Here is a 334514-nt window from a genome sequence, read left to right as displayed (position 1 = left end):
GGAAGAAGACAGGGATTGATTAATCGAACTATGATTTTTCATGGACTCGCCCTCGCTGTCGTTGGCTGTTTAGACTGCCACCGTGGCGCATTGACGCCTCGGCTTGGGCGAGTCCATCCAATTACAGGGGACCGCGTCCGAGTCCAAATCAGGGAAAGAACCGATCAAAGCGTCGGCAATTGCCCGATGCGGCCCATCATCTCGGTCACGATCTGCAAGTCCAACAGGAACTGCTCGGTCGTCTTGAACTCGTTGTCGTTGTGACCGGTGTACTTGACGTCCGGCATGGCCAGGCCGAATTGCACGCCGTTAGGCAGTTCATGCACGGACGTGGCGCCGGCGGAGGTGCCGAACTTGTGTTCCATGCCGAGGTTTTCGCTGGCCACCGCGAGCAGCGCTTTGACCCATTCACCCTCGGGGTTGCGGTACATCGGTTCGGCAATCGACAGGTCGAAGGTCGGGGCGATCCCGGTCTTCTTGCTCCAGGCGTCCAGCTTGGTGGCGATTTCGGACTTGAGCGCTTCTGGCGTCTTGCCCTTCGGCACGCGCAGGTTGACGGCGAGTTTGAAGGCTTTGTCATCCATCCCGACATACGTCAGGGACGTGGTCAGCGGGCCCATGAATTCATCGGCAAAACCGACCCCCAGCTTGCCGCCCAGGTAGTCCAGCCCCCAGTTGTCGGCGGCGTAGCGGGCAGCGTCGGTGAACTGGTTGTGCTTGAGCGCGACCTTGCCGTCGAGGCTATTGATGAAGTCGAGCATCCTGGCCACCGGGTTGACGCCGGACTCGGGCTCGGAGGAGTGGGCGGAAACGCCGGTGACCGTCAGTTTGACGTCCTTGCCGTCGACCTTGGCAGCCACTTCGAAGTTGCCGCCATTTTGCTTGGCGTACTCAGTGCCGGCCTTTTGCAGGCTGGCAGCCAGTTCGGCGGGCTTGTCGGTCACCAGGGTCGCGACCGATGTCGACGGAATCTGGTTGGTGGCCAGGCCGCCGGTCATCGAAATGATTTCTGCGCCTTTGCCCTCGCCAGCACGCTTGGCGAAGCTCGCCATGACGGTGCCGTAGCCTTTCTCGGCGATCACCACCGGGTAGCCGCCATCCAGCGCCAGGTTGTAGTTGGGCGTCGGGTTGCGCTCGAAGTAGTAGGGGATGGCGTCACCGGTGGTTTCTTCGGTGGTGTCGACCAGCAGCTTGAAGTTGCGCGCCAGCGGCAGTTGCTCCTCCTTGATGATCTTCATGGCGTAGAGCGCCACCACGATGCCGTTCTTGTCATCTTCGGTGCCGCGGCCATACATGCGATCGCCGACCAGGGTGACCTTGAACGGGTCGAGGCGGGTGCCGTCCTGCAGAACCCAGTTCTCCGGCGTCACCGGCACCACATCGGCATGGGCGTGAATGCCCACGACCTCATCGCCCTTGCCCTCGAGGGAGATCTCGTACACGCGGTTGTCGATGTTGCGAAAGTTCAGGTTGAACGCCTGGGCGAGGCCCTTGATCTTCTCGGCAATCTTGAGGAATTCGGGATTGTCGTGCTGGTCAACGCCGTCCACGCGCACGGTCGGAATGGCCACCAGCTCCTTCAGGGTTTCGGTGGCCGCGCTGCCGTATTTCACCCGGGCGTAAAGACCGAGCAAACGATGGATTTCGTTCTGCTGCTCAGTGGACAGCGTCTTGTTGCCGAGGAAGGCACTGATGGCCGGGCCGAGATCATCGGTTTTGGCGACATCGCTCTTGGCCAGGGTTTGCAGGAACTGGCGGAAATCCTTGACCGAAGCATCATTGAACGTCTTGAGGATGATCGCGCTCTGTTGCGGTGTGATGTTGGCGTGGGCAGCGCTGGTGAACGACGAAAGGCTGGCGAGCATCAGGGTGGTCGCAGCCAGGTGCTTGAATGAAAAATCCATTGCTGGGGGCATTCCTTTGCAGGCGGGTTGTAAGAAATATCTGATCGCTTGATCAGAAACATTTCAAAACTAACACCATGCGCGTGTGAAACGGGAGCCCTAGAAGTGGGATCTGTCGCACAGAAATGCAAAAGCGACGCAGAAACGAAAAACCGCTCTATCAGTGTTTACATTCCGCCAACACCACCTGGCAGGTATTCGGCGTGCCGCCCGATCGGCCGGCATAGCGGATGCAGTTATTCAGGGATTTCTGGCGAGCCATGTTCAGCGTGTCGCCCCAGGCGAGGCCACCTTCGCCGACAGTGGGGAGGGCTTTCGCATAGCAGGCTGAGCCGGTGTTCGAGGCTGAATAGCGAGCCGTGTTGGTTTTGCCTGAGCATCCGGCTGTCAGCGCCAGATTGGCGGCGAGCAGGGAAAGCAGGATCCATGACGAGCATTGGCGTGCAGTCTGTCCCGTCATTCCGGTTCCCCTGTATCAAGAGGCGTGATCAAGGTCGTGTCTATTCAGATTAGGCCTCTTTCAGGACATCCTCCACCTTCGGCTGGACCTGTCTCAATCAATACAATTATGTGTTTTTGGTATTACTGCTATCCGATTGGGTCTATTCATTAATTAATGCCTGGGCGGTAGTTTGCATCTCTGCGATTACACGTCGAGAGCCACTCATGACCCGGGATTCCATCCGCAAGTACGCACATGCCGCCGTCAGGGCGGGCACGCTCTGTCTCACCCTGACTGGCGGGGCGCTGGTGGAGGCTGCCGAGCGCAGCCCGCTGATCATCAAGGATCAAGGAAGCCTGATTGCCGGCGGGGGACTGATCACCCAGCCGGGTCGCTTTGATCCTTACAAACCGCTGATACCGGACGGCCAGACCTACCATGGCGACCATGTGTATGCGTTCTATCAGGTACCGGTCGATGCGCATCCGTTGCCCATTGTCATGTGGCATGGCGCAGGGCAATCGGCGAAGTCCTGGGAAACCACGGCCGATGGCCGCGAAGGCTTCCAGAATATCTTCCTGCGGCGCGGGTTCTCCACCTACCTGATCGACCAACCGCGCCGTGGCGATGCGGGGCGCAGCCTGATGGAAACGACGATCAAGCCAGTGCCGGACGAGCAACTGTGGTTCAACCAGTTCCGCATCGGACTGTGGCCCGAAACCTTCGAGGGCAGTCAGTTCCCCCGTGGGCCGCAGGCGCTGGAGCAATTCTTCCGTTCGATGACACCCAACACCGGCCCTTATGACATTGAAGTCGCCTCCGATGGCGTATCCGCGCTGTTGGACAAGACCGGGCCCGCCATCCTGTTCACCCACTCTCAGGGCGGTGGACCCGGTTGGATGACCGCGATCAAGAGCCAGCATGTGCGGGGCATCGTCGCGTTCGAGCCGGGAAGCAGCTTCGTGTTTCCCGAGGGCGAGGTGCCGGCGCCGATTCCCAGCGCGTTCGACACGCTCTCGGCGCAGGTCGTATCGAAGGCGCAGTTCGAAGCGCTGACGCATATCCCCATCCTGATCATCTACGGCGACAACATCCCGGACAAGCCGGTTCGTTTACCGGCACAGGACAGCTGGCGTGCCCGGCTCGAGATGGCGCGACTGTGGCGAGACACCGTAAACCGCCATGGCGGCGACGTGCGGCTCATTCACTTGCCGGAGATCGGCATCAGGGGCAACAGCCACTTCCCGTTTTCGGACCTGAACAACGTCGAGATCGCGGACCTTGTTTCGCAGTTTCTCGCCGAGAAAAACCTCGATTGATGCCGAGCAGGGCAATCGCTGCCGCACACCCTTGGAAACTGGAATTGTCAGGAGTATTCACAAGATGCGAACCACGCTGAAGGCCACACTCATGGCCGCCATGATCGGCATGTCCGGCGTTGACGCCGAGGCCGCGGACTACAAACACAATCCCTACACCCTGACCTACGCAGGCGCGCTGGTGAAGAACGAGCCGGGCAAGGTCAACATCCATCCGGTCACCTACAGACTCAACGGCCTGGACATCGCCGCCAACGTTTACACCCCGGCCAATTATGACGCGTCGAAGCAATACCCGGCCGTCGTCGTGGCGCATCCCAATGGCGGGGTGAAGGAGCAGGTCGCCGGCCTGTATGCCCAGCGCCTGGCCGATCAGGGCTACATCACGATCACGGCGGATGCGGCGTATCAGGGGGCCAGCGGTGGCGAGCCGCGCAACATCGACAAGCCCGCGTACCGCATCGAGGACATCCATGGCATGGCGGACTTCATCGCCCGCTATCCCGGCGTCGATAGCGCGCGACTGGGCTTGCTCGGTATCTGCGGCGGCGGGGGGTATTCGTTGAAGGCGGCGCAAACCGACAAACGCTTCCAGTCAATCGCGACCTTGAGCATGTTCAACTCCGGGCTGGTACGTCGCAATGGTTACCGGGACTCGCAACTGTCGACGATCCAGGAGCGCTTGCAACAGGCTTCGGCCGCCCGCGCGCAGGAAGCGGCGGGCGGGGAGGTGCTCTACGTTGGCGACTTCAGGCTGACCGATGAGCAGATCGCCAAGCTGCCGTTCGATCTGTATCGGCAGGGTTACGAGTATTACGGCAAGACCCACGCCCATCCGAACTCGACCTTCCGCTACACCCAGAGCAGCCTGCTGGACCTGATGAGCTTCGATGCCACGGACCAGATCGAACTGATCGATCAACCCTTGCTGATGATCGCCGGCAGCAAGGCCGACAGCCTGTACATGTCGGAGCAGGCGTTCGCCAAGGCCACTGGAACCCGGGACAAGAAACTGTTCACGATCGATGGCGCGACCCATATCGAAACCTATTGGGTGCCTGAGTATGTGGACGTCGCCATTGGCCAGTTGAACGCGTTCTACGCCAGAACACTCTGACTCGAAGGATCCTTCATCATGAAAAACACGCTTTTTGGCATCGCGGTGTGCGCCGCGGCGCCTTTTGCCGGCGCAGCAGGGGCCGACAGTGTCAGTGAGCCCAGGGCCGCCCAGCAGATCAGTCGGGCAGGCAGCCAGGCTTCGGTCGCGGGCCCGGCGGATTATTTCACCGGACAGGTGCGCGTCGATCCGTTGTTTCCTGCCACGGGCGAGAATAATGCGTCCGGTGCCTACGTCACCTTCGAGCCGGGCGCGCGTTCGGCCTGGCACACCCATCCTGCCGGCCAGCGATTGGTAGTGACCTCCGGTGTCGGCCTGACGCAAGAGTGGGGCAAGCCCGTGCAGGAAATCCATCCAGGCGATGTGATTGTCTGCCCGCCGGGCGTCAAGCACTGGCATGGTGCCGCTGCGACGAGCCGCATGACACACCTGGCCGTGACCGGATCGGTAGAGGGCAAAAGCGTGCTATGGCTGGAGAAGGTCACCGATGCCCAGTACAGCGTACAGCGTCCTGTTGCGCCACAATCCTTGCCTGCGACGCCACCCGTTTCCGAGACATTGTCGTCCAGGCAACAGGCCATCCCGTTGATTGCCGCCGCCATGGCCGCGAGCAATATTCCCCGACTCAATGCGGCCCTGAACCAGGGGCTTGATGCGGGGCTGACGGTCAGCGAGGCCAAGGAAATACTGGTGCAGCTCTATGCCTACAGCGGTTTTCCCCGCAGCCTCAATGCCCTTGGCGAGTTGATGAAAGTGGTCGAAGCACGCAAACAGCGGGGCATCGAGGATGTTGCGGGGCGCGAGCCCGGTCGCATCATTCCCGTCGGCGATGAGTTGCTGGCGGTTGGCAAGGCCAACCAGACGCGCATTGCCGGGGCGCCTGTCCAGGGGCCGCTGTTCGACTTCGTCCCAGTCATCAATCAGTACCTGCAAACGCATTTGTTCGGTGACATTTTCGAGCGCGACAACCTTGACTGGCAAAGTCGGGAGCTGGCGACCGTCGCGGCGCTGGCCGCCACGCCGGGCGTAGAGTCACAACTGCGCTCGCACATGGCCGCCAGCCTGCGGGTCGGCCTGACCGTCGGGCAATTGCGTCAGTTGACCCGGCTACTGGCCGATCAGGGGGATGCCGATGCAGCCAAGCGCGCCGCCGAGGCGCTGGACGCCACCCAGGCCAATCAGCCCGGATAGCGCAAGGCTTCGCGCAGCAAGGTAAAAGCCGGCGAGCTCTGCCGCCGGCTCGGGTAATAGAGGTGGTAGCCGGAGAACGGCTCGCACCAGTCCGTGAGCACGCGGATCAACCGGCCCTGCGCTACATGCTCCTGCACCTGGTCTTCCGGCATGTAGGCCAGGCCCAACCCCTGCAGGGCGGCCTGCAGGCGCATGGCAATGTTGTTGAACACCAGTTGGCCCTCGACGCGGACGTTCACTGGCTGGCCATTCTTCTCGAACTCCCACGAATACAGCCCACCGTGAGTCGGCATGCGCAAGGTGATGCAATTGTGCTGCATCAGATCGATCGGGACGACGGGCTTTGAATATCGGGCGAAATACGCGGGGGAGCCGACCACCGCCATGCGCATGTCGGGGCCGATGCGCATGGCGATCATGTCCTTGGCGACCTGTTCACCCAACCGTACGCCAGCGTCGAAGCCTTCGGCCACTATGTCGGTAAAGCCGTAGTCGACGATGATTTCGATGTTGAGGTCAGGATAGTCCGGCAGCAATTTGGCCAGTACGGGGTGCAGAACCGTGATTGCTGCATGCTCGCCGGCCGTGATCCGCAATTTGCCCGCCGGCTTGTCGCGGAATGCACTGAGCAAGGCCAGTTCGTTGTCGATCTCTTCGAACCTGGGGGCGATCACCCGCAGCAGATGCTCGCCGGCTTCAGTCGGCGAAACGCTGCGCGTGGTGCGAGACAACAACCGGACACCCAGTCGATCCTCCAGCTGGCGCATCGCGCGGCTCAAGGCCGGCTGCGACATACCCAGCCTGGCGGCGGCACGGGTGAAACTGCGCTCCTGTGCCACGGCCGAGAAGATCGCCAGTTGGTCGTAGCTTTCGACGGTCATTGATACGCACCTGTTATGAACCGGTTGCGATTATGCCATCTGAAGTGAGTAATGGTCCCAAGTAACCAAGGGCTCATACCCCTGACGTTCGACCTCTCGAGGGGGGGCCAGCACCGCGAGGCGAGCTAACGCTCGCCCTCGTTGTTTGGTGGTGCACACGTTCCCCTGTAGGAGCTGCCGAAGGCTGCGATCTTTTGATCCTGCTTTTGCGATCTGGAGATTTCTGAAGATCAAGATCAAAAGATCGCAGCCTTCGGCAGCTCCTACAGATATTTCGTAATCTGTGTTCCCCCGGGATTTCCAGAAAATCGACAAGTCCCGTCCTCAAGCCGAAGCCGCCTGCGCCGAGCCTTGTTGAACGAAGCGTTCAATCAACCATCGCGCGGCCGGTCCCGGTGGCAGATCCGTGCGGTAGATGACGTCGAAGGAATATCGGCCGCTTTTGTATTCCGGAATGTTCAGTTGCACGAGTCGGCCGCTCTGCAGATCTTCCTGGACCATCGGGGCTGGCATGTTGCCCCAGCCGATGCCTTCACGCAGCAGCATGTGCTTGGCGCCCAGGTCCGCCAGGCGCCAGGTGCGGTTGCTGAGCACGGCGAAATCCTTGTCCTTGGTCAGCACCGAACGGTCGGACAGCACCAGTTGCGTGAACTCTCGCCCGGCGCCCGGAACATTCGAGTCGCTCGATGCCAGTGGATGATTGGGGGCGGCCACCGGAATCAGCTCGACACTGCCGACGCCCATTCTTTCGATACCGTCGATGCCTTCATTCATGGGCCCACTGACGCCGATGATCGCGCCACGGTTGATCACCAGCTCAGTGACGGCGCCGAGGGCTTCCATATGCAAGTGCAGGGCAACGGTCGGGAATTCTTCGCGAAAGGATTTGAGTGCGTCCACCACGCGATCGGGGGGAAGCATCACATCGAGTACCACGTGAACCTCGGCTTCGAGCCCCTGGAGCAGGCCCTTCACTTTGGCGCGCAATCCATGAATACCGTTGGCGATGGTCCTGGCTTCGGCCAGCACGGTACGGCCGGCATCGGTGAGCTGGGGTTTGCGGGTGGTCTGACGGTCAAACAGCGACACGCCGAGCTGCATTTCCAGATTGGCGATCGAGTAACTGATGACCGAGGTGGCCCGGTGCAGTTTTCTGGCCGCTGCGGCAAAACTGCCGACTTCGACGACCGTCAGGAACACGCGCAGTTGGTCCAGTGTCGGTGTTCCGGGGTCAGAGATCATGCCAATTTCCTCGAACGTAATGGCCAATATTATCCCGGTACATCGTATAGCGTCATGCATCCGCCCGGTGTGCTGGAAAAATGAAACACCAGGCAGATAAGCGCAAAACCGCGACAGGTTGAACAAGGCTCCTAAAGAGTGGCGAACCGTGATCGGCGACAGTTGAGTCGTCGAAAGCGACACCCCGCATACGTTCAGGCGTATGCGCAGCGGCTGGAATGGTTCAGCTGCTCTCTTGCCAGGAGAAACGAAATGACTGATTTTATGCCTACCCCCAACGAAATCGCCGGCAAAGTCGTGATTGTCACGGGCGCCGCCAGCGGTATCGGCCGTGCCATCGCCGAGCTGTTCCATGCCCGTGGCGCCAAGGTCATTGCCGAAGACATCAACCCTGAAGTGAACGCCCTAGAGCGTCCGGGCCTGGTGCCATTCGTGGCCGACATCACGGTCGATGGCTCGGCGGAAAAAGCGGTTGCCCTGGCCGTTCAACACTTCGGCAAGCTCGATGTGCTGGTCAACAACGCGGGGCGGATCATCTACAAGCCTCTGGTCGAGATGACGCGCGAGGACTGGAGCTGGCAGATGGAGACCAACGTGACGGGTGCGTTCCTTCATTCCCGTGAAGCGGCGAAAGAAATGATGAAGCAAAAGTCAGGCGCCATCGTCAACATTGCGTCCTATGCCTCTTACTTCGCGTTCCCGGGCATCGCGGCCTACACCGCATCGAAAGGGGCCCTGGCGCAACTGACCCGAACCCAGGCCCTGGAAGCGATAGAGCACGGTATTCGGGTCAATGCGATTGGCGTGGGCGACGTGGTCACCAATCTGCTCAATCACTTCATGGAAGACGGCCCGGGCTTCCTGCAAGAGCACGGCAAGTCGGCACCGATCGGCCGTGCGGCTTCGCCCGATGAAATCGCCGAGATCGTGGCGTTCCTGGCCTCCGAGCGCGCCAGTTTCATTGTCGGCTCGGTGGTCATGGCCGATGGCGGCATGAGCATTCCCGTGGGCAGTTGATTGGCCGGTTGTACTGGCGGCACGGCGAGCGCCGTGCCGCGTTTTCATTTGCGGTAATGACTGGGCGGGACGCCGACCTCCCGTTTGAATGCCTGGGAAAAATGGCTGGCGCTGCTGTACCCGACCTCAAGTCCCGCATCGATGATGCTCATGTCGGTTTCGATCAGCAGTTGCCTGGCCTTGGTCATTCTCAGCCTGATGAAGTAGCGCGAGGGTGAAAGTCCCGTGGCGCGTTTGAACAGGCGGCTGAAGTGGTACTCGCTCATCCCGGCTGCGTCGGCCAGATCCCCCAGGCAAAACGTCTCACCCAGCGACGCCTCCATCGCAGTCACCGCACGCTTGAGCTTGAAGGCCGGCAGGGCGTTGCGCTGAACGATGTTATCGGCTTGCGCATCCAGATAGTGGCGCGCCAGGTGCACGGCGATGCACTGGGCGATGCCTTGCATCAGCAGCGGGCTGGTTTCTCCCCGGGATTGCAGTTCGACCCTGAACTGTTCGAACAACAACGATAAAGTCTCGTCACGCCCCCCGGATATTTCACGCAGACAAATCGAACCGGTGACGTGTTTGCCGGTTTCCTGGATCGCTCGTTCCAGCAGGGGCAGGCCGATGTAAATGTGCATCACCACAAAGGGCTCCGCACTGGTCACTTGCCAGCGCATCTCGTAGGGCATGGCGCTGGTGGTGAGGAAAAAATCCCCCTGTGTCACTTCACTCGCCCGCCACGCTTCGCCTGCCTCCCGTTCCTCAATGGTGGCGCTCCCGGAAAGTACCCAGACGATCAGCGGCTCAGCCACGGCGGGAACGATAACGCTTTGCTCGATCCGCTCGCGGGTAAAGATCTGCACCAGCACATCGTTGGAAAAAACCTCGTCGGAGGCGGCCAGGCGCTGACCGCGAATGTGGGCCTCCAGGCCTGTTGCAGACGTTCGCTCAGCGGTTTGCACGATTGAGCTCCCTTTCGATGGGGTGATTGGCTTGTCTATTTTATCGAATCTAATGATCTAAATTAGTCGGCTATTCAGATGAGCTGTCCAGGCGCAACATTTCCTCAACAGGGCGGTTCATGTCGAATCGCAACCCATTGAAGGAAATGCCTCATGACGACTTCCGCAAACATCGCTCATTCCGCCACCGCTGAACAGAGCCGTTCCGACTTCACCCAGGCCTCGGCCTCGTTGATCGGCCGCGTACTGCTCAGTGCAATCTTCATCCTCTCCGGTTTTTCGAAACTGGCCGCTCCGGCCATGATGGTCGGCTACATCGGCTCAGTGGGTCTTCCGCTTCCGCAATTGGCGCTGGCGCTGGCGATCGTCGTTGAAATCGGTGGTGGCCTGGCACTGATCGCCGGTTACCGCACCCGCACCGTTGCCGCTGTGCTGGCTGTGTTCAGCGTGTTTACCGCACTGGCTTTCCATAACGCCCTGGGCGATCAAAACCAGTTCATCCACTTCTTCAAGAACATCGCGATGGCGGGTGGCCTGTTGCAGGTCGTGGCCTTTGGTGCCGGTCGTTTCAGCCTCGACGCCCGCCGTCGTTGATACCCCCGCGCTGCGAAGGCCAGCCCCTCGCAGCGCAATGTTCTTCTCCCTTATTTTTTTTGATAGTCGAGACCTCCATGAAAGCCATACGCGTGTACGAATACGGCAGCCCTGAAGTTTTACGTCTGGAAGACATTGCCGACCCGGTGGCCGGTGCCGGTGAAGTGCTGATCGATGTCGCTGGAGCCGGGGTGAACCCGATTGACTGGAAGATCCTCTCCGGTGCCATGAAAGCGTTCATCCCTTTGCCACTGCCCTTTACCCCGGGGGTTGAAGTGGCCGGTACCGTGATCGCGCTGGGGCAGGGCGTCACTGAATTCAACCTCGGCGATGAAGTGTTCGGCTTCATCAACATCGTCGGGGGGTATGCGACCAAAGCCGTCGCCCAGGTTGCAAAACTGGCGCTGAAACCCAAATCACTCAGTGCCTTGCAGGCCAGCGCTGTCCCCGCCACGGCCCTGACGGCCTGGCAGGCCCTGACCGAACACGCGGGTGTGCAACGTCGACAGAAAGTGTTGATCCACGCCGCGGCCGGGGGCGTGGGCAGCATGGCCGTGCAGATGGCCAAGTACCTGGGGGCTGAAGTCTACGCAACGGCCTCCGCGCATAATCATGCTTATCTGAAAGACCTCGGCGCTGATTACACCATCGACTACAGCACCCAGGCATTCGAAGAGCTGGTGTCCGGTGTCGATGTGGTACTGGACCTGGTAGGTGGCGACACACAGACCCGTTCGTTTGCGGTGCTGAAAAAACACGGCGTGCTGGTATCGCCCGTGAGCCTGCCGAACATGTCGCTGGCCAACGACTACGGTGTGACCCCGGCCAACTTTGCGACTCGCTCCGATGGCCGGCAGCTTTCGCTGATTGCCGAACTGTTCGACAAGGGACACCTCTGCGTCGACGTCGAGGCATTCCCGTTGAGCGAAGCCAAAGTGGCGATCGAGAAAAGCATGGGCCGGCATTTACAGGGCAGGCTTGTCCTCGACGCAACGAAGTAAGGTGTTCCCCGACAGGATCAGGCAAGTTGTCAGAAGGATCTGACTAACTGGCCGACCGTCGTTATTCCTAATCTGGACTGGCAGCGAGACACCGCTCTCGCGTCACCAGACACTCAAGTGAGGGAATAGGGTCATGTCGAACATCTCGAAAAAAATCGTTCTGATCACCGGCGCGAGCAGTGGTATAGGCGAGGCGACAGCGCGCCTGTTGGCCAGCAAGGGGGCGCATGTCGTGCTCGGGGCACGTCGTACCGAGCGCCTCGAAATACTCTGTGGCGAGATCAACGCGAGCGGTGGAGTCGCTCACTTCCAGGCATTGGATGTCACCCGCCGAGACGACATGCAAGGGTTTGTGGACTTTGCGTTGAAGCTGCATGGCCGGGTCGATGTGATCGTCAACAATGCCGGGGTGATGCCGCTGTCGAAACTCGAGGCGCTGAAAGTCTCCGAGTGGGACCGGATGATCGACGTCAATATTCGCGGGGTCTTGCACGGTATCGCGGCCGGTTTGCCGCTGATGCAAAAACAGCAATCAGGCCAGTTCATCAATATCGCCTCGATCGGTGCCTACACCGTCAGCCCGACGGCGGCGGTCTACTGCGCGACCAAGTTTGCCGTGCGTGCCATCTCGGAAGGGTTGCGCCAGGAGGTCGGCGGGGACATTCGTGTCACGGTGATTTCCCCTGGGGTTACCGAGTCCGAATTGGCCGAGAGCATTTCCGATGAAGGCGGGCGGGCGGAGATGCGCGAGTTCCGCAAGATCGCCATCCCTGCAATGGCGGTTGCTCGTGCGATCGCTTACGCCATTGAACAGCCTGCCGATGTGGACGTCAGTGAACTGATTGTCCGCCCGACCGCCAGTGCGTTCTGAACGGAGGACTTGAACATGACGAGGAAAAAAACCGCTGATCAGGATAAGTACGTTGGTCTGTGGGTCACGGCAGACGGGCTCATCCGCCATGAACTGTTACCAGGTGGCCGGTACGATGAAGCCCGGGGCCGCAAGACCAGTGCCTACCAGGGCCGGTATTGGCTGGAGGGTGACCATATCGAGTACGTAGATGACACCGGCTTCACGGCTGACGGGGAGTTCCGCGACGGGATTCTGTATCACGCGGGCATGATTCTTTACCGCCAGATGTAGACGCCTGACGCCGCAGTGGCGGGTGCTCATTCGACTAAGAGTGAGCACCGCCGCCATCGGTCATTGCGCATTGCGCCCGTTATGCGTGTACCGACCTCACCACTCGCCTCACATGGCTCAACAGGTGATCGACATCCTCGGCGGTGGTGGCGAACGAGGTGACAAAACGCACGATGTTAGGGCCCCAGCGATCATGGTAGAAGACGAACCCGGCCTTCAGCAGTGCATCAATCACGGCAGGGTCCAGCCGACAAAACAGGATATTCGCCTCGGTGCCACCCAACACTTCAACGCCGCTCAGCCCGGCAAGCCCCTGCGCCAGGCGCTGGGCGGCATCGTTGGCCTTGCGGGCATTGCGCAGCCAGAGATCATCGGTCAGGTACGCATCGATCTGCGCCGAAAGAAAACGCATTTTGGAGAAGAGGTGACCTGCACGCTTGCGGCGGTACCTCATCTCGGTGGCGAGCGAGGCGTTGAACAGGACGATGGCTTCCGCCGCCAGCACGCCATTCTTGGTGGCGCCAAACGACAGGGCATCCACGCCGGCCTTCCAGGTCATCTCTGCCGCCGAGCATCCCAGGGACACCAGGGCGTTGGCGAATCGGGACCCATCCATATGAAACCCGAGGGACGCCGACTTGCAGATCTCACCGATGGCCGCGATGTCGTCCAGGGTGTAGACGCTGCCAACTTCGGTGGCCTGGGTGATGCTGACGCAGGCGGGCTGGGTCGTGTGCACGTCACCCAGTTTTTCGCGGGTGCGCTCACGCAGTCGGTTGATGTCCAGCTTGGCCGACGGGCCGTCGATGGTCATCAGCTTCGCGCCGTTGGAGAAGAACTCAGGCGCGCCGCATTCGTCGTTGTTGATGTGACTGGCGGGATGGCAATAGATATTGCCCCAGGGTGGCGTCATCGCGCTCAGGCACAGGCCGTTGGCGGCGGTGCCGGTGGGCACCAGTAAAACATCCACGTCGCGCTCGAAGATCTCGCTGAATTTGCGCTGGACCTGCGCCGTCAACTCGTCGCTGCCATAGGGGCCCGCCTGGCCCGTGCTGTGTTTGGCGAGGGCGTGTGCCACCTCCGGCGATGCGCCTGCGATGTTGTCACTTGAAAAACCCAGGGCGGGCGCTCTGTTTGTTTCACCGTTCATCATCCGGTTCTCGGTTGCGCAGGCGAAGGTGTTTCGCCTGGATTGGCGCATCCTAGGGAGAGGGACGGTTGTCGCGCTTGTAAAAAATTGACGCTCGCCTGATGCGACGCCCTAAGTCCTGTAGCGCGAGGGGGCGACGCCGAATGCCTGGCGAAAGGCGCGGTTGAAATGGCTCTGATCGTAAAAGCCGACGGCGTGGGCGACATCGATGATCGATTGACCGCTGCGCGATAGCAGGCCACACGCCCGTTCCAGACGCAGCCGAAGCAGCCACGCGTGCGGCGTCATGCCGATGGTCCGCTTGAATTGCTTGAGGAACGGGAATCGGCCCAGACCGCACAGTCCGGCAAGATCATCGAGCGTGATGCGCTGATCGATGTGACTGAAACAATAGTCCCTGACGCGCGACCATTGCAGGGCTGAGAGCGATCCGGGAATGCTTTCGGGCGTGAGTGCCCGTGACTGGCGCAACAGGCGTTCAAGCAGGGTGATCCATTGCGTCTGCACCGCGAGGCTGCCGGGGCCAACGGCCTGCTGCATCGCTTCGTGCAGCCCGCGCAGGTTGCCGACAAGCCGCGCGTCCTCCAGCAACACACTGGTCAACTCAAGTTCTCTCGGTTGACCGCTGATCTCCTCGGTCATGTCCGCGATCAGTGCCTGCGACAGGCGGAACGTCTTGAGCGTATAGGCGCCGCCGCCTTCAGACGCGCCATCGTGAATTTCACCCGGCGGCATCAGGGCAATGCGTCCCGGCCCCAAAAGAAACGACTCGCCTTTCGAACGATGACGCTGGATGCCTTCGGTGACAAAGCCAATGTGGAAATCGAGGTGGTAATGGCGATCGAAGCCGACATCGGCAAAACGTGCGGAACCCAACACCAGACCTGGTACTTCGGACACGTGATGGTACTTGGCATGCTCAGTCATGGGACCCGTTCAACAATCGGCGAGGAGGGCAGGGGCGCACAAAGTCTAGGTGCTCACGCGGTTCAGATCCATGGGGTGCCAGTAACGGGGCTGGTTACCGAGGCTCCTGCGGTGCGTCTGCCGTATTCATCTTCCGGATCACCAGCCCGATGAATGCCGATACCGCCAGCGGTAACTGCCGACGGCTCGGATACAGCACGTTCAGGCCATAGCCTTTGGGCTGGTATTGCGGCAGCACCGGGATAAGCGCTCCGGTCTCTACCTCGAGCCTGGCCATCACCGGCGGCAGCAGCGCGATGCCGAGCCCGGCCACGGCGGCCTTGCGCAATGCCTGGGCGGTATTGCCGCTGAAGCGCCCGGCAACCTGCACTTCTTCCTCGCCCTCGGGACCGACCAGGCGCCAGGTGGCGTGGCCGCCCGGCTGCGCGGAGATCACACAGTCGTGGTCCGCCAAGTCCTGCAGGGTGCGGGGGGCGCCACGCGCCGCGATGTAGGCCGGACTGGCCACCATGCCGACGCTGCGCGGATCAAGGATCTGGCGCCCGACAAAGCCGGAATCGCGCAAGGGGCCGCCGCGAAAGGCGACGTCGATCTGTTCTGCGATCAGGTCGGCCTTCGCATCGCTGAGCACGAAATCGAGCCGCACGCGCGGGTGCTCGGCCAGAAACCCGCTCACCCATTCCATCTGGAAAAAGTCGAAAAAGTCGGCGGGAGCCGCCACCCGTACCAGCCCGCTGGGTTCGTTGCTGCCGGTCATCAACGCTTGTCCCGCTTCGAGCAGACCCTCGACGGCTCCCACGCAACGCTCGTGAAAGCCTTGGCCGGCACTGGTGAGCGTGAGCTTGCGGGTGGAGCGTTGCAGCAGCCGTGTGCCGAGGTGCGCTTCGAGCTGCTGGATGCGGCGACTCAGGGTATTGGGCGGCATGCCGAGCCAGCGCGCCGCCTCGGCAAAGCTGCCGCAGCGGACCACCTGGACAAACATCGCGATGTCGTTGAGGTCGAGCATGGTCGGTCATTCCTGACATGGGTGGACGAGTTAATTCCAATTGTACCGGCTAATCAAGTAATCGGCCTCGCTCTATTGTCTGGGGTATCGGGCCGCGAGGCCTCCTGTTTAGAGTGATCCTGATGAACGTTCAGCCACAGCCTTACAACGCGGTTGCTCCGAGCACTGCGCGTGAAACCGACTCCTATCGGGCAATCAGCTACCGCACCACAGGCAGCGGACATGGCGCTATTGTCCGGTTGATGAGCCCCGGTGATCTCGGCCAGCTGATCAAGCCGTTTGTGTTCCTGGATCTGTTCGAAGGTGAGAGCTCATTCATCAACGGCATGCCCATGCACCCGCACTCGGGCATCGCCACTGTCACCGTCATTACCGAAGGCAACCTGCGCTTCGAGGATGCAGATTCGGGCAAGGGCATGATCGACTACGGCGGGGTCGAGTGGATGCGGGCCGGAGGCGGAGTCTGGCACGGCAAGGAAATGTCGGTGGGGACATCGAAACGGATCCAGGGTTTTCAATTGTGGGTGGCGCTGCCGCCAGCGTTGGAAAACGCCAGTGTCGACAGCCAATACCTGGAGTCCAGCGCGATGCCTGAAGTAGGGCCGGCGCGGGTGATTCTCGGCACCTATCAAGGCGTTCAGAGTCCGGTCCGCGCTCCCGCCGGCATGAATTATCTGCTGGTCACGCTGCGTGCCGGGGAATCCTGGCGCTATGTGCCGCCCGATGGTCATGAGTCGTTGTGGTTGAGCGTCAGCCGCGGATCCCTTGGCGCGCCCGGGGTGGTCATGGCGGGAGAAATGGTAATCTTCGAACCCGGTAGCGGTGCCGTCACGCTCAAGGCCATGCACAAGGATACGGTCTTCGTGATCGGCTCGGCGTTACCCCATCCCCATGAACTGGCACTGGGCAACTACTCGGTGCATACCAACCCGCAAGCCTTGCGGGCAGGGGAGGCGAAAATCGCCGAGATTGGCGCCCGGTTGCGTGAGTATCTGAAAAAGCCCGACGGCTCAGGCAGCGTGCCGGTTTTCAAATAACCCGGATGTGTGCCTGGCCGTTCGAGAGCCGAAGGGGTGATCGCTAAAGACCACTGAACAGGCTGATGATCACGGCGTTGACCAGGTCAATGAAAAAACCACACACCAGTGGCACGATCAGGAAGGCCTGGTGCGCTGCGCCGTACTTCTGTGTCACGGTCGACATGTTGACGATGGCTGTCGCCGTGGAGCCGAGGGCGATCCCGCCGAATCCGGAAGCGATCACGCTGGCTTCGTAATCGCGGCCCATGAAGCGGAAGACCACAAAATACGTATAGGCGACCGTCAGCAGAATTTGCAGGGTCAATGCACACAGAATGAACAACAGCGCGCCGCTGAGCTGCCATAGCTGAAGCCCCATCAGGGCCATGGTCAAAAACATGCCCAGGCAGATATCGGAGATCAGCGACAGACCCAGGCTGGCACCGCTCCAGCTTTTCAGGCGTTGATCACCCACAAAGGCCAGCACAAGGTGGTGAATGACGATGCCCGCGAACAGGCAGCTGACAAATTTCGGCAGGGTGACGCCGGCATCGACCAGCAGCAGGTTGAGTCCATAGCCGAGCATCAGGGTCAGGTTGAGCCACATCCACGCCCAGAGCACGTCGTAGTAGTCCAGCGCCTTGCTCGGTTGTTGTTCGAGAATGCCGACTTCCAGCTCCGCATCCCTGGACGGCGTCAGTTGATAACGGCGTATCAGTCGGTTGGCGATAGGACCGCCGATGACGCAAGCGGCAATCAGGCCGACGGTGTTGCTGGCGATGCCCAGTTCATGGGCGTTACTGATGCCCAGTTTCTCGACGAAAAGCGGTGCCCAGGCCAGGGTGGTGCCCACTCCGCCCGTGAGGGAAATGGAGCCCACCATCAGGCCCGCCTTGGGATCCAGCCCGAACGCCTGGGCCACACCCATGCCCAGCGAGTTCTGCAGGAGAATGAACACAGCGGCGAGTAACAGCAGGATCAGCAACGGGCGCCCACCCTTGAGCAGTTGGCGCATGTCCGATTTCAAGCCAATACCGGCGAAGAAATAGAGCAGCAGGGTGTCGCGAACCTGCAGATCGAATTCGACCTGGATATTCAGGCCGAAGTAGAGCAGGGAGGTTACCGCCGCACAGACGAAGCCGCCGACGACCGATTCGGGGATGCAGTACTGACGGAGAAAGTTGTTGTGCTGGACGAGGGTTTTGCCGAGGAAAAGCAGGAGGATGGCAAGGGTAAAACTCACGAGGCCGTGAACCTGGAAGAGCTGTGAAGTCATTTAAGGCCTACCTAAAAACTGATCAATCATTATCAGGATTCGATCATTCAATGTTTAGACCTGGATCAATGAACGGTCGATACAGCGAATGCCAGCCTTGCTCGTCCAGATAGCTCCGATCATCAGCTACGTCTGTGCGCCAGGAGTGATGACAGCCTAGCCTGAATGGGAAAACCCACCAGTATTGGCATAGGCCGCCATCACACTCTTGATGGCCAATCAAACAGCGGAGTCTAGCGCTTGATCAGGGAAATCTTCGTCCCCTCGATACTGACCCCCGCCATCAACCCTTGCTGGTCGAAGATGAACGCGTAGGCATCGTCTTTCAGCGTCGAGCTGGACAGGTTCTTCGCAATCCCCTCATCGACCACGACAACCGTTGGTCCCACACCGATTTCCCAGCCCTTGGTTTCGGCTATGTATTTCACGGCTTTGTCGGTCATCAGGAAAACCGCATAGCCGTACGACTGTGCGCCGGCCTGCAACCCCCATGAACCGCTGACGGAGTTGTAGTAATTGTCGACTGTGGCGCCTTTCATCAGGACGCCTTCGCCGTAGCTGCCACCGAACACAAGGCCCGCCTTGATGATTTTCGGGAAAACCAGCACCGCTTTGGCTTCGTGCGAGATTTTTTCGGCAAAAGGATGGGCCTTGTAAAGCAATTGCAAGGCTTGTTTGGCATCGGCATTCAGATCCTCGGCGGTGGCCGCTCCTGCAGTGTTCAGGAAACCGGTCGATGCCAATGTTGCAGTGGCGAGGAAGAACGAGAGGAAGAACCGCATTGATTGAGTCATTTGCATACTCCGCTGAGGGAGCATTGGATGAGAGCAGCGGCAGGCGCCTGCATTTGGCAGGAACTGAATCCGCTGAGGTTATCCGGCGCGCCCTGAAATGTGTGAATTCAAGCTTCGCTTTTGTATGAAGCAGGCTCGTAATCACCTGTCATTTGCGATGCCATCAGATGTTGTGACCACTGCGCAATGGCGGTGTTCGTTCGCAAGGCTTTTCTTTGGGGGCCTGTCGAGTAAAAAAGGTGTGCGGTAGAACAATTGTCAAAGTTCACGCCGGGGAAACCATTAGTATTTCAAAATGTTTCCTCCGCTCGCCGGAGATAACAGATTTTCAAACCCTCCTGCCCCGCAACCCCCGAGCCAGCCGTGTAGCGGCATTGGACGGTTGGCGAAGACTGCGGAACACCCGTCTGCATTGGCGATAAACGGCGAGGCCCAATGGCGCACTTGTGACCCCTTGGGTTTGTCTAATTTTCTCAACCCGCTGTAACGCAGTTAACGCTTACCATTTCCTTTAATGGAGGGTAATACCATGGCTGTTATCAATGGGACTGAACAAAGCGACTTCATATTTGGCAACCCCGAGGATGATCAGATCTTCGGCCTGGGTGGCGACGACTTTATCCTGGGTGAAGGAGGTAACGACACGATAGAAGGGGGGGAGGGCAACGATGAACTCGTCGGTGGTGACGGCGATGATCTCCTTCGCGGTGGCGCCGGACTCGACAGTCTTACGGGCAGTGTCGGTGCCGATACCCTGACCGGGGGCGCGGATAATGACGCTTTCAACTGGTTTGTCGGCAGTGGCGTGGAATCCTCTTCCCTGGCCCGCGACACAGTGACCGACTTCCAGGGGGCCGGCGTTGCCGGTGGTGACAACCTGCTTCTCTCCGCGAGCAACCGCCTGGTTTTCGAGGGGGCTCGCCCCACGGTACCGACGCTGGGCGCTTCGCTCGGTTTCGGTGGCAACGGTTTTACCGAGGTGTTCTATGCCGTAGGTGCCGCCAGCACGCTGCTGTTCGCGGACTCCAACGACAATGGCGTGCTCGACGCCAGTGACTTCTACGTAGAGTTGACGGGACAGCACAACCTCACAAGAGCCGATTTCGGCACCACGGCCTTCGTCGTACGTGGCACCGAGGGCAATGACGTGATCAACGGCACCCCGGACGCCGATACAATCTTCGCGCTCGGTGGCAATGACGTGGTCAACGCCGGCAACGGCAATGACATCGTCGACGGCGGCGCCGGCAACGACGTCCTCAACGGTGGCGCGGGAATCGACCGGCTTACCGGGGGGCTGGGCAATGACACCCTCAACGGCGGCGATGACCGCGACCTCATCACGGGTGGCGACGGCAATGACATCATTGATGGTGGCGCCGGCAATGACACGACGCTTTCCGGCGGTAACGGCACTGATATCGTCAATGGCGGTGCCGGCAACGATACCCTCGACGGCGATGCCGGTAACGACCAGTTGTTCGGTGGTGTCGGTAACGACGACTTCTTTGGCGGCGAAGGTAACGACCAGATCTTCGGCGAGGACGGCAACGACGAACTGTTCGGCGATGCCGGCAACGACCAGCTGTTCGGCGGCAATGGTGACGACGCACTCGAAGGCGACGCCGGGGCAGACCAGTTGAACGGCGGTGCCGGCAATGACGAGTTCGAGTTCTTCCTTGGTTCGTTCAACCCCAGCTCGACCTTCGCGACCTTCGATACGGTCCAGGACTTCCAGGGCGCCGGTGTGGCCGGCGGCGATACGCTCGAGCTGAACGATGAGTTCGTATTTCGTGGCCAGGTCACGCTCAATCCACAGCCTGGCGCGGTACTGGTCGGCGGCGGCAACGGCATCACCGACCTGTTCTACACGGTCCGCCAGGGCAACACCTGGCTGATAGCGGACGACGATGACAACGGCCGGCTCGACAGCACCGACTTCACTGTGAACTTCCTGGGCGTCAACAACTTCACGGTGGGCGACTTTGGTAACAATACCGAGTTCGTCACGGCGGGCACCGATGGCAACGACATCATTGTCGGCACCGATGGCGACGACAAGATCTTCGGCCTCGGCGGCAACGACCAGTTGTTCGGCCAGGCAGGAGAGGATTTGCTTGATGGCGGTACGGGGGACGACGTGCTGCTCAGCGGCACTGGCCTGGATAATCTGTTCGGCGGCGAGGGTAACGACACGCTCACCATCGAGGATTTCGGCAGTGCCTTCGGCGGAGCCGGCAACGACCTGGTGATCGGCAGCAGCGCCGAGTTCGCCTTCCAGACGACCCTTGAGGGCAATGAAGGCAACGACACACTGCAATCGGGCAGCGCAGGTGCCTTCATGATTGGCGGCACCGGGGAAGATCGGCTGGTGGGCAGCGCGGCGGATGACTTCATGGTCGGCAGCGTCCAGTTCGAACCTGGCCTCGATGCAGACAGGTTCCAGTTCGGTGCCCTCTGGGGGACGGACACCATCGCCGACTTCGAGGACGGCACTGACCTGATCGACCTGAGCGCCAGCGGTCTGACCTTTGCTAACCTTACCGTTGGAGAACAGTTCGGCGAGGCCGTCATCAGCGTCACGGGTCAGCCGGGGGTGGGAACCATCACCTTGAGCGGCGTGCCACAGGCCGCCATCACCGAGTCGGACTTCGCCTTCACCTGAGTGAGCGACGCATGCTCACGCCGGTTGAGGGCGTGAGCATGCCTCAGGCCGGGCGACGGGCCCCTTCAAGCGCCAGGGAGACAGCATGACCGTCAAGCGCATGGACAACATCGGCATCGTTGTAGAAGACATCGACGCTGCCATTGAGTTCTTCACCGAACTGGGCCTTGAGCTCGAGGGGCGCGCGCCCATCGAGGGCGACTGGGCAGATGGCGTCACAGGATTGCGCGACATGCGCGTTGAGATTGCCATGATGCGCACGCCGGACGGTCACAGCCGGCTCGAAATTTCCCGATTCCTCGCACCCCCCGTGGTCGCCGATCACCGCCGCGCCCCGGTGAACGCGCTTGGTTACCTGCGAGTCATGTTCACCGTGGAAGACATCGACGACACACTCGCCAGGCTCCACACACACGGCGCAGAGCTCGTCGGCAACGTGGTCAGGTACCAAGAGACGTATCGTCTGTGCTACATCCGCGGCCCCGAAGGCATTCTCATCGGACTTGCCCAGGAGCTCGGGCAGCACGCTTCTCGATGAGCACCTGCGACAGTTGCTGAGCGTCACCACCGGAGCGGTTGCAAACGCGAGATAACTTGGGTGCCTTGCATATCGCTGATCTTAACGATTGAAACTCAGTATTAACCTGGTTGGCTTGTCGGTTTTATTATTGATTTTCCAATAGTTAAACAGTCGGTTTTTGCATTTGAAAGAGTCCGATGCTGCATAAAGATCTAGCAGATATCGCATATTGACAGGTAGTTAAGTCAAAACTACCATCCGGCGTCATGAGCTTCAAGGCAGCTAATAACGGGTATCTTGCATTTGCTCCGATACCCGGGTGGAAATATATATTCATGTGCTGTTATGTCTGCAGTATTTCTGAATATCGAGCCTGTAAGATTCAAACTCAATGTGCGTCAAGGCGAACCAAAGTGAAAAAGTCACTCATCCTGTTGACCCTGCTTGCACCTCTTATCGCCATTGCTGGTGAACCTGATCACCTGGCCATTTGCGACGAGCTCAAGCCAGATATCACTCGTAGTTACGGTGTGCACAGTTTGAAGTTGGTGGATAACGGTAGTTCATACGTGTCGGGTGAAGGGGTTGTGCTTTGTGTATATGACGGTATTGTCCAGAAGTTCTACGCTGATAGTTCTGTCAGGGTTATGGCAACACTGAATGTTGCCAGCAATAAATACCGCGTCCTGTTCTAGTAGTGGGTTGTTACTCATGAGCTGGAAGTTCTAATACATTCTCTGCTGATTATTGAAACCATGCTCTTTCATCAGGCGTTCCAACCCGACTTGTTGAATATTACGCTCTGCCCCTTAACCTGGTGAGTCCAACGGCTTTCGCATAAAATCTGGCGCGCGCGGCCAGTGAGTTTTTTTATCAGGTAAAGGAGCGCAGAATGAGCAGCCCGGCGTTCGAATGAAGTGCCGCTGGCGGGGCTGGCGTGTGGTCATCTCGAGCACCAGGGGTAGGGACTCTCTCGGCGATGATGAGCGCTTGCTGACGACGGCAAGGGCTGGAGACGCGCTTTGAAACCATTCTCGCTCAGACCTGGCGCCTCAACTCTGGACATGTTTCTTCAAGCGTGTCTGCCACGTCGTGACGCTGTTCCGCCAACCTTGACGGACAAAGCGGTCATCCCGGGCATTCCCAATGCTCGCTACAGGCTGGACCACGACCTGACACCTTTCATTGAGGATGCGGTTCAGTCCAACAAGCGTGAGAGCGAGGTGCTCGCCAAGGCCGGGAAGCCGAACCATATCCTTCCGCTGGCCAATATGCTGGCGGTATCCGGTGGCGGCGATGCGGGCGCCTTCGCAGCGGGACTGATTGCGGGATGGACGACGCACGGGACTCGCCCCCGGTTCAAGGTCGTCACCGGCATCAGCGCGGGTGCCCTGGTCGCTCCGTTCGCTTACCTGGGGTCCGATTACGACAGCGTGATTCGATATGTCTCCAACGCAATCGGGCCCAAAGACATTTTTCATTCGCGAAACGTATTAACCCGTTTTGCCAGCGACGGTATAGCGGACAGCAAGCCACTGTCGCGGCTCATCGCAAAGTACGTCACGGCACAGATTCTTGCGGCGATCGCGACGGAGTATGCCAAAGGACGAATCCTGCTGATCGGCACAACCGACCTTGATTCGGGCCGGCCCGTCACCTGGAACATGGGCGCGATTGCCGCAAGCCAGGCACCGGGAGCGCTCGACCTCTTTCGCAACATCATGCTCGCGTCAATGAGCATTCCCGGTGCAGTCTCACCCGTCATGATTGATGTGGACGTTGACGGCAAACAGTTCCAGGAAATGCACGTGGACGGAGGGGTTATCACCCAAGTGTTTCTTTACCCGCCCAGCACCGTGATGGCGTTGAGTAAAGCCACCGGAGCACCGCTGCGATTCGACCGTCATTTCTATGTCATTCGTAACGGGACACTGGAGCCGCAGTGGGCCGGGACCAAGCGCCGCACATTGAGCATCGGCGGCCGGGCCATCAGCGCCTTGATTCAAACCCAGGGGATCAGCGACCTGGAGCGTATCTACCGTATGGCGCAACAGGATGGGGCGGATTTCAATCTTGCGTACATTGGCTCCGACTTTAACTTTGCGCACGATCGGAAATTCGATGGTGAGTACATGAAGCGTTTGTTCGATTACGCCTTTCAACTCAGCGCGAAGGGCTATCCGTGGCATAAATTGCCGTACCTGGAAAACGCTAAACGATGAAACAACTGTGTCATCAAGCGTTCAGATTTTTTCCGGGGAAACCACCCACACGCTGCAGGGCAACTTGTACAGCAGGTGTTCCACCGTGCTGCCAACCAGCCGCTCCATGCCGCGATGACCAATGCGCCCCATGACAATCACATCGATGTCGCAGGTCTGCGCGTAGCTGGACAGCACCTTGACCGGACTGCCCATGATCATGTGCTGGTGCTCCGCAGGGATACCGTTGCGCTCAGAAAGTTCGCGAAACGCATCAGACTGCGCCTCGAACAGCGACTTGGCTTTTCCCGATGAGAAAAACGCCGATCCATTGCTGAAACCGAATTCGTCCGCACTGATGCTGGAAAGGTCATGGGCGTAGATCACGTCCAGTTCTGCATTACAGGTGCTCGCCAGTTTGGAGGCCTCGCGCAGAATGCTGTCGTTGAAGCCTTCGTATTGCTCATCAGAATGAAAAGGGTCAACGGCGGCGACGATCTTGCGCGGTAAAGTGTTGTGCGAATGACTGACAAAATGCAGGGGCACCGGGCATTCACGTAGCAGGTGGATATCCAATGGCGTAAACATCAGGCGTGACAACAGCGATTCGTGTTCCAGTGCCTTGATCAATACGGCCATTGGCTGTTCTTTGAGATGAATGAGGATTTCCTGCAAGGGCCTTTCGACCCAGACGACTTCCGTGGTGACGTGCACACCGATCTTGCGCAAGGGGCGGGCCTGGTCTTCGAGCCACTGACGATGGCGCTCGACATAGCCCAGCCGCATCTGTTCCAGCGCCTGTCCATTGACCATTCCGGCAGTCGCCAGCCCTTCAAGATAATCAAACGCCACGATGTGCAGGGCAGCACCTGAGGCCTTGGCCAAGGCAGCAGCCCGGTCGAAGGCGGGGCTGTTTTCCATCAACGGCGAAACGACCAGCATGAAGCGTAATTGATCGGACATGACAGATCTCCGGTAGGTAATCGCTTGCCCCGATGGCTGCGGTGTTATTGGGCAGTGAAGCCTTGAACCTAGCCTGCCACTGTTCAGAGCGCCGGGTTTGATCTTTGTCAAATCGAAGGGAAAGGATCGTATTGCCCGACGTGCGGTAATCCAGGCTTCAACCCATGACCAAATTGTTGACCATTATCAATCTTTCATCCGTCTCCCCGGCGCAGTCTTTGGGCTCTTACAGACCTTGGCTTACATAAGAAAAGGAGGATCACCATGGCAACCATGAGAGCGGCTGTTTTCGTCGAAAAGAACCGAATCGTACTGGAAGACAAGCCCGTCCCTGAAGTCGGACCGCTGGACGCATTGATCCGTATCACCACCACAACTATTTGTGGCACCGACGTACACATCCTGCGTGGTGAATACCCTGTGGCCAAAGGGTTGACCGTGGGCCACGAGCCGGTGGGCGTCATTGAGCGGCTGGGGTCGCAGGTACGCGGTTTTATCGAAGGGCAACGGGTGATTGCCGGTGCCATCACGCCCAGCGGGCAAAGTTATGCCTGCCTGTGTGGCTGCGGCTCCCAAGACGGACCAGACACCCGCCATGGCTTTCGCGCAACCGGCGGCTGGAAGTTCGGCAACATCATCGATGGCTGCCAGGCCGAGTACGTGCTGGTGCCGGACGCCCTTGCCAATTTATGCCCGATTCCTGACGAGCTCAGTGACGAGCAAGTTCTGATGTGCCCGGACATCATGTCTACCGGGTTTTCGGGGGCCGAACGAGGCGAGGTGAATATCGGCGATACCGTTGCCGTGTTTGCCCTTGGCCCCATCGGCCTGTGTGCGGTCGCGGGTGCGCGCCTCAAAGGCGCGACGACGATCATTGGCGTGGATGCCGTGGCCGAGCGGATGACTGTCGCACGACAATTGGGTGCGACCCATGTGGTCAACTTCAAGGACGGTAACGTAGTCGAGCAGATCATGGCGCTTACCGATGGTCGCGGTGTCGATGTGTCCATCGAGGCACTGGGTACCCAGGGCACTTTCGAATCTGCCCTGCGCGTACTTCGTCCGGGTGGTCGACTGTCCAGCCTCGGTGTTTACTCCAGCGATCTGCGCATTCCCCTGGACGCCTTTGCCGCAGGGCTGGGGGACTACAGCATTGTCACCTCTCTGTGTCCGGGCGGGAAAGAGCGCATGCGTCGCTTGATGGCAGTGGTGCAAAGCGGTGGAGTGGACCTGTCGCCGCTGGTGACCCACCGTTTCAAACTCGATGATATTGAAGCGGCTTATGAATTGTTTGCGCACCAACGGGACGGAGTGATGAAGGTCGCGATCACCCCGTGAGGGTGTCCTCGTTTACTCGACGCTGTACGGAGGTCTCTATGATCATTGATATCACGGAGAGACCGGCAAGCCATTGCTGGGTCGTGTGCATGGATGCCTTGCAAGTGAACTTCTACACGCTGGGAGAAGCACAAGCTTTCGTTGGCCAACTCAAGGCGCGTATCGAGGCGCCACATGTCTGGCCAAGTGGTACCGGCCGGGCAGACGGCACAAGACCGATGCCTGACTGTCAAACGGCTTACTCCAATGGCAAACGGGTCTGCGTCGAGCGTGTGGAGTAACAACGTGGACCAGTGCGGGACGCAGTTCAAGCAGATGACGATCCAATGAACGGAGCCATTGGGCTGACAGGAGCAGCCGCAGCGCTGGGGATTGGCATGCTCATCGGTCTTGAACGCGAACGGCGCAAGGATCAGGGCGAGACCCGCGCTTGTGCCGGTTTACGGACGTTCGCCATTACGGCGTTGTTGGGTCAGCGGCGGGCGCTGTTTCGCCGCTAACGTGATCCCGGGCCACGTGTTGCTGACCCTGGCGTTGTGAGCGGGGATGGGGTTGCCCTGAAGGATATCGCGCGCTCAACTGATAAAAATCAAGTGGTCGGAACAAGGAGCAATCAATCTGTGGTTCTACTCCCGGATTGAAATGGCCGCGTGCCGAGGTGCCCCATGACGCAATCTCAGCGTTTACTCTTGATCGCTCCTTCAGCCATGACTCGGACACCGGCATTCGACCGGGCTGCTGCGCTGGCGCTCGCGATGCAATTGCCGTTGCACATCGTGGCGTTCGGCTATTCCCAGGCACTGGCGGTGGCCGGGTTGTTCGCCCCGGAACAATTCAGTAGGGCTCGGGAGGGCTATCTGCAAACCCATCGCCAATGGCTCGTGGATCAGGCCGGATTGATGAGCAAGCAGGGTGTCGAGGTCGCCAGCGAAGTGGTGTGGGTACAGCATCCTTATGAGGAGATTCTGAACTTCATCAATGAGATGCCGCTAACGCTGATCATCAAGGACGCCGAGGAAGAGTCGGCGTTCAAGCGAGTATTTTTTACACCGCTGGATTGGCAGCTGCTGCGCGATTGTCCTGTGCCGGTGCATCTGGTGACGACTGCGCTGAATGCCCGACCACGCAACGTGCTGGCCATCATTGATGTGTTGCGCGATGAAGATCAGGACCCTGTGTTCAACGACCAGATTATCAACGCCGCGGCGAAACTGGCGGCGGTCTGTGATGCCAGTCTTGAGTTGCTGCATGTGTATGACTGGACGGCTATATATGTCCAGGACATGGGCATTGGCGCATTGCCGCTGGCCAGCGGGATCCATGAAATGTTGGGAGCGGCTCAGCATGAGGCATTTGCGGCCATCGCTGAACGCCACGGCGTGTCACCGCAGCGTCGTCACTTCATAGTGGGGGCACCCGTGCCGAGTATCTGTGAATTCGTCTCGGACCACCGTACCGATGTGATTGTCATGGGCACGGTACAGCACAAGGGCCTGAGCAAATTAATCGGAACCACCGCCGAGCACCTGCTGCATCGGGCGCCGTGCAGTGTGCTGGCGATCAAGCCGGGAAGAATGCTGCAATCCTGAGGGCTGGATCGCCCCGCGACGAACCGGTGGCCGGAACATCGCGTAGCGTTTGTTCTACAGGTAAAGACGATGGATCACCTGACGGCTGTCGTCGGGATCATTGTGCGTCTCGAATCCGAGCGCCTTGGCCAGGTCGCGCATGGGGGTATTGCTGGAGGCGTCCACCGAATACATCTGGCGAAAGCCGTTTTTGCGCGCCGCCTTGATCAGATGCTCCATCAACAACGTGCCCAGCCCCAGATGCATCCATTCATCAGCGACCGTGACGGCACATTCACACTCATGCTCGCGGGTGGCCGCGTAACGGCTGATGCCGATCTCGACCAGATCCCCTTTTTCATGGACCAGGGCGACATAGGCCACACGCTGTTCATTGTCCGTGTCCATCAACTGATCGAGCATCGCAGCGCCGGGTTCGCTGATCTGCGCGAGAAAGCGCATATGACTGGATTCGGGAGACAGCCGTTTGATGAAAGCGTATTCACGGTCGCGATCCTTCTGCGCCAGTGGTCGGATCAAAACGTGGCGACCGTCCTTGAGCGCTTCTATCCAGTATTGGCCGTCGACCGCGGCATAGGTGGCCGCGGCCCGATCGTTGTGGTCTTTGACGGTAAGCATGGGGTGTTCCTCCAGTGCGGTTTGCAAGATTGGCATGGGGCAAAAAATTCGCGTTTGAGTTCTTTTCTACTCCGCTGGCGACGTTTGAATCTGATCTGGATCAGACAGCTGTGCCGGCGGCACCGGTTTGCGTGGGCTTGATGTAAATCAAACCGCGCCAGGTGATAGAGCGCAGTCTTGAAAACATCCCGGCACTGTACGACCGGAGTCGAACGGAGGTGTGTGATGGGGCAATATCAACGTTTTCTGCTGATCGCTGACCAAAACCTGCATCAGTCTCCCGCCCAGCTGCGTGCCGTCGCCTTGGCCAAGGCAGCCGGGGCCGTACTGGATGTGCGGGCCTTTGTCGAACCGGCACCGGTGGTGCATTTATGGCAAGAAAAAGTCGATGACGCAGAGCAACAGCGGTATTTGCGTCGCTACCGCCGCTGGGAGGCCGAAGAGCTCGATCGACTCAGCGACCTGGGGCTGCAGGTGACGGTCAAGGCCGTCTTCACCACCCATGCACTGCTGGATATCTTGAAGACGGTCGAGGATCTCAAACCCGACCTGTTGATCAAGGATGTAACCCTTGAGCCTGTGCTCAAGCGAGTGTTCATCACCCCGCTTGATTGTCACTTGTTGCGTGAATGCCCGATCCCCGTGCATCTGGTCAACCACGTTCGTTACAGCTTGCCGCACCGAATCGTGGCGGCAGTGGATCCGTTCGATCCGTCGACACAATTGAGCGGTTTGAACGACACCATCATTCAGACGGCCAACGTCCTGGCCCTGCAATGCGATGCGCCGTTGCACCTGCTTTATGCCTATGACCTATCGCCTGCTTTCAACAGCGACGCGCCATTGGCCGGGGGCGGTTGGGGCGTGGATCTGAGCGAAGAGCTGCGTCAATCCTTGCACCAGGCGTTTGTTGCACTGGCGGATCGCTACGGGGTGCCACCGGAGCGACGGCATTTCGTCATGGGACTGCCGGTGCCGGTGATCAGTGAGTTTGTCGAGCAATACCTGGCCGATGTCGTGGTGATGGGGACTGCGAATCGGGTGGGGCTCGATCGGTTGATCGGCAGTAACACCGAGCGGGCGCTGTACTCTGTGCCGGGCAGTCTGTTGGTGGTCAGGTCGCGTGCCAGGGAATGAACGCTATCGCACCGTTGAACTGACCTGTGCGCAACAGCGCCAGCCAGCACCATGGCACGCATGAAGATTCTCCAGGCTTCAGGTGTCAGTGGAGGTTGCGATGGCAGCCCACGTTCAGTTGCTTGAGCCCGTCCATGTTCAGGATCTTGACGTCGCGGCCGTTTATTTCCACCAGTCCCTGGTCACGCAGGTGCGCGATGCCCCGACAGATGGTTTCAAGGCGCAGGCCCAGGTAGGAGCCAATTTCCTCTCGACGCATTTTCAACACAAAGCTGGTGGACGAATAACCGCGGGTATTCAAGCGCTGCGACCAATTGAGGAGAAAAGCGGCCAGGCGTTCATCCGAGTTCATATTGCCCAGCATCATCAGCATGTCGTGATCGCGAACGATTTCCCGGCTGAGGATTTTGTTCAAGTTGTGCTGCAACGAAGGCAGTTCCCGGGCAAGTTTTTCCAGGTGAGCAAAATGGATGGGGCAGACTTCGCTATCTTCCAAAGCAACGGCATTACACGCATGCAGATCGGTGCTGATGGCGTCCAGACCGAGCATTTCGCCGGGGATCTGGAACCCTGTGACTTGCTCGCGACCATCGACCGACAGCACGCTGGTCTTGAACGAACCGATTCGCACCGCATACAGCGAACGCAACGGGTCGCCCGCGCGGTAAAGCGTTGCGCCCTTTTTGACTTTGAATCGTTGCACGATCAGTGTGTCGAGACGTTCGATTTCCGGACCGGTCAGGCCAAGCGGCAGGCACAGCTCCAGGACGCTGCAGTTGGAACATGCAGACTTGAGGTTTTGACTTTGAATCTGCACGGCTTCAGACATGACATGTCTCCCCACGGATAGGATCAGCATACGCGCTAGCAGCCCAGGCCTCCCTTTGTTCCAACATATAGTGGATGTAATAGACGAACGGGTGAAAGCCTCGTTGCCTCTGCTGGACCAATGCCCAATGCCTGTGCGTCATTCAGTCAATGCGCACTTTCTGAGCGTTGATGTAAATCAAGTCATGCGCGCTGCAGGCGCTCAGAATCAAGAAAAACCTGTTGGTGGCCTGATCCGCTAGCGGAGAAGTTCAAGAGCGATTTTTCGTGTGCCGGGCAACTGCAGGCACATGACGTCCAGGCTGAGCCGAATATCCACCCCACGGGAGAATTTTCATGAGCCAGTATCAACGCCTGTTACTGATCATCAACCCGGCGTTGCGCCATTCCTCAGCCATTAATCATGCAGCGGCGCTGGCCAAGGCCAGCGGTGCAAGTTTGCATATCGCGGCGCTGACCCCTTCGTCCAAATGGTTATCGCTGCTTGAAGAGGGCGATCGAGAATCGGGTCGGGAGCGCTACCTGCAGGACCATCGCGGCTGGCTTGAGGCTCAGGCGGAAAATTTGCGTGGCAGGGGGATAGAGGTGACCACCGAGGTGGCCTGGGCCGAGGACATCAAGCAAGACATCATTGAACACGTCACGGACATGCAACCCGACGTGTTGATCAAGGAGGTTCAGCATGAGTCCGCGCTCAAGCGGGCCTTCTTCACTCCGTTGGATTGGCATTTGTTGCGTCACTGTCCGGTGCCGGTGTTTCTGGTGGGCGGGAGCAGCTTCGTTTTGCCTCGCAAGGTAGTAGCAGCGGTCGAGGTATCGGATGTCGAGTCTACCGACAATGAACTGAACGACCGAATCATCAAGCAGGCTTGCAGCCTTGCGATGCAATGCAACGCCGAGCTGCATTTGCTGTATGCCTGCGATATCTCGGCCGCTTTTCTGGCGGACATGGGCGGCCTGACCCTCGCTGACCTGACCCACGCACTTCGCAGAGACCTGGAAACGTCGTTCATTGAGTTGGCAGATCGGTTCGGAGTGCCCTCCGATCGTCGACATTTCATTGAGGGAAACCCGGTGAAGGCGTTGAGTGAGTTTGCCGATGAACACAATGTGGATGTGATCGTGATGGGCAGAGTCCAGTCCCATGGTGTGGGCAAGCTTCTAGGCAGCACGACCGAGCATGTTCTGTATCAGGTGCCATGCTGCGTTCTGGCGGTCTAGATCCTGTCTGTACAAGGCTTGATCCAGAACGTCAGTTCGACAGTTGAATCTGATATGAGTCAGAAAGAGATTATTTGCGCTTCCAGTACTTTTGCATTTCCAGAAACAGGAAGGATGCGGTCCATGTGATGAGCACCAGCCCGGTAAGGGCTTGCAGACCGGTCAAGTATTTGAGGTTGCCCACGGGCGAAATATCGCCGAAGCCGATGGTCGTGTACGTCGTAAAGGAAAAGTAAACGCAGTCCATCAGCGAACCGTCGAAGTTGCCCGTCAGGCTGCCCCATCCCCCTGAGTGCACCATCAGGTAATAGACCAGCGCAAAGCACCAGACCTCTATGGCGTGGGCCAGGAGGGCGCCGAATACGCCAACCACGATTCTGAAGCGGTTCCACACCTTGAGCCGGGGCAGCCAGTCATTCAGGCGTAACAGGCATTCGTAGTGGATCACTACGGCGATGACCACCACCAGCGTATTGATCAGCGTGACTGCCAGCATGGCAAATCTCCAGCGATAGGGGAGGCGGTGCATCAGCGTAGTTCTACGTCAGGAAGCCGGAAAATCGTTGAGCTGAATCAACAAGGGTTTAAGTCATCGAAAGCCAGTCGCTCCGTTAACGATAGCTGTTGATTAGTTGATAAAAGTCAGATCCCCCACGGTACAACGCCAAATAATCGAACTGCCGCTTTCCGGTCGCAACAAGTCGACAGGACTTTTTGCTGGCTGCAGTCATGAGTTCGCTCGAAGTAACAAACGTTTGACTCAAGGCTCGACAGCCAGGCGGGTTTGCACTCAGGCAGGTTTCAGGGCGAGGTATGTGATGCTCAAACTCAAACGCATTCTATTGATAGCCCCCAGCGAAATGACCCTGACCCCGGCGTTTGAGCGTGCACATGCCTTGGCGGGTGCAACCGGTGCCTTGTTGCACATTGTCGCGTTCGATTATGTCCAGGCCCTGGCGGTAGCCGGTCTGCTTGACCATGACGCGATGGCACAGGCACGAGAAGGCTATCTGCAGGTTCACCGTCATTGGCTGGAGCAGCAGGCCCGGTTTCAACGATGCAGCGGCATACAGGTGACCACCGAAGTGGTCTGGGCCAGGTCGAGCCTGACAAATCTGCTGGAGTATGTGAACGACTTTCTTCCGGACCTGGTGATCAAGGACACCCATTATGTGCCGGATCTTGACCGCGCCTTTCACCGGCCTGTGGACTGGCGACTGCTACGCGAGTGTCCGACCCACCTGCACCTGGTGACCAGCGCCAAAAATCCCAAACCCTTGAAAATTCTCGCGGCGATCGATCTGTCCCATCTGGAGGAACTCACTCAGGGATTGAATGACCGAATACTCGACCTGGCCTCTACTCTGGCGGCCAGTTGCGGTGCGCAGTTGCACTTGCTTAACGTCAGTCGTTGGTCAGAGATAAGCGATGCGCCGATGAGTGTACCGACTGGCAGTCTTGATGAGAGTTTGAGAGACGCTATCGAGGATGCCCAACAAGAGGCGTTCGATGTGCTTGCCGAGCGCTACTGCATCAAGGATGCCCACCGACATTTATTGACGGGCTCCCCCCACAAGGTAATCGCGCGGTTCGCTCAACAGCATGCTTTCGACATGGTGGTGCTGGGCACGGCTTATCACCATGGGCCTGAGGGCTTTATCGGCGATACCGCCGAGAGCGTGTTGAACCGGGCACCGTGCAGTTTGATGATCGTCAAGCCAATATCGGGGGGCGGGATGTAGGAAGGCGGGAATCGGGAGGGGTTTTTCACGCTTTGAGTGTGGTCGTGTATTCGCCAAACCCCGGAAACGACAAAGCCCTGAATAATCAGGGCTTTGTCGTATAAAGATGGCGGAGGCGATGGGATTCGAACTCATGGACCTGTTACAGTCGACGGTTTTCAAGACCGTTGCCTTAAACCACTCGGCCACACCTCCGTTTGCGTTGCGGGCGCCATAATACCTGAATGAAACACACTGTCAAACTCTCTGCATAGCTAGTTACAGAGTGTCTGTTATGATCTTTGCGACTGAACGTTTCAAACCAACAGGAGTGTCGCCATGCGCGAACAGGATTACGCAGTTAATAACAGCGTGCAGGCTGAGCAGCTAGAGGTTAGCCGCGTCCTGCGCAACACATACGGCTTGCTCGCCCTGACCCTCGCATTCAGCGGTGTGACAGCCTACGTTGCCCAGCAGATGCGTGTTGGCTACCCGAACATTTTCGTGGTGCTGATCGGCTTCTACGGTCTTTTCTTCCTCACCAACAAACTCCGTGATTCGGCCTGGGGCCTGGTGTCGGCATTTGCCCTGACCGGTTTCATGGGTTTCCTGCTCGGTCCGATCCTCAACCGTTACCTGGGTATGCAGGGCGGCGCTGAAGTGGTCAGCTCGGCCTTCGCGATGACCGCGCTGGTGTTCGGCGGCCTGTCGGCCTATGTGCTGATCACCCGCAAGGACATGAGCTTCCTCGGCGGTTTCATCACGGCAGGCTTCTTTGTGCTGCTGGGTGCGACGCTGGCGAGCTTCTTCTTCCAGATCAGTGGTCTGCAACTGGCGATCAGCGCAGGTTTCGTGCTGTTCTCCTCGGTCTGCATTCTGTTCCAGACCAGCGCCATCATTCACGGCGGTGAGCGCAACTACATCATGGCCACCATCAGCCTGTATGTATCGATCTACAACCTGTTCGTCAGCCTGTTGCAGCTGTTCGGCATCATGAGCCGTGATGACTGATCGTCGGCCTTGAAGTAAAAAACCCGCTCAGGCGGGTTTTTTATTGCCTGGAATCCAGGGCTACTCGGTAATGACAATGCTGCCGTCAGCTTGCTGGCGGTAGATAGTGTAGGGCAGCAGCAAGGTGTCCATCGCCCCGGACACGACCACATCGAGTAGCACGACGGCGGGGGCGGGGCCATGTACCTGCGCATCCCGACCCTCTTCGAGGGGCGCGTTCAGCATGCAAAAGTCGTAGGTCACGCCGCTGTAGATTCGTGGTACCGCACCGCAGTAACTCTTTTGTTCCTTGAGACTTTTCGAGGCCACTTCGTCACTGCGCACAACCGTCTGAATCGTGCCACAACCCGCAAGCATCATTGCCACCAGTAGCATTACCTGAGTTTTCATACCGTCAATCCTTCGCCGGAAACCATCAATCTACTGCAGCCTGAAACAAATATCACTCACGCCATGGGCGGCAACCGGCGCTTGACCGGGGTTTTCTTGACGATGGCCGTATTGGTTTCAGCGTGGGTGTTGAGGCGGTCGAGCAGGGTGTCCAGTTGTTCCATCGAGCGCACGTGCAGGCGTGCGATGAAACAGTCGTCGCCGGTCACCTTGTCGCACTCGGTGAATTCGGGAATGGCCATGATTTGCCGCTCCACCTCTTGCAACTGGCCCGGCAACGGGCGAATACGCACGATGGCCTGGAGTTGATAACCGAAGCTTTTCGGGTCGATTTCAACGGTGTAGCCCTTGAGCACACCGCGCTCTTCCAGGCGGCGCAGGCGCTCGGCGACGCTGGGGGAGGACAGGCCACTGATTTGCGCCAGAGCCTTGAGCGAGCGTCGCGAATCTTGCATCAGGGCCGTGATCAGCACTTGGTCGATGTCATCGGTCATGGCGAAACCCTCTGTTAGGCATTTTTTCAAAACGGCCTTCATAAAAAAGGCCGATTCAGAGTTTAGCCTGCTTTTTGCTATGGAGTGGCGCTGTGGTGCATTGGCATACTTTGGCCACAAACACAGGAGTCTGATGATGGACAAAACCCTACGCCGCGGTTCGTTTGAAATGACGGCCGCCATGCTGATCTCCGGCACCATCGGTTGGTTCGTGCTGGTGTCCGGGCAACCGGTGCTGGATGTGGTGTTCTGGCGCTGCCTGTTCGGTGCCGGCACCTTGCTGCTGATTTGCGCCGCCTTCGGCTTTCTGCGCCCCGGTATTCTGACCCGCACCACGTTTTTGCTCGCCGTGCTCAGCGGGGTGGCGATTGTCGGCAACTGGGTGTTGTTGTTCGCGTCCTATTCCCGGGCGTCGATTGCCATCGGCACCGCCGTCTATAACGTTCAGCCGTTCATGCTGGTCGGGCTGGCGGCGCTGTTTCTCAACGAAAAGATCACCACGCAGAAAATGCTCTGGCTGGGCGTGTCGTTTCTCGGGATGCTGGCCATCGTCAGTGCCCATGGCAGCCAGGGCGAGAGCGGCAGCGATTACCTGACGGGCATTGCCCTGGCATTGGGCGCGGCGTTTCTCTATGCGATTGCCGCGCTGATCATTAAGCGTTTGACGGGGACGCCACCGCACCTGATTGCGCTGATCCAGGTCAGCACCGGCGTGTTGTTGCTCGCGCCATTCGCCAATTTGTCGACACTGCCGCAGGCGCCGAGCGCATGGGCCAGCCTGGTGACACTGGGCATGGTGCACACCGGTGTGATGTATGTGTTGCTGTACGGCGCCATTCAAAAACTGCCCACTGCGCTGACAGGGGCGCTGTCCTTCATCTATCCGATTGCGGCGATTTTCGTCGACTGGTTTGCCTTCGGCCATCGTCTGGAGCCGCTGCAGTGGATCGGTGTCGCGGCAATCCTGCTGGCCGCCGCCGGTATGCAACAAGGCTGGTCGCTGAAGTCTCGGCGCACGGTGACGCCGTAACCCGCTTCGCCGGCGTCAGATGTTCCAGTGCGGCGCGCTCCTGGCCAGGCGCTGGCGCATCTCGCCGATGTTGGCGGCCAGTTGTTGAGTCAGCAGGCGATAGCCATCCAGCCTGTTGTAGACCGGTGCATCGAGGCTGACCAGCGGCACCGCCATGGGCCGATCGAGACGCTGGGCGGCGCCTGATTTCAACGCCCGGGCCATGCCGATCAATTGCACGCGGATCTGTCGATGTTCGGCTTTCAATGCCGTTTGCAGGAGCGTCATGGCCTCGGGGTCATTGGCGTCCGGTCGGGTATTGCCAAGGATTTCCAGGGTGCTGACGCACATGCGCAGGTTGCGCTGGATGGCATCGAGCTCGGTCATGGAAATCTTCACTTCCTTGGACACCGATGGCATCAGTGAGCGCAGTTGCACCATCGCCGCATTCAGGCGCGTCATGAGCTTGAGGTGTTCGTCGGCAGTGATGGCCTGGCCGTCAATGATGCGCCCGTAGACTTTCGCGCAATCACGCAGGGCATCGGCCAGGTTGTAGCGCCAGGAATACACCGCGTACAGCGGCAGGGCGAAGGAAAACGCCAGGGCCAGGGCAATGCCGATCAGGATATCCACCCCGCGCCACAAGCCATCGGTGACCGGGTTGTCGCCATGCCCCGCGACGATGAACACGGTGATCGCCGACAGCAGCGCGGTGTAGCCGCCCTTGCCGATGGCGTGATACGAGAAGAACCCGCAGACCACCGACATCGCGAAATAGGTCAGCCAGGGCATTCCGAGCCAGGCCTGTTGTGCCACCAACGCCAGGCCGACACCGGCGCCGATCAAGGTGCCGATGGCACGCTCGGCGGCTTTCTTGCCGATGTTGCCGTGGTGCTGCAAACCGCCGATCACCACCAGCATGGTCACCGACGCCCATTCACCGTGGGGCAGTTTGATCCCGGTGGTCAGCAGGATCGTCGCCAGCAAGCCGAGCGACACCCGCACCGCGTGGATCACCCGGGCATGGCGGTAGCGCCGGTACGGGTCCAGCAACGGACGCAGCAATCGGCGCAGCAGCGGTGGCAGTCGATCGGCTCTGGATGTACTCAGGCTGGCTCTCCTCAGAAGATGTAGTCGGTGGTCAGGAAGCTCGAACTGCGGCCACTGATGATCTCGCTGATCAGGTCCTTGTTGGTCTCCTGGAACTTGGTGGCCACCAGCGTGCGGATCGAAAACACCCGCAGCGCATCATGTACCGACAAGGTGCCTTCGGCCGAGTTCTTGCGACCATTGAAGGGGTAGGTGTCCGGGCCACGCTGGCATTGGGCATTGAGGTTGATGCGCCCGACCTGGTTGGCAAAGGTGTCCACCAGCCGGCCGACCGCCACCGGATTGGTGCCGAAGATGCTCAATTGCTGGCCGAAGTCCGACTCCAATACGTAGTCGATCACGGTATCCAGATGACGGTACGGCACGATGGGGATGACCGGGCCGAACTGCTCTTCCTGATAAACCCGCATCTGCGGCGTAACCGGGTACAGCACCGCCGGGTAGAAGAACGACGCACGGGCCTCGCCACCGTTGGGGTTGACCACCCTGGCGCCTTTGCTCTCGGCATCCGCCACCAGTGCATGCAGGTAGTCGACCTTGCCCGATTCCGGCAGGGGCGTCAGGGCGACGCCACTTTCCCAGGGCATGCCGGGCTTGAGGTTGGCGAGCCTGGCATTGAATTTGTCGATGAAAGACTCGACCACGTCTTCGTGGACAAACAGGATCTTCAGGGCCGTACAGCGCTGGCCATTGAACGACAGCGAACCGGTCACCGCTTCACTGACCGCATTGTCCAGATCCACTTCCGGCAGGACGATGCCCGGGTTCTTCGCATCCAGGCCCAGCGCCGCGCGCAAGCGGTGGGGTTTGGGATGGAGTTTTTTCAGGTCGCTGGCGGCCTTGTTGGTGCCGATGAAGGCAAAAATGTCGATCTTGCCGCTGGCCATCAGCGCACTGACCGTCTCGCGGCCGCTGCCATAGATGACGTTGATCACCCCGGCGGGGAAACTGTCGCGGAAGGCTTCCAGCAGCGGGCGAATCAGCAGCACGCCGAGTTTCGCCGGTTTGAACACCACGGTGTTGCCCATGATCAGCGCCGGGATCAGCGTGGTGAAGGTTTCGTTCAGCGGATAGTTGTAAGGCCCCATGCACAGGGCGACGCCCAGCGGCACGCGACGGATCTGGCCGAGGGTGTCCTGTTCCAGTTCGAAACGGCTGGAGCGGCGATCGAGCTCTTTCAGCGCGTTGATGGTGTCGACGATGTAGTCGCAGGTGCGGTCGAATTCCTTTTCCGAGTCCTTGAGGTTCTTGCCGATTTCCCACATCAGCAGCTTGACCACGGCGTCGCGCTGCTCGCGCATGCGCCCGAGGAAGGTTTCGACGTGCTGGATGCGCTCGGCGACGCGCATGGTCGGCCACAATCCCTGGCCACGGTCGTAGGCGCGCACGGCAGCGTCGAGGGCGGTCAATGCGGTGTCGGCATCGAGCAGCGGTGTGCTGCCGAGTATCACTTGTTCGTCGCCATCGACACCCGTCAGGTACACCGGGCTGCGGACTTGGGCCAGTGGCCCGTTCCAGGTTCTCAGTACGCCATCGACCAGGTACTCACGCTGTTCGGTCTGGCCGTCGAGGCGGTACTTTTCCGGGATGTCGGCGGGGCTCGGGAACAGGTTCTGGAGAATATTGGCTGTGGTCATGTCGCTACCCCTCTGGATTGGGTGATGCACTGATGAATCGTTTTAGCAGACCTCAGCAACCCTTGTCATGACTCATCTCAGCGTTTTGCCGTTCGCGGATCTATCGGCGCCCTGCGTCATGGCCTCAGAAGCGCCCCTTGTTGGCCCCCAATGCCCTCAACCCGCCCGGGTGGAGTGCCTTAGTGTTGAGCTCTCCTTGAGCACAACAAAAAAGCTGCACCCGGCCAACCGGGCAGCCCATGAGAGGACAGCCATGCGGGCAAGCCGATTAACTGAAAAGCCTAGCCTTTGTTTGGCCTTGGCGGGGTGTGCCTTTGCGTTGCTTGCAGGGTGCGAAGAACCGAAAAACCCGCCGAGCCGTAGCGAAGCCGGTGCCGCGAGGCCCGCCGACGCCGAGCTGGCCCAGGTCTACGACAACAGCTGCAAGCTTTGCCACGCCAACCCGGCGGCCGGGGCACCACTGACCGGCGACATCAAGGCCTGGGCGCCACGGGTGCTGCAGGGCGCCGACACGCTGCTCGATCACGCGATCAACGGCTACAACGGCATGCCGCCAATGGGCATGTGCATGCAGTGTTCGCAGGAACAGTTCCTGGCGCTGATTGCCTTCATGTCCGGCCAGCAAATCCAATAACAAGAACGGCAGGGTGCGATTCATGACGATGGACCTGACACGGCGTCAGTTGTTGCAACGGGCGAGCGTCATCGGCGCCTTTACCGCGCTGGGCTCAGCCCCGGCGCTGGCCGAGCTGCTGCGCGCGCCGCGGTTGATTCCCTGGCGCAACTGGTCGGGCGGCCAGAGCTGCCTGCCGGCGGCGCGGCTGGCGCCCAAGAACCTGGATGAATTGACGCAAGTGGTGCGTCAGGCCCCCGGCAAGATCCGCCCGGTGGGTTCGGCGCATTCCTTCAGCGCGCTGGTGCCCACCGACGGCACCTTGCTGTCGCTGAGCTATTTCTCGGGGTTGCTCGATCACGATCCGAACACCCTGCAAGCCGAGTTTGCCGCCGGCACGCCGATGTCGCGCATGGGCACACCGCTCAAGGACATCGGCCAGGCCCTGCAAAACATGGCCGACATCGATTACCAGACCCTCGCCGGCGCGATCTCGACCTCGACCCACGGAACCGGCAAGCACTTTCAATCCTATTCGGCGCATGTCTGCGGCTTGCAGTTGGTGACCGCCGGCGGCGAGGTGCTGGATTGCGATGCCAATCGCCATCCTGAGGTGTTCAGCGCCGCCCGGGTGTCGCTGGGAGCGTTGGGCGTGGCAACCCGGGTGCGCCTGCAAAACCGCCCAGCGTATCGCTTGAGGGAGCGGCAGTGGATCGCCAAAACCGAAGAGCTGCTCGAAGACCTGGACAAGAACACCCGGGAAAACCAGCACTGGGAAATGCTCGTGGTGACCCATTCCGACTACGCCTTGTCGATCGCCCTGAACGAAACCACCGACCCGGCCACACCGCCGGTCCCGGCGGATGAGGAGGGCGGCAACGAGTTCGTCACCTTGATCGAGAAGATCGACAAGTACGCCAGCGACTTCCCGGACCTGCGCCGCACGATGCTCAATAACCTGCGCCACCTGGCCAGCTTCGATGACCGGGTGGGCGACTCGTTCGACATCTACGCCAACGTGCGCACGGTACGCTTCAACGAGATGGAGTATTCCGTGCCGGCCGAATACGGCCCGGCCTGTTTGCGCGAGATCCTCAAGCTGATCCAGGACAAAGACCTGCGCACCTGGTTCCCCATCGAATACCGTTACGTCAAGGCCGATGGCATTCCCTTGAGCATGTTCGAAGGCCGCGACAGCTGTTCGATTTCGGTCCACCAGCATTACCAGATGGATCATCACAACTTCTTCGCCGCCATCGAGCCGATTTTCTGGAAGTACAGCGGCCGGCCGCATTGGGGCAAGTTGCACACGCTGAACGCGAAGAACCTGCAGCCGCTGTACCCGCGCTGGCAGGAGTTCATCCAAGTGCGGCAGGCACTCGACCCCAGCGGCAAATTCCTCAATGCGCATTTGTCATCGATCCTGGGGGTGAGCTGATGGCCGTCAATCGCCGTGGTTTTCTACTGGGCACCGCAGGCGTCGGCGCCTTGTTGGCGGGTGTCGGGGCGTGGCTGCGGCCGGGTGACCGTGGTGCGCCTTACAGCGACTATTTCCGCCTGCTCAACCGCGAGCTCAAGGACCACGGGCCGATGCGGCCGGTGATGCTGATCGACCTTGATCGGCTGGATCACAACGTCGACGTGGTGATGCAATCGGTCAAGCGTGGCGGCAAACACCTGCGGCTGGTGGAGAAGTCACTGCCGGCACCGGGGCTTCTGGCCTACATCATCCAGCGCGCCGGCACGCAACGCCTGATGTCGTTTCACCAACCCTTTCTCAATCATGACGCCGTGCAGTTTCCCGAGGCCGATATTCTGCTGGGCAAGCCGCTGCCGGTGCGTTCGGCGCAGTTGTTCTATCAGTCGCACAAGGGGCCTTTCGACCCTTCGAAGCAATTGCAATGGCTGCTCGATACGCCGGAGCGTTTGCAGCAATACCTCGCCCTGGTTCAGGGGCTGGGCACGCGAGTGCGGGTGAACATCGAACTGGATGTCGGGCTGCATCGCGGCGGTATCAGCGACCTGGGCGTACTGGGGCAGATGCTGACGCTGATCAGCCAGCACCCGCAGCACCTGGAGTTCGCCGGGTTCATGGGCTACGACCCGTTCGTGGGCATGGGCGTGCCGGGGATTCTGGGTTCGCCCGAAGAGCTGTTCGCCAAGGTGATGGTGATCTATCAGCGCTGCGTCGATCTCACCCGTCAGCAGTACCCCGGTTTATGGCGAGAAGGATTGACCCTCAATACGGCCGGCAGCCCGAGCTATCGCATGCATGAGCAAGAGCGACTCAGCAGCGAAGTGTCGGTGGGGACGGCGATGCTCAAGCCCACTCACTATGACTTGCCGTCACTGGTGGAGCATGTGCCGGCCGCTTACATCGCCACGCCGGTGTTGAAAAGCACCGGGGCAGTGAACATTCCGGCGCTGGATGACAAATCCAGCCTGTTTTCCTGGTGGGACACCAATCAGCGCGAGACGTTTTTTATCTACGGCGGCAACTGGATGGCGGAGTTCGAATCGCCGGCGGGGTTGCAGAGCAATGGTGTGTATGGCCGCAGTTCGAACCAGGAGATGGTCAATGGTTCGGCGGCGGTGGGGCTTGGGGTTGAGGACCAGGTGTTCTTGCGGCCTGCCCAGACGGAGGCGGTGTTGTTGCAGTTTGGGGATTTGCTGGCGGTTCGGGGGGGGAAGATTGTGGATAGCTGGCCGGTGTATTCCTGAAGTATGTTGGTTGACTGTTCCGGCGCCTTCGCGGGCAAGCCCGCTCCCACAGGGGGGAATGCATTTCAACAGGGGAATGCGTTCCAAATGTGGGAGCGGGCTTGCCCGCGAAGGCGTCAGCTCAGTCAAAACGCATAGGGAATACTGACCTTGGCCCAAAGCATTTCCCCTTCAGGCCGGTTTTCCACGTCGAACTCCTTGGCCCAGCGAATCTCCGCGCTGGCGTACTTGAGAAAGGTCCAGTGCAGCGCCGGACCAATCGCAAACACCTGGCCACGCACCCCGTCGTTCACGTCCTGGCCGTTGAACTGCACGGTGTGGCCGAACTGTTTGTCATCGGTGGTTTGCTTGAGGTAGTAGCCGTTCAGCCCGAACATCAGGTCGTCGGTGATCTTGAAACTGGCCGAGTAGTCGATGTGGAAAATCTGCCCCGACTTGTAATCGGTGTCTTTGTTTTTCTCGTTGAAACTGTAGGTGGTCTTCATCGACACCTCGGTTCTGTCCGACGGTAGCCAGGTGAAGGAGAACAGCGGTTTGTAGGTGTAGAAGTTGTTGCTGGTGTTGGCCAGGCGATCGACGCTGTATTCGCCGGTCGGCACCGTGACTTCAATGGCGGCGCCGAGGGTCAGGTTCGGACCCATGTCCCAGAGAATGATCGGCGCGATGGTGGTGTCGCCCATGCCTTCGCGGGTGTCCTGCGGCAGGCCGAACACCGAGACTTCCTGCTTGAGCCAAGGCTGCGCGATGTAGCCGGCCAGCCGGCCGCCAAACACCCGCACCGGGCTGAGGTAATCCAGGCGCGGGATGACGGCCGTGGATTCGATCTCGACGTTCGGCACCTTGCCGCCGAGGGAGCTGATGTTCAGCTTCGTGGCCTTGTAGTGGTTGTAGTAGAGGTTGAACGCAACCATGTTGTCCGGAAGGCTGTCGGGCGAAAGCGGCAACATGAAAAAGCCGTCGGTGCCGGGGCCGATGTTGTCCACGCCAGCCTCGGTGGCCAGGGCCGGTTGCAGGGCGCAGACGCCGGCCAGGCTGATGACCATCAGGGGAAGTGTCGTGCGAGTCGCGATCATGGGTGTACTCATTATTATTGTTGGCGGGCTGTCCGGCATCCCTACGAGGGCCGCCCCATAGAAATAAGCTGTCCGCGCCCTGCAAGGCAGGGTATTGGCGGCCATTTAGGGGGACTTCTGCGGACAGCCTTTGAACGCTGTGCTAACTTCCTTCGACATAACCGGTTACAAAAATAAGAATGATGCTCGTCCCGGAATGTATGGCCCCATGCAAATGAAAGTGATCGATCCCACCTTTGAACTGGCGCTGGTGTCGCCGTTTCTCCTGCAAACCCTGGCCGAAGTCGCCGAGCACAAAGGCATCAACCCGCAGAGCCTGTGCCGAGGGTTGGGGTTTGACCTTGAAGACCTTCAGGATCCGGCGCAGCGCATTTCCTATCGCCAGGCCGTGGCCATGATTCAGCGTGCGCTCAAGGCCTTGCCCAATCAGGGGCTGGGCTTGTGGGTCGGCGCGCAGAATGTGCTCGGCACGCTGGGGCTGTTGGGGCATGTGTTGTCGCTGTGCAAGACCCTGCGCGATGCCTTTGAACTGGGCATTCGCCATCAACACACCTCGGGCGGCATTGTCGTGTCCAGTGTGGAGGAGGCGGGTGACCGGGTTTTTGTCGACGTGGAATGCCGCTTGCCGTTCGCCGACGTGCAGTTGTTCGCGGTCGAGGAGTTTTTCGCCAGCCTGCTGGTGTACGGCCGGGCGCTGGTCGGGGCGGATTTCAAGCCGATGGCCGTGGAGTTCATCCATGCGGCGCCGGACTATCTTGGCGAATATTCGCGCCTGCTGGGGCCGGATGTGCGTTTCGGTTGCCTGCAAAACCGCATGGTGATCGATGGGCATTGGCTGGACGTCCAATTGCCCAATCACCACTCCCTGGCCCTGCGTCAGGCCGTGAAACTGCTCGAACTGGAAGCCGCGCAGGTGCACCAGAAAATGGACCTGATCCAGGCGGTGGAACGGGCGATTGCCCGGGACCTGACCGAGGGCAGCCACATCGAGAAAATCGCCAGCGACCTGAACATGAGCAGCCGCACCTTGCGTCGCCGCCTCACCGAACACGCGCTGACGTTCGAAGCGCTGCTGGAACAAGTGCGCCAGGCCCGCACCATGAGCCTGCTGGCCAACCCGGACATGTCCATCGAACGCATCACCGAGGAAGTCGGCTACAGCGACGTACGCAGCTTTCGCCGGGCGTTCAAGCGCTGGACCGGCATGAGCCCGAGTGCGTTCCGCAGCGAAAGCCCCAGCGTTGTTTAATCCTTCTGTGGTGAGTAGGAATCTGTGGTGAACGGGCTTCTGTGGCGAGGGGGCTTGCCCCCGTTGGGTTGCGAAGCAGCCCCAAAACCTGCCGCCTCGGTATGACTGGAAATGTAGGGGACCGCTTCGCGCTCCAACGGGGGCAAGCCCCCTCGCCACAGAAGCCCGCTCACCCAGAGTCCTACTCACCACAGAAGCCCCCTTTGCCACAGGTTCCTGACCTCCGACGGCACACAAAACCTCACACACCGGTTAAACTCCATGCTCTTTTTCAAGGAGTTCATATGAGTCATTACCAGCCGGGCATTCTCGCCACCCCCGTTCCACCTCAAGCCCGCCATATGTTCTTCGCGCTCGAATCCGCCGCTGCACTGCCGGCCGCGCTCGATAACCTGCAAGGGCTGGTGGACGGCAAGTCGGTGGTGGCCGGCTTCGGCGAGTCCCTGGTCAAGGCGCTGGACGGGCAGATCGAAGGTCTGCGGCCGTTCCCGGCGCTGACGGGCGTCGGCGTCGACAATCCGTCGACCCAACACGCGCTCTGGTGCTGGCTGCACGGTGAAGATCGTGGCGAGTTGCTCAACCGCAGCAACGCCATCGCCGCGGCACTGGCCCCGGCGTTGCGCCTGGTGCAGATGAACGAAACCTTCCGCCACATGACCGGCCATGACCTGACCGGCTACGAAGATGGCACCGAAAACCCGCACGACGAAGCCGCAGTGGCCGCCGCACTGGTGGCTGAAGGCGCGGACGGCCTGGTGGGTGGCAGCTTCGCCGCGATCCAGCAGTGGCAGCATGACTTGAAAGGTTTCCATGGGCTGTCGGCGGATGAGAAAGACAACATCATGGGCCGCCGCCTGAGCGATAACGAAGAGATCGACGATGCGCCGGTTTCCGCCCACGTCAAACGCACCGCCCAGGAAAGTTTTGCGCCTGAGGCCTTCGTGGTGCGCCGCTCGATGCCGTGGATCGAAGGTGACCGCGCCGGCCTGATGTTCCTGGCCTTCGGTTTCTCCCTCGACGCCTTCGAAGCCCAGCTGCGCCGCATGAGTGGCCTGGAAGACGGCATCACCGACGGCCTGTACCGCATCAGCCGTCCGGTCACCGGTGGCTACTACTGGTGCCCGCCGCTCAAGGACGGTCGACTGGACCTGCGCGCATTGCGTATCGACTGAACGGCAAGGAGAGCCTATGAACCTGGTGCGCTGGGGCATGATCGGTTGTGGCAGTGTCGCTGAACGCAAAAGCGCGCCGGCCTTCTACAAGGCGCCCGGATCGGCGCTGGTGGCGGTGATGGGGCGGCGCCTGGAAGTCGTCACCGACTACGCCGCGCGCCACGGCATCGCGCGGGTTTATACCGATGCGCAAGCGCTGATCAACGATCCCGAGGTCGACGCCGTATACATCGCCACACCGCCCGACAGCCATCACGCCTATGCCTTGCAGGTGGCCGCCGCCGGCAAGCATTGCTGCGTCGAGAAACCGATGGCGCTCAACGCCGGGCAAAGTCGCGAGATGCAACAGGTGTTTGCCGATGCCGGGTTGCATCTGTTCGTGTCCTATTACCGGCGTTCGCTGCCACGCTTCCGGCAAGTGCGGCAATGGCTGGAGGAGGGGCGGATCGGCGAGGTCCGGCACTTGAGCTGGACCCTCACCAAAGCCCCGTCGGCAGCGGATCTTGCGGGCGCGAACAACTGGCGTACCGATCCGGCGATTGCCGGTGGTGGCTACTTCGCCGATCTGGCCAGCCATGGCCTGGACCTGTTTCAGTTCCTGTTCGGCGATATCGTCGAAGTCGCCGGGCTCACTGCACGGCAGGCCGGTTTGTACGCGGCCGAAGATGCCGTCAGCGCCACTTGGCGGTTTGCCGGCGGGGCACTGGGGATGGGCTGCTGGAACTTCGTCGCCGATCGCCGCGAAGACCGGGTTGAAGTGATTGGCAGCAAAGGCCGGATCAGCTTTTCAGTGTTCGATGAGCACCCGGTCGAGCTGCACGCCGACGAGCACCTCAGCCTGACCATCGAGCATCACGCGCACATTCAGTGGCACCACGTGTTGGGCATGAATGCGCATATTCGTGGTGAGGCGCAGCATCCTGCGGTGGCCGCAGAGGCGCTGAAGACTGATTGGGTGATGGACCGGATCCTCAAGCGGCACTGATCCCTCAGACCAAACATGATCCCCTGTGGGAGCGAGCCTGCTCGCGAAGACATTGTGTCAGGCAATATTTTGTCGGCTGACACACCGCTTTCGCGAGCAGGCTCGCTCCCACAGGGACGGTGGTGAATCTAACCTTATGCGCATTCGGTATTTCTCAAGCGTGTCATAACCTCTCTAAGATCACGTCATAACTCGTTATAACAAGTGATCTGCCATGCCCGATAACGTTCTATCCCTGAGCAGCGTCCCGCTGCACACCCAGCTGCGAGACGTGCTGCGCGCCCGCATCCTCGACGGCGAATACCCGCAAGACAGCCAGATGCCTTCCGAAAGCGAACTTGGCGCCTTGTTCAAGGTCAGCCGCATCACCGTGCGCCAGGCCTTGGGTGACCTGCAAAAGGAAGGGCTGATCTTCAAGATCCACGGCAAGGGCACTTTCGTCGCCAAGCCGAAAACCTTCCAGAACGTCAGCACCCTGCAAGGCCTGGCCGAGTCCATGACCGGTCGCGGCTACGAGGTCATCAACCGCCTGCGCAGCTTCAAGTTCATTGCTGCCGACAAGCTGGTCGCCGAGCGTTTGCAGGTCGACGAAGGCGAGGTCGTGGCGCAGATCAAACGGGTGCGCCTGATCAATCGCGAGCCGATTTCCCTGGAAATCACCTACCTGCCCAAAGCTGTTGGTGAGCGCCTGGAAAAAGCCGACCTGGTCACCCGCGACATTTTCCTGATCCTGGAAAACGACTGCGGCCTGGCGCTCGGTCACGCTGACCTGGCCATCGATGCGGTACTGGCCGACAGCGACCTGACCCAGGCGCTGAACGTCGAGCCCGGCTCGCCGATCATGCGCATCGAGCGTCTGACCCACGACGCCGAAGGTCGGCCAGTGGACTTCGAACACCTTTACTACCGTGGCGATGCCTTCCAGTACCGCCTGCGGATCGACCGGCAAAAAGGGGATCAGGCATGACGCGCAGCACGTTGGAGCAGGAATACGACATCGTCGTGATCGGCGGCGGCACCGCCGGGCCGATGGCGGCGATCAAGGCCAAGGAACGCAACCGCGACCTGCGGGTGTTGTTGATCGACAAAGCCAACGTCAAGCGCAGCGGCGCGATCAGCATGGGCATGGACGGCCTGAACAACGCGATCATTCCCGGCCACTCGACCCCAGAGCAGTACACCAAGGAAATCACCATCGCCAACGACGGCATCGTCAACCAGGCGGCGGTGTACGCCTATGCCACCCACAGCTTCGAAACCATTGAGCAACTGGACCGCTGGGGCGTGAAATTCGAGAAGGACGAAACCGGCGACTACGCGGTGAAAAAGGTCCACCACATGGGCGCTTACGTGTTGCCGATGCCGGAAGGGCACGACATCAAGAAAGTCCTGTACCGGCAGTTGAAGCGCGCGCGGGTGAGTATCACCAATCGCCTGGTGTGCACGCGTTTGTTGACGGATGCAGAGGGCGCGGTCAACGGCGTGATGGGTTTCGATTGCCGCACGGCGGACTTCCATGTGATCAAGGCCAAGGCGGTCATCCTCGCCTGCGGTGCCGCCGGACGCCTGGGCCTGCCGTCCTCGGGCTACCTGATGGGCACCTACGAAAACCCGACCAATGCCGGCGACGGCTATTCGATGGCCTTCCACGCCGGGGCCGAGCTGGCGAACCTGGAATGCTTCCAGATCAACCCGCTGATCAAGGATTACAACGGCCCGGCCTGCGCCTACGTCACCGGCCCCCTGGGTGGCTACACCGCCAACAACAAGGGCGAACGCTTCATCGAGTGCGACTACTGGAGCGGGCAGATGATGTGGGAGTTCCATCAGGAGCTGGAGAGCGGCAACGGTCCGGTGTTCCTCAAGCTCGATCACCTGGCCGAGGAAACCATCCAGAACATCGAAGAGATCCTGCACAGCAACGAGCGTCCGAGCCGTGGCCAGTTCCATGCCAATCGCGGCACCGACTACCGCACGCAGATGGTCGAGATGCACATCTCGGAAATCGGCTTTTGCAGCGGGCATTCGGCGTCGGGGGTGTGGGTCAACGAGAAGGCCGAGACCTCGGTCAAGGGCTTGTACTCGGCGGGGGACATGGCGGCAGTGCCGCACAACTACATGCTCGGTGCGTTCACCTATGGCTGGTTTGCCGGCAACAACGCGGCGGATTTTGTCGCCGGGCGTGAGTTTTCCGCGCTGGATGCCGCGCAGATCGAAAGTGAAAAACAGCGGGTCTATGCACCGCTGGACCGCGAACACGGCCTGCCACCGGCCCAGGTCGAGTACAAGCTGCGGCGTTTCGTCAACGACTACCTGCAACCGCCGAAAGTGACAAAGAAGATGCAGATCGGCCTGCAACGTTTCAGCGACATCCAGCGCGACCTCGACCAGATCAAGGCCCACAACGCCCACGAACTGATGCGTGCCATGGAAGTCAGCATGATCCGCGACTGCGCCGAAATGGCCGCCCGCGCTTCATTGTTCCGCGCCGAAAGCCGCTGGGGGCTTTACCACCATCGCGTCGATCACCCGCAACGCAACGACCGCGACTGGTTCTGCCATTGCCACCTGAAGAAGGACGAAAACGGTTTGATGAGCAGTTTCAGGAAAGCCGTCGAGCCTTACATCATCCCGCTGGAGGCCGACGAGATGCAGGCTTACGACCGGCTGCGGGTCGGTGCCGATGCGGCTTGATGCCGACCACAAAAGAGAGACCGAACATGGCTTACCAACCCCAGGAAATCTTCTTCCGCTCCAACGCACCGGTCACGGTCGATGAAGACAAATGCATCGCCCACAAAGGCTGCATCGTGTGCGTCGACGTTTGCCCGATGGACCTGCTGGCGATCAACCCCGCCACGCAAAAGGCCTACATGGCATTCGACGAATGCTGGTACTGCATGCCCTGTGAAAAGGATTGCCCGACCGGGGCGGTGAAAGTGGAGATCCCTTATTTATTGCGCTGACTGACAGGACGCCATCGCTGGCAAGCCAGCTCCCACAGTGTCTCTGTCGGCCACCGGTCTTGCTTACACCCACGAAACCTGTGGGAGCTGGCTTGCCAGCGATGAGGCCAGCCCTGACAACCCAAAACGCCATCCGGCAACCACCGGACGCCTGATCCAGAACACCCCTCGTTTCCCACCACGCCCTGATCGTGGCGGAGACGAACATCCTATAAATGATTCGAGGGGAAACACTCATGATGTTGCGTGCAGCTTTGGCCGGTCTGGTACTGGCTTCGTTCACCCTGTCGGCCTCGGCCGAAACCATCCGCATTGCCATCGGCACCCAGGACACCACCATCAACTGCGCCGCCGGTGGCCTGTTGATTCGTGAACTCGGCCTGCTGGACAAATACCTGCCCCACGACGGCCCCTACAAAGACGCCCAATACGAGGTGCAGTGGAAAAACTTCACCAGCGGCGCACCGCTGACCAACGAGATGGTCGCCGGCAAACTCGACTTCGGCGCCATGGCCGATTTCCCCGGTGCGTTCAACGGCGTGGCCTTCGAAACGGCGGGTAAGCACAGCCTGTTCATCAGCGTGTTGTCGGGCAGCACCAAGGGCAGTGGCAACGGCATCGTGGTGCCGAGTGCGTCGGGCGTGCAGTCGCTGGCCGAACTCAAGGGCAAGACGATTTCCGTGCCGTTCGCTTCCACCGCCCATGGCATGCTGCTGCGCGCCGTCGCGGCCCAGGGCTGGGACCCGCTCAAGGACGTGAACATCATCGCCCAGCCGCCGGAAGTCGCCGGCTCCGCGTTGCAGGCCGGCAAGATCGATGCTCACGCCGACTTCGTACCCTTCGCCGAGCTGTTCCCCAGCCGTGGTTTCGCCCGCAAGATCTATGACGGTTCCCAGGCCGATGCGCCGACCTTCCACGGTGCGCTGGTCGATCAGGCCTATGCGAAAAAGTACCCGGAAATCGTCGTCGCCTACCTGCGGGCGAGCATCGAAGCCAACCAGCTGCTGGCGGCTGAACCGGAGAAATACAGCGAGTTGATCGCCAAGGTCACCGGGGTCGATGCCGAGGTCAACTACCTGTTCCATGGCCCCCTCGGCGTGCAGACCCGCGACCTGAGCTGGAAGCCGGAATACCGCCAGGCCGTGGGCACCGCCATCGATACCCTCAAGCTGTTGAAGAAGGCCGATCGCGGTCTCGATCTCAATACCTTCATCGACGACCAGTACATCCGCGCTGCCTTCAAGGCCTCGAACCTGGACTACAGCGCGCAGCTTGGAAATTACCAGCAGACGCCGCTCAAGTCCGTCGATGCGGCAAGCGGCAAAGCCATCACCGACTTCAGCCATGTAGCGGAAATCTGGGTGCGTGGCGAGCCGAAAGTCCGTCAGTACGCCTCAGCGGAGTCGGCCTTTGCCGCGCTGACAGCGTTGAAGCAGGAAGGCAAGAGCATCCGTGCGGTGTACACCCAGGCCAGCGACAGCGGGATCAAGTTGCTGGCGGATCAGGCGTGGTTTGCCACCGACGGGAAAGGGCGGCTGAGCGCGTTCCTGCTCAAAGGCCAGGCCCAACAGTTCGCCACCGCCCAGGGCGGCAAAGTATTCGACTTCTCCGATGCCACGACCCAGGTCGTAGCCGCTCGCTAATCCCTAGAACGACTCGATCAAATGTGGGAGCGGGCTTGCTCGCGAAAGCGGTGGGTCAGTCGACATCAATGTTGAATGTCCGACCGCTTTCGCGAGCAAGCCCGCTCCCACAAGGGTCCAGGGTTGTGAGGAAGAATTGTGTACCGATCATTTTTACGCTGGATTCCCAGAGCCGCTTCACTGCTGCTCTGCCTGCTGTTCTGGCAACTCGCCGCCAGCCACCACTGGAACCTTGGCCTGGTGACCTTCGCCAACGTCCCGACCCCCTTGGCGGTCATCGAAGCCGCCCTCGGCCTGGGCGACTCGGGCAAACTCGCCCAGCACCTGGGCAGCAGCCTCGGCCGGGTATTCGCCGGCTACGTCGCGGCGCTGATCATAGGCGTCGCCCTGGGCCTGGCCATCGGCCGCTCGAAATGGGCCGAAGATCTGTTGCTGCCGCCCCTGGAAGTCCTGCGGCCAATCCCGGCCGTGGCCTGGATTCCCCTGGCGATCCTGATGTTTCCCTCGTCGGAACTGTCGATGGTGTTCATCACCTTCACCGGCGCCCTGTTCCCGATCCTGCTCAACACCGTGCACGGCGTCGAAGGCGTCGACCCACGGCTGATCGCCTCGGCGAAAAGCCTCGGGGCAGGGCGCCGGGCCATCCTGCTGGAGGTCGTTCTGCCGGGCGCGGCGCCGAGCATCATCACCGGCCTGGCCATCGGCATGGGCACCTCGTGGTTCTGCCTGGTGACGGCGGAAATGATCTCCGGCCAATTCGGCATCGGCTATTACACCTGGGAGTCCTACACCATCCAGAACTACGCCGACATCGTCGTCGGCATGTTGCTGATCGGCGTGCTCGGCATGGGCAGCAGCCTGCTGATCAAGCGTCTGGGCGGGCTGTTCACGCCTTGGCATCGACCACGAGGAAAAGCCTGATGAGCGTTTTTCAACACCTGGAAGGGCGTATCGATATCCGCGGGCTGTCCATCAGCCTGGGCGAGGGCCACGGGGCTTTCGAAGCGGTGCAGGGCCTCGACTGCCAGATCGAACCGGGGCAGTTCGTGTGCATCCTCGGGCCGTCCGGTTGCGGTAAATCCACCTTGCTCGGGGCGCTGGCCGGTCACCTGCAACCGCGCACCGGCAGCTTGAGCGTGGATGGCGCGCCGGTGTCGGGGCCATCGCCACAGCGGGGCATGGTGTTCCAGCAGCACACGCTGTTTCCGTGGCGCACGGTGCGTGACAACGTGGCGTTCGGCCTGAAAATGCGCGGCGTCGGCAAGGTCGAACGACTCAAGGCGGCGGATGAAATCCTTGCCCTGGTGGGCCTCGAAGAGTTTGCCGGGCGCTGGCCCGATCAATTGTCCGGCGGCATGCAGCAGCGGGTGGAAATCGCCCGGGTGCTGGTCAACCGTCCGCGCCTGTTGCTGATGGACGAGCCCTTCGGCGCCCTCGATGCCCTGACCCGGTTGAACATGCAGGAGCTGCTACTGGACATCTGGACGCGCATCCGCACCACCGTGGTGTTTGTCACCCATGACATCGACGAAGCGCTGTTCCTCGCCGACCGTTTGCTGGTCATGAGCTCGCGCCCCGGGCGAATCATCGAAGACCTGCGCCTGGACTTCCCCCGGCCGCGCAGCACGGAGCTGATGACCCGTCCTGAATTCTCGCATCTGAAGCGCCATTGCCTCGAACTCCTGCGGCACGAAGACGGCCGGCAACTGCCGCGCCTGAACCCGCTCGGACTTCCCCCTGAAAACAAACTGCCGCGATTTGCCCTATGACCTCACTATTCGATGTAACCGATAACGACGACATTCTGGCCCTGCAACCACGCCTGACCGATGACGACCCCGGCGTACGCCGGATCGCGCTGATCGAGCTGGCCGATCTTGAGGAACCGGACGGCCTGCAGTGGTTGATCGATCGACTGGCCGAAGACCCGATGGCAGAGGTGCGCGCCGAAGCCGCCCGGTTGCTGGAAGCCTGGGAGGACGCGCCCGTGGTCGAAGCCTTGTGCCAGGCCCTGACGGATCCATCCCCGGCGGTGCAGGCGGCTGCTGCGCAAAGCCTCAGCCTGCTCAAGAGCGAAGCGGCGGGCCGGGTCATTCTGCCGTGGACCGGGCACGCCGACAGCGGCGTACGCATTGCCGCGTTCAGGGCGTTGCGCGAGTTGCGTTGCCCCGATGCCGCCGCAGCGGCTGCCGCTGCATTGGACGATGAAAGCGCCAGCGTGCGCCGCGAGGCGGTGGGCGTACTCGGCTGGCTCAAGCAGCTTGATGCCTTGCCGGCACTGGCACGGTTGGCCAGTGCTGACCCGGACACCGACGTGCGGCGGGCCGCCACCGGGGCGCTGGGCCTGGCGTCTGACGCCCAGGTGCTGCCGGCCCTGCGCCAGGCCTTGCGGGACGCTGCCTGGCAAGTCCGCGAAGAAGCCGCCACCACCCTGGGCAAAGTCGGCCACCCCGACGCCGGCCCGGCCCTGATCGACGCCTTGGGTGACGATTACTGGCAGGTGCGTCTGCGCGCCACCCGCAGCCTCGGTCGCTTGCGTTATGGACCGGCGCTCGAAGCGCTGATCGACACCCTCGGCCACCGCATCAGCAACCTGCGCAAGGAAGCCGCGCTGGCCCTCGGCGAACTGAACGACCCACGGGCCATTGCGCCATTGCAGGCCGCGCAACACGACGGCGACCCGGAAGTGCGCAAGGCCGTGCGCATTGCCTTGAGTCAACTGCAATGAATCCGCTGGCGGTGGGTAATTCGCAGAGTAGGCAGCAGCTGCGATTGAACTGGCCTGATGGCCGCGAACAGTGGTTGGACCACGCCGAACTGCGTCGTCAGTGTCCATGTTCGCAGTGCCGGGCGTTTCGGCTGCGGGGGATGGCACCGTTGGTGGATGCCCGGGTTCGGGTAATCGAACTGAACCCGCAGGGCTATGGCCTGCAACTGGTCTTCAGCGATGGGCATGAGCGGGGGATTTATCCGTGGGCGTATCTGGCTGGACTTACCGACTGAATCGAATTCCATTCCTCGGGAGTTGTCGCGATCTGCGGCAGCTCCCCCGTGCGCTTCCAGTGGTTTATGTTGCGAATACAGGTTCAGTAACGGCCCGGATAAACGCATCGTCCACAGTCTTTACTCCATACTTTTGCATGAACTCACGGCCGTTGTTAAAGCGATTGAAGCGTTGCTGGCTGATCATATAAAAATAATCACAATGGTTAATGACTTCATCAACATTGTGCGAGGAAACCAGAATGGCGGTGCCCTCCCTGGCAGCGCCGTGAAGACATTGCCAGATATAGTGACGAAATTCGGGATCTACACCGGCAGTAGGTTCGTCGAGAATCACAAAGTCTGCAGAAATTGAAAGAAGGGAAAGCGTAAAGAACCAGCGTGTCTCTCCGTAGCTGCATAGCGATGACTTTTTGTTCCATATGTCCTGGTATCGGTCAACTATCGCTGGGCTCCAGGCACTTAGTTTTTTCAGGATTTTATCTTGTGTCATGGGCTCGTTTGATGACAGCGCAGATACCATTTTAAAAATGTCGCGCATGCGCAGCGGTGGGGGAGTGGAGATGATCTGGGAAAGGTATAAAAAGCGACTGAAGTCGTTTTTTATGAAGCCGGACTTTGCTTTTTTAAGCTCGCAGACGATATCGAAAAAAGTTGTTTTTCCAGATCCGTTGGGCCCCAGAATGCCGACAATGTCGCCTTGAGCGACCTCAAGAGATGCCTGGGTCAAGAGGGGCGTGTCTGTATAGGAGAAGTCAATGTTCTGTGCCGTGAATGTTTTCATCAGTACCGGCTCCATACGGGATTTATTCTTAGGTGTTTGAACGTTTTGTACAATGCAAAAACAAACAAAAGAACTATTGCAGTTGTGATGAGTTTGTTGGATTCAATGCCTTGTTCCATTATTTGGCTTGCAAGTGTCAGTGGGTTTGCGAGGTTCAAAGCGTCGGTGATGGGGTTTGGTCTGCTGGCACTCATTACTCCGAGGATCAATATGCAGAACGAAAAAATGGAAAGCAAAGTGTTCGAGTTCTGAAAATTGATCGGTAGCAATGAGAAGGCAGCCCCGATCGCGCAAAACATGATAAAGCAGATGTAGAAGCGTAGTGCGAGATTCAGTAGTTCATCGAAGGCGTAGGTTCCAAATGGAAGTTTGGTTGTCAAGTAAAAGGTTGCGCAATAAGATATTGAAATTAGCGAGTAGGCAATGAAGTGCGACAAAAGAAAAATCAGTTTTGATTCCCTGGAATAAATAAATGATCGGGTGAATCCGCTTTCCCTTCTTCCGATTATGTAAAAGGCGAATCCGAATAGTGCGACACTTGAAGAGATGTAGGCATAAAACCATGCCGAAATCGTAATGTAATTGCTGGAGAAATAGTTGGGGTCTTGCCTGGTTGTTGCAAAAAAATAGAACATTGCACAAGGGGATATCATGATCCATAAAAAGGCGATGGGTTCTTTTAGTTGTTCTTTGATGAATATGGAGGTTAGGGAGAGCACTCTGGGTAAAATGTTTTTAGTCATTGAATGGTATCGCCCTGAGGTTGTTTTTTTAGTTCGCTTTCGTTTGTGGTTTGCTGTCGGGTATTGATTAGTTGATTTTGATGTTGGGTGCAAGTGATGTTGTAGGGGGTTTCTTATGGCTTTTTAAGATGTCTCCTACATGTGATTGGGACGCTTAATGGTTCGGTTTGGTTCTAGTGGGTGTGGGTTCAAATGTGGATCCGTGGAATTCCTTTTTGAAACGGTGTTTTAGTTTTCGGCGCACAGAAATGATCTTGCTATGTTGAGTAAGATACTTCTGTCGGAGTCAGTGCGCGTTTTGTACTTTTTTATGGATTTTTATTTTCTTCAAATGCTGATTTTTTCAGAAAAGCGACGAGCGGCAGGTTTTATCCGTGGTCTCCCTGGCTGAACCTGGCTCCTGTAGGAGCTGCCGCAGGCTGCGATCTTTTTGCTCTGGTCCCAAGAGATCGCAGCCGACAGCGCCTACAAGTCCTTGCCAGATAAATGCCAAAAGAGTACAAGTGTACTCCATGACGACTCTGACTCCCCGCCGTACCGCCATCCTGACCTTTATCCGCGATCGCATCGCCGAGCACGGTCAGCCTCCGAGCCTCGCTGAAATCAGCGAGGCGTTCGGTTTCGCCTCCCGCAGTGTGGCGCGCAAGCATGTGCTGGCGCTGACCGAAGCCGGGTTTATCGAGGTCAACCCGCATCAGGCCCGGGGCATTCGCCTGCTCGGGCAGCCGCCGCGTCCCGAGTTGCTGGACATCCCGGTGCTTGGTCGGGTGGCGGCTGGTGCGCCGATCGGGGTCGATGCGCAAATCCATAGCCGCTTGCTGCTCGATCCGTCGATCTTCTCGCGGGTGCCGGACTACATGTTGCGGGTGCGCGGTGATTCGATGATCGAGGACGGCATTCTCGACGGCGATCTGGTAGGCGTGCACCGCAACCCCGAGGCGCTCAACGGGCAGATCGTCGTGGCGCGGCTCGACGGTGAAGTCACCATCAAGCGCTTCGAGCGGGTCGGCGATGTGGTTCGCCTGCTGCCGCGCAACCCGGCCTACCAGCCGATCATTGTGCACGCCGATCAGGACCTGGCCATCGAAGGCGTGTTCTGTGGCCTGGTGAGGCAAGGCTGATGGGTGCCGTCGTTGCGCTGGATACGCTGTTCAATGGCGGCCAGGTCTGGAGGGGCCGGCCTGCGCCGCCGGCCGCCAGCCCGCAGCCTACCGGGCATGCGGCACTGGACGCGGCATTGCCCAGCGGCGGCTGGCCGGAGGCGGCGCTGACGGAAATCCTGCTGGCCGGGCAGGGCGTGGGCGAGTTGCAACTGGTGTGGCCGACGCTGGCACGGCTGTCGGCGGCGGGCGAACGCATCGTGCTGGTGGCGCCGCCTTATGTGCCGTATCCCCAGGCGTGGCAGGGTGCCGGGGTCGATCTGCGTCAGCTGTCGATCATCCGGGCCAGCGAGCGCGATGCGCTGTGGGCCGCGGAACAATGCCTGCGTTCGGGCAGTTGCGGCGCGGTGCTGTGCTGGCCGCACAAGGCCGATGATCGTGCCTTGCGCCGTTTGCAGGTGGCGGCGGAAACCGGCCAGACCCTGGCCTTCGCCTATCGCCCCCTCAGTGAAGCGATCAACCCTTCGCCGGCGGCCCTGCGCATCGCCATCGATGCCCGGCCGGCACAGCTGCGCGTGCTCAAGTGCCGTGGCGGCCTGGCCCGTTCGGCGCCGATTGCCTTCGCCGTGGGGCATTGAGGTTGCCATGCGCTGGGTCTGCATTGTTTTCCCGCAACTGGCGCTGGACGCGGCATTGCGTCAGCGCACCGATCCTGATGAACCCCTGGCGTTGCTGACCGGCCCGGCCCAGCGCCGGGTGTTGCAGGCCGTCAACGCTGCGGCGCGGGCGCTGGGTTTGCGTCCCGGCCAGTCCATGAGCGCGGCACAGGCCTTGAGCAAGGGGTTTGCCACGGCTGAATACGACGCCAGTGAAATCGAACGCTGGCAGCAGTTTCTCGCCGCCTGGGCCTATCGCTTCAGTTCCCAGGTCAGCGTGCATTACCCCCGTGCCCTGGTGTTCGAGATCGAGTCCAGCCTCGGCCTGTTCGGCGCCTGGCCGCAATTCGAAGCGCTTTTGCGCCGTGAGCTCGGCGAACTGGGGTTTCGGCACCGCATCGTGGCCGCGCCCAACCCGGTGGCGGCGCGGGTGCTGGCCAACGCCTATGACGGCCTGGTGGTCCCGGATGATCAAGCCTTGCAGCATCACCTGGGGCAGATGCCCGTCGACCGGATCGGCCTCGAAGCACAGGTCGCCACGGCCTTGTCGCGCATGGGCCTGCGCACCTTGAGCCAGGTGCAGGCGTTGCCCCGGCAGAGCCTGGCCCGGCGTTTCGAGGCCCAGGTGCTCAAGCATCTGGATGCGTTGCTTGGCACGCGGCGGCTGGCGCTGGCGTTTTACCTGCCGCCGGACCGCTTCGATGTACGTATCGAGCTCAATTTCGATGTGCAGTCCCATCAAGCCCTGCTGTTTCCGTTGCGCCGGTTGACGGGCGACCTGTCGGCGTTCCTCTGCGGTCGCGACAGCGGCGTACAGCGTTTCGACCTGCATCTGGAGCACGCCGGGTTGCCGGATACGCTGATCAAGGTCGGCCTGCTCAGCGCCGAGCGTGATCCGGCGATGCTCTTCGAACTGGCCCGGGGGCGGTTGGAGCAAGTCCAGGTCGAGGCGCCGGTGCGCGGCTTTCGCTTGTGTGCCGAGGATTTGCCGACCTTCGTGCCCCAGCATCAGGAGCTGTTCGACGATCGCCCGCAGCAGTCCTTGCCCTGGGAGCAACTGCGCGAACGCCTGCGGGCACGGCTGGGGGATGACGCGGTGCATGGCTTGCGCTTCCAGGCCGATCATCGCCCCGAGTGCGCGTGGCAGGCCAGTGCCGACAGCCAGCCTTGCGCAGCGTTGGGCGCCGTGAAGCGGCCGGGCTGGCTGCTGACCGAGCCGCTGGCCGTGCATCAGGGCTCGGCGCGCATCCTCATGGGGCCTGAGCGTATCGAGTCCGGCTGGTGGGACGGTGACGACGTACGCCGTGACTATTACCTGATCGAAACCCGTGCCGGCCAACAGGGCTGGGCCTACCGGGCGGTCGGCGAGGACGGCCCGTTGTGGTTGCAGGGCTGGTTCGCATGAGCCGCGACTATGCCGAATTGCACTGCCTGTCGAACTTCAGCTTCCAGCGCGGTGCCTCCAGTGCCCTCGAACTGTTCCAGCGCGCGAAAAAACAGGGTTACCAAGCCCTGGCGATCACCGACGAATGCACCCTGGCGGGCATCGTTCGTGCCTGGCAAGCGGCGAAGTCCGTGGAGTTGCCGCTGATCATCGGCAGTGAAATACGCATCGAGAACGGTCCGAAACTGGTGCTGCTGGTGGAGAGCCTCGAGGGCTATCAGGCGCTGTGCCGATTGATCACCCGCGCCCGGCGCCGCACGCAGAAAGGCCAGTATCAGGTGCTGCGCGAAGACTTCGGCGAACCGTTGCCGGGGCTGTTGGCGTTGTGGGTGCCGGACGCTGTCGATGCCTTTGCACAGGGCCACTGGCTCAAGCAGGTCTTCGGCGAACGCCTGTGGCTGGCGGTGCAGTTGCATCGCGGTCAGGACGATGGGCAACGCCTGAACGATTTGCTCACACTGGCTCGGGAACTGCGAATTCCCGCCGTGGCCAGTGGCGATGTGCACATGCACGCACGCGGGCGCCGGGCCTTGCAGGACACCATGACGGCTATCCGTCACCACCTGCCGGTGGCCGATGCCGGGTTGCGCCTGCACCCCAACGGCGAGCGCCATCTGCGCAGTCTCGATGTGCTGCAGGCGCTTTACCCGCCAGACTTGCTGGCGCAAACGCTGGTCATTGCCCGGCGCTGCACCTTCGACCTCGGCCAGCTGCGTTATCAATACCCCCGCGAACTGGTGCCGCAAGGGCACTCGGCCACCTCGTGGCTGCGTCATTTGACCGAGGAAGGCATCGAGTGGCGCTGGCCAAAAGGGCCGAAAAACGAAGTGTTGGTGCAGATCGATAAAGAGCTGCAACTGATCGCGGAGCTGGGCTATGAAAGTTATTTCCTGACGGTCCACGACATCGTCCGCTTTGCCCGCCAGCAACAGATTCTTTGCCAGGGTCGTGGTTCTGCCGCCAACTCGGCAGTGTGCTTCGCCCTGGGGATCACCGAAATCGATCCGGATCGCACCACGTTGCTGTTCGAGCGCTTTCTGTCCAGGGAACGTAACGAACCGCCGGACATCGATGTCGATTTCGAACATGAACGCCGCGAAGAAGTCTTGCAGTACGTGTTCCAGCGTTATGGCCGGGCCCGCGCCGCGCTGACGGCGGTGGTCAGCACTTACCACGCCGCCGGTGCGGTACGGGATGTGGCCAAGGCCTTGGGTTTGCCGCCGGACCAGATCAACGCCCTGGCCGATTGCTGCGGTCACTGGAGCGATGAAACGCCCCCTGTCGAACGCCTGCGTGAAGGTGGTTTTGACCCGCAGAGCCCGGTGCTGCACCGGGTGCTGAGCCTGACGGGACAGTTGATCGGCTTCCCCCGGCATTTGTCCCAGCACCCCGGCGGTTTCGTGATTTCCGAGCAGCCGCTGGACAGTCTGGTGCCGGTGGAAAACGCCGCCATGGCCGAGCGCACCATCATCCAGTGGGACAAGGATGACCTCGACGCAGTGGGCCTGCTCAAGGTCGATATCCTGGCCCTGGGCATGCTCAGCGCGATTCGTCGATGTTTCGATCTGCTGCGCCGGCACCGGGGCCTGGACCTGAGCCTGGCGACCATCCCGGCCGAGGATGCGGCCACCTACCAAATGATCGGACGGGCCGACACCATCGGCGTGTTCCAGATCGAGTCCCGGGCGCAGATGTCGATGTTGCCGAGGCTCAGGCCCAAGACGTTTTACGATCTGGTGATCGAGGTCGCCATCGTTCGGCCGGGGCCGATCCAGGGCGGCATGGTGCACCCGTACCTGCGGCGACGGAACAAGGAAGAGCCGGAGGTGTATCCGTCGCCGGAACTGGAAGTGGTGCTCAAGCGCACCCTTGGCGTGCCGCTGTTTCAGGAACAGGTGATGCAGATCGCCATCGTCGCCGCCGACTACAGCCCCGGCGAGGCCGATCAGCTACGCCGCTCCATGGCCGCGTGGAAACGCCACGGCGGGCTCGAACCGCACAAGGAGCGGCTGGCCGCCGGCATGAAGAAAAACGGCTACACCGCCGAGTTCGCCGCGCAGATCTTCGAGCAGATCAAGGGCTTTGGCAGCTACGGTTTTCCCGAGTCCCACGCCGCTAGTTTTGCCTTGCTGACTTACGCCAGTTGCTGGTTGAAATGCCACGAGCCGGCGGCCTTCGCCTGTGCGCTGATCAACAGCTGGCCGATGGGGTTCTACAGCCCGGACCAGATTCTGCAGGACGTTCGGCGTCATCATTTGCAGGTTCGCCCGGTGGACGTGCGCGCCAGTGACTGGGACTGCAGCCTGGAGCCGATCAGCGGTGCGCAACCGGCGCTTCGCTTGGGGCTACGCATGATCAAGGGCTTTCGCGAGGACGATGCCCGACGCATCGAAGCGGCCCGCTCGCAAGGCGCGTTCGCCGACATCGCCGACCTCGGTGGGCGGGCGCGGCTCGATGCCCGCGCCCAGGAGCAACTGGCCGATGCCGGCGCGTTGCGTGGCCTGGCCGGCGACCGCCACCGGGCGCGCTGGGAAGTGGCGGGGGTGCAAAAGCAGCTGGGGTTGTTTGCCGGCCTGCCGAGCCAGGAAGAGGACGCGGTGGCGCTGCCAAAACCCACCGTGGGCGAGGACCTGCAGGCCGATTACGCCAGTGTCGGCACCACCCTCGGGCCGCATCCGCTGGCCCTGTTGCGGGGTGAGTTGAAGGCGCGGCGCTGCCGCAGTTCGAAAGAATTGCTGGACGTCGAGCACGGTCGGCCGGTCAGCGTCGCCGGGCTGGTCACCGGCCGGCAACGCCCGGCCACTGCCAGCGGCGTGACCTTCGTCACCCTCGAGGACGAGTTCGGCAACGTCAACGTAGTGGTGTGGCGCGACCTGGCCGAGCGCCAGCGCCAGGTGCTGGTCGGCTCGCAGTTGCTCAAGGTCGACGGGCGCTGGGAGAAGGAAGGCGAGGTCCGGCATCTGATAGCCGGGCGCTTGAGTGACCTGAGTGCGTTGCTCGATGGCATCACTGTGCGTAGCCGGGATTTTCACTGACGCCGCAAGCCTGTGGGAGCGAGCTTGCTCGCGATGACGGTTTTACAGTCAACATCTGCGCTGCCTGACAGACCGCTATCGCGAGCAAGCTCGCTCCCACAGGGTTTGTGTTAATGCCTGCTATTTGGCCAGTGGCCAAAACCGCTCGCCACCGCCCGGGGCATCCGTCCACGCCTGCAGCGAGCGCGTCGGCAAATCGAAGTAATCCCGCGTGCGCGCATAGCCATGCCCACCCATGCGTCCGATGGCATCGAGCCCCAACTGATCGATGTACAGGGTTTTCGGGTCGATCAGTTCGTCACGCACATGCGCCATCAGCACTTCACCAAAGATGATCTCCCGGGATTGGCCGATGGACAGCGCCATCATCCGCCGGCACTCCAGCGCCACCGGGGCTTCGCCGATGCGCGGGCATTTGACCGTGGTGCCAGGGATGGCGGTGAGGCCGGCGGCAGTCAGTTCGTCGAAGCCGGGGGCAAAGGGCACGGCGCAGACGTTCATGGCCTCCACCAGGGCGTCGCTGACGATGTTCACGGTGAATTCCTGATTGAGCTGGATATTGCGGGTGGTGTCCTTGGGGCTTTGGTCGCCGTAGTTTTCCACGCCAAGGGCAAGGATGGGCGGATCGGCCGACAGCGCATTGAAAAAGCTGAACGGCGCCGCGTTGATCCGGCCTTCGCCGTCGACGGTGGTGACCAGGGCAATCGGTCGTGGCACGACGCTGCCGATCAGAATCTTGTATTTGTCCCGTGGGCTCAGTGTGCTGAAGTCAAAGCTTTGCATAGGCAGAATTCCCTAAAGGAGAGGTTCGATCGCGCTCAGTGGCGTCTGTGCGCTGTAGTCGTCGGCGAACGGGATGGCCGGCTGGAACAGGCTTTTCCAGTCCGGTTGGCCGAAGGCCCGGTCGCTGTGGCTGCGCATCAGTTTTTCGAATTGGCGTTGGGCCTGGCGTTGCAGGGCGGGGTAGTCGACGCCCTCGACCTGGCCGTCCTGCATCACGCAGCGGCCATCGATGTAGCTGGCGATGCAGTCGTCGCCGCGACCGGCCAGTACAAGATTTTTCAGCGGGTCGAACAAAGGCCCCAGGTGCATCCCGCGCAGGTTGAACACGCTGATGTCGGCCTTGCAGCCCGGTGCCAGTCGGCCGAGATCGTCGCGGTCCAGGGCCCTGGCGCCGCCGAGGGTCGCGGCGTTGTACATATCCAGTGTGCTGGTCAGTGAGTTGCCGCCCTCCATCAGTCGGGCGATGTTCAGGCCCTGGCGCATGTTGTCGAGCAAGTCCGCCGGCCAGGTGTCGGTACCGAGGGCGAAGTTGACGCCCCTGGCCCGATAGCGGCCAAACGAATTCAAGGCCTCGCCGTCCCGGGCAAATACCACCGGGCAATGCACCAGGCTCGCGCCGCCATCCACCACACGTTGCAGGTCGTCATCGCCGTGGGTGTAGATGCCGTGGGGCAGCAGGCTGCGCGGGTTCAGCAGCCCAAGCTGCTGCAACCAACCCAATGGCGAGGTGCCGCGCAGTTGCTCGACCATCGCCACTTCACCGAGGCCCTGACAACAGTGCAAACGCATCGGTGCGTTCAGTTCCCGGCTCAGCGCGGCGGTGCGTTGCAGCAGCGCCGGGGTGCAGGTCTGGATGCGATCGGGCAACAGCGCACCACGAATCAGGCCGTTGTTCGCGCCGTCGAAATCCCGGAAAAACCGTTCGGCGGCATCGAGGCCGGCCATGCCCCGGGCTTCGTCCCAGTGGTGTGCCAGGCTGCCATCGGCGCGCCAGTAACTCATGCCGCTCATGTAGCAAGGGCCCAGGTAAGTGCGCAGCCCCAACTCGGCCGCCACGCCGGCGACCGCCGCAAACTCGTCGTAAGTCTCGGCCCACTCGCGGTAATACATCGAGGTGATCGGCATGGCCGTGGTGATGCCGTTGCGGATCAGTTGCGTGAAGGCGTAGCGGTATTTGAAGACTTCTTCTTCGGGGCTGTAACTTTCCCGCGATCCACGCGCCAGATACTGCGCCGACCACATCCGGCCCATGTCGCGCTCGTCGCCGTTGTCCAGGGTCAGTACCGTGGAATCAAGATCGCCAAGGGCATCCAGATCGATGAAGCCGGGGCCGATCAACGCGTTGCCGTAATCGATCCACTGATCCACCGGGCCCGGATAACCGCGCCCGACAAACTCGATGCGCGAGCCTTCGAACACCACTTCGCCGTCGCGCCACAGCACATGCTGCGTGCCGTCGAAGCCGACCACGCAACTGGCTCGCAAGCCGATGCGCTTCACAGACGGCTTTCCAGCAAACGACCGCCCGCAGCGATCAAACGACCGGCGCGATAGACTTGACGCGGCGGTCGCGAAACCACCGCTTCACCCAACGTTTGCGAGGGCATCAGCAGGAAATCCGCCGGCTGGCCGATCTGCAGGCGATTGGCTGCGCAACCCAGCGCCTGGGCACCGTTGACGGTCGCCGCCTCGAACGCCGCCGCCAGTTCTTCGTCCTTGTTCAAATCGAAGCGGAACGCCAGCAGCATCGCGCGCTCCAGCATGTCGCCGTTGCCCATCGGCGACCAGGCGTCACGAATGCCGTCAGAGCCCAGGCATACATTCACACCGGCTTCGCGCAGGGCCAGGAACGGCGGCACCGCGCAATCGGCCGGGGCCGAGCTCATCAGCGAAACTCCCAGTGTCGCCAGGCGCTCGGCCACCGGTTTGACCTGGCTCCATGGCAGCATGCCAAGGCAGTAGGCATGGCTGATCATCACCCGGCCTTGGCGGCCGAAGCGTTCGGTGTAGTCGGCGATGAGCGCGATCTGCCACAGGCCCAACTCGCCCTTGTCGTGCAGGTGAATGTCGACGCCACGGTCGAATTCGCTGGCCAGCTTGAAGACGAAATCCAGTTGGGCAATCGGGTCGTTGTCGATGCCGCACGGGTCCAGGCCACCGACGTTCTCCACGCCCAGGGCCATGGCTTCGCGCATCAGTTCGGCGGTGCCGGGGCGGCTGATCAGGCCGGTTTGCGGGAACACCACCAGTTGCAGGTCGATCAGGTCGCGGTATTGTTCGCGCAGTTGCTGCATGGCCTCGACATGCCGCAGGCCGAATTCCGGGTCGATGTCGACGTGGCAACGCATGGTCAGCGAGCCGCGGGCGATGCAGTTTTCCAGCAGGGCGCCGGCCCGTTGCGCAATCGGTGTGGTGACTTCGCGCAGGATGCGCCGTTCGTTGGCGATGTAGTCCTTGAGGGTCGGACCTGCACTGTTGGGGCGCCATGGCTGGCCCCAGAGGGTTTTGTCCAGGTGGACGTGGCTTTCCACCAGGGCGGGGGTGAGCAACTGGTTCTGGCCGTCGATGTCGGTGGCGGCCAGGGCCGCGTTCGAAGCCGGACGGCGTTGGGTGAACCGGCCGTTTTCGATCAGCAGGTCTTCGGCGGGGGTGCCGTAGGGGCGCACGTTGCGTAGCCAGCGGGGTTGGGTCATTTAAAACCTCAAATTCTGTGGTGTTTGGGAGGGCCTCATCGCTGGCAAGCCAGCTCCCACAGTGATTTGTGTTGGGCACAAAATTTGTGAACACCACCAAACCCTGTGGGAGCTGGCTTGCCAGCGATGGCCGCGACTCGGTTTCAAGTCAAACAATCAGCCCTTGAGCTTCGCCCAGATCCTGTCCTGCAGCTCCCGCGCCTTGTTGCTGCATTCCTTTTCCGGACGCAGGCGCGAGGCGAATTCGTCGGGCATGTTGATGGCATCCATCACCCGCCATTTGGCGTCGATCAGCTTGTCGCTCTGGATGCCGTTGGCGTAGGCGATGGCGTTGGACACGGCGGCGGCGTTTTCCGGTTTCATCATCCAGTCGATGAAAATCTTCGCGTTGCCGGGGTGAGGCGCGCTCTTGGGTACGGCGAAGTTGTCCTGGAACATGGCCAGGCCTTCCTTCGGATACACGTACTTGATGGTGCTCTTCTGCAGGGTGGCGCGGGCAGTGGAGCCGTTCCAGTTCTGCATCATGATCACTTCACCGGAGGCCATGCGGTCGACGGTGTTGTCCGAGCTGTACATCTTCAGGAAGGGTTTCTGTTTTTGCAGCAGTTCGAGGATGCGCTTGGCGTCCTGCGGGTTTTCGCTGCACTCGTCGACATTCAGGTAGTGGCTGGCGGCGTTGATCACGCTGCTGGAGGTGTCGAGGGCGGCGAGCTGGCCTTGCAGTTCCTTGCGCGGCTCGAAGAACTCTTTCCACGAGTCGTCGAGCTTGCCGCCGGGCACCCGGGCGCTGTCATAGGAGAAGCCGGTGGTGCCCCACAGGTACGGTGCCGAGAACTTGCGGCCCGGGTCGAAGCTCGGGTCGCGGAACGCCGGTTTGACGTACTGGAAGTTGGGCAGGGCCGAGGCGTCGATTTCCAGCAGCAGGTCCTGGTTGATCAGGGTGCGCATGATCGATTGCGACGGCACGATCACGTCGTACGCCGCGCCGCCGGCCTGCAATTTGGCCAGCAGGGTTTCGTTGCTGTCGTAGCCGTCCATGGTGACCTTGATGCCAGTCTCCTTTTCGAATTTGGCCAGCAGGTCGACCGGGTAGTAATCGGTCCAGTTGTAGAAAAACAGCTCCTTGGGCTCGGCGGCCTGGGCGCCGAACGCAGTGAGTGCGGTGAAGCAACTCAAGGCCAGACTGGCAACGGCGAAACGCATGCTTTTCACTTTATTGCTCATAAAAGTAACCTCCAGGCTCATTGTTGTTTGCCGCGCTGTCCCAGCCAGAAGGCCAGCACCACCAGCACGATGGATATCACCAGCATCAGGGTCGAAATCGCATTGATCTCCGGCGTCACGCCGGCCTTGATCGCCGAGAAGATGTACACCGGCAAGGTGGTCGAACCGGGACCTGCGACGAAGAAGGTCATGATGAAATCGTCGAGGCTGACCACGAACGCCAGTACCGAACCGGACAGCACCGCCGGCCACAGCAGCGGCAAGGTCACCTGGCGAAACACCTGCCAGGGGTTGGCGTACAGGTCGTTCGCCGCTTCCAGCAGGCTCTTGTCCAGGTCATTGAGCCGCGCACGGATCGGCAGGTACGCAAAGGGGATGCAAAAACCGATGTGGGCGATGATCACCGTCAGCAGGCCGAGCTTGATGCCCAGCGCCATGAACAGCAGCAGGGTGGCTACGGCTGTGACGATCTCCGGCAGGATCAGCGGCAGGTTGATCCCGCCTTCGACCATTTTCTGTCCGTAGAACGGCCGGTACGTCGCCAGCGCCGCAAGCAGGGCAATCGCCGTGGCGCAGACCGTCGCGATGCTGGCGACGATGATCGAGTTCAGTGCCGCGGTCTGGATCGACGGGTTGGCCAGGATGCGTCCGTACCAGGCGAACGAGAACTCGGTCCACACCGTCGCCGAACGGTTGGCGTTAAAGCTGTAGGCGATCAGCACGAAAATCGGCAGGTACAGATAGGCCAGCATCAACAGGCTGACTTCACGGGTCAGCGGCAGCTTCTTCAGGTGCAGGGCAATCATGCTTGGGCTCCTGGGCGTTGGGTCTTGGCGGCATTGCGGCTATAGAGGGCGTAGAGCACCAGGGACAGCAACATGATTCCCAGCAGCAGGAACGACAGCGAACTGCCCAGCGGCCAGTTGCGCGCGGTGCCGAACTGCTGCTGGATCAGGTTGCCGATCATCAGCGTCTTGCCACCGCCGAGGATCGCCGGGGTAATGAAGGCACCCAGGCTCGGCACGAACACCAGCAAGGCACCGGCAATCACCCCCGGCATCGACAGCGGCAAAATGATCCGCCGCAACGCATGCCAGCGATTGGCGCCCAGGTCGTAGGCGGCTTCCACCAGGCGCCAGTCGAGTTTCTCCAGGGTCGAGTAGATCGGCAGGATCATGAACGGCAGGAAGCTGTAGACCAGGCCGACGCTGACCGCGAAGTCGTTATAGAGCAGGGTGATGCCACCGGCCTGGGGGAACAGCGCGTTGAGGCTCTGGGCGACCCAGCCGTGTTCGCGCAGGATGATCAGCCAGGCATAGTTGCGGATCAGCAGGTTGGTCCAGAACGGGATGGTGATCAGCAACACCATCAGGTTGCGCCGGCGTGGCGTCAGGCTCGACATCCACAACGCCACCGGGAAGCCGAACAGGAAACACAGGACCGTGGTGCCGCCGGCCTGGAACACCGAGCGCAACAACGCCTGGGCGTAGACCCAGTTCAGTTCCAGTTCGCCGTCGAAACCTTCCTGGAAGAACAGCTGCACATAACTTTGCAATTGCCAGTTGGCCTGCCAGTCGACGCCGCCATAGACGTTGCGCGGCAACAGGCTGATGTAGCCCATGATGCCCAGCGGAATGGCGATCAGGGCCAGCAGGGTCAGGACGACCGGGCTGAGCAACAGCGCGCGGTTGAGGGCCGGGGAAGTGCTGCTGACGCTCATCTCAGGCCTCCATCAACAGGCAGGCGTGGGGCGGCAGGTTGACCGCGACGCGATCGCCCACCACCCGCCCGTGGCTCAGGCCTTCGTTGTTCTCGCGCAGCATGACCTTGATGTCGTTGTTCAAGCGGCACTGATAGAGCGTGGCCGTGCCGACGTACAGCACGGCCTCGATCACGCCGCGCAGGTGATGGGGCTGCGACGGTTCGACCAGTTGCGAACGCTCGGGGCGGAACGCCAGTTGCACCTTGCTGCCGTCAAAGCCCTGGGCCGGGCAGGGGATTTCCACGGGCATGCCGTTGGGCACGAAGAGCTTTTCGTTCTGCTGGCCGCGCTTGAGGTGCCCGGGGAGGAAGTTGATGTCGCCGATGAATTGCGCGACGAACTGGTGCTGCGGACGCTCGTAGATTTCGTTGGGCGTGCCGATTTGCAGGATCTTGCCGGCGGACATCACGGCAATGCGATCGGACAGGGTCAGCGCTTCTTCCTGATCGTGGGTGACGAAAATGAAGGTGATCCCGGCTTCTTTTTGCACGCGCTTGAGTTCGACCTGCATTTCCTTGCGCAACTTGAGGTCCAGCGCCGACAGCGGCTCATCGAGCAACAGCACTTTCGGTTTTGGCGCCAGGGCCCGGGCCAGAGCCACCCGTTGCTGTTGGCCGCCGGACAGTTCGGCCGGTTTGCGTTTGGCCAGGTGCTGCATTTGCACCAGCGCGAGCATTTCCTCGACCCGCTGCGGGATCAGTTTGCGATCAAGGCCCTGCATCTCGAGGCCGAAGGCGATATTCTGCGCAACACTCATGTGCGGAAACAGCGCGTAACTCTGGAACACCGTGTTGACCCGACGCTTGAACGGCGGCAAGTCATTGACCGGCTCGCCTGCGAGGCGGATCTCACCGTCGCTGACGTGCTCGAAGCCGGCAATGGTGCGCAGCAGGGTGGTCTTGCCACAGCCCGAGGGGCCGAGCAGGGTGAAGAATTCGTTGTCGGCGATGTCGACAGAAACATTGTCCAGGGCTGGCGCCAGCCCGGGGTCGTCGGAATATCGCTTTGAGACGTTTCGCACTTCAATTGCAACTGGATGACCCATAATGGTGCATTCCTCTAATTATTGTATGCAAAATCTGGATGCAATTTAGAAATACCCGGATTAATCTGCTCGTGCAAGCCCCTTTTTCAAAGGCTGATCATTCGCCAGGGTTGTTTGCACAGGGCGCAAGGAGTTGATGAATGACGGAAAAGAAACTGGAAACCACGGTCGACCGCGTCTACCAAGGGGTTTACGAGGCGATCAGCAAGCGTTCGTTGCGTCCGGGGATGAAGCTGGGCGAAGCCTCGCTGGCCGAGCTGTTCAACGTAAGCCGTACGTCTGTGCGGGCCGCGCTCAAGCAGTTGGAGGCCGATGGCTTGGTCACCACCGAGCCCAATAAGGGGGCATCGGTGTCATTGCCCAGTGACGAGGAGATCCGCTCGCTGTTCGAAACCCGGCGTCTGGTCGAGATCGGCATCGTCAGTGAACTGTGCCGTCGCCGTGATACAGCGGTGACCCAGGACCTGCGCGATCACCTGCTGCTGGAAGATGAAGCGCATCAAAGCGGTGATCACGAACGGCTGATTCACCTGCTCGGCGAGTTCCACATCAAACTGGCCCGCAGCCTGAACAACCCGGTATTGCTCGACTGGTTCCAGAAGCTGATTTCCCGGGCCTCGCTGTATGCCGCCGCGCTCGATGACGACAGCCACGAAGCCTGCCGCGACGATGAACACCTGCGGTTGATCGAGTACATCGAAGCGGGCAACCAGAGCGCGGCCATCGAGCTGACCTGCATGCATTTGAATGGCATCGAGAAGGCCATTCTCGATGTCGCGGCGACCCTGAAAAGCAGTTACAACCCGCTCAAGCATCTGATTGAGGTGTAGGAGCTGCCGAAGGCTGCGATCTTTTGATCTTGTTGTTAAAAATCAAAGTCAGAAGATCGCAGCCTGCGGCAGCTCCTACAGGGGGTACCTATTTCATCGCATCAGCTATACCTCTATGAAACGAATCGCGCCCGGAATGCTCGAAACAAACGGGTGCCATTTACCGGGATAGAGCCAGCCGATGCAGTTTCTAGCGGATAGCCACGGGTGTGCCGGGTGGAACGGCGAAATGGCCGGGCGCATTCGTGCGTTCGACTGGAGCCGGACCGAACTTGGCCCGCTCGACTCATGGTCCAGGAGTCTGACCAGCGCGGTGCAGTTGATGCTCGCTTCGCCGCTGCCAATGGTGATGCTCTGGGGCCAGTCCGGGTACATGATCTATAACGACGCTTATTCCAAGTTTGCCGGTGGGCGTCATCCGTACCTGCTCGGCTCCACTGTGGAACTGGGTTGGCCAGAAGTCGCCGAATTCAATCGCCACGTGGTCGACACCTGCCTGGCGGGCGGCACCTTGTCCTTTCGCAACAAAGAACTGGTGCTGCTGCGTGACGGGGTTCCGGAAGATGTCTGGATGGACCTCTACTACAGCCCGGTAGCCGACGATGACGGACGCCCGGCCGGGGTCATGGCCATGGTGGTGGAAACCACGGAACGGGTGATCTCCGAACGACGGCGACAGGCGGCTGAAGACGCCTACCGCGCCGACAACGAACGGGTGCGCCTGGCGCTAAACGCCGGTGCATTGCTCGGCTCCTTTGTCTGGGACATCAAGGCCAACGTGCTGTCGGGCGATGAGCGTTTTGCCCGCGCGTTTTCCTATCCCCTCGGGCAAGACCTGGAAAACCTGTCCCAGGAAATCGCACAAAGCCGCATCCATCCGGATGACCGCAGCTGGGTCCGGGAACGGGTCAGATTGTCGGTGGAGACGGGCGAGCCCTATAACGTCGAATACCGGATCCGGCGCCCCGACGGCAGTTACCTCTGGGTACTCGCCAGTGGCTGTTGCGAGTTCAATGAACAGGGCGAGGCGTTTCGTTTCCCCGGCGTGCTGATCGACATCCACGAACGCAAGACCGCCGAAGAGTCCTTGCTCAAGTTCACCCGCAACCTGGAGCAGCGGGTGGCCGATGAGGTCGAGGCGCGGCTGGCGGCGGAAGATCAATTGCGCCAGTCACAGAAGCTGGAAGCCATCGGCGGCCTCACGGGCGGTGTGGCCCATGACTTCAACAACCTGTTGCAAGTGATCGCCGGTAACCTGCACTTGCTGGCGCGCCATGAGCGGGGTAACGCCAATGTGCAGCGTCGGGTCTCGGCGTCGATTGCCGCCGTCGAACGCGGTGCCAAGCTGTCCTCGCAATTGCTGGCGTTCGCCCGCCGCCAACCCTTGTCGCCTGCGGTCTTCACATTGCGGCAGATTTTCGATGGCCTGGCGGAGTTGTTGCTGCGTGCCCTGGGTGAAACCCTTCAGGTGCACATGACGGCACCCGAGGATTCGTGGAGTGTGTTTGTTGATCGCAACCAACTGGAAAACGCCATTCTCAATCTGGCGATCAATGCCCGTGACGCCCTTCAAGGCGAGGGCAGGATTGACCTGTGCGCGGAAAACATCGTCCTCGATAGCAAGTTTTGCGTCGGTAGGGGCATTGCCCCGGGGGACTATGTGCGGGTGTCCGTGACCGATACCGGCGTCGGCATGCCGCCGCAGGTGCTGGCCCAGGCGTTCGAGCCGTTCTTCACCACCAAGGCCGACGGGCAGGGCACCGGATTGGGCTTGAGCATGGTGTTTGGCTTCGTCAAGCAGAGTGGCGGTCATATCGAAATCGCCAGTGACGTGGGGCGGGGGACCCGGGTGCAGTTGTACTTTCCGCGTACCATGCGCGCGGTACCCAGCGAAACGCCGGGCCCCGATATGCCGCAACGGGGCGGGCACGAACGCATCCTGGTGGTCGAGGACAATGAGGCCGTGAGAGTGTCGGCGGTGGAGTTGTTGGGCGAGGAGGGTTATCAAGTCCTCACGGCCGCCAACGCAGACGTCGCCATGCAAATGTTGCTGGATGGGGTGACGGTGGACCTGATATTCACCGACGTGGTAATGCCTGGCCTGATCAAGAGTTCGGACCTGGCGGCCTGGGCGAAGGTGCAGGAACCGCCGGTGGCGGTGCTGTTCACTTCGGGGCATACCCGCGACATCATCTCGCGCAATCACCAGCTTAGCCCGGATACCTATTTGCTCAGCAAACCCTACAGTCCGGAAGCGTTGACGCAGATGGTGCGGACGGTTCTTGGTGGCTGAGTGGCTGACAAAATTCCCTGTGGGGCGAGCCTGTGTTGGCTGGGTACATATCCGTTTCTTCGGTAACGGCGGCTTATGGTTTCGCCCTTACGGCGAGTCACTTTTTTTACAAGCGCCTAAAAAAAGTAACCAAAAAAACGCTCGCCCCGAACGTACGGCCCCTCGCTGAGGCTCGGGGTTCCTTCGCTCCGGTATTCATCCGGGGGCATTGCCCTCCGGTCGGCTTCGCTTCGACCTACATGCAATGAGTTCGACTGCGTCGAACGGCGCTGCGCGCCCATCCCCGGATGAACACCTCCACTCAGCCTGCCGAGGGGGCGGGTAGATCAAGAGCTGCAGGCGAGCTAACGCTCGGCCTGATGAGTGATGAGAAGCGGCGCGGTGTGGACTGCTCTGCCTTTGCTCTTCTGTGGGAGCGAGCTTGCTCGCGATGGCGGCCTGCCAGCCGACCAATTTCCTGGGGCTGTACTCGGCACCTGTGGGAGCGAGCCTGCTCGCGAAGACGGCCTGACAGCCGACCAGTTTCTTGGGGCTGTACTCGGCACCTGTGGGAGCGGGCTCGCGAAGAGGCCGGTACATCCAATAGAGATGCTTGCTGACCTGAGCGTTCGTCGGATCGACTCCCGGAGCAAGCGCCGTCCCACAAGGATGCATGGATCACGCAGCTACTTGCTCGGATGGGCGGCCTGGAGTTTTTTCGCCATTTTCAGGTGTTTTTCCAGCGCCGGCAGCATTTTTTGCGCAAAGCCCTTGAGCTCGGTGGCGCCCTTGACCCGGTCGTCCGTCACCGTATTGGCTTCCTTCTTGAACAGGTCGATGGTTTCTTCATGGGCCTTGACCTGGTTGTCGGCATAGGCCGCGTCGAAGGATTCGTCGCGCATGTCGAGGATTTTTTCCTTGGCTTGTTTGGTCAGCGTCGTGCTGTCCGGCACTTCGATGTCGAATTTTTTCGCCAGGGCCGCCAGTTCATCGTTGGCCTTGGAATGATCGGTAATCATCATGTTGGCGAATTTCTTGACGTCGGCTGATGCACTTTTTTCCAGGGCCAGCCGGCTGGTCTCGACTTCGGCGATGCCGCCGGCGGCCGCTTTGTCGACAAAGTCATTGGAAGTGGCAGCCAGGGCACTGCCCATGCAGCTGCTGATTGCGATAACCAGGGCCAGGTGACGCACGTTGAGTCGGTCCATTGGTGATTCTCCGCACAGGTTTTCAAAGGTGATCGAGTGATCGTTAACCGGTGGAGGCGGCGGCGCAGGCAAAGGTTTTATCGCATTTGCGACAGGACGACGAACGGGCACCGCTGGTCTGACAGATGGTCGACAGAACGGGCCAACCGAGGCCATTCTGATAGTCGGTGAACGCAATCAGTCGGCGTTTGCTACCGATTAACAAACGGAGGTGTTCCATGCCGGTGCCCCATGACCTTTTTCAGGATCTGAGTTGCACAAAGGAAGAAATCCAGCAGAAACGCACCAAGGATCCGTTACTGGATTCACTGATCAACAAGTATTCCCTGGCTGATGCCGAAGTGGTGAAAGCGGAGGAGGCCAAATCCAGCGATGATGCGGTGACGAAGCTCAAGGCGAAGCGCTTGGAGGTCAAGGACAAGATCGTCAAACAACTCCAGTTGCGGTCCTGATCCAGCGTGCCTGCCACCGACGATCGGTGACTGGAAAGTTGGAACGGCCACCAGAACCGGCACCTCGAATGCTCAGAGACCGATATCACGGCTCTCAACGAGGTGCCTCATGACCCAGCCCAAATATCCCAGTGAACAACAGGGTGGCTACGACCCGATACCCACTCATCCCGAACCGCTGAGCCCCGAACACACCACGGTCAATCCCGAGGAAGAACCGGGCATTGATGAATGGCAGGAGGATGAAGGTGTCGACATCGATCCAGAGTGAACACTGTCCCCTGTGGGAGCGAGCTTGCTCGCGATAGCGGTGGGTCAGTCGATATAAATGCGGACTGGTCGGGCGCCATCGCGAGCAAGCTCGCTCCCACATTGGTGCTTGGTTGAACTCAACAGATCATTGCAACGCCTTGCTCAAAGGCAACCGCGCCATGTTCTGCGCCTTCAGTGAACCGAAATACAACCAGTCCCCATACTCGCGCACCGTGGTGATCGGTGAGTAGTTGTCGCTGCTGCCGTCCTGCAGGTTGGCGATCACTTTGCCTTCAAGGTCCAGGCCCAGGGCGAACCCGCGCTTTTCCACGGGTTTGGGCAGGACGGTCATGGCTCGCACGATCATCTTGCGCACGAACGGATGCGCCGCTGTGCCATCGAGCAGGGCGTTTCGGGGGGCATACAGCGCCACCCAGAACCGGTCGTGACCATTGAAGGACAGGTTGTCCGGCAGGCCCGGCAGGTTGTCGATGAACAGGTCTTGGGTGCCGGCCTTGGGGCCGCTGAGCCAATAGCGGCTGATGCGGTAGGCGCCGGTTTCATTGACCAGCACGTAGGCATCGTCCGGTCCCAGGGCCACGCCGTTGGCAAATTCCAGCTTGTCCAGCACAACCGACGTTTTGCCGGTCTGGAAGTCGTAGCGCAGCAATCGACCGTCACCACCGTGTTCGAGCACGGCCTCACCGTCGTGGCCATAACCGAAGCGGCTCGAAGCGTCGCTGAAATAAGCGTAGTGACCGGGTTTGTCGATGACCACATCGTCGGTAAATCCGAAGGGAACGCCGCCGGCCTCTGTGGTCAAGGCCACCAGGCGACCCTGGGCGTCGAGAGACAACAAACCCTTGACGGCATCGGCGATCACCAGCAGACCATTGGGATGCCGGGCCAGGCCCAGTGGCCGGCCACCGGTGTCGGCCAGGACTTTGGTGGTCTTGCCATCCAGGCTGGTGCGGATCAGGCGCCCGTCGTGCAGGCCGGTGATCAGGGTGTCGTTTTCCAGCAGCAGGGCTTCCGGCCCGTCGATGTCGGCGGCACCGACGCGCTCCATGCCTTTGAGACGCTGATTGTCGGCGTAGATTCCGCTGGAGAGGGACGGCGCGGGTTGTGGCGTCCAGGCCACCGGTCGCACCTTGGTCGGCATCAGCAGCAGGAAGGCACCGATGACGACAATGACCAGCAGCAGGCATTTGAGGATTCTGCTCACGCGTTGACTCCGGTTGCCACCAGGTATTTCTGCGCCATCTCGCGCAACGCTAGCATCGACGCCGCCGATTCCCGGTCGATGCGCCGCTTGAGCAACAACCGGTTGGCAATCCGCATCGCCAGACCGCTGAACCGGTATTCCAGGGTGCGGACGAAACGTGTGTCTTGGCCCTCGGCTTCGCATTCGTAGGTGACCACCAGCGACAGGCCATGGTCACCCTGGGCGCGCGCGCTCCAGCGCTGGCCGGGCAGGTACTGCGCCACTTCCCAGCTCAAGTGTCCTTCACGGCCGCCGGCGCGGATGTCCTCCTCGAAACGTGAGCCGGCATGCAATGGACCTTTGGGTCCATCGATGTGCAGCGACGACGGGTGCCATTGCGGCCAAAGGGTCACGGTGCTGGCGTAGGCCAGTACATCGGTCGGGTGTCCGGCAATGACAATCTGATGCTGCATGCGGGTCATGGGCGTTCTCGTCGGGTTGAGCGGCACAGGTTCCGGCTCCCAATAGAGGGTGCCGAACAGGTAGTCCATCAGCGGGAAAACGATGTTGAAATTACGCTCCTGCATCCGTTCGCGGCGGTGGTGCAGTTCGTGCAACCGGCGCATCTGGCGGATCCACGGCAGCCGTGTGAGCGGGTTGCGCGACGGCAGATGTTCGCAGGCATGGAACACCTCATAAGCCAGGTAGCCGAGGACAAGAACGCCGCCGACCAGTCCGGCGACGTTGGTATCGATGTGCTTGAGCAACCACCAGAGGGGCAGGGCCACGGCGAGGGTGTGCAGTACGATCAGCCAGGCCGGAAACAGGATCACCCGCCAGTCGCGGGCGCTGTCGTAGGTCATGTGGCCAGGGGTGAAAAAACTGTGGTGGTCGCCGGCGTGACGGGCATAAAACAGCCGGGCGAAGCGCTTTTTATGATGCCCCAGGTGGCGATGCACCATGTACACGCCGAGGTTGAACACTAGCAGCGTGACGGGCACCGCAAGCCATTGCGCCGGCTGTACCTGATGCACGTTGCTCCAGAAAGCGCTGATCGCCAGCGCCCCGAACAACAGGACAAAAGCGCCGTGCAGCCAAGGGTTGTAGAGCGGATGAATGGCGGCGCGGTAACGGCTGCGGAATCCTTCGGTGGTCTGCCTCACTGCAATCACCTGTCGTTATTGTTATTTCCTGCAGATTAGTCGATTCCGCTGTTTTGGCGGGGCGAACCTTGAGGACACAACGGCCATGATCCGGTGCAAACCGGTCTCACGTCAGCGGGTCCCAGCGTTGCGACCAGTCTTCGTCGGAATCGATCACCTCGCGCAGCAGGTCGAAGGCGCGTTGCAGCGTCGGCGAGTCACGATCGCGGGAGTAGACCAGATAGGTCGGGTAGCTGAACTCCGGAGCCTTGGGCACCCGTTCCAGGGCGCCGCTATCGAGATAGCTCTGCACGACACGGGTGCGGAAGTAACCACTGCCGCCGTTTTCGAGAAGGTACTGCAAGCCCAATGGACCAAGATTGAAACTCAGCGCAGCCTTGGCTTTTTCCGGCAGGGCGGCATCGTGCTGGCGCCGGAATTCGGCGCCCCAATCGATGTACACATAAGGATCGGGCCTGTCGGCCAGGCGCACGAGAATCAGTTTTTCTTCGAGCACCTGCTCGACCTGCAAACGCGGCCAATACTCGGGCTGATACACCAGTGCAGCATCCAGAACGCCCAACTCCAGTTGACGCAGGAGGTTTTCGCCGTCATGGATTTCCATGCGCAGGGCGTGGCTGGGGATGTGCTTGCGGATTGCGCCGGCCCAGCCGAGCATCAGCGGGTTGCACAAGCTCACCTCGCCACCGATGTGCAGCACATCGCGATAACCCTCGGGCAAGGGCAGATCACGCCGTGCGGCTTCCCAGGTTTGCACCAGTTGATTGGCGTACACCACGAACGCTTCACCGTTGGGCGTCAGGCGAGCACCGGCACGGTTGCGCACAAACAGGGTACTGCCCAGTTGGCTCTCGAGCTTCTGCACCCTTGCGGTGATCGCGGTCTGGGTGACATGGAGCTTTTGCGCGGCGGCAGCCAGGCTGCCATGGCGGACGATTTCGAGGAAGGTGCGGGCGAGGTCGATGTCCATGGGGCGGCCTGTGTGGGAGGTTGAGGCATTGTAAGAGCACAAACCTCCCAGGCACCACTCATACCCTGTGGCGAGGGGGCTTGCCCCCGTTGGGGCGCGAAGCGGCCCTTGGCGTCCTTCCGATGAGTCGAAATCAATGGTGGGACGACTGCTTCGCAGCCGAACGGGGCGATGCGGCGATCCGACAAGCCCCCTCGCCACAGGTCAGCGGCGTGTAGGCAAAAACGACGAATCCCGCCACTAGGGGCGGGATTCGTTTGCAGCAGGCACGCTCCCGAAGGCCGGGAGCCAGGTGCTTAGGACGGGAACAGCTCGGACAGTTTCATGGCCAGCATCATGTCGCCTTCAGCGCGCAGTTTGCCGCCCATGAACGCTTGCATGCCGTCGGTCGAACCGTCAACGATGCCTTCCAGGGTTTCGCCGTCCATCACCAGAGTCACCTGAGCGTCCGGGTTCTCGCCTTCCTGCAGCTCGCAAGTGCTGTTCTTGACGATCAGCGAGAAGTTCTTGGTGTCGTCGATGCGGAAACCGAAGACCAGGTCCAGACCGGCAGCAGCGGCTGGGTTGAACTTGGCTTTCATTGCTTGTACGGCGTCTGCTACGGAGGTCATGGTTCGATCCTTTCTTGGGTAATAAGAGCTGGGTGGTTACTGCCAGGGTCACAATAGTCCGGACTCAGCGAAACGTGATGAGTTCCGGGGCCTTCAACAGTTGCAGGTGCGCATGACTGTTGAAGGAAGCCAGCGACACCTCGCGACCACGAAACTTAAGCTGGTTGAGCGAGGTGTTGACGATTTGCCAGTTCAATTCAAAGGCCTGCCGGGCAGGCATTTGCGTAATCAGGTGGAGCAGGGCAGTGATGGTGCCGCCGGAGGTGAACACGGCGATTTTCTGGGTGTTGTCGGCCTGGTCGAGGATCCGATGCAAGCCGGCCCGCACCCGCTCGACAAACCCCAGCCAGCTTTCCAGGCCCGGTGTGTCGTAGGTACCGGCGAGCCAGCGTTCGATGATCAGGGCGAAGATGCGCTGGAACTCGCCACGGTTTTGCGCGGCGTTGCGCAAGATGTTCAGCGCTTCGGGTTCGTCCGGCAACATGGCCGGCAACAGCGCGCGGATCACCGCGTCGGCGTCGAATTCGTTGAAGGCGGAGTCGGTCTCCAGCAGCGGCACCGGCAGGCCCACCGCGGCGAATTGCTCCAGCGCGCTGTTGGCCGTGTGCTGCTGGCGGCGCAGATCCCCTGCCAGGCAGCGGTCGAAGCTGATCCCGAGTTCGGCCAGGTGCCGACCAAGGATTTCCGCCTGACGGATGCCGGTCGGCGACAGGACGTCGTAGTCGTCTGCACCGAAGGAGGCCTGGCCATGTCGAATCAAATAGATACTGCCCACGTCCGCGTCATCCCGGTACGTTGAAGGTTTGGCGAGGTTATGAGGATGGCGGTGAGCTGTCAATGAAAAAACATACGCTTGTTTGAAATGCTCGTTACAGGCCCGTTGCCAGAGGTTTCACGGCTGGTCGCAAGGTCGGCGCATGGGTATGCTGGAGGTATCCCGCGCGCGTTCAAGCCGCGCATCGTTTGAGGAGTCCCCGTGGAGTTTTTTTCCGAGTACGCCATTTTTCTGGCCAAGACCGTGACCCTGGTGATCGCCATTCTGGTGGTCCTGGCCAGTTTTGCGGCCCTGCGCAGCAAGGGGCGGCGCAAGTCGTCCGGCCAGTTGCAGGTCAGCAAGCTCAATGATTTCTACAAAGGGCTGCGCGAACGCCTGGAGCAAACCTTGCTCGACAAGGACCAGCTCAAGGCCCTGCGCAAGACCCAGGCCAAGACCGACAAGAAGCAGAAGAAAAAAACCGAGGCCAAACCCCGGGTGTTCGTGCTCGATTTCAACGGCGATATCAAGGCTTCGGCCACCGAAAGCCTGCGCCACGAAATCACGGCCTTGCTGACCCTCGCCACACCCAAGGACGAAGTGGTCCTGCGCCTGGAAAGCGGCGGCGGCATGGTTCACAGCTACGGCCTGGCCTCTTCGCAACTGGCGCGTATCCGCGAAGCCGGCGTGCCCCTGACCGTGTGCATCGACAAGGTCGCAGCCAGTGGTGGCTACATGATGGCGTGCATCGGCCAGAAGATCATCAGCGCACCGTTCGCGATCCTCGGCTCGATTGGCGTGGTGGCGCAGTTGCCCAACGTCAATCGCCTGCTGAAAAAGCACGACATCGACTTCGAAGTGCTGACCGCCGGCGAATACAAACGTACCTTGACCGTGTTTGGCGAAAACACCGAGAAGGGCCGGGAGAAGTTCCAGCAAGACCTGGACATCACCCATCAACTGTTCAAGAACTTTGTGTCGCGCTACCGCCCGCAACTGGCGATCGATGAAGTGGCCACGGGCGAAATCTGGCTTGGCGTCGCGGCGCTGGACAAGCACCTGGTCGACGAACTCAAGACCAGCGATGAATACCTCGCCGAGCGCGCCAGCAAGTCCGAGCTCTATCACTTGCATTACGCCGAACGCAAAAGCCTGCCGGAGCGCATCGGCATGGCCGCCAGCGGCTCGGTCGATCGTGTGCTGTTGAGCTGGTGGAGCCGTTTGACCCAGCAACGTTTCTGGTAACGGGCCAGGAAATTTTGCCAAACATCCAGCCGGGGCATTTGCCCCGGTTTTTTTTGGGGTGTTTTCAGTGGTTTGGAGGCCGCGCGGGCGTGGTCCCTTGTGGGAGCTGGCTTGTCGGGTCGCCGCATCGCAGCGATGGTCGTTAACGATTACGCGTGTGAATTGGATTAGCGCGGCGCACTGGAGTCCATCGCCAGCAGGCTGGCTCCTACAGGTTCCCGGGAATCTTTTTTTGCCTGCGAACGCTTGCCCGATGTCCTCCACGGCACGGCGAAATCTCTGTAGTCGGCAGGCGACCGTTCCTGCTTTCGGCAACGCGGCGGCTGGTTATGTTGGTGTTCCAAAAATAGTTGCCATGGAATGCACATGAACGACCTTCAGACACCGCTAAATCCCCAGCCTGCGCCATTGCGCGAAACACTGCAGTCTGTGGTGAACGCGGCTTTACCGCAGTCTCCCGAGCAGTTCGGTGCGCAGTTGATCAAGGAGAAATGGGGGCAAGACATCGACCCGCAAACCGCGCTGTTGGTCACCCTGGATTACCGCTACCGCGGGCATCCGCCGCAGGACGGCATCGAGCAAGGTCGGGTGGCAAGCACCCAAACCCTGGTGCAGGCGTTGCTGCAGAACTACCAGACCGTCGGCGACGGGCGCTTCGCCGAAAGCGCGTTTGGCTTGTACACACCACCCGATGTCGGCCCGTCCATTCGCATCGTGGAGCATGTCGATGAGTTCGCCGACCACGGCAATGGCAACCACCATACCTACGAAGGCATCTATCGCCAGACCACGCCCCAGGTGTATGGACCGGCAACGCAAATTGCCCTCAGGCCGGCAGCGTTCAAACAGTGGGTGTGGGAGCTGGATTTGCAAACCCGCTATCAGGCATACCTTGATCGTGCCTGGCCCTCCGATAAGCGAATCGTCCAGGCGCAGCCTTACGACCTGAGAACCTCGGCCAAGGCCGCCTTTATCATGAGCGCCTGCCTGCAACACCAGGAGGGCAGTTTGAGTCAGGAAGGCCTGGCCCTGGCCATGCAGGCCGCCGACTTGCCAGCGGGGCAGGCATGGAGTGCGCTGACCCTCGATCAGCTACAGGCGCCGACGCGTGTCAGCGCGCCGATCGAGGCCGGTCGGCTGACGATCTATCGCTACACGTCGGACGATATCTGGTGTTATCGCCACCGTCACAGCGGCCGGGTCCTGCTGAACATCCCGGGCAACTCCTCACCCTTGCATGAATTCACCGACTGGCGGCACCTGCGCCAATGGATCGTGGCCCAAGGCAAGGTGCCGGCCACACGCCAGGCGCTGCTCGCGCATTTTGCCGAGAACGATCGGGAAGACGGCACCTTCCATGCGGGCGTGTCGACCGCGTTGGAGGGCATGGCGGTATACCCGAAGGAACACTGGCTGAAAAGGAGCGCCGGGCTCTTCAACGACGACGGTTTCTGGGACCCGCAGGATTACATCGATCTTGAGCGCGCTCCCTCCGGCACCGATCCGTTCGCGCAACTGGTGCTGACCATGAAGCAGGCCTCGATGGCCAGCGTCAAAACCATCCGTGACGATGCCCAGGTCAATCGCGACAACCTGAGCGCGGTGGTAGAACCGCTGGTGCGCTGGATCAACCGGCTGGGGCCATTGGCCTTGTTCATTCCGGGAGGCGAGGGCGTTCTGGTGCTGGCCGGCCTGATCGACGCCGGTTATGGCCTTGATCAGGCCATCAACGGCAAGACACCGGAGCAGCGCTCCGAGGGCGTGACGCGCAGCGTGTTCGGCTTGCTCAATGCGCTCCCGCTGGTCGGGGCCGTGGTGGCACTCAAGGGCGAAGAAAAAATCGCCGCAACCCTGCACGAGCCGGGGGAGCCCGCGAGCGAGCCGCGTCCCGGTACGCTGGCCAAGCCCGTAGCCGGATCGGTTCCGGCGCCGGTGTCGACTCGCATAGAGCTGTTGCGTGAGGTGTGCGCACCCCATGCTGCCTTCAGTGATGAGGTACTGGGGCAGATCGCCCGGGTCAGCACGGTCGACGACGATATGCTGCGTCTGATGCAAGCAGGTCGCCCGCCAACGCCGTTGCTGGCCGATACCATCACACGCTTCAAGCTCGATCAGGAACTCGAAGGCGTCACCGATGCGCAAGCGCGGGCCGGATTGTTCAACGCCCGCTATCAGGCGCTCCAGCACTCGGAGCGGGAATGGGTTCGCCTGTTTCAGCGCGAATACCCAGGATTGCCGAAAGGCGCCGTGGAGCAAATCCTCGACCGTTCGGGAGTCGACATCCATCGGCCCTTCGACGCTGACGAGGCGCTGCAATTGCTCAAGCGACTGGACAACAAATCGCGAGACTACCAACAGCATGTACGACTCAACCGGGCCTATGAAGGCTTGTATTTGCGTTCGGTCCGGAACCCCGAAACCGATGTCCTGGCACTGCATTCCTTGCAGCGCCTGCCCGACTGGCCGCAAGGCCTGCGTATAGAGGTACTCGACGGGGCAATCAGTGGCCGAGTCCTCGACCGCTGCGGTCCGCTCGATTCCACGGATTGCCGGCGTTTGATCAAGGTCGGTGACCGCTATCGATACACCGCGGTGGCGGCTACCGACGGTGAGGGTTCGGATCTGTTTACCGCGCTGGTCGACCTCTTGTCCGTGGAGGAACGTACGGCGCTGTCGCTTGACTCGCCGGATGCTGCCAGCGCGTTGCGGTTGCGCATTGGCAATCATGCCTTGGCCCGTTCCGAGTTGATACTCGGCTTGAATCGAATGAATTCGCGGTTGCCTTTCGAAGCCGGGGGGTTGCGCGGTGGCGGCTTCCCGAACACGCCACAGGCCGCAGCGCTGACCCACGGAGTCATGCGCCTGCAGGTCAAGGATCTGTATCCGGATTTCACCGATGCCCAGGCGGATGAGTTGCTGACTGAAGCGGGTGCCGGCGCTCAGGCACTGGTGGATCGCCTGATTGCGCAGATGCAGCAGTTGCATGCCGATCTGCGCCAGTGGATCGACCAGTCCGTGCTGGATGCCAATGACATGGACATCGATTTTCTGGCCGTGGGCGATGATGATGCAGAGGGCATGAGCCCCGGGCAGGTGGAGGCGCACAACGTCGAACTGCTGCAAACCGTGATCGATTTCGAGCGTGAAACTCGGACCGAGCTGGGCGATGAACTGATGAGCATCTGGCAAAAATGCCCGCCCCGGATCAATAGAGTGATGTCGGGTGAGGCGTTCTCCGGGTACAGGCTGGATCTGGCTTTCGAGGACTACCATCGGTTGCCGACGATGAACGTACGCTTCAATGAGGTCGTCGAGTTATCGATGCTGGGCTTGCACCTGATCGAGCGCGAGAGCCTGAGCGCCTTTCTCGAAAGTTTTCCGAACCTGCGTTCCCTGAACCTGGAGCGTGTCGACCTGCGTCGACTCAACGCCGACGGCGTACTGGAAGGTGTGCTGCCTCAACCGATTCGGCAAATGACCCGTCTCACTACGCTGAACCTGAGCAGCACTTTGCTGCAGTTTCAGGAGAACACGGCTGCACAGTTTGGTGACCTGGTGAGCTTGCAAACGCTGGACCTGAGTGACAACCCTCTGACCGTCCCGCCCGTTGTCCTGGGGCTCAAGGAGTTGCGTGTATTGAACCTGAGAAACACCGGGATCAGCCGTTGCCCGGTGGGCATCGCCAATCAGCCGTACCTCACCTCGCTCGACTTGCGAGGCAACCGGATCAGCCGGGTTCCCCAATCGATAGTGAATCAGGCGGTCTCCCGGGATCGGGTGAAACTGTGGGGTAATCCGCTGACGGATGAAGATACCTTGCTGCGCCTGGTCGATCATCGCGAGCGTACCGGCATCAATCTGTGGCTGAGTGAACCGGGTGCCGATTACGGCAGTGCGACGCCCTGGCTGGAGGAGGGCGATGAAGGAATGCGCGAGGCGCGGCAACAGATCTGGCAACGACTGGCCGTCAAGCCATCGGGCAGTACGTTGCTGCGGGTCATGGATGGATTGCGCCTGACGGCGGATTTCCAGGTCGGCTATCGGTCGCTGCAGGCGCGTGTGTGGCGCTTGCTGCACGAAGCGGATACGTCAGAAGAGTTGTGGGGCTGGTTGCGTCAGAGTGTCGAAACCCGGGTAGGCGATGCGCAAAACCCGTTCAGGATGTTCGTGGTGCTGGAAGATCGAGTCCGGTTATACCGTGACTGGGTCGCCATGGGGCGGCCGATTCCGCTGGTGGAACATCCGGTGTTCTAGCGCCAGGAATAACCCCCCTTGAACCCCGGGGCCGGGGTTCAAGGGGTGACGGTCAGCGGCGACGGAACAGCGGCAGCGGTTCGTCGGTCGCGGCCTGATAGGTCACCGAGAAGTCCTTGAGACCTTCCAGGGCTTCGTGCGGATCCTTGTCGGGGCGAATGGCGAACGCGTCGAAACCACAGCGATGCATGTAGAACAACTGGTCACGCAGCACGTCGCCAATGGCCCGCAATTCACCCTTGAAGCCGTAGCGGTCACGCAGCAGGCGGGCGTTGGAGTAGTTGCGGCCATCGGTGAATGCCGGGAAGTTCAGGGCAATGACCTGGAACTGCGCGACGTCTTCACCGATCTCCTCGGCTTCTTCATCGGCGTCAAGCCAGATGCCCAGGCCGCCATCGCGGGCCAGGAGCATACGGCTGTGTTCGCGCCACAACTGCAAGGGGACGATGTAGTCGTCGCAGTTGGTGATCTCGTCGATGCTGAAGTCCTTGGGCAGCAGGTGCCAGGTCTCGTCGACGACCTCGTTGTTCTTAATGATTCGCTGCATAGACACGCTCCTTGAAGAGGTCGATACCAATACGCTGATAGGTGTCGATGAAGCGTTCGTCTTCGGTACGTTGTTCGATGTACACGTCGATCAGCTTTTCGATCACGTCAGGCATGGCTTCCTGGGCAAAGGACGGGCCGAGGATCTTGCCCAGGCTGGCGTCACGGCTGGCGCTGCCGCCGAGGGAAACCTGATAGAACTCTTCGCCTTTCTTGTCCACCCCGAGGATGCCGATGTGGCCCACGTGGTGGTGGCCGCAAGCGTTCATGCAACCGGAGATGTTCAGGTCCAGCTCGCCGATGTCGAACAGGTAGTCCAGGTCGTCGAAACGGCGCTGGATCGATTCGGCGATCGGGATCGACTTGGCGTTGGCCAGGGAGCAGAAGTCGCCACCCGGGCAGCAGATGATGTCGGTCAGCAAGCCGATGTTCGGCGTGGCGAAGCCTTGCTCGCGCAGCTCGCCCCACAGGACGAACAGCTTGTCCTGCTCGACGTCGGCCAGAATGATGTTCTGCTCGTGGGAGGTACGCAGTTGACCGAAGCTGTAACGCTCGGCCAGGTCGGCCACGGCGTCGAGCTGTTTGTCGGTGATGTCGCCCGGTGCAACGCCGGTAGGCTTGAGGGACAAGGTCACGGCCACGTAGCCCGGTTTCTTGTGGGCCAGGGTGTTGCGTGCGCGCCAGCGGGCGAAGCCCGGGTGCTGCAGGTCGAGATCGGCCAGGGCGGCGCACTGGTTGTCCAGCGCCTTGTAGTCCGGGTCGACGAAATGTTTGGCGACGCGCTGCACTTCGGCTTCGGTCAGCGTGGTCTGGCCACCGCGCAGGTGCTCCATTTCCGCGTCGACTTTCTGCGCGAAGACTTCAGGCGTCAGCGCTTTCACCAGGATCTTGATCCGCGCCTTGTACTTGTTGTCACGACGGCCATAGCGGTTGTAGACCCGCAGGATGGCGTCGAGGTAGCTCAACAGGTCTTGCCATGGCAGGAACTCGTTGATGAATGCCCCCACCACCGGCGTACGGCCCAGGCCACCACCGACCAGCACACGGAAGCCCAGTTCGCCAGCGGCGTTGTGCACCGGCTCAAGGCCGATGTCATGGACTTCGATGGCGGCACGGTCGGAAGTCGAACCGTTGACGGCGATCTTGAACTTGCGCGGAAGGTAGGCGAATTCCGGGTGGAAAGTCGTCCACTGGCGCACGATCTCGCACCATGGGCGCGGGTCGATCAGTTCGTCGGCGGCGACACCGGCAAACTGGTCGGTGGTGACGTTGCGCAGGCAGTTGCCACTGGTCTGGATCGCGTGCATCTGCACGGTGGCCAGTTCAGCGAGAATGTCCGGAATGTCTTCCACGGCCGGCCAGTTGAACTGCACGTTCTGCCGGGTACTGATGTGGGCGTAGCCCTTGTCGTAGTCCCGGGCGATCTTGGCCATCATTCGCATTTGCCGCGAAGTCAGTTGGCCGTAAGGCACGGCGACTCGCAACATCGGTGCGAAACGCTGGATATAAAGGCCATTTTGCAGGCGCAGGGGGCGGAATTCTTCTTCGCTCAGCTCGCCTGCCAGATAGCGTCGGGTCTGATCACGGAACTGCTTGACGCGGTCCTCGATGATCCGCTGATCGTATTCGTCGTATACGTACATATAAGTCCTGTTCTCAGGCTTGGGCCGGTCGGAAACAGCGGCGTTTTTTGGCTGGCTGGCGTCCGATAAAACCTCGGCAATTCTGCGCGCACGGCCGCGCACTCCCTACGGAGCCGGGGCAAGATACCAGTTTGCAGTTATGCGTAAAAGTGATGTTTGAGCATATGTAAAGAACCAAATCGCCTAATGAGAATCGTTGTTGCAAAGACCCTGTTTGTGATGCGGGCAATCGTCGTCTTTACTCTGCTCGAGTCTTTATGCAATCACCGATAAAACCGACAAGAGGCGATGCAATGAGCAACCCAACCAAAGCACGGAAAAGCGATAGCACCGTAGATGCCTGGGCAATCTTGTTCCTGATCATTCTGGTCGTGGGGACGGCGGTTTTCTGGGTCAGCCACCAATAAACGACCCGTCCGGGCCCGGTTCCGACGATTGTCCGACAAAAACCGGAAAAATCGCCGTTCTACGGATGTTCGCTGGCTATAATGCGCGGCGAATTTCCGGGGGCTCGGACGACCAATGTTGAAGTTTCTGTATGGCGTATTGCTGACGCTGGGCATGGTCGTGGGACCTTGTGCCCAAGCGGCATCAGTGCTGTTCCTGAATCCGGGAACCCCAGCGGAAGCGTTCTGGGCGAGTTACTCGCAATTCATGCAGGCTGCGGCGACGGACCTGGGGATGGACTTGCGTATCCAGTATTCCGACCGTGTCTCCGAAAATACCATCCGCCAGGCTCGTGAAGCCCTTCAGGGCGACCATCGTCCCGACTACCTGGTCTTCGTCAACGAGCAATACATCGCCCCCGAGATCCTGCGGCTGGCCAAAGGCAGCGGGGTGAAGCTGTTCATGGTCAACAACGCCCTGACGACGGATCAGATGAAACTGATTGGCGCGCGGCCTGACAAGTATCCCGATCTGCTCGGCAGCCTGGTGCCCAATGACGAAGAGGGCGGCTACCTGATGCTCAAGGAACTGATCCGGCAGCACGGTCCGGTGGCGCCCGGCCAGACGATTGAACTGCTGGCCTTTTCCGGTTTGAAGATCACCCCGTCCGCGCAGTATCGCGAAAAAGGCCTGCGGCGCGCCTTGGCCGAGCACCCCGAAGTGCGTTTGCGCCAGTTGGTGTACGGCGGCTGGACCCGGCAACGCGCCTACGAGCAGGCCAGGCTGTTGTTCAAGCGCTACCCGCAGACGTCGTTGGTCTGGGCCGCGAACGACGAGATGGCGCTGGGTGTGATGCAGGCGTATGTCGAGGCCGGCGGCGTGCCGGGCAAAGGCGTGCTGTTCGGCGCAATCAACAATTCACCCGCGGCGTTGCAGGCACTGCTGGACCGTCGCCTGAGTGTGTTGCTGGGCGGGCACTTCACTCTGGGGGGCTGGGCGCTGGTGCAATTGCATGACTACGATGAAGGCGTGGACATCAGCCAGTACGGCGGCCGCGACCGCCAGATACCGTTGCTGCAACTGATCGACCGGGCACAGGCCAGGCGACTGCTGGCGATGGGCGCCACGCAGGACTTCGGTGTGGATTTTCACAAACTCTCGGCCAAGGGCCGTCCAGCGTCCTGGCGTTACCCGTTCACCCTGCAAACCCTGATGCACTGATCGCGTCAAACCCCGGCCAGGAGTAGCACCAGCTTGACGATGCCGAACAGCGTCAAGGCGAACACCACCGTGAACAGGATCCCCAGAATCACGAAATGACTGGGCTTGCCGTGGGTGAAATCACGGGCCCGGTTCTTCCCGCTCTGCACCCCGAATGCCGCCGCCATGACGCTGTGCAGCATTTGCCAGAAGCTCGGCGGCTTGTTGTCGGCCGGATCGTCCATAAAACCCTCGCCTGAAAATGGTCCTCGAAAAGCATAGTCAATCCGGCGATTCGTGTGCGGGTCGGCGGCCATTTATTGACGCCGTTGGTAACAAACCAGTGCCAGAGCCATAACTATCTACCGCAAACCCGTGTTTGCGAAATGGTGTCCTGTCCCTCCAATTGCCAGGAGAGACAACATGCTCACCATTGCCCCGGAAAAAACCCGCATTCATCGCGACCTGCTCAAGCAGATGGCTCCCGACTGGTTGATCAAGGCCGCGCCAGAAAGGCAGGCAGCCATAAGAGCGTCCGCTACGCGCCTGCCAGACTGGTACCGGCACGCGTCGGTCCAGCAACAGCAGGCGTTGAAAAGCAGTTTCAACGCCAGTTTCACGGCCCAGACACAACTCGACAACGCGATGTCGGCCTTGCAGGACATCGACGCGTTCGCCGCGCCATTGCTGACCAGTGCGCTCAAGGATCAGTTCAGTGTGGACGTGGACGTCAACACAACCTTGTTGTGTCTGAGGCGACCATTGGAAGTCAGTGACTTCGAGATCGAAATCTCCCACTTCGAGGTGATGAAGCTCACGTTGCTGCAGGCCGCGTTGCATAACTTCGAAGCCTCGGAATGCGAGGAAGGTGCCTTTCATCGTGCGTCCGGATTTGTCGTGGAAACAACCACGCCCGGATCTTTCGAACCCATTACCCTGAACATGACGGTCAGGGCGTTCCTGTCGCTTTGTCGTGCCCTGGATATCGGCGCGCAGTATCAAACCTGCGTTCAGGGATTCTTCGAGTCTGCGACGGCGCAGGAGGCGACCCTTCGCCAGTCATTCATCGCCAGTCAGAAAACTGCGCTGAAAGCAGCTGCCGAACTGGCACTGTTGAAAAAAGACATCGAACCCGACGACTACACAATGATTGTCTCGATCGTCAACGGCGAGGTTCATCCGAGCGTCGGCAACAGGCCGGTGTGGTTTCGCGACCTGAGCCTGATGAAGCGCCGGATGACTGGCTGCGTGGTGTTCAGCATCTGCGAACAATATCGCTACACCGATGATTTCATTGTCTACATCCCTCATGATCCAGAACACCCGCTCAAGCGCTACACCAAAGCGCAGTGGCGTGATGAGTTCAAACGTCAATTCACCGCTCGCGATGCGTCAGCCTCCGGCGCTCAGGGGCCGACGGCTCACCAGCGCTTTTTCAGCCAGTTCGTCGCCTATGCCGACCGACCGTATTACTTCAGTCAGTTCACTCGCAGAGCGGCGGATGCGCCGTCTGATCCGTTGCACTCCATCTGGGTCAAAGTCGCCCAATTCATCCCGCCGTTTTCTTCCATTGCCCGCATCAAAGAGCTGCCACCGGAGCGTCAGGCCCCACGCGAGCCTGTCGAAGACCCGTACCTCAATGCATTCGGCGTCAATCGTAAAGGGGTCGACGGGCTCTGGTCCGCCAACTCCGATCTGTTCGTCTATCTGTACGAGCAGAATCGCAACAAGGTGATTGCCGATGCGCGTAGCCATGCGGTTCCAACGGCTGAAGTCGACGCGAAAGCGCGAGCGGAAAAACTCAACCATCTGCTGGAAATCGGTTTGTTAGGGTTGAACATGGTGTCGATGTTCGTCCCGGTACTGGGCGAGATCATGCTCACGGTGATGGCCGGGCAACTGCTGTACGAGTCCTTCGAGGGCGCGATCGAGTGGAGCGAGGGTGATCGCGAAGCCGCCAAGAGGCACCTGATCGACGTGGCAGAAAACCTGGCGCTGATCGGCGTCATGGCCGGCGTGGGCAAGGGGCTCGGCAAACTGACCGCGGTGAAACCCGAACCGCTGGTTGAACGCCTGGAGCCCATCACGCTGCCCAGTGGCCAAAGCCGTTTATGGAAACCCGATCTGAGCGCTTATGAGTGTGACGATGTGCTCGATCGCCATTCCGCTCCCGATGCAATGGGGCACTATCGGCTCAACGGCAAGACCTACATCCGCCAGTCAGGCAAGGTCTATGAAACCCGTTTTGATGAATCGCTGAAAAAGTGGCGCATCCAGCATCCGCACAACGCGCAGGCCTACCAACCGATACTCGAACACAACGGCCACGGCGCCTGGCGTCATACGCTGGAGCGCCCGCTTCAGTGGGACCGCCTGACGTTGCTGCGGCGCATGGGGCCTGTCACCGAGGCGTTTACCGATGAGCAACTGCTGCAGATCGCCGACGTCAGCGGTATCAGTGACAACGCCTTGCGCAAAATGCACAGGGATCGATTGCCGCCGCCACCTGAACTGACCGATGCCTTGCGTCTGTTTAAGGCTGACCCGGGATCGGCTCAAAATCTCCCAGAGGCAAATCGCGGGTCCTTGGTCGGCATGTTGCAACGCGCATGCCCCGGCCTGGACCAATCCGCTGCGCAAAGGGTGCTGTTCGATGCCAATGCCGAAGAACTGACACGCCTGCAAACAACCCGTCGGGTGCCGTTGAAAATGCTCGAGGAGGCGCATTGGTATGCGCGACAAGGGCGGGTGAACCAGGCGTTTGCCAGCCTGCATCAGCAGCGCATGGCTTCCGCCGATAGCCGATGGCTCGCCCTGCATGCGCTGGAACGGTTGCCCGGTTGGTCCGACGGAGTGCGCCTGGAAATACGCGAGGGCAGCGTCAGTGGTCCGCTGCTCGATGGCATCGGCAGCGAGACTGCAACCAGTCGCAAATACCTGGTGAAAAACGGCCCCACCTATCAAGCATTCGATGAGACAGGCGAAGCACTCAACAGCGTGCCGTCGCAGGGTGACAGCTTTTTCGCATCGATCATGCATGCCTTGCCTGATCAGTCCCGCCAGGCATTGGGCGTTCCGCATGTGGCGCAGAGCAGTGCCCTGCGCGAAGCGGTGATTGAGTGGGCCGGTAAACATCGCACTGAACTGGCGCAACGGCTGCTGCAGCGCACGGGCAGGCGCAAAGCGTTCAAGCCGCCCGTTCGTGTCGCGGAACGTACGCTGGGCTATTACGCCAGCGGGCGCGGACAAGGGATAAATCCGTCGCTGGTGACTCGCGTGCGGGATGTTTATCCGCAACTCACCGATCAGCAGGCCAACGGCTTCATCCTCAAGCAGTTGCGAGAAGGTAAAACCGACGCACAGATTTTCAATCATTTGCAGACGCGCCTGCGCGAGTGGCAACAGCTTGAAACCACACTCGACCAATGGGTCGGCGAACCAGGTTCCGAGTCGGTTTTACGCTCGATGCCGGGAGGCAAGAGCGCTGCTGCGCGAAACATCAGGCAAGCCTGGCGCAATGCGTCGTTGGCCGATGAACAACCGCACTTGCGATTACTGGAGGTGGCCTGTGACGACCCGCTTCCGTCGCTGGCGGCGGATTTTTCGCATGTGGAAGGGCTGCTTCTCTGGGGACGGTGCGTGACGGACGCCAATGTCGATACGCTGCTGGGCGCATTTCCCAAGCTGAAACGCCTGCGGATCAATTCAACCAGCGACGAGCTGACTAACGTACCGAACGCGTTGAGCGCGATGCCGGACCTTACCAGCCTGAGTCTGTCTTCAGCGGTGCCCTACGCGGCTGACATGTCGGCCCGGCTGAGTGCACTGACGACGCTTGAGGAACTCAGTGTGTATTCCTCTGGCTATGCGCCGCTGACACTGGATGTCAGCCGCATGCGCAATCTGCGCGAATTGAAAGTCCTTGCACCATCGCTGTATCAATGGCCCGCCGGGGTGCTTGAACTACCCAATCTTGTACGTCTGGATCTCAGAAGCACGGGCATCAGCTCGCTGCCGGATGGCGTGTTCCAAGGGCACGAACAACTCTGGTCAGGGTTGTCGCTGGACTGGTCGCACTTCACCCGGGAAAACTTCAAGCCTGCCTATGAGTACGTCAAGAATCATCCGGAACATCTCATTGACCGGGAAGAGATGGTCAGGGACTACTGCAAAAGTGAACTCAATCGCCTGGCAGACGGCCTGTACGAACCGTCGGTGGGCCTGTTCAACAATTTTGTCGAGCAGTGGAAGGGGGCCGATGAGCGATTCGAAGCCGTCGATGCCTTGAGCGCCCAGTTCCGGGAGTTGGAGGGGCGACTGAACGACTGGTCCGGTCATACCATGGCGCAGAACATCGATATGAAGGAAGTGATAGGGCGGTCCTGGGCCGCGGCATTCTTCAAGACTAACTGGCGGCACGGTGTATTCAGGCGCTACGGCTCGACCGCCGATGCTTCGGTGCTTGCACTGCCGAAAGTGCCGTTCAGTGAGTTCCCCTCGCTGCCCGCCGGGGCTTTCGATCATGTGCAAGAGTTGTATCTCAAGGGCGTGCAGGCGCCTGCCGATCAGTTCCGTGGTTTTATCCAAGGGTTTACCGAGCTGCAAACTCTCGACCTGAGCGCGAATGGTTTGACCCACGTGCCGATTGCACCGGGCTCCCTTGCGAAGCTGAACCGTCTGGATCTTTCCGGTAATCGGATTGCCATCAATCCTGAGGTGCAGCAAGTGCTTGATGGCCTGCACGCAGTCGAGAACCTGGACTTGAGCGATAACCCGCTGACTTCGCTGGATGTCAGTGGCATGAATCGCCTGAAGGCCTTGAACCTGCGCGATACGGATCTGCAGCAATGGCCCACGGGAATGCAGGATCTGCCGCAGTTGGCCTGGGTGGATCTGCGAGGCAGCAAGATCTCTTCGCTGCCGGAGGACCTTGTGGATGATCTGCTGCTCAAGACCCAGCTGACCGGCCTATCGTTGACGTCGCAAGCGACTACGGCGCTCAAAGCGGCTCGTCAGCGCGTTGAAATTGCCCATGGCCTGCCGGTCGGCACGCTGGAGAACTTCGATCTGCAAGAGGTGCCCGCCAGCTTCCCGCCGACTGAAAGCGGCTTTTCCATCGCTCGGCATTTGCTGCCCCTGCAGGCAGTCCCGGCGGGCGAAGGCAGTGCGCATTTTGCCCAACGGCTGCAGCGATTCCATCCGGCACTTGCCGATGACCAAGCGCTGCGAGCGATTGAACAGATGCGTGATCGTGGTGCGACTGACGTTCAGCTCCGCGAGCGGTTTGGCCAGTGGGACCAGGTGTTCGACGACCTGACAAGTCGCTTGAACGGTTGGCTGTTCACACGGGAAACGCGTGGCGCGGGCTGGATTGTATCGGCGCAAAGTCGTCGGCAAGGTGCTTTACGCATACTCGAATGTTGGTCTGAAGGGCTGACCGGCACCGCGGGTGCGATGGGGGAAATCTTGAATCTCAACGGTCTGCAATTGGGCGATCTGCCCGAATTGCCTGCAGTGTTTTCTCACGTCGACACGCTGGACCTGACGGGCGTAAGACTGTCCAGACAAGGTTCGGACGGCTTTCTCAAGGCCTTTACCCAGGTGAAATCCTTGAAACTCAATGGCAATGGCCTGCAGGCGGTGCCTGAACCTGTCCAGAACATGACCAGCCTTGAGCGGCTGGAGCTTTCGGCAAACCGCTTCGGCGATACCGGGCATTTGTATGCCGCGTTGAACCGCCTGGAACACCTGAAATGGCTGGATCTGGGGCACAACGCCCTGGACGACTTTGATGTCGCCGTGTTTGTGCGACTGGAAACGCTCGATCTGCGCCACAACAATCTGACCGAATGGCCGCAAGGCGTGCTGGATGCCAACCATCTGGTCAAGCTGAACCTGAGCAGCAACGACATCACTGAGATTCCTGTCGAAGCGCTGGATGGTGCGCATGATGCGCTGATGTCCGGCACCGATCTGAGCGAAAACTTCAATGTGGCGCTGGAGAGTCTCGAACGACTCAGGGATTACCGCGAGGCAGATGCGCGGCAAACAGTGTTGGGATTTTCACGTACCGAACTCGACGAAATGATTGCCGAGGCCAGCGGCGAGGCTGACGGTGAAAGTGAAAGCTTCGAATCCGATGAGTCCTTGCCCGACGTAGCACCCGATTTCCAGCAAAGTGCGCCGTGGCTGGCCAATGCCACTTCCGAGGAGCTGGCTGGAAAAACCCGGGTCTGGAATCAACTCGCCGCCGAGCCGGACAACGCCGCGTTCTTTCATCTGCTGTCACGATTGCAGGATACGCAGGAGTTCAGGGTGGCAAATGCCGACCTTACGCGCCGGGTATGGACGGTCATGGACGCCGCGGCCAGCAATAGCGAACTGCGGGAGATTCTGTTTGCCAGCGCCAATACCCATGGCACCTGTGTCGATGGCCGAATCCTCACCTTCAGCGGATTGGAGAGCAAAGTCTTCACCCACAATGCCTTGCTCGACATTCCTGCCGGGCAGCTGGCGGCGAAGGGTGAAGCGTTGCTGAGATTGTCCCGGCAACTTTTCCGCCTGGACAAGGTGGACGAACTGGCGACCAAAGCCGCTGCGCACAGAGGTCGGGATGAAGCTGAAGTTCGTCTGGGTTATCGAATCGGCCTGACGGATGGCTGGAGCGACGGTCTGGAACTGCCAGGGCAGCCCAAACACATGACCTATGCCTCGGGCGTAACACCGCGACAATTGGCCGAGGCCCGGATCGAGGTGAACAGCGCGGAACAATCGGACAAATTCTATGAAGACTTGATCCAGCGTGATTACTGGGTGCAATACCTCAAGGAAAAATACCCTGGAGAATTCCGCACGCTGGATGAGGCAGAAATGCCGGAGGAGGGTGACGGCGCTGACGATGCGGCGTTGATGGTCAAGTTGTTCGACCTGGCTGCTGCGCGCAATAGCAAGATGATCGAGCTGTCTCGCAAGGAGGTCGAGGGCGTCTGAGCCAGACGCTTGAGCCTGGTCTGCGAAGAGGATGCTGAATCTGCGGGCCTCATCGCGGGCAAGCCCGCTCCCACATTTAATCTCCAGTGAACACAAAACTGTGTACGACGAAGATCCCCTGTGGGAGCGAGCCTGCTCGCGATGGCGGAATGTCAGTCGCCGATGATGCTGAATGTGCGGGCCTCATCGCGAGCAGGCTCGCTCCCACATTTAATCTCCAGTGAACACAAAACTGTGTACGACGAAGATCTCCTGTGGGAGCGAGCCTGCTCGCGATGGCGGAATGTCAGTCGCCGATGATGCTGAATGTGCAGGCCTCATCGCGAGCAGGCTCGCTCCCACATTTAATCTCCAGTGAACACAAAACTGTGTACGACGAAGATCCCCTGTGGGAGCGAGCCTGCTCGCGATGGCGGAATGTCAGTCGCCGATGATGCTGAATGTGCGAGTCTCATCGCGGGCTTGCCCGCGAAGGCGTCGTGGGGAGCGCCATCGCAGCAAGCCTTTTCCTGGTTTAGTTGTCGTAACCCAGGTTCGGCGCCAGCCAGCGTTCGGTCACGCTCAACTCCTGGCCTTTGCGCGAGGTGTAGCTCTGCACCTGGTCCTTGTCGACCTTGCCCACGGCGAAGTACTGCGCCTGCGGGTGAGCGAAATACCAGCCGCTGACCGCTGCTGCCGGGAACATGGCGTAGTGTTCGGTGAGGAACACGCCGCTGCGGCCGGCGCGCATTTCCTGAGCTTCGGGATCGAGCAGGGCGAACAACTGGGCTTTTTCGGTGTGATCCGGGCAGGCCGGATAACCCGGTGCCGGACGGATGCCGGTGTATTGCTCCTTGATCAGCGCTTCGTTATCCAGCACTTCATCCTTGGCGTAGCCCCAATAGTCTTTACGCACCTGCTGGTGCAGCCATTCGGCGCACGCCTCGGCCAGACGGTCGGCCAGGGCCTTGACCATGATCGAGTTGTAGTCGTCGCCAGCGTCCTGGTAGGCCTTGGCCACTTCTTCGGCGCCGATGCCGGCGGTGGTGATGAAACCACCCACGTAGTCAGTCACTTCACTGTCCTTGGGCGCGACGAAGTCGGCCAGGGAGAAGTTCGGCTTGCCGTCGGTCTTGATGATCTGCTGGCGCAGGTGATGCAGCTTGGCCATTGGCTTGCCGTCATCGCCATAGAGTTCGATGTCGTCGTCATGCACCTGGTTGGCCGGCCAGAAACCGAACACCGCGCGGGCGCTGATCAGCTTCTCGTCGATCAGTTTGGTGAGCATTTCCCGGGCATCCTTGTACAGCGAGGTGGCCGCTTCGCCGACCACTTCGTCCTGGAGGATGCGCGGGAATTTGCCGGCCAGGTCCCAGGATATGAAGAACGGCGTCCAGTCGATGTACTCGGCCAGAACGTTGAGGTCGATGTTGTCCAGTACCCGGGTGCCGGTGAAGGTCGGTTTGACCGGCGTGTAGCTCGCCCAGTCGAACTGTGGTTTCTTGGCGATGGCCGCGCCATAGCTCAGGCGTTCGGTGCGGGCGCTGCGGTTGGCGGTGCGCTCGCGAACCTCGATGTAGTCCTGACGGGTTTTCTCGACGAAACCGGCCTTGAGCTCCTTGGACAGCAACTGGGTCGCCACGCCCACGGCACGGGAGGCGTCGGTGACGTAGATCACTGCGTCGTTGCTGTACTTCGGCTCGATCTTCACCGCGGTGTGCGCCTTGGAGGTGGTGGCGCCACCGATCATCAATGGCAGGTGGAAGTCCTGGCGCTGCATTTCGCGGGCGACGTGGACCATCTCATCCAGCGACGGGGTGATCAGGCCGGACAGGCCGATGATGTCGCACTTCTGCTCCCTGGCCACCTGGAGGATTTTCTCCGCCGGGACCATCACGCCGAGGTCGACGATGTCATAGCCGTTGCAACCGAGTACGACGCCGACGATGTTCTTGCCGATATCGTGCACGTCGCCTTTCACGGTCGCCATGAGGATCTTGCCCTTGGCTTCAGGCTTGTCGCCTTTTTCCAGTTCGATGAACGGGATCAGGTGCGCCACGGCCTGCTTCATCACGCGAGCGGATTTCACCACCTGGGGCAGGAACATTTTGCCGGCGCCGAACAGGTCGCCGACGATGTTCATGCCGGCCATCAGCGGGCCTTCGATCACTTCGATCGGGCGGCTGAAGGACAGGCGCGATTCTTCGGTATCTTCGACGATGTGGGTGGTAATGCCTTTGACCAGCGCATGTTCCAGACGCTTGTTGACGTCCCAGTTGCGCCACTCTTCGGTCTCGGCTTCCTTGACGCTGCCGTCGCCCTTGTACTTGTCGGCGATGGCGAGGAGGGCGTCGGTGCCTTCCGGGGTGCGGTTGAGGATCACGTCTTCGACGGCGTCGCGCAGTTCCACCGGGATCTGGTCGTAGATCTCCAGTTGCCCGGCGTTGACGATACCCATGGTCAGCCCGGAGCGAATGGCGTACAGCAGGAACACCGAGTGGATCGCCTCACGCACCGGGTTGTTGCCGCGGAACGAGAACGACACGTTGGACACGCCACCGGACGTCAGCGCGTACGGCAGTTCGTCACGGATGTAGGCGCAGGCGTTGATGAAATCGACGGCGTAGTTGTTGTGTTCTTCGATACCGGTGGCGACGGCGAAGATGTTCGGGTCAAAGATGATGTCTTCCGGCGGGAAGTCCACTTCGTTGACCAGGATGTCGTAGGAGCGTTTGCAGATTTCCTTCTTGCGCGCTTCGGTGTCGGCCTGGCCGGCCTCGTCGAAGGCCATCACCACCACCGCGGCGCCGTAGCGCTTGCACAGTTTGGCGTGGTGAATGAACTGTTCCACGCCTTCTTTCATGCTGATCGAGTTGACGATGCCTTTGCCCTGGATGCATTTCAGGCCGGCTTCGATCACTTCCCACTTCGAGGAGTCGATCATGATCGGTACGCGGGAGATGTCCGGTTCGCCGGCAATCAGATTGAGGAAGGTCACCATGGCCTTCTTCGAATCGAGCATCCCTTCGTCCATGTTGATGTCGATCACCTGTGCGCCGGCCTCGACCTGCTGCAGGGCGACTTCCAGGGCTTCGGTGTAGTTGTCCTCGCGGATCAGCCGGGCGAACTTGGCGGAACCGGTGATGTTGGTGCGCTCGCCGACGTTGACGAACAGCGAACTGCGATCGATGGTGAAGGGTTCCAGGCCCGAGAGGCGGCAAGCCTTGGGGATGTCCGGGATCTGGCGCGGCGCATAACCGGCCACGGCCTTGGCGATGGCTTCGATGTGGCCCGGCGTGGTGCCGCAGCAGCCGCCGACAATGTTGAGGAAGCCGCTTTGGGCGAACTCTTCGATGACCTTGGCGGTTTGCGACGGCAGTTCGTCGTACTCGCCGAATTCGTTCGGCAGGCCGGCGTTCGGGTGCGCCGACACGTGGGTGCCTGCCTTGTTCGACAGCTCTTCGAGGTACGGGCGCAACTCGCTGGCGCCGAGGGCGCAGTTCAGGCCAACGGAAATCGGCTTGGCGTGGGCCACGGAGTTCCAGAAGGCTTCGGTGGTCTGGCCCGACAGGGTGCGGCCCGAAGCGTCGGTGATGGTGCCGGAAATCATGATCGGCAGTTCGACGCCCAGCTCTTCGAACACGCCTTGCACGGCGAAGATCGCGGCCTTGGCGTTGAGGGTGTCGAAGATGGTTTCGATCAGGATCAGGTCGGCGCCGCCCTCGATCAGGCCTTTGGTGGATTCGGTGTAGTTTTCCACCAGTTCATCGAAGGTCACGTTGCGGTAGCCGGGGTTGTTCACGTCCGGGGACAACGAGCAGGTGCGACTGGTAGGACCGAGCACGCCGGCGACGAAGCGCGGCTTCTCCGGGGTTTCCAGGGTCTTGGCGTCGGCGACCTTGCGTGCAAGCCGAGCGCCTTCTACGTTTAATTCATACGCCAGGCCTTGCATGCCGTAGTCGGCCAGGGAGATCTGGGTGGCGTTGAAGGTGTTGGTTTCCAGAATGTCGGCGCCAGCGTCGAGGTAGGCTTTCTCGATGCCGCCAATCACGTCCGGGCGAGTCAGGACCAACAGGTCGTTGTTGCCTTTGACATCGCTCGGCCAGTCAGCGAAGCGTTTGCCACGGTAATCCTGCTCTTCGAGCTTGTAGCTCTGGATCATCGTGCCCATACCGCCATCGAGAATCAGGATGCGCTCTTTGAGGGCGTGCTTGAGAGCTTGAAGGCGAACGCTGCGATCGGACATTTGGACTACTCGGTAAGACCATGACGAAGGGGCGGGATGATAGCAAACCTGTGCGCTTTTAGAGCATGACTCGGTTTTGCATGAATATCGTTCATGTTGTCAGGGGTGGCAGACCGGTAGAATCGCGGCGTTTTTTCAGGATCCAGGACCAGGGACATGTCTTATCGCTTCGTCATCAGCAGTGTGTTGATGCTTTTAAGCTGGGGCGCTGCGGCGCAAAGTCCGGCGAACTCCTCTGCCATTTCCTACAGTCGAGACATTCAACCGATCTTCACTGAAAAGTGCGTGGCCTGCCACGCCTGCAACGACGCCGCCTGTCAGCTCAACCTGGGTAGCGGCGAGGGCGCGGCACGCGGCGCGACGAAAGTCCCGGTTTACGACGGTGACCGCACCAAGGCGGTGGCGCCGACGCGGCTGTTTCTGGACGCCTCCGGAAAAGCCGCCTGGCAACAAAAGGGCTTCTTTTCGGTGCTCGATGCCCAGGGTAGCCAGGCCGCATTGATGGCGCGGATGCTGGAACTGGGCCACAACACCCCCTTGCAACCCAACGCCAGGCTGCCCCAAGACATCGTCCTGGGACTGAACCGGGAGAACATGTGCTCCATGCCCGCGCAGTTCGATGGCTACGCCGCTTCGCACCCGAAGGAAGGCATGCCGCTGGCGGTGACCGGCCTGACCGACCCGCAGTACCAGACGCTGCAACGCTGGCTGGCCGCAGGCGCCCCTATCGATCAACAGGCCCTGGCCCCGAGTGCGCAAGAAGCGCAGCAAGTGATCCAGTGGGAAAACCTGCTCAATTCGCCGGGCGCCCGGCAGAGCCTGGTGGGGCGCTGGCTGTATGAGCACTGGTTCCTCGCCCATCTTTACTTCAAGGAGGGTGAGCCCGGGCATTTCTTCCAGTGGGTGCGTTCGCGCACGCCGACCGGCCAGCCGATTGACCTGATCAATACCCGGCGCCCCAACGATGATCCGGGCTCGGAGTTTTACTACCGCTTGTGGCCGGTGCAGGGCGTGATCGTGCACAAGACCCACATCTCCTATCCCCTGAGTGCGGCGAAGCTGGCGCGGGTCAAATCCCTGTTCTACAGCGGCAACTGGGAGGTCAATGCATTGCCGGGCTACGGGCCGAAGAGCCGGGCCAACCCCTTTACCACCTTCGAAGCGATTCCGGCCCAGGCGCGCTATCAATTCATGCTCGATAACGCCGAGTACTTCGTGCGCACCTTTATCCGTGGGCCAGTGTGTCGTGGGCAGATCGCCACGGATGTGATTCGCGATAACTTCTGGGCGTTGTTCCAGGCACCTGAACACGACCTCTACATCACCGACCCGAACTATCGCGGGCAAGCCACGCCCTTGCTGGCGATGCCGGGGCAGAATGATGATGTCGGCAGCGTCCTGACCCTGTGGCACGACTACCGCGACAAACGCAACGAATACGAGGCCCTGCGCCGCGACAGCTACGCCGACTTGCCCGCACCGAGCTGGTCGACCCTGTGGGCCGGCAACGACAACGCGCTGCTGAGCATCTTTCGCCATTTCGACAGCGCCTCGGTGACCAAGGGCCTGATCGGCGAAGTACCGCAGACGATGTGGCTGTTCGACTATCCGCTGCTGGAGCGCACCTACTATCAACTGGCAGTCAATTTCGATGTGTTCGGCAACGTGTCCCATCAGGCCCAGACGCGCCTGTATTTCGACCTGATCCGTAACGGCGCCGAGCAGAATTTCCTGCGCCTGATGCCCGCCGATTCGCGGGAGGGCTACCTCGACGACTGGTATCAGAACAGTGGCAAATTCAAGATGTGGCTGGACTACGAGTCCATCGACGATGACAAGCCGACGGCACTGAAGCTTGATCCGCAGGATCCCAAACGCGACTTTGCCATGCAATTGCTGACCCGTTATGGCGACCTCAATGCCAGGCCCGACCCGATCAACCGCTGCGACGGCGCCTACTGCTCGCGGCCGAACATTGATCCTGGCCTGCAAAATGCCGAACAGGTGTTGAGCCGCCTGACTTCGCGTCCGGCGGCGGGGTTGAAAGTGATTGATCAACTGCCGGAAGCGACCATGCTGCGCATCGAAACCGGCAGCGGCAAGCGTGAGATCTACAGCCTGCTGCGCAACCGGGCCCACAGCAACGTGGCGTTCCTGCTCGGCGAATCGCTGCGCTATCAGCCGGGGCTCGATACCCTGACGATTTTCCCGGGCGTGCTCAGCAGCTACCCGAACTTCATGTTCAACATTCCGGCCGGGCAAGTGCCGGCGTTTGTGGATGCGATGGAGAACGCCAAGGATAGCGACAGCTTTGAGAAAATCGTCGAACGTTGGGGAATACGCCGCAGTCATCCGCAATTCTGGCTGTATTTCCATGATCTGAGCCGCTACATCCAGGAGACCGATCCGGTGGAAGAGGGCGTGCTGGACATGAATCGCTTCGAGAACCTCTGACCAGGCGCAGATCCCCTGTGAGCGGGCTTGTGTGGCGAGGGGGCTTGCCCCCGTTGGGTCGCGAAGCGGCCCCAGAAAATGGGACTGCTGCGCAGTCCAACGGGGGCAAGCCCCTCGCCACACAAGCACGCCCCCACAAGGGGGATCGTCGGAATCTTTCCTGACAAAAATACTGGGACTTTGTCCGGCGCGCCGATTGGCGTAAACTGCGCCCAAGCCTGCGAGGAGTTTCCATGACCGCTATTACCATTACCGACGCCGCCCACGATTATCTGGCTGATCTGCTCTCCAAGCAGAACACCCCGGGCATCGGCATCCGCGTCTTCATCACCCAGCCTGGCACCCAGTACGCCGAAACCTGCATTGCCTACTGCAAGCCGGGCGAAGAAAAACCGGAAGACACCGCGCTGGGGCTGAAAAGCTTCACCGCCTACATCGACCATTTCAGCGAAGCCTTCCTGGACGATGCGGTTGTCGACTACGCCACCGACCGCATGGGCGGCCAGCTGACCATCAAGGCGCCAAACGCCAAAGTACCGATGGTCAACGCCGACAGCCCGGTCAACGAGCGCATCAACTACTACCTGCAAACCGAGATCAACCCGGGGCTGGCCAGCCACGGCGGCCAGGTCAGCCTGATCGACGTGGTCGAAGACGGCATCGCCGTCCTGCAGTTCGGCGGTGGTTGCCAGGGCTGCGGCCAGGCCGACGTGACGCTGAAGGAAGGCATCGAGCGCACCCTGCTTGAGCGTATTCCCGAGCTCAAGGGCGTTCGCGACGTGACCGACCACACGCAGAAAGAAAACGCCTACTACTAAGTAAGGTGTTCGCTGCGAAATAAAAAACCTGTGGCGAGGGGGCTTGCCCCCGTTGGGCTGCGAAGCAGCCCCAGCTTTTTTTGGTATTGCGACGGCTACGCCGCCGAACGGGGGCAAGCCCCCTCGCCACAGGGTTAGTGGTGAATCAGGGTCTGTAGAGATGCGCATGCCCCGCGCGATACAGTGACGATTCGCTGAAGTGGTCACTGCCCAGCACCCGTCCCACCAGAATCAACGCCGTGCGCCGAAACCCTTTGGCGGCAACCTTTTCGGCAATGTCCTCAAGCGTTCCCGTCACCCAGTCCTGATCCGGCCAGCTCGCGCGATGAACCACCGCAATCGGGCAATCGGCGCCGTAATGCGGCAGCAGTTCCTCAACGATCTTCGGCAGGTGATTGACCCCCAAATGAATCGCCATGGTCGCGCCGTGCTGCGCCAGGCTGGCGAATTCCTCTCCGGGTGGCATGGTGGTTTTTTCGGCGTAGCGCGTCAGGATCACGCTCTGTGAAACGTCCGGCAGCGTCAGTTCTGCACCCAGCAGCGCTGCACAAGCGGCGGTAGCCGTCACGCCCGGGACGATTTCGAACGCAATGCCCAACTCACGCAGATAGCGAATCTGTTCGCCAATGGCACCATACAGGCTCGGATCGCCAGAGTGTACCCGGGCCACGTCCTGGCCTTTTGCGTGGGCGGCCTTGAACAGGTCGATGATCTGTTCCAGATGCAGTTCGGCGCTGTTGACGACCTGCTCGGCACAATGACCTTCCAGTACCGCGGCTGGCACCAGCGAGCCGGCATAAATGATCACCGGGCAACTGCGAATCAGCCGCTGACCCTTGACGGTAATCAGTTCGGGGTCGCCGGGACCTGCGCCAATGAAGTAGACGGTCATCGTCGGTTCCTGTGGGAATAAAAGGGGCTGAACAGGGCTTCAGATGAAGAATGTTCATGATCGAGGCGGGGATTATCGGGGATTTTATGCCGCGCCGGCCAATGCCAGGGTTGCCTGGGCATATTTTTGTCGGGGGATCAGCAGTTTAGCCGGGGCCTGGGCCAGTTGTTCGGCCAGGGCCAGTGCGGCGCTTTCCGCCACGCCGTAGCAACCGGTGCGTTCAAACGCTATTTGCGATTGATGGCTGAGTTGCGGCTCATAGGGGGCCAGTTGTTCACTGCTGAAGTACATCAATTCCAGGCCAAGCTGCTGAGCCAGTTCGATCAGTGCGGGTTCGTCGCGCTTCGAATCGATGCTGGCCAGGGCCTTGATTTCATGGCGCGCAATCTGGTGCGCCTCCAGTGCCTGGTCGAGCAGCGCCAGCAAGGTGCTGACGGGGCAGCCCTTTTGGCAGCCCAGGCCGACCACCAGGGTCGGCGCAGTGCTGACGTCCGTCATGCGTGGTATTGGCCATCGCTTTTGCGACGGAACAACCAGGCGCTGATCAGGCCCAGGGCCAGCCAGAACGCCACGTTGGTCAGTTGCGAAGCGATTTTGAATTGGGTTTCCAGTGCCTCCGGAGCGAGCATCGAATGCACTTGCGGTTGCGGTGCGCCAATCACATGGGGAACGGCAAGGATCGCCACGCCGAGGACTTTCATCAGCCAGTGACGGCTGAACACGATCAGCGCGATACCGACGGCGGTGGAGGCGGCGGTACCGATCCACCACAGTTGCCGTTGTGCCAGATCGGCGGCGGCAGTGCCTGGCAGTTCAGGTGGCAGGCCGAGGGTCGGTGCGAGCACGAAAGTCGCATAGCCGGCCAGACCCCAGAGCAGGCCCTGGGAGGTTTTGGTCGGTGCACGCAAGGTGTACAGGCCAGCCAGCATCAGGGCGAAACCGACGGCCACCACCAGGTTGCCGCCAGTGGTCGACAGCACGCGCTGCCAGCCGTCTTGCGGTTCCCAGGCTTCGGCGTCGTGGGTGTGGGCCGCCATCGCGCCATCGGTGTGTTCATGCATTTCAACGGCAGCCGGTTCGGCTTTTTCGTAGGTTTCGGCCTGCAGAATCAGGGGCGCGACCCAGAAGCTTTGCAGCAGGGTCAGCAACAGGGCGGCCAGCAGCCCTGTGAAACCTGCGGTTTGCGCAATACGCTTGATCATCTCAGCAGGTCTCAATGGCACGGGAACGCGGAGCTGTGACGGGTATCGTGGGCGGCATTGTGCATCGCTTCGATGTGCGAGAAACCGGCGAAATACACCAGGCACGCGCCCAGGATCGACGCGCAGACGGCGGCGGTCAGACGTTGAGTCAGGGTAGAAGTGGTGCTGGCTGTAGTGTGGCCGGTGCTGCTGATGATCGACATGGCGTTTCCCTCTGGTCTGTCAGCGGGGAATCAAGAGCGCATGCAAAAACCTGCACGACCAGGCGCGCAGGGTTTCAAACAGCGCCCGCCCTCCGCGGGTTTGTTGTTTCAGTGATCGTTCTGGTCACTTTATGTTGCGGGCCGGTCTCCGGGCTCACGAGGGGCAAAGGCTTGGGCCTGATCCTGCAAGCATCACCTTCCCATGCCGTAGTGGCACAGTGGATCTGATGCTTCACTCGCTTACCGTTGCGGGGGCAGCACCGGACTGACATGGCTTTAGAGTAAAGCACATGATTCACCGGTTTCCCGTTTCACCCTGTGAAGGGCACCCGTAACAAAGTGCGTAGGAGAGCATGGGCGAGGGTTGGGCGTCAATTGGCAAGGGTTCTCGTTTGAGGACTACACAAAACACTTGTGGCGAGGGGGCTTGCCCCCGCTGGGTTGCGAAGCGACCCCTGGCATTCTCCAGGGACACCCGACAGGCAGGTCTTGCGCCGGCTTCGCCGCCGAACGGGGGCGAGCCCCCTCGCCACAGGGATCGCAAGCATTGACCCGCCCCAATACCATGCGTAGCCTTGCGCTTTCGAGGTTCTTCGGCGTTTGTCGAAGCTAAGAAGGGAACGCGGTCAATGCCGCGGCTGCCCCCGCAACTGTGAACGGTGATGTTCGTTGCCACGCCACTGCAGGCTCAATCCATGAGGCCGGCGGGAAGGCGCAGCGAATGCCAGGCCCAAGGCCGGCACGCCGTCAGCCAGGAGACCTGCCTCGACACAGATTCTCACTTTCAACCGGGCGGGGTGATCCGGTGGCGAACTCTTCAGGCACGCGCATCTGCGTTGCCGGTCGTCGTCCTGTATGCCCGCCACATTAGCCATAGGGCATCCGATGAAAACACTGGCCAAACTTCCCGTCACCATCGTCACCGGTTTCCTCGGCTCGGGTAAAACCACGCTGCTGCGGCACATGCTCGACAACGCCCAGGGTCGCCGCATCGCAGTGATCGTCAACGAGTTTGGCGAGCTGGGCATCGACGGCGAAATCCTCAAGCAGTGCTCCATCGGTTGCACCGAAGAAGAAGCCAACGGCCGTGTGTATGAACTGGCCAACGGCTGCCTGTGCTGTACCGTCCAGGAAGAATTTTTCCCGGTGATGCGCGAACTGGTGGCTCGTCGTGGCGATCTTGACCACATCCTCATCGAAACGTCGGGCCTGGCCTTGCCAAAACCGCTGGTCCAGGCTTTCCAGTGGCCGGAAATCCGCAGTGCCTGCACCGTTGACGCGGTGATCACCGTGGTCGACAGCCCGGCCGTGGCCGCCGGCACCTTTGCCGCCTTCCCGGACCAGGTCGATGCCCAGCGCAAACTCGACCCGAACCTGGACCACGAATCGCCATTGCACGAGCTGTTTGCCGACCAGTTGGCCAGCGCCGACCTGGTGATTCTCAACAAATCCGACCTGATCGACCCGGCCGATCTGGCCCGCGTGCGCCTGGAAGTCGCCGAAGAGTTGCCGCCAGCGGTGAAAATCATCGAAGCCAGCAGCGGTCGCCTGCCGCTGGACGTGCTGATCGGCCTGGGTGCCGGCTCCGAAGAACACATCGACAGCCGTCACAGCCACCACGACCATCATCACGATGGCGACGACGATCATGATGATCACGATCACGACGCCTTCGATTCGATCTCCATCGAACTGCCACAAGCCGACGAAAGCCTGCTGATGGACGCGCTGACCCAACTGGTGGTCCAGCACGGCATCCTGCGGGTCAAAGGTTTCGCCGCCGTCCCGAACAAACCGATGCGCCTGCTGATCCAGGGCGTGGGCACGCGTTTCGACAAGCACTTCGACCGCCAGTGGGGTGCCGAAGAGGCGCGCATCACCCGTCTGGTGCTGATCGGCCAGGAACTGGACGCCGCCGTACTTGAAGCGCAACTGCGCGCTGCGCTCAGCGTGTAACCCATGCACCTGCTCAGGACCCAGCCCGGCGGTTTCGTGTCGGATGACAACATCGCCGACCTTGGACAAACCCCCGCCGAACTGGTGGTCCTGTGCAGCGGCGACTCCAGCCTGGCGCTGCTCGCCGAGGCGGCGCAGCAGTTGCCCGAGGATTACCCGAGCGTGCGCCTGGCCAACCCGATGCAGGTGCAGAATCATGCCTCGGTCGATTTGTACGTCGATGAGGTGCTGCGTCACGCCAGGGTGATCCTGATTTCGCTGCACGGCGGCATCGCCTATTGGCGTTACGGCATCGAGCGTCTGGTCGAGCTGTCCCAGCGCGGCGTGCAGGTGATTCTGGTGCCGGGCGACGACCGCCCGGACCCGGAGCTCAGTGACCTGAGCACCGTCGGTGCCGAGGACCGCGACCGGCTCTGGCAGTTTCTGCGTCAGGGCGGCATGGCCAACGCCCTGGATTTCTTCCGCTGCCTGGCCAACCGCTGGCTGGCCCGCGATTACACCTGGGGCGAGCCGCAAACCCTGCCGCGCACCGCCATCTACCATCCGCACAAACACTCCGCCGCACTGAGCGACTGGCAGGCCGACTGGCACGCCGATCAACCGGTGGCGGCGGTGCTGTTTTACCGCTCGCATTTGCAGGCGGCGAACACTGCATTCATCGATGTTTTTTGCCAACGCTTGCAGGCAGCGGGGTTGAATCCGTTTCCGATTGCGCTGGCCAGTCTGAAAGAGCCCGGCTGCCTGGGTGCAGTCGAGGACTGGCTGGATGAAGCCGGCGTCTCGGTGATCCTGAACACCACGGGTTTCGCCCAGTCCAGCCCGGAAGCGCCGCACCTGCGGCCGTTCCGGCGCAATATTGCGGTGATCCAGGCGATTTGCGCCCAGGACAACGAACCGGGTTGGCGCGCCAGTGAACAGGGGCTTGGCCCGCGCGATCTGGCGATGCACATTGCCTTGCCGGAGCTGGACGGGCGCATCATCAGCCGCCCGATCAGCTTCAAGGACCTGGCGTGGCGCAGTGAGCGCAGTCAGTCGGATGTGGTCTGCTACCGGCCGCAACCGGAGCGCATGGACTTCGTTGCCGAACTGGCGCGGCGCTGGGTCGAACTGGCGCGGGTGCCCAACGCCGAAAAACGCATCGCCTTGATTCTCGCCAATTACCCGACCCGCGACGGGCGCATCGGCAATGGCGTCGGTCTCGACACCCCGGCTGCCGCGCTGAATATCCTGCGGGCGCTGCATGCCGAAGGTTATCCGCTGCCGGCCGAATTGCCGGACAGCGGCACTGCGCTGATCCAGCAATTGCTGGGCGGCGTCAGCAACGATCTCGATACCCTCGACCAGCGTCCGTGCCGGCAAAGCCTGGGAATGGACGACTATCTGGCGATGTTCAATGCCCTGCCCGAAGCCAATCGCGCGGCGGTACTCGAACGTTGGGGCGCGCCGGAAAACGACCCGATGTGTCGCAACGGGCGAATGATGATCGCCGGCCTGCGCTTTGGCCTGACCTTTGTCGGCATTCAACCGGCGCGGGGTTATCAGGTCGACCCGAGCGCGGTGTATCACGACCCGGACCTGGTCCCGCCCCACGGTTACCTGGCGTTTTACTTCTGGTTGCGCCACACCTATGGCGCCCACGGCGTGATCCACGTCGGCAAGCACGGCAACCTTGAGTGGCTGCCAGGCAAGGGCGTGGGGCTGTCGGAAAACTGCTGGCCGGATGCGCTGCTCGGGCCGCTGCCGAACATCTATCCGTTCATCGTCAACGACCCGGGCGAGGGCGCCCAGGCCAAGCGGCGCACCCAGGCGGTGATCATCGATCACTTGATGCCACCGCTGACCCGCGCCGAAACCTATGGCCCGCTGCGCAACCTCGAACTGTTGGCCGACGAGTATTACGAAGCGCAGTTGCTCGACCCGCGCCGTGCACGCGAGTTGCAGCGTGACATTCTGCAACTGGTGCGCGACACCCACATCGACCGCGAGCTGCAGCTGGACGAACAACTCGACAGCGACGCCGATGCGGCGATCTGGTTGCCGCGTCTGGACACCTATCTGTGCGACTTGAAAGAGTCGCAGATCCGCGACGGCCTGCACGTCTTCGGCGAATCACCGACCGGACGCTTGCGCATCGACACCTTGCTGGCACTGCTGCGCATTCCACGGGGCGATGGCCGTGGCGCGCAGTCGAGTTTGTTGCGGGCACTGGCCAAGGCGTTCGAGCTGGGTTTCGATCCGCTGGATTGTGCGTTGGCCGAGACGTGGTCCGGAGCGCGGCCGGATGAATTGTCAGCGATCAGCGATGATCCCTGGCGCACCGCAGGCGACACCCGCGAACGCCTGGAGCTGTTCGCCGCTCAACTGATCTCGCAAAGTTTGCACACCGAACCGCTCCCACAGAAAGCGGGTTGGGCTGAAGTGAGTGCCATAATCGATGGCCTTCGCGATGTAGTTGCCCCGCGCCTGGACGCCTGCGGCCCAGCGGAAATGCGCGGTCTGCTCGATGCCCTCGGCGGTCGTTTCGTCCCGGCCGGTCCCAGCGGTGCGCCAAGTCGCGGTCGCCTGGACGTGCTGCCGACCGGGCGCAATTTCTACTCGGTGGACGTGCGCAACCTGCCGACCACCACCGCGTGGCGCATCGGCTTCCAGTCGGCCAACCTGATTCTTGAACGGCACCTGCAAGACCACGGCGATCACCTGCGCCAGATCGGTCTGTCGGTGTGGGGCACGGCGACCATGCGCACCGGTGGCGACGATATCGCCCAGGCCATGGCGTTGATGGGAGTGCGTCCGGTGTGGGCGACGGGCAGTCAGCGGGTCGACGACTTTGAAATCCTGCCGCTGAGTCTGCTCGACCGCCCGCGGGTGGACGTGACGTTGCGCGTGTCGGGTTTCTTCCGTGATGCCTTTGCCAACCTGATCCGCCTGTTCGATGCCGCGGTGCAAGCGGTGGCGGCGCTGGACGAACCGGACGATCTCAACCCGCTGGCCGCGAAGGTGCGTACCGAGCACGAAGCGCTGCTGCAGTCGGGCCTGGACGAAGACGCGGCGCGGCGTCAGGCCGGTTGGCGCATCTTTGGTGCCAAACCCGGCGCCTATGGCGCGGGCGTGCAGGGCGCCATCGACGGTCGTCTGTGGCAGAGCCGCGAAGATCTGGCCGAGGTGTATCTGAATTGGGGCGGCTACGCGTACGGCGGTTCCGATGAAGGCACCGCCGCCCGCGAGCAGTTCGCCCAGCGCCTGAGCCAGGTGCAAGCGGTGCTGCAAAACCAGGACAACCGCGAGCACGACCTGCTCGATTCCAATGACTATTACCAGTTCCAGGGCGGCATGCTCGCGGCTGTGGAAAGCCTCAGCGGCGAAGCGGCGGCCAGTTATCATGGCGATCACAGCCAGCCGGACCTGCCAAAAATCCGCACGCTCAAGGAAGAACTGAACCGGGTCATCCGCTCAAGGGCGGCCAATCCGAAGTGGATCGACGGGGTCAAACGCCACGGCTACAAAGGTGCGTTCGAAATGGCGGCGACGGTCGACAATTTGTTCGCCTTCGACGCCACGACGCAGTTGATCGACGATCACCAATACGCGCTGCTGGCCGACGCCTATTTGCTTGACCCGGCCACCCGGGATTTCGTTCGTAAGCACAATCCCCATGCGCTGCGGGACATGACCGAGCGCATGCTCGAAGCGCAGCAGCGGGGAATGTGGAAGGAACCGGGTGAATACCGCGAGGCGCTGGAAAACCTGTTGCTGGACATAGAAGAAGAGGGTTGACCCTATCCCCCTGTGGGAGCGAACCTGCTCGCGATAGCTATTTCTCATTCAACGACGATGTTGAATGTGACGGCCTCATCGCGAGCACGCTCGCTCCCACAGGGATATAAGGTGCAGAAATATTTGCAGATTGATCACCGACCATGACCGAGTACTGAAGATGACCGACATCCCCCATTTCCCGCTCTCCGCCGTGGTCGGCGCCGACGATTTGAAACTCGCGTTGTACCTGACCGCCATCGACCCGAAGATCGGCGGTGTGCTGATCGAAGGTCCGCGCGGCATGGCCAAGTCGACCCTGGCCCGTGGCCTGGCGGACCTGCTCGCCAGCGGCCAGTTCGTCACGTTGCCCTTGGGCGCGACCGAAGAACGGCTGGTCGGTACCCTCGACCTCGACGCTGCCTTGAGCGAAGGTCGCGCGCAATTTTCGCCCGGTGTGCTGGCCAAGGCTGACGGCGGCGTGCTCTACGTCGATGAAGTCAACCTGCTGCCGGATCACTTGGTTGATCTGCTATTGGACGTGGCGGCCAGCGGCACCAACCTGATCGAGCGCGACGGCATTTCCCATCGGCATTCGGCGAAGTTCGTACTGATCGGCACCATGAACCCGGAAGAGGGTGAATTGCGCCCGCAGCTGCTCGATCGTTTTGGCTTGAACGTTGCTCTGGGTGGCCATACCGCGCCAGCCGAGCGCGGGCAGATCATACGTCGGCGACTGGATTTCGACAGTGATCCGCAACGCTTTTGCGCCGAATGGGAGGGCCAGCAGCAGTCGCTGCGTGAGCGTTGCCAGAAAGCGCGCAGCACCTTGCCCAGCATTCCTCTGGACGACGAGGCACTGGCGCAGATCACCGAGCGTTGTTTTGCCGCCGGTGTCGATGGCATGCGCGCCGATCTGGTCTGGTTGCGTGCGGCGCGCGCGCATGCGGCGTGGCGTGGCGCTGCATCCATCGCCGTTGAGGATATCGATGCAGTTGCCGAATTCGCCTTGCGCCATCGTCGTCGCGAGCACACGCCACCTGCACCGCAGCAAAACCAGGCGCCCTCCGGCCACAATGCCAACCCGAACGAAGGCCAGGGCCAGTGGGGTGAAATGCCCGCGCAGGCGCTGCCGGTCGGGGCGAAACGAGAAGTGCCGAGCTGGCCAAAAAAGCCCTAGGCATTCGCCCTCGTTCCGACGCGGGGGCGAATGCCAGGCCCCGCGCCGGACGGCTGGACCACGGTAAGCAAGGCAAACGTCAGGCCGCACGAAGCGGCTCGATCAACTGGCCCGGTACGTTGCTCAATGGCCGTCCGCGTCAACGCCAGGACCTGCTGTTTCACCTGCGTACCCGGTCGCCCCATGAACTGTGGCTGGTAATCGTCGACGCTTCGGCTTCGACCCGACGCCATCAGGCATTGAGCGATGCCAAGGGCTTGCTGGCGCAGCTGTTCGACAACGCCTACCGCCAGCGTGCGCGCTTGGCGTTGCTGACGGCCAGCGGTGCACAACCGAAGTGGCAGATGCAAGGCTTGAAAGCGTCCAGCGGCTTGCGCCACTGGCTCGATGGCTTGGGCGCCGGTGGCGGCACGCCGTTGCTGGCGGCGCTGGGTGAAGCGGGGCGTTGGCTGGTTGCACGACAGAAGCGTTTTCCGGCGGAGCAGCAGCGGTTGCTGGTGGTGACTGATGGGCGCTTGAAGGATTGGTCGATGTTGCCGTCACTCGACTGCCCAAGCCTGTTGATCGACATTGAGCGTGGGCCGATTCGGCTTGGGCGCAGCAAGCAGTTGGCGGCTCAGCTGCAGTCTGAGTACCGGCATATAGATGAGCTGGTTCCGGAGTGAGTTGTGTGCTGGCTGTGCTGGCCTCTTCGCGGGCTTACCCGCGATGGGGCCAGTGCATCAAACGGCAATCGCAGGTTTGTTCACCTGAGTCGCCGGAATCGGACTGCGCATCAACATGCCGACCACCAGCGCTCCCAACAGCGCGGCCAAGCCCGCCACCCACAACAACAGGCTGAAACCACCCACGAACGCCATTCGAGCCAGCGGCTCGACCACCGACCTCGCGGCCTCCGGCACCAGGCTTAGCGCCGCCGCCATGTCACCGGCCACCACCCGGGAGGCCACGCCTTGGGTGTGTTCCAGCCATTGCCCGCCCTGTGCCGACAGGCTGTCGTGCAGCAACAGTTCGCTGTGCCCCGAGAGCAACGCCCCATACACACCGATCGCCAGCATCACCGCACTGAATCGCATGGTGGTGCTCATGCCCGATGCCATGCCGGTGCGCTCGCGCGGCACGCAAGCCATGATGTTTTTCTGCGTGTCGCCATTGAGCAACCCGGCGCCGGCCCCGGTCACGGCAATCGCCAGGGCGAAGGGCAGGTAAGCGCCACTGTTGACCGCCCAGGCACTGAGCAGGTTGCCGCAACCCACCAGCGTCAGCCCGATGGACATCATGCCGGCCGGTGTAACTCGACCGGCCAGGCGTGCCCCGATACGCGGGAAGATCAGCATGGTCACGGCAAACGGCAACATGCCCAACCCGGCAGAAATAGCGCTGAAACCCAAGCCGTTCTGCAAGTAGAACGGCAGCATGGTCATCATCACCTGAGCGCACGCGGCGTAGGCGAACATGCCAAGCAAGGCGCCGATGAAGCGTGGGTGCCTGAACAGTTGCAGGTCGATCATCGGCCGCTTTTGCAAGCGCTCGATCACCACGAACAGACCCAGCAACAACGCACCGCCAAGCTGACGTGCGTAGGTGGCAGGGTTGTTCCAGCCGATCCGGTTGGCTTCGATCAGTCCCCAGATCAGACACAGCAAACTGGCACTGAAGGCCAGGCTGCCCCAAGGGTCGAGACGCGCGGCCTGGGCATCGCGGGATTCCGGCACCGCGCGCCAGACCATGAGCATCAGGAACAAGCCCACCGGCAGGTTGAGGTAAAAAATCCAGCGCCAACCCACGAATTCGGTGATCAACCCACCGAGGGTCGGCGCGGCCGTCATGGCCACGCCCATGCAGCCACCCCAGAAGGCCCAGGCCTTGGCCCGTTCCACTTCATCGTGGAAGGTGTGACCGATCGAAGCGAGCGCCGAGGTCAACAGCAGCGCCGCACCAACGCCCTTGACCGCGCGGGCGATATCCAGAAACAGCGCGTTCGGCGCCGCGCCGCAACCCAGCGAAGCGAGAATGAAAATACCCAGCCCCCAGATCAGGGTCTTCTGCCGGCCAAAGCGGTCGGCCAGGCTGCCGGCGGGCAGCAGCAACGCGGCGAAGGCCAGCATGTAGGCGCTGACCACCCATTCGATATCGGCGAAATTGGCCCCCAGGTCACGGGCGATGCTGGGCAAGGTAACGGCGACGATATTGGTGTCGAGCACGATCAGCGAACACACGGCGCTGGCGGTGAGCAAGGTCAGGCGCGGGCTCACCTTGGGTTTGACGGACATGGCAGGGGGTCTCTACTGTGAGGTTGGGTGCAGCTTATCGCTGGCTGACCGCTCCTTTGTTAGGCCTGCATCGTCACTTCATTACCTTTGAGCTAACGCATCGATGGACATCCGTCACTTCCGCTATTTCATCGCCGTCGCCCGGCAGCGCAATTTCACCCGTGCCGCCGAGCAATTGGGGATCGCGCCACCGACCTTGACCCGGCAGATCCAGGACATGGAAGGCGAACTGGGCGCGCGGCTGTTTCTGCGCCAAGCGCGGGATGTCAGCCTGACCGAGGCGGGCGCGGCGCTGTTGATCGAGGCCGAGGCCACGGTGCGGCAATTCGAGTCGGCGCAGCGCAATGCCCAACGCGCCGGTCGCGGCGACATTGGCCACATCGAACTGGGTTACGTCGCGTCGGCGGTGTACTCCGGGCTGTTGCAAAAGCAGGTACAGGGCTTTGCCGGTGAATACCCGGATGTCAGCCTCAATGTGCGGGAAAGTCCCATGGCCAGCCTGTCGAACATGATTCTCGAGGGGCGCTTCGACCTGGGTTACATCCGCTGCCCGCTGGCCCTGCCCGAAGGCGTGGACGCGGTGCGCCTGAACGATGAGGGGTTTGTGTTGGCGCTGCCGGTCGACTCCTGGCTAAACCGGTTGCCGGTCATCAACTCGGCGCATTTACAAAACGAGAATTTCATCTTGCCCGAGCAAGTGGTCGGCACGTTGCAAGTCGCCGCTCAGGGGCATTTCGTGCCGAAATTGGGGGCGCAACCGGGTGGATTAGTGGCGGTAATTGCCTTGGTGTCCCTCGGCCAAGGGGTGGCTGTGGTGCCGGAATCGGTCGTCGGCCATGTCAGCTTGCCGAACGTGGCGTACCGGCAAATCAAGGACTGCAATGCATCGTCGTGGCTGGCGTTGATTCATCGGCGGTTTGAGAAATCGCCGGCGGTGGTTCGTTACATCGACCGGGTAAAAAAGGGCTGACAGAAAAAAGCTTCACGAGCAGGCTTGCCCCTTCAAAGAAATGCGTTTCAATGTAGAAGTCCGCTCACGAAGATGGATTTGGAATTTGCAAATGTGGCGAGGGTTTTACCCCTCGCCACATCCAACGCTTACGGGCGAATAATAAACGTCACATTTTCCGACCACTCAGAGGTTACGTTGTTTAAACTCTGATTAGCCGTCATGTGGAATACACTCGGCGCCAGTGGATGGGTTATTTGGATTCGCCATTCACCGTTCGCGCCTACCACGCCAGAACCGTAAACTACACTGCCGTATCCAGCGCGACACAGCTTGACTGTTGCGCCAGGATAACCACGGCCAAATACAACCGGTTTATCGGTCGTTTCCTGGGTTGGGGGAGTAATGATCGGTTTTGGGGGGCACATTACTTTATCGCCCGACCAGGCCCAGGAACTCCAGAAATCTCCATCATGGTAATCAACCCTGAAGTAGAATTTTGCACCAATAGAAATAAGGCGTTCGTTAACCCGATGACTGAACTTGACCCGGTAATCTGTAGTGATTTCCGAGAGCATCGTTGGGCCGATAAAAATCTGTGCTCTCCATTTCCTTCTATTGGGTTCGCGCTCTGCTTCGATCAAAAAACCCGGAGTAATAACATCTCCTGCTCGAGGGCTGGTTATCGTTGGGGGGAACCATAAAATCTCTTCGGGTGTTTTGTTATCGGCGATGTTGAATTCATTACCCATTTGTTTATTTCTCCATGACGGGGATGATCACCTTCCCCTGATGAAATCATTATTTTTGTGTTGAAAAAAAGCATCTCGCAATACTTGGCTGCTAAGGCTTTTTTGTGGGAGCGAGTTTGCTCGCGAAGACGGACTTGAAACTTGCAAATATGGCGAGGGGTTTACGCCCTCGCAATAAACAGCGTTTTACGGACGCACAACGAAGGTCACGGTGTCAGCCCAGTCAGAGACCATATCGTCAAGCGACTGGTTAGCCGTCATTGGAAAATCACCCACCCGCAGCGGTTCAGTCACTTGGACTCGCCATTCACCATTTGCGTCTACCACGCCAGAACCATGAACGACACCACCATACCCAGCCTCATACAGCTTGACTGTGGCGCCAGGATAACCGCGACCAAAGACCAATGGCTTGGTCGTGGAGGCTTGGGAAGGAGGATTGATACTCGGTTTTGCCAGACCCATTTTAATGAAGCCCGAATTTGCCGTTGAACTCCATTCTTTCGTCCGATAGTACTTAACTGTGAAAAAGAAAGATCGACCGGGTGCAACTAGATTGACGGGTGTTTGGTAGTACACATAAGGGGTAGTCCTCTCGGTGTACTCGTGTACCTTTTGCAACATGAAGTTAAAAATTTCAACTTTCCAATGCGTCGGTTTTGAGACGTGACCAGCCTGGATGATAAAGCCGGGCGCAACAGTGTGATCGCGAGGGGCGAGAATGGTTGGGGCACCCCAGTGAATTTCTTCCGATGCTGCATTCTCAGTTGTATTGATTTCGTTATCCATTTGTTTACTTCTCCATGATGGGGATCAGTTTTCGTCCCCTGGAGATATTTTTAACATCGCTGCGGAAAACCTACTCGCGGTTGTCTTTGTAGTCACCAAAGTTACAACTGTTGATGAAAGGTATATCGATCCTTCCCCGTATGTTTCGCCTCATATAACGCGTGATCGGCCTTGACCAGTGCCTGATTCAGCGTATCGCCATCCAGTACCCGGGCCACACCGATACTGATGGTCACCGGGTGTCGGGTCGGTTGTTCGCGAACCACTCGACACAACTCGTCAGCCAACGCCTCGACGTCTTCGCGGCGCACTCCTGCCAGGTAAATCGCAAACTCCTCGCCGCCCAGGCGTGCGTATTCGAAGTCGCTCATCACCACCTTGATGTCCGCCGCAATACGCTTGAGCACCTCGTCGCCAATGTCATGGCCATGGACGTCGTTGACCTTCTTGAAGTTGTCGATATCGACCATCGCCAGGTAGTGGTCGTTTTCCCGCGGCACTTTGTTCAAGTGCTGGTTGGCGCGGGTCATGAACGAGCGGCGATTGGGGATTTCGGTGAGGGTGTCGATGTAGGCCTGGTCCAGCAGCAGCTTGGACATGATGAAGTTGTAGAGCTTGGCCTTGCGCAGTGTCAGGAAGCTGTAGATGGTCAGGCCGCAGATAAATGCGGAGTAACTGATGGCCATCACCCCCCTCAGCTCCATGTGTCCGAGATCCGTGTTGTAGAACGGGTTGAGAAACGACCAGGTGACGATTTGCGCGGCAAAGAACGACCAGCGGCTCAGCGGCAATACCGAGGCCGTGAACAGGGTGGTCGAAGCCGCCAGCAACAGCCATCCGGGTTGGTGATCGTCGGGCAGGCCTTCGGTGAGCCGTCGCATGCCGAATGCCATGGCAAACACAAACAGCAGGTTCAGCGTCTGGAAATGCCGGGCATCGCGGATCAGCCGAAGGACGATGACGAAAGTCGCAAAGACGCCGATAAACACCAGCGAAAGCCAGGTGAATGGCTGTCCGCCGATGAAACTGAGGATCAGGTCGTAAGTAATCCAGATCGCAATGCTGGCGATGTAGATCAATACGCAAAAGGAGCGTAGCCGATCAAATTCATGCTGGAGGAACTCGGCTTTGAGCTTGGCCGGCGCTGACTTTTTCAGCACTTCGTCTTCAATGGTTTTGTACATCGCCGACCTTGCTGTTGTGCTGGTTGTCGAGAATCACCTTACCCCACGGCCGGTAGCGCAAGGAGAAAACCGACGTCGGGTGACAGCCCGGGGAGGTGGATTGGGGAGGCATGGGTTCGGCACGAAAAGGTTGCCCGGCAACGCTGACCTGGCGGAAGGCTTCCCTGACGATGCCGATGGAGCAGGGCAGTGCACTGGCATAGCCGTTGCGAACCACGACTGGCAAGCGTCCGGTGCCGGCTCCGTCCTGCCACCACACTTGAATCCCTGCGCTGGCCAATTCCCCAAGCCACTGGCCATTCACTTGTGGCGACAGTTTGCCGACGCTGAACACGCTGATGTGCAGCGGCGCGTCGAGCCTGCCGGCGAAATCCTTGAGCTGGCGTTGCAGGATTTGCCGGCGATCAAGCGGCAGAAAGTGCAGGTCATCCAGTTCCATGGGCAGATACCAGCCGCTGACCGGCAGTTTCCAGTCCTCGCGCAGCGTTTGCTGCCGGGCCAGCGACTGCCCCAATTGCGCCTGCCAGTAGGTTGCCAGTCCGGCGCTGTCCAGCTCATCGATGCGTTGGTAATAGGCCGGGTCCATGTGCAGGCCCATCACCAGTTTCAAACCTTGCGCCCGGGCCAGTTTCAGGCTGGAGGCGAGCCAGCCGTTGGCGCCGCCGAAGTCCGAATCGCCATAGGCCGTCCATTGCACGATCACCGTATGCACGCCTTGGTGGGCGGTGTCCTGCCAGATTCGCTGCCATTGCGCCTGGCTCAGGCTGGCATCGACGTTGAGCGGCTGGTAGAAAATCCGCTCGTCGGCATGGGTCGCCGTGGCGCCCAACAACAGGCACAAAGCCAAAAGAAGTCGCGTCATCAGAAATTCAACTCCACGCCAACCAGCACGCCGTTGCCGCCGTCATACAGATTGCCACCCAACGCTTGTTGATACTCGGTGCGCACCGTCAGGTGCGCGCGATAGGCGTTGTAAATGTCATCGTTGAACCACCACTGCCAACGCAGGCCCAGACCGGTGCGCAGATCCTGGCGCCAGTCGTTGCTCGGGTCCTGGCTGGCAAATTCAAGGAAACCGTATGGCATGATGGTTTGCGCGCCGTTGAACGGCAGCTTCCAGGTGTGACCTTGCTGGAAGCGCGACAGCCATTGATGGTCGCCGGCCTTGGTCCACCACGCCGCGTCGAGGTAGAGGAAGCGCTCCTCCCAATCGCTTTCATCGACCCGCCAATCGTTGCGGAACCGACCCTGATCAAGGAACGACGCCGTTGACCGCAGCAGATAGTCGGTGGTGGTGTGGCCATCATCGCGGTGATCCTCGGCCTGATCGGATACCTTGTCGGGGACCAGCATTTGGCCGAGGCTCAGGCCATGGTTGTCCTGGTCATCGAACTGGCTTTGTTTGTAGATCTCGCCATAGAAGTTGATGTTGGCGGTGCCCCAGGGTTTGTAGCGCAGGCCGACGCCGGTACCCAGGGATTCGGCGTAGCTCGACCGGCCCACGCCGCCAAGCAACACACGGCCATAGACCGACAGCGTGCTGCCGGCGCGGCTGGGTTCATCGCCCAATGCGTGGTCCCACATGGCCAGTTGCACATTCTGCGAGCTGGAGCGTCGCTGCGTGCCGGTGCTCTGGTCAGGGCGCACGAAGTCGTTGGTCGATATCCCGGCCGGTGACCAGGTACTGGCGATGGTGAATGAGTCGCGACGGGACAGGCTTTCGTGAGCGCGACGCTGGCGATAGCGCCGTGCCTCCATGCTACCTTCCTCGTCATCGGCGGCCACCGGGTTCTGCTCCAGGTCGATCACGCGTTCCAGTTCCTTGCGCGCCGAGGCGCTGTCCTCGACCTCGTCGTAACGCCAGGCCAGTGTTTCGCCGAGGCGATAGTCTTCCGGGAAGTCCTGGGTGGCGCGTTGCAGATACGGGATGGAGCTGGCGCGTTCTGCCTTGGTCTCGGCACCGGCCAGGCGCACGCCGTAGTCGGCACGATAACGGGGATTGCTCGGGTCGCGGCGCACCGCTTCGGCAAGCCATTCCTTACTTTGCTGCAGGTCGCCAGCCTTTTGCGCCGTGACCGACGCCGCATAGTAATGCTCGGCATCCGGTACCAATTGCAAGGCGGAACGCTGGCGTTGCAGCGCGAGCGCGTGATCGCCCCGGGCATCGGCAATCGCCGCGCCCAACGTCCACTCATTGGCGCCACGGGTGCGGCTTAATTGCCAGTAGCGTTCGGCCGTTTGCGTGTCGCCGATATTCAGGGCGCCACGGCTGGCAGTGAGGCGGGCATTGTCGCTGAGTTCGGCGTCCGCAATGCTGCGCCAGATGGCCAGGGCACCCGCCGAGTCTCCGGAGGCTTCCAGGGCGTAGGCGAGTGGCAGGCGGGTGTTCTGGTCACCCATTTTTTCGGCGGTCTGGTAGTACACCACCGCTTCGCCAGGACGCTCGGGCATTGCACAGCGACCGAGGGCGCGGTAGTCGCCTGCGGCTTGCGGGTTATCGCCAATCGCCTGTTGAACCGCGCCGCACTGGCCGTTTTCCGCCAGTTGCGCCAGCAGCTGCCCGCGAGTGGCGGGGTCGACGCGGTTGAGCAACGTAACGATGCGTTGCTGTTGTGCCGCGGTCGGTGTCGATGCGGCATACAACCCCGCCAACCGTTGCAGCAGGGGCGTCGGCAGCTTGCCGCCGTGGCGGTCGAAGGCGCTCTCGAGCAACCGTTGCGCATGTTCCCGCTGGCCGGCTTTGAGCGCCAGGTAGGTCGCCTGATTGAGTGAATTGAGGTTGCCTGTCTGCTGGTAATGCCGCTCCCAGAATGCCGCCGCTTCGGTATCGTGATCCGATGCCTGGAACAGTTCAGCGCGACGTTTGACCACGTCGGCGGTCTGCGGCTGGCTGGCGAGGTAGGCCATGACTTTGTCGCTGCGGCCTTCATCCTGCCAGACGTCGAGCAGCTGTTCGCGGCGTTGCGTGTCCCAGGGCTCCGGCAGACGGGTCGCTTGTAGCAGGTCGGTGGCTTGCAGGCGCTGGGCGAGGACCAGCCAGGCTTGCGGATTTTCTTCGGGCTGGCAAGCTTTCAACTGGGTCAGCGCCGCTTGCGGATCACGACGCGACAGCCAGTCGGCGGTCTCCAGGCACGGCCGCTGCAACTCACCACTCAAGCGTTGCACCGTGGCGCTGTCACCGGTTTGCCGCGCCAGCTCCCACAGGCGCTGGCGTTGCGCCGGATCGGCCAGATCGGCGGGCGGCAGCGTTTGCATCCAGCGTTGCGCCTGCTGGACGTGACCCATGGCAATCGCCCGGTCGACCATGGCCAGTCGAGTCTTGCGCGCAGCTTCCGGGCTGGGTGCTGTTTGCAGTAGTTGCTGCAAGGGTTGCTCGTCGAGGCGTTGCACGTAGGCGTTGGCCAGGCGTTGCCAGCTTTGGGCATCGAGTTGCTGGTTCGCGGCCAGGGGCGCGAGTTCCTTGATGGTGCCATCCCAATCGCGCAATTGCTCGGACCAGTTGGCCCGGGCCTGTTGCAGCGCTCGTTCATCCCCCTTGGGTGGCAGTTGGGCCAGCCAGTCATGGGCCGAGGCAGCGCCACCGCGCTTGGCCAGGCTTGCGCTGTAGGCCTGCCACAGGCGCACACGATGCTCCGGATTGCTGGAGGCTATCCATTGCTCCACCTGTTTTCTATCCGGCGGATCCTGTTCGATCCAGGCCAGTCGCAGGTTGAGCAGGGTGTCGCTGTTGGCCGGGGTATCCTGCAGCGCTTGCACGGCGTCTTCGTAGCGTTGCTGTTTGACCAGCGACTGCACCAGCAGCGCCCGTGCCTCATCGTTTCCTGGCACTTTGCTCAGCAGATGGCGCATCAGCCGTTCGACTTCCTTCCAGTTGCCGGCTTTCGCTTCGCGGTAACTGCGGTCCATATAGGGGTAACTGCGGAACTGATCGAAATCGGTCAAGGGTTCGGCTTGGACCCACGCCGTCGTATTCAGGCAGAGCAACAGGCTACCGGCGATCAAGGTCTGACGATGGACAGGCTTCATGCAGCCTCCCGGGCAATGCAGTAGGCAGCGTGCTGCTCGCTCGCCTGATCGACCAAGGCCTGTTCGAGAATTTCCTGTGTGATCATGCCGCGTTCAATCAAGTGTTCACCTAAAGACATTTTTTCCGCATCGAAATCGATCAGCGCCTGATTGAACAGGGTGGGCGGCACCATGCCGCGTACTTGCAACAGGTTGCCCAGCAACACCTGGTGATGGCTGACGCGCTCGATCAGGTCTTCGTCGTCCTGATTTTTTTCGAGCACCTCAAGCATCTGATGCACTTCTTCGCTTTGACGAGGGCTGGCGTACCAGTAGCGGATCCCCAGCGTCACCCGACCTTGTGGTGCAAGGCGGCAACGCACCGGGCGCTTCAGTTGACGGCTGATGGCTCCCAGGGACACCTGGCTCACCGGACCTTCGGAGGCCAGCACCAGGGTTTCGTTCTCCTCGGCGACCGGCAGCACGCCGTAGTGTGTGGCGATTTTTCGCGGCACGGCCTCGATCAGGTGCTTGTCGAGCTTGAACGGGTTGAGCGGCGCCCATTCCAGGTCCAGTTGTTCGGCCAGGGCCTGCACCAGTTGCGTGGTGTCGATGTGCCCGCGCAGCAGCAATTCCTGACCCAGGCGTCGACGCACAGGGTTGGTGATCGCGGCTTCCAGTTGATCCTCGGTCAGCAATCCTTTTTCCACCAGACGATGGCCCAGCGGGGTGCGCTGGGCTTCGGCCAGGGCCGGAAACTCATGAGTGGTCTTGTCCCAGGCGACGCGACGGGAATCGCCCATTTCCATTACCTGGCGCAACGCCCGAAGGTTGGCGAAGAAGTTGACGAAATTGCTCCACACCATCCGGGGGGCCGACAGCAGCCCTTCGCCCAGCCCGTAGAAACGGGTTACAAACCAACCACGCTGGAATAGCCGATTGAGCAGCATGAGGCCATTGAGCCACAGCAGGCTCGCCAACAAGGCGCTGTCAGAGAGGATCGACGGGAACCGCCAGGCATCCGGCGCAATCACGGTGACCAGCCACATCGCCAGCAACACCACCAGCAGTATGTTCACCAGGAAGCTCAACAGGTACGCAATCAGGCCACGGCGGTCGCGCCACAGAAAATAATTGAGCAGGCCTTTGCGGCTCCAGCCCAGATTCTTGGTGCCCTGGAACACAATGCCGACGATCCAGCGCGACTTCTGCCGGATCGCGTATTGCAAGTCCCGGGGAAAGTGCTCGCGCACGCAGATCACCTGGGAAAACGCGCGGTCCATGCCGAACACCCAGGGTTGTTCCAGTGCCAGTTTCGGGTCGGTCACCGAATAGCGGGCAAAGATGCACTTCATGCCTTTTTGCTTGAGGCGAAAACCGATGTCGTAGTCTTCGGTCAGGCTCTGTACATCGAAGGCGATACCGTCACCATCCTCGAGCAGGGCGCTGATGGCCTTACGGCTGAAACAGGTGCCGACCCCGGCGCTGGGCACTTGCCCGGTCAGTGCTTCACGCACGATGACGTCCTTGCCATGGTTCTCGGCGAACTCGTCGACGTAGTGCCCGGCAGTGAAGCCATTCCACTCCGGCGCGTAGGGATAGACTGGAATCTGGATCAGGTCCTTGGCCGGCAGCAGGTAGTTGAACAGGCGCAACTCCATGGGCGAAATCACGTCCTCGGCATCGTGCAGGATGAAACCGGCGAACTGGATTTTTGCATCGTTCTCAAAACGCAGGATGGCGTCGATCACGTTGTTCAGGCAGTCGGCCTTGCTGGTCGGGCCGGGGCGGGCGCACACCACTTTATGCACGTTGGGATAATGCCGGCACACTGCATCGACGTCGGCCTGGGTCTCGGCGTCGTTAGGGTAGGTACCGACGAAAATCTGATAGTTCTCGTAATCGATAGTCGAGGCGGCCAGGCGTGCCATTTCGCCGACCACACCGACTTCGTTCCACGCCGGTACCATGATCGCCAGAGGTTTTTCGCCGATGCTGTACAGCCGTTCTTCATCGGCGCGCCTGAATTTTTCATAGATCCGCCAGCGTCGGATCAGCTTGCGGGTCCAGTACACCAGATCGATGAACAGGTCATCGAGCCCGAGTATGAACATCAGCAAGGCCAGGGTAATGGCGAGGTATTTGAGTCCGAACAACACATAGGCAAAGAAGTCGACAAACGCCAGGCTCATACGGCTTTACCCGCCACCGCACGGTGTTTCAGCCAGATGCCAAGGCGATTGGCGATGCGCTCGCTGGCGTGTCCGTCGCCATACGGGCTATGGACTCGGCTCATGCGCTGGAAGGTGGCGTCATCATCGAACAACAGGCTTGACTCCTTGACGATACGGTCGGTATCGGTGCCCACCAGCACCACTGTTCCGCCTTCAAGCGCCAGTGGCCGCTCCGTGACATCACGCAGTACCAGCAGCGGTTTGCCAATGGCGGGGGCTTCCTCCTGGATGCCACCGGAATCGGTGAGAATGAAATACGCGCGGTCCATCAACCAGACGAAATGCTGGTAATCCTGCGGCGCCACCAGATAGATATTGGGTTTGTCCGAGAGAACGCTGTAGACCGCTTTTTGCACCTGTGGATTGAGGTGCACCGGATAGACGAATTGCACATCGGGATAACGTTCGGCGAGGGTGGCCAGGGCCAGGCAGATGTTGCGAAAGCCGCCGCCGAAGTTTTCCCGGCGGTGCCCGGTGATCAGCACCATGCGCCTGGTGTCGTCGAGTACGGCCAGTGGCGAGTCGGCGGTCGGGTGCCAGTGGACTTGCTGTTGGTGATTGCGCATCCATACCAGCGCGTCAATCACCGTATTACCGGTGACCTCGATGTTGGCCTTGGGCACACCTTCGCGCATCAGGTTGTCTGCGTTATTGGTGGTCGGCGCGAAATGCAGGTCGGCGATGACACCGGTCAGATGGCGGTTCGCTTCCTCCGGCCAAGGGGCGCGCAAGTTGCCGGTGCGCAAGCCTGCCTCGACGTGACCGATGGGTATCTGGCGATTGAAGGCGGCGAGGGCGGCAATGAAACTGGTGGTGGTATCGCCGTGCACCAGTACGATATCCGGCTGCACTCGCTCGTAGGCTCGGTCGAGATGCCCCAGCAGTTGTTCGGAGAGTCCGTTGAGGGTCTGGCCCTGGGTCATTACCTGCAAGTCTTCGTCGACCGCCAATTCGAACGAGTCGAGCACTTGCTTGAGCATTTCCCGGTGTTGGCCGGTGGAGCAGATGTTCAGTTCGATTCCGGGCCAGTTACGCAGGACCCGCGCCAGTGGAGCCATCTTGATGGCCTCCGGACGCGTACCGAATACCATCATGACCTTAAAAGACATTAACCCTCCTGGAGCATCGAAGGCTGGCGCGCAGGGTCGCCAGCAGCAGTTCATTCCATCTTGAACTTGAATAAAAGCAGTCGGATCCGGGGTTGTCCAATCCGGTTCCTGGCTGTCTGGATGCCGATCGCCCGCGCGGTGGTGATCGTCGGTAAAGGCAATAGGATGGCCATTTGCCAAAAAAATTCCCTGTCAAATAGCACAGGGGGGGACTGGAAGTGAATCCTTTAATCAAAAGCAGTCAGGAAATGGGGTAACTGCCGCGACTGTGCACAGGATTGGGGCCCGGGTACCCGTTCCTTGTAGCCAACGGTAGCGCTCGCTATCGAGGCGATGGGTAACGTCTTGAGCTCGACGAATTGCCATCTTGTTGATTGCGCTGATTTTTCAAATGCACTGGGAAACGCTCCACTTCCTGTGGCACACTTTCTGCTGTCTATTCCGTTGTTACATACCTTGTTCCGGTATAGCGGAATATACATCACCCTGGAGTGCTTGCCATGCATCGCCGACCATCCTTGTTCAAAACGTGTGTTTTTCTCTTCGCAGCTTCAGCCGCTGCCATGGGCGTGGCCCAGGCGGCGGACAGCAAGCTCGATAGCGTTCTGGCCCGCGGCAAACTGATTGTGGGCACCGGCAGCACGAATGCGCCGTGGCACTTCCAGGGCGCGGATGGCAAGTTGCAGGGGTTCGATATCGATATCGGGCACATGATCGCCAAGGGGTTGTTCAACGACCCGACCAAGGTTGAATACGTGGTGCAGTCGTCCGATGCGCGGATTCCGAACCTGCTGACCGACAAGGTCGACATCAGTTGCCAGTTCATCACCGTGACCGCCAGCCGCGCCCAGCAAGTGGCGTTTACCCTGCCGTATTACCGCGAAGGTGTCGGCCTGCTGCTGCCGGCGAACAGCAAGTACAAGGAAATCGACGACATGCAGGCCGCCGGTGATGGCATCACCGTGGCGGTGCTGCAAAACGTCTACGCCGAGGAGCTGGTGCACCAGGCGCTGCCCAAGGCCAAGGTCGACCAGTACGACAGCGTGGACCTGATGTACCAGGCCGTGAACTCCGGTCGGGCCGACGCCGCGGCCACCGACCAGTCTTCGGTGAAGTACCTGATGGTGCAGAACCCTGGCCGTTATCGCAGCCCGGCCTACGCCTGGAGCCCGCAGACCTATGCGTGCGCGGTCAAGCGCGGCGACCAGGACTGGCTGAATTTCGTCAACACCACCCTGCATGAAGCCATGACCGGTGTTGAATTCCCGGCTTACGCGGCGTCGTTCAAGCAGTGGTTCGGTGTCGATCTGCCTTCGCCAAAGATCGGTTTCCCCGTCGAATTTCAATGATCCCGTGAGAGCGGGGCGGTGATGAATCGCCCCGTTCAGGTACTGCTGACCATGAACTATCAGTTGAACTTTGCCGCCGTCTGGCGCGACTTCGACACCTTGCTGGCGGGGCTCGGCCTGGGCCTTGAACTGGCGCTGGTGTCGATCGCCATCGGCTGCGTGATCGGCCTGATGATGGCGTTTGCCTTGCTGTCCAGGCACCGCGCATTGCGGGTGATGGCGTCGGTGTATGTCACGGTGATTCGTAACACGCCGATCCTGGTGTTGATTCTGTTGATCTACTTTGCGCTGCCAGGCCTGGGCATCCGCCTGGACAAGATCCCTTCGTTCATCATCACCCTGTCGCTGTATGCCGGGGCCTACCTGACCGAAGTGTTCCGCGGCGGTTTGCTGAGCATTCCCAAGGGGCAGCGCGAAGCCGGGTTGGCCATCGGGCTGGGCGAGTGGCAGGTCAAGGCCTACGTCACCGTGCCGGTGATGCTGCGCAACGTGTTGCCGGCCCTGTCGAACAACTTCATTTCGCTGTTCAAGGACACCTCGCTGGCGGCCGCGATTGCCGTGCCGGAGCTGACCTATTACGCGCGCAAGATCAATGTCGAGAGTTACCGGGTGATCGAAACCTGGCTGGTGACCACGGCGCTCTATGTGGCGGCCTGTTACCTCATTGCCATGATGCTGCGTTACCTCGAACAGCGTCTGGCGATTCGCCGATAGGAGCTACCCATGTACGAATCCCCGAGTTGGTTGCATGAGTTGTGGGTGGCGCGGGAAGTGCTGTGGCAAGGCTTTCTGACCAGTGTCCAGGTGTCGGTGCTGGCGATTCTGCTCGGCACGCTGGTGGGTGTGGTCACCGGGCTGGTGCTGACCTACGGCAAATTCTGGATGCGTGCGCCGTTTCGTTTTTACGTCGATGTGATTCGCGGCACACCCGTCTTCGTGCTGGTGCTGGCGTGCTTTTACATGGCGCCGGCGCTGGGCTGGCAGATCGGCGCGTTCCAGGCCGGTGCGCTGGGGTTGACCCTGTTCTGCGGCTCCCACGTCGCCGAGATCGTGCGCGGCGCCTTGCAGGCATTGCCACGTGGGCAGATGGAGGCGAGCAAGGCCATCGGCCTGACGTTCTACCAGGCGCTTGGCTATGTACTGTTGCCCCAGGCATTGCGGCAGATCCTGCCAACCTGGGTCAACTCGTCGACCGAGATCGTCAAGGCTTCGACCCTGTTGTCGGTGATCGGCGTGGCGGAATTGCTGCTCAGTACCCAGCAGATCATCGCCCGGACCTTCATGACCCTCGAGTTTTACCTGTTCGCCGGTTTCCTGTTCTTCGTCATCAACTACGGCATCGAGTTACTCGGCCGGCACATTGAAAAGCGGGTGGCTTTGCCATGACTCAGACTCAAAACCCTGCACAAAATCCTGCTCAAAACGGCCAACCCCTGCTGGACATTCGCGGCCTGCACAAGCGTTACGACCAGCTCGAAGTGCTCAAGGGCGTCGACCTGAGCATGCAGCGCGGCAACGTGGTGACCCTGATCGGCTCCAGCGGCTCGGGCAAGACCACATTGCTGCGTTGCGTGAACATGCTCGAAGAGTTCCAGGGCGGGCAGATCCTGCTCGATGGCGAGTCCATCGGCTATGACGAGATTAACGGCAAGCGCGTGCGTCATCCGGAAAAAGTCATCGCCCGGCATCGCGCCATGACCGGCATGGCGTTTCAGCAGTTCAACCTGTTCCCGCACCTGACCGCGTTGCAGAACGTCACCCTGGGCCTGCTCAAGGTGAAGAAACTGCACAAGGACGAGGCCGTGGCCCTGGCCGAGAAATGGCTGGAGCGCGTTGGCCTGCTGGAACGGCGCGACCACTTCCCCGGTCAGTTGTCCGGTGGCCAGCAGCAGCGCGTGGCGATTGCCCGGGCGATTGCGATGAACCCGAGCCTGATGCTGTTCGACGAAGTGACCTCGGCACTGGACCCGGAGCTGGTCGGCGAAGTGCTGAGCGTGATCAAGGGCCTGGCCGAAGACGGCATGACCATGCTGTTGGTGACCCACGAAATGCGCTTTGCCTTCGAGGTCTCGGACAAGATCGTCTTCATGAATCAGGGGCGCATCGAAGAGCAGGGGCCGCCCAAGGACCTGTTCGAGCGCCCGCAATCGCCGCGACTGGCGGAATTTCTCAAAAGCACCCGTTTTTGATCCTTCAATGTTCAATCAGGAGAAACACTCATGAGCATTACTCGTTACGGCACCGGCAGCGCCGCTGCAGGCGGCACGCCTCGCCCTTTCGCCCGCGCCGTTGAAGCCGATGGCTGGCTGCACGTTTCCGGGCAGGTGCCGGCGGTGGACGGCGAGATCATTACTGGCGGCATTGTCGAACAGACTCACCAGACCATGAAGAACCTGATCGCGATTCTCGAAGAGGCAGGCTTCGGCCTGGAAGATGTGGTGCGTGCTGGCGTGTGGCTGGAGGATCCGCGGGATTTCACCAGTTTCAACAAGGTCTTCGCCGAGTACTTCAAACCCGAGCACGCCCCGGCACGGGCCTGTGTGCAGGCGAACATGATGGTCGACTGCAAGGTCGAGATCGACTGCATTGCGTACAAGAAAAAGGCTTGAACCGAGTCGCGCCCATCGCGGGCAAGCCCGCTCCCACAGGTTCTGTGTGCTGCCACAGATTGCAGACACACCATCAATCCCTGTGGGAGCGGGCTTGCTCGCGAAGGCGGCCTAACGATCGCCGCCGCACTCTCGGTAAACTCCCGGCGACTATGAATGGAAACCACTGAAATGACCGAAGACACCATCAAGCGCCGGGCACGCGGTCTGGACCGGGCGTTCGATATCCTCGATTTCCTCAAGGAGATCGGCCAGCCCTTGCGCCCGAACGACATCGCCAACGGTATCGGCAGCCCCAAATCCACGGTCTACGAACTGGTGGCCTCGCTGTTGGAACGGCGGATCCTGGAGCCGGTGGGCAAGGACGGTCATGTCTACCTCGGTCGTCAGCTGTACTTCCTCGGGCAGGCCCACCTGCGGCATTTCGACCTGACCCGCGAGGCCGATCACGCCTTGCAGGACATCGTCAGCCAGACCCATGAAACCGCGCAGATGTGCCTGCTCAACGGGCGTAAATACACCGTGGCGCTGATGAAGGAAGGCGAGCGGCATTTTCGCATTTCCTCGGACATCGGCGAAAACGCGCCCATCCCCTGGACCGCTTCCGGGCGCCTGTTGCTGGCGCACCTGAGCGACCAGGAGATCGTCGACCTGATCGACCACGACGACTTCATCCTGCCCGATGGCGAACGCTTGGAGCTTGCGCAGTTTCTCAAGGAAATCCGTCAGGCCGGTATCGATGGGTTCTTTTCCTTCGATAGTGTCGCCGACACCTTTACCCATTGCTTCGCCGCGCCGGTCAAAAACCCCGACGGCGTGGCCATCGCGACCCTGTGCATCGTCGCCCCACGGGCCGATGCGAAGAAAAACTACAACGACTACCGCCGGGTGCTGATCGCAAGCGCCAACAGCCTGGCCCGTCGCATCAACGAATAACAGCGGCTGCCTGCAGCCGCGTGAACGAGGAGTTCGACCATGTCTTCTGCCCCCCATACCGCCAACGTGGATAAAGGCGCGGCTCCGATCGGTGCCAGCCTGGTGCGTGATGTAAGCCTGCCCGCGCTGGTACTGCACCGCGAGGCGCTGGAACACAACATCCGCTGGATGCAGGCGTTCGTCAGCGACAGCGGCGCGGAACTGGCGCCCCATGGCAAGACCAGCATGACCCCGGCGTTGTTCCGTCGCCAACTGGACGCCGGTGCCTGGGGCATCACCCTGGCCAGCGCCACGCAAACCCGCGCCGCCTATGCCCATGGCGTGCGCCGTGTCCTGATGGCCAACCAGTTGGTCGGCACGCCGAACATGGCATTGATCGCCGACCTGCTGGCCGACCCGACGTTCGACTTCTATTGCATGGTCGATCACCCGGACAACGTCGCCGACCTCGGTGCCTATTTCGCCTCCCGTGGCGTGCGCCTGAACGTGATGATCGAATACGGCGTGGTCGGTGGGCGTTGCGGTTGCCGCAGCGAACAGGAAGTGCTCGACCTGGCCAAGGCCATCGCCGCGCAACCGGCCCTGGCCCTGACCGGGATCGAAGGCTACGAAGGGGTGATCCATGGCGATCACGCCGTGACCGGCATCCGCGATTTCGCCGCGTCACTGGTGCGTCTGGCGGTGCAGTTGCAGGACAGCGGCGCCTTCGCCATTGCCAAGCCGATCATCACCGCGTCGGGTTCGGCCTGGTATGACCTGATCGCCGAGTCCTTCGAAGCACAGAACGCCGCCGGACGCTTCCTCAGCGTGCTGCGTCCCGGCAGTTACGTGGCGCACGACCATGGCATCTACAAGGAAGCGCAGTGCTGCGTGCTCGACCGTCGCAGTGACCTGCACGAAGGCCTGCGCCCGGCGCTGGAAGTGTGGGCGCACGTGCAGTCGTTGCCGGAGCCAGGGTTTGCGGTGATTGCCCTGGGCAAGCGCGACGTTGCCTACGACGCCGGTTTGCCGGTGCCGTTGCGGCGCTACAAGGCGGGCGTGGTACCGGCCAGCGGCGATGATGTGAGTGCCTGCAAAGTCACCGCGGTCATGGACCAGCATGCGTTCATGACCGTGGCGCCGGGGGTTGATCTGCGGGTCGGTGACATCATTTCGTTCGGCACGTCGCACCCGTGCCTGACGTTCGACAAGTGGCGTGTCGGCTGTCTGGTCGATGAGCGACTGAACGTTATCGAGACCATGGAAACCTGTTTCTAAGGCTTGAGACCGAGGCGCTGCCATCGCGGGCAAGCCCGCTCCCACAGGTTTCATGAACACTGAAGAACCTTGTGGGAGCGGGCTTGCCCGCGAAGAGGCCGGCCCAGACTACAAAGAAACACCAGGGACCCCACAACAATGAACACCATCAACACCCTCGGCCCCAACACCCCGCGCATCGCCCTGATCGGCGAGTGCATGATCGAGTTGCAGCATCGCGCCGACGGCAGCCTGCAACAAAGCTTCGGCGGCGACACCTTGAACACGGCGGTGTATTTGTCCCGGGAACTGGGGGCAAGCGGCACCGTGGACTACGTCACCGCCCTGGGCGATGACAGTTTCAGCGACGCGATGTGCCAGAGTTGGGCGGCGGAGAACATCGGCCTTGAGAGGGTCCAGCGCCTGCCCGGACGCCTGCCGGGTTTGTATTGCATCCAGACTGACGCCGCCGGTGAGCGACGCTTCCTGTACTGGCGCAATGAAGCGGCGGTACGCGACTGCTTCACCACCCCGGCCGCCGCACCGATCCTCGCGGCGCTGCCGGATTACGATGTGCTGTATTTCAGTGGCATTACCCTGGCGGTACTCGGCGCGCAAGGTCGGGAAAAACTCCTGGAAACCCTGATCGAAGCCCGCCAGCGCGATGCGCGGATCGTGTTCGACAACAACTACCGGCCACGGCTCTGGGCATCGGTCGAGGACGCCCGGGCGGCGTATCGCAGCGTGCTGCCGCAAGTCGACCTGGCGTTGCTGACGGTGGATGACGAACAGGCGCTGTTTGGTTATGCCGATGATGTCGCGGTGTTTGCCGCGTATGAGCAGATGGGGACGCCGGAAGTGGTGCTCAAGCGCGGCGCGCAAGCGTGCCTGATTCGTTGTGATGGCGAGTCATTCGAGGTGCCGGCACAGAAGGTCGAGCGGGTGGTGGACACCACGGCGGCGGGGGATTCGTTCAGTGCCGCGTATCTGGCCTCGCGGCTCAAGGGCGGCAGCCCGGTGGATGCCGCCGAGGCCGGGCATCGGTTGGCGAGCCGGGTGATTCAGCTGCCGGGGGCACTGATCCCGAAGTAAGCGCGGAATGGCCGCTTGCTGCGCAATCGGTTCGCGGGCAAGCCCGCTCCCACAGTGTTTGGTGGTGTGGCTGCAATCTGTGGCAACTCACAAATCCCTGTGGGAGCGGGCTTGCCCGCGAAGAGGCCCTCAAGCCAACAGCATCAATCCCGGTAGAACACCTGCACCAGGTGATACCCGAACTTGCTCTTGATCGGGCCATGCACCACCCGCAGCGGTTTTTTGAAGATCACCGCATCGATCACGCCGACCATCTGCCCCGGCCGCACTTCGCCGAGGTCGCCGCCGCGCTTGCCCGATGGGCAGGTCGAATACTTCTTGGCCAGCACATCGAACGCTTCACCCTTGGCGATGCGTTGTTTGAGCTGCTCGGCTTCTTCCGAGGTTTTCACCAGGATATGGCGGGCTTGAGCTTTCATGGGGCGGTTACCTTGCAACGATACTGGCTATGTGGGTGGCAGCGGGGGGCGCGATTATGCCTCAACTCAGTCCGGTTGGCCGATCATCGTGCGAATCTTGTTGGCCAGCAGGTCGATGGAAAAAGGTTTGGTTACCATGTCCATGCCTTCTTCAAGGAAGCCCTGGCGCTCGGCAGCGATCTGCGCGTAACCGGTCATGAACAACACTTTCAGTCCGGGACGATGCTGGCGGGCGATTTCTGCCAGTTGCCGGCCGTTCATGCCCGGCAACCCCACGTCGGTCACCAACAGATCCACCCGCAGGTCCGACTCCAGCACCGGCAGCGCGTCCTTGGCGTCTTCGGCTTCATGGGCGCGGTAACCGAGTTCCTTGAGCAGGTCCAGTACCAGCATGCGCACCGCCACATCGTCCTCGACCAGCATCACCGTTTCACCGGCAATCGCCGCTGGCGCCTCGCCGACCACGGGTGACAGGATTTTTTCCGGCTCGGTCGAATGCAGGCGCGGCAAGTACAAGCGCACGCTGGTGCCTCGTCCGGGCCGGCTGAACAGGCTGACGTGGCCCCCCGATTGCTGGGCAAAACCGTAGATCATCGACAAGCCCAGGCCGGTGCCCTGGCCGATGGGCTTGGTGGTGAAGAAGGGGTCGAAGGCCTTGGCCAGCACCGAGGGCGTCATGCCGGTGCCGTTGTCGCTGACGGCAATCATCACGTAGTCGCCGGCCTTGACCGGTTCCAGGGTCGTGATGTCGCTGCCGTCGAGGTACACGTTGGCCGTTTCGATCTGCAACTCGCCGCCCCCGGGCATGGCGTCCCGGGCGTTGATCACCAGGTTGAGCAGGGCGTTTTCCAGCTGACTGACATCGGTGTTGACCCGCCAGATGTTCTGCGCCAGTTGCAGCTTGAGTTCAATGTGGTCGCCCTTGGTACGACTCAACAGGTCTTCGAGCGAGCGAATCAGGTCATTGGGGTTCAGCGGCGTGCGATTGAGCGACTGACGCCGGGAGAACGCCAGCAAGCGATGGGTGAGGGCGGCGGCACGGTTGGCCGAGGACACTGCCGCCTCGGTGAACCGGCCGATCTCGTTGGCACGGCCTTCGGCGATGTAGCGCTGCATAAGGTCGAGGCTGCCAATGATGCCAGTGAGCATGTTGTTGAAGTCATGGGCGATGCCGCCGGTAAGCTGGCCGACGGCTTCCATTTTCTGGGCATGGCGCAAGGCGTCTTCGGCACGTTCACGCTCGAACATCTCGTTTTGCAGGCGCTCGTTGGCCTCGGCCAGTTGTCGGGTGCGGGCGGCCACCCGTTCCTCAAGGGTTTCGTTCAGGTTGCGCAGGGCTTCTTCGGTGTTTTTGCGTTCGGTTTCGTCGATCACGAAGATGTAGAAACCGTTGACCGCGCCGTCTGCACCGTGGCGTGGCAGGTAATTCATCAAGGCCTGGCGCAGGCTGCCGTCGCGGTGCGGCGTGCTGATGCTGAAACAGCAGGGCCGGCCGGACAGCGCCTCGGTGATGTACGGGGCGCGTAGCGCGTAGGCTTCTTCGCCGAGCACTTCAAGTATGGTTCGCCCATAAAGCTCTTGCGGCGTCAGCCCGTACCAGTCGAGGTACGCCGCGTTGTTGAGGCGAAAGCGTTCTTCGCGGTCGACGTAGCTGATCAGGACCGGCATGGCGTTGATGATCAGTTGCAGTTCGGTCTGGCTCTGGCGCAGGGCCTGTTCGGTGTGTTTGCGCTCGGTCAGGTCCAGGGCGGCGCCGAGGAATCGGATCGGCCGGCCGTGATGGTCCTTGTAGCAGCGACCGCGGGCAAACACCCAGCGCATCTGGCCGTCGGTTTGCAACAGGCGATATTCCTCGGCGTATTCGCTGCCGTGGGTGATGCAGTGCTTGATGCTGCGGGCGATCAGGGCGCGGTCCTGCGGGTGTACGCCGTGCAGGTATTCGCTGATCGGCAACTGGTTGGCCATGGCCGGGTCGACGCCGTGGAGCTGGGCAAAATGCACATCGGCGATGAAACGGTCCTCGCTGATGTCCCAGTCCCAGGTGCCGACTGCATCGGTGGCGGCGAGGGCCAGTTGCAGGCGCTCCTCGGTTTCACGCTGGGCCTTGAGGCTGGCCGCCGAGCGTTGTTCGAGTTCGAGGGCGATGCGCCGGCGTTCGTTGGTTTCGATGGCGGTGACCAGGATCCCGGCCACCTCGGCACCTTCGTCGCGGATCGGGCTGTAGGTCAGGTCGAGCCAGAAGTCGGACTCCCGGCCCTCACGTTGCAGGGTAAAGCGCTGCTCGCTGTAGGTTCGTACCTGACCTTGCAGGACGGCGCTGTAGATCGGGTCGGTAAAGTCTTTCAACTCAGGCCAGATCAGGTGTGTCGGTTGTCCGAAAGCCTGCGGATGCTTGCTTCCGGCGAGCAGGGCGAAGCCGTCGTTGTAGATCTGTGTCAATTGCGGGCCCCATAGCAGCAGCATCGGCATCGGTGAGTGAATGACGATGTCCACGGCGGTTCGCAGGCTCTGTGGCCAGGTACTGGCAGCGCCCAGCGGGCTGCTTGCCCAGTCGATCCGGGCGATCAGGGCCTGGGCATCGCTGGCGGTGGGTATTGCGTTCATCCGGGAGTCCTGCGCCTGAGTCGCTTTAGCTGGCGTCTATTCTTGCACAGGTGGCAGGCGCAGGTTGATTCAGGCGCTTGAGCGGTTAAGCGACGCAGGACCTGTGGGAGCGAGCTTGCTCGCGATGGCGTCGGGTCAATTTGCATTGATGTCAACTGACACTCCGCTATCGCGAGCAAGCTCGCTCCCACAGGTTCTTGTGGCGGTTCAAAACTGGAGCTCGGGCCTGTTTCGGTACTGCTCCAGCGCTTCGGGATTGGCCAGGGCATCGGTGTTTTTCACCTTCTGCCCATGCACCACATTGCGCACCGCCAATTCAACCACCTTGCCGCTGATGGTCCGTGGAATGTCGGTGACCGCGACAATCTTCGCCGGTACATGGCGCGGTGTGGTGTTGGCGCGAATCGTCTGGCGGATCTGCTGCTGCAGCGCCTCGTCCAGCTCAAGCCCGTCGCGCAAGCGTACGAACAGCACCACCCGCACGTCGTCCTGCCATTGCTGACCGATGGCCACACTGTCGAGCACCTGCGGGATTTTTTCCACCTGGCGATAGATTTCCGCCGTGCCGATGCGCACGCCGCCGGGGTTGAGCACGGCATCGGAGCGGCCGTGGATCATCATACCGCCATGGGGCAATTGTTCGGCGTAGTCGCCCTGGGCCCAGACACCGGGGAACAGGCTGAAATAGGACTGGCGCAGCTTCTCGCCATCGGCATCATTCCACAGGCCAACGGGCATCGCCGGGAAGTGCCGGGTGCAGACCAGTTCGCCTTTTTCGCCGATCACCGGCTGGCCGGCGTCGTTCCATACCTCGACGGCCATGCCCAGGCTCTTGCCCATGATTTCGCCGCGCCGCACTGGCGACACAGGGTTGCCGTTGACGAAGCACGAGACGACGTCGGTGCCGCCGGACATCGAGGCCAGGCACAGGTCAGCCTTGAAGTCGCGATAGACGAAGTCGTAACTCTGCGGCGACAGCGCCGAGCCGGTGCACAGCAACGTCTTGAGGCTGCCCAGGTCATGACTGTCGCGGGGCTTGATGCCGCTGCTTTCCAGGGTGGCGAGGTATTTCGGGCTGGTGCCGAAGACGCTGATCCCTTCGTCGTCGATCAGGTCGACCAAGCGTTGCGGGTCAGGGTGGAACGGCGAGCCGTCGTACAGCACCACCGCGCTGCCTACCGCGAGGGCCGAGACCAGCCAGTTCCACATCATCCAGCCGCAAGTGGTGTAGTAGAACAGGCGTTCACCGGGGCCGAGATCGCAGTGCAGGCCGTGTTCCTTGACGTGTTGCAGGAGTACGCCGCCGGTGCTGTGGATGATGCATTTGGGCACGCCGGTGGTGCCGCTGGAGTAGAGGATGTACAGCGGATGGGCGAAGGGCACCGGGACGAAATCCGGCTCGCCGCCGGGTGCGTAGAAGTCGTCCCACAGCGTCACGTTGGCCGGAGTACGGAAGTGTTCGATGTGCGCCTGTGGGCGTGCGTAAGGCACGACGATCAGCTGTTGCAGTGAAGGCAGGCGCTGGAGGATCTCGTTGATCTTGGCGGTCTGGTCGATCTCTTTGCCGGCATAGCGGTAACCGGCGCAGGTCACCAGCACTTTCGGTTCGATCTGGCCGAAACGGTCAACCACCCCTTGGGTGCCGAAGTCCGGTGAAGAACAGGACCAGACAGCGCCAAGGCTGGTGGTGGCGAGCATGGCCACCAGGGTTTGCCAGGTGTTGGGCATGCACGCGGCGACCCGGTCACCCACACCGACGCCGGCGGCGATCAAGCCGTTTTGAAAGCCGGCGACATGCTCTGCCAGCTCGGCCCAGGTCAAGTGTTCACGCTGACCGTTTTCGCCAACGGCTACCACGGCGATAGCATCATCGCGGCGCTGTAACAGATGTTCGGCAAAGTTCAGTGTGGCGCCCGGAAACCACTGGGCGCTGGGCATCTGCGGGCCTTCGAGCAGCACGGCGTCGGGCTGTTCGTGGAAGCGGATGTCGAAGAAATCGACGATGGCCTGCCAGAAATCCGGGCGTTGCTCGATGGACCATTGGTGCAGGGCAGGGTAGTCGTCGATCTTGAGGTGATACCGCTGATTGATGAAGCGCCGGAAGGCCTCCATGCGGGTCTTGCCGATGCGTTTGACGTCGGGTTGCCAGAGGATGTCGGACATGGTTTGCCTCTTCTTGTTCATGCCTTTGCACAAGCTGATGTAGCGCAGGCTTTTGTGACCGGGGCGCTTGTGTGGCGAGGGGGTTTGCCCCCGTTCGGCTGCGTAGCAGTCGCAAAACCAGGCAACCGGATTTGCCAATGATACTTATAGGGCGGCTTCGCCACCCAACGGGGGCAAGCCCCCTCGCCACAGGGTTAGAGGCTGATCACTGCGCCAACCACCCACCATCCACATTCCACGCCGCGCCCCGCACCTGGCTTCCGGCTTCGCTGCACAAAAACAACACCAGCTCGCCCAGTTGCGGTGGTGTCACGAACTCCAGCGATGGCTGCTTTTCAGCGAGCAAATCATGCTGTGCCTGCTGTGGGTCAACCCCGCTGGCGGCACGATCGTCGATCTGTTTCTGCACCAGCGGCGTCAGTACCCAGCCTGGGCAGATGGCGTTGCAGGTGACCTGGGTGGTAGCGGTTTCCAGCGCGACCACTTTGGTCAAGCCGATCACCCCGTGCTTGGCGGCGACATAGGCTGACTTGCCCACCGAACCGACCAGGCCATGCACCGAGGCAATGTTGATCACCCGGCCCCAGCCCTTGGCGCGCATGCCCGGCAGGCTCAAACGGGTGCTGTGGAACACCGACGACAGGTTGATCGCGATGATCGAATCCCAGCGCTCCACCGGAAATTCGTCCACCGCTGCCACGTGTTGAATGCCGGCATTGTTGACCAGGATGTCGACGCCGCCGAACTCACGCTCGGCGTAGGCGATCATGTCGGCAATCTGTGCCGGGTCGCTGACATCGGCCGGGTGATGGCCGACCTTGCCGCCAAACTGTTCCACTTCGGCGATCACTTGGGAGGCATCGCCGAAGCCGTTGAGGATCAGGTTGGCCCCGGCCTTGGCCAGACTGAGGGCGATCCCCAGGCCGATGCCGCTGGTGGAGCCGGTGACCAGTGCGGTCTTGCCCGAAAGAGTCGTCATGAATACCTCACACAATGCCAGTGGCGTAGAAAGTGCCGATCACCACGAAAACCGCCAGGGTCTTGATCAGCGTAATACAGAAAATGTCTTTGTAAGCTTCACGGTGGGTCAGCCCGGTGACTGCCAGCAGAGTAATTACTGCGCCGTTATGCGGCAGGGTGTCCATGCCGCCGCTGGCCATCGCGGCGACCCGGTGCAGCACTTCCAGCGGAATGTTCGCCGCATGGGCGGCGCTGATGAACTGCTCGGACATGGCCGCCAGCGCAATGCTCATGCCACCCGAGGCGGAACCGGTGATGCCGGCCAGCAGGGTCACGGTAATCGCTTCGTTGACCAGTGGATTGGGAATGCTCTTGAGCCAGTCGGCCAACACCAGAAAGCCTGGCAGGGATGCGATCACCGCGCCGAAACCGTACTCCGAAGCGGTGTTCATGGCCGCCAGCAGCGCCCCGCTGACCGCGCTTTTACTGCCTTCAGCGAGTTTGCTGCGGATCGCCTGGAAGCCAAACACCAGCACCATGAGGATGCCGACCAGCAAGGCGGCCTGGACCGCCCAGATCGCTGTGAGCTTGGCGATTTCCGTGGTCACCGGCGCGGCCATTCCTGGCAGCGCGAGGCTGTGGGTCTTGCCGTACACCTGCGGAATCCAATGGGTGAACAGCAGGTTCATGATGCCTACCGCCAACAGTGGCGACAGTGCGAGCCACGGATTGGGCAGCTTGAGGTCGGGGGCGGTTTCCGGTTCGTTGCGCAGGTCGGAGCCATAACCTTCACCGGCGCGCTGTGCCTTGTTGCGCTGGCGCTGGAGAAACAGCATGCCGGCACAGAACACGAAGATCGTACCGATCACGCCCAGCCACGGCGCCGCCCAGGCTGTGGTGTTGAAGAAGGTGCTGGGGATGATGTTCTGGATTTGAGGCGTGCCGGGCAGGGCGTCCATGGTGAACGAGAACGCGCCCAGGGCAATGGTCGCCGGGATCAGGCGCTTGGGGATGTTGCTCTGGCGGAACATTTCAGCGGCAAACGGGTAGACCGCGAACACCACCACAAACAGCGACACGCCGCCATAGGTGAGCAGGGCGCAGACCAGCACGATCACCAGCATCGCCTGGCGGGTGCCGAGCAGGCGAATCGCCGCGGCGACGATGGAGCGCGAGAAGCCGGACAGTTCGATCAGCTTGCCGAACACCGCGCCGAGCAGGAACACCGGGAAATACAGCTTGATGAAACCGACCATTTTTTCCATGAACACCCCGGTGAAAGCGGGGGCGACGGCAGAGGGGTCGGTGAGCAGGACAGCGCCGAGGGCGGCAATAGGGGCAAAAAGGATAACGCTATAGCCACGGTAGGCAGCCAGCATCAGCAGCGCGAGGGCTGCCAAGGCAATGATCACACTCATGGTGTGTCTCCTGGGTTGTTATTTTTGTAGGGTGGAACTGGGTAGGGAGGCGTATAGCGGGTTTTGTGCCAAGTACTTAACTTATTGAAATATAAAGATATATTCTGATGCGGGTGAGCTGGTTCGGGATTGTTGTCTCTTGTTTGAGACTTGTATTTGGAGTGCCGGCCTCTTCGCGGGCAAGCCCGCTCCCACAGTTGACCGAATTGATCAGGGGAATGCCTTCTCCTGTGGGAGCGGGCTTGCTCGCGAAGGTCTGTCCAGCAATGGAGATATATGTCTCATTATGGAGATTCTGCAATTCCCAGCGCCACCATCTTCTTGTACAACGTCGACCGCCCCAGCCCCAATCGTGCCGCTGCCTCAATGACTTTGCCCCCGCATTGCGCAAGGGTCGTCTCGATCAGTTGCCGGTCGAATCGCTCCCGCGCCGCACTGAAGGTTTCATGGGTAAAGGTCTCCTGGGCCAAGGGCGTCACGCGTTCCACCGGGGTGAACGTACCAATCGCCGCGCGGATGTCCGCCGCCGTCAGGCGCAAGTCATCGCTGAGCAGCGCCGCGCGCTCCAGTACATTGCGCAATTCGCGGATGTTCCCCGGCCAGGCGTGTTGCCCCAGCAGTTCCAGGGCTTCGTGGTGCAGTTCATGCTGGCTGCGCAGTTCCTCGAGAATCGCTTCACTGAGCGCCGGCACGTCATCGAGGCGGTCGCGCAGGGGCGGAACCTGGATCGGCAGCACGTTGAGACGGTAGTACAAGTCGGCGCGGAACTCGCCGCGTTTGATCGCCGCCTCAAGGTCGGTCGAGGTCGCGGCGATCACCCGCACATCGCTCTGGATCACTTCATTGGACCCCACTGGCTCGAATTCCTTTTCCTGCAACACCCGCAGCAGTTTGCTTTGCAGGGGCAGCGGCATGTCGCCGATTTCGTCGAGGAACAAGGTGCCGCCCTGAGCGATCTGCAGTTTGCCGGCGCGCCCCTTGCGGTCGGCACCGGTAAACGCGCCGGGGGCGGTGCCGAAGAATTCGGCTTCCAGCAGAGATTCGGGAATCGCCGCGCTGTTGATACTGACAAACGCCTTGTGCGCGCGGGGCGAGGCATTGTGGATGGCCTGGGCCAACAACTCTTTGCCGGTACCGGTTTCGCCGAGCAGCAGAACCGGCGATTCGGTACTCGCACTGCGCCGGGCGCGGCGTTTGACTTCCAGGCTGGCGGCGCTGGTGCCGATGAAATGGGCGAAGTTGTATTTGGTCTGCCGCGCGCGCAGCAGCGAGCGGGTGGAGGCCAGTTCTTCCTGCATGCTCATGTAGCGCTTGAGCATCGGCGACAGGCTGCGCAGTTCGTCGAACAGGGCAAAACCGATGGCGCCGATGACCACGCCGGCGTCATCGTGAATCGGCAGGCGCATGACCACCAGCGGCTCTTTTGGGGTGTCTTGCATATCCAGCAGAATCGGCCGGCCGGTGCGCACCACTTCACGCAACAGGCTGCCGGGGATCACGCTTTCGCAGGGCTTGCCAATCGCCACTTGCGCCGATTGCAGGCCGAAGCGCCGGGCATAGCGCTCATTCATCCAGACGATGTTGGCATCGCGGTCGACAATCACCGTGCCCTCGCTCGATTGCTCGATGATTTCGAACAATGAACGGATCGCCAGCAGGCGAACGCGCTGGTAGTCCTTGAGGCTTTCGGTGGTGTTCATCGGTATTGATCCTGATTTCTTGTTGACTGTTCCGGCCCCATCGCGGGCAAGCCCGCTCCCACAGGATATGGGGTTGCCACCGATTTTGGGCACGACAAATACCCTGTGGGAGCGGGCTTGCCCGCGAAGGCTGCGACACGGTTCAACTGCGTGGCGCGATTATGCCTGCCCCAACAACGCCGCCGCCAACAGCTCCTTGGTGTACGGATGCTGCGGTGAGTCAAACACTTCATGGCTGGCGCCGCGTTCCACCACCTTGCCGTCCTTGATCACGATCATGTCGTGGGCCAGGGCGCGCACCACCGCCAGGTCGTGGCTGATGAACAGGTAGGTCAGACCGTGCTTTTCCTGGAGCTGGCGGAGCAGGGCGACCACCTGTTTCTGCACCGTGCGGTCCAACGCCGAAGTCGGTTCGTCGAGCAGGATCAGCGCAGGCTTGAGCACCAGCGCCCGGGCAATGGCGATGCGCTGGCGCTGGCCACCGGAGAATTCGTGGGGATAGCGATGGCGGCTTTGCGGGTCGAGGCCGACTTCGCTGAGTGCGCGGATCACTTCGGCGTTGCACTCTTCAGTGCTCAACTGGCTGTGTACTTCCAGGCCTTCGCTGATGATCTGCGCCACCGACATTCGCGGGCTGAGGCTGCCAAAGGGGTCCTGGAACACCACCTGCATTTTCTTGCGCCACGGCCTCAGCTGTTTTTGCGTCAGGCCATCCAGCGCCTGGCCCTGAAAGCGGATGCTGCCGTCGGAATCGAGCAAACGCAGGATCGCCTGACCGAGTGTGGACTTGCCGGAACCGGATTCACCGACGATGCCCAGGGTCTTGCCGCGCTGAATGTTGAGGCTGATGCCATCGACGGCACGCAGCCAGGTCTTGCGCTGGAACAGGCCGCCACTGACGGGAAACCGCACCTGCAGATCGTTCACCTCCAGTACGTTTTCGCGCTCGTCCCGGGGCAAGGCTTCACCCTCGGGTTCGGCGTGCAGCAATACGCAGCTGTAAGGGTGCTTCGGTTCGGTGAACAGGGTTTCGCAGGGCGCTTGCTCGACGATTTCCCCGGCCTTCATCACGCACACGCGCTGGGCGATGCTGCGCACCAGGTTCAGGTCGTGGCTGATCAGCAGCAGCGACATGCCCAGCCGCTGTTGCAGGGACTTGAGCAGCAGCAGGATCTTGCGCTGCACCGTCACATCCAGTGCGGTGGTCGGTTCGTCGGCAATCAGCAGTTCCGGTTCGCACGCCAGGGCCATGGCAATCATCACCCGCTGGCGCTGGCCGCCGGACAGTTGATGGGGATAGGCCTTGACGCGCTCCTCGGGTTTCTGGATGCCCACCAGGTGCAGCAGTTCAAGGATCCGCGCCTGCGCCGCTTTGCCCGCCAGGCCTTTGTGCACCAGCAAGGTTTCGCCGATCTGTTTTTCGATGCTGTGCAGCGGGTTCAGGGACGTCATCGGTTCCTGAAAGATCATCGCAATGCGATTGCCGCGCAGTTGTCGCAACTTGCCGGCATCGGCACCCACCAGTTCCTGGCCGCGATAGCGGATGCTGCCCGTTGTCCGGGTATCGGTTTGCGGCAGCAGTTGCAGGATCGAATGCGCCGTTACCGACTTGCCCGATCCCGATTCGCCCACCAGCGCCAGGCATTCGCCGGGGCGGATGTCCAGGCACAGATTGCGCACCACGGTCTGGCCACTGAAGGCCACGCTGAGGTCACGGATTTCGATCAGGTTGGTCATTGCAGCCGTCCGCTCAAGATCTCGGATCGAAGGCGTCTCGCAACGCCTCTCCGATAAACACCAGTAAAGAAAGAATCAGCGCCAGGGTGAAGAACGCCGTCAGGCCCAGCCACGGCGCTTGCAGGTTCTGCTTGCCCTGGCCGATCAGTTCGCCCAGGGAAGCGCTGCCCGCCGGCATGCCGAAGCCGAGGAAGTCCAGTGCCGTCAGGGTGGAAATCGCCCCGGTGAGAATGAACGGCAGGTAGCTCAAGGTCGCGTTCATCGCGTTGGGCAGAATGTGCCGGACGATGACTTTGCGGTCGGTCAGGCCCAGTGCGCGCGCAGCCTTGACGTATTCCAGGTTGCGCCCGCGCAGGAACTCGGCGCGCACCACGTCCACCAGGGCCAGCCATGAAAACAGTGCCATGATTCCCAGCAACCACCAGAAATTCGGCTCGACGAAACCCGACAGGATGATCAGCAGGTACAGCACCGGCAACCCGGACCAGACTTCCAGCAACCGCTGGCCGAGCAAATCCACCCAGCCCCCGTAATAGCCTTGCAGGGCACCGGCCGCGATGCCGATCAGCGCGCTGACAAACGTCAACATCAAGGCAAACAGGATCGACACCCGGGCACCGAAGATCACCCGGGCCAGAACGTCCCGCGCCTGGTCGTCGGTGCCCAGCCAATTGACGCTGGTGGGCGGACTGGGAGCGGGTTTGTTCAGGTCATAGTTGGGCGTGTCGTCACTGAATGGAATCGGCGGAAACAGCAACCAGCCACCATCCTTCTTGATCAGCTTCTGCACATAGTCGCTGCGGTAGTCGGCCTGGAAGGGCAGTTGCCCGCCGAACTCCTGTTCGGTGTGGCGCTTGAACACCGGGAAGTACCACTGGCCTTGATAGCTGACCATCAGCGGTTTGTCGTTGGCGATCAGTTCGCCGCCCAGGGTCATCAGGAACAGGCCGACAAACAGCCAGAGCGACCACCAGCCCCGACGGTTTTTCTTGAAGCGCTCGAAGCGCCGGCGCGCCAGCGGTGAAAGCTTGAGCATCAGGCGTTCCTCGCGGCAAAGTCGATACGCGGGTCGACCAGGGTGTAGCAGAGGTCGCCCAACAGTTTTATCAATAGGCCGAACAGGGTGAAGATGAACAACGAGCCGAACACCACCGGATAGTCCCGGGATACCGCGGCTTCGTAACTCATGCGGCCCAGGCCGTCGAGGGAGAAGATCACTTCGATCAGCAGGGAACCGGCAAAAAACACACTGATGAACGCCTGGGGAATGCCCGACACCACCAGCAGCATGGCGTTGCGGAACACGTGTCCATAGAGCACCCGTCGCTCACTTAAACCCTTGGCCCGGGCAGTGACCACGTACTGGCGGGTGATTTCATTGAGGAACGAGTTCTTGGTCAGGATGGTCAGCGTGGCGAAACCGCCGATCACCAGCGCGGTGACCGGCAACACCAGATGCCAGAAGTAATCGGCCACTTTGCCAATAGTCGACAGCGATTCGAAGTTGTCCGAGACCAGCCCCCGGACCGGGAACCAGTTCAGTGAAGTGCCGCCGGCAAACACCACGATCAGGAACATCGCAAACAGGAACGCCGGCATGGCATAGCCGATGATGATCGCGGTACTGCTCCAGATATCGAAATGGCTGCCATGGTGCACGGCCTTGCGGATGCCCAGGGGAATCGACACCAGGTAAGTGATCAGCGTCGCCCAGAGTCCGAGAGAAATGGTCACGGGCATTTTCTCGAGGATCAGGTCGGTGACGGTGGCGCCGCGGAAGAAACTCTTGCCGAAGTCCAGGCGCGCGTAGCTGGTGAGCATCAGCCAGAGGCGTTCGTGTGCCGGTTTATCGAAGCCGTACTGTTTTTCTATGTCCTTGATCAGCTGCGGATCAAGCCCGCGACTGGCCCGGGACTTGCCGCTCATGGACTCGCCGGAACCGCCGCCAACCGCGGCGCCACCAATGCCCTGCAAGTGTGCGATGGCCTGTTCGACCGGCCCGCCCGGTGCGGCCTGGACGATGACAAAGTTGACCAGAAGAATGATCACCAGCGTCGGAATGATCAGCAGCAGGCGCCGCAGTATGTAAGCCCACATCAGTGCGGCCCTCCGGGTTTGCCACGGCTGATACGCTCGGCCGTCATCTGTTGGTTGGTCAATGGCGTGGTGCTCATCTCCCACCAGCTCTCGATGGCTTCGTCATTGCTCGCTTGCACGTTCGGGATGCCGAAGCGGTTCCACCATACCGTCGAGGTGCCCGGCGGGTAATAGTTGGGAATCCAGTAGTAGTTCCATTGCAGCACCCGATCCAGGGCATGGGCGTAATGCAGCATGTCAGCCTGGGTGTTGGCCCGGATCAGCCCGGTGATCAGGGTGTCCACTGCCGGGTTCTTCAACACCATGTAGTTGTTGGAGCCTGGGTCGGTGGCCGCCTCGGAACCGAAGTAATTGAGCAGTTCACCTCCCGGAGAGGTGGTGACCGGGTAGCCGGTGACGATCATGTCGTAGTCGCGGCTCATCAGACGATTGACGTACTGGGACGAGTCGATGCGGCGGATATTGAGGTCGATGCCGATCTGTTTCAGCGTGCGTTTATAGGGCAGCAGTAGACGGTCCATGCCGTTCTGGCTGACCAGGAAGGTGAAGCTCAGCGGCTCGCCTTCGGCATTGACCAGTTGGTCGCCATCGGGTTTCCATCCGGCCTGTTCGAGCAAGTCCAGGGCCTGCAACTGCTTGTCGCGAATCACGCCGCTGCCATCGGTCTTCGGCGCCTCGAACACCTGGGTGAAGACTTCGTCGGGAATCTGCCCGCGTAGCGGTTCGAGAATCGCCAGCTCCCCGGCATCCGGCAGTTGTCGGGCGGCGAGATCGGTGTTGGAGAAAAAGCTCTGCTGGCGAATGTACATGTCGCGCATCATCTGCCGGTTGCTCCACTCGAAGTCCCACAGCATCACCAGCGCCTGGCGCACGCGACGGTCCTGGAACATCGGCTTTTGCAGATTGAACACAAAACCCTGGGCCGGCTGCGGCGCCTCGGTAGCGAGGTGGGCTTTTTGCAGGCGGCCGTCGCTCAGGGCCGGGCTGTCATAGCCGATGGAATAACCGGTGGCGGAAAATTCCCGGTTGTAGTCATAGGCGCCACCGCGCAGGACCTGGCGCGCCACGTCGGTATCGCCGAAGTACTCGATGCTGAAATGATCGAAGTTGTACAGGCCACGGCTGACCGGCAGGTCCTTGCCCCACCAGTCGGGATTGCGTTCGAAGGTGATGCTGCGCCCGGAATCGATCTTGCCGACTTTATAGGGGCCGCTGCCCAACGGCGCTTCATAGCCGCCGCCACCGGCGAAATCGCGAGTCTTCCACCAGTGTTCGGGAAACACCGGCAGGGTCGCGATATCCAGCGGCAGGGTGCGATTTTCGTTGTTCTTGAAATCGAAGCGGATAGTCAGCGGCGATTCCACTTCGACGCCTTTGACATCGGCGAACTGGGTGCGGTAACGCAGGCTGCCCTGGGTCATCAGCAGGTCGAAGGTATAACGCACGTCTTCGGCGGTAATGGCTTTGCCATCGGCAAAACGCGCCTTGGGATTGAGGTAAAAACGCAGTGACAGGCCGTCGTCGGAACGCTCCATCTTTTCTGCCACCAGGCCGTACACGGTGTACGGCTCGTCCAGTGAGCGCTGGGCCAGCGGCGAATAGAGCAAGCCGTCGATCTGGGTGACGCCGATGCCTTTGTCGATGTAAGGCAATACGTGGTCGAACTGCCCGATTTCGATCGCAGATCGCCGCATCGTGCCGCCTTTGGGGGCCAGCGGATTGGTGTAGGCGAAATGACTGAAGCCGGCAGGGTATTTTGCCGGTTCGCCGTACACGGTCATTGCCGGTTGCGGTGCCGCATTCACACCCGCGGCACCCGACAGCAGGGCCACGGCCGTGAACAACAAGGTAGGGAAAGCCAGTCGCATTGTCAGCCTTAGAGCCGGGTGGTCGTTAACGACAATTTGTACGCTAGCGGCGCGTCCCTCGCCAGCCGAATTACGCGTGCGAAACACAACGGCCCACCAAAAGGCGGGCCGTTGTGTGAAGAGCTCAAGCGTCGATCAGTCCTGACGGCTGGTCACTTCCAGCAGGTGGTAACCGAACTGGGTCTTGACCGGGCCCTGGACCACGTTGAGCGGTGCGCTGAAGACCACGGTGTCGAATTCCTTGACCATCTGGCCTGGACCGAACGAACCCAGATCACCGCCCTGGCGGCTGGAAGGGCAGGTGGAGTTTGCCTTGGCAACGTCGGCGAAATCGGCGCCAGCCTCGATTTGGGCCTTGAGTTCGTTGCACTTGGCTTCCGAGGCAACAAGGATGTGACGGGCAGTGGCTTTGGCCATGGGAAAATACTCCTTTCAATATTCGGTAAAATGCGGAGCCTACCGGATTCAGTGAGCTATTTCTCCTCAAAGTTCCGTTCCATGCGGGATTCACGGCGGGCAGCCCCTCAAAGGCCGGCGGCGCTCAGGCGCTCGGCATGCTGGACATAGAGGTCGACCGGGTCGACACCTGTGCGCAACTGGCCGGCCGGCTGGCCAAGGGTATCCAGATGATCCAGCGCATAGTCGGAGCGGATAACCGTGCCCAGGTGAGAACTGAAGCGACCGACCAGACCGTCGTTCTGCTCGGCTTCCGTGACGAAATAACCAGAAAGGACCCGGCAGAAAGCGTTGAGCGGATCGAGCGCATTGAGCCCCTCCTTGAGCACATTCGACTGCACTATGCCGCTCCACGAGTAGTAACGAACACCGTTGACTCGTTCGCGCCCCTTGCCACCCCAGGTGGCAGGCAGTCCTTGCGGGTATTTGTCGTTGAATGCGCCAACGCCTTCGGTGGTCAGGGCATTGAGGGCGGCAATGGCGTTTTGCGGCTGGTACTGGTTGTCGCTCAGGGTCGCAAGGAAGTCGGCGAAGAGGGTCACCACCGTTTCGGCCACATGGTCCGGCAGTTGGCCCGGTGTCAATGCCTTGCGCAGGAAATCGGCGAGCTCCGAGCCATGGTTCGGCCCGCTGACGGAAGTCACCGATGCCACTCTGTGTGGCGCAACCGCTGCGGCATAACGTGCGGTCAGTGCACCCTGACTATGGCCTATGAGGTTGACTTTGTGCGCACCGGTTCCTTCCAGTACCCGCTCGATCTGCATGAGCAATTGGTTGCCGCGTACTTCGTTGTCGTGGATGGCCGACAAGTGGGGAACGAATACCCTTGCTCCGGCGTTCCTCAGCGCCTGTCTGATGTCGTGAAACAGCTCGAACTTGCCGATTCTTTCGAAGCCGAAAAGGCCGTGGATCAGCAGTATGGGATAACGAGTGCTTGCATTCCTTTGCATATTCACACCTTTGCACAGAAGTTCGTCGGGACTGCATGGCGCTTCACTCTAAAACACTCGAGGTTGGCGCGATGTATGAAAAGTCCGCCGAAATCTCCAGAAAACGGAATAGAGCAAGTGCGAATGCTCAGGATTTGCTGAGGCTTTAGTCGGAATCGTTTGACGACTTTTCACGGCAATCAGGTGGCTCTTGATCAAAGACCTACTTCACATGTATCGACTTTCCGAGTGAGGCTGAGTGAGAGGCCGACATCACGGCGAATTGTCGTGAGGTTAAATAGACGTCTTCCAAAGCCGGCCACCCGTTCGGTATTTATTCCAAGGACTGGAGCGAATGAATGACTGTTTATGAACCCGATACCTTGAGTCTCGTACTGCAACCCTTGCCACCGCCCGTACTGGAGCAGGCGGAAAACGGCGTTCTGAACCCCTCTGACCGAAAAGCCGTCATCAGGGTCCGCCCTTACCCAGGCATGACTTGCGGCGACAAATTGCTATTGAATTGGGCAGGTCTGGATGCCGATGGCCTCGCCTGCAATCATCAGGTGACGCGTTTTGTCAGTGACGACCGGGTCGGCGAGGACATGATCTTTGCCGTGGGTAGCGCTTATATCGAGGCGCTCGACGGTGGTTCACTGGAAATCAGCTACTCGCTCCTGAGCAGTCGTTTTACCGGGCTCGTGCATTCCCATCGTCTACAGCTGTGTGTGGGTGATGTGCAGTCAGACCTGTTACCCGCGACGGTGAGCGACGCGGTGGGTAGAACGCTTGATCCGGATCGGGTCAGGGAAGGGGCGATCGTTACAATCAAGCCCTATGCGCGCATGACGGCGGGCGACTGGGTGTTGCTGACCTGGGCTGGCGTTTCGGTTGAAGCAAGTTTCAGTGATGCACTCAAGGTCGAGTCCTTTGCGGTGGGGGGCGAACTGTCGTTTTGGGTCAGCCCGGAGTGCGTTGCGCTCAATCTGGGTTCCTCGGTTTCCGTCGATTATTGCGTCAAGCAAGCAGGCCAGGGGCCTCGTTACTCTGAAGCAACGACACTGATGATTGGCAAGATGGAGCGGGGACCACTGCCAGCCCCCATGGTGCTGGAAGCCGACGAAGGTTGGGTGGATCTGCTTGATGCGCAGGATGGCGTGACCGTCGTCATCGAAAACCCCAGGGCTGAAAAAGGGGAGTTGGTCTGCCTGAGATGCGACGGGGAGAAATTCAATCACTGTGACGAGCGCGAAATCACCATAGACACCGCGGGCGAGCCGTTGATATTCATCGTTCCCTACCGGTTCTGGAGGGAGCATCGAGATTCTGCGATCCGTGTTTCCTGTTCGGTCGAGCGTCTTGATAACACCTCTCAGCAATCCGGGGTGACACAGGTTCAGGTGCAATCCCTGATGGGACATTGATCGCTATTTGCCCTCCAGTCTTCACACGAAGACCGGAGGGCGGACAGGTGATGCCGGTTATTGGGCGTTGTCTTGCACTCGCAGCCGATCTGCCGCTTCAAGCAACAGTTGTTCTGTCCCGGCCCAACCAAGGCAGCCATCGGTCACTGACACGCCGTATTGCATTGACGAACTCAACGGCTGACAGCCCTCGAACAAATGGCTCTCGATCATCATGCCGATCAGTGAGCGATCACCCTGCAGGCGCTGTTCAAGCACATCGTTGAACACGGCCGGCTGGCGCAATGGGTCTTTGCCACTGTTGGCGTGACTGCAATCGACCATGATCCGGGCAGGAATCCTGAGCCGGGCCAAGTCAGTGTTCACCCGGGCGATACTGGCGCTGTCGTAGTTCGGCCCGCGATGGCCGCCACGCAATACCAGGTGAGTGTCCGCATTGCCCGGGGTTTGAATGATCGCCGGATGGCCCTGGCTGTCGACACCGAAATGGCGATGCGGATGGGCGGCGGAACGCATGGCGTCGCTGGCGACAGCGACACCGCCGTCAGTCCCGTTCTTGAACCCGACAGGCATGCCCAGGCCACTGGCCATTTCCCGATGGATCTGTGACTCCGTGGTCCGGGCACCAATTGCCACCCAGCTCAACAGGTCGTCGAAGTAGCCGGCGGCCATCGGTTGCAGCAGTTCAGTGGCAACGGGCAAGCCCAGGCGGAGCATTTCGCGCATCAGCTCACGGGACAGCGCCAGGCCTGCGGCCATGTCATCGCTGCCATCCAGGTGTGGATCGTAGGCCAGGCCTTTCCAGCCAACCGTGGTACGGGGTTTTTCGACGTAGGCGCGCATCACCAGGAGCATTTCGTTGCTGACTTCGGTGGCGAGGCGGGCAAGGTTGCCGGCGTATTCGAGGGCTGATTCCGGATCGTGGATCGAGCATGGGCCTACGATCACCAGCAGACGGGAGTCTTCACCGTTGAGGATCGCGCGAACCGCCTGGCGGTGGGTGGCGACTTGCTGGGTCAGGAGGTTGCCGAGGGGCAATTGCTGTTTGAGTTGCAATGAGCTGGGCAGACGCAGGGTCAGCGTTTCATTGGCAGGGCTCAAGGTGGACAGCGGCAGTGCGGAGACGGACGAGTTCATATTCAAGGCTTCCTGGGCTGGTGGCGGGTTCGTGCCCGCGCGCTCGGCCCTACTGGGGTGTTCGACAATTGGCCAGGCTGGCTGTGTGTGTGTGCTTGCCACCTGTGGGTGACCGATCGGAGGCGGCAGGCTGTCCCGAGCGGAGGGTGGTAAATCGCCAGGCGGTAAAACTGTCGTAACGGTAATAAGTGGCGTAGTTCATGTTGTGAATCCTCTGAATGTCTGGTGTGTCGCTAAAAGTGTGGGGGCTGAAAAAACAAAACCCCCGGTCGGGAGGCCGACCGGGGGTTGAGAATTCTCTGGTGGCGACCCGTTTAAAGTGGGCGCCGTGTGGGTATCAGGCGCGCCAGTGGCTAAACCAATACCCAAAATAAAAGCTGACCGGAGCACAACCGTCATTCACCCGGGCAGCCGCAACCGAGCGCAGGGCGCTGGCGGTACGAAGCTGTGAGAGGGTGTTGAGCATGGTCTGTCTCCGATGGATGGGTCGAGCTTACTAGAGGCCGGTGCGCAGATTCAATCAGAAAATGCTATTGGCCGGCGACAGGGTTTTCTATCGCTTGAGTGGCCTGAGGGTTGTGACAAACTCTGCGTCTGTTCAAAAACACATCGACACAAGGACGCTTCATGTTTCCGCTGACCATCGCCGCAGCCCAATCGATCTCCATCGCCGGAGACCTTGCCGGCAATATCGCCAGGCATCAGCGCTTCATCGCGGCAGCCGCGGAGCAGGACGTGCAGTTGCTGGTGTTCCCTGAGCTGTCGTTGACCGGTTACGAACGCGGGCTCGCGGCCGAGCTGGCCATTGTGCCGGATGACGCCCTCCTGCAGCCGCTGCGAGACGTCGCCCGGGCAGCCGGTGTGACGGCTATTGTCGGTATGCCGATACGGCTGCCGGATAACCCGTCGGTCCTGATCGGTGCACTGGTGCTGGGGGCCGATGGTTCGCTTGGGGTCTACAGCAAGCGGCATCTGCACCCCGGGGAAGAAGTGGCGTTTGCACCGGGCACCGGGGGTGAACCCCTGACCATCGGGACAGACACGATTGCACTGGCGGTCTGCGCCGACTTTTCACACGCCAGCCATGCCGCTGCTGCGGCGTGCCAGGGTGCAGATGTCTACGCCGCAGGCGTGCTGATCACGGAAAACGGCTACGTCGCGGATACCGCGTTGCTGCAAGGCTATGCCGCGCAGCACGCCATGGTGGTGTTGATGGCCAATCATGGTGGCGCGACAGGTGGCTGGGTGTCGGCAGGACGCAGCGCGATCTGGGCGTCGGACGGTTTGTTGATTGCCGCCGCCAACGGTACCGGCAGCCAGATGGTTGTGGCCCGGCGCAACAGCGAGGGCTGGAGCGGGGAAGTCGTCGCCGTGGAGCTGGCGTGATGGACTGCGCATGGCGTGCGGCCACGCCAGAGGACCTGGCCTTCGCCCGCCATCTGACCTGTAAAAACATGCTGCGCTACTTCATTCGGCACGACCTGATGTGGCAGGACGAAGCTTTTGACGTGGCCTGGGCAGGGCGGGACAACCGCTTGCTGACAGCCGGCGATCAGTGGCTGGGTTATGTGAGCTTGAGCCGTGATGCCAGAGCGTTGTACATCCGCGAACTGCACGTCGTCGAAGCGTTTCGCGGGCTGGGCATTGGTGCCTGGGCAATCGATCAGGTACTGTCAATCGCGCACCAGGAGCGGCGACCGGCGTTACGCTTGACGGTTTTTGAAGATAACCCGGCGCGGGCGTTGTACGAGCGCAAAGGATTCATCGTGGTGGGTCAGGATGAATGTTTCCTGAGAATGCAGCTTGATATCAGTCCATGACATTGCCGCAACACGTTTGCGACTGGCCTTTCAAGATGAATTGAAACTTTTAATCTGATGCTTTCCGCTAGGTCTGCCAGATGCTTTTTGCTAAGGTGTCTGGCAACCCAATAAGACCATATCGCGAGGTGTCTGCTTGATTAGGGTGCTAGTAGTCGATGACCATGATCTCGTTCGTACAGGCATTACACGAATGCTGGCTGACATCGATGGCCTGCAAGTAGTCGGCCAGGCCGAGTCGGGTGAAGAATCCCTGCTCAAGGCGCGTGAGCTGAAACCCGATGTGGTGTTGATGGACGTCAAGATGCCGGGTATCGGCGGTCTTGAGGCCACTCGCAAATTATTGCGCAGTCATCCGGATATCAAGGTCGTCGCGGTGACCGTGTGTGAAGAAGACCCGTTTCCTACGAGGCTGTTGCAAGCCGGTGCGGCAGGGTACCTGACCAAGGGGGCAGGTTTGCCGGAAATGGTCCAGGCCATCCGCCTGGTGTTTGCCGGGCAACGCTACATCAGCCCGCAAATTGCCCAGCAACTGGCGATCAAGTCCTTCCAGCCCACCAACGACTCGCCTTTCGATGCCCTGTCCGAACGGGAAATCCAGATCGCGCTGATGATCGTCGGCTGCCAGAAAGTACAGATCATTTCCGACAAATTGTGCCTGTCCCCGAAAACCGTGAACACCTACCGTTACCGCATCTTCGAAAAGCTTTCGATCAGCAGTGATGTCGAGTTGACGCTGTTGGCGGTGCGTCATGGCATGGTCGACGCCAGCCTCTGAAAATGACCGAAACCTTTGATCCGAGCGCCTTTCTGTCGACCGTCAGCGGTCGCCCCGGCGTGTACCGCATGTTCGACAGCGAAGCGCGGTTGCTTTACGTCGGCAAGGCGAAAAACCTCAAGAATCGCCTGTCGAGTTACTTTCGCAAGACCGGGCTTGCCCCCAAGACCGCCGCACTGGTCGCACGTATCGCCCAGGTTGAAACGACGATCACCGCCAACGAAACCGAAGCCTTGCTGCTCGAGCAGACGCTGATCAAGGAATGGCGGCCGCCCTATAACATCCTGCTGCGCGACGACAAATCCTACCCCTATGTCTATCTCTCCGACGGAGAGTTTCCGCGCCTGAGCATTCATCGCGGTGCGAAAAAGGCCAAGGGCAAGTATTTCGGTCCTTACCCCAGCGCCGGCGCGATCCGCGAAAGCCTGAGCCTGCTGCAAAAGACGTTTTTCGTTCGGCAATGCGAAGACAGCTATTACAAGAACCGCACCCGTCCTTGTCTGCAATATCAGATCAAACGCTGCAAGGCGCCCTGCGTTGGGCTGGTGGAACCTCAGGTGTACGCCGAAGATGTGCGCCACTCGGTGATGTTTCTTGAGGGGCGCAGCAATGCGCTGACTGACGAGTTGTCTGCCGGGATGGAAGAGGCGGCGATTAATCTGGAGTTCGAGCGAGCGGCCGAGCTGCGGGACCAGATTGCGTTGCTGCGCCGGGTCCAGGACCAACAGAGCATGGAAGGCGGGACCGGGGACGTCGATGTGATCGCCGCATTCGTCAACCCAGGCGGCGCCTGTGTGCACTTGATCAGCGTGCGGGGCGGGCGAGTATTGGGCAGCAAGAACTTCTTCCCTCAAGTCGGTATTGAAGAAGACGTTTCCGAAGTCATGGCCGCGTTTCTCGGCCAATACTTCATCAGCAGCCCTGAACGCGACTTGCCCAGCGAGTTGATCGTCAATGTGGTCCACGATGACTTTCCAACACTGATCGCGGCCATCGACGAGCTGCGCGGTCGTGAACTGACCATCAGCCATCGCGTGCGTGGTACGCGAGCGCGCTGGCAGCAATTGGCGGTGACCAATGCCGAGCAGGCGCTGAGTGCGCGCCTGGCGAATCGTCAGCATATTACGGCGCGCTTCGATGCACTGGCGGAGGTGCTGAAGCTGGATTGGCCTCCACAACGCCTGGAGTGCTACGATATCAGTCACTCCAGTGGCGAGGCGACAGTGGCGTCCTGCGTGGTCTTCGGCCCCGAAGGCCCGATCAAGTCCGACTACCGCCGATACAACATCGAGGGCGTTACGGCCGGCGATGATTACGCGGCGATGCACCAGGCGTTGACCCGACGCTTCAGCAAACTGAAGGACGGGGAGGGCAAGCTGCCGGATATCCTGCTGGTGGATGGCGGTAAAGGCCAGTTGTCCATGGCCCGCGACGTGCTCGATGAACTGGCCGTACCTGATCTGATCCTGCTCGGCGTGGCAAAAGGCGCGACGCGCAAGGCCGGTTTCGAAACCCTGTACCTGAACGACGCCGCGCATGAATTCACCTTGCGCGGCGATTCTCCCGCGCTGCATCTGATCCAGCAGATTCGCGACGAAGCCCACCGATTTGCCATTACCGGGCACCGCGCCCGGCGTGGAAAAACCCGTCGGACGTCTACACTGGAAGGCGTCGCCGGCGTCGGTCCGACACGTCGGCGGGATTTGTTGAAACATTTTGGTGGATTGCAGGAGCTGTCTCGTGCAAGCATCGAAGAAATTGCCAAAGCCCCCGGGATCAGTAAAAAGCTCGCAGAGTTGATTTATGCAAATCTGCACAGCGAGTAGAATGCCCCCTCACCTCGTAGCCAGTTGTGCCGATGAATATCCCTAATCTGATTACCGTTCTACGCGTTCTGCTCATTCCGATCTTCATTTTGCTGTTCTACCTGCCTTACCAGTGGAGCTACCTGGCTTCCGCCTCGGTCTTCGCCTTTGCCGCGGCTACCGACTGGCTGGACGGGTACCTGGCCCGCCGCCTGGAACAAAGCACACCGTTCGGGGCTTTTCTCGATCCGGTTGCCGACAAGCTGATGGTGGCGGTTGCACTGGTACTGTTGGTGCAGGAACACGGAAACCTGTGGCTCACGCTGCCGGCTGCCGTGATCATCGGTCGTGAGATTGTCGTCTCGGCCCTGCGCGAATGGATGGCCGAACTGGGCGCGCGTGCCCACGTCGCCGTATCGAACCTTGGCAAATGGAAAACCGCCGCGCAAATGCTCGCGTTGGTGATCCTGCTGGCCAATCCCAAGGATTTCAGTTTCTGGGTCTTGCTTGGCTACACCTTGCTGATGGTGTCGGCCGGCCTGACTTTGTGGTCGATGGTCCAGTACCTGCGGGCTGCCTGGCCACATCTGAAGACCGACGTTGAAAAGAAATAAAACTTTTTTGAATCAAAGGGTTGACGGGGCTTCTGGATTCTATAGAATGCGCCACACCAAGACGCGGGAATAGCTCAGTTGGTAGAGCACGACCTTGCCAAGGTCGGGGTCGCGAGTTCGAGTCTCGTTTCCCGCTCCAAGTTTGTACGCATTTGATGTCGCGCTACTAGATATCAAATGTTTTGAGGCCGAGTAGCAAAATGGTTATGCAGCGGATTGCAAATCCGCCTACGCCGGTTCGATTCCGACCTCGGCCTCCACTTATAAACAAGCTCCGTAGATCTATGATTTACGGAGCTTTTTTATTTGCAGCTACCTGCAAGATTTAGTCTTGAAAAGGGTATTTGCGAACTTGCTTCACCGGGGCGGGATGTATATATTTCCACCTCTGCTGCACAGGCGTCAGAATTGCCAGATCGTTATTTGGCACAACCTGGACGCTTCACCGCGCTACCGCCCGAATGGCGAAACTGGTAGACGCATGGGACTTAAAATCCCCCGCTCGTAAGGGCGTGCCGGTTCGATTCCGGCTTCGGGCACCATATATATCAAGGGTTTGCGAGCGAAAGCTGAGCAAACCCTTGTTCGTTTCTGGTCCGCAATTATTGATCTGGTCCGCAATTCACTTTGTTGGAGAGACCTTTTTCCCCTTTCGATTGCGGATGTACTGCTCGGTCATTACGACGGTCGTATGCCCAAGTTGATCTCTGGCCTGCAAAATATCGCCGCTTGACTCCGCCTTGTCCGTGCCGGCTTTAGCGCGCAAATCGCGCATCTGGAACTCGGATTTTGCAACCCCGGCTGCTTCTCTGGCCAAGTCAAACCTTCCCCGCAACATCGCCACCGACATTGGTGTGCCATCCTCGGTAACGATCAGCCGCGTTGAGCGGACCTTGTGTTCTGACTTTCGGGACATGATTCGATCAATCAAAACCTTCAGCTCCCCAGTGATTTCGATTCGGCGCTTGGCGTTTGTCTTGCCCTGCAGCACCCATATCTGACCCTCTCGGACGTCGCGTTCATCCATCAATCGAGTGTCGGTCACCCGTTGGCCAGTCAAATAGGCAAGGTCCATCGCATCCCGTAGGCCGGCGTCTGCTTTCTCGTACACGCGCTTGAACAGTGCGTCCTCGATGTAGATGTCCCGCCCCGTCTCCTTGTTTCCCTTGATTCCTGCGCAAGGGTTGGCGAGCGCGGTATAGCCGATATCCCGGGCGAAGTTCCATATTGCACTGAGCAGGGCCTTCTCCCTGTTGGCGCGCACCGGTGCGGCCTTGCGCCAGGTCAGGTATTGGCGGACGTGCAGGGGCTGGATTGTTTCGAGCGGAGCCGGCGGGTCGTCGAAGAATGACATCAGGTTTTTCAACTCCCTGACGTTGTCCTTTTGCGTTGCTGGTTTCTTTGATGGCACCACGTCGACCAAATACTTCTCGGCCACATAACGAAAGGTGATCACCTTGGCCACCAGGTCGGTAGCGGTGCGATCACGCTCGAGTTTCGCGTACTCCATGATCGCCAGACCGTAATCGCTGCCCAGCGGAATTTCTTTGCGGTCCTTGCCGCCGGTGTCGTAGTAGTAGAAAACCCGTCCGCTGGCTTTCTTGCGCTCTCTCAGTCGGGCGATTGATCCGGGTTTGCTTGGTCGTCGTCCCATGTCAGCTAGCCTTGCGTGGTGTCCATGCGGGTTTCTCTGGCTCAAACATACCGACCGCGGTCACGGCCATCGCCGTGACGCTTGGCCAGCCATTCACCTTGATGGTGTGCCTGATGCCATTCTTCTTCAGGTTGAGGATCTGGCCTGCCTTGGTCCGCGCGCCGGTGAGCTCGCAAACCTCCTCGTGGGATAGAAACTGGATGCTCATGAGCGTCTCCATGCCGCGCTAGGCGGTGGGGGTAGGGATGGATCAAATGATGGCGGTTAACGTCTGGCTGCCATTGGCGTGAGTGGTGGGCATGTGCATCACGGGGCGGCCTGGTGGGCAGATGACGCTCAGTGCCTGGACAAACTTCTCGCACGACACCTCATCCGTACCGGGTAGGATGGTGGTGCAGAACAGTTCTCGCTCATCCTCGTCCTCAGGCAGAGCGGAAAGCAGCAGGGCAATCTCCTGCGCTCTGCAGATGTCGATGATATGGCGGACCAGCGGACTGATTTGTTCGTCGTAAACGTTTTCTTTGGTCATGAGGATTCCTCGCCCGTTGTTTATCGGTGGGCTGGTTGAGTTGTAGGTTTTTGAAGGGGCGCAGCTCATTAGCAAATGAGCTAACGCCTTTTCGTTCATCCCGCCGGCGTGTTGCTCACTCGCCGCCCTTTTGGGCAGCTTGTGGGGTGAACTCTTACTTTCACCATGACAGGTAGATTTTGGAAATCAGATGAGAGGTGTGAGGCATACTTTGAAGGTGGGCTACGGTTTATCAGTTCACCTCGCCAGTTGCGTACACGCTCTCTCCCCTGAGGTGATTGGCGGGGTGGACCCTTTACGCCGCGGCCCCTTGTAGATGAGCCAGATCATGTAGAGCGGCGCTGCGATCATGGCGCCACCTTGTTGGATTTGTTTTCTTTGGGCGTAGGGATTCCTTTCGCATGACTTATCAAGTGTGCTGATTTGATGGTTAACTTGCCAAACACAATGAAGTGCCTGCGCCAGATAGGAAGTTCGAGATGCAATGGAAAAAACTGACTGAGCCAACAATCTGGGCAATATGGTGGTTGGTTGTTGGAGGTGCAGGGCTTTGGGTTATCGTCGGGTCAATCGGTTACTTCAGTAGAAACGGTTGGCTTCCAAACGAGGCGGCTGGATGGGCTCAAGCTATAGGTGCTGGTGTTGCAATTATCGTAGCTTCATTTATTCCGATGTGGCATGCAAAGGTTGCTACCAGAGAAAAGCAACGTAATTTGCTCGGAGTCATGCGTGTTTTGTCAGATGAAGCTATGGAGAATCTTTGGCTATTGACTAATAACTTCATTTATCCTCACAAAGAGCAGAGGATGATGAGGGAGTATCTATATAACAAGAGGGAGCAGGATTGGCCCGGGCTTCTTGATGCAATAAACAAAATACCTATTTCTGAGCTTCCTCCGGGAAGCGCTAAAATTCTCGGTAGCTTGCGTGACGCAGTCGCGTATGGCCAAGCGGTATCAACTGATTTGCCCAGGTGGGTTGATCGCAGTTATTCCCAGCCAGATGTACTTATTGCTCTTCGGGCGAAACGGGATCTGCTATCGCTGTTTCGTGCCAGTTTGCCACATGTCGATGGAGTTTCAGTTCTCGGAAAGGTGAACGCTCAATCCCGTGGAGAACCTGAGGAATTGAGTCGTCCCGTTCCAGAGCCTTACGCAATCGATGGGGTTAAGGTGTTCCGAAGGTATGTTTGGGATAATGGTGCCGCAGTCGTTCCAATAGCGGTCTATATCCAATGTTTGTTTCCTTACGATAAGTTTGAATGCGCGTGTGAAGCTTTTGAAGCCGAGGGTAATTGGAAAACATTTGAAGATGCGGAGAACTTCGTCGTTCAGAAGGCAAGCACAATTATTTGGAATAATTACGATTGGGGTGTTTATTTTAAAACTTTATTAAAGTAAGCGAGTTTTATGCTGCTACAGCCTGCCGTTGGGCTGCTGACCATGGGTCATTTGCCCGGGCAAGAGCAGCCATCGGCGGCGGGCTGAGGCTGTTACCGCACATGAGCATCTGTTGCGTTTTAGTGAACGGCCTGACGTCAGCGCCATGGTTGATGACTAGTCGGCCGGGAAGCCCTTAGCCTTGTACAGCAAGCCGGTTGCAGCATCCGCAGGCAGATATCGACGATCACGTAAGGCGTGCCCTTGATTGTCACGGTGACCAGGCCCAGACGATCCTTCGTGGTGATCGTTGGTGCAGGCTCGCTCGCTGGCTGGCGTGATTCGTTGAAGTGGCGTATTACAGATGCCCGGCATGGAGCCGAGAGGGAGCAGTGAATGAGAAAAAAAGTTGATCTAAGTGGTCTTGATCCAGATTTGGAGGCTGACAGCGAAAAGCTTCACCGTTTGGCTCGTATTGGGGTAGGTGCAATTCCAGTTGTTGGCGGGCCTCTGGTGGAGATTTTTAATTCAGTTCTTGAGTCACCACTGAGCAAGCGGCGAACTGAAACAATGATTCAGCTTGGCGAGGTCATCAATGAACTGATCGAGCAGGGGGTTGTGACTGAGGCAGGGTTGCAAGACAACGATGCCTTTATCAGCACAGTAGCCGAAGTGTGTGCCATATCGCTTCGGAATCATGAGGCCGAAAAACTTGAGGCATTGCGCAACGCGGTAAGAAATTCTGCTCTCCCGAGTTGCCCATCAGATGACTATCGCCAAATATTTTTGAATTTTGTCGATGTCTGCACTGTGACTCACATTCGTTTGCTTCATCTGTTTCTTGATCCCGAATTGTGGATAGCCCGGGATGGGAGGCAGTTTCCATCCTCTTGGAGTATGGGGGGTATTGATCAAGTCATTGAGTTCGCATTGCCTGAACTTAAAGGGCAGGATGCGATTTACAAAATTATCTGGAAAGATCTTTATCAGCGTGGGCTGATAAACACGGATAGCCTAGGAACCACTATGAGTGCACATGGAATGAAGTCGAGTAGGACTACGCCAGTGGGTTCCGCTCTTATAAAATTTCTGAGTTAGCTTTGCAGGGCTCGATGAGGCATTCTTGGCTGCTTCTTTCTCTCGCTTCCTGCGTTGCTTGATGGCTTCCGCCGTTGGCTCCTGCTGTTCCTCGGCCATTGCATGCATCTTCAATTCCGTTGGCCGGTAGATCCAGCCATGCCTGTCGTCGGCGCTGGCGCACCTGGTTGCTTATTCGTCTCATGCTGGCCTCTGCTGATTCCAGACTCCTACGGCGTCGAATAACAGGGCGGCATGCTCTTCAGTCAGCGAGACCTCGGCGGGAATGGCGATCCAGCCCGAAGCTACCCGATGATTCGGATTGCTCTCGGCGACCAGGGCTTTGTAGGTGTCCTCGATCACGTCTTCGAGGTGCGCGGCCAGATAGTTGCCTTGGGGAGCAACCTCTACCGATTTGGTGTAGCGGTGCCCTCGTTGATCGCGACACTGGACGCTGACATAGATTGTCCAGCGATGGGCAACGTCGCAGACTGCTTCGGCCATGCGTTGTCCTGGCGGGATGCTCGTGCAGCTCTTCCTGTTGATCATCCCTTGGCGTCCGCTGGGGTCGATGTGGACCACCGCGACGTGATTGGCGTTCAGCAGTGCCCGGCTCGCTCGCTCTATCCGGGTACGCATGTTGTTGGGCTTTCGTTTTTTCATAGCGCCACCGTAATCTGGCGATCGGCCCTGGCTTCAAACTGCATGGCAAGGTCGTGAGCGGCCTTGTAGTCGTTACGGAAGGCGCTAGTCTTGCCGGTGGTGAGGTCTTTAATCTGATACATGCCGAAGCTTCCGCCGGCGACTTGGTAGCGCACCGGTTTGGCCGGGGCTCGTCGATCAATACGACTGTAGAACCTGGAGCGGGCGGCCTTTGTTCGTTGCAGCAGCTCACCGACTTCATCGATGCGCTCTTGAAATGATGGATGCATGGTTGATCCCTCGGAGTAGGTTAGGTGTATTCATCAGCACTCCGACCACCTGCGGTGGCCATTGGGCAGGAAAGGGGCTGATTGATAAAAGGCAGGCGTAAAAAAGCCCGATCGGAACCGGGCCATTGTTTGTGTCAAAAAGACCTGCTTAAGTGATCGCAGGTGTTGCCATCGCGGGCTTCGACGAACCCGCCTGAATGCGCTGCGTGATTTCTTCTCGATGCACCGGGACATCCTTGGGTGCGCTAGTTCCGATACGTACCTGTTTGCCGCTCACACCCAGCACGGTGATCGTGATGTTGTTGCCTATGTTGATGCTTTCGCCTTCTTTGCGAGTCAAAATCAGCATTGTCCATTTCCTTGCGTGAGTGGGTTTCCCAATGCCGCCTTGCAAGAAGCGGCATCAGTGAAACATCACTGCATTACGCGGATTTCATTACGAGGGAACCACGCACCGTCGAGCTTAACCATGCAGCCAACGAAGGCGGCGTAGCGAGTCTCTCGATCGGTCTGAAAGCCGTAGTAAGAGCAAGCGGCCCGTGAGGCAAGACCACTCAGCAACATGCAGCCCACGATCAGTGTCAGCAGGATCAGCAGAACCTTTGTCGCGTACTTCACGCCTCGATACCGTAGTCAGCCAGGCGCAGACCGAAGTGCATGCCTATTTCCTTCAGTACCACCAACTCAGCTGGCTTGATCTGACCATCAGCCTGGGCAACGGCAAGAATGTTGACGAAGGCTTCCTCCGCGTCGGCAGGAACGTTTTTGATGTCGGCCAGTTCCCGCTTGATCGTCAATCGACCTACTTGAAAGTTGGCGTTCAACTGGCATGTAAAACGATTGATGGTTTCGGTGATCTCGCTGCCGAAGTGCGTCAAGTTCGGGTTGGAGCGAATCAACTCATCCAGTTTGGAAACCTCGCTGGCTTCAATCTCACCATCAGCCGCAGCGACCAATAGGCCGCCACCGACAATGGCCTGCATCAAGTCGCGGTTGACGACCTTCTTCATTTCGGCCTGGGCGTTGCCGACTTGTTTTCCGAAAAGCTTTTTCATTCCGAACATGGTGTTTCCTCTGGTGGGATTACATCCCGATGCACCCTGTCGCCAAGGTGCAGCAGTGATGCTGTTCGTCCTATTGCCACCGGAGGAGCGGGGCACATTGCTTGCCAGGTCATTCCACGGTTCTGGCGTTTTACCATTGGGCAGCCGAACAGGTTGTTCCTGTCGTTGGCAGACTTTCGGGCCTGTCTGCTCGCCGGTCCCCGGTAGAGGCAATGCGGACTGTTGTTTGTTGCGCTGACTGTTAAAGAGCGGCGCGGCTTTCGCTGCTGAGTCGATTATGTGTCGACATGGATAAAATATAGGCTCACACATAATTTGTGTCAATGGGAATGCCCATAAAATTTATAGTCGGCGATAAAAAGCCCGCAAATCGCGGGCTTCGCTTATAGGTCGACGTATGCCTGCCAGCCAATTCTCACGCTGTCGTCTTCTAACCGCTCGACAGTTATCCCACCTGTCTCCTCAAACTCTTGGATGACGCGTTCCCATGCATCGGGTGACTCGTCATCACGCCTGGCGATCGTAATTGTCTGAACCTTTTGCACGTTTGGATCGGACACCATGCGTTGAATGCGTCGGCCGACTTGTTCATAGGTGTTCAACGTGAGGGAGTTGTTGCCATTGCTCATCTGTCTTCCTTTGTTTTTTTTCTGTGTGGATAGACAGTATTTTGTTAAAGGGAAAGCAACAATCCGGAAAGAGCACGCTTGTACTCTTTTGAGACGAAGCAAAAAAAGCCCGCTTAGTGCGGGCTTGTTTATCACATGAATGGCGGTGTATGAGTGTCGCTCTAAAGCTTTCCGGTCATACGTACTGCTACGCCAATGATGCGGCAATTTTCATCACACTCGACCATTTTATAAGCTGGGTTCAGCGGCTTCAGATAACGTACACCGCCATCCTCCACCAGCTTCTTAAAAGTCGCCTCGTTGCTCGCGGGCAGTTTGGCAATAACCAATTTGCCGGGTTTCACATCTGCCTCGGTGTCTACCAGGATCATCATCCCTTCAGGGACGCTTACGCCTGCAGGTGCGGTCATCGAATCACCTTTAACCTCAAGCCAAAACGCAGGTCCTTTGGAGTCGTAGTCAGATATTTCATACCTGTCAGAAAAACCATCCGGGTAAGGCTGAACAGCTTCCTCCCAGGAACCCGCTGATACCCAACTGATCACTGGATATCGATAAAGCATCTGAGGCTGGACAACATCCTTTACGTTGGACTGCTCGGTGGTTTCTGAAACCATCGGGCCAGACCCACTCTCAATCCATATGGCCGAAACTCCGCACGCTTTCGCAATGGAGGCGTTATAGGAGGAGCGCTGTGATCTGCCTCTCTCAAGGTCAGAAATAGACGCTTGATCGATGCCAACAAGCTTCGCTAGTTGGGCCTGAGTAAATCCGGCGTGTCGTCGAGCGGCCTTGATTCGTTCTTTATATTCCATCTTCCGATTATTACTGGCGAACCCATATCGTTGCAAAGTGGTATGCCTATGATCTACGATATGGGTATTCACATAATCAGGGGCGATATGAACACCATCTTTAAAGACCTTGTTGCTTTCTTCGGGACGCAAGAGGCCACCGCACAGAAGCTCAAGGTGGATCAAAGCACCGTTTCCGGTTGGGTTCGTGAAAAACATGGGATGTCTCCGGTGGTTGCCAAACGGGCTGAAGCCTTGACCAACGGTGTATTCAAGAAAGAAACCCTTTGTCCTTCATTTCCTTGGGCCGAGCTGAGTACCTAACGGACATCACAGCGACTAACTGAAGCCATTTTTAGCGCAACGGCGCCGAGAGAAAACTAGACGATGAAATCGCCAGTGCTAGACACCCGTCGCAAAGCCGTCATCACCGCTGCCAATGCATTCCCTGGCGGGCTTGCATACGCCTCTGACTTTCTTGGCGAAGAGAATCTCAAGCGCTTCAAAAACCGGATTTACGAGTCGGCGGGGGTCAAGCCTCTAACCGACGATGAGGTCTGCACACTTGAGACTGAAGCCAAAACCACCTTCTTGCCGGACTACATCTGCGCGATGTACAGCGGCGTTTTTGTTCGCCTGCCTGAGGTTGGCGATCTGGACAATGTAGACATGCACCAGCGCTCGTTACGTACTTCTGTGAAGCGCGGTCGGGTTGACCAGTTTCTTGCCCTGGCGCTGGAGGACGGCGAAATCACGGCAGCGGAAGCCGCAGAGATTCTGGCCTTGCACGCGAAGCACTTGGCTGCCCGGCACGAGGAGGTGACTGCACTGATTGAGTTGCACAAATCGAAACGCCCAGCCCGACTGCCAAGCGGGAAGGGTTGATATGCAGTTCACGATCACGATCAACCAGGTGAAAGCACTGGAGTGGGGGTTGAACTCCCAGCAGGCGCTGCTGTTTTCGTTTGTCTACGAGTGTCCTAGCTGGGCAAGGCCAATCAAGACCGATAACGGGATTTTCTTTGCCTTGAGCAAGGCAAAGATCGTGGAGGAATTGCCCTTGCTCACTGACAAACCAGATACCGCGTACCGACTTCTCAAAGGGCTCGAGACCGCCGGGCTGATCGAGCTATCCCACACTTCCAACATCAGTTTGTTTCGTTTGACCGAAAAGGCCAAAGAGTGGAATCGCAAGTTGGACGGGTCGGAAAAATATCCGACCTCTGAGGTGTTTGAGGGTCGGAAAAATATCCGATCTACCTCGGAAAAATCTCCGAGCAAGGTCGGAAAAATCTCCGAACAGGGTCGGAAAAAAATCCGAGGAGGGTCGGAAAAATTTCCGACAAATCAGGGTACCAGTAATCAGGGTACCAATCAGGTAACCAGTAATCAGGAAAAGCAGGGCGCTAACGCGCCAGGCAAATCGTCAAAATTCGACCCGCTAACCGCCAAGCCGGAAAACGTCAGCGTCGAGGTTTGGGCCGACTGGTGCCAGCACCGCAAGGAAATCCACAAACCCCTCACCGCTAAGAGCTGCGAACAACAGGCCAAGGCCTTGGCGAGCCATTCAGCCCCCGATTCGGTGCTGGCCCTTTCGATCAGCAACGGATGGACGGGGATCTTCCCCGACAAAACGGTCAGCCCCGCACGTCCACTTCCGGCCAGTCGCCATTCCGGCTTTGACACTCGCGATTACAAGGCCGGCACCAAGGAGAACGCCAATGGCACCTTCCGTCTCTAACTTCGGCGCTCACATGGACCGCAAATTCGGCGTCATCGGCCGTCAGCCAGCGAGCTGCTTCGATCATGGCGAATATTCGGCGGTCGTCCTCAAGGGTGGCAACCTGTCTGGGTGTCCCATCTGCGCGAGCAACAAGCGCGACATGCAAGAGCTCGAGCGCAAGCGCTGTCAGTTTCGGATCGTTCAGCAATCAAGCGCCCGGATTCCGAAGCGTTTCGCGGAAAAGACATTCGCCGATTTCGTCGTGTCGAATCCGGCTCAGCAGATTGCCCTGGATGCGTGCACCGACTACGTCGACAACTTTTCGAAGCATCGCCGGGAAGGTCGCTGCATGTTGCTGTTGGGGAAGGTCGGCACCGGCAAGACCCACCTAGCCATTGCCTCGGCCAATCACCTGATCAACGAATGCATGGTCAAGGCGATTTACCGCACGGTGGGCACGCTCATCGGCGAGATCCGGGCGACATTCAATGAGCGCTCGGGCGAGTCCGAGGCGCACATCTTGCGTGAAGTGATCGGCGCGGACCTGCTGGTGCTCGATGAGGTCGGCGCGACCAAGCAGAGCGAGTTCGAGCTGGCCACCTTGTTCAGCATCATCAACGGTCGTTACGAGCAATGCCGTCCGACGATCATCGTCAGCAACCTGTCGCCCGCCGAACTGAACGACGCCATTGGTGCGCGCTGTGTCGACCGCATCCGCGAAAACGGCTGCATTGGTGTGGCATTCGAGTGGGAATCTCAACGCGGTAAGGAGGGCTTCTGATGAACGCCGCCAAGCAACAAAACATGCTCGCCGGGCAATCGTCGCTCGCCCGCAAAGTATTTCAAGTCGTGCCGATCCAGGAGCGCTGGAGTGCTCACGATATTTTCAATTCGTTGATGGTTGCCGAAACCACGGGTGCCCAGTTTCCGGCCGTACGTCGCGGCCTGGGCGAGTTGAAGGACGCAGGTCTCATTCGTGAACCCGTTAACGGACACTTCCAGCGCACCACCATCACCATCACGCCCCAGAGAGAACTGAGCATGTCGAAAGATATCAAGCCGGCCATGGCTACCACCAAGAAACCCGAGGGTAGCGCTCTGGATACATTGGCGGTGCTGTCTGGCGAGGTAATCAGCTTTGCCGAGGAGGTTGGTCAGCGCATGAAAAAGCTCGCCGCGCGTATCGAGGAAGTGGCGTTGTCCGTTGAGGCAGAGCGTGAGGCCAACGCTGAAGCACTCGACAAATTCAAGCTCCTGCAATCTCTGCTGAAGGGGGGCTGATGGGTAATTGGACAGCCGTAGTGAAAACCCTGACGGTGAAGCTGTCGGACGCCGAGATCGAGCGAAACGCCAAAAAACTGCACGTCCGCGATCTGCGTGATGCGAGTCATCCGGCGTTGCATTTTCGCTTCGCAAAGAATCGTTCTCGTGGCTCTTGGTACTTGCTCAGCAAGCGCTCCTGGCACCGTATTGGTGGATTCCCGGATCTGAGCACCAAGCAGGTGGTTGCGGCGCTGCCGACTGTCCGTCTTCGAGTTGCTGCCGAAGAAGGTTCGACCGTTTCGAAGTGGGTCACGACCGGTGAGTTGCTGACCTGGTACGCCGAGCGCATGGCGCGTGATCGCAGCTTGTCCGAGAAGCGCAAGAAGACCGGCGCTTCGATGATCAAGTGCCACCTCATGCCGCGCCTCGGTGATCTGCCACTGGCCGACATCGACAAGGCTTCCCTCGATAGCGACCTGATGTGGCCGCTGCAAGAAAGCATTTCCATCGACTACGTACGTTCGGTATTCCAGTTGCTGGCCCTGTCCTTTCGGCAGGCGTTCAAGCTGGGCCTGATTTCGTCAAACCCGATGACGGGCATCAAGTTCAATGACTTCTCCAAGGCCAAGGTCGGTATCAAGCCGTCTCGGTTGCGCGGCACCCAGCTGCAAGACCTGATGACGCGCTTGCTCGGTGCGATGGCGAACAACCCGGGGGATGGTCTGTTGGCGCTGCTGATGCTCTGCCACGGCACGCGGATCGGCGAAACCCGGCAGGCACGCTGGTCACACATCAGCCTGGCCGAGCGTGAGTGGTTCATTCCTGCCGAGCACACCAAGACCGGCGTCGAGCATCGACTGCCGCTGACCGAGCAAGTACGCAACGTGCTCATCAGCTATCGCGAGATCCAGCGGGCCAAAGGGTATGACGGCCAGTTCTTGTTCCCGTCTCGGAACGGCAAGGCACTCAGTGAGGGGCAGGCGAGTGCCGTGTTCGTGCGGCTGGGGCAGGGCGAGTGGACCAGTCACGACCTGCGCAAGTTGGCCCGCACCGGCTGGGCAGACCTCGGCATTGACCACCTGATCGGCGAGCTATTGATCAACCATGCCATGGGCCACAACGTGAAGGTGTACATCCAATCGGATGTGATGGGTCGCAAGCGTGATGCCCTGGAGCGGTGGCACGCGCATCTAGATCAGAAGGGATTTGAGCGGATTCATATGTTGACTGGTGTTAGATCCGGAGATTCCGGTAGTGCGCTAGAAGCCACAGAGAATAAGGGCTGTAAGGCCATTCAAGAATCAACCATAGGCGAGGATTCAAAACATGAAAAAACCCCAGGGCCATGGCTTTTGTAAGGCGCAGATCGAACTGGAACATTGCTCGACCTGCAAGGGCAAAGCCGTTGTGCAGGGTGTTTTTTATGAGCTGGTTTGCAGCGATTGCAACGGCTCAGGTTGGGTAATGGCGGAGAGTCAGTTGGTGCTTTCAACAGACGAATTAGTGACACAGCTCAGCCTCAGATTGCAGCAGGCTCAGCGCGAAATTGAATTATTGCAGCGAGGCCCGTCGGTATCCGGCCCGGCTGGGTATTACCAACAGAACAACCGCCGCGGTGCCGGCGGATCGAATTTCACCGGGGACTAAGGGGTACAACACATGATGATTCGAAAACCAGCGCTGCACCCGTTAGGCGATACGGAATACCTACTAGAGCAATGGGGGTGGTGGCGTATGGATGGAAGGGGAATCCCCAGCTATGCGTCGCCCATGTTGGCACTGATGCGCGATGCAATGCCATCGCCTGCCAAGTCCTATTGCATCACCGATGAGCTTGCCTGTGTCGTGGACGCCGCGTTGGCTCGCCTGTGTAAACGTGATCAGCAGATGGGGGATATTGTCTGGCTGTACTTCGGCGCAAAATGGCCGGCAGTTCGGGTCGGAAAGTATCACCAAGTGAGCGAGGGGAAAGCTCGAGAGCTAATGAAAGCTGGGGTGGCCTGGATTGATTGCGCTCTCGAAAGCATAAAGGAAGGGTGGGGGACAGAATATTCGGAAAACCACTCCGATACCCCGCGCTTAGGTATCGTCAAAATCACAGCGGGTAATCGCACCGATTTGACTAACCAATTGCATACCACCTAACTAGGCATGGGCTTCTGCATTGACGAGTTTTGCGGGGGCTGGCCGGAGCGACGATCGGCCATGGGCCGGCCCAGAGCGATCATTGAAAGTGCATGTTATCAAGCGGTTGGTGCGCTCTAAATTCTCGCTGATAGCGCCAGAATGAAGGCGCGTTGAAAAAATGAACGGAAGAGCCCAGAATGCAGCTAACCGAAGCACAGTTTGGAGTTCATAGAGGCTTGGGGAATTTATTCAGGATGTCCACGGATGATTAATAATAAACATACTGACCCGAAAGCATTTGAACGATATTTTAAAGATATTATAAAGTTACATTATTCACCTGCCAACTACCGAGACGTACCTGACGGGCAGGGCGGTGACTATGGTATTGAGTGCTATACCCTTCGTGGTCACGCCTTCCAGTGCTATCTTCCAGAGCAAACATCGGATGTCGCAAAATTAGTCACCGCCCAAAAAGCCAAGATAAGCCGAGATATAAAAAAGCTTTCCACAAATGAAAAAAAGTTGGAGGCGCTATTTGGATCGACAAAAGTATGTCGCTGGATACTCGCAACTTCTGCGCATAAATCCGCAGAGGTTACAAGTTTTTGTGCTCAAAAATCGCTAGAGGTACGAGGGCAAGGACTGAACTTTGTAGCTGACGATTTTGAAATACTTATTCATACTGAAGATGATTACAAAATTGAGGCTGCGCATTTAAATAGGCAGGTCTATCAGTTAAATATCGACTTTGAGAGAACTACTTCTCAAGGGGTTGAAGGGTGGATCGATAATAATCTTACTTTTCTTGATAATTTAGACCGAAAGCTTCCAAAAATAATAGGCGACGAAGAAAGAAGGCGTCAAACAAAGAGCTCTTTGGTTCATAAGTATTTAGACTATCAAAATCTCTTGTCAAGATTGCTCCAGGACTGGGCGGATATTTATGAGATAGTTGTAAGATCTGTTCAAAATCGACAAAGTTACTTGGAGTCCAGGTTTCTCACGTCGCCCGATCTTCTTCCAAATGAAGTCATAAAAGATGAGCTCCAGAAACTTGAGGACGATCTCGCGAGAGAAGTTGGTACATTAAAGCGAACAGATATTGAGCTAATTAAGTGGGGGGTTGTTTCTGACTGGCTTATTCGTTGCCCACTGGATTTCTAATGAACCTAGAAGAGCTTCTCAATAGCCCGTTTTCTTTTAATCAAAGAAAAACCTTCACTCCGTGCGAAACAAGACCTTTATGGAAGTGTTCGCTTGTTATATTAATTATGGGCATAACAGGTCGAGAAAATCGCTGTTCGCTAAAGAAAATCCATACGGCCAACTGGTTGACAAAATCATCAGAGCATTTTGATGAACTGCTAGGCTGGGCTAAATCAGAAACACTTTTTGCGCCACATATCCGACTGGACCCCACAGTAGATAGAGCAATAGATTTAATCGCAGCTGCTGGCTACGTTTGTAAAGTGGGGGGGAAGGTATCGTTAACGGCCGCGGGCGAAGATCTATTTTCACAAATCTTCACCGAGACAGAGATCATGGAACGAGAGAAAAAGATTCTAACAGCAGCTAAAAAGTACCTGTCAGAAGCGGCTGTTGAGCGTATTTTCAAGGCGAACTAAGTATATGCTAGAGATAAGAAGACTTAAGATCATAGCGAAGACTTCTGTAGGTGATTACGGAGTTGATATACCCTTTGAGAGTGGTTTGTTTATTCTGAGAGTCGAAAACACTCACGGAAAGTCAACATGCATGAACGCTATTGCATATGCACTTGGAATGGAAAAAGCATTAGGCCTGGCAGATGTAAAACTACCATTCCCTCCATCTTTGACAAAGGAGATCGAGGACGAAAATGGCATAGAAATGCCCGTCATATCGTCATTGGTCCTGTTGGAAATTGGTAATGGTACGGGTGAAGTTGTAACCATAAAGCGACAAATTTTAGGTGTTTCGGAAGAGAATTCCACCCATATTTATCCAGCAAGTATAAATGATTTGGCGGCAGCAACTCCTCAGAAATTATTCTTACACAGAGAAGGCGATACAACTAGGGGGCTTGGCTTTTATTATTGGCTCAGCAAGTTCATAGGCTGGGATTTACCAACAGTCCCAACAATTGACGGACGAGAGGCCCCACTTTATCCGGCGGTTTTTTTTCCTACGTGGTTTGTTGAGCAGAAAAAGGGTTGGAGCTCGATACAGGCAACCACGCCTCTGTTTTTAAAAATAAAAGAGGCAAAGCGGCGCTCTATCGAATTCCTACTAGCGCTCGAGACTAACGCGATCGTTAAAAAGAAGCACTTTCTAAAAACGTCAATTGATGATCTTTCCTACTCTTGGAAGTCCTGTAAAAAAAGTCTGTCTCTTGCCGCCGCAAGGATTTCTGGAGAGGTAACAGGAATACCAGATGCTCCAGAAGTTAGCTTTGATCCATACAAAATCGATATTGCTGTTAAAAGCAAAGATAAATGGAGGTCGATTCAGTTTCTGAAAAGCGAAACAGAAGCAGAGCTTGATATATTTTTAAAGGGAATGCAGCAGAAAAATAATGAACAAGCCAACGATTTTAAAATTCTGGAAGAAATAGAGTCACGCAAAGTCAAAGCACGAGCACTAACGTACAGCGCTAACTCCATTGAAGAGGATGTGAGCTATTCCGCACAACAGATTCAGTCTGCGACGGTCCGAGTTGATAGACTCAGAGAAGACCGGCGGAAATACGAGGATTTAAAAAAGATTGGGCAATTAGATATCCTGAAAGACTCACCTTTAGGTGCTAAAAGTTGTCCCACCTGCTCTCAGGGGATATCAGATAACCTGGTCAATCTTGGGGACTCTTCCTCTATAATGTCTCTTGATGAGAGTCTTAATTATATAAAAGAACAAGGCAAGTTGGTTGAAAGTATAAGGGAGGGGCTTGGAGTAGAAAAAAGACTTAAGGAGGCGGAGCTGGGGAAATTAAACAGCGAAATTTCTTCGATATATGACGAAATAATTCGACTTCAAAAAACTGTGATATCGCCAGATGGCGTGATAATGGAAGAAAATCTACGAAAAAAAATAACTTTAGAAAATTTAATACGCTCTTATTCGGATGGCATAACAGCCATTTTACAAGCAAGGTTGGAGTTGGATAAGCACGTAAAGGAATACAAGAGGCTTATAGAGGCTCGAAGGAAACTACCACAAAATATTCTCTCAACGCTTGACTCCGAGAAGCTCTTAAGACTTCAGGGGCATGTGGTCAACCTATTGAAAAGCTTCGGATTTTCCAGCTTTAAGCCAGAGCTTATACAAATATCTGAAGAGACATATCTGCCGACGCGCGAAGGGTTCGATCTTGGATTTGACACGTCTGCCAGTGATGGAATTCGAATAATTTGGAGCTATTTAATAGGTCTTTTTAAATTATCAAAAAACTATGAAACCAATCATCCACAAGTGTTGATATTTGACGAACCTAGGCAGCAAGAAGCAAAAAAAGTCAGTTTTACGGAGCTTTTGAAAGAGTCTGCCGCAGCATGTGCTGGGCGGGGGCAAATCATACTTGCAACTTCAGAAGATGAAGACGTGCTTGTTAAAGCATTAGGTGGTAGCCCCTACACTATGCGTTCTTTTCCTGCGGATGATGGGAAAATATTGCGCAAGTTATAGTCTCGCAGGGAATATTTCGACCCTAGACAGAGTACCGGCTTCTGGCCGTTATCGGCCGGTACGAACGTCTCATCCGCGGCAGTGAAAGTAACCGGTCAAGCAGTGTCGCTTTCGCCAAGAAATAGGTTTTTTCGAATATTTATTAAAAACAGTTGTCCATATGGAATAGCTCTGTTTTTATAGCAACGTGTTCAGCTGTACAGCGCGACACCATAGAAAAAGCCCGGCCACAAGGTCCGGGCTTTTTGGTTACTTGGCTTTGAGGCCCCATTCTTTATCGAGCCAAGCGTTTAGTTCGTCCCGCTTGTGCGGAGCTTTTCCCGGTGCGCCTTCTAGCTTATGGGCAACTTTGCTCTGGTTTTCGTTGGTTAGTCCGCAACCACGGGTACTCAGATATCGGTCGATGAAGTGCTCCACTTCCCAGGTCTCAGTCATCGATACGTAAATTCGATCGATCTTCCCGCGGTACTTCTTGTTGTCGTCGTTTTTCCAAACCATGTGTTTCACCTGCTTTCTTCAGTGGCGGATTGCCACTCGTTTTGATAGCAGCTTTTCTTGATTGGATCCATTCTTCTAAAGTCGTCTAGACCGCTCGCCCGATGAAGGGCGCACAACAAATATTTAAAGGCTCACCATACCGGTGGGCCTTTTTCATTTCTGCTCCCTGATCAGGGGAGGATATTGGATGAAACCAATGCCAGACAAACCAGACACTTGGGCCATTGGTTTCATGTGGCTCAGTCAGCATTCGCAAACCATTTGGGCGGCATTTCTGTCGTTGTGTATGACCGTGCTGCGTGTGTTCTATACAGGCGGAACCTGGAAGGATGCACTGATCGAAGGCCCGATGTGTGTCTTGCTCTCCCTGAGCATTATCTGGGGCTTCGAGCTGATGGGCTTGTCGCCGTCGCTGGCCCAACCGGTTGGTATTTGGGTGGGCTTCCTCGGAGTGAAGAAGGTTGCCCACTGGGCTGATCGAATAGCCGAAAGCAAGTTTCCCAAATCGGGCCCGACACCATGAAGCGCTGTCCTTGGTTGCTGCCGCTTGTACTTCTGATGGCCTATGCCGTCACGGGCCACATCCATTGTGGTGAATCGCCTGCATGTCAGCCACTCACCGCTCAATCATTCAATCTTGAGGTTTAGATAATGGCCTACACCCAATATGGTGCAGTTGTTGCCGACAATCCCGAGGACCTGGTGGCCAAACTGGCTGAGTCCTTGACTGATGGTTGGCAGCCTTACGGTAGCCCTGTCTCCATCACCGAAGGCTTTCAAGTGCTTCAGGCTGTGGTTAAGGGATCGAGCAATGTCGGGGGGGCGCCAAGCGATATCACCTCGGACAGCATCACGGACGCCTCGGATGTCGGTAAGGCTGTGCTGGTGAGTGTTGATGCCGTCGCTGCTCGTGCTGCTATAGGTAGTGGGACGTCGGATTTCTCGGGTAGTTACAACGACCTGAGTGATAAGCCAGCCATTCCAGCCGAGGGTGATGCCGCGCTGCTGGAAGCTGGCACTGACCTCATTGCGCATACCTGGTCAGCCAAACTGATCCATGACGAGATTGCCCGCCAGATTGCAGCGCTACCAGTCTGAGATTCAAACAAGTGATTTCGACTGCCTCCGTTTCAAACGCGATCTTCAACCAACGTGGGATCTTCGTCCGTGTGGTAAGCCGATTGATTGAGTTCGGCCTGACAATGTGTGGATCTTCGAGGTTTCCAAAAAGCACCGGGGACCCTGGCAACTTCCAAGGAACACGGGGCATAAGACTCGCGCAAACGCGTTAGCGGCACCCCTCCAGAGTTAGTTAACTGGTTAACTCCCTCGGTTAACTTAGCTGAAAGCCTTATGGGCTGTGGCTTACAGGGCGGTTAACTAACGAATTAAGCTGGTTAACTCAGCCAACTGTCGAGTCGGCTGAAAGTCAGGCGGGCCGTGGCTTTCAGCCCGGTTAACTAAGGCAGTTAACCAAGAGTTAACTAAGCGATTAAAAAACGGTCATGAATTTGGCTGAAAGCCAGGCAGGCCCTGGCCTTGAGGTGGTTAACCTAGGAGTTAACCGACTAATTTACTCGGTTAACTCTCGGCCCCGCCGGGTTAACCGTAAGGCATCGACATGACAGCACTCACCAAAGCGGAGTTCGCCGCTCGCCAAGGCTGGTCGAAACCCTATGTGTCGAAGTTGGCCAAGAGCGGTCGTTTGGTTCTGCTGGCGGACGGCATGGTGGATGTCGAGGCCACGGACCGACTCCTGTTCAGCACTGCGGATCCGAGCAAAGCCAATGTGGCGGCGCGACATGAGCGCGAGCGGATACAGCGCAGGCCGGAAGGCAATACCCCGGGCCCCCAGATCGAATACGAGCCTTCAGCCGTTCTTTCGCACCAGGCGCCATTGGCCGGCGAGGGCATCCCGGACTTTCAGGAGTCGCGCGCCTATCGCGAGTTTTATGAGTCACGCCTGACCGAGAGCGAGTTTCACAAGAATCGTGGCGCCCACGTCGAGTTGGAGGCCGTTAAAACGGCGGCGTACACGACCGGGCGGATGTTACGGGATCTGTTGCTGGGTATGCCGCCACAGTTGGCCCCCGAATTGGCCGCCATGAGTGATCACTGGCAAATCGAGAAGCATCTCACTGCCGCCTTGCGCCGGGTGTTGGACGATGCCGAACGGATGTCCTCGACAGACCTCATCCATTCTTTGACTGCAGCGAGCTAATCCATGTCAGCGGAAATGCCCGACGGTGCAGCGGTGTACCGGGAGGCGTATTTCCGCGGGCTGCGGCCAGAGCCGGATGTCTGGATCGATCAGTGGGCTGACGAGTTCATGCGCATCCCGCGGGATGCCGGGGCCGCCGAACCCGGGCAGTACCGCACGGCGCGTACGCCGTATGCCCGCGAACCGATGCGCTGCCTGTCACCGGCGCACCCCTGCAAGCGCGTGGTGACCATGGTCGCCTCGCAGTTGATGAAAACCCAGATCGCTTTGAACTGGATTGGCGGCCTGATCCATATGGCGCCGTCCAACATTCTCACGCTGCTGCCCAGCCTGGGGTTGGCCAAACGAGTCTCGTCGCGCATCGGCAAGACCATCAAGGCCACCCCAGTGCTGCGCGAACGAGTGGCGGCGAACCGTTCGCGGGATGCGCGCAACACCATGGACACCAAAGAGTTCGAAGGTGGTTCGTTGTATGTCACCACCGCGGGCTCAGCGGCGAACCTGTCGGAGTTGTCGGCCCGGTACATCTACGGTGATGAGGTGGATCGCTGGGTGGTGGACGTGGGCGAGGAGGGCGACCCGATTGAGCTGGCTGAAACCCGGGGCAGTACGTTTGGCCGTAACGCCAAGTTTTACTTTTCCAGCTCGCCGACGATCCGGGGCGCCTCGCGCATTGCCGATTTGTTCGAGACCAGCGACCAGCGTTTTTACTACGTGCCGTGCCCGAATTGCGGGCACATGCAAGTCCTGGAATGGGAACGCCTGCATTACTCGACAGATTGCCAACGGGCGCACTATGAGTGCGCCGGGCCTGACTGTGACGTGCTGATCGAAGAACATCACAAGGGTGAGATGTTGGCCAAGGGCGAGTGGCGCGCCCATGCCCAGGGCGATGGTGAAACCGTCGGCTTCAACCTCAATGCGTTGTACTCGCCGCCCGGCTGGACTGGTTGGGCCGCGCTGGCCAAGCAGTTCGAGAAGGCCAAGACCGCCATGTCCCGCGGCGATCTGGAACCCATGCAGGTGTTCTACAACACCCGTCTGGCCAAGGTCTGGGACAGCGCCCAAGAGCAGACCAAAGCGGATGTGCTGATGGCTCGGGCCCGCCTGGAAACCTATGGTTTGGGTTCGATGCCGTTCGCCGTGCTGATGCTCACGGCCTCGGTCGATGTTCAAGCTAACCGGCTGGAGTTCATGGTGGTGGGCTGGGGCGCCGGCATGGAGCGCTGGATCATCGACTATCAGGTCATCTGGGGCGACCCTTCCGATGAACGCACCTGGTCAGTGCTCGATGACAAACTCAAGGCGCGTTATCCGCACCCGTGTGGTGCGGAATTAACGATTCGCGCGGCCGGCATCGACTCCGGTGGCAACCACACCGACGAGGTGTACCAGTTCTGCCGGCTGCGGCGCTGGCGCAACATCTTCGCCGTCAAGGGCGCGAGCAAGTCCGGTCGGCCGGTGATTGCGCAGCGGCCATCGATGATGGATGTCACCTGGAAAGGCTTGACCGAGCGCAAAGGTGTCGAGCTGTGGTTCATCGGTACCGACACGGCCAAGGACTGGATTTACAACCGCTATCCGGTGGAGGACGGTCCCGGCGCGCTGCACTTTGCCAACGACCTGCCGGATGATTTCTTCGCCCAGTGCGTCGCTGAGCGCAAGGTGACTCGGTACATCAAAGGCTACAAAAAAATCGAATGGGTCAAGGGCAAGGCGGAGCGCAACGAAGCCCTCGACTTGATGGTGTACAGCCTGGCGATGGCGCATTACCTGGGCCTGAATCGCTACAAGGAACACGACTGGGAACGGGTGAGAAGCGCCCTGATGCAGGCGGTGCCTCCGGGTGAAAAAGCTATTGCAGTCGAACGCGTCCGCGCTCCGGTGTCATCTCCGCAGCAACCGGCGGACCCCGTGCCACCACCTGCTAAGCCGGTAATAGCACCGCTGCCGATTGCACGGCCGCCACAGCGTCGAAGCTCCAGCAGCGGCTACCTCAAAAAAAGACGCTGAATGAAATCGCGGCATTGTCCTCCACGTTGTCTTTTTTCTTTAGAGCGATCCCCATGGCCTTTACCCAGCAGCAACTCGATGCGGTCGAGAAGGCAATTGCGCGCGGCGAGAAAATCGTGCGCTACGCCGATCGCAACGTCGAGTACCGCGACATCGACGAATTGCTCAGAGCACGCGACGAAATTCGTAGCTCGTTGATCGCGGCGGCCGGACCTCGTTCGCGCATCGTGCGGCTTTACCATGGAGGCAAGGGACTGTAATGGCTCGTCACTTTCCCACCTTGGGCCGCAGCGGATTCTTGATTCCGTCGAACATCAAGGCCAGCTATGAAGGTGCGGCCGAAGGGCGCCGTTCCGCTAGCTGGGATGCGCCCGACGCCGGCTTCAACAGTATTGCCATTCCGGCGTTACGAAATCTCCGCTCGCGTTCCCGCGCAGCAGTGCGCAACGACCCGTACGCCTTCAACATTATCGACAAGCGGGTCAGCAACCTGATCGGCACCGGCATCACGCCGCGGCCGAAAACCCAGGATGACGAGCTTCGGCATCTGCTGCAGGAACTCTGGGCCGACTGGACCGAAGAGTCCGACGCCGATGGCCTGACCGACTTCTACGGACAGCAGGCGTTGATTGCCCGGACGGTGGAAACGGCTGGCGAATGTTTTGTCCGCCTGCGCCCGCGCAGCCTCGAAGAGGGGCTGGTGGTGCCGCTGCAACTCCAGGTGCTGGCGCCGGAGTTTGTGCCACACGACAAGTCCGAAATGGCCCGTAACGGCAACGTCATTCGTGCCGGCATTGAGTTCAGCCCGGACAGTCGCCGGGTGGCGTACTGGATGTATCGCTCGCATCCCGGCGATGCTGCGTCGTTGAACAGTGGCTACAACCAGCTGGTGCGCGTACCGGCCAGCCAGGTGCTGCACATTTTTGAGCCGGTCGAACCGGGTCAGCTGCGTGGTCTGCCGCGTTTATCGCCGGTGCTCAAGCGCCTGCGCAGCCTGGACAACTACGACGATGCGGTGTTGTTCCGCCAAGAGGTGGCCAACCTGTTCGCCGGCTTCATCAAGAAGCCATCACCGGATGACATCCAGACCCCGGTCGACCCAGTGACCGGAGCGCCACTGAACCTCGCTTCGGATGGCTTCACACCGATGGTGGCATTGGAGCCCGGGACCATGCAGGAGTTGTTGCCGGGCGAGGAGGTCGAGTTTTCCTCGCCGCCAGATGCCGGCAACAACTACCCGGATTTCATGCGTCAGCAATTGATGGCAGCGGCGGCCGGCGCCGGAATGCCGTACGAGATCCTCACTGGCGACATGCGCGAAGTGAACGACCGTGCGTTACGGGTGGTGCTCACCGAGTTCCGGCGTCGACTTGAGCAGCTGCAATTTGGTGTGTATGTGCACCAGTTATGTCGCCCAGTGCGGGCCGCGTGGATGGATATGGCCGTGCTCAGTGGCGCCGTGCTGTTGCCGGACTACGCCCAACGCCGCCGTGAGTACCTGCGTACACGCTGGGTGCCACAAGGCTGGGCGTATATCCATCCGGTTCAGGATGTTCAGTCACGCACGATGGAAGTGAACGCCGGCTTTGCCTCGCGTAGCGAAATGGTTCTGCGCACCGGTTATGACGCCGAAACGGTGGACGAAGAAAACGCCGCCGATGCCGAGCGCGCTCGGGGTAAAGGTCTTAATTACAGCACGCTCGTCGAACTGCTCCAGGCGTTCGACGACAAGGAGCAGACATGAGCAAGAAAACGCCGCCGCGCATTTACAACAAGGCCGGCCAGCAAGTGCCGGTGCAGGATAAAAGCTGGTACGCCGTACACGCCAGCGGCGAAGCGACCGAGCGTGTAATCGAAGTTTTTGTATATGGCGAAATCGGCACCTGGGGCATTACTGCCAGTCAGTTCATGCAGGATCTGCGCGCGGTCGACGACGGCGTGTCGCCGGTGATCGCGGCGTTCAACAGCATCGGCGGCGACCTGTTCGACGGGTTGGCCATGCACAACACCTTGTCGCGGCTGGGCGAACGTTGCACGGCGCGTGTCGATGCATTGGCGGCGAGTGCGGCCAGTGTCGCGGTGTGCGGTGCCCACAAGGTGGTGATTGCGTCCAATGCGATGTTGATGATCCACAACCCGTGGACCTATGCGGCTGGCGACGCCGAGAGCTTTCGCAAGGTGGCGGATGTCCTCGACCAAACCATGGAGGCGATCATCGCGGCCTACAAGGCCAAGGCACCGGACATCGATGAGGTGGAGTTACGGGGTTTGGTGGCCGCCGAAACTTGGCTGACAGCCAGTGAGGCAGTGGCTCTGGGGCTGGCCGATGAGGTGGGCGACGGGGTGCAGGTCAAGGCGTGTCTGGGGCAGGGCGGGGTGATGCAGCGTTATCAGCACACCCCAGCTGAATTGCTGGCCCAGCTCGATGAGTTGCCTGAGCCAGATCCGGAGCCGGCGCCGGCGCCAAACGATCCACCCAAGCCAGTGATGGATTCGGCCAAGCTGGCGTTGTTGATCACTCAACGTTGCGCGGAGGCGGGGATCAGCAACCTGGTCGCGCCATTGCTCAGTTCGACCCAGCTTGAAAGCGAAGAAATCGTCCAGGCGGGGCTGACCCGGGCCAAGGCGGTGCATGACCTGTGTGTCGCGGCACGACTGCCAGAACTTAGCCTCGAGTATGTGGCCGCGGGGCTGGATGAGCCCGCGGTACGCGCGCGGCTGTTCGACAAGATCGTCAGCAGCGGCAACGGTTTCGAAATCGACAATAGCGTACCCCTCGACGATGACCCTGCACCAAAGGTGTTGGCGAAACAACCGAATCCCTCTTCGATCTGGGCGGCCCGTCAGGCCGCCCATGCAGGGCAACTCAAAAGTGCAAAAGGAGCACGAGCATGACCGTAAAGTACGAAACGCTACACGCCGGCGAGTTTCTGCTCTCGGAAGGGGCCGGGAAGATCTCTCGTGAATCCATTCTGGTGGCTGCCGGTGCCGCACTGAATGCTGGCCAGGTACTGGGGCTGGTCACGGCGACCAATGAGTTTGCCCCCTACGATCCCGCCGCTACTGACGGCACCGAAGTGGCGGCCTGCATCCTCTACGGGCCACTGGGCGAATCGACCGAAGAGCGTCGCGCCAGTGCCGTGGTGCGGCTGGCCGAGGTCAGCGAGGTGCATTTGACCGGTTTTGATGCTGAGGCCGAGGGTGCCTTGGCGGCACAGTTTGTGATTGCCCGCTAAGGCATTTCCCTTTCATCCAAACCCCGCCTTGAGCGGGGTTTTGCTTTTCTGGAGAGTTCCTTCATGGCCGATATTGGCATTTTTACCGACGATGTTTTTTCCGTGTCCTCGCTGACCGCGGCGATCAATGAGCAGGAGTACTTGCCGGGCCGCATCAGTAGCCTGGGCCTGTTTCGCGAGGAAGGCATCAGCACCCTGACCGTGCAGATTGAAAAGGACGGCAACACCCTGGCCCTGGTGCCGGCGGGTGAACGTGGTACCTCGGGTCTGGTCGTGGGTGCAAGCAAGCGTCAGATGATCCCGTTCAACACCGTGCACCTGCCGCAGCGCTTCACCATCAAGGCCGACGAAATTCAGGGCATTCGCGCCTTTGGTACGACCACCGAACTGCAGGCCGTGCAGGGCGTGGTCAACACGCGCCTGAGCAAGGCCAAGCGTCAACTCGATGCCACCCATGAATTCCAGCGCATGGGCGCGCTGAACGGCCTGGTGCTGGACGCGGATGGCTCGACGGTCCTGCTGAACATCTATCAGGCGTTTGGTGTGGAGCAACAAAGTTTGTCCATGGGCCTGAACGACTCGGCGACGAAGATCCGGGTCAAGTGCGCCGAAGCGCTGGACATGCAGGACGATGAACTGGGTAGCGTCACCAGCTCGGGCGCGCGAGCCTTCTGTGGCAAGAATTTCTGGAACAAGCTGATCACGCACAAATCGGTTGAGGAAACCTACCTTAATACGATCCAGGCCGCGGAATTGCGTGGTGATGCGCGGGACAGCTTCGAGCTGGGCGGCATCGTCTGGGAGCGCTATCGCGGGCGGATCGCCGGGGTGTCGTTTATTCATGACGATACAGCCCTGTTGATTCCCGAAGGCGTGCCGGAACTGTACATCTCCTGTTTCGCCCCGGCGGACTACATGGAAACGGCCAACACCCAGGGCCTGCCGTATTACAGCAAGCTGGAACCACTGCCGTTCAACAAGGGCATGGCCGGTGAAGCCCAATCCAACCCATTGCACCTGTGCACGCGTCCACGGGCACAGATCCTGCTGACGCTCTGATCATGGCCTTTCGAGACCTGGTCGCGGAGATCGACAGCGTGGTGTTCGACACCCTGGCCGATGTCGGCTTCATCGAAGGCCGGCGCGTGCTGGGCATGTTCTCGGCGCCCTGGTTGCAGCCCAAAATCGGCCGCTTGAACACCGGTCTGCGCGATCCGTGCTTTCACATTCGGGTGGCCGATGCCGTGGGCGTTGAAAAAACCCAGACGGTGCACATCGATTTACCAGCCTTGGACGGTGGCGGCGAGTACACCCTGACACACCTGGAGCCAGCGGGTGATGGTCTGGTGGCCTTGTCGTTGAGGTTAAAAGCATGAGTGCCGTGTCGGTCTCGCTGCAGTTTTCCGCAGACGACATGCAGGCTTTTAAACAGCTGGCCAAGGTGGTGCCCAAGGCCGCTGCCGCGGCGCAACGGCGGGCGATCAACAAGACGTTGGGCTGGCTGGCCACATACATGGCGCGCGATGTCAGCAAGCAGGAGCGGATTGCCGTCCGCGCGGTGCGCCAGCGCTTGCGCAGCTATCCCATCAAAGGCCAGGGCCAGTTGGGCAAACTCTGGTTCGGCACCAACCCGATGGAGGCCAGCCGGATTGGTAATCCCCGGCAGGGCAAGGCCGGTGTCTCGGTGGCGGGGCGGCGCTACCAGGGCGCCTTTTACAAGCGCGTGTATGGCAACAAGGCGGATATCTGGATTCGCACCTCCAGCAAACATTTCAACCCGGATGACTATCCCGGCAGTGCGTCCGCGGGGGGAGGTACAAGTTCGGGCTGGATCGCGGAAAACGACAACCGTTTTCCATTGGCCAAGGCCAAAGTCTCACTCGAAGACGTTGAAGGTCCGTTTTACACCTGGGCCAACAAGGCCGATGAACGTCTGCTGGTCGTGTTCAAACAGGAGATGAACTTTGAGCTGCACAAATACCTGAAGGGGAGCGCCCGTGTCTGATCCTGCCTTTTCGCTGGATGCGTTGTACACCGCGATCGAGGACCACATCCGCCAAGCTTTGCCCTCGGTGCGGTTTGTGGCGACCTGTCCGGACATTCAGGACCGGATAGCGTTGCCGGCGGTATTTCTCGAGCCGGTTGAGTTTGAGCCCGGGCCCGACATCGGCACCGGTGAAACCGTGTTGATCCAGCGCTTTGAAGCGCGGGTCATTGTCGCGCCCGAGTTGGCCCGTCATCAGCAACTGGGTGCGCAGTTGGCGGCACAGCTTGCCATTCTGTTGCGAGCGCAGACCTGGGGGCTGGACAACGTCGAACAGGCGCAGTTTGTGGCCTCGCGTCAGGACTGGACCAAACCCGAACTGGATGGCTACACCGTGTGGACGGTGGAGTGGACCCAGCAGATCTACCTCGGTGAGGTTGAGTGGCTGTGGCCTGTCGAGCCCCCGGGCACCCTGTACCTGAATGTCGATGGCTGCACCGGTACCGGCAATGAAGATCACTACTTTCCACCGGAGGATCTGGCATGGGATACGCCAGCGCCGAACATGACCGGATGATCGCGGCGATGCTGATGCCCTGCGTGGTGGTCGGCGTCGATCTAAGTGCCGGTCGGGTGCGGGTCAAGGCCGGTACCTGGGTCAGCGCCTGGGTGCGCTGGCACAGCCTGGCGGCGGGCAAAGCCCGTCACTGGCGGGCGCCCAGTCCGGGGGAGCAGGGCGCACTGTTCAGCCCCAGCGGTGATCCGGCCATGGGCACCTTTATCCCGGGACTGTATGGCAACGCCGGGGCGCCACCGGACAATCGCGATCACGTCGAAGCCTGGTACTTCGACGATGGCGGCTCGCTGGTCTACGACTGGCAAGCCGGCAGCTACAGCATCGCGTTGCCCGCCGGCAGCCGCGCGACGATCACGGTCGGGGGTTCGCAGTTTGAAGTGACGCCGGAGCAAGTCCGGGTGACGGCCAGCCAGATCACGCTGTCGGGTGAGGTAAGCATCGACGGCGCGCTGAGTGTATCCGGCGACATCACCGGCGCCGGCACGATCATGGACGCCGAAGGCAACAGCAGCAACCACTCGCATTGAGTGAACATTCACCTTCAGCCCACCGCGCGTGGGCTTTTTCATGCCTGGAGAAAAACCATGACGAGTAAAACCAAGGAAGTCTCGGCCGCCACCGAAGCGCCCGCGCCGGCCACGCTGAGCTTCTTTCGCGACACGCTGTACACCTCGCGGGTGCTGATTCTGCTGGACGCCGAGCGCACCTTGAAAGTCGAAAAAGGCCAGGTCGCGGTGGCCTCAGATGACACGGTCGCGCTTGAGTATTTGCGCGGCCGTAAGGACTTTGTCGCGGTCGAGGACTGATCCCATGATCGGGATGATCGGACTGGACCGCCGCACCGGCCAGCTCATTTCCGGCCTCGATCACCTGCGCCAGTCCATCGAGGACATTTTGTCCACGCCGCTGGGCAGCCGACGCATGCGCCCGGAGTACGGCAGCAAGCTGCGGCGCTTTGTCGACCTGCCGGTCAATGACGGCTGGAAAAGTGCCGTGCAGGCGGAGGTGGCCAGCACGCTGGGGCGTTGGGAGCCGCGTCTGAAGCTGGGCCGGGTGCGCGCGGTGGCCATCCTCGACGGACGTATCACATTTGAGCTGACTGGGCAGTACCTGGGCAGCGACGTGACCTTGGAGGTGTCCGCATGACCATGGAATTGGCGGCACTGCCGCCGCCGCAAGTGCTGGAGGACCTCGACTTTGAAGCGGTCTACCAGGAGAAGCTGGAAGCCTTCCGTCTGAGCATGGGCGACAACTGGAGCGCGGAGCTGGAAAGCGACCCGGTGCTCAAGCTGATCGAACAGGCCGCTTATGGCGCCTTGCAGAACCGGGCGCGGGTCAACGACGCGGGCAAGGCCTTGCTGTTGGCCCATGCCGAGCGGGCCGACCTCGATCACCTGGCCGCCAACGTCAACCTGCAGCGCCTGGTGATTCAGGCCGGAGATCCAAGCACGGTGCCGCCGACGCCGCAGGTGCTCGAAGAGGACGATGCCCTGCGCGAGCGGGTTCAGCTGTCGTATGAGGGACTGACCACGGCGGGGCCGCGCAACAGCTACATCCTGCATGCACGCAACGCCTCGGGCCTGGTGGCCGATGCCACGGCGGAAAGCCCGTCGCCCGCCGTGGTGGTGGTCACCGTGCTCAGCCTCGACGGCAGCGGCGCCGCCTCGCCTGAACTGCTGGAGGAGGTCCGACTGCAACTCAATGACGAGGACGTGCGACCGGTGACCGACCGGCTCACGGTGCAGAGCGCCATGGTCATCGACTACCGTATTGAAGCGGTGCTGTATCCGCAGGCACCCGGCCCGGAGAACGAAGCCTATCTGGCCGAAAGCCAGAAACGTCTGAGCGAGTGGATCAACCCGCGCCGTCGCCTGGGTTTGGAGGTGGCGCGCTCGGGCGTCGATGCGCAGTTGCACGTTCCCGGCATCGCCCGGGTTGAGCTGCTGGGCTGGACCGACCTCAAACCGAGCAAGGCCGAGGCGGCGTATTGCACGGGTTATAGCGTGACGCTGGGGGCCTGACATGAGCAGCCAGTTACCGCTCAACAGCACGCCGCTGGAACTGGCCGTGGAGGCGGCCAACTACGAAAAAACGCTGATTCCGCTGCGCAGTTTGTACAACGCCGACACCTGCCCTGAACACCTGTTGCCGTATCTGGCGTCGGCCTGGTCGGTGGACCGCTGGAACAACAACTGGACGCAGGAGGCCAAGCGCACGGCAATCCGTTCGGCGTACGACGTGCATGCACGCAAAGGCACCATCGGTGCATTGCGTCGGGTGGTCGAGCCCTTGGGCTACCTGATCGACGTCGTGGAATGGTTCGACACCGTGCCGGAAGGCGAGCCCGGCACCTTCGCCCTGGAGGTCGGCCTGAATGACGCCGGCATCACCGAGGAACTGTACGAGGAACTGGCGTGGTTGATCGACGACGCGCGTCCGGTCAGCCGGCACATGACCAATCTGGCGCTTAGCCTGCAGACCGAGGGGGTGTTGGGCATTGCCGTGTGCGTGCAAGAGGGCGAAGAGATCGACGTGTACCCCCCAGCTCCGAAAGACATCGACGTGACCGGCACCTTTGGCCCGGCGCTGTGCGTCGATGAAACCGATACTTTGGACGTTTATCCCTATGATTGATAAAACCAGTCAGTTTTTTGCCATTCTCACGGCGGTCGGTGAAGCCAAACACGCCAATGCCATCGCCATGGGCCTGGACTGGATGTTTAGCGAGATGGGCCTGGGTGATGCCAACGGCACCGACCCGATTCCCGACCGCCTGCAAACCCAGTTGATCAACGAATGGCGCCGGGCGCCGATCAACCAGATCCGCGTCGATCCGGCCAACCCCAACACCGTCATCACCGAGCAGATCATTCCTCCCGAAGTCGGCGGTGAATGGATTCGCGAGATCGGCCTGTACGATGTCGACGGCGACCTGGTGGCGGTGGCCAACTGCGCGCCGAGCTATAAACCGTTGTTGGACCAGGGCAGTGGCAAGACCCAAGTGGTGCGGATGAATTTCATCGTCAGCAGCTCGGCGAACATCGTGCTGAAGATCGATCCGGCCGTGGTGCTGGCCACGCGTGAATACGTGGACCTCAAGATCCAGGAGGAGCTGGCCAAACTGGACCACAAACAGTCAGCGCGGGTGGCGGCCACCGTCGCCATTGCCCTGAGCAATGTGCAGACCATCGATGACGTGGCCGTGGTCGTCGGTGAACGGGTGCTGGTGACCGCTCAGACAGAAGCCCAGGACAACGGCCTGTATGTCGTCAGCGCCGAAAGCTGGACACGGGCCGCCGATGCCGACAACAGCCTGGAAGTGACACCGGGGTTGTTTATCCACGTCGAGCAGGGCACGACCAACGGCGACAGCCTCTGGCAGTTGGTCACGGATGCGCCGATTGAGCTGGGCACCACCAGTTTGCAGTTTGAAATGATCGCCGGCGGCAGTGGGGTAGGCGTAGGCACCTTTCGTAGTGTCACCGTCGATGCCCTTGGGCGTGTAGTCGCCGGTACCAACCCGACCACCCTGGCCGGCTACGGCATCACCGATGCCCTTGCGGTGAGTGAAAACTTGGGCGATGTTGCGGATGTGGTCGAGGCTCGGAATAACCTCGGGCTGGGCACCGCCGCGACTGCTGTTGTGCAGGTCCATCTTCACGATGAAACGCCTGATGCGCTGATGAAGGTCGGAGCGTTCGGCTGGGGTGGGGCTGCCTATGCGGTCAGTGATGTTGATATCGGTAGCCTGAATGCGGTGACGGCCCTCTATTTCGTCAGCAATGGCGCGGGAGGGCCAGGTGGCGCGCCCTTTGAGGGTTGGGTTCGCGTTTCGGCGATTACACCAGGTCAATACGCCTTTCAGGAGATTTATGGGAATGCCGACCACACCCTACACCGCCGGGCCTTGACTGCCGGTGTTTGGAGCGAATGGGAAAGCACCTGGGACTCAACCGATCTGGTTAAACAAACCTCTCCCCAAGATGACACACCAGGCCGTGTATTGCTCACGGGTGCTTATGGCTGGGGCCAGGGGGGGATTGTCCTTCCCGAAGGCACCGATTTAGACACAGTCACCACCGCGGGCATTTACCGGGTGAACCCCGGCCCGAACGTTCCAGAGGGCGGTCAATTCTCCCCCATGCTGGTTGCGGTCAGTCAAGACACCCTCTGGCAACAAATCATCGGCTATAACACCGGTACAACGCTTACTCGTGGCGGTGTTCGGAGCCCAGAGGGATTCGTATTCAGTGCGTGGGTAACGGGTTGGGACACTAGTAACTTTGACCCTGCTGCGTACCAGGCGGCACTGGGTTTCACTCCCGTGCAGCAAGGCGGTGGTGCGGGTCAGGCGTCGAACAAGGTCTACATTGGTTATCGACCCGCCTCGAGCGATGTGGGTTTACAGGTTGATGCATCCGACTTCGGGAAGATCTGGACCGAAAGCAATTTTGATCCTGCTTCCATATTTGCCGTCCCTGTCGGCGTGCCGTTTCCATGGCCAACCGCTATGCCGCCAGAAAACTGCGTCGTAATGACGGGGCAGCCGTTCAATGTCGAGTGGTACCCAGCATTGCTGGCCGTGTATCCCAGCGGCATCCTGCCAGATCTGCGCGGTGAGTCGATTCGTGGTCTGGATGGCGGACGTGGCGTTGACCCCGATTCGGGACGCCCCGTGTTGAGCGCTCAGCTCGACACGCTGCAAAACATGACGGGCGAGCTCGTCCTGCAAGACGACGACTCGGCGTTACTGGTGAACACCGCGACTGGCGTATTTACGGGTGGTAACCACAGCACGGCCATTACGCCGGCTGCACCGCAAGTCACTACAACGGGTTACCGCTCAGTCGTTTTCAATCCTTCAGCCGTCGTCCGTGTGAGTACGGAAACCCGTATGCGTAACGTGGCGTACAACTACATTTGCAGGATGTACTGATGCCGAATTTAGTGAATGGTTTTTTTGAAGAGGGCGGTTGGATCGAGGTGTACACGTTCAGTGAAACCACCACGGAATACCTCGGCCAACACGAAACCTATGTCAGCTGTGGCTGCGGTCTGCCAGCGGGCGCCACGTTGGAAGAACCGCCCGAAGCCGGGGACGGGGAGGTGGTGGTCTGGAGGGATGGCAGGTGGTTGGTGGTGCCCGACTACCGAGGCGTGGCTTACCGCACCACCGATGGTGCCGAGGTGACGCATTCGATGCCTGGCGAACTGCCGGCCGAGCTGACGAATTTGCCGCGACCAAGTGCGGCCTATCTCTGGGATGGTTTCGTTTGGGTGCTCGATGCCGCGCGCGATCTGGCGATTCAAAGCCAGCGAGAACGGTCATGGATCGAAAATGAACTGCATTGGGCGGGCAGAGAGATCGACAAGCATCTGGATGCTGACCCAGCCGCGCTCAACACGGAGCAGGCTTGGCGCACCTATCGCAACGAGCTGCGGGCCTGGCCAGGATCGTCGGACTTTCCGGTCAGTGATAAACGGCCGCTAAAGCCGGACGGATCGAGCAACACCGCGTCCTGACGCCCCGCATTGCCGGGGCGTTTTCTTTTCCGTTACGCGTCACGTCACTCACAGCCTCGCTCGCGCGGGGCTCTTTCGTTTCTGGAGCATCACTCTATGAGTTTTTTTCACGGCGTCACCGTGACCCTGGTGGACACCGGCGCCCGGCATATCGCCACCCCGTCCGCGTCGATCATCGGCCTGTGCAACACCTTCACCGTGGCGCCGCCGGCGACCGCGGCGGCCAACGAATTGCTGCTGATCACCCGCGAAAGCGAAGCGGTGGCGGCCTGGGGCCCGGACGCCGCGATCACCCAGGACTGCAAGGCCATTTTCAAGCGGTCCAAGGCGGTGATTGTCGCCGTCGGGGTGCCGCTGCTGGACGACCCGGCCGAGCAGCTGTCCGCGATCATCGGCGGGGTTTGGGCTGACGGCAGCCGTACCGGCATGCAGGCGTTGCTCAACGGTAAAAGCAAGTTCAACGCCCAGCCACGGTTGTTGGTGACTCCGGGGTACTCGGCGACGCTGGCGGTCGCCACCGAGCTGGTGGCGCTGGGCGACAAGATGCGGGCGATGGCCATCCTCGACGGGCCGAACACCACCGACGAAGCCGCGATCACCTATGCCGAAAATTTCGGCAGCAAACACGCCTACATGGTCGACCCTGGCGTGCAATTCTGGGACACCGGGACCAGTGCCACGGTCAATGCACCGGCTTCGGCTTGGACCGCTGGCCTGTTTGCCTGGACCGATGCCACCTACGGTTTCTGGGCCTCGCCGTCGAACAAGGAGTTTGTCGGCGTCACCGGCACCACGCGGCCGATCGAGTTTCTCGACGGCGATGCGTCCTGCCGGGCCAACCTGCTGAACAACGCGAACATCACCACGATCATTCGGGACGATGGGTATCGCTTGTGGGGTAACCGCACGCTGTCCAGCGACTCGAAATGGAAGTTCGTCACCCGGGTGCGCACGCTGGACATCGTCATGGACGCGATCCTCTACGCGCACAAGTGGGCCGTGGACCGCTCGATCACCGCGACCTACGTCAAGGACGTGACCGAAGGCCTGCAGGCGTTCATGCGCGACCTGAAGAATCAGGGCGCGATCATCAACTTCGAGGTCTATGCCGACGAAGAGCTGAACACCTCCAGCGAACTCAGCGACGGCAAGGTGTACTGGAACATTCGTTTCACCGATGTGCCGCCGGCCGAAAACCCGAACTTTCGCGTGGAGGTGACCGATCAGTGGATCACTGAAGTGCTGGACACCGCTGCCTAAGGAGGCCGCTTTATGATTCCGGAAGTGCTCTACAACACCAACCTGTTCGTGGACGGCATCAGCCTGCAAGGCGACGTGCCGAGCTTGACCCTGCCCAAGTTGACCCTCAAGACCGACGAGTACCGCGCCGGCGGCATGGACGCGCCGGTCGAGATCGACATGGGCACCGAAAAGCTCGAAGCCAGCTTCATCACCAACGGCGTGCGCCGCGAGGTGCTGAAGTTCTTCGGCCAGGCCGACCTGACCGGGTTCAACGCCTCGTTCCGGGGCGCCTTCAAGGGCCAGAAAGGTTCGGTCAAGTCGGTGGTCGCCACCCTGCGTGGCAGCCTCAAGGAAGTCGATCCGGGGGACTGGAAACCGGGTGAAAAAGGCGAGTTCAAGTACGCCGTCGCGGTGACCTATTACAAGCTGGAAATCGACGGCAGCGTGATGTTTGAAATCGACCCGCTCAACTCAATTCGCGTCATTGACGGCGTCGACCAATTGGCCGCTGTGCGGTCTGCCCTGGGCATGTAAGGAGCCACACCATGAGCAACGTGAAAGACAAAGTCCTGCCCAAGTGGCTGCAACTGGGCGATGGCATTGCCACCGTGGCCCTGTCCCAGCCGAGCCAGGCCAACGGCATTCAGGTCGACAAACTGACCTTGCGCGAACCGACGGTGCGCGAAATGCGCGCTGCCACCTTGCAGGGCGGTACCAACGAAGAAGAGCAGGAGATGGTCTTGTTCTGCAGCCTGGCGAGCATTGGCCGCGGCGATCTGGAGGGGCTGCTGATGCGTGATTACCGTCGTTTGCAGACCGCCTATTTTCGTCTGGGAGCAGACGACGGGGTTTAACCCCCGGCTGCAAAAGGCCCTGGCCAAACGCTTGGCCGTCGAGCTGAATTTTTCGGCGGCCGAGATTCAGAGCCTGTCGTTTTCCGAGATGGTCTGGTGGCTCACGGACTGAGCCCACCCCCGTTGCATATAGGTACCCTGCATGGCGAACAAACTCTCGCTCGGGCTGGTGATTGGCGGCGCCGTCGATTCCTCCCTGGGCGCTGCCTTCAAGAATGTCAGCGGCGAAATGAAAAAGCTTGAGGCGCAAACCACCCGCGCCAAAGGTTTGCAGAAAGTCATCGGCGAAACCATGCGTCTGCGCGATGAATGGAAAAAAGCCCACGACAGTGGCGCGGCCAATGCTGACGCCTTGCTCAGAAAGCTGGAAACCAACACCAACAGCTTGCGCAAGCAGGGTGTCGAAGTCGGACGCCTGCGTCAGGAGTACCTGGCGCTGGGCAAGGTGGTGCGCAGTGCCGAGTTCAAAGCCAAAGGCATGGGGCAAATCGAAGAGGGGCGGGAGAGCCTGCGCAGCGGATTTGGTACGGCGGTGGCCGGTACCACGCTGGCCGCGGTACCGACCAAGGTCAGCGCGGATTTTCAGGCGATCATTCGCGACATCGCAATCAAGTCCGGCACCGCCAACACCCAGCAGGAAATGGACACCGCCCGCGACATCGTGCAGACCTCAAAAGATACTGGCATGGCCAACACCCAGGTGGCCGACCTGGTGAATCAATTGGTCGGTGGCGGCATGGTGTTGACCGAAGCGCTGAAGTACGCCCCGGTGGCCGCAAAGTTTGCGGTCGGGCAGGGCGCGTCGGGCACCGACACGGCGAAAATGATTCTGGCGATGCAGAACAACGCCAAGATCACCGACCCCAAAAAAATGGAACAGGCCCTGGCGTCAGTTGCCCTGCTGGGCCAGCAAGGCAGCTTCGAGGCGGCCGACATGGCCAAGTGGTTTCCGGAGTTGTTGGCGCAGATGACCAGCAGCGGCATCACCGGTCAGGAGGCGGTGACCCAGCTGGGCGCCATGTTGCAGGTGCAGATCAAGAGCGCCGGCAGCGCTGATGAGGCGGCGAACAACCTGAAAAACTGGATTGCGAAAATCGGTTCAGGGGAAACCGTCAAAGGTTACGCCGATGCCGGGATTGACTATCAGGGCTCGATGAACGCCGCCATTGCCAAGGGCTTGTCGACCTTCGAGGCCAGCTTCGAACTGGCGCGCCGGTATGTGGAAAAGACCGATCCGAAAAAGGCCAAACAGCTGGATCAGGGCCTGACCCAGATCAGCCAGGAGACGGACCCGGCCAAGGCGCAAGCGATGGCCGATGCCCTGGCCGCCACTTTGCGTACCGGCGATCTGTTTGCCGACATGCAGGTCAAGACGGCCCTGATGGCGTACACCCAGAACAAAAAATTCTACGCGGAGCTGAAAAAAGGCGCTTCGGACCCCGACGGCCCGCGCAAGGACATTCTCGACAAAAACCTGAACGAACGTCGCGAGAGCTCGTCGCAACGTTGGGCCGAAACCGGTCAGGCGTTCAACGATTCGCTGCGCGCGATCGGGGATGCCCTGCGGCCGGCGACGGATGCGTTGGCCACCGGCATTGGCGCGGCAGCGCGTGGCTTGACCGCCTTGTCCGAGGAAACGCCCAAGGTGGTGCTGGGCCTGGCGGCGCTGAGTGCCGGAGCCTTGTTGGCGGGCAAGGCCTGGGCCGCGCTGAAGATCGGGCGGGGGCTGGTGAACATTGCCCGTGGTTCGGCCGGTGACCGGTCCAACATCGTCCAGCGGGTATTCGTGACCAACGCGGATGACGGCGATCACGACGGGCTGGATCACGGCAAAGAAGGGAGGGGCGGAAAGGGCAAAGGCCCTGCAAGTCGGCCGTCCCGTGGCATGAAAGTGGGTGGGGCGCTGGCGGCGCTCGGTGCCGGCGTTCAGGTGTTGGAGACTTACCAGAACGCGACCACTCGCGATGAAAAGGCCGAAGGCTACGGCGAGGCGGTGGGTGGGCTTGCCGGTGGTTTGGCCGGTGCAGCGGCCGGAGCGGCCATCGGTTCGGTCATCCCGCTGCTGGGCACCGCAGTGGGCGGGATGATCGGTGCCTGGCTCGGGGCGTGGGGCGGCGGCGACGTGGGCGCGACCATGGGCAAGGCGTTGTTTGGTGGGCCGGACACGCCAATCGTACCCAAAGCACCGCTCGGCCTCTTTCCCATGGCCGCCGGCCAAGGGGTGGGCGCGGTCGTGCGCTCGATGGACAACGCCCCCGTCGCGCCGGTCACGGCGGCGGCATTGATGTCGAGCACCGCGGTTAAGGCACCCGAATGGCCGAAGGTCGATCAGCAATTCACCTTCGCCCCGGCCCCGGTGTTTCAGGTGCACGGCGATGTGAAAGACCCGGCACAGTTGGTCCAGGAATTGATGCCGTACCTGCGCCGTCAATTTGATGACTTCGCCCGGGAAGCGCGCGACCGCCAGTTGTTTGATGCACCCCACGTGGGCTGAGGAATAGTGTTATGGCGGATGAAAAGACCTACCTGCAGCACCTGCAGGGCGGGCTGAAATACATGGTCGACGCAGGGGAGGCCGGGCGTACTGACCTGGAGTCCATGACCGGGCCCATGAATGGCGCGCTCAATGAAATCAGCGGGGCAGCCGATGCGCTGGAGGGTTTGCCCTTTATCAGCGAGGACCTGAGCGATAAGACCCGGCGTTTGCAAAGTGCAATAAACTCGGCCCAGGCCAAGATCGGTAAGGTCGCCAGTATCTACAATCAGACCCAGCGTGCGCTGGCCCAGTTTGATGAGCATTTTTCCGCGTTGACTGAGCAGATCGGCCGCTTTGGCGCGGCGTTCAACAAGGTGGCCGGCAAGGCCAACGCCGCGTTGGGCAATATTTTCCCGACGGAGTGGTTTGCCGGCGACATGACGCCGATTCCCGACGCGGTGAAGCCATTCCCGCACCTGCTGATTCTCTACCCGCTGAAGGCCAATGAGCGGCCGTATTACTTCAACCTGGACACCGCCGCCTTCGACGAACTGCGCCGGCAGACGGCGTTTCGCTGGGCCGCGCAGGAGCGCCTGACCCGGCGCCCGGCGCAACAGGCCGTAGGTCTAGGCGAGGAGAAAATCACCATCAAAGGCGCAATCTACCCGAGCTTCAAAGGTGGGCTGAAGCAGCTGGATACGCTGCGCAGCATCGGTGCCAAGTTGCTACCGCTGAACCTGACCACGGGTTATGGCGAGGTGCTGGGCAACTGGTGCCTGACCAACATCGACGAGGAACAAAGCGCCTTGCTGCCCGGGGCGATCCCGCGCAAGCAGGGCTTTTCATTGGAGTTTGTCCGTTATGGCGATGACCTGCAGAACGGCTGACGGGGATTTGCTCGATACCCTGTGCCACCACTACTACGGCCACCTGAACCGCAGCGTCGAGGCGGTGCTGGCGGCCAATCAGGGCCTGGCCGATGAGCCGCAGCCGTTCCGGGCCGGTGTGCTGATCACGCTGCCGGACCTGGTGGTGGAGACTGACAGCGTAATTTCACTGTGGGATTAATCCCATTACCCAGCCCGCCGAGTGCGGGTTTTTTTTTGTTCGGAGCGCCGACATGCAACCGCTTTTCCGTATCGTTGCCGATGGCGCGGACATCACCACCTTGATCAATGATCGGCTGGTCTCGCTGCAGCTCTCCGATCGGCCTGGCATGGCCTCGGATTCGTTCGAGCTGCGCATTGATGACCGTGATGGTGCAGTGTTGCTGCCTGTCCGTGGTGCGAGCATCGAGGTCTACCTGGGTTATGCCGGCGCCGACCTGACGCGCATGGGCCGCTACACCGTGGACGATGTCGCTGTCTCTGGCCCACCGGACACGCTGGTGATCAGCGGCAAGGCGAGCGACATGCGTGGCAGCGGCAAAACCACGCGCAGCGGCAGTTGGGAAGATGTCAGCCTGGCGCAGATCGTCGGTGACGTGGCGGCCCGCAATGGCTGGCAGCCATCGTGCCCGGTCGACACCCGGGTGCCGCGCATGGACCAGCTCAATGAATCCGACTTCAACTTCATTACCCGGGTGGCCAAGAAGCACGACTGCACGGCCAAGGTGGCTGACGGCAAGCTGCTGGTCTTGCCGCGACAGGGCGGGCAGAGCGCCAGTGGCAAGGCCTTGGCGGTGATCACCCTGCAGCGCAGCGATATCACCCGCTGGCGGTTTCGCTTGAGCGACCGCAGCACGCATCAGGGCGTCAACACCCAGTACCAGGACCCGGCCAGCGGCGAGCTGCTGATTTCGCACCTGGACAACCCCAACGTGCCCGAAGGGCTGCCGCCGGTGCATACCGATCGCCATCTCTACCCGGATCGCACAGCGGCCGACGAAGCGGCCAAGGCCCGTCTGGCGGCGTTCAATCGTTCCACCGCCTCGGTACGTCTCGACCTGCCGGGTCGGACCGACCTGTTTGCCGAAGTCATGATCCAGGCCCAAGGCTTCAAGCGTGGCCTCGATGGTGAGTATTTGGTGGAGTCGGTGGATCACACTTTTACCCCGTCCGGCTGGACAGTGTCGGCGGAGTGCAATGGCGGCAAAGAAGGCAAAGCCAAGACGTCAGGCAAGCCGCAGAAAATCGTACTCGAGGTGCCGGTTTAATTGCGCGGGCGCATAAATCGGCCCGAGTCAGAAGTTTCAAAAATCAAAGAAAAAGGAGCGGCCAGTCTGGATGCGTCAACATCCAGCCTGGCCACCGTCCCCGCAGATTGTCCCTGCAAGTCCCGCCAAGGCTCCTGCTCTGTGCACAAAGCAGAGCGAGCCTAGCACCTGTTTATTTATACAGTAAAGGTCTTGCTATCTATGTCTTCACCTATCATCCCTTGGATGGGCGGCAAACGCCGTCTGGCCGATCGCCTTATTCCGCTGTTTCCTCCCCACGAATGCTACGTCGAAGTCTTTGCCGGCGGCGCCGCGCTGTACTTTATGCGACCCCAGGCCGCGCCGGTTGAAGTCCTCAACGACATCAACGGTGACCTGGTGACGTTGTATCGTGTGGTGCAAAATCACCTCGAAGAGTTCGTGCGTCAGTTCAAATGGGCGCTCAGTTCGCGTCAGGTATTCGAGTGGCAGAAGATGACCCGCCCGGAAACCCTTACCGACATCCAGCGCGCCGCGCGATTCTTCTACCTGCAGCACCATGCCTTCGCCGGCAAGGTCTCTGGGCAGACGTTCGGCACCGCGACCACCGGCCCGGCCATCAATCTGCTCCGTATCGAGGAAAACCTCTCAGCCGCGTGGCAACGCCTGTCCGGTACCTACGTGGAGAACCTGCCTTGGCTGGAATGCGCCGAACGCTACGATCGGGCACACACCTTCCACTACATGGACCCGCCGTACTGGCAGACCGCAGGGTATGGGGTGGATTTTCCGTTTGAAAATTACGAACGCATGGCCGATTTTATGCGCCGCTGTAAGGGCAGGGTGATGGTCAGCATTAACGACCACCCGGACATCCGCCGGGTGTTCGAGGGCTTTCATTTTGAGACGCTGGACATCCGCTACACCACGACTAACCAGCGGCAGGGCAAGGCCGAGGTCAGTGGAGAACTGGTGATCATGAACTGGGAGCCAGCAGCATTGGGAGGACTGTTTTGACGTGACAGCTATCGACCGACTCTGTTGAAAAAGTCGGTCCGCCCAAACTGCCTGCTCATTGGCTGGTGAAAACGCCTTGTCGCCGATAATGGCCGCGTCGAAGAAATGACAGTTTCAGGCAGGTTGGTCGGCCAACAGGCTTGTCGGTCGCCCTTGAATCTCTCCTTCTATTTTTTCAGGCGGCGGGGCTCGGGGGGCGCCTTGCTCTCTCGATAGGAAGCAACCCAATTCGAAGGTGTCTTGCCAAACTGGCTGCGGAACCAGCGTGAAAAATCACCGGCCGTGGAAAAGCCGAGCAGTTCGGCCACCTCATAAAATCGGCGTCTGCTGTTGGCCAAATACTCTTCGGCGAGTTCAGCCCGTACAGCGTTGATGATCGTTGTGACACTCTCACCCTCAGTTGCCAGGTGGCGGTTAAGGGTGCGTCGATGCATGCCAAGATGCTGGGCAACCGCATCGACAGAACACAGTCCGCTTGGCAGCAGCATCTTGACGATCTGACGTACCCGCTGCGTCGGCTCGTCGCGCAGGTTAGCCAACTGCATGTCCAGCGATCGCTTCACTTCGCGATGCAGCGCGGGGTCCGCCTCAGGTATGGCCATATCCAAATCGCCCCCGCGGCAAACGATGGCGTTGAATTCCTGAGAGAACTCGATCGCGGTTCCCAACACACGATGGTGTACTTCAAGGCTGGAGGGGGGGGCGTGAGTAAAACTGACCCTTACCGGCCGGAAGGTATAACCGCTCAGAATGCACAACGTGCGGAGGATAATTCCGGTTGCTTGTTCAATCGCTTGGCGCCAGACGCCATGATGGCCCTGCATGTTCACCCCCACATGCAGCAGGGTCAGATCGCCCACATCCTCAAGCCACAATTGCACACCGGCGTTATGCAGTCGCGTATAGCGAAAGCAAGATTGCAAGGCGGCGCGCAGTGTTGGCTCTTCGCGGATAAGCAGTGCCAGCATGCCAAAGTTGGAAAGGTGTCTCTTTTCGGCGAGCAGCAGACCGAAAGCCTCCTGACCGGACAATCGGGCTGACTCCTCCAGCAGCCACCCGACCGAATCGCTACTGATCATGATATTTGGATCGTCGAGGGCACTGGCCGGCAGCTTGGCCATCCGCAGCATACGAAAAGGATCGAGCCCCTCTGAACGGGCAACCTGTTCATAGTTGGTAAGGCTGGCACTCCGCGTCAGGGTATACATGATTTCCCTCGTGTCCCAATTTCGCAAGATTGAGTCCTGCGAAGCTTAGTGCAGGATGCCCCGTCAAAGCTACCTTCAGGCTTCCGAAAATAGAGAGCGGAAGGTAATGGATACGCGCTAGAACCTACTGCGGTTCAACAGCACGGCCCTTGGTCATGGGGATGCTCACGCGTGTGGGCATTGAAATCACTTTCGTAAGCCGTAGCGGCTACACGCTTGATAACAACAATAAAACAACCACATTGAGGAGGCTGCATGGCCTTTCACCCAATCGCCGCCGACGATGACGACTCCGGTGGAGTCGGCGTTGCGCGTAAATATGCCTGGATTGTCTTCGCGCTGACGTTCGGCCTGTTGATTTCCGATTACATGTCACGCCAAGTGCTCAACGCGGTGTTCCCGCTGCTCAAGAGCGAGTGGGCGTTGAGCGACGGCCAGCTCGGTCTGCTCAGCGGCGTCGTTGCCCTGATGGTTGGCCTGCTGACGTTCCCTCTGTCGTTGATGGCCGACCGCTTCGGCCGGGTCAAGAGCCTGGCGTTGATGGCGCTGCTCTGGAGCCTGGCGACCCTGGGCTGCGCGGTGGCGCAGGACTACCAGCAGATGTTCATCGCGCGATTTATGGTCGGTGTCGGTGAGGCGGCTTACGGCAGCGTCGGCATCGCCGTGGTGATCTCGGTGTTCCCCAAACATATGCGCGCCACCCTGGCCAGTGCTTTCATGGCCGGTGGCTTGTTTGGTGCCGTGCTGGGCATGGCGTTGGGCGGTGCTATCGCGGCCAAGCTGGGCTGGCGCTGGTCGTTCGCCGGCATGGCTCTGTTTGGCCTGGTGCTGGCGGTGCTCTATCCGCTGATCGTCAAGGAAGCACGCATTGCGCCACAACGTGCCGCGCAGATTGCGAACAAGACGGCTGCCGCGGTCAAGCGTCCGCTGCGCACTTTGTGGTCCAGCCATTCGGTGATCGCCACGTACGTGGGTAGCGGTTTGCAGCTATTCGTCGGCGGAACGGTGATGGTGTGGATTCCCAGCTACCTCAACCGCTACTACGACATGCCCACCGACAAGGCCGGCGGCATGGCGGCGCTCATCGTGTTGTGCAGCGGTGTGGGGATGATTCTGTGCGGCATGCTCAGCGATCGCCTGTGTCGCCACTCACCGGAGCGCAAGGTCAGCCTGGCCATCGCCTTTTGTCTGGGCAGTTGTCTGTTGCTGTCGGCAGCCTTTGCCTTGCAGGCGGGGCCGGTGCAACTGCTGCTGATCTGCCTGGGCATGCTGATTGCCACCGGTACCACCGGCCCTAGCGGCGCGATGGTTGCCAACCTGACCCATTACTCGGTGCACGGCACGGCCTTCGCCACGCTGACCCTGGCCAACAACCTGCTGGGGTTGGCACCGGGGCCGTTCATCACCGGTCGGGTGTCCGACCTCATCGGTTTGCATGCCGCGTTTCAACTGGTGCCGCTGGTCAGCCTCGCGGCAGCGGCGGTGTTCTTTTATGCCAAGTGTCATTACCACAGAGATATCGCCCGGCTTCAGGGGCAGAGCGTGCCTGACCCTGTCAGTGAAGCCGGGTTAGAGGTGAGGTTGTGACTCGTCGTTTGCGTATTGATGTGTTTTTCGATTTCTTTTGCCCCTGGTGCCTGATCGGCGAGCGCCAACTGGAACACTCGCAGGTACAGTTTCGACGTGCCTAGTGTGCAGTTCAGCCGGCAGAGGACGGGGGTGGGTTCACGACCCCCCGATGCGCTGCTGGCCTCCATGAGTGAAGCGCTGCGCGAAAGTGATCGCGAGCGGTAACTGGCATGCCCGGCTCATGTCTGTACCTACTGACAAAAGCCCGCCGGCCGGGGGCCATACAAAGAGCGGCTATCTGTTCATTTCCACCCAACTCAAAGTCAATAACCACCCGGCCAGGATCATCGACGGCCAGGCGTTCATTACCACCTTTTTCGAGGAGTCCGCGCCATGAGCGCTATTGCTCTAACCCGCATCCAAACCCGCACACGCGAATTGGTACCGGGCTTTATAGTCAGCCTGATCGTGGCCGCCGCCGCCTCGTTTTTGTCCGAGCACTACGGCGCACCGGTCATGTTGTTCGCCTTGTTGCTGGGCATGGCCTTGAATTTTCTTGCCGACGACGGTCCCTGCAAAGTCGGCGTCGAGTTCACCGCCCGCACGGTACTGCGCATCGGCGTCGCTCTGCTGGGCATGCGCATCACCCTGGAACAAATGGCGGCACTGGGCTGGAAGCCGATGGTACTGGTGGTGATCCTGGTGGTGTTGACCATCGCTGCCTCGGTGATCGCCGCGAAGTTTCTGGGTTTCTCGCGGCTGTTTGGCATGCTCACCGGTGGCGCCACGGCCATCTGCGGCGCATCGGCAGCCTTGGCACTGGCGGCGGCGTTGCCGAACCATCCGCAGAAAGAGCGCGCGACCCTGTTCACGGTGATCGGCGTGTCGGCGTTGTCCACCCTGGCGATGATCGTCTATCCAATGATTGCCAACTGGTTCTCGTTGTCGCCACAGATCGCCGGGGTGTTCCTCGGCGCCACCATCCACGACGTCGCCCAAGTGGTCGGTGCTGGGTACGGCATGTCAACCGAGACCGGTGACACGGCCACGGTGGTCAAGCTGATGCGCGTTGCCATGCTCCTGCCGGTGATCGTCACCGCGGCCATGATCACCCGCATGCAAGGCGCTGACCCGACCGGCAAGCGCCCACCGCTGCTGCCATGGTTCGCCGTGGGCTTTCTGATTCTGGCCTGCATCAACAGCACCGGCTGGATCGCTCCGGCGGTGCAAGGCGGGGTCAATGAGTTGTCGCGCTGGTGCCTGGTGATTTCCATCAGTGCCCTGGGCATGAAGACTCGGCTCAAGGAGCTGGCGGCGGTCGGCATCAAACCGATCCTGCTGATGGTCGGTGAGACGGTGTTCTTGGTCGTGCTGGTACTGCTGTTGCTGCACTGGGGCCTCTGAAAACAGGCTTCACTCAGGTTTATGGCAGGGCTTCACTGGGCTGGCTCCTCGTTACAGTGAAGCTCACCACCGGTGCCACAAACATCGGTTTTTTGCGGCGACTGTACCAGCAGTCGCCGTTTTTTTTGGTTCATCACGAATGGTCGGGAAAGACGCGATCTACTTGAAAAAGAATTCGCAATACTCATATCACGCACAAGAACGCCGATTTGTCAGATGTGTTTGCTCGCACGAACATCATCAGTCAAATCGGCGCTGTTGTTTCTGAGTTTCCGGCAATTGCGTGAAAAACCTTTTTTGCCTTGTACTCAGAAAGATTTAGGGACTGCGGCACTCTCTGCGCAGAGACCGGACTGTTTCTGCGCGCTGCGCCACGCCGCCGGTGGCATGCCGAACTGGTTGATGAACCAGCGGGTAAAGGAGCTGGCCATGGAGAAGCCGAACATGTCGGCGATGCGGCTCATCGAGTTGTTCGGGTTCTCCAGATAACGCAGCGCTAGGTCACGGCGCACGTCATTGATCAGGTCGTTGAAGGCACAGCCGTCGTCCTGCAGACGGCGTTGAAAGGTACGCACGTTCATGCCCTGTGACAGGGCGATCTGCTCTAGGGTGGCGCGCCCCATGGGCAACAACAGGTAGATGGCCTTGCGCACCTCGAACAGCATCGAGGTGCTTTCATCACCCTGCAACGAATCGATGTAGTCTTGGGCATAACGGGCCATGGACGGGTCGGCATTGGGATTGATCATATCGAGACTGGCTTCGGAGCAAACGATGCCGTTGAACTCGCTGCCGAATTCCAGATTGCAGCCGAACAGGCGCTGATGCAGGTGCAGGCTGTCTGGCGGCTGGTGCATGAAGTTGACGCTGTAGGGGCGCCACTTCGAGCCGAGCAGTGTCGAGCACAAGCGGAACAGCACGCCAATGACCAGCTCCGTGGCTTGGCGATTGGGCAGCAGTGTCTCGGTGACCATCACTGCACGAATGATCACCATCCTGCCGGCCTCTTCAACGAAGATTCCCAGGGAATCGTTCATCAGATGACGGTAGCGCTCCATCACCTGCAAGGCGTCGCGCAGGGTGCGCTGTTGGCTGAGCAGCAAGCTGACTACACCGAGGTCCGAAAGCTGGCGTGACTCGGCCATACGCAGGCCGAAGGTCTGGCAATCGCTGGCGGCGGCCGAATCTTCCAGCAGACGTACGGCGGCATCGATGGGAATGCGGTATTCAGGGGCTTGCAGCTGAGCCTTGTTCAGGCCGGCAACTGCCAGCACGTCACGCGGGTTGAATCCCAGGTCCTGGGTGACTTCCAGGTATTTGGTCAAGACGGCGGCGCGAACAAGCTTGGGCATGTATAGGATCTCCCTCGGCCGATGGCGGCGTTTCTTTTTTCATCGAAGATGTATTGAACGAGAAGACGGCGCTTGTGGAAGTACTGATAGCGCTAGCGATCTTCAACCTTGGTCTGGCGTAGTGCAGAGCAGGAAGCGCGGTCCCATTGTAGGGAACACGAGCGCGGCGCTATGGGCATGGCGGGATAATTTCTTTGCATATTGGGACACTATCGGCGAGCCAAGAATGGCGGCGGCAGAAGCAGCTCTATAGTCTTTCGCTCTGTCCCAATTTCACAATATTGTGTCCTGCTAAGCTCAGTGCGGGGCACCCTCTCAGAGCTACCTTCAAGCCCACAACTAATAAGATGGAGGTAGATAATGGATACGCGCACTTCAATGCGTATCGGTCAGCCGCTCGCTGCAATGGCGCAGGTGGATGCCGACGATCCTGATGCATTCAACCACTGCTTTGCCGACGTCAACGGCATCCGCATGCACTACATCGACGAGGGCCAGGGCCCGCTCGTCATCCTGCTGCACGGCTTCCCCTACCTCTGGTACATGTGGCGGCGCCAGATCGTGGCATTGGCCGAGGCCGGCTATCGGGTTGTGGTGCCCGATCAACGCGGGTTCGGGCAATCGGACCGCCCCGACGCCATCGAAGCCTATGACATGAGCCAGTCCGTCGGCGACATGGTGGGTTTGATGGCGGCCCTGGGGGAAACCTCTGCGGTGATCATCGGCCACGACCTGGGCGCCTGGGTGGCCCAGGCGGCCGCCATGTTGCGCCCGGATCTGTTCAGTGGCCTGGTGATGCTCAATACCCCGGTACCGCCGCGGGGCAAGGTCAAGCCAACCGTGGGCTTGCAGGCCATGGCGAAAGGCCGGGTCTACCACCACCTGTATTTCCAGCAGCTCACCAAGCCGGATCGCGAGCTGGCCGCTGATCCGCGCAAGACCTTGAGCAGCGTCTTTTACTCGATCTCCGGCAGCGCCGTCGGAGCCGAACGCTGGCGTCTGTTTGTCGAGGCCGGTGAGCCGATTCTCAACGCCTTTACCGAGCCGAAGGGAGCGTTCCCGTCCTGGCTGAGCCCGCGGTCGCTCGACTACTACGTCGCCGAGTACACGCGCACGGGGTTTACCGGTGCCCTGAACTACTACCGCTGTCGCGACCGCAACTGGGAAATCACCGCGTTTCTCGACGGCGCGAAGGTCAGCCAGCCAAGCCTGTTCATCGGTGGTGCTGCCGACCCTTCCTTGGAGCCGGTGGAAATCCGCAGCCTCTACGACCAGATGGACGCCTACCTGCCCGCTCTGCGCAAAAAGGTGCTGCTACCCGGTGTAGGCCATAGCGCCGCAGAGGAAAGCCCGGCTCAGGTCAACGAATTGCTGCTGGAGTTTCTCGAGCAGTTGATGTCCGGCGACCCGACCTCTGAGCCAGCGGCTGGCTAAACCCCTTGATAGCGGAAATGCAAAGGCAGGGCGAACGCTACCGGCATCTGCCGTAACGTCCGCCCTGCCTTTGCACATGGACAGGGCTGGATTTGTTCCTTGTTACTCAGCTGGCAGCCTTGACCAGCAGATGATCGCCGAACTGCTCGCGCAGGCGGTTCTTCAACACCTTGCCCGTAGCGCCCAGTGGAATCGTGTCGACGAAGACCACATCATCCGGCGTCCACCACTTGGCAATCTTGCCGTCATAAAAGGCCAGCAGATCTTCCCGGGTCAGGGCTGCCTGCGCTTTCCTGACGATGATCAGCAAGGGCCGTTCATCCCACTTCGCGTGTTTCGCGGCGATGCAGGCCGCCTGGGCGACTGAGGGATGGCTCAGGGCAATGTTCTCCAGATCGATCGAGCCGATCCACTCGCCACCCGACTTGATCACATCCTTGCTGCGATCGGTGATCTGCATGAAGCCATCGCCATCGATGGTCGCCACATCGCCGGTGGGGAACCAGGTCTGGCCGGCGTGTTCGAGCAGCGGCGAACAGTCGCTTTCATTTCTGAAATAGTCGCGTACCACCCAGGGGCCGCGCACCATCAGGTCACCCGAGGTCGCGCCGTCCCAAGGCAGTTCCAGGCCGTCCGCGCCGACGATCTTCATATCGACACCAAACACTGCGCGGCCTTGTTTGGACTGCACAGCATTACGCTCTTCCGGGGACATGCCAAGGTGCCTGGCCTTGAGGGTGCCAATGGTGCCGATCGGGCTCAATTCCGTCATCCCCCAGACGTGCAACACCGCCACGCCGTAGGTCTCCTGAAACTTGTTCAGCATTGCCGTGGGACAGGCTGCACCGCCAATGATGGTGCGTTTCATGCTGGAGAAAGGCTCGCCGGTTTGCTCCAGATGCCCGAGCAGCCCTTGCCAGACCGTGGGTACGCCAGCAGAGAGGGTCACCTGCTCCGCTTCGAGCAGTTCGAACAGCGATTTGCCGTCCAGCGCAGGGCCGGGAAATACCAGCTTGGCCCCGACCATGCACGCGATGTACGGGAGCCCCCAGGCGTTGACATGGAACATGGGCACAACCGGCAGGATGACGTCGCGCGCCGAACAGTTCAGGGCATCCGGCAGCGCGGCGGCATAGGTGTGCAGCAGCGAAGAGCGATGACTGTACAGCACGCCTTTCGGGTTGCCCGTGGTGCCGGAGGTGTAGCAGAGCGTGCAGGCGGCATCCTCGTCGAGATCCGGCCAGGCGTAATCGCAGGCGCCCTGTTGCAGCAGATCTTCATAGCACAGCAGGTTGTCGATACCGGTGTCTGTCGGCAGGTGATCGGTCATGGCGATGAACGCCTTGACCGTTGGGCAGCGGCCAGCGATGAGCTTGATCAGCGGCAGGAAGGTCATGTCGAAGAAGATGTACTGGTCTTCGGCATGATTAGCGATGTAGGCCACCTGATCTTCATGCAGGCGCGGGTTGATGGTGTGCACGATGGCACCCATCCCGCCAATGCCGTAGTACAACTCCAGGTGACGATAGCCGTTCCAGGCCAGCGTACCGATCCGGTCGGCGGGCTGGACACCCAGGCTGGTCAGCGCGCTGGCCATCTGGCGCGCGCGACGGTGGCAGTCCCGGAAGGTGTAGCGATGGATATCGCCCTCCACCCTGCGGGACACGATCTGCGTATCGCCGTGATGGCGGTCGGCGTGCTCTATGAGCGAGGAAATCAACAGCTGCTTGTGCATCATCAAGCCATGCATGGCATCGCTCCGTTCGAAAGTCTGTGATCGGGGAGCGGGCAGGGCCCTCTGTCAGATTCCACGTCAAGACCGCGAACCGGGACAGCCTGTTTTCCTCCCCTGGATTTTTGCGATCAGGCTACTTTCCCGGCCCCCCTTGAATCGAGGGATACCGGGAGTTCTCCTGGAACCGGATCAGTTGAATGCCGTGAGGTCTTTCGGCGCTATGTCATGCTGTTCGCAATAGTCAAGATAACGCTTGAGCCCGGACTTCCAGTTTTCGAGCGCGACGATGTTGTCGTTCTCATCCAGAAACGCAAGATCGCCATTGACCTGAACCAGCGTGAGCACATAGCCGTCGCCATTTCCGGTGCTGACGACTTCTGGGGTGTGAGTCGATCCGGCGGTCTCGTACACGATGCTGCCCGGGCCGGCGACCCAGTCATGCTCCTTGTATTTCCACTGGCCTTCGAAGGTGTAGACCATCACCGTACCCGTGTGGTGGTGCTTGGGCAGTTGCATGTCGATCGGCGCCTTCATCATGACGATCCATTCGCCACGGATCGGGTCGAGCTTGAAGTACTTGAGCAGGACGTTATCGGCATAAGGGGTAAACGGAATCCAGGGCAGGGATTCGCCATCGATGACGGCGGTGTCGACGTGTTCGTAGAGCATAGGTATCTCCGTTGATTGTTGTTTTGATCGGGAATTTTTCGGCGGCCGGGATCGTCCGACCATCACGGATGGTCGGGTGCCCGGGCTGTCTGTCTGGCAGTCAGGGTCAGGTCAGCGGGGTTCCCGCCAAGGTTGCGCGCAGCATCTTCCGTGGCGCGTTGCCGTAGTCAGCCACGGCGTAGTGCTGGATTTGCAGGTTGTCCCACATGGCAACGGTGTTGGTGCGCCACTTCAGGCGAACCTGGTATTCCGGGATGGCGGCCTGGGAGATCAGGTAGTTCATCAGGTGATGAGCCTCGGGCATGAAGTCCTGGCCGTAGCGGATGTCCTCGAAGTTGAAGAAGTTCGAGAAATGGGTGGTGAATGCGGAATTGACGAACAGCACCTTCTCGCCGGTCTCGGGATGCACAAGCACTACCGGATGCTCGGCGCCGGGCGTCTTCAGGGCCATCGCGTGACGTTCTTCGCGTGGCAACTGGGCGCCAAAGGTCTGCTCGGCACCGTGCTTGGCATACAAGCCATCGATCCGTTGCTTGATGCTTTCGGGCAGCTTTTCGTAGGCCATCACCATGTTGGAAAACAGCGTATCGCCGCCGGTCTCCGGACCCAGTTCGCAGCGCAATACCGCACCGCGGGGCGGCGCCTGCTTGTAGGTGACATCGGCATGCCAGAGGTTTTCGCGACTAGCCTTTTCCACATAGCTCTTGGGCTTGCTCGGATCGAGATTGCGGTACAGCATCAGCAGCTTGTCCGCCTCCGGATGGCTCGGCGCCAAGGGATGGGCTTCCAGTTCGCTGAATTGCGCGGCGAAGTGCTGTTGCTCCATTGGGGTGATGTTCTGGTCGCGAAAGAACAACACTTTGTGCTTGAGCCACAGCTCCCGGATTTGCGCGATCAGTTCTGGATCTTGGGCAGCATCGACAAGGCTGACGTTGCTGAGCTCGGCGCCGATGGCGGGTGTGCAAAGCTCTACCTTGATCGAATGCTGTCGCACCGACGACCGGATGATGGCCGGTGCCGAGGGCGATGCTGGTGAAGGGGTGTTTTGGATGTCGGCGATTTTTGTCATTGTTGTCTCCAATCCGTGCTTGTACGGCGATGCGCAAGATGTGCATCCGGTATAGGTAACAGGCCCCCGCTGATGGCAGAGGTACTGGTCCTATAGTAGATATCTCGGGCACGAGACTATGGGCGCGGCGGGACAGTTTATTAGCATATTGGGACGGTGCGTCGGGACCACGGACATTAGCTGATTAATGTCCACGCACCGGCGCAGTTTTGCCTGCTGGGACGGAATTTCTAGAGATGGACGGAGGAGTGCATATCGTGAGGAGCATCGAGGGCGTCGAAAATCCACGCAATATGGCTGATCAGGAGCACTAAAAAGCACGTGAGCGGTCGCCGGGCTTCGCTTTTATGCGAGAGGCCTTGGGGGCTGCCTAGTTCTCCAGTTGTAAAAGGCTCAATCCGAAAGTGATTGGTCAAACTGGCCGCGGAACCACTGCGACATCTAGTGTTTTCATCAAAGGACTTTGAGGTTCCCAAAAAAAATCGAACGTCAGCTTCTGGCCGATTCTGTTGAAAAAGTATGGCTTGGTTCTCACGACAGAAAAGTACGCGTCTGAGATTGAATTTCTTGCTTTCAGCAGAGGTGTCCAGACTCGGATTTTACGTAGCAGCGGGCAAAAAATGTGTTTTTACCCGTCAATATTCGAGCGGTTGAGAAAACCGACTTTTTCAACAGAATCGGCCGGTAGCGGTCACTCCGGCGCCATCATCACCGCGAGCGTCATCTTGATAAATTCCTCATTCTTGTCGATAGCTTCAAGGGCGCCGCGCACATTGTCGGCGACATCGGCCGATCCGCGCTGCTCGACCCAGCTCGAAAGCTCCAGGATAGCGGCTTCAAGGGCAAGCTGGTTTTCGTTGATCTTGAACAGCAGGGAAGGGAGCAGGTCAGAGTTTGGCATCGCGAATCCTCCGTGGAGATTTCAGCGTAGCATCGGGAGATAGTGCATGAAGGGGGGCGGTCGGCAGGACGCCGGGGAGGGTGGCGAAAAGGCGTGCGTGACTTTCTCACGCACTTTTAAGCTCTTGTAGGCAGTCGGTTGCAGCTAGCGCCAGTAAAAATGGCCATTACAAAGGGGGGATGCATGATCCCTGCGGACATGGATGCTTGGGGCGAGACGACACCAGTAGAGCGCGTGAAGTATGCGTGATCGGCATACGACTGATGGTTATCACGCTGCTTGAGTGCACATTTTCGATGCTTGAATCATGGATTTTTTTGGACCGCAATCTTCTAAGGTTATGCGGAAACATTGGGCTGTAGGGCAAGCCAATAGGCTTGATTGCGGTCCGGAAAATCTATTGGAAGCCCCAGTCTGATTGATTTTCCCTCGGGACTTAAAATCCCCCGCTCGTAAGGGCGTGCCGGTTCGATTCCGGCTTCGGGCACCATATATCAAGGGTTTGCGGGCGAAAGCTGAGCAAACCCTTGTTCGTTTCTGGTCCGCAATTATTGACTTGCTCCGCAATTCACTTGGTTCGCGAGACGTTTTCTCCCTTTCGGCTACAGATGTATTGCTCGGTCATACACGATCGTATGCCCAGGCTGATCCCTGACCTGCAAAATGTCGAAAAATTTGATTTGTGGAGTGCCTGTCGCACTGAATCCTGAGCGCAGGAGAGTGACTGTTGGTCGGATAAAGATGTATCCGGGTTTGATGAGGTTGTCTTTTTTTTGACGTTTTTATCAGTGTTTAAAAACAATGGGTTGCGGTGTAAATGCTTGTGTATTTGGAATGACGATTGTTTGTTGACGATCGATTTTTATCAGACTTAAGTCTGATTTTCGAACACCCGGAGCCTGGGACACTCGACGGGTGACCGGTGTGATCCCGGGTTTCCTGCTATTAATCAATGATCTGTAGTTCGAGTGCTAATCCTTTCGGGAGCGCGTCATGAATCCGTTCATTCGTATTTGCATTGTCGACGACCACCCGTTGTTGCGTGAGGGCGTTGCCAACATATTGAAAAGACGGGCGGACCTGCAGGTCGTGGAGCAGGGCGCCAACGCGGATGAGGCCAGGGAAATTGCCCAGAGGGTGCGTCCGGATGTGATGCTGATGGACGTCAATATGCCGGGTGATGTTTTCGCCGCGGTGCGGTTCATTTCCACTGAACTGTCGGATGTGAAGGTGCTGATGCTCACGGTTTCAGAGTCCGAAAATGACGCCTTTTTGGCGCTGGAGGCCGGCGCGCTCGGGTATGTGTTGAAAGGTGTCAGCGGACCGGAGCTGGTCTTGGCGATCCGGTTGGTTGCCAAGGGGCAGACTTATATCACCCCTGATTTTGTCAACAAGCTGCTGAGTAACTTCAAGACACACGCAGCAGAGATTCACACGTTTGATCTGACCTTGCGCGAGGAACAGGTTATTTATGAAGTTTCCAAGGGACTGACCAATAGAGAGGTCGCGTCAAAGCTGTTGATCAGCGAAAAAACCGTCAAGCACTACATGACCTGTGTGATGCAGAAACTGCATGCCCGAAATCGTGTCGAAGCGGTCGCGGCCCTACGGTATTACAGGGAGCGCGAAGCTCTCGGGCGATTTCACATAGGCGTAGGGAAAACATCAGTCGATGCCCGGACCCGCTTCTGACTAAAGTTTGAACTGTGCATTGACCGACGTCCCTGAGTTACAAGAGTCGATACTGAACAACCCGCCCAGCGATTCAACGCGATAACGCAAACCGGCGAGCCCCAATCGGGTTCTGCCGGATGTATCGAGTTGCATGGCGTCCGCCGCCATACCCGGACCACTGTCCCTGACGCTGATGTTTAATACCTGATCAATGTATTGCGCCTGGATGACCTGACCCTCGCCGTTGGCATGACGGTAAGCATTGTTGAGGGTTTCCTGGACAAAACGGTACAAACAGAGTTTGAGCGGCAGCGGCGTGGCCTCTGGTAGCGGCCCCAGGGCGAGGGTGACCCTGGTGCCGGTGCGTTGCTCATGCCGTTGCGCCACTAGCTGCAACTCTTCCACCAGGCTCAGGTCGTTGATTTCCGGAAGTGCCAGGCCTCGTGATAAATCGCGGACCTCCCGCAATGCGTCGGTGGCGGCACCACGAATGGTTTCCAGCGCCTCCTGATCGACAGCCGAGCCGTTATCGGCCAATTCGTCGAGCCAGATCAGAATCAAGGTCAATAACTGCGCCGGCCCATCGTGCAGGTCTGCACCAATGCGTCGCAAGTTGAGTTCGTTGATCCGGGAAAACTCCTGGGTCGCCGTCGCCATCTTGCGCTGGAGTGCGGCATTGCTGATGCGCAGGCGAGTTTGTTCCATCAGCCGTAAGCGCAGTGCCACTTGTTGTTGCTCGATAATCTTGTCGCCGCGTCGCACGATGAAAAAAAGCAGCGTCAGCATCGCCAACGTTGCGGCACCAACGACCATCCACACCTGCTGTCGGACGCGATTGATTTCACGCTCCAGACTTTCGGCCCTTTCATAAAACTCGCCCACCGCGATCACTTTCCTGGTGTTGAAATCCCGCAGGGGGGCGTAGATCTCATAGAGCGGCAGGTTGAGCTTGCGCTCGAACTCGTTTTCATCCTGGCTCAGCTCTTCAAGGTCGGTGACCACGTTTCCCTTGAGCGCCTCGGTGATCTCGTCTGTTGGGAATACGCGATTGGTGATGGCTTTATTCGTGCTGTAGACGACGGTGCCATCCGCTCGCCAGATCTTGATCGAGACAATGTGCTGGTTCAGCGAACTGTTTTCCATGAGGCGGTCCAGGGATTTGACACTTTCATCCGAGAGACTTTCGTCCCGCCCCATCTCCTGCACATAGGGCTCCAGAAACGCTTCCATGTAGTGGGCGCCTGCTTCTGCCGCGCTTTGCACCGCAGCACTTTCTATTCGTTCGCTCACCAGTTTGCCGACAAAGAACATGGTCAGCCCCAGGATCACCGCAGCGGCAATGACAAATTGGGCCGAGCGACTCAGCTTGCGCGTCTGGGCCTTTATCCGGGTGCGCCAGATTCCCTTGCGAGCCCCATCGGAACCAGCGGCTGGTCCGACCAAAGTCTCAGTCTCGTCCGCTATGAAAGTCTCGTTTTTTGATTCGACTTTTGCATCTTTTTCCATCGGGTTGGTTCCCTGAACATAGTGATATGTCGGCTGGAAATCCCTGCAACTCAAAGTACGTCTGGAGATTGCCATGTATGAGCTAAAGCGCTTCACCCTCAATCAAAAAGATATTTCGTTTCTTGATCAGCAGGTTTCCTTCCCGACCATTCATGTCGTCGGTTACAACACCGCCGGAGATCCGCTCTACGGCTATCAGGGCTCGGATGGTAGTGTCCATGTGCTCGGTGTGCTGGGAAGTTTCAATCCGCTTGACGCGCCTCTTGGTGAAGCCATCTGGTACAACGGTGCCCGCGACCCGATCGGCTTGCGCAACGTCTCGGGGCACTTCAATAACATGACCCTGGATGGGCAGGCCTGGGGCAGTTTCGGCCAGAACTTCATACGCCTGACCCATTCGGACTACACACATTACGTCCAGCAGAACCTGAGCAATTCCGCATTGACGGGGGCGGGTGTCCCTGTGGGCGCTACGCCCATGATTGACAGTAGTTCACTGTATAGCGATCCGACAGCTTCACTGGTGGACTACACGCCACGGATGATCAGCCAGACCATCGTCAGTGGCGGAGTGACGTTTGCCACTGATGCCAACGGGCATATACAGCACACTGCCACGGGTGTTGCGATCGTCACGGATCCGGGAATCCTGGGTACCATTGGCGAAGTCGATACCACGTCGCCGGACTCCGGCCAGTACTACATCCGCAACCAGAATACTGTCGGCGGAGACCCGTCGACCACTGGCTGGTTCACCCTGTTTGGACAGTTCTTTGATCATGGGCTTGATTTCATCAACAAGCCCAATCAAAACGCAACGATCACTATTCCCCTTGCGCCGGACGACCCGCTGTACGGTTCGATCGGTCCGGATGGGCAGCCTGTGTACTCGATCAAGGTACACCGGGCCTCCGTCAGCGAGGTGGACGGGCAGGGACAGGCGCAATACGTCAACCTCGACTCGCCCTACATCGACCAGAACCAGACTTATGGCTCCAATGACGCGGTGACGCAATTGCTGCGTCAGTGGGTGGCGGATCCAAATCATCCAGGACAGTTCATTGCTGGCGCAGCGCTGTTCGATGGCACCACCTTGAGTAACGACGCGGCCTGGACCCTCAATGGCGTGGTGACCCACCAGACTTTGCCAACCCTGAGCGAACTGCGCGCCCATGTCCAGGCAACCGGCCGTGACGATCTGACCTGGGATGACATCGCCAACTTCCGCGTGCGTGATGCCAATGGTCATGTGTTGGATGCAGACCCCGGCACTCCCGGCGTGCAAGCGGTGTACACCCGTGAGGCGATCCTTCTGGACATGAATCCGCACTTCGATGATCTGCATATCGACCAAGCGAAACTGATGTCTCTGGATGCGCATATCACCAGCATTACCTTCGACGCGAACAACCCCTTCGGGATGGTCATCAACTACGACAATTCCGGACCGAAAAACCTGTTCAGTTTTGTCAATTTTGCCGACTTCTCCATCAGTGCCGCTGCGGGCAGTGCCGATTACGCGGTGGCCAACGAACTGTTGCTGCAATCGGTGGGTGACCACTACATTGCCGGTGACGGCAGGGTCAACGAAAACTTTGGCCTGACCGCGATCCATCACGTCTTCCATGAAGACCACAACGTACAACTGATCAATCTGCAAAACGAAGTGCTGGCACAGACTGACGTTAACGTGCGTCACAACTGGCAGGTGCAGGTCAGCAATGGCAGTGGTGGTTTTTATTCCGATGCCAACGGCAATTTCACCCAGGCGGATGGCCTTACGGTGTCCTGGGACCAGGACAAGCTGTTCTACGCCGCCAAACTGACCGTGGAAATGGAATACCAGCACGTTGCGATTGACCAGTACGCCCGGCTGATCACCCCGGATTTGCCAGAGTTCGTGACTTATGACTCGGGCATCAACGCCAATATTTCGCTTGAGTACGGCCAGGCAGCGTTCCGTTTCGGTCACTCGCAGCTGCGCGAAACCATCGATGCCCTGGAGAAAAATGCCAGTGGCGGTTATGACCTGACCGGTGCGATCACCCACTATGCACTGGAGCAGGCGTTCCTCAATCCCGGCGGTTTTGCCGAGGTAGGGCCGACGGCCATTGCCTTGGGCATGACCCGGCAGATCAGCAATGAGATCGACGAATTTGTCACCCCGGCTTTGCAACAAGGCCTGCTCGGTCAGCCGCTGGACCTGGCGACCATCAACCTGGCCCGTGGTCGCGACTTGGGCCTGCCTACCCTGAACCAGGCGCGTCAGCAGATTCACGATGCGCTCATCGAGGAAAGGGCGTCACCGGCAGGCTCGCAGCATCACACGAACCTGATCGTGGATGGCTTGACGCCCTATACCAGTTGGAGTGACTTCGCCAACAACATGATTCACCCCGAGTCATTGGTGAACTTCATCGCTGCCTATTCATTTGATGGTGACGTGGCCCATGCCCAAGCCATCATCGATGCCGATACCTCGGGTGTTACCACCAACTATGCCGGGGGCAGCGTCACGGCTGAAGAGGCGGCCTACTTCCTTTCCGGTGCGGCAGATGCCAACGGCAATCATGTGGCCGGTTACGACGGCTACAACGCGATTGATCTGTGGATCGGTGGCCTCGCGGAAAAACACGTCTACACCGGGCAACTGGGCACCACCTTCAACGCTATCTTCGAGGATCAGATGGAACGGTTGATGGATGGCGACCGTTTCTATTACCTGTTCCGCCTCGACCTCGGCTTGCCGGCGATGACCAACCTCAACGAACAGGTAGTGACCGAGCAATTCAAGGACATCATTGAACGCACCACCGATGCCCGGCACCTGGCCGGTGATGTATTCGGTTACGCCGACAGCTACATCGAACTGAGCAACACCGATTCCGGCGCGAGTGCGACGGCGTACAAGAGCGAGCACAAATACGGCACGCTGATTGCGGCGAACCATGTCGGCGTTTACTCAACCGGTGGCACGGGCGGGATTGGCGGTAACGGCTTGCTGGTCAGCCTGACCAATCCGGAAACGCATACCGCTCAAACCTATATCCGTGACTACCGTCCGGACCAGGGCCTGAACCCTGATGGCACTGCGGCAGTGGGCTATAACTCGCACGAAGTGTTGTCTGGCACCGACTACAACGACTGGCTCGACGCTGGCGATGGCGACGATACGATCTATGGCGAAGGTGGCGATGACATCCTCGATGGCAAGGCCGGTGCCGACCATATCTATGGCGGTGACGGCAACGATGTGATCTACGGCGGTGATATCGAAGACTTCCTCGATGGCGGTGAAGGGGACGACACCATCTATGCCGGGACTAGCGCAGGTGCCCTCGATGTGGTGATTGGCGGTAACGGTAACGATCACCTTTACGGTGAAGCCGGGATCGACGAGTTGTACGGTGGCGCCGGCAATGACTACATCGATGCCGGCGGCGACACTGATCTGGTGCATGGCGGAGACGGTAACGACGAGATCTACGGTGGCGATGGCCCGGACATTCTGTTCGGTGAGGATGGCGATGACATCATTTCCGGCGGTTCCACGGGTGACCAGGAGTTCGGAGGTGTCGGTGACGACATTCTGTTGCCTGGCCTGGGTGGCGCTCCGGGTCAAGGTGACGGCGATGAAGCCATTGGCGATGTGGGCTTCGATATCGCAGCCTTCAGTGATGTGAACATTGCCCTGGATGCGGCCGCAGACCTTAACAACCAGAACATCGTGGCGGCGCCGGGCACCGCTGTGCTGTTCCAGCCGTTCAACGCCTTGCTGACAGACATTGAGGGTTTGATCGGTTCACGCTTCAGTGATAGCCGCCCAAACACGACGACCCCGGCCAACCCTCTGGCGGGTCTGATCGGTAATGCCACGGAAAACTGGTTGATTGGCGGCAGTGGCAATGATGTCTCCCAAGGTAATGGCGGTAATGACGTTATCGTCGGTGACTCGATCAAACTCGCCGATCTGAATCACTTGCTCGCCAGTCAGGGGGTTGCCCAGCACTTTACGGGCCTGCAAGCGACCCGTCCGGACTTCATTCTGGGTGACAATCACGCAGCTCCAGGCACGGCCGACGGCGCAGCCGATGAAGCGCTGTACAGTGGCAATTTTGCCGAATACAGCATCACCAAGTTCACCGACACCCGGCCGGGTGGCGAGTTGATCACGGCGTTCAAAGTGGTGGATTTGCGGGTCGGCGCGGCGAATATCGATGGCACCGACATCGTGACTGGCATTGAAAAACTGCGTTTCGCCGACCGCACAGTCAACCTGAACATCACCAACAGTCTGCCAACCGGCAATGTGGTGCTGTCGGGGTTTGCTACTGCGCCGACCACACCTGGTCGTCCGGTGCCGGCTCAATACCGGCTGACCGCCAATACCTCGACCATACAGGACGCCGACGGCTTGCCTGGGCCAAGCGGGTTCAGCTTCCAATGGCAAGCACTGGTGGGCGCGGCCTGGATGAGTATTACCGGGGCGAATGCTTCGACCTTTGCGCCCACCTCGACGCAGTTCGGCCAGCAGCTACGGGTCATCACCACTTACACCGACAACAACGGCACAGTGGAACAACTGACGTCCGACCCTTCGGAAGCGGTTGGGCGCTTCATCGAAGGCACCAACTTCTTCGGCAATACGCTCAATGGCACCAACTATCAGGACATCCTGATGGGCTATTCGGGCAACGACGTCCTTAATGGTGGCCTGGGCTCCGACTTGCTCGACGGCGGCAGCGGTAACGACACGATGCGGGGGAACGCCGGTAACGATATCTACAGGGTGGATGCCAATGGCGATACGGTTCAGGAGAATCTGAACGAAGGCACCGACACGGTCATGTCCTCGGTCAGCTACACCCTGGGTGCCAACGTCGAGAACCTGACATTGCTGGGGTCGAACAACAGTAACGGCACGGGTAACGGGCTGGATAACGTCATCCACGGCAATACCGGTAACAACCAACTTGGCGGCATGGCCGGCAACGACTCCGTCTTTGGCGAGGCAGGCAACGATACGCTGCTGGCATCGCTGAATGACGGCAACGACCACTATGACGGCGGCACGGGTACCGACACCTATGACTTATCGGCCACATCGGCGTCGGCCACGGTCGATTTGCTCGTCGGCACGTCAACCAGCACCCAGACCGGCAACGACTCCCTGACCGGCATCGAGAACGTCACCGGTAGTTCCGGCAATGATCACATCCAGGGCGACGGCGCGAATAACCTGCTGCAGGGCCTGGGCGGTAATGACTGGATGGACGGTGGCAGCGGTGACGACACGCTGATCGGTGGGCAAGGCAGTGACAGCCTGTTTGGTGGTCTTGGCAACGACACCTTCCGGGCGTCGGCCAATGACGGCAATGACAGCTACGACGGTGGTGGCGACAGCGATACCTACGACCTGTCGGGGACCTCGGCCAACGCCACGGTCAATCTGACTACTGGCCTGGCGAGCAGTTCGCAAACCGGTAACGACACCTTGAGCGGCATCGAGAATGTTCTCGGCAGCAACGGCACCAACAGCTTGACCGGCAATAACGCCAACAATGCCCTGACCGGGCAAGGCGGCATCGACACCCTCAGTGGTGGAGATGGCGCTGACACGCTGACAGGCAATGGCAACCGCGACATTTTGACCGGTGGAGCGGGGGCGGACATCTTTATGTTCAGCGCCATCAACGATTCGGGCACTTCGACCGCAAGCCGCGATGTGATCACCGACTTTGCGCAGGGAACTGACCACATCGATCTGTCTCAGATCGATGCCCGGACCTCCGGCGCAGGTTCCGCCGGTAATCAGGACTTTGCCTTCCTCGGCGAGTGGAATGGTGTCGGCACGGAGTTCAGTAACCAAGCGCAAATGAAGTACCACTTCGCCAATGTCGGCGGGGTTGATCACACGTATGTGGAGGGCAACGTCAACAACGGTAATGGCGCTGATTTCCAAATCGATCTGGTCGGGCATGTCGCCCTGACAGCGAGCGATTTCGTCGGCGTGGCGTAAGGCTTTTAAAAAAACGGCGCCCTCCTTTGAAGAGTGGCGTCGTTTTTTTATGGGGGTTCGGCTAGACCAGCTTTTTGCGCCATCAAACAATCTTCTCCGCAATTCGCTACTGCCCGGCTGCATGCACTGCAGGGAACCGGTAAATTTCGACACGCTGCCTGAAACGGGCTTTACTGGAACAAGTCGTGCGGATTATCGAGGGCTGCCTGTTCTCGGCAGCCGGTACTGGCTGGATGCCGGGTCCACATCTAAACCCGTCGAGGTTGAGGGCCAGCCCATGTCCCGGTTCCTCTGCGTCATGTTGTACGCGCTGCTGTTCGTCGGTTGCGCCACCACGCGCATGCCCCACGACTTCAGCGAGGCGATCCCCGCCAGCGAATCGGCTTTCGGGCGTTCGATCCAGACTCAGGCTGCCGCGCATGAGGGACGCTCGGGTTTTCGCTTGCTGCCCAACAGCAGTGAAGCATTCCGGGCGCGCGCCGAGTTGATCCGCAATGCGCAGAAATCCATCGATCTGCAGTACTACATCGTGCATAACGGTCTCAGCACCCGGGCACTGGTCAATGAAATGCTGTTGGCTGCCGATCGCGGCGTACGGATACGTATGCTGCTCGATGACACAGCCACCGACGGCCAGGAAGAAGTCATCGCTACCCTGGCGGTGCACCCGAACATCCATATCCGCGTCTTCAACCCTTTGCATCTGGGTCGCAGCACCGTGGTGACTCGAACCATGGGCCGTTTGCTTGATCTTTCCCAACAACACCGACGCATGCACAACAAACTGTGGCTGGCTGACAACAGCGCAGCCATCGTCGGCGGGCGCAACCTGGGGGATGAATATTTCGACGCCAGGCCCGATCTCAATTTCACCGACATGGATCTGCTTTGCATCGGACCGGTCGCCGAGCAGTTGGGACACAGCTTCGATCAGTACTGGAACAGCGCCCTAAGCCAGTCGATCAGTGACTTCCAGATCAACAAGCCGACAGCACAGGACTTGCTCAAGAGCCGCCAACGTCTGGAGCAATCGCTCCAGTCCTCACGTACCGAGCACAGGGCGTTGTACGACCATCTCATGACCTACCAGACTCGACCGCAATTCGAGACCTGGCGCAAGCAGCTGATCTGGGCCCATGGCACGGCGATGTGGGATGCTCCGAGCAAGGTCCTGGCTGACGGCGAACCGGCACGCGCGTTATTGATGGCCACACAACTGCGGCCTGAACTCGATGGCGTCAGCAACGAGCTGATCATGATGTCGGCCTACTTCGTCCCGCAAAAGTCGGGCATGGACTATCTCCTGGGGCGTGCCGATGCCGGCGTTGATGTGCGCTTGCTGACCAACTCACTGGAAGCCACCGATGTGCCGGCGGTGCATGGCGGCTATGCACCGTATCGCAAGACGCTGCTAGAACATGGCGTGAAACTCTTTGAGCTGCGGCGTCAGCCGGAAGATACCGGCCGCAGTTCTTCGTTTGGACTCAGTGGTGGCTCGGACTCCAGCCTGCACACCAAGGCCATGATCCTGGACAGGCAGAAAGTGTTCATCGGTTCGTTCAATTTCGACCCGCGTTCACTGTTCTGGAACACTGAAGTCGGAGTGCTGGTCGACAGTCCCGAACTGGCCGGCTACGTGCGCCAGGCGGCGCTTGATGGCATGGCGCCAGCCATGAGTTACCAGGCCCGACTGGAAAACGGCGAAGTCGTCTGGCTCACCGAGGACGACGGCCGTCAACATACCTTGCGCAAGGAACCCGGCGGCAAATGGCGCAGCTTCAAAGCCTGGCTCAGCGACAAGGTCGGCCTGGAGAAGATGCTCTGAATCGAAACCCTGAATCCCCCCCTCTGGTCTCGTCGTGCAACAGGGATTTACAAAGAACCCTTTCAATAAGGGTGACGTGATCAAGCTGGAAGTCTTCTGACGTTTTTGCCTGCACCTGCCTGAATCCGGCGCCTGCCAGCGATGGTTGTTAAGGATAACGCGGGTGAACTGGATGAACGCGGCGCACTGGAGTCCATCGCCAGCAGGCTGGCTCCTACAGTTTTAGCGTGGGCACGGTCTTTTGTGGGAGCTGGCTTGCCAGCGATGGTCGTTAACGATAACGCGGGTGTCCTGGATAAACGCGGCGCACTTGAGTCCATCGCCAGCAGGCCGGCTCCTACAGTTTCAGCGTGGGCAGGGTCCTCTGTGGGAGCTGGCTTGCCAGCGATGGTCGTTAACGATTACGCGTGTGAGCTGGATGAACGCGGCGTACTGGAGTCCATCGCCAGCAGGCTGGCTCCTACAGTAGTTTCCCGGGATTGTGCGAAGAACCTTATTTTTGAGCGTGATGAATGACACAACGAAATTTTTTGCTGTTGACTTTGTTGTTCATGTTTTTGACAGGTTGCACGACGATGCCACCCAAGGATCAAAACAATCTCTGCAGCATTTACCGTGAGTATCCCGACTGGTACGAGGACTCGCTGGAAATGCAGAGTGAATATGGGACACCACTGCATGTGGCCATGGCGATCATGAAGCAGGAAAGCAGCTACGTGGCGGACGCATTGCCGCCGCGTGACTACCTGCTCTGGGTGATCCCCTGGGGGCGAGTCAGTTCGGCCTATGGTTATGCGCAGGCTCAGGACCCGGTGTGGGGTGAGTACAAGGACAGTACTGGCAACGGCGGTTCACGTGACAGTTTCGACGACGCGATCATGTTTATCGGCTGGTACACCACGGGCACGCAACGTCAGCTCGGAATCTCCAAATGGGACACCTACAATCAGTACCTGGCTTATCACGAGGGGCGTGGGGGCTTTAGCCGCAATTCCTATCGCAGTAAACCGTGGCTGATGCAGGTTGCCCAGAAAGTGCAAAAGCAATCGGAGATTTACAACGCCCAACTCAAGCAGTGTCGTCAGGCGCTGGAAGATGATCGCAGTGGGTGGTTCTAGCGCGGTAAAGACTTCGCTCACCGCTCACCGCTCACCGCTCACCGCTCACTGGCGTTATGCGGGATCAAGGGCCTGCCTTGCGACGATCGCTGCCGGTCGGGTTGCCGGTGTTGATCAGCCTTCTTTCCTGCAACACGTTTTCCAACGCCTGGCGGTCTGACGGGGTCAATTGATGCTCTCGCTCCTTGAGTTCCAGCAGGATCGGGGTGGACCACTGGCGGTAGGTTTGTTCGGCACTACGATTGAGTGACATGCGTTTTCTCCTTGATCAGGCTCCTGCCAATTAAGGCGCCGCAGTTCGATACGCAAGAGACCCTAGTCGACGTACCCTGTTCTCGCCAATGCGTTACATCGTACGCCCCTTTCCCCAGATGCCTGCAGCCGCAGTGCGCTGCACGTAGTCGCTGAAATCGCGCGCCGGCCGTCCCAGTGCCCGCAGTACGCCATCGGTCACCGGTGTGTTGCGGCCGTCGAGCACGGTGGTGAAGAGGTACAGCACCAGATCGATCAACGCCGGGGGAAGTTGTTCCTGTTCCATTGCCTGTCGATAGGCGTGCGCCGGTACGGCCACGAATTCGATATTGCGATGGGTGGCTCGGGCAATCTCGGTCACGGCGTCGGCAAAGGTCAACGCCCGAGGACCGGTCAATTCATAGAGCTGGTGTGTGTGCCCGGGCTGGGTCAATGCGGCGACGGCGCACTCGGCGATGTCGTCTGCATCGACAAAGGGTTCGGCGACCTGGCCGACGGGGAGTGCCAGTTCACCTTGCACTATGGGTTCAAGAAAGTGCGCCTCGCTGAAGTTCTGGCAAAACCAGCTGGCCCGCAGAATCGTCCAGTCAATCCCGCTGTCCTGTACGACGTGTTCGGCCTGTTGCGCTTCGACTTCACCGCGCCCGGATAACAAAACCAGTTTGCGCACTCCGCTTTTCACCGCCAGGTCGGTGAAAGCCTGGATGGTTTCAACGGCGCCTGGAACGGCGAGATCGGGCTGGAAGGATATGTAGACCCCATGAACACCATCGATTACCGCGTCCCAGGTCGATCGATCTTCCCAGTCGAAAGGCGGATTCGCATCTCGGGAACCCTGGCGGACGGGCAGGCCGGCCGCTTCGAGTCGTTGAGTGATTCGCCGTCCGGTTTTGCCGGTGGCGCCGAGGACCAGCAGGGTTTGCTGAGCGGTGTTCATCGCGTTCATCTCCATCGGATAATGTGAGTAATGCTCACGTTTAAAAGATGATAGATCCTCATGTTTGTACGTCAACCCATCAGGTCGAATTGCCCGACGTGTGGGCATCTGTTGTTTGGCGTGGGGATGGGCGATGCTAAGGTGAGTACATGTCACGTTATTGATCGGGAAATTCGCTCGTGCGCCAAAAGACCCCTGAAGCCCTCGAACAGCCTGCTGCAGAAGCTGTTCGGCGTAATCCCACGCAACAGCGCAGTCGCGAGCGTCAGGAGCGGATTCTGACCGCGGCGACTCAATTGATTGCGGACAAGGGCAGCGATCAGCTCAAGATGAGTGAAATCGCCGAGCGCGCCGAGATCTCGATCGGTTCCCTTTATCAGTATTTTCCCGACAAGAGCGCCGTCATCCGAACGCTCGCCGAACGCTACAACGCTGAGAGCCGTCGTTGCATTGCACAGGCAATGGAGGCTGTGGAGGATGCCCAGGGTTTGCAGGCCGCCTATTCGCAGTTGCTCGACCTGTATTACGAGATCGTGATGGCGACACCGGTGATGCGTGACATCTGGTCCGGCATGCAGGCCGACAAGCAGTTGTTGCAGCTGGAGCTGGAGGAGAGCCGGGTGGCCGGAGAAATGCTGGCCCAAGCCATGCTTCGTGTGTATCCGCAAAGCGATGAGCTGAAGGTCCGGCAATCCGCGTTTTTGATCTGGCACCTGGGCGAGGCGACCATGCGGTTGGCGGTCACTTGTACGCCAGAGGAAGGGCGCGCGCTGGTCGAGGCGTTCAAGCGCATGTCCCTGCGCGAGGTCATGGAGCCAGCGTGCAGGGACATCTGATCGCAGTAAACGCTGCCTAAACGAAAGGTTGGCCGGCAAATCCCCGTGGCAGTCGTTGCAGGCCGGGCATCGCGGTCAGTCGTTCGGTCCAGGCTGAACGCCAGTTATCGGCGGTGTGCACGGCTTTGGCTTTGCGTGCTGCGCGGCGGGCAGCGTTGCGTTCAGTCTTGCGGGCTTCTTTGTAGGCGTCGGTGTTTCGGCAGCTTCTGCATTTGACCCGATTGAGTTCGCGGGTCGATACCAGGTTGTTGCCGTGGTGACCGCAGGCCAGGTGCCCGCTGACTTTGAAATGAGTGACCATTGGAACGTCTCCTTGGTGACGTGTGATCGGTTGACCCCACGTGAGCGGTGACGTTCGATTGGTTTTGCGCAACAAAAAATCCCGGCACGAGGTCGGGCTGCAAGAGAGGTTGAAAACTCGGCAGGCAGACAGCTATCCGGAGGCGTCAGTGCCACCGGTCATGCTGCCCGATTCGGGTCTGTCCTCGTACCGCGAGTCCGTGGCGGATCATCTGAACCGAGGCAGAGGCCGGTCGACAGGCTGGAGAGAAGACAGCGTGTGCCGGATCAGGGGCGTGTCCTTCTCGATGTCGTTCAGGCGATCACGAATTCTGAGGGCGGTAGGGTGTCCGCCTTGATGATCGACCCAGTCGGCGATTTCCTTGCAGGCCGCAGCCAGGCGCGCCTGACGGGAGTCGAGCAAGGTGAGCAGGGTGGTGATGGACTCTTTTTCGGACATGGGAGACACCTCCGTTCAAGAAACCTGGTGTGGCAGCAAAAAGCCCGCCGGGAGCGAGCTTTCTGCCGTTGGGGTCGCTGTTCCTTCAGCCATTTCAGTATAGACCCGTTAAAAAATGGTGACAGGCCCTCAACCTTGTCGGGCTGTCACTTGTGATTTTGCGTTCAACTGCCGGCAAACACGCAGAGCGTCTTCTTCAGTGTCGTAGCCATCTCCGATAAAGCCTTGGGTGCGGGTATCGGCGATGCGATACCAGACCGCGGCATCCGGAGGCAGATGGTCATTTTCACCCGCACGGCGGCCATGAATGATGATCTTGTTGCAACGCTTCACGACGAAAATGTCTTCCATGGCGTCTCCGCAGCGGATTCGTGTTCAGTTCAACTATAGAAGTCATTGGTGATCGTGCAAAAAATAGGCAGGTCAATTCGTCGGTTCAGGCGCGGCGGGCATTCTCTCAAGGAAGATCGCCAGCCCGACCTCTTCGGCCGATAGCCCCTTGCGCGCTCTGGTCTTTGGCAGTTGCGCCAGATCACCGAGAAGAAAGCCGTCCAGCACCGCCGGGTGGATATAGCATTTGCGGCACACCGCCGGGGTATTGCCGAGCTGCCTGGCAACGTTCTTGACCATGTCCACCAGGTGCCGCCTGGCATCCGTTTCAGGCTCCCACTGCAGTTTGCGCAACATCGCCAGAGCCAGGACGCTGCCGGCCCAGGTGCGGTAATCCTTGGCGGTGAATTCGGCGCCGGTGAGCGTTTGCAAATAGCTGTTGATGTCGGATGAACTGACGGTGTGCCGGTCTCCGTTTTCATCCAGATACTGAAACAGGTTCTGCCCGGGAATGTCCTGGCAGCGTTTGATGATCCGCGCCAGTCTCCGGTCTTTCACGGTGATCTGGTGTTCGACGCCACTTTTGCCGCGGAACTGGAACAGGATGGCACTGCCGTTGATCTCCACATGGCGGCTGCGCAAGGTCGTCAGGCCGTAGGAGCGGTTGTCCCGGGCATATTGGCTGTTGCCGATACGGATCAACGTCGTGTCCAGCAGAGTGATGACCGTGGCCATGACTTTGTCGCGACTGAATCCCGGTGCCGCCAATTCGGCCTCCAGTCGTTGACGCAGTTTCGGCAAGGCCAGGCCGAACTCACGCAGGCGCAAGTATTTGTCGGCGTCGCGTACCTCCCGCCAGCGCGGATGATAACGGTATTGTTTGCGACCCCGGGCATCCCGGCCGGTGGCCTGCAGGTGCCCGCATGGATCGACGCAGATCCACACCTCGGTATAGGCCGGTGGTACCGCGAGTGCATTGAGGCGTTTGATTGCCTCCGGGTCGGTGATGCGCTGGCCCGCCGGGTCGAAATAGGCGAATTTGCCGCGCAGTTTCCGGCGGGTGATGCCCGGCTGGGTGTCATCGACATAATGCAGGTCAGGTGGCAGTTCATCGAGCATGACAGGCGTCCTGGGCGAGGAATCACGGGGCGTTACAGCCATGGACCGCGCCCCGCTGCAGTCGTGCCGACGGATTTACGCCAGCACCGCGACCGCTTTGATTTGTGCCCAGAGTTGCTGGCCAGGGTGGACGTTCAGGTGATCGCGGGAATAACGCGTGATCCGCGCCAGCAGCGGTGTACCGGCGGCGTCCAGCCGAATCAGCACATGGGCGGCGTTGTCGGCGTTCATTTCACTGACCACGGTGACCGGCAGGCGATTGAGAATGCTGCTGTGCCCGGCACTGTGCAGGTTCAGGCTGACATCCCGCGCCTGGACCTTGCAGCGCAGTGCCTGGCCTGCATCCATGGGCGTATGCGGTACCCGAATGTTGAGGCTGGTGCCGGGCAATTGCAGGCTCAGCAATTGATAGTCGGCGTCATAGGCGCTGACGCGGCCTTCGATCACCACACCGGCGTCGTCCCCCATGGCCAGAGGCAAGTCGAGGCGCGCCAAGGTCTGGCCGATCGGACCGCTGGCCAGTGCCTTGCCGTTGCTGAGCAACACGATATGGTCGGCCAGCCGCGCGACCTCATCCTGGGAGTGGCTGACGTACAGCACCGGAATCTCGAGTTCGTCGTGCAGCCGCTGCAGGTAAGGCAGGATTTCACTTTTGCGTTGGGTATCCAGCGCCGCCAGGGGCTCGTCCATCAACAACAGTTTCGGGCTGGTGAGCAAGGCGCGGGCGATGCCGACGCGCTGTCGCTCGCCGCCCGAAAGGTGTTGCGGATGGCGGTCCAGCAAGTGGCGGATGCCGAGCAATTCGCTGGCGTGGGCCATGTCGACCCGCCGCTGCGACTTCGGGATGCGCTTGAGGCCGAACTCCAGGTTGGCCAGCACCGACAGATGAGGAAACAGGCTGGCTTCCTGGAACACGTAGCCCAGCGCGCGTTTGTGCGGCGCGACGAAAGCCTTGTTTGCGCTGTCTTGCCAGACTTCATCGTTGACCTGGATAAAACCCTGATCGGCCCGTTCCAGGCCGGCGATGCAGCGCAGGCAAGTGGTCTTGCCCGAACCGGAATGACCGTACAGCGCTGTGACGCCACGGCCCGGCAGTTGCAGGTCGACGTCCAGGGCGAAGCCCGGGTAATCCAGTTTCAGGCGCATGTGAATCATCGGTCAGCTCCAGCCCGCTTTGGTTTTCCGGCTGGAATACAGCGCCAGCAAGACGACAAACGAGAACACCAGCATCGCCCCGGCCAGCCAATGGGCCTGGGCGTATTCCATGGCTTCGACGTGATCGTAGATCTGCACCGAGACCACGCGGGTCTTCTCGGGAATGTTGCCACCGATCATCAGCACCACGCCGAACTCGCCGACGGTGTGGGCGAAACCGAGAATGGCGGCGGTAATGAAACCGGGGCGGGCCAGGGGCAACGTCACGCTGAAAAAGGTGTCCCAGGGATTGGCCCGCAGCGTCGCGGCCACTTCGAGCGGGCGCGTGCCGATGGCGGAAAAAGCGTTTTGCAGCGGTTGGACGACAAAAGGCATCGAATACAACACCGAGCCGATGACCAGCCCTGCAAAACTGAAGGTGAGGGTGCCAAGACCGAGTGATTGGGTGAACTGGCCAATGAACCCGTGAGGGCCCAGCGCCAGCAACAGATAAAAACCGATCACGGTCGGTGGCAACACCAGAGGCAGGGCGACAATCGCCCCGACCGGACCGCGCCACCAGGAGCGGGTGCGCGAAAGCCATAACGCAATCGGAGTGCCGACAATCAGCAGGATGACGGTCGTCAGGGACGCCAGTTTCAGGGTCAGCCAGATGGCGGAAAAATCGGCACTCGATAGCGACATTTTAGATTTCGTAGCCGTAGGACTTGATGAAAGCTGCCGCTTTCGGCCCCTTGAGGTAGTCAACCAATGCTTTGGCGGCCGGGTTGTCCTTGCCCTTGTTGAGAATCACGGCGTCCTGCTTGATCGGGTCGTGCAGGCTGGCGGGAACGATCCAGGCCGAACCGCTGGTGATCTTGCCGTCCTTGTAGATCTGCGACAGGGCGACAAAACCCAGTTCGGCGTTGCCGGTGGAGACGAACTGATAGGCCTGGGTGATGTTTTGGCCTTCAACAATCTTGTCCTTGACCTTGTCGGTCAGACCTTCCCTGGCCAGCACCTGGGTCGCTGCCAGGCCGTAAGGCGCAGCCTTCGGATTGGCGATGGACAGGTGCTGGTATTCGTTCTTTTTCAGCACGTCGCCCTTGGCATCGACGTAGCCTTCCTTGGCCGACCATAGCGCCAAGGTGCCGACTGCGTAGGTGAAGCGCGAACCCTTGACGGTGTCGCCTTCGGCTTCGAGTTTTTTCGGGGTGCTGTCGTCTGCCGCGAGGAACACTTCGAACGGCGCGCCGTTTTTGATCTGGGTGTAGAACTGGCCGGTGGCGCCAAAGGCGGTGACCAATTTATGCCCGGTATCCTTTTCGAAATCAGCGGCGATGGCCTGGATGGGCGCGGTGAAGTTGGCAGCGACAGCCACCTGGACTTCGTCCGCCTGGGCTGAGCCGCAGGCGAATACGGCGAGCAGGCTCGTGAGGCACGCAGGGGCAAAACGTGAGACGCGAAGGGTCATGAAACGGCTCCGTCAAAGGCAATTGCAGCAAGGGTAAATCGTTATGTAGAGAAATATATAGCGAATTGCCTTTGAACGGAATGTGCAGTCACATAACTGTATACAATTTTAACGCAAATGATGCTCAGGGGTGGCGCAGCAGCCTCGCCAGTCCTTCTTCGGCCAGTTTTCGAGTCAGTGCCTCGGTGGTCAATTCAACGCCGAGAGTAAATGCCTGGCCGGCCCAAAGGTTGCTGAAGTCCGCTTCACCTTTGGCCCGCAACGGCATCAACGCGCCACCGGCCAGGGGAAAGGCCGGAGCCTTGGCGCTCATGGGCCCCAGTTCGCGCATCACCCGATTAAGAATGCCCCGAGCCGGGCGACCGGTGAACACGTTGGTCACCGCCGTTTCGCTTTCCTTGGCGGTGCGCAAGGCTTTGTGATGGGAGGGGCTGACCTTGGCCTCTGGCGTGAACAGGTACGCTGTTCCCACCTGTACCGCCGAAGCGCCCAGCATGAAAGCGGCGGCGACGCCACGTGCGTCAGCGATGCCGCCGGCGGCAATCACCGGCACTTTCACCGCATCGACGACTTGCGGCACCAAGGCGAAAGTGCCCACCTGACTGCTCAGGTCATTGCTGAGAAACATCCCGCGATGGCCTCCGGCCTCAAAACCCATGGCAATGATCGCATCGCAGCCATGCTGCTCCAGCCACACCGCTTCTTCGACGGTGGTGGCCGAGGACAGCACCTTCGCACCGGTGGCTTTGACCCGGTCGAGCAGGGATTTTTCCGGCAGGCCAAAGTGGAAGCTCACCACTTCAGGGCGAAACGCTTCGACCACTTCACAGGCCGCGTCATCGAACGGTGCCCGATTGGACACCGGTGTTGGCGCATCGAAATCAGCGCCAAGTTCCTGGTAGTAGGGTTGCAGCAGGTTTTTCCAGTCCTGCGCGCGTTGCTCATCAGGGGCTGGAGTTTGATGACAGAAAAAATTGACGTTGATCGGGCGCTGGGTGTGTTGGCGGATCGTTTTCAGCTCTTCGCGCAGTTGATCCGTGCTGAGCATCGCCGCGGGCATCGAGCCCAGGCCGCCCGCATTGCAGGCTGCAATCACCATGGCCGAGTTGTGGGCTCCGGCCATCGGCGCCTGAATGATCGGCAGTTCGATCCCGAGCAGGTCAAGAATGCGGGTATCTGGCCATGGGTTCATGTGCTGTGTTCTCCGACGTTGAAGCAGGGCAGGGACGGTAGAACAGGATTTGTAACGCAACGATTGGCGCAAGGCCAGTCGTCTTTTCAGTTCGCCAGGCTTTCTTCGGCGCTCGCTGGGGTCGCTGATTGGCTTAAAGTCGGGTACGACAATCTGCTGCCATGTGTTATTTCAAATGCACCACAACCAGACTGATTCCATTGAGAGGCCGTAATGTTCAAAGGTATTTTGATCGACAAAGACGACAGCGGTTACCGGGCCACACTGCAAGAGATCCAGGACGATCAGTTACCCGAGGGCGATGTCACGGTGCGTGTTGCCTACAGCACGCTGAACTTCAAGGATGGCCTGGCGATCACCGGCAGCAGTCCGGTGGTGCGCAAATTCCCGATGGTGCCGGGCATCGACCTGGCCGGTGTGGTCGAGGTCAGCGGGCATCCGGACTACAAGGTCGGTGACGCAGTCCTGCTCAACGGCTGGGGCGTAGGGGAAGGGCATTGGGGCGGCCTGGCGCAGAAGGCTCGCCTGAACGGTGACTGGCTGATCCCGCTGCCCAAGGCATTCACCGCCGCCCAGGCGATGGCCATCGGTACGGCGGGCTACACGGCCATGCTGTGCATCCTGGCTTTGGAACATAACGGCGTGACGCCCGGGCAGGGTGAAATCCTGGTCACCGGCGCCAACGGTGGCGTCGGCAGTTTCGCCATCGCGTTGCTGAACAGGCTCGGCTATCGGGTGGTCGCGTCCACCGGGCGTACCTCGGAGCACGACTACCTGAAGCAACTGGGCGCCAGCGAAATCATCGATCGCGCCACCTTGTCCGAGCCTGGCAAACCCTTGGCCAAGGAGCGCTGGGCGGCCGTGATCGATTCGGTCGGCAGCCACACCCTGGCCAATGCGTGCGCCAGCACCAAGGCCAATGGCACCGTCGCGGCTTGTGGTTTGGCGCAGGGCATGGACTTTCCGGCGTCCGTTGCACCCTTCATATTGCGCGGTGTGACCCTGGCCGGCATCAACAGCGTGACCCAGCCCAAAGCCAAGCGCGTGGAGGCCTGGAGTCGCCTGGCCAAGGACCTGGACTTCAACCTGTTGCCGTTGATCAGTCACGAAATCGGCTTGAGCGAAGCCATCGAGGCCGCGCCGCGCTTGCTTGCCGGGCAGTTGCGCGGGCGCGTGGTGGTGGACGTGAATCGCTGATTACTGCGATTCGCGCTCCAGCAACTGGCGTTTGCGTTCGACACCCCAGCGATAGCCCGAGAGATTGCCATCGCTGCGCACCACGCGATGGCACGGGATCGCCACAGCCAGGTTGTTCGCGCCGCAGGCTTGAGCCACGGCGCGAACGGCTTTTGGCGAACCGATGCGTAGCGCGACATCGGCGTAGCTCGCCGTGCTGCCAACGGGTATCTCCCGCAGTGCTTGCCAGACCCGTTCCTGGAACGCGGTGCCGCGCACGTCCAATGGCAGGTCCAGGCCAATCGCCGGGGCTTCAATAAAGCCGACGACCTTGGCAATCAACGCTTCGAACGCCTGATCGGCGCCAATCAAATTGGCTCGCCGAAACTTGTCTTGCAGATCACAGACCAGTTGGTGCGGATCATCACCGAGCAAAATCGCGCAAACCCCGCGTTCACTCTGCGCCACCAGAATCGCCCCCAGCGAACACTGGCCCACGGCAAAACGAATGTCGTTGTTTTGCCCGGCAGCGCGGTAGTCCCCGGGCTTCATTCCGAGCAGCTGGTCTGCCGCTTCATAAAACCGGCTGTTGGAGTTGAAGCCGGCGTCATACAGGGCATCGGTCACCGAACCGCCGTCTGCCAGGCGCTCGCGCACCTTGCGTGAACGATGGGCATCGGCGTAGCCCTTGGGCGTCAGGCCGGTGACGCCTTTGAACACGCGATGGAAGTGGAAGCTGCTCAATCCCGAAGCCTCGGCCAGTTCGCCCAGGGTGGGCAGCGTTTCGGCGCTTTCAATCTGGCGGCAGGCAGCGGCCACGGTGGCGGCATGCTGCGCGGCGAGTTCGCTCTGATCCTTTGCCGCGCGCTTGCTCGAACGGTAACCCGCGGCCCGGGCCTGTTCGGCGCTATCGAAGAACTCGACATTCTGTGGCTTGGGCAGGCGCGCAAGGCTGCTGGGGTTGCAGTAGATGCCTGTGGTCTTCACGGCATAGACAAATTGCCCGTCAGCCTTGGGGTCGCGCGCGACCACGGCGGCCCAGCGCGGATCGTTTTCGGTGAGGATCTTGGTCGATTGGGTTGTCATGGCGTCACGTCCTTTGAGGAGTTGCCTGCACATTAACCATGGGGCAATTCCCACGCACTCCGGCGCTTGCGGTCAAATTCGAAGTCTTCATCCGGCGGTGCGGAAGGTGAAGTTGATGCGTTGCTCGCCCAGTCTCGGGTGAAGGCCGTCCTTGATCGGCAATACGCCGTGATAACGCAGGCGATCCACGCCACCCCAGACCACGATGTCACCATGCAGCAGGGGGATGCGCTGGCTTTTGTCACTGCGTGCAAAGCCACCGAACAGGAACATCGCCGGCAAGCCCAGCGATACCGAAACGATGGGAGCTGCGTAGGAATGTTCGTCCTTGTCTTGATGCAATGACATTTTTGCCCCGGGGATGTAGCGGTTGATCAGGCAGGAATCTGGCACAAAACCGCTGAACCCCGCAGCCTGCGCCGCCGCTTGTGCCAGTTGGAAAAACACCTCGGGCATCATTGGCCAGGGTCGACCGGTCTGGGGATCGTGACGGGTGTAGCGGTATCCGTTGCGGTCCGTGGTCCAGCCGAATGTGCCACAACTGCTCAGGGCGACCGACATGGTAAAGCCGCCGGGCGTGACCATCTGCCGAAATGGCGCGGCCAGCAGCACCGCCTCCAGGGCGGGCAGCAAACGCTCGAACCAGGGCAGGGCGAAACCTCTGAGCACCCAGGATTGTTCGCCGATCTGCTCGCGCCTGGGCTCTTGCTCGGGCTCTGCATCGGCAAACAGATCGAACGTCAGCGGGTTCATGGGCTCATGTCGCATCGTGAAAGATGATTCCAAGGGTATGCCGTTTGCCGCTGTGCAGGCGACTCACGCCGTGGCGCAGGGTCACGCGGTAGTAACCGCGAGTGCCTTTGACCGGCCGCTGGTTGACGGCAAAGATCAGCCCGTCACCTTTCTTCAGGTCGATGACCATAGGCCGTGACTGCATTCGCGGGCGTTGTTCGGTCATGACAAATTCGCCCCCGCTGAAGTCTTGATCGGGGTCCGACAGCAGAATCGCCACTTGCAACGGGAAAACGTGCTCACCGTACAGATCCTGATGCAGGCAGTTGTAGTCCTGCGGACCATATTGCAGCAACAAGGGGGTCGGACGGTTCTGACCAGCGGCATGACAGCGCTCGAGGAAGGCGGGATGAGTGTCAGGAAAACGCTGCGGCAAACCCATTTGTTCATGCCAGCGATTGGCGATGGGCGCCAGGCGCGGGTAGAGCGCGCTGCGCAAGCGCGCCACAAGGTCCGGCAACGGGTAGCTGAAATACTTGTACTCGCCGCGGCCGAAGCCGTGACGAGCCATTACCACGTGCGAGCGAAAGGACTCGGTCCGGGGGTACAGGGCGCTGACCTGATCACAAGCCTTGTGGCTCAGCAGTGAAGGGATGACGGTGTAACCGTCCAGGTCAAGTTGCTGTTCCAGCCGGGGCCAGTCCAGCCGGTCCAGATATTGCTCGCTCATTGCCGGGCCTCTTGGGGTTGAGGTGGCCAGTCTGGAAGACTTGAATGCAGCAGACACTCCGGCGCTTGCGGTCGAACTGCGAACGGGAGCCGACGTCCACTGTCGCTCCGGATTGCGTTACAGCGCTTTGCTGACGCTGATTTCGCTGATGACGTCGTCCTGTCCATGAATGGCATCCAGCGCCGCCTTGGCTTCTTCTGCGGTGCCGTGTTCAAGCTGGGCGAACTCGAAGCGGCGCTCACCGTTGAGTTTGTATTTGATGACGTACTTGGTCGTTTGGGCCACGGTCGTATCTGCCTGTCTCGTGTTTCGGGTTTGCCGGTCAGCTCAGTTTCGTGCTGGAACGGCGAATGATTTTGATCGAGTGCGTCAGGGTGGGCTTGCGCGTCACGCTGATAGCGCGGCGGTTGACGGTGTCGATCGTGATGTTCCAGAAACCGGTGCTGGGGGCGGTGATGCGCGCCGGAAACGTGTCGAATGCACCGCCGTGATAGGTGTGACGGCCGCCATTCTTGAAGCTGCGGAAGTTGGCGTCGTTCATCAAACGGATGTTGCACATTTGGGAGCATTGAATGACGACGATGTCGTCTTCATTGAGGTGCTCGCGCTGATGGATAAATTTCATGGGGCGCCTCCAGAAGGGCTTTTTCTACAAAATCAAAACGATAGCATGGGCGATGGGCGCAGTTTATCAGCCCGAAGGCCTTATTATCCGGTCGCTTTGACAATTAAAAACGCTAATTTCACCTTTGATGAGCGATAAAGCAGTTTGCCTCGGAGAAAAAACGCATCTGCGTTGTCCGAGCCTCTTTATCGGAGGTTTTGTATGAAGTGGGGTTTGTGGGTTGTTTCGCTGGCGGCATTGGTGAGCGGTTGTGCGAACGTCTCTGACATCAACGAGTCACTGCCGACCATGAGCGTGATTTCTGGCAAGAAACCCCATGAATATGCGCAATGCCTCAGCGAAAAACTGGCCGACAGTCGTGGTGCCTTGCAAATCGAACCGCACAAGGATGGCCTGCGTGTGATCGTGCCGCTCAAGTATTCCACGGGGCCGTCAGCCGTATTCGACATTGAAGAGCGCTCGGGCGGCAGTAGCATCAAGCTGCACGAGAGCATGTCCAATGTCCCGGTGCGTCCAAAGGATGTACAGAAGGCTGCCACCGAGTGCATTTCCGGCTGATAAACTATCGACCAACAGCACCGATGCCGCCAAAGCCTGTTTTTGGCGGCATCGTCATTTCTGGAGTCGACTATGAAACGAGAGCAGGTCCGGGAGCGCCATGCAGAGGGACTTATCTCTGCCACCCATGTGATCCAGAATCCGGCGGAGCTGGGGGAATGGATCGTGTTTTTCAAGAAAAGCGCCGGGCGCAGCTATTTCCTGGTGGATGACAATGACGAAGTCGAGTCCTTCGGCAAGCTCGACGATTTGATCGAAACAGTGCGTGGACTCGGGATCAGGTTCGCCGAAATTCATCTGTAGGGCCGAGCCCCTTATTTGCAGACCACCACGACGCTGCGGTTCTTGTAATTGCCGATATCGGCGCCGAGGGTTTTTTCACTGACCTTGAGCGCTGGCGTGCCGTCGGTGCCGACGATCCGGTAGCCGGTTCCTGCACAGGAGGCATCGGCCTTTTCGTAGCAGGCGGCCCAGGAATTCGCCTCTCCCGAGCAATCGATCGTCAGACCCTGCTCTCCGTTGCCCAGGTAGGTTTCTTTCGACGTTGCGCAGCCGCTCAGGGCCAATACTGCTAGCAAAGGCAAAACTTTATTCATGGTTTGATCATCGTCAGTGGGGTGGGCTAAGGCTGAGACAGCGCCGGATTCAAAAGGTTATAGCCAAAGGCCACTTCTTTTTCGGTGTTCCGATCAAGATCAAAAGATCGCAGCCTTCGGCAGCTCCTACAGGGACCGCGGTGGGCAGCTACATGCCGAGCCGATCTCGATCATTTTGATCCGGGCGGTCAGCTGGTTGAAGTCGGGGTTGTAAGGTCAACCCGACCCTTGTAGGAGCTGCCGAAGGCTGCGATCTTTTGATCTTGATCTTCAGCAATCTCCAGATCGTAAAAGCAATATCAAAAGATCGCAGCCTTCGGCAGCTCCTACAGTGTTCCCCGGGATTCCGTGAAGTACCATAAAAAAGCCCTGTGCTAAGACAGGGCTATTCGAGAGGGGCGTCGATCAGCTCTTGTCCTTGCCGCGTCGCTTGGGTTCCGGGTGCTCAAGCTCCAGCACCGAGGCCACTTCGATTGCCAGGGCTTCGGAAGGGAAAGGCCCGGCGATATTTTCACCGGCGACGCTGGCCACCCACCATTGCCCGTCTTTCATCTTGTTAATCAGGAATCCGTTGACGCTTTTTGCTTCCGACATCTATTTGCCTCGTTGTCTGGTTCAATCGCGCCATGATACCGGCAAACGCACGCAACGGGTGCCGATGAGCGTATGGTGATGGGTTGCGGGCGGTAGAAAGCCGTGCATTTGCGCCAGTCTCTGCTATGCATAAGAGGCTGTGCAATCGCCTGTGCAACCTCGCAGGGAACTATCCGCCAGAATAATTCTCTATGTTGGCATCAGTTAGCCAGCGCGGGGGCATTGTAAGGTGCACGCCGCCTGATTAGACTGCGCCGAAACTCGTACACACAGCCCTTTCAAGGACTTATATGATCAAGAAATGCTTGTTCCCAGCAGCCGGTTACGGTACTCGCTTCCTGCCAGCGACTAAAGCCATGCCCAAAGAAATGCTGCCGGTGGTGAACAAGCCACTGATCCAGTACGGCGTCGAAGAAGCACTGGATGCCGGCTTGACCGAAATCTCCATCGTCACCGGCCGCGGCAAGCGCGCCCTGGAAGACCACTTCGACATCAGCTACGAGCTGGAAAACCAGATCAAGGGCACCGACAAGGAAAAATACCTGGTCGGCATCCGCAAGCTGCTCGACGAATGCTCGTTCTCCTACACCCGTCAGACCGAAATGAAAGGTCTGGGCCACGCGATCCTCACCGGCCGCCCGCTGATCGGCGACGAGCCGTTCGCCGTGGTACTGGCGGATGACCTGTGCGTCAACCTCGAAGGCGACGGCGTGCTGACCCAGATGGTCAAGCTGTACAAGCAGTTCCGCTGCTCGATCGTGGCCATCCAGGAAGTCGACCCGCAAGAAACCAACAAGTACGGCGTGATCGCCGGCGAGATGATCCGTGACGACATCTACCGCGTACACAGCATGGTTGAAAAGCCAAAGCCGGAAGACGCACCGTCGAACCTGGCCATCATCGGCCGCTACATCCTGACCCCGGACATCTTCGACCTGATCGAACAAACCGAGCCAGGCAAGGGCGGTGAAATCCAGATCACCGACGCCCTGATGAAGCAGGCCCAGAACGGCTGCGTCATGGCCTACAAGTTCAAGGGCAAGCGTTTCGACTGCGGTGGCGCCGAAGGCTACATCGAAGCGACCAACTTCTGCTTCGAGAACTTCTACAAGACGGGCAAGGCTTACTGATAGCGTTTTAGGTTCTTGTGAGAATTTACTTGATTTAGTGTTAAATAAAGTAATAGACAAAGCAAATGCCCCGACATCGTTCGGGGCGTTTGCTTTTATATCGTAGTAAGACATGCCGATGCCTGAAAGGCATGTTGCTATTTTATATGGGGAGAATTTTAGCTTTATATATCTAAATTTTTTGGCTTGTGCCGAGTTCTATCGAACGCCAGACGCCACTTGCTATGGCAATGAGTTTTTCGCTTACTCGAAGCTCGCCGGATACAAATACCAAGTTGCCGGTAATCTTATTGACCCTTGCAGTACCTATAACCCAGTCACCAGCTTTTGCCCCAGCAACAAAGTCGGTGTGTAAACTCACCGTGATACATGGTTTATTTCCAGTTGCATGAAAGGCAGTACCGCCCAAGGAGTGGTCGAGAAAGGTCATAATCATGCCTCCATGCAGACGTTCCAGCGAATTCAAGTGTTTCTGATCAATTTGGAACTTGAATGACCAAGCGTTTGCCTCGTTCTTGTGCAACAAAGGGCCAACCGTTTGTTCAAAGCCATCATAGGAAAATAGCTGGGGGAAAGGCTCATACCCGTCAGGGTCTTTGTTATACGTTTCCGGGAGTGCATCCATGATTACCTCGGTCTTGTTTTTTCGGTTGTAAGGTGAGGGGAGTGTTTGTCCAATATCCATCGCCAAAGTGGTGGAAAAAGCGCAATTATTGCCATGGTGAAATATCCATATGGCATAACAGGCGCATCGGATTGTTGGCTCAAGGCATGAAAGGGTTTGGCTGGATGGACGTGGTGATCTGAATGATGTCCTAGATTAAATAATGCATAGTTGGTCAGTGAGTAATTGTCCCAAGAGCTTGAGTAGCTTGGTTTGCGACTGCCTCCGTTCCGGTTTAGCCCGTAGTGCTGCATGTAATTCACTGTTTCAAGAACAAGCACTGCAATGACACCTTGAGCTATAAATGCAGCAAGCGCAATTGGTCCAAGAAGAAGCAGTATAGCTATGTAAAGGAGACTCTGAATAATCCACAGACTTATAGCGCGGTTGTGAATGGGATGATACTGATGGCCTGAGAATATTGCAGATCGAGCACATTCTCTTTTCAACATAGATATGCCACCAAAAAAAATTGATCGGATGTAAAATTTGTATAGGGACTGGCCGTGTTGTGCTGATGAGTGGTCCTTCTCTGTTGCTACGTTGGGGTGATGGCTGTACAGGTGTTGCAGTTTGAAGTGGGGATAGCTCGATAGAAGCATGAGGGCGGTGCCTAAGTGCTTGCTTATGGACGTTCCCCTATGAAACATTTCATGGGCTAAAACAATTCCAATAATTCCTGTTGTTAATCCGCAGTTGTAGATTAGTACGATTTTTTCGAAAGATGTAAATTTTTCATATGGAATGGTAATGATCGTGCTGGCTACTACGGCAATTACAATTAGAGCGGTAAGTCGAGAAATGAACTCTGGTATTGCTGGAAAATAAGCATTTTTATTTGTTGGGGCGACTGGCTTGCCTAATATTTCGATAGCAGGATAAACCACAGTGCCAAGAATTATAGTGATGTAGATCCAGTTGCCACCGTTCCATAAACCTAGTCCGACAGACATAGGGTGAAGTAAGGCTAGACAATACGCCCAATCACGAACCATTAAATTGACTCCACAAGCATGCCCACAGGGGTAAAGGGGGTGACCTTGTATGGTAAGTCGGCAATCCGAATAATGAATTCCATCTCTTGGATGCTATAGGCTCGTCTGTGTGACGCTACTCCATCACTGATGAAGCTACTGGAGTAAAAAGGCGATAGAGACTGTACGAGTGCAGGCCCATAAAAAGTGCGCCGTAGATCAAAAATTATCACTTTTTTGGAAATCCTCTTTAATTCCCGAAGTAGTTTGATAACAATACCCGCTGGAAAGTGGTGCAGTGCCTGGCAGTTCAGCGCGATATCAAATTTCAGGTTTGAGAATAAAAGATTGGTGGCGTCTGCAACAAGCCATTCAATGTTCATATGTCTGAAGGCTGTTGTGTTGGTTTCTATGTGGCGTTGTGAAAGATCACTTCCTACGGCATGAATGTGAAATTCACCATGATCAACTTGCGATGTCACACTCCTGAGCAACCAACAACTTCCTCCACAAACTTCAATAACCGATACACTACCCGCTGCTTGAGCTCGTATATTTTTTAGTATGAAGTCGGTGAGCTTTCGCTTGAGTCCAGATGCATTTGCGAGTGCTTCCAAATCTCTGACAACTTCGGCCGCCAATTCACTTTCAGGAAATAGGTCAAGAATTTCCGCCTTTTCCCGATAGATTAGTCTGTCAACAAAGCCAAAATGCTGTTGGCGATAGGCAGCGAGCTGTTCTTCAAATGGTATCATGTGACAAGCTTTTTTGTTTTAACTCGGGTTGAAGAAACTCGACATGCTTTCGCCGCTGACGAATCGCTCTCATCGTTTTCTGTTGGTGAAAATACCGATTAGACCGTTCCTTTAGATAGAGCGCCGCGGAACTCTCATTTGTTTGGTAGTATATGATCCAATCGTCGATATCATCACGCCCCAGCAAGTGAAGAGGGGGGTGATCGATCGGAACCAAGCCAAACTCCACAAAGTATCTAAGTGTTTGATATCGAGTTATTCCGACTATGAAATCGAAATTGTCTTTGATTGCTCGAGTTGCAGCTTCTTGGAGTAGAATGCCAATCGCAATGTTGCCGCGAAAATTCGGCGTTAAAACAACATTAGTTGCTTCTAGAAGTCTTGGTCTGTACCCGATATCGGGCAGGTATCGAAAGTAAGGATTTGCCTCGGAATACAGGGTTTCGCATAGGCCAAGTGTCCCTTCCATTTTTTCGTCAAAGTACAGGCCGAAGCACTTGGTGTCTGGTCCAGGCAAAATTGATGATGTGAAAAAACCGAGCGGCTCGTAGGATTGCCTGAGGATTTTTTCATACTGATACGTTGAGTCAGGATCTGATCGATCTATCTCTCGAATTGAGTAATTTCTCAGGTCATAAAAATCTTTCATGCACTTCTCCGATCTGAGCGTTACGCCAATGCAGAGTTTAGAGGCGGCACGTCGGCTGTATCTGCCGTCAATACGTCATTGAATAACTGACCGTACAAGCGGAACGTCATACGGCGTGCATGCACTACGTACTCCAGTTCGTTATCATGAACGAACTCAATTGCCTCAATTGCTTCCTGTAGGTGCTTCGCATCGAATCCTCCATGACTGCGCAAGAATGTCACTGCGTTACTTGGTATCCCATATTGTTCCGTCATGACATCTGCGAACATGGTGCCGAAGTCGGCTCCTAGCCCTTCGGTAGCCGTCGCGACCCCGAGGATGCCAACGGGATTGCCATAGGTTGCCATATAATAGTTCTGGGTAATCAAGCCCCAAGCGCCTGCAGAAGGCTGGGAATTAAGAAGGAAGTCCGAATCAAGGCCAATATTTTTCAGATCCTTGATGCAGAAAAGATCGTGGCCATTCTCTTCAAGAACTTGTTCAAAAAACCAGTTGCGAAGCCCCCGACGATCATCGCTCAGGCGCGCTCCACCCAAGGCCAGCATTCGGGACGTGTGACGTACTAAGTGATAGGTCTCACGAAGGTAAGATGCGTAATGAGCGCTGGTCATGCCACCGCTCGCAACGACTCTCAACAGTGGATTGGTTTCAACGAACTGTTTATATTCGTTCTTCGTCTTCTGTACGATCAAGTCAAACTTGTGCATGTTGACTCTCCTGGCGATTGGAATCCTTACGATAATCGCCATTTCTGAGCGCTAGAATAGGAAAAATGTACCATTGACCCATTGATGAGACCTGTTGCCCATATTCGTCTACACGTAGCCTCTATCCTGCGTGCTCCTCCTCGCTATTCTGAGTTATGGTTTCTTCACGCTACAGGGATAGAGGTCTAGGAGTCCGAATTTCGCCAGGCAAACTATCTCCAAAGCTAAAAGGATTAATTTGTTACAAGTTTGTGTTGACGCGTCATGCCTGGGTGCTATCTTATTCGCGTTACTCTGATTGATAACTTGCATATTAAAAATAATAAATAAAATAAAAAGAAGAGTTATATATGACGCATCAATTGCCCGAGAGTTTACTTGATAGCGCGATGCCTCTATCAGATTGTTCAAGTCCATCATTGGGCTTGATTCGGGGGAAAATGCGTAATTGCTGGGACTTTCTCCGATTTTTTCAACGACTCACTGATCAAGCCGTTAGATATGATGCGTGTTTTTTTGGGTGTGGTGTGTTGCATGCTCTCGGTGTGTCGTTGGATCGCGAAATTACCCATAACCTGCCTCTATCATATCGAAAGGGTATCAGAACGACTGCAGGGGGTGTGCAAAGTCCCCCGCTGTCGACTTGGTTTGCTTCGGGTAAGCCACTGTTGGTAAAGATACCCAGCCAATTATGTTCAGCATGGGAGGAAAACTTCGTTGCTCATGGATATAGAAATATGGTTATCCATGGCTTTTCTGATAGAGAAGCCGGAACGGTCTCTATCTTCGGGTTTTACAACTATATCTCTGAAAGTGATGATAGGGTGGTCGACCTTCTCAATGCTATTGCAGCTATTACTCATTCTGCATTACATGAGCTTCCTCAAACTATTGGGCGCGAATTTCATCTGGTGGATAGTAAAAAGCCGGTGGCCCTGACGGAGCGAGAAGAAGAGGTTATCTACTGGGTAAGTCAAGGTAAAACTAACGCGGATATAGCGATCATCCTTGGTATTAGTTCAAATACTGTTAGAAATCACCTGCACAATGCGTCGGAAAAACTGTCTGCAAGCAATAGAGTGGAGCTTGTTTCCTTTATGGCTCAACGTTGTACCGGTTAATGGTATAAATTCGGAGAATACGTAATGGATAGGAAAGCATTTTTCTGGATGGTACAGGAGGGGCGTTTGCCGCCACCGAGAGCAGCTGAAACACTAGGAATAAAAATCTTAAAAGTTGATGCTAATGAAGGAAGTGTTGAAGTCTTGTTTGAGGCTATCGACGCTTTTACGAATCCGGAGGGCAATATACAGGGAGGGTTCCTTGCCGCGATGCTTGACGACACGATGGGGCCAGCCCTAGCTGCAACACTTGACGAGGGTGAGTTTGCGCCAACCTTGAGCCTGAATGTTAATTTTCATGCCCCGGCCAAAATAGGGGCTCTGATCGGGAGGGGGCGGGTAGTCAAGCGCGGAGGACGGGTTTGCTTTCTCTCTGGTGAGCTTGAGCAGTTGGGTCAAGTCATCGCGACTGCGAGCGCTACTGTGTTGATCCGAAAGCTATAGGGGGCAAAAGATAACTTCCTGACTATGGCAAAATACCCGGATCACAACAATTGATTGAAAATTAGGTCGGACGGCGAATCGCTCGAGTAGGTTTTTTACTTTTCGGCCTCATATCGTCTGCAGTGCTTGCCCCACAAATGTCTACGGGTATGCTGTTGGCCTGCCGAGGAGATTGAAAATGGCCTACGATTTTGACCTTTATGTGATTGGTGCCGGTTCCGGCGGTGTACGGGCTGCGCGGTTTGCCGCCGGGTTTGGCGCGAAAGTGGCGGTGGCCGAGAGTCGCTACCTGGGCGGCACTTGTGTGAACGTCGGCTGCGTGCCGAAAAAATTGCTGGTCTACGGTGCGCACTTCGCCGAGGACTTCGAGCAGGCATCCGGTTTTGGCTGGAGCCTGGACGAGGCGCAGTTCGATTGGGCGACACTGATCGCCAACAAGGACCGCGAGATCAATCGCCTCAATGGCATTTATCGCAACCTTCTGGTCAACAGCGGCGTGACCTTGCATGAGGGGCACGCGAAAATCGTCGATCCGCATCAGGTCGAGATCAATGGCAAGCGCTTTACCGCCAGGAACATCCTGATCGCGACCGGCGGCTGGCCGCAGATTCCGGAGATTCCGGGGCACGAGCATGCCATCAGTTCCAACCAGGCATTCTTCCTCAAAGAGCTGCCCAAGCGGGTGTTGGTGGTGGGCGGTGGCTACATTGCCGTCGAGTTCGCCGGGATCTTCCATGGTCTGGGCGCCGAGACTACGTTGCTGTATCGCGGCGAACTGTTCCTGCGCGGCTTTGACGGTTCCGTGCGCAAGCACTTGCAGGAAGAGTTGACCAAGCGCGGCATGGACCTGCAATTCAACGCGGACATCGAGCGTATCGACAAGCAGGCCGATGGCAGCCTGAAAGTCACGCTCAAGGACGGCCGCCAGCTGGAAGCCGATTGTGTGTTCTACGCCACCGGGCGTCGTCCGATGCTGGACAATCTCGGGCTGGAAAACACCGGGGTCAAGCTCGACAAGAAGGGTTTTGTCGAGGTCGACGAACTGTATCAGACCGCCGAGCCGTCGATCCTGGCGCTGGGCGATGTGATCGGTCGTGTTCAACTGACGCCGGTTGCGCTGGCTGAAGGCATGGCGGTTGCGCGCCGTCTGTTCAAGCCCGAGCAGTATCGTCCGGTGGATTACAAGATGATCCCGACGGCGGTGTTCAGCCTGCCGAACATCGGCACCGTCGGTTTGACCGAAGAAGAGGCCCGCGAAGCCGGCCACGAGGTGCAGATCTTCGAAAGCCGCTTCCGGCCAATGAAGCTGACCCTGACAGAGTGTCAGGAGCGTACGCTGATGAAGCTGGTGGTGGATGCCAGGACCGACAAGGTATTGGGTTGCCACATGGTTGGCCCGGATGCCGGTGAAATCGTCCAGGGCCTGGCGATTGCCTTGAAGGCCGGCGCCACCAAGCGCGACTTCGACGAAACCATCGGTGTGCACCCGACGGCCGCCGAAGAGTTCGTCACCATGCGCACGCCGGTCGCCGGTTAATCGTCCTTCGCTGCGTCTGCCGCTGCCGCAAGGGTCGCGGCCAGACGTACGCGTTCTTCCAGCTCCGTCCGGGTCTTGGTCAGTTCAGTTTCCAGTGACTTGTTGAGCTGCGACTGCTCATCGACGTTCTGCTTGAGTGCCTGACTTTCCAGCAAGGCGACGCGCAGGCGTTCCTGGAGGAGGGTGCGCTCGCCGTCGACGCGGGTGGCCTGTTCCAGCAACTGATCCTGGCGGGTATTGCTTTGCTTGAGCTGTTCCTGCAGCAGGCTCAGCTCGCGCAGTGTGCCGCGGTTTTCAGTCAGCAAGCGTTCGTTGTCGCGGTGCAACTGGGTGATTTCATCCTGGCGTACCAGTGCGCTTTGTTGTGCCTGGCGCAGTTCCATCTGTAGCTGTTGCACCTGGCCTTCGTGGCGACTCATTTCCTGTTCGCGCTGTTCCTTGACCGCATTGCGGTAGTGCTCCAGAGCATCGCGAGTGTGCAGGTGCTTTTCCTCAAGGGAGCGGATCTGCTCGTCCTTGTCTTTCAAACGCAATTCGAAATCGGCCAGCGCCTGGTTCATCCCGGCGTTACGGGTTTGCTCCGTTTGCAGCATGGCGCGGGTTTCGTGCAGGGCCTCGGACTCCTGAGTCAGTGCCAGGCTCTGGAACTCGTATTGCTGGTGCAGTTCGCTGTTGGCCTCTTGCGCTTCGCCGAGCTGTTTTTCCAGCGCCTTGCGTTGTTCCTCGTACTGCGTGCGCGCCTGGTCGATGGGTTCCTGCGCCTGCTCCTTGAGTCTTTGGGCGAGCCGCGCCACCAGTGCCATCAGTTCGTCGTCAATCGGTTCCGCTGGCGCTTCGACCGTCTCGTTCCTGTCATCGAGTTCTTTGAGGTAGCGATGAATCGTGGTTTTCGAGCCGGTATTGCCCATTTCGATCCGTACGGCATCGATGCTGGGGTTTTCGCCACGGGCGAGGATCGCCAACCGAGCGGCTTGCACCACCGCTTTATTTACACCGCCGCGTGCCATGAGATCTCCCGGGTTTTGTTGATGTGGTACGTACCACGTAAATACACATTGTACCATTCAATTGATAAAGTTAAATGCTGAATCTCACTAACACGGGATATACTGGTATTACCCCGTGTGATGGCAGTTTCGAGGTATTCCTCGCGCTATTTCCGTACACAAACCCTTGTAGGAGCGAGCTTGCTCGCGATAAACACGAGACCGCCGCGGGGCACCTGCCAACCAGCGTCATCGTTAACGATCATCGCGAGCGAGCTCGCTCCTACAGTCAGTCGGTTAAAACAGGTTCATGTCCTATGAGCGATCTGGATCGCTATCTGCAAGCCGCGACACGCGACAACACCCGTCGCAGCTATCGGGCAGCCATCGAACACTTCGAAGTCACGTGGGGCGGGTTTCTGCCGGCAACCGGCGACAGCGTGGCGCGCTACCTGGTGGCGCATGCCGGGGTGTTGTCGATCAATACGCTGAAGCTGCGCTTGTCGGCCTTGGCGCAGTGGCACAACAGCCAGGGTTTTGCCGACCCCACCAAGGCGCCGGTGGTGCGCAAGGTGTTCAAGGGCATCCGCGCGCTGCACCCGGCCCAGGAAAAACAGGCCGAACCCTTGCAGCTTCGGCATCTGGAACAGGTGGTCAGTCGTCTGGAGCTGGAAGTGCAAACCGCAAGGACCGAAGGCGACCGACCGGGATTGTTGCGGGCCCGGCGCGACATGGCGTTGATCCTGCTGGGCTTCTGGCGCGGCTTTCGCAGCGACGAGTTGTGCAGGCTTCAGGTTGAACACGTGCAGGCCAGCGCCGGTTCCGGCATCAGCCTTTATCTGCCGCGCAGCAAAAGCGATCGCGACAACCTCGGCAAGACCTATCAGACGCCGGCCTTGCAGCGTTTGTGTCCGGTGCAGGCTTACATCGACTGGATCACCGAAGCGGCACTGGTGCGTGGGCCGGTGTTCCGAGGCATCGATCGCTGGGGGCGTCTGGGCGAGGAGGGATTGCACGCCAACAGCGTGATCCCCTTGTTGCGCCAGGCGCTGGAGCGGGCAGGCATTGCCGGCGAACTCTACACCAGCCATTCCTTGCGCCGCGGCTTTGCGACCTGGGCGCATCAAAGTGGCTGGGATCTGAAGTCGCTGATGAGTTATGTGGGCTGGAAGGACATGAAGTCGGCCATGCGCTACATCGAAGCCAGTCCGTTCCTCGGTATGGCGCGCCTCACGGAAAAGCCGATTGAGTCCTAGAGATCGTTTTCTTCTATAAATACAGTCGGCTAATAGCTAAAGCCAATCAGCGGCATCAGGTTTGCCAATGAGCCAACCGTCCGTCGAGTGGGTAAAGTTCTCTCCATCAACTTCTTAACCCCTGACGGAGAGTCAACGATGCCTATCATCAACAGCCAAGTTAAACCGTTCAAAGCTGATGCATTCAAAAATGGCGACTTCGTAAAAGTCTCGGACGCTGACCTGAAAGGCAAGTGGTCTGTCGTGTTCTTCTACCCGGCCGACTTCACCTTCGTCTGCCCGACCGAGCTGGAAGACCTGGCTGACAACTACGACGCCTTCCAGAAGCTGGGCGTCGAGATCTACAGCGTTTCCACCGACACCCACTTTGCCCACGCTGCCTGGCACAACACTTCGCCCGCCATCGGCAAAATCCAGTACACCATGATCGGCGACCCGACCCACGCCATCTCCCGTAACTTCGACGTGCTGATTGAAGAAGCAGGCCTGGCTGACCGTGGCACCTTCGTGATCAACCCGGAAGGCCAGATCAAGATCGTTGAACTGAACGACGGCGGTGTAGGCCGTGACGCTTCCGAGCTGCTGCGCAAGATCAAGGCAGCCCAGTACGTCGCCGCTCACCCGGGCCAGGTTTGCCCTGCCAAGTGGAAAGAAGGCGAGGCCACTCTGGCACCGTCCCTGGACCTGGTCGGCAAGATCTAAGTCTGTGATCGCTCCATCAGGGCGGGACTCCGCACCTACTCGGTAAGCTGCACCGCCCAATAAAAACGCCCGGGCGAGATTCGCTCGGGCGTTTTTTTATGTCTTCGCAAAAGCAAAAAGGAAATCGCCCGTATGTTGGACACCAATCTTAAAGCCCAGTTGAAATCGTACCTGGAACGGGTCACCCAGCCGATCGAGATCGTTGCTTCCCTCGACGACGGTGCGAAATCCCAGGAAATGCTCGAACTGTTGAAAGACGTTGCCAGTCTTTCCACCCAGATTACTTTGCTCGACAACGGTGATGATGCACGCAAGCCATCGTTCTCGATCAATCGCCCGGGAGCCGACATCAGCCTGCGTTTTGCCGGCATTCCGATGGGCCATGAATTCACTTCGCTGGTGCTGGCCTTGCTGCAAGTCGGCGGTCATCCGTCCAAGGCCAGTGTCGAGGTGATCGAACAGATTCGCTCGCTCAAAGGCGAGTTCAACTTCGAGACTTACTTCTCGCTGTCGTGCCAGAACTGCCCGGACGTGGTCCAGGCGCTGAACCTGATGGTGGTGCTCAATCCGAACATTCGCCACGTCGCTATCGACGGTGCACTGTTCCAGGCTGAAGTCGATGAGCGCCAGATCATGGCGGTCCCAAGCATCTACCTCAATGGTGTGAACTTTGGTCAGGGCCGCATGGGCCTGGAAGAGATCCTCGCCAAGATCGACACCAGTGGCATTGAGCGTCAGGCCGAGAAAATCAGCGCCAAGGATGCCTTTGACGTATTAGTGGTCGGCGGTGGCCCGGCCGGTGCTTCGGCGGCCATCTATGCGGCCCGCAAAGGCATTCGCACCGGTGTCGCTGCCGAGCGTTTTGGTGGTCAGGTGCTGGACACCATGGCCATCGAGAACTTCATTTCGGTTCAGGAAACCGAAGGGCCGAAACTGGCCGTAGCCCTGGAAGAACACGTCAAGCAGTACGACGTGGACATCATGAATCTGCAGCGTGCCGACAAACTGGTGCCCGGCAAAAATGGCGAGCTGCACCAGATTCACTTCGCCAGCGGTGCAACGCTCAAAGCCAGGACCTTGATTCTGGCGACTGGAGCGCGGTGGCGTGAAATGAGTGTCCCGGGCGAGCAGGAATACCGCAACAAAGGCGTGGCGTACTGCCCGCACTGCGACGGCCCGCTGTTCAAGGGCAAGCGCGTGGCAGTGATTGGCGGCGGTAACTCCGGCGTCGAAGCGGCCATCGACCTGGCGGGTATCGTGTCCCACGTCACGCTGCTGGAGTTCGACGTTCAGTTGCGCGCCGATGCGGTGTTGCAGCGTAAGTTGCACAGCCTGCCGAATGTCACCGTGATCACCAGTGCGCAAACCACTGAAGTCACCGGCGACGGTCAGAAGGTCAACGGCCTGCGCTACAAGGATCGCCAGAGCGACGAAGTGCGCAGCGTGGAGCTGGAAGGGATCTTTGTGCAGATCGGTTTGCTGCCCAACACCGATTGGCTCAAGGGCACCATCGAGCTGTCACCCCGTGGCGAGATCATTGTCGATGCTCGCGGTGAAACGTCGGTGCCGGGTGTGTTCGCCGCCGGCGACGTGACCACTGTGCCGTACAAGCAAATCGTGATCGCGGTGGGCGAGGGCGCCAAGGCTTCGCTAAGCGCCTTCGATCACCTGATCCGCACGTCCGCACCGGCATAAAACCCGGCGCTGAAAACACAAAACCCCATGAACGATCATGGGGTTTTTTGTGTTTTGCACATCACCAATGTGGGAGCGGGCTTGCTCGCGAAGGCGTAGTGTCAGTCACTTAAATGTCGAATGATGCGACGCCTTCGCGAGCAAGCCCGCTCCCACAAGGGATTTGCGGTATGGCTTAGAGTGGTGCTGGCTGGATGATCTCGACCCAGTAAGCGTCCGGGTCCTTGATGAATGCCAGGCTCTTCATGCGGCCATCGTTCAGGCGTTTCTGGAAATCGCAGCCCAGCGCTTCAAAGCGCTCGCAGGCGGCGACGATGTCCGGCACCGAAATGCAGATATGGCCGAAACCGCGCGGATCGGTGTTGCCATTGTGGTAGGCGAAGTCCGGGTCGTTCTCGGTACCGTGGTTGTGGGTCAGCTCCAGAATGCCGGGGATCGATTTCATCCACTCGGTGCGCGCGGCGGCATCGGCCGGGATCTGGTTTTTGTCGACCAACGCCAGGAAATACAGGCTGAACTCGGCTTCCGGGAAGTCGCGTTTTTCCACCAGGGTAAAGCCCAGGATGCGTGTGTAGAAGTCCAGGGACTTGGTGATGTCCTTGACGCGCAGCATGGTGTGGTTGAAGACAAATTTCTGCGTAGCGGTGTCCGGTTGGGCGGTGACGCCGGGGAAGGTGTTCAATTCGTGCAGGCTCATGGGCCCTCCGGGAAATATGTGGGCTAACGAATGGTGACAATGATACGCAAGGGGTCGGACATCGCCAAACCCAAACAGTCGGCTATTGCCTGACAGCCGGCCTGGGCCCAGACTTTACGGCTTGATCCGTGAGTGCCGATTGCAATGATCCGATACTGTAACCTGCTGTTTGTCCTGCTGAGTGTGTTTTCGCTGGTGGGTGCTGCTCATGCCGATGCGCCAGTGGTGACCTGGCCGCAAGGCTGGCAGGTCGAAGCCGTCCCGGATGCTGCGTCGGGAGTCAGTCGCCAGCGGGCGGTGAAAAATGATCAGGATGGATCGCCGCTCCTGGTGATGGAGCTGACCATGAGCCCGGTGCAAAGCGATCATCAGGTAAACCTCGAAGGCGTATTGCTGGAAATGCGTAAGTCAGTTCAAAAAGACTTCTTTCAGGGTGGGTATCAAAGTGTTTGTACGCGAATTCATTCGGCTACCTTGAGTCGATTGGCCGCGCTGGAAACAACCTGCACCGTCACGCAAAACGGCCGGCATGTGCTTTCGCAAACATTGGTGGCCGCGGTGGATGCCGATAAGGCCTATGTTTTTTCCTACGCAGGGCAGGCCGAGGCTTTTAAGGCGAGCCAGGATGAAATAGACGCAGCCCGTAACAGCTTGAAACTTTAGTTGGCGACAGTGCTTTTTCGATGCATGAAAAAAAATTTTAGATATCCAAATGGATTAAGCGCAAAGTAGTTGGCGGCCAGGTAGTTGTCTTGTGCTCGCCACGGGCATTTAGATAGCCCATGAAAAAGCCCTGCATAAGCAGGGCTTTTTTTGTCGCCGCGAGAGTTAGCCGCGCAGCCAGGAGTCAACGGTGGCTGCACCGTACTGTTCTTTCCAGGCTTTCAGGCCGCGGTGATTGCCGCCCTTGGTTTCAATCAGCTCGCCGGTGTGCGGGTTCTGGTAAACCTTGACCACACGAGCGCGGCGGGTTTTCGGTGCTGCTTGCTGCAGGCCGGATTTTGCCGGGTTCGGGTCGAGAATGGCGATGATGTCGCGCAAGCTCTTGCCATAGGTTTTCATCAAGCCCTGGAGCTTCTCTTCGAATTCGATTTCTTTCTTGAGCCCGGCATCGTTCTTCAGGGATTCCAACTGCTTGAGCTGTTCTTGAAGGGCCTTTTCGGCTGCACGAAATTCAGCGAGTCTGGACAATATCTTTACTCCAATAGTGTGTTTGGCTGATACCAACCGCAAACAAAGCTATAAGCCAAGAGCCTTGAAGCGACTCGGTGATAGTGGCTCACCTGCCAAATTAGCGCAGGCAGGAAAAATTGTAGTAGTTAATTGGCCAAGAGTAAATCCTGTCTTTTTCTTCATGTAACGGCAGTAGTGTCTTGATTCAAATTTATGCCTGTAGTCGTTGTTTTATCGATTAAATTTTCGAGTTAATGGTCGCTTAATGCACTAATGAATTCCGCCCCGGGCATGGGTTTGCCGAACAGATAACCCTGCAGGAAGTTGACCTGGCGAGCGCTGAGGTAATCACTCTGCTCGGGGGTTTCGACACCTTCGGCCACCAGGTCAAGGTCGAGTTTGACGGCCAGGTCGATGATGCTGTCGAGGATGTGGCTGGAGAGGGTGTCGATGCCGATCATGGCGACAAAACTCTGGTCTATTTTCAGGAAGTCGACATTGAACTGCCGCAGGTAGCCAAGGCTCGAATGACCCGTGCCGAAATCGTCGATGGCGATCTTCACGCCCAGTTCGCGAAGTTGCTCGAACAGTTGCAGGGTGATCGCCGTTGGCTCGATCAGTTCGCGTTCGGTCAGTTCCAGTACCAGGTAGATCGAGCCTGGCTCGAACGCATCGAGAAACTCGCGACAATCCTTGACCAGGTCCAGGTCCTGACAATGGCTGGCGGTAATGTTGATGCCAATGTGAAAGGGTTTGTTGAATCTGGCGGATTGCGGCGCGAGCAGGGCGGCGGTTTGTCGCATGAGCGAACGGGTCATCGGTACGATCAGTCCGCAGTGCTCGGCAAACGGGATGAACAGGTCCGGACGCACCAGGCCTTCCTTTGGATGTTTCCAGCGCATCAGCACTTCAGTGCCGGACCAGCGTTTGCTGTCGCCATGCACCACGGGCTGGAAATACGGAATGAACTCTGCGGCTTCCAGTGCCCGTTGCATTTCCTGGGTGGGGGCCGATGAGCGCTTTTGCAGGAAGTGACCAATTGCTCCGGCAATCACGCCGAAGAAAATCAGCAGACTGAACAGGGGAGGATACTCGCTGCTCATGTATCGCCAGGTTTCGCCTTTGGGGAAACCGGCTTCCACGGCAAAGGCATAGTGCCCGGAGGCCAAGCGGCTCTGGGCAACGGGTAGTTCAGGCGCGGCACCGGTGTGAACCTTGCCATCGGCGGACATCCAGTCTGGGCCAACTTGCAGCACCAGCAAAGTCTGGCGGCCGATCAAGCGCAGAACGTTGCCCAAGTGATAACCATAGAGGGTCGTCAGCGCACCTTTTTTTCCTTCGCTCAGGCGGTACACCAGCAAGGAGGCGTTGGGCGTCACCGAATTGCCGCTCATGAGCCACAAAGCGCCCTGGGTGTAATCGCCGGGGCTGACCGTCTCCTGATAGTCGCCGAACAGCGAACTGCAATAGAGGTTGTTATCCCACACCAGACTGGTCGAGCGCACGAATGGGAGGCGGGTGACCTGCTCGCGCAGCGCCAGATTGACCTCATCGCAACGTTGGCCAGCCATCGGCAGCAGTTCGCGAGCGGCCTGAGAGGCGTTGTCGAGCATCAAGTCGAACTGACGAACCGCTTCCTCGGCGGTTTTTTCGGTGTCTTGCTTGAGCGCACGCCCTGCCTGTATGTAAAGAATGGTGGCCCCCAGCAGCACCGGGAGCAATCCACAGAGCAGGGTGACAGCAATTTTCGTGCTGCGACTGCGGGTTTTGGCTTTCAGCGGCATTCGCGAATCCTGTCACGAAGAAGTAAGGCTCTCAACAACTGGCAGGGCGATACGCCTCCCATAAAGAGTTCGGATAAGGGCCATGATAGTTGGCCCTTGGTAGTTATGCTGGTCGCTATGCCGCTCAATGCAGGTCGAGGCGTGCGGCCAGTTCGATAAAGGCCCGCGTCGCGGGTGATGCCTGGCGTCGATCGAGTACCGCCAGGCCGACCTGGCGCACCACCGTCGGTGACAGCGGTTTTTTCACATAGCGGCTGTCAGATTGATAGGGCAACGAACTTTCGGCGACTACCGTCACCCCGTCGCCACGAGCGACGACATCCAGGGTGCTCATCAGCTGTGAGCAGCGATAACGGATGTTGGGCGTCAGTCGGGCCGCGGTGAACAGGCGTGAAACCAGCTCCGAAGACCCGGCCTCGGTCAGCACAAACGGGACGTCGCACAGGTCCTTGAGGTTCAGGCTGTCGTGAACCGTCAGCGGGTGGTCGGCGGGCAGCAGCGCGACCATCTGGTCTTCGATCAGCGCGACCGTATCGAAACGCTCCTCGGGCAACACCACAAAGCCGATGTCGATCCGTCGCTCTTCCAGCCACTGCAGCACCTGGCGGTCAGGGCCTTCGTCAATATGCACTTCTATGCCGGGATGGGCGACGCGGTAATGCTGCAGAATCAACGGCAACAATTTGATTGAGGAAGTCGGCCCGAACGAGCCGATACGCAGCGTGCCAGTTTTCATGCCCCGGGCATCGGCCGCTTCCTGGCGCAGGGTGTTGGCCAGGCCCAGCATCGCGCGGGCGCGCAGCAGCAATTGCTGGCCAATATCGCTTGGCTCGACCCGGGTTTGATGCCGGCGCAACAACTCGACCCCCAGTTCTTGCTCCAAAGATTTCAAGGCATGGGACACCGCCGATTGGGAAATGCCCAGGCGATTGGCCGCTGGCGTGAAGCCGTGGAGTTCGGCCACGAGGGAGAAAATCTCCAATTGAGTGAGGGTCATGAGTGTTTGCTCATTTTACGATGACTAAGTATTAGTCGAATGATAGATCATCTCTCCGATATCCGACCCTGGAATCTTATGACGATCTGTGAGCATACCCTGTCAAAACCCTCGGATCTGCCGGTCTATCTGAAACTGGCGGGAGTCAGCATGGTATGGGGTGGCACCTTCGTTGCCGGGCGCTTTCTGGCCGACGACCTCAGCCCGCTGTTGGCTGCCAGCCTGCGGTTTTTACTGGCCAGCGTGGCATTGCTGCTGTTTGTACGAATGGCGCGGATACCGCTGCTCCGGCCCAGCGCCCGGCAATGGCGGCAATTGGTCTTGCTTGGCTTTTTCGGGATCTTCTTCTACAACCTGTGCTTCTTTTATGGCCTGCACTACATCAACGCTTCACGGGCATCCTTGATCGTGGCGCTGAACCCGGCCGTGATCGGGCTGGCTTCCTGGTTGCTGTTCAAGGAGCATTTGAACCGGGCAAAGATCGCCGGTATAGCGATCTGCATGGCGGGCGCGAGCATGGTGATCGTCAGTCGCAACCCGCAATTATTGGCCGCCGGTACCGATGCCTGGCTCGGCGATCTGCTGATTTTCGGCTGCGTGCTCGGCTGGGGTGTCTACTCGCTGTGCTCCAGAGAGCTGAACCAGAGCCTGGGACCGGTGCAAACGGTGACCTGTTCGATTCTGCTGGGCACCGTCATGCTCTGGATGACCTGCATCGTCCGTGGCGAGGTGAGTGTCAGCGCGATCGCCCAACTGGATGCCCGGCAATGGTTGAGCCTTTTGTACCTCGGCGTGCTGGGTTCGGCGCTGGCGTACATTGGCTACTACGATGGCATCCGCACAATCGGTGCAACGCGTTCCGGGGTGTTCATAGCCTTGAACCCGTTGACAGCGGTGATCCTGGGGGCGCTGTTGCTCGATGAGCCGTTGACGCTGGCCATGTGCCTGGGTGGCGGGCTGATACTGGCGGGGATTTTCCTCTGCAACAAACCTCTTGCGCGGGTAAGGAAAAAGGGGATTTGATACAGAAGGCGGACAAATTGATTTACGCTGTGTAGAATCGGGTTACGCATACAATAATAATCGTCTTGTGGCAGCAGAAGCCTCGCCCGCAAGAGCCTTGGGTCGACAATGAAGATATTCGGGTTTCAACTGATCTACGGTGATTTTCTCGCCCGCAGTGTGCGAGGCATCTCCTGTGCGCCACCCAGCGGTCTCAGCATTGCTTACAACTAACCTTAGTTAATTGATAAAAAATGATGAGGCGCCAACCATGGCAGATTTATACGAAAACCCAATGGGCCTGATGGGCTTTGAATTCATCGAGCTCGCATCGCCGACCCCGAACACCCTGGAGCCGATCTTCGAGATCATGGGCTTCACCAAGGTCGCGACCCACCGCTCCAAGGACGTGCACCTGTATCGTCAGGGCGCGATCAACCTGATCCTCAACAACGAACCCCACAGCGTCGCCTCGTACTTTGCGGCCGAGCACGGCCCGTCGGTGTGCGGCATGGCGTTCCGCGTCAAGGATTCGCAGAAAGCCTACAAGCGCGCCCTGGAACTCGGCGCCCAGCCGATCCACATCGAAACCGGCCCGATGGAGCTGAACCTGCCGGCGATCAAAGGCATTGGTGGCGCGCCGCTGTACCTGATCGACCGTTTCGGTGAAGGCAGTTCGATCTATGACATCGACTTCGTGTTCATCGAAGGCGTTGACCGCCACCCGGTCGGTGCCGGTCTGAAGATCATCGATCACCTGACCCATAACGTGTATCGCGGTCGCATGGCCTACTGGGCCAACTTCTACGAGAAGCTGTTCAACTTCCGCGAAATCCGCTACTTCGACATCAAGGGCGAGTACACCGGCCTGACCTCCAAGGCCATGACCGCACCCGATGGCATGATCCGCATCCCGTTGAACGAAGAATCGTCCAAGGGCGCCGGGCAGATCGAAGAGTTCCTGATGCAGTTCAACGGCGAAGGCATCCAGCACGTTGCCTTCCTGTCCGATGACCTGCTCAAGACCTGGGATCACCTGAAGAGCATCGGCATGCGCTTCATGACCGCACCACCGGACACCTACTACGAAATGCTCGAAGGCCGTTTGCCGAACCACGGCGAGCCGGTGGGCGAACTGCAGGCACGTGGCATCCTGCTGGACGGTTCGTCCGAGTCGGGCGACAAGCGTCTGCTGTTGCAGATCTTCTCGGAAACCCTGATGGGGCCGGTGTTCTTCGAGTTCATCCAGCGCAAGGGTGACGACGGTTTCGGCGAAGGCAACTTCAAGGCGCTGTTCGAATCCATCGAGCGGGATCAGGTTCGTCGTGGCGTGTTGTCCACGGACTAAACCATTACACCGATAAAACTGTGGGAGCGAGCTTGCTCGCGATGACGGTGTGTCAGTCAACATTGATGTTGAATGTACAACCGCTATCGCGAGCAAGCTCGCTCCCACATTGTTTTGTGTCGGTGGTTAAGGCCTGCGCTGCCGCACCAGATGTTTGAACCCTTCAAACACCAGCACCAGCACCGCCATCCAGATCGGGATATAGGTCAACCATTCGCCGGCCTTGATACTCTCCCCCAACAGCAGCGCCACGCCCAGCAGCAACACCGGTTCGACGTAGCTCAACAAACCGAACAGGCTGAACGGCAGCAGGCGACTGGCAATGATGTAGACCACCAGCGCTGAAGCGCTGATCACGCCGAGCAGCGGGATCAACAGCGACAACCATGGGTGCTGGTCAAACACGAGAAACCCCTGTGCACCGCTCTGAACGAACCAGAAGGCCACGGGCAGCGTCAACGCCATGTCCAGCCACAAGCCGCCGAGGTTGTCCGCTGCCAGCCGCTTGCGCAGAACGAAGTAAGTCGGATAACCAATGCAGACCAGCAAGGTCGCCCAGGAAAAACCACCAACCTGATACACCTCGTTGACCACGCCCAGGCAGGCGAACACCACGGCGACCTTTTGCAGGTACGACAGGCGTTCGCCATAGGCGATCCGCCCGGTCAACACCATGGTCAGCGGCAGCAGGAAGTAACCGAGGGATACATCCAGGCTGTAGCCGTTGAGCGGCGCCCACATGAACAGCCACAATTGCACGCCGAGCAGGGCAGAGGAGGCGATCAACGCGCCAATCAGCTTCGGATCGGCCTTGGCGCGCCGCACGATCTCCAGCACGCGCTTCCACTCGCCGGACACCACCATGAACACGGTCATGCACGGCACGGTCAGCAGCATGCGCCAACCGAAGATTTCCACGCCGCTCAAGGGGGTGAGCAGCGACGTGTAGTAATACATGACGGCAAACAGCACCGAGGCTGAAACCGATAGAGCGATACCTTTAGACAAGCTGTCCTCGCGTGATTTTGAGTGAGAGTGAAACGGGCGCAGAGGATACGTGTTTTTTCAGACGAATATTGACCGATCAATTAACACGGAACCTGTGGGAGCGAGCTTGCTCGCGATAGCGGTACACCAGCCAACATTGATGTTGAATGTGAATCTGCTATCGCGAGCAAGCTCGCTCCCACATGGGAAAGGGCAGATCAGCTATTGCGCGGTTTACGCCCCGACACAAAATGGCTCACATCATTGAACCCCGGTGTCGACGCATGCCCCGGTGTCACCAGCGCATCGATGAACGCCTCGTCCTCGGCCGTGATCTTCACCGCCTGCGCGTTAGTGTAGGCGTCCCATTGCGCTTCGGTACGCGGCCCGACAATGGCCGAGGTCACAGCGCTGTTGTTCAGCACCCAGGCAATCGCGAACTCGACGATGCCGACGCCGCGCTCCTGGGTGTACTGCTGGATCTGCTGGGCGATGCGCAGGGATTCGACGCGCCATTCAGTCTCAAGGATGCGTTTGTCCTGGCGACCGGCACGGCTGTTGGCGTCCGGTTTCACATCCGGCGCGTATTTCCCGCTGAGCACCCCGCGTGCCAGCGGGCTGTAGGGCACCACGCCCAGACCGTAGTTTTGCGCCGCCGTGATCTGTTCGGTTTCAGCCTGGCGGTTGACGATGTTGTACAGCGGCTGGCTGATCACCGGCCGGTCGACGCCGAGCTTGTCAGCCACGCGAATCACTTCGGCGATGCGCCAGCCACGATAATTGGACAGGCCCCAATAGCGGATCTTGCCCTGGCGAATCAAGTCGCCAATGGCCGATACCGTGACGTCCAGCGGCGTGTTGTGGTCTTCACGGTGCAGGTAGTAGATGTCGAGATAGTCGGTGCCCAGGCGCGTGAGGCTGGCGTCGAGACCGTTGAACAGATGCTTGCGACTCAGGCCGCTGCGGTTGGGGACACCGTCCACGGGACCGAAGCCGACCTTGGTCGCCAGCACCCATTCATGACGGCGGCTGGCGATGGCCTCGCCGACGATTTCCTCGGAACGGCCGTTGGTGTAGACGTCGGCGGTATCGATGAAATTGATGCCCTGGTCCCAGGCCTTGTCGATGATCCGCAGGGAGTCTTCGGTACTGGTCTGTTCGCCGAACATCATCGTGCCCAGGGTCAGGGTGGACACCTGCAGACCCGAATGACCCAGTGTGCGATAGCTCATGAGCAAATCCTTTTACCGGTGGGAAAGGCTCAATCAGATACCAGAACTGCACCCTGGAGCAAACGCAAATCAAATCAAATGTGGGAGCGGGCTTGCTCGCGAATGCGGTGGATCAGTCGACAATATTGTTGTCTGACCCACCGCCATCGCGAGCAAGCCCGCTCCCACACCGGATTTGTGGGGATCAGGCGCGCAACGTACGAGTCATGCGCAACGCCAGCAGACTGCCGCAGACAATCACTCCCGCCAGCAGGTACAGCGCCGCATCGGTCGAACCGGTGCTGTCCTTGACCCAGCCCACCAGGTACGGGCTGAGGAAACCGGCCATCTGGCCCATCGAGTTGATCAGCGCCAGGCCACCGGCGGCAGCGCCGGCACTGAGCAGGGCGGTCGGCACCGGCCAGAACATCGGCAGGCCGGTGAGGGCGCCCATGGTGGCGATGGTCAGGCCGAGAATCGCGATGGCCGGGTTGGCGGCGAAGTTCACCGCGATCAGCAGCCCCAGCGCGCCCATCAGCATCGGCACCACCAGATGCCAGCGACGTTCTTTGCGCAGGTCCGCCGAACGGCCGACGAGCAGCATGAACACTGCCGCCAGCAGGTACGGAATCGCACTGAGCCAGCCGATCACCAGGTTATCGCTGAAACCCAGGTTCTTGATGATCGATGGCAACCAGAAGTTGATCGCGTACACGCCGCTCTGGATGCAGAAGTAGATCAGGCCGAAGGCCCAGATCGCCGGGTTCTTGAACACCGCCAGCAGCGAATCAGTGGTGGTTTTCGGTTTGTTGGCGAGGTCTTCGGCGTGGTCGGCTTCCAGCACCGAACGCTCGAACGGGGTCAGCCATTTCGCATTGGCGTAGCTGTCACTGAGCAGGAAGTAAGCCAGAGCGCCCAGGATCACGGTCGGAACACCTTGCAGCAGGAACATCCACTGCCAGCCGGCGAGGCCGCCCTGGCCGGCGGCGAAGTGGTTGAGAATCCAGCCGGAGAAGGGGCTGCCGAGCAGGCCGGAGACCGGGATCGCCGACATGAACAGCGCCATGATGCGGCCACGGCGGAAGGTCGGGAACCACTGCGAGAGATACAGCACCACGCCTGGGAAGAACCCGGCTTCGGCGGCACCGGTAAACAGGCGCAGGGTATAGAACTCGGTGGGCGTGGTGACAAACAGCAGGCAGGTCGACAGCGTGCCCCAGGTCATCATCATCAGCGCGATCCAGCGCCGTGGTCCGAATCTGGTCAAGGCCAGGTTGCTGGGTACGCCACACAGCACGTAACCGATAAAGAAAATGCCGGCGCCCAGGCCGTACACGGTTTCGCTGAACTTCAGCGCGTCGAGCATCTGCAGCTTGGCAAATCCAACGTTGACCCGGTCGAGGTAGTTGAACAGGTAGCAGATGAAAATGAAGGGGATCAAACGCAGGGTGATGCGCTTGTAGACGGCGTTTTTGTCGTCAGCGATGGCCTCGGACGCTACGGCGCTCTGTGTCATGGCGGCTCTCTCTTTATTATGATTTTTTGCGATGCAAAGGGTAACGTTGATCGCCCAGAGAGTCTCGACCACCCTCAGGGTGGCTGTCTTTGTGCCTGAGCACAGGGTTTGCAACCAAGGCCTGTGCGGGTGAACAACCCGTTCCATCACCGTCTTCAAGGATCACTTGCATGTTCGAACTCGATCACGACCTGGCCCAGGACATCGTCGACCGGGCGATGGCCATTCTGCCGTACAACGTCAACGTCATGGACAACCAGGGCCTGATCCTGGGCAGCGGCGAACCGGAGCGGGTCAACACCCGGCATGAAGGCGCGCAACTGGTCCTGGCCAACGGCCGCGTGGTGGAGATCGATGCGCAGACAGCGATTCATCTCAAGGGCGTGCAGCCGGGCATCAACCTGCCGCTGTTGCTCGATCAGCGCCTGATCGGCGTGCTGGGTATCACTGGCGAACCCGAGCAACTGCGCACCTATGCCGAACTGGTGCGCATGACCGCCGAGATGCTGGTAGCCCAGCGCAACCAGCAGGCCGAACAGCAATGGCGGCGCCAGCGTTGCGATGATCTGCTGGCGCTGCTGCTCAGCGAAGCCGGGGATTCTCCGAGGCTGATCGATGAAGCGCAGCAGTTGGGCCTCAAGCCGCAAATGACCCGGGTGCCGTACCTGTTCGAACTGGGCCTGGAACATGCTGCGGGGCAAACCGTCGAGGCACTGAGTGCCTGGTTGACCACCCGCCACCCGGACAGTTGGTGTGTCAGCTCGGCCAAGACCTCATTGCTCTGGTGCCGGCCGGCCAGCCAGACGATCGAGAACGAGCGCTTGCTGGACAAACTTGACGGCCTCGGCTGGAACATCCTGCGCATTGCCGTCGGTGGGCAAGCCGATGGGCTGGCGGGGTTGCGTCGCTGTTATCGCCGGGTCGGTGACTTGCTGGCCTACGGGCGCGAAGTGTTGCCGCGCTCCCGGTTGTTGACGCTCAACCGCTATCGACTGCCGGTGATGCTCTGGCGCCACCGCAACGACGACGCCCTCGACGAATTGCTCAACCCGCTGCGCAAGGTCATTGCCAAGGACAGCAATGGTCAGTTGCTGGCAACCCTGCGCAGTTGGTGTGAACACGACGGCCAGAGCCAGGCCTGCGCCGATGCGCTGGGCATCCATCGCAACAGCCTGCGTTATCGCATGGAGCGGATTGCCGAGCTCAGCGGCGTCGACCCGCTGCGGCTTGATGGAATGCTCGCGTTGTACCTCGGCGTGCAACTCCTCCCCGAGTCAGACACTCAACTGTGAATCACACAATCCCCTGTGGGAGCGGGCTTGCCCGCGAAGAGGCCATCACATCCCACATCAATGCTCAATGACACACCGCTTTCGCGAGCAAGCCCGCTCCCACAAAAAGCAGGTGCTTTGTGGAAATGAACAATAATCCTCAACACCGCTTGTGCAGCGGACCGGCGTTATTGTTCATGGCGGCTGGCAGCATGTGGGCATTGGAACTGGAGAATTCCCATGAAAATCGTGATCGCCCCCGACTCGTTCAAGGACAGCCTCAGTGCTCAAGGCGTAGCCGATGCCATTGCCTTGGGATTGGCGCAGGTCTGGCCTGATGCCCAACTGATCAAATGCCCGATGGCCGACGGCGGGGAAGGGACTGTCGAGTCGATACTGGCCGCGTGCGAAGGCGAACTGCGTCGCACTCTGGTACGCGGGCCGCTGGGGGCCATGGTGGATGCCGCCTGGGGCTGGTTGCCGCAGAGCCACACCGCAATCATCGAAATGGCCGAGGCCAGCGGTTTGCAGTTGGTCCCGGTGGCGCAGCGCGACGCGTGCATCAGCAGCACCTTCGGCACCGGGCAATTGATCCGTGCCGCACTGGATGCCGGTGCACAACGGGTGATCCTGGCGATTGGCGGCAGCGCGACCAACGACGGCGGCGCCGGTGCCATGCAGGCCTTGGGCGTGAAATTGCTGGACGCTCAAGGTCAGACGCTGTCACCGGGCGGCCTCGCCCTTGCGCAATTGGCCCGCGTGGACCTGAGCGATATCGATCCGCGTCTGGCGCAGGTACGCTTCGACATCGCCGCTGACGTCAATAACCCCCTGTGCGGCCCCCACGGCGCCTCGGCGATTTTCGGCCCGCAAAAAGGCGCCTCGCCCGTGCAAGTCGAACAACTGGACCGGGCGCTGGGACACTTTGCCGACCATTGCGCGGTCGCTTTGAGCAATGACGTTCGCGACGAACCGGGGAGTGGCGCGGCGGGTGGCCTGGGGTTTGCCGCCAAGGCGTTCTTGGGCGCGCAGTTCAAGGCCGGGGTCGAGGTGGTCGGCGAACTGGTGGGCCTGGCCGAGGCGGTTGCAGGCGCCGATCTGGTGATCACCGGCGAAGGGCGTTTCGATGCGCAAACCTTGCGCGGCAAGACGCCATTCGGTGTGGCGCGTGTCGCCAGGCAGCACGCCGTGCCGGTCATCGTCATCGCCGGTACGCTGGGCGAGGGGTATCAGGCGCTTTATGAGCACGGCATCGACGCTGCGTTTGCCCTGGCAAGCGGGCCGATGACCCTGGAACAGGCCTGCGCCGAAGCGCCGCGCTTGCTGCGTGAGCGGGCGACCGACATCGCGCGTGTCTGGCGGATGGCCGTCCGCTGCGACTGAGGGTTTTTCTGTGGCGAGGGGGCTTGCCCCCGTTGGGCTGCGCAGCGGCCCCATTCAATGGCGGCTGCTGCGCAGTCGAACGGGAGCAAGCCCCCTCGCCACAAAAGCGCCGATGGCAATTTTGAAGCTGGATTTGAACGCCATGCTGGCGCGATTCGTGATTTGAGATAGGGTTGTGGCTTGGAGCACCCGCGCGACTGGAGAACGACATGCGCTACTCAGCCTTGACCCAACGAATCGCCGGTGACGGAGCGGCGGCCTGGCAGATTCACGATCGAGCGCTGCATTTGCGCGAACAGGGCGTCGACGTCCTGCTGCTGTCCATTGGCGACCCCGACTTCGATACGCCGCAACCCATTGTCCAGGCCGCCATCGCCAGCCTGTTGGCCGGTGATACGCACTACCCTGAAGTGCGCGGCAGTCGTGGGCTGCGCGACAGCATTGCCCGCCGGCATCGGCAACGCAGCGGCCAGGTGGTGGATGGCGAACACGTGATCGTCTTTCCGGGGGCGCAGTGCGCGGTGTATTCGGTGGCGCAGTGCCTGCTCGACCCGGGCGATGAAGTGATTGTCGCCGAGCCGATGTACGTGACCTATGAAGGCGTGATCGGCGCGTGTGCGGCCACCGTGGTCCCGGTGCCGGTGCGCCCGCAGAACGGGTTTCGCGTCGACCCGCTGGATGTCGCGGCGCGGATCACGCCCAGGACACGCGCCATACTGCTCAACAGTCCGAACAATCCATCCGGCGCCAGTTTGCCACTGGCCATCTGGCAAGAGCTGGCGGCGCTGTGCATTCGTCACGATTTGTGGCTGATCAGCGATGAGGTCTACAGTGATCTGCTGTTCGAAGGCCAGCACATCAGTCCGGCGAGTCTGCCGGGCATGGCCGAGCGCACCGCGACGATCAACAGCCTGTCCAAGTCCCACGCCATGAGCGGTTGGCGGGTGGGCTGGGTGATCGGGCCCAAACCCATGGCGGGTCACCTGGTCAATTTGTCGCTGAGCATGCTGTTCGGCATTCCGGATTTCGTGCAGAACGCTGCGCAGTTGGCACTGGACCGGGACCTGCCGGAAGTGGCCTCGATGCGTGAAGAGTATCGCCAGCGCCGCGACCTGGTGTGTGCAAGCCTTGGGCAATGCCCGGGACTCAAGCCGATACGCCCGGACGGCGGAATGTTCGTGATGGTCGATGTGCGCCAGACCGGGTTGTCGGCCCAGCGCTTCGCCGAGCGACTGCTGGAAGGTTATGGCGTGTCGGTGCTGGCCGGTGAAGCTTTCGGGCCGAGTGCGGCGGGGCATATCCGCATCGGGCTGGTGGTGGATCAGATGAAGCTGGCTGATGCCTGCCGGCGCATTGCTTTGTGTGCGACAGATTTGCTGGAGGTACGGCGGGCCTGAAGGATTGTGTTGCCTGTGCTGCCCTCTTCGCGAGCAAGCCCGCTCCCACCCTGATGTGGGAGCGGCGGTGCGACGATTCGACTTGCTCGCGAAGGCTGCCTGACAGGCGCCGACTACCTCAGCCCTTCCACGCTCGAGCATTCACCAGATTGGCCGGCCGCTCACCGGCCAGTGCCGCCAACAGGTTGTCCACCGCGCACCTGGCCATGGCCTCCCGTGTTTCATGGGTGGCCGAGCCGATGTGGGGTGTCGCCACCACGTTGTTCAACTGCAGCAATGGCGAGTCCTGATTCAAGGGTTCGCGGTCGAATACATCCAGCCCCGCCGCGCGAATCCGGCCCGTGCGCAAGGCTTCGATCAGCGCCGCTTCGTTCACCACTTTGCCCCGCGAAATATTGATGAAGATGGTCTCGGGACGCATCTGGGCGAACTGCTCTGCGCCGATCAGCCCTTGGGTTTCAGCGGTCAGCGGTAACGTCAGGCAAACGAAATCGGCCTGTTGCAACAGTTCCGGCAGGCTTCGATAGTGCGCATTGAACCGCTGTTCCACCGCCGGTTTCGGTGACTGGCTGTGGTAGATCACCGGCATGCCAAACCCGCAGTGTCCGCGCTGCGCGAGGGCCTCGCCAATACGACCCATGCCGATGATGCCCAGGGTTTTGCCGTGCACGTCGCTGCCGAAATGCGCAGGGCCGATGTTGCGGTTCCATTGGCCGGCGCGAACCAGATTCGCCAGTTCCACCACCCGCCGGGCTGTCGCCAGGATCAGCGCAAAACCCGTGTCGGCGGTGGTTTCGGTGAGCACATCCGGCGTGTTGCTCAGCAGGATTCGCCGTTCGGTGAGGTAGTCGATGTCGTAGTTGTCGACGCCCACCGAGACGCTGGCAATGGCTTGAAGGTCGGGCGCCAGGTCGAGCAGTTCGGCGTCCAGCTTCAGGCTGGCCCCGAGCAAACCGTGAGCGCGGGGCAGGGCATCGCGCAGTTTGGCCAGGCCCTCGGCATCAAGGTTTTCGATCAGCGTCACTTCGGCCTGCTCGTGCAGGCAAGCCATCAATAACGGCGAGAGTTTCTTGTACAGGACGACCTGCTTTTTCATCTTCGAGACCTCGATTTCAATTCAGGAATGTGCCGTGGCGGCGCGCGTTACCGTGGCCGAGGGCCGCTCCCGGTCGCTGGCGCCGGGCTTGAGGAAAATCGTCAGTACCACCGAAAACATCAACGCGCCGCTCATCAACAGGTACGACGCACCCGGCGAGCCGGTGGAGCTGTTCAGGTAACCGACCAGATAAGAACCGCCAAACGAGCCGAGGGCACCCATGCTGTTGATCAGCGCCATGGCGCCGCCCGCGACGTTGGCCGGGAGGATTTCCGGGATGATCGCGAAGAAGGGGCCGTAAGGCGCGTACATGCAGGCGCCGGCAATCACCAGCAGGGTGTAGGACCACCAGAAGTGTTCGGCACCCAAGGCGTAGGAGCCATAGAAGGCAATCGAGGCAATCAGCAGTGGCGGCCAGACGAAACGTTTACGTTTTTGCAGCTTGTCCGAACCCCAGGACACCAGCAGCATGCCGATCACCGCCGCCAGGTACGGCAGCGCCGAGAGCCAGCCGGCCTGGACCATGTCCATCTGCGCGCCGGCCTTGAGGATCGACGGCAGCCACAGGACGAAACCGTACACGCCAATGCTCCAGCAGAAAAACTGCAGGGCCAGGATGATCACTTTGGGTGACCGGAACGCTTCGGCGTAGTTCTTCACGGCCTTGATGCCGACCTGTTCGGCGGCTAGGGCGCTTTCCAGATCCTGCTTTTCCTGATCGTTGAGCCACTTGGCCTGTGACGGACGATCATCGGCCAGGCGCCACCAGATGAATGCCCACAACACTGCCGGCAATCCCTCGACGATGAACATCCAGCGCCAGCTGTAGTGCTGCACCAGGTAGCCCGAGACCACTGACATCCAGAGCATGGTCACCGGGTTGCCAAGGATCAGGAAGGTGTTGGCCCGCGAGCGTTCGGCGCGGGTGAACCAGTGGCACAGGTAGATCAGCATCGCCGGCATCACGGCCGCTTCGACCACGCCGAGCATGAAGCGAATGACGATCAGCCAGTAGGCATTGGAGACAATCCCGGTCAAGGTCGCCAGGCTGCCCCAGAGAATCAGGCTGACGAAAATCAGCTTCTTCACGCTGTGTTTCTGCGCGTAGATCGCGCCGGGCACCTGGAAGAAAAAGTAGCCGAGGAAGAACAGCGCGCCGAGCATCGACGACAGGCCTGGTGTGATCATCAAGTCCGCCGCCATGCCGGACGCGGCGGCGAACCCATAGTTGGCGCGATCCAGATACGCCAGGCTGTAGGTGATGAAGACGATGGGCATGATGTACCACCAGCGGCGGGTGGCGAGCGTTGCGGTTTTCATGAGTGGTGCTCCTGAGCTTGTTGTTTTTGTCGCAGCAGGTAACGGTTGGATCTTCAGTGCCTGTACTGGCCTCATCGCGAGCAAGCTCGCTCCCACATTGGATCTACGTTCGACATAAATCCCCTGTGGGAGCGAGCTTGCTCGCGATGGCGGCCTCGAATTCGCTGAGCATTTCGGATCGGGTCGGCAACCCCTCCATATCCCCCCGGCTCTGCACTGCCCGACTGCCAATCCAGTTGGCGCGTTTCACGGCCTCGGCAAAGCTCTGGTTTTCCAGCAGCGCGCTGATCATGCCGACGGCAAAACCATCGCCGGCGCCCACCGTATCGACCACCGTGGCCACCGGCACGCCAGCGACGAAACCTTGATCAATATGGGTGCGGTAGTAAGCACCGTGGGGTCCAAGCTTGATCGCCACGGCTTCGGCGCCCTGGTCGAGGTAAAACGCTGCGATGTCGGCCGGGTCTTCGAAACCGCTCAGCAAACGACCTTCGCTCAAGCCCGGCAGCACCCAATGGGCGAGGGCGGCGAGGCGGTTGATCTCGGTGATCATTTTTCGTTCGCTGGCCCACAGGCTCGGGCGCAGGTTCGGGTCGAAGGACACGCTGCGCCCGGCCTCGCGCATGCGGGTCATCAACTCGAACGACATCTGCCGCGCCGACTCCGACAGCGCCGGGGGAATGCCGGTGGCGTGCAGGTGCCGGGCCTTGAGCAACTCGGGCACGATCGAGTGCGGCGACAGGTGACTGGCCGCCGAACCACGGCGGAAGTACTCGACCACCGGGTCACTGCCATCGTCGGTGCGGGACTTGAGTTGAAAACCGGTCGGGTGGGCGGCGTCGATGTCGACGTGGCGGCAATCCAGGCCTTCTTTTTCCAGGGTGTCGACCACGAATCGGCCCAACGAATCGGCACCGACACGGCTCAGCCACGCCACGTTGAAGCCAAGCCGGGACAAACCGATCGCCACATTGCTGTCAGCCCCGGCAATGCGTTTGTGGAAAGCGCCAACGCTGGCCAGGTCGCCAGCCTGCTCGGCGACGAACATTGCCATGGTCTCGCCGAAGGACAGAATATCGATCTCAGACATGAGCACTCTCCCGTTGCGACTGGCCGAGGCGGGCGAGGGCCGCTACGTGTTCGCGGGTCAGTTGCACCAGGTCATCGCCTTGCAGCGGATATTCCGCGGCCCGCATGACACCTTGGGCCATGTGCTGCAGCAGCTGTTCCCACTGTTGCAAGTCGCTGGCGGTCGGCGGGATTGCGACCAGCTTGTCGTCAGCGCGACGCGTTACCGCTTTGCAGTGCACATAGCCGACGTGGCGTCCGAGGAGGCGCGCGGCGCTGGCGGCGGACTGGTCCTGCCAGTGCCAATTGCCGATATCGAAGGTCATCTTGATCGGCAAGTGGTGTTGCTCGACCTCAGTGAAAAAGCGCTGGAAGGGTTCGATGCGCCCGCCGTGCAGGGTCTGGTCGTTTTCCACCAGCAACTGTACGGGGCTGGCATCCAGCAGCCGGGCGAGGGCGTGCAGGTCGCAGTTGTCGGTGAAATAGCCCAGCGACACTTTCAGCCATTTGGCGCCAAACGCCTGGGCGCGTTGCAGAGCGGCGATCAATTCTGGATTGGGCCTGGATTGTCCGGCCAGCCAGAGTTCCATTGGCGACGAATACACGCTTTCCAGGCCTTCTGCCTGAGTGGCATTGGCCAGTTGAGCGGGGTCCTCAACGGTCAGCAATTCCTCGCGCCACTCGATGCGCGTGGCGCCGGCGGCGGCCAGTACTTCGATAAAACTGCCTTGGCCGCGCTGGCGCACCAGGTCGGCGCCGTAGCTGGAGAGGCTGATGGAAACGGCGGGTTTGTTCATTGTTGTTTTACCTCTGAAACCGGTTTCATTTTTGTTCAAAAAAAGGGTGATCTTTAGGGCCCCATCGCGGGCAAGCCCGCTCCCACAGGATCTCTGGGGTACACAAAATTTGTGAACGACACAAATCACTGTGGGAGCGGGCTTGCCCGCGAAGAGGCCCGAACATTCACCGAGAATTTCCAAGGGTCGACCCCCTGACAATCAACCGCGCCGAAAAATCCAGTGTCCGCACCGCCCCGTCATCCCCCCGCAGCCGCTTGAGCAAACACTCAAACGCACTGGCGCCAATCTCGGTGGTCGGCTGGGCCAGCGCAGTTATCCCGCTACCCACCAACGGATACCAATCCAGGTCATCGAGGGCGATCAAGCCCACATCCTCGAACAGGTTGCACTTGAGTTCACGCAACGCATGGGTGCAGGCCAGCGCCGCAATGCCGTTCGCGCAAAACAGCGCTTTCAGGCCGGGGCCGGGCGTGTCGAGGAAGGATTTCAGCTGTGCGGTCAGTTCGCTGCCGGTTTCGATGAGGCTGCCATGGAGGGCCGGGTGCAGGGCAATTTGCGCCTTGAAACTGGCGACCCGTTCGATCCGCGAACTGGTGCCATCGAACGGTTCGGTCACCATCAACACGTCGCGGTAACCGCGCTCTTCAAGATGGACGATGGCCATCTCGACGGCGGCCGGGTTGTTTAGCCCGACCATGTCGCTTTCCAGGTCCTCGACCTTGCGGTCCACCAGCACCAGGGGCATTTCCCGGTGCAGTTCGTGCAATTCGTCACGGTGATGACCGAGGGTGTTCACGATCAGGCCTTCGATGTTGTAAGAGCGCAGCAGGGCCAGGTGCTGGCGCTCTTGCTCGTCGTCGCGGTCGGTGTTGCACACCACCAGGCTATAGCCGTGCTGACGGCAGGCGGTTTCCACACCGTGCATCACGGCAATTGAATAAGGGTTGCGGATATCGGCCACCAGCATGCCGATCAGGCGGGTGCGTCCGCGCTTGAGGCCGCGGGCCATCTGGTTCGGACGATAGCCCAGTTCCGCAATCGCCTGCTCGATGCGTTGGGCGATGGCATCGGAGAGCAGGGCGCGGTCTTCGCCGATGAACCGCGAAACACTGGCCTTGGAGACCTTGGCGTGTTCGGCCACGTCGAGCATGGTCACGCGGCTGCGCTGGGCGGCGGAGAAATCATTCACGGTCTGAAACCTTCTTATTGGATTTATAAGGCCGAGCGCTTCGTGAGATAGCGCTGAAACCGGTTTCAGAAGACACCAAAAGGCAATTCGCCGTCAAGCCCCGGATTGTCGATTGTCGAACAAACACCGACGGGTGGCGCTCAGACCAATACGCTCAGCCACGCCGAACTCAGCAGCAACAGGCCCATGCAGCGATTGAAACGCTGCATGGCCCGGGGTGAGCGCAACCAGCGACTCGACCCGGAACCGAGCAGCGCCCAGACACCCAGGCAGGGCAAGGAAATCAGGAAAAACACCAAGGACAGGTTGATCACGTGGACGAACCGATCTTCGCCCGCTCCAGCGAAGACACTGACCACCGCCACCGCCATCATCCAGGTTTTCGGGTTGATCCATTGCAGTCCGGCGGCGCCCACCCAGCCCAGTCGATCCTCGGCTTTCATGCTGATGGCTTCAGCCGGGGCGCAGAAAATCTGCCAGGCCAGATAACTCAGCCACGCTACCCCGACCCATTGCATGACGTTTTGCACCGCAGGCCAGGCCGTCAGTGAAGAGCCAACGCCCGTGCCCACCAGCAACACCAGCATCGCGGCACTGGCGCAGGCGCCGAAGATAATCGGCAGGGCGGCGCCCAAACCGTAACGGGCACTATTGCTGAGCACCAGAATGTTGGTCGGTCCGGGTGTGATCGAGGCCACAAAGGCAAAGAGCAAGAAGGGCAGTAACGTCGGGAAAGAAGAGAGCATTGCGGGCGAACTCCGGTAAAGATCAGTGAAACCGATCTTCACAATCCCCGGCGTTACTTGTCTGGAAGATTTGAGCAGCGCTTGCGGTACAGCGCCGGTGTCAGGCCGTAGGCGCGCACGAACCAGCGGCCCAGATGGCTCTGGTCGGCAAAGCCCAGCTCCATGGCCACCGTCGCCGGTTGTTCGCCACGGGCCAGCATTCGCCGTGCGGTTGCCAGGCGCAATTGCACCAAATACGCGTGGGGCGCCATGCCGTAGGCGGCCTTGAACGCACGGGTCAGGCGGAAGCGGTCGACGCCTGTGACGGTTGCCAGTTGATCGAGGCCGATGTCGTATTGCGCGTTGGCATGCAGGTAGTCCCGGGCCTTCTGTGCCACACGCGGCAGGCGCGGGTCCTGGCCATCGCGGGCGCGCCAATGCAAGTGGCTGGTCAGGCGCTCGAGCAACACGTCGAGGGCGGTCTGGCGGACGATCTTCAGCTCACCGCGATGGAGGGTTTCAAACGCCAGGCTGGTGGCCTGGGCCAGGCGCGCATCGCAGGCCAGGGTGGCGGCGAAACTCAGTTGGCTGTTGTCGGGGGCATGATCGAACACAGCGCCGAGTTCGCGCTGCAACCACTGCGGATCGAGGTACAGCATGCGGTAGGTAAAACCGTCGGCGGTCGGTGCGTCACCGTCATGGATGTCACCGGGCTCGAGCAAAAACACCTTGCCCGGCGTGCTCTGGTGCCTGGCCCGTCGGCAGTTGAATTGCTGCACCCCTTGCTCGGTGACGCCCACCAGAAAACTGTCATGCCAGTGCGGGTCGTAGGCGTGACCTTCGAAATGCGCGCGCAGGGTCTCGATGCCGGTGTCGGCGTCCTGGGACAGGTCGATCCAGTTGTGAGCGTTCATGTTGCACCTGCGGGACGGATTGCCGAGCTATTTAACGCCTGCTGGAAGTGCGATGACTAGAACGTTTGTGCAGGCATCAGTTGAACAGGCCCGCCGCAATATTGATCGAGAACCCAAGGATGGCGGTGTTGAACAGAAAACCGATCAACGACTGCGCCAGCACGATCTTGCGCAAATCGCGGGTCGCCACGCCGACATCCGAGGTCTGCACCGCTACGCCGACGGTGAACGAGAAGTACAGGAAGTCCCAGTAATTGGGCGTCGTCAGGCCCTCGGCAAAGCGCAGCGCCGGCTCTTTGCCTTCCCAGGTGTAAAACAGGCGCGCGTAGTGCACGCTGAAAATCACCCCGATCAGCAGCCAGGAACCGATCACCGTCAGCGCGGTGAAGCCGTAGTGCAGGAGTCTGCGCGTGGTTTCCAGGTCTTTGCTGCCGGCCAGTTCGAAGGTGATGGTCGCCAGGCTGGCCAGGGCGGCGATGCACACCACCAACAGCACCAGCCCGGCGTTTTCGTCTTCGATTTCGGCGATGCGTTTTACGTCGGTCGCTTTTGAACGCACGGTGAGCCAGAGCATCAATAGCAGGTAGATCCACACGCCGGCATTCCAGCCGAAGAGGATCTTGCTGATCAGAGAATCGGCCGGAACCAGAATGCCCACCACGATGCCCAGCAGGACGGCGGCGGACAGGCGAGGGTGGGTGCGGGTGAGGAAAGACATGGAGGCTCGATGGGGTTGGGGCTTTGCAATCACCTTAGCCCAGGGTGGTCAGTTCTGACTATATTCCTGAAACCAATGAGATCCCTGTGGGAGCGGGCTTGCCCGCGATGGCGGACCGTCTGGCAACATTGATGTTTGATGTGACGGCCTCATCGCGGGCAAGCCCGCTCCCACAGGTTTTTGTGGTGTTGGTCAGTGTTGTTTATGGCGTTTGCGCACCAGCTTCATCACCACCACAAAAAACACCGGCACGAACACCACGGCCAGCGTCGCCGTGATCATCCCGCCGATCACCCCGGTGCCGATGGCCTGCTGGCTTGCCGAGCTGGCGCCTGTGGCAATCGCCAGGGGCACCACGCCGAGGATGAACGCCAGCGAAGTCATGACAATCGGCCGCAACCGCAGGCGTGCCGCTTGCAGGGTGGCGTCGACCAGGTCGTGGCCTTCGTCGTACAGGCTCTTGGCGAACTCGATGATCAGGATCGCGTTCTTCGCCGACAGGCCGATGATGGTGATCAGCCCGACCTTGAAGAACACATCGTTGGGCATGCCGCGCAAGGTCACGGCCAGCACCGCGCCGAGCACGCCCAGCGGCACCACCAGCAGCACCGAGGTCGGGATCGACCAGCTCTCGTACAACGCCGCCAGGCACAGGAACACGATCAACAGCGACAGCCCGAGCAGGATCGGCGCCTGGCTGCCGGACAAGCGTTCCTGCAACGACAACCCGGTCCATTCCTGGCCCAGGCCCGCCGGACCTTGCGCGACCAACCGCTCGATCTCGGCCATGGCTTCGCCTGTGCTGTGGCCCGGTGTCGGTTCACCGGAAATGCTGATCGCCGGGTAGCCGTTGTAGCGGGTCAACTGCGCCGGGCCCTGGGTCCATCTGGCCTGCACGAAGGCCGACAAGGGCACCATTTTTCCGTGGGTGTTGCGCACGTGGATCTTCAGCAGGTCTTCCACCTGGCTGCGCTGGTCACCCTCGGCCTGCACCACGACGCGCTGCATCCGCCCCTGATTGGGGAAGTCGTTGATGTACGCCGAGCCCACGGCCGTGGACAACACGTTGCCGACATCGGCAAAGGACACCCCCAGCGCGTTGGCCTGCTTGCGGTCGACCACCAGTTGCACCTGAGGCGCCTCGGCCAGGGCGCTTTCGCGCACGTTCATCAGGATCGGGCTTTTTTCGGCGGCCGCGAGCAAGTCGGTGCGCGCTTGCATCAGCTTCTCATGGCCGAGACCACCACGATCCTGCAGGCGGAACTCGAAGCCGCTGGACGTACCCAGGCCATCCACGGGCGGCGGCAGCACGGCAAAGGTTACCGCGTCCTTGATCTGGCTGAGGGCGACGTTGGCCCGGTCGGCAATCGAAGCCGCCGAATCTTCGCTGTCGCGCTCCGACCAGTCTTTAAGTGTGCTGAACGCCAGCGCCGCATTCTGCCCGCTGCCGGAGAAGCTGAACCCGAGAATCACCACGCTGTCGCGAATGCCCGGCTCGCCGGCGTTGTGCGCTTCCACCTGCTCGGCCACCTGAACCGTGCGGTTCTTGCTCGCGCCCGGTGGCAACTGGATGTCGGTGATGGTGTAACCCTGGTCTTCCACCGGCAGGAACGAGGAGGGCAGGCGACTGAAGGCCAGGCCCAGACCGATCAGCAGCACGCCGTAGATCAGCAGGTAGCGTCCGGTGCGTTTCAACGCGTAGGCGACCCAGCCTTGATAGCGCTCGGTGAGTTGCTCGAAGCGGCGGTTGAACCAGCCGAAGAATCCGCTCTTTTCGTGGTGCTCGCCTTTGGCAATCGGCTTGAGCAGTGTCGCGCACAGGGCCGGGGTCAGGGTCAGGGCGAGGAAGGCCGAGAACAGGATCGAGGTGGCCATCGACAGCGAGAATTGCTGGTAAATCACCCCGACCGAACCCTGCATGAAGGCCATCGGAATGAACACCGCGACCAGCACCAGGGTGATGCCGATGATGGCCCCGGTGATCTGCTGCATGGCCTTGCGCGTGGCCTCCTTGGGCGACAGGCCCTCGGTGGCCATGATGCGCTCGACGTTCTCCACCACCACGATCGCGTCGTCCACCAGAATGCCGATGGCCAGCACCATGCCGAACATGGTCAGCACGTTGATCGAAAACCCCAGCGCCAGCATCGTCGCAAAGGTGCCCATCAGCGCCACCGGCACCACCAGTGTCGGAATCAGCGTGTAGCGGATGTTCTGCAGGAACAGGAACATCACCGCGAACACCAGCAGCATGGCTTCGCCCAGGGTGTAGACCACCTTGGTGATCGAGACCTTGACGAAGGGGGAGGTGTCGTACGGGATCGAGTACTCGACGTTCGCCGGGAAGTAGCGCTTGAGTTCATCCATCTTCGCCCGCACCAGGGTCGCGGTGTTCAGGGCGTTGGCGCCCGGCGACAACTGCACGGCGACGGCGGTGGACGGCTTGCCGTTCAGGCGCGTGGAAAACTGGTATTCCTGGCTGCCGATCTCGACCCGCGCGACATCGCTGATGCGCACGGTCGAACCGTCCGGGTTGGCCTTGAGGACGATGTCGGCAAACTCTTCGGGGGTCGACAACTGACCCTTGACCAGAATGGTCGCGGTGATTTCCTGGGTGGTGCGGGTCGGCAGATCGCCGATGCTGCCGGCCGACACCTGGGCGTTTTGCGCGACGATGGCGGCGTTGACGTCCGCTGGTGTCAGGTTGAAGGCGAGCAGTTTCTGCGGGTCGATCCAGATCCGCATCGCCCGCTCGGCGCCATACAGCTGCGCCTTGCCGACGCCGTCCAGGCGCTTGATCTCGTTCATCACGTTGCGCGCCAGGTAATCGCTGAGCGCTACGTCGTCGAGCTTGCCGTCGCTGGACGTCAGGGTGATCAACAGCAGGAAACCGGAGGAGACTTTCTCCACCTGCAAACCTTGCTGGATGACCGCTTGCGGCAGGCGCGACTCCACGGCCTTGAGGCGGTTCTGCACATCCACCTGGGCCAGTTCCGGGTTGGTGCCCGGCTGGAAAGTGGCCTTGATGGTCGCGCTGCCGAGGCTGCTCTGGGATTCGAAATACAACAGATGATCGGCGCCGTTGAGTTCTTCCTCGATCAGGCTGACCACGCTTTCGTCCACGGTTTGCGCCGAAGCGCCCGGGTACACGGCATAGATTTCGATCTGCGGCGGCGCGACGTCGGGGTACTGCGCCACCGGCAACTGCGGAATGGCCAAGGCACCGGCCAGCAGAATGAACAGGGCAACCACCCAGGCGAACACCGGACGGTCGATAAAGAACTGCGGCATAAAAAAGCGTCCTGCTTACTGACCAGTCGCCTGGGCAAGTGGGAGAGGGGTGTCGTCGATCTGCACTTTCTCGCCGGGGCGGGCGTGCTGCAGGCCCTCGATGACGATGCGGTCGCCGGCTTTCAGGCCGCCGGTGACGATCCAGCGATCGTTCTGCACGGCGCCCAGCTCGACCGGTTGCTGGCCGACGCGCTGTTCGGCGTCGAGCAGCAGCACCTGGGCGATGCCGGCGCTGTCGCGCTGGATGGCCCGTTGCGGCACGCTGATGCCCTGGCGGTTGACCGCTTGTTCCAGGCGCACTCGCACGAAACTGCCGGGCAGCAGGTCGAGGTCGGGGTTGGGGAACTCGCTGCGCAGGATGATCTGGCCGGTGCCCGGGTCGACGGTGATGTCGCTGAACAGCATTTTGCCCGGCAGCGGGTAGAGGCTGCCGTCATCCTGAATCAGCGTAGCCTTGGCCTGGTCCTGGCCGACCTGCTGCAACTGGCCGGAACGGAAGGCACGGCGCAGTTCGTTGAGTTCACGGGTGGACTGGGTCAGGTCGGCATGAATCGGATTGAGTTGCTGGATCAGCGCCAGCGGCGTGGTTTCGTTCTGCCCGACCAGCGCGCCTTCGGTGACCAGCGCACGACCGATGCGCCCGGAAATCGGCGCGGTGACGGTGGCATAGCCGAGGTTGAGTTTCGCCCGCTCCACCGTAGCCTTGCTGGCCGCGACATCGGCGGCGGTCTGCCGTGCGTTGGCCCGGGCGTTGTCGTAGTCCTGGCCGCTGATGGCCTTGTCGTCAATCAACTGGGCATAGCGCTGTTCCTGTAACCGGGCCTGGAACGCGTTGGCCTCGGCCTTGCGCAGCGCTGCTTCGGCGCTGTCCAGGTCGGCCTTGAACGGCGCCGGGTCGATGCGGAACAGGACATCGCCCTGTTTCACGTCACTGCCTTCACGGAAGGTCCGCTGCAGGACCACGCCGGCCACGCGGGCACGCACTTCGGCCATGCGCGGTGCGGCAATCCGTCCGCTCAGTTCGCTGCTGATGGTCAGTGGTTGTGCTTCGATGGTCTCGATGCGAACCGTGGCCAGCGGCGCCTGTTCCTCGGCGTTCGAGGCCTTGTCGCACGCGGCCAGTGTCAACGCCAGAGCAATCAGACTGAGCCTGGCAAGCAGATTCTTCGACATGTAATACCCCAATAAAGACTCCCAGCATCCTACTGGGCGCAGGCGAGGGTAGCGGTGAAGCTTTGTTGGTGCTGTGTGAAATTGTGTAAGGGTTTTACTCAGAGACGAGTGAGGGCGTATATCCTTCAGTCCTTGAATTTTATTGCGTCTGTCAGGTCGCCTTCGCGGGCAAGCCCGCTCCCACAGTGGTCGGTGGTGTTCATAGCCTTTGTGTTCACCTCAAATCCCTGTGGGAGCGGGCTTGCCCGCGAAGAGGCCGGAACAGGTGCCACGGCTCTTTCTGGAAACACCCCATGCCCAACATCCTCCTGGTCGAAGACGACACCGCCCTCGCCGAACTGATTGCCAGTTACCTGGAACGCAACGGTTATTCCGTCAGCGTGATCGGTCGCGGTGATCATGTGCGCGAACGAGCGCGGCTCAATCCGCCGGACCTGGTGATCCTCGACCTGATGCTGCCCGGTCTCGACGGCTTGCAAGTCTGTCGCCTGCTGCGCGCCGATTCGGCGACCTTGCCGATCCTGATGCTGACCGCCCGCGACGACAGCCACGACCAGGTACTGGGCCTGGAAATGGGGGCCGACGACTACGTCACCAAACCCTGCGAACCACGGGTGCTGCTGGCGCGGGTGCGAACCTTGTTACGCCGCAGCAGCCTCAGCGAGCCACAGACCGCCAACGACCGCATTCTGATGGGCAACCTGTGCATCGACCTGTCCGAACGCACTGTGACCTGGCGCGAGCAATTGGTGGACTTGTCCAGCGGTGAGTACAACCTGCTGGTGGTGCTGGCCCGGCATGCCGGGGAGGTGCTGAGCCGCGACCAGATCCTGCAACGCCTGCGCGGCATCGAATTCAACGGCACCGACCGTTCGGTGGACGTGGCGATCTCCAAGTTGCGGCGCAAGTTCGACGACCACGCCGGCGAGGCGCGCAAGATCAAGACCGTGTGGGGCAAGGGCTACCTGTTCAGCCGTTCCGAGTGGGAATGCTGAGCCGATGTTCAGAATCCTCTTTCGTTTGTACCTGGTGACCATCGTCTCGTTCAGCGCCGCGATTTATCTGGTGCCGGATCTGGTGGTCAAGGTGTTCCAGGAGCGCTTTGTCACCTACAACCTCGATTACTCCCGTGGCTTGCAAACGCTGATCGTCAAACAGTTTCACGCGGCGCCGGCCGAACAGTGGCCGGCCCTGGCCGCCGAAATGGACAAGGACTTCAATCCGCTGCACATCGTGCTCAGCGGTAACGACGACAGCAGCCTGACGCCTGAAGAGCAGCAGCGCTTGCAGCGGGGCGAGAACGTTGTACGCGTGGGTGACTGGGGCTGGCGTACGCTGGCGGTCGCGCCGCTGAACGAGCGCACCGTGGTGCAAATGGTGGTGCCGCCGGATCCGCTGGACGTCAACCTGTTGTACTGGAGCATCAACGTGCTGATCGGCGCGACCATGCTCGCGTGCCTGTTGCTGTGGCTGCGTCCGCACTGGCGTGACCTTGAGCGCCTCAAGGGCGCGGCCGAACGCTTTGGCAAGGGCCACCTGGGCGAGCGCACGCAAATCTCCCCGAGTTCCAACATCGGCAGCCTGGCCAGTGTGTTCGACACCATGGCCGGCGACATCGAGAACCTGCTCAACCAGCAGCGTGACTTGCTCAATGCGGTGTCCCACGAGTTGCGCACGCCGCTGACGCGCCTGGATTTCGGCCTGGCGCTGGCCCTCTCCGACGACTTGCCGGCAGCCAGCCGCGAGCGCCTGCAAAGCCTGGTGGCGCACATTCGGGAGCTCGATGAGCTTGTGCTTGAGTTGCTGTCCTACAGCCGCCTGCAAAACCCGGCGCGGCTACCGGAGCAGGTCGAAGTGTCGCTGGATGAGTTCATCGACAGCATCCTTGGCAGCGTCGACGAGGAACTGGAGTCCCCGGAGATCGTCATTGATGTGCTGCTGCACGGTCAGCTCGAACGCTTCAGTCTCGACCCGCGCCTGACCGCCCGCGCCCTGCAAAACCTGCTGCGCAACGCCATGCGCTACTGCGAAAAGCGTATCCAGATCGGTGTGCAGGTCTATGCCGGCGGCTGTGAAATCTGGGTCGACGATGACGGCATCGGTATTCCGGATGACGAGCGCGAGCGGATTTTCGAACCCTTCTACCGTCTCGACCGCAGTCGAGACCGCGCCACGGGTGGTTTTGGACTGGGATTGGCGATCAGCCGGCGCGCCCTGGAAGCCCAGGGCGGCACGCTGACGGTGCAAGCCTCGCCGTTGGGCGGGGCGCGGTTTCGCTTGTGGTTGCCGACTTCGGCCTGACGCGCGCCCGGGATAACGCGGCTCAGGCGCTCAGCCGACTGCGCAATACCTTGGCCATCTCCTCCAGATCCGTCATCGGCTGGTGCCCGATCAACATCCAGGCGTGCTCCATGTCCGACCAATACACGATGTTCAACTCGCGCCGCTGTTCCTGGGCGAAATGGCGACTGCCGCTGTTGGAGCGGGTCACGCACAGCGCCATGGGGCCGTGCGCCGGATCGAGGTAGGTGATCTGGGCAATGGGGGCGCCGTCGTACTCGAGGATTTGCGCCCGCTTGAACTCGGCACGGGGCAGGCTCAGTTTTGCCGGCACGAGGTCCAGGCCCAGGCGTGCATCGATGGTCTGCAGTTGGGCTCGCTGGGAGGCTTCATCAGCGGGCAGGTGATCCAGGGTTTCCGGCACGTAGAGCGCCATGTAATCGGCCACCAGACCGCGCCAGCTGTGAGTCTGCTGGCTCGCTTGCCAGCCGAGGAACAAACGGTCCGCCAGCACGCCGCCGGCCAGCAGCCCGGCCGCGGCGGCCAGGAACCAGCGTCGGTTGAGCCCCGGGCGGGCCGGTGAGGGCAGTGTGGCGAGCATGGCTTGCAGGCGATCTACCGGCGCCTGCCGGGCCAGTTCATCGTAGGCGTCCTTGAACGGCAGGCTGCTGCGATCCAGCCATTGCAGGCGCAGGCTCAGCATCGGGTCGGCGCTGATGGCCGCGTCGATGCGCGAGCGCTGCTCGGCATCGAGCTGGTTGTCGAGATAAGCCACCAGTTGTTCGTCCGAGGGTTTCGCGTTCATCAATGTTCTCCTCGGTAAGGGTGGGACACCGTGTGCAACGGTGGATATTCGGCCAGTTTCGCCCGGGCGGCGGCCAGGCGACTCATGACCGTGCCGATGGGCACTTGCAGCACGTCGGCGACTTCGCGGTAGGACAATCCTTCGACGTAGGCGAGAAATACCGTTTCACGCTGGGCCTCGGGCAATGCATCGACGCGGCGGATGACCTGTGCCGCCAACACGTGGGTCTGGGCCACCGACTCTCCATCGAACGACAAGGCCTGGTCGGCATCCACCTGGCCCTGGCCTTGCCGCACCCGCTGGGCACGCACTTCGTTGAGCCAGATCGAGTGCAGGATGCTCAGCAGCCAGCGGTCCATGCGCGTCCCCGACTCGTATTGCCCGGCCCGCTCCAGCGCGCGCACGCAGGTGGCCTGCACCAGGTCATCGGCGATATGCCGTTGCCGGGACAACAGCAGGCCGTAGCGCCATAAACGCGCCAGATGCTGGTTCAGTTCCGTTCGTATTGCCTGATCGCTGGCGATGGCGACCTCCGTCCGCTCGGGTTGTCAGGTTTTCGATGATCCGTTGATGGCTTCGGCCAGGTCCTGGTACTCCTCGCACTGGGTATTGCCGCAGATGGATTTGATCTGCTGCAGTTGCTCCTGTGCAAGGTCCAGCCGGCCCTTGACCACATAGGCCTCGCCCAGGTATTCGCGGACTTGCGCGTATTGCGGGTCGAGTTTTACCGATTGCAGGTAATAACCGATGCCTTCGTCGGTGCGTCCCAGTTTACGCGTGGCGTAGCCGCGATAGTTCAGCGCTTTTGCGGTATTTGGCTGTTTCAGCGTGTCGAGCAGGGCCAGGGCCTCTTCATAACGTCCGTCCTTGGCCAATTGATAGGCATAGTTGGTGCGGTCTTCGTCAGGCACCAGGTTGCTGGTCTGCTTGACGCACCGCTGCGATCTTGTATCGAGTACCTGTCCTTTCGGGCAGTTGGGTCTGGAGGGCGGCTCGTCACCGCCGCCGTTGGCCAGGGCGAGGGAACCGGACAACGCAACGGTCAGCAAAAACGGGGTCATCAGGACTGCAAAACGAATATTCATGGGCTTTGCTCCAGAGCTTCATGGGTTCAGATCAGGACGCGTCCCGCCAGACGCAGTGCAAGGTTGATGTGATGAGAACACCGCAGCATGAACAATTATTCATTATGTTCTGGCGGCCGATTGCCAACGGGCATGGTTTTGTGTGCGCTGAAGATCCCTGTGGGAGCGGGCTTGCTCGCGAAGGCGGAGTGTCAGGCAGCATCAATGTTGATTGACCCACCGCTTTCGCGAGCAAGCCCGCTCCCACAGGGGATTTTCGTTCAACCCAGCAGGCGAATCGGAGCCCCTGCCGCCCAGGCCTGGATGTCCTCGATCATTTGCGAGAAAAACAGCCGGTAGTTCTGTTGGCTCACGTACCCGACATGGGGCGTGGCCAATACATTGTCCAGGGTTCGGAACGGATGATGAGCGGGCAGCGGCTCCTGCTCGAAGACGTCCAGTGCCGCACCGGCCAGTCGTTGCTTCTGCAACGCCTTGATCAGCGCCGCCTCATCGACAATCGGTCCGCGGGCGGTGTTGACCAGCAGTGCCGTGGGTTTCATCCAGCCCAGGGCTTGTGTGTCCACCAGGCCCCGACTGCGGTCGCTGAGCACCAGGTGCACCGACAGCACGTCGGCCTGTTCGAACAGTTCCTGCTTGCTGACACGGGTCACACCGGCTTGCGCCGCACGTTCGGCGGTGAGGTTTTCGCTCCAGGCGATGACCCGCATGCCGAACACCTGGCCGAATTGCGCGACGCGCTGGCCGATGCTGCCAAGGCCGAGGATCGCCAGCGTCTTGCCGTGCAGGTCGCCGCCCAGGCCTTGTTGCCACTGGCCGGCACGCAAGGCATTGGCTTCGACCACCAGGTTGCGGGTGGCGGCCATGATCAGCGCCCAGGTCAGCTCCGGCGCGGCGTGTTTGTAGCTGTCGGTGCCGCTGACCTGGATGCCCAGCGCGGCGGCGGCTTTCAGGTCCAGGGCGGCGTTGCGCATGCCGCCGGTCACCAGCAGTTTGAGCCTGGGCAGGCGGCGCAGCAGGTCTTCGTCGAAGCGCGTGCGCTCGCGCATGACGCAGATCACCTCGAACCCGGCCAGGCGCTCGGCCAGCGTCGGGTTGTCGGCGGGGTAGTCATGGAGAAAACTCACCTGGCCGACGCTGTCCAGCGCCGACCAGTCCACCACATCCCGCGCCACATCCTGCCAATCATCAAGCACTGCAATCTGCACAGGCATCAGCCTTACCTCTTCAACGCACGGGGTTGGTCTTGTTCAGCCAGGCGAGCAGGGCCTGGTGGAATTGTGCCGGTTCTTCCATCTGTGGCGCGTGGCCCATGCCCGGGAATTCGACCAGGGTGGACCGGGGAATCAACTTCGCCACTTGTTTGCCGAGGACGTCGTAGTGCCCGATCTTCGCCTTGACCTCGGGCGGAGCGATGTCACTGCCGATGGCGGTGGTATCGGAGGTCCCGATCAACAGCAGGGTCGGCATCTTCAGGTCCTGGAATTCGTAGTACACCGGTTGAGTGAAGATCATGTCGTAGATCAGCGCCGAGTTCCACGCGACTTGCGTATGCCCGGGGCCTTTGTTCAGGCCGGCGAGCATGTCGACCCAGCGCTCGAATTCCGGTTTCCAGCGGCCGCCGTAGTAGGTGCTGCGTTCGTAGTTGCGGATACCGTCGGCGCTGAGCTTGAGTTCCCGTTCATACCATTGGTCTACCGTGCGATAGGGCACGCCGAGGGCTTTCCAGTCTTCCAGGCCGATGGGGTTGACCAGTGCCAGTTGCTCGACCTGTTCGGGGTATTGCAAGGCATAGCGAGTGGCGAGCATGCCGCCGGTGGAGTGCCCCAGCAGGGTCGCTTTCTGAATGCCCAATGCCTTGAGCAGTTGCTGGGTGTTCGTCGCCAGTTGCTGGAATGTGTACTGATAGTGCGCCGGTTTGCTGGAGCTGCAGAAGCCGATCTGGTCCGGGGCGATGACCCGATAGCCGGCGTCGCTGAGGGCTTTGATCGAGCTGTCCCAGGTGGCGCCGCAGAAATTCTTGCCGTGCATCAGCACCACGCTGCGGCCATTGGCCTTGCCGTGGGCGGCGACGTCCATGTAACCCATTTGCAGGGACTGGCCCTGGGATTCAAAGGCGAAGTGCTTGAGTGTGTAGGGATATTCGAATCCCTGGAGTTCGGGGCCGTATTCCGGTGCTTCGGCGTGGGCGATGGCGGGCAGGGCGGCGGTCAACAACAGGCTGGGCAACCAGCGGGGGAAGGGACGCGACATGGGGAAGCTCCAAAGAAAATCCGCCGATGCTGGATCGGCTCGATTAGGGCGGCATTAAACACAGGCAATCGCCGCCCTCGATGGTTCAACCCATCCAGCCCAATGTCACCACGGCCAACACGCCGTAACGGGCGCCTTTGGCCAGGGTGACGATCAGCAGGAAGCGCCCCAATGGCTCGCGCATGACCCCGGCGACCAGTGTCAGCGGATCGCCGATCACCGGTAGCCAACTGAGCAGCAATGACCAATGGCCGTAGCGCTGGTAGTGCAGCCGGGCTTTTTCCAGGTGCCGGGGGCTTACCGGAAACCAGCGCCGGTCGTGGAACCGCTCGATACCGCGGCCCAGCCACCAGTTGAGCAGCGACCCCAGAACGTTGCCGAACGTCGCCACCGCCAGCAGTGCCCAGAGCCAGTAGCGGTCGCTGAGCAGCAGCCCCACCAGCACGGCTTCGGATTGCAACGGCAGCAGCGTGGCGGCACCGAATGCCGCGAAAAACAGCCCGAGGTACGCGCCGGGCATCAATGGGCGGGGTAGTCCGCGACCACCAGGTCAGTGCCGTCCTTTTTCAGGCCGATGACCTGATAGGCATCGCTCATGCCGTCCATTTCCATGCCGGGCGAACCCATGGGCATGCCGGGGGCCGCGACGCCCAGCAGATCGTCGCGCTTGCTCAAGGCCAGGACCTGGTCGGCCGGGACGTGACCTTCGACGAACTTGCCATTGATCAACGCGGTGTGGCACGACGCCAGGCGTGGCGGCACGCCGTGCTGTTGCTTGAACTCGCTCATGTTGGCTTCGACGTGGTCTTCGACCTTGAAACCATTGGCTTCAAGATGGCTGATCCATTTTTTGCAGCAACCACAATTGGCATCGCGATGAACCTCGATCGGAATGAGGTCGGCGGCCTGGGCCAGAGAGGAGATGAACAGGGCGCTCAGGGCGATCAGACGCAGAGGGTTTCGCATGGGATTCGTCTCGGCTAACGGGCAAAAAAGCGCATTCTGACCCTTTTTTCCGGTCAGGCATTCAAGGAGTGTTTCGAAGTACTACAAAGATCGGCTGTTCGATGATGGTAGATCAGTGCTGTCAGGCAGATGAGGGGGACATTACAAAAACGTCAGGTTGAAATGCCGTAGGCGCATGTTTACGTGATCCCCGGGGTCAAAAAAGGTTCTTCACGTAATCCCGGGGGACACCGATACCTGTAGGAGCCGGCTTGCTGGCGATGGCGGCCTCATGGCTGGCGTATTTTGTTGGTGGTGTACATATTCATTTCTGCGGTAACGGCCGCCTATGGTTCCGCTTTTACAGCGGGTTACTTGGAAAAACGGAACGCCGCCCGGCCTGTAGGAGCGAGCTTGCTCGCGATGGAGGTCAAGGATGATGCGGGGAGCCTGACACCCCGCGGTGCTCTCAGGTTTTTCGCGAGCAGGCTCGCTCCTACAGATATTTCGTTATCTCAGCGGTCGAGCAGTTTCATGACTTCTTCCGGATAACGCAGGCCAGCGGTGGCGTTCGCCGCAAAGACCGACTCCAGCGCCTGCAGTTCATCAGCGTTCAGCCTCACCTGTAGAGCGGCCACGTTTTCCTCCAGGTATTTGCGTTGCTTGGTGCCCGGAATCGGAATCAGGTAGTCACCCTGGGCAAGCACCCACGCCAGCGCCAGTTGGCCCGCCGTCACGCCTTTCTCGGCCGCGAGCGCCTGGACTTGCTGCACCAGCAGCAGGTTCCTGGCGAAATTCTCGCCCTGGAAGCGTGGGCTGAAACGGCGATAATCGTCTGCCGCGAAATCATCCGGGCTTTTCAGTGCGCCGGTCAGAAACCCTCGGCCCAGCGGGCTGTAAGGCACAAAGGCGACGCCCAGGCGCCGGCAGGCCGCCAGGCAACCGTTTTCTTCCTGATCACGACTCCACAACGAGTACTCACTCTGCAGCGCACTGATCGGATGAACCTTGTGTGCCCGCTCCAGGGTCGCCACCGAGGCTTCGCTCAATCCCAGGTAGCGGACTTTGCCGGCACTGACCAGTTCGGCCATGGCACCGACGGTTTCTTCGATGGCCACCTGCGGGTCGATACGGTGCTGGTAATACAGGTCGAGGGTGTCCACGCCCAAGCGTTTCAAGCTGCCGTCGATGGACTGGCGAATGTATTCCGGCCGACCGTTGACGCCCCGGGCACCGGGGTTCGCCGGGTCGCGGACGATTCCGAACTTGCTGGCCAGGAACACCTGGTCGCGCTTGCCGGCAATGGCCTTGCCGATCAGCTCTTCATTGCTGTGCGGGCCATACATATCGGCGGTATCGAGCAAGTTGACACCCAGTTCCAGCGCGCGATGCAGGGTCGCCGTGGCTTCGCGGGTATCCGTGCCGGTGGTGTAGAAGTCGGTCATGCCCATGCAGCCAAGGCCGATGGCCGACACCTGAGGACCGTTTTTTCCCAATTGACGTGTGTGCATGAAATCAGCTCCCTGTGAAGTGAGTGGCCATTGTTCGCCTCGACAGAAACAAGATAAACCGGCTAAAACGGCTATCACTATTCGTAAAATCCAAACAATCTGTCGGTGGAACCAGCAATGGACCGTTTCAACGCCATGCGCGTCTTTACCCGAATCGTCGAGCTGGGTGGCTTTGCCAAGGCCGCCGACAGCCTGCAACTGCCCCGGGCCTCGGTGACCATCCTGATCAAGCAGCTGGAGGCCCATCTGGGGGTGCAGTTGCTGCAACGCACCACGCGGCAGATCAGCCTGACGCTCGACGGTGCGGCCTATTACCCGCGTTGCGTTCGCTTGCTGGCGGATCTCGAAGAGACCGAAGCGGTGTTCAGTGCCGCACGCCACAATCCCAAGGGGCTGTTGCGCGTGGACATGCCGGCGGGCGTGGGGCGTCTGGTGGTGATTCCGGCGCTGCCGCAGTTCACAGCCCGCTATCCGCTGATCGAGCTGGAAATCGGCTTGAATGACCGGCCGGTCGACCTGATTCGCGAAGGGGTGGATTGTGTGTTGCGCGGCGGCTCGACGCTGGACGATTCGTTGGTGGCGCGGCCGCTGGTGATGATGGATCAGGTGACCTGTGCCAGCCCCGACTACTTGCAGCGGCACGGAACGCCCCATACCCTGGATGACCTGTGCGGGCATCAGATGGTCGAGTACTTCTCCAGCAGCAACGGAAAGCGCTATGGGCTGGAGTTTGTCGTGGATGGCCAGATACAGCTGGTCGATCTGCCCAAGCAGGTGGCGGTCAACAGTGCCGATGGTTATCTGGCGGCGTGCGAGGCCGGATACGGGCTGGTGCAGACGCCGTACTATCACGTGGCGCGGCAACTGCAGGAAGGGCGCTTGTGTGAAGTGCTGCGGGAAGTGCCGCCACCGGGCATGCCGATGACGGCGCTTTATCCGCCGCACCGCCAGTTGTCCCGGCGGGTGCGTGTGTTTGTCGACTGGCTGGTGGAACTCTGTGCCCAGCCCGGCAATGACTTTTACAGGAAGGATTCAGGGCGTTGATCAGCGGTTATCGGTGTGGGTAGTAACCCGGCCCGCCATGGTCGTAGTAGTGATCGTGATGCCAGCCCCCATGGGGGAAAACAATGCAACCGCTCAGGGTCAGGATGGCCAGCAGGGGAATCAGCAATGTGATTCGACGCAACATTTCAAAGTCCTCATGGTTATCGCCGCAATGAAGCTAAAACTCTTCATCGGCTGTAACATGTGACCCCGCTTGTAGCCCCTTATCCCCAGAACAGGGTATGTGCTTGGCAAGCGTCTTGATACAAACCGGATACATTTTCAGATTCAGGAACCCGCAATGACTCAGTCGCAACGTTTGAAATACTCGATTCTGATCTCCCTGGTGGTGCTGGGGATCATGTTTGGCCTTTCCTGGTTGCAGAACACCGGCGTCATCAGCGAAAAAATGTTCCAGTACATCGCCATTGGCGTGGCGGTGATCGTGGTCGTCATCAATGGCGTGATGCGCCGCAAGGTCAAGCCCTGATCATTCGCTCACTGGTTGCGCAGGATGGCGGCAGCCTGTGGATGCAGGCTGTAGCTTTTGTCGGGGTTTAGCACAATCACCCCTTCAATGCACAAACGCTTGAGCACTTCGCGCACGCTGAGAAAGGACAGGGGAATGTCCAGGTCCAGCAATTGGCTGTGTACGCCACGCACGCCAAGACTGCGGTCGCTTTCGGCGGCCGTCAGCAGGGCATCGATGACTTTCAGGCGGATCAGGCTGGTGCGCAGGCCATAGCTCTTGAGCAGGACCCGGATCCGCTCGTTACCGTGGCGATCGGTATGCGGCTCGAACACGCCGACTTCCATGGAAGTACCCTTTGGCGCGTTGCTACCGTCCGTTGGCAGTTGCGAGTTGTACATTGCAAAACTCCTTTTCAGAGCCTGATCAGGAAAAATGGGGCGCTCTTGCATGTCTAGACGTATGAGCTCCCCAAATCATGAAGGCTCGAATGTAGAAATTTTGTCGACGGCGTGTGATCAGCCTGTCAGTTCGCACGCCAATGTGTGCAAAACCCTAAATTATTGATGTGAGCTTCGTCCCTACAGGGAGGCACTGCGCGTGTGGGTGCGCGCAACAGTGGCCATCGTGTTTTCGATCAGGAGCGAGCGTGATTATTTCCAGCCAGTTAACCAGGTTGAGCCTGGCGGGTGTGACTCTGGGATTGAGCCTGGGGTTGAGCCTTGCGGCGAGCGCGAGCGATGCGCTTGCGCCAACGAGCGCGGACATCCGCCGAACCAGTTTCGGCGTGCCGCACATCCGCGCCGACAACGAGCGCGGGCTGGGCTACGGCATCGGCTATGCCTACGCCCAGGACAACCTGTGCCTGCTGGCGAACGAGATCACTACGGTGAACGGCGAGCGTTCGCGCTATTTCGGACCGGATCAGTTCACCGTCGAGGCGCGTGAGAACCTGGTCAGCGATCTGTTCTTCACCTGGCTCAACACCCCGCAAGCCGTCGCCGCTTTCTGGCAGGCCCAGACTCCGCCGGTGCGTGAGTTGATTGAGGGTTATGTGGCAGGGTTCAACCGTTCCCTGAGCGAACGTCGTGCCCAGGGGCTGCCGCAACAATGCCAGGGCGATTGGGTGCGGGACATCACCCCGTCGGATCTGGTCAAGCTGACCCGGCGCCTGTTGGTCGAAGGGGGTGTCGGTCAGTTCGCCGAAGCCCTGGCCGGTGCCACGCCGCCCCAGGCCGTGGCCCGGGCGTCGAACGCCCAGGCAGCGTTCCAGGTGGCCGCCACGCGCATGCAACGGTTTGCCCTGGACCGCGGCAGTAACGCGGTTGCGATCGGCAGCGAACGGTCCTTTAACGGACGCGGCATGTTACTGGCCAATCCGCACTTCCCCTGGGTGGGCGGCATGCGTTTTTATCAGATGCACCTGACCATTCCCGGCAAACTGGACGTGATGGGCGCGGCGTTGCCCGGCCTGCCTTTGATCAACATCGGTTTCAATCAACATCTGGCCTGGACCCACACCGTGGATGCGTCCAGGCATTTCACGCTGTACCGCCTGCAACTCGACCCCAAGGATTCGACCCGTTACCTGCTCGACGGCCAGTCGTTGCCGATGGACCAGCAGACCCTGACGGTCAACGTCAGGCAGGCGGACGGGCAGGTCCGGGCGATTTCCCGTGTGGTCTACAGCTCGAAGTTCGGTCCGGTGGTGCAATGGCCGGGAAAACTCGATTGGGATCATCAGTACGCCTTCAGCCTGCGCGACGCCAACCTGGATAACGATCGCGTCCTGCAGCAGTGGTACGCGATGAACCGCGCCGAAAACCTCAAGGATTTCCAGGATTCGGTGCACAGGATCCAGGGCATTCCGTGGGTCAACACCCTGGCGGCGGACGATCAGGGGCAGACGCTGTACATGAACCTCTCGGTGGTGCCCAACGTCAGCGTCGACAAGCTGGCGCAGTGCAGCGATCCGCGGATCGGTCTGCAGATGATCATTCTTGACGGTTCCAGCAGTGCCTGTGCCTGGGACATCGACCCGCAGGCGCCACAACAGGGCATCTATGCGGCGGACAAGTTGCCGCAGCTGCTGCGCAAGGACTTTGTCCAGCACTCCAATGATTCGGCGTGGATGGCCAATCCGGCGCAACCGCTGACCGGCTATTCGCCGCTGATCAGCCAGGATGGCCAGCCTTTAGGCCTGCGTTCACGCTTTGCCCTGGACCGTTTGAGCACGCTGGCCGAGGCCGGCAAGGTCGCGGTGGCGGACTTGCAGCACATGGTCATGGACGATCAGGTCTATCAGGCGGCTCAAGTGATGCCGGACCTGCTGCAATTCTGCGCGAAGGGTCTCGGTGCCGATGCCAAAACCCTCGCGCCATTGTGCGCCAGCTTCAAGGCCTGGGACCGCAAGGCCAACCTGGGCAGCGGTCTGGGTTTTGTGCACTTCCAGAATGTCATGGAGGCATTGGAGTCGGTGCCGGACGTATGGCGCGTGGCGTTCGATCCGCAGGACCCGCAACACACCCCAAGTGGACTCGCCGTCGATCACCCGTCAGTGGCCAAGGCGCTACGCACAGCGATGCTGGCTTCGGCTGAGCAGGTCAAGGCGTCAGGCCTCAAGCCGGACACTCGCTGGGGCGACCTCCAGGTGGTCAGCAGCGGCGGGCAACAGACGCCGATCCATGGCGGGCCGGGCACGCTGGGTGTCTACAACGCGATCCAGAGCGTGCCGCGCAGCGATGGCAAGCGCGAGGTGGTCAGTGGCACCAGTTACCTGCAAGTGGTGACCTTCGACGAAAACGGACCGCAAGCCAAGGGGCTGCTGGCGTTCTCGTTGTCGAGTGACCCTGCTTCGAAATTTTCACGGGATCAGACGCAGGCCTTTTCGCAGAAGCAATGGAGCGTGCTGCCCTTCACCGAACAGCAGATCACGTCCGATCCGCAGTATCAGGTACAGACGATCCGCCAGCAGGATGCCAAGGTCGTCGCGCATTGAGGTAATGTAGTTTTAGTGGAACGCTGAAGGCCGCACCCCGCAAGGGTCGCGGCCTTTTCAGCTTTTCGGGGTCTTTTGCGGGATCGCGTTGACCACCAGATTGCCATTGTCATTGCGGGTCAGGTAGACCGGCAGGACTCGCGGCAGGGACTTTACCAGGCCGTTGATCTCTTTGATGTTGTAGATGCCACCGATATGGATCGAACCGGTGCTGTTGTCGGCGACCATCAGCGGTTTGTCCAGGTAGCGATTGATCAATGGCAGCGCATCGCTCAGCGCCAGATCGTCGAGCACCAGCTTGCCCTGGCGCCAGGCCAGCGAACTGTCATTGTCGTAGGTCTGGCTGATGCGGGGAGTGAAGTCGCCGCCGCGATAACTGGCCTGCATCGCCGGGTCGAGGCGCAAACCGTCGCCGGGCAGGTCGGTGTTGCTGCTGACCAGTACCGAACCCTCGATCAGATTGACCTTGACCTGGTCTTCATACATCCAGACGTTGAATTGGGTGCCGGTCACACGAATCTTGCCTTCGGCCGCCTTGACCACAAAAGGGTGGCGGGTGTCATGGCTGACCCTGAAGTACGCTTCGCCTTTCTTCAGCGTGACTTGCCGCTGATCCTTGTAGTTGATGTACGTCAACTCGCTGCCCAGGTTCAGCTCCACCTGGCTGCCATCCTTCAAGGTGACGGTGCGAACATTGTCGGTGGCTTCGAAATGCTGGTACGCGTTCGGTACCCAACCCAGGTGCCAGCCGCCATAACCGGCCAGCGGCAGAGCCAGGGCACAGACTGCCGCGGCAATGGCTAGGCGGCGCCACGGAGCTTCGGGTTGCGGGCGAGCCAGCGGCAGGACGGGTGCAGGGCGGGGCAGGTCGCCGGCGACATCCCATATTTCCAGCATCGCTTCGTATTCGAAGGCATGGAGCGGATGCGCATTTCGCCATTGTTCGAACGCCTGGCGCTCCTGCGTTGTGCAGTCATTGGCGTGCAGACGCATACACCAATGCGCAGCGGCATCGGTGATGGCGTCGTATTCGGCTTCCGAGAGCGTGTGTTCGGTCATTGGCTCATCCTGATTTCGTGCATTCTAACCTTGGGGGCAGTCTGCGAGAACATCAGTCATGGCATTTAACTATCAATGTGTAACTTTTTTTCAACGCTTCGCCTCTGGAATCTCTGCTGTCGGCGTAAAAATAATCAAACTGATTACCCCTGTGTGGTCAGGGCCATTTAGCTGCGCAGATCCGGGGATCTGCGCCCTGTGATTGGCGGATCAGGTTCCGGAGGTCGATATGGCCGGCACCGGGTCCAGTTGCCGGCCCATTTCGCAGATCAGGAACGCGAGCGAATCGGCATTGTGCAAAATGACGTCAGCCCTGAAGTTCGCATTTTGCCCGTCCAGGAATGCATCCCTTGCCCTCTCCATGGTCCTGCTGCCCGTTAACCTCAGAATGGCCTTGCCGACGTGATAAGACTCCGGGATCGAATCCAGGCTGATCCACGATTGCAGGCTGCTGTTCCAACGCGCAAACAGTTCCTCCTTCGGCGTGTTCAGCGACAAGGCTTCGCGCTGGAATTTCAGTTGGGACTGTTTCATGGCTTCACCGTAGGCCGTGATCGGCGCTACCAGGTCGCTGAAAGGGCGCCGGGCTTCAAGGTAGGCAATGTCCACGGCCGCGGAAAACAGGTGAGCGAATTCGTGTATCAGCGTGGCGGCCTGGCTGTGGCCGTCGACGTTGAAGGGCTCGGTCAGACAGGATTTGTACCAGTCGAGTTGTTGATCGAAGAATCTTTCGGTGAAATGCACGTGGCGCTGTCGGTCCTTGTCCAGGACAAACGCGATGAGGTTGTCCTGCGGGGCCCGGTTTGAACCCACGACAAAACGATGGGAGTTCATCCAGTCTTCATCAGGGTCGACCAGCGCGTTGCAGATGGGGAGGATGGCGTCCTTGATCTTGTCGAGCAGCGCTGCGTTGACCTCGCCGACACCAAAGAACCCTTTGAGGAAGGTGTCCAGCCGGGTACCGGGGACGAATCTGCGCAGTTGCGTCATGTTGTGCAAACTGTTGAACGCGTAATAGCGCGCCATGTCGATGGCCTGCACGATCATTCGGGCTTTTTCGGGATGCCGGGCGCGAATGTCTTCCATCCCCCGGGCCTCGATGTTCAGCACCTCCCCGGCGATACGGGCATGAGCAAACTGGTTGTGCATTTTCGACATGGCCTTGCCGAAGTGCACCGTATGGATGTCCGGGTCGATCACCAGTTGCTTGTCTGGCGCCGTCAGCAATACGGGGCCTTGTTCCTTGTCCTTGATCATTCGCCAGGCCGGCCCGGTCTTGTCTACGCCGTAGACCTTGCCGGCGATGGGGGCGTAGGTTTTTTTGCTCGTCGCATCGAGGTAGGTGCCGTCAGCGCTGTTTTTCGTCAGGTTCTTGAGTTCGACCGTGGTTTCGAACGGTTGCAGCCGTGTGCGCAGCGGTGCCGTAGAATCGATCTCGGACCACTTTGGCGCGATGATCGGTGTGGCGACCGGTGCGCCAGGGTTTTCCTGGGTTGCCTGGGCCGTGTCGGTCCATCCTTCGAGCGACAGCCTGCCCAATGAGATGAGTTGCGCCGCACCGGCGATGAACTCCTCCAGCGCAACTTTCCAGTGATGATCCTGCAGGGCTTCTGCGGAGTTGAGGGCATCCTTGTAGGCGTTCCAGAGAAACTGCGCATAAGCGAGTTTGCCCGGCAACAGGCCAAGTATGCGGTGGATGTTGGCACCGAACAGATGTTTGACGGCCTCCCAGTCCGCCTGGCTTGCCGTGTGTAACTGGCTGCCAAGCATTTGCGACAGCAGTCGGGTGTTGTCGTGGAACAGCTGGGTGAGCAAGTTGCCGTCGATGGGGTTGGACCCGAGGGTGATCTCACTCGATTGCCCAACGGTCGAGCTGAACAGGTTGCGGAAGGCGGACTGCTCGCTGTCCGGCAGGCGCCGTAGCAACATGTCCTGCAAGGGGCCCGGCGTGTTCAGCGCCGAGACAAGACTGGCCTCAGTGTCGAATTCGATAAAAGGCGAGCCGCCAGGGTGGTAAGGGGCATAGAGGACCTGCGGCCCGGCCTTTGCGTTGCCGGGGCTCACCAGGTACAGGCCCAACGCTTTGATCGCGGCGGCGCCGGTGGTCTTGATCAGCTCCAGTGGCCGGGCAATCGCGTGTGCTCCCTGTACGGTTGCCCGGGCCGTGGCATCCGGCATGTCGAGCACCTGTCGAAGCAAATCGAACGCGCTGCCGGATAGCCTTTGCAACAGCTTCAGCTCGTGGGCGTGTTGCAGCAGTTGCCAGGGCAGTTGCTTGACGAAGCGCTGCATCCGGCTTTGAGCATCGGCCGTTGCACTGGACAATGTCTGCGTTACCTGTGCTGCGTAGCTTTGCACAATGTTCAATGACTGCAGCAGTTGACGGACCGCGGCCTGGTCCAGCCCCTCGGGCAGCGCCTGAGGAGTTCTCGAGGAAACCTGGAATCCGGAACCTTGCACGGCATTGACATGGTTCAGTGCGAACTCGGTAAGGCTGCGGGCGGGACCGGTCAGGTTGAGGTCGGGGATGATTTGAATATCGTCGGGGTCCAGCGTAATTGCCGGGAAGCGATTGCCGAGCAACGTCGTCAGCCGTTCATGCACATACGACCTGAGGGGGGTGATCCCATGCAGGTAGTCTTTGTCCTCCTCTACGCTGTTGCGGTATTGCTCCAGCAGCTCAACGTGCAGCCGCTGATCTTCAAGGGGGGCCATTCCAAGCCATGCGGGCAGTGACTGTTGCAGGGTGATCGCCCGGGCAATCGAGGAGGCTCTGCGCAAATGGGTGTTGATCCCGGCGGTGGTCAGCGCTTTCAGCGCCTTTTTCTGCTTCGTGTCGTTCAGTTCCAGGCTGCGCGCGTGTTCGCAGCGAGCCAGGAAGTGATCGATGGATGATCGTGCGACCTGCTCCAGTACTGATCCTTCAATCAGCCGCAGCGCACCCAGTGAGTAGCGTTGGTGGAATTGGCGTTGGCTCGGGGTGAGGTTTTCCAGTAGCGCCATGCGTTGTTGCGGGGCGAGCAGGCGCCGGTTCAGTTCCTGCCTGGCACGGCTGATGTTGTCAAACACCTCCAGCCCCTCGGCGGGCGTCCACAGGATCGTCCGGCCGGAATGCGAGGGGTCGAGTCCGCCGCGCTCGGTCAGGAGCAGGCAATGGGCAAGCGGCAGGAGATCCCGCACACCGGAGCACTCAAGGGTCAGTGAATAGGCATCGGGTCGGAAGCCCTTCAAGGAGCGACGGTTATGTCTTTCGGCCTGATCCGGGTTGAACACCGTATCGACTATGGCCCGGTCCGCATCCGCCAATGTCGCGCCGAGTGTGCGCAAGCTTGCCTCGCCGCGGATGCCGACGGAAAGTGCATGGGCCAGGCGCGGCTGCAGGTTTTCCAGGTAGACCCGCTGCAACGCCAGTGAAGTGATCGGTTGTGCGGCGAAGTCGGCGTTGATCAGCGTTTCGATGTCACTGAAGCTCTTGACGAACGCTGCCGCCGAATCGGCCAGCACCATGGACGGCTGCTGGTCACCGGACAACACCGGCCGCGTGCTCCAGCGTCCGTCAGTCTCCAGCTTTAGCATCCGCTCGTTGATCATCGAACGGATATCCAGCGCCTTGTCGAACAGGGCGTGGATGTCCACGGCGCCGTCACTGTGGCGGAACACCTGCAGGCTGTATTCCGTGTTTTGCAGTTGCTTGGTGACGATGGCGTCGAAGAGCTTGCTGAAGATCGCGCCGGAGATCGCTTCCCCGGTCACATTCGGCCGGTCAAAACCAATGAATCGCTGGCGTTCGTCCAGGCTCAGCAGGCCATAGAGTTCGTCCTCGTGACCGGCCGCGCCGAACTTGCTGCGCACGGTATCGCGCAAGTCCTGATAGTCCTTGAGCACCTGCAAACCTTCGGTGGGCGTGTAGAGAAACGCATGGCTGGCGCTGACCATCAGTGAACCGGCCAGCTCGACGTAATTGGCCGGGTACTCCCACAGGCGCACGGTTTCGACCGTCATCGATGTATTCGTCCGGCTGGCTGTCGAGATCAACGCGTGCAGGTCTTGGCTTTGCTTCGGGGTGATGATCCCGGCTTCGCGCTTGAGCAGCAGTTGCCCGCGTGCCTGATCGGCGATGGCCCGGCCGAAGAGTGCGCGACGCGAGACGCCATTGGCGCTCGCCGCGTCCCAGTATTGTTCGAGCTGCCCGATCAGCAGGCTGACCAGTTTGCGCGAGACAGTCGTGACCGCCGTCTCCCAGTGTCCCTGATCAGCGTTTGCCGGGGACTTTTTCGGGTGGGAAAACTCATGGGCCTGCCCGGAGGGCCAACGCTGATGGCGATAGTGCAGGAGCACGGCGTCACTCAGCGACAGGGAATTGACCCACGGTCGCGCCGGACGACTTGCGTCCTCGTTCCCTGCAGTCGCGGCCAGATAGAAATTCACCCGGGTCTGGCTCTGATCCACGCCGGGAAAAGACGCCGTCAGTTGTTCAGCCAGCAATGCATCGAGCAGCGACGTCAGGGACGGTAGCGCCTTGAGTTCATCGAGCAGGGCCAGGTCGTTGAGTCGCTGATGGCGGGAGAGGGTGTTGCGCTGGTCCTCGAACACGTCACCTGCAATGGTTTGAAACTCCAGCCCGATATCGTCGGCAGCCACCACCGTCTTGCGTTGTGACAGCGCCAAGAAGGCCAGCAGTTCATCGTCTTCGTTGGCTGCTTTGAGGCGTGCCGCCAGATGTTCGGTCAGGACCGAGCGACTGGTGAACTTCTGTATGCCGGCGTAGGGGGTGTAGAGAATCACGCCATTGTCATCCGGCGTCGCGGTCAGCAAAAAACTGCCGGCCAGCGCCACGGGTTCCTGGCCAGGGATCTTCAGCAGGATTTTTTTCGCCAGCATGGGCGGCGTCTGTTCATCGCGCAGGGCCTGGCTGGCCAGTTCGATATGGCTGAACCATTCGAAATCCTTTTGCGCCAGCCCGTGGGTTTGGCCAAGTTCTCGCCAGAGGCCGGGCATCGTCAGTGCTTCGGGGAAAAACAGCGGAGTTACGGGTGTAGACATCGTCGAGTCTCGCTCAAGGGGCCACTCAAGGGCGCCTGTGGGTTGAGCATCGAGACTAAAAGCCGGTGCGTTGATGCAGGTGGTAAATAGATAACGCACGGGGCATGGGCATTGGTGACACGGATTTACCTCGTCGCCCCTGAGGGAAAGGTTGACAGGTCACTCGCCGCGCGTTGTTAATCGGCGGGTCTTTGTACGCTGTTGTTCCCTCCAATAATCATTCTGGAGCTTCAGATGTCTGCGCCACACGATCACGCCTCTACTGCCGTCTCGTCACACCTGTCACTCGAAGCGCTGAGTGCTTTGCTGGAAAAGATTTTTCTGCGTCATGGCACCTCGGCCGAGGTTGCCAGGGTGCTGGCGCAAAACTGTGCCGGCGCCGAGCGCGATGGCGCCCACAGTCACGGGGTATTCCGGATCCCGGGTTATGTTTCGACGCTGCAAAGCGGCTGGGTCAATGGCCAGGCCGTTCCGGTGGTCGAAGATGTGGCTTCGGGGTTTGTGCGGGTCGATGCCGATAACGGTTTTGCGCAACCGGCCCTGGCGGCGGCACGCGAATTACTGGTGCAGAAGGCCCGAAGTGCCGGCATTGCGGTGCTGGCGATCCGTAATTCGCACCATTTCGCGGCCTTGTGGCCAGATGTCGAACCCTTCGCGTATGAAGGGCTGGTGGCGTTGAGCGTGGTCAACAGCATGACCTGCGTGGTGCCCCACGGCGCCGACCGACCACTGTTCGGTACCAATCCGATTGCCTTCGCCGCACCACGGGCTGGCGGCGAACCGATTGTCTTCGACCTCGCCACCAGTGCCATTGCCCATGGCGACGTGCAAATTGCCGCACGCCAGGGCGAACGCTTGCCGCAAGGGATGGGCGTGGACAGCCTCGGCCAGCCGACGACCGACCCGAAAGCGATTCTTGAGGGCGGCGCGTTACTGCCTTTTGGCGGACACAAGGGCTCGGCGTTATCAATGATGGTCGAGTTGCTCGCGGCGGCACTGACCGGCGGCAATTTTTCCTTCGAATTCGACTGGAACAACCACCCAGGCGCCAAGACGCCCTGGACGGGCCAATTGCTGATCGTGATTGATCCGGACAAGGCAGCGGGGCAAGGTTTTGCCGAACGCAGCCAGGAACTGGTGCGGCAAATGCACGGTGTCGGCCTGAAGCGTTTGCCGGGTGACCGGCGTCATCATCAGCGCGCCAGGTCGCTGGCCAATGGCATTGAACTGGATGCCCGGACGCTGGCGAACCTGCGGGAGCTGGCGGGGGAGTGATTCGGGGTATTGGCAAATAATGTCTAATTAACGCAACCCCTGTAGGAGCGAGCCTGCTCCGGGCGGCGTTCCGACGATGGTCGTTAACGATTACGCGGGAAATCTGATTCCCCGCGGTGCCCTCACGTCCATCGCGGGCAAGCCCGCTCCCACAGGGTTCCAGTGTTTGCCAGTACTCAGCGACGCCCCAGCAACAACCCCACCACCAGGCCAAACCCGGCGGAAATCGCCACGGTTTGCCATGGATGCCCGCCGATATAGGTTTCGGTGGCCTCGACCGCGGGCAGGGTGCGGTTGCGCACGCTGGTCACCGAATCCCTGGCCTGCTGGAGTTTCAGGGCGATTTGTCCGCGAAGGGTGTCCGCTTCTTCCCCGACCAGTGAGGCGCTGCTTTTCAGCAGTTTTTCCGACTCTTCGATCAACGATTGAAGTTCGCTGAACGCTTGATCCTTGATTTGATCTTCGGCAGCTTGCGCGGCTGTTTTGCGGGCCATTGAAGTACTCCTTGCGGGTAAGTGGACAGTGAACAATGGAGTCTGCGGTCGTCGGAAAAGTTGCAGCTATTTTGCCCGGGAACGTCATCTTGCTGAAAAACCGGCGCAGGACATTTCGCCCTACAGTGTAAGATGTCGCCAATTTTACGCAGCAGGAAATTCCCATGAGCTTCAATCTGGCCGACAAACCCCTCGCCGAGCGCGCTGCGCTTGAAGACGAGAAATCCCGTCTGTTCGAACTCTGGCAAAACAACCTGGGCAAAGCCAAGGGCGAGGCCGCACGGTTGTTTGGTGAACGGGCCAAGCGCAAAGGCAAGTGGGCCGAATGGGTGCGCGCCGAACTGGACGGCATGTCGCCCCCGGAATACGCCAACATGGTGCGCAGTGAAGTCAATCGCCTGATGGCGGCCAACAAATAACATCGGCTGTCAGGCGAAACTCGCGACAATCGCCTCGCGCACTTTCAACACGACCGGGTCAAGCTGGGTGCTGGTGCGCCAGCCCAGCTCGATCGGGTAGCGCGGCAAGGCCAAAGGGCAGGGCAGCAGGGCCAGGCCGCTGAGCGTCGCGATGCTTCGGGCGGCATGGGCCGGAATGGTCGCCACGGCCTGGCTGCCCTTGAGCAAATGCGGCAGCGCGGCAAAATGCGTGGTCGAGGCGCACACCCGCCGACTCAGACCCAGCGCCGCCAATCCTTCATCGGTAATCCCGATAAAACCGCCGGACGACACCAGAATGTGCTCGCGGGCCACAAACTCCTCAAGACTGATGCTCTGCTGGCCCTCGACCAGGCTCGACGGGTCCGCCAGGCACAGATAACCGCCTTCTCCCAGCACCTGACGGCTGAGCAGCCGCTCGGCAAAGCCGCCTGCGGTGATCGCCAGGTCAATGCTGCGTTCCATCAACGCCTGGGCAACGATCTGGCTGTGAGTCTGGCGGAAAATCAGGCGCAGCTTCGGCGCGCTCCGGGCGATTTCCTCGATCAGTCGTCGGCCGTAGGCAATTTCGAAATCGTCCGACATGCCCACGGTGACCGAGCGGCCTTCGTACTGCTGCGCAGCCGGGTCAACCATCGCCAGGCTTTGCCGGCATTTGTTCAGGGCCTCGCTGACCACCGGCTTGAGCTGATTGGCCTTGAGCGAGGGCGCCAGGCCGCGCCCGGTACGCACGAACAGTTGATCGCCATACACCTCGCGCAAGCGGCGCAAGGCTGCGCTGACGGCCGATTGCGTCACGCCCAGGCGCAATGCGGCCCGGCTGGCGCTGGACTCTTCGTGCAGCGCTTCGAAGACTTTGAGCAGGTTGAGGTCGATGTTGGTGATATTCATCTGGTTCATATCATTCAGCAGTGAATCGGTCTTTATTGATGATCACGTGGCACCGGAGAATGAGCAACCCCTGATGCGAATGGAGATTTCGTGATGCCCAAATCAATCGTTGCGGCCTTGCAGATTGGCGCCTTGCCCGGTGGCAAGGCCGACACCCTGGAACAGATCCTGTCCTATGAACCCGCGATCATCGAATCCGGCGCCGCGCTGGTGGTGATGCCGGAAGCGCTGCTGGGTGGTTATCCCAAAGGCGAGGGTTTTGGCACACAGCTTGGTTTTCGGCTGGCGCAAGGTCGTGAAGCCTTTGCCCGCTATTTTGCCAACGCCATTGACGTGCCCGGCGTGGAAACCGAGGCGCTGGCCGGCCTGTCCGCACGCACCGGGGCGAATCTGGTGATCGGCGTCATCGAACGCGCCGGCAGCACCTTGTACTGCACCGCCTTGTACTTTGATCCGCAGGCCGGGCTGGTGGCCAAACACCGCAAACTGATGCCCACCGGTACCGAACGGCTGATCTGGGGCAAGGGCGATGGTTCGACGCTGCCGGTGATCGACAGTCAGGTCGGGCGCATCGGTGCGGCGGTGTGCTGGGAAAACATGATGCCGCTGCTGCGCACGGCGATGTACGCCAAGGGCGTGGAGGTGTGGTGCGCGCCGACCGTGGACGAACGGGAGATGTGGCAGGTCAGCATGCGCCACATCGCCCATGAAGGGCGTTGTTTCGTGGTCAGCGCCTGTCAGGTCCAGGCGTCGCCCCAGGCCCTGGGCCTGGACATCGCCAACTGGCCGGCGGATCGGCCGTTGATCGCCGGCGGCAGCGTGATCGTAGGGCCCATGGGCGACATTCTCGCCGGACCGTTGCGAGATGGCCCCGGTCTGCTGACCGCGCAGATCGATACTGACGACCTGGTGCGCGCCCGCTACGACTATGACGTGGTCGGTCACTACGCTCGCCCGGATGTGTTCGAGCTGACCGTGGACGAGCGCGCTAAACCGGGGGTGCGCTTCACTTCCTGATGCCTGAGGGCTTTGGCCAAACCAGTCAGACAACTTGATAACTTTGACCATTGCCCGCTACCCCAAGCAGAGCGAGTATTTCCCTGTTGATTACGGTTCCCCCAACCTAATAAGAAACACAAGGGATTCTGGCAATGCGCGATTACTTGTCTGCTACTGATCAGTTCAACTATCAGCACACCGTCGACGCCGCACTCGCAGGCGATCTGACGGCGCTCAACGCCTGCGTCGAATGCTGTGACCGGCATGCCTTGCCGGGTCGCATCGCGCTGTTCTGGGAGGGGCGCGACGGCGCCAGTGCGACCTACACCTTCACTGATTTGCAGGACAAGGCCGCGCGTTTCGCCAATTACCTGTTGGCCCAGGGTGTGAAGAAGGGCGACAAGGTCGCCGGCCTGCTGCCACGCAACATCGAATTGCTGATCACCGTGTTCGCCGCCTGGCGCATTGGCGCGGTGTATCAACCGCTATTCACCGCGTTCGGCCCCAAAGCCATCGAGCACCGCCTGAGCTGCTCTGGCGCCAAAGTGGTGGTGACCGACGCGGTGAACCGGCCGAAACTTTCCGAAGTCGCCGACTGCCCGGCCATCGTTACCGTCACTGGCCCCAAAGGGCAGGGCCTGGTGCGTGGCGATTGCAGTTTCTGGGCCGAGCTGTCCAACTATTCCGCCCACTGCGAACCCGTGCTGCTCACCGGCGAAGATCCGTTCCTGCTGATGTTCACCTCAGGCACCACCGGACCGTCGAAAGCGCTGTCTGTGCCGCTCAAGGCCATCGTTGCGTTCAAGAGCTACATCCGCGACGCGGTTGACCTGCGCCCGGAAGACGCCTTCTGGAACGTCGCCGACCCGGGTTGGGCCTACGGCATTTACTACGGTGTCACCGGGCCCATGTCGATGGGGCATCCGATCACCTTTTACGATGGCCCGTTCACCCTCGAAAGCACTTGCCGGGTGATCAACAAGTACGGGATCACCAACCTCACCGGTTCACCGACGGCCTACCGTTTGCTGATTGCCGGCGGCGATGAGTTCGCCAGATCGATCAAGGGCAAGCTGCGCATCGTCAGCAGCGCCGGCGAGCCGCTGAACCCGGAAGTGATCCGCTGGTTCGCCGACAACCTCGACGTGGTCATCCACGACCACTACGGCCAGACCGAGCTGGGCATGGTGCTGTGCAACCACCACGGCCTTGAACACCCGATTCACATGGGCGCCGCCGGTTTTACTTCGCCGGGCCACCGCATTGCGGTCCTCGATGACGAATACAAGGAACTGGGTGTTGGCCAGCCCGGCATCCTGGCCATCGACCGCAGCCAGTCGCCGATGTGCTGGTTCGCCGGCTACGAAGGCGGACCGACCAAGGCCTTTGTCGGCCACTACTACTTGAGTGGCGACACCGTCGAGTGGAACCCGGACGGCAGCATCAGCTTCGTCGGCCGCAGCGATGACGTGATCACCACCTCCGGCTACCGGGTCGGCCCGTTCGACGTGGAAAGTGCGCTGATCGAACACCCGGCCGTGGTCGAGGCCGCTGTGGTCGGCAAGCCCGATCCGGAGCGCACCGAACTGGTCAAGGCGTTCGTCGTGCTCAGCCCGCAATACCGCGCAGAACCTGCGTTGGCCGAAGAGCTGCGCCAGCACGTGCGCAAGCGTCTGGCGGCGCACTCGTATCCCCGTGAAATCGAATTTGTCAGCGAGTTGCCGAAAACCCCAAGCGGCAAATTGCAGCGCTTTATCTTGCGCAACCAGGAAATCGCCAAGGCTCAAGAGGCTGCGGCGAAGAACCTTCCAGCTTGAAAGGGAAACAATGATGCAGATCGAGAACAAGATTTTTATCGTCACCGGTGGCGCTTCCGGCCTCGGTGCAGCGACGGCCGAGGTACTGGTCGCCGCTGGCGCGAAAGTGATGCTGGTGGACATGAACGCCGAGGCCGTTGCCGCCCAGGCCCAGCGCCTTGGCGCGCACAGTGTGGTGGCGGACATCAGCAACGAAGCGGCGGCCGAAGCGGCTGTGCAGGCGACGGTCGAAGCCTTTGGCGGCCTCAATGGCCTGGTCAATTGCGCCGGCATCGTGCGTGGCGAGAAGATTCTCGGCAAGAACGGTCCGCACTTGCTGTCCAGTTTCAGCCAGGTGATCAACGTCAACCTGATCGGCAGCTTCAACATGCTGCGCCTGGCGGCAGCGGCGATTACGCAAACCGAAGCGGATGCCGATGGCGAGCGCGGCGTGATCATCAACACCGCGTCTGCCGCGGCATACGACGGTCAGATCGGTCAGGCGGCCTACTCGGCGTCCAAAGGTGCAATCGTCAGCCTGACGTTGCCGGCGGCCCGTGAACTGGCGCGCTTCGGCATCCGCGTGATGACCATCGCCCCAGGCATTTTCGAGACGCCGATGATGGCCGGCATGACCCAGGAAGTTCGCGATTCCCTGGCCGCTGGCGTGCCATTCCCGCCGCGTTTGGGCAAACCGGGTGAGTATGCCGGGCTGGTGAAGCATATTATTGAAAACAGCATGCTCAACGGCGAGGTGATCCGTCTCGACGGTGCCTTGCGCATGGCCGCCAAATAAGGAGGATTTGTCATGACAATGTCCAACGATCCGATTGTAATTGTCAGCGCCGTCCGCACCCCGATGGGTGGATTCCAGGGCGAACTGAAAAGCCTGACCGCACCGCAACTGGGTGCTGCCGCGATCAAAGCCGCCGTTGAACGTGCCGGCGTTTCCAGTGACGGCATCGACGAAGTGCTGTTCGGCTGCGTACTGCCGGCTGGCCTTGGCCAGGCCCCTGCGCGCCAGGCGGCACTGGGTGCCGGGCTGGATAAATCGACTCGCTGCACCACCCTGAACAAGATGTGCGGTTCGGGCATGGAGGCGGCGATTCTGGCCCACGACATGCTGGTGGCCGGCAGTGCCGACGTGGTGGTCGCCGGTGGCATGGAAAGCATGTCCAACGCGCCTTACCTGCTGGACCGTGCCCGTGCCGGCTACCGCATGGGCCATGGTCGGGTGCAGGACTCGATGTTCCTGGACGGCCTCGAAGACGCCTACGACAAGGGCCGCCTGATGGGCACCTTCGCCGAAGACTGCGCCGAAACCAACAGCTTCAGCCGTGAGGCCCAGGACGCGTTCGCCATCGCCTCGACCACCCGCGCGCAACAGGCGATCAAGGACGGCAGCTTCAAGGCCGAAATTGTCCCGCTCACCGTAACAGTCGGCAAGGAGCAGGTGGTGATCAGCAACGACGAGCAACCGCCAAAAGCCAAACTGGACAAGATCGCTTCGTTGAAACCGGCGTTCCGCGAAGGCGGCACGGTGACGGCGGCCAACTCCAGTTCGATTTCCGACGGTGCGGCGGCATTGGTGCTGATGCGCCAGTCCCAGGCACAGAAACAAGGCCTGAAGCCGCTGGCGGTGATCCATGGTCACGCCGCGTTCGCCGACACCCCGGGCCTGTTTCCGGTGGCGCCAATCGGCGCGATCAAGAAATTGATGAAGAAAACTGGCTGGTCGATCAATGACGTCGATCTGGTGGAAGTCAACGAAGCCTTTGCCGTGGTCGGCATGGCCGCGATGACTCACCTGGAAATCCCCCACGAGAAACTCAACGTGCACGGCGGCGCTTGCGCCTTGGGCCACCCGATCGGTGCGTCCGGTGCCCGGATTCTCGTGACCTTGCTGTCGGCCCTGCGCCAGAAAGGCCTGAAACGCGGTGTCGCGGCGATCTGCATCGGTGGCGGTGAAGCAACGGCAATGGCCGTGGAATGCCTGTACTGAACCTGACGCTATCCCATGTGGGAGCGGGCTTGCCCGCGAAAGCGGTGTGTCATCCGACGATGATGTCGACTGACACGGCCTCTTCGCGAGCAAGCCCGCTCCCACAGGGGGCTGCGTTGTAACCTGATTCAAGGATTCACCATGATCCCCAATGACGACCAACAACAAATCCGCGACATGGCCCGGGATTTTGCCCAGGAACGGCTCAAACCCTTCGCCGCCGAGTGGGACCGCGAACACCGCTTCCCCAAGGAAGCCATCGGCGAAATGGCCGGTTTGGGCTTCTTCGGCATGTTGGTGCCGGAGCAGTGGGGCGGATGCGACACCGGTTACCTGGCCTACGCCATGGCGCTGGAAGAAATCGCCGCCGGCGATGGCGCTTGCTCGACCATCATGAGCGTGCACAACTCCGTGGGTTGTGTGCCGATCCTCAACTACGGCACGGATGAGCAGAAAGAACGCTTCCTCAAGCCGTTGGCCAGCGGCGCGATGCTCGGCGCTTTCGCCCTGACCGAGCCCCAGGCGGGTTCCGACGCCAGCGGCCTGAAAACCCGTGCGCGCCTGGAAGGCGACCACTACGTGCTCAACGGCTGCAAGCAGTTCATCACCTCCGGGCAGAATGCCGGGGTGGTGATTGTGTTTGCGGTGACCGATCCGAACGCCGGCAAACGTGGCATCAGCGCGTTTATCGTACCGACCGATTCGCCGGGTTATAAAGTCGCGCGGGTCGAGGACAAGCTCGGTCAGCACGCCTCCGACACCTGCCAGATCCTCTTTGAAGATGTGAAGGTGCCGGTGGCCAACCGTTTGGGTGAGGAGGGCGAAGGCTACAGGATTGCCCTGGCCAACCTGGAAGGCGGTCGCGTCGGCATCGCTTCACAATCGGTGGGCATGGCCCGAGCCGCGTTTGAAGCGGCCCGTGATTACGCCCGTGAGCGCGAGAGCTTCGGCAAGCCGATCATCGAGCATCAGGCCGTGGCGTTCCGCCTGGCGGACATGGCCACCCAGATCGCCGTGGCGCGGCAAATGGTGCACTACGCCGCCGCCCTGCGCGACAGTGGCAAGCCGGCCCTGGTCGAGGCGTCGATGGCCAAGTTGTTCGCCTCGGAAATGGCCGAGAAGGTATGCTCCTCGGCGCTGCAAACCCTCGGCGGATATGGTTACCTCAACGACTTCCCGCTGGAACGAATCTACCGCGACGTGCGGGTGTGTCAGATCTACGAAGGCACCAGCGATATTCAGCGCATGGTCATTTCGCGCAACCTATAAAAAAGCAGGCCCTCTGTAGGAGCTGCCGCAGGCTGCGATCTTTTGATCTTTAAAATCAAAGTCAAAAGATCGCAGCCTGCGGCAGCTCCTACAAGGGATCTGGCCTTATGTGAAACAGGAGTTGTTTATGAGCTACGAAACGATTTTGCTGGAAACCCACGGCCGCGTTGGCTTGATCACCCTCAACCGCCCTCAGGCGTTGAACGCGTTGAACGCGCAGATCGTCAGCGAGCTGAACCAGGCGCTCGATGGTTTCGAGGCGGATGCGAACATCGGCTGTATCGTCCTGACCGGTTCGAAAAAGGCGTTTGCCGCGGGTGCCGACATCAAGGAAATGGCCGAGCTGACCTACCCGCAGATCTACATCGACGACCTGTTCAGCGACAGCGACCGCGTCGCCAACCGCCGCAAGCCGATCATCGCGGCGGTCAACGGTTTTGCCCTGGGTGGCGGTTGTGAGCTGGCGCTGATGTGCGACTTCATCCTGGCCGGCGACAACGCCAGATTCGGCCAACCGGAAATCAACCTGGGCGTGTTGCCGGGCATGGGCGGCACCCAACGCCTGACCCGCGCCGTGGGCAAGGCCAAGGCCATGGAAATGTGCCTGAGCGGGCGTTTGATCGATGCCGTGGAAGCGGAGCGTTGCGGCATCGTGGCGCGGATCGTGCCAAGCGACGAGCTACTGGATGAAGCGCTGAAAGTCGCGGCATTGATCGCCAAGAAATCGCTGCCGATTGCGATGATGGTCAAGGAAAGCGTCAATCGTGCCTTTGAAGTGAGCCTGGCCGAAGGCGTGCGCTTTGAGCGTCGGGTGTTCCATGCGGCGTTTGCGACGCAGGATCAGAAGGAAGGCATGGCGGCGTTCATTGCCAAGCGTGAGGCGGAGTTCGTCGGTAAGTAATGCCGCGTATTTGCTGACGCTATCGCTGGCAAGCCAGCTCCCACAGGGTCCGGGGTGTACACAACATGTGTGAACAACCGCGAACATTGTGGGAGCTGGCTTGCCAGCGATGCCTTTAAGGCTTAAAACCAGTTTGCAGCCAAAAGATCGCAGCCTTCGGCAGCTCCTACAGGGCTTTGTGTAGGAGCTGCCGAAGGCTGCGATCTTTTGCTTTTAAACCAGATAGTTCTTCAGTTCACGGGCAATCACCATCCGCTGAATCTCGCTCGAGCCTTCGTAGATCTGCGTGATCCGCGCATCGCGGTAGTACTTCTCCACCGGATAATCCTCCAGATACCCGTACCCGCCATGAATCTGAATCGCGGACGAACAGACCTTTTCCGCCATTTCCGACGCAAACAGCTTGGCCTGTGACGCCTCCGACAGACAGGGTTTGCCGGCCGTGCGCAGGCGCGCAGCGTGCAGGATCATCAAGCGTGCCGCGTTCAGCTGCATGTGCATGTCGGCTAGCAGGTTGGCGATGCTCTGGTGCTCATTGATCGTCTTGCCAAACTGCACCCGGTCACGGGAATAGGCCAGCGCCGCTTCGAACGCCGCGCGGGCGATGCCCAGCGCCTGGGCGGCGATGCCGATACGACCGCCTTCGAGGTTGGACAGGGCGATGGCCAGGCCTTTGCCCCGTTCACCCAGCAGATTGGCTTCGGGGATGGTGCAGTTATTCAGGGTGACGGCACAGGTGTCGGACGCGCGGATCCCCATTTTGTGTTCAGTGCGGTCAACGATAAAACCGGCGGTATCGGTCGGTACCAGGAACGCCGAGATGCCACGTTTGCCCAGGTCCGGATCGGTCACGGCAAATACAATCGCCAGCTTGGCCCGCTTGCCGTTGCTGACGAATTGCTTGGCACCGTTGATCACCCATTGGCCGTTGCGCAGTTCGGCGCGGGTGCGCAGGTTGTGCGCTTCGGAACCGGCCTGGGGTTCGGTCAGGCAGAAGCAGCCGATGACCTTTCCGCTGGCCAGGTCCGCCAGCCAGGTCTGCTTCTGTTCTTCGCTGCCGTAGTTGAGCACCGGCCCGCAGCCCACGGAGTTGTGGATGCTCATGAAGGCGCCGGTCGCACCGTCGCCGGCGGAAATCTCCTCTACCGCCAACGCATAGGCCACGTAGTCGACATAGGTGCCGCCCCATTCCTCGGGGACCACCATGCCCAGCAGGCCCAGTTCACCCATCTTCGCCACCAGACCGTCATCGATCCAGCCGGCCTTTTCCCAGGCCTGGGCATGGGGCGCGATTTCGCCACGGGCAAAATCCCGGGCCATGTCGCGGATCATCACTTGCTCTTCGCTCAATTCGATATCGTGCATGGCTCAGCCCTCGTTCCGGTCAAACCCGCTGAAGAAGCTCGCCACGTGTTCGGCGTCCAGCGCCTGGAGGGTGGGCGGGTTCCAGCGTGGTGTCTTGTCTTTGTCGATCAGCAAGGCGCGCACGCCTTCGATCAGGTCGCCGCGCTCGAACCACTGGCGGTCCAGGTGCAGCTCAAGGGCGAAACATTGTTCAAGGGGCAGCTCGCGTCCGCGACGGAGCATTTCCAGGGTGACGCCCATGGCCAGCGGCGAACGGGTTTCCAGCAGGTCGGCGGTGGTGACGGCCCACGCATGGCTGTCGGCGACCGTTACCTGGCGCAGTTGCTCCACAATACTCGGCACGTCGGGCTGGGCGAAGAAGTGGTCGATGGCCGGACGCAGTGCACTCAACGGAGCATCAGGCAGTTGCTGCACGCCGAGTTTCGCCAGCAGGCTTTGCAGATCCTTCAGTGGCGTGTCGTGCCATTCGAGCTGGTCGAGTTTTTCGTCCAGCGTGCCCAGTTTGTCGCTTTCGAGGTACCAGTCGGCCAGGCCGCAATACAGCGCATCGGCGGCGCGAATCTGCACGCCGCTGACGCCCAGGTAAATCCCCAGTTCACCGGGAATGCGCGGCAGGAAGTAACTGCCGCCGACGTCCGGGAAATAGCCGATGCCGACTTCCGGCATCGCCAGACGGCTTTTTTCGGTGACCACGCGCAAGTCTGCGCCTTGCACCAGACCCATGCCGCCGCCGAGGACAAATCCGTCCATCAGCGCCAGCACCGGTTTGCGGTAATGGTGGATCGCGAGATCGAGGGCGTATTCCTCGACGAAGAAATCTTCGTGCAGGGTGTCGCCGCTTTTGAAGCTGTCATGCAGCGAACGAATGTCGCCGCCGGCGCAGAAGGCTTTTTCGCCGGCACCGCGCAGGACCACCGCATGCACGTGCGGGTCGTGGGCCCAGGCGTCGAGCTGGCGGTGCAGGTTGCGCACCATGTCCAGGGTCAGGGCATTGAGGCCGGCGGGGCGGTTGAGGGTCAGGTGACCGATGTGGTTGCGAACCTCGGCCAGCACTTCGTTTTGCATGGCATCCATGGACAGCGTCCCCTTCGATGTAACCTGAGCAGTCATCACTAACCCCCTGCTTTTATTGTTCTTTATCGAGATGCTCGCGCGCGAGCGATGGCGGATCGTATCAGTGCAAATTTGCCGTGTACAAGCTGGATAAGTGCAGGTCATCTGTGCATTTTTGCATGTAGATGTCCGGCATTGTTACAGCGTAGACCACGGCGGATTCAGGCAAACGCCGCGAGCAGATCCTCTTCGAAGGCCTTCTGCGCATCCCCGGCCACCTGCGCCCGGTGCCGGGCCAGGTGAAACGCGACGTCGAAACTCATGTCGCTGCGCACCGACCGCAGCAATCCCTTGTCTTCCCAGGTGCGGGCGAAGTGGCTGGGCAGATAACCGACATGCTTGCCGGACAGGATGAAGGCGAGGGTGCCTTCGACCTGTTCCGAACGGGCCGAACACCGCTCGCCCTGAAAGGGCTCGTCACTGCGCAGGAAACGGTAGGGGTGACCGACCCGGTCGCTGGCCTGCAAGTCCTGATCGTCCGGGTTCTCATTGGAGAACAGCGGATGGCCGGGGGCGCAATACAGGTGCTGGGTTTCAATGAACAGTTCGCGGTAGTCAAACGCGCTTTGCACCTGCGAGAAATAGCCGATGGCCAGGTCCAGCCGCTGTTGCAGCAGCAAGCGCTCCATCTCGCCGGGCATGGCGCTGATCAGCTCGATGCGCACCGACTCGTCCCGTTCACGAAAGCGCCGGATCGCCTCGGCCACCCGCTGCAGCACCGACTGATCCAGCGCCTCGGACAGGCCAAGGCGCACTTCGCCGATCAAGCGCCCGGCGACGCCGTTGGATTGATGGCGGAAGGCTTCGATGGACTGGAACAGTCCACGGGTGGCGCTGAGGAGTTGCTCGCCCTTGGGCGTGATCCTGAAGCCGCCTTTACCGCGACTGCACAGCCGATAGCCGAGGCGGGTTTCCAGCTTGGCCATTTGCTGGCTGATGCTCGACTGGCTCAACCCCAGTTGGCCCTGGGCGGCGCTGAAACCGCCGCACTCCACCACGCTGACAAACAGACGCAACAGGTGCAGGTCCTGATCATGCAGTTGGCCGAGCATCCAACATTACTCCGTCATAAAGTCAGGTTAATTAACTTGATATTTCACCAATGTATCCGACGACGCATCCTGCAACCACTTCCTCTGGTCAGGTGTTCGTCATGGCTCCCATGTTCAAGCTGTGTTTACCCGCGTTATTCCTTGCCATGGCCGCATCGGCCCAGGCCGAGGACAAGGTGGTCAATCTGTACAGTTGGGCCGATTACGTCGCCCCCGAAACCCTGCAACGGTTCGAACAGGAAACCGGCATCCATGTGCGCTACGACACCTTTGACTCTTCGGAAGTGCTGGAGACCAAATTGCTCACTGGCGGCAGCGGTTATGACGTGGTGGTGCCGTCCTCCAGCGTGCTGGCCCGGGGGCTTGCCGCCGGCGCGTTGAAACCGATTCCCCACGAAGGCCTCAAGGGTTACGCCAACCTCGATCCGGATTTGCTGGAAAAGCTCGCCGCCGTCGATCCCGGCAACCGCTACGGCGTGCCTTATACCTGGGGCACCCTGGGTTTGGGCATGAATGTCGAGGCGCTCAAACAGCGCTTGCCGGACGTACCGCTCAACAGCCTGGATCTGCTGTTCAAACCCGAATACGCGAGCAAGCTGAAGGATTGCGGCATCGCCATTCTCGATTCGCCCCAGGAGGTGATCGGGCTCGCTCTGCATTACCTGGGTAAAGATCCCTACAGCACCGACAAGAACGATCTGTCAGCCGCCGAGGCGTTGTTGCGTCAGCTGCAGCCGAACGTGCTGTACGTCGCCACCGGGCGGCAGATCAGCGACCTGGCCAATGGCAGCGTGTGTTTGGCGTTGACCTACAACGGTGACGCGAGTATGGCTGCCGACCAGGCGCGCAAGGCCAACAAACCCTATGAAATTGCCTACCGGATTCCCAGGGAGGGCACCCTCGTCTGGCAGGACAACCTGGCGATTCCCAAGGATGCGCCGCACCCCGAAGCCGCCCGCGCCTTTATCGAGTTCATGTTGCGCCCCGAGTCCGTGGCAGCACTGACCAACACCTTGTTCTTCGCCACGGCGAACCAGGCCGCCACGCCGCTGGTGGATGAAGCGGTACGCACCGACCCGGACATCTATCCGTTGGCCGATGTGCGTGAGCGGCTGTACGCCGACCGCAGCATGAACCTCAAGGACCTGCGCCAGCGCACCCGCGTGTGGACCACTTTCCGTAGCCGCCAGTAAGAAAAAGACAAGGAGCCTTCAATGGACGTCCCGATGCAAAACGATCAAGCCCTTACCCGTGACAGCCTTTACGGCACGGCCGCCGAAAGCACTTACGCCGGTATCACCAGTTTCATGCGTCGCCGCTACAGCCGTGACTTGCGCGGGGTCGATGTGGCGGTCAGCGGTGTGCCGTTCGACACTGCCACCAGCAACCGCCCCGGCGCACGCTTCGGACCACGGGGCATTCGCGCCGCCTCCGCCGGGATCGCCTGGGAACGGCACTGGCCGTGGGCCTTCGATCCGTTCGACCATCTGGCGGTAATCGATTTTGGCGATTGCAAATTCGATTACGGTTCGCCGCAATCGACGCCGGAATGCATCGAGGCCCACGCCGAGCACATCCTCAACGCCGGCACGGCCATGCTGACCTTTGGCGGCGACCATTTCATCACCTATCCGCTGCTCAAGGCCCATGCCCGCAAGCACGGGGCATTGTCGCTGATCCACTTCGACGCCCACAGCGACACCTGGCCGGACGAAGAGGGCAAGCGTATCGACCACGGCACCATGTTCTGGCACGCGGCCAGGGAGGGGCTGGTCGACCCGTCGAGGTCGGTGCAAATCGGCTTGCGCACCACCAACGATGATCACCAGGGCTTTCAAGTGCTGGATGCGCGGCAGGTGCATCGCCGTGGTTGCGAAGCGATTGTCGAAGCGATTCGCGCGCGGGTCGGCGATAACCCGGTGTACCTGACCTTCGACATCGACTGCCTCGATCCGGCATTCGCTCCGGGTACCGGAACACCGGTGTGCGGCGGCCTGAGCACGGTGCAGGCGCTGGAGATCCTCGGCGGCCTGCGCGGGATCAATCTGGTGGGCATGGACGTGGTGGAAGTGGCGCCGGCCTATGACAGTGCGGAGATCACCTCACTGGCGGCGGCGACATTGGCGATGGAGATGCTGTGTCTGTATGCCGCCAGGCATAAGGTGGATCGGTAAAACACAATCCCCCTGTGGGAGCCTGCTCGCGAAAGCGGTGTATCAGTTGGTGCAGCGGTAGACTGACACTCCCCATTCGCGAGCAGGGCTCCCACAGTCTGGATTTGTGTCAGGCCACTGGAACGATTGGCAGGTCGAGGACACATTCCATGGCACCGCTCTGCAGCGTACGCTGTTTTCTGGGAACGACTTCAAGCGCGCGGTCAACGGGCAGTACGGGAACGCCGGTGCCGAGAAAGATCGGAATGGTGGTGATGAACAGCTGCTGCAATTCCCCGGCGTCGGCAAAACAGGCTGCCGTTTTGCCGCCACCGACCAGCCAGACATTCTTGCTCTTCGCCGCTTGCCTGGCCTTGGCCGCGATGGCCCCGGCATCACCGTGTACGATGGTGATATCCAGATTGGCGGGGACTGACCGATTCCGGTTGCTCATGACAAAGGCGGGTACATCCTGGTAGGGCCAGTCATCGGGAGCGTTCGACATGATCCAGTCATAGGTCCGCGACCCCATGACCACAGCTCCGATTGTCTGATAAAAATCATCATAGGTCGTTGCGTCATCCCCCAGCGCAAAGTTCTCCAGCCAATCGAGTTTGTGTTGTTGAGTGGCAATATAACCATCCAGGGTGGCAGCTACGTAATAAACCAGCTTCGACATGTGTTTTCCTTTCCTTGTAATCATCCTGGTGAGAAATGATCCGTAAATAAACTGCCCCTCTCGAAAGTGGCGAGGGGCGATGGAGATCATTCATTTCGGCTAGGCGAAGATAATGCTGTTGCCACTTGGTAGGCGCTTTACCTTGTTGCACCGTATGCTATCGCCATTGGTCATGGGGTAAGTATTTTTACTTGTCGTGATGATACGGCGAAGCAGCGGAGCTTTATGCTTCATGCGGCTTGTAAAGTGTTCTTGATTACAACGTGCATTTGAATTTTTAACTTTGAATTTTAGGCGTGGTGCGGCTATTTCAGCTGGATTTATGATTGATCATTTAGATTGCAAATCAAATGATAAGAGAGTAACAAAATGCTGCGATGGCCGAAAACTCTGGGTGGGAAGCCAGCTTTTAGGAATGATCTGTAGGAGTGTTCTGGGAAAACGCCCTACATCAAAAACATAAGTTCTGGAAGTGCGAGGGGCAGACAGATATTTTTCAAAAGAGTGGGCTTTTCAGAGCTTCCCTAGGTCGCGCCAGGCTATATAAGAGTAGCTAAAATGGGAAATTCATTTTTGAGTCAGGACGCTAGTTAAGGTGGGTGTTGTTTGCTTGGTGGCTGCTTATTTAATTTTTATTTGTATGGGGTGGGTTTCACTACTAAGGTCCGTAATGGATAACTATTGATATATGGATACTCAATAATGGTTAGCGTCTTTTCTGACGGAAAAGGGAATGGGAATCCAGGTTTTGTGCATGCGTTCAGTCGTATTTCGCCGACTTATGAGGAGAAGTACGGTACCAAACTGAGTCAGGCCCATGATGAATGTCTGCGAATATTGAGCCTGCTCGCGATGGCGGTCTTGCATTCAACATCTCTGTTGGATGACAGGGCCTCATCGCGAGCAGGCTCGCTCCTACAGTTTTGATGAGTTCAGGCGACGGGAACGATTGGCAGATCGAGAATCCGGCCACCGCTGAAGCGTGCAGATGACCCGTTAATGGATTCGTGCGGCACACCTTTGACCACCTCGCTGACACCGTCCAGCCGCGCCATTTGCTCAGCACTCAACTGCACATTCAGCGCCCCCAACGTGGCGTCCAGCTGTTCACGTGTCCGCGAACCGAGGATCGGAATCAGCGCCGTGGTTGAGCGTTTGGCCTTTTCCCGCAACCAGGCAATGGCCACGTGGGTCGGGCTGGCGTCGAGTTCTGCGGCAACGCCGATCAAGGTGTCGAGCAGGGCGGTTTCGCGGGCGCTTTTTTCAGCATGAATCAGCACGCCGAGCTTGTTCGCGCGGTTGTCACCTTCACTGTTGCGATACTTGCCGGTGAGGAAGCCGCCACCCAGGGGCGACCACAGCGTCGCGGCCAGGCCAAGGGCTTCGGCCATCGGCAGTTGTTCGCGCTCGGCGGTGCGTTCGGCGAGGCTGTATTCGACCTGGATCGCAGCGATCGGCGCAAAACCTCGGACTTCAGCCAGCAGGTCGGCGCGGGCGATGCGCCACGCGGGGAAGTTCGACAGCCCGGCGTAGTGGATCTTGCCGGCACTGACCAGGTCGTCGAAGCCGCGCAGGATCTCTTCCATGGGGGTGACGCCGTCACTCATGTGGGCCCAGAACAGGTCGATGTGATCGGTCTTCAGTCGTTTCAGGCTCTCTTCGACGGCGCGCACCATGTTCTTGCGGCTGTTGCCGGTGTGGGAAATACCGGCCGCCGGTGTAGTCCCCAGGGTGTATTTGGTGGCGATGACCAGGCTATCCCGTTCCGCCTGGATGAATTCGCTGAGCATGGCCTCGGACTGCCCGCCCTGATAGCCATTGGCGGTGTCGATGAAGTTGCCGCCGGCTTCCAGGTAGCCATCAAAAATCCGCCTGGCTTCGTCACGCTCGGCACCATGGCCCCAGCCGGTACCGAAATTACCGGCGCCCAGGGCCAGTTCGGACACTCGCAAGCCGGTTTTACGACCAAAAACTTTGTAATGCATGGGATAACTCCAGAGGGATGACGGCAGGATTTATAGATGATGCATGACATGTATAAAATATTATGCTAATCATTTAAATCGTCAAGGTGCATTTCTTTCCTGCACAAAACCGCCGATCGCCGGTCACGTCATCAATGCGCAATGGCATACTGCCGCCCATGACTATCCAATCCCCCTTAAGCGCCTGGCAGCACGCGATCGAGCAAAAGGGCTTCGTCCAGGACGAGGCCCAGGAGCATGCCGTGTGGGCGCTGCAAAAATGCCACGAAGCGCTGCATGAAGGCCGCTCAGCCGTTTCCGGCGTGTACCTGTGGGGGCCGGTGGGGCGGGGCAAGACCTGGTTGATGGACCAGTTCTACCAAAGCCTGCGAGTACCGGCTCGACGCCAGCACTTTCACCACTTCATGGGCTGGGTGCACCAGCGTTCGTTTCAACTGACCGGCACCGCTGACCCGCTCAAGGCGTTGGCCCGAGAGTTGTCCGAAGCCGTGCGCGTGCTGTGTTTCGACGAGTTGTTCGTCAATGACATCGGCGATGCGATCATTCTCGGGCGCCTGTTTCAGGTGATGTTCGAGCAGGGCGTAGTCGTGGTCTGCACCTCCAACCTGCCGCCGGACCAGTTGTACGCCGACGGCTTCAATCGCGACCGTTTCATGCCCGCCATCGCCGCGATCAAGCAACACATGCAGGTGATCGCTGTGGATGGCGGGGAAGACCATCGCCTGCATCCGGGGGCCGCGTCGCAGCGCTATTGGGTGGCCGAGCCGGGCACGCCCGGTGCGCTGGGTGAGGTGTTCCAGGCGTTGAGCGCCGGCCAGTCGGCATCGTGCGAGCCGGTCCCGGTCGGTTACCGCTCGCTGGAGGTGGTCAAGGCCAGCCCGACCGTGCTCTGGACCCGCTACGCCGCGCTGTGCGAGCAACCCTTCGCAGCCATGGATTTCATCGCCCTGTGCGATACCTACGGCGCTATCCTGTTGGGGGACGTACCCAACCTCAGCGCGCAAAAACGTGCCGGGCGCATCGCCCGCGGTACCGAGGACGGTGTCGAGCGGGTGGAAGCGGGGGACCGCGAGCTGCCGCAGTTGTCGGTGCATGACGACGGCGTAAGACGTTTCATCGCGCTGGTGGACGAGTGCTACGACCGCAAGGTGCCGCTGTACCTTGAGGCGCAAGTGCCGATGGCAGCGCTTTATACCGAGGGTTATCTGGAATTTCCGTTCCGCCGCACCCTCAGTCGATTACAGGAAATGCAGTTGCAACGGTTTGCCGAAGTCTGATCGGGAGCAGCACACATGAATCAGCCCCTGTCGCACCACCTGCTGACCATGGCTTATCAGAATGCCTGGGCCAACCACCGACTGGCCAAGGCCTGGAGCCAGTTGAGCCCGCAGGAGTTGATCTGCGCACGGGTCAGCTTCTTCCCCAGCATCCGCGCGACCCTCAACCACATCCTCACCTGCGACTGGTTTTATGTGGATGCGCTGGAGCGCGAAATCCGCGGCGACGATCCGCATCCCGATTACCGGGTGTTTTTCAAGGAAGACGAACCCTGCCTCATCGCGGCGGACCTGGTTCGTGAACAGGCCCATGTCGATCGTCGATTGATCGCGTACTGCGAGCAGCTGCGCGATGCCAGCCTCGGCAAAATCGTGACCATCGCCCGCGACACGCCGCAACACGACAGCCGTTTGCGCCTGCTGTCCCATTTGTTCGAACACCAGATCCATCATCGCGGTCAGGTTCACGCCATGCTCAGCGGCACCTCGGTCAAGCCACCGCAACTCGACGAGTTCTTCTGCGCCGGCGAGTCGCACTTGCGGGCCGAGGACTTTGCCGAGCTGGGGTGGACGGAAGCACTGATCTGGGGCGCTTGAACGGCAAAGAATTGCGCGGTGGTGATTGTCGATACCCGGGTGCTCGCGCTATGGTCCGCCGGCACTTCAGCGTGAAATACAGGCTGGGGGCTACTTCATGTGTGATCGAGGATGGAAATGGACTCCGCAGAAATTCTTGTGCTTCAGGCCAGCTACACCAATCCGGTGCATGCCGAGGCTATTTGTCTGGTGTTGAACCACTACGCCGAGGACCCGATGGGGGGTGGCCAGCCGTTGCCGGCCCATGTCCTGGAGCAACTCCCGGCAGAGCTTGCCAGGCGTCCCCACGCTTTCAGTGTGCTGGCTTTTGTCGGGGGCGAGCCGGCCGGGCTGGTCAATTGCTTCGAGGGCTTCTCGACCTTTGCCTGCCGGCCGTTGGTCAATGTGCACGACGTGTCGGTGGTGAAGAAATTTCGCGGCCTGGGCTTGAGCCAGAAGATGCTGCAAAAGGTCGAGGACATCGCGCGTCAGCGTGGTTGCTGCAAGCTCACCCTGGAAGTGCTGGAAGGCAATGCCGTGGCGCAGGGGTCTTATGAAAAAGCCGGTTTCGCCGCCGGCATGTTCGACCCGGCCCATGGACGCATGCTGTTCTGGACCAAGAGCCTCTAACTCGACAGAACGTTTTTTGGGTTTTTCACTTTCTGCGAGGGCGCGGACCCCTGTAGGCGCCGGCTTGCCAGCGATGATCGTTAACGATGACGCGTGTGAACCCGATAAGCGCGGCGCACTTGAGTCCATCGCCAGCAAGCTGGCTCCTACAGTTTCCCTGCGTGGGCACGGTCCATTGTGGGAGCTGGCTTGCCAGCGATGGTCGTTAACGATGACGCGTGTGATCTGGATGAACGCGGCGCACTGGAGTCCATCGCCAGCAAGCTGGTTCCTACAGTTTCCCTGCGTTGGTGCGGTCCCTTGTGGGAGCTGGCTTGCCAGCGATGGTCGTTAACGATGACGAGTGTGATCTGGAAGGACGCGGCGCGCTGGAGTCCATCGCCAGCAAGCTGGCTCCTACAGTTTCCCTGCGTGGGCACGGTCCATTGTGGGAGCTGGCTTGCCAGCGATGGTCGTTAACGATGACGCGGGTGAACTGGAGGAACGCGCCGCGCTTGAGTCCATCGCCAGCAGGCTGGCTCCTACAGTGTCAGTGTCCCGGGAATGCGTGAAGAGCCCAAAAAAAGGGCGTCCATCAGGACGCCCAAACGTTCTTCTGCGACTGTAGGGCCGCAATCAAAGGATCATTTCGATCTGTAGGTTTCTGTCATTTGTGCGGTTTGATCGTCGGGCACCCGTAGTTCGATGCTCGGGATCGGATGGCCGAGGGCTTCTTGCTGGGCCAGTCGCAGACTTTCGTAGTAATAGCGCATGCGTTCGGCTCCACCTTCGGCGAATGCGCTGGTCGAACCCAGCGCCATCAGGCCGGCGAGGATCACGGCGGTGCGTTTCATGGTATGCCTCCCACTAAAGTTGTCGGATGCCTTTCGTCCATGAATCAATGAAGCAGTGTCGAAATGGCATTATCCGCCGATTCGCTTAAATGGGAATTAACTTCACCGCTGGCCTTGCCATGAAAAAGGGGCCGGAACCGACCCCTGAAAGGATTACTGCTGAACGACCGCGGGTGGCGTTTTCGGCTTCATCAGGCTGAAGTCGATCAGCGCGCGCTGCTCACGCTCATAGGGATTGCCGATCATCAATGGCCGGGCCTTGAAACTGTCGCTGACCACACTCTTGCTGCGATCGAGTTCGTCGAAGCTCAGGCCTGCCAGATCGGCCCAGGTGTGGATCAGGTGCGAGCTGCTGTAAGGACGCGAGAGGTCGCCGGCGAGGTTCCAGTCATGGCTTGCCCGCCATTTCGGCGAAGCCCAGGCCATGAACGGAATGGTGTACATCGGAGCCGTCGGCTTGTTCTCGTTGCGCCCCAGGGTACTGTGACCCGCGGAATCGAATACGTCTTCGCCATGGTCGGAGAGGTACAGCAGGAAGCCGTTCGGATCGGTTTTGGCGTAGTCCTTGATCAGGCTGGACACCACGAAGTCGTTGTACAGCACGGCATTGTCATAGCTGTTGTACGTCGGCACCTGATCGTCACGTACGCCGGCCGGAACGCCATTGCGGTCCTGGAACTTGTCGAAGGTCGACGGGTAGCGGTACTGGTAGCTCATGTGCGTGCCGAGCAGATGCACGACGATGAGTTTGCGCGGCGCCGCGTCGGCCAGGGCCTTGTTGAACGGCTCGATCACGTCGCCGTCGTACTGCGCGGCGTTCTGGTTGCGGTTGTTGTTCAGGTACACCTGTTCGTCGGCCTGTTCGGAAAAGGTCGTGAGCATGGTGTTGCGCTTGGTCATGGTCTGCTGGTTGGTGATCCAGAAGGTTTTGTAACCGGCTTGTTTCATCATGCTGACCAGCGATGGCGTCGACAGGTACAGGTCCGGGTTTTCCTCGTCGGCGAAGGTCAGGACCTGTTGCAGCGCTTCAATGGTGTAGGGGCGCGGGGTGATGACGTTGTCGAAAACGTCCAGCTGATCCTTGAGCTTGTCCAGTTCCGGCGTGGTTTGCCGTGGGTAACCGTACAGGCTCATGCGCTGACGGTTGGTGGACTCGCCGATCACCAGCACCAGGGTCGCAGGCGTATTGGCCATGGCGTCCTTGAGGTTGTGCAGCGGTGCAATCCTGCTGGCGCTGTTGAGCATGTCCTGCATGCCGGCCAGGGTTTCCAGGTAACGATGATAGGCCACGGCCATCTGCCATGGCACCGCTGGTTCGATGCGGGTTTCGAACTTGTCGAAGCCTCCGGCGAAACTGCCGGTGCGCGAGGTTTGCTTGATCAGCGGATAACCGACCACCGCCACGACAATGGCCACCGCTGCCGCGATGGCCTTGCCACGGGCCAGGTACACCGGACGCAGGCGAGTCCACAGGAAATAGGCAAATGCGCTGTGGGCCAGGAACGCCGGGATCATCCACCAGGCAAAGTACTGGGTCATGTACTCACCAGCTTCAGCCACGTTCGACTCGAACATGATGAAGATGACGCTCTGGGAAAACTCCTGCTGGTAAATGAAGAAGTAGCCCAGGCTCGCCATGGAGCAAGCCCACAGCACAACGCCGATGACGGCGGCCATGACACGGGTCTGTTTGGGGAACAGCAGCATCGGCGCCAGCCAGATCGCGCTCATGACGAAGGCTTGGCGGAATCCGGTAAACCCGGAGGTGCCCGTCAGTTGGATCAGTAGTTGGGTGATGCCGGAAAAGTACCAGAAGAATACAAACAGCCAGACGAATCCGGCCCAATCAAAACCTGCCGCAGTCGTTTTGCTGCGTTCGAACAAAGACATTCAGCGCTCCAGCCGAGAATTCACTACCACCGCCGGGACTTGAAAATCGCGGACGACGAACGAGGGCCGCGCGGAACCGGGCGGCCTGGAACTTGTAATTATCGTGAGACAATTGTGAAAATTTCGTGAGTTGCCGGAGGCGGCAGGGCGTAAGCCGGTGCGGAAGCAGGGCAGACTGCTCCCGCTTGAGACGGGGGAATCAGGCGAGTGGGGCGCGTTGCACCGCAGCCAGGGGCTGTGTCTGACCCGTTTGCAGCAGCAGTCGCAACTGCGCCAGCTCCTGTTTCAATTGATCGCGTTCGTCCTTCAACTGACGCAATTCATCGCGACGGATAGTGACGTAAAGGGTTTGTGCTGGCAGTGCGGTATGTACTGTGCCCATTGCTCACCTCGCAAATGGCGTGTCTCAACTGTAGAGCCGCGTCGAAATCAACGGCTGATCTACTATCGGCGCCAATTTTGATTTCTTTTGCTCCCGAAGGGAACTTTTTTATTTTTCATTGTCGTTGTGTCTTCGGCTTGATTCCCGACGTTATCCATCAGGATCGGGCACAATGCCCGGAAACTTCACGCCAACGCTCTGGACTAACCTCATGAGTCGCGTTGGGCTATAACCTTTGACACACATTTTATTTGTAGTAGGGAGCATCAGCACATGCAACTCGGGATTATTGGACTGGGCCGCATGGGCGGCAATATTGCGCGGCGCCTGATGCTCAACGGGCACACCACCGTTGTTTACGACCGCAATACCGCCTTTGTCGAAGCCTTGTCCGCTGAGGGCTCCACCGGCGTCGCCGATCTGCCGGCCCTGGTCGCTGGCCTGGCCAAACCGCGTGCGGTGTGGGTCATGCTGCCGGCAGGCGCACCGACCGAAGAAACCATCGACACCCTGAGCACCTTGCTCGAAGCCGGCGACACCATCATCGACGGCGGCAACACCTTCTATAAGGACGATATCCGCCGGGCCAAGACCCTGGCGGAAAAAGGCCTGCATTACATCGACGTCGGTACATCCGGCGGCGTCTGGGGCCTGGAGCGTGGCTACTGCATGATGATCGGTGGCGATGCCGCGACCGTGACGCGTCTCGACCCGCTGTTTGCAACGCTGGCCCCGGGCATGGGTGACATCCCGCGTACCAAGGACCGCAAGTCCAACGACGATCGTGCCGAGCGTGGCTACATTCACGCCGGTCCAGCAGGCGCCGGGCATTTCGTGAAGATGATCCACAACGGCATCGAATACGGAATGATGCAGGCCTTCGCCGAAGGCTTCGACATCCTGCAAACCAAAAACAGCGAGAGCCTGCCAGCCGACCAGCGTTTCGACCTGAACGTCGCCGACATCGCCGAAGTCTGGCGTCGTGGCAGCGTGGTGTCCTCGTGGTTGCTCGATCTGACGGCCGACGCCCTGGCCAGTGATCCGAAGCTCGACGGTTTCTCCGGGTCGGTGGCCGACAGCGGTGAAGGCCGCTGGACCATTGAGGCGGCGATGGAGCAAGCGGTGCCGGTGCCGGTGCTGTCGAACTCGCTGTTTTCCCGCTACCGCTCGCGCGGCCAGGGTACCTTTGGCGACAAGGTTCTCTCGGCCCAGCGCTTCGGCTTCGGCGGTCATGTGGAGACCTCGAAAAAATGACCCATGTGATCCGCAGGAAATCCAAGACAGAGCCCGCACCCGCGACGACGCTGTTTCTGTTTGGCGCCCATGGTGACCTGGTCAAGCGTCTGTTGGTGCCGGCGCTGTATAACCTCAAGCGCAACGGGTTGCTCGGGGATGGACTGCGGATCATCGGCGTTGACCACAACGCCATCAGCGATGAAGGTTTTGCGCAAAAGCTCGAAGACTTCATTCGAAACGAGATGGCTGGCAAGGGTGATCACACCCTTGATCCAGCGGTCTGGTCCAAACTTGCCAAAGGCATCAGCTACGTCCAGGGCGATTTCCTGGACGACAGCACTTATCAAGCGCTGGCGGCGAAAATCGCCGACAGCGGAACCGGCAATGCGGTGTTCTACCTGGCCACCGCGCCGCGTTTCTTCAGTGAGGTGGCGCGTCGACTCGGTGCCGCCGGCTTGCTGGAAGAAACCCCCGAGGCCTTCAGAAGGGTGGTGATCGAAAAGCCCTTCGGCTCCGACCTGCAAACGGCCGAGGCCTTGAATGCCTGCCTGCTCAAAGTGATGACGGAAAAGCAGATCTACCGGATCGATCACTATCTGGGCAAAGAGACCGTGCAGAACATTCTGGTCAGCCGGTTCTCCAACAGCCTGTTCGAAGCGTTCTGGAACAATCACTACATCGACCACGTGCAGATCACCGCCGCTGAAACCGTCGGCGTGGAAACCCGTGGCAGTTTTTATGAGCACACGGGCGCGCTGCGGGACATGGTGCCCAATCACCTGTTCCAGTTGCTGGCGATGGTGGCGATGGAACCGCCCGCCGCGTTTGGCGCCGATGCGGTGCGCGGCGAGAAGGCCAAGGTCGTCGGCGCGATCAGGCCCTGGACAGTCGAGGAGGCCCGCGCCAACTCGGTGCGCGGCCAATACGCCGCGGGTGAAATCGACGGCAAGGCGCTGCCGGGCTATCGCCAGGAAGACAAGGTCGCGCCCGACAGCAATACCGAAACCTATGTGGCCCTCAAGGTCATGATCGATAACTGGCGCTGGGTCGGGGTGCCGTTCTACCTGCGCACCGGCAAGCGCATGAGCGTGCGTGACACCGAGATCGTCATCTGTTTCAAACCGGCGCCCTATGCGCAGTTTCGCGATACCGAAGTCGATGAACTGCAGCCGACTTATTTGCGCATTCAGATCCAGCCGAACGAAGGCATGTGGTTCGACCTGCTGGCCAAGCGTCCCGGTCAGGCGCTGAAAATGGACAACATCGAGCTGGGGTTTGCCTACAAGGATTTCTTCGAGATGCAGCCGTCAACGGGCTACGAAACCCTGATCTACGATTGCCTGACCGGTGATCAGACGTTGTTCCAGCGCGCCGACAACATCGAAAACGGCTGGCGCGCCGTGCAGCCGTTCCTCGATGCCTGGCAGCAGGACGCCAGCGTGCAGAGCTATGCCGCCGGGGAAAACGGCCCGAAGGCCGGCGAAGAGTTGCTGATCCGCGACGGTCGCGTCTGGCACCGCCTTGGATAATGTGGGAGCGAGCTTGCTCGCGATAGCGGGCTGTCAGACACTTGGAGGTGAATGTGCCGCCGCCATCGCGAGCAGGCTCGCTCCTACAGGGTTGGGGCTACAGCCAGTAGCTCACCGCATAATGTCTGGCACCGCCTCGGATAATGTGGGAGCGAGCTTGCTCGCGATAGCGGTCTGTCAGACACTTGGATGTGAATGTGCCGCCGCCATCGCGAGCAAGCTCGCTCCCACAGGGTTGCAGCTACACACCGCATAATGTCTGGCACCGCCTTGGATAATGTGGGAGCGAGCTTGCTCGCGATAGCGGGCTGTCAGACATTTGGAGGTGAATGTGCCGCCGCCATCGCGAGCAGGCTCGCTCCTACAGGGTTGGGGAGTTACAGCCAGTAGCTCACCGCATACCACCCGAGCAAGCCCATGACTACGGTGTACGGCAACGCCATCCAGACCATCCGCCCGTAAGACAGGCGCACCAGCGGGGCGATCGCCGAGGTCAGCAAGAACAGGAACGCCGCCTGGCCGTTGGGCGTCGCCACGCTTGGCAGGTTGGTGCCGGTGTTGATCGCAATGGCCAGCGTTTCGAAATGTTCACGGGTCATCTCACCCGCCATGAATGCGCGCTTCACTTCGGTGATGTAAATGGTCGCGACGAATACGTTGTCACTGATGGCTGACAGCAGGCCGTTGGCAATGAACAGCATGCCCGGTTGTTGATCCGCCGGCAGCGCCAGTACCCAGTGGATCAGCGGCGAGAACAATTGCTGGTCGTGAATCACCGCGACCACGGCGAAAAACACTACCAACAAGGCGGTAAACGGCATGGCGTCCTTGAATGCGGTGCCAAGGCGGTGTTCGTCGGTAATGCCGGTAAACGCGGTGATCAACACGATCACCATCAAGCCGATCAAGCCCACTTCGGCGATGTGAAACGCCAGCCCGGCAATCAGAATCAATGCGGCAACGCCTTGTACCAGCAGCGCGGCCCGTTGGCGGGCGGTGCGCTCGGCATTGTCTTCGGCGGCATAGTTGGCCAGCACCGCACGGACGTTATCCGGCAGCAGCGTGCCGTATCCGAACCAGCGCAGCTTTTCCAGCAGGACGCATGTCACCAGGCCTGCAACCAGTACCGGCAGGGATACCGGCGCAACCTTGGTGAAGAATTCGGAGAAATGCCAACCCATTTCATGGCCGATCAGCAGGTTCTGCGGTTCGCCGACCAGCGTACACACGCCGCCCAGTGCGGTGCCTACGGCACCGTGCATCAACAGGCTGCGCAGAAAGGCGCGGAACTGTTCGAGATCGCCCTGATGCAGGGTCGGCAGATGTTGGTCGTCGCTGTACTCGCTGTCCTGGCGCGGGTCGTTACCCGAGGCGACGCGGTGATACACCGAGTAAAAGCCTACGGCGGCACTGATGATCACGGCGGTCACGGTCAAGGCATCGAGGAACGCCGACAGGAAGGCCGACAAAAAGCAGAACATCAGGGCCAGCGCGGCCTTGGAGCGAACCCCCAACAGCAGGCGCGAGAACAGGTACAGCAACAAGTCCTTCATGAAATAGATACCGGCCACCATGAACATCAACAGCAGGATCACCGGGAAATTGTGCAGCAACTCGTCATACAGCGCCTGGGGCGTGGTCATCTTCAGCAGCAGGGCTTCAATCAACAACAGGCCGCCGGGCATCAGCGGATAACACTTGAGCGCCATGGCCAGGGTGAAGATGAACTCCAGCACCAATAGCCAGCCGGCCGCTACCGGGCCAACGGTCCACAGGACCAGGGCATTGAGAATCAGAAAGCCGACGATGCAGGCCTTGTACCAACGGGGCGAATGCCCGAGAAAGTTGTGCGCGAACGCCTGGGCCATTGAACCGGACATCGGCTGCTCCTTGTTTTAAGAAGCGCGCAACTTGCCGCAAGCGGGTGAGAAGATCAAGCGCAGGAAGAATGCACGTGCCTAACCCTGATAGCGAGCAATGACTGCCTTGTAGTTTCCATGCAGCGAATAGCCACCGACGACGATGTTTCCATCGGCCTGCGCCGCGACACAGGTGGCGGTATCCAGACTCGGGCCGAGGCGGGTACGCGTATAGCCGCGGCCATTGCCAAAGCGGTGATCGGGACGGCCGTCGGGCAGGTATCGACCGATCAGGAAGTCTGCTTCGATGCCGCCGATGGTTGCGCCCGCCGTGAGCACACTGCCATCGGGCTGTAGCTGCGCGGCATTCCACTGGCAGCCGTTGTGGCCAATGACCAGGCGTTGCGGTTGGCCGCCGTTGCAGTGGTTGTCGGGGCGGCCGTTGCTGTGCATCTTGAATGTCAGGCAGTGCATCGGCTCGCGACTGCAACCAAAACACAAGACGTCTCCATTGATTTGCTGGACCACCTGACTGACCCGGGCGCCATGCCCCTGGGCCTTGAACGTCAGGAATCCGTCCACGGCGAAACTGTCGTCGAGGCGGCCGTCGGCGTGGTAGCGCGCCAGCAAGCCTTCTTCAGGGAAGTTGATCGATCCACCCACCAGAACCCGGCCGTCACCCTGTATTGTCAGGCTGCTGAGCCAGGTATTCATCAGCAGGTGCCGCACCACCACAAAGCCACGGCCATTGAACGAGCAGTCCAGCGAGCCTTCGACATCCAGTCGTATCAACAGGCCGACGTGATCGGCCAGTTCGAAGTGATGGTTGGCCAGAATGAGGATCCGGCCGTCTCGCTGTACGCCCACATCACAGGCTTCAGCGCCCGGCACACCGGGAGGCAACCAGATATCGCGCACACCGAGGGACAGACCACCAGGCAATCGCACGACGCGGCGGCCATTGTCGCCAAAGCTTCGAACCAGGCGACCCTCTTGATCGAACAATGCCAGGCCCGGGAGCGTGCGGTGTACGTTATCGTATTGCAGGCCGGCCAACAGGATATTGCCGTCGGGCATGACCAGAACCTTGGCGCCCATGGCTTCGAACCCGGGCTCGAATTGCCCGATGACGCTGCCTTGCCTGCCGAACGCCAGGTCTGCCGAACCATCCTCCAGCAAGCGGGCCAGGCCAAAGCGGCTACCATCGGCCATGGCGACCTTTGCCGCCACCAGCATACGGCCCCGGGCATCGATTGCGACGTCGTTGGCCATGCTGGAAAGGCTGTCGGCGAAATACACCTGGGTTTTGCCGTTGCCTGCAAACGTCGTATCGAGAGTGCCGGCAGTGTTCCGGACGGTGGAGCAGGCAATGGCGGACTGGATTGACATGAACCGCATCTCCTTGCGAGTCGTCCTGATCCAGAAGTTTGGGTGGCGACTTTGTAAGAAGAATATTCAATCCCTGAATGGGGAGATGCACAACGGTATGAACTAACAGACGGAGAGTCGTTGTGTGCCACAACAGTGTCTTTTCGAACCATTGGCAAGCCTGCAAAGTATCAGGCGCAAGAAGTTCAAACTAATGGGGCAATGAGTGCGTAGGGGCGAGCACGATGAGCCCAACTAAAAGACGGGGGAGGGCGCGGATTACCCCGGAGTAATCCGCAAAACGGTTAGTGCGGCATCGACCACGACTGCAGTGTGTAACCTTCCTCGCTCAATTCGGCGCGGGCCTGTTCCAGCAGCAGTTCGAGTTGTGCGGGATCGGAATAAGCGCTGCTTGGGATCTGCTTGCGGCCAATGCTGGTGCTGGTGCGGTCGATAACGGTCAGGCTGAGTTCGCCATTACCGTCTTGTGGAGCCCAGGCCACGCATTTGAATGGCTTAAATGCGCGGTCGGCAATCAAAAGTGCTTCGTTGATACGGAGCGGGGCGTTCATAGGGTCTTCTCTCTGTGTGCCCAATCAAATGATGTGCCGTCGGTTGGGCTTACCGTTCGGCTGGTTACTTGTACTGATGCCCGCAACCGGGGTTCGGGTCACACACAATCAAAAGAAATTTCGACTTTATTTCATGGGTTCAAGAATGAGCCCGGCATTGAAAGCTGAATGAAAGGAAAGAGACGTTAGGTAGCGATCAAAGGCGCTTCTTATAACTGGATTTATTGCAATCCTATAGTCAAACGATACAAGGGGCTGTCAAGTTCTTGCTAATGTTACAGTTAGGTCCGCCAAATTATTGTTTTTACTAAATTTTATAAAAATTGGCGCCAAGGATCAGTCATGAGCGATGTGCCAGCTTCACGACGTCTATTAGTGGTGGACCCCTGTGACGATTGCTATCGTCTGCTCCCTGGATTGCGCGCTATCGGTTGGGAAGTTGACAGCTGCACGCTGGAACACGCCACTGACCGAACCTGTGACGTGGGCTTGATACGCCTGCAGCCGTATCACCTTGAGCACCCGGAAGCCGTCAAGGAATTGATCAGCCGCAGTGGCGCAGAGTGGATAGCGGTACTCAACCAGGAAGTGCTGCGACTGCAAAATGTCGGCGACTTTGTCTGTGAGTGGTTTTTTGACTTTCATACCTTGCCGTTCGATGTATCCAGGGTTCAGGTAACGCTGGGCCGGGCATTTGGCATGGTGCGGTTGCGTGGGCAGGGTACGGTGCATGTTGACCAGCCCGAGCACGAATTGCTCGGCGACAGCAAACCTGTGCGTGAACTGCGAAAGCTCTTGAGCAAATTGGCTCCGACCGAATCTCCGGTATTGATTCGCGGTGAAAGCGGCACTGGCAAGGAATTGGTCGCACGAACCCTGCATCGCCTGTCCCAGCGTCACAGCAAACCCTTCATCGCGATCAATTGTGGTGCGATTCCCGAACACTTGATCCAGTCCGAATTGTTCGGCCATGAGAAAGGCGCATTTACCGGCGCACATCAACGCAAGGTCGGACGAATAGAAGCCGCTAACGGCGGCACCCTGTTTCTCGATGAGATCGGTGACCTGCCACTGGAGTTGCAGGCCAATCTGCTGCGATTCCTCCAGGAAAAACACATCGAGCGGGTGGGCGGCAGTCAGCCGATTCCGGTCGACGCGCGGGTGCTGGCGGCGACGAATGTCGACCTTGAAGCCGCTATCGCGAAGAAACGCTTTCGCGAAGACTTGTATTACCGCCTGAACGTACTGCAAGTGGTGACCGTTCCGCTGCGCGAGCGCCATGGCGACTTGTCGATGCTGGCCAATCACTTCTCCCATTTCTACAGCCGTGAAACCGGACGTCGCCCCCGCAGTTTCAGCGAAGACGCCTTGATTGCCATGGGCAAACACGACTGGCCAGGCAATGTTCGTGAGCTGGCCAATCGCGTTCGTCGTGGACTGGTATTGGCCGAAGGCCGGCAGATCGAGGCCCGCGACCTGGGGTTGATCAGTCAACACGCGATTGCCGCACCGATGGGCACCCTCGAAGAATACAAGACCCGGGCCGAACGCCAGGCGTTGTGCGACGTATTGAACCGCCACAGTGATAATCTGAGTGTCGCCGCCAAAGTATTGGGCGTGTCGCGTCCGACGTTCTACCGGTTGTTGCACAAGCATCAGATTCGTTGAATTCCCGCTTCAAACAAAAAGACCGCTGCAATAAAAATTGCGGACGCGGCGCGCTTGAATCCATCGCCAGCAAGCTGGCTCCTACAGTTTCAGCGTGGGCATGGCCTGTGTGGGAGCTGGCCTGCCAGCGATGGTCGTTAACGATAACGCGGGTGATCTGGATGATCGCGGCGCACCGGAGTCCATCGCCAGCAGGCTGGCTCCTACAGGTTCAGCGTGGGCATGGTCCTCTGTGGGAGCTGGCTTGCCAGCGATGGTCGTTAACGATAACGCGTGTGAACTGGATCAACGCGGCGCCCTGGAGTCCATCGCCAGCAGGCTGGCTCCTGCAGTTACCCTGGATTGCGTGAAGAGCCTGTCAGAAGTAGTAAGGGAATTTCAGGCTGAACTGGAAGTCCGGGGCGTCGTCCGTCATGCCAATGGACAGGTTGGGTACGATGGTCAGGTTGTCGGTGGCCGCAATGGTCATGCCGATGTTGAAGTATCCGGCGTTGGCATCGCTGGACACCACCGATTGCCAATCCCCGCCATCTTCCTTGAGCTGGCTTTTGCGTTGCACCAGGTCAGAGACCGAGAACGACATGCTCATCTTTTCGTTCAAGGCGAACGCAATGCCGGCGCCAATCTGGAAACTGTCGCCAATGCGAACTTTGCCTGGCGTCTTGAGCGCCGGGTTGGAGCTGATGTCGTCGAAGGATTCTTCCAGGTTGTGTGTGTACGACAGGCTGCCGAACAGCACTGCCGGATCGAAGGTCTTGACCAGAGAGATCCCCGGCGTGATCGACCAGACGCCGTTACCGGTAGGCAAGGATTCAGGCACGGCCAGGTTGGAGTTGGCGTCCACCCGAACCAGCTTGATGCCGAACGGGTCTTTGCCGGTGGGAGCCTTGACGCGCAAGGTCAACACGGCATCCGGCGTGTTGGCCGACTCGTCGAGGAATTTGTAGGCGATACCGAAGTTGACGTCACCAATGGCCGGGTCTTCCTTGACGGTGTCTTCGGTCGTGACGTTGGCGGCGCCGTTGTTGCCGCCACCGGACTGGTACGTGGACTGACGGTAAACCACCGGCACGTTCAGGTCGAACTGCCAGCGATTGTTGAAGTTGTAGCGGCCAGTGAGGTCCATCGTCCAGGTGTCGGCCTTGATCCGGTCCAGGTTGATGGCACCGAGAAAGATCGAGTCCAGGGCGAGAAAACCGTTGAGGACCAGTTGGCGGGTATCGTACCGGGAGTAGGTTATCCCGGTTTCGACACTGAACTTGCCACCGCCGAAGAACCCGCTGGCCTCGTCATACAGGTTTGAAACGCTTTGCGCCGGCTGTGAGTCATCGGCCAGCGATTGTCCATATGAACTGCCGCTGCCCCCCGCGGCCCCCCCTGAAGCCGCCGCGGCACCGGTGCCGGTGGCGACATTTGGATTGCCCTTCAGGTCCGCGGGCGACTTGGCCAGGCGTTTGGGCGGGGGTGGCGCAGGCTGTTCTTCGACCTGGCGGACCCGTTGTTCGAGAACCGCCAAGGCCTTTTGCTGGACTTCGTATCGTTGTTTCAACTCCAGAAGCTCTCGTTTGAGAGCCTCCAGTTCCGGGTCAGTTGCTGCCTGCACCATCGCCACCGGCAGTAGAGAGCACAAGAAAATAACTGCACGCAGTGATACCGATCGGTACATGAAAAAACCGTCCATTTGTGCCCAATGCTCGTGTCTCAGCGTAGCTCAATACCCCAAGGTCCGTAATGCAGTGAGTTGGTTCAGGTTGTAGCCCAATGCACCGGCACTCGGGCTTTTATTGTCGAGCACGACGTTGAGTCGCGTCATGTTGTTGACCACATTGCTGTTGCCCAGCAAGCGGGTGTCTTGCAGTAACCCGCCCTGGGCGACTTGTTGCAGGCTTGAGCCCTGGTTGTTGTTGGCGGTAATGGCCACCTGAACGCCGCCGCCGGTCGCGGACACGGCGACACTGCCCGCAGCATTGCTGCCGGTGATGGTTTGACCGGCTATCAGCGCCTGGCCACGGCTCGGCACCGGCGCAGGGGCCGTGCTGGCCTCTTTGACGTTGATGGCGATCTTGTTGTTTGCACTGTTGCCATCGCCAGCAGCTCGTGTGACCTGGGTGACGCCCTGAGAGGTGCTCAGTCCCGCACCACCCGTTACGTTACCGGTGCCCGGGGCGGTGCCCGAAACGGTGCCCGAGTTGTGGCCCGAGCCGGTACCTGAGTTGGACGAACTGCCTTTACCACTGTGATTGAAGGTTGAAACATAGAACTGGGGCTTGACCGTTTCGGCTTGAAGACGCATCGAAGTGGTTGCCCCGATCAGATCACCACTGGCGTTGCGCCAGGTACTGCTCATGACAACACCGAAGCTGATGATCCGCCCCGGCATCACATACCGGCCACGCAACTCGGCCAGTTCCTGGTCCTTGATTTCGATGGGTCTGAACTCATCAGCAAAACCTGAAGTGGTCGCTGCCAGACAGGCAGTGACCACCCAATACGAGGTTTTCATTTGCTGCTCCCGGAGCATCCTGCCCCCTGTCATCTTGTTGGCGATTAAAAGAAGTCGCTCTGTATGAAACCGAAATCCATCAATTCAGCATCTTTGACCGGGTTGAAATTATCCATCTTGTTCTTGGCTGTCAGCGGTTCCGGCGGACTGCGTAACGCATTGGTCTTGTCGTAACCGGGACCGATGATGGCGAAGACAATACCATTCCAGCCTTTGACAAAGTCATCATGGGAGTAGCGTTTGTGACCGAGCACCGGGTCGCCGATGTACACCCAGTTCTTGTCCGCCCGTTGCAACACCACGAAGTGCTTGTAGCCGCGAATGTCCATCAGTACTACCACTGGAATTGTCACGGCATCGAGTCTTTCAGGCGGGATCTTGTAGCCCCGGGCTCGCATGCCGATGCTTTCTATGTAGCGCTTCATGTCCAGCATGGAAAAGCCCTGGGTTCGGACCAGGTCCTGGTCGGCAAAGACCAGCATGCCTTTGATGATGTGCTCTTCATCGACGTCAAGCCAATAGGCCTGGCGCAGTATCGTTGCCAGCGCGGCGGCGCCGCAGCTGAAATCGGTTTTCTGTTCGACGATGTCGCTGAACTTGCGCTCACGCAAACTCTGTACGTGCTTGTACACCAGCACGCCGCCCGGCAGGGCGGCAACCGGCATCTGTGCAGCCTGGGTCAGCCCAGACAGGCACAGCAGGGCGAAAAGGGCCGTCTTACGCATGGGCGATACGCCTTCAGACCGAGGAAAAGCGCCGTCGCCGAGGCTCTTTCATGGCGGTCGCGACTATGGACATGATTTGCAGCCTGCGGCGATCGACAGCGAGTTGCTTTGCTGGTTGCCGACGCCGGACGATACGTTGGCTCCGCCGTTGCCGGAGAAGTTGTTCATCGAGCCCGTGATCGAAGCATTATTGGTTACAGGAGGTCTCCAGCCTTCTGGCGTCACCACTTGTTGAGTGGTTATGCCGGACAGACCGAGTACACCTACGGGTACGAACTCAGGCCTGGCGTTGTTGGTGACTTTCAGCCCGGACGTGCTTTGGTTCGCCGCCGCCGCGGCTACTGCTACACGGCCACCCGATACGGCAATCGCCAGGTTGTTTTTCTGTTGATTGAAGTCGCCGGTGGTGACGTTGATGCCGATGTTGCCGGAACCGCTGTTGCCAGCGTTATTGAGCGTTGTGTTGTTGGTATTGGAGTGGTTCCTGGCGGTGTTGCCGGTGCTCCTCTGAGTCGCGCTGGAGACGGTGACGGCGGAGCCGAAGATGAAGGCTTCGTCCGCCGTGGCAAGGGCGGCGGCGTTGTCTTGCTGGTTGCCGTTGCCGGCTGCAACGTTGGCGCCCATGTTGCCGTTGGAACTGTTCAGGGAGTTATCGATTTTGGCGTCGTTCTGGGTGCCCCGGTTCACTACCCCGCTGTCACTGCTTTCCTGTGAGTCCAGCACGGCGGCCCCGGCGCCTGAGGTAATCTGCAGAATCTGATCCAGCGACGGGCCATTGGACGGTTGGTTGCTGCCCTGTCCATTGCCCTGCACGGGATCAGCCTGGGCTGCGAATGCCATCACTGCTGCCAGGGCGAAAGCCAGTGGTTTGAGAGCAGTTGTCGGGTTCATGATGATTCTCCGTGCTCATTAGTTGTTCAAGTGTTGGTACTTCCCCATTCGCACTGTATCGGGGTCAGTCAGAGACCCGGATACTCAGGGTGTTAGCCATTCGGTTCCCCACCCCGGCACTCTGGTTCACCTGGATCACGCCCCGGCTGCCGGTGAAGGCCTGGTCGCTTGTCACGACCTGGCGACTGCCGTTTGGGCTGCCAGTTGCTCCCGAGTTCGGTAGCAACGCCACGTTCTGTTGAGAAAGAGCACTGTCGTCGATGGCTTGCGGTGCAGCGCCGATGCTGATGCGCAGGGCGTTGGCCATCTGGTTGTTCGCCCCGGCACTCTGGTTGACGCCCAGTACGCCGCTGCCATGACTGAAAGAGGTGCCGCCTATGTTGGCCGTCGCATCCATCGACGGATTGGCCGGCGTGGTGATGCTCTGCCTGACGCTGGTGGTTGCACCGGCTTGGGTACCAATGGCGATCGCGCGGACGTTGGCCTGCTGCTGTTGATCACCGGCCGCCTGGTTGACGCTGAAGTTGCCGCGGTATTGGGTACCGGAATCCAGGAGGGTGGCGTTGTTCACTGAACGGACGCCCGAATCGGCCATCACGCTGGTGCCGCCGAGCAGGGTAAGCAACAGGGCAGGTAAAAGGGCAGGTAAAAGAAGGAAGCGATCCATCTCATTGCCCCCCCGCCATTCTGCCCAGTGGGCTGAGGCCGGTGCTCATGGCACGGTTGATGGTGCCGGAAATGGCGCCGCCACTGCCACCACCGTGGCCGACGGACATGCCAGGCAAACCGTTGGGGTTGGTGATGACATTCAGGCCTTGCATGCCGCCCGGGTTTTGCCCGAAGCTGTTATGAGGGGTCGTTCCGGTGGTTACCCCGGCGATATCGGCGTCGCTGAGTTCGCCGGTGACGCGGGCAGAAGGGTTGGCATTGATGGTGGCCGGGTTCGGATCCCTGCCGCCGCCGCGACCGATGAGCGTTGGGTGAACGGTACGATCAAGCACGATGACACCGTTGCCTTCGGCTCGAACGGTGAAACTGAGAACAGTGCCGGCAGCGCTCGCGATCAGCAGAAGGCACATCAAGCCTTTTTTTTTGAATATCTCCACGACATTCATTCCTTCATTTGTAAGCTGGCCCCGGTCAGCTGTGTGAGGAATAGAGCGAAAGCTGTGCCGCCTTTTGAATATCGAGTAGATTCAATGGTTTACAGACTTGGATCGGAAACCTATCGTCCAGGGTGTACCAACGGTGAGACAAAATCCTGCGCAGGCAACCCGTATTTGCGCACCAACCCCTCTGGAACAAGGGTTCTAGCGTTGTTGTAACAATGCCTTAACACCTCCGGTGAGCAAACGGGGAGGAGCGTTGAAATGGGTAGTTTCAGGCAGGGAGGGTGTTTCAGGATCGGACACTTCCCCCCCCCTCAGCAGGCGGAGGATGGGGGGATTGCCCCAAACGCCGGTCAGGCGCCGAGCAATCGGGTCACTGCGTTGAGTGCCTGGATTCGGCGTTCTGCCCAATCTCCGTGCAGCACTTGAACCGGTTGTGCGTGGCGTTCAAGCCAGGCCAGGGTCTGCTCGAAAAATGCCTGGCGCTCACTCAATCGGGGCTGGCAACGCTGGCCGTCATCCGTCCACTCGACGTGCTCCGGTGACAGCAGCAGGTGCAAGTCGTAATGCCGGGCCAGTAGTGCTGGTTCAACCCAGGCGGGGCAATCGCCAAACAGGGTCTGGCTCCAGAGAATATTGCTCAGCAGGTGCGTGTCGAGGATGAGCAAAGGTGGTTGTTGCGCCCGCGCTTGGTCTTCCCATGTGAGTTGACCGCGGGCAATGGGCGTAATGTCGGCCAATGTGGTGTCCCGCGGATTCTGCTCGATGAACCGACGCACGTACTCATCAACCAGCATCCCGCCAAAGCGCTGTTGCAACTCAGCCGCCAGCCAGCTTTTACCGCTGGATTCAGGGCCTGTGAGGACCAGGACTTTCATGCGCGCAATGCCGGATCGGCACGCCATTCGCGCCAGCCCTGTACGGCGATGACGGCGAACAACCCGTACAGGGTGGCGGTGAGGTACAGGCCTTTATAGACGAACAACCCGACGAATATCACATCCAGAGCGATCCACAACGGCCAGCACTGGACACGTTTTTGCGCCATCCAGACCTGCGCTACCAGGCTGAACCCGGTCAGCGCCGCATCAAGCCAGGGTTGTGCAGCGTCGGTCCAGTGGGCCATGGCCGCTCCCAGCAACAGACTGCCGACTGCACCAATGGCCAGGCTCAACACCACGGTTCGAGTGTCGAGTCGACTGACTTCGCGGCCACGGGTCGTGTCGCCGCCCCGTGTCCACTGCCACCAGCCGTAAAGCTGCAAACCGGCATAGATGACTTGCAGCAGCATGTCGGAATACAGCTTCACCTCAAAAAAGATCCAACTGTAGAGCAGTACCATGACCAGGCCGATAGGCCAGCACCAGGGGTTCTGTTTGACCGTCAGCCAGACGGCAATGACACCGAGGGCGGCGGCAAACAGTTCAAGCCCGGACATGGAGATACCTTGGGGTAATCGAAGAGGGGGTGGATTGTAACCGCCGATCGGACTTGTCTGATAGGATTTCGCCCCCCGCACGGGTAAAGCTGATTCAAGGTGGTTTTTTTCACAGGATTTTAACGGTTCTGTGGTGATCCTTGATGCGCGGGACCTCAGCTACGCTGAGCGCAATCAAAGCATTTGAAAAAATATTAACGGGGCATGCCGGCGCGCATAGCCTTTTGGGGGATTGATGGATCTTTGGACCGCCTTTCAGGCATTGATTCTTGGGGTTGTAGAAGGGCTTACCGAGTTCCTGCCCATTTCCAGTACTGGCCACCAGATCATCGTGGCCGACTTGCTCGGCTTCGGGGGCGAGCGGGCGATGGCGTTCAACATCATTATTCAGCTGGGTGCCATCCTGGCGGTGGTGTGGGAGTTTCGACGCAAGATCCTTGACGTGGTCATCGGTCTGCCAACCCAGCCGGGTGCCCGGCGGTTTACCGCAAACCTGTTGATCGCGTTCTTGCCGGCCGTGGTGTTGGGCGTGATCTTCGCCGACCTGATCCACCATTACCTGTTCAATCCGATCACCGTGGCAACCGCGCTGGTCGTGGGCGGGATCATCATGTTGTGGGCCGAGCGCCGCCAGCATGAAGTACACGCCGAATCCGTGGATGACATCACCTGGAAAGATGCCTTGAAAGTCGGCCTGGCCCAATGCCTGGCGATGATCCCGGGCACTTCGCGTTCGGGCTCGACCATCATCGGTGGTTTGCTGTTCGGCCTGTCGCGCAAGACCGCTACCGAGTTCTCGTTCTTCCTGGCGATGCCGACCATGGTCGGCGCGGCGGTGTACTCGGGCTACAAGTACCGTGAACTGTTTGTCCCGGCGGACTTCCCGGTGTTCGCCATTGGCTTCGTCACCGCATTCATTTTTGCGATGATTGCGGTCCGCGGGCTGCTCAAGTTCATCGCCAACCACAGCTATGCGGCGTTTGCCTGGTATCGCATTGTGTTCGGCCTGATCA

The 334514-nt window shown here is 59.7% G+C and carries 307 protein-coding genes, 4 tRNA genes, 3 pseudogenes and 2 riboswitches (1 of these 316 only partly in view); of the genes and pseudogenes, 158 read left to right on the top strand and 156 right to left on the bottom strand.

Features of this window, described 5'->3' with window-relative positions; genetic code table 11:
* Window positions 1-164 precede the first annotated feature (164 nt).
* Window positions 165-1904 carry a dipeptidase gene (locus KW841_RS18755; protein WP_218478968.1) on the bottom strand — a complete coding sequence of 580 codons (1740 nt, stop codon included), beginning with the start codon at window positions 1902-1904 and terminating at the stop codon, window positions 165-167.
* Between the two features lie 160 nt (window positions 1905-2064).
* Entirely contained in the window at window positions 2065-2364 is a 300-nt protein-coding gene (locus KW841_RS18750) for a hypothetical protein (RefSeq protein ID WP_218478966.1), read from the bottom strand.
* Between the two features lie 206 nt (window positions 2365-2570).
* On the opposite strand from KW841_RS18750, the gene KW841_RS18745 reads away from it, so the two are divergent.
* The 3 genes from KW841_RS18745 (at window position 2571) to KW841_RS18735 (ending at window position 5973) form a co-directional block, all read left to right on the top strand.
* Window positions 2571-3665, top strand: coding sequence for an alpha/beta fold hydrolase (locus KW841_RS18745; RefSeq protein WP_218478963.1), 1095 nt, complete (start codon window positions 2571-2573; stop codon window positions 3663-3665).
* Between the two features lie 64 nt (window positions 3666-3729).
* Window positions 3730-4782, top strand: a complete 1053-nt coding sequence (locus KW841_RS18740; RefSeq protein WP_218478961.1) for an alpha/beta hydrolase — start codon at window positions 3730-3732, stop codon at window positions 4780-4782.
* A gap of 18 nt (window positions 4783-4800) precedes the next feature.
* Window positions 4801-5973, top strand: a complete 1173-nt coding sequence (locus tag KW841_RS18735; RefSeq protein WP_218478958.1) for a carboxymuconolactone decarboxylase family protein — start codon at window positions 4801-4803, stop codon at window positions 5971-5973.
* On the opposite strand, the gene KW841_RS18730 is transcribed toward KW841_RS18735, so the two are convergent.
* Window positions 5961-6854, bottom strand: coding sequence for a LysR family transcriptional regulator (locus KW841_RS18730; protein ID WP_116582725.1), 894 nt, complete (start codon window positions 6852-6854; stop codon window positions 5961-5963). The two genes, KW841_RS18735 and KW841_RS18730, sit on opposite strands and share 13 nt — an antisense overlap.
* A gap of 324 nt (window positions 6855-7178) precedes the next feature.
* Window positions 7179-8096: a LysR family transcriptional regulator gene (locus KW841_RS18725; RefSeq protein WP_218478955.1), complete on the bottom strand. Its 918-nt coding sequence runs from the start codon at window positions 8094-8096 to the stop codon at window positions 7179-7181.
* Window positions 8097-8348: 252 nt separating this feature from the next.
* On the opposite strand from KW841_RS18725, the gene KW841_RS18720 reads away from it, so the two are divergent.
* Window positions 8349-9113 carry an SDR family NAD(P)-dependent oxidoreductase gene (locus KW841_RS18720; protein ID WP_218478953.1) on the top strand — a complete coding sequence of 255 codons (765 nt, stop codon included), beginning with the start codon at window positions 8349-8351 and terminating at the stop codon, window positions 9111-9113.
* 44 nt (window positions 9114-9157) lie between these two features.
* On the opposite strand, the gene KW841_RS18715 is transcribed toward KW841_RS18720, so the two are convergent.
* The gene (locus KW841_RS18715; protein ID WP_218478951.1) at window positions 9158-10060 is read right to left on the bottom strand and encodes a helix-turn-helix domain-containing protein; all 903 of its coding nucleotides are present in this window, start codon (window positions 10058-10060) and stop codon (window positions 9158-9160) included.
* Between the two features lie 153 nt (window positions 10061-10213).
* On the opposite strand from KW841_RS18715, the gene KW841_RS18710 reads away from it, so the two are divergent.
* The 4 genes from KW841_RS18710 to KW841_RS18695 all read left to right on the top strand — a co-directional run bounded on the left by KW841_RS18710 (window position 10214) and on the right by KW841_RS18695 (window position 12799).
* Window positions 10214-10654 (top strand): DoxX family protein, encoded by a 441-nt coding sequence (locus KW841_RS18710; protein WP_218478949.1) that lies wholly within the window; start codon window positions 10214-10216, stop codon window positions 10652-10654.
* A gap of 77 nt (window positions 10655-10731) precedes the next feature.
* A complete protein-coding gene (locus tag KW841_RS18705) occupies window positions 10732-11655 on the top strand; it encodes an NADP-dependent oxidoreductase (protein ID WP_218478947.1) in 924 nt (307 codons plus the stop codon).
* Window positions 11656-11788: 133 nt separating this feature from the next.
* Window positions 11789-12526 (top strand): SDR family oxidoreductase, encoded by a 738-nt coding sequence (locus tag KW841_RS18700; RefSeq protein ID WP_007979562.1) that lies wholly within the window; start codon window positions 11789-11791, stop codon window positions 12524-12526.
* A 15-nt stretch (window positions 12527-12541) separates the two neighbouring features.
* Window positions 12542-12799: an Atu4866 domain-containing protein gene (locus KW841_RS18695; RefSeq protein ID WP_218478945.1), complete on the top strand. Its 258-nt coding sequence runs from the start codon at window positions 12542-12544 to the stop codon at window positions 12797-12799.
* Window positions 12800-12878: 79 nt separating this feature from the next.
* Here KW841_RS18695 and KW841_RS18690 read toward each other — a convergent pair whose 3' ends face one another.
* The 3 genes from KW841_RS18690 to KW841_RS18680 all read right to left on the bottom strand — a co-directional run bounded on the left by KW841_RS18690 (window position 12879) and on the right by KW841_RS18680 (window position 15882).
* Window positions 12879-13949: a low specificity L-threonine aldolase gene (locus KW841_RS18690; RefSeq protein WP_218478943.1), complete on the bottom strand. Its 1071-nt coding sequence runs from the start codon at window positions 13947-13949 to the stop codon at window positions 12879-12881.
* A gap of 111 nt (window positions 13950-14060) precedes the next feature.
* Window positions 14061-14876: an AraC family transcriptional regulator gene (locus KW841_RS18685; protein WP_218478941.1), complete on the bottom strand. Its 816-nt coding sequence runs from the start codon at window positions 14874-14876 to the stop codon at window positions 14061-14063.
* Window positions 14877-14970: 94 nt separating this feature from the next.
* Window positions 14971-15882 (bottom strand): LysR family transcriptional regulator, encoded by a 912-nt coding sequence (locus KW841_RS18680; RefSeq protein WP_218478940.1) that lies wholly within the window; start codon window positions 15880-15882, stop codon window positions 14971-14973.
* 122 nt (window positions 15883-16004) lie between these two features.
* Between KW841_RS18680 and KW841_RS18675 the strand changes: the two genes are divergently transcribed.
* Complete coding sequence (locus tag KW841_RS18675) at window positions 16005-16919, top strand: pirin family protein (protein ID WP_218478938.1); 915 nt, start codon at window positions 16005-16007, stop codon at window positions 16917-16919.
* A gap of 43 nt (window positions 16920-16962) precedes the next feature.
* Here KW841_RS18675 and gltS read toward each other — a convergent pair whose 3' ends face one another.
* Both gltS and KW841_RS18665 read right to left on the bottom strand, forming a co-directional pair.
* On the bottom strand, window positions 16963-18177 hold the full coding sequence (gltS, locus tag KW841_RS18670; RefSeq protein WP_218478936.1) for a sodium/glutamate symporter: 1215 nt from the start codon (window positions 18175-18177) through the stop codon (window positions 16963-16965).
* Window positions 18178-18410: 233 nt separating this feature from the next.
* The gene (locus tag KW841_RS18665) at window positions 18411-18971 is read right to left on the bottom strand and encodes a YSC84-related protein (protein WP_218478933.1); all 561 of its coding nucleotides are present in this window, start codon (window positions 18969-18971) and stop codon (window positions 18411-18413) included.
* 529 nt (window positions 18972-19500) lie between these two features.
* Here KW841_RS18665 and KW841_RS18660 point away from each other — a divergent pair.
* The 4 genes from KW841_RS18660 to KW841_RS18645 all read left to right on the top strand — a co-directional run bounded on the left by KW841_RS18660 (window position 19501) and on the right by KW841_RS18645 (window position 24378).
* Window positions 19501-21636 (top strand): calcium-binding protein, encoded by a 2136-nt coding sequence (locus KW841_RS18660; RefSeq protein ID WP_218478931.1) that lies wholly within the window; start codon window positions 19501-19503, stop codon window positions 21634-21636.
* Window positions 21637-21721: 85 nt separating this feature from the next.
* Entirely contained in the window at window positions 21722-22174 is a 453-nt protein-coding gene (locus tag KW841_RS18655) for a VOC family protein (RefSeq protein WP_218478929.1), read from the top strand.
* Between the two features lie 395 nt (window positions 22175-22569).
* Window positions 22570-22851: a hypothetical protein gene (locus tag KW841_RS18650; RefSeq protein WP_218478927.1), complete on the top strand. Its 282-nt coding sequence runs from the start codon at window positions 22570-22572 to the stop codon at window positions 22849-22851.
* A gap of 327 nt (window positions 22852-23178) precedes the next feature.
* The gene (locus tag KW841_RS18645; protein ID WP_218478925.1) at window positions 23179-24378 is read left to right on the top strand and encodes a patatin-like phospholipase family protein; all 1200 of its coding nucleotides are present in this window, start codon (window positions 23179-23181) and stop codon (window positions 24376-24378) included.
* A 21-nt stretch (window positions 24379-24399) separates the two neighbouring features.
* Here KW841_RS18645 and KW841_RS18640 read toward each other — a convergent pair whose 3' ends face one another.
* Entirely contained in the window at window positions 24400-25320 is a 921-nt protein-coding gene (locus KW841_RS18640) for a universal stress protein (RefSeq protein ID WP_218478923.1), read from the bottom strand.
* Window positions 25321-25584: 264 nt separating this feature from the next.
* On the opposite strand from KW841_RS18640, the gene KW841_RS18635 reads away from it, so the two are divergent.
* The 4 genes from KW841_RS18635 (at window position 25585) to KW841_RS18620 (ending at window position 28247) form a co-directional block, all read left to right on the top strand.
* A complete protein-coding gene (locus KW841_RS18635) occupies window positions 25585-26658 on the top strand; it encodes an NAD(P)-dependent alcohol dehydrogenase (RefSeq protein WP_217838123.1) in 1074 nt (357 codons plus the stop codon).
* A 38-nt stretch (window positions 26659-26696) separates the two neighbouring features.
* On the top strand, window positions 26697-26939 hold the full coding sequence (locus tag KW841_RS18630) for a hypothetical protein (RefSeq protein WP_218478921.1): 243 nt from the start codon (window positions 26697-26699) through the stop codon (window positions 26937-26939).
* A 96-nt stretch (window positions 26940-27035) separates the two neighbouring features.
* Window positions 27036-27158 carry a hypothetical protein gene (locus KW841_RS18625; protein WP_371319522.1) on the top strand — a complete coding sequence of 41 codons (123 nt, stop codon included), beginning with the start codon at window positions 27036-27038 and terminating at the stop codon, window positions 27156-27158.
* 165 nt (window positions 27159-27323) lie between these two features.
* A complete protein-coding gene (locus KW841_RS18620; protein ID WP_218478918.1) occupies window positions 27324-28247 on the top strand; it encodes a universal stress protein in 924 nt (307 codons plus the stop codon).
* 54 nt (window positions 28248-28301) lie between these two features.
* Here KW841_RS18620 and KW841_RS18615 read toward each other — a convergent pair whose 3' ends face one another.
* The gene (locus KW841_RS18615) at window positions 28302-28865 is read right to left on the bottom strand and encodes a GNAT family N-acetyltransferase (RefSeq protein ID WP_218478915.1); all 564 of its coding nucleotides are present in this window, start codon (window positions 28863-28865) and stop codon (window positions 28302-28304) included.
* Window positions 28866-29090: 225 nt separating this feature from the next.
* Between KW841_RS18615 and KW841_RS18610 the strand changes: the two genes are divergently transcribed.
* Window positions 29091-30002, top strand: a complete 912-nt coding sequence (locus KW841_RS18610) for a universal stress protein (RefSeq protein ID WP_218478912.1) — start codon at window positions 29091-29093, stop codon at window positions 30000-30002.
* An 85-nt stretch (window positions 30003-30087) separates the two neighbouring features.
* Here the strand turns inward: KW841_RS18610 and fnr are convergent, their stop codons facing one another.
* Window positions 30088-30831: a fumarate/nitrate reduction transcriptional regulator Fnr gene (gene fnr / locus KW841_RS18605; protein WP_218478910.1), complete on the bottom strand. Its 744-nt coding sequence runs from the start codon at window positions 30829-30831 to the stop codon at window positions 30088-30090.
* A 335-nt stretch (window positions 30832-31166) separates the two neighbouring features.
* Between fnr and KW841_RS18600 the strand changes: the two genes are divergently transcribed.
* Window positions 31167-32051 carry a universal stress protein gene (locus KW841_RS18600; protein ID WP_218478908.1) on the top strand — a complete coding sequence of 295 codons (885 nt, stop codon included), beginning with the start codon at window positions 31167-31169 and terminating at the stop codon, window positions 32049-32051.
* A 70-nt stretch (window positions 32052-32121) separates the two neighbouring features.
* Here the strand turns inward: KW841_RS18600 and KW841_RS18595 are convergent, their stop codons facing one another.
* Window positions 32122-32547: a potassium channel family protein gene (locus KW841_RS18595; protein WP_095108361.1), complete on the bottom strand. Its 426-nt coding sequence runs from the start codon at window positions 32545-32547 to the stop codon at window positions 32122-32124.
* Between the two features lie 322 nt (window positions 32548-32869).
* On the opposite strand from KW841_RS18595, the gene KW841_RS18590 reads away from it, so the two are divergent.
* On the top strand, window positions 32870-33793 hold the full coding sequence (locus KW841_RS18590) for a universal stress protein (protein ID WP_218478905.1): 924 nt from the start codon (window positions 32870-32872) through the stop codon (window positions 33791-33793).
* Window positions 33794-33900: 107 nt separating this feature from the next.
* On the opposite strand, the gene KW841_RS18585 is transcribed toward KW841_RS18590, so the two are convergent.
* Window positions 33901-33988, bottom strand: a tRNA-Ser gene (locus KW841_RS18585).
* A gap of 123 nt (window positions 33989-34111) precedes the next feature.
* On the opposite strand from KW841_RS18585, the gene KW841_RS18580 reads away from it, so the two are divergent.
* The gene (locus KW841_RS18580; protein WP_102699713.1) at window positions 34112-34783 is read left to right on the top strand and encodes a Bax inhibitor-1/YccA family protein; all 672 of its coding nucleotides are present in this window, start codon (window positions 34112-34114) and stop codon (window positions 34781-34783) included.
* 60 nt (window positions 34784-34843) lie between these two features.
* Here the strand turns inward: KW841_RS18580 and KW841_RS18575 are convergent, their stop codons facing one another.
* Window positions 34844-35173: a YceK/YidQ family lipoprotein gene (locus KW841_RS18575; protein WP_218478903.1), complete on the bottom strand. Its 330-nt coding sequence runs from the start codon at window positions 35171-35173 to the stop codon at window positions 34844-34846.
* A gap of 56 nt (window positions 35174-35229) precedes the next feature.
* The gene (locus KW841_RS18570; protein WP_015094848.1) at window positions 35230-35667 is read right to left on the bottom strand and encodes an Lrp/AsnC family transcriptional regulator; all 438 of its coding nucleotides are present in this window, start codon (window positions 35665-35667) and stop codon (window positions 35230-35232) included.
* A gap of 136 nt (window positions 35668-35803) precedes the next feature.
* Here KW841_RS18570 and KW841_RS18565 point away from each other — a divergent pair, with 136 nt between their 5' ends.
* Entirely contained in the window at window positions 35804-36697 is an 894-nt protein-coding gene (locus KW841_RS18565; protein WP_218478902.1) for a DMT family transporter, read from the top strand.
* A 15-nt stretch (window positions 36698-36712) separates the two neighbouring features.
* On the opposite strand, the gene KW841_RS18560 is transcribed toward KW841_RS18565, so the two are convergent.
* Both KW841_RS18560 and KW841_RS18555 read right to left on the bottom strand, forming a co-directional pair.
* Complete coding sequence (locus KW841_RS18560; protein WP_218479000.1) at window positions 36713-37753, bottom strand: FUSC family protein; 1041 nt, start codon at window positions 37751-37753, stop codon at window positions 36713-36715.
* Window positions 37754-37797: 44 nt separating this feature from the next.
* Complete coding sequence (locus tag KW841_RS18555; protein ID WP_218478901.1) at window positions 37798-39423, bottom strand: NADP-dependent glyceraldehyde-3-phosphate dehydrogenase; 1626 nt, start codon at window positions 39421-39423, stop codon at window positions 37798-37800.
* A 253-nt stretch (window positions 39424-39676) separates the two neighbouring features.
* Here KW841_RS18555 and KW841_RS18550 point away from each other — a divergent pair, with 253 nt between their 5' ends.
* The 3 genes from KW841_RS18550 (at window position 39677) to KW841_RS18540 (ending at window position 42757) form a co-directional block, all read left to right on the top strand.
* Window positions 39677-40057 (top strand): cytochrome c5 family protein, encoded by a 381-nt coding sequence (locus KW841_RS18550; RefSeq protein WP_218478899.1) that lies wholly within the window; start codon window positions 39677-39679, stop codon window positions 40055-40057.
* A 22-nt stretch (window positions 40058-40079) separates the two neighbouring features.
* Window positions 40080-41474, top strand: a complete 1395-nt coding sequence (locus tag KW841_RS18545) for a D-arabinono-1,4-lactone oxidase (RefSeq protein WP_371319519.1) — start codon at window positions 40080-40082, stop codon at window positions 41472-41474.
* Window positions 41475-41548: 74 nt separating this feature from the next.
* Entirely contained in the window at window positions 41549-42757 is a 1209-nt protein-coding gene (locus KW841_RS18540) for a DSD1 family PLP-dependent enzyme (protein WP_218478995.1), read from the top strand.
* Window positions 42758-42882: 125 nt separating this feature from the next.
* On the opposite strand, the gene KW841_RS18535 is transcribed toward KW841_RS18540, so the two are convergent.
* The gene (locus KW841_RS18535) at window positions 42883-43800 is read right to left on the bottom strand and encodes a transporter (protein ID WP_256357877.1); all 918 of its coding nucleotides are present in this window, start codon (window positions 43798-43800) and stop codon (window positions 42883-42885) included.
* Between the two features lie 238 nt (window positions 43801-44038).
* On the opposite strand from KW841_RS18535, the gene KW841_RS18530 reads away from it, so the two are divergent.
* The 11 genes from KW841_RS18530 (at window position 44039) to KW841_RS18480 (ending at window position 54848) form a co-directional block, all read left to right on the top strand.
* Window positions 44039-45079 carry an AraC family transcriptional regulator gene (locus KW841_RS18530; protein ID WP_218478895.1) on the top strand — a complete coding sequence of 347 codons (1041 nt, stop codon included), beginning with the start codon at window positions 44039-44041 and terminating at the stop codon, window positions 45077-45079.
* A 284-nt stretch (window positions 45080-45363) separates the two neighbouring features.
* On the top strand, window positions 45364-46251 hold the full coding sequence (locus KW841_RS18525) for a Dyp-type peroxidase (RefSeq protein WP_218478894.1): 888 nt from the start codon (window positions 45364-45366) through the stop codon (window positions 46249-46251).
* A gap of 16 nt (window positions 46252-46267) precedes the next feature.
* Complete coding sequence (locus KW841_RS18520) at window positions 46268-47236, top strand: Gfo/Idh/MocA family protein (RefSeq protein ID WP_218478892.1); 969 nt, start codon at window positions 46268-46270, stop codon at window positions 47234-47236.
* Window positions 47237-47450: 214 nt separating this feature from the next.
* The gene (locus tag KW841_RS18515) at window positions 47451-48203 is read left to right on the top strand and encodes a GntR family transcriptional regulator (RefSeq protein WP_218478890.1); all 753 of its coding nucleotides are present in this window, start codon (window positions 47451-47453) and stop codon (window positions 48201-48203) included.
* The gene (locus KW841_RS18510; RefSeq protein ID WP_218478888.1) at window positions 48200-49930 is read left to right on the top strand and encodes a fumarate reductase/succinate dehydrogenase flavoprotein subunit; all 1731 of its coding nucleotides are present in this window, start codon (window positions 48200-48202) and stop codon (window positions 49928-49930) included. The genes KW841_RS18515 and KW841_RS18510 overlap by 4 nt, the downstream gene beginning before the upstream one ends.
* A 26-nt stretch (window positions 49931-49956) precedes the next feature.
* Window positions 49957-50202, top strand: coding sequence for a ferredoxin family protein (locus KW841_RS18505; protein WP_218478886.1), 246 nt, complete (start codon window positions 49957-49959; stop codon window positions 50200-50202).
* A gap of 236 nt (window positions 50203-50438) precedes the next feature.
* Window positions 50439-51845: an ABC transporter substrate-binding protein gene (locus KW841_RS18500; protein WP_218478884.1), complete on the top strand. Its 1407-nt coding sequence runs from the start codon at window positions 50439-50441 to the stop codon at window positions 51843-51845.
* Between the two features lie 138 nt (window positions 51846-51983).
* Window positions 51984-52766: an ABC transporter permease gene (locus KW841_RS18495; protein ID WP_218478882.1), complete on the top strand. Its 783-nt coding sequence runs from the start codon at window positions 51984-51986 to the stop codon at window positions 52764-52766.
* Complete coding sequence (locus KW841_RS18490; RefSeq protein WP_218478880.1) at window positions 52766-53614, top strand: ABC transporter ATP-binding protein; 849 nt, start codon at window positions 52766-52768, stop codon at window positions 53612-53614. The genes KW841_RS18495 and KW841_RS18490 overlap by 1 nt, the downstream gene beginning before the upstream one ends.
* Window positions 53611-54573 carry a HEAT repeat domain-containing protein gene (locus KW841_RS18485; protein ID WP_218478877.1) on the top strand — a complete coding sequence of 321 codons (963 nt, stop codon included), beginning with the start codon at window positions 53611-53613 and terminating at the stop codon, window positions 54571-54573. The genes KW841_RS18490 and KW841_RS18485 overlap by 4 nt, the downstream gene beginning before the upstream one ends.
* A complete protein-coding gene (locus tag KW841_RS18480; RefSeq protein WP_218478875.1) occupies window positions 54570-54848 on the top strand; it encodes a DUF971 domain-containing protein in 279 nt (92 codons plus the stop codon). The genes KW841_RS18485 and KW841_RS18480 overlap by 4 nt, the downstream gene beginning before the upstream one ends.
* A 64-nt stretch (window positions 54849-54912) precedes the next feature.
* Here KW841_RS18480 and KW841_RS18475 read toward each other — a convergent pair whose 3' ends face one another.
* Entirely contained in the window at window positions 54913-55632 is a 720-nt protein-coding gene (locus tag KW841_RS18475; RefSeq protein ID WP_218478873.1) for an ATP-binding cassette domain-containing protein, read from the bottom strand.
* Between the two features lie 1246 nt (window positions 55633-56878).
* Here KW841_RS18475 and lexA point away from each other — a divergent pair.
* From lexA to KW841_RS18455, 4 genes are read left to right on the top strand one after another with little or no spacing between them, the layout of a single operon-like run.
* The gene (gene lexA, locus KW841_RS18470; RefSeq protein ID WP_007973328.1) at window positions 56879-57496 is read left to right on the top strand and encodes a transcriptional repressor LexA; all 618 of its coding nucleotides are present in this window, start codon (window positions 56879-56881) and stop codon (window positions 57494-57496) included.
* Window positions 57496-58113 carry a translesion DNA synthesis-associated protein ImuA gene (imuA, locus tag KW841_RS18465; RefSeq protein ID WP_007973327.1) on the top strand — a complete coding sequence of 206 codons (618 nt, stop codon included), beginning with the start codon at window positions 57496-57498 and terminating at the stop codon, window positions 58111-58113. The genes lexA and imuA overlap by 1 nt, the downstream gene beginning before the upstream one ends.
* 7 nt (window positions 58114-58120) lie before the next feature.
* Window positions 58121-59536, top strand: a complete 1416-nt coding sequence (locus tag KW841_RS18460) for a DNA polymerase Y family protein (protein ID WP_218478871.1) — start codon at window positions 58121-58123, stop codon at window positions 59534-59536.
* Window positions 59512-62610, top strand: coding sequence for an error-prone DNA polymerase (locus KW841_RS18455; protein ID WP_218478869.1), 3099 nt, complete (start codon window positions 59512-59514; stop codon window positions 62608-62610). The genes KW841_RS18460 and KW841_RS18455 overlap by 25 nt, the downstream gene beginning before the upstream one ends.
* 120 nt (window positions 62611-62730) lie before the next feature.
* Here KW841_RS18455 and KW841_RS18450 read toward each other — a convergent pair whose 3' ends face one another.
* From KW841_RS18450 to KW841_RS18420, 7 genes are all read right to left on the bottom strand, one after another.
* The gene (locus tag KW841_RS18450) at window positions 62731-63393 is read right to left on the bottom strand and encodes a flavin reductase family protein (protein WP_007973324.1); all 663 of its coding nucleotides are present in this window, start codon (window positions 63391-63393) and stop codon (window positions 62731-62733) included.
* A gap of 12 nt (window positions 63394-63405) precedes the next feature.
* Window positions 63406-64893: an amidohydrolase family protein gene (locus tag KW841_RS18445; RefSeq protein ID WP_218478866.1), complete on the bottom strand. Its 1488-nt coding sequence runs from the start codon at window positions 64891-64893 to the stop codon at window positions 63406-63408.
* Entirely contained in the window at window positions 64890-66086 is a 1197-nt protein-coding gene (locus KW841_RS18440; RefSeq protein ID WP_218478864.1) for an amidohydrolase family protein, read from the bottom strand. Before KW841_RS18440 ends, KW841_RS18445 begins: the two co-directional genes overlap by 4 nt.
* Window positions 66087-66242: 156 nt before the next feature.
* A complete protein-coding gene (locus KW841_RS18435; RefSeq protein WP_218478862.1) occupies window positions 66243-67310 on the bottom strand; it encodes an extracellular solute-binding protein in 1068 nt (355 codons plus the stop codon).
* 17 nt (window positions 67311-67327) lie between these two features.
* Window positions 67328-68116 (bottom strand): ABC transporter permease, encoded by a 789-nt coding sequence (locus tag KW841_RS18430; RefSeq protein ID WP_218478859.1) that lies wholly within the window; start codon window positions 68114-68116, stop codon window positions 67328-67330.
* Window positions 68113-69030 (bottom strand): ABC transporter permease, encoded by a 918-nt coding sequence (locus KW841_RS18425; RefSeq protein WP_007973317.1) that lies wholly within the window; start codon window positions 69028-69030, stop codon window positions 68113-68115. The genes KW841_RS18430 and KW841_RS18425 overlap by 4 nt, the downstream gene beginning before the upstream one ends.
* A 1-nt stretch (window position 69031) precedes the next feature.
* Entirely contained in the window at window positions 69032-70117 is a 1086-nt protein-coding gene (locus KW841_RS18420; RefSeq protein ID WP_104448379.1) for an ABC transporter ATP-binding protein, read from the bottom strand.
* 140 nt (window positions 70118-70257) lie between these two features.
* On the opposite strand from KW841_RS18420, the gene KW841_RS18415 reads away from it, so the two are divergent.
* Together KW841_RS18415 and KW841_RS18410 are read left to right on the top strand one after the other, a co-directional pair.
* Window positions 70258-70947 carry a GntR family transcriptional regulator gene (locus KW841_RS18415; RefSeq protein WP_007973313.1) on the top strand — a complete coding sequence of 230 codons (690 nt, stop codon included), beginning with the start codon at window positions 70258-70260 and terminating at the stop codon, window positions 70945-70947.
* A gap of 229 nt (window positions 70948-71176) precedes the next feature.
* Window positions 71177-73240 carry a PAS domain-containing sensor histidine kinase gene (locus KW841_RS18410; protein WP_218478993.1) on the top strand — a complete coding sequence of 688 codons (2064 nt, stop codon included), beginning with the start codon at window positions 71177-71179 and terminating at the stop codon, window positions 73238-73240.
* A 665-nt stretch (window positions 73241-73905) separates the two neighbouring features.
* Here KW841_RS18410 and KW841_RS18405 read toward each other — a convergent pair.
* Window positions 73906-74427: a DUF4142 domain-containing protein gene (locus KW841_RS18405; protein WP_218478857.1), complete on the bottom strand. Its 522-nt coding sequence runs from the start codon at window positions 74425-74427 to the stop codon at window positions 73906-73908.
* Window positions 74428-74470: 43 nt separating this feature from the next.
* Window positions 74471-74647, bottom strand: coding sequence for a hypothetical protein (locus tag KW841_RS18400; RefSeq protein WP_218478855.1), 177 nt, complete (start codon window positions 74645-74647; stop codon window positions 74471-74473).
* On the opposite strand from KW841_RS18400, the gene KW841_RS18395 reads away from it, so the two are divergent.
* Both KW841_RS18395 and KW841_RS18390 read left to right on the top strand, forming a co-directional pair.
* Entirely contained in the window at window positions 74646-74879 is a 234-nt protein-coding gene (locus KW841_RS18395) for a DUF465 domain-containing protein (RefSeq protein WP_095966813.1), read from the top strand. The genes KW841_RS18400 and KW841_RS18395 overlap by 2 nt on opposite strands.
* 109 nt (window positions 74880-74988) lie before the next feature.
* Window positions 74989-75150 (top strand): hypothetical protein, encoded by a 162-nt coding sequence (locus tag KW841_RS18390; protein WP_218478853.1) that lies wholly within the window; start codon window positions 74989-74991, stop codon window positions 75148-75150.
* A gap of 126 nt (window positions 75151-75276) precedes the next feature.
* Here the strand turns inward: KW841_RS18390 and KW841_RS18385 are convergent, their stop codons facing one another.
* From KW841_RS18385 to KW841_RS18365, 5 genes are all read right to left on the bottom strand, one after another.
* Complete coding sequence (locus KW841_RS18385; protein ID WP_218478851.1) at window positions 75277-76356, bottom strand: SMP-30/gluconolactonase/LRE family protein; 1080 nt, start codon at window positions 76354-76356, stop codon at window positions 75277-75279.
* On the bottom strand, window positions 76353-77498 hold the full coding sequence (locus KW841_RS18380; RefSeq protein ID WP_218478849.1) for an SRPBCC family protein: 1146 nt from the start codon (window positions 77496-77498) through the stop codon (window positions 76353-76355). Before KW841_RS18380 ends, KW841_RS18385 begins: the two co-directional genes overlap by 4 nt.
* A gap of 106 nt (window positions 77499-77604) precedes the next feature.
* On the bottom strand, window positions 77605-78468 hold the full coding sequence (locus tag KW841_RS18375) for a LysR family transcriptional regulator (protein WP_218478847.1): 864 nt from the start codon (window positions 78466-78468) through the stop codon (window positions 77605-77607).
* A 296-nt stretch (window positions 78469-78764) separates the two neighbouring features.
* Entirely contained in the window at window positions 78765-79079 is a 315-nt protein-coding gene (locus tag KW841_RS18370; protein WP_007976511.1) for an SCP2 sterol-binding domain-containing protein, read from the bottom strand.
* Between the two features lie 64 nt (window positions 79080-79143).
* Window positions 79144-79854: a histidine phosphatase family protein gene (locus KW841_RS18365; RefSeq protein ID WP_015094879.1), complete on the bottom strand. Its 711-nt coding sequence runs from the start codon at window positions 79852-79854 to the stop codon at window positions 79144-79146.
* A 201-nt stretch (window positions 79855-80055) separates the two neighbouring features.
* Between KW841_RS18365 and sohB the strand changes: the two genes are divergently transcribed.
* Window positions 80056-81078, top strand: coding sequence for a protease SohB (gene sohB / locus KW841_RS18360; protein WP_218478845.1), 1023 nt, complete (start codon window positions 80056-80058; stop codon window positions 81076-81078).
* Window positions 81079-81444: 366 nt separating this feature from the next.
* Complete coding sequence (locus tag KW841_RS18355; protein WP_218478843.1) at window positions 81445-85332, top strand: dermonecrotic toxin domain-containing protein; 3888 nt, start codon at window positions 81445-81447, stop codon at window positions 85330-85332.
* Window positions 85333-85384: 52 nt separating this feature from the next.
* Here the strand turns inward: KW841_RS18355 and KW841_RS18350 are convergent, their stop codons facing one another.
* Window positions 85385-85879 (bottom strand): DUF934 domain-containing protein, encoded by a 495-nt coding sequence (locus KW841_RS18350; protein WP_007976503.1) that lies wholly within the window; start codon window positions 85877-85879, stop codon window positions 85385-85387.
* Window positions 85863-87521, bottom strand: coding sequence for a nitrite/sulfite reductase (locus KW841_RS18345; RefSeq protein WP_007976502.1), 1659 nt, complete (start codon window positions 87519-87521; stop codon window positions 85863-85865). Before KW841_RS18345 ends, KW841_RS18350 begins: the two co-directional genes overlap by 17 nt.
* Before the next feature lie 522 nt (window positions 87522-88043).
* Between KW841_RS18345 and KW841_RS18340 the strand changes: the two genes are divergently transcribed.
* A complete protein-coding gene (locus KW841_RS18340) occupies window positions 88044-89129 on the top strand; it encodes an ABC transporter substrate-binding protein (RefSeq protein ID WP_218478840.1) in 1086 nt (361 codons plus the stop codon).
* Window positions 89130-89134: 5 nt separating this feature from the next.
* Here the strand turns inward: KW841_RS18340 and KW841_RS18335 are convergent, their stop codons facing one another.
* Entirely contained in the window at window positions 89135-89353 is a 219-nt protein-coding gene (locus tag KW841_RS18335) for a DUF2970 domain-containing protein (protein WP_007980782.1), read from the bottom strand.
* 178 nt (window positions 89354-89531) lie between these two features.
* On the opposite strand from KW841_RS18335, the gene KW841_RS18330 reads away from it, so the two are divergent.
* Complete coding sequence (locus tag KW841_RS18330) at window positions 89532-96098, top strand: NEL-type E3 ubiquitin ligase domain-containing protein (protein ID WP_218478837.1); 6567 nt, start codon at window positions 89532-89534, stop codon at window positions 96096-96098.
* Between the two features lie 514 nt (window positions 96099-96612).
* Here the strand turns inward: KW841_RS18330 and metH are convergent.
* Entirely contained in the window at window positions 96613-100323 is a 3711-nt protein-coding gene (metH, locus tag KW841_RS18325) for a methionine synthase (RefSeq protein ID WP_218478835.1), read from the bottom strand.
* A gap of 156 nt (window positions 100324-100479) precedes the next feature.
* Between metH and KW841_RS18320 the strand changes: the two genes are divergently transcribed.
* Complete coding sequence (locus tag KW841_RS18320; protein WP_218478833.1) at window positions 100480-102777, top strand: fatty acid cis/trans isomerase; 2298 nt, start codon at window positions 100480-100482, stop codon at window positions 102775-102777.
* 233 nt (window positions 102778-103010) lie between these two features.
* Complete coding sequence (nfuA, locus tag KW841_RS18315) at window positions 103011-103595, top strand: Fe-S biogenesis protein NfuA (RefSeq protein WP_007912592.1); 585 nt, start codon at window positions 103011-103013, stop codon at window positions 103593-103595.
* Window positions 103596-103740: 145 nt separating this feature from the next.
* Here nfuA and cobM read toward each other — a convergent pair whose 3' ends face one another.
* The 4 genes from cobM to KW841_RS18295 form a co-directional block, all read right to left on the bottom strand.
* Window positions 103741-104487, bottom strand: coding sequence for a precorrin-4 C(11)-methyltransferase (gene cobM / locus KW841_RS18310; RefSeq protein WP_218478831.1), 747 nt, complete (start codon window positions 104485-104487; stop codon window positions 103741-103743).
* An 84-nt stretch (window positions 104488-104571) separates the two neighbouring features.
* Entirely contained in the window at window positions 104572-104985 is a 414-nt protein-coding gene (locus KW841_RS18305; protein ID WP_015094887.1) for a cobalamin biosynthesis protein, read from the bottom strand.
* On the bottom strand, window positions 104982-105689 hold the full coding sequence (locus tag KW841_RS18300) for a CbtA family protein (protein ID WP_218478830.1): 708 nt from the start codon (window positions 105687-105689) through the stop codon (window positions 104982-104984). The genes KW841_RS18305 and KW841_RS18300 overlap by 4 nt, the downstream gene beginning before the upstream one ends.
* 11 nt (window positions 105690-105700) lie before the next feature.
* The gene (locus KW841_RS18295; RefSeq protein WP_218478828.1) at window positions 105701-105892 is read right to left on the bottom strand and encodes a CbtB-domain containing protein; all 192 of its coding nucleotides are present in this window, start codon (window positions 105890-105892) and stop codon (window positions 105701-105703) included.
* A gap of 121 nt (window positions 105893-106013) precedes the next feature.
* Window positions 106014-106240: riboswitch (cobalamin riboswitch) on the bottom strand.
* A gap of 221 nt (window positions 106241-106461) precedes the next feature.
* Window positions 106462-106675: riboswitch (cobalamin riboswitch) on the top strand.
* Window positions 106676-106777: 102 nt separating this feature from the next.
* On the opposite strand from KW841_RS18295, the gene cobW reads away from it, so the two are divergent.
* The 4 genes from cobW to KW841_RS18275 all read left to right on the top strand — a co-directional run bounded on the left by cobW (window position 106778) and on the right by KW841_RS18275 (window position 113446).
* Window positions 106778-107848 (top strand): cobalamin biosynthesis protein CobW, encoded by a 1071-nt coding sequence (gene cobW / locus KW841_RS18290; RefSeq protein WP_218478826.1) that lies wholly within the window; start codon window positions 106778-106780, stop codon window positions 107846-107848.
* Between the two features lie 3 nt (window positions 107849-107851).
* Entirely contained in the window at window positions 107852-111622 is a 3771-nt protein-coding gene (gene cobN, locus KW841_RS18285; protein WP_218478824.1) for a cobaltochelatase subunit CobN, read from the top strand.
* Window positions 111623-111782: 160 nt separating this feature from the next.
* Entirely contained in the window at window positions 111783-112781 is a 999-nt protein-coding gene (locus tag KW841_RS18280) for an ATP-binding protein (RefSeq protein ID WP_218478822.1), read from the top strand.
* Window positions 112782-112900: 119 nt separating this feature from the next.
* Window positions 112901-113446 (top strand): VWA domain-containing protein, encoded by a 546-nt coding sequence (locus tag KW841_RS18275; RefSeq protein ID WP_371319518.1) that lies wholly within the window; start codon window positions 112901-112903, stop codon window positions 113444-113446.
* Window positions 113447-113503: 57 nt separating this feature from the next.
* On the opposite strand, the gene KW841_RS18270 is transcribed toward KW841_RS18275, so the two are convergent.
* Window positions 113504-115054, bottom strand: a complete 1551-nt coding sequence (locus KW841_RS18270) for an MFS transporter (RefSeq protein WP_218478820.1) — start codon at window positions 115052-115054, stop codon at window positions 113504-113506.
* 103 nt (window positions 115055-115157) lie between these two features.
* Between KW841_RS18270 and KW841_RS18265 the strand changes: the two genes are divergently transcribed.
* The gene (locus KW841_RS18265; RefSeq protein WP_218478817.1) at window positions 115158-116024 is read left to right on the top strand and encodes a LysR family transcriptional regulator; all 867 of its coding nucleotides are present in this window, start codon (window positions 115158-115160) and stop codon (window positions 116022-116024) included.
* 128 nt (window positions 116025-116152) lie between these two features.
* Here KW841_RS18265 and KW841_RS18260 read toward each other — a convergent pair whose 3' ends face one another.
* The 7 genes from KW841_RS18260 to wecB all read right to left on the bottom strand — a co-directional run bounded on the left by KW841_RS18260 (window position 116153) and on the right by wecB (window position 126076).
* Window positions 116153-116755, bottom strand: coding sequence for a hypothetical protein (locus KW841_RS18260; protein ID WP_218478815.1), 603 nt, complete (start codon window positions 116753-116755; stop codon window positions 116153-116155).
* A 186-nt stretch (window positions 116756-116941) separates the two neighbouring features.
* Complete coding sequence (locus KW841_RS18255) at window positions 116942-117544, bottom strand: hypothetical protein (RefSeq protein ID WP_218478813.1); 603 nt, start codon at window positions 117542-117544, stop codon at window positions 116942-116944.
* A 101-nt stretch (window positions 117545-117645) separates the two neighbouring features.
* Entirely contained in the window at window positions 117646-118728 is a 1083-nt protein-coding gene (locus KW841_RS18250; RefSeq protein ID WP_218478811.1) for a GGDEF domain-containing protein, read from the bottom strand.
* Complete coding sequence (locus KW841_RS18245; RefSeq protein WP_218478809.1) at window positions 118712-119590, bottom strand: DUF4434 family protein; 879 nt, start codon at window positions 119588-119590, stop codon at window positions 118712-118714. The genes KW841_RS18250 and KW841_RS18245 overlap by 17 nt, the downstream gene beginning before the upstream one ends.
* Window positions 119590-122754 (bottom strand): tetratricopeptide repeat protein, encoded by a 3165-nt coding sequence (locus KW841_RS18240; protein ID WP_218478807.1) that lies wholly within the window; start codon window positions 122752-122754, stop codon window positions 119590-119592. Before KW841_RS18240 ends, KW841_RS18245 begins: the two co-directional genes overlap by 1 nt.
* Window positions 122751-124925: a cyclic di-3',5'-guanylate-activated glycosyltransferase NrfB gene (gene nrfB, locus KW841_RS18235; protein ID WP_218478805.1), complete on the bottom strand. Its 2175-nt coding sequence runs from the start codon at window positions 124923-124925 to the stop codon at window positions 122751-122753. The genes KW841_RS18240 and nrfB overlap by 4 nt, the downstream gene beginning before the upstream one ends.
* Complete coding sequence (gene wecB / locus KW841_RS18230) at window positions 124922-126076, bottom strand: non-hydrolyzing UDP-N-acetylglucosamine 2-epimerase (RefSeq protein ID WP_218478803.1); 1155 nt, start codon at window positions 126074-126076, stop codon at window positions 124922-124924. Before wecB ends, nrfB begins: the two co-directional genes overlap by 4 nt.
* Window positions 126077-126576: 500 nt before the next feature.
* Here wecB and KW841_RS18225 point away from each other — a divergent pair, with 500 nt between their 5' ends.
* The 8 genes from KW841_RS18225 (at window position 126577) to KW841_RS18190 (ending at window position 133298) form a co-directional block, all read left to right on the top strand.
* Window positions 126577-127425 (top strand): transporter substrate-binding domain-containing protein, encoded by an 849-nt coding sequence (locus tag KW841_RS18225; protein WP_218478802.1) that lies wholly within the window; start codon window positions 126577-126579, stop codon window positions 127423-127425.
* 51 nt (window positions 127426-127476) lie between these two features.
* On the top strand, window positions 127477-128139 hold the full coding sequence (locus tag KW841_RS18220) for an amino acid ABC transporter permease (protein ID WP_116580687.1): 663 nt from the start codon (window positions 127477-127479) through the stop codon (window positions 128137-128139).
* Window positions 128140-128148: 9 nt separating this feature from the next.
* A complete protein-coding gene (locus KW841_RS18215) occupies window positions 128149-128811 on the top strand; it encodes an amino acid ABC transporter permease (RefSeq protein ID WP_104448356.1) in 663 nt (220 codons plus the stop codon).
* Window positions 128808-129614: an amino acid ABC transporter ATP-binding protein gene (locus KW841_RS18210; protein ID WP_104448355.1), complete on the top strand. Its 807-nt coding sequence runs from the start codon at window positions 128808-128810 to the stop codon at window positions 129612-129614. The genes KW841_RS18215 and KW841_RS18210 overlap by 4 nt, the downstream gene beginning before the upstream one ends.
* A gap of 30 nt (window positions 129615-129644) precedes the next feature.
* Window positions 129645-130034 (top strand): RidA family protein, encoded by a 390-nt coding sequence (locus tag KW841_RS18205; RefSeq protein ID WP_007974678.1) that lies wholly within the window; start codon window positions 129645-129647, stop codon window positions 130032-130034.
* Between the two features lie 171 nt (window positions 130035-130205).
* On the top strand, window positions 130206-130970 hold the full coding sequence (locus KW841_RS18200; protein ID WP_102702095.1) for an IclR family transcriptional regulator: 765 nt from the start codon (window positions 130206-130208) through the stop codon (window positions 130968-130970).
* Window positions 130971-131009: 39 nt separating this feature from the next.
* On the top strand, window positions 131010-132227 hold the full coding sequence (locus tag KW841_RS18195; RefSeq protein ID WP_218478800.1) for an amino acid deaminase: 1218 nt from the start codon (window positions 131010-131012) through the stop codon (window positions 132225-132227).
* Window positions 132228-132365: 138 nt separating this feature from the next.
* On the top strand, window positions 132366-133298 hold the full coding sequence (locus KW841_RS18190) for a sugar kinase (protein WP_218478798.1): 933 nt from the start codon (window positions 132366-132368) through the stop codon (window positions 133296-133298).
* 143 nt (window positions 133299-133441) lie between these two features.
* Here the strand turns inward: KW841_RS18190 and KW841_RS18185 are convergent, their stop codons facing one another.
* From KW841_RS18185 to KW841_RS18130, 12 genes are all read right to left on the bottom strand, one after another.
* Window positions 133442-133717 carry a peptidylprolyl isomerase gene (locus tag KW841_RS18185; protein WP_007898282.1) on the bottom strand — a complete coding sequence of 92 codons (276 nt, stop codon included), beginning with the start codon at window positions 133715-133717 and terminating at the stop codon, window positions 133442-133444.
* A gap of 66 nt (window positions 133718-133783) precedes the next feature.
* A complete protein-coding gene (locus KW841_RS18180; protein ID WP_218478796.1) occupies window positions 133784-136321 on the bottom strand; it encodes a PAS domain-containing protein in 2538 nt (845 codons plus the stop codon).
* A gap of 207 nt (window positions 136322-136528) precedes the next feature.
* Window positions 136529-138484 carry an acetoacetate--CoA ligase gene (locus KW841_RS18175; protein ID WP_218478794.1) on the bottom strand — a complete coding sequence of 652 codons (1956 nt, stop codon included), beginning with the start codon at window positions 138482-138484 and terminating at the stop codon, window positions 136529-136531.
* A 205-nt stretch (window positions 138485-138689) separates the two neighbouring features.
* Window positions 138690-139463 (bottom strand): 3-hydroxybutyrate dehydrogenase, encoded by a 774-nt coding sequence (locus KW841_RS18170; protein WP_218478792.1) that lies wholly within the window; start codon window positions 139461-139463, stop codon window positions 138690-138692.
* 7 nt (window positions 139464-139470) lie between these two features.
* Complete coding sequence (locus KW841_RS18165; protein WP_218478790.1) at window positions 139471-140862, bottom strand: GntP family permease; 1392 nt, start codon at window positions 140860-140862, stop codon at window positions 139471-139473.
* Window positions 140863-141146: 284 nt separating this feature from the next.
* Window positions 141147-142562: a sigma-54-dependent Fis family transcriptional regulator gene (locus KW841_RS18160; protein WP_007974694.1), complete on the bottom strand. Its 1416-nt coding sequence runs from the start codon at window positions 142560-142562 to the stop codon at window positions 141147-141149.
* A 159-nt stretch (window positions 142563-142721) separates the two neighbouring features.
* On the bottom strand, window positions 142722-144299 hold the full coding sequence (locus tag KW841_RS18155) for an ABC transporter ATP-binding protein (protein WP_218478788.1): 1578 nt from the start codon (window positions 144297-144299) through the stop codon (window positions 142722-142724).
* Between the two features lie 13 nt (window positions 144300-144312).
* On the bottom strand, window positions 144313-145335 hold the full coding sequence (locus tag KW841_RS18150; protein WP_007974697.1) for an ABC transporter permease: 1023 nt from the start codon (window positions 145333-145335) through the stop codon (window positions 144313-144315).
* A complete protein-coding gene (locus KW841_RS18145; protein WP_218478786.1) occupies window positions 145335-146396 on the bottom strand; it encodes a microcin C ABC transporter permease YejB in 1062 nt (353 codons plus the stop codon). Before KW841_RS18145 ends, KW841_RS18150 begins: the two co-directional genes overlap by 1 nt.
* Window positions 146396-148264, bottom strand: a complete 1869-nt coding sequence (locus KW841_RS18140) for an extracellular solute-binding protein (RefSeq protein WP_218478783.1) — start codon at window positions 148262-148264, stop codon at window positions 146396-146398. The genes KW841_RS18145 and KW841_RS18140 overlap by 1 nt, the downstream gene beginning before the upstream one ends.
* Before the next feature lie 135 nt (window positions 148265-148399).
* Complete coding sequence (locus tag KW841_RS18135) at window positions 148400-148681, bottom strand: peptidylprolyl isomerase (RefSeq protein ID WP_007974703.1); 282 nt, start codon at window positions 148679-148681, stop codon at window positions 148400-148402.
* 107 nt (window positions 148682-148788) lie between these two features.
* The gene (locus KW841_RS18130) at window positions 148789-149670 is read right to left on the bottom strand and encodes a triacylglycerol lipase (RefSeq protein WP_218478782.1); all 882 of its coding nucleotides are present in this window, start codon (window positions 149668-149670) and stop codon (window positions 148789-148791) included.
* A gap of 338 nt (window positions 149671-150008) precedes the next feature.
* On the opposite strand from KW841_RS18130, the gene KW841_RS18125 reads away from it, so the two are divergent.
* Window positions 150009-151073 carry a hypothetical protein gene (locus tag KW841_RS18125; protein ID WP_218478780.1) on the top strand — a complete coding sequence of 355 codons (1065 nt, stop codon included), beginning with the start codon at window positions 150009-150011 and terminating at the stop codon, window positions 151071-151073.
* Window positions 151074-151130: 57 nt separating this feature from the next.
* On the opposite strand, the gene KW841_RS18120 is transcribed toward KW841_RS18125, so the two are convergent.
* Window positions 151131-152210 carry a 3-deoxy-7-phosphoheptulonate synthase gene (locus KW841_RS18120; RefSeq protein WP_218478778.1) on the bottom strand — a complete coding sequence of 360 codons (1080 nt, stop codon included), beginning with the start codon at window positions 152208-152210 and terminating at the stop codon, window positions 151131-151133.
* 627 nt (window positions 152211-152837) lie between these two features.
* Between KW841_RS18120 and KW841_RS18115 the strand changes: the two genes are divergently transcribed.
* The 8 genes from KW841_RS18115 to KW841_RS18080 all read left to right on the top strand — a co-directional run bounded on the left by KW841_RS18115 (window position 152838) and on the right by KW841_RS18080 (window position 157769).
* Complete coding sequence (locus KW841_RS18115; protein ID WP_218478776.1) at window positions 152838-153596, top strand: carbon-nitrogen hydrolase family protein; 759 nt, start codon at window positions 152838-152840, stop codon at window positions 153594-153596.
* Window positions 153596-154030, top strand: a complete 435-nt coding sequence (locus KW841_RS18110; protein WP_218478774.1) for an N-acetyltransferase — start codon at window positions 153596-153598, stop codon at window positions 154028-154030. Before KW841_RS18115 ends, KW841_RS18110 begins: the two co-directional genes overlap by 1 nt.
* Before the next feature lie 136 nt (window positions 154031-154166).
* The gene (gene uvrY / locus KW841_RS18105) at window positions 154167-154808 is read left to right on the top strand and encodes a UvrY/SirA/GacA family response regulator transcription factor (protein ID WP_008015884.1); all 642 of its coding nucleotides are present in this window, start codon (window positions 154167-154169) and stop codon (window positions 154806-154808) included.
* A 2-nt stretch (window positions 154809-154810) separates the two neighbouring features.
* Window positions 154811-156634 (top strand): excinuclease ABC subunit UvrC, encoded by a 1824-nt coding sequence (uvrC, locus tag KW841_RS18100; RefSeq protein ID WP_218478773.1) that lies wholly within the window; start codon window positions 154811-154813, stop codon window positions 156632-156634.
* 32 nt (window positions 156635-156666) lie between these two features.
* Window positions 156667-157227: a CDP-diacylglycerol--glycerol-3-phosphate 3-phosphatidyltransferase gene (gene pgsA, locus KW841_RS18095; RefSeq protein WP_007992985.1), complete on the top strand. Its 561-nt coding sequence runs from the start codon at window positions 156667-156669 to the stop codon at window positions 157225-157227.
* Between the two features lie 63 nt (window positions 157228-157290).
* Window positions 157291-157366 (top strand) — tRNA-Gly (locus KW841_RS18090).
* A gap of 47 nt (window positions 157367-157413) precedes the next feature.
* A tRNA-Cys gene (locus tag KW841_RS18085) sits at window positions 157414-157487 on the top strand.
* Between the two features lie 195 nt (window positions 157488-157682).
* A tRNA-Leu gene (locus KW841_RS18080) sits at window positions 157683-157769 on the top strand.
* Window positions 157770-157849: 80 nt separating this feature from the next.
* Here the strand turns inward: KW841_RS18080 and xerC are convergent.
* From xerC to KW841_RS18065, 3 genes are read right to left on the bottom strand one after another with little or no spacing between them, the layout of a single operon-like run.
* Window positions 157850-158881, bottom strand: a complete 1032-nt coding sequence (gene xerC, locus KW841_RS18075) for a tyrosine recombinase XerC (RefSeq protein ID WP_218478771.1) — start codon at window positions 158879-158881, stop codon at window positions 157850-157852.
* A gap of 1 nt (window position 158882) precedes the next feature.
* Window positions 158883-159089: a DUF4224 domain-containing protein gene (locus KW841_RS18070; RefSeq protein ID WP_090455600.1), complete on the bottom strand. Its 207-nt coding sequence runs from the start codon at window positions 159087-159089 to the stop codon at window positions 158883-158885.
* A 42-nt stretch (window positions 159090-159131) separates the two neighbouring features.
* A complete protein-coding gene (locus KW841_RS18065) occupies window positions 159132-159410 on the bottom strand; it encodes a hypothetical protein (protein WP_218478769.1) in 279 nt (92 codons plus the stop codon).
* Between the two features lie 479 nt (window positions 159411-159889).
* On the opposite strand from KW841_RS18065, the gene KW841_RS18060 reads away from it, so the two are divergent.
* Window positions 159890-160810: a hypothetical protein gene (locus KW841_RS18060; protein WP_218478767.1), complete on the top strand. Its 921-nt coding sequence runs from the start codon at window positions 159890-159892 to the stop codon at window positions 160808-160810.
* A 7-nt stretch (window positions 160811-160817) separates the two neighbouring features.
* Here KW841_RS18060 and KW841_RS29740 read toward each other — a convergent pair.
* Window positions 160818-161118, bottom strand: a pseudogene (locus KW841_RS29740) (DNA cytosine methyltransferase); the annotation flags it as partial.
* 67 nt (window positions 161119-161185) lie between these two features.
* Here KW841_RS29740 and KW841_RS18055 point away from each other — a divergent pair.
* Window positions 161186-161887, top strand: coding sequence for a hypothetical protein (locus KW841_RS18055; RefSeq protein ID WP_218478765.1), 702 nt, complete (start codon window positions 161186-161188; stop codon window positions 161885-161887).
* A gap of 180 nt (window positions 161888-162067) precedes the next feature.
* Here KW841_RS18055 and KW841_RS18050 read toward each other — a convergent pair whose 3' ends face one another.
* From KW841_RS18050 to KW841_RS18025, 6 genes are all read right to left on the bottom strand, one after another.
* Complete coding sequence (locus KW841_RS18050; protein ID WP_218478762.1) at window positions 162068-162529, bottom strand: hypothetical protein; 462 nt, start codon at window positions 162527-162529, stop codon at window positions 162068-162070.
* The gene (locus tag KW841_RS18045) at window positions 162526-162798 is read right to left on the bottom strand and encodes a hypothetical protein (RefSeq protein ID WP_218478760.1); all 273 of its coding nucleotides are present in this window, start codon (window positions 162796-162798) and stop codon (window positions 162526-162528) included. The genes KW841_RS18050 and KW841_RS18045 overlap by 4 nt, the downstream gene beginning before the upstream one ends.
* 148 nt (window positions 162799-162946) lie before the next feature.
* Window positions 162947-163147 carry a carbon storage regulator CsrA gene (gene csrA / locus KW841_RS18040; RefSeq protein WP_217837783.1) on the bottom strand — a complete coding sequence of 67 codons (201 nt, stop codon included), beginning with the start codon at window positions 163145-163147 and terminating at the stop codon, window positions 162947-162949.
* 265 nt (window positions 163148-163412) lie between these two features.
* On the bottom strand, window positions 163413-164186 hold the full coding sequence (locus KW841_RS29735) for a tellurite resistance TerB family protein (protein WP_256357860.1): 774 nt from the start codon (window positions 164184-164186) through the stop codon (window positions 163413-163415).
* A 59-nt stretch (window positions 164187-164245) separates the two neighbouring features.
* A complete protein-coding gene (locus tag KW841_RS18030; protein ID WP_218478759.1) occupies window positions 164246-164491 on the bottom strand; it encodes a DUF1654 domain-containing protein in 246 nt (81 codons plus the stop codon).
* 161 nt (window positions 164492-164652) lie between these two features.
* Complete coding sequence (locus KW841_RS18025; protein WP_218478757.1) at window positions 164653-165504, bottom strand: LexA family transcriptional regulator; 852 nt, start codon at window positions 165502-165504, stop codon at window positions 164653-164655.
* 168 nt (window positions 165505-165672) lie between these two features.
* Here KW841_RS18025 and KW841_RS18020 point away from each other — a divergent pair, with 168 nt between their 5' ends.
* The 10 genes and pseudogenes from KW841_RS18020 (at window position 165673) to KW841_RS17975 (ending at window position 174061) form a co-directional block, all read left to right on the top strand.
* Window positions 165673-166170, top strand: coding sequence for a YmfL family putative regulatory protein (locus tag KW841_RS18020; protein ID WP_218478755.1), 498 nt, complete (start codon window positions 165673-165675; stop codon window positions 166168-166170).
* A gap of 1 nt (window position 166171) precedes the next feature.
* Window positions 166172-167026 (top strand): hypothetical protein, encoded by an 855-nt coding sequence (locus tag KW841_RS29730; RefSeq protein ID WP_256357859.1) that lies wholly within the window; start codon window positions 166172-166174, stop codon window positions 167024-167026.
* A complete protein-coding gene (locus KW841_RS18010) occupies window positions 167007-167789 on the top strand; it encodes an ATP-binding protein (RefSeq protein WP_218478753.1) in 783 nt (260 codons plus the stop codon). The genes KW841_RS29730 and KW841_RS18010 overlap by 20 nt, the downstream gene beginning before the upstream one ends.
* Window positions 167789-168289 (top strand): hypothetical protein, encoded by a 501-nt coding sequence (locus KW841_RS18005; protein ID WP_218478751.1) that lies wholly within the window; start codon window positions 167789-167791, stop codon window positions 168287-168289. Before KW841_RS18010 ends, KW841_RS18005 begins: the two co-directional genes overlap by 1 nt.
* A complete protein-coding gene (locus KW841_RS18000; RefSeq protein WP_218478749.1) occupies window positions 168289-169629 on the top strand; it encodes a site-specific integrase in 1341 nt (446 codons plus the stop codon). Before KW841_RS18005 ends, KW841_RS18000 begins: the two co-directional genes overlap by 1 nt.
* Entirely contained in the window at window positions 169598-169918 is a 321-nt protein-coding gene (locus KW841_RS17995; RefSeq protein WP_218478747.1) for a hypothetical protein, read from the top strand. The genes KW841_RS18000 and KW841_RS17995 overlap by 32 nt, the downstream gene beginning before the upstream one ends.
* Before the next feature lie 12 nt (window positions 169919-169930).
* Window positions 169931-170305 (top strand): annotated as a pseudogene (locus KW841_RS17990) (antiterminator Q family protein); the annotation flags it as partial.
* A gap of 357 nt (window positions 170306-170662) precedes the next feature.
* A complete protein-coding gene (locus tag KW841_RS17985; RefSeq protein WP_218478743.1) occupies window positions 170663-171565 on the top strand; it encodes a hypothetical protein in 903 nt (300 codons plus the stop codon).
* Window positions 171565-172026 carry a hypothetical protein gene (locus tag KW841_RS17980; protein WP_218478742.1) on the top strand — a complete coding sequence of 154 codons (462 nt, stop codon included), beginning with the start codon at window positions 171565-171567 and terminating at the stop codon, window positions 172024-172026. The genes KW841_RS17985 and KW841_RS17980 overlap by 1 nt, the downstream gene beginning before the upstream one ends.
* On the top strand, window positions 172001-174061 hold the full coding sequence (locus tag KW841_RS17975) for a hypothetical protein (RefSeq protein ID WP_218478740.1): 2061 nt from the start codon (window positions 172001-172003) through the stop codon (window positions 174059-174061). Before KW841_RS17980 ends, KW841_RS17975 begins: the two co-directional genes overlap by 26 nt.
* Window positions 174062-174310: 249 nt before the next feature.
* Here KW841_RS17975 and KW841_RS17970 read toward each other — a convergent pair whose 3' ends face one another.
* Window positions 174311-174559, bottom strand: coding sequence for a hypothetical protein (locus KW841_RS17970; RefSeq protein ID WP_218478737.1), 249 nt, complete (start codon window positions 174557-174559; stop codon window positions 174311-174313).
* Between the two features lie 196 nt (window positions 174560-174755).
* Here KW841_RS17970 and KW841_RS17965 point away from each other — a divergent pair, with 196 nt between their 5' ends.
* The 27 genes from KW841_RS17965 (at window position 174756) to KW841_RS17835 (ending at window position 197836) form a co-directional block, all read left to right on the top strand.
* A complete protein-coding gene (locus KW841_RS17965; RefSeq protein ID WP_371319517.1) occupies window positions 174756-175082 on the top strand; it encodes a phage holin, lambda family in 327 nt (108 codons plus the stop codon).
* A gap of 128 nt (window positions 175083-175210) precedes the next feature.
* Window positions 175211-175657: a DUF1737 domain-containing protein gene (locus KW841_RS17960; protein ID WP_218478733.1), complete on the top strand. Its 447-nt coding sequence runs from the start codon at window positions 175211-175213 to the stop codon at window positions 175655-175657.
* A 523-nt stretch (window positions 175658-176180) separates the two neighbouring features.
* Window positions 176181-176780 carry a terminase small subunit gene (locus KW841_RS17955; RefSeq protein ID WP_218478731.1) on the top strand — a complete coding sequence of 200 codons (600 nt, stop codon included), beginning with the start codon at window positions 176181-176183 and terminating at the stop codon, window positions 176778-176780.
* 3 nt (window positions 176781-176783) lie between these two features.
* On the top strand, window positions 176784-178793 hold the full coding sequence (locus tag KW841_RS17950; protein ID WP_218478730.1) for a phage terminase large subunit family protein: 2010 nt from the start codon (window positions 176784-176786) through the stop codon (window positions 178791-178793).
* Between the two features lie 53 nt (window positions 178794-178846).
* A complete protein-coding gene (locus KW841_RS17945; RefSeq protein ID WP_027923826.1) occupies window positions 178847-179053 on the top strand; it encodes a phage head-tail joining protein in 207 nt (68 codons plus the stop codon).
* Window positions 179053-180537: a phage portal protein gene (locus KW841_RS17940; RefSeq protein ID WP_218478728.1), complete on the top strand. Its 1485-nt coding sequence runs from the start codon at window positions 179053-179055 to the stop codon at window positions 180535-180537. The genes KW841_RS17945 and KW841_RS17940 overlap by 1 nt, the downstream gene beginning before the upstream one ends.
* Window positions 180534-181688 (top strand): head maturation protease, ClpP-related, encoded by a 1155-nt coding sequence (locus KW841_RS17935; RefSeq protein ID WP_218478725.1) that lies wholly within the window; start codon window positions 180534-180536, stop codon window positions 181686-181688. Before KW841_RS17940 ends, KW841_RS17935 begins: the two co-directional genes overlap by 4 nt.
* Window positions 181685-182029, top strand: a complete 345-nt coding sequence (locus KW841_RS17930) for a head decoration protein (protein ID WP_218478722.1) — start codon at window positions 181685-181687, stop codon at window positions 182027-182029. The genes KW841_RS17935 and KW841_RS17930 overlap by 4 nt, the downstream gene beginning before the upstream one ends.
* A 63-nt stretch (window positions 182030-182092) precedes the next feature.
* On the top strand, window positions 182093-183088 hold the full coding sequence (locus KW841_RS17925) for a major capsid protein (protein ID WP_104449527.1): 996 nt from the start codon (window positions 182093-182095) through the stop codon (window positions 183086-183088).
* A 2-nt stretch (window positions 183089-183090) separates the two neighbouring features.
* Complete coding sequence (locus KW841_RS17920; RefSeq protein WP_218478719.1) at window positions 183091-183405, top strand: hypothetical protein; 315 nt, start codon at window positions 183091-183093, stop codon at window positions 183403-183405.
* Entirely contained in the window at window positions 183402-184034 is a 633-nt protein-coding gene (locus KW841_RS17915) for a hypothetical protein (RefSeq protein WP_218478717.1), read from the top strand. Before KW841_RS17920 ends, KW841_RS17915 begins: the two co-directional genes overlap by 4 nt.
* A complete protein-coding gene (locus KW841_RS17910; protein WP_218478715.1) occupies window positions 184027-184590 on the top strand; it encodes a hypothetical protein in 564 nt (187 codons plus the stop codon). Before KW841_RS17915 ends, KW841_RS17910 begins: the two co-directional genes overlap by 8 nt.
* Window positions 184557-185117, top strand: coding sequence for a phage baseplate assembly protein V (locus tag KW841_RS17905; protein WP_218478713.1), 561 nt, complete (start codon window positions 184557-184559; stop codon window positions 185115-185117). Before KW841_RS17910 ends, KW841_RS17905 begins: the two co-directional genes overlap by 34 nt.
* 57 nt (window positions 185118-185174) lie before the next feature.
* Window positions 185175-185396: a hypothetical protein gene (locus tag KW841_RS17900; protein WP_218479001.1), complete on the top strand. Its 222-nt coding sequence runs from the start codon at window positions 185175-185177 to the stop codon at window positions 185394-185396.
* Window positions 185397-185409: 13 nt separating this feature from the next.
* On the top strand, window positions 185410-185736 hold the full coding sequence (locus KW841_RS17895; protein ID WP_043302559.1) for a GPW/gp25 family protein: 327 nt from the start codon (window positions 185410-185412) through the stop codon (window positions 185734-185736).
* Window positions 185733-186611, top strand: coding sequence for a baseplate J/gp47 family protein (locus tag KW841_RS17890; protein WP_218478712.1), 879 nt, complete (start codon window positions 185733-185735; stop codon window positions 186609-186611). The genes KW841_RS17895 and KW841_RS17890 overlap by 4 nt, the downstream gene beginning before the upstream one ends.
* A 1-nt stretch (window position 186612) precedes the next feature.
* Window positions 186613-187224, top strand: a complete 612-nt coding sequence (locus KW841_RS17885; protein ID WP_218478710.1) for a phage tail protein I — start codon at window positions 186613-186615, stop codon at window positions 187222-187224.
* Window positions 187217-189526 carry a phage tail protein gene (locus KW841_RS17880; RefSeq protein ID WP_218478707.1) on the top strand — a complete coding sequence of 770 codons (2310 nt, stop codon included), beginning with the start codon at window positions 187217-187219 and terminating at the stop codon, window positions 189524-189526. The genes KW841_RS17885 and KW841_RS17880 overlap by 8 nt, the downstream gene beginning before the upstream one ends.
* A complete protein-coding gene (locus KW841_RS17875) occupies window positions 189526-190113 on the top strand; it encodes a hypothetical protein (RefSeq protein ID WP_218478706.1) in 588 nt (195 codons plus the stop codon). The genes KW841_RS17880 and KW841_RS17875 overlap by 1 nt, the downstream gene beginning before the upstream one ends.
* A 96-nt stretch (window positions 190114-190209) precedes the next feature.
* The gene (locus KW841_RS17870; protein ID WP_218478704.1) at window positions 190210-191373 is read left to right on the top strand and encodes a phage tail sheath family protein; all 1164 of its coding nucleotides are present in this window, start codon (window positions 190210-190212) and stop codon (window positions 191371-191373) included.
* A gap of 12 nt (window positions 191374-191385) precedes the next feature.
* On the top strand, window positions 191386-191889 hold the full coding sequence (locus tag KW841_RS17865) for a phage major tail tube protein (RefSeq protein ID WP_218478702.1): 504 nt from the start codon (window positions 191386-191388) through the stop codon (window positions 191887-191889).
* Between the two features lie 11 nt (window positions 191890-191900).
* Window positions 191901-192209, top strand: coding sequence for a phage tail assembly protein (locus KW841_RS17860; RefSeq protein WP_218478700.1), 309 nt, complete (start codon window positions 191901-191903; stop codon window positions 192207-192209).
* 142 nt (window positions 192210-192351) lie between these two features.
* Window positions 192352-194703 carry a phage tail tape measure protein gene (locus KW841_RS17855; RefSeq protein ID WP_218478697.1) on the top strand — a complete coding sequence of 784 codons (2352 nt, stop codon included), beginning with the start codon at window positions 192352-192354 and terminating at the stop codon, window positions 194701-194703.
* Between the two features lie 11 nt (window positions 194704-194714).
* Window positions 194715-195572 (top strand): phage tail protein, encoded by an 858-nt coding sequence (locus KW841_RS17850; RefSeq protein ID WP_218478695.1) that lies wholly within the window; start codon window positions 194715-194717, stop codon window positions 195570-195572.
* Window positions 195547-195753 carry a tail protein X gene (locus KW841_RS17845; RefSeq protein WP_057716592.1) on the top strand — a complete coding sequence of 69 codons (207 nt, stop codon included), beginning with the start codon at window positions 195547-195549 and terminating at the stop codon, window positions 195751-195753. Before KW841_RS17850 ends, KW841_RS17845 begins: the two co-directional genes overlap by 26 nt.
* A gap of 52 nt (window positions 195754-195805) precedes the next feature.
* Complete coding sequence (locus KW841_RS17840; RefSeq protein ID WP_218478694.1) at window positions 195806-196840, top strand: phage late control D family protein; 1035 nt, start codon at window positions 195806-195808, stop codon at window positions 196838-196840.
* A 201-nt stretch (window positions 196841-197041) separates the two neighbouring features.
* Window positions 197042-197836 carry a DNA adenine methylase gene (locus KW841_RS17835; protein ID WP_218478692.1) on the top strand — a complete coding sequence of 265 codons (795 nt, stop codon included), beginning with the start codon at window positions 197042-197044 and terminating at the stop codon, window positions 197834-197836.
* Window positions 197837-198003: 167 nt separating this feature from the next.
* On the opposite strand, the gene KW841_RS17830 is transcribed toward KW841_RS17835, so the two are convergent.
* Window positions 198004-199044, bottom strand: a complete 1041-nt coding sequence (locus KW841_RS17830; protein WP_060539968.1) for an AraC family transcriptional regulator — start codon at window positions 199042-199044, stop codon at window positions 198004-198006.
* A 255-nt stretch (window positions 199045-199299) separates the two neighbouring features.
* Here KW841_RS17830 and KW841_RS17825 point away from each other — a divergent pair, with 255 nt between their 5' ends.
* From KW841_RS17825 to KW841_RS17810, 4 genes and pseudogenes are all read left to right on the top strand, one after another.
* On the top strand, window positions 199300-200631 hold the full coding sequence (locus tag KW841_RS17825; RefSeq protein WP_150756533.1) for an MFS transporter: 1332 nt from the start codon (window positions 199300-199302) through the stop codon (window positions 200629-200631).
* Window positions 200628-200726, top strand: a pseudogene (locus KW841_RS17820) (DsbA family protein); the annotation flags it as partial. The gene KW841_RS17825 and the pseudogene KW841_RS17820, both read left to right, overlap by 4 nt.
* Window positions 200727-200854: 128 nt before the next feature.
* Entirely contained in the window at window positions 200855-201010 is a 156-nt protein-coding gene (locus KW841_RS17815; protein WP_218478690.1) for a hypothetical protein, read from the top strand.
* Entirely contained in the window at window positions 201007-202017 is a 1011-nt protein-coding gene (locus KW841_RS17810) for a YeiH family protein (protein ID WP_150756534.1), read from the top strand. The genes KW841_RS17815 and KW841_RS17810 overlap by 4 nt, the downstream gene beginning before the upstream one ends.
* 308 nt (window positions 202018-202325) lie before the next feature.
* On the opposite strand, the gene KW841_RS17805 is transcribed toward KW841_RS17810, so the two are convergent.
* The gene (locus KW841_RS17805) at window positions 202326-203369 is read right to left on the bottom strand and encodes an AraC family transcriptional regulator (protein ID WP_060539964.1); all 1044 of its coding nucleotides are present in this window, start codon (window positions 203367-203369) and stop codon (window positions 202326-202328) included.
* Between the two features lie 360 nt (window positions 203370-203729).
* On the opposite strand from KW841_RS17805, the gene KW841_RS17800 reads away from it, so the two are divergent.
* Window positions 203730-204803, top strand: a complete 1074-nt coding sequence (locus KW841_RS17800) for an alpha/beta fold hydrolase (RefSeq protein WP_218478687.1) — start codon at window positions 203730-203732, stop codon at window positions 204801-204803.
* 106 nt (window positions 204804-204909) lie between these two features.
* On the opposite strand, the gene KW841_RS17795 is transcribed toward KW841_RS17800, so the two are convergent.
* The 4 genes from KW841_RS17795 to KW841_RS17780 all read right to left on the bottom strand — a co-directional run bounded on the left by KW841_RS17795 (window position 204910) and on the right by KW841_RS17780 (window position 209177).
* Window positions 204910-206553: a 3-(methylthio)propionyl-CoA ligase gene (locus KW841_RS17795; protein ID WP_218478685.1), complete on the bottom strand. Its 1644-nt coding sequence runs from the start codon at window positions 206551-206553 to the stop codon at window positions 204910-204912.
* Window positions 206554-206727: 174 nt separating this feature from the next.
* Window positions 206728-207207: a 2,4'-dihydroxyacetophenone dioxygenase family protein gene (locus KW841_RS17790; RefSeq protein ID WP_064678531.1), complete on the bottom strand. Its 480-nt coding sequence runs from the start codon at window positions 207205-207207 to the stop codon at window positions 206728-206730.
* A gap of 106 nt (window positions 207208-207313) precedes the next feature.
* Window positions 207314-208186: a TauD/TfdA family dioxygenase gene (locus tag KW841_RS17785; RefSeq protein WP_208601474.1), complete on the bottom strand. Its 873-nt coding sequence runs from the start codon at window positions 208184-208186 to the stop codon at window positions 207314-207316.
* A 781-nt stretch (window positions 208187-208967) separates the two neighbouring features.
* Window positions 208968-209177 (bottom strand): hypothetical protein, encoded by a 210-nt coding sequence (locus KW841_RS17780; RefSeq protein ID WP_060539960.1) that lies wholly within the window; start codon window positions 209175-209177, stop codon window positions 208968-208970.
* A 993-nt stretch (window positions 209178-210170) separates the two neighbouring features.
* Here KW841_RS17780 and KW841_RS17775 point away from each other — a divergent pair.
* Entirely contained in the window at window positions 210171-210869 is a 699-nt protein-coding gene (locus KW841_RS17775) for a response regulator transcription factor (protein WP_007974721.1), read from the top strand.
* Here KW841_RS17775 and KW841_RS17770 read toward each other — a convergent pair whose 3' ends face one another.
* Window positions 210870-212357: a sensor histidine kinase gene (locus KW841_RS17770; RefSeq protein WP_218478683.1), complete on the bottom strand. Its 1488-nt coding sequence runs from the start codon at window positions 212355-212357 to the stop codon at window positions 210870-210872. It lies immediately after the preceding gene.
* Between the two features lie 73 nt (window positions 212358-212430).
* On the opposite strand from KW841_RS17770, the gene KW841_RS17765 reads away from it, so the two are divergent.
* The 3 genes from KW841_RS17765 to KW841_RS17755 all read left to right on the top strand — a co-directional run bounded on the left by KW841_RS17765 (window position 212431) and on the right by KW841_RS17755 (window position 221319).
* Complete coding sequence (locus KW841_RS17765; RefSeq protein ID WP_218478681.1) at window positions 212431-218376, top strand: peroxidase family protein; 5946 nt, start codon at window positions 212431-212433, stop codon at window positions 218374-218376.
* A 277-nt stretch (window positions 218377-218653) separates the two neighbouring features.
* Window positions 218654-220201 (top strand): phospholipase D family protein, encoded by a 1548-nt coding sequence (locus KW841_RS17760; protein ID WP_218478680.1) that lies wholly within the window; start codon window positions 218654-218656, stop codon window positions 220199-220201.
* A gap of 512 nt (window positions 220202-220713) precedes the next feature.
* Window positions 220714-221319, top strand: a complete 606-nt coding sequence (locus tag KW841_RS17755; RefSeq protein ID WP_218478678.1) for a hypothetical protein — start codon at window positions 220714-220716, stop codon at window positions 221317-221319.
* A 64-nt stretch (window positions 221320-221383) separates the two neighbouring features.
* On the opposite strand, the gene KW841_RS17750 is transcribed toward KW841_RS17755, so the two are convergent.
* Window positions 221384-221572: a hypothetical protein gene (locus KW841_RS17750; protein ID WP_007975986.1), complete on the bottom strand. Its 189-nt coding sequence runs from the start codon at window positions 221570-221572 to the stop codon at window positions 221384-221386.
* Between the two features lie 93 nt (window positions 221573-221665).
* A complete protein-coding gene (locus KW841_RS17745; protein ID WP_218478675.1) occupies window positions 221666-222508 on the bottom strand; it encodes an NAD(P)H-binding protein in 843 nt (280 codons plus the stop codon).
* 179 nt (window positions 222509-222687) lie between these two features.
* On the opposite strand from KW841_RS17745, the gene KW841_RS17740 reads away from it, so the two are divergent.
* Complete coding sequence (locus KW841_RS17740) at window positions 222688-223344, top strand: TetR/AcrR family transcriptional regulator (RefSeq protein WP_218478673.1); 657 nt, start codon at window positions 222688-222690, stop codon at window positions 223342-223344.
* 16 nt (window positions 223345-223360) lie between these two features.
* Here KW841_RS17740 and KW841_RS17735 read toward each other — a convergent pair whose 3' ends face one another.
* The 8 genes from KW841_RS17735 to KW841_RS17700 all read right to left on the bottom strand — a co-directional run bounded on the left by KW841_RS17735 (window position 223361) and on the right by KW841_RS17700 (window position 229332).
* Window positions 223361-223645 (bottom strand): hypothetical protein, encoded by a 285-nt coding sequence (locus KW841_RS17735; RefSeq protein WP_218478671.1) that lies wholly within the window; start codon window positions 223643-223645, stop codon window positions 223361-223363.
* A 207-nt stretch (window positions 223646-223852) separates the two neighbouring features.
* Window positions 223853-224083 (bottom strand): hypothetical protein, encoded by a 231-nt coding sequence (locus tag KW841_RS17730; protein ID WP_007975977.1) that lies wholly within the window; start codon window positions 224081-224083, stop codon window positions 223853-223855.
* Window positions 224084-224212: 129 nt separating this feature from the next.
* Window positions 224213-224434, bottom strand: coding sequence for a hypothetical protein (locus KW841_RS17725; RefSeq protein WP_218478669.1), 222 nt, complete (start codon window positions 224432-224434; stop codon window positions 224213-224215).
* 72 nt (window positions 224435-224506) lie between these two features.
* Window positions 224507-225532, bottom strand: coding sequence for a DNA topoisomerase IB (locus KW841_RS17720; protein WP_218478667.1), 1026 nt, complete (start codon window positions 225530-225532; stop codon window positions 224507-224509).
* A gap of 75 nt (window positions 225533-225607) precedes the next feature.
* Entirely contained in the window at window positions 225608-226687 is a 1080-nt protein-coding gene (gene modC, locus KW841_RS17715) for a molybdenum ABC transporter ATP-binding protein (protein WP_218478665.1), read from the bottom strand.
* Window positions 226688-226690: 3 nt separating this feature from the next.
* Window positions 226691-227371: a molybdate ABC transporter permease subunit gene (gene modB / locus KW841_RS17710; RefSeq protein WP_007975967.1), complete on the bottom strand. Its 681-nt coding sequence runs from the start codon at window positions 227369-227371 to the stop codon at window positions 226691-226693.
* Between the two features lies 1 nt (window position 227372).
* Complete coding sequence (modA, locus tag KW841_RS17705) at window positions 227373-228140, bottom strand: molybdate ABC transporter substrate-binding protein (RefSeq protein WP_218478664.1); 768 nt, start codon at window positions 228138-228140, stop codon at window positions 227373-227375.
* 124 nt (window positions 228141-228264) lie between these two features.
* Window positions 228265-229332 (bottom strand): nitronate monooxygenase family protein, encoded by a 1068-nt coding sequence (locus KW841_RS17700; protein ID WP_218478662.1) that lies wholly within the window; start codon window positions 229330-229332, stop codon window positions 228265-228267.
* 213 nt (window positions 229333-229545) lie between these two features.
* On the opposite strand from KW841_RS17700, the gene KW841_RS17695 reads away from it, so the two are divergent.
* Window positions 229546-230529 (top strand): MDR family oxidoreductase, encoded by a 984-nt coding sequence (locus tag KW841_RS17695; RefSeq protein ID WP_104447306.1) that lies wholly within the window; start codon window positions 229546-229548, stop codon window positions 230527-230529.
* Here the strand turns inward: KW841_RS17695 and ada are convergent, their stop codons facing one another.
* The 5 genes from ada to KW841_RS17670 all read right to left on the bottom strand — a co-directional run bounded on the left by ada (window position 230530) and on the right by KW841_RS17670 (window position 233681).
* A complete protein-coding gene (gene ada, locus KW841_RS17690; protein WP_218478659.1) occupies window positions 230530-231594 on the bottom strand; it encodes a bifunctional DNA-binding transcriptional regulator/O6-methylguanine-DNA methyltransferase Ada in 1065 nt (354 codons plus the stop codon).
* 87 nt (window positions 231595-231681) lie between these two features.
* Window positions 231682-232362: a DNA oxidative demethylase AlkB gene (gene alkB / locus KW841_RS17685; RefSeq protein ID WP_218478657.1), complete on the bottom strand. Its 681-nt coding sequence runs from the start codon at window positions 232360-232362 to the stop codon at window positions 231682-231684.
* On the bottom strand, window positions 232352-233056 hold the full coding sequence (locus KW841_RS17680) for a 2OG-Fe(II) oxygenase (protein ID WP_218478655.1): 705 nt from the start codon (window positions 233054-233056) through the stop codon (window positions 232352-232354). The genes alkB and KW841_RS17680 overlap by 11 nt, the downstream gene beginning before the upstream one ends.
* Before the next feature lie 117 nt (window positions 233057-233173).
* The gene (locus tag KW841_RS17675; RefSeq protein ID WP_007975954.1) at window positions 233174-233341 is read right to left on the bottom strand and encodes a hypothetical protein; all 168 of its coding nucleotides are present in this window, start codon (window positions 233339-233341) and stop codon (window positions 233174-233176) included.
* Between the two features lie 37 nt (window positions 233342-233378).
* A complete protein-coding gene (locus tag KW841_RS17670; RefSeq protein WP_007912251.1) occupies window positions 233379-233681 on the bottom strand; it encodes a DUF1883 domain-containing protein in 303 nt (100 codons plus the stop codon).
* Between the two features lie 201 nt (window positions 233682-233882).
* Between KW841_RS17670 and KW841_RS17665 the strand changes: the two genes are divergently transcribed.
* The gene (locus KW841_RS17665; protein ID WP_104447302.1) at window positions 233883-234239 is read left to right on the top strand and encodes a hypothetical protein; all 357 of its coding nucleotides are present in this window, start codon (window positions 233883-233885) and stop codon (window positions 234237-234239) included.
* Between the two features lie 54 nt (window positions 234240-234293).
* Here the strand turns inward: KW841_RS17665 and KW841_RS30100 are convergent, their stop codons facing one another.
* The 3 genes from KW841_RS30100 to KW841_RS17650 form a co-directional block, all read right to left on the bottom strand.
* The gene (locus KW841_RS30100; RefSeq protein ID WP_218478653.1) at window positions 234294-234536 is read right to left on the bottom strand and encodes an amidohydrolase; all 243 of its coding nucleotides are present in this window, start codon (window positions 234534-234536) and stop codon (window positions 234294-234296) included.
* 17 nt (window positions 234537-234553) lie between these two features.
* Window positions 234554-234835 carry a hypothetical protein gene (locus KW841_RS17655; protein WP_007975951.1) on the bottom strand — a complete coding sequence of 94 codons (282 nt, stop codon included), beginning with the start codon at window positions 234833-234835 and terminating at the stop codon, window positions 234554-234556.
* A gap of 405 nt (window positions 234836-235240) precedes the next feature.
* Window positions 235241-235429, bottom strand: coding sequence for a hypothetical protein (locus KW841_RS17650; RefSeq protein WP_104447299.1), 189 nt, complete (start codon window positions 235427-235429; stop codon window positions 235241-235243).
* 290 nt (window positions 235430-235719) lie between these two features.
* Between KW841_RS17650 and galU the strand changes: the two genes are divergently transcribed.
* Entirely contained in the window at window positions 235720-236559 is an 840-nt protein-coding gene (gene galU / locus KW841_RS17645) for a UTP--glucose-1-phosphate uridylyltransferase GalU (RefSeq protein ID WP_102702148.1), read from the top strand.
* A 172-nt stretch (window positions 236560-236731) separates the two neighbouring features.
* On the opposite strand, the gene KW841_RS17640 is transcribed toward galU, so the two are convergent.
* Genes KW841_RS17640 through KW841_RS17620 form a run of 5 tightly spaced genes read right to left on the bottom strand, consistent with a single transcriptional unit; the run spans window position 236732 to window position 240311 of the window.
* Window positions 236732-237184 carry a PaaI family thioesterase gene (locus KW841_RS17640; protein WP_218478651.1) on the bottom strand — a complete coding sequence of 151 codons (453 nt, stop codon included), beginning with the start codon at window positions 237182-237184 and terminating at the stop codon, window positions 236732-236734.
* A 2-nt stretch (window positions 237185-237186) separates the two neighbouring features.
* On the bottom strand, window positions 237187-238218 hold the full coding sequence (locus KW841_RS17635) for a fatty acid desaturase (RefSeq protein ID WP_218478648.1): 1032 nt from the start codon (window positions 238216-238218) through the stop codon (window positions 237187-237189).
* Window positions 238218-238952, bottom strand: coding sequence for a class I SAM-dependent methyltransferase (locus KW841_RS17630; RefSeq protein ID WP_218478646.1), 735 nt, complete (start codon window positions 238950-238952; stop codon window positions 238218-238220). The genes KW841_RS17635 and KW841_RS17630 overlap by 1 nt, the downstream gene beginning before the upstream one ends.
* Window positions 238939-239601 (bottom strand): hypothetical protein, encoded by a 663-nt coding sequence (locus tag KW841_RS17625; RefSeq protein WP_007975945.1) that lies wholly within the window; start codon window positions 239599-239601, stop codon window positions 238939-238941. The genes KW841_RS17630 and KW841_RS17625 overlap by 14 nt, the downstream gene beginning before the upstream one ends.
* A 20-nt stretch (window positions 239602-239621) precedes the next feature.
* Complete coding sequence (locus tag KW841_RS17620) at window positions 239622-240311, bottom strand: iron-containing redox enzyme family protein (RefSeq protein ID WP_218478644.1); 690 nt, start codon at window positions 240309-240311, stop codon at window positions 239622-239624.
* 350 nt (window positions 240312-240661) lie between these two features.
* On the opposite strand from KW841_RS17620, the gene KW841_RS17615 reads away from it, so the two are divergent.
* The 3 genes from KW841_RS17615 (at window position 240662) to gorA (ending at window position 243413) form a co-directional block, all read left to right on the top strand.
* Window positions 240662-241432: a helix-turn-helix transcriptional regulator gene (locus KW841_RS17615; RefSeq protein WP_218478642.1), complete on the top strand. Its 771-nt coding sequence runs from the start codon at window positions 240662-240664 to the stop codon at window positions 241430-241432.
* A gap of 24 nt (window positions 241433-241456) precedes the next feature.
* Entirely contained in the window at window positions 241457-241876 is a 420-nt protein-coding gene (locus KW841_RS17610) for a PaaI family thioesterase (RefSeq protein ID WP_218478640.1), read from the top strand.
* A 178-nt stretch (window positions 241877-242054) separates the two neighbouring features.
* A complete protein-coding gene (gene gorA, locus KW841_RS17605) occupies window positions 242055-243413 on the top strand; it encodes a glutathione-disulfide reductase (RefSeq protein WP_218478638.1) in 1359 nt (452 codons plus the stop codon).
* Here the strand turns inward: gorA and KW841_RS17600 are convergent.
* Complete coding sequence (locus tag KW841_RS17600; RefSeq protein ID WP_218478636.1) at window positions 243410-244420, bottom strand: DNA-binding protein; 1011 nt, start codon at window positions 244418-244420, stop codon at window positions 243410-243412. The two genes, gorA and KW841_RS17600, sit on opposite strands and share 4 nt — an antisense overlap.
* Before the next feature lie 296 nt (window positions 244421-244716).
* Here KW841_RS17600 and KW841_RS17595 point away from each other — a divergent pair, with 296 nt between their 5' ends.
* The 3 genes from KW841_RS17595 (at window position 244717) to ahpF (ending at window position 248052) form a co-directional block, all read left to right on the top strand.
* Entirely contained in the window at window positions 244717-245655 is a 939-nt protein-coding gene (locus KW841_RS17595; protein ID WP_218478635.1) for a site-specific integrase, read from the top strand.
* 138 nt (window positions 245656-245793) lie between these two features.
* On the top strand, window positions 245794-246357 hold the full coding sequence (gene ahpC / locus KW841_RS17590) for an alkyl hydroperoxide reductase subunit C (RefSeq protein WP_007975937.1): 564 nt from the start codon (window positions 245794-245796) through the stop codon (window positions 246355-246357).
* Window positions 246358-246489: 132 nt separating this feature from the next.
* The gene (gene ahpF, locus KW841_RS17585; protein ID WP_218478633.1) at window positions 246490-248052 is read left to right on the top strand and encodes an alkyl hydroperoxide reductase subunit F; all 1563 of its coding nucleotides are present in this window, start codon (window positions 246490-246492) and stop codon (window positions 248050-248052) included.
* A 175-nt stretch (window positions 248053-248227) separates the two neighbouring features.
* On the opposite strand, the gene gloA is transcribed toward ahpF, so the two are convergent.
* Window positions 248228-248749, bottom strand: coding sequence for a lactoylglutathione lyase (gene gloA / locus KW841_RS17580; RefSeq protein WP_007975935.1), 522 nt, complete (start codon window positions 248747-248749; stop codon window positions 248228-248230).
* A 144-nt stretch (window positions 248750-248893) separates the two neighbouring features.
* Here gloA and KW841_RS17575 point away from each other — a divergent pair, with 144 nt between their 5' ends.
* Window positions 248894-249412, top strand: coding sequence for a DUF4946 domain-containing protein (locus KW841_RS17575; protein WP_218478985.1), 519 nt, complete (start codon window positions 248894-248896; stop codon window positions 249410-249412).
* Between the two features lie 165 nt (window positions 249413-249577).
* Here the strand turns inward: KW841_RS17575 and KW841_RS17570 are convergent, their stop codons facing one another.
* The 3 genes from KW841_RS17570 to KW841_RS17560 all read right to left on the bottom strand — a co-directional run bounded on the left by KW841_RS17570 (window position 249578) and on the right by KW841_RS17560 (window position 252703).
* Window positions 249578-249940: a histone-like nucleoid-structuring protein, MvaT/MvaU family gene (locus KW841_RS17570; RefSeq protein WP_008065377.1), complete on the bottom strand. Its 363-nt coding sequence runs from the start codon at window positions 249938-249940 to the stop codon at window positions 249578-249580.
* A 233-nt stretch (window positions 249941-250173) separates the two neighbouring features.
* The gene (locus KW841_RS17565) at window positions 250174-251706 is read right to left on the bottom strand and encodes a cyclic diguanylate phosphodiesterase (protein ID WP_218478631.1); all 1533 of its coding nucleotides are present in this window, start codon (window positions 251704-251706) and stop codon (window positions 250174-250176) included.
* A 124-nt stretch (window positions 251707-251830) separates the two neighbouring features.
* Entirely contained in the window at window positions 251831-252703 is an 873-nt protein-coding gene (locus KW841_RS17560) for a LysR family transcriptional regulator (RefSeq protein ID WP_218478628.1), read from the bottom strand.
* A gap of 78 nt (window positions 252704-252781) precedes the next feature.
* On the opposite strand from KW841_RS17560, the gene KW841_RS17555 reads away from it, so the two are divergent.
* A complete protein-coding gene (locus tag KW841_RS17555; RefSeq protein WP_218478626.1) occupies window positions 252782-253726 on the top strand; it encodes a DMT family transporter in 945 nt (314 codons plus the stop codon).
* Window positions 253727-253976: 250 nt separating this feature from the next.
* A complete protein-coding gene (gene hppD, locus KW841_RS17550) occupies window positions 253977-255053 on the top strand; it encodes a 4-hydroxyphenylpyruvate dioxygenase (RefSeq protein WP_007979060.1) in 1077 nt (358 codons plus the stop codon).
* A gap of 126 nt (window positions 255054-255179) precedes the next feature.
* On the opposite strand, the gene rarD is transcribed toward hppD, so the two are convergent.
* From rarD to KW841_RS17535, 3 genes are all read right to left on the bottom strand, one after another.
* Complete coding sequence (gene rarD / locus KW841_RS17545; RefSeq protein ID WP_104447288.1) at window positions 255180-256061, bottom strand: EamA family transporter RarD; 882 nt, start codon at window positions 256059-256061, stop codon at window positions 255180-255182.
* Window positions 256062-256258: 197 nt separating this feature from the next.
* Window positions 256259-257272, bottom strand: a complete 1014-nt coding sequence (locus tag KW841_RS17540) for an aldo/keto reductase (RefSeq protein ID WP_218478624.1) — start codon at window positions 257270-257272, stop codon at window positions 256259-256261.
* 184 nt (window positions 257273-257456) lie between these two features.
* The gene (locus KW841_RS17535; protein ID WP_218478622.1) at window positions 257457-258767 is read right to left on the bottom strand and encodes an MFS transporter; all 1311 of its coding nucleotides are present in this window, start codon (window positions 258765-258767) and stop codon (window positions 257457-257459) included.
* 170 nt (window positions 258768-258937) lie between these two features.
* Between KW841_RS17535 and KW841_RS17530 the strand changes: the two genes are divergently transcribed.
* From KW841_RS17530 to KW841_RS17520, 3 genes are all read left to right on the top strand, one after another.
* Complete coding sequence (locus tag KW841_RS17530) at window positions 258938-260059, top strand: sugar diacid recognition domain-containing protein (RefSeq protein ID WP_218478621.1); 1122 nt, start codon at window positions 258938-258940, stop codon at window positions 260057-260059.
* 219 nt (window positions 260060-260278) lie between these two features.
* Entirely contained in the window at window positions 260279-261421 is a 1143-nt protein-coding gene (locus KW841_RS17525; protein ID WP_218478619.1) for a glycerate kinase, read from the top strand.
* 209 nt (window positions 261422-261630) lie between these two features.
* Window positions 261631-262818 (top strand): pyridoxal phosphate-dependent aminotransferase, encoded by a 1188-nt coding sequence (locus tag KW841_RS17520; RefSeq protein WP_116580466.1) that lies wholly within the window; start codon window positions 261631-261633, stop codon window positions 262816-262818.
* Window positions 262819-262936: 118 nt separating this feature from the next.
* On the opposite strand, the gene KW841_RS17515 is transcribed toward KW841_RS17520, so the two are convergent.
* The 10 genes from KW841_RS17515 to KW841_RS17470 all read right to left on the bottom strand — a co-directional run bounded on the left by KW841_RS17515 (window position 262937) and on the right by KW841_RS17470 (window position 275112).
* Window positions 262937-263914 (bottom strand): D-glycerate dehydrogenase, encoded by a 978-nt coding sequence (locus KW841_RS17515; RefSeq protein WP_218478616.1) that lies wholly within the window; start codon window positions 263912-263914, stop codon window positions 262937-262939.
* A gap of 21 nt (window positions 263915-263935) precedes the next feature.
* A complete protein-coding gene (locus tag KW841_RS17510) occupies window positions 263936-265234 on the bottom strand; it encodes an MFS transporter (RefSeq protein WP_102675164.1) in 1299 nt (432 codons plus the stop codon).
* Between the two features lie 103 nt (window positions 265235-265337).
* Complete coding sequence (locus KW841_RS17505) at window positions 265338-266324, bottom strand: sugar kinase (RefSeq protein ID WP_218478614.1); 987 nt, start codon at window positions 266322-266324, stop codon at window positions 265338-265340.
* Window positions 266317-267099 carry a sugar phosphate isomerase/epimerase gene (locus KW841_RS17500; RefSeq protein WP_218478612.1) on the bottom strand — a complete coding sequence of 261 codons (783 nt, stop codon included), beginning with the start codon at window positions 267097-267099 and terminating at the stop codon, window positions 266317-266319. The genes KW841_RS17505 and KW841_RS17500 overlap by 8 nt, the downstream gene beginning before the upstream one ends.
* Window positions 267100-267265: 166 nt before the next feature.
* Window positions 267266-268291 (bottom strand): LacI family DNA-binding transcriptional regulator, encoded by a 1026-nt coding sequence (locus tag KW841_RS17495; RefSeq protein ID WP_371319516.1) that lies wholly within the window; start codon window positions 268289-268291, stop codon window positions 267266-267268.
* Window positions 268292-268431: 140 nt separating this feature from the next.
* Window positions 268432-269037 (bottom strand): LysE family translocator, encoded by a 606-nt coding sequence (locus KW841_RS17490; protein WP_218478611.1) that lies wholly within the window; start codon window positions 269035-269037, stop codon window positions 268432-268434.
* A gap of 53 nt (window positions 269038-269090) precedes the next feature.
* Window positions 269091-269930, bottom strand: a complete 840-nt coding sequence (locus tag KW841_RS17485; RefSeq protein ID WP_218478610.1) for an AraC family transcriptional regulator — start codon at window positions 269928-269930, stop codon at window positions 269091-269093.
* 76 nt (window positions 269931-270006) lie between these two features.
* Window positions 270007-270648, bottom strand: coding sequence for a DUF1345 domain-containing protein (locus KW841_RS17480; RefSeq protein ID WP_116580459.1), 642 nt, complete (start codon window positions 270646-270648; stop codon window positions 270007-270009).
* A gap of 192 nt (window positions 270649-270840) precedes the next feature.
* Window positions 270841-273939 carry an efflux RND transporter permease subunit gene (locus tag KW841_RS17475; protein WP_218478609.1) on the bottom strand — a complete coding sequence of 1033 codons (3099 nt, stop codon included), beginning with the start codon at window positions 273937-273939 and terminating at the stop codon, window positions 270841-270843.
* Window positions 273940-273954: 15 nt separating this feature from the next.
* Window positions 273955-275112: an efflux RND transporter periplasmic adaptor subunit gene (locus KW841_RS17470; protein ID WP_218478608.1), complete on the bottom strand. Its 1158-nt coding sequence runs from the start codon at window positions 275110-275112 to the stop codon at window positions 273955-273957.
* Window positions 275113-275405: 293 nt separating this feature from the next.
* Here KW841_RS17470 and KW841_RS17465 point away from each other — a divergent pair, with 293 nt between their 5' ends.
* Together KW841_RS17465 and KW841_RS17460 are read left to right on the top strand one after the other, a co-directional pair.
* Entirely contained in the window at window positions 275406-276107 is a 702-nt protein-coding gene (locus KW841_RS17465) for a response regulator transcription factor (RefSeq protein WP_007970971.1), read from the top strand.
* Between the two features lie 4 nt (window positions 276108-276111).
* The gene (locus KW841_RS17460) at window positions 276112-277413 is read left to right on the top strand and encodes an ATP-binding protein (protein WP_218478607.1); all 1302 of its coding nucleotides are present in this window, start codon (window positions 276112-276114) and stop codon (window positions 277411-277413) included.
* A 22-nt stretch (window positions 277414-277435) separates the two neighbouring features.
* Here the strand turns inward: KW841_RS17460 and KW841_RS17455 are convergent, their stop codons facing one another.
* From KW841_RS17455 to KW841_RS17420, 8 genes are all read right to left on the bottom strand, one after another.
* Window positions 277436-278197 (bottom strand): anti-sigma factor, encoded by a 762-nt coding sequence (locus KW841_RS17455; RefSeq protein WP_218478606.1) that lies wholly within the window; start codon window positions 278195-278197, stop codon window positions 277436-277438.
* Entirely contained in the window at window positions 278197-278679 is a 483-nt protein-coding gene (locus KW841_RS17450; RefSeq protein WP_371319521.1) for an RNA polymerase sigma factor, read from the bottom strand. The genes KW841_RS17455 and KW841_RS17450 overlap by 1 nt, the downstream gene beginning before the upstream one ends.
* A gap of 66 nt (window positions 278680-278745) precedes the next feature.
* Entirely contained in the window at window positions 278746-279282 is a 537-nt protein-coding gene (locus KW841_RS17445; RefSeq protein WP_218478605.1) for a tetratricopeptide repeat protein, read from the bottom strand.
* A gap of 260 nt (window positions 279283-279542) precedes the next feature.
* Window positions 279543-280496 carry a D-2-hydroxyacid dehydrogenase family protein gene (locus tag KW841_RS17440; RefSeq protein ID WP_218478604.1) on the bottom strand — a complete coding sequence of 318 codons (954 nt, stop codon included), beginning with the start codon at window positions 280494-280496 and terminating at the stop codon, window positions 279543-279545.
* Between the two features lie 13 nt (window positions 280497-280509).
* Entirely contained in the window at window positions 280510-281535 is a 1026-nt protein-coding gene (locus KW841_RS17435) for an alpha/beta fold hydrolase (protein ID WP_218478603.1), read from the bottom strand.
* 85 nt (window positions 281536-281620) lie between these two features.
* Window positions 281621-282055 carry a YqaA family protein gene (locus KW841_RS17430; protein ID WP_218478602.1) on the bottom strand — a complete coding sequence of 145 codons (435 nt, stop codon included), beginning with the start codon at window positions 282053-282055 and terminating at the stop codon, window positions 281621-281623.
* Window positions 282055-282501: a DUF411 domain-containing protein gene (locus KW841_RS17425; protein WP_007970985.1), complete on the bottom strand. Its 447-nt coding sequence runs from the start codon at window positions 282499-282501 to the stop codon at window positions 282055-282057. The genes KW841_RS17430 and KW841_RS17425 overlap by 1 nt, the downstream gene beginning before the upstream one ends.
* 494 nt (window positions 282502-282995) lie before the next feature.
* On the bottom strand, window positions 282996-283991 hold the full coding sequence (locus tag KW841_RS17420; protein WP_218478601.1) for an aldo/keto reductase: 996 nt from the start codon (window positions 283989-283991) through the stop codon (window positions 282996-282998).
* A 117-nt stretch (window positions 283992-284108) separates the two neighbouring features.
* On the opposite strand from KW841_RS17420, the gene KW841_RS17415 reads away from it, so the two are divergent.
* The gene (locus KW841_RS17415) at window positions 284109-285035 is read left to right on the top strand and encodes a LysR family transcriptional regulator (protein WP_218478600.1); all 927 of its coding nucleotides are present in this window, start codon (window positions 284109-284111) and stop codon (window positions 285033-285035) included.
* 7 nt (window positions 285036-285042) lie between these two features.
* Here the strand turns inward: KW841_RS17415 and KW841_RS17410 are convergent, their stop codons facing one another.
* On the bottom strand, window positions 285043-285180 hold the full coding sequence (locus KW841_RS17410; RefSeq protein ID WP_007970990.1) for a hypothetical protein: 138 nt from the start codon (window positions 285178-285180) through the stop codon (window positions 285043-285045).
* A gap of 156 nt (window positions 285181-285336) precedes the next feature.
* Between KW841_RS17410 and KW841_RS17405 the strand changes: the two genes are divergently transcribed.
* On the top strand, window positions 285337-285525 hold the full coding sequence (locus KW841_RS17405) for a hypothetical protein (protein WP_007970993.1): 189 nt from the start codon (window positions 285337-285339) through the stop codon (window positions 285523-285525).
* Window positions 285526-285533: 8 nt separating this feature from the next.
* Here KW841_RS17405 and KW841_RS17400 read toward each other — a convergent pair whose 3' ends face one another.
* Window positions 285534-285905: a fe2+ zn2+ uptake regulation protein gene (locus tag KW841_RS17400; protein ID WP_116580447.1), complete on the bottom strand. Its 372-nt coding sequence runs from the start codon at window positions 285903-285905 to the stop codon at window positions 285534-285536.
* Between the two features lie 248 nt (window positions 285906-286153).
* Between KW841_RS17400 and KW841_RS17395 the strand changes: the two genes are divergently transcribed.
* Window positions 286154-288502: an acylase gene (locus tag KW841_RS17395; RefSeq protein ID WP_218478599.1), complete on the top strand. Its 2349-nt coding sequence runs from the start codon at window positions 286154-286156 to the stop codon at window positions 288500-288502.
* Between the two features lie 57 nt (window positions 288503-288559).
* On the opposite strand, the gene KW841_RS17390 is transcribed toward KW841_RS17395, so the two are convergent.
* Together KW841_RS17390 and KW841_RS17385 are read right to left on the bottom strand one after the other, a co-directional pair.
* Window positions 288560-289561 carry a FecR family protein gene (locus KW841_RS17390; RefSeq protein ID WP_218478598.1) on the bottom strand — a complete coding sequence of 334 codons (1002 nt, stop codon included), beginning with the start codon at window positions 289559-289561 and terminating at the stop codon, window positions 288560-288562.
* 210 nt (window positions 289562-289771) lie between these two features.
* Window positions 289772-294604 (bottom strand): DUF6543 domain-containing protein, encoded by a 4833-nt coding sequence (locus KW841_RS17385; protein ID WP_218478597.1) that lies wholly within the window; start codon window positions 294602-294604, stop codon window positions 289772-289774.
* Between the two features lie 234 nt (window positions 294605-294838).
* Between KW841_RS17385 and KW841_RS17380 the strand changes: the two genes are divergently transcribed.
* Window positions 294839-295879: an Ldh family oxidoreductase gene (locus KW841_RS17380; protein ID WP_218478596.1), complete on the top strand. Its 1041-nt coding sequence runs from the start codon at window positions 294839-294841 to the stop codon at window positions 295877-295879.
* 176 nt (window positions 295880-296055) lie between these two features.
* On the opposite strand, the gene KW841_RS17375 is transcribed toward KW841_RS17380, so the two are convergent.
* Window positions 296056-296373, bottom strand: a complete 318-nt coding sequence (locus KW841_RS17375; RefSeq protein ID WP_015094973.1) for a YqjD family protein — start codon at window positions 296371-296373, stop codon at window positions 296056-296058.
* A gap of 164 nt (window positions 296374-296537) precedes the next feature.
* On the opposite strand from KW841_RS17375, the gene KW841_RS17370 reads away from it, so the two are divergent.
* A complete protein-coding gene (locus KW841_RS17370) occupies window positions 296538-296792 on the top strand; it encodes a hypothetical protein (RefSeq protein ID WP_007970091.1) in 255 nt (84 codons plus the stop codon).
* A 9-nt stretch (window positions 296793-296801) separates the two neighbouring features.
* Here KW841_RS17370 and KW841_RS17365 read toward each other — a convergent pair whose 3' ends face one another.
* Complete coding sequence (locus tag KW841_RS17365; protein ID WP_102700774.1) at window positions 296802-297710, bottom strand: LysR family transcriptional regulator; 909 nt, start codon at window positions 297708-297710, stop codon at window positions 296802-296804.
* 84 nt (window positions 297711-297794) lie between these two features.
* Here KW841_RS17365 and KW841_RS17360 point away from each other — a divergent pair, with 84 nt between their 5' ends.
* The 6 genes from KW841_RS17360 (at window position 297795) to KW841_RS17335 (ending at window position 304668) form a co-directional block, all read left to right on the top strand.
* Window positions 297795-298718 carry a carbon-nitrogen hydrolase family protein gene (locus KW841_RS17360; RefSeq protein WP_218478595.1) on the top strand — a complete coding sequence of 308 codons (924 nt, stop codon included), beginning with the start codon at window positions 297795-297797 and terminating at the stop codon, window positions 298716-298718.
* 134 nt (window positions 298719-298852) lie between these two features.
* Entirely contained in the window at window positions 298853-300517 is a 1665-nt protein-coding gene (locus KW841_RS17355; RefSeq protein ID WP_218478593.1) for an AMP-binding protein, read from the top strand.
* Window positions 300518-300530: 13 nt separating this feature from the next.
* Window positions 300531-301292 (top strand): SDR family NAD(P)-dependent oxidoreductase, encoded by a 762-nt coding sequence (locus KW841_RS17350; RefSeq protein ID WP_218478590.1) that lies wholly within the window; start codon window positions 300531-300533, stop codon window positions 301290-301292.
* A 12-nt stretch (window positions 301293-301304) separates the two neighbouring features.
* A complete protein-coding gene (locus KW841_RS17345) occupies window positions 301305-302498 on the top strand; it encodes an acetyl-CoA C-acyltransferase (protein ID WP_095966667.1) in 1194 nt (397 codons plus the stop codon).
* Window positions 302499-302639: 141 nt separating this feature from the next.
* Entirely contained in the window at window positions 302640-303767 is a 1128-nt protein-coding gene (locus KW841_RS17340) for an acyl-CoA dehydrogenase (RefSeq protein ID WP_218478588.1), read from the top strand.
* Between the two features lie 127 nt (window positions 303768-303894).
* Entirely contained in the window at window positions 303895-304668 is a 774-nt protein-coding gene (locus tag KW841_RS17335) for an enoyl-CoA hydratase (RefSeq protein WP_218478585.1), read from the top strand.
* 213 nt (window positions 304669-304881) lie between these two features.
* On the opposite strand, the gene KW841_RS17330 is transcribed toward KW841_RS17335, so the two are convergent.
* From KW841_RS17330 to KW841_RS17320, 3 genes are all read right to left on the bottom strand, one after another.
* Window positions 304882-306033 carry an acyl-CoA dehydrogenase family protein gene (locus tag KW841_RS17330; protein WP_218478583.1) on the bottom strand — a complete coding sequence of 384 codons (1152 nt, stop codon included), beginning with the start codon at window positions 306031-306033 and terminating at the stop codon, window positions 304882-304884.
* 3 nt (window positions 306034-306036) lie between these two features.
* Entirely contained in the window at window positions 306037-307143 is a 1107-nt protein-coding gene (locus KW841_RS17325; protein WP_218478580.1) for an enoyl-CoA hydratase/isomerase family protein, read from the bottom strand.
* Window positions 307144-307307: 164 nt separating this feature from the next.
* Window positions 307308-308198 carry a LysR family transcriptional regulator gene (locus KW841_RS17320; protein ID WP_218478578.1) on the bottom strand — a complete coding sequence of 297 codons (891 nt, stop codon included), beginning with the start codon at window positions 308196-308198 and terminating at the stop codon, window positions 307308-307310.
* A gap of 101 nt (window positions 308199-308299) precedes the next feature.
* Here KW841_RS17320 and KW841_RS17315 point away from each other — a divergent pair, with 101 nt between their 5' ends.
* Both KW841_RS17315 and speB read left to right on the top strand, forming a co-directional pair.
* The gene (locus KW841_RS17315) at window positions 308300-309391 is read left to right on the top strand and encodes a polyamine ABC transporter substrate-binding protein (protein ID WP_218478576.1); all 1092 of its coding nucleotides are present in this window, start codon (window positions 308300-308302) and stop codon (window positions 309389-309391) included.
* A 21-nt stretch (window positions 309392-309412) separates the two neighbouring features.
* Window positions 309413-310372, top strand: coding sequence for an agmatinase (speB, locus tag KW841_RS17310; RefSeq protein ID WP_218478574.1), 960 nt, complete (start codon window positions 309413-309415; stop codon window positions 310370-310372).
* Between the two features lie 109 nt (window positions 310373-310481).
* On the opposite strand, the gene KW841_RS17305 is transcribed toward speB, so the two are convergent.
* On the bottom strand, window positions 310482-311030 hold the full coding sequence (locus tag KW841_RS17305) for a dihydrofolate reductase family protein (RefSeq protein ID WP_218478572.1): 549 nt from the start codon (window positions 311028-311030) through the stop codon (window positions 310482-310484).
* 932 nt (window positions 311031-311962) lie between these two features.
* Window positions 311963-313015, bottom strand: a complete 1053-nt coding sequence (locus KW841_RS17300) for an aldo/keto reductase (protein ID WP_218478570.1) — start codon at window positions 313013-313015, stop codon at window positions 311963-311965.
* 158 nt (window positions 313016-313173) lie between these two features.
* Here KW841_RS17300 and zapE point away from each other — a divergent pair, with 158 nt between their 5' ends.
* The 3 genes from zapE (at window position 313174) to KW841_RS17285 (ending at window position 315498) form a co-directional block, all read left to right on the top strand.
* On the top strand, window positions 313174-314292 hold the full coding sequence (zapE, locus tag KW841_RS17295; RefSeq protein ID WP_218478568.1) for a cell division protein ZapE: 1119 nt from the start codon (window positions 313174-313176) through the stop codon (window positions 314290-314292).
* Window positions 314293-314307: 15 nt separating this feature from the next.
* Window positions 314308-314889: a DinB family protein gene (locus KW841_RS17290; RefSeq protein WP_218478566.1), complete on the top strand. Its 582-nt coding sequence runs from the start codon at window positions 314308-314310 to the stop codon at window positions 314887-314889.
* A 117-nt stretch (window positions 314890-315006) separates the two neighbouring features.
* Complete coding sequence (locus KW841_RS17285; protein WP_015094987.1) at window positions 315007-315498, top strand: GNAT family N-acetyltransferase; 492 nt, start codon at window positions 315007-315009, stop codon at window positions 315496-315498.
* Between the two features lie 623 nt (window positions 315499-316121).
* Here KW841_RS17285 and KW841_RS17280 read toward each other — a convergent pair.
* The 3 genes from KW841_RS17280 to KW841_RS17270 form a co-directional block, all read right to left on the bottom strand.
* Complete coding sequence (locus KW841_RS17280; RefSeq protein WP_218478564.1) at window positions 316122-316331, bottom strand: hypothetical protein; 210 nt, start codon at window positions 316329-316331, stop codon at window positions 316122-316124.
* A gap of 153 nt (window positions 316332-316484) precedes the next feature.
* A complete protein-coding gene (locus KW841_RS17275) occupies window positions 316485-318221 on the bottom strand; it encodes a phosphoethanolamine transferase CptA (protein WP_218478562.1) in 1737 nt (578 codons plus the stop codon).
* Window positions 318222-318420: 199 nt separating this feature from the next.
* Window positions 318421-318603 (bottom strand): DUF6026 family protein, encoded by a 183-nt coding sequence (locus tag KW841_RS17270; RefSeq protein ID WP_007970071.1) that lies wholly within the window; start codon window positions 318601-318603, stop codon window positions 318421-318423.
* Window positions 318604-318852: 249 nt separating this feature from the next.
* Here KW841_RS17270 and gnd point away from each other — a divergent pair, with 249 nt between their 5' ends.
* Together gnd and zwf are read left to right on the top strand one after the other, a co-directional pair.
* Window positions 318853-319857, top strand: a complete 1005-nt coding sequence (gene gnd / locus KW841_RS17265) for a phosphogluconate dehydrogenase (NAD(+)-dependent, decarboxylating) (protein WP_371319520.1) — start codon at window positions 318853-318855, stop codon at window positions 319855-319857.
* A complete protein-coding gene (gene zwf, locus KW841_RS17260; protein WP_218478557.1) occupies window positions 319854-321368 on the top strand; it encodes a glucose-6-phosphate dehydrogenase in 1515 nt (504 codons plus the stop codon). Before gnd ends, zwf begins: the two co-directional genes overlap by 4 nt.
* 377 nt (window positions 321369-321745) lie before the next feature.
* Here the strand turns inward: zwf and nhaB are convergent, their stop codons facing one another.
* From nhaB to KW841_RS17245, 3 genes are all read right to left on the bottom strand, one after another.
* Window positions 321746-323248, bottom strand: coding sequence for a sodium/proton antiporter NhaB (gene nhaB / locus KW841_RS17255; protein WP_218478555.1), 1503 nt, complete (start codon window positions 323246-323248; stop codon window positions 321746-321748).
* 78 nt (window positions 323249-323326) lie between these two features.
* Window positions 323327-324616 (bottom strand): hypothetical protein, encoded by a 1290-nt coding sequence (locus KW841_RS17250; protein ID WP_218478553.1) that lies wholly within the window; start codon window positions 324614-324616, stop codon window positions 323327-323329.
* Between the two features lie 284 nt (window positions 324617-324900).
* Window positions 324901-325167: a hypothetical protein gene (locus KW841_RS17245; protein WP_007970062.1), complete on the bottom strand. Its 267-nt coding sequence runs from the start codon at window positions 325165-325167 to the stop codon at window positions 324901-324903.
* Window positions 325168-325509: 342 nt separating this feature from the next.
* Here KW841_RS17245 and KW841_RS17240 point away from each other — a divergent pair, with 342 nt between their 5' ends.
* Complete coding sequence (locus KW841_RS17240; protein WP_116580426.1) at window positions 325510-326835, top strand: sigma-54 dependent transcriptional regulator; 1326 nt, start codon at window positions 325510-325512, stop codon at window positions 326833-326835.
* A 358-nt stretch (window positions 326836-327193) separates the two neighbouring features.
* Here KW841_RS17240 and KW841_RS17235 read toward each other — a convergent pair whose 3' ends face one another.
* The 8 genes from KW841_RS17235 to pnuC all read right to left on the bottom strand — a co-directional run bounded on the left by KW841_RS17235 (window position 327194) and on the right by pnuC (window position 333501).
* On the bottom strand, window positions 327194-328501 hold the full coding sequence (locus tag KW841_RS17235) for a hypothetical protein (protein WP_218478551.1): 1308 nt from the start codon (window positions 328499-328501) through the stop codon (window positions 327194-327196).
* 45 nt (window positions 328502-328546) lie between these two features.
* Window positions 328547-329356, bottom strand: a complete 810-nt coding sequence (locus KW841_RS17230; protein ID WP_218478549.1) for a hypothetical protein — start codon at window positions 329354-329356, stop codon at window positions 328547-328549.
* A gap of 26 nt (window positions 329357-329382) precedes the next feature.
* Window positions 329383-330063 carry a C39 family peptidase gene (locus KW841_RS17225; protein ID WP_218478547.1) on the bottom strand — a complete coding sequence of 227 codons (681 nt, stop codon included), beginning with the start codon at window positions 330061-330063 and terminating at the stop codon, window positions 329383-329385.
* Window positions 330064-330126: 63 nt separating this feature from the next.
* A complete protein-coding gene (locus tag KW841_RS17220) occupies window positions 330127-330954 on the bottom strand; it encodes a heme utilization protein (protein WP_218478545.1) in 828 nt (275 codons plus the stop codon).
* Window positions 330955-331018: 64 nt separating this feature from the next.
* Window positions 331019-331621, bottom strand: coding sequence for an adhesin (locus KW841_RS17215; RefSeq protein ID WP_218478543.1), 603 nt, complete (start codon window positions 331619-331621; stop codon window positions 331019-331021).
* Between the two features lies 1 nt (window position 331622).
* Window positions 331623-332069 (bottom strand): hypothetical protein, encoded by a 447-nt coding sequence (locus KW841_RS17210; RefSeq protein ID WP_218478541.1) that lies wholly within the window; start codon window positions 332067-332069, stop codon window positions 331623-331625.
* Between the two features lie 347 nt (window positions 332070-332416).
* A complete protein-coding gene (locus KW841_RS17205; protein ID WP_218478539.1) occupies window positions 332417-332941 on the bottom strand; it encodes an AAA family ATPase in 525 nt (174 codons plus the stop codon).
* Window positions 332938-333501, bottom strand: a complete 564-nt coding sequence (gene pnuC / locus KW841_RS17200; protein WP_218478537.1) for a nicotinamide riboside transporter PnuC — start codon at window positions 333499-333501, stop codon at window positions 332938-332940. The genes KW841_RS17205 and pnuC overlap by 4 nt, the downstream gene beginning before the upstream one ends.
* 235 nt (window positions 333502-333736) lie before the next feature.
* On the opposite strand from pnuC, the gene KW841_RS17195 reads away from it, so the two are divergent.
* On the top strand, window positions 333737-334514 hold the 5' portion of the coding sequence (locus KW841_RS17195) for an undecaprenyl-diphosphate phosphatase (protein ID WP_116580419.1). 53 nt of this gene lie beyond the right edge of the window; 778 of the gene's 831 nt are visible here — the first part of the coding sequence; it begins with the start codon at window positions 333737-333739; the stop codon falls past the right edge of the window.

Source organism: Pseudomonas sp. PDM28, assembly GCF_019219115.1.
Taxonomy (GTDB): domain Bacteria; phylum Pseudomonadota; class Gammaproteobacteria; order Pseudomonadales; family Pseudomonadaceae; genus Aquipseudomonas; species Aquipseudomonas laurylsulfatiphila.
Note: the sequence above shows the minus strand (reverse complement) of the source record. Positions and strands in the feature narration are given on the sequence as shown.

Bases quoted from the DNA above. Each gene is read 5' to 3' on its own strand.
- KW841_RS18755 (WP_218478968.1), bottom strand. From the start codon at position 1,904: ATGGATTTTTCATTCAAGCACCTGGCTGCGACCACCCTGATGCTCGCC.
- KW841_RS18750 (WP_218478966.1), bottom strand. From the start codon at position 2,364: ATGACGGGACAGACTGCACGCCAATGCTCGTCATGGATCCTGCTTTCC.
- KW841_RS18745 (WP_218478963.1), top strand. From the start codon at position 2,571: ATGACCCGGGATTCCATCCGCAAGTACGCACATGCCGCCGTCAGGGCG.
- KW841_RS18740 (WP_218478961.1), top strand. From the start codon at position 3,730: ATGCGAACCACGCTGAAGGCCACACTCATGGCCGCCATGATCGGCATG.
- KW841_RS18735 (WP_218478958.1), top strand. From the start codon at position 4,801: ATGAAAAACACGCTTTTTGGCATCGCGGTGTGCGCCGCGGCGCCTTTT.
- KW841_RS18730 (WP_116582725.1), bottom strand. From the start codon at position 6,854: ATGACCGTCGAAAGCTACGACCAACTGGCGATCTTCTCGGCCGTGGCA.
- KW841_RS18725 (WP_218478955.1), bottom strand. From the start codon at position 8,096: ATGATCTCTGACCCCGGAACACCGACACTGGACCAACTGCGCGTGTTC.
- KW841_RS18720 (WP_218478953.1), top strand. From the start codon at position 8,349: ATGACTGATTTTATGCCTACCCCCAACGAAATCGCCGGCAAAGTCGTG.
- KW841_RS18710 (WP_218478949.1), top strand. From the start codon at position 10,214: ATGACGACTTCCGCAAACATCGCTCATTCCGCCACCGCTGAACAGAGC.
- KW841_RS18705 (WP_218478947.1), top strand. From the start codon at position 10,732: ATGAAAGCCATACGCGTGTACGAATACGGCAGCCCTGAAGTTTTACGT.
- KW841_RS18700 (WP_007979562.1), top strand. From the start codon at position 11,789: ATGTCGAACATCTCGAAAAAAATCGTTCTGATCACCGGCGCGAGCAGT.
- KW841_RS18695 (WP_218478945.1), top strand. From the start codon at position 12,542: ATGACGAGGAAAAAAACCGCTGATCAGGATAAGTACGTTGGTCTGTGG.
- KW841_RS18690 (WP_218478943.1), bottom strand. From the start codon at position 13,949: ATGAACGGTGAAACAAACAGAGCGCCCGCCCTGGGTTTTTCAAGTGAC.
- KW841_RS18685 (WP_218478941.1), bottom strand. From the start codon at position 14,876: ATGACTGAGCATGCCAAGTACCATCACGTGTCCGAAGTACCAGGTCTG.
- KW841_RS18680 (WP_218478940.1), bottom strand. From the start codon at position 15,882: ATGCTCGACCTCAACGACATCGCGATGTTTGTCCAGGTGGTCCGCTGC.
- KW841_RS18675 (WP_218478938.1), top strand. From the start codon at position 16,005: ATGAACGTTCAGCCACAGCCTTACAACGCGGTTGCTCCGAGCACTGCG.
- gltS (WP_218478936.1), bottom strand. From the start codon at position 18,177: ATGACTTCACAGCTCTTCCAGGTTCACGGCCTCGTGAGTTTTACCCTT.
- KW841_RS18665 (WP_218478933.1), bottom strand. From the start codon at position 18,971: ATGACTCAATCAATGCGGTTCTTCCTCTCGTTCTTCCTCGCCACTGCA.
- KW841_RS18660 (WP_218478931.1), top strand. From the start codon at position 19,501: ATGGCTGTTATCAATGGGACTGAACAAAGCGACTTCATATTTGGCAAC.
- KW841_RS18655 (WP_218478929.1), top strand. From the start codon at position 21,722: ATGACCGTCAAGCGCATGGACAACATCGGCATCGTTGTAGAAGACATC.
- KW841_RS18640 (WP_218478923.1), bottom strand. From the start codon at position 25,320: ATGTCCGATCAATTACGCTTCATGCTGGTCGTTTCGCCGTTGATGGAA.
- KW841_RS18635 (WP_217838123.1), top strand. From the start codon at position 25,585: ATGGCAACCATGAGAGCGGCTGTTTTCGTCGAAAAGAACCGAATCGTA.
- KW841_RS18630 (WP_218478921.1), top strand. From the start codon at position 26,697: ATGATCATTGATATCACGGAGAGACCGGCAAGCCATTGCTGGGTCGTG.
- KW841_RS18625 (WP_371319522.1), top strand. From the start codon at position 27,036: ATGCTCATCGGTCTTGAACGCGAACGGCGCAAGGATCAGGGCGAGACC.
- KW841_RS18620 (WP_218478918.1), top strand. From the start codon at position 27,324: ATGACGCAATCTCAGCGTTTACTCTTGATCGCTCCTTCAGCCATGACT.
- KW841_RS18615 (WP_218478915.1), bottom strand. From the start codon at position 28,865: ATGCTTACCGTCAAAGACCACAACGATCGGGCCGCGGCCACCTATGCC.
- KW841_RS18610 (WP_218478912.1), top strand. From the start codon at position 29,091: ATGGGGCAATATCAACGTTTTCTGCTGATCGCTGACCAAAACCTGCAT.
- fnr (WP_218478910.1), bottom strand. From the start codon at position 30,831: ATGTCTGAAGCCGTGCAGATTCAAAGTCAAAACCTCAAGTCTGCATGT.
- KW841_RS18600 (WP_218478908.1), top strand. From the start codon at position 31,167: ATGAGCCAGTATCAACGCCTGTTACTGATCATCAACCCGGCGTTGCGC.
- KW841_RS18595 (WP_095108361.1), bottom strand. From the start codon at position 32,547: ATGCTGGCAGTCACGCTGATCAATACGCTGGTGGTGGTCATCGCCGTA.
- KW841_RS18590 (WP_218478905.1), top strand. From the start codon at position 32,870: ATGCTCAAACTCAAACGCATTCTATTGATAGCCCCCAGCGAAATGACC.
- KW841_RS18580 (WP_102699713.1), top strand. From the start codon at position 34,112: ATGCGCGAACAGGATTACGCAGTTAATAACAGCGTGCAGGCTGAGCAG.
- KW841_RS18575 (WP_218478903.1), bottom strand. From the start codon at position 35,173: ATGAAAACTCAGGTAATGCTACTGGTGGCAATGATGCTTGCGGGTTGT.
- KW841_RS18570 (WP_015094848.1), bottom strand. From the start codon at position 35,667: ATGACCGATGACATCGACCAAGTGCTGATCACGGCCCTGATGCAAGAT.
- KW841_RS18565 (WP_218478902.1), top strand. From the start codon at position 35,804: ATGGACAAAACCCTACGCCGCGGTTCGTTTGAAATGACGGCCGCCATG.
- KW841_RS18555 (WP_218478901.1), bottom strand. From the start codon at position 39,423: ATGACCACAGCCAATATTCTCCAGAACCTGTTCCCGAGCCCCGCCGAC.
- KW841_RS18550 (WP_218478899.1), top strand. From the start codon at position 39,677: ATGCGGGCAAGCCGATTAACTGAAAAGCCTAGCCTTTGTTTGGCCTTG.
- KW841_RS18545 (WP_371319519.1), top strand. From the start codon at position 40,080: ATGACGATGGACCTGACACGGCGTCAGTTGTTGCAACGGGCGAGCGTC.
- KW841_RS18535 (WP_256357877.1), bottom strand. From the start codon at position 43,800: ATGGTCATCAGCCTGGCCGGCGTCTGCGCCCTGCAACCGGCCCTGGCC.
- KW841_RS18530 (WP_218478895.1), top strand. From the start codon at position 44,039: ATGCAAATGAAAGTGATCGATCCCACCTTTGAACTGGCGCTGGTGTCG.
- KW841_RS18525 (WP_218478894.1), top strand. From the start codon at position 45,364: ATGAGTCATTACCAGCCGGGCATTCTCGCCACCCCCGTTCCACCTCAA.
- KW841_RS18520 (WP_218478892.1), top strand. From the start codon at position 46,268: ATGAACCTGGTGCGCTGGGGCATGATCGGTTGTGGCAGTGTCGCTGAA.
- KW841_RS18515 (WP_218478890.1), top strand. From the start codon at position 47,451: ATGCCCGATAACGTTCTATCCCTGAGCAGCGTCCCGCTGCACACCCAG.
- KW841_RS18510 (WP_218478888.1), top strand. From the start codon at position 48,200: ATGACGCGCAGCACGTTGGAGCAGGAATACGACATCGTCGTGATCGGC.
- KW841_RS18505 (WP_218478886.1), top strand. From the start codon at position 49,957: ATGGCTTACCAACCCCAGGAAATCTTCTTCCGCTCCAACGCACCGGTC.
- KW841_RS18500 (WP_218478884.1), top strand. From the start codon at position 50,439: ATGATGTTGCGTGCAGCTTTGGCCGGTCTGGTACTGGCTTCGTTCACC.
- KW841_RS18490 (WP_218478880.1), top strand. From the start codon at position 52,766: ATGAGCGTTTTTCAACACCTGGAAGGGCGTATCGATATCCGCGGGCTG.
- KW841_RS18485 (WP_218478877.1), top strand. From the start codon at position 53,611: ATGACCTCACTATTCGATGTAACCGATAACGACGACATTCTGGCCCTG.
- KW841_RS18480 (WP_218478875.1), top strand. From the start codon at position 54,570: ATGAATCCGCTGGCGGTGGGTAATTCGCAGAGTAGGCAGCAGCTGCGA.
- KW841_RS18475 (WP_218478873.1), bottom strand. From the start codon at position 55,632: ATGAAAACATTCACGGCACAGAACATTGACTTCTCCTATACAGACACG.
- imuA (WP_007973327.1), top strand. From the start codon at position 57,496: ATGGGTGCCGTCGTTGCGCTGGATACGCTGTTCAATGGCGGCCAGGTC.
- KW841_RS18460 (WP_218478871.1), top strand. From the start codon at position 58,121: ATGCGCTGGGTCTGCATTGTTTTCCCGCAACTGGCGCTGGACGCGGCA.
- KW841_RS18450 (WP_007973324.1), bottom strand. From the start codon at position 63,393: ATGCAAAGCTTTGACTTCAGCACACTGAGCCCACGGGACAAATACAAG.
- KW841_RS18440 (WP_218478864.1), bottom strand. From the start codon at position 66,086: ATGACCCAACCCCGCTGGCTACGCAACGTGCGCCCCTACGGCACCCCC.
- KW841_RS18435 (WP_218478862.1), bottom strand. From the start codon at position 67,310: ATGAGCAATAAAGTGAAAAGCATGCGTTTCGCCGTTGCCAGTCTGGCC.
- KW841_RS18430 (WP_218478859.1), bottom strand. From the start codon at position 68,116: ATGATTGCCCTGCACCTGAAGAAGCTGCCGCTGACCCGTGAAGTCAGC.
- KW841_RS18425 (WP_007973317.1), bottom strand. From the start codon at position 69,030: ATGAGCGTCAGCAGCACTTCCCCGGCCCTCAACCGCGCGCTGTTGCTC.
- KW841_RS18420 (WP_104448379.1), bottom strand. From the start codon at position 70,117: ATGGGTCATCCAGTTGCAATTGAAGTGCGAAACGTCTCAAAGCGATAT.
- KW841_RS18415 (WP_007973313.1), top strand. From the start codon at position 70,258: ATGACGGAAAAGAAACTGGAAACCACGGTCGACCGCGTCTACCAAGGG.
- KW841_RS18410 (WP_218478993.1), top strand. From the start codon at position 71,177: ATGGCCGGGCGCATTCGTGCGTTCGACTGGAGCCGGACCGAACTTGGC.
- KW841_RS18405 (WP_218478857.1), bottom strand. From the start codon at position 74,427: ATGGACCGACTCAACGTGCGTCACCTGGCCCTGGTTATCGCAATCAGC.
- KW841_RS18395 (WP_095966813.1), top strand. From the start codon at position 74,646: ATGCCGGTGCCCCATGACCTTTTTCAGGATCTGAGTTGCACAAAGGAA.
- KW841_RS18400 (WP_218478855.1), bottom strand. From the start codon at position 74,647: ATGGAACACCTCCGTTTGTTAATCGGTAGCAAACGCCGACTGATTGCG.
- KW841_RS18390 (WP_218478853.1), top strand. From the start codon at position 74,989: ATGACCCAGCCCAAATATCCCAGTGAACAACAGGGTGGCTACGACCCG.
- KW841_RS18375 (WP_218478847.1), bottom strand. From the start codon at position 78,468: ATGGACATCGACCTCGCCCGCACCTTCCTCGAAATCGTCCGCCATGGC.
- KW841_RS18370 (WP_007976511.1), bottom strand. From the start codon at position 79,079: ATGACCTCCGTAGCAGACGCCGTACAAGCAATGAAAGCCAAGTTCAAC.
- KW841_RS18355 (WP_218478843.1), top strand. From the start codon at position 81,445: ATGAACGACCTTCAGACACCGCTAAATCCCCAGCCTGCGCCATTGCGC.
- KW841_RS18350 (WP_007976503.1), bottom strand. From the start codon at position 85,879: ATGCAGCGAATCATTAAGAACAACGAGGTCGTCGACGAGACCTGGCAC.
- KW841_RS18345 (WP_007976502.1), bottom strand. From the start codon at position 87,521: ATGTACGTATACGACGAATACGATCAGCGGATCATCGAGGACCGCGTC.
- KW841_RS18340 (WP_218478840.1), top strand. From the start codon at position 88,044: ATGTTGAAGTTTCTGTATGGCGTATTGCTGACGCTGGGCATGGTCGTG.
- KW841_RS18335 (WP_007980782.1), bottom strand. From the start codon at position 89,353: ATGGACGATCCGGCCGACAACAAGCCGCCGAGCTTCTGGCAAATGCTG.
- KW841_RS18330 (WP_218478837.1), top strand. From the start codon at position 89,532: ATGCTCACCATTGCCCCGGAAAAAACCCGCATTCATCGCGACCTGCTC.
- metH (WP_218478835.1), bottom strand. From the start codon at position 100,323: ATGTCCGATCGCAGCGTTCGCCTTCAAGCTCTCAAGCACGCCCTCAAA.
- KW841_RS18320 (WP_218478833.1), top strand. From the start codon at position 100,480: ATGTCTTATCGCTTCGTCATCAGCAGTGTGTTGATGCTTTTAAGCTGG.
- nfuA (WP_007912592.1), top strand. From the start codon at position 103,011: ATGACCGCTATTACCATTACCGACGCCGCCCACGATTATCTGGCTGAT.
- cobM (WP_218478831.1), bottom strand. From the start codon at position 104,487: ATGACCGTCTACTTCATTGGCGCAGGTCCCGGCGACCCCGAACTGATT.
- KW841_RS18305 (WP_015094887.1), bottom strand. From the start codon at position 104,985: ATGACGGACGTCAGCACTGCGCCGACCCTGGTGGTCGGCCTGGGCTGC.
- KW841_RS18300 (WP_218478830.1), bottom strand. From the start codon at position 105,689: ATGATCAAGCGTATTGCGCAAACCGCAGGTTTCACAGGGCTGCTGGCC.
- KW841_RS18295 (WP_218478828.1), bottom strand. From the start codon at position 105,892: ATGTCGATCATCAGCAGCACCGGCCACACTACAGCCAGCACCACTTCT.
- cobW (WP_218478826.1), top strand. From the start codon at position 106,778: ATGAAAACACTGGCCAAACTTCCCGTCACCATCGTCACCGGTTTCCTC.
- cobN (WP_218478824.1), top strand. From the start codon at position 107,852: ATGCACCTGCTCAGGACCCAGCCCGGCGGTTTCGTGTCGGATGACAAC.
- KW841_RS18280 (WP_218478822.1), top strand. From the start codon at position 111,783: ATGACCGACATCCCCCATTTCCCGCTCTCCGCCGTGGTCGGCGCCGAC.
- KW841_RS18270 (WP_218478820.1), bottom strand. From the start codon at position 115,054: ATGTCCGTCAAACCCAAGGTGAGCCCGCGCCTGACCTTGCTCACCGCC.
- KW841_RS18265 (WP_218478817.1), top strand. From the start codon at position 115,158: ATGGACATCCGTCACTTCCGCTATTTCATCGCCGTCGCCCGGCAGCGC.
- KW841_RS18260 (WP_218478815.1), bottom strand. From the start codon at position 116,755: ATGGGTAATGAATTCAACATCGCCGATAACAAAACACCCGAAGAGATT.
- KW841_RS18255 (WP_218478813.1), bottom strand. From the start codon at position 117,544: ATGGATAACGAAATCAATACAACTGAGAATGCAGCATCGGAAGAAATT.
- KW841_RS18250 (WP_218478811.1), bottom strand. From the start codon at position 118,728: ATGTACAAAACCATTGAAGACGAAGTGCTGAAAAAGTCAGCGCCGGCC.
- KW841_RS18245 (WP_218478809.1), bottom strand. From the start codon at position 119,590: ATGACGCGACTTCTTTTGGCTTTGTGCCTGTTGTTGGGCGCCACGGCG.
- KW841_RS18240 (WP_218478807.1), bottom strand. From the start codon at position 122,754: ATGAAGCCTGTCCATCGTCAGACCTTGATCGCCGGTAGCCTGTTGCTC.
- nrfB (WP_218478805.1), bottom strand. From the start codon at position 124,925: ATGAGCCTGGCGTTTGTCGACTTCTTTGCCTATGTGTTGTTCGGACTC.
- wecB (WP_218478803.1), bottom strand. From the start codon at position 126,076: ATGTCTTTTAAGGTCATGATGGTATTCGGTACGCGTCCGGAGGCCATC.
- KW841_RS18225 (WP_218478802.1), top strand. From the start codon at position 126,577: ATGCATCGCCGACCATCCTTGTTCAAAACGTGTGTTTTTCTCTTCGCA.
- KW841_RS18220 (WP_116580687.1), top strand. From the start codon at position 127,477: ATGAACTATCAGTTGAACTTTGCCGCCGTCTGGCGCGACTTCGACACC.
- KW841_RS18215 (WP_104448356.1), top strand. From the start codon at position 128,149: ATGTACGAATCCCCGAGTTGGTTGCATGAGTTGTGGGTGGCGCGGGAA.
- KW841_RS18210 (WP_104448355.1), top strand. From the start codon at position 128,808: ATGACTCAGACTCAAAACCCTGCACAAAATCCTGCTCAAAACGGCCAA.
- KW841_RS18205 (WP_007974678.1), top strand. From the start codon at position 129,645: ATGAGCATTACTCGTTACGGCACCGGCAGCGCCGCTGCAGGCGGCACG.
- KW841_RS18200 (WP_102702095.1), top strand. From the start codon at position 130,206: ATGACCGAAGACACCATCAAGCGCCGGGCACGCGGTCTGGACCGGGCG.
- KW841_RS18195 (WP_218478800.1), top strand. From the start codon at position 131,010: ATGTCTTCTGCCCCCCATACCGCCAACGTGGATAAAGGCGCGGCTCCG.
- KW841_RS18190 (WP_218478798.1), top strand. From the start codon at position 132,366: ATGAACACCATCAACACCCTCGGCCCCAACACCCCGCGCATCGCCCTG.
- KW841_RS18185 (WP_007898282.1), bottom strand. From the start codon at position 133,717: ATGAAAGCTCAAGCCCGCCATATCCTGGTGAAAACCTCGGAAGAAGCC.
- KW841_RS18180 (WP_218478796.1), bottom strand. From the start codon at position 136,321: ATGAACGCAATACCCACCGCCAGCGATGCCCAGGCCCTGATCGCCCGG.
- KW841_RS18175 (WP_218478794.1), bottom strand. From the start codon at position 138,484: ATGTCCGACATCCTCTGGCAACCCGACGTCAAACGCATCGGCAAGACC.
- KW841_RS18170 (WP_218478792.1), bottom strand. From the start codon at position 139,463: ATGACGACTCTTTCGGGCAAGACCGCACTGGTCACCGGCTCCACCAGC.
- KW841_RS18165 (WP_218478790.1), bottom strand. From the start codon at position 140,862: ATGAGTGTGATCATTGCCTTGGCAGCCCTCGCGCTGCTGATGCTGGCT.
- KW841_RS18160 (WP_007974694.1), bottom strand. From the start codon at position 142,562: ATGAACACCACCGAAAGCCTCAAGGACTACCAGCGCGTTCGCCTGCTG.
- KW841_RS18155 (WP_218478788.1), bottom strand. From the start codon at position 144,299: ATGACCAACCTGATCGAAATCCGTGACCTCAGCGTGGCCTTCAGTGGC.
- KW841_RS18150 (WP_007974697.1), bottom strand. From the start codon at position 145,335: ATGCTCAAGCTTTCACCGCTGGCGCGCCGGCGCTTCGAGCGCTTCAAG.
- KW841_RS18145 (WP_218478786.1), bottom strand. From the start codon at position 146,396: ATGTGGGCTTACATACTGCGGCGCCTGCTGCTGATCATTCCGACGCTG.
- KW841_RS18140 (WP_218478783.1), bottom strand. From the start codon at position 148,264: ATGCGACTGGCTTTCCCTACCTTGTTGTTCACGGCCGTGGCCCTGCTG.
- KW841_RS18135 (WP_007974703.1), bottom strand. From the start codon at position 148,681: ATGGCCAAAGCCACTGCCCGTCACATCCTTGTTGCCTCGGAAGCCAAG.
- KW841_RS18130 (WP_218478782.1), bottom strand. From the start codon at position 149,670: ATGCAAAGGAATGCAAGCACTCGTTATCCCATACTGCTGATCCACGGC.
- KW841_RS18125 (WP_218478780.1), top strand. From the start codon at position 150,009: ATGACTGTTTATGAACCCGATACCTTGAGTCTCGTACTGCAACCCTTG.
- KW841_RS18120 (WP_218478778.1), bottom strand. From the start codon at position 152,210: ATGAACTCGTCCGTCTCCGCACTGCCGCTGTCCACCTTGAGCCCTGCC.
- KW841_RS18115 (WP_218478776.1), top strand. From the start codon at position 152,838: ATGTTTCCGCTGACCATCGCCGCAGCCCAATCGATCTCCATCGCCGGA.
- KW841_RS18110 (WP_218478774.1), top strand. From the start codon at position 153,596: ATGGACTGCGCATGGCGTGCGGCCACGCCAGAGGACCTGGCCTTCGCC.
- uvrC (WP_218478773.1), top strand. From the start codon at position 154,811: ATGACCGAAACCTTTGATCCGAGCGCCTTTCTGTCGACCGTCAGCGGT.
- pgsA (WP_007992985.1), top strand. From the start codon at position 156,667: ATGAATATCCCTAATCTGATTACCGTTCTACGCGTTCTGCTCATTCCG.
- xerC (WP_218478771.1), bottom strand. From the start codon at position 158,881: ATGGGACGACGACCAAGCAAACCCGGATCAATCGCCCGACTGAGAGAG.
- KW841_RS18070 (WP_090455600.1), bottom strand. From the start codon at position 159,089: ATGAGCATCCAGTTTCTATCCCACGAGGAGGTTTGCGAGCTCACCGGC.
- KW841_RS18065 (WP_218478769.1), bottom strand. From the start codon at position 159,410: ATGACCAAAGAAAACGTTTACGACGAACAAATCAGTCCGCTGGTCCGC.
- KW841_RS18060 (WP_218478767.1), top strand. From the start codon at position 159,890: ATGCAATGGAAAAAACTGACTGAGCCAACAATCTGGGCAATATGGTGG.
- KW841_RS18055 (WP_218478765.1), top strand. From the start codon at position 161,186: ATGAGAAAAAAAGTTGATCTAAGTGGTCTTGATCCAGATTTGGAGGCT.
- KW841_RS18050 (WP_218478762.1), bottom strand. From the start codon at position 162,529: ATGAAAAAACGAAAGCCCAACAACATGCGTACCCGGATAGAGCGAGCG.
- KW841_RS18045 (WP_218478760.1), bottom strand. From the start codon at position 162,798: ATGCATCCATCATTTCAAGAGCGCATCGATGAAGTCGGTGAGCTGCTG.
- csrA (WP_217837783.1), bottom strand. From the start codon at position 163,147: ATGCTGATTTTGACTCGCAAAGAAGGCGAAAGCATCAACATAGGCAAC.
- KW841_RS18030 (WP_218478759.1), bottom strand. From the start codon at position 164,491: ATGAGCAATGGCAACAACTCCCTCACGTTGAACACCTATGAACAAGTC.
- KW841_RS18025 (WP_218478757.1), bottom strand. From the start codon at position 165,504: ATGTTTTTCACGAACCCAACCGGAAACGGTGCTTTGATCCACCTTGAG.
- KW841_RS18020 (WP_218478755.1), top strand. From the start codon at position 165,673: ATGAAATCGCCAGTGCTAGACACCCGTCGCAAAGCCGTCATCACCGCT.
- KW841_RS29730 (WP_256357859.1), top strand. From the start codon at position 166,172: ATGCAGTTCACGATCACGATCAACCAGGTGAAAGCACTGGAGTGGGGG.
- KW841_RS18010 (WP_218478753.1), top strand. From the start codon at position 167,007: ATGGCACCTTCCGTCTCTAACTTCGGCGCTCACATGGACCGCAAATTC.
- KW841_RS18005 (WP_218478751.1), top strand. From the start codon at position 167,789: ATGAACGCCGCCAAGCAACAAAACATGCTCGCCGGGCAATCGTCGCTC.
- KW841_RS18000 (WP_218478749.1), top strand. From the start codon at position 168,289: ATGGGTAATTGGACAGCCGTAGTGAAAACCCTGACGGTGAAGCTGTCG.
- KW841_RS17995 (WP_218478747.1), top strand. From the start codon at position 169,598: ATGAAAAAACCCCAGGGCCATGGCTTTTGTAAGGCGCAGATCGAACTG.
- KW841_RS17985 (WP_218478743.1), top strand. From the start codon at position 170,663: ATGATTAATAATAAACATACTGACCCGAAAGCATTTGAACGATATTTT.
- KW841_RS17980 (WP_218478742.1), top strand. From the start codon at position 171,565: ATGAACCTAGAAGAGCTTCTCAATAGCCCGTTTTCTTTTAATCAAAGA.
- KW841_RS17970 (WP_218478737.1), bottom strand. From the start codon at position 174,559: ATGGTTTGGAAAAACGACGACAACAAGAAGTACCGCGGGAAGATCGAT.
- KW841_RS17965 (WP_371319517.1), top strand. From the start codon at position 174,756: ATGCCAGACAAACCAGACACTTGGGCCATTGGTTTCATGTGGCTCAGT.
- KW841_RS17960 (WP_218478733.1), top strand. From the start codon at position 175,211: ATGGCCTACACCCAATATGGTGCAGTTGTTGCCGACAATCCCGAGGAC.
- KW841_RS17955 (WP_218478731.1), top strand. From the start codon at position 176,181: ATGACAGCACTCACCAAAGCGGAGTTCGCCGCTCGCCAAGGCTGGTCG.
- KW841_RS17950 (WP_218478730.1), top strand. From the start codon at position 176,784: ATGTCAGCGGAAATGCCCGACGGTGCAGCGGTGTACCGGGAGGCGTAT.
- KW841_RS17945 (WP_027923826.1), top strand. From the start codon at position 178,847: ATGGCCTTTACCCAGCAGCAACTCGATGCGGTCGAGAAGGCAATTGCG.
- KW841_RS17940 (WP_218478728.1), top strand. From the start codon at position 179,053: ATGGCTCGTCACTTTCCCACCTTGGGCCGCAGCGGATTCTTGATTCCG.
- KW841_RS17935 (WP_218478725.1), top strand. From the start codon at position 180,534: ATGAGCAAGAAAACGCCGCCGCGCATTTACAACAAGGCCGGCCAGCAA.
- KW841_RS17930 (WP_218478722.1), top strand. From the start codon at position 181,685: ATGACCGTAAAGTACGAAACGCTACACGCCGGCGAGTTTCTGCTCTCG.
- KW841_RS17925 (WP_104449527.1), top strand. From the start codon at position 182,093: ATGGCCGATATTGGCATTTTTACCGACGATGTTTTTTCCGTGTCCTCG.
- KW841_RS17920 (WP_218478719.1), top strand. From the start codon at position 183,091: ATGGCCTTTCGAGACCTGGTCGCGGAGATCGACAGCGTGGTGTTCGAC.
- KW841_RS17915 (WP_218478717.1), top strand. From the start codon at position 183,402: ATGAGTGCCGTGTCGGTCTCGCTGCAGTTTTCCGCAGACGACATGCAG.
- KW841_RS17905 (WP_218478713.1), top strand. From the start codon at position 184,557: ATGGGATACGCCAGCGCCGAACATGACCGGATGATCGCGGCGATGCTG.
- KW841_RS17900 (WP_218479001.1), top strand. From the start codon at position 185,175: ATGACGAGTAAAACCAAGGAAGTCTCGGCCGCCACCGAAGCGCCCGCG.
- KW841_RS17895 (WP_043302559.1), top strand. From the start codon at position 185,410: ATGATCGGACTGGACCGCCGCACCGGCCAGCTCATTTCCGGCCTCGAT.
- KW841_RS17890 (WP_218478712.1), top strand. From the start codon at position 185,733: ATGACCATGGAATTGGCGGCACTGCCGCCGCCGCAAGTGCTGGAGGAC.
- KW841_RS17885 (WP_218478710.1), top strand. From the start codon at position 186,613: ATGAGCAGCCAGTTACCGCTCAACAGCACGCCGCTGGAACTGGCCGTG.
- KW841_RS17880 (WP_218478707.1), top strand. From the start codon at position 187,217: ATGATTGATAAAACCAGTCAGTTTTTTGCCATTCTCACGGCGGTCGGT.
- KW841_RS17875 (WP_218478706.1), top strand. From the start codon at position 189,526: ATGCCGAATTTAGTGAATGGTTTTTTTGAAGAGGGCGGTTGGATCGAG.
- KW841_RS17870 (WP_218478704.1), top strand. From the start codon at position 190,210: ATGAGTTTTTTTCACGGCGTCACCGTGACCCTGGTGGACACCGGCGCC.
- KW841_RS17865 (WP_218478702.1), top strand. From the start codon at position 191,386: ATGATTCCGGAAGTGCTCTACAACACCAACCTGTTCGTGGACGGCATC.
- KW841_RS17860 (WP_218478700.1), top strand. From the start codon at position 191,901: ATGAGCAACGTGAAAGACAAAGTCCTGCCCAAGTGGCTGCAACTGGGC.
- KW841_RS17855 (WP_218478697.1), top strand. From the start codon at position 192,352: ATGGCGAACAAACTCTCGCTCGGGCTGGTGATTGGCGGCGCCGTCGAT.
- KW841_RS17850 (WP_218478695.1), top strand. From the start codon at position 194,715: ATGGCGGATGAAAAGACCTACCTGCAGCACCTGCAGGGCGGGCTGAAA.
- KW841_RS17845 (WP_057716592.1), top strand. From the start codon at position 195,547: ATGGCGATGACCTGCAGAACGGCTGACGGGGATTTGCTCGATACCCTG.
- KW841_RS17840 (WP_218478694.1), top strand. From the start codon at position 195,806: ATGCAACCGCTTTTCCGTATCGTTGCCGATGGCGCGGACATCACCACC.
- KW841_RS17835 (WP_218478692.1), top strand. From the start codon at position 197,042: ATGTCTTCACCTATCATCCCTTGGATGGGCGGCAAACGCCGTCTGGCC.
- KW841_RS17830 (WP_060539968.1), bottom strand. From the start codon at position 199,044: ATGTATACCCTGACGCGGAGTGCCAGCCTTACCAACTATGAACAGGTT.
- KW841_RS17825 (WP_150756533.1), top strand. From the start codon at position 199,300: ATGGCCTTTCACCCAATCGCCGCCGACGATGACGACTCCGGTGGAGTC.
- KW841_RS17815 (WP_218478690.1), top strand. From the start codon at position 200,855: ATGTCTGTACCTACTGACAAAAGCCCGCCGGCCGGGGGCCATACAAAG.
- KW841_RS17810 (WP_150756534.1), top strand. From the start codon at position 201,007: ATGAGCGCTATTGCTCTAACCCGCATCCAAACCCGCACACGCGAATTG.
- KW841_RS17805 (WP_060539964.1), bottom strand. From the start codon at position 203,369: ATGCCCAAGCTTGTTCGCGCCGCCGTCTTGACCAAATACCTGGAAGTC.
- KW841_RS17800 (WP_218478687.1), top strand. From the start codon at position 203,730: ATGGATACGCGCACTTCAATGCGTATCGGTCAGCCGCTCGCTGCAATG.
- KW841_RS17795 (WP_218478685.1), bottom strand. From the start codon at position 206,553: ATGCATGGCTTGATGATGCACAAGCAGCTGTTGATTTCCTCGCTCATA.
- KW841_RS17790 (WP_064678531.1), bottom strand. From the start codon at position 207,207: ATGCTCTACGAACACGTCGACACCGCCGTCATCGATGGCGAATCCCTG.
- KW841_RS17780 (WP_060539960.1), bottom strand. From the start codon at position 209,177: ATGCCAAACTCTGACCTGCTCCCTTCCCTGCTGTTCAAGATCAACGAA.
- KW841_RS17775 (WP_007974721.1), top strand. From the start codon at position 210,171: ATGAATCCGTTCATTCGTATTTGCATTGTCGACGACCACCCGTTGTTG.
- KW841_RS17770 (WP_218478683.1), bottom strand. From the start codon at position 212,357: ATGGAAAAAGATGCAAAAGTCGAATCAAAAAACGAGACTTTCATAGCG.
- KW841_RS17765 (WP_218478681.1), top strand. From the start codon at position 212,431: ATGTATGAGCTAAAGCGCTTCACCCTCAATCAAAAAGATATTTCGTTT.
- KW841_RS17760 (WP_218478680.1), top strand. From the start codon at position 218,654: ATGTCCCGGTTCCTCTGCGTCATGTTGTACGCGCTGCTGTTCGTCGGT.
- KW841_RS17755 (WP_218478678.1), top strand. From the start codon at position 220,714: ATGACACAACGAAATTTTTTGCTGTTGACTTTGTTGTTCATGTTTTTG.
- KW841_RS17750 (WP_007975986.1), bottom strand. From the start codon at position 221,572: ATGTCACTCAATCGTAGTGCCGAACAAACCTACCGCCAGTGGTCCACC.
- KW841_RS17745 (WP_218478675.1), bottom strand. From the start codon at position 222,508: ATGAACACCGCTCAGCAAACCCTGCTGGTCCTCGGCGCCACCGGCAAA.
- KW841_RS17735 (WP_218478671.1), bottom strand. From the start codon at position 223,645: ATGGTCACTCATTTCAAAGTCAGCGGGCACCTGGCCTGCGGTCACCAC.
- KW841_RS17730 (WP_007975977.1), bottom strand. From the start codon at position 224,083: ATGTCCGAAAAAGAGTCCATCACCACCCTGCTCACCTTGCTCGACTCC.
- KW841_RS17725 (WP_218478669.1), bottom strand. From the start codon at position 224,434: ATGGAAGACATTTTCGTCGTGAAGCGTTGCAACAAGATCATCATTCAT.
- KW841_RS17720 (WP_218478667.1), bottom strand. From the start codon at position 225,532: ATGCTCGATGAACTGCCACCTGACCTGCATTATGTCGATGACACCCAG.
- modC (WP_218478665.1), bottom strand. From the start codon at position 226,687: ATGATTCACATGCGCCTGAAACTGGATTACCCGGGCTTCGCCCTGGAC.
- modB (WP_007975967.1), bottom strand. From the start codon at position 227,371: ATGTCGCTATCGAGTGCCGATTTTTCCGCCATCTGGCTGACCCTGAAA.
- modA (WP_218478664.1), bottom strand. From the start codon at position 228,140: ATGACCCTTCGCGTCTCACGTTTTGCCCCTGCGTGCCTCACGAGCCTG.
- KW841_RS17700 (WP_218478662.1), bottom strand. From the start codon at position 229,332: ATGAACCCATGGCCAGATACCCGCATTCTTGACCTGCTCGGGATCGAA.
- KW841_RS17695 (WP_104447306.1), top strand. From the start codon at position 229,546: ATGTTCAAAGGTATTTTGATCGACAAAGACGACAGCGGTTACCGGGCC.
- ada (WP_218478659.1), bottom strand. From the start codon at position 231,594: ATGACAACCCAATCGACCAAGATCCTCACCGAAAACGATCCGCGCTGG.
- alkB (WP_218478657.1), bottom strand. From the start codon at position 232,362: ATGCGACATGAGCCCATGAACCCGCTGACGTTCGATCTGTTTGCCGAT.
- KW841_RS17680 (WP_218478655.1), bottom strand. From the start codon at position 233,056: ATGAGCGAGCAATATCTGGACCGGCTGGACTGGCCCCGGCTGGAACAG.
- KW841_RS17670 (WP_007912251.1), bottom strand. From the start codon at position 233,681: ATGAAATTTATCCATCAGCGCGAGCACCTCAATGAAGACGACATCGTC.
- KW841_RS17665 (WP_104447302.1), top strand. From the start codon at position 233,883: ATGAAGTGGGGTTTGTGGGTTGTTTCGCTGGCGGCATTGGTGAGCGGT.
- KW841_RS30100 (WP_218478653.1), bottom strand. From the start codon at position 234,536: ATGAATTTCGGCGAACCTGATCCCGAGTCCACGCACTGTTTCGATCAA.
- KW841_RS17655 (WP_007975951.1), bottom strand. From the start codon at position 234,835: ATGAATAAAGTTTTGCCTTTGCTAGCAGTATTGGCCCTGAGCGGCTGC.
- KW841_RS17650 (WP_104447299.1), bottom strand. From the start codon at position 235,429: ATGTCGGAAGCAAAAAGCGTCAACGGATTCCTGATTAACAAGATGAAA.
- galU (WP_102702148.1), top strand. From the start codon at position 235,720: ATGATCAAGAAATGCTTGTTCCCAGCAGCCGGTTACGGTACTCGCTTC.
- KW841_RS17640 (WP_218478651.1), bottom strand. From the start codon at position 237,184: ATGGATGCACTCCCGGAAACGTATAACAAAGACCCTGACGGGTATGAG.
- KW841_RS17635 (WP_218478648.1), bottom strand. From the start codon at position 238,218: ATGGTTCGTGATTGGGCGTATTGTCTAGCCTTACTTCACCCTATGTCT.
- KW841_RS17630 (WP_218478646.1), bottom strand. From the start codon at position 238,952: ATGATACCATTTGAAGAACAGCTCGCTGCCTATCGCCAACAGCATTTT.
- KW841_RS17625 (WP_007975945.1), bottom strand. From the start codon at position 239,601: ATGAAAGATTTTTATGACCTGAGAAATTACTCAATTCGAGAGATAGAT.
- KW841_RS17620 (WP_218478644.1), bottom strand. From the start codon at position 240,311: ATGCACAAGTTTGACTTGATCGTACAGAAGACGAAGAACGAATATAAA.
- KW841_RS17615 (WP_218478642.1), top strand. From the start codon at position 240,662: ATGACGCATCAATTGCCCGAGAGTTTACTTGATAGCGCGATGCCTCTA.
- KW841_RS17610 (WP_218478640.1), top strand. From the start codon at position 241,457: ATGGATAGGAAAGCATTTTTCTGGATGGTACAGGAGGGGCGTTTGCCG.
- gorA (WP_218478638.1), top strand. From the start codon at position 242,055: ATGGCCTACGATTTTGACCTTTATGTGATTGGTGCCGGTTCCGGCGGT.
- KW841_RS17600 (WP_218478636.1), bottom strand. From the start codon at position 244,420: ATGGCACGCGGCGGTGTAAATAAAGCGGTGGTGCAAGCCGCTCGGTTG.
- KW841_RS17595 (WP_218478635.1), top strand. From the start codon at position 244,717: ATGAGCGATCTGGATCGCTATCTGCAAGCCGCGACACGCGACAACACC.
- ahpC (WP_007975937.1), top strand. From the start codon at position 245,794: ATGCCTATCATCAACAGCCAAGTTAAACCGTTCAAAGCTGATGCATTC.
- ahpF (WP_218478633.1), top strand. From the start codon at position 246,490: ATGTTGGACACCAATCTTAAAGCCCAGTTGAAATCGTACCTGGAACGG.
- gloA (WP_007975935.1), bottom strand. From the start codon at position 248,749: ATGAGCCTGCACGAATTGAACACCTTCCCCGGCGTCACCGCCCAACCG.
- KW841_RS17575 (WP_218478985.1), top strand. From the start codon at position 248,894: ATGATCCGATACTGTAACCTGCTGTTTGTCCTGCTGAGTGTGTTTTCG.
- KW841_RS17565 (WP_218478631.1), bottom strand. From the start codon at position 251,706: ATGCCGCTGAAAGCCAAAACCCGCAGTCGCAGCACGAAAATTGCTGTC.
- KW841_RS17560 (WP_218478628.1), bottom strand. From the start codon at position 252,703: ATGACCCTCACTCAATTGGAGATTTTCTCCCTCGTGGCCGAACTCCAC.
- KW841_RS17555 (WP_218478626.1), top strand. From the start codon at position 252,782: ATGACGATCTGTGAGCATACCCTGTCAAAACCCTCGGATCTGCCGGTC.
- hppD (WP_007979060.1), top strand. From the start codon at position 253,977: ATGGCAGATTTATACGAAAACCCAATGGGCCTGATGGGCTTTGAATTC.
- KW841_RS17540 (WP_218478624.1), bottom strand. From the start codon at position 257,272: ATGAGCTATCGCACACTGGGTCATTCGGGTCTGCAGGTGTCCACCCTG.
- KW841_RS17535 (WP_218478622.1), bottom strand. From the start codon at position 258,767: ATGACACAGAGCGCCGTAGCGTCCGAGGCCATCGCTGACGACAAAAAC.
- KW841_RS17530 (WP_218478621.1), top strand. From the start codon at position 258,938: ATGTTCGAACTCGATCACGACCTGGCCCAGGACATCGTCGACCGGGCG.
- KW841_RS17525 (WP_218478619.1), top strand. From the start codon at position 260,279: ATGAAAATCGTGATCGCCCCCGACTCGTTCAAGGACAGCCTCAGTGCT.
- KW841_RS17520 (WP_116580466.1), top strand. From the start codon at position 261,631: ATGCGCTACTCAGCCTTGACCCAACGAATCGCCGGTGACGGAGCGGCG.
- KW841_RS17515 (WP_218478616.1), bottom strand. From the start codon at position 263,914: ATGAAAAAGCAGGTCGTCCTGTACAAGAAACTCTCGCCGTTATTGATG.
- KW841_RS17510 (WP_102675164.1), bottom strand. From the start codon at position 265,234: ATGAAAACCGCAACGCTCGCCACCCGCCGCTGGTGGTACATCATGCCC.
- KW841_RS17505 (WP_218478614.1), bottom strand. From the start codon at position 266,324: ATGTCTGAGATCGATATTCTGTCCTTCGGCGAGACCATGGCAATGTTC.
- KW841_RS17500 (WP_218478612.1), bottom strand. From the start codon at position 267,099: ATGAACAAACCCGCCGTTTCCATCAGCCTCTCCAGCTACGGCGCCGAC.
- KW841_RS17490 (WP_218478611.1), bottom strand. From the start codon at position 269,037: ATGCTCTCTTCTTTCCCGACGTTACTGCCCTTCTTGCTCTTTGCCTTT.
- KW841_RS17485 (WP_218478610.1), bottom strand. From the start codon at position 269,930: ATGAACGCTCACAACTGGATCGACCTGTCCCAGGACGCCGACACCGGC.
- KW841_RS17480 (WP_116580459.1), bottom strand. From the start codon at position 270,648: ATGTCTTTCCTCACCCGCACCCACCCTCGCCTGTCCGCCGCCGTCCTG.
- KW841_RS17475 (WP_218478609.1), bottom strand. From the start codon at position 273,939: ATGCCGCAGTTCTTTATCGACCGTCCGGTGTTCGCCTGGGTGGTTGCC.
- KW841_RS17470 (WP_218478608.1), bottom strand. From the start codon at position 275,112: ATGTCGAAGAATCTGCTTGCCAGGCTCAGTCTGATTGCTCTGGCGTTG.
- KW841_RS17465 (WP_007970971.1), top strand. From the start codon at position 275,406: ATGCCCAACATCCTCCTGGTCGAAGACGACACCGCCCTCGCCGAACTG.
- KW841_RS17460 (WP_218478607.1), top strand. From the start codon at position 276,112: ATGTTCAGAATCCTCTTTCGTTTGTACCTGGTGACCATCGTCTCGTTC.
- KW841_RS17455 (WP_218478606.1), bottom strand. From the start codon at position 278,197: ATGAACGCGAAACCCTCGGACGAACAACTGGTGGCTTATCTCGACAAC.
- KW841_RS17445 (WP_218478605.1), bottom strand. From the start codon at position 279,282: ATGAATATTCGTTTTGCAGTCCTGATGACCCCGTTTTTGCTGACCGTT.
- KW841_RS17440 (WP_218478604.1), bottom strand. From the start codon at position 280,496: ATGCCTGTGCAGATTGCAGTGCTTGATGATTGGCAGGATGTGGCGCGG.
- KW841_RS17435 (WP_218478603.1), bottom strand. From the start codon at position 281,535: ATGTCGCGTCCCTTCCCCCGCTGGTTGCCCAGCCTGTTGTTGACCGCC.
- KW841_RS17430 (WP_218478602.1), bottom strand. From the start codon at position 282,055: ATGCCCGGCGCGTACCTCGGGCTGTTTTTCGCGGCATTCGGTGCCGCC.
- KW841_RS17425 (WP_007970985.1), bottom strand. From the start codon at position 282,501: ATGCGAAACCCTCTGCGTCTGATCGCCCTGAGCGCCCTGTTCATCTCC.
- KW841_RS17420 (WP_218478601.1), bottom strand. From the start codon at position 283,991: ATGCACACACGTCAATTGGGAAAAAACGGTCCTCAGGTGTCGGCCATC.
- KW841_RS17415 (WP_218478600.1), top strand. From the start codon at position 284,109: ATGGACCGTTTCAACGCCATGCGCGTCTTTACCCGAATCGTCGAGCTG.
- KW841_RS17410 (WP_007970990.1), bottom strand. From the start codon at position 285,180: ATGTTGCGTCGAATCACATTGCTGATTCCCCTGCTGGCCATCCTGACC.
- KW841_RS17405 (WP_007970993.1), top strand. From the start codon at position 285,337: ATGACTCAGTCGCAACGTTTGAAATACTCGATTCTGATCTCCCTGGTG.
- KW841_RS17400 (WP_116580447.1), bottom strand. From the start codon at position 285,905: ATGTACAACTCGCAACTGCCAACGGACGGTAGCAACGCGCCAAAGGGT.
- KW841_RS17390 (WP_218478598.1), bottom strand. From the start codon at position 289,561: ATGACCGAACACACGCTCTCGGAAGCCGAATACGACGCCATCACCGAT.
- KW841_RS17385 (WP_218478597.1), bottom strand. From the start codon at position 294,604: ATGTCTACACCCGTAACTCCGCTGTTTTTCCCCGAAGCACTGACGATG.
- KW841_RS17380 (WP_218478596.1), top strand. From the start codon at position 294,839: ATGTCTGCGCCACACGATCACGCCTCTACTGCCGTCTCGTCACACCTG.
- KW841_RS17375 (WP_015094973.1), bottom strand. From the start codon at position 296,373: ATGGCCCGCAAAACAGCCGCGCAAGCTGCCGAAGATCAAATCAAGGAT.
- KW841_RS17370 (WP_007970091.1), top strand. From the start codon at position 296,538: ATGAGCTTCAATCTGGCCGACAAACCCCTCGCCGAGCGCGCTGCGCTT.
- KW841_RS17365 (WP_102700774.1), bottom strand. From the start codon at position 297,710: ATGAACCAGATGAATATCACCAACATCGACCTCAACCTGCTCAAAGTC.
- KW841_RS17360 (WP_218478595.1), top strand. From the start codon at position 297,795: ATGCCCAAATCAATCGTTGCGGCCTTGCAGATTGGCGCCTTGCCCGGT.
- KW841_RS17355 (WP_218478593.1), top strand. From the start codon at position 298,853: ATGCGCGATTACTTGTCTGCTACTGATCAGTTCAACTATCAGCACACC.
- KW841_RS17350 (WP_218478590.1), top strand. From the start codon at position 300,531: ATGCAGATCGAGAACAAGATTTTTATCGTCACCGGTGGCGCTTCCGGC.
- KW841_RS17345 (WP_095966667.1), top strand. From the start codon at position 301,305: ATGACAATGTCCAACGATCCGATTGTAATTGTCAGCGCCGTCCGCACC.
- KW841_RS17340 (WP_218478588.1), top strand. From the start codon at position 302,640: ATGATCCCCAATGACGACCAACAACAAATCCGCGACATGGCCCGGGAT.
- KW841_RS17335 (WP_218478585.1), top strand. From the start codon at position 303,895: ATGAGCTACGAAACGATTTTGCTGGAAACCCACGGCCGCGTTGGCTTG.
- KW841_RS17330 (WP_218478583.1), bottom strand. From the start codon at position 306,033: ATGCACGATATCGAATTGAGCGAAGAGCAAGTGATGATCCGCGACATG.
- KW841_RS17325 (WP_218478580.1), bottom strand. From the start codon at position 307,143: ATGACTGCTCAGGTTACATCGAAGGGGACGCTGTCCATGGATGCCATG.
- KW841_RS17320 (WP_218478578.1), bottom strand. From the start codon at position 308,198: ATGCTCGGCCAACTGCATGATCAGGACCTGCACCTGTTGCGTCTGTTT.
- KW841_RS17315 (WP_218478576.1), top strand. From the start codon at position 308,300: ATGGCTCCCATGTTCAAGCTGTGTTTACCCGCGTTATTCCTTGCCATG.
- speB (WP_218478574.1), top strand. From the start codon at position 309,413: ATGGACGTCCCGATGCAAAACGATCAAGCCCTTACCCGTGACAGCCTT.
- KW841_RS17305 (WP_218478572.1), bottom strand. From the start codon at position 311,030: ATGTCGAAGCTGGTTTATTACGTAGCTGCCACCCTGGATGGTTATATT.
- KW841_RS17300 (WP_218478570.1), bottom strand. From the start codon at position 313,015: ATGCATTACAAAGTTTTTGGTCGTAAAACCGGCTTGCGAGTGTCCGAA.
- zapE (WP_218478568.1), top strand. From the start codon at position 313,174: ATGACTATCCAATCCCCCTTAAGCGCCTGGCAGCACGCGATCGAGCAA.
- KW841_RS17290 (WP_218478566.1), top strand. From the start codon at position 314,308: ATGAATCAGCCCCTGTCGCACCACCTGCTGACCATGGCTTATCAGAAT.
- KW841_RS17285 (WP_015094987.1), top strand. From the start codon at position 315,007: ATGGACTCCGCAGAAATTCTTGTGCTTCAGGCCAGCTACACCAATCCG.
- KW841_RS17280 (WP_218478564.1), bottom strand. From the start codon at position 316,331: ATGAAACGCACCGCCGTGATCCTCGCCGGCCTGATGGCGCTGGGTTCG.
- KW841_RS17275 (WP_218478562.1), bottom strand. From the start codon at position 318,221: ATGTCTTTGTTCGAACGCAGCAAAACGACTGCGGCAGGTTTTGATTGG.
- KW841_RS17270 (WP_007970071.1), bottom strand. From the start codon at position 318,603: ATGGGCACAGTACATACCGCACTGCCAGCACAAACCCTTTACGTCACT.
- zwf (WP_218478557.1), top strand. From the start codon at position 319,854: ATGACCCATGTGATCCGCAGGAAATCCAAGACAGAGCCCGCACCCGCG.
- nhaB (WP_218478555.1), bottom strand. From the start codon at position 323,248: ATGTCCGGTTCAATGGCCCAGGCGTTCGCGCACAACTTTCTCGGGCAT.
- KW841_RS17250 (WP_218478553.1), bottom strand. From the start codon at position 324,616: ATGTCAATCCAGTCCGCCATTGCCTGCTCCACCGTCCGGAACACTGCC.
- KW841_RS17245 (WP_007970062.1), bottom strand. From the start codon at position 325,167: ATGAACGCCCCGCTCCGTATCAACGAAGCACTTTTGATTGCCGACCGC.
- KW841_RS17240 (WP_116580426.1), top strand. From the start codon at position 325,510: ATGAGCGATGTGCCAGCTTCACGACGTCTATTAGTGGTGGACCCCTGT.
- KW841_RS17235 (WP_218478551.1), bottom strand. From the start codon at position 328,501: ATGTACCGATCGGTATCACTGCGTGCAGTTATTTTCTTGTGCTCTCTA.
- KW841_RS17230 (WP_218478549.1), bottom strand. From the start codon at position 329,356: ATGCTCCGGGAGCAGCAAATGAAAACCTCGTATTGGGTGGTCACTGCC.
- KW841_RS17225 (WP_218478547.1), bottom strand. From the start codon at position 330,063: ATGCGTAAGACGGCCCTTTTCGCCCTGCTGTGCCTGTCTGGGCTGACC.
- KW841_RS17220 (WP_218478545.1), bottom strand. From the start codon at position 330,954: ATGAACCCGACAACTGCTCTCAAACCACTGGCTTTCGCCCTGGCAGCA.
- KW841_RS17215 (WP_218478543.1), bottom strand. From the start codon at position 331,621: ATGGATCGCTTCCTTCTTTTACCTGCCCTTTTACCTGCCCTGTTGCTT.
- KW841_RS17210 (WP_218478541.1), bottom strand. From the start codon at position 332,069: ATGAATGTCGTGGAGATATTCAAAAAAAAAGGCTTGATGTGCCTTCTG.
- KW841_RS17205 (WP_218478539.1), bottom strand. From the start codon at position 332,941: ATGAAAGTCCTGGTCCTCACAGGCCCTGAATCCAGCGGTAAAAGCTGG.
- pnuC (WP_218478537.1), bottom strand. From the start codon at position 333,501: ATGTCCGGGCTTGAACTGTTTGCCGCCGCCCTCGGTGTCATTGCCGTC.